Raw genomic sequence first — 327,800 nt, forward strand, 5'->3', positions numbered from 1 at the left:
CGCGAGGAGCCCACCGACTTCACCGCCCAGCATCTGCTCGCCCCGGCCGGCTGTGAGCTGCGGTTCTGGGAGTCGCTGCTGGTCGGCGCGGCCCTCGCGGTGGCGCTCAGCCATGAGTGGGCGGCCCCCGAGGACGTCCTGGGGCGGCTGGCCCCGGGGTGGGCTTTCGCGCGCGTTCTCGCCCCCCCGGGGGGGCGGGGGGGGGCCCCGGGGTGGTCGGTGCGCCCGCACACCCCCACCACCGGGGCGCCGCGGTCGTTCCGGGGGTGCAGCCGGGGAGCGGCCTGGGAGCGCTCTCAACTGCGAGCGGCGGGTGGTGCGCCCGCGCCCGCTCCCGGCCTGAGAGCGCTCTCCACGCGGCCGGCCAGGCCCCCGCCCTCACCCTCGACCCCGCCCCCGCCCCGATCCCCCGCCCGACAGGCCACCCGTACGAGACTCGGGGACACGTGATCAGCACCGTACGGCACCCGGAGACGGCGCGGGCTCCTCGCACGTCGAGGGGAGCGCGCGATCGACCGGGGCCGCCGCCGCATGAAGGAGTTCATCGTGTCCTCAGCTTCGAGCAGCCCCAGCGTCGCCGTTCTCGGCACCGGGATCATGGGGTCCGGGATGGCGCGCAGCCTGTTGCGGCCCGGGCTCTCCGTGCGGGTCTGGAACCGGACCCGAGCCAAGGCGCAGGTACTGGCCGGTGACGGGGCGCGGGTGTGCGCGGAGGCCGCCGAGGCGGTGCGCGGGGCGGATGTCGTGCTCACCGCGCTCAACGACGGCGCCGCCGTGGCCGCTGCGTTCCAGGCGGCCTCCGCGGGCCTCACCCCGGGTGCGCTCTGGCTCCAGACCTCCACCATCGGCGAGGAGGCGACACTCGAACTGGCGTCACGGGCGGCCGAGTTGGGAGTGACGTACTACGACGCGCCCGTTCTGGGCACGCGGGAGCCCGCCGAGCAGGGCAAGCTGACCGTGTTCGTCTCCGGGCCGCCCGAGGGGCGAGAGTCCCTGGCGCCGGTCCTCGACGCGATCGGGCAGCGGTCCGTCTGGGTCAGCCACGAGCCGGGCGCGGCCTCCCGGCTGAAGCTGGTCGCCAATACCTGGGTGATCAACCTGGTGGGCGCCGTGGCCGAGTGCATTGGCCTCGCGGAAGCGCTCCACGTGGATCCGCGCCTGTTCCTGGACGCGGTCGCGGGCGGACCCCTCGACACCGCCTATCTGCACGCCAAGGCCGCGGCCCTGCTCACCGGTGACCTCACGCCCAGCTTCGCGGTGTCCACCGCACTCAAGGACAGCCGGCTCATCCTGGATGCGGCCCAACAGGCAGGCGTACGCCTTGACTTGACGCAGGCGTCGGCAGACCGGTTCGCCCGCGCCGAGGCGGCAGGCCACGGCGACGAGGACATGATCGCGACGTACTACGCGGGCCGCACCGAGCAGTGAAAGCGCTCTCAGACCCGCTCCGGCACCCCGCTCCCGCCCCGCGGAGGCCTCCCGGCCGGCGCGGGGCGGGAGGCGGCGGCGGGGGCGGCGTGACGGAGCGGGCCGGGCGTCCCGCGGCGGGCGGTGCCGGACGCCCGTATCTCCGGCGAGAAGGGCGCGGTCGGTTCGATAGCATGGCCCATGCCCATCGGGCGGGGGTGTCGGCTGACGTGTCCCTCCGGGTGGGCCTCCCTACCTGGGTTCGCCGCGGCCGCGCCGCGGTGCCGCACGTACGAACATAAGGAGCATCCGAGGATGTCTCGACACCTGATCACCAGCGCGCTGCCGTACATCAACGGGATCAAGCACCTGGGCAACATGGTCGGGTCGATGCTTCCCGCGGACGTGTACTCCCGCTATCTGCGCCAGCGCGGCCACGACGTCCTCTACATCTGCGCCACCGACGAGCACGGCACGCCCGCCGAGCTCGCGGCGAAGGAGGCGGGCCTTTCCGTCGCCGAGTTCTGCGCGCAGGCGCACGACACCCAGAAGGCGATCTACGACGGCTTCCACCTGGCCTTCGACTACTTCGGCCGCAGCTCGTCGCAGCAGAACGTGGAGATCACGCAGCACTTCGCCCGGAAGCTGAAGGAGAACGGGTTCATCGAGGAGCGGGCGATCCGCCAGGTCTTCTCGGTCGCCGACGGCCGCTTCCTGCCGGACCGCTACATCGTCGGCACCTGCCCGCACTGCGGCTACGACAAGGCGCGCGGCGACCAGTGCGAGAACTGCACCCGCGTCCTGGACCCGACCGACCTGCTGGAAGCGCGTTCAGCGATCAGCGGCAGCAGCGACCTGGAGGTCCGGGAGACCCGGCACCTCTTCCTGCTCCAGTCCAAGCTCCAGGGCGAGGTCGAGGAGTGGATCGACCGGGTCGGCGGCGAGTGGCCGCAGCTCGCCTCCTCGATCGCCCGCAAGTGGCTGACCGAGGGCCTGCACGATCGCGCGATCACGCGTGACCTGGAGTGGGGCGTACCGGTCCCGGCGGACACCTGGCCGGAGCTCGCAGCCGAGGGCAAGGTCTTCTACGTCTGGTTCGACGCGCCGGTCGAGTACATCGGCGCGACGAAGGAGTGGGCCGACCTGGACCCGGCGAACCGCGACTGGAAGTCGTGGTGGTACGAGCCCGAGGGCGCGGCCGACGTCCGGTACACGCAGTTCATGGGCAAGGACAACGTCCCGTTCCACACGGTGATGTTCCCCGCGACCGAGCTGGGTGTGCGCGAGCCGTGGAAGAAGGTCGACTACGTCAAGGCCTTCAACTGGCTGAACTACTACGGCGGCAAGTTCTCCACCTCGCAGCGCCGTGGCGTCTTCACGCACGACGCGCTGGAGATCCTGCCCGCCGACTACTGGCGCTACTTCATGATGGCGAACGCCCCGGAGTCCGACGACACGTCGTTCACCTGGGAGCACTTCACCGCCACGGTCAACAAGGACCTCGCGGACACGCTGGGCAACTTCGTGAACCGCGTCCTGTCGTTCTCGCGCAAGCGCTTCGGCGACGACGTCCCGGCGGGCTCCGCGGCCGGACCCGCCGAGACCAAGCTGGGCGAGGAGATCGCCGGCCTGCTCGCCGAGTACGAGGGCCACATGGAAGCGCTCCAGTTCCGCAAGGCGGCGGCGTCCCTGCGGGCGCTGTGGTCGGCCGGCAACTCCTACCTGGAGGAGAAGGCCCCCTGGCTGGAGATCAAGACCGACCCGGAGGCCGCCGCGCTGACGCTGCGTACGGCGATGAACCTGATCCACCTCTACTCGGTGGTGTCCGAGCCGTTCATTCCGTCCTCGGCGCAGGCGATGCGCTCGGCGTTCGCGCTCACCGGCGACACGGCCACCTGGATCACTGCCGAGCAGGCCCGCGCGCTGGACGCGGTCCCCGCTGGAACCGCTTTCACGGTGCCCCCCGTCCTCTTCGCGAAGATCACGGACGAGGACCTGGAGACGTACCGGGAGCGCTTCGGCGGAGCCGACGAGGCGTGATGTGACGCACGGCGAGGGGCCCCCGCCCGGGTGTGGACGGGGGCCCCTCGGCGTGTGCGGACACGTCCGTGCGCCGGGCGCCGGCAGGGGTGTGGCTCAGACGGTGAGCAGCGCCGGGTCGCTCACGCCCGTCGCGCCCGTCTCGATGTGTCCGGCGAAGCGGCGCAGGAAGGTGGTGTCCGCGTCGGAGGTCACCGACACGTCGTACCAGCTCTTCCCGGCCCGGGTGTCGACGCTGAACTTGACCGTGGCTCCGGCGGCCACCGTGAAGGTCTGGGTCGCTCCCCCGTAGGCCGCCGCGCTCGCGACCTTCAGATGGACGGTGGCGCCGCCCGCGTTCGTCATCGTCAGGTCGAGGCGGCCGGTGCCCGCGTTGTGGCGGGCGGTGACCTCGGGCCCCGCCGTCTTGCCGGGGTTCTGGAACGTGCGCAGGAAGCCGTTGGGCCCGAACACGCTGAGCTTGGTGACGCCGCTGGAGTACGCGGTGTTCCAGGTGTCGGCGATCGTCTTGCCCGCCTCGGTGGTGTAGGTCCAGGGGCCGTCCGTACGGTTGGCGGACGTGACGAGGAACTGGGCTCCGGCCGAGGCCCCTCCGCCGAAGGTGAGCGTGAACTTGCCGGTGCTCACGTTGGCCGCGCCGTCCACGAACGGCGCGTAGCGCAGCGGCCGGGTCGGACGGGAGCCGCGCTCCTGCTTGGGCAGGGTGCCCGTCGCGGGCGGCACCGGGACGAAGTCGGCGTGGCGGTTGTGGTCCGGCGGGACGTACGCGGCCGTCGACGGCAGTGCGGGCGCCGTGGCGCTGCTGCGGCTGAAGTCGAACGCCGAGGTCAGGTCGCCGCAGATCGCGCGCCGCCAGGGCGAGATGTTGGGCTCGTGCACGCCGAAGCGGCGCTCCATGAACCGGATGATCGAGGTGTGGTCGAACGTTTCGGAGCAGGTGTAGCCGCCGGTGCTCCACGGCGAGACGACCAGCATCGGCACGCGCTGCCCGAGCCCGTAGGGACCGGCCGCGTAACTCGCGTTGCCCGGGAAGTAGTCGGGCGCGGTCGCCACGGTGGACAGACCCTGGTTGGCGTTGGCCGGCACATACGGCGGGACCACGTGGTCGAAGAAGCCGTCGTTCTCGTCGTACGTGATGAACAGCGCGGTCTTGGCCCACACCGCCGGGTTGGAGGTGAGCGCGTCCAGCACCTGTGAGATGTACCAAGCACCGTAGTTCGCGGGCCAGTTGGGGTGCTCGGTGAAGGCCTCGGGGGCGGCGATCCAGGAGACCTTGGGGAGCGTGCCCGCCTTGACGTCCGCCTTCAGGATGTCGAAGAAGCCGTCGCCGTTCTTGGCGTTGGTACCGGTGCGCGCCTTCTCGTACAGGGGGTCGCCGGGCTGGGCGTTGCGGTAACTGTTGAAGTACAGCAGGGAGTTGTCGCCGTAGTTGCCGCGGTAGGCGTCGTTGATCCAGCCCCAGCCGCCGGCCGCGTTCAGACCGTCGCCCGTGTCCTGGTAGATCTTCCAGGAGACGCCCGCCGCCTCCAGGCGCTCGGGGTAGGTGGTCCAGCCGTACCCCTTCTCGTCGTTGCCGAGGACCGGGCCGCCACCGGTGTTGTCGTTGCCCGTGTAACCCGTCCACATGTAGTAGCGGTTGGGGTCGGTGGAGCCGATGAACGAGCAGTGATAGGCGTCGCAGATGGTGAAGGAATCGGCGAGCGCGTAGTGGAACGGAATGTCCTCGCGGGTCAGATACGCCATCGTGGTGGACGTCTTCGCGGGGATCCACTGGTCGTACTTGCCGTTGTTGAAGGCCTTGTGACTGCCGGACCAGTCGTGGTTCAGGTCCTGGATGAACTGGAGGCCCAGCTTGTCCGCCTTGGGCCGGAAGGGCAGCACTTCCTTGCCGGCGCCGACCTGGTGGAACACCGACTTGCCGCTGGGCAGGGTGACCGGCCGCGGGTCTCCGAAGCCCCGCACTCCCTTGAGGGAACCGAAGTAGTGATCGAACGAACGATTCTCCTGCATCAGGACGACGATGTGCTCGACGTCCTGGAGGGTACCGGTGGTGCCCGCCGCCGGAATGGCGGCGGCCCGCGCGATGCTCTGTGAGAGCGCGGCGAAGGCGGCGGTGCCGCCCGCGAGTTGCATGAACCGGCGCCGGTTGAGTTCAGCCATGAGTGGGGGCCTCTGCAGGGGTGAGGGAACAGGGTGGCGAGAGGGGTGTATCAAGAACAGCAAGGCCCGCGAAAGACCCCATGTCGTCACTGTGACGCTCCGCGGTACGCGAAACGAACAGGAACCCCTGGTCGCGCTCTCAACCCACACTCAACCCCCACACGGGCGGCGCACCGTCACCCTCAACCCCAACCCGCAACCCCCAACCCGCAACTTGCAACCCGCTGCCGGCCTCGGCGTGCGGACGGGCGTGGCGCCCTGCCGCCGGATCGGCTCACGCCATCCAGAAGAAGACCGCGGTCATGCGCTTGTCGTCGAGGGTGCTGCCGCAGTATCCGGTGGCGCTGTGCATGGTGTTGGCGGTGTAGAGCAGCAGCCGGTTGTAGCGGTGCGCGACCCGCACGTCCTCGGCGAAGGAGTCCGGCGGCACGAAGCGCGTGCCGAGCGCCTCCACGAGGTTGTTGTGCGGCGCGGTGACCATGTTGCCGCCGAGCATCCCGCCGGGCAGGCTCTGCCGGTAGAAACTGGTGCCGCAGTCCTTGGGCGCCTTCGGGTTGAGGTAGAGCACGGCCGCGTACCGGCACAGGGCCCGCGAGTCGGTGTGCGGGCGGGGTTCGCTCTCACCGGCGCCCACGACCTGGACGCAGTTGTGGTTGAGGGTCGCGCCGCCCGGCGCGGTGGCCTGCCACAGCTCCTTGGCTCCGGTGTGCTGCTTCACCAGACGCTCGACGCGCCCGAGTTCGGCGGGGGTGAGGCCGGGCATCGTCCGCAGTCCGGGCCAGGATTCGGGCTTGTGCGGATATCCCTCGACCCAGTCGTCCTTGGCAATACAACGCGCCCTCACGTCGTCAATGTCGGGCAGCACATCGTCCACCACCCAATAGTCGCGGCCGAGTTTGGGCTTGCGGTAGGGAAGGACCGGCAGCGCCGGAGTACGTGGGGGCATGCGGCCGACCATACTGACAGGTCACCGGCCACTCTCCACCGAAGCGGTCAACCTTTCGCCAATACAAGGGAATTGGCGCGGGCCGCCATTTCTGGTGCGGGGCTCGCAAATGTCCGGAGCGCGATCGGGGAGAAAGAAAGGGGAGGGCAAGGGTGCTTAACGGGCCGGTAAGGAATCGCTCCGCTTTTGCCCAGGTGGCCGCTACATGCACCGGGCGACGCAGACTCGCCCCGCCGTGCCGGCGCCTTGCCGTGCGGCACCCTTTCTGGGCGCGGCCCGGCCGACCGGGCCGGCCCCGCCTCGCCCCGCCCCGTCGCGTCCCGCTCGCCTTGCCTCGCCTCGCCTCGCCTCGCAGAGAGCGCTCCCAATGCACCGAACACCCGGACGCCCGCCGCCTCAGCGGTCCCGCCACGACAGAGAGCGCTCCCGACATGCCGACCACCCGGGCACCCGTCGCCTTCGCGATCCGCCGAGAGCGCTCCCAACGCGCCGGGCGCCGGGACACCCGGCTCCCGCGCCAGCCGTTGAGAGCGCTCTCGACGCTACGGCGTCCCGACTGCCGCCCTCCCCGGAACCCACGGGGAGCGCTCTCAACCACCCCGCCGACCCCACCCCCTCCCCCGGCAGCCTCACGCGAACGCGCTCACCCCAGCGCACCCCATACCCCCGCGCCCCCGCTCCCCCCGGGGATTAGGCTCATGGGCGATATGGACGACGACCAGCCGGCGCCGCGCAGCCGCGCCACCCCACTCGCGCCCAAGGCGGACAAGGACACCGTGCGGCGGCACAACCTCAGTCTGGTTCTGCGGGCGGTGCACGACGAGAGCGCTCTCAGCCGTGCCGGGGCCGCCGCCCGCACCGGTCTGACCAGGGCCGCCGTGTCCTCGCTCGCCGACCAGCTCATTCGCGGGGGCTTCCTCACCGAATCGGGCAAGTCGTTCAGCGGGCAGGCCGGGCGGCCCGGCACCATGCTGACCCCGGCCCGCACCGGGCCCGCCGGAGCCGGGGTCGAGGTCAACGTCGACTACGTCTCCGTATGCGTCGTGGACCTGGCCGGCACCGATCGCGTACGCCTGACGGAGCACCTGGACAACCGGGGCGAGCCGCCGGCGGACGTCCTGGAGCGGGCTGCCCGGATCGCCGGGCGGGCCCTGGACTCGGCGGCCGAGCAGGGGCTGCATCCGGTGGGGACGGAGCTGGCGCTGCCCGGACTCGTCTCGCGGGGCTCGGTCCGGCAGGCGCCGAACCTGGGCTGGAGCCAGGTCGAGGCGGAGGCCATGTTCGGCGCGGCCCTGCACTCGCTGCGCCCCAACTCGCCCCAATTGCCGGTCAGTTCGGACAACGAGGCCAATCTGGCGGCCCTCGCGGAGTTGTGGTTCGGGGCGCCGGAGGGGCGCGTGGACCACTTCTTGTACCTGACCGGGGAGATCGGCGTAGGCGGGGCGCTGGTGGTCGGCGGGGAACTGCTGCGTGGCGCACACGGCTTCGCCGGAGAGATCGGGCACACCGTGGTGGACCCCGGCGGTCCCGCCTGCCGCTGCGGCTCGCAGGGTTGCCTGGAGCAGTACGCGGGCCAGTTGGCGCTGTTGCGGGGGGCCGGACTCGACGAGAACGCGGGGGTGCCCGGCGTCGCAGAACTCGCGCGCCGGGCGGACGCGGGCGATGAGAGCGCTCTCGGCACGCTCGCCGAGGCGGGCCGCACCCTGGGTGTCGCCCTGTCCGGCGCGGTCAACCTCTTCGACCCGGAGGCGGTCGTCCTGGGCGGGATCTACCGGGCCCTGATGCCCTGGCTCGCACCGGCCGCCGACCGCGAGCTGGCCCGCCGGGCGGTGTCGGGGCTGTGGGATGCCGGCAGCGGCCGGCTCCGCGCGTCCTCGCTCGCCGGGGACGCGGCGCGGGGAGCCGCGGCCCGGGTCGCAAGGAGAGTCCTCGCCGACCCGCTGGCGTACGGCGGGTAGCCGCCCGCGCGGGTGAGCGCGCCGGCGGGCGGCCGCATCCGTCGACCGCCACACCTGCGGACCGCCGCACTCGTGGATGGCCGCGTCGGCCGATGGCCACCCCCGGGCGATGAAGGCACCCCGACCTGGGCTCGCACCCCCCTCAGGGCCCCCGCCCCAAGGGCCCCGTGTCAGGGGCGCCCCGCCTCCGCCCCCGGGCAGCGGCCGCGCCCCGACCCAGCCCAGGCCCCCACCTCACCTGCCCCGCCGCAGGAGTGCCCCACGTGAGGGGCGGGCCCCACCTCAGGATGCACCCAGCCTCAAGGGGCACCACCTAAGGGCCCCCCACCCCAAGGGCGCCCCGCCGCAAGTGGCCCTCGCCTCAAGCGGGCCCCCGCCTCAGGAGTGCCCGCCCTCCCCCCGGTTCAGCTGCGCGTACTCCTCAGTCGTCGGCTTCGGGATCTGGCTCCCGGGGCCGTACATGGCTCGGGACAGGCGGGCTCGTAGGCGTTCGGAGGGGCGCACTCTGCGGCGTACGCCGTTGGCATCGACCGTGGGGCCCAACTCGTACGGGGTGGGCTGTTCGTGCGCGGTGAGGGTGTACAACTCGGCCTGCGTGAGCGGGTTGTGGAGTTCTACGTACTCGCCGTGCGGGAGTCGTTTCACGATGCCCGACTCGCGGCCATGCAGGGCCTTGTCGCGGTCGCGGCGCTGAAGTCCCATGCAGAACCGCCTGGTTACGACGAATGCCAGGACGGGCAGCACGAAGACGCCGACGCGCACGAACCAGGTGATCGCGTTGATCGACACCTGGAAGTGCGTGGCCCACAGGTCGTTGCCCCCTCCGATCAGCAGGACCCCGTACAGCGTCAGCCAGGCGACGCCGAGGCCGGTGCGGACGGGCGCGTTGCGCGGGCGGTCGGCGATGTGGTGTTCGCGCCGGTCGCCGCTGATCCACGCCTCCACGAACGGATACACCGCGATGGCCAGCATGATCAGGGGGAAGAGCATGAAGGGGATGAACACGCCGAGTTGGAGGGTGTGGCCCCATGCGTTGATCTCCCAGCCGGGCATGACGCGGATCAGGCCCTCGGAGAAGCCCAGGTAGAAGTCCGGCTGCGCGCCGGTGGACACCAGGTCGGGGCGGTAGGGGCCGATCGCCCACAGCGGGTTGATGGTGGCGACCGCGCCCATCACCGCCAGGACCCCGAACACCAGGAAGAAGAAGCCGCCCGCCTTGGCCACGTAGACGGGCAGGAACGGCGCTCCCACCACGTTCTTCTCGGTTCTGCCGGGCCCCGCGAACTGGGTGTGCTTGTGGTGGAAGACCAGGATCAGATGGGCGACGACGAGACCGAGGATGATGCCCGGCAGCAGCAGGACGTGGACCGGATAGAGCCGCGAAATGATGTCGTGGCCGGGGAACTCGCCGCCGAAGAGGAAGAACGAGAGGTACGTCCCGAGCACGGGGATCGACAGGATCGCGCCCTGGGCGAAGCGGATGCCGGTGCCGGAGAGCATGTCGTCGGGGAGCGAGTAGCCGGTGAGCCCGGTGACCAGCGCCAGCATCAGGATCGTCCAGCCGAACAGCCAGTTGACCTCGCGCGGTTTGCGGAAGGCGCCGGTGAAGAAGACGCGCATCATGTGGACCAGGAGTCCGGCTACGAACACCACCGCCGCCCAGTGGTGGATCTGCCGGATCAGCAGCCCGCCGCGCACGTCCAGGCTGATGTCGACCGCGGATTCGTAGGCCCGCGTCATCCGCACGCCGTTCAGCGGCACGTACGAGCCGTGGTAGACCACTTCGACGCCGCTCGGCTCGAAGAACAGGGTCAGATAGATGCCGGTCAGGATGAGGATGAGGAAGCTGTAGAGGCAGATCTCGCCGAACATGAACGACCAGTGGTCCGGGAAGATCTTGCGCAGGTTGGCCCTGGCCAGGGCGTGGAGGCCGAGGCGTCCGTCGGCCCAGTCCGCGAGCCGTTCCCCCTTGCCGGGCTCGGGCGCCCGCCCGCCGGAGCCACCTGCACGGGCGCTGGACCGGGTTCGCTCGATGCGTTCGCTCATGCGTCTCCCCCTCAGGCGGCTACCAGGGTAGGCGCGGGGGCCGCCGTAAACCAACAGGCGTCACTAGTACGGCACTTGAGGCTCCGTCAGGCGTGAGACGTCACAAGCAGCCTCGCTCGCGCCCGTCGCCCCCTACCCGCCGAGCCCTCCCACCCGTCCAGCCCGCCCCCCGGCAGCCGAGCCCCCTCCCTCTGCGCCATTCGGCCGGATCCGATCGAGGGTTCGCACCACCCGTCACAGCCCTCACTTGCACCCCGGCAACCCCATCGTCCGAGCGGGTCATGACGCCGTCACCACGCCTCCAACCAGCCAGGTTTACTTATTACTTGACTCAAGATGACTGGCTATGTTGAATTTGGTGAGTCGCAGAGTCAGCCGAGGAGGCAGGACACGATGGGGGACGACAGCACCGCCGGAATCATCCTGGCGGGCGGCCGGGGGGAACGGGCGAAGCCCATCACCCTGCAGTCCGCCGACTACATCCGCAGCAAGGCGCTCATTCCGTTCGCCGGCCGGCCGCTCATCGAGTGGATCGTCGAGGCCTGCCGGGAACAGGGCATCCGCCGCTTCTACGTGGTGGCCCAGGGCATGGAGAACCGGAGCCAGATCAAACTCGTACTGGGTCACGGCGAGCGGTACGGCGTCGAGATCAACTACTCGCGGTCCCGCTTCGACCAGTACAACGTCGGTTCGGGCGCGGCCACTTTGCACAATCTGGAACAGTGGGACCTCACCGGCCCCGCACTCGTCATGCCGGTCGACTCGCTGTTCGACTTCTCGCTCGACCGGCTGCTCGCCACCCACACCGCGACCGACGCCCTGGTCACCGTGGCCGCCGTCACCCGCACCCCGCAGGAGACCGCCAACAAGTACGGCGTCATGCGCACCACCGACCAGGGGCTGATCTCCGGGTTCGTCGAGAAGCCCCGGCTCCAGCTCATCGAGCACCTCTTCCCCGAGGCGCTCGCCACCCCGCACGCGCGCACCATCGCCACCAGCGCCGGCATGTATCTGATCGACTGCGGGCGACTGCGACTGGCGGCCCGCAACGCGGAGTTGATCCGGCTCGCCCAGCAACGCCTCGACTGGGGCGCCGACTTGCTGCCCTGGCTGGTCGGGCACGACCTGCCGGTGGCGGTCGAACCGATCGGACGGCTCGGTGACCTCGGCAGCATCGGCGACTACCTCACCACTCTCGGTGAGGTGCTCACCGGCGAGTATCCGCAGATGAACCGGGCGATGGAGCGCCCGCTCAGCAAGGAACCCCGGTACTGGATCCACGAGTCGAGCCTGCGCACCAAGGACAACGCGACGGGCACCACGCTCGCCCAGAAGATCGCCGAGGGCAGTGTCGTCATCGGCCCCGGCGTGCGCATCGGCCGGCATGCCGAGATCGGCGCGGGCGTCCACCTCCAGTACACCGACATAGGCGACGGCGTCGATGTGCACGAGGGGGTGCGGCTGCACCGGGCCGCGCTGGGCGACGCCGCCGTGGTCGGGGCGTACGCGCAGATCAGCGACTCCTACGTCGGACCGATGGCCCATGTGCACTCCGAGCGGGACAGTCCCGTGCGCCTGGACGACCACTCGGCCGTCGGGGACGGCGCCCATCTGTGGCCGGGCACCCGCCTGTCCGGGGTGAGCGTGTATCCGCGGCTTCGGGTGCCCGCCGTCTCGGGCCTTCCGGCCGGCACGCAGCTCACCAGCTCGGACGACATCCTGCAGTGGGTCTGACCCGCCGCACGGCCCCAACTCCCTGACCGATGGACCGATCTGATGCTCTTTCAGGAGACTTCCGTGAACAGTCCGATCGCAGTGATAGGCGGTACCGGCCGGGTCGGCCGGCTGGTGACCCGGCGGCTCCTCGACCGTGGTGAGGCGGTGCGGGTCGTCGGCCGCAGCGCCGAGCGCGGCCGGGAGCTGCCCGAGCAGGCCCAGTTCTTCCTCGGTGACGTACGCGAGCCGGAGACGCTGCGCATTCCCCTGCGCGGCTGCTCCGCGATCATCTACACCGTGGAGCCCGGTACCGACCCGGCGGGGCCCGACAGCCCCGAGTCCACCGTGCACACCGGGGTCCGCAACGCGCTCGCGGCGGCCTGGGGCGGGGCCGTACCGCCGCAGTTCGTGCTGGTGAGCCAGCGCTATGTGACCCGCAGGGACCACCCGATGAACGCGTACGGCCGGATGCTGGACTGGCGCCTGGCCGGTGAGGACGCGGTACGGATGTCGGGTCTGCCCTACACGGTGGTGCGGCCGAGCTGGCTCACCGATCTGGAGGAGGACTCCCGCATCACCCTCGAACAGGGCGACCGCAGGGACGGTTACGTCTCGCGCCGGGACGTCGCCGAGGCGTGCGTCCAGGCGCTGTACTGCCCCTCCGCGCGCGGGGTCACCTTCGAGATGCGCAGCGAGCCCGGCAGCGGGCCCGCCGACTGGGAGCCGCTGTTCGCGCGGCTGCGCACCGACGAGCCGGCCCGTGAGGCCGGCGCCCGCCAGTTACTGGCACCGGTCGCCGACCGGGCCATTGCTTGACCATCCGTTTGACGTCGAGTCATCAGACCAGGGAGGCACCCGTGACCGAGGCGCCGCAGATCACCGCAGGACGGCCGCAGCCGCTGGGGACCACTGTCGACGCCGACGGGGTGAACTTCTCCGTCTTCTCCGAGCACGCCACCCGGGTGGACCTGCTGCTGTTCGACCGCTGTGACGACCCCGAGCCGTCGCGGACCATTCAGCTGCACCCCGACCGCCACCGCAGCTTCCACTTCTGGCACTGCCATGTGCGGGGGCTCGGTGCCGGGCAGGTGTACGCGTACCGGATGGACGGGCCGCACGACACCAGCAGGTCGGGGGCGCGCTTCGACCACCGCAAGGTGCTGCTCGACCCCTATGCGCGGGCCAACATCAACAGCCGCTGGCAGCGCACCCAGGCCATCGGTCTCGACGACAACGTGGCGCATTCGATGCGCAGCCTGGTCGTCGACCTGGACGACTACGACTGGGAGGGCGATCAGCCGCTGCGCACCCCCATGTCGGAGACGGTCATCTACGAGATGCATGTGCGCGGCGCGACGGCGTCGCCGACCTCGCGGGTGGTGAACCCGGGCACGTTCTCCGCGCTCATCGAGAAGATCCCGCACCTCAAGGAGCTGGGGATCACGGCGGTGGAGCTGCTGCCCGTCTTCGACTTCGACGAGACGCAGGTGCTGCGCACCGGCCCGGACGGCAGCGAGCTGCGCAACTACTGGGGCTACGACCCGTACGGATTCTTCGCCCCGCACACCGGATACTGCTCCGAGCCCCATCTGGCGGGCCACATCGCGGAGTTCCGCGACATGGTCAAGGCGTTCCACAAGGCGGGCATCGAGGTGATCCTCGACGTCGTCTTCAACCACACCAGCGAGGGCAACGAGTACGGGCCCACCATCAGCTTCCGGGGCCAGGCCAACGAGGCGTACTACCACCTGTGGCCGCAGGACCGCAGTCACTACATGGACTTCACGGGCTGCGGCAACGCGGTGAACGCGAACCATCCGATGGTCACCAAGTTCATCCTGGAGTCCCTGGAGTACTGGGTGCGCGAGCACCATGTGGACGGCTTCCGCTTCGATCTCGCCTCCGAGCTGTCGCGTGGCGCGCTCGGGTACGAGATGGCGGTGCCGCCGGTGCTGTGGGCGATCGAGTTGTCCCAGGTGCTGGCCGAGACGAAGATCATCGCGGAGCCGTGGGACGGCGGTGGGCTCTACCAGGTGGGCCGCTTCCCGGGGAAGCGCTGGGCGCAGTGGAACGGGCCCTTCCGTGACGACATGCGGCGCTTCGTGCGCGGCGACGCCGGGCTGGTGGGAGACGTGGCGGCGCGGCTCAGCGGATCGGAGGACCTGTTCGGACCGCAGCACGAACTGCCCACCAACAGCATCAACTTCATCACCTGCCACGACGGGTTCACCCTCAACGACCTCGTCAGTTACGACGAGAAGCACAACTACGCCAACGGCGAGGCCGATGCCGACGGCGCCGGGGAGAACTTCAGCTGGAACTGCGGCATCGAGGGACCCACCGACGACCCCGAGGTGGAGCGGCTGCGGGTGCGCCAGATGAAGAACCTGCTCTCCGTGCTGATGCTCAGCCGGGGCGTGCCGATGCTCCTCGCGGGCGACGAGTTCCGCAACAGCCAGGGAGGCAACAACAACGCCTACTGCCAGGACAACCCGACCTCGTGGCTCGACTGGGACCAGGCCGAGAAGGAGCAGGAGACCTGGAACTTCACCCGGCGCCTGATCGAGGTGCGCAAGCGCTACCGCACGTTCCGTGAACCGCGTTTCTACAACGGGCACCTCAACTCCCGTCTGCTGCCCGATGTCACCTGGCACGGCACCAAACTGGAGCAGCCCGGCTGGGAGGACACCCACGCCCGGGTCCTGGCCTGCACGCTCGGCGGCTTCAACCAGGATCCCGATCTCCACTTGATGCTGAACATGTACCACCTGGGCCTGGACTTCGAGCTGCCCCGGATCCGGGGCCGGCGCTGGCACCGCGTGCTCGACACCGCGCGCCCCGGCCCGTACGACATCCTCCCCGCCGGACAAGAGGAGCTGATCGACGACCACACCTTCCACGCCCACGGCCGCAGCGTCGTGCTGCTGGCGGCCCTGCCTGACGAGAAGGGCACCTCTCGATGAGTGGATCTGCCGAACGCCGTACGTTCTCCGACACGCTGGCGGGCTATGTCACGTACTACAGCCCCACCCAGCACCGTTTCGGTCTGCGCACCTCCGACGACCGGGAATTCACCGTCCACCTGCCCCGCAATGTCTCCTCGCGCATCGTGCGCAACCTCGGCGACGACTACCGCGACACCACCCCCACCACCCAGGACATGCTGGCCGAGGGCCGCTATCTGTTCGCGTACGGGATCACCTACCAGTGGGAGGGCGGTGAGCGCTTCGAGGCGAAGGAGATCACCTTCCCCGAGGAGAGCCGCGGTTCCTACGTCTTCGAGCACCCGGCGTGGTGGGTCCAGCAGGCCGCCGCCGTCGCCGACTTCTATCTGCGCGGGCACTTCCCCGACGGCACGTACGACTGGCGCAACTTCCGCACCCATCTGACCCTGAGCGGCACCCATCTGCCCGACTTCGACGGCGCGGACGTGCGCCAGGAGACCGACACCATCTCGCGGCTCGTGTACGGCCTGGCGACCGCGTACCTGCTGACCGGCCAGGACCGCTTCCTGAAGGCGGCCGAGAGCGGTACCGAGTACCTGCGCGAGCACATGCGGGTCAACGACGCGCAGGACGGGATCATCTACTGGTACCACGGCATCGACGTGACGCGGACCGGCCGGCGCAAGGTGTTCGCCTCGGAGTTCGGCGACGACTTCGACGCGATCCCGATGTACGAGCAGATCTACGCGCTGGCGGGCCCCACCCAGACGTACCGCATCACCGGCGACCCGCGGATCCTCAACGACATCGACGGCACGGTGGCGCTGTTCGAGCGCTACTTCCGCGACCGCGACCTGGGCGGGTTCTTCTCGCACCTGGACCCGATCACCCTGGACCCGAACGCGGACTCGCTGGGCCGCAACCGGTCGCGCAAGAACTGGAACTCGGTGGGCGACCACGCCCCGGCGTACCTGATCAACGCCTATCTCGCCACCGGGCGCGAGGACTTCGCGGCGCTCCTGGAGGAGACCGCGGACACGATCGTGCGGCACTTCCCCGACGAGGGGACGAGCCCGTTCGTGCAGGAGCGCTTCCACGCCGACTGGAGTCCGGACCGCACCTGGGGCTGGCAGCAGGACCGGGCGGTCGTCGGGCACAACCTGAAGATCGCCTGGAACCTGACGCGCATCAACGCTCTGCACGCCAAGGGCGAGTACACCGCCACCGCCGACCGGATCGGCGAGATCATGCCGGCCGTGGGCAGCGACCAGCTGCGCGGCGGCTGGTACGACGTGGTGGAGCGGCGCCCCGACCCGGACAGCGGCATCCACCGCATGGTGTGGCACGACCGCAAGGCGTGGTGGCAGCAGGAGCAGGCGATCCTCGCCTATCTGATCCTGGCCGGCACCTCGGGCGACCCCGAGCACCTGCGGCACGCCCGTGAGGCCGCCTCGTTCTACAACGCCTTCTTCCTCGACTACCAGGACGGCGGCGTCTACTTCAACGTACTGGCCAACGGCATCCCCTATCTGCTCGGCACCGAGCGGCTCAAGGGCAGCCACGCGATGGCCGGCTACCACGCCCTGGAGCTGTGCTACCTCTCGGCCGTCTACACCGGTCTGCTGATCAGCAACGATCCGCTGACCCTGCACTTCCGGCCGCGCCCGTCGGACCTGCCGGAGCGGGTGCTGCGGGTGGCGCCCGATCTGCTGCCGTCGGGGTCGGTGGAGCTGACCCGGGTGTGGGTGGACGACGTGCCCTACCACCGCTTCGACAACAAGGAACTCACCGTCCAGCTGCCCGAGGGGGACCAGCCGGTGCGGGTGCGGGTCGAGCTGGAGCCGGCGCAGATGCGGCTGCGGATGCGCTCCGAGTTCGACGGCGACACCGCGCACATACGCTGCGACGGGATCATCGACGCGGCCGAGCTGGAGAAGTTCCGGCGCGGTCTGGGCGAGGTGATGGCCGCCCAGCCGCAGCGGGTGGAGTTCCACCTGTGCCAGGTCACCGAGATGTGCCGGCCCGCCATCAACGAGCTCCTGTTCCAGCGCACCAAGGCCGGGCTCGACGCCGACTTCGTCATCGTGGGCTGCACGCTTCCCGATGTCGCCGACGCACTGCTCGCCACCGATGCCTTCCTGCTCGAAGGCGGCGACGAGTGCGCCCATGAATGACCTCTTCCGTCCGCTGGGCTCCAGCGCCACCGATCGATTCGGACACTCCCGGGGGCACCGTGTCTTCCATCCTCCAGCTCTCCGCGGCCCGCAGGGCTCCTGCCACAGCGGACTTCGCCGACTACTGCCAGGACCTGTTCGTCGCGCTGACGCGGTCGGACCAAAGACGCTGGGGCGAGGTGTATCTGCGGGGGCTGCTCGACGTACCGGGCCGCAAGACGCCCACCCGGATCTCCGAGCACGTCCTGGGGCACCGGGCGGTGCAGCAGCTCCAGCAGTTCGTGCACCAGAGCCCGTGGGACTCCGGACCGGTCCGGCGCCGCATCGCCGAGCGGGCGGACGCGGTGTTCCGCACCGAGGCGTGGGCGGTCGACGAGGTGGTGTTCGCCAAGAACGGTGACCGCTCGGTGGGGGTCGCCCGCCAGTACGCGCCCTCCCAGGAGCGCACCGTCAACTGTCAGCTGGCGTACGCCACTTCACTGGTGGGCACGGGCGGCGGGCTGCCGGTGAACTGGCGGCTGCTGCTCCCCCAGCGCTGGGACCGGGACGAGCGGCTGCGCGGTCAGGCCCATCTGCCGGAGGAGGAGCACTGCCGGCCGCGCTGGAGCTATGTCCTGGAGGCCCTGGACGAGATGACCGAGGAGTGGTTCCTCGAACCGCAGCCGGTGCTCGCCGACTGGCGCTGCGAGAGCGATGTGGAGCCCTTGCTGCGGGGCCTGGAGGCGCGCGGGCACGGCTATCTGATCGAGGTGTCCCCGAGCACCGCCGTCACGCTGCCGCGTCCGCACGCCGCCTCGCCGGCCACGCGGGGCACGGTGACCGAGCTGGCCGAGCACGTGGCGCGCCGTGACGAGCGCACGCCGATCGCCTGGCACGACCGTACGACGGAGCGGATGCGGCGTTCGCAGTTCCTGTCGGCGCCGGCGCTGCTGTGTTCCGAGGGCCGCCCGCACGCGGCGCACCGGCAGCGGCCGAGGCACCTGGTCACGGACTGGCCGTACGGCCGGCCCGCGCCGCGCGCCTACTGGCTGACCAATCTGCCGGCCCGCCGGCTCGCCGAGGCGATCCCGCTGGCACAGCTGCGCAGTCTGTCGGCGGACGGACTGCGCAGGCTCCAGGAGGACTTCGGGCTCGGCGACTTCGAGGGCCGGTCCTTCCGGGGCTGGCACCACCACGTCACGCTGGCTTCGGCGGCGCTCGCCTTCGACGCGCTCAGCCGGCACGGCGAGGAGGAGTGGCTGACCGGGCAGGGCGCCTGACGCGCTGCCTCTGACCGGGAGGCTCAACCGGCCGCCCGCCCAGCCTCGTTGGGGCCGGGCGGGCGGCCGCAGGTGTGTGCCGGGCGGGCGGCCGGAGGTGTGTGCCGGGCCCGCCTCGGTCGCGTTGCCGGGCCCGGTCAGCTCGTCCAGCCGACCGTCCCGAAGTCGATGTCGCCGAGGCCGGGCACGCCGAAGTTGGCGAGCCCCTTGCGGACGGCCGTCATCTGGGGCCGCTGGTAGAGCTCGACGTCGTGGCCCAGGCGCCAGATCTCCGCGTCGGCCTGGTTGTAGAGCCGGGCGGCGGCGACCGGGTCGAGGGTCGCGGAGGCCCGCTGGAGGAGGTCGTCGAGGGCGGCGTCCGAGATGCGGCCGTAGTTCTGGAAGCTCTGCTTGCCGCGCGGCATCCGGTAGACGGCCTGCGCCTGACTCGGGTAGGTGAGGTCGGTGAAGCGGAAGATCGCCAGGTCGAAGTTGCCGACGTCGAGGTACTTGGGCCCGTAGTCGTCGGCCGGCACCTTCTGGATCTCCACCCCGATACCCACCTGCCCGAGCATCTGCTGGAGGAGCTGGGCGAGGTCGAGGCCGAGCCGGTTGGTGGACTCCGCGATCACGAACCGCAGCTTGAGGGGCCGCCCGTCCTTGACGCGCGGCCGGCCCGCACCGGGTGACGTCCAGCCCGCCCGGTCGAGGAGCCGTGCGGCCTCGGCCGGGTCGAAGGTGCCCCACGGGCCGGAGTTGTCGGCGTAGCCCGGCTGGTTGGTCATGTAGATGTGGTTGCCGAGCAGCGGCACGCCGACCGGCAGCCCCTCGGCGGCGACGTCCGCCAACGCCTTTCTGTTGACGGCCCGTTGGACGGCGTGGCGTACCGCGATGTCCGCGAGCGGGCCGCCCGCGCCGTTGAGGCTGACGTGCACCTCGTCCCAGGCCGAGCCGATCCGCACGGTGCTGTCCGGAGCGGACCTGAGCTGCTGGTAGGCCTCGGCGGTGGCCGCGTTGACCGCGTCGATCTCGCCGTTGAGGTAGGCCTGCAGGGCGGCGGCGGGGAGCAGGGCGCGGAAGACCACCTTGTCGAGCCGGGGTCTGGTGCCCCACCAGGCGGGATCCGGCACGGCCGTGACGGACTGCGTCGTACGGTCCATGGACGCGATGGTGAACGGCCCCGCGGTGACGGGGATCCTGGCCCGCCAGCCGTTGTTGAACTGTTCGGGCGTGCTGGTGGCGGACGCCGGGAAGAGGGGGTCGAACAGGCGCTGCCAGTCGGCGTACGGGGAGCGGAAGACGACCTGCACCTCGTTGGCCCGGGCGCCGCGGCGCACCTCGGACACCTGGTCGTAGCCGGAGGGGTCGGCCACCAGATAGCGGTCGTCGCCGCGGCCCAGCGCCTTCCACTGGGCCGCGAAGTCGTCGAAGCCGAGCGGCTTTCCGTCGGACCAGCGGGCGTGCGGGTTGAGGCGGTAGGTGACGGTCTGCGGTGCGGTCCCGGTGACGGCGGCGGACAGCAGATAGTCGGGATTGGCGTGCGGGACGCCCTTGGCGTCGCGGCGGAAGAGTTTCGGCTCGACCAGGCTGTCGATCTCCGCGGCCTCCCCGATCGACCCGGCGGCCTGATTGACGTTGTACTGGGTGACCCACTGGGAGGTGGCGAGGGTCAGGGTGCCGCCCTGGCGCAGGGAGGCCGGTGGCTCGCGGCCCATGTCCTCGGTTCCGGAGGCCGGGACGCCCATCGTCCGTGGGGAGTGCGTCCGCTGCGGCGACGACGTACATCCCGCGAGCATCAGCGTCACCGCCGCGCCCAGTGCCGCCCACACCCGCATCCGACGTAACCGGGCCACCTCAGCCTCCGTCCTGACGTAGCGTCATAAAGACGAACTGATCTGCGATTTATGGCACGGACCTTAACATCGAAGCCTGTCAGGCCGGCCATCCGTCCAGGGCCGCGCCCCCGCCCGAGGAGAGACATTGGCCGGCCGCTTGACCAGGCACTTGGCCCACGGCGTCCTGCTGCTGCTCTGCTCGGTGTTCCTCTCGTACGTCATCGCCTCCGCGGCGCTCAGCCCCCGGGCCTACTTCGAGGACCGTCAGCCGCGCCCGCCGGCCGCCACCGTCGAGCACGAGCTGAAGCTGCTCGGCACCGACGACCGCACACCGGTCGTCGAGCGGTTCGGGCACTGGTCGTGGCGGGCGCTGCACGGGGACCTCGGGCGGACCGTGGACGGGGCGTCGGTGAACGCGGAGTTCGGGCGCCGGGTCGGAGTCTCCGCGCGGCTGCTGCTCGTGGGCACCCTGGTCGGCACCGGGCTCGGCGTGCTCGCGGGGCTGTGGGCGGCGGTGCGCCGGCACCGGCTGCCCGACCGGGCGCTGACCGCCTTCTCCTTCCTCGTGCTGTCGGTGCCCACGTTCGTGCTCGCCCTGCTGTTCAAGGAGGGCGCGCTGTGGTTCAACCAGAGCGCGGGCCACACCGTGATCCGCTACACCGGGGAGCGCACCCCCGGGCTCACGGGTTCGCTCGGCACCCAACTCAACGACAGGCTCGTGCACTTGGCCCTTCCGGCGGCCACCGTGGCGCTCGGCGCCATCGCCTCCTACAGCCGCTACCAGCGCGGGGCCACGCTCGACGTGCTCGGCTCCGACCATCTGCGCACCGCGCAGGCCAAGGGGCTCACCCCCGGCCGGGCGCTGCTGCGGCACGGCCTGCGCACCTCGCTGGTCCCGCTGACCACGTTCTTCTCGTTCGGTTTCCTGACCCTGTTCACGGGGGCCGTGTTCACCGAGCAGATCTTCGGCTGGCCGGGCATGGGCAGCTGGTTCATGGACTCGGCCCAGAAGGGGGACGTCAACTCGGTGGTCGCGGTGAACCTGTTCGCGGCGGTGACCGTGCTGGGCGCGGGCTTCGTCGCGGACGTGCTGCACGCGCTGCTCGATCCACGGGTGCGCGCCCGGTGAGCGCGGGAACGGCGGCGCCCCGCGGGCGCGGCGCGACGACCGCCCGCGCGCTGCTGCGCTCGCCGCGGGCGCTCAGCGGCCTCGCGCTGATCGCGGGCCTGTTCCTGCTGGCGTACGCGGGTCCGTCCGTGACCTCCTGGAGCTACACCGACATCGACTACACCGCGCTGCGCAGCGCACCCGATTCCGTGCACTGGATGGGCACCACCCGGATCGGACAGGACGTGTTCGCGCAGACCGTGCGGGGGCTGCAGAAGTCGCTGCTGATCGGCGCGCTGGTGGCGCTGGTGAGCACGGCGCTGGGGGCCGCGTTCGGCACCTGCGCGGGGTACTTCGGCGGCTGGGTGGACCGGGTCCTGATGTTCGTGGTGGACCTGATGCTGGTGGTGCCGGGCTTCCTGCTCCTGGTGCTCCTCGCGCCCCGGCTGCGCTCCTTCGGCTGGCCCGCCTTCGCGGGGCTGCTCGCCGCCCTGGGCTGGATGATCACGGCCCGGGCGGTGCGGATCATGACCATCTCGCTGCGGGAGCGGCCTTTCGTGGCCGCCGCGCGGCACATGGGCGTCGGCCCGTTCCGGATCATCACGCGGCACGTCCTGCCGCATCTCGCGTCCTTCCTGATCACGGACGCGACGGTCGCCGTGGCCGCCGCCGTCATCAGCGAGACCGGTCTCTCCTACTTCGGCTTCGGGGTGCAGCCGCCGGACGTGTCACTCGGCACGCTCATCGCCTCGGGCACCGACGTGGCCCTGACCTGCCCGTGGATGTTCTGCTACCCGGCCGGTCTGCTGCTGCTCTTCGTGCTCGCGGTGCACCTGGTGGGCGATGCGCTGCGGGACGTCCTCGACCTCGGCTCCGACCGGGCGGGGGCGCGGCGGTGACGGCCCCCGTGGTGCTCGACGTCCGGGACCTGCGCGTGTCGTACGCGAGCGCGCGCGGTGTACCGGTGCCGGTGGTGCGCGGCGTCGGGTTCACGCTGCGGCGCGGTGAAGTCCTCGGTGTGGTCGGCGAGTCGGGGGCCGGCAAGACGGCGGTGGCGCTCGCCCTGCTCGGCCTCACGCCCCCGGGCGCCCGGATCAGCGGCTCGGTGCGGCTGCTTGGCACCGAGCTGGTGGGCCTGCCGGTGCGCGAGCTGGCACGGCTGCGCGGACGGCGGATCGCCATGGTGTTCCAGGACCCGCTCGCCGCGTTCAACCCCGCGCAGCGCGTGGGCGACCAGATCGGCGAGGCGCTGCGCATCCACCAACGCCCGCGCCCGGCAAGGGAGTCGGCGCGCTCGCGCGCCCTGGAGCTGCTGGAGGGCGTCGGCGTCCCCGATCCGGCGCGGGTCGCCCGCTGCTACCCGCACGAGCTGTCCGGCGGGCTGCGGCAGCGGGCCATGATCGCCATGGCGGTCGCCAACGACCCCGAGGTGATCGTGGCGGACGAGCCCACCAGCGCGCTGGACGCCACGGTCCAGGCGCAGGTCCTGGACGCCCTGCACCGGGCCCGGCGCACCACGGGCGCGGCGCTGCTCCTGGTCAGCCACGATCTGGGGGTGATCGCGGGGGCGGCCGACCGGGTGGCCGTCATGTACGCGGGGCGCGTCGTGGAGACGGCGCCGGTCCACGACCTGTTCGCCCGGCCGCGCATGCCGTACACGCGGGGACTGCTCGGTTCGGTGCCCCGGCTGGACGCGGCCGTGCCCCTGACGCCGGTGCCGGGCGCGCCGCCCGCGCCGGGCGAGGGCGGGCCGGGCTGCCGGTTCGCCCCGCGCTGTCCGCTCGCGGCCGACGTCTGCCGTGACGCGGAGCCCGAACTGGCAGGATCCGAGGGGCACTTGTCCGCCTGCGTGCGCCAGGAGGCGTCGGCGGAGCGCGGCGCGGCGGATCTCTTCGCCGCCTCGGCGCCGCTGGGCCGCACTCCCCCGGTGGGCGCTCCCCTGCTGCGGGTGCACGCGCTCACCAAGTCCCTTGCGCCGCCCGGCCGTTCGGCGCCGTGGCGGCGCGGCCGGGCGGAGCCGGCCCGGCTCGTGCTGGAGCGGGTCGACCTGGAGGTGCGCCGGGGCGAGACGGTCGCGCTGGTCGGTGAGTCCGGGTCCGGCAAGACCAGCACCCTGATGGAGGTCATCGCCCTGGCCGCGCCCGAGGCGGGGCGCATCGAGGTGGCCGGGTACGACACGGCCGCGCTCGACCGCGCCGCGGTGCGCAGGCTGCGCGGCACGGTACAGATCCTCGTCCAGGACCCGATGGCCAGTCTGGATCCGCGGATGCGGGTGGCCGACCTGATCGCCGAGCCGCTGCTGGCCCAGCGCGTTCCGCGCGCGGACGCCGCGGCGCGGGTGCCCGGTCTCCTGCGCCGGGTCGGTCTCGACGCGGCGGACGCCGAGCTGCGTCCGCACCGCTTCTCCGGGGGCCAGCGCCAGCGCATCGCCCTGGCCCGCGCGCTGGCCGTGGAGCCCGATCTGCTGCTCCTGGACGAGCCGGTGTCGGCGCTCGACGTGTCGGTGCAGGCCGGCGTCCTCGATCTGCTGCGGCGGCTGCGCGAACAACGGGGCCCCGCCTGCCTGTTCGTCACGCACGACCTGGCCGTGGTGCGCCAGATCGCCGACCGGGTGGTGGTGATGTACGGCGGGCGGACGGTGGAGAGCGGCCCGGTGGGCGACGTCTTCGCGGGCCCGCGCCACCCCTACACCCGCGCGCTGCTGTCGGCGGTGCCGGTGCCCGACCCGGTGGCCGAGCGGGCCCGCGTCACCGAGGTGCTGCCGGGTGAGCCACCGGAGGCGGCCGGGCGCTCGGCGGGCTGCCGCTTCCGGGGGCGCTGCCCGACGTACGCGGGGCTCGGCGCGGAGCGGGCGCGGTGCGCGCACGAGACGCCGGCGCCGGTGGCCGCGAATCCGCTGAAGGGGCACACCGCCTCCTGTCACTTCCCCCACGGAGCGCGGGGGGTGCCCGGCCGGCTCGGTCACGAGTCGGCCGAACACCCCCCGCGGGGTTGAGCGTTGGCGCCCGGGCGGCGGGCCGACCGCCACCGGGCCGGTCGCCCGCGCCCGGTGGAGCGGCGGTCAGGCCCGGTGGGCCGCGAGCGCGTCGCGGTAGACCGTGAGGGTCCGCGCGGCCACCGTCTCCCACGAGAAGTGCTCCACCGCTCGCGCCCGGCCCGCGGCGCCGAGCGCGGCGGCCCGGTCGCGGTCCTCGACCAGCGCGTTGACCGCGTCGGCGAGGCCCGCCGCGAACCCGGCGGGATCCGCCGGCTCCCCGGTGGCGTCGGGCACCGCCTCGAAGGCGACGAGCGCCCCGGTCACCCCGTCGTCGACGACCTCGGGGATGCCGCCGACCGCGGAGGCGACCACCGGGGTGCCGCAGGCCATCGCCTCCAGGTTCACGATGCCCATCGGTTCGTACACCGAGGGGCACACGAACACCGTTGCATGGGTGAGGAGTTGGCGCACGGAGTCCTGGTCCAGCATCTTGTCGATGCGGAACACGCCGGCGCGCGCCGCGCGCAGTTCCTCGACCAGACCGGCGACCTCGGCGGCGATCTCCGGGGTGTCGGGCTGCCCGCAGCACAGGACGAGCTGGGCGTCGGGGCGCAGCCCGAAGGCGGCCCGCAGCAGGTGCGGCAGCCCCTTCTGCCGGGTGACGCGGCCGACGAACAGCACGATGGGCAGATCCGGATCGATGCCGAAGCGCTCCAGGGCGTCTCGGCGCGGGTCGGGCCGGTAGGCACCGGGGTCGATGCCGTTGTGGATGACGTGCACCCGGCCGGGATCGACGTCGGGGTAGACCTTGAGGACGTCGTCGCGCATCGCGGCGGACACCGCGACGAGGGCCGCCGCGGAGGTCGCGGCGGTCCGCTCCATCCAGCTGGACAGGGCGTAGCCGCCGCCGAGCTGTTCCGCCTTCCACGGCCGCAGCGGTTCCAGGCTGTGCAGTGTCATGACGTGCGGCACGCCGTGCAGCGTCGCGGCGAGGTTTCCGGCCAGGTTGGCGTACCAGGTGTGGCTGTGCACGACGTCCGCCCCCGCACAGTCCGCCGCCATGGCGGCGTCCGCCCCCAGGAATCCGAGGGCCGCGTCGGCGGCGGCGAGACGCGCCGGCGGTTCGTACGCCTCGACGCCCGGCTCCGTTCGGGGCGGCCCCATGCAGCGCACCCGTACCTCGGCGAGCCGGCGCAGCCCCCGCGCCAGCTCCGTGACGTGTACTCCGGCTCCGCCATAGACCTCGGGCGGATATTCACGGGTGAGCAGGTCTACCCGCATGTCCCCTCCTTCCGTCGCCCGGGCCGGGCCCGGTGGTCAGCAACAACCCCCGGCCGTCGAGGGCAACGAGATCGCCGCGGGACGCCTGTCGGGGGATTCCGACGGGGGTCCCGATTCGAATATCAGGCACCCGCTCAGAATTATCCCCACCGAGAACATCGCGACGATGATCAGCCATAAGCGCTTCGGTTCCATTCGAATACCCCCCACGGGAAACGCATGAATTTGACTCTTGGAGTCAATCAGCAGTGACCATTCGAGTCAAGCCTTGATTGTGCAATGATCGATCTCCTCTCGGCGGAGGAATGAGTTCCGATTTTCCGTGCGGGCGGGGGGCACGGAAGTAGCCAATCGCCGCCTTCGGACCTGCGAAAGTAGGAGCCGGGACGCTTGCAGGCACCTGACATGCGGGTAGCATCACCTGTAATGATGTGAGTCAAGTCCGGTTTGCTCGCCTCGTAGGTTCGTCACCTTGCTCAAGGAGTCGCCGTGGATCACTCTGAGCCTTCAACTGCCGTCGGTCTCGGGCAGCGCATCCGGGAGCTCCGGGTCCGCCGCGGTCTCAAGCAGCAGGACCTCGCGTCCGAGGAGATCTCGACCAGCTACGTGTCGCTCATCGAGTCCGGGAAGCGGGCGCCGTCCGACACCGTCCTCGCCACTCTGGCGGACAAGCTCAACTGCACCGCGGAGTATCTGCGCACCGGCCGCGACCAGCACGAACTGGAGGAGGCCCGGCTGAAGCTCGCCTTCGGCGACATGGCCCTGCGCAACGGGGCGGACGGTGAGGCGCTCCAGACCTTCAGCGAACTGCTGGGCAGCGCGCTGCCGCTGGACGCGGCGATGCGGCGGCGGGCCCGGGTGGGCCAGGCCACCGCGCTGGAGAAGCTCGGGCGCCTGGAGGCCGCGATCCCCCTCCTGGAGGAGATCTTCGCCGACCGGGCCCTGGCCGCCGGCTCCGACGAGTGGTGCCGTACGGCGGTCGCGCTCTGCCGGTGCTACCGCAACGTGGGGGACATCACGGTCAGCATCGAGATCGGCGAACGGGCCCTGAGCAAGCTGGACTCGCTGGGCCTGGACGTGACGGTGGACCACGTCCAGCTCGGCTCCACGCTCATGGGCTCCTACCGCATGCGCGGCGACCACACCCGCGCCCATCTGCTGGCCCAGCGCCTGATCCCGATCGCCGAGCGGCAGGGCGCTCGGGCGGCCCGGGGCGCGGTGTACTGGAACGCGGGCCTGGTGGCCCAGTCGCGCGGACAGCTGGCCGAGGCGCTGGCGCTGACCGAGCGGGCGCTGGCGATGATGGCCGAGGACGACAACGTCCGTCATGTCGCGATGCTCAAGATGAACTACGGCTGGCTGCTGCTGCAGACCGAGTCCGGTGACCGCGACCGGGCCAAGGGGCTGCTCGAAGGCGCGCAGCAGTCGCTCGCCGAGTCCGGCAACGCCGAGGAGCTCGCGCGCTGCGAGTTCCACCTCGCCGAGGCCGACACCGCGCTCGGCAACTGGACCGAGGCGACCGCCCACGCGGAGCGCGCGCTCGGTCTGCTCGGCAGCGAGCCGCGGGTCCTTGCGGTCGCCGCCCGCACCGCGCTGGCCCAGCTGCACTTCCTGCGTCAGGAGGCCGACCTCGGCAAGCAGGTCCTGGAGGCGGCCACCCGTCAGCTGCGGCACTTCCCCGCCTCGCACGAGACCGCCGAGTACTGGCGCCGCATCGGGGACCTGTGGCGGGACGAGGGCCACACCAAGCAGGCCCTCGCCGCCTACGACGCGGCCCTCTCGGCGACCGGGCTCCAGCCCACGCCGAGCCCGCGCGGCGCCCTCAGCGAGCAGAGGCGCTAGGGCCCGGCCGGAGCAGACGCGCCGGGGCCCGGCCGGCGGAGCGGCCCGGGGCCGGGGTCGCAGCCGCCCGGCGCCACCAGGGCGAGGACCCGGTCGCGCAGCGCCTCCATCGCGGCCGGCGCCCGGGCCTCCACCTGGACGCGGACCAGCGGGGCGCCGCGCGCGGCGCGCACGTTGAACCAGGAGCCGTCGCCGAACTCCCCGCTCACGCCGTCGAGCCGGTCCAGCGCCGCCCCGGTGCCGGCGAAGTGGGCGGCCACCCGGCCGAGCGCCGCCCCGGGGTCGTCGACCCGCACGCCGATCTCGCCCGAGTGCGGATAGCGCTCCTGGCCCGACGCGAGGTGGGACAGCGGGCGGCCCGACCGGCCGAGCTCGGCCACCAGGTGCAGGGCGGCGAGCAGCGCCGAGTCGGCGCACCAGAAGTCGCGGAAATAGGAGCGGCCCGAGTGTCCGGCGCCGAAGGCGGCGCCGTGCTCGGCCATCAGGGCGCGGATCGCGGCGCGGCCCACGCGTGAGCGCAGCGGGATGCCGCCGGCCGCTTCGATCGCCTCGACGGCGCGGCGCGAGGTGATGACGTCGTGGATCACGGCGGCCCCCGGTCTGCCCGCCAGTTCACGGGTCGCGAGCAGCGCGGTGACGGTGGCGGGCGCCACCGTCGCGCCCCGCTCGTCCACCACGCGGCAGCGGTCCGCGGCCGCGTCGAAGGCGAGCCCGAGGTCGGCGTCCGCGCCGCGCACCCGCTCCCCCAGGTCCCAGGGGCCCTGCCCGCGGGCGCCGTTGGCGGGGCCGAAGCGCAGCGGGACCAGTTCCACCGCCGGATGGCACAGGACCCGGGGCGCGGTCAGCGCGGCGACGCCGTGGCCCGCGTCGACGACCACCTTCACCCGCCGGATGCCCCGCAGGTCCACGAGCGAGCGCAGATGCCGGGCGTAGTCGTCGAGGACGGGCGCCCGCACCACGGAACCCGGCTCGTCCGCCATCGGCGGGCGGGCGCCCGTCAGGCACGCCCGCACCACGTCGAGCCCCTCCTTCTCGGCGAGCGCCGTCGCGCCCGCCCGGCACATCCGGATGCGGTGCGGCGCCCCGGGCCCGGGGCCGGCCGTGACGAGCGCGGCCGGCACGTCGAGCCGGCCGGACAGATAGGTGAGGCAGTCGGCGGGGCCCGGTCCCGCGTCGAGGGCGTCCGCGCCCTGGTCGAGGACGCCCTGCGCGAAGGCGTCGGCGAGCGCGGGCGCCGAGCCCCGCCCGTCGTGCGCCACCGCGACCACCGGCGCCCCGGTGACGAGGGCGAGGGCGGCCCCGGCCCGGTAGGCGCGGCCCGGGTCGAGCTCGCCCGGCACCCGGCCGCTGACGCCGTGCGGTCCCACCTGCGGGCCGGGCGCGCCCCACGGCTCACGCATCGCCGCCCCCCGCGGCGACCGGGCGCAGCCAGCAGGTGGCGAGCGGTGGCAGGGTCAGGGCGGCGCTGCGGGCGCGGCCGTGCCAGGCGACGGGCTCGGGCACGATGACGCCCGGGTTGCCGACCCCGCTGCCGCCGTAGCGCTCGGCGTCGCTGTTGAGGACCTCGCGCCAGGCGGGCGCGTCGGGCAGTCCGACGCGGTAGCCGTGGTGGACGACCGGGGAGAAGTTGCAGACCACGACCAGGGGCCGGCCCTCCGCGTCGTGGCGTACGAAGGCCAGCACGTTCTGCTCGGCCTGGGATCCGTCGATCCAGGCGAAGCCCGCGGGGTCGCCGTCGAGTTCCCACAGGGCCGGGGTATCGGTATAGACCTGGTTCAGATCACTGACCAGAGCGCTGATGCCGCGGTGTCCGGCGTGGCCCGGCCACTCCTCGTCGAGGACCCACCACTGCGGTCCCCGGTCGTGGTCGAATTCCTCGCCCTGCCCGAACTCCTGCCCCATGAAGAGGAGTTGCTTTCCCGGGTGCGCCCACATGTAACCCAGGTAGGAGCGGAGATTCGCGCGCTGCTGCCACCAGTCGCCCGGCATCTTGGCGACCAGCGAACGCTTGCCGTGCACGACCTCGTCGTGGGAGAGCGGCAGCAGAAAGGCCTCGCTGTACGCGTACACCATCGAGAACGTCAACTCGTCGTGGTGATAGGCGCGGTGGACGGGGTCGCGCGACACATGGGCGAGCGAGTCGTGCATCCAGCCCATGTTCCACTTGAGGTCGAAACCGAGCCCGCCGAATCCGTCCATGCCCACGTCGTAGGTGGGACGCGTCACTCCCGGCCAGGACGTCGACTCCTCGGCGATGGTGAGGGCGCCCGGCGCACGTCGGCGCACGGTATCGGTCAACTCCTGCAAGAAGGCCACGGCCGCCAGGTTTTCGCGCCCGCCGTTCTCGTTGGGGCTCCAGCCGCCCTCCTCGCGCGAATAGTCGAGGTAGAGCATCGAGGCGACGGCGTCCACGCGCAGCGCGTCGATGTGGAATTCGGTGCACCAGTACACGGCGTTGGCGACGAGGAAATTGCGCACCTCGCGGCGGCCGTAGTCGAATTCGAGGGTGCCCCAGTCCGGATGGTGGGCGCGCCGGGTGTCGGCGGGCTCGTAGAGGGTCTCCCCGTCGAACCGGGACAGCGCGAACGCGTCCTTCGGAAAATGGGCCGGCACCCAGTCGGCGATGACGCCGATCCCGGCCCGGTGCAGGGCGTCCACGAGTGCGCGGAAGTCGTCGGGGGTGCCGAGGCGGGCGGTGGGGGCGTAGTAGCCGGACACCTGGTAGCCCCAGGAGCCGCCGAAGGGGTGTTCCATCACCGGCATGAGTTCCACATGGGTGAACCCGAGCCCGGCGACGTACTGCGGGAGCTGCTCGGCGAGTTCCCGGTAGCCGAGGCCCGGCCGCCAGGACGCGAGGTGCACCTCGTAGACGGACATCGGACGCTCACGGCAGTCCGCGCCGCCGCGCTCGGCCATCCACCGCTCGTCCTGCCACACGTGGGAGGAGGACGCGACGACGGAGGCGGTCGCGGGCGGGCACTCGGTGGCCCGGGCCAGCGGGTCGGCCTTCTGGAGCATGCGGCCGTCCCGGGTATGGATCTCGTACTTGTAGCGGGTGCCCGCTCCCGCGCCCGGCACGAACAGCTCCCACACCCCGCTGGAACCGAGCGAGCGCATGGGGTGGGCGACGCCGTTCCAGCCGTTGAAGTCGCCCACCACGCGCACGCCCTGGGCGTTCGGTGCCCAGACGGCGAAGGCGCAACCCGTGACGCCCTCCAGGGTGCGCACCCGGGATCCGAGCGCCCGCCACAGCTCCCAGTGCCGGCCCTCGGTGATGAGGTGGAGATCGAGGTCGCCGAGGGTGGGCAGGAAGCGGTAGCCGTCCTCCTGGCTCTCCTTGTGGTCGCCGTGGACGACCTGGAGACGGTAGACCGGGGCCGGGCCCCCCGGAAGGAGCCCGGTGAACAACCCGTCGCGCTGGTGGGCGAGTTCGACCCGGTCGCCGTCGCCGGTGACGACGGTGACGCGGTCGGCGTACGGGCGCAGGACCCGCACCGCGACACCGTCCGCCGCCGGATGCGCGCCCAGCACGGAGTGCGGGTCGTGGTGGGCTCCCGCGAGGAGCCGGTCGAGCTCGGCGTCGGCGAGGCGCGTCGTCAAGTGCCGTGTCTTGAGCACGGGTTGGGGTTCCTCTCCAGGTCAGCGGGGTCGGGCGAGCCGGTGGACGGCGGCCAGCGGGACGGGCAGCAGCGCGGGGCGGTGGCGTGCCTCGTAGACGGCCTCGTACACCGCCTTGTCGGCCTCGAAGGCCCGCAGCGGCAGGGGCCGGCCGTACGGGTCGGCGCCGCCCGCGTCGCGGTAGCCGTCGCAGAACGCGCGCCGGTTGCGGGCGGCCCACGCCCGGGCGCGCCGGGTGCGGCGCAGCCGCGGTGCGGGGCCCTCGCCGCCGACGGCGTCGTGCGCCTCGGCGAGGGCGGTGCGCGCCGCGTAGTCGAAGGAGCGCAGCATCGAGGCGACGTCGCGCAGCGCGGACTGCGGGCGGGCGCGCTCGGCGGCCGGTGTGGCGGGCTGCCCCTCGAAGTCGATGACGCGCCAGCCGTCCGCGGTGCGCAGCGTCTGCCCCAGGTGCAGATCGCCGTGGGTGCGCTGGACGAGCTGGGGACAGCCGCGGGCGGCCATCGCCGCGTAGTCCTCGTACAGGGCGCCGAGCGCGTCGCGGTGGCGGGCGAGGGCCGGCACCTCCTCGATCGCCTCCGCGAGGCGCCGGCGCATGCGGGCCGCGTCGGCGGCCACCTCGCGCGGGCCCACCAGGGCCTTGGGGAAGGCCTCGGCGAGGGCGGTGTGCACCTCGGCGACGGCATGGCCGAGGGCGCGGGCCTGCGCGGTGAAGCCGCCGGTGGCGGGCACCGGGTCGCAGCTGCCGCGTATGCAGTCGGCGGCGTGGCGCACCGCGCCCTGCCACCCGTCGCCCTCGGCGGGCAGGAAGTCCTCCACCAGGCCGAGCACCAGGCCCTGCCCGCCGGGCGCGCCGGTGCCGAGCGCGCCGTGCAGCCGGGGGGTGCGGGCGCAGCCCCGGTCGGTGAGGGCGCGCAGGGTGTCGATCTCGGCGTGCGGGCCCGGCTCCGGTCTGCGGTAGAGCTTGAGCAGCAGCCGGTCGCCGTACGCCACCGTGGTGTTGGACTGCTCGGCGCTCAGCGCGCGGGGCACGAGGCCGACGGGCAGGGGCAGTGCGGAGGTGCGCTCGACCCGCAGGCCGCCGTCCGCGCCGCCCGCCGCGAGGACGCGCAGCAGCACCCCGAGCAGCGCCGGGTCATCGACGGCGTCGTACAGCGTCCAGCCCTGCCAGGGCCCCGCCGCCACCCGGGCGATGGCGGCGGGGCTGGGCGCGGGCCGCGGGCGCAGGCCGAGCAGCAGCTGGTAGAGCCGCTCGGTGCCGTCGGTGTGGCGGGCCCGCAGCACGGTGTGCACCAGGGCCGGGGGCCCGTCGCGTACGACGCCGGCGCAGAGCGGGGTCAGCTCGTCGAGCGGGCTGCCGCCCGCGAACCAGCGTTGGGTGACCAGCCACGGGCGCAGCGCGGGCAGCAGCGCGGCCAGGACGTCCGGTTCGGCGGCGGTGACGCTCATGAGGCCTGCCCGTCGGCCGCGGTGGCCGGGGTCAGCAGGTGCGCGGTCGCCCGGGCGGGGTCCAGGCGCACATAGGTGTGCGGGTGCCAGGGGTGGAGTGCGCCGGTCAGCTCGTCGCGCAGCACGAGGGAGCCGTCGTCGGGCAGGCCGAGGGAGGCGAGGTCGAAGGAGACGGTGGCCTCGCTCGCCCGGTGCGGGTCGAGGTTGACCACGGCGAGCACCGTGTCGCAGGTCCCGTCCGGGCGCCTCAACTGCTTGGAGTAGGCGAGGACTTGGTCGTGGTCGGTGGGATGGAAGCGCAGGTTGCGCAGTTCCTGGAGGGCGGGGTGGGCGCGGCGCAGCGCGTTGAGGCGGGTGATCAGCGGGGCGATGGTGCGGCCCCCGGCCTCGGCGGCGGCCCAGTCGCGCGGGCGCAGTTCGTACTTCTCGGAGTGCGCGTAGTCCTCGGTGCCCGGCTCCAGCGCCTCGCCCTCGCACAGCTCGTAGCCGGCGTACATGCCCCAGGTCGGCGCGAGGGTCGCGGCGAGCACCGCGCGGGCCTCGAAGGCGGGTCTGCCGCCGTCCTGGAGGTAGGCGTGCAGGATGTCGGGGGTGTTCACGAACAGGTTGGGGCGCAGGAAACCGGCGCTGTCGTGGCTGAGCTCGCGACCGTACTCGGTGAGCTCCTCCTTGGTGTTCTTCCAGGTGAAGTACGTGTACGACTGCTGGAAGCCGGCCTGGGCCAGGGCGTGCACCATGGCGCGGCGGGTGAACGCCTCGGCGAGGAAGACCACGTCGGGGTCGGTGACCGAGACGAGCGCGATCACCCGCTCCCAGAAGGCGACCGGTTTGGTGTGCGGGTTGTCGACGCGGAAGATGCGCACGCCCTGGGCGATCCAGTGCCGCAGGATCCGTACCGTCTCGGCGACCAGGCCCTCGAAGTCGGTGTCGAAGTCCAGGGGGTGGATGTCCTCGTACTTCTTCGGGGGGTTCTCCGCGGACGCCACGGTGCCGTCCGCGCGGTGGGTGAACCACTCGGGGTGCTCGGTGAGCCAGGGGTGGTCGGGTGAGCACTGGAGCGCGAAGTCCAGGGCCACCTCCATGCCCAGTTCGCCGGCCCGCGCGACGAACCGGCGGAAGTCGTCGAGGGTGCCGAGGGCCGGGTGGACGGCGTCGTGGCCGCCGTCCACCGAGCCGATCGCCCAGGGCGAGCCGACGTCGCCGGGGCCGGCGTCGAGCGCGTTGTCCGGGCCCTTGCGGTGGCTGTGCCCGATGGGGTGGACCGGCGGCAGGTACACCACGTCGAAGCCCATCGCGGCGATGGCGGGCAGCCGTTCGGCGGCGGTGGCGAACGTACCGCCGCGCGGCGGGAGCCCGGGGGTGAGCACCGCCCCCTCGGAGCGCGGGAACAGCTCGTACCAGGAGCCGACGAGCGCCCGCCTGCGCTCCACGAGGAGGGTCAACGGCCGGGAGACGGTGACCAGTTCACGCAGCGGCCGGCTGTCGAGCGCGGCGATCACCTTCGGGTCGGTGATCGCGGCGAGCCGACGGGGGGTGGGGCTCGCCTGGTCGCGCAGCGCCTGCGCCGCAGCGGTCACCGCCTCCCGGCGGCCTGGGTCCGGGATCGCGAGGGCGGCGCGCTCGTGCAGCACGGCCCCCTCGCCGAACGTCAGCTCGACGTCGACCCCGGCGGGAATCTTCAGCTGTGCGTCGCGGCGCCAGGTCGCGACGGGGTCCGCCCAGGCCTCCACGGTGTAGGTCCAGCGGCCCGGGGTGTCCAGGACGACGGTCGCCTCCCAGCGGTCGGCGTCCGCGTCCACGAGGTCCATCGGCGTCCAGGGGCCGCGCAGGCCGGCCGGGTCGAGCAGCACCACGTTGGCGCCGACCAGGCCGCTGCCCTCGCGGAAGACGGTGGCGCCGATGGTCACGCTCTCCCCCGTCACCGCCTTGGCGGGCACCTCGCCGCCGCGCACCTGCGGGGTGACGTCGAGGACCGGGATCCGGGCGCCCGCGGGAACGGCCGGGGCGCCGGTCCGGGTCGGGGCGGTCATATACGTCGGGGCGGTCATCGGGCGCTCCTCACCGCGGTACGGACCCCGGCGCGGGAGGGGCGCTCCCGATCGGCGAGGAGGTCGATGATGGTGCGGGCGAACAGGTGGCAGTGGGCGCCGGTGCGGGCGGTGACCAGGTCGTCGTGGACCACCACGTCCTGGTCGACGTATTCGCCGCCCATGTTGCGCAGGTCGCCGAGCAGGTTGTTGTGGACGACGGCGCGGCGCCCGCGCACCAGGGACGGGACGGGGGCCGCGAGCCACATGCCGTGGCAGATGATGCCCTTGACGATGGCCGGGTCGTTGAAGGCCCGGCGCAGGAAGGTGGCGGCGGGCGGCAGCCGGCCGGGGTCCTCGGTGTAGCGCAGCCGGTCGGCGACCATGCCCGAGGGCACGATCACGGCGGAGAACTCCTTGAGCGCGAACTCGTCGATGTCCTCGAAGGAGCGGTCCACCTCGAACGGCATCCGGTGCTCGTGGCCGGTGAAGGTGATGCGCTCCTGCCCCCAGAGCCGGGTCAGGAAGTGGACCTCGGCGCCTTCCTCGGGGAAGCGGTGCTGGTAGTAGAGGATCTCCGGTTCGTAGAAGTCGCTCTCCATCAGGACGGCGATCTTGTGTCCGGTGAGCCGCACGGCTAGTCCTCCCTCCCCCGGCCGGTGACCAGGTCGATGAGAAACGGGCCCGGCGTCCCGAGCGCCTCGGAGACCGCCGCCCCGACCTGGCCGGGCTTGTCGATGCGTACCGACGGCACGCCCAGGGACGTGGCGAGCGCGGTGAAGTCGATGGCGGGGCGGCTCAGGTCGAAGATCTCGGGATGGTCGTGGGCGGGGACGCCCACCGAGCGCCAGTACTGCTCGATGTTGTCCTCGAGGAGCTTGTAGCTGCCGTTGTTGCAGACGACGAACTTCGCGCCGATGCCGTAGCGGGCCGCGGTCCACAGTGCCTGGATGGTGTACATCGAGCCGCCGTCGCCGGTGAAGGCCACCACCGTCTTGTCCGGGTGGGCCAGCTGGGCCCCGATGGCGCCCGGGATGCCGACGCCGAGGGAGCCGCCGCGGGTCTGGAACCAGTGGCCGGGCCGGGTGGGCGGCAGATGGCGGAAGAGCTCGGGCGACGCGGTGAGCGCCTCGTCGAAGAGGATCGCGTCCTCGGGCAGCCGGCGGGCGAGTTCCTGGGCGAAGGCGGTGGTGGGCAGCGCGAGCGGATCGAGCGCCGCCTCGTCCTGCTGCCGGTTCGCGGCCAGTTCGTAGGAGCGCTCCGACGCCCGGCGCCGCAGCCACTCCTGGGCGCGCCGCCGGCTCCCCTCGCTCATCCGGCCCTCCAGCGCCTCGGCGAGCGCGGCCAGGGTGCGCCGGGGGTCGGCGACCAGGCCCAGGTCGACGGGGAAGTTCTTGGCGATGGCGTCGGCGTCCAGGTCGATGTGCACGACCGGGGCGCCGGGCGCGAACACGCCGTCGAGCGCGGGGTAGACCTCGGGCAGTGCGTAGGTGCCGACGATGAGGACGGCGTCGGCGGCGGCGGTGACGCGGCGGCTGTTCTCGCCGAACATGTGCCCCAACTGCCCCGCGTACGCCGGGTGTTCGACGGACAGGTTCACCTCGGACCAGTCGGCGCCCCACACCTCGGCGCCCCAGGTCTGGGCGAGCCGGGCGAGTTCCTGCTGGGCGCCCGAGAAGTGCACCCCGTCCCCGGCGATGACGAGGGGGCGTTCGGCGCCGGCGAGCAGCCCGGCCGCCCGCTCGACCACCGCCGGGTCCGGCACCGTGGCCGTGTCGAGCAGGGTGACCGGCACGGCCTCCTCGGTGGTGTCGCGGTCCATCACGTCGGCGGGCAGCACGACGAGGACGGGACCGTAGGGGGGTGTGGCCGCCACCTTGAAGGCCCTGCGCAGGGTGCGCAGCGTGGACCCGGGGTCCACGACCCGGGTGGCCCACTTGGTGACCGGCTCGGCCATGGCCACCAGATCGGCGGCCATCTGCGCCTCCATGTTCTCGTAGTGCAGCCCGGCCTCGCCGGCGAGCACCACGAGCGGGGCATGGCCCCGTTTGGCCTGGTAGAGCATGCCGATGCCGTTGCCGAGGCCCACTCCGGTGTGGAGCTGGACGACGGTGGGGCGCCGGGTGGCCCGCGCGTAACCGTCCGCCATGCCGACGGCGACGGCCTCCTGCAGTGCGAGAACGTACTCGAGTGAGGGGAAGTGGCGCAGTTCGTCGAGGAATCCCTGCTCGACCGTGCCGGGGTTGCCGAACATGTACCGGACCCCGTCGGCCTGCAGCTGTTCGAGCATCGCGACCCGCGCGGGCCTGCTGACCATGGTGTGCTCACCTCTCGTGCGAAGCGGTAACGGCCTTGCCCGGACGGTCAGTTGGTCAGGAAGCCCCACTGCCGCAGACCCTGCTCCAGGACCTCGACGACCTTCTCGCCGGTGAGGTAGGAGTCGGGGGTCGAGCGCCCGGTGATGAACGGGTAGTCGACGATGACCGAGGTCTCCTTGCCGAAGTTGCCGTGGTAGGCGCCGCCCGGCGCGGTCGCGTCGCGCAGGATGTACTCCAGCGGGTACGGCGGCGGTCCGATCACGAAGTCGGTGCCCATGAAGCCGGTGCCGTCCTTGTAGTCGTACTCGATGCAGTGCCCGGTGACGTGCTTGCCCCGGATGATGCTGGCGCGGTCCTCCTGGTCACGGGCGAAGGCGAGGGCCGCGACGCCGTAGCACTCGGCCGCGATGGGCAGGTCGAGGGCGTGGAAGGCGAGGATCAGGTCGTGCACCCGCCAGTTGTTGGCGAGGTCCACGATGGGGCCGCTGCCGCCCACGATGAGCAGGGCGTCGTAGCGCCCCGCGATCTGCTCGCGGACCTGCTCCAGGCGGGTGTTGTACGCCTCCCAGTCGCGCAGGAAGTACGGCTTGCTGCGGTAGGGGCGGTCGGGCAGCCAGGACGACAGGTCCAGCGGGTCGTCCAGGCGGTCGGAGGTGTCGATGGCGCGGACCTTGGCGGCCATCTCGGGCGTGGTGACCGAGCGGCCGAGCGGCGGGTCGATGTAGTCCGGGTCCATGCTCGGCGGCAGGGCCGGGGCCCGCTTGCCGGTCGGGGTCGCGAAGCTGACGTGATAGCCGGCCTTGTCGAACGTCTCCAGGGGGCCGATCAACTCCTCGCCCCAGTAACCGTATTCGGACAGGACGACGAGGATGCGCTTGCTCACGGGAGTTCCTCTCCTAGGGGTTCCACGTGGTGCCGGGGTCCTGTCTAGATCCGCACGGGCGGCCGGGACCAGCCCGGGCCGCCGGGGCGCACGGACATCCACAAGTGGGCGGACGGACTACGGCATGTCGCGCTCCGCCGCAGGTCACCGGGGGTCCTGACGCCCAACACCCGGTTCGGGAGGCCGAGTTGCCGCAGCCCGTGGGGCGACTTCACGCAGTGCGGGCCCGCCCGGTGCCGGGCGGTGCGCGCCGCGCCCCGGCCGTGCCGCAATCGTGGGGCGGCGCCCCGCCCCGGGCGCAGCGCAACGTCGTGCCGCGGGCCGTGGTCCGCGCACCGGAAGGGAGTCAGCCATGACGGCCGAGAAGACCGCGCCCGGTACGGGCATCCCCGCGTTCGTCCAGCACTGGTTCGACATTCTCAGCAGCCACGAGCCCGTCGAGGAACTCCTCGCCCATGTCGTCGACGACGGCCTGGAGATGGTCTTCCCCGAGCGGACCCTGCGCAGCCACGCCGACTTCCGCGACTGGTACGAGGTGGTCGGCGAGGCCTTCGCCGACCAGAGCCACGTGGTGGAGCGCCTCGACGTGGACGAGGACGGCACCGGCGTCGGCATCTCGCTGACCGTGGTGTGGACGGCCAAGCAGACCTCCGACGGCACCGTCAGCTCCTTCCGCATCCAGCAGACCTGGCGTCTGGTGCGCGAGGCGGGCACCGGCCGCCCGCTCATCTCCCGCTACCGGGTCGGCGACCTCGCTCCGGCCTGATCCCACCCACGTCGACCCAGGAGGTTCCATGTCACCCGACAGGACGGGCACTTCCCCGGACCGCGCCGTCGACTACGTCGTGGTCGGTGCCGGATCGGCCGGCTGCGCCGTGGCGGGCCGGCTGAGCGAGGACGAGAGCGCGAGCGTGCTCGTCCTGGAGGCGGGCGGCTGGGACGAGCGCCCCGAGATCCACCGCACAGACGCCGCGGCGGTCCTCGCACTGCTCACCTCCGAGTGGAGCCCCGAGATCGACTGGGGTTACGCCACCGAGCCCGAGCCGGCCATGGCCGGCCGCCGCATCCCGGTCGCGCGGGGCAAGGTGGCCGGCGGCTGCAGTTCGGTGAACGCGCTGATGTGGGTCCGCGGCAGCCGCCACGACTACGACCGCTGGGCGGCGCTCGGCAACCCCGGCTGGTCCTACGCGGACGTACTGCCGTACTTCCGGCGCGCCGAGGACTACCCGGGGGGCGACCCGGCGCTGCGCGGCAGCGGCGGACCGGTGCGCGTGCGCGACCTCGACGAACCGAGCCCGCTGGCCGGCGCGTTCGTGGCCGGCGCCGCCGAACTCGGCTACAGCGCACCGGAGTCGGACTACAACGCCGCACGCCAGGACGGCTACGGCTTCCTCTACCAGACCACCCGGGACGCGGCGGGCGCGCGCTCCTCCACCGCGGACGCCTATCTGCGGCCGGCGCTCGCACGGCCGAACCTCACCGTACGGACGGGGGCCAGGGCGACCCGGCTCCTGCTCGACGGCACCCGTGTGACGGGCGTCGAGTACGAGCGGGACGGCCGGCTGCACCGGGTCCGCGCCGAGCGGGAGGTCGTCGTCTCGGCGGGCGCCTTCGAATCGCCCAAGCTGCTCATGCTCTCCGGCATCGGCCCGGCCGCACATCTGCGCTCGCACGGCATCGAGTGCGTACAGAACCTGCCGGGGGTCGGCGGCAACCTCCAGGACCACCTGTTCGTGCCGGTGTGCTACCAGTCGCTCCAGGAGCACCCCGAGGGCGCGCTGATCTCCGAGGCAGGCCTGTTCACCCACACCCGCGACGCGGGGCCGAACGAGCCGCCCGACCTCCAGTTCACCTTCGGACCGGTGAAGTTCCTGCCGCCCGACGCCCCCGCCGCCCACCAGCGCGGGCCCGGCTTCACCTTCGCGCCGATCTCGCTGCTCCCGCAGAGCCGCGGCCGGCTGCGGCTGCGCAGCGCCGACCCGACGGCCAACGCGGTCGTCCGGGCCAACTACCTGGCGTCCGCCGCCGACGTGGACGTCCTGGTGCACGGCATCCTGCTGGCCAGGGAGCTCGCGCACACCCGCGCCTTCGGCCCGTTCCGCGGCGAGGAGCTTGGCCCCGGCGAGCACGTCACCGACCCGCGCGAACTGCGCGGCTACGTCGCGGCGCACGCCACGACCCTGTGGCACCCGGTCGGCACCTGCCGCATGGGCACCGGCCCCGACGCGGTCACCGACGCCGAGCTGCGGGTGCACGGCGTCGAGGGGCTGCGCGTCGCCGACGCCTCCGTCATGCCGTCGATCGTCGCCGGCAACACCAACGCACCGAGCGTGATGATCGGCGAGAAGGCGGCCGCTCTCATCCAACAGTCCTTGCCCGTCAGCTCACTTCGGACCGAGGGGAACTCCCATGCCCACGTCTGACCACCTCCGCCTGTACGAGCGCTTCCTCACCGCGCTCAACACCGAGGACTACGCCGAGATCGCCCGTGTCATCGGAGACGACTTCGAGGACCACCACCCGGGCTTCGACATCTCGGGCCTCGATTCCTACCTGGACGCGCTGCGCGGCGCGCACCGCACGCTCGGCATCCGAGGCGAGCTCCTGGAGACCATCGAGTCCGGGGACCGGCTGGTCACCCGGGTGCGCCTGACCGGCAGCCACCAGGAGAGCGTGCTGGACATCCCGGCCACCGGCCGCAAGGTCGAGTGGAGCACCACCGAGATCTGGCGGATCGAGGACGGCCGGCTCGTGGAGCGCTGGGCCCAGGACGACCTCCTCGGTCTGCGCGGCCAACTCTCGCCCGACGACGAGAACGTGGCGGTCGTCCAGAAGGTCAGCGACGCCGTCAACGAGCGCCGCTACGACGACCTGGACGCGCTGTTCGGCCCCACCTTCAAGGACAACAACCCGGCCTGGGACGTGCGCAGCCTGGAGGAGCTGAAGGGCATCATCAAGGCCGCGCACGACGCGCTCGACTTCCGGGTCACCCTGGACGCCCTGTACGCGGCGGCGCCGGACAAGGTGATCATGCACATCACCTTCCACGGCAAGCACATCGCGCCCTTCTTCGGCATGGAGGCCACCGGCAAGGAGGTCTCCTGGACCAGCCTGGAGGTCTACCGCCTGGAGGACTTCAAGGTCGTGGAGCGCTGGGTGCAGGCCGACACCGCGGGCCTGATGCGCCAGCTCGACGTGCCCCTGCCGTAGCGACACGCCCCCACCGAGGAAGGAACCGCTCATGAGCACGAAGAACACCCGGGAGATCGTCGACACCTACTACCGGCTGGCCAACGCCGGTGCGTGGGACGACTGGTGCGACCTGTTCGCCGTCGACCAGACGATGGACGAGCAGCTCGCCGGGCACGTCGAGGGACGTGAGACGCTCCGGGACATGATGAAGGGCTTCCCCGAGATGTACGCCTCGTTCTCCAACACCCCGGTGCACATCGTGGTGGACGGCGAGCAGGCCGCGGTGGTCTCGCACATCTCGGCCGTCACGACCGGCGGGGACGCCGTGGAGGCGGAGGTCTGCAACTACTTCCAGGTCTCCGGCGGCCTGATCCGCTACATGTCCAACTTCCACGACAGCGTCCCCTTCGCTGCCGTGTCCGGGGCGTGAGGCCGGTGTCCGCACCCGTCGACGTGAACGTCCGCTGGTCCCACGTGGGCCTCAACTGCCGTGACCAGCAGGCCACCGAGGAGTTCTACACCCGCTGGTTCGGCTTCAGCCGGGCCCGGGTGGTGGAGGCCGACGGCAGCCGTGTGGTGTTCCTGCGCAGCGGCCCCGTCTATCTGGAGCTCTTCCCCACCGACGCCAAGCCCGCCTTCGACACCGTCAAGGACGGCCCCGACCACCCGGGCGCGGCCCGTCACCTCGCCTTCCAGGTCGACGACGTCGACGCGTTCCTCGCGGCGGCCGGCGGCGAGCTGGAGGTCACGCTCGGACCGCTGTCGTTCGACGCGTTCATCCCCGGCTGGCGGACCGTCTGGGTCGCCGACCCCGACGGCCTGGTCATCGAGGTGAGCCAGGGCTACACCGACCAGTCCGCGGAGGAACTGCGGACGTACGCGTGAACCGGCACGACCGCACGGGGCACGGCCGGTCCGGCGACCGGCCGTGCCCCCCTTGGCACCATCCGACATCCCACGGAGTGAAACCGCATGACCGCTGTCACCGAGCAGACCGTCCTCATCACCGGTGCGACCGACGGCCTCGGCCGGGCCCTCGCCCATGAACTGGCCGCTCAGGGCCACGCGTTGATCCTGCACGGCCGCAGCGCACGCAAGGGCGAGGAACTGCTCACCGAGCTGCGCGCCAAGACCGGGAACGAGGAACTCACCTACGAGCTGGCCGACTTCGCCTCGCTGCGCGAGATCGGCGAACTCGCCGACCGGGTGCTGGCCCGGCACGAGCGGCTCGACGTCCTGGTGAACAACGCCGGCATCGGTGTGGAGCTGGCCCGCCAGGAGAGCCGGGACGGCCACGAACTGACCTTCCAGGTCGACTACTTGGCGGCCTACATGCTCAGCTGCCGCCTCGCGCCGCTGCTCGTGCGCTCCGCCCCGGCCCGCGTCATCAACGTCAGCTCGGCCGGACAGGCCCCCATCGACTTCGACGACGTGATGCTGGAACGCCGCTGGGACGGAGTGCAGGCCTACTGCCAGGCCAAGCTCGCCCAGATCAGCCTGACCGTGGACCTCGCCGAGCAGCTGGCCGGCACGGGTGTCACGGTGAACGCGCTGCACCCGGCCTCGTACATGCCGACCAAGATGGTGGTGCATCTGTTCACCCCGCAGAGCACGGTCGACGAAGGCATGCGCAATGTGGCACGCCTGGTCACCGACCCGGCCCTCGCGGAGGTCAGCGGTGCCTACTTCGACCGTGACCGGCGTTCGCGGGCCGGGGCCCAGGCCTACGACCCGGCGGCCCGCGCCCGGCTGCGCGAGCTGAGCGAGGCCCTGACCGGGGTGGCGCTGCCCGCGCTCACCTGACCGCCCGCGCCCTACGCCCTGTGCCCCGCCCCGGTCCTCCGGGGCGGGGCACTCGGCGTGCGGCGGGTCTCAGGCCGCGGTCACGGACAGCGCGTGGTGGAAGACGTTGTGCGGGTCCCACGTCTTCTTCACCCGTTGCAGGCGCGGGTAGTTGCCCTTCCAGTACAGCGTCTGCCAGGGCACGCCCGAGGTGTTCCACGCCGGGTCGGCGAGGTCGACGTCGGGGTAGTTGATGTAGCTGCCGTCGGCGGGTCCGTCGGGCAGCGGCACCCCGCCGGTGTCGGCGTACAGGTCGCGGTAGAGGGTGCGCATCCAGGCGATGTGCCGGTCGTCCTGGGCGGGGTCGCTCCAGTACGTGGTGAAGTTGGCCTTCAGCATCGAGTCGCGCTGCGGCATCGCCGTGGCGCTCGGGGCGACCGTGTTGACCTGGCCGCCGTAGGTGTAGAGCAGGATGCCGGCGTGCCCGTCGTAGGCGGCATCGGAGAGGTTGCGCCACAGCACGTCGAGCTGGGCCTGCGACCAGCTCTCGCGCAGATAGGCGCCCTTGAACTTGCCGCGGCTGAACACCCCGGTGTCATAAGGGTCCTTGAGGGTGGCCTTGAGCCAGGGCCAGCTGGAGGTGGCGGTGGTGTGCGGGGCGCCCACACCGTCGGCGACGGCGGCCAGATAGCCGTTCATCAGGGCGGCGGCGTCGGGGCGCGAGCCGTCGATCTGCGCGCTGAGCACCAGGGCGCCCTGGATGCGGTTGTTGAGGATGAACACGCTGTTGAGGCTGTCGTAGGGGGTGCCGACGGTGTTGTTGGCGTGGTGCCAGTCGTTGTGGTTGCGCACCAGCCGGTGGAAGTCGGCCTCCGTCACATCGCTCCACTTCCAGCTCGCCGTCGCCTTCAGGAGGGTGGCGGGCGGCTTGGGGAGCAGCGCGGCGGGGCTGGTCCCGGCGGCGTCCGGGGAGCGGAACCAGTACCGGGTCACGATGCCGAAGTTGCCGCCGCCCGCCCCCGTGTGCGCCCACCACAGGTCGCGGTGGGGGTCGGCGGCGTCCCGGGTGGCGACCACACAGCGGGCGGTGCCCGAGGCGTCCACGTACACCACCTCCACCGCGTACAGGTGGTCCACCACCGCGCCGTGCTCGCGGCACATGCCCCGTATCCCCCGCCGCTGACGTGGCCGCCGACGCCGACGGTGGGGCAGGTGCCGCCCGGTATGGTGACGCCCCACTCCAGGTACAGGGTGCGGTAGACGTGCCCGAGCTGGGCGCCGGCCTCGACCGCGAACGCGCGGCGGGCGGCGTCGTAGGTGATGGCGTTCATCTCGGACATGTCGACGAGCAGGGCCACGGCCGGGTCGTCGACCAGCCCGTCGAGACAGTGCCCGCCGCTGCGCACGCCGATCCTGCGGCCGGTCGTCACCGCCTCCTGGACGGTCTGGATGACCTGGTCGGTGGTGTGCACCAGGCGCACGGAGTCGGGCCGGGCGGCGAATCTGCTGTTGTAGCCGCGGGCCGTGAGGTCGAGGTATCGGGGGTCGCCGGGGGTCACGGTCACGGCGGCGGGAACGGTGGTGGCGGTGTCGGCGGCGGCGCGGGCGGGCCCGGCCGCCGCGCCGAGGCCGAGCACGGCGGCGCCGCCGACGATGGAGGCGGTGCCGAGGAATCCGCGGCGGGTCACTCCGGCCATGGTCATCTCCTTCGGTGGTACGGGGTCGACGCAGGGTTGTCGGGGGTGAAACGGGAGCTGCCGCTCCCCGAAGCGGGGGCCTCGGGGAGCGGCAGCGGGGGAAGCGGGGAGGGCTCAGTAGACCTCGTGGCCGCTGACGGTGGTCTCCGGCACGTCCTCGCGGACGTCCCAGTGCTCGACGATGCGGCCGTCGTCGATGCGGAAGATGTCCACGACGACCATGCCGCGGTGGCCCGGCTGCGGCCGGAAGTGGGAGTGGGTGAAGACGATGCCGTTGTCACCGGCGATCCGCCGGATCTCGAAGCGGGCCTCGGGCAGCTGCGTGCGGAAGCCCTCGATGAAGTCGACCAGCGGCTTGCGCCCGTCGGGCAGGTTCGGGTTGTGCTGGATGAGGCGGTCGGCCAGGTACTCGTCGGCGCGGTCGGTCTGCCCCTCGTTCCAGACGTTCTCGATGTAGTCGCGCACGAGCTGCACGTGGTGGTTGGACACGGTGTCTCCTTGGTGGGTTCTGCGTGGGACGAGGTGTGGTTCGGGGGGTCCGTCAGGAACTCGGGACCGGTTCGGCGGGCCGCTCGGCCACCGTGACCTTGCGGGCCGACGAGGCGTGCGCGAGGGCGGCGACGGCGAGGATGACGAGGGCGACGGCCGGGATCGGGCCCGCGCCCATGCCGGGCAGCAGGGCGCTGCCGATGAAGCTGCCCAGGCTCATGCCGAGGTAGAGGGCGGCCGCGTTCATGGCCAGGATGAGTCCGGGCTGGGTCGGCAGCAGGTCCACCAGGCGGGCCTGTTGGGGTGCCTGGTACATCTGGCTGAAGAAGGCCCAGATCGCGAAGAGCACCAGACCGGGTGTGGAGTGCGGTGCGATCAGGAGCAGCACGAATCCGGCGGCGAGGCCGGCGACGGCGATGGTGATGGTGCGCGAGCCGCCGAGCTTCTCGGCGATCCGCGGCGACGAGGCGTTGCCGAGGACCCCGATCACGCCGAAGGCCAGCAGGGTGGCCGAGATCAGCCCGGAGGAGGCGTCGAAGCGTTCCTTGAGGTAGGCGCCCGCGATGCCGTAGACGGTGAACTGGGCCGCCATGAACAGCAGCGTCGTCGAGACGGTCGAGAGCGCGGCGGGGGTGCGCAGGGTCGCGCGGTAGGCCTTGACGGTGGGCGGCTCGCCGGCCGGGATCTCCGGTACGTACACCGCGACGAGCACGCAGCCGAGTGCCGACAGTGCGGCCACTCCGAGCATCGCCGGGCGCCAGCCGAGGCTGCCGCCGAGGAACGAGGCGAGCGGGACGCCGAGCACCGCGGCGGCCGTCATGCCGGCGAACACCGTGGCCAGCGCACGCTGACGGCGCTCGGGCGGCACGATGAGCGAGCCCGCGGCGGAGGCACCCGGCCCGAACACGGCCGCGCCCATCGCGCCGACGACCCGGGTCACGGCGAGGAAGCCGTAGTTGGGGGCGAGGGCGCCGAGGGCCGCGCCGACGGTCAGCAGCCCGATGCCGAGCAGCAGCACCCGCTTGCGGTTCCAGCGGCGCAGCAGGATCGGGGCGGCCGGGGCGAACAGAGCGAACGTGAGCGCGAAGACGGTGACCAGGAAGCCCACGCGAGCCGGCGCGACGTGCAGGTCGTCTCCGATGGGGCCGTTGAGGCCGACCACTGCAAGTGAGATCGTCCCCAGACTGAAATAGCCCAGCGACAACGCGAGCAGGGCCGGTGTCGAACTGCGGGACGGCATCACGCCACCTCCTTTTCCATGCCGGAAATCTTGAGTACGCAGGAACGTTAGGGGCCGGGGACCGCTGGTTTCGCGCTCGGCGGGCACCCCCGGGAGCACTTCGCCAGGTCCCTGGCCGTACTACGTCAACTGGGGCTCCGACGTGGCTCGTTGGGCCCTGTGAAAGATCATCGGCACGGCCCGTCCGGTACTGATCAGCCAGTGTTCGAGGCCGTTCACGGCGATCAGCAGGACGGCCGCGAGGCCGAGCGTGACGACGCCGGGGAGCCAGGGCGCGGCGGCGCCGAGCGCGAACAGCAGGAGCGCGGCGAGGAAGCGGGTCAGGGAGGCCGCGCCGAACATGCGCCGCCGGGTGTAGCAGAAGGTGAGGGTGAACAGCGCGGCGCCCACGGGGAGCAGGGCGGCGGCGATCCGGTGGGGCACCTGGGCGGGCTCCACGGCGATCCGGTCGGCCCCGACGGAGACGAGCAACAGGCCGAGCACGAGCACCAGATGGCCGTAGCTGAGCACGTCGCGCACCACGATCGCCGGGGTGGGGTGGGTGCGCAGGGCATGGGCGATGGCGGAGGCCACCAGATGGAAGTAGAGCCACCACAGCGCGCACCCGGTCAGGAACGCGAGGGAGACGGCGAGCAGTTCGAGCGCGCCGAGGCTGCGCCCCGCGACCCGGGCGCCGACGGACACCACGTTCTCGCCGAGCGCGATGATGATGAACAGCCCGAAGCGTTCGGGCAGATGGTTGACGCCGAACGCCAACTGCCGCAGGTGGCCGCTCAGTACGAGCGGGGCGAGGATCTCGGCGACCACCGCGACGGCCCAGCCCGCGGTGCGCAGCGGGGCCGGGAGCACGGCGGTCGCGAACAGGACGAGCGCGAAGGCGAGGCCCGCGCGGTAGGGGTGGATGGTGTAGTTGGCGCACTCGCGCCGGATCGCCTCCCCGATGAGCAGCCGCAGCGCGAGATAGCACCCGGCGTAGAGCAGCGCCTCGGAGCGGGTCTCCAGGGCGTGCGGGGCGGCGACGCTCATACCGTACGTGGCGAGCCCGGCGAGCAGCAGGAAGACCCGCTGCAAGGTGGTCTCGTGCACGGCGTTCATCGCCATGACGACATCGACCCAGGCCCACCACAGCGGCACCAGGACGAGCAGACAGCTGCCGAGCGTGGCCGCGTCGGGCCGCTGCGCCAGCACGTGTGCGATCTGGCTCACCCCGAAGGCGAGCACCAGGTCGTAGAAGAGTTCCGTCCAGGTCGCCCGGTCCCGGGCGTCGACGAACCCGGCTTCCGCGGACCGTACCTGACCAGCGAGGTAGACCACCGCTGCACCTGCTCCCCTCGATCGACGGGAATTCTGGTTGCAGCGCCCAATCTGTCCGTACGTCCCGGGTCGTCCCGTGCGGGAGGCCGCCGCGGCGGCGCATTGCCGCAAGTCGCGGCGGGCGCTATCGCAACTCGCCGCACCTCTTCGGGCGCCCGCGGGAGCCGGCGAGCGCCCGCGGGGTCGGCCCCCCGGGCGCTCGCCGGGGCCGGCTCACGGGGGCCGGTCACGCGTATGCACAGGAGCAGCTTGCATAAACATTCAGGAAGATGCATACTCTTCCCATGTCCAAGGTTCTCACCTCCCTGCCCGCCGGCGAGCGCGTCGGCATCGCCTTCTCCGGCGGCCTCGACACCTCCGTCGCGGTCGCGTGGATGCGCGACAAGGGTGCCGTCCCGTGCACCTACACCGCCGACATCGGCCAGTACGACGAGCCCGACATCGCGTCGGTGCCCGGCCGCGCCAAGGCCTACGGTGCCGAGATCGCGCGCCTGGTCGACTGCCGAGCCGCGCTGGTCGAGGAGGGCCTGGCCGCGCTCGCCTGCGGCGCGTTCCACATCCGCTCGGGCGGCCGCGCCTACTTCAACACCACCCCGCTGGGCCGCGCCGTCACCGGCACGCTCCTGGTGCGGGCGATGCTGGAGGACGACGTCCAGATCTGGGGCGACGGTTCGACGTTCAAGGGCAACGACATCGAGCGGTTCTACCGCTACGGCCTGCTCGCCAACCCGCACCTGCGGATCTACAAGCCGTGGCTGGACGCCGACTTCGTGACCGAGCTCGGCGGCCGCAAGGAAATGTCGGAGTGGCTGCTCGCCCACGACCTGCCCTACCGGGACAGCACGGAGAAGGCGTACTCCACGGACGCCAACATCTGGGGCGCCACCCACGAGGCCAAGACCCTCGAGCACCTGGACACGGGTGTCGAGACGGTCGAGCCGATCATGGGCGTGCGCTTCTGGGACCCGTCGGTGGAGATCCCCACCGAGGACGTGACGATCGGCTTCGCGCAGGGCCGCCCGGTCACCATCAACGGCAAGGACTTCGCCTCCCCGGTGGACCTCGTCATGGAGGCCAACGCCATCGGCGGCCGCCACGGCCTGGGCATGTCCGACCAGATCGAGAACCGGATCATCGAGGCCAAGAGCCGGGGCATCTACGAGGCCCCCGGCATGGCCCTGCTGCACGCGGCCTACGAGCGGCTCGTGAACGCGATCCACAACGAGGACACGCTCGCCCAGTACTACAACGAGGGCCGCCGGCTGGGCCGTCTGATGTACGAGGGCCGCTGGCTCGACCCGCAGGCGCTGATGGTCCGCGAGTCGCTCCAGCGCTGGGTGGGCTCGGCCGTCACCGGCGAGGTCACCCTGCGGCTGCGCCGCGGTGAGGACTACTCGATCCTCAACACCACGGGCCCCGCGTTCAGTTACCACCCCGACAAGCTGTCGATGGAGCGCACCGAGGACTCCGCGTTCGGCCCCGTGGACCGGATCGGCCAGCTGACCATGCGCAACCTCGACATCGCCGACTCGCGCGCCCGCCTGGAGCAGTACGCGGGGCTCGGCATCGTCGGCACCGCCCACCCGGAGCTCATCGGCGCGGCCCAGGCCGCGGCGACCGGCCTCATCGGCGCCATGCCGGAGGGCGGCGCGGAGGTCATCGCCTCCCGCGGCGAGGTCTCGGGCGACGACGAACTCCTGGACCGCGCGGCGATGGAGTTCGGCACGGACTAGCCGGCCGGACCGGCAGTCCCCGGCGTGCGAGGCGGGCCGTCCCCGGTCGGGGGCGGCCCGCCTCGGCCGTGTTCCGGAGCGGCCGGGCCTCGCTCACGCGCCCGCGCCGCGCCCCTCCCCTACCGGGACGAGGCCGAGGAGGAGGGCGAGGCGGGGGGTTCCACCACGGGGATGTCGAACACGTGGCCCGGCGTGACGATCTTGGTGACCGCCTGGCCGAACAGCGTGCTCGGCTCGTTCCCGTCGTGCTGGATGTCCGTGTTGAGCAGCACCACGAGGGTCGCCTGTGCCTCGGGCAGGTACACGGTCAGGGACTCGTAGCCGGGCAGTGAGCCGTTGTGGCCGATCCAGCCCTGGACGTTGAAGATGCCGAGGCCGTAGCCCGCGCCGGGGATCGCCGACGGAACCGTCTTCAGGCGTTGCGCCTGCGTGCCGGGCGAGAGCAGGGAGCCGGTGGCGACGGTGCGCGCCCAGCTCTTCAGGTCGCCGAGGTCGGAGATCATCGCGCCGGCCGCCCAGCCCCAGGACGGATTCCAGTCCGTGGTCACCTCGACCTTTCCGGACAGGGTCTGGTTGGTGTAGCCCTGGGCGTGCGGGCTGGGGAAGGCGGCGTCGGTCGGGAAGACGGTGTGGGTGAGCCCGGCCGGCTTCACGACCTTCTGGTTGATGTACGCGGCGAGCGGCATGCCGCTCGCCTTCTCGACGACCAGACCGAGCAGCACCAGATTGGTGTTGCAGTACAGGAAGTCCTTGCCCGGCTGGAACAGCACCGGGTGCTTGAAGGAGTAGGCGAGCAGCTGCTGCGGGGTGAACGGCCGCGTCGGGTCGGACAGCAGCGCCTTGTCGAACGCCTCGTCCGCCGAGTAGTTGAACAACCCACTGCGCATTTCAGCCAGTTGACGGAGCGTTATCTTGTCGCCGTTGGGCACGCCCGGGACGTACTTGCCGATCGGGTCGTCCAGGCCCAGCTTGCCCTGGTCGACCAGCTGGAGCACCGCGGTGACCGTGAAGGTCTTGGTCTCGCTGCCGATGCGCATGTACAGGTCCGGCGTCATCGGCGTCCCCTTCGCCTTGTCGGCGACGCCGAAGGTGCGGACGTAAGTCCCCTTGCCGGGGGCCGACAGGCTCACCATCACTCCGGGCACGTCCGCCTCGGCCATGACCTTCTTCACGGCGCTGTCCAGGCGCGCGGCCACGGCGGGAGTGAGCTGCGCGAAACCGCCGTCGCTCGACGCGGACCCGGACGGGGAGGTGGACGCGGAGGGCGAGGTGGACGCTGAGGGCGACGTGGACGCTGAGGGCGACGTGGTCGCGGACGGCGCCGTGGAGTCCGAGGGTGAGCTCGACGCCGGTGAGGACGGGGTCGCCGGGGGTGTCGTGGCGGCGTACGCGCTCCCGGCCGCCACCGGGAAGGCCAGCAGGGCGGCTGCCGCCACCCCGGCGCAGGCTCTGCGCCACTGGATCCGTGCATGCCTCATGGGCGGGGCCTCCTGCCGTTCGAGGACGTCCGGACAGAGGACTTCAGTCCGCTTCCACGCTAGGCCCGCCGGGTCGCGCCCGCATGGCGGTGCCGGAGTTGCGAGCGGTACGGGAGCGTGCTCGCCCACGGCCGGGCCGGGACTGCCCGGCCCGGCCGCCGGACGGCTGCCCGCACCGCCCGCGCCGCCCGCACAACGGCGCCGCCCCCGCCCCGTTAGGCTCGCGCCATGAACGCGACCTGGGATTCGACAGCCGACGGCGTCCTGCGGCTGCCTTCGGGACTGCTGGTCCGCGGTCGGGGGCTGCGCAAGCCGCTGCCGGCCGGGCCCGTGCCCGCGTTCGCCCTCCATCTGCGGGGCCGCAGGCCCGCTCCGGTCGCCTGGGAGAGCCGCTGGGTGCGCTGGCCGGACTTCTGGCTGCCCACCGACCGCGCCGCCTTCGCGGACGCGCTGCGCGAGCTGATGGCGCGGGCGGGGCGGGAGCGGGTGGAGGTGGCGTGCGGCGGCGGCCTCGGCCGCACCGGGACGGCCGTCCTGGACGGCCTCCCCCCTGCGGACGCGGTCGCCCATGTACGGGAGCACTATGCGCGGCGCGCGGTCGAGACGCCGTGGCAACGACGGTTCGTGGCCCGGTTCCGCTGACGCGGCTCGGCGGGATTCGGCTGGCCCGGCTGACCCGGCTGACCCGGCTGACCCGGCTGACTCGGGGGAATCAGCTGATCCGGGGCGACCGGGGCAGCGCAACCGACGCGGATCGACTGACGAATTTCGCCCGACGATGTTCGGCTGACCAACTCTGACAGCGCAACTCCCCCGCCCCGCAAGGCCCGTTCGGCGGTCTGGCCGCACGCTCACAGCGCGGCGAGGAGTGCGTCGAGCGGGGCCGGTACCTCCGCGAGGTCGAGGGCCTCCACCAGAAGGCGGCCGTACCGGATCTTGCGGCCCTTCTTCGTGCCGAGGAACCGGCGCAGTTGCAGCGGCCGGGGCCGGTCGAGCTGTGCGGGCTGGTGCAGGAACGTCTGCCAGGCGCGATCGTCACCCTCGGCGGCGACGATCGCCTCGACCCGGGCCGTACCGAGCGCGCGGATGAGCTCGTCCTCCAGGTCCGCCTCGCACACGAAGTATCCGGGCAGGGGCGCCCGGGCCCGCTGGAGGGCGCGGTCGTAGTAGCGCCGTTCGCGTACGTCGCACAGCCCGGTCAGGCGCAGGCCGAGGCCGGGCGGGCCGAGCAGGCCGGCGTAGCGGCCCACGCTCATCGCGCCGCCCATGGCGATGACGCACACCCCCTCGGCGCCGAGGTCCCGTCCGCGCCGTGCGGCCAGCGTCTCGACGGCCGCGAAGTCGCTCGCCCCTTCCAGCAACACCGCGGTGTGCAGGCCGAGTTCGGCCGCCGACTCGGTCGGTCCGCCGCCGGGCCCGCCCGCCGCCCAGTGCGCGACCGCGTCCCTGAATGCCCAGATGTCCGCCATGGAGCGAGTCTGCGCTTTCGGCGGTCTGTGCGACACCGAATAGTGCGGCGGGCCGGGTCCTGCCCGGCCCGGCGCCTTCAGAGCAGGCCGAGGTCGCGGAGTTCCTTGTGCAGATCGGCGCGGCTGCCGGCATCCGGCGCGCCCGGTGCGGAAGCCCGGCCGAGGGCGGCCGGGCCGTCGTCGACGGCCGCGGCACCGGGGTGCCGGTCGCGCAGGACGTACGCACCGGCCATGCCGCCCACCAGTCCCCCGAGGTGCGCGAGCCAGCTCACGCCGGGGGTGCCGGGCACGGCGACGGTCACCAGGTAGGCGAAGGACGCCGCCATCACGACACCGATCAGTGTGTCGACGAGGCGCCGGTCGAAGAGCCCGCGCAGCACCACGTATCCGAAGTAGCCGAAGATGACGCCGCTGGCGCCCACCCCGAGCGTGTCGGTGCCCTGGAACACCCAGACCGCGAGGCCGCTGGTGACCGCGACGAGCAGGGTGAGCCAGAGGAACCGGACCACGCCCCGGTAGGCGGCCAGGAATCCGAACACGAACAGCGGCCCGGAATTGGCCTCGATGTGGCTCCACCCGAAGTGGAGGAACGGGGCGACCAGGATGGCGGGCAGCCGGCTCATGTCGTGCGGAACGACCCCGAAGTCCAGGTCGAGCCGGTAGTCGGACAGCCAGTTGACGATCTGCAGGGCCCAGACGACCGCCATGAAGCCGACCATGACGAAGAGCGCCTTGCGCGCCTCCGCGATCATCTCCTCGGCGCTCTGCCGTCCCGCCCGCTCCCAGCCCCGCCACGCCTTGCCCACCGATGCCCCCGTGCCCTTCACGCCCCACCGCGGTGTGCCGCGGCGGCTACTCGTCCGGTTGCATAGTAGGCCGGCCCCTCACCCACCGAGCCGCGCCAGAGCGCCCTCGGTGACGGGGGTGAAGAAGTTCACCAGGTGGCCGTCGGGGTCGCGCACGAGGAGCGAGCGGTTGCCCCACGGCATCGTGGTGGGCTCCTGAACGCACTCCTCGACCAGCCCGGAGTCGATCAGGTTCCGGTGGACGCCGTCCACGTCCGCGACCCGGAATTCGAGGATGACGCTCCGGTTGTCGGCGGGGTGCGCGGCGCCGGGCGCGAACATCGGGACCGTGCGGGTGCTGCCGATCGCGAGGGTGGCCGACGCCGTCCTGAGTTCGGCGAAGTCCTCGGTGGACCAGTCGGCCGCTGTGCCGGTCGCGCGCTCGTAGAAGGTGACGAGGCGGGTGATGTCGCCCGTGATGACGCGGATCGAGACGAAGTCCATGGTGCTCTCCCTGAGTGCGGATGTGGGATCACGCTACGATTCATACCGGACAGAATCCGCCCGGTATGCGCGAGAGACTTTCGGCATGGCCCGACCCACCGCCCGTGTGCTCGCCCTTCTGGAGCTGCTCCAGTCCGGCGGCGTCCGCCCCGTGCCCGAACTCGCCGCGCGGCTCGGTGTGGACGAGCGCACGGTGCGCCGCTACGTCCAGCACCTGCTGGAACTCGACGTGCCCGTGGTCTCGGTGCGCGGGCGCCACGGCGGCTACCGGCTGGCCCCCGGCTACCGGATGCCACCGCTGATGCTGAACGACGACGAGGCGCTGGCCGTCCTGCTCGGTCTGATCGCCGGCCGGCGCGTCGGCCTGATGCCGGGCGCGGACGTGGCGAGCGAGACCGCGGCGGCCAAGATCCGCCGGGTGCTGCCCACGCGCCTGGGCCGCGCACTCGACGCCCTGCTCGACACCCTCGCGATCACGACGCCGCAGGCCGCGCGGGGCGGCGCCGCAGGCCGGCCCCGTGGCCCGGCGGCGCCCCGCAGCACCGTTCTGCTCCCCCTCGCCGACGCCGCCCGCCACCACCGGCCGGTGGCGATCCGGTACGTCGCGGCCGACGGCCACAGCAGTGAACGCACCCTGCATCCCTACGGGTTGGTGGCTCACGCGGGCAACTGGTACGTCACCGGAGCGGATCCCGCCATCGGCGCGGACCGCACGTTCCGGGTGGACCGCGTCCAGGACGCACGGACCCTGCCCGGCTCGTTCACCCCGCCCTCGGGCGTCGACCCGGTCGAGCGCGTTCTGTCCGCGCTCGCCGGGGCCCCGTACCGCCATGAGGTCACTCTCCGCGTCCAGGGACCGGTCGAGCGGATCCGCGCCGGCCTGCCCGCGAGCCTCGCCACCCTCACCGAGCTGACACCGGGCGGCGGCGTGTCCGAACCGCCCTGGTTCCGGGCCGAGTTGCGGGTGGAGCGGCTCGACTGGCTTCCGGCCGTGCTCGCCGGCCTCGACCTGCCGTTCGTCATCGAGCGCCCCGACGCCCTGCGCGGCCTGGTCGCGGCCCTGGCAGCCAGACTCGCCCACGCGGCCGAACCGCCCGGCGACGCCGGCCGTGACACGTCCCGAGCGACCCGCAATCCGGATGCGTGACGCGCCCCTGTGCTGCGACGCTCCCCCGATGAACCGTGAACAGATCTCCCAACTCGCCCACGCGGCACACCCGATCGCGGCTCCGCTCGGCGACGACTCCGTGCGGCGGCTCCTTGAGCATGCCGTCGTCCGGGACGATTCCCGCGTCCTCGACCTAGGCTGCGGCGGAGCCGAATGGCTGCTGCGCCTGCTGGCCGCCCACCCCTCGGCGCGGGCGGTGGGGGTGGACGTCTCGGGGGCGGCGCTGGAGCGCGCCCGCGCGGCGGCCCGTAGTCGCGACGTCCACGAGCGCCTCGCCCTGCACCGCGCGGAGGCGGCGCGGTTCACCGCGCCCGAGCCATTCGACCTGGTGCTCAGCGTCGGGGCCACGCATGCCTTCGGCGGGCTGCTCCCCACCCTCGCCGCGGCCCGCGCGCAGCTGGCGCCGGGCGGGCGCGTCCTGGTCGGGGAGGGCTTCTGGGAGCGCGATCCCAGCTCCGAAGCAGTGCGGATGCTGGGCGAGTTGAGCGATCTGGCGTCCACGCTCGACCAGGTCGTCGGGGACGGCTGGACACCGGTCCAGGCCCACATCAGCACGCGCGAGGAGCTCGACGCCTACGAGTGGGCCTGGTCGGGTTCGCTTGCGTCGTGGGCCCTGGACCATCGGGGCGGCCCGGACAGCGCGCAGGCCCTGGAGGTGGCGACGGCGCACCGCGACGAGTGGCTGAGCACGTACCGGGCCTGCTTCGGCTTCGTCTGCCTGATCCTGCGGCAGACGGACGAACAGCCCCGGGACGCCGAGGTCGCATGACCGGCAGGACGCCCAACGCCCGTCCACCACACAGGAGTTGACCGGTTCGGCGAGTTGAAGCAGCGGGCCGCCGAGCAGCACTCGCGGGCATGGGAGCCGTGCAGGAGCCGGCTCGCGGGACACCGGAACCCCCAGTCATTACCTCCGGTTTACCCGCGCTCCCTTCCCAAGCCATGTGACATATGCAATTTTACAGACGCGCAGGAGCGAGCCGCGTTCATGCCAAACGATCAGTTCGGCCCGTGGGTCATCGGGTCTGCTTCGCCGCGTCCCGCACCAGGGACGGCGCGCCCTGAGTCGGGGCGCGCACCTCCCCGCCGCGGGATGGCGGCGCAGCACCCGGGGCCCGCGGTACCCCCACCGCCGCGCCCCGGCGCGGCCTTCACACCGCTGGGAGGCGGCACGTGAACACCCGACCCGAGAGACAGAGACGAAGTCTCACCGGCCTCTTGATACTTGCCCTCGCATTCTGTCTGGGCCTCACCATGCTGACGCAGCAGGGCCGCGCGGCCGCCGCCAACGGACCGGCGGGAACGCCGGGACCGGCCGCCGGGGCGACCGGCGCCGGCGGCGCCGCGGCCAAGTCGGCGCCCCCGCTGGTGGGTTCGAAGGCCGAGGTGACCGATCGCTCCGACAGCCGCCGCAGCCCGATCGACGCCAAGCACCTGCCGCCGAAGCAGCCGGTGCCCGCGCCGGCCCCGCAGAAGGCGAACGGCATGGCGGCCAGGGGCGCCGCGGCGTCCTGCACCCCGGGCGACTTCGGGAGCCGGACGGGATCCGCGCTGGTCTCCTTCGTCCAGGCGTCCACCACGGACTGCGTCAACACGCTGTTCGGCCTGACCGGGACCGACGCGTACAACGCGTTCCGCGAGGCCCAGATGGTGACCGTCGCCAACGCCCTGCGGGACACGGCGCGCACCTACCCCGGCGACAACTCGACCAACGTGTGGCAGCTCGTGCTGTTCCTGCGCGCCGGTTACTACGTGCAGTCCAACAACTCCTCCGCCGTCGGCCCCTACGGGGCCACCCTGGCGACGGCGAGCGAGGGCGCCCTCGACGTCTTCACCGCCTCCCCGCACTTCATGGACGTGAGCGCGGCCAACGGCGACATCATGGGCGAGGTCCTGATCCTGACGGACAGCGCCAACGAGCAGGCCCGCTACCTGAACACGTACAAGAAGGTGCTCAACGCCTACAACAGCTCCTACGACGCGTACTGGAGCATGGACACGGCCGTCAACGACGTGTTCACACCGCTCTTCCGCGGCCACTGGAACCCGGCGTACATCTCGGCGGTGACCGCCGACCCGAGCATCATCGACACGCTGAGCACGTTCACCCTGAACCACCTCGCGAAGCTGAACGACGCGTGGTTCTACCTGGACGCCAACGCCGGCAGCGAGATGACCCGCTTCCTCGACACGCCCGCCCTGCAGGCCAAGGTGCGCCCGCTGGCCAAGAACCTCCTGGCCAACTCCGCCGTCACCGGCACGACCGCGCCGCTGTGGGTCGCGGTGGGCGCGATGACGGACGCGTACGACAAGGCGCAGTGCTCGTACTACGGCACCTGCGACTTCATCGGCCAACTCACCACCGCGGCACTGCCGATCACCTACCACTGCGACGCCGACCACACCTTCCGCGCCCAGTCGCTGACCGATGCCGCGCTCTCCGCGGCCTGCACCAGCGTCAAGGGCCAGGACGCGTACTTCCACAGCATCGTCAAGGACAGCGGTCCGGTGGCGAACGACCACAACACGAACATCGAGATCGTGACGTTCGCGAGCCCGAAGGACTACCAGACGTACTCCGGCTGGATCTTCGGCAACAGCACCAACAACGGCGGCGAGTACCTGGAGGGCGACCCCTCCGACCCGGCCAACCAGGCCCGCTTCCTGTCGTACGTGAAGAGCGTGGGCGACGGCTTCCCCGGTGACATCTGGAACCTCAACCACGAGTACACGCACTACCTCGACGGCCGCTACGACATGGCCGGCGACTTCAACGCCGGGCAGGACGTGCCGGACATCTGGTGGATCGAGGGCTTCGCCGAGTACGTCTCGTACAGCTACCGCGGCATGGCCGACACCGAGGCCATCGCGGACGCCGCCCAGCACACCTACGCCCTGAGCACCCTGTGGGAGAGCGCGTACAGCAACTCCGACCTGACCCGCACCTATCCGTGGGGCTACCTGGCCACCCGCTACATGGTGGAGAAGCACCCGGCGGACGTGCAGGACATGCTGGCCAAGTTCCGTTCCGGTGACTACAACGGCGCGTACGCCGTCTACCACACCGGCATCGGCACCCGGTACGACGCCGACTTCAACACCTGGCTGGACGCGTGCGCGGCCGGCGCCTGCGGCGGCACCAGCAGCGGTCCGACCGCCGCCTTCGACGCGGCCGTCTCCGGCCTGAAGGTCACCCTGACCGACAAGTCGACCGACACCGGCAGCACCATCACCACGCGCTCGTGGAACTTCGGCGACGGCACGACGTCCACGGCCACCAACCCGACGCAGACCTACCAGGCCGCCGGTACGTACACGGTCTCCCTGACCGTGACCGACGCGCAGGGCCGCAGCGCCACCGCCACGAAGTCGGTCGTCGTGACCGGCGGCCTGCCGGCTTGCACCGACCCCGACACCCGTGTCATGGGCCAGAACTGCTCCCGCTCGGGCTTCTCGGGCGCCAAGGGCGACCTGGACTACTTCTACCTGTACCTGCCGGCCGGCAAGGTGACACTCAAGATCACCACGACCGGCGGCACGGGCAACGCCAACCTGTTCTACAACCCCACCACCTGGGCGACCAACAAGGCGTACACCGCCCGCTCGGTGAACTCCGGCAACAAGGAGAGCATCACCATCACCAACAAGACCGCCGGCTACCGCTACATCAGCCTGTACGGCCAGACGGCGTTCACCGGCGTAACGATCACCACGTCGTACTGACCCCACCCACCCGACCTCACCTCTCCGATCCCACCCACCTGACCCCACTCCTCCGATCCCGGCCACCCGATCCCACACCTTAGATCCCGGCCGAGCGATCGAACTCGGTGCCGCCCCGGTTGCCCGGGGCGGCATCGCGCCGTTGGGGCGGGATCGCACTGCTGTGCTGCTGGGGCTGGATCGTGCTGCTCGGGCTGGATCGCGTCGTCGGGGGCTGTGGTGCTGCGGAGGTTGTTCCGCCGGGCGCCGCAAGCCCGGGCAAAGTTGTCAAGGTCCTCTACCCGACAACGCGAATATGGGCGAAGTGCCATAGACCTGGCCTGCGGGTCCCGCCTACCGTCCTCCTGGCTTCAGGGAACGGCCCTGCGCCTGTGGAGGGGAATCGGCAATGATGGACGCGCCGGCACGGCGCGACGTTTGGCCGCGCATCAAGAGCGCTGCGGACTGACCGCCCGGAGCGGCCCGGCCCTGAGCAGCAGGGGCCCACCCGAGCACCTGCTCGCCCGCCCCCGATCCAGCCCATCTCCGCACGCGACGAAGCGGACGACCCCGATTCGCCGAGCCCGCCCGCTACATCTTGGCCGCTGCGGCCGATCTGGCGGCCTGTTCGATCTTCGCGTAATAGGCGTCGCGGGCCTCGCGATCGCCCCGCGTCTCGTGTTCGGGCCGCATCCCGGTTCGGCCGTCGACACCTTCGCGCAGGATGTCGGCGTGCCCGGCATGCCGGTTGGTCTCGCCGAGGACGTGGACCATGACGGCGAACAGGTTCGTGCCGGAATGAGGCTCCGGCCACCACGGCACGTGGCCGGGGGCGTCGAGGGGAAGCTCGTCGATGGTCGCGTCCGAGTGTGCCCACGTACGCCGGTAGGACTCGATGATGTGGTCGCGGGTCTCGTCCTCGGTCGCCCACAGATCGCTGCCGTCATGGTCCTGCCACCGCAGCAGCGGTTCCGGGGAAGGCCGGTCGAAGACCTCGCCGAAGTACCGGGCCTCGACGCCGGCCACGTGTTTGACCAGACCGAGGAGGTTGGTCCCGGTCACCGTCAACGGTCGGCGGGCGTCGTACTCGGACAGGCCGTCGAGCTTCCAGAGCAGCGCCTCGCGGTCCCGCCGCAGTCTCCCGTGCAGGTGGTCCTTCGCGAATTCATCGATCATGTGGCGTGAGCCTAGAGCCGGCGCCCGGCCGTGGCCACACCCCAGAAAAGCAAAAAACCCCTGATGAACAGGGGTTTCAGCTGCTACAGAAAGTGTCCGAGGGGGGACTTGAACCCCCACGCCCGATAAAGGGCACTAGCACCTCAAGCTAGCGCGTCTGCCATTCCGCCACCCGGACAAGGTGTCGGCCCCGCGGGGTTTCCCTCGCGGCGACATAGAGAACTCTACCAGGGGTTCGAGGTGCTGTTCACCCGCATAGTGCGTGGTCAGGCCAGCGTCAGGCCTTGTTCGCGGCGATCCAGTCGTCGTTCGCCTGCCACGCGTACAGGGTGTTCCCCTCCATGTACGCGTAGTACAGGCCACAGCGGGCCGCGGCCCGCTGCTCCGCGTGCCGCGGGAACCAGGCGGACCCGATGGCAGGGGGCGGCGGGGCTGCTTCCGGCTTGTGCGGCGCACAGCCCTCGGGGAGGGACGACGAGGGCAGCGTCGCCTTCAGGAGGCGGTCGCCGCCCGTGGTCTTCATCGCGTACTCGATCCGCTTCGCCTCGTCCGGCAGCCAGCGCGGCACGGAGGCGCGGTCCCGCTTGGCCTCCTTGCCGGAGCTGTAGGACGCGGCCTCGTCGTGCCGGTTGTCGTACCAGTCCTTGGCGGCCGGCCCCGCCACGACCGCGGCGAAGGCGAGGCCGACCGCACACGCGACACCGGAGAGGACGGCGGCCCGGGTCCTCGACATCCGGCCCCGGGCCCGGGGCCGGGGCCGGGGCCGGGGCCGGGGCGGGGGCGGGGGCGGGGGCGGGGTGTGAGCGGAGTCGGCGGGCGTGGGCAGGTGTGCGGGTGTGGGCGGGGGCGTGGGCATGACTGCGGCTCCTGGTATCGGCGCAGGGGTCGATCGTGCGGGGTGCGACGTAGAACATCTGCGGGCATGGCAGGGCGGGGGGCGTGGGGCTTGGGACTGGGCTTGGGGCTTCGGAGAGCACGGAGCGCATCGGCGGGGCAGGACGTCGGGGGCGTACCGCAGCTGCAACCCCGCCGGGGCGAACCCCGAGCCGCACAGCCCCGGCGGACCGGGTTCGTTTCCCTGGCTTCCATTCTTCGGCCCCGGCCGCCCCGGCGCGTACTCCGTGAGGACCAATGTGTGTACGACTGTGGGACCACACGGCGACGCGGCCGCATCAGCACTGCGATGCAGGCCTAGCCTCGCCGGGTGACCAAGGGCAACGGATACCGGCGGCCGAGAGCGCTCTCACCACTGCGCGAGCACCTGCGCGACACGTTCTGGTTCGCGCCCACCGCGGCCATGGTGCTGGTCTTCCTGCTGTGGACCGGCGCCGGCGAGCTGGACGTGACCTTCGTGCGGCTCCTCCAGGAGCACGGGAACCTCGACGAGGTCGACGAGCTGATCCGGATCGTCAACGATGCCAAACCCGTGATCAACACCGTCAGCTCGGCGATGATGACCTTCATCGGCGTGGTGTTCAGCATCTCGCTGGTGGCCGTGCAGATGGCGGGCGCCCAGTTCACCCCGCGGGTCGTGCGGATCTTCGTGCGGTCCCGCATCACCAAGCTGACGTTCGCCGTCTTCCTGGCCACCTTCACGCTGTCGCTCCTCGTGCTCACCTCGTTCGAGAGCGAGGCCGATCCGAGTCTGGTGACCACGGTCCCGTTCGTCCAGACCGTCCTGACGCTGCTGATGGTCGCCCTGAGCCTGTTCCTCTTCATCGCGTACGTGAGCTCCACGCTGCGGCTCATCCGGATCGGCCATGTCGTCGACCGGATCGCCGGTGAGTCCCTGCGGGTGGTGGACAAGATGCCGCGGGGGGAATTCGACGGTGGCGCGATGGGTGCGGAGCGCGGCCGGATCGGCTACACCGGGCGGGCCGGGGTGCTGCGGGACGTCAACATCGCCCGGCTCGTGCGCGCCGCCCAGCGGCAGGGCGTCGTACTGCGACTGCTTCCCCGGCTCGGGGACTTCGTGGTCACCGGCACGCCGCTCCTGGCGGTCCACGGCGACGAGGGGCGAGGTGGGGAGGGCGACGTCCCCTCGCGCGGCGCGCTGCGCTACACGGTGACGGTCGGGGCCGAGCGCACCTTCCACCAGGACCTGACGTTCGGTCTGCGCCAGCTCTGCGACATCGCGCTGAGAGCGCTCTCGCACGCCATCAACGACCCCACGACCGCCGTGCAGTGCCTGGATCGCATCGTCCAGCTGCTCACGGAGCTGGCACATCGGCCGCTCGGCGCCGTCGCGCATCCGGACAGCAAGGGGAAGGTCAGGCTGGTGCAGAACGTGCCGGACTGGGCGGACGTCGTCGATCTCGCCTTCACCGAGATCCGGCTCTGCGCGGTCGGGAACCCGCAGGTCACCCGTCGGCTCATGGCGGGCCTGGACGATCTGCTGCGGCTCGTCCCGGCCGCGCGGCGCGAACCCCTGCTGCGACAGCGGGAGTTGCTCGCGCAGGCCGTCGCCCGAGCCCTTCCCGAACCCGCTGAACGCGCTTTCGCGCTGGAACCGGACCGGCAGGGGATCGGGTGAGGTGGCCGGGTCGGTGCGGAGCGCGGGGGCGCCGGACCAGCCGGGGTGCGGGGGTGTGGCCTGGCCGGGTCGACAACCCTGCGGGTCAATGCAGCTGTGACTCGGCTGGCAGGCCAGGAAGTTGCCCGCAGAACGCGCTCTCCGGCGGAGCCCCCGGTCACCGCCCCTCGGCGGTCAGGCCCTGTGAGAGCGCTCCAGGCAGCTCTTACGGGCGGGATCGGCGTGGGCGCGCATGAGTTCGGCGGCCCGCGGCTCTTCCCGCCCCGAGAGCGCGACGATCAGGTCCCGGTGCTCGATCCAGGGCTGCTTGCCGCGCTGACGGGACCGGCGCGAGTAGTACCAGCGCACCCACCGGTCGACCTGGCCGGCGGGCGCAACGAGCACCGCGTTCCCAGCCGGCTCCTTGATGCGGGCGTGGGAGGCGGCGTTCGTCGCCACCGCCAGGTCAGCGTCATTGCCCGCGACAGCCCGCGGGACACGCGCGCACACGCGCGCCCGCGCGGGTCTTGGCCGGGCGTCCGCGCGGGACTTGGCTGGGCATCCGCGCACACCGCAGCGCAGCATGGCGTGTACGGCGGGGATGGCGGGCAGGCCGTACGACGGGCAGAAGGGTATGGCCGGTACGGGCGGGTTCGGCGCGGACCCGCACAGCCCGAGGGGGCGGCCGGGAGGCGCGGCTGCTCACTCACCACCCCCTTGGTGCGCCTCGCGCCAAGCCGCCATGGACAGGTCCCACTCGTCCCCCGAGAGGGCCGTCAGGGATGCGGGGAAAAGCCCGTCCTCCTCACGGCTGATGTGTTGGTGGAGTTCCCGCACCATCAGGTCGAACTCGGCGCGGCCCGCCTCTGTCCCCGGGTCGAGGGCGCGCAGCCTGACGCTGTGGTCGCGGTGCTCGTGCGTCAGGACGCCGATGTAGTCCGCGTATTCGGGATCCTGGCGCATCACGGCGAAGAGACCGTTCTCCTCGCCCCTCCAATGGGTCTCCAGCTCCCCCGCCATGAAGGCGACGAGTTCCCGGGCTCGCGCGGTATCGCCCGCGGCGAGCGCGCGTTGAGCGTCCCCCGCCGCGTCGGTGACGCGCTCGTGCTCGGCGATGAACTCCTTGATGAGGGGGATTTCGCGACATCCGCAGTAGTGACACATGGGGCTCTTTGTACGTCGGAGAGCCCCGGGCGCAGCGCCGACACGGCCGTCCTCGGCCGCAGGTCGCACCGCGACGGCAGGCCGCCCCGAGCCCCGCGACGGACTGCCGTCGAGCACCCCGTGAGCGAGCCGCGCGAGAGCCCCCCGAGGGAACTGGACGACCCCCGGTGATCGTCAGACAGAACATGCCTTCTGTTCTGATCCTCGGTATCGACCCGCACACCGTTCCCGGCATGGACGGGGACGGTGTGCGCGCCGCCCTCGACGAGGAACTGGCCCGCTTCGCCGCGCACGGCATCGACGCGTCCATGGCCCTGATCACCCTGAACGAATCGGCCGAGTCCACGGTGGTGGACGCGCTGGCCGGCCGGCCCTGGGACGTCGTCGTCATCGGCGGCGGGATCCGCAAGCCGGAGCCGCTGTTGACCTTCTTCGAGCAGGTCGTGAATCTGGTACGCCGCCATGCGCCGGGCGCCGAGATCGCGTTCAACACCAACGGAACCACCAGCGTGGAGGCGGCCTTGCGCCGGCTCTGAGTCTCCATCGGCGGGGTATGCGTCGGCGGTGCCGGTGGGCGGCACGACGTCGATGCCGGTAGCCCTCGCATCGGTGTCACCAGTGGCTGGCTCGACGGCGTCGTCAGTGGCTCGTGCGCGACGGCGGTGCCGACGTCCGGGTCCCGGTGACAGGCCCGTATTGGCGGAGTGCTCTTGTTCCGTAGCTGCTGTATTCCGGCGCCAAGGAAGCAAGGAAGCCACGTGCCATCGCCTGTCGTCGGGGGAGCCAGCTGTGACTGGGCGTGGTAGTTGGCCGCGCAGGGCGGTGGCCGAGTAAGCCCCCCTTCGGGTCCGGTTGGAGTCCGTCGCTAGGCTCCGGGCCCATGACCAATGATGTGGGGTTCACCTGCGCGTGCTGCGGGGCGCACCACCCTGAGCTGCCGATGAACTACACGGCCGAGGCTCCCGCCGTGTGGCAGCCGGCCTTCGCCGACGCCGAGGACTGCTTGCTCTCTGCGGACCAGTGCGTGGTTCGCGGGCAGCACTACTTCGTGAAGGGCAGGATCGAGATACCGGTCATCGGCAGTGCCGAGGTGTTCTCCTGGGGCGTCTGGGTCTCGCTCAGCCGAGAGAGCTTCTCCCGAGCCTCGGATCTGTGGGACAGGCCCGGCCGCGAGGCTGAGAAGCCGTACTTCGGCTGGCTCACCACCGATCTTCCGGTATACCCGGCGACGACGCTCAACCTGAAGACGCGCGTCCATACCCGTCCGGTCGGCGAGCGCCCCTTCGTCGAACTGGAACCCACCGACCACCCCCTCGCCATCGAGCAGCGCACAGGAATCAGCCCGGAGCGCGCACGGGAGATTGCGTCGGCCGTGCTCCACGCCGGGGACGGCGAGCAGCGGTAATGGCTGACCAGCCCGTATCGTCCGTCCCGGTCGCGCCTGCCGACCTGAGCCGCAGGGCCCGGCGGTTCATCGAGACGGAGGGCATACGTGTTCACCGGCAGGACATCCGTCGTCACCGCGACGCATGGCTCAAGCACGGGATTCCCGCTGCGGAGATCGAGCGGGCCGCTGCCTTCCAGGACCGCTGGGGCGGCCTTGCCCTGCCGCCGGCCCCGTTCTACGAGGGCGGTCCGCGCATCCTGGACGCCGACCGCCCCGAGCAAGTGCCCGCGGAAGGCTGGTCGTTCCCGGCAGGGGACTGCCGGGTGTCCATGGCCTACAGCTTCATGATCGGCCCCGGCGGTACGTTCGGCATCGACGCCTACCAGTGGACGCCCCTGCATGCCAGCACTGACGGATGGGTGGAATCCCTGGCGCTCGCCGCTCATGCCCGCCGCTGGGCCACGACCGTCACAAGGGTTAAGCGCAAGGCCGTCGACACACTGGATCTCGGCGCATTCGAGCCGGTCCCCGAAGTCCAGGGTGTGACCGACTCGTGGTGGCGAGGCAAGGACTCTCTCATCGCCGTCTACCGAGGTGAGGCCATGGGCCTTGATGCCCCGCAATGCCTCGAAGCGCACATCTACGGGGGCCTCGACGAGTGGGGCCTCTACGGCGGCTGACGTACGGGCGTTGTGGCTGAGCGCACACTTCAGCACAGGTGCCAACTACCGTACTCACTCACATCGGGGCAACGGAGGACTGGCTCTGTTCCGAGGCGTCACGGCAAGATCGCCAGTGTGATACGCCATCCTCACGACGATGCTGAGTTGCTGGCACTGGTTCGTCGTTACGTCACGCCCGAGCGACGCTACCTGAAGCTGGGCGGCGGCTTGCTGAGCATGCAAAGTCCCGATCGCGACCGATTTATACGAGACCTTCGTGAGGACGCGGGACTCATCACCGCAGATGAGGTCGCCAAGCTTCTTGAGGGCGGCTGGCGGGAGCGAAGAACTGCGGCTTGGCTCGTAGCCGTCTCCCGCCGGGCCGAGTTCCGTGAGCACCTCGGGGCACTCCTGCTGGCCGGCGAGGTCTGCTGCGTTGGGCTGGCCTACTGCGTGGCCCTGGCCAGTTTCGGAACGGCGCGCGACGCTGATCTGCTCGCCGCCTACCTGGATCGCTACCTCTGCCGCCCCGACCTCGCCTACGACCAGACCGTCGTCATGGGCGCTCTCCAGTTCATCGACCTGAACATTGGAGGTGGCCAAGCCGCCCGCTTCCGAGAACCGGGAGGCCTGTGGCAGCAGTGGCTCCAGGATGCACCTCACATGAAGGGCGACTCGGACCCCACCCCCTTCTTCTTGAGCCTCATTCGTCGGCTCTGCGCATTCGTCGACGAATGTGCAGAGGTGCTATGACCGCCCCCATCTCGTGACGGTCTCTCTGATCCATGGCCGTCGGCCGGGGAGCAGTCAGATCTGCTCTGCGTGCGGGACGCGACGTGGTCGAGCCAGTCGCGTCTGGCGTATCCGGTCCACCGTGTGGCGTTGCTGATGCTCGTGCAGGTGAGGTCCGCGAGGACGGATGCCGGCAGGACGGATGCCGGCAGGTGGGAGGCCAGGGCAAGACGGGCGCTGTTGCGGCTGGCGAGGCCTTCGAAACCATGACGTCGTAGCAGTAGGCCGAGGTATTCGGAGGTTCCGAGCCGTCGACGCAGCGAGCGGCTTTCCTGGACGCCGAGTTCGAAGGTAGTCGAAGAAGGCCTCCAGTTCCGCGGGCTCCCACTGCCAGGGGTACTGGTTCGCGAACCGAGCGAGCCGCTTGACCAGGGAGACCCTGGGGGCGAATGGTCGACTCCCAGTCGAGGAACCGCGTGCGCCGCTGGCGAGCCCATCCACCATTGCGTCGAAGACGGCGGGCTCGGGGTCCCAGTACACGACCCCGTCGGCGAGGACCAAGTGCGCGGCCCCTGGCAAATCAACGACTCGACTCAAATTGCATTTAACGCAACAACGTTGGGTTGGTTACGCGGGCCTGGCCAGAGCGTCAGCGCCATCGACGAACTGAAACCAGCCTCTTCGCCACCTGCCATAACCAGCCTTGCCGGCGCGAATCGCATGTTGCATTGGATGCAATACGGCAGCCTGACTGCGTTGTCAGTGGCTCGTGCGACAGTGACGACATGCTTGCGATCGCGGTGGACACGGAGAACAGCCGACGGCACATCAGGGTCGACGCCGAGCAACTGGCGGGCCTGGTGCGACGGCTGGGGGGCGAGGACGACCGGTTCCTCGTCGTTCAGCGCGTCCCCGACCTGCCCGACGTATTCATTCAGGTGTGGCACGAGGCGGGTGGGAGCTATCTGCTGGAACACCGCGACGGGTCGGCGGCCCGGCACTTCCGCACCACGCTCAGTGAACCGGAGCCGGTGGCCGCGGCAATGACGGGATGGGCGCGGACGGAGGAGGGCTGGGACGCGGGGCTGGACTGGGAGCTCCTGGAGTTCGAACTCCCTGGCCCCATACCCGAGTTGGACCTTGGCGACGAGGACCGCACGCTCCTGGAGGCCCGCGTGCGCGAGACGATCGCCGGCGGTTACGCCACCCGCGGGGAACTGGCGGAGCTCGCCGCTGACTATCTCGTATCGGGCGACAAACACCCCGTATCGCGCGCGCAGGCGCAGCAGTTGGTGGACCGTCTGTGGCTGGAGCGGGTGGCGGAGCAGGCGTCCTGGCAGGGCGAGACGGATCCCGAGCGGCTCTCCCGGGCTTTCGCCGCGCTGGAGGCGGCGGGGCTCACGGCCCGGGAGAACTTCACCTGCTGCCGATCCTGCGGTCAGGCCGAGATAGGCGCGGCCGGCTCACCGGAGGCCCGCGGCTACGTCTACTTCTACACCCAGGCGACCGACGCCGCCGCGTCGGGCCATGGGCTCAGTCTGATGTACGGGGGATTCGACGGATCGGCCGAGACGACGGCAGCCGTGGGACGGGAGGTCGTGGCCGCGCTGGAGGGGTGCGGCCTGTCGGTGGCGTGGGACGGCGATCCCGCGCAGGCTCTCGACGTGACGCCCCTCAACTGGCGCAAGCGCTTGATCGGTTGACGTCACGCTCGGAACGGCTGGGCGGGCCGGCCTTCCGACGGCTGGGGGGTCACGACCTGCGGCCCGCGCGAATGATGGGCAGCGGCCCGGACAGGTCACGGCCTTCGCCTGGGGCAGGCACGACCGGCGGCCGAGGCGGGCCGGGGACAGGGGCCCAAGCGGGGGGGTACGACCTGCGCCCGGGCCGGGTCAGGGTCAGCAGCCCACACGGGTCACGACCGACGCCCGAGGCAGCTCAGGGTCAGCAGCCCACGCGGGTCATGCCTGCGCCCGCGTCAGGTCAGGGACAGCAGCACGTGCTGCGCGGGTCACGGGCAGCGTACGACCTGCCCGGCGTACGAGAGATTGCCGCCGAAGCCGAAGAGCAGGACGGGGTCACCGGTCCTGATCTCGCCGCGTTCGACCAGCTTCGACAGGGCCATGGGAATACTGGCGGCCGAGGTGTTGCCGGACACGACGACATCGCGGGCAATGACGGCATTGACGGCGCCGATCTTGCGCGCGACGGGTTCGATGATGCGCAGATTGGCCTGGTGGAGCACGACCGCCGCGAGGTCCTCGGGGGTGAGTCCGGCGCGCTCGCACACCTGGCGGGCGATGGGCGGCAGTTGCGTGGTGGCCCAGCGGTAGACGGACTGGCCCTCCTGCGCGAACACCGGCGGACTGCCTTCGATGCGTACCGCGTGCCCCATCTCGGGCACCGAACCCCACAGCACCGGGCCGATCAGCTCGTCCTCGCTCGCCTCGACGACTGCGGCGCCGGCGCCGTCGCCGACCAGGACGCAGGTGCTGCGGTCGGTCCAATCCGTCACCGCGGTCATCTTGTCCGCGCCGATGACGAGGGCTCGGGTGGCGGTGCCGGTCCGCACCAGGCTGTCCGCGGTGGCGAGGGCGTGTGTGAAGCCGGCGCACACCACGTTGAGGTCGAGCACGGCGGGCGAGCCCATGCCGAGCCGGGTGGCGACCCGGGCGGCCGTGTTCGGCGAGCGGTCGACGGCCGTCGACGTGGCGACCAGGACCAGGTCGATGTCGGCGGGGCTCAACCCGGCGCCGGCGAGCGCCTTGGCTCCCGCGTGCGCGGCGAGTTCGTCCACGGGCTCGTCGGGGCCGGCCACGTGCCGCGTACGAATGCCGACGCGGCTGCTGATCCATTCGTCGCTCGTGTCGACCAGTTCGGCGAGGTCGTCATTGGTGAGCACCTTGGCGGGCTGGTAGTGCCCGAGTGCGACAAGACGTGAGCCTCGCATGCCGGTCATTGGCGGGTCCCCTCGGTACGAGCATTGGCTGCTGACATCCGGAGCCATCCAGTCTTCGTGGCTACCGATGGGTACATGGGCGCGAGATCCCACAGGATTCACTGCCGCACCTTTGGAGCCTTGTGTCAGCGTTTCGCCCGGCCGAGTCCGCCAGACACCCCCTCCGCCCGAAAGGCATACAGTCGGCAATGCTCTGCCGATGGCCCAATGGCTGACGCGTCAGAGCTCGGTACGGGCGCAAGCAGGCGGCGCGGGGGCGCAGCGACCGCCGCGTGCGCGTACTGGGACGCCGACTGCAACCTCACCCTCCATGTGCAGGACAATGAGACCGTCGAGGTCACCTCACCACACAGCCACCCGGTGACCCACGGCAACCGTTGCACCACGAGACGCTGCGGCCGCCAGCACGCATAGACACGGGACTGACGGCGGACCGGCCCTGCCGGACCCGACGAACCCCCAGCACGACGAGCAGACGCAGCAGCAGACCGACAGGGCGGCCCGGCGGCAGGGCGACAAGGCCGCCGAAACCTGCCGCACCGATAGACCAATAGGCCAATAGGCCAACAAACCGAACCGACCAAGTCGGCCAGAGCGATCGAGGGACTAGCACATGGGACGGGTCACCGAACGCCGCCGCGTCATCCGCATCCGGGACGGAGCGGTATCGACCCGCCCGGACACGCTGGTGGCCGAGGAGCCGCTGGAGATCCGGCTCAACGGAAAGCCGCTCGCGATCACGATGCGCACGCCCGGCGACGACTTCGCACTGGCGGCCGGCTTCCTGGTCAGCGAGGGCGTCCTCGGCTCCGCGGCCGAGCTGCGGTCGATCGTGTACTGCGCGGGTGCGACGGCCGACGGCCAGAACACCTACAACGTGGTCGACGTACGGCTCGCACCCGATGTGGCAGTGCCCGACATCACCCTCGAACGCAACGTGTACACGACGTCCTCGTGCGGCCTGTGCGGCAAGGCGAGCCTGGACGCGGTCCGTACGCAGGCCCGGTTCCCCATCGCCGACACTCCCCCGGTCCGCATCGAGCCCGAGCTGCTCGCGAGCCTGCCCGACCGGTTGCGCGCGGCGCAACGGGTCTTCGACCGGACCGGAGGTCTGCACGCGGCTGCGCTGTTCTCGCCGGAGGGCGAACTGCTCGACGTGCGCGAGGACGTGGGCCGTCACAACGCCGTCGACAAGCTGGTTGGACGCGCTCTCCAGGACGACCGGCTCCCGCTGTCGCGCTGCATCCTGCTGGTGTCGGGGCGTGCCTCGTTCGAGCTGGCGCAGAAGGCGGTGATGGCAGGCATACCCGTCCTCGCGGCGGTCTCCGCTCCGTCCTCACTCGCCGTCGACCTGGCCGCCGAAGCCGGCCTGACTCTGGTGGGCTTCCTGCGCGGCAGCTCCATGAACGTCTACGCGGGGGACGAACGGATCGCCCTGGGCTCGGGCGTCTGACGCCGCCTTGACCGGGCGGGTCGGCCAGGCAGTCGACAGGCAGCGGGCAGGAAGCGCTCTCCGCACCGGCCGATCCTGTGTTGGCCGGGTCTTCTCCCGCCGGATCCCTACGCGCGGGCGCCGGGCCGGGCGGAGCGTCGCGTGAGAGCGCTCTCTGACGTTACTGCGCCGCTCCGGCGAATCGCAGGGGCGGTGAGAAAACCCCCTGACGTCCGCCCGACGGGCCGCCGGGCGGCCTGAGAGCGCTCTTTCCTGAGAGCGCTCTCTAGCGCCCGCGCCGACGGGCTTCGGCGGGCGCCGGGATCACCTGGAGCGCGAGGGTCGCGGGGGGCTCGGCGACTCCGGGGCCGCCCTGCAGCGCCCAGTCCAGGATGTCGTCGGTCGCATCGTCGTCGAGGACCCAGCCGAGCCAGGCAGCGCGGGCGCCGCTCTGGCGGGCCCGGCCGGAGGGTTGGACCACGATCACATTGGCCTGGCCGCACGGCCCGAGGCAGTCGGTGGTGCGCACCGCGAGCCGCCCGCCGGATTGCGCGGCCGCAGTGCGCAGCCGCTCCAACTGGCGGGCGTGGTCGGTGCCGGGGTTCTTCGCGGCGTCACCGCAGCAGCAGCCGCGGCAGACGACGAGCGTGCAGGGGCGTGAACCGGCCGCGGATATCGAGAACTTGGGCACGCGATCAGCCGAACCCGATGGCGGAAGCCGTGACGACCCGGCCGAGGCGGGGAAAGTTCAGGGCAACCGCGGCCCGGTGCTCATCCTCGGTCAGAGCCGCCATGGCGTCCTCGACGAAGAGCAGCTCGTACCCGTGGTCGGACGCGGCTCGGGCGGTCGACTCGACACCGAGGTTGGTGGCGATGCCGCCGAACACGAGGGTGGTGACACCGCGTTCGGCGAGCAGTTCGTGCAGACCGGTGCGGTGGAAGCCGCCGATGGTGCGCTTGACCACGACGAGATCGCCATCGTGCGCGAGCCCGGCGACGAGAGCGCTTCCCGGGGGCTGGGTGGCCACGCCGGGGCGCTCGACCCGCACGAGGACGACAGGCGCGCCGGCAGCACGGAAGGATCCCGCCAACTCCTTTGAGACATCCAGGACTTGCTCCCCGGTGCGCGGAGCGAGCGGAAGCGCCGTGATCCGGTCCATCAGATCGACGAGGACGAGCGCGGTGTGCGCGGGGTCGAGTACGGCGGGCTCGCCTTCGAGTGCGGTCATGGCGGCACCGTACCGGCCGTGATGATCCACACTGGACGCCGGGGACCCGTTCCAGCCACACACGCACCGGCTACGTCTTCGTTACGCCTGGTGCAGACGGGTCAGCAGCGCCACGAGGCGGCGCGATTCGGCTGGGGTGAGCGGTGCGAGCAGCCGGTCGTTCGCCTCTTCGGCCACGACGGTGCAGCGCCTCAGGAGCTCGTCTCCGGCCGCGGTGATGGTGACCGCGTTCTTCCGCCGGTCGCGGGGGTCGGGCTCACGAACGGTGAGACCGTCGGCCTGAAGGTCGTTGAGGATGCCGACCAGGTCCTTGGGATCGATCGCGACCTTGCGACCGAGGTCGGCCTGGGCGATCGGGCCGAGTTCGGACACCGCGGCGAGGACCGCATGGTGCAGCATCCTGACACCCTCCCCCGCAAGCGCCTCCGCGACGAGCCCGCGCCCGCGCGCGGCAACCCTTCCAATGAGCCAGCTGGGCAGCGACTGGATGTGCTGGAGGGCGGGGAGAGCGCTCTCAGGCTTCCCGGGCTGCGATGTCATGCGGCTCACCTTACCTCGAAAACATAGGGCTTCCCAACGAATCCACCATCGTCTATCGTTGGGCACCCCAACGAGTCTGAGCCCCGGAACACCCCGGTTCGGACCCCGTCTCCCAAGACGACCGCACCATCAACTTCGCGAACTTCCATCAGGAGGAGTGATCCATGCGCCGTATCCGGTACGAGGTCAGCGGCGGCCCCGAGGTGCTGTTCGTGGAGGAGGTCGCGGCCCCCGCGCCCGGGCCGGGCGAGCTACTGCTCGACGTAGCGGCGATCGGCGTGACTCTGCCCATGGTGCGCAAGGTCCGCGAGGGCAGCGAGCCAGTGGCCCTGGGAGGCGAGATCGCGGGCACTGTTGTCGCGCTCGGGGACGGGGTGGTGGACTTCGCGATCGGCGACCGGGTGACGGGCCTCTCCTTCGGCCACGGCTATGCCGAACAGGCAGTCCTGCACACGGCGATGGCCTCCCACATCCCCTCCCACGCCGGCTTCGTGGACGCCATCGCGCTGGTGCGCAGCGGACTGGTGGCGCGGGGCGCCTATGAGTCCGCGCGGCCGGAGCCCGGCGAGTCGGTCCTGGTCACTGCCGCAGCCAGCGCGATCGGCACGCTGGCCCTGCAGTTCGCGAAGGCGGGCGGTGCACGCCGCGTCGTCGCCGCCGTCGGTTCTGCCGAAAAGGCTGACTTCGTAAGGGAGTTGGGGGCGGATGAGGTGTTCCTGTACGACGACGCTTCTTGGGGCGAACCGGTCGACGTGGTCCTGGACGCGGTCGGCGGCGCGTTGCTCACCCCGGCCGTGAGAGCGCTCGCAGCCGGCGGGCGCCTGGTCGCGTTCAGCTCCGGCGGCGGCACCATCGAGGCATACGACCTGCTCGTGGGTGGCAAGTCCGCCATCGGCTTCCAGATGGCAGTGATAGCTCGCAACAAGCCGTCGTTGTATGCCTGTTGGCGAGAGGGGCTGTGGGAGATGCATGCGGCGGGGAAACTCCGGACCCGCATCGCGGCGCAATTTCCCCTGCAGGACGCGGCCCACGCCCACGCGCTGATCGAGTCCCGCCGCAACCTCGGCAAGGTGGTACTGGTTACTGAGCGGTCGTGAGCGGCACGGGGTAAGGCGGCGCGGCAGGCCAGGGACATGGCAGCCGGACAGATACGGCGGGCGGACAGGTACGGCAGACCGGCGAGAGGGCGGGACAGTGCGCTGCCGTCGCGGCGAGAGCGCTCTCACGCCAACCGCCGACGCCAGGCATCATTCAGCAAGGCCGCGTAGAGAGCGCTCCCAGCACCCCCTGGCCCACCCGTCACACCACCTCCCGAACAGGGCCGCGCTGTCGAGAGCGCTCTCACGCCGAGCAACGTCCCCCGGCACCGCCCGGCGGGCCCGTACCGAGAGCGCTCTCACCGCCGCTACCGACCCGCCCCCATCCCGCCGCCGGTTGCCCGCCTCACCACTGAGACGCCTCACCGCCCAGGCGCTTCACCACCCAGCCGCCTCACGCTCAAACACTTTCGCCGCCGCGGAGGAGCGTCAATTCCGTTGCCCGCAGCACCTGATTCATACGATCCTCGCCCCATGGAACTCCCACCGCGGGTCATAGCCGTAGACGAAACCCTCACCCTGCGCGCCTTCGAGGGTCAGACGGATCTGCCGGAGTTCCTCCAGGTCATCGAGGAGTCGCTGGCGCACCTGCGCCCGTGGATGCCCTGGGTCGCCGAGCACAGCCTGGACAACACCATGCATTTCCTCGCCCGCCGGGCGGAGCTGTGGGAAAGCGGCGAGGAGTACTCGTACGCGATCGTCCTGGACGGTGCCATCGCCGGTTCGTGCGGCCTGTTCCAGCGGGACGAGACGCGCGAGGACCTGCGGGAGATCGGTTACTGGCTCCACCCCTCGGCGACCGGCCGCGGCGTCGCCACCCGGACCGCTCGCGCGCTGAGCGAACAGGCCTTCCGGCTGCCAGGCGTCGACCTGGTCGAGATCGTTCACGACGCGGCCAACGTGCGAAGCGGCGCAGTTCCGGCCCGGGTCGGCTTCACCGCGTACGAACGCCGTCCCCATGCAGCGGTCGCCCCGGCCGAGACCGGCGAGGACCAGGTGTGGAGGCTGACCCGGCAGTCGTGTGCGGACGAACGTCAGTCCTCGACCCGCCCGCCGGCCTGACGCCCCCCACCTCCACACCCAGCCACCTCTCCGCCCCGCCACCTCTCCGCTCCGCCACCTCTCGTCCCCTCCGCCTCCACCCCCTGAAGGCCCGGCCGCCCCCGGGGGTCCCGCTCTACGCCGTAGGGCCCCACGCCCCAAGGGCCCCGCCCGACGCCGAGCGGCGCTCCTGCCGGCCGATGCCCAGCCGATGCCCACTCGAACCCCCGCCCCCACCGCTCCCCGGCTCAAGCGCGGACCGAGTCCTCAATCCCGTCTCGGGCCGTCTCGGGCGGCAGCGGGTCGCGTGCGCGGCGCTTGGCGATCACCGCGCAGACCATCAGCTGCATCTGATGGAACAGCATCAGCGGCAGCACCGCGAGCGAGGCCTGGGCGCCGAACAGCACGCTGGCCATGGGGAGTCCGGCGGCCAGGCTCTTCTTCGATCCGGCGAACTGGATCGCGATCCGGTCGGCGCGGTCGAAGCCGAGCCGCTTCGCCCCGTACCAGGTGAGTGCGAGCATCGCGGCCAGCAGGACGGCCTCGACGGCGAGCAGCGCGCCGAGCCTGAGAGCGCTCACCTGGTGCCAGATACCGCGCACCATTCCCTCGCTGAACGCGCTGTAGACGACCAGCAGGATCGAGCCCCGGTCGACATACCCGAGCACCTTCTTGTTCCGCACCAGGAACCCGCCGACCCAGCGCCGCAGGAACTGCCCGGCCAGGAAGGGAACGAGGAGCTGCAGCACGATCTTCAGGAGCGAATCCGCGGAGAACCCTCCCCCGCTGCCGCCGAGCAGTCCCGCCGCGAGCAGCGGGGTGAGCACGATCCCGGCGAGGCTGGAGAAGGATCCCGCGCAGATCGCGGCCGGCACATTGCCGCGTGCGATCGAGGTGAAGGCGATCGAAGACTGGATCGTCGACGGGACCAGACACAGGAAGAGGAGACCGTTGTAGAGGTCGGGCGTCAGGACGAACGGCACCAGCCCTCGGGCCGCCAGTCCGAGCAGGGGAAAGGCCACGAACGTACAGGCCAGCACGGTGACGTGGAGGCGCCAGTGCCGCACCCCGTCCATCGCTTCCCTGGTGGAGAGGCGGGCGCCGTACAGGAAGAAGAGGAGCGCGACGGCTCCGGTCGACGCGCCGCTCGCGACGGAGGCCGCCGCGCCGGACGCCGGCAGCAGGGCCGCGAGACCCACCGTGCCGAGCAGCGCCAGTACGTACGGGTCGACCGGCAGCCAGGACGGCAGCTTCGGGGTGCGGCGGCTCATGTGCTTCATCTACCTGCTTACCTGCTCGATCGTCTTCGTTCTTGCTTGCGAGCACACCCACGGAGGTCACCGAACCTGACGCGTCGGACGCGTCGGACGTCGAGGCCCGCGCGGCCCGCGCGGTCCGCCCGACGCGCCCGGGGCGCCAAGCCCACCGGCCCGGCCCAATCTCGCGGCGCGCCCCGCGTGCCCCGCACAACCGGCGGCACCTCAGTGAGCCGGCGCCGAGAGCGCTCTCAGCCCCATCCGACACCCATGCCCTTCGACTCCCACCGCGCCCACCAGTGACGCCATGCAGTCGCGCCCTACCGATGATGCTCCCGTCCCCCGCGATCGGGAATCCCGCACACCGCTCTCACTGTCATCACGTTCCACGATGGCCGGAGTTAACGTGGAGGCATGTACGACGCCACGCAGTTGCGCACCTTCCTCGCCGTCGCGCAGACGCTGAACTTCACCCAGGCAGCACGGCGCCTGGGCCTGCGGCAGTCGACGGTCAGCCAGCACGTGCGGCGGCTGGAGGGCTCCGCCGGACGGATGCTCTTCAGCCGGGACACCCACAGCGTGCGGCTGACGGAGGACGGCGAGGCGATGCTCGGCTTCGCGCGCACGATCCTGGCCGCGCACGAGCGGGCGGCCCACTACTTCACCGGCACCCGGCTGCGGGGCCGGCTGCGCTTCGGCGCGTCGGAGGACTTCGTCCTCACGCGGCTGCCGGAAATCCTCCAGGCCTTCCGGCGCGACCACCCCGAGGTCGACCTGGAGCTGACGGTCGAGCTGTCCGGCACCCTGCACCGGCGCCTGGAGGCGGGCCGCCTCGACCTGGTACTCGCCAAGCGGCGGCCCGGCGACAGCCACGGCGAGCTGGTGTGGACGGACGAGCTGTGCTGGATCGGGGCACCCGGGCTCCGGCTCGACGCCGGGCGGCCCGTTCCGCTGATCCTGTTCCCGCCGCCGGGCATCACCCGGGCCAGGGCGCTGGAGGTGCTCGAGGAGCACGGGCGGCCCTGGCGCATCGCGTGCACCAGCGGCAGCCTGAGCGGCCTGATCGCGGCGGCGCGGGCCGGGCTGGGGGTGATGGCCCATACGCGTGGCCTGATTCCGCCCGGTCTCGACCCGCTCCCCGCCCGCGCGGGTCTGCCGGACCTCGGCGGGGTCGACTTCGTCCTGCTGCACCATCGGCGCGGTTCGGCGGCGCAGGAGGCCGCGGGCGCTCTGGCCTCGGCGATCCTGGCCGGCGGCGATCGGCTCCACCCGGCTCAGCGCAGCGGTTGAGGCGTCGGCCGTCCCACCTGCCCCACCTGAGAGCGCTCTCGGCGACCATGCGCGGTCCGTACCAAACGCGGCGCGGCCGTGGGCCGGGGGTGATTGGAGCGTACAGATTCCGTGGAGATTGCTTTCCGCAAAGCCTGCCTTTGAGTCAGCTGAGTGCCCGAGCGGTCCCCATGTGGGCCCCTTTCGGCCGCTGACCTGTGAAGACGTCGAACGTCTCGACTTCCAGAAGTCCCCTGCCACCGGAACTGCGGGTGGGGTACGGTCACCGCGCTGTGCGGAGCGCCACCGGGAGTGGCCACCCCGGAGGGAGGCAGGTCATTGCGCGAGTTCACGGTCCCACCCATGGACACGGCACCTCAGGTCGGCGGACTGGCCGACGCCGTCTTCGACCATGCCCAGGACGACCCGCAGCGGGTGGCCCTCTGCCGCAAGGACGACGCGGGCCGTTGGCAGGACGTGAGCGCGGCCGAGTTCAGGGACCAGGTGTTCGCGCTGGCCAAAGGGCTGATCGCGGACGGAGTGCGCTTCGGGGACCGGGTCGCCATCATGGCGCGGACACGCTACGAGTGGACGCTCTTCGACTTCGCGCTGTGGACGATCGGCGCCCAGCCGGTTCCGATCTACCCGACGTCCTCCGCCGAGCAGGTCTTCTGGATGCTGCACGACTCCGAGGCCACCGCGTGTGTGGTCGAACACGAGGACCACTCGATGACGATCGGTTCGGTCGTCGACCGCCTGCCCCACCTCAAGCGCCTGTGGCAGCTGGACACCGGGGCGTTGGAAGCGCTCTTGAGACGGGGCGAGACCATCGACGACGAGGTGGTCCACCGCCACCGTCGGGCGGTGACACCGGAGTCGGTCGCCACCGTGATCTACACCTCGGGCACCACCGGCCGTCCCAAGGGGTGTGTGATCACACACGCCAACTTCATGTTCGAGACGGACATGCTGATCACCCGCTGGGAGCCGGTGTTCCACTCGCGTCCGGGCGACGAGGCGTCCACGCTGCTGTTCCTGCCGCTGGCCCATGTGTTCGGGCGGATGGTGGAGGTCGCGGCGATCCGGGGCCGGGTGAAGCTCGGTCACCAGCCCGCGCTCTCCGCCTCGGCGCTGCTTCCCGACCTCCAGTCGTTCCGGCCGACCTTCATCCTGGCCGTCCCGTACATCTTTGAGAAGGTGTTCAACGCGGCCCGGCGCCGTGCGGAGGCCGAGGGCAGGACGGGCCCGTTCGACAAGGCCGTGGACATCGCGGTCAAGTACGCGGAGGCCTCGGAGCAGAAGGCGTTCGGCCGTGGCTCCGGCCCCTCGGCGGGGCTGCGGATGCAGCACCAGTTCTTCGAGAAGACGGTGTACGGGAAGGTCCGCGACGCGATGGGCGGCCGGGTGCGGCACGCGATGTCCGGCGGCTCCAGCATGGGACGCCGGCTCGGCCTGTTCTTCGAGGGCGCCGGAGTCACGGTCTTCGAGGGGTACGGCCTGACCGAGTCGACGGCGGCCGCGACCGCCAATCCGCCCGAGCGCACCCGGTACGGCACGGTCGGCCAGCCCATCCCGGGGACCACCGTCCACATCGCCGACGACGGCGAGGTGTGGATCCACGGCGGGCAGGTGTTCTCCGGGTACCTCAACGAGCCGAAGGCCACCGAGGCGGTGCTCAGGGAGGGCTGGCTGTCCACAGGCGACATCGGCGCTCTGGACGAGGACGGCTACCTCACCATCACCGGGCGCAAGAAGGAGATCCTGGTGACGTCGGGCGGCAAGAGCGTGTCGCCGGTCGCGCTGGAGGAGCGGGTGCGGGCACACCCCCTGGTCGCCCAGTGCATCGTGGTCGGCAACGACCGCCCCTACATCGCGGCGCTGGTCACCCTCGACCAGGAGGGCGTGGACCACTGGCTCGCCATGCGCAACAAGCCCCCGCTCACCCCGTCCGAGCTGGTGCGCGACCCCGATCTGGAGACCGAGGTGCGCCGCGCGGTGGTCGCCGCCAACACCCTGGTGTCGCAGGCCGAGTCGATCCGTACGTTCCGCATTCTGGCCCACCAGTTCACCGAGGAACACGGCCTGCTCACACCGTCCTTGAAGCTGAAGCGCCGGGCGATCGAGGAGGCGTACGAGACCGAGGTGGAAGCGCTCTACCACTGAACGGGCGTCGCAGACAACGCGCGGCGTCCCCACCTCGCAGCCCACGGCGCCCGCCCCAACTGGCCCACCTAATAGGCCACTTGACCTACATTGCGTGGTGGCGGACTCGCTCGCGATCGGAGTCCGCCGAACCTGCCGCACACTTCTCGACCACTTGCCGATCGATCACCGCCTGCTCGCCGGTCGGCTTCAACGTGCCTGCTACGTACGGGATTTGACGGCTGCCAAACGGAATGGCGGGACTGTCGGAAGCGCTCGCGTCGGGCGTGCCGACCATGGCGTTCGGAGCGGCGGCGATCAGCGTGCCCGCAACGAGCCCGGCCGTCGCGGCAAGCCGGCGAGTGACCTGACGGCGGGGGCGCGCCAGGCCCGCGTGGTGCCCATGGGGACGGCGGAGGCGGACGCGGCGGCGGAGGACGGAAGGGGTGGCCGGGCGGCGGCCAGTGAATGCGGAGGGGGCGCGTCGACCCCGTCGGCGCTGCTGGACGATCGCGCCCGCTCCCCCTCAGCCCGCGTACTGGCTGATGATCTTGGTGAAGGCGTACGGGGACTGGTTCACCCCGCTGCACGAGCTGCCCGCGTCTCCGCCCGAGGCGCACTGGCGGTCCCGGTTGACCGCCCAGAACGTGAAGCGCGCTATGTGGTGCTGCTTGGCGTAACCGAGCATGGTCTGGAAGTCGCCGGTGGTGACCGTCTCGTCGGACTCGTCGGTCTTGCCGTTCATGGAGGAGACGCCTATGTGCCGGTAGGCGGCGTCGTCGCTGTAGCCGTAGGCGCTCTTGACGTCGGCCTTCAGGCCTTCGAGAGCGCTCACCGTGGCCGAGCCCATGCTGCCGCTGCGCCCTTCGAAGTCGAAGGGCATGATCGTCCAGCCGTCATTGGCCAGGCCGGCGGCGGCCCCCTTCTTGATGAGGTCCTTGCCATTGCTGTCGGGGCCGTTCGGAGTGGTCCCCATGGTTACGTAGGTGACGATCCCGGGGTTGTTCGTCTTGACGATTTTGAGAGCGCTCACAACCCGCTGCCGCACGGTGGCGTTCGAGAACTCGGTGTCCTCGATGTCGATGTCCAATGCCTTCAGGTGGTACGCGTTGATCACCTTCTGGTACGCGCCCGCCAGCGCTGAAGCGCTGGAACACTTCTCGCCCAGCTTGTTGCCGCTCCAGCCACCGACGGAGACGACCACATCGCCGCCCGCCGCCCGGATGGACTTGATCGCGCTCTCATCCGATCCGCCCGTCAGCGCACGCGAGCCGTCCCACTTCGGGTTGCAGCCACCGTCGGACAGGACGAACGCCAGGGTGAACCACTTCACGCCCGTCGCCGCCATGACGTCGGTCGGCTTCTGGGGGTTGCCCCAGCCGAGGTACTCGTACGGGGCGACCGCCATCGTGCCGGAAGCGACGGGGGCAGCAGTGGTTGCCGCGGGCCCGGTCGTCGCTCCCACGGAACGAGCGTCGGCGGCGCCGGCCTGAGGAGCCGCGGCGACCAAGGGCACGACCAAACAGCCGAGACCGAGGAGGGTGGGGGCGAGACGACGAGTGGGGGCGGACATGCGCATGGGGGGTCCTTCCACGGAGGGGGATGGGGATGCGGAGGCTTGGGGGAGGTGGGGGGAGGGTGCGGGCGCACGGTGGGCACGGCAGGGGTCGATTCGAGGCAAATGGAGCAGCTTCCGGGTTAGGAAACCTTCCTAACGACCATCACCCCTGCATCGCAACGCTTGAGACGGCTGGTGTCAATGGTTCGCGCGCAATCAACTTGAGTTCTGCGTAAGGGAGTTGGGAATGGCCATCGAGAGGCTGGACAGTGCCCGGACATGCCGAGCCAGGCCAAGACGACCTCACGAGGCGAGGGTCCAGGGCTGAACGGCGAGCGGCGAGCGGCGAGCGAGCGGGATCACGCCTGGGCGCGCCGGCGAAAGCGAGCCGACGTTCACATGGGTGACCTTTGTTCATTCACGTGCGTGCACCAGATTCGCTTCTTGACTGGGCACGGTCGATGGGTCGGACAGAGAAGGTCGGAGCTGTACCGGCCAACCACCTTGTCCGCCCGCGCAGGGGCTCACGATGTGGCCCCCTGTACCGCCTTCCGCGCCACCGTCAGGAACGGACAGCGGCACCGAGCGCCCCAACACCGAACCCCTGGTCGGCAGGTGCATCGGACAGCCCGGCCAGGAATTCGGACGGCCCGGCCGGGAATGCCCCACTCCGTTCGTTCGTTGAGCATGGGAGTACCAAACCGACGACGTAAGGATCGACCGCTCGTGAGCAAGGTCCCCTCCATCACCCTCAACAACGGCGTCGAAATGCCGCAGCTCGGCTTCGGTGTCTGGCAGGTGCCGGACGACGAGGCGGCGAAGGCGGTCGCGACGGCCATCGAGTCCGGGTACCGAAGCATCGACACCGCCGCGATCTACGAGAACGAGCGGGGCACCGGCAAGGCCGTCGCCGCCTCGGGGGTCGCCCGCGAAGAGCTGTTCATCACCACCAAGCTCTGGAACTCGGAGCAGGGTTACGACTCGACCCTGCGCGCGTTCGACGCCTCGCTCGACAAGCTGGGCCTGGACTACGTCGACCTGTACCTGATCCACTGGCCGGTGCCGGCCAAGGACGCGTACGTGGACACCTACCGCGCGTTCGAGAAGATCCAGGCCGACGGCCGTGCCAAGGCGATCGGCGTCTCCAACTTCCAGCCGCAGCACCTTGAGCGGCTGCTCGGCGAGACCTCGGTGGTCCCGGCCGTCAACCAGATCGAACTGCACCCGCAGCTCGCCCAGGCGGAGTCGCGCGCGCTGCACGCCAAGCACTCCATCGCGACCGAGGCGTGGTCCCCGCTCGGCCAGGGCCGCGGGCTGCTCGAGGTTCCGACGGTGGTCGCGATCGCGCAGAAGCACGGCCGCACCCCGGCCCAGGTGGTGCTGCGCTGGCACCTCCAGATCGGCAACGTCGTGATCCCCAAGTCCGTGACCCCGTCGCGCATCAAGGAGAACATCGACGTCTTCGGCTTCGAGCTCGACGCCGACGACCTGGCCGCGCTCGCCGCTCTCGACGAGGGCAAGCGCCTGGGGCCGAACCCCTCCGAGTTCAACCTCGGCGCCTGAGCAAGGGCTGCTGAGAGCGCTCTCGGCCTGGGCGCGGAGCGCCGTCCGATCTATGTCGGGCGGCGCTCCTTTTGTCGCTTGTCGACTTTGGTTGGTCAGGTACCCACCAAGAATGTTCATGTAAGTGCACCACGCAGGCAAAGCGTTCGGCATCAAGCACTAAACGCTCTTGTCCTGCGCATGACCCTCCCGATGGGATCACGAAGACCGCCCCGCGCGGCTTCACCCCCACTCAGGGAGCACTCATGCGCATAGCCCGCCCCCGGACTCGTACCGCAGCAGCGACAGTCGGGGCCACCACCCTTGCCGCCGCCGCGGTGATAGCCACCCCGCTGTCCGGGTCCGCCACCGCCGCACCCGCCGTTCCGACGGTCAAGCCCGTCCCGGCCGTCGCCGGGCACCAGCTGGCCCACTCGACGAGCGGCCCGCTCACCAGCGAGCAGTGCCAGGCCAAGTGGAAGATCGCCTGCTACGGGCCGCTGCAGTACCGCCAGGCGTACAACCTGAACCCGCTCTACAAAGCGGGCATCACCGGCAAGGGCCGGACGATCGTGATCGTGGACTCCTTCGGCTCGCCGACGATCCAGCACGACCTGGACGTGTACAGCAAGCAGTACGGCATTCCCAGCAGCAAGGTCGACGTGGTCAAGTGGGGCAACGTTCCCCAGTGGGACCCGAAGAACAAGGACATGACCGGCTGGGCCGGCGAGTCCACGCTCGACGTCGAGATGGCTCACGCCGTCGCCCCGGACGCGAAGATCGTCCTGGTCGAGACCGCGCTCGCGGAGACCGAGGGCGTCACCGGCCTGCCGGAGATGATGGACGCCGAGAAGCACCTCATCGACCGCGGCATCGGCGACGTCATCACGCAGAGCTTCGGAGCCACGGAGAACACGTTCCCCGGCTTCGACAAGGGTGACTTCTCCAGCATCAAGAACCTGCGGTACGCGTTCAAGGACGCGGCAGCCCACGGTGTGACCGTGCTGGCTTCCTCCGGTGACGGCGGCGCCACCGACAACACCGCGGACGGCAGCGGCTACTACAAGGAGCGGGTGAACTCCTGGCCCTCCTCCGACCCGCTGGTCACCTCCATCGGCGGCACCCAGCTGCACCTTGACGACCAGGGCAACCGGCTCAGCCCTGAGAGCGTTTACAACGACAACGGCTCGGGCGGCGGCGGTCAGTCGCACGTCTTCGAGCGGCCCTCCTTCCAGAACGGTGTGCGCGGCGCCGTCGGCAACCGGCGCGGCACCCCGGACATCTCGATGTCGGCCGCGGTCAACGGCGGTGCCTGGATCTACTCCAGCTTCGACCCGACCGCCGTCGGCTGGGACGTCTCCGGTGGCACCAGCGAGGCCAGCCCGCTGTTCTCGGGCATCGTCGCCCTCGCCGACCAGGCCGCGGGACACCGCCTCGGCAACATCAACGAAGCGCTCTACACGCTTTACAAGGACAAGGGCTACAAGCCGGGCTCCGGCCTCGTCGACGTCAAGGACGGCACCAACAACAGCTACGCCGGCGTCACCGGCTACACCGCGGTGAAGGGCTACGACATGGCGACCGGCGTCGGCACGATCGACGCGGCCCACTTCGTGACCGCTCTGGCCCGCGAGAGCCGCCACCAGCACTGACGGTTGCCCGCAGTGACGTGGGCCCGTGCCCGCCGTGACATGAGCCCGTGCGGGCTCGGTGCGGGTCCACATGAAGGCCCGCGCGAGGAGGCCGCCGCCCGATCCTCCCGGGGCGGCGGCCTCCGCCATGCCACCGTGTCCACGGCCGTCGGGCGTCACGTCTGTGTTCCACGTCGCGGGGCCGCGCGGCTGAGAGCGCTCTCACTCGTCACCCCCGCGCCGCCCCTCACTTCACCACGAGGGGCGAGAGCGCTCTCAACCGCTGCCCCCTCACCCCCTCCGAGCCCCGAACCCCCGGCGCCCACAGCGGAGCAGGGCGTCAGCCCGCGCCGTGGACGGGAGCGATCTCTTCGATGCGGTGGGCCAGTTGGAAGTCAAGTTCGGTGAGCGCGCCGCCCGCGTCATGGGTGTTCACGGAGAGGGCGACCGTGTTGTAGCCGAGCGTCAGGTCGGAGTGGTGATTGAGCTCCTCCTGGATCTGGGCGACGTGCACGACCATGGCGGTCGCGGCGAAGTGGCTGCCCAGACGGTAACTGCGGGAGATCCGGTCGTGCTCGTCCGACAGCGACCAGCCGGGCAGTTCGCGCAGCCGGTCCTCGACGTCCTTCTGAGACAGCGGCTCAACAGGCATGTCCGAATACTCCTTACGGGGTGGTGACATGACGGGGTGGAGCGGTGACGGCGGGGCTCCACATCCGTAGCGTCTCCCCTATGCGTGTACTTGTCACGGGAGGCGCGGGCTTCATCGGCTCGCACATTGTCACAGCCCTTGCCGCCCACGGCCATGAGCCGCTCGTGCTGGACCGGGCCGTCCGTCCGGCGGACGACGTCCGCGACCCGGACGCCGTCGCCCGCGCCCTGCGCGGAGTGGACGCGGTGTGCCACCAGGCGGCGATGGTCGGGCTCGGAACCGGTTTCAGCGATGCCGCGGACTATGTGAGCTGCAACGACCTCGGAACCGCGGTTCTCCTGACCGCGATGGCCGACGCCGGAGTGCGGGAGCTTGTGCTGGCCGGGTCCATGGTCGTCTACGGCGAGGGCCGCTACGAGTGTGCCGAGCACGGAGTCGTACGCCCCGGTCCACGGCCGGTCGTATGGCTCGACGCGGGACGATACGAGCCCCAATGCCCGCACTGTGAGGCCGAGTTGAGTCCCGGCCTGGTCGGTGAGGACGCCCCGGTCGACCCCCGCAACGTGTACGCCACCACCAAGCTGGCGCAGGAGCACCTGGCCGCCGCATGGGCGCGGGCGACCGGCGGGCGGGCGGTGTCCCTGCGCTACCACAATGTGTACGGGCCCGGCATGCCGCGCGACACGCCCTATGCCGGGGTGGCCTCGTTCTTCCGGTCGTCGCTGGCGCGAGGCGAAGCACCCCGCGTCTTCGAGGATGGTCGGCAGCGCCGCGACTTCGTGCACGTACGCGATGTGGCGGCGGCGAACGTGGCGGCTCTGGAAGCGCTCTCAGGCGGCCCGGCCGGCGCGCTCACCGCGTACAACACCGGGAGCGGAACCCCGCACACCGTCGGCGAGATGGCGCGCGCCCTCGCTCGCGCGCACGGTGGTCCCGAGCCGGTGGTCACAGGTGAGTACCGGCTCGGCGACGTCCGGCACATCACCGCGGATTCGGCGCGCCTGCGGAACGAGCTGGGATGGAAGCCGGCCGTGGATTTCGCGGAGGGGATGGCGGAGTTCGCCGCCGCAGAGGCCTAGGCCGCCGAGGGGTCGGCCGGAGTCTTACCGGTTTCACGGGCGTGACCGGGCGGCCCGGCCTGACCGACTCACCGACTCACCGACTCACCGACTCACCGGCCTCAAGAGACGGGTCGTCGGGAGCTGCTGCTCCCGCAAGGCGGCCGCCGCCTCCGCCGGGCAGCGCCTGGCCCATAGCGGCCGGGGCGGCCCTGGACGGGGGCCGCCTGAAGGGGTCAGTTCGCGGCGGGGGCCACTGGGAGGATCAGTTCGAAGCGGCAGCCGCCCGCGACGTTGCGTACTTCGGCGCGGCCGGAGTGGGCCTCGACTATGCCGCGGACGATCGCGAGGCCGAGGCCCGCACCGCCGGGCGGGGTGCGCGCCTCGGTGCCGCGCCAGCCGGTGTCGAAGACCCGGGGCAGGTCGTCGTCGGGGATGCCGCCGCAGCCGTCGGTCACCGAGAGCGTGACCGCGCCGTCGCCGTCCTCGGCGGCGACCGCGACGGTGCCGTCCGCCGGGGTGTGCCGGATGGCGTTGACCAGGAGGTTGGCGAGGACCCGGGTCATCTCCTTGCCGTCCACCTCGACCGGCACCGCGTCCACCCGCGCACCGACGAGACGTACGCCGTGTTCGCGCGCCAGCGGGTCCGCGCCGGCCAGGGCGTCGCCGATCAGGTCGTGCACGGACATGCGGGCGGGGTTCAGTGAGAGCGCTCCCGCGTGGATACGGGAGAGCTCGAAGAGGTCCCCCACCATGGAGTTCAGGCGCTCCACCTCCGTACGGATCTGGCGGAAGTAGCGCTCCGGGTCCTTGGCCATGCCGTCTTCCAGGGCTTCGGCCATCGCGCGGAGTCCGGCGAGCGGGGTGCGCAGGTCGTGCGAGATCCAGGCGACGAGTTCACGGCGCGAGGTTTCCAGGGCCCGCTCCCGCTCGCGCGACTCGGTCAGCTTGGCGCTCGTGGCCGCCAACTCGCGGCTCAGTGCGGCCAGTTCCGCGGTGGCCGGCCCCGTCGGCGCGGCGAAGCTGCCGCCCTCGCCGAACGATCGCGTGGCGAGGGCGAGACGGCGGCTGCTGGCGACGACACTGCGGCCCAGCAGCAGCGCGGTCACCAGTGAGGCCACCGCCGCCATGGCGACGACCACGGTCACCACCGTCAGGTCGTGCGAATTCAGGAGCATCGCCCACGCGACAGCCAGCGTGCCGGCCAGCATGGCGAGGACCGCCACGGCCGCGACGACGGCCACGGACACGGTGAGAGAGCGGTTTCGCAGGAGGCGCAGGGCGAGGGCACCGGCCAGTCCGGCGAACGCCGCGCCCAGGAACGCGTACACCGCGATGAGCAGGATGTCACCCACGAGCCGCTCCGAATTCTGCGCGTGCGGGACGGGTGGCTGCGGGACTGGGCTCGTCAGCCGTGCGGAGGTGATCCGTGCGGAGGTGATCCGTGCGGGGAGCGGTACCAGCCGTCGCGGGGCGATCCACAGAGAGGTGCTCCGTGGAGAGGTGCTCCGTAGCGGGGCCATCCGTATAGGGGTGCTGCGTGGCAGGGCCCGGAACCTCCGGCGCCACATGCGTCTCCGGCTGCGACTCGGCGGCGGCCGCCTCGACCTGCGCCTCAGCGTCCGCCCCGGCCTCCGCGCCGGCCGACGCGTCCACCTCCGCCACCGCCGACGTCTCCGCCCCCGCCCCCGCCCCCGCCTCGAAGCGGTAGCCGACTCCCCACACCGTGCGGATCAGAGCAGGTTTGGCCGGGTCGGACTCGATCTTGCCGCGCAGGCGGCGGACGTGGACGGTGACCGTGGACAGGTCGCCGAACTCCCACCCCCACACCTCGTGCATCAGCTGCTCTCGCGTGACGGCCTCGCCCGGGCGGGACAGGAGGTAGGCCAGGAGGTCGAACTCCCTTAGTGTCAGGGCGAGTTGGACACCGTTCTTGGACGCCGTGCGGGCGGCCGGGTCGAGGGTGAGCCCCGAGCGCGAAACGGGCGGCCCCGGTCGAGCGGCGGTGGCGCGCGCGCGGCGCAGGACCGATTCGACCCGGAGGACGAGTTCGCGCGGGCTGAACGGTTTGGTCACATAGTCGTCGGCGCCTATCTCCAGGCCGAGGATGCGGTCGTCCTCGTCGCCGCGCGCGGTCAGCATGATCACTGGCACCGGGCCCGAGGCGCGGAGCCGGCGGCAGACCTCCAGGCCGTCCATGCCGGGCAGCATCAGATCGAGAACGACCAGGTCAGGACGGCGGCGGGCGGCGGCGCGCAAGGCGGCGAGACCGTCGGCGGCGAGGTCGACGACGTGGCCCGCGCGTTCCAGGTAGCCGGTGACGACCTCGGCGACGGTCGGGTCGTCGTCCACGACCAGGATGCGGCTCTCGGTGCTGTGCATGAGACCCAGCCTCGCACCGTCCGGGGGCGTCCGTCTGCGCCGGACGGCACACGAGCGGGGGACGTCCGCGTTTCGTAAGAACCCGAAATCCGTTTTGTCCGGTTTGGATTCGTACGGTGAGGGCGTGACTGAAACCCCCTCCGCAACTCCCGCGTCGCCGCCTCCCGCGTCGGCCCCGACCGCGCCGCGCGGTGTGACCGTGGACGTCGTGCTGCCCTGCCTCGACGAGGCCGAGGCGCTGCCCTGGGTGCTGGCCCGGATTCCGGACGGCTGGCGGGCCGTCGTGGTCGACAACGGCTCGTCGGACGGTTCACCCGATGTGGCGCGCGCGCTCGGCGCGACCGTCGTGCACGAGCCCCGCCGGGGCTTCGGCTCGGCCTGTCACGCCGGGCTGCTCGCCGCCGACGCCGAGTACGTCTGCTTCTGCGACTGCGACGCCTCGCTCGACCCGGGCGAGCTCGTCCGCTTCGTGCGCGAGGTGGCGTCCGGTGACGCCGACCTGGTGCTCGGCCGACGGCGACCGCAGGGCTCCGGCGCCTGGCCGCCGCACGCCCGTGCCGGGAACCTGGCGCTGGCCCGCATGCTGCGGCGGCGCACCGGGCTGCGTCTGCACGACCTCGGTCCGCTGCGGGCGATGCGCCGCGAGGCCCTGCTTGAACTCGCTCTCACGGACCGGCGCAGCGGCTATCCGCTCCAGATGGTGGTGCGCGCGGCGGACGCGGGATGGCGGGTGGTCGAGCACGACGTGCCGTATCTGCCGCGCGCCGGCAGGTCGAAGGTGACCGGGACCTGGCGGGGCACCTGGAACGCCGTACGCGACATGCGCAAGGTTCTGGCCGAGGCTCCGGCGGCGCGTCCTGTCCCGGCGGTCGCCCGATGATCGGGCAGGCGCGGGGGCAGGCCTCGGGCACGACGCTGATCGTCCTCGCGAAGGCGCCCGTACCCGGCCGGGTCAAGACGCGGCTCACCCCGCCCTACAGCCCCGAGGCGGCGGCCCGCATCGCGGAGGCGTCGCTCGCCGACACCCTCGACACGGCGCTCGCCACCCCGGTACGCCGCAGGGTTCTGGTGCTCGACGGTGAGCCGGGGCCCTGGCTCCCGCCCGGCATCGACGTGCTGGCGCAGTGTGCGGGAGGGCTCGACGAGCGGATCGCGGCGGCCTTCGCGGCATGCCCGGGGCCCGCACTGCTCATCGGCATGGACACTCCGCAGGTCACTCCGGCGCTGCTCGCCCCCGCGCTGGCGGACCCGCGGCCCGGCGAGGCGTGGTTCGGGCCGGCCGAGGACGGCGGGTTCTGGGCACTCGGCCTCACCGACCCCGACCCCGCGCTGCTGCTCGGAGTGCCGATGTCGCTGCCCGAGACCGGCCGGGTCCAGCGGCAGCGGCTCCTGGACGCCGGCCTCGCCGTGCGCGAGCTGGTCCGGCTGCGGGACGTGGACACGGCGCACGACGCCCGCCGGGTCGCGGCCCAGGCGCCGCACGGCCGCTTTGCCCGGGCGCTGGACACCGACCGGGACGCGAGAGCGCTCTCAGGAGCCGAGTGCGCAGTGCCCGAGCACCGCGAGACCGCGTACGCGCCGGCCGGGCGCCCAAGGATCGGGAACCCCGCACCCCCGCCCGTCACTCCGGCCTCACCGGCGACCGACGCCGAGCCGACGACGGCGGTGCGGGCCGATGCCTCCGTAGCCCACGCGACCGGGCCGGACACATGGTGAGAGCGCTCTCAGCCACGACGACCGCGGCGCCCGCCGCCTGGCACGCCGACCCCTACACCGACGCCCTGCGCTCCGGTCGCGGCCCGCTGTTCCTGCGCAGGTCCGACGGCTGGCTGCTGCCGCTGGAGGTGGAACGCTGGTGTGCCGAGCCGGACTTGGCGGACCGCACGGTGCTGCGCCGCTGCCGGGGCGCCGTTCTGGACATCGGCTGCGGGCCCGGGCGCCTGGTGGCCGCGCTCGCCGCCGACGGGGTCGCGGCGCTCGGGGTGGATGTGAGCCCCGAAGCCGTGCGCCACACCCGTGCCTGGGGTGGCAGCGCACTGTGCCGCTCGGTCTTCGACCGGCTGCCCGGCGAAGGACGCTGGGACACCGCGCTCCTCGTGGACGGCAATGTGGGCATCGGCGGCGACCCGGCCAAGCTGCTCGCCCGCGTGGCACAACTCGTCGTCCCCCAGGGCCTGTTGCTGGTGGAGGCCGCTCCGTACGAGATCGACGAGCGGATCCGGGTGCGGGTCGCGGACGCGCGAGGCGCGGCGGGGAGCGACTTCGCCTGGGCCAGGCTCGGCACCAACGCACTCCTGGCGTGCGCCCGTCCGCTCGGCTGGCAGCCCGCGGGACGCTGGACCGCGGCGGGCCGGCCGTTCCTCGCCCTGCGGCGCGATTAGGGACATCGGACACCGTGCGGGGCCCATTCGGCTCCGGACCGCACGAGAAGGCGGGTGGAGGAAACCTCCGCCCCGCCTTTCGTGTGCCCGAGTGCCTCCTGTCGGACTGCTTGCTGTCGGAGTGCTTCCTGTCGGAGTGCCTGCTGTCCGAATGCCTCCTGCCCGAACGCCTCCTGTCCGAGTCATCTTGTCCGAGTGCCTCGCGTCGGAGCATTCGCGTACGCGGTCCGCGCGCGCCGCCCCGCCGTCACCCCGCCGTCACCGCGGCGTCAACGTAGCTCCAGCGCACGGGACTTGCGGTCAGCTGACGTTCAGTGCCGTGTCGTCGATGACGAACGACGTGGCCAGGCTGGAGTCTTCGACCCCGTTGAACTTGAGGGTCACGGTCTGTCCCGCGTACGAGGAGAGGTCGAAGGACTTCTGCGCGAAGCCGGTGTTCTTGTTCAGGTTCGAGTAGCTCGCCAGGGTGCTCGAACCGGCCGTCACCGTCAGCTTGTCGTAGGCGGTGGAGCCGGTCGTCTCCTTGGTGTCGATGTGCAGGTAGTAGCTGAGGGTCGCGTGGCAGCCGGCCGGGATGGTCACCGTCTGGGACAGCGAGTCGGTGTGCGTGGTGCCGTAGCCGTCGAGCCAGGCCTTCCAGGAGCCGGAGTGCGCGGCCTCACCGCTGGAGTTGTCGATGACGCCGGTGGTCGCGGACCACGGGGCCGCGCTGCCGCTCTCGAAGCCCGCGTTGCCGAGGAGTTGGGCCGGGGTGCAGCCGCCGCCCGAGGTGGTGACGGTCCAGGTGAAGGACGTCGAGCCGGTCGCGTTGGTGGTGTCCTTGGCGGTCACCGTGACGTTGGAGCTGCCGGCCGCGGTCGGTGTGCCGGAGATGAGTCCGGTCGTGGCGTTGATGGAGAGGCCGGCCGGGAGGCCGGTGGCGCTGTAGGTCAGCGACTGGCCGCTGTCGGAGTCGGTGGCGTGGATCTGGACCGAGACGGCGGTGTTGACCTGCGTCGACTGGTTGCCCGGGTTGGTCACCGAGACGGTGTTCCCGGTGCTGGTGCCGCCGGTGAAGGCCGCGGTGCCGTTCGGGGTGCCGAGCCCGGTCGGGCCGTCGTAGCCGGCCGCCGCCTTGCACAGGTACGCCGGGCTGCAGCTGCCGTTGGCGCCGGAGGTGACATCGTTCAGGGACGAGGTGTGGGCGTACGGGTAGGACGCCGGGTTGGTGCCGGCGGCGGGGGTGCCGGCGAGCGCGTACACGCTGGCGATGATGGGTGACGAGGCGCTGGTGCCGCCGTACACGTTCCATCCGCTGGCCTGGTAACTGTCGTACACGGCAAGGCCGGTGGCCGGGTCGGCGACCGCGGAGACGTCCGCGACGGTGCGCTTGGCGCAGCCGGTGTCGTGCTGCCAGGACGGCTTCGGGTCGTAGGCCGAGCAGCCGGAGCCCGCGCCCTCACCGCCGGAGCTGGAGCCCCAGACCGACTCGGACCAGCCGCGGGAGTTGCCGGCGCGGTTGAGCGAGGTGCCGCCGACGGAGGTCACGTACTGGGAGGCGGCGGGGTACTCGACGCCGTAGCCGCTGTCGCCGGAGGAAACGGTGATGGCGACGCCCGGGTGGTTGAAGTAGGAGGCGTCGGAGCTCGGGTCGGTCGAGTCCTCGCTACCGCCGTAGCTGTTGGAGACGTATTTGGCGCCCATCGTGACCGCGCGGTTCACGGACGCGCCGAGGTCCTCCATGGACGCGGAGTTCGCCTCGACGAGCAGGATGTGACACTGCGGGCAGACGGCGCTGACCATGTCGACGTCGAGCGATATCTCACCGGCCCAACCCGAGTCGGCCGTCGGGTAGTTGGTGCCGCCGTTCTGGTCGACCTTCTTGAAGCAGCCGTTCGCGGTGGTGCAGGCGGGCAGGCCGTACTGCGAGCGGTAGGTGGCGAGGTCCGACTCGGCGCTCGGGTCGTCCTGGGCGTCGACGATGGCGACGGTGGTACCGGCGCCCGCGTTCGACGGCAGGGCGTACGCACTCTGCAGGTCGGTCGGGCCGTAGCCGGACGGGGCGGCGTTCGGGGAGATTCCGAGGTGGTGCTGGACGTCGGTACGGGCCAGGGCCAGGCAGGACATCATGCCGGCCTCGGCGGGCTGGGCGCACAGCCGTTGGACGTTGGCGGGCTGGGCGGCGGCGCTCGGGGTGGCGGCCGCCACGGACGGGGCGACGGCGATGAGTCCACCGGTCACCAGGGCTGCCGCGGACAGTGCGGCGGTGGCGGCCCGGCGGGTGAGGCCGGGGAGGCCGAAGGGTCTCTTCGAGTACAAGTGACTGCCCTCCATGGGGGGTTGATGTGCCGGAGCAGGCCGAGCCACGGCGTGGCGGTGTGCCGTGCCGTGTCGCGCCCTGACGTTCCGTGGCGCGGTGTGCCCGAAGAACGCTCGCGTTCCTGTCCGGCCAGGTGGGTATGGCCGGTGTGCGGGACGGATCCGGCGTGTGCAGCGGTGTGGGTGTGTCCGCCGGCCGACCGTGGGAGCGCGGTCTGGGGTCGGCGGCTCGTGCGCGGTCACCGATCGCCACTGACCGTGCCGTGGTCGACCGGAGGTGAGCGTGCGGTGCGCTCGATGGTGGGTGTGCGGCACTTACGGGGTGCTTGCGTGCTTGCGTGCTTGCGGTGTGTCGGGCACGTCCGGCCCGGTGGACACGGCGGGGTCGACCACGCGGACGCGGCGTGGCCTGGACGCATCGCCCCGGCACGTCGGCCGGAACGGTGCATGACAGTGACGCTTCGCGAAGCTGCCACCCGGTCAAGTGGTGGCAGGGATGAAGGTAGCGACGGGCGCCATGGGCGACAACAGCGTTAGGCAAGCCCCAGGCAAAGCCTTGCCCTCGAAAGGGGTTGGATCACCCGGAGCCCCAACAGGCGGCGCTGCAACGGGCCTTGAGGCACGCGGGTGTACTTGGACCCGTACGCACGGGTGTACCTGTATACGGTGGCGGGCAGCCAGTCGGGAACGACGTTCACGGAGCCGGACGGGGATGCGCATGGAGCCGGATGAGGGGTCCGTCAACGACCTTGTGGAGCTGGGGCTTTCCCGCTACGAGGCCCGGGTCTACCTGGCCCTCGTCAGGCGCGACTCGTATACGGCCGCCCAGGTGGCGCGGGAGGCCGAGGTCCCGCGGCAGCGCATCTACGACGTGCTCGACGGACTCGTACGGTCCCAGTTGGCGGTGGCGCACCGGGGCCGGGTCGCCACCTTCACGGCGGTGGCGCCGGAGCTCGCGCTCACGCGCCTGATGAACCGTCAGCGCGAGTCTCTGGAGCGCCTGGAGAAGGTGTCCACCGGTCTGACGGCGATGCTCCTTCCGCTCTGGTCGGACGGGCGCGCCCACACCGACCCCCTCGACTACATCGAGGTGCTGCGCGACCCGCGGCAGATCGCCGAGCGCTTCGCCGACATCCAGGACCAGGCCGAGTCGGAGCTGCTGACCTTCTGCATGCCCCCCTTCGTCGCCCCGGCCGCCAACACGAGCGGGATCAAGGCGACTCGGCGGCTGCGTCGCGACAAGGGCACCGTACGGGCCGTGTACACGCGGGACGCGCTGGCCGACGACGAGGTCCTGGAGAACGTCCGGCGCTTCGCCGAGGCGGGTGAGGAGGCGCGGTTCGCCCAGCGCCTTCCGCTCAAACTCGTCATCGCGGACGCCTCGTTGGTGCTGTGCGACATGCCCGACCCGGTCGCGGGGACGGGCTCCACGACCGCCCTGTACATCGAGCACCCAGCACTCGCCGCCTGTCTGCGGCTCGCGTTCCAGAGCGTGTGGGAGGGGGCGTCGCCCATGGGTGCGGTGGGCGGCCGGGAGCGCTGAGAGCGCTCTCGGCCGCTTGTCCGTGGATGTCCCCCCGGACGGTACGTCGCGGGCGCCCTGTGCGCGCCGACGGGCCTGGCCTGCGGGCGCCCTCAACCCCTCAGCTCGTCAGGGCGGTTACGCCGCCCCCGCCCCCAGCGCGCCGCGCCGATCACCACCGCGAGGGCGGCCACCACCGCGAGGGAGATCAGCAGTCCGCGGACGTAGTCCAGCGGTAGGACCGAGGGGTTGGCCGTCGGGAGCGGGCGGAGCAGTACGGGGAGCGCGATCAGCACGAGGCAGCCGGCGGTCAGGAGCGTGCCGCGCACCAGCCCCCGGCTCCGGGCACTCAGGCCGCCCAGCAGCAACCCTACGGCCAGGACCAGCGGAGCGATCACTCCGTCGTGCAGGACGACGGCGCCCGCCAGCCAGATCAGCACGTCCCAGTGCGTCGTCTGGTCCCAGATCAGCAGCCCGCCGAACGCCATCAGCGCGAGCCCCGCCGCGCCCAGCACCGTACGCATCACAGCACCTCCAGCCGGGTGACCCATTTGGTCTGCAGGACGCCGGGGCGGTTCGGCGCGATGATGCGGGCCGGATAGCCGTGGTCCGCCGTCAGGGTCTGCCCGTTGAGCTTCAGAGCGAGCAGGGTGAGGGGGTCGTGGGCGTATGCGCGGCCCATCTCCATGACGCGGTAGGCGCCGTACCGCTCCAGGGACACCACCCGGACCCGCGCGTCCAGGGGTGCGCCGGCCCGGCGCAGCAGGTCGGTCATGCGGACGCCCGTCCAGTGGGCGGACTTGCTCCAGCCCTCGACGCAGGCGATGGGCAGCACGGACTCGTGCTGGGTGAGGGCGGCCAGCTCGGCGAGCGTGAGGGTGTACGGGCGCGGGCCCTGCACCTCCAACCGGTAGGCCAGGGCGTCGACTTGTACGACGCCGGCCGCTCTCGCGGTCCGGTTGACCGGGAGTCCCTCGGGGCCGTGGTCGGGGTGGCGCGGGGCGAGTACGTCGAAGGCCTTGAGCGGGGTGAAGGACTGGCCGACGGTCGTCAGGGTGACCGCGCCGACGGCGGCCGCCACTCCGGTCAGGAGCGAGCGCCGGTCGGGCCCGTCCGCGACGGGCAGCGCCGCCGACGCGGGCGACGCACGGCTCCAATGCGCCCTGATCTGCGGGTACTTGACGGCCACGTGCAGCAGCAGCGCCCCGGCGAGGAGCCACGCCACCGCGAAGTGCACCGGCACGAAGGAGAACGGCCAGGGGTACCACTGCACGGTGTTGAGGAGTCCGGTGGCGAGTTCGAAGACCGCCCCCGCCACGAGGACGGCGACCGAGACGCGCTCCAGCGCGTGCCGTACGGAGCGCACCGGCGGCCAGGCGAACAGGCGGGGGTACACCGCCCACAGCTTGGCGAGCAGCAGCGGGATCGCGGCGATACCGCTCGCCACGTGCAGACCCTGGGTGAGCCGGTACCCCCACGCGGGTCTGCTGGGCAGCTCGTCGGTCAGCCAGGCCGGCGGGTGCTGGAGGTAGTGGCTGATCAGTCCGGTGCCGAAGCAGACCGCGATGGCGGCGCCCAGCCAGCGGCCGATCGAGGTCGCGGTGCGGGCGTCGTGCAGTCTGCCCCGGAAGGCGGGTGGCCGCACCGCGGGGAGTCGTCGCTTCATGACTCCCATCCCACCCCGGGCGGGGCGCGATGCGGGCGTCCCGACACCTTACGGTTCACGAACGCCCCCGTTCGGCCCGCTCCGCCCGGGGCCTGGCGGTTCACGAACGCCCCGTTCGGCCGCACCGCCAGGGGCCCGGCGGGTTCGCGAACGCCCCGCTCGATCCGCCCCGCCGGGCGCACGCGATGGCTCGATCGACACCGTGACAGCGGCACGCACCTCTGGTTACGATCTTCGGGCAGCATCGCGTGTCGGTCACCGGCCGGGTGAGACATGGAGGTGCTGAGATGCCTGTTGGAGGCATTCCGCTGTGTCAGTCCAGTTGAATCACACGATCATTTTCTCGCACGACAAGAGAGTTTCCGCCGAATTCCTGGCGGAGATCCTGGGCCTTGAGGTCGGAAAGCAATGGGGACCCTTCATCCCCGTCTCGACCAGCAACGGAGTCACTCTCGACTTCGCGACGGTGCCCGAGGGGACCGAGATCACGCCGCAGCATTACGCGTTTCTGGTTTCGGAAGAGGAATTCGACGCGGCTTTCGGCCGGGTCAAGGCGATGAACCTCCCCTTCTACGCCGATCCGCATCAGCAGCACCCGAATGAGATCAACCACAACGACGGCGGACGCGGGGTGTATTTCCCGGATCCGGCCGGACACGGGATGGAACTCCTGACCGTTCCGTACGGCGGCTGGAAGTAGCCCGCCGGGCCGCCCCCGTACGCCCGGCGGAACCTTACGGTTCGCGGACGGCGGGGGCGGCCTGCCGTGCATCGCGGCCCGGAGCTGCGAGGCTCGCGGGGTGACCCATGCACCTGCCGTACGCACCGTCGCCCTGCTCGCCGCGCTCACCGCCGTGCTCGCCCTGACCGTCCTCCACGACGGTTACTTCAGCGACCCGGGCGGGCTCTCCTGGTGGTACGCCGCTTCCTGGCTGCTGTTCGCCGCCGCCGCGTGGTCGGTGCGCAAGGTGCCGGTCCGCCGCCAGGCGGCCCTGATCGTGGCCGGTGGCATCGCGGTCGCCGCGACCGGACTGCTCGCGCCCCCGCGCACCAGCACCGACTCCTACCGCTACGCCTGGGACGGCCGCGTGCAGGCCGCCGGCATCTCCCCGTACGACCACGCTCCGGCCGACCGCGAGCTGACCGGCCTGCGCGACCCCTGGCTTTTCCCGACCGACCCCGCGCAGTGCGCGCTGCCCGGCCTCGCCCCGGTGGACGGGGGCTGCACTCGCCTCAACAGGCCCTCGGTGCACACCATTTACCCGCCCGTGGCCGAGGTCTCGTACCTCCTGGTGGACGAGATCGCTCCCGCCTCCGCCCGCATCAAGCCCTTGCAGATCGGCGGCGCGCTGTGCGCGGTGGGCACCACCCTGGTCCTGCTGCGCGTCCTGCGGCGCCGGCGACCGGACGGCCGACCGGGCCGGGTCTCCGGCGCCGCTTACTGGGCCTGGTGCCCTGCTGTCCCCGTCGAGGCCGTCAACAACGCCCATGTCGACGTGCTGGCAGCCCTGTTGACGGTGGCGGGTCTTGGCGTGCTGGCGGTTCGGGACGGAGTCGAGGTTGGGGCCGGGGACGGGAGCGGCGGCGGTTCGGGGGGCGTCCGGCGGGCGGAGTGGCGGCGCATCGGGCTGGGTGGGGTGCTGCCGGAATGGGGGCGCGTCGTGCTCGGCGGGGTGCTGATCGGGGCGGGGGTCGCGGTCAAGATGCTGCCGGCCGTGGTGCTGCCCGCGGTGCTGCGGCGGCGTCCGGTGACCGTGCTGCTCTCGACGGCGGGGGTGGTCGCGCTCTCCTACCTCCCGTACGTCCTCATCTCGCACTCCTCCGTGTTCGGCTACCTCGGCGGGTACACCGAGGAGGAGGGGTACGACGATCCGGCCGACGGGGGTCAGTTCGCGCTGCTGCGCCTGGTGGTGCCCGCCTCGTGGTCGCTGCCCCTGACGTGTGCCGCGCTGCTCGCCGTGACGGGATACGTGATGTGGCGGGGCAAGCCCGAACGCCCGTGGTCCGGAGCGCTGTTGCTCCTCGGCTGGGCCTTCCTGCTGCTCACTCCCGGGTACTCGTGGTACGCCCTGCTCCTGGTCGCCCTGGTGGCGCTGGACGGGCGCTGGGAGTGGCTCGCCGTCGCGGCGGCCGGTGCGGCCACCTATGTGACACACCGGGCGGCGCCGGACTTCCCCGTAGCGCTGACGGCGTACGAGGTCGCGGCCGGAGCGGTCCTGGCGGGCTGGCTGCTGCGCCGACGGGGCCGCGGAGGCGGGCGTATGGAGCGGGGCACCAGCCGCGGGGAAGCGCTCTCAACGGAGCGGGTTAATGTCTGACGTATGACAACTGCCGCACTGGAAACGGGAGTCGGGCCGCTGCTGCGCGGCTGGCGTGAGCAGCGCAGGATCAGCCAGCTGGAACTGGCTCTGCGCGCCGACTCGTCGGCCCGGCACATCAGTTTCATCGAGACCGGCAGGTCCCGGCCGAGCGAGGAGATGGTGCTGCGCCTCGCCGAGCACCTGGACGTGCCGGTCCGCGAGCGCAACGCGCTGCTGCTGGCCGCCGGTTACGCCCCGCACTATGCGCAGACCTCGCTCGACGACCCGTCCATGAACGCGCTCCGCGAGGGGATGGAACGCCTGCTCAGGGCCTACGACCCGTACCCCGCGCTGATGCTGGACGCCACGTACACCGTGCTCGCCGCCAATCGTGGCATCGGGATGCTGCTCGACGGCGTGGCCGCGCATCTGCTGGCGCCGCCGGTGAACGCGATGCGCCTCACCCTTCACCCCGAGGGCCTCGCCCCGCGCATCCGCAACCTGGCGCAGTGGCGCGGGCACCTCCTGGAGCAGATGGAACGGCAGATCGCCCTGCTCCGCAGCGAGCCGCTGCGCGAGCTGTACGAGGAGGTCGCCGCCCACCCGGTGCCGTCAGCCACGGAGGCCGTGGACGCCGGTGAGCAGGACCACGCGCCGTCATTCCCCTTCGCGCTGCCGTTGCGCATCGAGCACGCGGGCACCGTCCTGTCCTTCATTTCGACCATCACGACGTTCAACACGCCGATGGACGTCACCGTCTCCGAGCTGGCCATCGAGACCTTCCTGCCGGCGGATTCGGCGACGGCGACGTACCTTCAGTCGTTCATGCCGTAGCCGGTACGCGGTCGAGGAACCCGGCGACGGACCGGATCCGGCCGTCCTCTGAGAGCGCGATCACGTCGAATCCCACGACGGGCGCGGAGCCGTCGGCCACCGACACCAGCTCCCACCCGAAGCGGACGATGTCGTGGTGCCCGTCGATCGCGCCGAGCGGCCGGAAGGCGAACCCCGGGAACTGCGCGTGCGCACCGGCTATGACGGCGGCGACCCCTTCGTGTCCCGCCACGTCCGCGAGCGGGTCGGTGTAGGTGCCGTCCTCGGTCCAGGCGGCGGCCACGGCCTTGGCGATGTCGTCGGCGGACTCGGCGTTCCAGGCCTCGAAGTAGCGGGCGACGGCGGTTTCGTAGCGGTTCTCGGACATGGGAATCAGCCTCCATGAAGTACGTTCGTCCTGCTTTGACTGGTGTTCTGCTCGGGACCGGTGTCCTGCTCGGGGCCGGTGCCGTGCTCGGGACCGGTGCCCTGGTTGGAGCGGTGCTCTGGTTGGAGCGGTGCTCTGGTTGGAGCGGAATTCTGGTTGGAGCGGTGTCCTGCTCGGGCCGGTCGGGGATCCGGGACCCGGCCGGAGTGCGCCGCCCGGGTCCCGATGTCCTCGACTCTGCCGGGCGGCGGCTCCGAGGTCGATTACTCCTGAGGTAAGGGCCCGGTGCCCGGTGCCGACCCGCACGACCGGCCCGTTGGGCTCCCAGCGGGTGCGGATCGGGTTCGACGTGCGGATCGGGTTCGACGGACGACGTGACGAGGTGACGAGGTGACGAGGTGACGGCGTGACGACGGAGGTGCTGCGATGAACGACGGCACACACGGCGGAAGTTGGGACCATGCACACTCACAGGACGGCGCCGGCCCCGCGGGCCGCCCCAACCACGTGGGCCCTGCGGACGGGCTGATCTGGTACGCCTCGTACGGCTCCAACATGCACCTCGACCGGCTCGCCCACTACATCGCGGGCGGACGCCCGGCCGGGGCGGCCCGGGTGTACCCGGGGTGCCGAGACCGGCGGTTGCCAGTGCGCTCCGTGCCGGTTGAGCTCCCGGGAGCGCTCTATTTCGCGACCCGGTCCCCGGTGTGGCGCGGCGGCCGCGCCTTCTACGACCCGGAGGCGGACGGGCGGGTACTCGCCCGGGCCCACCTCGTGACGGTGGGCCAGTTCGCCGACATCGCGGCGCAGGAGATGTACCGGGATCCCGGATCGGACCTCGACCTCTCCGAGGTACTGGGCACCGGGCGGTCCGTCCTGGGTGAGGGGCGGTACGAGACGCTGGTGCGCACCGGTCTGCTCGATGGCCGGCCGGTGCTCACGTTCACTGCTCCCTGGCGCATGGCCGACGTCGACTGGACGGCGCCCTCGGCCGCCTACCTCCGGCACCTGGCCGCGGGCCTCCTGGAGGCGGGGGCCTGGGACGTCCACGCGGTGACGGCGTATCTGGCTGCCTGCCCGGGCACGGCCGGCCTGTGGACCGAGCGGGCCGTCGCCCACCTGCTGGCGGGCTGAGGGCCCGTCGGCCCGTCGGGATGGAGCGCTCTCAAGTGGCCACGCAGGGCGGGCCGCCGGGGTCCGCGGCGCGGTGCTGCCGTTGCGCCGGACGGCCCTCGGCCCGCGCGCCCGGAACGTCCCGGGTGTCAGGATCTCCGCAGTCGGCAGGTTCCGCACTACCGGAGACTCATGTCCGTTGGAGACTCATGTCCGTCTGGTCACGCTCTCGCATCCGTTGCTGTCTCGCGACGCTCGCCGCCACCCTCTCCCTCGGCTTCGCCGCGCCGGGGGCGTTGCCGGGGCCGGGTGCCGGTGAGCCGTATCCGGGCCCGTACTGGGTGAACCCGGAATCTCCGGCGGCCCGGCAGGTGACGGAGTGGCGGCAGGCGGGCCGGGACGCCGACGCGGCGCTGATCGAACGGATCTCGCTGCGGCCCCAGGCGGCCTGGCCGCATCCCGAGGGCGTCGAGCAGGAGGTGCGCGGCCTCACGAGCAGCGCCGCCGGCGCCGGCCGCATCCCGGTGCTCGTCGCGTACAACATTCCCCACCGCGACTGCGGCGGCGACTCGCGGGGCGGCGCCGAGGACGCGGGCGCCTACCGCACGTGGGTCGACGCCTTCGCGCGCGGGATCGGCGGGCGCCCCGCCGTCGTGATCGTCGAACCCGACGCCGTGGCGCACCTGGTGAGCGGCTGTCCCGCGGCGCCGGGGTCCGAGCGCCTCTCGCTTCTCGCTTACGCGGTGCGGCAGTTGAAGCAGGGGCCCGCGACGAAGGTGTATCTGGACGCCGGGCACTCCGGCTGGATCACCGACCAGTCCACACTCCTGGAGCCGCTGCGGGATGCCGGTGTCGGGCAGGCGGACGGCTTCTCGCTCAACGTCTCCTCGTTCCAGACCAACGCCTCCAGCGTGGAGTACGGACACCGGCTCTCGGCCTCGCTCGGCGGCAAGCACTTCGTCGTCGACACCAGCCGCAACGGCAACGGCCCCTACACCGGCCCCGGCGACGACACCTGGTGCAACCCGCCTGGTCGCGCTCTCGGGATCCCGCCCACGGCGGAGACCGGCGACGCGCTGGTGGATGCCTACCTGTGGATCAAGCGCCCCGGCGAGTCGGACGGCACCTGCCGGGGCGGGCCCGGCGCGGGCCGCTGGTGGCCGGAGTACGCACTGGGGCTGGCCCGCGCCGCGCGGGCATAAGGGGCGGGGGGTGAGGGACGCTGGGGAAGGAACAGGGGCGATGCGGGGCGGGGGCCTTGGTGGCGTCCAGGGCGGTGGTGAGGGGCGAGGGAGCGAGGGGGGTCTGAGAGCGCTCTCAGGCCCCCCTTCGATGCTCTCGGGCGCTCCCCGAACACCCCTCACCGTCCTCGATCCGGCCGGGCCCGCAGGACTGCCGCTGCCCCGCCGCGTGCCTAGCGGTTCGGCCGGGCGGCTCCCGGGCGATCCGCGCGGGCGCGGCCGGGCCTGAAGTCGTGGCCGGTGGTGCTCAGGTCGTCAGGGTGGGGGCGGCGGCGCTGGGCTTCGGCGGGCGCGGGCTCCCCGTCCGGCTCGGGTGCTCCTTCGGGGGCGGTGGTTCCGAGGGGACGGATGCGCGCGGCCTCGGCGCGGATCATGGCGTTGAGCGCCGTGAAGGGGTCGATGGGCATGACTGAACCACCTTGCTGTGTGCGTGAGTTGGCTGTTCGACTGTCCGACCTGGTTCCGTACGGAACGGTCAGCAGCGCAGCACCACACAGCGGGCGCCGGTCTCCCCCGCGGGCCGGCGGGCTTCGTCATGGAGGGTGCGGGTGGTCGGGACGGACTCGTGCCGCGCGGTGTCGGCGACCACGGGGCGGTCCGGTCGCGTGATGCGGCGGGGCTGTACGGGGAGTACGGCGTCGGCGGCGTCGGGAGTGCTCTCGTTCGACGGTTCCGGGACGATCGACACCTCGGCCGCACCCACCGTCCGCCCCTCGCAGGCCTGCGCGCCGGGCACCGCCCCGAACAGCGCGCCGAGCACCACCAGCACCACGAGGGTGCGGCGCAGGCAGGCGAGGAAAGCGGACGGCACGAGGTCAGCTCTGCCCGCCCGTGCCGGTGACGTGCACCGATCCGCACAGATCCGCTCTACCGGGTGACTCCCCTTGACGTATTGCCCCCCGGGCACATGACGCATCGACCCCCATGGTGCGCCGCCGCCGACCCGGCAGCGCCGGGAACCTGGGCCCCCACCGGGGACGTACCTACACGCCCGCGCCGCCCCCGACCGGGTCCGGTGGGACCGTCGGGGGCGGTGGCGAGATCAAGGAGCCGCTGGCGTCAGCTCGGCGGCGGCGGGTCCTGCGGCCGGTTGCTGCCCAGCTGGTCGTTGATCTTCTGCTGGGCCGTGTCGACCTGGCTCTGGTACTTGTTGCCCGTCCTGGAGTCGAAGGCGTCGCCCGCCTTCTCGACGCCCTGGCGCGCCTGGTCCGGGTGACCCTTGATCATTTCCTTGAGCTTGTCGAGCATCGACATATTTGCCTCCTTGCGGATGCTGGCCATCCCAGCATCCGCGCATTCGTCGGGGTTCGCACCCGCAGGGGCGTCCGCCGTGGGGGCGGGCGGAGGCATGGCGGCACGGGGCCCCATGGGCGGCTGCCGTCCGGGCCCGCCCGCGTGCGCCCCACACCCGGGCCCGGCACCCAGTCGTGCCGAGCCGCTCGACCGCCCCGCAGGAGAGCGCGAACCATGGCGGCCGCCCAGGCGGCAGGAGAGCGCGACCAATGGCGGGCGCCCAGGCGCTAGCCGCCCTTGCCGACGGTGAGGTCGGCGCCCGAGACGGACGCCACGATGCCGTTCTCCTCGACGCGCACGTCCCGCAGGTGCAGCTCTTGGGCGGCCTTGGGGAGCGTGAACGAGAAGGACAGGCGGTCGGAGAGCTCCGGGGGCCGCATCGCGAGCAGGCCGGCGACGAGCTTGGGGTCGATGCCGACCTTGGACAACAGCCAGGGGTGGTCCACGACGACGTCGACCAGATTGACGTGGGTGAGTTGCTCCGCGAAACGGGGTGTGCCCACGATTTCGTGAAGCTTGTCCTCGTTCCGCAGGGCCAGTTGGACGTCCTTGTCGGGCACGCCCAGCCGCTTCACCACGGCCGGCACCGAAAGGAGCGCTTTCACCCGGGCGGTGTCGCGGCTGATCAGGGCCGCGGTCTCGGGGTGCAGGGTGAGGCCCCTGTTGCGACCGGGGCGGTAGACCGCGATGCCGGGCATGTCGAGACTCATGCCGTCGATGTCCGTGGACAGGCCGCGGTCGCCGACCAGCCGAAGTTGGGCTTCCGCGCTGACGCGCAGTTCCTGCCCGGCGATGGTCAGCTTGCCGTCCGCGCCGACCGAGTTGGCGCTGCGACGGCTGAACTTGACCTGGGATGCCGCGAGTTCGCGGTTCATGTCGTCGAATGAGAGCGCGACCTGGCCGTTGAGCCGGTCGATCACCGCACCGCGGATGTCGCTGGGAAGGTCTCCCGTCAGCTCAATGTCGTGCGCGCTCGCCTGCACCTTCGCGAGCGAGACGCGATCGGCGGGCACGTGGGGCACGGTGACGTCAACGCGCTCCAGGCGCTTGTCCAGGACCTGCGTAAGGAACGGGAAGCCGTGGATGTCGACCTCCGGCGCGGCCTCCAGGTGAAGCTCGGACTTGAGCGTCTGCTCGGCCTTCTTCTCCGCGTACATCGCGGCGCAGCGGTCACCCAGAACGAGGAACCCCGCACCCACTGAGAGCGCGATCAGCAGCTTGGCCGTGCGCGGGACGGCGGCCACCAGGCTGCTGCGGCGGCGCCGGCCGCGCCGGGTACGCCGGTTGCCGTCTGCGCGGCGCCGGGGCGGCGGCGGCAGGGGCGAGAAGAAGTCGTCGCCGGGGTGCGCGTTCGTGGCGTGCGAGGGGTGGGGGTGCCGCGGATCGCCTCTGAGAGCGCTTCCAGGCGCAGCCCCGTCCGGAGCGCCGCCGGACCGCACGCCGCCGAGAGCGCTCTCAGACGCAGCCCCGTCCCGGGCGCTGCCGGACCGCGCGCCGCTGAGAGCGCTCCCAAGCGCAGCTCCGCCCGGAGCGCCGCCGAACCGTGCACCGCCGAGAGCGCTCTCGGGCGCCACCTCGGGCATCCCGTCGGGCGCGAGTCCGCGGTAGGGCGACTCCTCGTCGACCTGGCGGAGCCGCTGCTCGTCGTACTGGTCGGACCACTGCTGGTCGGCCCGGTCGGACTGCTGGTCGGCCCCTTCGGGCCACTGCGAATCAGGCTGCTCGGGCCACTGCTCTTCGGCTCGGCGGGGGTACGGCTCGTCGGCCGCCAGGGGGTACGGCTCGGGGTCGGCCAGTGCGGCCAGTTCGTCATAGGGGTTGCGATAGTGGGGACGTATGCGTGTGGGGGTTCGCATCAGCTCATCCCACCACACATGATCCACTTGTCCGCAACCGCCGTAGCCGGTACGTCCGTTATGCCCCGGGACCCGGGGGCCGTGGCGCTCCCCTGGGGGCGGCGGGGTGGCGAACAACACGTCGGCGCCGGTCTGCCCGTCGCGCGTCGGCCGCTCCGGCCGTCGCACGTCCACCGGTCGCCCCGTCGGCGAGTCAATTCATCGGCCGGCCGGCATCGCGATCGGCCGACGCGGCGGTCGGCCGATGATCAGTCGGTGGGCCGGTCGGCGGGTCAGTCGGCCGACCGGGCCTCGCCGCGATGCCTGCGCGCCGCCATCCACGCGTACACGAGCACACCCGCGAAGAGGAACAGGACCCCCTGGTAGACGGCCTCGTAACCGGAGCCCGCCACCAGCCACATCGAGAAGCCGAAGGCGAGCACGGCGAGGACCGCGTCGCGCACCAGGCGCGAGGGCTGAACGCGCTCTCCCTGGCCGCTGGCGAGGAAGTAGATCTGGGCGGCGCTCGACAGGAGGTAGGGGACGGTGGCCGTGAAGGTGGTCACCAGGACGAGGATCTCGAAGACGCCCTTGGATCCCGCGGTGTAGTTGTAGACCGTCAGGAGCGAGGCGAGGACCGCGGTGACCAGGACGCCGACGGTCGGGACACCGCGCCGCTTCACACCGAACACCTGGGGAAACAGGCCGTCCTTGGCGGCGGCGTAGGGAGTCTGGGCGCTGAGCAGGGTCCAGCCGTTGAGGGCCCCGACCATGGAGACGAGGGCGGCGAGCGCGACCGCCGTGCCGCCCCAGGAGCCGCCGAACATGGCGTTCACGGCGTCCGTGAACGGCGCGGTGGAGTCGACGAGCCTGTCGTGCGGGACCGTACCGAAGACGGAGAGCGTTCCCAGGAGGTAGATCACGGCGGCGCCCAGCGTGCCCAGAATGGTGGCGCGGCCGACGTTGCGGCGCGGGTCACGGACCTCGCCGGCGCTGACGGCGGCCGACTCCACGCCGAGGTAACTGAAGAGCAGGATGGCGGCGGACGCGGAGATCGCGCCGAGTCCGGACTGGCCGCCCGTCCGGAAGGGGCCGAGGTTGGCCGGGTCGAAGAAGAACAGGCCGCCCACGGCGACCAGGAGCAGCGGAGCGAACTTCATTACGGTGGCGACGAGTTGGACCGCGCCGACGTACCGGGTGCCCGCGAGGTTGGCGAGTGCCGGGAGCCACTGGAGCAGCAGGGCCGCGGTGATCGTCGCGGCCTTGGACCCGTGGACGGGTATGAGGACGTCGAGGTAGCCGACGGCGGCGACGGCGAGCGCGGCGTTGGAGACCCAGGTGGTGATCCAGTACGACCAGGCGGCGAGGAACCCGGCGAAGTCGCCGAAGGCCGCGCGGGCGTAGACGTAGGGACCGCCGGTCTGCGGGTGGCGTTCGGCGAGCCGGCCGAAGACGAGCGCGAGCGCGATGGCGCCCGCGGTCAGCACCGCGAACGCGACGAGGCTGATGGTGCCGAAGGGGGCGACGGAGGCCGGCAGCAGGAAGATCCCTCCGCCGATGATGTTGCCCATGACCAGGGCGGTCGCGACCGGCAGGCCGAATTGCCGGGCGTGCTTGCTCTGGGCTTCTTGCGTGGTCATGGCGGGGTGGCAGGCCTCTCGTGCGGGACAAACCTGACCATGGTCGGGCACGGGGGGCGGGCCGCCAAATCAGCAGGTTTTGTCCTGTGTGGCCCCGCCGGCAACCGGAAATGATCCTTCCGCTTGTGCGGTCGGCGGTGGATTCTCCATGGCGCCCGGCACCGGCACCTCTCGCTCGGCCGGGACGCCGGCCTGGACGTCAACCGGGAGGTCGGCGGGCATGTCCGCGGAGGCGTTGAGCCGGACGTCGGAGGGGATCGGGACCTGCGGCCCCTGGTCCTCGCGCAGCCAGCGGCGCAGCACGTGGTGGACCTGTTCCGCGCCGACGAGTTCTCCGCCGTCCGGCACGGGTTCGCTGAGGTCGAGGGGCGACAGCAGGAAGGGGTGGGACTGCTCGCCGCCGAGGCCGCCGTGCGAGCCGATCTGCTCCTCGAAGGCGTGCACTTCGCCCGTGCTCGGGTCGTACATCGAGTTGACCATGATGTCGGCGGTGTGCGGGAAGGTGTCGGTGCGGCGCACCGCGTCGGCGGCGCCGCGCCCGAACCCCTTCAACGGACCTTCGCCGTCGGTGAGTTGAGCCAGCGGCACCTCGCTTCCGGCCGGTCCGAGCACCACCGCCCCGTGTTCCTGGCTGCGGACGAGGAGGAACCCGATGCCCGGGTGGCCGGCGAGGGTGGGCAGCAGCGCGGGGTGGCGGCGGTCGATCTGCTCGCGGGTCATGCGGCCCTCGGCGTCGGGGAAGGAGATCAGGCCGAGGTTGCCGGAGGCGAGCACGACGGGGTCGGACTCGGGGCCGGGACGGTGCTCCTCGCCCTCCTCGACCGGCCGGTGGAGCGCCACCCGTACCGCGTACCGGGCCTCCGCGCCGCTGCGGGTGCGGCGGGCCCTGCGGGGCACGGGCAGCCCGCAGCCGGCCCGTACGAGGTCCTTGAGAGTCAGCCCGAAAGCGCTCTCAAAGGTCTCTCCCGGGCTCTGGCCGTGGTCGGAGAGAAGCACGATGCGGTAGGGGCGCGGGGCCTGTGCAGCGGCGCCGGCGATCAGTGCGAGCGAGCGGTCCAGGCGTCCGAGCACGTGGTCGGTGTCCGAGCCGCGCGGTCCTGAGTGGTGGGCGACCTCGTCGTAGGCGACGAGGTCGGCGTAGACGGCGGTGCGCCCGGCGAGCAGGTCGCCCATGACGGCGGCGACGACCACGTCCCGCTCGACGACCGTGGCGAAGGCGCGGATGAGCGGGTAGAGGCCGCCGCGGCCGACGCGCGGAGTCGCCTTGCGCAGCCGGGCCCGGGTCGACTGGGCGATCTCGCGGCCGACCTCGGCGACGAACGAGCCGGCGGTGCGCACCGCGTTGGCCGGGTCGGAGAAGTAGGCGAAGTATCCGGCGCGAGAGCGGTTGCGGCGGCCCCGGCGGGCGGCCGCCGTCAGGACGAGCGCCACCTGGTCGGCGCCGCCGGAGAAGAGGTTGCCGCGGCTCGCGCCGTCGAGAGTGAGCAGTCCGCCGTCGCCGGTGCGCTCGACGGCCCGGCGCTGCAGTTCGACGGCGGAGGCGGGCCGGTTGGAGACCATCACCTCGCCGCTCTCCTTCTCGTACCAGCGGAAGGCCGGCACGTCGAAGGTGGAGCCGTGCAGGATGCCGAGCTGGCTCGCGCCGGTCTGGCTCGACCAGTCGGTGCGCCACGGGGTGAGGCGGTGGGTGGCGCGGAGCCACCCCGCGACGGTCGGCATGAGGCCGCTGTCGACAGCACGGCGCAGGACGTGTTCACCGACGCCGTCGAGCTGGAGGAACACGATGCCGGGCGGCTGCGGCACCGGCCCGCCGTCGCGCCGGCGTCTGCGGCGGTCGGCGAGCCGGGACAGCCGGCGGCGGTAGGCGTCGTCGTCACGGACGGCGAGGGCGGTCGAGGTCGCCGAGGCCACCGCCGACATGGCGGCGGCGACGATCACCGCGGTCTCGGGTTCGGCCGCGCCGTGACCGCTCGGGATGAGACGGAGCGCGACCAGGAGCAGCGAGCCGTTGAGGAAGAACACCAGGAGGCCGAGCACGAGAGCGGGTACGAGCAGGAACGCCCGCACCACGAGCGGCCACACCAAAGCACTGAGCAGTCCGAACGCGCCCGCGCCCCAGGCGGCGGTCAGCGCGACCCGGGTGATGCCGGCGCCGCTGTCGGAGGTGAGCTTGAAATCGGGCAGGACCCCGGCGAGCAGCATCATGGTGAGCGTCGAGACGACCCACACCACGATCACCCGGAGCAGGGCGCTGCCCGCTTTTCTCCATCGCCCCACGCCACACGCCTTCCGCCTCGCCTGTTCGCGCCCCACCTTGCCACGGCCGCCGCGCCCGTCGTACGCGGGGACTTAGGCTCGTCGTCACAGCGGGCGCCGAGCGGGCGCCGCACGAACGAGAGGGTGTCGTGTCGGTGGAGGTCACCTGGTGGGGTCATGCCACCTGCACGATCGAGGATTCCGGGGTGCGGCTGCTCACCGATCCGCTCTTCGCGCGCCGCCTCGCGCATCTGCGCCGGCGCCGGGGAGCGCTTCCAGCACCCGGGGCGGCCGTCGCGGACGCGGTACTCGTCTCGCATCTGCACGCCGACCATCTGCACCTGCCCTCGCTCGCCAGGACCGGCCCGGACACGCGGCTGATCGTTCCGGCCGGCGCGGCACGCTCCGTGCCGGGGCTCAGGCGCCTGCGGGCGCGGATCACCGAGGTGCGGGCCGGGGACACCGTCCGGGTCGGGGAGGTGCGGGTACGGGTCGTGCCCGCGCGCCACGACGGGCGAAGGCTGCCGCTGGGCCCGCACCGCTCCCCCGCGCTCGGTTACGTCGTCGAGGGTGCGGCCAGGACGTACTTCGCCGGCGACACCGGGCTGTTCGACGACATGGCGGACGCGGTCGGGCCGGTGGACGTGGCGCTGTTGCCGGTCGGCGGCTGGGGTCCGCACCTGGGCCCGGGGCACCTCGACGCGGGGCGCGCCGCCGAAGCGCTGGCCGCGCTGGGAGCGCTCTCAGCGGTGCCGGTGCACTACGGGACGTACTGGCCGATCGGCATGGACGGGGTGCGGCCGCACGAGTTCCACGCGCCGGGCGAGGAGTTCGTACGGCACGCGGCCCGGCTGGCCCCGAAGGCGGCGGTTCACCGGCTCGCGCACGGTGAGAGCGTGCGCATCGAGGCCACCCGGTGAGCGCGGACCGACTGCTCGCGCTCACCGCCACGGTGACGCCCGAGACGACCCAGCAGGCGGCCGGCTATCCGACGCTGTTCGTCCTGGTCGCGCTCGGGTCCCTGGTGCCGGTGGTGCCGACCGGCGCGCTGGTTTCGACCGCGGCGGTGGTGGCCTTCCACCAGACCGCCTGGTTCTCGCTGCTGCTCGTGTTCGTGGTGGGCGCCCTGGGCGCGTTCCTCGGCGACGTCGCGCTGTACTGGCTCGGACAGCGCGGGGTGCACTCGAAGAACGGATCACGCCTGCTCGCCAGGCTGCGGGGCCGGGCCGCGCCGGAACACCTGGAGCAGGCCCAGCGCAAGCTCGCCGATCACGGCGTGGTCGTCCTGGTCCTGTCCCGCCTGGTGCCGGCCGGGCGGATCCCGGTGATGCTGGCGTGCCTGCTCGGCGAGATGCCGCTGCGCGCGTTCGTCCGCGGGGACGTTCCGGCGTGCCTCGCCTGGGCGGGCGCGTACGGCTTGATCGGCATTCTCGGCGGCTCCCTCTTCGACGAGCCGTGGAAGGGCGTGGTGGTGGCGGTGGGCCTGACCCTCCTGATCAGTGGCGCTCCGGCGGGGTGGCGACGTCTGCGGCGGGGGCGGGGGCGGGTCACGCCTGAGCAGGGGTGACGGTCCGGACTGCCGGGCGGGGGCGGGTCACGCCAGAGCAGGGGTGACGGTCCGGACTGCCGGGCGGGGGCGGGCTACGCCGGAGCAGGAGGGATAACTGCGGAGCCACCGACTGCCTCCGCAACCTCCTCCTTGACGGGGCCCGCATCCGCCTCCCCGGGCTCCGCCGTCAGTACCCGGGAGCCCCCGACCGGCAGGTCCCACAGGTCTTCGCGCGGATGGCCGGCTCGTGTCCAGGCGGCCCGGACCCGGGTCAGCGGCTCCAGGACCGGTTCGGCGGACAGGACGAAGGACGCCCAGTGCATCGGTGCCATCCGCAGCGCGCCCAGGTCCGCGAAGGCCTGCACCGCTTCCTCCGGGTCGGTGTGCACGTCCTGGAGCCACCAGCGCGGGGCGTACGCGCCGATGGGGAGCAGCGCGAGGTCGAGGCCGGGGAAGCGGCGGCCGATCTCCTTGAACCAGTGCCCGTACCCGGTGTCCCCCGCGAAGTAGACCTTGCGCCGGTGCCGGTCGCTCAGGACCCAGCCGCCCCACAGGGATCGGCATGTGTCGGTGAGTCCGCGCTTGGACCAGTGGTGGGCCGGGACGAAGTCGAAGCGGACGCCCTGGTGTTCGGCGGCCTCCCACCAGTCGAGTTCCGTGACCTGGTGAAAGCGCCGGCGTCTGAACCAGCTGCCGAGACCGGCCGGGACGAAGAGCGGGGTGTCGCGCGGGAGCCGTTTGAGCGTGGGGGCGTCGAGGTGGTCGTAGTGGTTGTGGCTGATGACGACGGCGTCGACCGGTGGCAGGTCCTCCCAGCGCACCCCGACGGGTGTGATCCGGGGCGGGATCCCGAGGATGCGCCGTGACCACACGGGGTCGGTCAGGACGGTGAGTCCGCCGATGCGCACGACCCAACTGGCGTGCCCGGCCCAGGTCACGGCCACCGTGTCGGGGCCGGCCTCGGGCAGCGGGCCCGGCGCGAACGGCAGGTCCGGGATCGCGCGCAGCCCCTCGGCACGGGGCCGGATGGCGCCCTCGCGGGCCAGGCGCGCCATCGCCCGTACGCCGGGGAGCGGGGCGGTGAGCCGACCGGCGAAGGAGCGGGGCCAGCGGCGCAGCTCTCCGAGGGGGCGCGGTGTCGGGGGCGGGGGCGTTGCCCCGTCCGGGGCGGGGGTCGCGACATCCTGCTCGACATCGCCCCGATGATCCGTCTGTTGCGCCTCATCCGGCGGGTCGGTCTGATCGGCACGATCCGTGTGCTGCGCCTGATCCGGCGGGTCGGGCTGTTCGGCACGATCCGTCTGGGCGGTGTTGTCCGTCTGATCCGTCATCGAGGCAGCTCCGTTCGGTGGCGTCGCACGGGGCGGTGGAAGGGGCGGCGGTGGGTCGGGGGTGCCAGGGGCGGCGGTGTCCTGCGGGGGGGTGAGGGGGCTAGGGGGCGAGGGGCGGGTCGGGGTGGTGAGCGCGGCTCGGGTCACGTCACGTCAGGTCAGGTCAAGCGAGGTCGGCGAGTACGGAGGAGAAATGACTCAACGCCGCGCTCACATGCGGTAGTTGGAGGGGATCGGCCGCTTCGAGAGCGTCCAGGCGCTGGGCCTCGGTCGCACCGAGCAGGGGGCCGGTGGCGAGACGTACGCGCAGGGCGCCGAGTTCGTCGCCGAAGCGGTGGCCGCCGGGGGCGGGGGCGGCGAGACGGGCCGTCAGGTACTCCTCCAGTTCCATGGAGTCGGTGACCCCGAGCTCGGCGAGGCGGGCGCGGAAGGGGCCGAGGTCGGCGTACAGGTGGCGGCCGGCCTGTGGGGGCCTGGCCAGGGCGCCGGCGTCGAGCACGGCCTGATGGGCGGCGGCTGCGAGGCGGGCGTGCAGGGTCGCGGCCCTGCGGGCCCGTTCGACGACGGGGGCCGGTTCGGCGAGGGCGAGGGTGGCCGCGGCGGCGACGGGGGCGGCGACGACCGCACCGATGGCCGTGAGGACGTCGAGGGTACGGGCCCTGTGTCGGGCGTCCGCCGTGGTGCCGGGGAAGCGGGCGACGGCGGCCGGCCAGCCCGGCGGCGTGAGGGCGCCTCCCAGGTCGGCGAGGACGGTCACGTCGTCGGGGCACATCTCGGCGGGGCTGATGGGGAGCGACTCGTGCGGGTGGTGCACGGTGTCGCGCCAGGTCTCGTCGCTGATGATGTGCAGGCCCTCGGCGACGGCCGCCTCGCAGGCTTCCCGTACGGTCTCGGGCGGCGCCACCGTCGCGGTCGGGTCGTCGGCCACGCAGAGCAGCAGCAGCCGGGGCCTGCCGCCCTCGGCCCGGACCCGGCGGACGGTTTCGAGCAGGGCATAGGGGTCGGGCACGCCGCCGCACTCGGCCGGGGTCGGCACGTGGTAGGCGGCCCTGCCGAGCAGTCGGGCCTGCGGGGTCCACCAGGCAGGGCAGGGCCTCGGCATCAGGACGTCACCGTCGTACGCGCCGAACAGGGCGATGAGCAGGGCCTGGGCGCCCGGGGCGGCGACCACCCGCTCCGGCGTCGTCGCCAGCCCGCGTCGCAGCCAGTAGCCGCAGGCCGCCTCGCGCAGCGCGGAGCCGCCGCCGGGCGGTTCGGGTTCGGCGTGCCGGGCGGCGGAGGCGAGCGCCGCGGCGAGTGCCGGGAGTACGGGGAGGCCGGGTCCGGGCGCGGGCGGGCCATAGCGGACCGGGCCGCGCCCCTCGGCTGCCGTCCCCTGCATCGCACACCCTCCTCGGGCCCCGCTCGGCCCATGGAACCCGTCCGGCCCTCGGGCCCCGTCCGGCCCGTGAGTCCCGCTCGGTCCGTGAAGTTTCCGGGTGCGGTTCGCCGTTCACAGCCATGCCGATGTCGGCCCGGCCGCGCCCGTCACGGCCGCGCCATCCACCACCTCGCACCGCACCCTTCACAGCCTTTATACGGAGGTTTGTCCGGAGCCGCGCCTTGTACGGGTGCTGAGGGTGGGTCATCGGGTGCGTCGGGCGTGCCACGGGGAGCGGTGCCGGGCGCGGCGCTTCGCCCGGGTACGCCGCGCGGTGCCGGATGCGCCGCTTCGCTCGGGTGCGGCAAGTGGTGCCGGTCTCGGTGCTGGGTGCACCGCTTCGCTCGGGTGCGGCGCGGGGACGGCGCCACGCGGTGCCGGGCATCACAGGTCGGCCCCGTGGAGTGCGCAGGGGGAAGCCGGGAAGGAGGGCAGGTGGGGACGGGCGGCGCCGGTTGGGTCCGGGGGCGCCCGGGTACCCGCGTGCCATGAAGTCCTCCTCTTGGTACAAGCGTCTCGGCGCCCGCGACCGGGCGCTTTTCACGTTCGCGGCGCGGCGCGACTGGCCGGCCGCCGAAGCCGTGCTGCCGCGGCTGAGCCGGTCCGCCAATCACGGTGTCCTGTGGTTCGCGACGGCCGCCGCCATGAACGCGACCCGCTCGCCCCGGGTGCGCCGCGCGGCCCTGCGCGGTGTCGCCTCGCTCGCGCTCGCCTCGCTGACCGTGAACACCGTGGGCAAGCGCTCGGTGCGCCGGGCCCGTCCGATGCTCGATGTGGTGCCGCTGGTACGCCAGTTGAAGCGCAGCCCCATCACCACGTCCTTCCCGTCCGGGCACGCCGCGTCGGCCGCGGCGTTCGTGACCGGGGTCGCCCTGGAGTCTCCGGGCTGGGGCGCGGCCCTCGCGCCGGTGGGGTTCTCGGTGGCCGCCTCCCGGGTGTACACGGGCGTGCACTACCCGGGCGACGTGGCGGCGGGGGCGCTGCTCGGCGTGGGCGCCGCCCTCGCGATACGCGGGCTGGTGCCGACGCGGGCCCAACTGCCGCCGCCCGGACGCCCGCACGCCGAGGCGCCCGCGCTGCCCGCCGGCCGGGACCTGGTGGTCGTCGCCAACCGCGCCTCGGGAACGGCCCTCGCCACGGCCGCCCTCATTCGCGAGGCGCTGCCGCTCGCCGAGGTCGTCGAGTGCGAACCCGACGACCTGCCGACGGCCATGGAGAAGGCCGCCGGACGCGGCCGGGTGCTCGGGGTGTGCGGTGGCGACGGAACCGTCAACCTGGCCGCGACGGTCGCGGCCAGGACCGGTGTACCGCTCGCGGTGTTCCCGGGCGGCACCCTCAACCACTTCGCCCTCGACCTCGGCATCGAAGAGGTCCAGGACACCTGCCGTGCGGTGGTGGCGGGGGACGCGGTGCGGGTCGACCTCGGCCGGTTCCGGCCCGGTCCCGGCGGCTCGGACGCCGGGTACTTCCTCAACACGTTCAGCCTCGGCGTCTATCCCGAGCTGGTGCGAGTGCGCGAACGCTGGTCACCGCGGATCGGCGGCTGGGCCGCGGGAATCCTCGGATCCTTCGAGGTGCTGCGCGGCGAGCGCCCGCTGCCCGCCGACCCCGGCGGCAGCCGCCCCGCGCTGTGGCTCCTGTTCGCGGGCAACTGCGTGTACCAGCGACTGGGCCCGGCCCCCGCGCGCCGCTTCGATCTGGCGGACGGCCTGCTGGACGTGCGCGCCGTACGGGGCGGCCGGCTGCCGGGCCTCCGGCTGCTCGCCGCCGCTCTGGCGGGCCCCCTGCACCGCTCCCCCGTCCACGCCACGCGCAGGATGGCGTCGTTGAGGATCGGGGGCCTCGCCAAGGGCACCTCCCTCGCCTACGACGGTGAAGTGGCCGCCGCTCCAAGGGAGTTGCTGCTCGACAAGGTGCCGGAGGCGCTGACCGTCTACCGGCCGCAGTCCCGCTTCTGACGACCCCGCCCCGGCGGACCCGGTCGTTCACGCCCCGGGGGCACTTTGTCCCTGTTCGCACCCCGGAGGCCCTCTTGAGGTGGCTCATGACGCCGGTCCGCAGGGGCTCTTGACGCCGGTTCGAGGTGGCTCATGACGCCGGCCGGGGTGCTCGGCGGGGGGCGTCGCGTACGTCGGCGCGCCTGCCGAGCACCCCGGCCGGGCCGGGAGTCGGGGTCGGGGTCGGGGAGCGGGAGTCGGGAGGGGTTGCGTCGACTCAGGCAGGGTCCCTGGGGAGCAGGGGGCCCAGTGGGCCGAGGTCGATGTTGAGGTCTTCCGGGCGCAGACCGAACTTCGACCTCAGCTCGCCCATCCGGTCCTCCAGAAGCATCAGGGTGAGCCCGATCCGCTCCTCCTGGTCCTCGGTGAGGTCGCCGGTTTCGACGCGGCGCAACGCCTGGCGCTCCATGAGCTGCCGCAGCAGTTCGACGACGGTCAGGACGAGCCGGGCCAGGTCGCGCTCGACCGTGTCCGGGTCGAGGTCGACCCGGCGCCGGGGCGCTTCCCCGCGTGCCGGACCTCGCTCGTCGTTGAGCCGGTCGTCCTCGGTCCGGTCGTGGTCGAGCCGGTCGCCGTGGGGCCGGCCATCGCCGAGCGGGTCATCGTTGAGCAGGCCGTCGTTCAGGACGCTGTCGCTCAGCACCCCGCCGTTGCGCAGACTGTCGTTCAGCAGGTCGTCGATCATGCCCTCTCCCCCGCGCCGAGACTGTCACGGCCGTCGAAGCCACCGAGGCCGGCGAAGCCGTCACCACCGTCGATGCCATCGCGCCCGTGCTCGTGCTCGCGCTCGTGCCGATGTCCGTGCTCGTGCTCGAACTCGTCGAAGTCCTGGAAGGGGGACGGCACTTCGGAGCTGACCGAGCTGATGAGCGCGTTGAGGTCGATGCGTACGAGGTCCACGTCCGCGATGCGCAGCGTCAGGTCGCCGGTGATGACCACGCCGCCGGCGAGCAGCCGGTCAAGCAGGTCGACCAGGGCGATCTCGCGCTGGGCGAGCGCTTCGCCGCTCTCGTTCACGCTCGCTCCCGGCCCTGAGGGCCGGCCCCCGGCCGCGCCCCGGGGCCGGCACCGGCACCGGCACCGGCCGCACGGTCCGCGCCGTCCGCCGTGCCCTCCGGCGCACCGCCGGACCGGTCCTCGGATTCGTCGTCGGGTCCGCCGGCGAAGGAGTACGGCGCCCAGGGGCCGGTCAGCTCCACGCGCACGCCGTCACCCTGCTGAGAGCGCTCTCGGACGGCGGCCACGAACGCGTCGCTCTGCGCACGCGGAACGAGATAGGCGGCGTTGAGAACGTTCTCACCGGACGTGCCGGACAGCCGGGCGCTCTGCGGCTGGTGCAGCCGTCCCGCCTCGGCCCGCTCGCACAGCTCGGCGTGCAGGGCGCGCGACAGGGTGCCCGCCCGGCGCCAGGAGTCGTCACGGGACTGCCGCTGGCCGAGCTTCCGGCGCAGGTAGTCCCGTCCGCTGGCGGAAGCCGACCCGGCGCTGGGTGCGGCCGGTTCGGGGCTCGGCGGCGCCGTCGGCTCGGCGTACACCTTGACGCCCCATTCGATGCGCCCGTCCAGACGCTCGATGGCGGCGGCGAAGCGGGCGCGTCCCGAGTCGAGGATCCTGCGCACCCCGGCCTCGTCGCGGCACACCGTGGCGAGACGCAGCGGCACCGGGCAGGTCACCTCGGCCAGCGCGGCGATCACCGACTCATGGACACGGGCGGTCGCGGCGAGCCAATCCAGGTCTTCCAGGTGGGCGCGGAGCGGGATGGCGTTGAAGTCCTTCGCGGGCACGCGGCTCACCGCGGCGCACAGGCCCTCGTGCTCGATCAGCGCGGGCGGTTCTCCGTCGAGCCCGCGCACCGATGCGGGGAGGCCGGCGGTGAGTGGCCGGGTCACCGCGTACACGTACAGGAGGTCGTGGTCGTGCGTCACCGGTCCTCCCCGTCCTTGCTCTCCTCGGCGGTCACGGCCTCGCGCCGGGCCGCCGGGGTGGCCTCCTCGGCGGCGCGTGAGGCCTCAAGGGCGGCCACGCGCGCCTTCAACTCGTCGTTCTCGCGCGCCAGTTCACGTCGGCGGGCACCGGTGGACAGGGAGGGGTCGTCCTCCCACCAGTCGATGCCCATCTCCTTCGCCTTGTCGATCGACGCGACGACGAGCCGCAGTTTGATCGTGAGGAGTTCGATGTCGAGCAGGTTGATGCGGATGTCCCCGGCGATGACGATCCCCTTGTCGAGGACGCGTTCGAGAATGTCGGCGAGGTTCGCCCCGCCTCCGTCGGGCTGGTAGGCGTCGGGAAATCGTGCCGGGGTGGCCATTAGTTCCTCCGGGGATCGGCGGCGGCGCGGGTGGGGTGTTCAAGCCGGTCGAGGAGCTCGTCCTCACGGCGGTCGAACTCGGCCTCGTCGATCTCACCATTCGTCAGTTTCTCTTCGAGCACGGCGAGTTCACGGCGGATGGTCGCCGGGTCGTAGTACTGCCGCTCCGCCTCCGCGGCGACCTGCCCGAGCACCCAGAAGGTGCCTCGGACAGGCGCCGCGGGAAGCAGCAGCAGCTCACTGAGGAGGCCCATGGGGTCATCCCGTGAAGCTGTAGGGAGGCAGCGGGCCGTGGACCTGGACGACGAGGTGCGGGGCACGCTCGCGCAGGGCGTCCACTGCGGCGATGAACCGGTCGGTGTGCTCACGCGGCACGAGGTACGAGACGTTCGCGAGCCATCCGGTGGACTGCGGCCCGGGGCTGCGCTCCTGGGCCTCGCCGTCGAGAGCGCTCTCGACCAGGGCGGCGTCCGTCGCCTCGCGCTGCTGCACGGCGGCGGCGATGCGCTCACCGAGGCGCAGCTTGTCCTCATAGCTGCCGCCGCCGGCCTTCCGGTTGGCTTCGCTCATCGCACGCAACTCGGCGTTGTCCGCCAGGACTTGATGAAGAACGGCCTCTTCGTCGTGCGTCGCCTTCACGTTGTACTCGACCTTGCCGTCGAGTGCCTCCAGGCGCTCCAGATAGCGCTCCTCGTGCTCGGCGAGCACGGCGCGCACGGCCTCGTCGTCGGTCGAGACCCCGCCGAACCGCATCGGCAGGACGGCTCCGCCCGCGCCCGCCTCGGCGAGCACGTTCTGGTGGGCGAGCAGGTCGCGGCGCTTGGGCCTGAGCTCTTCGGGGGCGTCACTGACCAGCGCCACGAGTTCGCCGTGCTCGACGGTGCGAACCGGGCAGGGCGGGTCGCCGATGCCGCCCATGCTCTCGGGCAGCCGGCCATGGCCGCGCCGGGCGATGCCGTATACGTACGTGGTCATTCCTGCTCCTCCTTACGGCGCGAGGTGGTGCGCCGGGACCTCGGCCTCGGCTCGGGCTCACCGTCGTCGCGCGCCTCCTTGAAGGCGTCCGAGATGGTCTGCGCGGCGCCTGAGAGCGCTCCCTTGGTCTTGCCGCGGGCGCCGGACTCGGTCATGTCGCCGACCAGGTCGGGCAGTCCGGGATTGCGGTGCGGACCCGCTTCCAGGTCGAGGCGGTTGCACGCCTCGGCGAAGCGCAGATAGGTGTCGACGCTGGCGACGACGACCCGTATGTCGATCTTGAGGATCTCGATGCCGACGAGGGAGACACGTACGAACGCGTCGATTACCAGGCCTCGGTCGAGAACGAGTTCCAGGACGTCGTAGAGGCCACTGGTGCCGCCACTGCCGCCGCCTTGTTGTGCCGGGACAACCGTCATGGCGTCCGGCCCTCCTTGTCTGTCGTCCTTCTTGCTTCGGACCGTCTTTCCGGTGGTGCTGGTGATGCTCGTAGTTCTGGTGGTGCGGGTAGTTCTGGTGGTGCCGGACCCCGCCGGCTTGTTGCTCCGCAGACGGGGCGTGTGAGGAGTGAGTCGGGGTGAGCCGTGTCAGGTGCGGGTCGCGCCAGGCGTAGAGCGCATCAGGTGCGACGTCCATCAGGTGCGATGCGCGTCTGGTGCGATGCGCGCCTGGTGATGGATGCGTCAGGCGCTGTGTGCTCCTCGCGGCACCGGGGCGTTCGGCACTCGACTGCTTCGGGGCTCAGTTGCCCTTGTCCGCGCGGCCGCGTTCGTAGCGCCGCAGCCTGCGGTAGCCGGTGAGTTCACCCCGCGGGTCGAGTTCGACCTCGTAGGAGGCGAGCAGACTCATGGTGTCCGGAACCCGGGACAGTTCGAGGACCTCGATCCTCAACTGCCAACCGTCCTCGGTGCGTTCGAAGGACGAGACGGATTCGGCCCTCATGCCGATCAGCTCGGAGAGCTGGGCTCGGGCGCCCCGCAGTACCTCCATCGCGCTCGGAAGGCCGTCGTCGTCACTGGCTTTCGAAGCGCTGGCTTTCGTGGCGCCTGCCTTGGAGGCACTGGTCTTCGTAGCCGTCCTGGCCGTCTTTCTGGGCGGTGTCTTCGGTGAGTTCTCGTCTGTGTCCGCCATGTCACCTCCCGGGGTTGCTCCTTCGGGTAGCCGCGACTCGCCAGCTCAAACCCCCTGAACCTCAACCCCCTGGGGGGAGCATCACCCGACGTAGTGCCGACGTAGTGCGGTCCGGGCATGCGTCCGCGCCCGGCGGCGGGCGGGCGGCTCGGTCGCATCGGCTGCGGGCCGCACGCCGCCGGGCGCGGACGTTGGGGAGTGAGATGGTTCACGCGTCCCGGTTGTTACGTGGGTCGCGTGCCCGTGTGTGACGCGTGCTCGTGTGGGTCGCGTGGTCACGCGTGTGGCGTGGTCACGCGTGTGGCGTGGTCACGCGTGTGGCGTGGTCACGTGTGTCGCGTGGTGGGGGCGCGGCGCGGTGGTTCGGGGGCGTTCGGGGGGATCGTGGGCGGGATCACCGGGGCGCCGGGCGGCACGCCGGGCTCCAGGGGTGCGGGCGGCCGGTCGGGAGGCGCGCCGCGGCTGTCGCGGGCGCTGCGGCTCAGCAGCACGGCGGCGGCGAGCAGCAGAACGGCCACGATCAGCGCCGCGGCCCAGTAGGGCAGCGCCATACCGAGGGCGAGGAGCAGGAACGCGGTGAGCGCGGCGCCTCCGTACAGTCCGGCCGCACCGGCTCCCGCGTACATGCGCGCGGCTCGGCGCTGTTTCTTGGTCTGTTCGCGCAGCTCGTCCCTGATGGCGTCCCGGACGACCTGGGAGAGCTGCTCCGGCAGGTTCGGCAGGTTCGTTTCCATGGCGGCCGAGTACCCGTCAGGGCCGCACACAGTCCCCCGGGGACTCTGAGGCACCTTGGCCGATTGTCCGCATAGCAAGACAGGCATCTCACGATACGGCCGACCGGCTTAAAGTGGGCTCATCAGCAGGGCAGTTCACCAGCGGCCTCGCCCGGCTCTTGGTGTGCCGCTCGCCGTCGAGTTCTCGGAGAGGAAGTCCGCTCATGTCACAGGAGACGCCCCCGGCCACGCCGGGCGAGACCGCCGTCTACACCCACGGCCACCACGAGTCGGTCCTGCGCTCGCACACCTGGCGCACCGCCGCCAACTCCGCGGCCTACCTGGTCGGCGAGCTGAAGCCGCACATGCGGATCCTGGACATCGGCTGCGGCCCGGGCACCATTTCCGCCGATCTGGCCGCCCTGGTGCCGGACGGGCACGTGACGGCGGTGGACCACGCGCCCGGCATCGTCGACCAGGCCCGGGCCCATGCCGCTGGGCGCGGGCTGGACAACATGTCGTTCGCGGTGGCCGATGTGCACGCGCTGGACTTCCCCGACGACACGTTCTGCGTCGTCCACGCCCATCAGGTGCTCCAACACGTCGGTGATCCGGTGCGCGCGCTGCGCGAGATGCGCCGGGTCACCAAGCCGGGCGGCATCGTCGCCGTGCGCGACAGCGACTACGGCGCGTTCACCTGGTTCCCCGCTTCACCGGTCCTGGACGAGTGGCTGGACCTGTACCACCGCGTGGCACAGGCCAACGGGGGTGAGCCGGACGCGGGCCGACGCCTCAAGTCCTGGGCGCAGCAAGCCGGTTACTCCGACATCACGGCCTCCGCCAGCACGTGGTGCTTCGCCTCCGACGAGGAACGGGCGTGGTGGGGCGGCCTGTGGGCGGACCGTACCGTGGGCTCCTCCTACGCGGAGCTGGCGGTGGCCGGCGGGCACGCGACCCGGGCCGAGCTGGCTGCCGTCGCTGAAGCGTGGCGGGAGTGGAGTCGTCGGGACGACGGGTGGTTCTTGGTGCCGCACGGCGAGATCCTGTGCCGGGTGTGAGGGCTGCGCCGCGTAGGGGGTTGCCTCGCGTTGGGGTTGCCTCGCGTAGGGGCTGCGCCGCGTAGGGGCTGCGCCGCGTGAGAGTTGCGCTACTTGAGGGTTGCGCGTCGTGGGGGTCCACCGCGCAATCGGCGAGCGGGCCGGAGCCGGCGGGAGGGCCGAGCCGGGCCGGCCCGCGCGGCTTCGGGAGCGCTCTCACCTCGGGGCCGCCAGGGATGCCGCTCTGGGCCTGGCCGCGCCGAGAGCGCTCTCACGGCTGGCCCCGCCCGGAGCCCCGCCGGTCCGCGAAATGCCGAGAGCGCTCTCACCCAGCCTGCCCCCAGGACCACCCCCAGCCGGCTCCGCGTCGAGAGCGCTCTCACTCTCCCCCCTCCCCGGCTCGGCGCGCCCCGCCCAAGGCGCCCGGTTCCACTGCCGTCGACGATCTCCCCCAACTAGGCTTCGCGGCATGGAGATTCTAGGGACCACGCTGCGCATCTGCGTCGACGACCTGGACAGCGCGATCGTCTTCTACGAGCGCGTCACCGGCAGCCAGGCGCTCCGTTTCGAACGGGGCGGCGTGTCCGTCGCCGCGGTCGGCGCCTTCTTGCTCATGAGCGGGCCCGAGGCGGAGCTCGACGTACTGCGCAAGGTCGCGGCGACCGTGGCCGTCCGGGACGTCGACGACGCCCACACCACGCTCACCGCGGCCGGGGCACGCGTCATCGCCGGGCCGGTTCCGACGCCGGTGGGCCGCAATCTGATCGCGGTCCACCCCGACGGCTCGGTCTTCGAGTACGTCGACCGCAAGCCGGCGTACTGAGCGGCGTACTCAGCGGCGGACCGAGCGGCGGACTTCCGATCGGTCTGCCCGCGTAGTGGCCGGGCCCGGCCGAGCCGCAGTCGAATCCCCATATCGGCACCGGCAGCGGGCCAGACACCCCCGCCGGAGTCCGGAGCCGCCAGGCCGAGGCCCCGCCACGCCGAGGCCCCGCCAGGGCCGAACTCCGGACTCCGGGCCCCGAGGCCCCGCCGGGGCAGGGCTCCGAACTCCGGCCTCCCGCGGGGCGGGGTTACTCCTCGGGGCGCATCCGGTACTGGTAGCGGTCCGGGAGCGGGTCGTCGGTGAGGCGGGCCCACACCTCGTTGAGGGTTTCGGCGCCTTCGCGCAGGTCGGCCACCTCGAAGCCGGCGTCGAAGAGGGCGCGCGCACCGGCCACGTCGCCCTCCGCGAGCAGGAGCTGGGCCTCGATGAGGCGGAAGCGGCCGCGGTCGCGCACGGCGGGGCGCAGCCGGTTCCAGACCGCGCGGGCGTCGGCCGGGCGGCCGGCCGCGAGCAGGGCTTCGATGGCCTCGCGGCCGAGCGCGGCGTCGGCCGCCGTCCATGCCGCGCCGTCCCTGCGCTCCTGGCAGAAGTCGTCGTACGCCTCGGCATAGCGGTCGGCGGCGCGGCTCGGGTGCCCGGACAGCTGGTCGGCGACCGCGAGGCAGCGCAGCAGCGGCCAGCGGGACGGGGCGAGCGGCAGGCCGCGCTCCCAGCTGCGTACGGCCTGGGCGCGGTCGCCGGCGTGCCACTGGGCGACGCCCAGGTGGTACTCGGTGAGCGGACGGGCCGGCGCCGTCTCCAGCATGTCCCGCCAGTGCGCGGCGACCAGGGTCGGACCCGGCGGCGCCACCTTGCGCGGCTCGGGGAGGACGCCGGTGTGCAGCAACTCGGCCCAGGGCCGCTGTTCCTGAGTGAGCGTCAGTTCGGGGAAGGGGGTGCCGGGCAGTTTCATGCCCGTACGCAGGACCTCGAGGGCGCCCCAGCCGGAGCCGGTGGCGAGGTGCTCGCCCGGCTCGGTGTCGGCGAACGGGCGCCAGGCGCGGTACGCCTGCTCCACGGTGGCGCGCGGCAGGGCCTGCTCCAGTCTGTTCTCGGCCTCGGCGCGGGCGGCCGGCCAGTCGGCGCCGTGCACCACGGCCGGTTCGGCACTGAGCGGGCCGTAGGCCTCCAGCCAGGAGAACTCGGCGCCCGCTTCGAGCGGCACGTGTTCCAGCTGGGTGCGGGCCAGGCCGGCCTGTATCTCGGCGTATCCGGTGGTGCCGGGCTCGGTCAGCCACTCCTGCCAGCGCCGGCCGCCGCGGCCCGATCCCCACAGGAACAGCTTGCGGCCGCGCAGGGCGTCGGTGGAGGTCTGGACGAGGCCGTGCCCGCCGCCGTCGAGCGAGGCGACCCAGCGGCGGGCCCCGTCGGGGACCTCGTAGAAGTAGTCGGCCGGGTAGGTGCTGCGCTGCGGGTAGGTGCGGTCGACGCCGTCCCAGACGGGGACGGGCACGCGGCGCAGGGTGCGCTCGTATCCGAAGTGCCAGGCCTCGTCGGCGGGGGCGAGGACGCGGGTGTCCGCGTCCTCCTCGACCGCGATGTTGGACCACCAGTAGACGGGCGCCGTCCGCTCGTGCGGATTGCGCACGCGTACGCCCACGTACAGGAAGTCGGAGTCGTCGGGGAGCCAGAGGTCGACCTGGAAGGGCAGGTCGCGCAGCCGCTCCCACTCCCACAGGCGGACCATCTCGCCGCCGTCGGGCGCGGCCACCAGGGCGGCGTGGATGGGGGCGCAGGACAGGGTGGTGTGGCCGGTGGCGCCGATGTTCCATTCGATGCCGCCGGAGAACCAGGCGCCGTTGAGCGCGAAGTCGGCGGGCTGGAACACCGGGTTGGTGTAAAGGAGTTCACGGCCGGTGGGCTTGTGGAACAGCGAGTGGACCCGGCCGCCGAGGCCCGGCAGGACGGTGGCGCGCAGCCGGTCGTTCTCGATCACGATGGTGTCGAGCTCGACCTCGGCGCGTTCGCGTCCGTAGCCGTCCATGACCTGGACGGGCAGCAGCGTCTCCAGCGGCTCGTAGCCGATCTGGCGGGCCATGTCGCGCGGGAGGCCTTCCTTGGACCGCTCGTCGAGCCGGTGCAGTTCGTCGCGCGGGCGCAGCGCGGGCAGCGGGTTCGCCTCGCCCAACGGAGCGCCGGGCAGGGTCAGTACGGCACGTCGCACGGTCGTGGCCAAGGCAACCTCACTCCCTCGTACGGGGCTTCGGCGGCTCTTTCGGCCGATCCCCCGATGACCATGGAACACCGCGCCACCGACAACGGCCAGGGGCTGCCCGGGTCAGGATTGCGCAAAGGCGCCCGCAAAGGGACCGGCGGCGGAGGGAGCGGGCCGTCGTGCCGCACCGCGCCCCGGTATATCGATCGACACGTTCCGCCGCGTGGGGGACGATCTGTGCGCAACGGACGAGCGGTACGGGAAGGACAGCGGGACATGAGCGAGCAGCACACCTACCGGGTGATCGTGCGCGGTGTGTGGGACGGTCTGAGCGAGGATTCGCGCGCGCGACTGCTCGCCGAGGTCGAGGACCACGGCCTGACCGCGATGGCCTTCACGCCGGAGGGCTCGCTCACCTACGACCGCGCGCTGAAGCACTTCTCGTGGCGCTTCACGGTGGTCTCGGACGCCGCCGACGGCGAGGAGATGGCCGCCGCCATCGCCGAGGACCGGGCCGAGACGGCGCTCGCCGCGCTCGGCCACGGTTTCCGCGATCTGCGCTGCACGGTGACGGACCTCGACACCATGAAGATCAACCACAAGGGCGGGCGGCGCTAGCGGGCTCCGGCCGCGCGGTCCGTCATCTCCTTCGTCAGGGCCCAGCGCTCGTGGTCGCGCCACGCGCCGTCGATGAAGAGGAAGTCCGGCGAGTACCCCTCCAGGCGGAAGCCCGCGCGGCGCACCAGCTTGAGCGAGGCCTCGTTCGCGGGCTGGATGTTGGCCTCCAGACGGTGCAGCCCGAGCGTGGTGAAGGCGTGGCGCGTCACGAGCGCGAGGCCTTCCGTCATCAGGCCCCGCCCGGCGGCCGGGGCGAAGGCGCCGTAGCCGAGGGCGCCGCTCAGGAAGGCGCCCTCCACCACGTTGTTGATGTTGATGAACCCGGCGATGGCGCCCCCGTCCCGCTCGCACACCAGGAAGCCGTGCCGGGCGGGGTCGGTGAGCAGCCGGCCGGCATAGGCCGCGTATGCCTCGGGGCCGGTGGGCGGGGCGAGCCAGGGGCCGTGCAGGGCGCGGCTCGACGCGGCGAGGGTGGTGAACTCCTCGGCGTCCCCGGGCGTGAAGTGGCGTATGCCCACCCGGGGGCCCTCGGCCAGGAAGGGGTGCTGGGTTCGCATCGGGGCAGCCTAGTCAGGCGCCGTCCGGTGCTCGCCGCGTGGGTGCGGGCCTCATCTGCCGCGTCGTCTCATCAGGTAGCCGCCGCAGCACAGCCCGATGAGGAACACCGCGAGCAGCGCGAGGTAGAGCGGCATGGAGACCTCGGGGATCAGCAGCCGGATCTTGACGCGGCGGGTGTTCTCGAAGATGAAGACGAGGGCCAGGACCAGCAGCGCCATCGCGGCGATCCTGCCGGGGGTGAAGAAGCCGCCCGTCCTGCTCGTCGTCGCGCTCGTGTCGTTCCTGGGGCCCATGTCCCGCCCTTTCCTCGCCGGCACCACCGCTGCTGCCTCCTCAGCCTGACCGACGGGCGGCGCCGGGGTGCGCTGCGGCGGGCCGTACGGGTGAGGTGACGGCGGCGGGCGGGCCCGCCTTGTCAGACAAGTAGACGCCGGGCATGCTGGCCTTCCGTACGTCGAGGGGCGGGTTCATGGCAGTGGGCGGACAGCAGCGCAGGCCGGTCGTGGCGCTGTACGAGCGGATCGCCGACGCGATCCACGACGGCACCTATCCCCCGGGCTCCACGCTGCCTTCCGAGCCCCGGCTCGCGGGCGAGCTCGGGGTGAGCCGCCCCGCCCTGCGCGAGGCGCTGCTGCTGCTCCAGGAGGACGGGCTGCTCTCGGTGCGGCGCGGGGTGGGCCGCACCGTGAACGCCCACCCGCCCCGGCGCGGCTTCGAGCAGCTCCAGGCGCTCGACGGGCTGCTCGGCCCGGTGCGGGTGCGGGCGCTGCTGCGCAGCCGCGAGGAGCCCACCGACTTCACCGCCCAGCATCTGCTCGCCCCGGCCGGCTGTGAGCTGCGGTTCTGGGAGTCGCTGCTGGTCGGCGCGGACCTCGCGGTGGCGCTCAGCCATGAGTGGGCGGCCCCCGAGGACGTCCTGGGGCGGCTGCACCCGGCGTTCGCCGAGGCCCTGGCCGCCGAGCCCGCCGCCGCCATGCTCACCGTCCTGATGGAGTCCTCGCGCGGGGTGCAGCTGAGCGCGCACAGCGGGGTGAGCGCGACGCTGCTGGGGCGGCGCAGGGGTGAGCAGCTGGAACGCCCGGCGGACACCCCGGCCGTCCTGATCACCCAGGTCGTCCGGGTGGAGGGCACCCCGGTGATGGCCGCCAAGCACATGCTGCCGACGGGCGCCCCGGCGCTGCCGGTGATCCAGAACGGCTAGCGGTCCGGCGGCCCGATGGCGGGCGCTCCGGCACGCTGTACACTCCCGCCTCATGCACTTGTCTGACAACCCTGCCGCCGCCGCTCCGGGCACCCCCGCCGAGTGGATCCGCCGCGCCCCCAAGGCCGTCCTGCACGACCACCTCGACGGCGGCCTGCGCCCCGCCACCATCGTCGAGCTGGCCCGCGCCTGCGGTTATGCCGCGCTGCCGACCGAGGACCCGGCCGAGCTCGCCCTCTGGTTCCGCGACGCCGCCGACTCCGGCTCCCTGGAGCGCTACCTGGAGACGTTCGCCCACACCTGCGCGGTGATGCAGACCCGTGAGGCGCTGCACCGCATCGCGGCCGAGTGCGCCGAGGACCTCGCCGCCGACGGGGTCGTCTACGCGGAGGTGCGCTACGCGCCCGAGCAGCACCTGGAGGGCGGCCTGACCCTGGACGAGGTCGTGGACGCCGTCAACGAGGGTCTGCGCGAGGGCGAGCGCCGCACCGGCGGCCGGATCACCGTGCGGGCCCTGCTCACCGGCATGCGCCACACCCGTCGCTCGCTGGAGATAGCCGAGCTCACGGTCGCCCACCGCGACCGCGGGGTGGCGGGCTTCGACATCGCGGGCGGCGAGATCGGCAACCCGCCGGCCGAGCACCTGCCCGCCTTCCAGCACCTCAAGCGCGCCAACTGCCACATCACCATCCACGCCGGCGAGGCCGTGGGCGCCGAGTCGGTGCACGAGGCGGTCCAGGTGTGCGGCGCCGAGCGCATCGGGCACGGGGTGCGGATCACCGACGACATCGCCGCCGACGGCACCCTCGGTCACCTCGCCGCGTACGTCCGGGACAACCGGATCGCGCTGGAGGTCTGCCCGACGTCGAACCTCCAGACGGGCGCGGCCCTCTCCTACGAGAAGCACCCGATCGACGAGCTGCGCCGGCTCGGCTTCACGGTGACCCTGAACACCGACAACCGCCTGGTGTCCGGCACCACCATGAGCGAGGAGTTCCAGCACATGGTGGACGCCTTCGGCTACGGACCCGAGGTCTTCGAGGAGTTCACGGTCGCCGCGGTCGAGGCGGCGTTCCTGCCGCTGCCGCAGCGCCGTCGCATCATCGACGAGGTGGTGCGCCCGGGCTACGCGGCGCTCAGTTCAACCTCCCGCTGACGACGGGCAGTTGGAGCGTCCCCGTGTCCGCGGGGGCGCTCACGACGGTGACCGGCTTGATGCCCTTGTTGCCGAGGTAGGCGTCGTCGCTCGCGGCGACGGCGAACTCGATGCGGTGCCCGGCCTCGTAGCGGTGCGCGATGCCGGGCAGGGTGACGGTGAACGGCCTGGTGACGTCGGGCACCCGTACCGGGGCGACCAGACGGCGCACCAGCGTTTTGGTTCCGTCGGGCGCCACGTCGTAGAGCTTGGCGAACAGGACGAGCTTGTCGGCCGCGTCGCCGGAGCGCTGGGTCCTCCTGGCCTCGGGCGAGGACACCTTCAGGGTGGCCTTCGCCGAGCCGACCACGTCGACGGGAGCGTTCAGCGGATCGGTGTCCCAGCCGAGGTAGGTGCCGGGGGTGTCGTACGGCGCCGGGTCGGGCAGGCCGATCGAGCCGGCCAGCGAGCTCTCCGAATGGCTCGTCGGGACGGCCCAGTTGGTGTACGTGCGGCTGCCGCTGGCCACCTTGGCGCGGTTGTCGACGAGCTTGCCGTCGCCCGAGAGGTACACCTTCTGTGAGAGCGGCGGCACCTTGGCGGCCTCGCCGTAGCCGCTCTGCCAGTCCCGGTAGTAGGCGAAGGCGGGCCCGGTGTCGGTGTGCTTCTTCTTCCCGAGGTAGCGGTCGAACCAGGCCAGGATGCGCCGGCCGGTGTAGCTGGTCTCCAAGTTGCCCTGGGCCAGGTTGAGTTCACCGGCCACCTGGCCGCCGCTGTGTCCCGACGACTGCCAGATCATCTTGGTGGCGGTGCCGTTGTCCCGCAGCCTGTTGTACGTCGCGCTCGCCTCGTTGAGGTTGAACAGGCTGTCGGTCTGGCCCTGGATGAGCAGGGTGGGTGCCTCGACGCGGTCGAGGTAGGACACCGGCGAGACGCTGCGGGCGTAGCGCAGCATCGCGGCGGTGGCGGCGGCCGGATAGCTGCCGGAGTTGAGCAGACCGATGGTGCGGCAGGCGTCGGATACGAAGTGCACACAGCCGAGGGTGCCCCAGCGGGACGGGTCGAGGTTGGGCAGGGTGATCGGCTGGCTCTCGCCGATCAGGTAGAACCCGTTGGTCCACTGCCACTTGAAGGCGCCGGGCACCTTGCGGTCGCCGGCGTTGTTGGGGTCGAGCGCGTACGACAGATCGTTCCAGGTGATCATCGGGACGAGGGCGTCGACCCGGTGGTCGACGGCGGCGGTCGCCAGCTGGACGGCGCCGCCGTAGGAGCCGCCGATCATGCCGACGCGGGGGTCGCCGGGCCGGTCGCGGGTCACGAAGTCGATGCGCGTGCCGTCGTCGGCGGCGCGGGTCCCGGCGAGGAAGTCGATGAGCCGGGAGGCGGCGCGCCCGTCGATGCCCGGGTCGTCGAGCGAGATGAGGCAGCCGGACTTGCCGAAGCCGAGCCCCGAGTAGGCGAGCGCCACGTAGCCGCGGGCCGCGAACGCCCTGGCGGTGCCGTCGGTGTTGCCGTCCGCCTTGTTCCCGCCGAAGCCGTTGGTGGTGAGCACGGCGGGCGCGGGGTGGGCCCGGTCGGCCCCGGCCGGGCGGTAGAGGTCGGCGTCGACGGCGCAGGTGCGGCCGCCGGCGGTGACCGTGAACTTCAGTGCGGTGACCGTGACTTGGGGTGTGCTCGCCCCCTGCGCGGCGGCGGGTGCGGTGGTGAGCAGGGGCAGGGCGAGCGCCGCGCCGAGGACGGCCGCGAGCGGCTTGCGGGGTCTGGGCACGGTACGGCGACGGGTCACGGCGTCCTCCACGGCGAGCGGGCCTACCGATCGGTAGGCCCGGGCGCCCTCATGCTGTGACAGGCGCGACCGCGGCGTCAACGCTTGCGGCACAAGCGGTTTGACGTCGCGTCACCCACCGGGGCCGCTCACGCCGGGCGGGCTCACGCCAGGGCGGGCACGTCCAGCGTCACGGTGCCCGCCTCCGCGTCCAGGACCGCGGGCACCCCGAGCGGCATGGTCAGGGCCGTGTCGCAGTGACCGAAGCCCAGGTTCTCCACGACGGGCACGCCGAGCGGGGCGAGGCGGTCCCGCAGCACCGGGCGCACCCGCCGGTCGTAGGGGCCGCAGTCCTTCCAGGAGCCGAGGGCGACGCCTGCCACACCGTCGAGCCAGCCCGCGCGCAGGAGTTGGGTCACGGCGCGGTCCAGGCGGTAGTCCTCCTCGCCGATGTCCTCGATGAGCAGCAGACCGCCGGCGGCACGGGGCCGGGCGTGCGGGGTGGCGAGGCCGGCGGCGAGCAGGGACAGACAGCCCCCGAGGGTGACGCCGCGGGCCCGGCCGCCCACCAGGGGGCCCGCGCCGGGCCGCCCGAGGGTCATCGCGGCCTCGGGCTCGAACAGGGTGGTGCGCAGGGACTCCTGGGCGGCGGCGTCGTCGAGGAAGGTGAGCGCGGACGTCATCGGGCCGTGCAGGGTGACCAGGCCCAGGCGCACGGCGAACGCCTCGTGCAGGGCGGTGATGTCGCTGAAGCCGATGAGCACCTTGGGCCGCGCGGCGCGCAGCGCGTTCCAGTCGAGGAGGTCGACCATGCGCTGGGCGCCGTAGCCGCCGCGGGCGCACATGACCGCGTCGACCGTCGGGTCGCACCACGCCTCCTGGAAGTCACGGGCGCGCTTGTCGTCCTCGCCGGCCAGATAGCCGAACCGCGGGTGGCGGTCGGTGACTTGTCCGGTGGCGACGGGGTCGAGGCCCCAGCCGCGCAGCACGTCGAGCCCCCGGCGCAGCCGTTCCTCGACGACCGGGCCACTGGGGGCGACGACCGCGATCCTGGCGTCGGGGCCCAGCCGGGGCGGGCGCGTCAGTGCCGCGGCGGTCACCTGGTCAGCTCCAGGCGCGGGACGTCCTCGCGTTCGATCGCGAACACCTGGGCGTACAGGGAGAGTTCGGCCTCCAGGGCGCGGATCAGGGTGTCGGCCCTGCGGAAGCCGTGGCCCTCGCCGGCGAAGGCGAGGTAGGCGTGCGGGACGCCGCGTCCGGTCATCTTCTCCAGGAACCGTTCGCACTGCACGGGCGGGCAGATCGCGTCGTCCAGGCCCTGGAGCAGCAGGAAGGGCGCGGTGACGCGGTCGGTGTGCTGGGCGGGCGAGCGGTCGCGGTAGCGGTCGGGCACCTCGGCGTACGGGCCGACGAGGGTGTCGAGGTAGCGGGATTCGAAGTCGTGGGTGACATCGGGCCAGCCGGTGAGGTCGAGGACGGGGTAGCTGATGGTGCCGCAGGCGTAGACGTCGGTGGTGGCGAGCGAGGCGGCGGTGGTCCAGCCGCCCGCGCTGCCGCCGCGGATGGCGAGGCGGCGGGGGTCGGCGAGGCCCTCGTCCGCGAGCGCGCGGGCCACCGCGGCGCAGTCCTCGACGTCGACCACGCCCCACTGGCCGCGCAGCCGGTTGCGGTAGGCGCGCCCATAGCCCGTGGAGCCGCCGTAGTCGACCTTGACGACACCGATGCCGCGGGAGGTGAAGTAGGCGGTTTCCAGGTCGAGTACGAGGGGGTTGGCGCCGGTGGGGCCGCCGTGCACCCAGACGACGTAGGGCGGCAGTTCACCGGCCGGCGCGGTGCGGTCGGGGCTGTGCGGCGGGTGGACCTGGGCGTGCACCTCGCGGCCGCCCGGCCCGGTGAAGGTGCGCAGGTGCGGTTCGGGGTAGTACGCCGGGTCCACCGCGTCCCGGTGGCCGCATCCGACCACGCGGGCGCGCCCGGTGGCGGTGTCCAGCTCGACGAGTTCGTGACCGCTGCGCGGGCTCGCGGCGACGCCGACGACGCGGCTGCCGTGGGCGGCCAGGGTCGCGGCCCACTGCGTCCACGGCCCGGCGGCGTCGACGAGTTCGCCGCTCTCGGGGTCGAGTATTCCGAGCGTGCCGGCGCCGGCGCCGTGCACGACGGCGACGAGGCCGCTCTGCAGGGGCTGGAACCAGCGCCGTCCGACCTGCCACAGGGGCCCGGCGAACTCCTCCGCGCGCGGGCAGAGCGCGACGGCCGTGCCGTCGGCGGGCTCCGCGCGGTACAGGTTCCACCAGCCGTCGCGGTCGGAGGCGAACAGGAGCCGGCCGTCGGCGCTCCAGTCGGCCTGCGCGATGGACTCCTCGGGGCCCCCGGCCACCGCGCGGGCGCCACGCAGGTCTCCGTCCTCGCCGATCTCGGCGAGGAGCAGCTCGGTGCCGTCCCACGGCATGCGGGGGTGGTCCCAGCCGATCCAGGCGGCCCTGGTGCCGTCGGGGGACAGCCGCGGTCCGGTGACGAAGCGGTGCCGCCCGTCGCTCAACTCCCGTACGGCGCCGCGGTCTTCGGCGGCGGAGCCGTCCAGGGGAACGGCTGCCACGACGCGGCGCACGTCGGTGGGTGCCTCGCCCGTGAACTCCTCCAGGACGCACCACACCTCGCCCCGGCCGAGGTCGATGCGCGGGTCGACCCAGCGCAGGCCGCCGCCGGTCGCGGAGAGCGGGGTCAGCGGGCGGGGCGCGGCGCCGCTGTCCGGCTCGTAGGCGTACAGCCGCTGGTCGGCGAAGTGGACGAAGACGATCAGCGGGGCCGCGTCGTCGCGCTCGGCGCCGTCCCAGGGACGTCCGCCGTACTCCATGACGCGGGTGCGCACGTTCCACGGCTCGGGCAGCACCTCGCGCGCCGAGCCGTCGGCGTGCCGGCGCATCAGGGCGAACCGGCCGCCCTCGGACGGGCGCGACTCCGTCCACCACAACGCGTCGCCGACGAAGCCGACGTGGTCGGCACGGCCGTCGTGGGCCGCGGCGAGCGCCGCGTCGATGGGCGACGGCCAGCTTCCGTAGGGTGCGGTGGGCACCATGGTGACAACTCCCCCTCAGGGACTGTGCGGAATGGGTGCGGCGGTCCGGGCCGCATGCCGCCCGGCGGCCGTGCGGAACGGCGACGGGCGGTGCGCGGCCGGCGGGCGGTCAGGCGGTGCGCAGGTAATGATCGAGCACCCGGACCCCGAAGTGGAGCGCGTCCACCGGTACCCGTTCGTCCACGCCGTGGAACAGGGCCTGGTAGTCGAGGCCGGGTGGCATTCTCAGCGGGGCGAAGCCGTAGCCGGTGATGCCGAGCCGGGAGAACTGTTTGGCGTCGGTGCCGCCCGACATGCAGAACGGCACGACATGGCCCTCGGGCGCGAACCGTTCGACGGCCGCCTTCATCCTGCGGTAGGTCGGCGAGTCGACCGGCGCCTGGAGGGCGACCTCCCCGTGGTGGAAGTCCCAGTCGACGTCGGGGCCGGTCAACTCGTCCATGGTGGTGCGGAATTCGGCCTCGCCGCCGGGTACGGTGCGCCCGTCGACGTACGCGGTCGCGTGCCCGGGGATGACGTTGACCTTGTAACCCGCTTCGAGCATCGTCGGGTTGGCGCTGTTGCGCAGCACCGGCTCGACCAGGGCGGCGGCGGGCCCGAGCTTGCCGAGCAGTTCGTCGGCGTCGAAGCCGTCGGCGGACGGGTCGGCCTCGATGCCGTGCAGCGCGGCGAGTTCGACGAGGCTCGCGCGGACCGTCGGGGTGAGCCTGACGGGCCAGGTGTGCGCGTCGATGCGGGTGATGGCGGCCGCGAGCCGGCTGACCGCGTTGGCGCGGTTGACCTTGGAGCCGTGGCCGGCCCGCCCCCGCGCGGTCAGCCGCAGCCAGGCCGTACCGCGCTCCCCCGCCCCGATCGGGTAGATCTCCATGCCCTGTCCGGCGTGGAAGGTGACCCCGCCGGACTCGCTGATGCCCTCGGTACAGCCCTCGAACAGCTCGGCGTGGTGGTCGGCGAGGAAGCCCGCGCCGTCGATGGCGCTGGCCTCCTCGTCGGCGGTGTAGGCCAGGACGATGTCGCGCCGGGGCCGCACCCCGTGCCGGGCCCAGGCCCGGACGACCGCCAGGACCATGGCGTCCATGTTCTTCATGTCGACGGCGCCCCGGCCCCACACCACACCGTCGCGGACCTCGCCGGAGAAGGGGTGCACGCTCCAGTCGGCGGCCTCGGCGGGCACCACGTCGAGGTGACCGTGCACCAGGAGGGCGTCGGCGCCGGGGTCGGTGCCCTCGATCCGGGCCACCACGTTGGTGCGGCCCGCGGTGCGCTCCAGCATGCGGGGTTCCAGACCGGCCGCGGCCAGGCGCTCGGCGACGTACTCGGCGGCCGGGCGCTCGCGGCAGTCGCCGCCGCCGCGGTTGCTGGTGTCGATCCGGATCAGCTCGGAGGTGAAGGTCACCACCTCGTCGAGCGCGGTCGGGTCTGCCGTTCCCGCGTCCCTGTCCGTGCCGTTCTCCGACTCCGTCTCAGCCATACTGCTCCTCCACCGCGGACGAGACGATCGTCGTAACCGCCTTGAAGGTGCGAATTCCCTCATACATCGTCAAACTGGTGTAGGAGACCCGCCGTTCACCCGTACGCGCCACGCCCGGCACCACGGTGGCCGCGTCCGCCAGGTGCTCCGCGTCGAACTCGATCTCCACGGTGAACGGTCCGCCCTCCACGGGGGCGGTCCTGCGGGCGAGCCGTGCGGCCTCCTCGGCGGCGGCCCTGATGTCGGCGGCGGTACGGGCCGGGGTGCGGCACACCGCCGCGTACCGCGAGACGTGGTCCTTGACGGCGACCTTGCGGGCGCCGGGCGCGTAGCCCTCGGCGTCCTGGCAGGTGAGGTCGTCGCCGGTGACCAGGACGACGGGCACCCCGTACTCGGCGACCACGTGCGCGTTGAGGAGCCCCTCACTGGCGCGCCGCCCGTTGAGCCACACCCCGGTGATGGAGTTGGCGAGGTAGGTGTGGGCGAGGACGCCCGCGGTGCCGGCGCCCGTGTGGTAGCCGACGAAGGCGATGCCGTCCACGTCGCCGTGCTGGACGCCCTCGACCATCGACAGCGACTTGTGCTTGCCGGTCAGCATCTGGGCGCGCTCGTCGAGCCGCTCGAGCAGCAGATTGCGCATCGACCAGTGCGCCTCGTTGATGAGCACGTCGTCGGCGCCGCCGTCGAAGAATCCGAGCACCGCGGCGTTCACGTCCGAGGTGAACATGCCCCGGCAGCGCTCCCACTGCGGGGTCCCCGGCAGCACGTCGGCCGGCCAGGTGACGCCGGTGGCGCCCTCCATGTCGGCGCTGATGAGGATCTTCATGGCGCCCCACGGTACCCGCCGGACCAGGGCCGGGCCAGGGACCGCACGGCCATCACCGGTCCACACCTGTGGCGGCTCCCGGCGCCCCCGCACGCCCGGGCCGGCCGTGCGCGGCGGGCGGGGCGGTCTGCGGGTGGCCGTCGGTCGCGGCCTCCCCCGCGGATGCCGCGTGCCCGGCGGACGTGGCCCGGGGTGCGTACGCCGGCCGGGCGGACCACCCTGGGGGCATGGTCAGGTCGAGGAGACGGGGCTCGCTCCCCGCGTCGCTGGGCCGCCCGGTGCGGGCCAGGGCCCGCCGCGCCGGGTGGGCGGCCCGCTGGGTGCGCCGGGTCTGGTCGGCGGGACGGACGACGGGCCGCTGGGAGGAGCGGCTGCGCGGGGCCGGGCGCCGGAAGCGGTAGGGCCCGGGCACGCCGGCCCCGTCGGGACAGCTCCGCCAGTGGTGGCCGAGGTTCGGCCCGGTCAGGTCAGCGTCCGTCAGCCCGGTACCGCTGAGCGGGTTCTGCGGCTCGTGGCCGGGATGTCCTGGAGTTGTTCGAGGCGGCGCTGCACCGCCTCCAGGGCTCCGCGTTGCAGGCCCGGCACCTGGCGGCGCAGGGCGACCAGGGACGGGGCGAGCGAGCGGGCCCGTTCCGGGTCCCTGACCTGCTCCCACTGGTGGTGGGCGCGGTCGACGGCCCCTTGCACGTCCGTGTCGTCGGTGGTCTGGCGCCGCGCGAGGCGGGCCTGCGCCGCCGCCATCCACAACTCGCACGAGCGGACGGGCTCGGCCGCGAGCCGGGCGAGGTCGGCACGGACCTCCAGCCAGTGCACCGCCTCCAGCGAACCGGCCCCGTACGTACGCATCGCCTCGCTCTCCCACACCGCCGCCATCGAGGCGGCCTCGCCGTGCCGCCCCGCGTTGGCGGCGGCCAGGATGGCCGGATGCGGGTCGTTGCCCGCGGTCCCGGCCGACGGGGCGGACGGCGGCGCGGCCGGGACCGGGGCCGCCGCCGGGACCGGGGCGCCGCCCTGCACCCCGTCGCCGAGCGCGAGGTGCAGGGCGTCGCCGGGTGTCCGGTCCACGGCGTACGCGTGGAGCTCCGCGAGCGAGGGCCGGGCGCCGGCGCGCCACACCTCGGCGTACACCTTCAGATAGTCGGGGGCGAGCGTCCGCCCGCGCGGCGAGGACGGCACGATCCGGCCGTACAGGCGGACCCCGGGGCCGAGCGTGAGGCCCTCCCCCGTCACCCGCTGCCACGCCCCGGGGTCGGCGGCCAGGTCGGCCAGCACCGTGGTCGTGCCGGGGGCACGCATCCGCAGCTCGTGCGCCAGCCAGGCCCACGGCAGCGCGGTGTAGCGCAGGCTCGCCGGGGTGGTGCGGGCGAGCGCGAGGTGGATCTGCCGCTGCTTGCCGTCCACGTGCAACTGGCCCGCCACGTACAGGAACAGCGGTCCGGGCGCGGCGGCCACGGCCCGTACGCGGGTCAGCACGGTCTGCGGGTCCAGCGGGTCCGCGAGTTCCACGACCGTGGCCTCGGCGGCCCCCGCCAGCACGGCCGGGGGGACCGCGGCCAGACCCGGCAGTACCGAGGCCGCGTCGATGAGTCGGCTCTTGTTGGCCGGGGCGGCTGCCAGCAGCAGCGCCGTCCCCGGTTCCTGCCCCTTGATCAGCACCCCCGCACCGTATCCGGTCGCTGCCGGAAGGCACCCCACCGGCGCAGCAACTCCCGTACTGGCGGCGGCCCTTACCCGACAAGGCGGACATGCCGGATTCCGCGGGCAGGTGCGGAGAAAAACGGAGGGGTCGCCGGAAGCAGGCCCACCGAGCAGGCCGGCCCGAGCCCGCCCACCCTGCACCGGCCACACCGGCCCCGGCCGCCGCCGCCCCGCGAACTCCACTACGGTGAAGGTCGTTTCAGCGGCGCCGAGCCGCGCGACCCGAGGACTCGTCATGCCGATCAGCACCGTCCGTACCGTCTCCTACAGCCGGGACGGGGCGGCGCCCGGGCTCCTCGACGTGTACCGCCCCGAGGACGCGCCGGGCACCACCCCGGCCGTACTCCTGTGGCACGGCATGGCCCCGGACTCCCGTTTCGAGCTCGGCGCCCTCGCCGAGGAGACGGCCTCGCACGGGCTGACCGTGTTCGTGCCGGACTGGCGCTCGGACGCCCCCGACGGCGGGCACGCCCATCTGATCGCCTCGCTGCGGTACGTACAGGAGCACGCGCCCGGCCTCGGCGCCGACCCCGGGCGGCTCGTGGTGGCGGGCTGGTCGGCCGGGGCGGGCGCGGCGCTCGCCACGGGTCTGCGCCCCGATCTCACGGACTGCCCGCCACCGAAGGCGGTCGTCGGCATCGCGGGCCGCTACGACCGCCCGGCCCGCTGCACCGGAGCGGTACTGCTGGACGACCCGGCCGGGGGAACGGCGGCTCCGGCGCCCCGGGGCGCATCGGGCACCCCGGAATCCCGCGCCGCCGCCGCGCCGGGTGTGCCCGTCGTCCTGATCCACGGCACCGCGGACGCCGTGGTCCCGAGCCACCACTCGCGGGATCTCCTCGCCGCCCTCGGTGAGCGCCGCCGGTCGCCGGCCCTGTACGAGATGGACGCCGACCACGCGGGCGTCGTCCTGACCACTTACGACCCCGAGCGCGGTCATTGCGTACCGGCCACCGGTACGGGTGCGGACGCGGGCGCCGTGCGGGCGGGCCGGGAGACGGCCCGGCTGATCGCGGCGGCGGCGTTCGCCTGACCTGGAGGCCGGGCCGCCACGCCCCGGGCTCCGGCGGCCCGGGGCGTTCTCGCGTGGCTGGGCCCGGCCGGTGCGGCCATCCTGTAAGGGTGATGACCGTCCTGCTCGTTGCCACTGACGAGGAAGCCGCGGTGCTGCGCGAGCGCATCCACCGCAATCCGCACTTCCGCGTCATCTCGCACACGCCCAGTCCCCGCCTCGCCCTGGCCCAGGCGCACATGCTGCTGCCGGACGTCACCGTCCTCGATCCGAGCATGCACGGCGACAGCGATCCGGCGGCCCTGTTCACGGGCCTGCGCGCGCTGACCCCGCCGAGCGGTGTGATCCTGCGGACCACCCCGGCCACGAACGGGCTCCCGGAGCTGGACGCTGTACTGGAGGAGGGCGCGGTCCATGTGGCGGCGCGCGACGACCACGACGCGCTGATGGCCGCCCTGATCACCATCGGCCGCCGCCGTGCGAGCTGCGACCCGGACGGGTGAGCGTGCCGGCCCCGCCCCGGTCCATGCCTCGATGTCGACTCTGGGGTGTTACGCCCCGGCATGCGGGTAGGCGTGGGGAGCGGGATACTGATGAGGCCTCTGTGCCGGTATGCCGAAATGCCTGGAAGTGAGGGTTTTCGTGACGCCGCCACCCATCAACGCGGACACCACCGACGCGGCCGACGCCACGGCCGTCCCCGACGGCGAGCCCGTCGCCGGTACGAGCGCGGCCGTGTGCGGGGCGCCGTGCTGGGTCAGCCTGATGGCCCGCGACCTGGACGCCGCGCTCGACTTCTACGGCGCGGTGATGGGCTGGACGTTCCGGTCGGGTTCGCTGGGCGAGGAGTTCCGGGTGGCGCTCGCGGACGGCGTCCCCGTCGCCGGGATCGGCGCGCTCGCCCCCTCGCTCCAGGTCGCCGTCGCCTGGACCCCGTACTTCGCGGTCGAGGACGCCGATGCCACCACGGCCCGCATCCGCGAGCGCGGGGCCACGGTCGCGGTCGGGCCGGTCGCCCTGCACACCGGGCGGGGCGCGCTGGCCGCCGACCGGGACGGGGCGGTCTTCGGCATCTGGCAGGGCCCGCTCGTCTCCAACTGGGAGGCCTGGCGGGACTGCACCCCGGCCTGGACCAGGCTGCAGACCCGGGACGCCTTCGACGCGGCCATCTTCTACGGCGAGGTCCTGGAGTGGGCGAGCCGGCGCCCGGGCTGCTGCGAGGTCCGCTACGAGAACGACGAGGTGCTTCTGAGCCACCGCGGCCATGTGCTGGCGCGGCTCACGTCCGGCGCCGTCGAAGCGGCCCCGGATCCGAGTCTGCGTCCGCACTGGCACACCCACTTCAGCGTCGACGATCCCCGCGGCCACGCCGAGAAGGCCCGGGACCGGGGCGCCACCGTCCTGGCCGCGGGTACGGCGGCCACCGGGCCCTGGGTGCGGCTGAGCGACCCGGACGGCGCGACCTTCACCCTCAGTTCCCGCGGCTAGCCCGCCGCGGCCCTGGCGCGCCCGCCCTCGATGACGCCGGCTCCGGGGCGCGGCCCCGCCACGCTCAGGACGGCTTCGTTCCCCCGCCGTGCGGCGCGCGGCCCACGACCAGCCACCTGGACGGCAGCTCGATGCGCCGGCCGTCGGCGGTGTACTCCGTGGTGATGAGCGGGAGTTCGCCCTGCGCGGTCACGCTCAGGCCCGCGTTGGTCAGCAGCTGGACGAGCGCCGCGTCCGATACCTCGCCCGGTGCGATGCCGTGGGCGAAGACCGGGCGGAGCTTGGGCGGCGGGCCCTGGGGGCTCTGGGCCAGCTTCAGGAGGACGGGTTTGGCGGCTTCGGCGAGTTCCACCACGAAGGCCCGGCCGTGCTCGCCGAGCAGGGTGGCGACGGCGTCGGCGACCAGTTGGCGGTCGGCGGGCTCGCACTGGTGCAGGACGCCCCGGACATAGACGTTGGCGTCGCCGAGCCGGCCGTGCAGCTCGTGGACGGCCTTCGGGTCGGTGGCGTCCAGCTGCTCGAACTCGGCCTCCGCACCGGTGTCCTGGTCGCGGGCGTGCTCGACGGCGGCGGACGAGAGGTCGACACCGAGGACGTTCTCGTACCGGGCCGCGAGGTAGCGGGTCTGCGTGCCGTTGCCGCAGCCCATGTCGACCATCGGGAGGTCGGGGCGGTCGATGCGGGGGGCGAAGTGGGCCAGGTGGCGGGCGGCGGTCAGAGCGGGTTCGGCGTCCCAGAACACCGCTCCCTGTTCGTCCGGCGCCTCCCGCCAGAACCCCTCCCAGGCGTCCAGGTACTTGCTCGTCACACTCATGACCGACTCCCCAGGCAGCGCATGCACAGTGTCAAGATCGGTCTACCGCGCGCGGCGCGCGCCGGGCAAGCGTCCGGCGCATACCTTCACCTGCCGTTCGAGCAACGGGAGTTGGGCCGTGCGCGTCGGCTCCGGGGGCGATTGCGGAGGCGGTCGCGGGGGCCGTCGCGGTCAGCGCGCGCGGCGGCCCGCGGCCGGCAGGGCCACGTCGAACCAGACCGTCTTGCCGTTGCCGGTGCGGCTGGTGCCCCACTCGCGGGCGAGGGCGTCGAGCACCCGCAGGCCCCGGCCGCTCTCGTCGGCGGGCCCGGCGCTGAGCAGCGTCGGCAGCCGGTGGTCGTCGTCCACCACTTCGCACAGGAGCGCCTCGGCGCGCACCAGACGGAGCTCGATCCGGCCGCCGTGCGGGTGCCGGATCGCGTTGGTGACCACCTCGCTGACCAGGAGCTCCACGGTGTCCGACACATCCGGAAGGCCCCACAGCGCGAGCCGTTCACGGACCAGCCGGCGCGCCCGGCCGGCGTTCCGCGGGTCCGCGTCGAGACGCCACTCGGCGACGTCCTCGGCGGCGATGCCGTTGAGCCGCGCCATGAGCAGGGCCACGTCGTCCTTGCGGCCGCCGCGGGTGTTGAGGGCGCGGATGATGGTGTCGCAGGCGTCGTCCATGGAGGCCGCCGGGTGGGCCGCGGACTCGCAGAGCGTGGCGAGCCCCACACCTATGTCCTGGCCGCGCACCTCGACGAGCCCGTCGGTGCACATGATGAGCCGGTCGCCGGGCTCGACGCGGACGCGGGCGGTCTCGAACGGCACTCCGCCGACGCCGATCGGCGCCCCGGTGGGCAGGTCGAGGAGTTCGCTGCGGCCGTCGGCGGACCGTACGACCACGGGCGGCACATGGCCCGCGTTGGCCATGAGGAGTTCGCCCCTGATCGGGTCGTAGACCGCGTACAGACAGGTGGCGAGGTAGTGCTCGCCCAGGCGCTGGGCCAAGTCGTCGAGGCTGCGCAGGAGTTGGTCGGGCGGCAGGTCCAGCGCGGCCATGGTCTGCACCGCCGTGCGCAACTGGCCCATCATGGCCGCCGAGTTGAGGCCGTGGCCCATGACGTCGCCGACCACGAGGGCGGTGCGCGAGCCGGGCAGCTTGATGGAGTCGAACCAGTCGCCGCCGACCCGGCCGAGCAGGGTGCCGGGCAGATAGCGGGTGGCCGTGTCACAGCCCGCCGTGCGCGGGGCGACCTGCGGCAGCATCGAGTCCTGGAGGGTGTCGGCGACGCTCTCCTGGTAGGTGTACATGCGGGCGTTGTCGAGCACCAGCCCGGCCCGAGCGGCCAGTTCGGCGCCGGTCACCCGGTCCATGTCGTTGAACTCGGCCCGCTCCGCGTGCCGGAGCAGGATCATGAAGCCGAGGACGACGTTGCGTGCCTTGAGCGGGACCACCAGCATCGAGCGGCCGGTGATGAGCGGCCGGATGTCCCGCTTCTCGAACTGCGAGGCGATGGCGGTGCCCAGCTGCTCGCTGATCCTCGGTACGAGGACGGGTTCGCCGGACGTCATGCACTGGAAGAAGGGGGTGTGGGCGGGGAAGGGCATGGACTCGCCGACCGGCACCACGTCGTCCCAGCGGCCCGGCTGGTCGACGTGCTCCAGGGCGACCCGGTGCCACAGCGTCCGCTCGTCGGGCGGCCCGTCGGGGAAGCCCTCACCGGCGATGACCTGCTCGCGCAGATAGGTGCCGGCGACATCGGTGAAGCGCGGCACGACGGCGGCGCTCACCTCCTGGATGGTGCGGGCCAGGTCGAGCGAGGAGCCGATGCGTCCGCTGACCTCGTTGAGGAATTCGAGCCGCTCGCGCACGGCCGCGTATTCGAGGTCGGCGGCGAACTCGGGTGCGGGCGGCTGGGCCGGGGAGACCGGCTCCAGGGGGTGGCGGCGGCGCCCGGCCCGGTGCTCCGCGCGCCGGGGCACGCCCCAGTCGGGGGTCACCGGAACGCGGTCGTGCTGGCTGAACTCCAGGACCGGATAGCCCAGTTCGAGTACCTGGGCCACGATCCGCGCGCTCTCGCCGACGCTCATGCTGGGCAGGATCTCGGGCAGGCGCCGGGCGAGTTCGTCGGCTCCGGGGAAGTCGGTGTGCAGGGCGAAGCCGGGCGCTATCCGCTCGACCGAGCCGTCGTCGTCCGCCGCCTGGTGCAGCAGCGCCGCGTCCGCCGCGAGCACGAGGAGGCGCTCGGGCCCGGGCCCCACCAGCGGGTAGGCCCACCACAGCACGTCGCTGCGCTCGCGCCCCGGCTCACTCAGGGTGGCCCGGCCCGCGCTGGGGTAGGCGGTGCGCCCGGTGAGCGGCGCGTCGAGGCCGGGGCCGAGCTCGTCGAAGGCGTCGTAGTCCTCGTAGCTCTGCTCCAACGCCCCCGAGACGGGCAGGAGATCGGAGGCCGAGCGCCCGACGGCCTCCTCCTTGGCCGGCCCGAACAGCTTGCGGGCACCCGATGACCAGTGCGACACCAGACCGTCGCCGTCCACGACGACCACGGCGAGCGGGATCCGTCCGGCCACGGCGAGCTGCGGCGACGTCGGCGGAGTACCACTGTCCATGGGTGGGTGGCTCCTTCCCAGCCGCGCGATCCAGCGGCCTCTTCTCCACCGTACGGCCATCGCGGCACCGCGCGGGAGCCAACCGATGAATAGGCGCACGCCCGCGCGCGGGGGCGGACGGAACTGACGAAAGGTCAACTCCGGGCGGGGCGGCCGGGACCAGGACGGGCAGGGGCCCGCGCCGGGCCGCCCCGGAAGCGGTCAGTCCTCGTGCCCCAGCTGGAGGTCCCGCTCGGTCCGGCCGCCGCCCGCCACCTGCAGCACCGTCGCCACCGGCGGGTAGCCCGCCGCGATCACCGTGTACTCGCCGGACGACAGGTCCACGAAGCGGAACGTGCCGTCGGGGCCCGTGGTGAGGGTGTCCACGACGTTGCCCGCGGCGTCCAGGAGGGTGACGCGGGCGTCCTCCACGGGCCGGCCGCCGCCCGCGCGGACCGTGCCGCGCAGGACCGCTCCCCCGGCCAGCTCGATGTCCTGGCGGGTCTCGCGGGAGGCCTGCACCGAGACGGGCAGGGCCGCCGGGCGGAAGGCGGGGGCGCTGGCGGCCAGGGTGTACTCACCGGCCACCAACTCGCCGATGACGTAGGTCCCTTCGCGTCCGCTGCGGGTACTGGCGACGACCTCGCCGCGTACGTCGGTGAGGGTGACGGCGGCGTCCCGTACGGGGCTGCCGTCGGCGGTGACCACGATGCCGGCCAGCCGGCCGGCGCCGCCGAGCACCACGTCGAGGTCGACGGGGCGTTCGCCGACGGTCACCGCGACCGCCTGCGGCTGGTGGCCGCCGGCCGCGGCGATCAGGACGTACGATCCGGCGCCGGGCACGCTCAGCGCGTAGCGCCCGTCCGAGCCGCTGGCCCCGCGCCCGACCTGCCGGCCCCGCACGTCGACGAGGGTGAGGGCGGCGCGCGGCACGGTGGAGCCGTCGTGGTGCTGGACGGTACCGGTCACCGGAACGCCGCTGACGTAGCCGGAGGTGGGGGCGGTGCGGGCGTGGGGCAGCGGCGCGGTGTCGGCAACGGTGTCGGTCGCGGGGGCGGGCTCGGCGGTGGGGGCGTTGTGGGACACCAGCGGTTGCTCCTTGAGGAAGAAGGCGAGGACGAAGCCGAGCACGAGCACCGGCACGAGGTAGAGGAAGATCCTGGGCATGGCGTCGGCGTAGGCCCGGATGTAGCCGTCACGCAGGGCGGCCGGCAGGGCGTGCACCAGCTGCGGGGTGATCGACTCGGGGTCGGGCAGGCGGGCGCCGGCCGGGAGTTGCTCGGTGAGCGCGTGGGCGAGGCGGTTGGTGAACAGGGTGCCGAAGACGGCGGCGCCGACGCTGCCGCCGATCTGCCGGAAGTAGTTGTTGGCGCTGGTGGCGGTGCCGAGGTCGGCCGGGTCGACGGCGTTCTGCACGGCGAGCACCAGGACGGGCATGGCCAGGCCGATGCCCGCGCCGAGCACGGCCATCCAGAGGCTGTAGTGCAGGCGCGGGGTGTCGGTGTCGAGCCGGGAGAGCAGCCACATGCCGACGGCCGAGACCGCCCCGCCCGCGATCGGGTAGATCCTGTAGCGCCCGGTGCGGCTGATGAGCTGGCCGGAGATGATCGAGGCGCCGACGATGCCGCCCATCATGGGCAGCACCAGGAGCCCGGACTCGGTGGCGCTGGCCCCGTCGACCATCTGCAGGAAGGTGGGCAGATAGCTCGCGGCGCCGAACAGCGCGACCCCGACGACCGCGCCGATGAGCCCGGACACGGTGAAGATCGAGTCGCGGAACAGCCGCAGCGGGATGACCGGTTCGGCCGCGTGGTTCTCGACGACCAGGAACAGCAGGGTCGTTCCGACCGCGCCCGCGGCCAGGCCCAGGATGGTGCGCGAGCCCCAGGCGTACTCGGTGCCGCCCCAACTGGTCAGCAGGACCAGGCAGGTCGAGGCGGTGGCGAGCAGCAGCATGCCGAGTACGTCCAGGCGCGGGCGCACCCGGGGCCTGGGCAGCTTCAGGACGGCGGTGATGACGGCGAGAGTGACGAGGCCGAAGGGCACGTTGATGTAGAAGCACCAGCGCCAGGAGGCGTGGTCGGTGAAGAAGCCGCCGAGCAGGGGTCCGGCCACCGAGGCTAGTCCGAAGACGGCGCCGATCAGGCCCATGTACCGGCCGCGCTGCCGGGGCGGCACGATGTCCGCGATGATCGCCTGCACGCCGATCATGAGGCCGCCGCCGCCGATGCCCTGGACGGCGCGGAAGGCGATCAGCTCGTCCATGTTGCGCGACCAGCCCGCGAGGGCCGAGCCGATGACGAACACGACGATGGCGAACTGGAAGACGGGCTTGCGGCCGAACTGGTCGCCGAGCTTGCCGTAGATCGGCAGGCCGATGGTGGACGCGAGAAGGTAGGCGGTGACGGCCCAGGAGACCTTGTCGAGGCCGTGCAGATCGCCGACGATCTTGGGCAGGGCGGTCGCGACGATCATCTGGTCGAGGGCCGCGAGGAGCAGGGTCAGCATCAGGCCGAGGAAGACCGTGCGCACCCGGCGCGGCTCCAACGGGGGCTCGGGCGGCGGGAGTTGGCCCGTCGGCGAGACCGCCGGGGCCGGAGCGGGCCCGCCGGCCCGCTCGTCCTTCACCAGAGTGATCCCGCCCACGTAACTCTCCCCTCGTCGCGCTTGCGCCGAGGCATTTCTCGCATTGGCCGACATCCGGGGCAAGCGAGACGAGGGGGGCGACGGGCGTGCGCCGGGGGCGTAAGCGCTGGCGGGAGCACCTACGGCGCACTACGGAGCGGAACGGAAATCCACCCGAACCGGTGACCGTACGGACGGTTCGCGGGGGCCGCTTCCGCGCCGGGCGGCGCCGCTGCCGTGCCGCGCGGGGCCGTGTCCGCTCCCCCGCGGCGCCCGGCCGCTCCCGTGCCGCCCGGTGCTACTTCTCGACCTCGGCGGCCAGCTTGGCGAGCACGGCGTCGTAGATGCGGCCGAGCCCCTTGGGCGCGAAGGTCCTCTCGAAGAAGCCGCCGATGCCGCCGGCCCCGTTCCAGACGCTGGTGACGACGACCTTGGAGCGCCCCTCGCCGGCCGGGGTGACCGTCCAGGTGGTGACCATGGAGGAGTTGCGGTCCTTCTCGACGAGTTGGCCGTCGGTGGGCTCGGTGACCTCCAGGAGGCAGTCGCGCACCCGCTTGCTGGTGGCCTGGAGCTTCCAGTGGACGAGGGTGCCCTCGCCGTCGCCGCCCTCGCGGACCTCGTACTCGCTGAAGTGCTCCGGCAGGAGCTTGGGGCGGCCTTCCTTGTAGTCGGCCAGCGTGTCGAACACGGTCTCCGGATCCGCCGCGACGATCCGCTCCGTCGCGGCCTCGACCTGCGCCATGGCACTTCCTCCAGCACTTGTGTTTCCGGGGTATCGGGGGCGGGCCAAGCCAACCACCTCGCGCTCCGCCGTCACAATCCGGGTTGCGATCAAGAAGGGAACATGTGTTCTATTCAGGGGTGGGCGTGACCGAACGGCACCCACGGGAACGAAGGAGGCGTTCATGCGCTGGGAGAATCTCGCCGACGACGACGCCCCGGCCGGGGCGGCCCGCACGGCCGCGCTGTTCGCCGCGGACGCGGTGACCACCCGCACCTTCGACACCCCGGAGTTCCGCGGGATCACCTTCCACGAGATCCGGGCGCGCTCGATCGTCAACCGGGTGCCGGGCGCCTCGCGGATGCCGTTCGAATGGACCGTCAACCCCTACCGCGGCTGCTCGCACGCCTGTGTCTACTGCTTCGCGCGCAAGACGCACAGCTATCTCGACCTCGACACCGGGCTCGGCTTCGACTCGCAGATCGTGGTGAAGGTGAACGCGCCGGAGCTGCTGCGCAGCCATCTGGCCTCCCGCCGCTGGCAGGGCGCGCACATCGCGATGGGCACCAACGTCGACTGCTACCAGCGCGCGGAGGGCCGGTACCAGCTGATGCCCGGCATCATCGCGGCGCTGCGCGACCACGCGAACCCGTTCTCCATCCTGACCAAGGGCACGCTCATCCTGCGCGACCTCGACCTGCTCAAGGAGGCCGCCGCGGTGACCGAGGTCGGCATCTCGGTCTCGGTCGGCTTCGTGGACCGCGAGCTGTGGCGCACGGTCGAGCCGGGCACCCCGGCCCCCGAGCGCCGGCTCGACGTCGTACGCACCCTCACCGGGCACGGCATCGGCTGCGGCGTGCTGATGGCGCCGGTGATCCCCTTCCTCGGCGACCACCCCGACCAGCTGCGCGCCACCGTCCGCGCGATCGCCGCCTCCGGCGCCACCTCGGTGACCCCCCTGGTGCTCCATCTGCGGCCGGGCGCGCGGGAATGGTTCATGGCCTGGCTCGGGCAGCACCACCCCCATCTGGTGCGGCGGTACGAGCGCCTCTACGCGGAGGGCGCGTACGCGCCGAAGTGGTACCAGCGCCGGATCACCGGACAGGTGCACGAGCTGGCGACCGAATTCGGCATCGGTCCGGCGCACCGCGGCGCGGCCCGGCGCATCCCGGCGGCGCCCACGCCCCCCGAGCCGGAGGCGACCCAGCTCACCCTGCTCTGAGCCCCGCTCCGCGACGGGCCACCCGGGGCCGAGGACGACGGCCGGGCGCGGCCCCCGATCACCTCATGACCCCGCCTGGCCCCGCGCCCGGCCGGACTGGATGCGGCGCAGGGCCCAGGCCGCCGAGCGGGCCAGGCGCGGCTGGGCCAGGGCTTCGGTGAGCACGTCCGCGGCCCGCTGGTCCCCGAGCTCGCCCAGGCCCTCGATGCAGGCGACGGCGACCCGCCAGTACGGGGTGTGCGGTGAGAGCAGCGGGCGCAGGGTCTTGATCAGGGCGGGTACGGATTCGGGGGCGCGCAGCGCGGTGAGCAGGCGCACCGGATGCAGCGCGTAGGCGGTGCGCAGCTCGTTGGTCGCGAGCGCCGCCGCGGCCCGGGCCGTGCGCGGGTCCCCGAGCCGGGCCAGGGCGTACGCGGCGCTCACACAGCGCTCGGGGTCGCGGTGGTTGAGCAGCAGGACCAGCGACTCGAAGGCCCGTCGGTCCCCCGCCACGCCGAGCCGGAAGGCGGCGATCTCCCGCGCCCACAGCGGGCGTTCGGGTTCGGTGAGCACCGCCGCCAGTTCACCGTGGTCGGCGGTGGCGGCCAGCCGCTCGTACGCCGGTGACGCGCCGCTCTCGCCCCGCACCCGGTCCAGGAGGGACCGGAACTCCTCATCCATGTCCAAAAGCCTAGTGGCGCAAGGCCGTTGGCACCCCAAGGATGATCGGATCCCGGTGTCCGCCGGGAAGATGCCACGGGCAAGGAGTCATCCATGGAGCCCAAGCGAGCCCCGGCGCGGGAGGACCGACCCGTCCACCCCCGGTCGTCCGGCCACCGGGACGGGCGCGGGCGCGGCCTGGTGGACTGGCTGACGGAGATCTGCGACGACGGCCCGGCGCCCGGATCCGGCCCCGGCCCTGGTCCCGGCGCCGCCATCGGCCCGCCCCTCGGGAACGCGGCGCGGGCGGGTGCCGGCGCGCCCTTCACCCCGGACGCCCTCGCCGGGCGGGCCGCCCAATGCGAGGACCCCTCGCTCGCGCTCGACCTCCTCCTCGCCGCCGCGCTGCGCGGCCGGCGGACCGGGGCCGGGGCCGCGACACGTGAGCGCGTCGCGGCCCTGGCCGCCCCGACGGAACAGGCGGCGCGGGACGGGGATCCGCGCCGGCTCGCCGCCCTCGCGCTGGCCCAGCCGGTGCGTCAAGGGACCTTGGTTCTCGGCCAGTTGGGCCGGGCCGGCGTCCAGTCCGTGAGCGACCCCGAGGGGCTGCTGCTGCTCGGGATGGCGGCCCAGGCGGTGGGAGACCCGGCGCTCGCGGTGGACCATCTCGACCGGGCGCAGTCGCTGGCGCACGACCAGGGCCGCCTCGGCCCGCTCCGGTGGGCCCTCGCGGCGCAGTCGCAGGCCCTGCTCGACCTGGGCGACTGGCACCGTGCGGCGCTGGCCGTCGAGGACGGCCGCAGGATCTCCGCCACCTGGGGGCGGCCCGCGCAGACCGCGGAGGCACTGGCGACCGAGGCACAGGCGGCGGCCCTGCGCGGTGACGGCACGGCCGCGCTGCGCCTGGCCGAGCGCGCCGAGGACGCCTGCCCGGACCGGCCCGCCGAGACCTCCGGAACCACCGCGACCGCCGCGCGGCTGCGTCTGGCGCGCGGCATCGCGGCCTGCGCGGCCGGCCGGTCCGGTGAGGCGTACGCACTGCTGCGCGGGCTGTTCCCGGCGGACGACGGCGCCGGTCCCGCCGCCTGCGGAGCGGACGACGCGGCGGCCCCGGACGGAGGTTGGCCCTGCCGGGAGGGCTTCGCCGCGATCGCTTTCCTCGCCGACGCGGCGCTGCCCGCGCGGCGGCGGGCCGAGGCCGCGGCGGTGGCCGGCTCTCTCGCGCGCCGCACCGCGGGGTCCCCGGCGCCCCTGCTGCGGATCCACCTGCGGTACGCGGCGGCGGTGCTGGCCGACGACGTGGAGGCGGAGACCCTGTTCCGGCGGGCCCTCGCCGACAACCTGGCGCGCTGGCCGTGGCCGCGGGCCCGCGCGGAGTTCGCGTACGGCCGCTGGCTGCGCGCGCAGCGCAGGACCGCCGAGGCGCGCCCGCTGCTGCGCTCGGCGCGGCTCGCCTTCGAACGGATCGGGGCACAGCCCTGGGCGGAGCGGGCCGCGGACGAGCTGAGGGCCGCCGGGGAGACGCCCCACGTCCCGGGCTGACCGCACCCCTGGCCCGGGCCGGGCCGGCAGCAGCGGCGAGGCGCCCCGGGGGCCCGGGCGCGGAGCGCTCCGCGGCGGACGCGTGCCGGATCGGCCGGACGCGCCGGATCACGCGGGCGCGAGCCAGATCACACGGAGTCGGTGGGAGCCAGGTCTGGCGCGCTCGTTACTCGCCGGTTAACCTCAGGTGAGCGGGTAACCCCCGCGACTCCGGTGGCCTGGTGACGCAGCCACCGCGAGTGATCGTCGGTTCGGCAGTTCTGTACGACGTGCCCCGGGACAGGGCCGTCGGCCCCTTGCACCACGACACCAACTCCCGCACGCCGTGCGCCTGTCGGCGTATCCGAGCGCATCCTCGATGCCCGATGCCGGTCGCGTGCGCCCTCTCTCAGTCGTCACTCATCCCTGGAGTCCCGTGATGGACGTCCCCCTGAACACTGTCGCCGTGGTCGGTCTCGGCACGATGGGCACCGGTATCGCCGAGATCCTGGCCCGCGCCGGCCGCGAGGTCATCGGCATCGACATCAGCGAGCGCGCCGGCCGCCAGGCCGTGGCCGCCCTGGAGGCCTCCACGGCCCGTGCGGTGGCCCGTGAGCGGATCACCCCGCAGGAGCGCGGCGACATCCTCGCCCGGTTCCGTACCTTCACCGACCTCCAGGCCGCGGCCGAGGCCGAGCTCGTCATCGAGGTCGTGCCCGAGTCGTACGAGCTCAAGCAGCAGGTCTTCCACGCCCTGGACGCCATCGTCGCGCCCACCGCGATCCTGGCGACCGGCACCAACGCCCTGTCGGTGACCCGGCTCGCGGCCGACTCCGCACACCCCGAGCGCGTCCTCGGGATGCACTTCTTCAACCCGGCGCCGGCCATGAAGCTCGTCGAGATCGTCTCGTCGGTGCTGACCGCTCCCCCGGCCGTGGACGCGGTCACCGCGCTCGCCCTCGACCTCGGCAAGGAGCCGGTGGCGGTCGGCGACCGCCCCGGTTTCGTCGCCGACGGGCTGCTGTTCGGCTACCTCAACCAGGCCGCCGCGATGTACGAGTCCAAGTACGCCTCGCGCGAGGACATCGACGCCGCGATGAAGCTGGGCTGCGGCCTGCCCATGGGCCCGCTGGAACTGCTCGACCTGATCGGCATCGACACCGCGCGGACGGTTCTGGAGGCCATGTACGCCTCTTCGCAGGACCGTCTGCACGCGCCCGCCCCGATCCTCGGCCAGCTCACCGAGGCGGGCCTCACCGGACGCAAGCGGGGCCGCGGCTTCTACACCTACGAGGGCGAGGGCAGCTCGGTCGTGGTGGCCGACGCCCTGACCCCGGACGCGATCGCGGGCGCGGGCGGCGGCCGGGAGATCCGCTCGGTCGGCGTGGCCGGTTCGGGCACCATGGCCTCCGGCATCGCGGAGGTCTTCGCCAAGGCCGGGTACCAGGTGGTGCTCGCCGCGCGCAGCCTGGAGAAGGCGGAGACCGCCAAGTCCCGTATCGCCAAGTCGCTTGCGCGCTCGGTCGACAAGGGCCGGATCACCGCCGAGGCGCGCGAGGAGACGCTGAACCGCATCACGGCGGCGGGCGCCCTCGAAGCCTTCGCCGAGGTGGACCTGGCCGTGGAGGCGGTCGCCGAGGACCTGGCGGTCAAGCAGCAGCTCTTCTCGTCCTTCGACAAGGTCTGCAAGCAGGGCGCGATCCTGGCCACCACCACCTCCTCGCTGCCGGTCGTCGCCTGCGCCCGGGCCACCTCGCGCCCGCAGGACGTCATCGGGATGCACTTCTTCAACCCGGCTCCGGCGATGAAGCTCGTCGAGGTGGTCCGCACCGTCCTCACCTCCGACGAGGTGCACGCCACCGTCCGCGAGGTCACCGCGAAGATCCGCAAGCACCCGGTGGACTGCGGCGACCGCGCCGGGTTCATCGTCAACGCGCTGCTCTTCCCGTACCTCAACAACGCGATCAAGATGGTGCAGGAGCACTACGCGACGCTCGACGACATCGACGCCGCGATGAAGCTGGGCGGCGGCTACCCGATGGGCCCCTTCGAACTGCTCGACGTGGTGGGCCTCGACGTCTCGCTGGCCATCGAGAAGGTGCTGCACGCCGAGTTCCGCGACCCGGGCCTGGCCCCGGCGCCGCTGCTCGAACACCTCGTCGCGGCGGGCTGCCTGGGCCGCAAGACGGGCCGCGGATTCCGCGAGTATGCCCGGCGCTGAGCCGGACGCGGGGTGGGGCGGGCTGCTCGAACCCGAGGGCAGCCCGCCGCCGTGGGCGCGGCTTCCTGCAAATATGCAGTACGTTCGCTCCATGCCCCAGCCAGCCAGGTCCTCCCGTACGAACGCCGTGCCCGATGCCCCGGAGAGCGCCGCCGGCAGCAGGGCGGCCGCGCAGCGGCTCAAGATGCGCCGCGAACTCGCGGCGGCGGCCATGGACCTGTTCTCCGCGAAGGGGTACGAGGCCACCACGGTCGACGAGATCGCGGCCCGGGCGGGCGTCGCCCGGCGCACCTTCTTCCGCCACTTCCGCTCCAAGGAAGAGGCGATCTTCCCCGACCACGACGACACCCTGGTGCGCGCCGAGGCGGTCCTGAACGCGGCGCCTCCCCACGAGCATCCCCTCGACACGGTGTGCCGGGGCATCAAGGAGGTCATGAAGATGTACGCGGGCTCCCCCGCGGTCTCCGTGGCCCGCTACAAGCTGACCCGCGAGGTGCCGACGCTGCGCGAGGCGGAGATCGCCTCGGTCGCCCGTTACGAGCGCCTGTTCACCCGCTATCTGCTCGGCCACTTCGACGAGCACGACCACCAGCCGGGGAACGACGACCCGCTGCTCGCGGAGGTGGCCGCCTCCGCGGTGGTCACCGCCCACAACCACGTCCTGCGCCGCTGGCTGCGGGCCGGGGGCCAGGGCGATGTGGAGACCCAGCTCGACCGCGCCTTCGCGATCGTGCGGGAGACCTTCGGCTCCGGCATAGGAGCGGGCCGCACGGCCGAACCCCGCCGGCCCGCGGCCTCGGTCTCGGCCGGTGACGAGGTGCTGGTGGCGGTCGCCCGCACGGACGCCCCGCTGGAGGAGATCATGCAGTCGATCAAGCAGGCCCTCAAGACCAGATAGCACCCGTCCAGCGGGCCCGCCGGCCGCACCCCTCGTCGGGGGGTGCGGCCGTTCGCGTTTCCGGCACCCCGCTGACCTGCAACGATCGATCATCGCTCATCTGCGCGGCCCATTTTTCACCTGAGACAAAGTCTTGGCACGCAGTGTCTTGCGGCCTGGCACGGGGTGCCATACGTTGATGTTGTCCGGGCGGTCGGCGCACGGAGCAACCCCGTACGCCGGCTGTCCCGCACCCGCCGTCCCAGGCGGGTGGCCCGGACGCCTGCGTCACAGGCAACCTCCCGCGCCCACCGGCGCTGCCGTACTCGCACCACACCGCCGAACCGACGGCACACCTCCACAAGCACCACCCCCGAAGACCCTCAACGCCCGCCACGGGCGCTTCGACGGAGGCAACACCGTGAAGGAAATCCTGGACGCGATCCAGTCGCCGGAGTCCACCTCCGCCGACTTCGCCGCTCTGCCGCTCCCCGACTCGTACCGCGCGATCACCGTGCACAAGGACGAGGTGGAGATGTTCGCCGGGCTCAGCACCCGCGACAAGGACCCCCGCAAGTCGATCCACCTGGACGAGGTGGCGATCCCCGAACTCGGCCCGGGCGAGGCCCTGGTGGCCGTCATGGCCTCCTCGGTCAACTACAACTCGGTCTGGACCTCGATCTTCGAGCCGGTCTCCACCTTCAGCTTCCTGGAGCGCTACGGCCGGCTCAGCGAGCTCACCAAGCGCCACGACCTGCCGTACCACATCATCGGTTCGGACCTCGCGGGCGTCGTGCTGCGCACCGGCCCCGGCGTCAACGCCTGGCAGCCGGGCGACGAGGTCGTCGCGCACTGCCTGTCGGTCGAGCTGGAGAGCTCCGACGGCCACAACGACACGATGCTCGACCCCGAGCAGCGCATCTGGGGCTTCGAGACCAACTTCGGCGGCCTCGCCGAGATCGCGCTCGTCAAGTCCAACCAACTCATGCCCAAGCCGCGGCACTTGAGCTGGGAGGAGGCCGCCGCCCCGGGCCTGGTCAACTCGACCGCCTACCGGCAGCTGGTCTCCCGCAACGGCGCCGGCATGAAGCAGGGCGACAACGTCCTGATCTGGGGCGCGAGCGGCGGACTCGGCTCCTACGCCACGCAGTTCGCGCTCGCCGGCGGCGCCAACCCGATCTGCGTCGTCTCCAGCCCCGAGAAGGCGGACATCTGCCGGGCCATGGGCGCCGAGGCGGTCATCGACCGCAACGCCGAGGGCTACAAGTTCTGGAAGGACGAGCAGACCCAGGATCCCAAGGAGTGGAAGCGCTTCGGCAAGCGCATCCGCGAGTTCACCGGCGGCGAGGACATCGACATCGTCTTCGAGCACCCGGGCCGCGAGACCTTCGGCGCGAGCGTCTACGTCACGCGCAAGGGCGGCACCATCACCACCTGCGCCTCGACCTCGGGCTACATGCACGAGTACGACAACCGCTACCTGTGGATGTCCCTGAAGCGCATCATCGGCTCGCACTTCGCCAACTACCGCGAGGCGTGGGAGGCCAACCGCCTGGTGGCCAAGGGCAAGATCCACCCGACCCTGTCCAAGGTGTACTCCCTGGAGGACACCGGCCAGGCCGCCTACGACGTGCACCGCAACCTGCACCAGGGCAAGGTCGGCGTGCTCGCCCTCTCCCCCCGCGAGGGCCTCGGCGTCAGCGACCCCGAGCTGCGCGAGAAGCACCTCGACGCCATCAACCGCTTCCGCAACATCTGAGGCCGGGAGCATTCATGACGGAGCGTCAGAAGGATCGGCCGTGGCTCATGCGGACGTACGCGGGTCACTCGACCGCGGAGGCGTCCAACGAGCTCTACCGCAACAACCTGGCCAAGGGCCAGACGGGTCTGTCGGTCGCGTTCGACCTTCCGACGCAGACCGGATACGACCCCGACCACATCCTCGCCCGCGGCGAGGTGGGCCGGGTCGGGGTCCCGGTGTCCCATCTCGGTGACATGAGGCGGCTGTTCCAGGACATCCCCCTGGAACAGATGAACACCTCGATGACGATCAACGCCACCGCGATGTGGCTGCTCGCCATGTACCAGGTGGTCGCCGAGGAGCAGGGTGCGGACATCACCAAGCTCCAGGGCACCACCCAGAACGACATCGTCAAGGAGTACCTCTCGCGCGGGACGCACGTCTTCCCGCCGGGGCCGTCACTGCGGCTGACGACGGACATGATCTGTTACACCGTGAACAACATCCCCAAGTGGAACCCGATCAACATCTGCAGCTACCACCTCCAGGAGGCGGGGGCCACCCCGGTCCAGGAGATCGCGTACGCGATGTCGACCGCGATCGCCGTGCTCGACTCGGTGTTCGCGTCGGGCCAGATCCCCGAGGACCGCAAGGGCGATGTGGTCGCCCGCATCTCGTTCTTCGTGAACGCGGGCGTCCGCTTCATCGAGGAGATGTGCAAGATGCGCGCCTTCGGCCGTATCTGGGACACGATCACCCGGGAGCGGTACGGAATCGAGGACGCCAAGCAGCGGCGCTTCCGCTACGGCGTGCAGGTCAACTCGCTCGGTCTGACCGAGGCACAGCCGGAGAACAACGTCCAGCGGATCGTCCTGGAGATGCTGGCCGTCACGCTGTCCAAGGACGCGCGGGCCCGAGCGGTCCAACTCCCGGCCTGGAACGAGGCGTTGGGCCTGCCCCGGCCCTGGGACCAGCAGTGGTCGCTGCGCATCCAGCAGGTGCTCGCGCACGAGAGCGACCTGCTGGAGTACGAGGACATCTTCGCCGGGTCGCACGTCATCGAGGCCAAGGTGGACGCGCTCGTCGAGGAGTGCCTCGCCGAGATCGACCGGATCCAGGAGATGGGCGGCGCGCTCGCGGCCGTCGAGTCGGGCTACCTCAAGTCGCAACTCGTCTCCTCGCACGCCGAGCGCCGGGCCCGGATCGAGGCCGGCGAGGAGAAGATCGTCGGCGTCAACTGCTACGAGTCGACCGAGCCGAGCCCGCTCACCGCGGACCTGGACGGCGCGATCATGACGGTGGACCCGGCCGTCGAGGCCCGGGTCGTGGCCGCACTGAAGCACTGGCGCGACAGCCGCTACCAGCCGCCCTTCAACCATCCGCGGCCGTGCAAGGCCCTGGAGAAGCTGAAGGAGGCCGCCAAGGGGACGGGCAACCTGATGGAGGCGACCCTGGAGTGCGTGCGCTCGGGTGTCACCACCGGGGAGTGGTCCGAGGCGCTGCGCGAGGTGTTCGGCGAGTTCCGCGCGCCCACCGGCGTCTCCTCGGCGCCGGTCGCCGTCACCGCGGAGAAGGGCACCCCCCTGGCCCTGGTCCGCGAGAAGGTGGCGCGCACGGCCGAGGACCTGGGTTCGGGGCGGCTGCGCCTGCTGGTCGGCAAGCCGGGGCTCGACGGGCACTCCAACGGGGCCGAGCAGATCGCGGTGCGTGCGCGGGACGCCGGCTTCGAGGTGGTCTACCAGGGCATCCGGCTGACCCCCGAGCAGATCGTCAGCGCCGCCCTCGCCGAGGACGTGCACTGCGTGGGTCTGTCCATCCTGTCCGGCTCGCACGCCGAACTCGTCCCGGACGTCCTGGTGCGTCTGCGCGAGGCCGGCGCGGCGGACATCCCGGTGATCGCCGGCGGGATCATTCCGCCCGCGGACGCCGAGGAACTGCGCAGGGCGGGCGTGGCCGCCGTCTTCACCCCCAAGGACTTCGGAATCACGGAGATCATCGGCCGTATCGTCGACGAGATCCGGAAAGCGAACAAGCTCGACCCGTTGGAGGTCCCCGCATGAGCACCCCCGTCTCCCCCGTCAACCGGCTCCGCCCGCGCCGCTCCTGCCTCGCGGTTCCCGGGTCGAACCCCCGCTTCCTGGAGAAGGCCCAGGGTCTGCCGGCCGACCAGGTCTTCCTCGACCTGGAGGACGCCTGCGCCCCGCTGGCCAAGCCCGAGGCGCGGCACACCATCGTCAAGTTCCTCAACGAGGGCGACTGGACGGGCAAGACGCGTGTGGTGCGCGTGAACGACTGGACGACCGAGTGGACGTACCGGGACGTCGTGACCGTCGTCGAGGGCGCCGGGCAGAACCTCGACTGCATCATGCTGCCGAAGGTGCAGACGGCCGACCAGGTGGTGGCGCTGGACCTGCTGCTCACGCAGATCGAGAAGACGATGGGCTTCGAGGTCGGCAAGATCGGCATCGAGGCGCAGATCGAGAACGCGCGCGGCCTCAACAACGTGAACGCGATCGCCGAGGCCTCGCCCCGCACCGAGACGATCATCTTCGGCCCGGCCGACTTCATGGCGTCGATCAACATGAAGTCGCTGGTGGTGGGTGAGCAGCCGCCGGGTTACGGCGCCGACGCCTACCACTACATCCTGATGAAGATCCTCATGGCGGCGCGCGCCAACGACCTCCAGGCGATCGACGGCCCCTACCTGCAGATCCGCAATGTGGACGGTTACCGCGAGGTGGCCCAGCGGGCCGCGGCGCTCGGCTTCGACGGCAAGTGGGTGCTGCACCCGGGTCAGGTCGAGGCGTCGAACGAGATCTTCTCGCCGTCGCAGGAGGACTTCGACCACGCCGAGATGATCCTGGACGCCTATGAGTGGTGCACCTCCGAGGCGGGCGGCAAGAAGGGTTCGGCGATGCTCGGCGACGAGATGATCGACGAGGCCAGCCGCAAGATGGCCCTGGTCATCTCGGGCAAGGGCCGGGCCGCCGGCATGAAGCGCACCACGACGTTCGAAGCCCCGGAGGCGTGAGCACCATGCAGTTCGGCCGTACCTATGAAGAGTTCGAAGTCGGCGCCGTCTACAAGCACTGGCCCGGAAAGACGGTCACGGAGTACGACGACCACCTCTTCTGTCTGCTCACCATGAACCACCATCCGCTCCACATGGACACCAACTATGCGGAGAAGACGACCGACTTCGGCAAGAACGTGGTCGTCGGCAACTACATCTACTCGCTCCTGCTCGGCATGAGCGTGCCGGACGTCTCGGGCAAGGCGATCGCCAACCTGGAGGTCGAGTCGCTCAAGCACGTGGCGCCGACCTTCCACGGCGACACGATCTACGGCGAGACGACCGTGCTGGACAAGACGCCGTCGAAGTCGAAGAGCGACCGCGGCATCGTGTACGTCGAGACCAAGGGCTACAAGCAGGACGGCACCCTGGTCTGCGTCTTCCGCCGCAAGGTGATGGTGCCGACCGAGACGTACATCAAGGAGCGCGGCGGCGAGCAGCCCGGCCGCCCGGAACTTCGGGAGAACTGAGATGGCCCGTCTCGCGCAGACCGCCGGTCTGAGTGATGTCCAGCGCGAAATCCTGTCCACCGTGCGGGACTTCGTCGACAAGGAGATCATTCCGGTCGCGACGGAGTTGGAGCACAAGGACGAGTATCCGACGCGGATCGTCGAGGGGCTCAAGGAGTTGGGCCTGTTCGGCCTGATGATCCCGGAGGAGTACGGCGGCCTCGGGGAGTCGCTGCTCACCTACGCGCTGTGCGTGGAGGAGATCGCACGTGGCTGGATGTCGGTGTCCGGCATCATCAACACGCACTTCATCGTGGCGTACATGCTCAAGCAGCACGGCACCCAGGAGCAGAAGGACACGTTCCTGCCGCGGATGGCGCTCGGCGAGGTGCGGGGCGCGTTCTCGATGTCCGAGCCGGCGCTCGGCTCGGATGTGTCGGCGATCACGTCCAAGGGTGTCAAGGACGGCGACGAGTACGTCCTGAACGGCCAGAAGATGTGGCTGACCAATGGCGGAACGTCGTCACTGGTCGCCGTTCTGTGCCGGAGTGACGAAGGACACCCGGAGGGCACCGCCCCCCACAAGTCGATGACGACCTTCCTCGTGGAGAAGGAGCCCGGGTTCGGCGAGGTCCGCCCCGGGCTGACCATTCCCGGCAAGATCGACAAAATGGGATACAAGGGCGTCGATACGACCGAACTGGTCATGGACGATCTGCGAGTTCCGGCCAATCGCGTCCTCGGTGGAGTCACCGGCCGAGGGTTTTACCAAATGATGGACGGGGTCGAGGTCGGCCGCGTCAACGTCGCGGCCCGTGGCTGCGGAGTCGCTCAGCGTGCATTTGAGCTGGGTGTCTCCTATGCCCAGCAACGGCACACTTTCGGCAAGCCGATCGCCCAGCACCAGGCGATTCAGTTCAAGCTCGCCGAGATGGCTACCAAGGTCGAAGCCGCCCATGCGATGATGGTCAACGCAGCACGCAAAAAGGACTCCGGGGAACGAAACGACCTCGAAGCAGGGATGGCGAAGTACCTCGCCTCCGAGTACTGCAAGGAGGTGGTGGAAGACGCGTTCCGCATTCACGGCGGTTACGGCTTCTCCAAGGAGTACGAGATCGAGCGCCTGTACCGCGAGGCGCCGATGCTGCTCATCGGTGAAGGTACCGCCGAGATCCAGAAAATGATCATTGGGCGCCGACTTCTTGAGGAGTACCGGTTCCAGGGTTGATTGTCGCTTTTGAGTCGGTCTGGCCGCGAAGAACATCACATCCTGTCATCGCCTTCCGGCCGCCGACTCGGCTTCTGGCTTGCCCAGTTGCGGCTCGCAACCGATACCATCGCCGGTAAACCTGCCGCCGTCCCCCGTTGCCAGCGCGGCATCATCCGCTACGAAGGTCATCCATGCCCCACAGCCAAACCTCTGCATCACGCGACGGCTTCCTCCAGGGACGCCTTGCTCGCGGAGCATCGCCGTGGCTTCTGCCGACCGTCGCCACCGCAGCCCTCAGCCTGGCCCGCTCGCGCCGCTCCAAGGGCGCCGCGATCGTAGCCGTGCCCACCACCGCACTGGCGGCGGGCATGCTGTGGTTCTTCCGCGACCCCGAGCGTGAGATCACGCAGGGGCGGGTCATCTCCCCCGCCGACGGCGTGGTGCAGAGCATCATGCCGTGGAAGGACGGACGGACCCGCGTCGCGATCTTCATGAGCCCGCTGAACGTCCACGTCAACCGCGCGCCCCTCGCGGGCACGGTGACGTCCGTGGAGCACATCCCCGGTGGTTTCGTTCCGGCGTTCAACAAGGAGAGCGAGAACAACGAGCGCGTTGTCTGGCACTTCGACACCGAGCTCGGCGACATCGAGATGGTGCAGATCGCGGGCGCGGTCGCGCGCCGCATCGTGCCGTACGTCCCCCAGGGCACCAAGGTGGAGCAGGGCGAGCGCATCGGCCTCATCCGCTTCGGCTCGCGGGTCGACATCTACCTCCCCGAGGGTGTCGAGGTCGCGGTCGAGGTCGGTCAGGCGACCACGGCGGGGGTGACTCGAATTGACCGTGATTGATCCCGAGACGCAGGCCGGCTGGGTCCCCGAGGCGGAGTCCGAGGACGACGTCGAGGAGATGCCGCTGTCACTGAGGCTGTCGATAGCGGACACCCTCACGCTCGGCAACGCCACGTGCGGCTTCATGGCGGTGTACTTCACCACCACCGGCATCCTCATCCCGCACCTCTCCGGCAGCCAGGAGACCGGCATGGCGCGGCACTCCGCCGCGACCGCCGTGATCCTGATGCTGCTCGCGGCGATCTTCGACCTCTGTGACGGTCTGGTCGCCCGCAAGCTGCGCAGCTCCCCGATGGGGGCCGAGCTGGACAACCTCTCGGACCTCATCAGCTTCGGGCTCGCCCCGGCGTACTTCGTGCTCGTGTACGGGATGGTCGCCGACGACGCCCACCAGCGGGTTGCCGCGGTCGCCGCGATCACGGTGCTGCTGGCGGTGGTGCTCAGACTCGCGCGGTTCAGCTGCGTGACGATGAAGGACGGCATGTTCCAGGGCATGCCGAGCCCGTTCGGCGCGCTCACGGTCGTCTCGATCGTCCTGCTGGAGCTTCCCTTCGTGCCGACGCTGCTCGCCGTCATAGGAGTCGCCTGGCTGATGGTGAGCCGGGTCGAGTACCCGAAGCCGCGGGGTGTCCTCGCGGTGGCGATGCTCAGCTGGATCATCGGGGCGATGGGGTTGCTCGCGGCCTGGGCGTTCGACGCCCCGGGCGGTCAGATGCTGCTCCAGACCGGTTGCGCGCTGCAGATCGTCCTGGCGGCGACGATTCCGCTCTTCGCGACGGCCCGCCGGGTCAATACGTTCCGGGGGAACCGGCGTGAGGCGCGGGCCGCGCAGCTGCCGTAGGTCTTCGCGGTACGGCCAAGGGGCCCGGGGTTCTTGAACCCCGGGCCCCTTTCGTGTGCCTTTCCGCTTATGCGGGGGGGGGCTTCCCCGGGGGGGTTGCGGAATGGGTGCGGGGGGCGCCGGGGTGGTGGGGTGCGGGGTGCGCCGGGTGGGGCGGGTGCGGGCCGTGCTCGCTTTTTGCGCAGTTCCCCGCGCCCCTGAAGGGCCCGTCCATCGAGTGCGGGCCGCGCACGGTTGCTCGCGCAGTTCCCCGCGCCCCTCAACCCGCCCATGCCTGCGGGCCGTGGTCGCTTCCCGGCCGCAGCTGGCAACGCCGCACACACCAGCCCCGCCAGGGGCGCGGGGAACTGCGCGAGAGGCGACCACCGCCCGCGGACAAAAGCGGGTTCCAGGGGCGCGGGGAACTGCGCGACAAGCGACCACCACCCGCAGACGAAAACGGGTCCCAGGGGCGCGGGGAACTGCGCGACAAGCGACCACCACCCGCGGACAAAAGCGGGTCCCAGGGGCGCGGGGAACTGCGCGGAGGGTCGGCCGCGGTGGGGGGCGGGCCTGCGTCAGTGGGGGTTTTCTGTGGGGCGCAGGGCATGCGGGATCGTGGCCCAGGCCAGCACCGCAGCCCCCAGCGGCAGCACGGCGGCCAGCAGGAACGTGGGGGTCATCCCCGCGGTGAAGGCCGCCGAGGCCTGCTCCAGGAGCCCCGCCCCGGCCGGCCCGCCGATGGAGGCGGCCACATGCGCAGCCTCGCCCACCGAGTCCCGTACCGAGGCGGTCGACGCCTCGTCCAGGGCGAGGTGCGGCAGGTGCCCGCGGTAGAGCGCCGCCGCGACGCTGCCGAGGATGGCGACGCCCATCGCCGCGCCCAGCTCGTAGCAGGTCTCCTCCACGGCCGCCGCACCACTGACGTGTTCCTTGGGCGCGGAGGCCATGAGCGTCACCGAGGCCGCCGTGGTCGCCACGCCGACGCCGCAGCCGAGCACGCCGAGCGCCACGGCGACACCGGGGTAGGCGAGCGGCCCCGACTGCTGGAACAGCCAGGGCAGTGCGAGTCCCGCGCTCATCAGGAGCAGGCCGCCGCTGATCACGTGCCGGATCGGCAGCCGGTGCATCAGGGCCGGGGCCACCAGCGAGGTGACGACGAGGCCGAGCGGCGCCGGAAGCAGCCGGACGCCGGCCTCCAGGGGGCTGTAGCCCTGGCCGTACTGGAACCACTGGGTGACCAGGAACAGCGCCGAGCCGAGCGCGATCATCCCGAGGAAGATCGAGGCCGCGGCGATGCTGAACGACCGGTTGGTGAAGAGCCGCACGTGGAAGAGCGGCTGGGCCAGGCGCAGCTGGCGGCGGACGAAGACGGTCAGCGCGACGGCGGCCACGGCCAGCAGCACCCAGGCCACCGGGTCGCCGGGCCCGCCCTTGCCGAGCTGCTTGATGCCGCCGGCCAGGGCGAGCATGCCGACGACGGACTGGCCGACGCCCCACCAGTCCCAGCGGCCCTCGCGGGGCTGGTGCGACTCGGGCAGGATCCACGCGCCGAACGCGATGATCACCAGGGCGACCGGCACGTTGATCAGGAACGCGGACTGCCAGCCGTTCTGCTCGACGAGCAGACCCCCGACCACCGGGCCCAGCGCCATGCCGCCGCCGAAGACGGCCGCCCACACCGCGTAGGCGAGGGCGCGCTCGCGGGCGTCGGTGAAGACGTCGCGCAGGATCGACAGGGTGGACGGCATGATCGCCGCGCCGCCCACGCCGAGCAGCGCACGGGCGGCGATGACCTGCCAGGCCTCGGTCGCGAAGACGGCCATGAGGGAGGCGAGTGCGAAGATCGCGAACCCGGCGAGCAGCAGCCGCTTGCGCCCCCACCGGTCGCCCAGCGCACCGGCGGTGACCAGCAGCCCGGACAGGGCCAGGGCGTACACGTCGATGATCCACAGCTGCTGTACGGAGCTGGGCTGCAGGTCGCTGACCAGGGAGGGGAAGGCGACGTTGAGGATCGTCGTGTCCATGGCGATGAGCAGCAGGCTGCCGGACAGGATCGCGAGGACGACCCAGCGCCGGGGATCGAGGGGCGGCGTCATGAAACACTCCAGTATCGAATGAGACACTAGTGTCTCATGAGGGGAGAGCATGTGCACGCCGGGCGATCCGGCCGGTGCGGGACCGCGCGCCCGCACCCCTCCAGGGAACGACGAAACGGCCCCCCTCGCGCGATGCGAGGAGGGCCGTCGACGTGTCCGCGAAGGTCAGCGCAGGAAGTCGCCCGCGATGTTCTGGGCGACCTGTTCGAGCAGCGGGCCCGCGTTGGCCATGCAGCGGGCCGGGTCGGGTTCGAGCTCGGTGAGCGCGTAGGCGCGGCGGATGCCGGCCTCGCCGAGCTGGCCCGGCTGGAGCAGGAGGCGGCCGCAGACCGCGACGACCTCGATGCCGGCGGCGCGCGCCGCCGCCGCGACGCCCGCCGGGGCCTTGCCGTGCAGGGTCTGCTCGTCGAGCGAGCCCTCACCGGTGATGACCAGGGTGGCCCGGGCCAGGGCGGGCGCGAAGCCGAGCACGTCGAGCATGACCTCGATGCCGGGCCGGAACGCCGCGTCCAGGGCGACCAGCGCCCCGTAGCCGATGCCGCCGGCCGCGCCGGCGCCCGGGGCGAGCGCGGCCTCGGCCGCCTTCGCGCCGAGCACGCCTTCGAGCACCTTGGCGTAGTGGGCCAGGGCCGCGTCCAGGGTCGCCACGTCCTCGGGCGAGGCGCCCTTCTGCGGACCGTAGATCGCGGGGGCGCCCTTGGGCCCGGTCAGCGGGTTGTCGACATCGCTGGCCAGGACGAGCTCGACGTCCTTGAAGCGGGGGTCGAGGCCCGACAGGTCGGCCGTCGCCAGGTCCGCGAGGGCGCCGCCGCCCGGGCCCACGGGCTCGCCCGCGGCGTCCAGGAAGCGGGCACCGAGCGCGGCCAGCATGCCGGCGCCGCCGTCGGTCGTCGCGCTGCCGCCGACGCCGAACACGATGGTGCGCGCGCCCGCCTCCAGTGCGGCGAGCAGCAGCTCGCCGGAGCCGTAGGTGGTCGCGGTCAGCGCGGCGAACACGCCCTCGGGCAGGTGCTGGAGCCCGGAGGCCTCCGCCATCTCGACCACGGCCACGCCGTCGCGCACCGCGTACGCGGCGGTCACGGGGGTGCCGAGCGGGCCGGTGACCCGCGCCTCGCGGCGCTCGAATCCCGCTGCCACCGCGGCCGCGACCGTGCCGTCGCCGCCGTCGGCGACCGGCAGGGTCTCCACCCGCAGATCCGGGACGACCCGCCGCAGCCCGGCCGTCACCCGCTCCGCGACCTCCACGGCCGTGAGCGAGCCCTTGAACTTGTCCGCCGCCACGAGTACGCGGGCGGTCTCCAAAACTGCGCCGTCCGTCACCTTGCTATCCCTTGCTTTCGAACAGGCAGTCGCGCCGCTTCAGACCCTATCCGCCCGGCGCGCGCCTGCCCATAGCCGCAGGGGTCCATGGACGGCGCGCCACCCCGGAAAATCCATACATCCCCCACCATAGTGGGGCGCCATGAGCATGGATTCGATCGATCATTCCGCCTCGGGCGCCCCGCCGGGCGACGCCGCCCCGGGCGCCGACCCCTCCCCCGACCACACTCTGATCGTCATCGGTGTGCTCGCGGTGGTGGCCGTCGTCGCCTGGGCGGCCCTCGGCAAGGGCTCCTTCGACAGCGCCTCGTCGACCGCGCTCGCCTGGGTCCTGAACAACTTCGCCTGGCTCTTCGTGGTCGCCGCCGACACCTTCCTGGTGCTGTGCGTGGTGCTGGCGATCAGCCGGTACGGGAGGATCCGGCTCGGCGCCGACGACTCCGAGCCGGAGTTCACCAATCTGGCGTGGATCGCGATGATGTTCAGCGCGGGCATGGGCATCGGCCTGATGTTCTACGGCGTCGGCGAACCGCTCACCCACTTCCTCAGCCCGCCGCCCGCGACCGGCGCCCAGCCCGGCACCGGCGACGCGGCGCGCACCGCCCTCGAGTACTCCTTCTTCCACTGGACGCTCACCCCCTGGGCGATCTACGGCATCGCCGGTCTCGCGCTCGCCTACGCGGGGTTCCGCAAGGGGCGCGGCAACCGGATGTCCTCGGCGTTCGTGCCGCTGATCGGGGCGCGGCGGGCCGACGGGTGGCCCGGGCGGTGCATCGATCTGCTGGCGGTCTTCGCGACCGTCTTCGGCACCGCGACCAGCCTCGGTCTCGGCGCGCTCCAGGTGGCCGAGGGGCTCGACCTCACCGCGGGCGTCAACAATTCGCAGACCACCCAGTTGGTCATCATCGCCTCGCTGTCGGCGGCCTTCGTGCTGTCCGCCTTCTCCGGGCTGCACAAGGGGGTGAAGTGGCTGTCCACCATCAACATCGTGCTGGCCGCGGTGCTGATGCTCTTCGTGTTCCTGCTCGGCCCGACCGTCTACGTCCTCGACACGATCCCGGCGTCGATCGGCGGCTATCTGCACGACCTGATCCCGATGGCGAGCCGTACCGGTGCCTTCACCGACCGCGCGTGGCTGGGCGCCTGGACCATTTTCTACTGGGCGTGGTGGCTGTCCTGGGCGCCGTTCGTCGGCACCTTCATCGCCCGGATCTCGCACGGCCGCACCATCCGCGAGTTCCTCGTCGGGGTACTGCTGGTGCCGAGCGGGGCCACCGTCATCTGGTTCTGCGTGATGGGCGGCACCGCGATCCGGGTCGCCTCCACCGGCGCGGCCGATCTCGCCGGGGCGGTCAAGGACGGTGCCGAGGCCTCGCTGTTCGCGATGCTGGACGCGCTGCCGATCGGCACGGTCACCTCGTACATCGCGATGGCGCTGGTGATGACGTACTTCATCACCAGCGCGGACTCGGCCTCGCTCGTGATGGGCTCGCTCACCAGCCGCGGCTCGCTGCACCCGCCGACGTGGCTGGTCGTGATGTGGGGCGTCCTGATGGCGGCGGTGGCCGCCGTGCTGCTCGTCGCGGGCGGCCTCAAGTCCCTCCAGACGGCGACGATCCTGGTCGCGCTGCCCTTCGTGGTGGTGATGCTGGGCCTGTGCTGGTCCCTGGTGAGGGAACTGCGCGAGGACCCGGGCGCGGGGCCCTCCCGGCACGGCGCGTTGCACGGTCTGCGCGACGCGGTACGGGCGATGGTCGGCGACGCGATCACCGAACAGGGCGCCGCCCGCCACCACCGGCTGCGCCGGGCCGCCAAGTCCCGTACGAGTGACGACAGTTCGGGTCCGGACCTGTCCTGATGACACGCCGCCCTCCGCCGCACAGGCTTCTGCCGGATCTACCAACGGGGGCTTGGGGAGCCCGAGTTCGCGCCTTCGGGGCTGCCGGGCCGGGCCCCGCGGCGGCCCACCCGGCTCGCGGTACCGGCGGCCGGCCGGTGCGGCGCCCCGGACGCGGGAGGCGGTGCCGGCGCAGGCTCCGCACGGGCGTCAACTCCGCGCCCCGCCTCCCCGCGCCGGCTCCGCGCGGCGGAACGGGCGTACGGCGCCCGCCGCCCGCCCTGGCGTCCGGCCGGGGCCCCTACGCTGCATGGCATGACGACCGAGAACCTCACCCCTTCCGACGACTACGCCGCCTACATCGCCGGCCTCCCCCGTGTGCTGGCCGGGGCCGCCACGGTCTTCCGGGACACCGGGGGCCGGGTGCTGATCGTCGAGCCCAACTACCGCGAGGGCTGGGCGCTGCCCGGCGGGACCATCGAGTCCGACACCGGGGAGACCCCGCGGCAGGGGGCCCGCCGCGAGACGCTCGAAGAGATCGGCCTCGACCTGGAGCCGGGCCGGCTCCTCGCGGTGGACTGGACCCATGGTCCGGCCCGCCCGCCGATCGTCGGCTACGTCTTCGACGGCGGAGTGCTCGACGACGACCAGCTGGGGGCGATCCGTCTCCAGGAGGAGGAGCTCGTCTCCTGGCGCCTGGTCCCCCGCGAGCAGTTGCCGGCCCACATCCAGGGCCCCCTGCTCGGCCGGCTGCTCACGGCACTCGACGTCCTGGCACAGGGGCACGGCACGGCGGAGTTGGAGAACGGGCGGCGGGTGGACGTGGTCGAGCCGTAGGACGCGAGCCACGCAGGTACCGGTCGTACGGGGGGGGCGGGGTGCCGGGCGCCGGGCGCGGGTGGGATCGCCGCCCGGGTCCGTACGGCGCCCGCGATGGGCGCCGGGAGCGGGCGGGGGTGCCGCCCGCGCACGTACGGCACCCGCACGGGGCGCCGGGAGCGGACGGGGGCCGCCGTGCCCGGTCCGCAGGGCACCCGGGCCGCCCGGTCGAAAACGGGTCGCCGGTCCGGGGGCCGCCGCCTACGCTCGCCCGCATGAGCAAGCCACTCGTCGCGATCCTCGCCGGTGCCGGAATGTCCACCGACTCGGGCATCCCCGACGACCGCGGACCGAACGGTCTGTGGCGGCGCGACCCGGAGGCCGAGAAGCTGGTCACGTACTCCTCGTACATGGCCGACCCGGAGATCCGGCGCCGGTCCTGGCTGATGCGCCGCGACAGCCCCGCCGTCAAGGCCGAGCCGAACGCCGCGCACCGGGCGGTCGTGGCGCTCGAACGGTCGGGAGTGCCGGTCCGGGTGATCACCCAGAACATCGACGGGCTCCAGCAGCGCGCGGGTCTCCCCGAGCGCAAGGTCCTCGAACTCCACGGCACCGCACGGGCGGTGACGTGCACCCGCTGCCACGCGCGTTCCTCGATGGCCGAGGCACTCGAGCGCGTCACGGCGGGCGAGGCGGACCCGCCGTGCGCGCTCTGCGGGGGCATCCTCAAGTCGGCGACGATCATGTTCGGCGAGCGGCTCGACCCGGAGGTCCTCGCCCAGGCGATGGGGATCGCCAAGGCGTGCCAGGTCTTCATCGCGGTCGGCAGCACCCTCCAGGTACAGCCCGCCGCCTCGCTGGCCGGCATCGCGGCGCAGGGCGGTGCCCGGCTGGTCATCGTGAACGCCGACCCGTCCCCGTACGACGCGCTGGCCGCCGACATCGTCCGGGAGCCCATCGGCACCGCCCTGCCCCAACTGCTGTCCGCGCTGGGGTAGTTCACGCACCGTGCGGCGGTGGCGCGCGTTTCGGCAGCGGGCGGGGGGCCGCCCGCGGGACGGGGGCCGCGCCTTCCGCGCGTCCGCAACTCCTGCACACAGTCCCCCAGGCTCCGGGCCGGAGCGGGGCGCAAAGTTGGATACCCTCTCGGTTGACTTCGGGGCGTCGGCGTGATGAACCGCCGTAACAGGGGACGGATTTCTATGAGTGCACCTTCCACCGATCTTTTCCAGCCGCTGGGCCCGGACGATCCGGCGGTCGTGGGCGGCTACCGGCTGAGCGCCGTGCTCGGCTCGGGCGGCATGGGCAAGGTGTACCTCAGCCACACCCCGGGCGGGCGGCCCATCGCGCTGAAGGTGATCCGGCCGGAGTTCAGTGAGGACCCCGAGTTCCGGCGGCGCTTCCAGCAGGAGGTGCGCGCGGCGCAGCGGGTGCAGGGGCTCTACACCGCGCCCGTCATCGACTTCGACACCGAGGGCGCCCAGCCCTGGCTCGCCACGGCGTACGTGCCGGGCCCCTCCCTCGCGCACGCGGTCGGCGCGCACGGCCGGCTGCCGCTGCGCAGTGTGCTGCTGCTGACGGTCGGCGTCGCCGAGGCGCTGCATGTGATCCACGGCGCGGGGATCGTGCACCGGGACCTGAAGCCGGCGAACGTCCTGCTGGCGTCCGACGGTCCCCGCGTCATCGACTTCGGCATCGCCCGCGCCGCCGACGCGACCTCGCTGACCGGGCACGGCGTGAGCGTGGGCACCCCCGCGTTCATGGCGCCCGAGCAGGCCTCCGCCGGCACGGTCACTCCTGGCACCGACATCTTCGCGCTCGGCCAGATCGCGGCGTTCGCGGCGATCGGCGCGCCCGCGTACGGCGAGGGGTCCTCGCACGCCGTTCTGTACCGCATCGTGCACGAGGACCCCGATCTCAGCGCGCTGCCCGACGAGTTGCGCGCCCTGGTCACCCGGTGCCTCAGCCGCGACCCGGCGGACCGGCCCAGCCTGACCGAGGTCATCCAGATGTGCCACGACCTCTCCCCGGAGCCGTTGCGCCAGGGCGAGGACTGGCTGCCCACGGCGGTGGCCGGCTCCATCACCGAGCGGCTGCGGCTGCCCGCGCCGGCCACGACCCCGCCGCCGCAGCCCGCCGCGCCGCCGACCCCCACCGAGGTGTCCGCGCAGCCTCCGACCGCCGCGGCCCACCCCGCGCCGCTGTATCCGCCGACCAGCCCCGGGGTGGCCGCGGCCGCGACGCAGAGCGCGCCCGCGACACCGCCCCACGCCACGCCGGCCCCGATGCCGCCGGGCCCCCTCCCTGCGTCGCATCAGACTCCCCCGCCCGGCTATCAGACCCCCGCGCCTGGCTACCAGACGCATCCCGGGTATCCGGTGCAGGGCGGCTACCCCGCACCGGGCGGATACCCGGGGCAGGGCGGATACCAGACGCCCCCGCCGGGATACGGTCCGGGGCACCCGGCCGCCCCGGCCGCGGCCTCCTCGCAGCGCAAGCGGACCGTGCTGGTCGTCGTCGGGACGATCGTGGTGGCGGTGGTCGGCCTCGGGGTGATCGGGGCCCTGCTGCCGGACGGTTCCTCCAACAAGTCCCGCAGCAGCGGGAGTTCGGCGGGTTCGGGCTCGAAGAACGCGTCGAACGGGGGCGGTTCGGGCAGCGCCGCCAAGAAGCGCCCCGACCCCACTCCGGTCTCGTACAAGGGCATCGAGCTGACCGCCGACTACCAGCTGATGCTCGCCGACAACCCGCCGCGCCCGGTCTCCGGGGGCAACGCCGGCGTGATGTACAACCACGGGGACTTCTACTTCTACCGTGACGGCATGTTCGGGGACACCAAGGTCGGTACCGACAACGGCAAGCTGGTCGTCCTGAACAACGCGCAGAAGGGTTCGCTCGCGACCTGCCGCGCCGAGACCCGGTACACCGACAACGTCGGCCTGGACCAGCTGACGGACGGCTCGGAGATCTGTGTGCTGAGCGACGCGGGCCACATCGCGGTGGCGACGTACCGCGGCAAGTCCGGCAGCAAGGACCCGAGCACCTACATCACGCTCGACCTCACGGTCTGGCGCAACGCCGAGGCACCCAAGAAGAGCGACTAGGAGAGGCTGGACGGGGAGGGGCTGCGACCGGGACAGGCTGCGAGCGGAGGGGCCCGGCGTGCCCGGGCCCCTCGACGGCGGCCGGTTCGTCCCGGCCCCCGCGCCCCGCGCTCCTCAGAACAGCGCGTCCTCCAGCTCTCCCCGCTCGAACGCAAGGAGCCGCTGCTTGCGTTCGAGGCCGCCGCCGTAGCCGGTCAGGCTGCCGTTGGCGCCGATGACGCGGTGGCAGGGCACGATGATGCCGACCGGGTTCTTGCCGTTGGCCAGACCCACCGCGCGCGAGGCGTTGGGGTTGCCGAGGGCTTCGGCGAGTTCGCCGTAGGAGCGGGTCTCGCCGTACGGGATCTGCTGGAGCTGCTCCCAGACGCGCTGCTGGAACGCGGTGCCCTGCATGTTCAAGTCCAGCTTGAAGTCGGTGAGTTCGCCCGCGAAGTACGCCTCAAGCTGACGGACGACCTCGGGGAAGGGCCCGTCGTCGTCGCGCTCGCCGAAGGTCTCCTCGGCCGGCCGGTGGCGCTGGTTCTCCATGTAGAGACGGCTGAGAACGCCGTCGGCCGCGACCAGGGTGAGCGGGCCGTAGGGACTGTCGATGACGGTGTGGGTGATGTGCACGGCTGCCTTCCTCTTCCCGTGATTCCCTTATGCGGGAAGGTAGTTGATGGCGTGGTCCTCGGTGGCCCAGAGGTACTGGACCGCGTAGGCGCGCCAGGGCCGCCAGGCCGCGGCCCGCGCGGTGAGCGCGGCCGGCGTCGAGGGCAGCCCGAGGTTCTGGGCGGCGCGGCGCATCCCGAGGTCGGTCGGCAGGAAGGCGTCCGGGTCGCCGAGCGCGCGCATCGCGATCGCCTCGACGGTCCAGGGCCCGAAGCCGGGCAGGTCCATCAGCTGGGCCCGGGCCTGGTCCCAGTCGCTGTCGATGCCGAGGCGCAGGCTGCCGTCGGCGAGCGCGCCCACGAGCGTGGTGAGGGTGAGGCGGCGGCTGCGCGGCAGCGCCAGTGTCTCCGGGTCGAGCTCCGCGAGCTGGGCGGGCGTCGGGAAGAGGTGGGTGAGGCCGCCCGTCGGGTCGTGCACGGCCTGGCCGTGTGCGACGACGAGCCGGGCCGCGTGCGTGCGCGCGGCGGCCGTGGAGACCTGCTGCCCGAGCACGGCCCGCACCGCGAACTCCGCCGCGTCCACCGTGCGCGGCACCCGGCGCCCCGGCGCCTTGTCGACCAGCGGCGCGAGCAGGGGATCGGCGCGCAGGCGGTCGTCTATGGCGACGGGGTCCGCGTCCAGGTCGAGCATCCAGCGGCAGCGGCTGATGGCGATGGTGAGGTCGCGCAGGTCGGTGAGGTGCAGGACGCAGCCGATGTGCTCGGGCTGCGGGGTCAGCTCGGCGATGCCGTGGCCGTACGGCAGGGACAGGGTGCGCCGGAACGCGCCGTCGCGCCACTCCTCGACCCCGGGGACGCCGGTCGCGGCCAGGTGGCCGAACAGGTTGTCCGGGGTCAGCGGGGCGCGGAAGGGCAGCCGCAGGGTGATCGCGCCGGGCGTCTGGCGGGCGATGCCCCGGGTGGCGCGGGCCCGCAGCTCGGTCGGGGCCAGGGCGAAGACTTCGCGGACGGTGTCGTTGAAGGTGCGGATCGAGGAGAACCCGGCGGCGAAGGCGACCTCGGCCATGGGCAGCGGAGTGGTCTCGATGAGCAGCCGCGCGGTCTGGGCGCGCTGGGCCCGGGCCAGGGCGAGCGGGCCGGCGCCGAGCTCGGCGAGCAGCTGGCGCTCGATCTGGCGGGAGCTGTAGCCGAGGCGGGCGGCGAGGCCCGGGACGCCTTCGCGATCGACCACCCCGTCCCTGATGAGGCGCATGGCGCGGGCGACGGTGTCGGCGCGGGCGTTCCACTCCGGCGAGCCGGGGGTGGTGTCGGGGCGGCAGCGCTTGCAGGCCCGGAAGCCGGCCTGCTGGCAGGCCGCCGCGCTCGGGTAGAAGGTCATGTTCTCGACCTTCGGCGGCACGACGGGGCAGCTGGGGCGGCAGTAGATGCGGGTGGTCAGGACGGCGGTGAAGAACCAGCCGTCGAAGCGGGCGTCCTTGGACTGGACGGCGCGTACGCAGCGCTCGGTGTCGGTGTGCATTTGGGCGGGGGCTACGGGGGCCATGTGTCCAGCATCGGGTACGGGGCGCCGTCTCGCTGGCAGGAATCCGACATCGCCCTGCCCCAGCCAGCCCGACACGCGCCGACCCCGGTGGGCCCTGCCCGCCCGGCCGGGGGGTCGGGGGCCTGGGGTGCCTGCCCGCCCGGCCGGGGGTTCGGGGGCTTGGGCTCCGCCCCAGACCCCGGGGGACTCGCCCACCCGCCCGCCCGTGCAGCGGGTCGGATGGCTCGGCTCCCTGGGGCTCCGCCCCAGACCCCGAGGGGCTTGCCCACCCACCCGCCCGTGCAGGGGGCTGGATGGTGCCGGGCCCTGGGGCTGCGCCCCAGACCCCCTGAGGGGCTCCGCCCCTCGAACCCCGGGAGGCTTGCCCACCCGCCCGCCCGTGCAGCGGGTTGAAGGGCTCGGGCCTCCGGGGCTGCGCCCCGGACCCCCTTGAGGGGCTCCGCCCCTCGAACCCCGGCGGGGGCTGCGCCCCCTGCACCCCCCATCGCGCCTGAACGGCGCTCGTCCTCAAACGCCGGACGGGTTGAAGATGCGCATGCTGGCCGGCATCGGTGCGGTTAGGGGCGCGGGGAACTGCGTGAGACGAGCTGGGATCCACGTGCGGGCCAGCACCGGCCCTGCCAAGGGGCGCGGGGAACTGCGCAAGGCAGGCAGGGATGCAGGTGCTGCCCAGCACCGATCCCGCCAAGGGCGCGAGGAACTGCGCAAGCCGGCCTAGGACAGGCGTGCGGGCCCGCACCGGTCCCGCCAGGGGCGCGAGGAACTGCGCGAGAAGCGACCACGGTCCGCAGATGACTGAGGGTTCGGGGCGCGGGGAACTGCGCAAACCCCGGCCACCCCCAGCATCCCCACGACGCGGCCCGCAGGCAGCCGGAGTCAGAGCGCGGCATCCCGTGAGGCGGCCGCAGGCGGCCGGGGTTAGGGGTGCGGGCATCCCGTGAGGCGGGGCGGGGGCGGACCGGGTCAGGGGCGCGGGGAACTGCGCAGGGATCGCCACGCCGCCTTTGCCGCGTTGTGGCCCGACATCCCGTGCACCCCAGGCCCCGGCCACGCCGCCGACGAGCACAGGAACACCGACGGGTGCCTGGTCGCGTAGGGGAACAGGGAGATCTTCGGGCGCAGCAGCAACTGGAGACCCCGGGCCGCGCCGCAGGCGATGTCCCCGCCGACGTAATTGGCGTTGCGCGCCGCCAGTTGGGGCGGCCCGGCCGTCGCACGGGCGAGGATCCGGTCGCGGAAGCCGGGCGCGAACCGCTCGATCTGCCGCTCGACGGCGTCCGTGAGGTCGCCCTCCCACCCGTTGGGCACATGCCCGTACGCCCAGAACACATGCTTGCCCCGGGGGGCGCGGGAGGCGTCGACGAGGCTGGGCTGGGCCGTGATGAGGAAGGGGGTCTCGGGGGCGGTGCCGCCCGAGGCCTGGTTCAGGGCCGTGGCGATGTCGCGGCTCGACGGGCCGACCTGGACCGTGCCGGCCCGCCGGGCCTCCCGCGCCGTCCAGGGAACCGGCCCGTCGAGCGCGTAGTCGAGCTTGAAGACGGCCGGGCCGTACTGGAACCCGTCGTAGGCCCGGCCCAGCCCGGCGATCCGGGCGAGCGCGGTCGGCGAGGTGTCGAAGAGGTAGGTGCGGGCCGGCGGCAGGTCGTCCAGGCGCTTGACCTCGTACCCGGTGTGGACGACTCCGCCGAGGTCGCGCAGATACCCGGCGAGCGCGTCGGAGATCGACTGGGAGCCGCCGCGCGGCAGCGGCCAGCCGTTCTCGTGCGCGGCCAGCGCGAAGAGCAGACCGACACCACTGGTGGCCACGCCGCTCAGCGGGGCGATGACATGGGCGACGAGTCCGGCCATCAGGGCGCGCGCCCGGTCGTCGCGGAAGCGGCGCATCAGCCAGCTGTACGGCGGCAGCCCCACGGTGCCGAATCGGGCGAGGCCCACGGGGTCGCGCGGCAGTGCGGTGAGCGGCAGCGACATGAAGTCCCGCGCCAGGACGTCCCACTTGCCGAGGTAGGGCGCGACCAGACGGCGGTACGTACCGGCGTCGCGCGCTCCGAAGGAGGCCGCGGTCTGGCCGACCGAGCGGGCCAGTACGGCGGCGGTGCCGTCGTCGAAGGGATGCGCCATCGGCAGGTCGGCGTGGAGCCACTCCAGGCCGTAGCGCTCCAGCGGCATGTTCCTGAAGGCCGGGGAGCCGATGCCCAGGGGGTGCACGGCGGAGCACGGATCGTGGCGGAAGCCGGGCAGGGTCAGCTCCTCGGTGCGCGCACCGCCGCCCACGGTCTCCTTCGCCTCGAAGACCTCGACGCGCAAGCCCCTCCTGGCCAGTTCGACCGCAGCGGTCAGCCCGTTGGGTCCCGCCCCCACGACGACGGCATCGAGCATCGACGGCACCTAGGACTCCTTCACGCCATGGCCAGGGCCCCCAGGATATTCCGGTGCGCCCGCCGTCCGGCCAGGGGTAGCGTCCCGCCGGTGGACGCACACCTGGACACGCACCTGGACGGGCACACGAAGACGCACTTGGGCTCCCCCTTCGGCGCCCGTGTCGCCGCCGTGGCCGGCCGGCTCACCGAGGTGCCCGGGGTGGTGGCGGTCGCGCTCGGCGGCAGCCGGGCGCGGGGCACGCACCGGCCCGGCTCCGACTGGGACCTCGGGCTCTACTACCGGGGCGAGCCGGACGTCACGGCCCTGGCCCGCCTCGCCGAGGAGCTCACCGGCGCCCCGGTGGAGATCGCGGCGCCCGGCGGCTGGGGACCCTGGGTCAACGGCGGGGCCTGGCTGACGCTCGACGGCGTCGCCCTCGACTGGATCCTGCGCGACCTGGACCGCGTCGAACGCGTCTGGGCGGACTGCTGTGAAGGTCGCTACGAGGTGGGGACGCAGCCGGGCCATCCGCTCGGTTTCTGGTCGCCCGCCTACCCCGGGGAGGTGGCTCTCGGGCGCGTACTGGCCGACCCCCAGGGCGAGTTGACGGTGCTTCAGGAGGCGGTCCGGCATTATCCGGAGCCGCTGCGGGCGGCCCTGGTCGCGGCGTCGTGGGAGGCGGAGTTCTCGGTGGCGGCGGCACGCAAGTCGGCCGGCCGCGGCGACGCGCTGCATGTGGCGCTGTGTCTGTCGCGGGCGTTCGGCGTCCTGGTCCAGTCGCTGCACGCCCACCACCGGCGCTATGTGCTCAACGAGAAGGGCGCGCTGGCCTCGGCGGCGGCCCTGCCCGCCGCGCCGCCGGACTTCGCGGCCCGGGTGTCGGCGGCACTCACCGCCCTCGACGCCGGGGCCGTCGAGGCCGCGGACGCCCTGGTGCGCGAGGTACGGACGGCGCTGTCACCCTGAGGGCCCGCACCGGCAGCACCTGACACCTGGCACCCGGGCGCCCCGGGCCGAAGCCCAACGCCTCGGCCCGGGCGCCCCGGCCGGGCTACTCCCCTGCCAGCAACCCCCGTATCCGCTCCGCCGTGGCCGCGTCCCGCGCCGCGGTGAAGGGGAGGGCGTTGCCCCCGGCGATGCGGAACGGCTCGCCCGCGATGGTGATCTGGGCGCCGCCCGCCTCCGCGACCAGGAGCAGGCCCGCCGCGTGGTCCCAGGCGTACTCCCAGGAGAAGGCCACCGCGTCCAGCTCGCCGCGCGCGACGGCCAGGTATTCGAGGCCGGCCGAGCCGCACGGCCGGGCCTGGACGCCCTCGGTGACCAGGCCGAGCAGGGCCCGCTTCTGCTCCGGTGTCGTGTAGTCGGGGTGGGACATCGCAACGTCCAGGACGGCTCCCGGCGCGGGCGAACCGGCGTGCAGGGGCTCGCCGTTGAGGGTGGCTCCGCGGCCCCGTACGGCCACGGCCATCTCGTCGAGCGCCGGGGCGTACGTCCAGGAGGCGAGGAGTTCGCCCCGGTGGGCGAGGGCGACCAGGGTGCAGAATCCGGCTTCCCCGCGGACGAACTGACGGGTGCCGTCGACCGGGTCGACGATCCACACCGGAGCGTCGCCGCGCAGCGCCTCGTACACCGCCGGGTCGGCGTGCACGGCCTCCTCGCCGACGACGACCGAGCCGGGAAGTATCGCGGTGAGCGAGGCGGTGAGGTGCTCCTCGGCCAGGCGGTCGGCGACCGTCACCAGGTCGTGCGGGCCGTTCTTCTCGACGATCTCGTGCGCGGCGAGCCGGCGGAACCGGGGCACGATCTCGGCGGCGGCCGCCTTGCGGACCGCCTCCTCCACTGTCGCCGGGTCAACTGCGGGAAACGCTTCGTCGATCATGTGTCCAGCAAAACACGCGCCACTGACAACGGGCGAACCGCTCCCCACGCCGTCCTCCCGGGTACGGGCCGGCCGGGCCGCGCTCGACGCGCGGCTGCCCGAAGCGGCACGGGAGTGGCTCGCCGCGGACCGGCCGTGCACCCCGCCGGGAGTGGCTCGCCGCGGACCGGCCGTGCACCCGGGTCGACCACCCGCCGGGCGGAACCCGGTCGCGGACGCGGCCCTGCGAGCGGGGCGTACCCGGGAATGCCTCCCGGCCTTTTACGGTTGGACCGCGCGGAACACAGGGAGGCACAACGGTGCACGGCGAATACAAGGTCCCCGGCGGCAAGCTCGTGGTCGTCGATCTGGAGAGCCGCGACGGCGTCCTGCGGGACGTGCGGGTCGCGGGCGACTTCTTCCTCGAACCGGACGAGGCGATCCTGGCGATCGACGCGGCGCTTGAAGGGGCGCCGGCCGACGCCCCCGCGGCCCAGCTCGCCGCCCGCATCGACGCGGCCCTGCCCCCGGGCACCACCCTGTACGGGCTGACGTCGGACGGCGTCGCGGTCGCGGTGCGCCGGGCGCTGGCGCACGCCACCGACTGGACCGACTACGACTGGCAGCTCATCCACGAGCCCCCACAGTCGCCCGAGCTGCACATGGCGCTCGACGAGGTGATCACCGCCGAGGTCGCGGCGGGCCGGCGTCCGCCGACGCTGCGGGTGTGGGAGTGGGGTGCGCCCGCCGTGGTCATCGGCAGCTTCCAGTCGCTGCGCAACGAGGTGGACCCCGAGGGCGCCGAGCGGCACGGCATCACGGTGGTGCGGCGGATCAGCGGCGGCGGCGCGATGTTCATCGAGCCGGGCAACACGATCACCTACTCGCTGTCCGTGCCGGACGCACTCGTGCAGGGCCTGTCCTTCGCGGACAGTTACGCCTATCTCGACGACTGGGTCCTCGGCGCGCTCGGCGATCTGGGCGTCAAGGCGTGGTACCAGCCGCTGAACGACATCGCGACCGAGGCCGGGAAGATCGCGGGCGCCGCGCAGAAGCGGATGGTGGCGGACGGCGGGGCGGTGCTGCACCACGTGACGATGGCGTACGACATCGACGCGGACAAGATGACGGACGTGCTGCGCATCGGCAAGGAGAAGCTGTCCGACAAGGGCACGAAGAGCGCGAAGAAGCGCGTCGACCCGCTGCGGCGCCAGACCGGCCTGCCGCGCGAGGCCGTGATCGAGCGGATGATCGCCTCCTTCCGCTCTCGTTACGGGCTCACCGAGGGCAGGGTGACGGACGAGGAGATGGCCCGGGCCCGCGCGCTCGTGGCGGCCAAGTTCGCCACCGAGGAGTGGACGGCGCGGGTGCCGTAGCGCGTGCCGACGGGCCTTCAACTCCCCTGCGGTCCGCGGTGGTTGTCGCGAGCCGTGCGGGTGCGCGCGGATGCGGCCGGAGGGGTGGGGGTCGCGGGTCAGCGCAGGGCCGGGATGACCTGCTGTCCGTAGGTGTCGATGACGCTCTCCCGGGCGTCGTGCATGGCGTACACGGCGAACTGGTCGACGCCCAGTTCGCGCAGGGCCTTGAGCTTGTCGATGTGGGCCTGCGGCGGGCCCAGGAGGCAGAAGCGGTCGACGATCTCGTCGGGGACGAAGGCGGTGTCCGGGTTGTCGGCGCGGCCGTGGTGGCTGTAGTCGTAGCCCTGGCGCTGCTCGATGTACTCGGTGAGGGCCTCGGGCACCAGGCCGGAGTGCTCGCCGTAGCGGGCCACCAGGTCGGCGACGTGGTTGCCGACCATGCCGCCGAACCAGCGGCACTGCTGGCGGGCGTGCGCGAGGTCGTCGCCGACGTAGGCCGGTGCGGCCACGCAGATGGTGATCGAGGAGGGGTCGCGGCCGGCGTCGGCGGCGGCCTTGCGGACCGCCTTCACCATCCACTCGGTGAGGAACGGGTCGGCGAGCTGGAGGATGAAGCCGTCCGCCTTCTCGCCCGCGAGCGCGAGGGCCTTGGGGCCGTACGCCGCCATCCACACCGGCAGCTTCCCGTCCTTCACCCAGGGCAGGCGCAGGCGCTGCCCGTCGACGTCGGCCTCCCGGCCCTCGGCGAGGTCGCGGATGACGCCCATCGCCTCGCCCAGCCGGGCCAGCGTGTTGGGCTTGCGTCCGGCCACCCGCATCGCGGAGTCGCCGCGCCCGATGCCGCAGACGGTGCGGTTGCCGTACATGTCGTTGAGGGTGGCGAAGGTGGAGGCGGTGACCTCCCAGGTGCGGGTGCCGGGGTTGGTGACCATCGGGCCCACGTGCAGGTGGCGCGTGTTGGCCAGGATCTGGCTGTAGATGACGAAGGGCTCCTGCCAGAGCACCGCCGAGTCGAAGGTCCAGCCGTAGCGGAAGCCGTTGCGTTCGGCGCGCTTCATGAGGCTGATGACCTGGGCGGCCGGCGGGTCGGTCTGCAGGACGAGTCCGAAGTCCATGGTGCGGTGCTCCTAGCCGAGGTACTGACAGGTGGCGCGCGGGACGTAGCAGCCGTGTCCGGCCCGGCCCGTGAACTTCCGTTGTTCGATGACGAGTTCGCCGCGCGACAGGACCGTCTCGACCTGTCCGGTCAGGCGCTTGCCCTCGTAGGCGGAGTAGTCGACGTTCATGTGGTGCGTGGCGGCGGAGACGACCTGTTCGGCGTGCGGGTCGTACAGGACGATGTCGGCGTCGGCGCCGGGCGCGATGGTGCCCTTCTTGGGGTAGAGGCCGAACATCCGGGCCGGTGTGGCGCAGGCGATCTCGATCCAGCGGCGGCGTGAGATGTGTCCGTCGACGACCGCCTGGTGCAGCAGGTCCATGCGGTTCTCCACGCCGGGCAGACCGTTGGGGATCTTGGAGAAGTCGCCGCGGCCCAGTTCCTTCTGGCCCGTGAAGCAGAACGGGCAGTGGTCGGTGGAGACCACCTGGAGGTCGTTGGTGCGCAGCCCGCGCCAGAGCGCGGCCTGATGTTCCTTGGGGCGCAAGGGAGTTGAGCAGACGTATTTGGCGCCCTCGAAGTCGGGCTCGGCGAGGTTGTCGGTGGACAGGAACAGATACTGCGGGCAGGTCTCGCCGAAGACCGGGAGTCCCTTGTCGCGGGCGGCGGCCAGTTCCGCGAGGGCTTCCTCGGCCGAGACGTGCACGACGTAGAGAGGGGCGCCGGCGACCCTGGCCAGCTGGATCGCCCGGTGGGTGGCCTCGGCCTCGAGGAGCGCCCTGCGCACCTCGCCGTGGTGGCGGGGGTCGCGCTCGCCGCGTGCGAGCGCCTGCTCGACCAGGACGTCGATGGCGATGCCGTTCTCGGCGTGCATCATGACCAGCCCGCCGTTGGCCTCCGCGCGCTGCATGGCGCGCAGGATCTGCCCGTCGTCGCTGTAGAAGACGCCGGGGTAGGCCATGAACAGCTTGAAGGAGGTGATGCCCTCCGCCACCAGGAGGTCCATCTCCTTCAGGACGCCCTCGCCGACGTCGGACAGGATCATGTGGAAGCCGTAGTCGATGGCGCACCGGCCGTCGGCCTTGGCGTACCAGGCGTCCAGACCGGCCCGCAGGGCCTGGCCCTTGGACTGGATGGCGAAGTCGACGATGGTGGTGGTGCCGCCCCAGGCGGCGGCGCGGGTGCCGGTCTCGAAGGTGTCGGAGGCGAAGGTGCCGCCGAAGGGCATCTCCATGTGGGTGTGCGCGTCGACGCCGCCCGGGATGACGTAGCGGTCGGTGGCGTCCAGGACGCGGTCGGCGGTCCAGCCCTGGGCCACGGTGGAGCCGTGGGCCGCGAGCGCCGCGATCCTGCCGTCCTCGATCAGTACGTCGGCGTGCGTCTCGTCGGAGGCGGTGACGACCAGGCCGCCGCGGATGAGGGTGCGGGTACTCATGGGTGGAGCTCCCTTTCGTACACGTACGGGTACACGTGGCCGGCGCCGATGCCCGTGCCGGTCCGCGTGCTCGTGCCGGTGCTCGTTCTCGAATCCGGGCCGGTGCGCGTGCCCGGGCCGCGTCGACTACAGGGTGTGCAGGGCGCGTTCGAGGATCGCGGCGCCTTCCTCGGCCTCGGCGACGGTGAGGGTGAGCGGCGGGGCGATGCGCAGCACGCTGGTGTCGTGGCCGCCGCCCTTGCCGATGAGGAGGCCGCCCTCGCGGGCCGCTTCGAGGACCGCGGCGGCGGCTTCGGGGTCGGCCCGGCCGCTCTGCTGGTCGACCAGCTCGATGGCGGCCATGAGGCCGCGCCCGCGCACCTCGCGGACCATCGGGAGCTGGGCGCAGATCGCGCGCAGCCGTTCCATGAGCAGCCCGCCGACCCGGCGCGCGTTGCCCTGGAGGTCGTGTTCGAGCAGGTAGGAGAGGTTGGCGAGGCCGGCGGCCATGGTGACGGGTGAGCCGCCGAAGGTCGAGATCGAGTTGCTGTCGAGGCTGTTCATGACCTCGGCGCGGGCGACGACACCGCCGATGGACATGCCGTTGCCGATGCCCTTGGCGAAGGTGAGGATGTCGGGCGGCCCGTTCTGCCCGTGGGCCTGCCAGCCCCAGAAATGATCGCCGGTACGGCCCCAGCCGGTCTGCACCTCGTCGGTGATCCACAGGATGCCGTGCCGGTCGAGGACCTCGCGGAACGCGGCGTACAGACCGTCGGGGGGCGAGGTGAAGCCGCCCACGCCCTGGACGGGCTCGGCGATCAGGGCGGCCACGTTGCGGGTGTGGCCGAGCAGGTCCTCCAGGTCGGCCACGCAGGCCTGGACGAACTGGGCGTCGGTGAGGTGGGCGTAGGGGCCGCGGGTGCGGACGCCGCCGTGCACGTACAGCGTCTGGAGCGGCGAGAGGCTGGTCGGCGACCAGGCGTGGTTGCCGGTGATGCCGACCGCGCTGAACGAGCGGCCGTGGTAGCTGTTGCGCATCGCGAGGATCTGGTTGGAGCCCCGGTGGGCGGTCGCGAGCAGCAGCGCTGTGTCGTTGGCCTCGGTGCCGGAGGTGGTGAAGAAGACCCGGGCGTCGGGGATGCCCGACAACTGGGCGATGCGCTCGGCCAGTTCGACCATCGGGCGGTTGAGGTAGAGCGTCGAGGAGTGGATGATCCGGCCGGCCTGTTCGGCGACGGCCTTGGTGACCTCGGGCAGCGCGTGGGCGGTCATCGTGGTGAGGATGCCGCCGAAGAAGTCGAGGTACTGGTTGCCCTCGGCGTCCCAGACGTGGCGGCCCTCACCGTGGGTGATCTCGATGGGCCGCCGGTAGTAGAGGGCGAGCCAGTCGGGCAGGACGGCGCGGTGACGTTCGTACAGGGGGCGGTTCACGGCTTCACCAGGCCTTCGTAGGCGTCGGGGCGGCGGTCGCGGTAGAACGCCCACTGTTGGCGGACCTGCTCGATGAGGCCGAAGTCCAGGTCGCGGACGAGGAGTTGCTCGTCCTTGTCGTCGGCGACCTCGCCGACGAACTGCCCGCGCGGGTCGACGAAGTAGCTCGTGCCGTAGAAGTCGTTGTCGCCGTACTCCTCGCGGCCCACGCGGTTGATGGCGGCGATGAAGTACTCGTTGGCGACCGCGGACGCCGGCTGCTCCAGCTGCCAGAGGTGGGCGGAGAGGCCGCGCGAGGTGGCCGACGGGTTGTAGACCAACTGGGCGCCGTTGAGGCCGAGTTGACGCCAGCCCTCGGGGAAGTGGCGGTCGTAGCAGATGTACACCCCGACCTTGCCGACGGCCGTGTCGAAGACCGGCCAGCCGAGGTTTCCGGGCTTGAAGTAGTACTTCTCCCAGAAGCCCTTGACCTGCGGGATGTGGTGCTTGCGGTACTTGCCGAGGTAGCTGCCGTCGGCGTCGATGACGGCCGCGGTGTTGTAGTAGAAGCCCTCGTCCTCGATCTCGAAGACGGGGACGACGACGACCATCCCGGTCTCGCGCGCGAGTTCCCTCATCCGGGTGACGGTCGGGCCGTCGGGGACGGGTTCGGCCCAGCGGTAGTGCTCGGCCTCCTGCACCTGGCAGAAGTAGGGGGCGTTGAACACCTCCTGGAAGCCGATGATCTTCGCACCCTGCCGGGCCGCCTCGCGGGCGTGTTCCTCATGCTTGGCGATCATGGATTCGGTGTCGCCGGTCCAGGTCGCCTGGACCAGTGCGGCGCGCACGACATTGGCCATGAGCTGCTCCTTCGACGGGTCGTCAGCCAGCCAAATCCACACGCGTAGATCCGTGTGTGGATGAGACCGTAAGGCGCGTCACGCACCGTGGCAAGACCATCGCCGCTTCGGCGAGGCTAATTGCGGCGCCACAGGTCAACCCCGCGTGAAGGGCTCCCCAAGGCCTGACGCGGCGTCACCTGGCGTGCCGTACGGACCGGGCAGACGGCCCCAGTTGCCGCGCCGGGCGTGGCGCAGCAGCACCGGGTCCTCGCCCACGACCACGCGGTGGCCGACCTCGGCGAGCAGCGGCAGGTCCGCCGCCTCGTCCGCGTACGCGTAGCAGCGGGCCGCCGTGATGCCGCGCTCGCGCAGCAGCGTACGGGCCGCGTACCCCTTGCCCTGGCCGGCCATCGGCGCCCGCGGGGTGGAGCAGAGCACGGCGTCGGGCGCGAGCTGGCGGGTGACGGGCGCGAGCTCGGCGGCGCTCGCCCGGGCCACGAGGACCACCAGGTGCCCGAGCGCCAGATGACCGTGCAGGGCGGCCAGGACCGGCGGATGCCACAGCCGGCCGAGCGGCACGGTGACGGCGGCCAGGTCCGGCGTGGCGAGCAGGGTGCCCTCCACGTCGAAGAAGGCGGCGGCGGGCGGCCGGGGCGCGCCGGCCTGCGCCGGAGAGACGGGCGGCCGGGGCGCGCGGGCCTGCGCCGGGGCGGCGGCCGACCGGGGTCCGCGGATCTGCGCCGGAGAGGCGGTCGGCGGGGGTCTGCGGGCCTCGGAGGGCGGGTGGCTGGTCGTGTCCATTGCCCGGACCCTGCCCACGGCCCCCCGCCGCTCAATCCCCGATCTTCAACGTTCTGTTGAATGCGCCGCGGATTCGTCCGGATCCCGCCGCCATCACACCGCGGTGCCGGGATTCTGGGCGTGGGTGAGGGTCTCCCAGGCGACGAAGAGGTCGTCGGTGCCGCCCGGCCGCTGCCGTTCGGCGAGCCTGCTCGTCTCCGGCAGCGCCATGTGCAGCCGGTTCTGGAGGTGGTTGAGCAGCACCTCGACGTCCGGGCCCATGGTTCGCTCGACCTTGCCGCCGCACAGCCAGCCCGGCGCCGGCTCCCCCAGCTGGTAGCGGGCGTGGAACTCGGCCGCCGCCTTCAGGCGCTCGGCGGTCGGCCCGTACAGGTCGATCCCCTGCTGCCAGGCGGTCTCCGCGATGTGGGCGGAGGCGGCCAGCGAGTACCCGATGTGCATGAAGTTGCGGCACGTCTCCTGGCCGAGCCCGTCCTGGTAGGTGCGCTGGCCGAACCAGTACGTCGCCAGCCGGTCGGCGGTGTTCATCGAGCCGCCGGGCGGAGGCTTGGGGAGCCGGCCGTCGGAGGCCAGGTAGAAGTAGGCGGGGACGCGGGCGCGGTAGCGGTCGAGGGCGTCCTTGAAGATCTGGTGGTCCTCGACGAAGACGGCGATGCCGATGGCCGCGTCCGTCATCGCCAGCTCCCAATTCCCGTTGTAGTCGGGGACCTTGGCGGTGACGGCGGGCAGATACGCCTTGCGCAGCATCCACTTGAAGCGCTGCACCGCCGGGCCCCGCCACTGCGGATAGCCCGCGTGCACGATGTCGGCGGCGCGCGCCCAGGACGACCCGGCCCAGGCCGTCTGGAGGTCGGCGTTGCCCTCGGTGTGCTGCTTGATGGTCCCCGCCCAGCCGTCCATGATCTCGACGGCCTTCTTCGCGTGGGCCTCGTTGCCATTGACCGACCACAGCAGGGCCTGGGTGTACGCGGCGATGGCGTCCTCGCGCTCGGCGAGGCAGGCGGGCGGGCCCGCGTTCGGCGGGCAGGGGACGGTCTCGGCGGGGTGCGGCACATAGCTCAGCGAGCCGTAACGGCTGGTCCGCATCTTCTCGTAGGCCGAGCTCCACGGCTCCTGCCCGGCCCGCACCTTCGCCCGCACCGTGGCGAGCTGGCCGGCGCCGACGACCACCCCGGGGTGGTGGAAGACCAGCGTCGCGGGGTCGGCGCGACCCACGGCGGAGGCGGCCGAGACGTGCGGGTCGGGAGCGCAGGCGGCGAGCAGCGCGAGGGCGCCGGCGGCCAGGGCGGCGACGGCTCTCGGCGAGCGGCGCCGGCGGGTGCGGGAGATGAACACGCTCCCACGGTCGCCCTGGGCACGCGTCCACGCAGGATCTATTGCGCCGAACAGGCAGACGGGGCACCGCCGGGCCCGCCCTCATGCGCGCGGACCTCGGCCGAAGGGCGCCGTTCCGTCCCCGCGCGTGGCGCCTGCGTACGAACGGCACCACCGGCTCCCCGACGGCTCAGCCGAACGTGCCGGGCACCTCGCGCGGGTCCACGTACCCCAGCTCGACCGGCGGGGCGCCGGACGCGTGCCGGTCCAGCAGCGCCGGGAGGCGGGGCGGCCAGATCTGCTCGTCCGCGTCCCGAAGCTCGCCCGCGCTCCACCAGCGCGAGCCGAGGATGCCGTCGGCACGGTGGGCCTCGGCGACGCCTGCGCCGAGGGCCCGGCGGGCCAGGGGAACGACGGACAGGTAGACGTGTTCGTGCTGGCGGACGGGGATCCCCGCGCGGGTGAAGTCGTGGGTCCAGGTGCACAGCAGCGGGCCCGGTTCGAGATCGGTCCAGCCGGTCTCCTCGCGCAGCTCGCGGCGGGCGCCCTCGCGCGGGGTCTCGCCGGGGTCGAGGCCACCGCCGGGCAGGGCCCAGTGCGGGCCGGCCTCTTCGTTGTCGTAGCGCAGCAGGAACACCGCGCCGAGCGGGTCGCGCACCGCTACGCGTGCCGCCCTGCGCGGGATGCGCGGGATGCGCGGCGGCACGGAGGTCACGCGGCCACTGCGGGCGGGGGTGCGCAGGCGGAGGCGATGTCGTCCATCGACAGGCCGAGGACCGAGGCCAGCGCCGCCACCGTGAAGAACGCGGGGGTCGGGGCCCGGCCCGTCTCGATCTTGCGGAGGGTCTCGGCGGACAGGCCCGCCGCGGCCGCGATCTCCGTCATGCTGCGGTCGCCCCGCGCCGAGCGGAGCAACCGGCCGAGCCGCTCGCCGCGTTCACGCTCTGCGGGAGTGAGAGGAGTGCGGACCATGCGGCGATTCTAGACCCGCCGCCCGGGACGCCACCCCGGCCGGCCCCGGTCCGCCCCGGCCCGCCTCGTTTCGCCGCGGCCGGCCGCGACAGCGGGCCCGCACCGAGGCCGGTGCCGTGGCCGGTGCCGCGACCGGCGGGTCCGCGCCACGGCCGGTGCAGTCACCCCATTTAAATACCGGTATAGTAATGGGAATGGTGGAGATCAAGAGCGATGCACAGATGGACGCGATGCGTGAGGCGGGGCGGGTGGTCGCCCAGGCGCTGGCGGCGGCGAGGGACGCGGCGGGGGTGGGAGTGAGCCTCGGCGAGCTGGACGAGGCGGCGCGCGAGGTCCTGTACAAGGCGGGTGCCACCTCGCCGTTCCTGGACTATCACCCCGAGTTCGCCCCCGTCCCCTTCCCGGCCACCGCCTGCGTCTCGGTCAACGACGCGATCGTGCACGGCATCCCGGACGGCTACCGGCTGCGGGACGGGGACCTGGTCAGCGTGGACTTCGGCGCGGTCCTCGACGGCTGGGCCGGGGACTCGGCGATCAGCTTCACGGTCGGCCGGGCCCGGCCGGCGGACGTACGGCTGGTGGAGACGGCCTTCAAGGCGCTGGACGCGGGCATCGCGGCGGCGGTCGTCGGCAACCGGATCGGCGACATCGCGCACGCGATCGGCACGGAGTGCCGCTCGGCGGGCTACGGCATTCCGGACGGTTTCGGCGGCCACGGCATCGGCCGGCACATGCACGAGGACCCGGGAGTGCCGAACGAGGGCCGGGCCGGGCGGGGCATGCGGCTGCGGCACGGGATGGTGCTCGCGATCGAGCCCATGGTGATCGGCGACGGCACCGACGGCTACTACCCGGCGGCCGACGGTTGGACGCTGCGCACGGTGAGCGGGGCGCGGGCGGCGCACGCCGAGCACACGGTGGCCATCACCCACGATGGGCCGCGCGTCCTGACCGCCCTCTAGGACCGGTGCCCGTCGGGCCGCCCGTCCTCACCGCCCTCCAGGACGGTCGCGGACGGCAGCCCACGGCCGGTGGCACCCGGCACCCACCGGCAGGGCCCCCGGCCGGGCAGGCACGCTCGCGCCAGGCCCGGCAGGCACGCTCCCGCCGGGCCGGGTGCTCCCCCTAGTTGGCGGCCAGGAACCGCTGCGCCAGTTCACGGCCCAGGGCGACCGTCGCGTCATGGCTCTCGATGGGCTCGCTGCGGGAGTCCCTGAACAGGATGTACGTGACGCCGGACGGGGCCCCGCCGGTCCGGGGCGTCGGGTCGATCCCGAGCGCCTTGGCCGTGGCGTAGGAGGCCTCGCCGATGGTGGCGGTGGGCCCGGTGTCGCCGACGACGGCGTACTCGACGCTGTTGTTGTAGACGACGGCCGCCACCGTGCCGCCCGTGATGCCCGCCGCGGCGTGGTCCCACCGGGCACTCGCACCCGGCACCACCACGTACGGCAGCCGCTCCGCGTCGAGCGGCGTGTCGTTCGACTGGTGGAAGCGGGTCTCGGGCTGGAACCACGGGTCGGTCTTCTTGTTGCAGGCCTTGCCGACCCGGCCGTCGCAGTCGATGTCCAGATCGGCCGTCCAGAACACGGCGCCGTTCAGACCGCAGACGGGCACGGTGGCCTCCGCCCCGGGGTCCGTGCGGTATTTGCCGTGGGAGATCTGGGCGCAGCTCTGCGTCTTGGCGAGGAGCTGGGCGGCCCCCACCGGCCCGTTGTCGGCGCCGGCGGCCGGAGCGACGGCCGCTGCCGGGTCGCGCGCGGTCGACGGGACGGCGTCGGCGCCCCGCGCGGTGGCGGGGAGAGCGGCCGCGGCGAGCAGGGCGGCGCCCGATGCGAGGGCGAGGGTGAACGGTCTGGAGCGCACGGGGGTGGACAACCCTTCTGTCGGGACCGCTTCCTTACCCGTTGTGCGGATCATCCGATCGTCGCCCGTCACCGCTTCGGCCCCGTCCGCGACAAGAGGCCCGTGGTTCCCGGCCGTTCAGGGCGGGGGCCACGGGCCTCGTCGGCAACTTCGGCCGGTTCTACTGCTTTCCACTCGGATGGACCACAAGCGCCGAGCCGCCTCCGCGCCGCACCGGCTCGGCGGCGGCGAGCCAGCGCCCGTCGGGCAGGCGCTGCACTCCGGTCGCCGCCCCGATCTCGGGGTTCAGCGTGAAGGAGTGCCCCAGTGCTTCGAGGTCCGCCCTCAACGGGCTGTTGTAGAGGGCGGGTTCGAGCTCCGTGTTGGCGGCGTTGCGCTGGCTGGCGCGCGGCGCCGCGATGGCGTCGACGAGCGGCATGCCGCGGTCCAGGTGGTTGATCAGCGTCTGGAGGACGGTGGTGATGATGGAGGCGCCGCCGGGCGAACCGAGCGCGAGCACCGGTTGGTCGTGGCGGTCGAGCACGATCAGCGGCGAGATGGACGAGCGCGGGCGCTTGCCCGGGCCCGGCAGATTGGGGTCGTGGACGGCGGGATTCGCCGGGGCGAAGGAGAAGTCGGTGAGTTCGTTGTTGAGCAGGAAGCCGCGGCCCGGCACGGTGATCCCGCTGCCGCCGGTCTGCTCGATCGTCAGGGTGTACGAGACGACGTTGCCCCACTTGTCGGCCACCGTCAGATGCGTGGTGTTCTCGCCCTCGTACGTGGTGGGTGCCGCGGCGCCGGACGTCCCGCACGCCTCGGGGTGGCTCGGGTCACCGGGCGCGAGCGGGCTGGTGAGGACCGCGTCGTCCCTGATCAGGCAGGCCCGGGCGTCGGCGAAGCGCTGCGAGAGCAGCCCACGGGTGGGCACCTTCTCGAAGGCCGGGTCGCCGACCCAGCGCCCCCGGTCGGCGAACGCGATCCGGCTCGCCTCGATGTAGTGGTGCAGGTACTGGACCTCGGAGGCCTTGGACAGATCGGTGCGCTCCAGGATGTTGAGCGCCTCGCCGACGGTGGTGCCGCCGGAGCTGGACGGCGGCATGCCGTAGACGTCGAGCCCCCGGTAGCCGACCTTGGCGGGGGCCCGGAACATCACCCGGTAGGCGCGCAGGTCCTGCTCGGTGAGGTCGCCCTTGCGCACCACCCGGGTGGACTTCGGGTCGACGGGCGGTGTGCGGACGGTCCGTACGACGTCCGCGCCGAGGTCGCCCCGGTACAGGGCGTCGACGCCCTTGCGCCCCAACTCCTCGTAGGTGCGCGCCAGATCGGGGTTCTTGAAGGTGGAGCCGACCGCCGGGGGCTGCCCGCCGGGCAGGAACAGCGCGGCGGAGGCGGGGAAGTCGGCGAGGCGGGTCTGGTTGTCGGCGGTCTGCTTGCGGAAGGTGGCGTCCACGGTGAAGCCGTCGCGGGCCAGGCGCTCCGCGGGCTTGAGGAGGGAGCCGAGGGACTTGGTGCCCCAGGCGTCGAGCGCCCGGTCCCAGGTGGCCGTGGTGCCGGGGGTGCCGACGCTGAGTCCGCTGGTCACCGCGTCCGCGAAGGACAGCGGCTTGCCGTTCTCCAGGAAGAGCGAGGAGGTGGCCGACGCGGGGGCGGTCTCGCGGCCGTCGAGGGTGTGCACGGAGCGGGAGGCCGCGTCGTAGTAGACGAAGTAGCCTCCTCCGCCGATGCCCGCGGAGTACGGCTCGGTGACGCCGAGGGCCGCCGCGGTGGCGACGGCCGCGTCCACCGCGTTGCCGCCGTGCTTCAGGACGTCGAGGCCCGCGGCGGACGCGTCGGCGTCGGCGCTGGCGACGGCTCCCCCGTAGCCGATCACCTCCGGCACCTTGGCGGGGGTGCGGCCCGGCGGCGCGGCCGTGGTGGGCGGGGCCGCCGCGACCGAGGCGGCCACCGCGGCCGCCGCGGCGAGGAGGGACAGGGTGCGGGCAGCGGGACGACGCATGCTTACCTCCCGAAGGCGAACGTCCGCGCAGCGTAACGCCGTGCCGGGGGCCACGTCATGGGCATGTCGAACACGGGCACGAACTCCCCACGGGGTCCGCCCGGGCGGACCCGGTCGCCACCGGGGTGCCCGGGCACCGCCCCGGCGGCCCAACGTCACATCGCGCCCGCCGTGCTCAACTCACCTTCAGGTAGAGAGACTTGATGCCGTTGATGAAGTTGGAGACGAGACGACGGGGCGGGGCGGCGAGTTCCGTACGGGGCCAGGCGCGCAGGGCCTCCTCGTGCAGCACTCTCAGCTGCAGCCGGGCGAAGTGGGCGCCCAGGCAGACGTGCGGGCCGTCGCCGAAGGAGACGTGCGGGTTGGGGCTGCGGGCCAGGTCGAGGCGGTGCGGATCGGTGAAGACGCGCTCGTCGTGATTGGCCGACGCGTGGAAGACCACGACCTTGTCCCCCGCCGCGATCGGCTGCCCGCCGAGTTCGGTGGCGTGCCCGGCGGTGCGCCGGAAGCTCAGCACCGGGGGGTGCCACCGCAGGAGTTCGTCGACGGCCGTGTCCACCGGCACCTGACGTTCACTCAGCAGAGCACGCTGCGCCGGGTGTTCGGCCAGGGCGAGCAGACCTCCGGGGGCGGCCGCGCGGACCGTGTCGTTGCCCGCCACCGTCAGCAGGAAGAAGAACATCTCCAGTTCGGCGTCGGCGAGTTGCGCGTGGGCGAGCGAGGTCATGATGTCGTCGGCCGGACGTGCGCGCTTGTGGGCGGCGAGCTCCTGGGCGTACGCGAACATCTCGGCCAGCATCGCGGGCGAGCGCGGGTTGACGGGCCGCCCGCCGGGGCCGCGGACGGGGGGCTCGTCCGGGTCCTGGTAGGCGATGACCCGCTCGGTCCACTCCAGGAGCAGCCCCCGGTCGCCGGGCGGCACCCCGAGCAGATCGGTGAGGTTGAGCAGGGCGTAGTCGTCGGTGACGTCGGCGACCGCGTCGAGCACCCCGTCCTCGGCTCCGTCGCGGGCCGCGGTGAGCAGGGTGCGGGCGCGCTCGCGCACCGTGGCCTCGAAGCGCTCGACGCGGCCCGGGGTGAAGGCCCGGCTCACCAGGCGGCGCAGGGCGAGGTGCTCCGGCGGGTCCTGGTTGAGCATCATGCGGCGGATGAAGGGCAGGTCCGCCGGGTCGGGGTCGCGGATCTGGGTGGCGCCGAGCGCGGAGGAGAAGGTGCCCGTGTCCTTGAGGACGGCCGTGACGTCGGCGTGCCGGGTGACCGCCCAGAAGCCGGGGCCGGCCGGCCAGCCGAGCACCTCGGGCTCGGCCTGCCGGGCGACCGGGTGGCGGTCGCGGAGCTCGCGGTAGGCGGCGTGCGGCGGGCCGGTCGCGTACCGGCGCGGGTCGAAGACGTCCGGGAGGTCAGTCACGGCGGTGCGGGCCCGGGGCGCCGGTGCGTGCGGCGGCCGGGGGCTCAGACATGGTCGGCCCGCAGGAAGTCCTCGACGGTGCGGATCAGGTCGAGCGGCGCCTCGTCCATGGCGTGGTGGCCGGCCAGGGGCAGTTCGACGAGCTGGCCCGCCGGATACCAGCGCAGCCAAGTGCCGCGCAGGAACTCGGCGTTGATGGCCGGGTCGAGCGCTCCGGTCACCGCGAGCGCGGGCACCGGGGAGCCCTCGGTCTCCTCGTGGAAGTCCTCGCCCGACCAGGAGTCGAGCCAGGCGCGGAACGCCTTGGGGTCGCTGCGCTCCACCGAGCGCCAGGTCATCCGGTCGAGCCAGGCGTCGGGTCGGTTGCCGCCGGTGGTGAGGTCGATGATCGCGCGGCGCTTGGCCGGGTACTCGGCCGCCCCGGTGAACAGGGCACGGGTCGCCTCGTCCATCGGCATGCCACTGGCCGGTACGGGCGATATGCCGACCATGCGCCGCACCCGGTCGGGGGTGGCGGCGAGGACGCGCTGGACGACGGCGCCGCCCATCGAGTGGCCGATCAGGGAGAAGCGGTGCCAGCCGAGCCGGTCGGCGAGCGCCAGCACGTCCTGGGCGCCCTCGCTCGTGGTGAACGCGCCGGAGGCGTTCCTGGCCTCGCCGTAGCCGCGCAGGTCCACGAAGGCGTAGGTGAACGCGGCGGCGTCGAGGTCGGGCAGGACGGCCGCGTAGTCGCCGCGGTCGGCGAGCCAGCCGTGCACGGCGACGACCCGGTGCGGGCCGTCGCCGTGGAGGGTGTGGGGCAGTGTGAATCCGGCCATGAACACTCCGATTCCGGGCAGCGGTCGTCGGCGTACGCGCCCGCGGGTGGTGCTGTCGGCGCGCGGGACGTACGCGTACACGGTGGCGGTCGCTCTGCCGCGAGGCAAGAAGCCGGTCAGAACTGCCAGGGACTGTCGGCCGGTTGTGCCGTGCGGTCCTCGACGGCGACCTCCGCCGGCGCGAACCGGCGCACCAGCGAGGCGACGGCGCAGGCGTCGAAGACGAAGAGCTGCTCCTCGAAGCAGAGCCCGTGGGCCCCCGGGGCGCGGCCGAGCACGGGCGCGAGGCGCCGGTACATCGAGCGGGGGCGGCTGATGTAGGGCAGGGCGGGTGAGCGCAGGTCGAGGACGAGGAAGCGGCGCACCTTGGGGCCCGAGCGCACGGCGACGGCGGTCACGGCGCTGACGTCGTCCCAGTCGACGCGCCCGGCGAGCCAGGTCGGCAGCCGGACGGTGAAGGTGTCGGCGTCCACGTCCAGGCGCAGCGGGCGCACCAGGTACCCCACGAAGGTGGCCGCGGCGGCGAACAGGACGAGGCCGGCGGCGCTCATCACGGGGCCGGCGACGTCCCCGTTGGGGCCGTCGAAGACCGCTACGGCGGCGAGGCCCCAGATCACGACCGCGACGGCGGCGGCGAGCGGGACCCAGGTCAGGGAGCGCCGCAGCCGCAGGACGACCGGGGCGGCGGGCTGTAGGGCGCTGGCTGAATTCTCCACACGCAGAGCTTGCGGCCTCGGCGGCGCGGGCGCCAGGGTGTTACCCGTGGGTTTACTGAATTGAAGTCAACAGCGACGCCCGGCCGGCCGCCGACCCCGCTCGGCGCGACGCCCGGCCGCCGACCCCCGCCCGGCGCGACGCCCGGCCCCGCTCCGCCGGCCCCGTCTCCCTCCCCCCGCTCAGCCCGGCCCGTCCCCGGTGCCCGGGCAGTCGACGGGCCCGAGCGAGGTCGCGCCGCCGACGATCATCACCCGCGTCCGGGGGCTGCGGGTCACCTCCTGGCGGGCCGTGCAGGCGATCTGCTGCTGGGCGAGCGGGGAGAGGCCCGCGATGTCCCCGTCGAGCGTGACGGTGACCAGGGCGTCGGTCGCGCTCGTCCTCAACGGCCTGATTCCGGCGGGCAGTTCGGTGCGGATGCCGGCGGCCCGCTCGTTCTTGTCGGGGCCCGCGAACAGCAGCGGCAGGGGCGGTCGGCGCGGCCCTTCGCGCACCACGGGCATCAGGCCTTCGGGCCCCGTGAAGTAGAGCACCGTGGAGCCGTCGACGGGCGGCATGGCCTGCGCGCTCGCGGGGCCGCCCACCGCGATGACGTCGGTGGACTGGATGCCGCAGCCCGTCGCGAACAGGCCGGCGGGCACCAGCGCCAGCGCGGCCACCGACCGCAGTGCGGGGATCCTGAGCCCGGTCATCGCGCCGCCTGCGCGGGCGCCCCGAGGACCCCGGTGGGCAGCTCGACCGTGAAGACGGCGCCGCCCCGCGGCCCGTTCGCCGCGCGCACGGTGCCGCCGTGCAGCCGCACGTTCTCCTGGGTGATCGCGAGGCCGAGCCCGCTGCCCGCCGAGCGGGTGCGGGCCGCGTCCGCCTTGAAGAACCGGTCGAAGATGTGCGGCAGGACGGCCGCGTCGATGCCGGGCCCCCGGTCGGCGACCTCCACCACCAGGGGCCGGTCGCCGGACGCGGGGCGCAGCCGTACGGTCACCGGCTCCGCGCCGTGCCGCAGGGCGTTGCCGACGAGGTTGGCCACCACGATGTCGAAGCGCCGGGGATCGATCATCGCCCGTACGCCGTCCGGGAGTTCGGTGATCACGCGGTCCTGCCAGTGGCGCCGCTGGAGGGTCTTGCGGATGGTCTCGGCGACGTCCACCTCGTCGGGGTGGAGCTCGGCGGCCCTGGCGTCGAAGCGGGAGATCTCCATCAGGTCTTCGACGAGCGTGGCCAGCTTGCCGGTCTCGGCCGAGATCAGGCGCACCGCGCGCGCCGTGTCCGGGTCGAGCCCGTCGGCGTCCTCGTCCAGGACCTCGGTCACCGCGAGCATCCCGGCCAGCGGGGTGCGCAGTTCGTGGCTGACGTCGGAGGCGAAACGCCGGGCGCGGGCCTCGGCCTTCTGCAACTCCTCGACGGAGCGCTCCAGTTCCTCGGCCGACTCGTTGAACGTCCAGGCCAGATCGGCCAGTTCGTCCGAGCCCTTGACCTCGATCCGGGTGTCGAGGCGCCCCTTGCCCATGCTGCTGGCGGCCCGCCGCAGGTCGCGCACCGGCCGCAGCACGCTGCGTGCGGCGAGCAGGGCCGGCACCACGGCCACCGCCAGCGCGGGCAGCGCGCCGTTCTTGGCGGCCGAGACCATGGCCCGGATGGTGATGCTCTCGGTCTTGAGGTCCATCACGGCGTAGAGATAGACCCCGCTGCGCTGCTGGTCGACGCCCTGGTTGAACATCACCGGCATGCCGATGGTCAGATACGGAGTGCCGTCCTGGATCACCCGCTGGAACGAGCCGTGCGCGTTCGCGTGGGTCTGCCGGCGCAGCTCGTCCGTGATCACCGTCGAGGTGGGCCGGTTGGTGGAGGAGGCGCGCAGCGTGCCGTACTCGGCGAACACGTACCAGGGGTGCGGCTTGCCCGACCTGGCCAGGGTGCGGCAGCTGTTCTGCAGCGCCGGCACGGAGGTGGGCAGCGAGAAGTACTCGTTGGCGATCTGCTCGCGGAACTGGTCGACGGCCTGGTCCTGGGCCTGCTTGAGGATGGCCGAGCGGGCCGACTGGTAGGTGAGGGCCGCGGTGGTGAGCGCGCTGATCGCGGCCACCAGGAGGAACGCGGCGATCAGCCGGGAGCGCAGGCCGAGCCGCCGGGTGCGGCGGGAGGGGAGTCTCACAGCGGCCCGAAGCGGTAGCCGAAGCCGCGCACGGTCTGGATGTAGCGGGGGGTGCCGTCGGTGCCCGCGGTGTCGCCGAGCTTCTGGCGCAGCCGCCGCACGCAGGCGTCGACCAGGCGGGCGTCGCCGTGGTAGCTGTGCTCCCACACCGATTCGAGGAGCTGCTGGCGGCTGAAGACCTGCTCGGGCGAGGCCGCGAGGTGCAGCAGGAGCTTCAGTTCGGACGGGGCGAGGGCGAGGCGCTCGCCGTTCTTGGCGGCGGTCAGTCCCGCCCGGTCCAGGGCGAGCTCGCCGTGCAGCTCGGGCCCGGTGCGGGTGACGGGGTCGGCGAGGCGGCGCAGCACCGCCCGGATGCGGGCCTCGATGACCTCGGTGCGGGCGGGCTTGACGATGTAGTCGTCGGCCCCGGCCTCCAGGCCGATCACCACGTCGAAGTCGTCGCCGCGCGCGGTGAGCATGATGATCGGCAGCTGGCTGGTGTCGCGGATGCGGCGGCAGACCTGGACGCCGTTCATGCCGGGCAGCATCAGGTCGAGGAGCACCAGATCGGGGTGGAAGGTGGCGAGCGAGGCGAGTCCCGCCTCGCCGGTCCCGGCGGCCAGCACCTCGTGGCCGCGCCTGCGCAGGCCGAGCTCGACCCCTTCGCGAACGGAGGGGTCGTCTTCTATGAGGAGCACGCGAGGCATAGGCGTCAGTATCCCAACCGTCTCTTTTGTCCCGTCACCGGGCTCGGTGTCTGCCGCCGCCGCGCACCTTGTCGAGCACGGCGTCGATTCCCGTGAGCCCGAGCGGCCGGGCCAGTACGGCCAGGACGAGGGCGAGCGCCAGGGTGCCGGCCCCGGCCGCCGCGACGGCGCCGAGCCCGTCGGCGGCGCGCGCCACCGCGTACGCCGCGGCGGCGGCCGGCACACAGCCCAGGAGCAGCCGCAGCTGTGCGCGCAGCGCCGCGGACCGCAGGAGCGGGCCGCCGCCGAGCCTGCGGTTGAGGGTGTACGCGGTGACCGCGAGCCCGGCGAACAGTGCCACCGCGTAGGCGCCGGCGATGCCGGTCACCGCCCAGCGCGGGGGCAGCGCGAGGTAGGCCACCACGGTGAGGCCCGCGTTGACCCCGGCGATGACGAGGTTGAGCAGGAACGGGGTGCGGGTGTCTCCGAGGGCGTAGAAGCCCCGGGACAGCACGTACTGCCCCGAGAGCGCGATCAGGCCGGGCGCGAAGGCCATGAGCATGCCCGCCATCACCGTGATGTCGGCGGCGCCGGTCCTGCCGTACTCGAAGACGGCGCCGAGGATCCAGGGCGCGAGCGCGAACAGCGCGCAGGCGGCGGGCACGATCGCCGCGCCGCAGGTCCGCAGCCCGTACGAGACGTCGGCGCGCACCCCGGCGAGGTCGCCGTCCGCCGAGGCCCGGCTCATCCGCGGCATGAGCGCGGTGACCAGGGAGACGGTGACGATGCCGTGCGGCACCATCCAGAGCACGTACGCGTTGGTGTAGGCGGTGTAGCCGGCACCCCCGGCGACGCCCTCGGCGTCGGCACGGGCGCCCGCGGAGGTGGCGAGGCGGGTCACCACCCAGTAGGCGAGCTGGTTGGAGACGACGAGCAGCACCGCCCAGCCGGCCGACTTCAGGGGCCGGCCGAGCCCGCTGCCGCGCCAGTCGAACCGGGGCCGCCAGCGGAACCCGGCCGAGCGCAGCGAGGGGACGAGCGCCAGGGCCTGCACGGCGATGCCGGCGGTGGTGCCCCAGCCCAGCAGGCGCGCCTCGCCCGCGCTCAGGGTGGCGCCGCCGCCCGCGGCCAGGGCGAGGTAGAGCCCGAACACCGCGATGACGACGAGGTTGTTGAGGACCGGGGTCCACATCATGGCGCCGAACCGGCCGCGCGCGTTGAGCACCTGCCCGAACAGGGTGAACAGGCCGTAGAAGAGGATCTGCGGGAGGCAGTAGCGGGCGAGCGCGATGGTGAGGCCGGCCTGGGCGCCGGTGTAGTCGGTGTAGGCGCCGACGATCAGCGGGGCCGCGAACACCGCGAGCGCGGTCACGACGGCCAGCGCGGTGGCGCACGCCGTCATGAGCCGGTCGGTGTAGGCGGCGCCGCCGTCGGCGTGCTCCTTGGCGGCGCGCACCAGCTCGGGTACGAAGACCGCGTTGAGGGTGCCGCCGATGAGGAGCATGTAGAGGATGTTGGGGACGTTGTTGGCGACCGCGTAGCCGTCGCCGAGCAGCCCGACGCCGAGCGCGGCGGCCACGACCGCGGAGCGCACGAAGCCGGTGGCGCGCGAGACGACGGAGCCCGCCGCCATCAGCGCGCTGCTGCGCAGCAGCGCGGAACCCTTGCCGGTGCCGGGGGTGACGGTCGTGGTCACCGGCGGGCCAGATAGGCCTGGAAGGCCCGGTACAGCGCGTTGTTGGCGGTTCCGCCCATGGATGTCTCCCACTCCCCCAGCGTCTCGACGACCTGCCCCCCGGTGCCGAGTTTCCAGCGCAGGAGGCCGAAGGGCCGGTCCCGCGGATCAAGAGTGGAGGGTACCCCGCGCATGTCGTACACCTGGGCCCCCTGCGCCTGGGCGTCCTGGATCATCTGCCACTGCAGGGCGTTGCTGGGGCGGACCTCGCGGCGGTGGTCGGCGGAGGCGCCGGTCTGGTACCAGACCTGCCGGCCGACCGTGATCATGGTGTGGGCGGCCAGCACCTCGCCCTGGTGCACGGCGAGGCAGAGCCGCATCCGGCCGGGCTGTTCGGCGTTGAGCGCCTCGTACTGCCGCTGGTAGTACGCGAGTGAGCGGCCGAGCCGGAAGCCGTCGCGCTCCTCGGTGATCCGCAGCAGCCGGTAGAACTCGGGCAGGTCGGCCGCCTGGCCGGTGACGATCCGCACGCCCGCCTTGTGCGCGGTGCGCACATTGCGCCGCCACTCCTGATTGAGCCCGGCCCACAGCTCCTCGGTGCCGCGTCCGGCCAGCGGCAGCCGGAAGACATGGCGGGGCTGGGCGTCGGCGTCGCCGTCGTCGTCACCGCCGCAGCGGCTCCAGCCGCGGGTGCGCAGCCGTTCGGCGACGGCGGAGCCGAGCGGGTCGACCTCGGTGGCCAGGACGTCGCCGATCCGGCGGCCCGGTCCGGTGGCGGCCTTGAGCCGGGAGGCGTCCCAGCGCCGGTAGGCGGGGGTCGGTCCGATCCGCACGGCAAAGGCGCCGGCCTTGCGCAGATGGCGCATCAACGGGCCGAGCCAGCGGTCCATTTCGGGGTCGCCCCAATCGGCGACCGGCCCTTCCGGCAGATAGGCGAAGTATTTCCGGGTGCCCGGGAATTGCCGGTAGAGGATCTGTGCGGCACCGGTCAATTGGCCCCCGTCAAGGGACCATCCGACCCGTTCCGACATCCATTGGTCCTTCACGCCGGCCCATGAGGGGCACTGCAGAAAACTGACGTCGGTACGGCCCGCCACGAAGGACCGGTACTCGTCGGCGCCGAGGGCGCGCACCCCGGCGTCCTGATCCCGGTCGCCGGTCACCAGCAGTGCGGACACGTCCGTGGCCTCCCAAGTGCGCCCCGTCGTCGGTCCTGCGGGGGTTCACAGGATGTTCACAGCGGTCCATGACGGATCGGCACGGCGCATGTGACGGGACGGTGACCGTTTCTCTGCGGTCCTTGTCACACACCGCATTCCGAGTTTCCCGGCGCGCCCCGCAACCTAAAGTCCGATCGGTGACTCTCACCTACGGAAAAGCATGTACAACGGAGGTTTTCCAGTTGAGCCGCACAAGCCGCCGCATCCTCTCCCGCCGTCCTGTCCGTAGCGCCGCCTTCGCCACGACGGCCGTCCTGGCCGCCGCGCTGACCGCCTGCGGCGGCGGGGACGCGTCCTCAGGGGACGCCAAGTCCGACCTCAAGGCCCAGAAGAAGACCGAGATATCGGTGAACCTGACGGGCCGTCAGGCGAAGGCGGGCGAACCGGTGAAGGTGACGCTCGCCGACGGCAGGCTCCAGGCGGTGACGGTCACCGACGCCAAGGGCGGCAAGCTGACCGGCACGGTGTCCGCCGACGGCAGGACGTGGACCTCCGACCGCCCGGCCGCGCCCGGCACCTCGTACACGGTCGAGGCCAAGGACGGCGACGGGGGCGGGGCGAGGGCCGAGTTCGCGACGGCGGCGCCCGACAAGGTCAACAAGGTGACGCTGGCCCCCGGCAAGGACACCACGGTCGGCGTCGCCCAGCCGCTGTCGATCGTGTTCGACCACCCGGTGAAGAACAAGGCCGACGTCGAGAAGCACCTCAAGGTGACGACGTCCAACAGCACCGAGGGGACCTGGGGCTGGATGGAGGACTACTCGGGCCGCTCCCGGGTGGACTGGCGCCCCAAGGACTACTGGAAGCCGGGCACCCGGGTGACCCTGGAGGCCGACCTCGCGGGCGTCGACTCGGGCCCCTCGGGCGGCTGGTTCGTGAAGGACTACAGGACCGGCTTCACCGTCGGCAGGAACCAGGTGGTCAAGGCCGACCTGGACAGCCACCGCATCAAGCTGTTCAGCGACGGGCAGCTGGTGAAGGACGTCCCGATGTCGGGCGGCACGCCGGGCGGAGACAAGGCGTCCTGGCGCGGCAGGACCGTCCTGATGGCGAAGGAGGGGACGATCAACATGAACTCGGAGACGGTCGGCCTCGGCGACTCCTACAACAAGATGGTCGACTACTCGATGCGTCTGACCTGGTCGGGCATGTACGCGCACGCGGCCCCGTGGAACGCCCCGTACTTCGGCTCCGCCAACAAGAGTTCGGGCTGCCTCGGCATGAGCGACGCCGACGCCAAGTTCGTCTACGGCTGGGCGCAGGTGGGCGACCCGTTCGAGATAACCGGTGACGACGCCAAGGGCACCCAGGCCGTCAACAACGGCTACGGCGAGTGGAACCTGACGTACGACGCCTGGAAGGCGAAGAGCGCGCTGGCCCGGGCAGCGGGCAACTGACGCCGGTGGCCCGGGGAACGGGCGCCGCCGGACCAAGGAGAGCGGCGCCCCCGTCGCACACCTCCACGACGTGGGCCCGCTCGGCCTCGGCGACCCGCTCGGCGCGCAGCTGACCTTCTCCTCGCCCGCGCAGGACACGCCGTGTCCTGCGGTCCCACTCCGCGAGAAGTGATCACCGGCTGCTGCCGGTTGGGTTCCTGCCCCCTCGGCCACTGCTCTCCCGAGGACTCAGGGCCCCGGGGGAACACCCCGCGGCAGCAGGGTCCCTGGTTCGGCCGGTGCGACGTCCACGGCCTCCGTCTTGGGATTGCGCTTCTGTCTCCTGGCCATCCAGGTGGCGAACCAGGAGAGCAGCATGCACATCCCGATGTAGATCGGCGAGATCACCATCACCACGGGGATGAACGGCAAATCGTAGTCGAGATTCGACGCGATGAGCTTCCCCGCGTGCAGGAACTCCTCATAGGTGATCAGGAAGCCGAGCGAGGTGTCCTTCAGGGCGACCACCAGCTGGCTGATGATGGTCGGCAGCATGGCCCGGACCCCCTGCGGGACCAGCACGTACGTCATGACCTGCGTCTTGCGCATGCCGAGTGAGAATGCCGCCTCCTTCTGGCCGCGTTCCACGGAGTTGACGCCGGTCCTGAAGATCTCGGCGAGCACCGATCCGTTGTAGAGGGTGAGCCCGGCCACCAGGGCCGGCAGCGGCTGCACCTTCAGGGCCACGAAGATGAAGAAGATCATCACGAGGACGGGCATGGCGCGGAAGAACTCGACGAGCAGGGTCGCGATCCAGCGCAGCGGCCGGTGCTCGGAAAGCCGCCCGGTGGCCAGCACCGCGCCGAGCGCGATCGAGAACACCGAGGCGAACGCGAAGGCCCGCAGGGTGTTGCCGAGCCCGCGCAGCAGGAGTTCCTGGATGCCCTTGTACTCGAAGGGGCTCCACTTCGCCGACGTGAACTGGTCGGTGGCGAACAGGAGATGGATGATCCAGCCGACCAGGGCGAGGATCAGGACCGTCGAGATGATCCCGTACACCAGGTGCCGCTGCTGGGTCCTGGGCCCGGGGATGTCGTAGAGGGCGGTGGATTCCTTGGCCAGTGGCGCGGTCATCGGGCGACTCCCCAGCGCTTTTCGAGGATGTTGAAGACGGCGCTGATGAAGAGGGTGATGATCAGGTAGCCGATCGCGATCCAGACGAAGGTCCAGATGATGTTGTAGCCGAGTTCGCTCAGCGTCTTGTACGTGCCGAGGAGTTCGGTGACGCTGAAGGCCCCGGCGATCGCGGAGTTCTTGGCGAGCGCGATCAGCGTGGAGCCGACCGGCGGGATCACGGACCGGAACGCCTGCGGGAGCACCACCGTGGACAGGGTCTGCCCGAAGGTCATCCCGAGGCTCCTGGCCGCCTCGCCCTGCCCCTTGGGCACGGTGTTGATGCCGGAGCGCAGCGCCTCGCAGATGAACGCGGAGGTGTAGCAGCCGAGCGCGATCACCGCGAAGAGCTGGAAGGGCAGCACGAGGCCGAAGCGCGGCAGGCCGAGCAGGACGGCGAAGAACAGCAGCGTCAGCGGGGTGTTGCGCAGCACCGTCACCCACACGGTGCCCAGCACCCGGAACGAGCCGACCGGCGAGACGCGGCAGGACGCCATGACGAAGCCGAGCACCAGGGCGAGCGCGGAGGCGTAGACGGTCAGTTCGACGGTGCCGAGGAAGCCCTTGCCGTACAGCGAGAAGTTCTTGGTGAGTACGTCCACGGGGGCCTCAGCTCGCCGGGTAGCGGTCGATGGGCGGGGCGGGCGCGGCCGGACGGCCGGACAGGCCGAGCGTGGCGGCGTACGCCTTCTTCCAGTCGCCGTTCTTCTCGCGGGCCTCGATGGCGTCGTCGAGCGCGAAGCGCAGCGCGGTGTCGCCCTTGGGGACGCCGATGCCGTACGGCTCCTTGGAGAACGGCTTGCCGACGACCTTGAGTTCGTCGGGCACCTTGGCCGCGTAGCCGCTCAGGATGGTGTCGTCGGTGGTGACGGCGGCGACCTGGAAGGTGAGCAGGTTGTCCACACACACCGAGTAGGTGTCGTAGGCGACCATGTCGACCTTCGGGTAGTCCTTCTCCATCCGCTGGAACGGCGTCGACCCGGCGGCCGAGCAGACCCGCTTGCCGGCGAAGTCCTGGGGGGCGGTGAGGCCGTCCTCGTCCGTGCGCACGAGCAGGGCCTGGCCGGCCATGTAGTACGGGCCCGCGAAGCCGACGAGCTTCTTGCGGTTGTCGTTGATGGTGTAGGTGCCGACGTAGTAGTCGACCTGGCCGTTCTGCAGCGCGGTCTCGCGGTTGGCCGAGGCGATCGTCCTGAACTGGATCGTCCGGGGGTCGAAGCCGAGGGAGGCCGACATCATCTTGGCGATCTCGATGTCGAAGCCGCTGTAGACGCCGGTGGCCGGGTCCTTCTCGCCCAGGTAGGGCTGGTCCTCCTTGGCGCCGACCACCAGGTGGCCGCGGTTCTTGGCCCGCCGCCACACCGGGGAGTCGGGCAGGCTGAAGTCCTTGGCCACGGCGTAGTGCGGCAGCTGGTCGGCCTTGGGGCCCTTCACCGGCGGGCTGCCCGACTTGCCGCAGCCGGCCAGGACCAGGACGAGCAGCAGGACGGCGAGCGCGCGTCGCTTGGGCATCATCGTTGCGTACACCCCCGCTCAGTGCTTGAGGATCTTGGAGAGGAAGTCCTTGGCCCGGTCGCTGCGCGGGTTGGTGAAGAACTCCTCGGGGGTGCGGTCCTCGATGATGCGGCCGTCGGCCATGAACACGACGCGGTTGGCGGCCGAGCGCGCGAAGCCCATCTCGTGGGTGACCACGACCATCGTCATGCCGTCCCGCGCCAGCTGCTGCATGACTTCGAGCACCTCGTTGATCATCTCCGGGTCGAGCGCGGAGGTGGGCTCGTCGAAGAGCATGACCTTGGGGTCCATGGCCAGGGCGCGGGCGATGGCCACGCGCTGCTGCTGGCCGCCGGAGAGCTGGGCGGGGAGCTTGTCCGCCTGGGAGGCGAGGCCGACCCGGTCCAGGAGTTCGCGCGAGCGCCGGTCCGCCTCCTCCTTCTTGCGGCCCCGGGCCTTGGTCTGGGCGAGCGAGACGTTGGCGAGGACGGACTTGTGCGCGAAGAGGTTGAAGGACTGGAAGACCATGCCCACTTCCGCGCGGAGCTGGGCCAGGCCCTTGCCCTCCTCCGGGAGGGGTCTGCCGTCGATGGCGATGGCGCCGGACTCGATGGTCTCCAGGCGGTTCATCGTCCGGCAGAGCGTGGACTTGCCGGAGCCGGACGGACCGATGACCACCACCACCTCTCCGCGCCCGACGGTGAGGTTGATGTCCTGGAGGACGTGCAGCTTCCCGTAGTACTTGTTGACGTCACGCAGCTCGATCAACGGATCGACGGCCATACGCTGTCCTGCCCACTCATCGCGGTGTCGAGGTCAGCGCAAACTATCCAGCCCGGTAAGGGACTTCATCCCGACACGCACGAATAGGGCATAAACCGTATTTTGGCCCGAGCGGGGTGCGGGACGCCCCTGGGCGCCGCCGCTCAGGCCTCCGAGGCCTCGGCGTACACCTGGAACAGCTCGGGAGCGCCGGTCGTGGCCCAGCTCAGGCCCGCGTCCACCACGTCGATCTCACGGCCCGAGGCCAGCCGCACCACGGGCCGGCCACTGGGCCACACGTCCCAGCTCGCGCCCGGGACGGCCCGGACGATGACGGTGCCCAGATAGAGCCCGGCGTCGTTGCCTAGCCAGGGCAGCTCCTCCGGGTCGTCTCGCCAGCGCGGGGGCAGCTGGTCGAGCGCCTCCAACGAGCCCGGGGAGTCGTCGAGTTCGAGCTTGCTCTGCCAGGCCCTGGTGCGCAGCAGCTCGCATTCGGAGAGGACCTCCGCGACACCCTCCGGGTCTTCCCTGACGGCCTCGGCGACCGCGAGCCCGCGCGCCGTGGAGTGCCGCTTTCGCCAGTTCTGGAGGAAGTTCATACGATCCAGACTCCCACTGGGCGGCGTCGATGCACTACAGGGCACGCGGGGGCGGTGTGGCGCCGGCCCATGGGGCGCGGGGCCGGTGAGGTGCGGGCCTGTGTGGCGCCGGCCTGTGTGGCGCCGACCCATGGGGCGGGCCGACCGCATGTGGCCCGCCGGCCGGGATCACACCTCCAGGTCGACGACGACCGGCGCGTGGTCGGACGCGCCCTTGCCCTTGCGCTCCTCGCGGTCGACATAGCTGTCCTTGACCGCCTTGGCGAAGGGCTCGTTGCCGTAGACCAGGTCGATGCGCATGCCGCGGTTCTTGGGGAAGGCAAGCTGGCGGTAGTCCCAGTACGTGTACGGACGGTCGTACTTCAGCGGCCGGGGCACCACGTCGCCGAGGCCGGCCTCGCGCAGGGCGGCCAGCGCGGCGCGCTCGGCGGGGGTGACGTGGGTGAGGCCGGCGAAGACCGCCGGGTCGTAGACGTCCTCGTCCGTCGGGGCCACGTTGAAGTCGCCCAGCACCGCGAAGGGGCGCGCTCCCGCGGCGTCCTCGGCGACGGCCGCCTTCAGGGCTTCCAGCCAGGTCAGCTTGTAGGTGTAGTGGTCGTGGTCGACCTCGCGGCCGTTGGGCACGTAGACCGACCACAGGCGCACCCCGCCGCACGTGGCGGAGATCGCCCGCGGCTCCTGCGTGCCGTCGTAGTCGGGGCCGCCGGGCAGGCCGAGCACCACGTCGTCCAGGCCCACGCGGGAGATCAGGGCCACCCCGTTCCACCGGCCGGTGGCGTTGACCGCGGACTCGTAGCCCAGCTCGCGCAGCTCGGCGGCGGGGAAGCCCTCGGCGGTGGTCTTGGTCTCCTGGACGCACAGCACGTCCGTGCCGGTGCTCTCCAGCCAGGCCAGCAGACGGGGCAGCCGGGCGGTGATCGAGTTGACGTTCCAGGTGGCGATGCGCATGGATCCCAACCTACCGCCCGGGTCCGACAGTCACAGTCGCGTCGTCCCGCCGGGCGCCAGACGGCCGTGATCGGTCCCGCCGAGGTGGCCGATCTGCGTGTCGTAGATCGGCCGGGCGAGGTCGGTGAGCAGGGCGTCGTGGATGTCGATGGCGCGCCGCGGCTTGACCTCGCGTACGTAGTCGATGACCTCGGAGATCTTGTTCCAGGGTGCCATCACCGGGAGCATCAGGGTGTCCACGGCCTGGCCCGGGACGGTGAGCGCGTCCCCGGGGTGGAAGACCGAACCGTCCACCAGGAAGCCGATGTTGGTGATGCGCGGGATGTCGGGGTGGATCACCGCGTGCAGCCGGCCGTGCACCTGGACGTCGAAGCCGGCCGCGCTGAAGGTGTCGCCCTCGCCGACGGTGTGGACGCGGCCGGGGAAGGCCGCCGAGAGCTGCTCCGCGACGCTGCGCAGGGTCCAGATCTCGGCGGCCGGGTTGGCTTCGAGGCCGGTCCGCAGCCGGTCCTCGTCGAAGTGGTCGGGGTGCTCGTGGGTGACGAGGATCGCGTCGGCACCGAGCGCGGCGTCGCGCTCGCTGAACGTGCCCGGGTCGATGACGAGCGTCCGGCCGTCCTTCTCCAGCTGGACGCAGGCATGGGTCTTCTTGGTCAGCTTCAGGTTCATGGCTCCATCCTGCTCCCCGCACCGCGCGGCCGGGGGGAGCCGAGCCGTCAGCGCGGGGTCGTCTCCTCGCGCACGACCGCCGCCACGACCCGGAACGCGGCGCTCGCGGCCGGGACGCCGCAGTACACGCCGGTCTGGATCAGCACTTCCCTGATCTCCTCGGGCGTCAGTCCGGCGCGCAGCGCGGCGCGGGTGTGGGCGGCGAGGTCGTCCAGGTGGCCGCCCGTGGCGAGCGAGGCCAGCGCCACCACGGCCCGGGTCCGCCGGTCGAGGCCGTCCCTCGACCACACCTCGCCCCAGACGTGGCGGGTGGTGAGCTCGTCGAAGTCACCGCTGAAGGCGTCGGCGCCGGCCCGCTCGGCGTCCACGTGCGCGTCGCCCAGCACCTCGCGGCGGATCCGCATGCCGCTCTCGTACGCGTCCGCCGCCGCGTCGGGGAGCACGGCGGGCTCGCCGGAGGCGGGGGCCTCTTCCGGGGCCGGCGCCGGGGCCTGCGGGGCGAGCGGGACCAGCGGGGCCAAGGGGGTCTGCGGGGCGAGCGGGGGCTGGGCGGTCGGGGGCGCGGGCGGCGCCGCGTGGGCCGGGGCGGGCGCGGGGATCGCGGTGAGCGTCTCCTGCCAGGACGTGGAGAAGTGGCGTACGAGGAGATCGGTGACGGCGCCCGGCTGCTCGACCGGCGCCAGGTGCGAGGCGCCGGGCACCACCGCGAGGCCGGCCCCCGGTATGCCCGCGACCAGGGTGCGTGCCTCGCCGGGCCCGGTCACCCGGTCCTCGGCGCCGACCAGGGCGAGCGTGGGAACGGTGATGCGGCCCAGCTCGGCGCGGATGTCGAAGGCGGCGAGCGCCTCGCAGGCCGCTACGTAGCAGGCGGGGTCGGTGGTGCGCACCATCTGCACGGCCCACTCGACGATCGCGGGCTGCGCGGCGGCGTAGGCGGGGGTGAACCAGCGCTCGGGCGCGGAGCGCGCCATCGGGTCCATGCCGTTGGTGCGCACGACCACCCCGCGCTGGCGGTACTCGTCGGCGGTGCCGAACCGGGCGGAGGCCGCGACCAGGGCCAGCGAGGCGAGCCGGTGCGGGTGGCGCAGGGCCAGGTCGGCCCCGATGGCCCCGCCGATGGAGCAGCCCACGTATCCGAACCGGCTCACGCCGAGCCCGTCGAGGGTGGCGATCAGGCGGTCGCCGAGCTCGGCGACCAGATGGGCGGGCTCGGCGGGCGCTCCCCCGTGCCCCGGCAGATCGAACCGCACGACCCGCCAGGCCCCCGCCAGCTCGGGTATCTGGCGATCCCACATGTGCCATGTGGTACCCAGTGAGGGACCCAAGACCAGGACAGGAGCGTCTTTTGGCCCGTCAGAGCGGTATTGCAGGGTGTTCGTCAGTGTCTCGCTCACCCGGCTGACCCTCTCATCTCTCACAAAATTACACATCGGCGGGGTGAACCTCCTCGGCTCACCCACTCCGGTGTTCGCTCGGACGATACGCCGGGCCTCCTCCTCCGGAGGGTGCGCGAGAGCTGGCGTCTCTGGCCAGCCCGCAAGGAGGGTTCGGTGCAGATTGGCTGTGGCACCCCTCGGCGGGCGGGGGGCCATCAGCGTGCAGGCCCGTCAGGCGCCACGCCCGCCAACGCGTGAACAGCGCGTGCGTAGGAAGACCGACCTCTCCTTGATCAGGACCCTGCGTACCGAGACGAATGTCGCCCAGTCGCGGCTGCCCGCAGGTCGGCATGAATCCGTCTCATCTCCGTCGGCCGGACGACGGGGCGGGTCGTCTTGTCGGCAGATCGCGCGGCGCCCGCTGCTGCTCCACGCCGCCGTGGAAGCTATCCCATGTGGAAGCGGCATCGCGGAGGTCCTCTACATTCGGCTTGACGTACCACTTCTTGGTCGTCTTGACGTTCTTATGGCCAGCCCATCGCGCGAGGATATGGTCCGGCACGCCGTTGTTGGCTAGGAAGGTGAAGCAGGACGCGCGGGCGTCGTAGAGCCGGACGCGACGAAGTCCAAGAAGGTGCATGAGCCGGTACGCCCGCCGCCGGAGCTGCTTCATCGTGAAGGCTTGTCCCGACTCATGCACCACCACATAGGGAGACACTTCATACGCCTCCCCCAAAGCAAGCCTCTCCTCGGCCTGGAGAGCCTTGAAGGCTTTTAGAGCGGCAAGCGCTGGAGTCGGCAATGGCAGGTCCCGCTCACCAGCGAGCGACTTCGTGTCCTTCTCCACCACATACCGATTACCCATCATGGTGCGCGTGTTGGCGATGACAATAGTGGCGTTCTCCAAGTCAACGTCCTCCCATCTAAGGCCGCAAACTTCAGCCGGGCGAAGACCCATGAGCGACAGAAGGAGCGGAGCGTAAAGACGCTCTACCTGAATGCCCTGGATGAACCTTTGAACCTCCTTAACATTCCAGGGCGGGACTTCTTCCTTAGTCTTTCGCTCCTCTTTCCGCACCCTGCGAGGGATGTTTACATGTTCAGCCACGTTCATTTGCACCAAGCGTCGCGTAACAGCCCTTGCCAGCGCCTCCTTGAATCGGGATAGGCTCATATCCACACTCGTGACGCTGAGTGGTGTACCAGCCCTCTTGCCACGTACGCGGCCATGAGCCAGCGCCCAGTCCCTCCACTCCTCCACGTGCTCTTCAGTGAGATCTTGAAGCCGTATCTCACCGAGCCTTCCGCGGACCCTTTCTAGGCTGATTCTGTAATTGTAGATGGTGGTCTCTTCGAGATCCTCCGCTTTCATTGCCAGCCACCGATCGAGCCACTCATTCACGGTGATCTTGTTGGGCGGCACGAGCGAACCTTCGTTCCGCCGATTCGCTATGTTGGCGTACGCGGCTTTCGCCTCCTTCAGGGAATCGAAAGTGCGCATCAACTGCTTACGTTTACCAGTCTCCGGATCTGCCCCTACATCGACAACAAATCGATACCTGACCTTCCCCTTCGAGTTTGGTGGCAGTTTTTTGATCGGATCAGACAGGGTACTCACGCCTCTCAATTTAGACAGAATTTGCTCGTTACCCACCCACTAGCCCGCGGGCGAATCTCTATGCCAGCCCGCCATAGCTCCACCGCCCAGCGCAGCTGAAGACGAGCAACACCAATGGTCCGCACGATCCCCGGTTTCGCTAACCGGGGATCGTCTGCTATGTATCGCCCAGCGCGCCAGAGGGTGTGCCCTCTGCTCCAGCACAGGTCATGACGCCAATCGCTAGGACCGCAGCGCAGGAGTTGCGCCGTCAGTGACCAGCATCAGCAGACCGTCATCGGTAAGACGGTCGAGGCTCCGAGCGACAACACGCTCCGGGGCGCCGACGGCTCGGGCTAGTGGCGAGTTGCGGCTCCAGGATGCGCCGCGACGTGTGCGAGGACCGTGCTGTCACGGCGGTAGCCACGTTGGCCACGTTGCAGCAGACCCTCGCCGAACAGGCCGACGGCGCAGACGCAAAGGCACAGCGCCGTGGAGAGAGATCCGTAGTCCTCAGTCCTATGGGCCGTCCACGCGTTCAGGGCGCCTAGCGCCAAGAGGATGGGGGCGGTGAAGCGGACAGACCGGATAGCGGGCTTAGACAGGTGGACCTCCGTGGAGTCGGACGCTCGGTCACGAGACCGAACGAGTCGGCTGCGGGCTGTCGTGCGGCGGGTCGGCGCGCCCCCACCAGGAGTCCGCATCCCTTTCCTGACCTGGTGTTTTCCGGGACGATTTACGTTGACATGGTCTCGAAAGAGCTTCCAGTCCCTTGGCGCTCTTTCTCGTCTGCCGTGGGCTGAACAATGCATCACCCCGAGGGCACCAGGGGTCCCTCCGCCACAGCCCGTTGGGCGGCACGCACACGCCGAGGCCACGTAGCCGTTACCCGACCTTCTCGATGAGGTGACCTTCACCGGGAAGGTGAAGCGGCGCTCCCCACCCGGGACCGTGGGCCGCTGCATGAATGATCAGGTCGGTAGGTGAGTCCAACCCATCCCCGCTGGTGTCCACCACCCGTCGGCAGCTGGATAGGGTCGCGGTATCCGAGCTGGAGAGGTAGACGTATGGCCCACGAGATCGTGATCGCGCAGACGACCAGTGACAACGAGGATCAGGCGAAGGCTCTCGCCCGAGGCGCGGTTGAGAGCAAGCTGGCGGCGGGCGTCCACATAGATGCGCCCATCACCGCCTTCTACTGGTGGAAGGGGAAGGTCGAAGCGGCACAAGAGTGACGGATCTCGTACATGACGTCGGTAGACCACCTCCCAGCACTGGAGGCGTGGCTGCACGAGAAGCATCCGTATGAAGTCCCCCAGTGGATCACACTGCCCGTGACCGGAGGGTCGACGGCGTACCTGTCCTGGGTGGTCGACGAGACTCACCCCCAGTAGGGCCGGCCACCCAGCAGCTCGCCCTCACCGCGCCAGCACGCCGGGACGACTCACGACGCGAACGCCAGCAAGTGGCCAGCCAGATCGCGCTCTGTGTCGGGGAGCCACGCGGCGATGCTCTGCGCCCGCTGACGTCCCATGGTGTTCGGCTTCAACTCTGCTGCCGATGCAGGTTGGGCCGGGGTATCGCACGCGTGAGTGACATTCCCACCCAACCAGAACGCGCGGGCGTCCAGGCGACGGCCACCAAGTGGGCTGCACTGCGCTTGGAGGAAGGCGAATGCCTCCCACCAGCACCACCAAGCGCCCACCCCCGGCTTTGGCCAACGAATTACGGACGCTTTGACGCATCGTGCCAGTAGTCGACGAGCATCTCGGCGGGCCAGGGCGGCTGTTGGACCGGGCCCCGTGGCCCCATCTGCTCAAAGTGCGGGCCCAAGTCGATGATGGGCGTCCCATCGACAGCGTCGAGGTCGGTGACCAGGAGATCTCGGCCGTCCACCTTGAGCAGCCGCGGGTGGCTGACTGCCAGCTGGTTCGGCCGCCGGTGATTGCGGTGGACGAAGGTTCCAGTTGCCGGCCAGCGCTGGTTCCCCCGGGGGCTACGCGCGTGAAGTTGTACGTCTTCTGGCTGCGCCAGGTGGAAGTGCCAGATCACCTCAAGGTGAGAGAACTCCTCGATTCCCTGCAGCGTTTCGAGGGGGTACTCGTCGTCAAGCCGGATGATCGATTCGACCCCGCCCTGATAGTCGTCCTGAACGCGCGTGTGGCCCCCGACGACCGTCGCGACCGAGCTAACCTCGTATGTGGTCACTGTTGTTCGCTCTCCCTTCGCGTCCCAGCTGGTACGGCGAGCCGAGGCCGACCTGACCGCCGTGTCAACAATCAGCCTATGGCGCGGAGGATTTCGCGTGCACGGCGGTCCAAGTCCGCAACGGGCCGGCCGCCTCGCTGCCGGACGGGCGACAGGTCGCTCTGCATCCGGACAATGACGTCCCGGGCTCGCCCGGAATGGATGCCGGACATGGCGTCGAGGGCTTGGTTCCAGGTGGAGCACGCCTCGTCGAGGTGCCCCTGTTTGACTTGGACCGCGCCCAGGTACCCCAGCGTCACACTGTGCGTGCGGGCGTAGAGCTGACGCCAGCGGGTGGCGACGCTGCGCTGGAAGTGGGCTTCAGCGTCCCGCGGTTGGCCAAGATCGCGCAGCGCGCAGGCTGTCTCGTGAGCAAGGGACGCCTCCTGGAAGAACCCGACACGGTTCGGTGCCTCGGCACTGTCCGCATGCGACAGGTCCCGCTCCGCACGATTGATAGCGCCGAGGGTGCCGCGGCGGTCACCGGCTGCGGCCAAGGCGCGGGCGTGGACGATGCTGATCAGCGCTCGTTCCCTGGGGCCGGCCTGTCCGTAGCGGTCGCTCGACATGGAGGCGCTTGCCAGGTCGAGCGCACGCTGGGGGTGGCCCAGGTCCACGGCTTGGTGGGCCAGGGCGCGCAGGATGTGACCGCTGAGCGGTCCGTCGCCCGCTTCGGCAGCGACGCGGGCCGCGAGGGTGAGGTATCGCTGAGCGGTGCGGTGCTCGGAGGCATCGAAGGCCATCCATCCGGCGAGGTAGGTCATTTCCGCGACGGCCGAGTATGTCTCGCGGCGCATGTCTTCGGTTGCGAAGCGACTGCGCAGGAGAGGTACGCCCTCCTCCCGCAAGTACCTGACCAGAGTGCGGCGCCCTCTGCCACCGCCGTGCTGCTGATCGCGAGCCGAGAAGTAGTTCGTCAGGTCTCGCAGTTCGTCAACGTCTTCAGCGGTGACCTGGTGGGAAGAAGTGGGGCGGCGGCCCTTGGCCACGGCCGGTGCGGCCTCCCACCAGGCTGCTGCGGGGAGGGCAAGGCCGGCTACAGAATAGGCGGTCGCCGCCAGCATCTTGCGTCGTTGCATGTCCAGGTCGTCGCTTCCCAGGTCGGCCAACAAGCTCAAGGGGTCGACGCTCCAGTCGGGTCCGCCGTCCGGCTGGCCCGTTGGCCCGGTGAGCCCGATGTCCGCCAGGGTCAACCGGCGGCCGAGCCGGCGCGACAGCGTCTCGCAGAGGATATGGGGCGCCTGCCCGCTTGGTCGCGTGCCCAGCACCCACATCGAGATATGCGAGCGCGAGACTCCTGTCAGATCCCGTGCCCCGCACTCGGTGGCCACACGGACGAAGGCGGTAGCCGCCTGCGTCTGCGTCCAGCCGCTCTCTGCGAGAACCGCGGCCAGCGCGGCGTTGCGTGTGCGGGCCATAGCGCGCCCCTCGGTTCCGAATCGATCTTTGGCGGCCTCGACAACTTTGGCGGCCTTGCCAGCCGCTCGGGGATGCCGCGTGCCGCGATTCCACGGTTTGCTCAACGTAGCGGCCAGATCACTGACTTCGCACCGCGTCTACCGGTCTGCGTCGCCAACTCTCGCCCAAACTGGCAGATTTCAGAGGGGAGTCACGTGATGGGCAGGTCCCGCAGGCGGGCGTGGCGCCCATGTCATCGCCCCGGAGGCTCCTCATGACTCCCGTCGCAGCACCACTATCCGCCGTGCCGTCACAAGACGGGCGCGCCTTCGAAGTGGCCTTCCCGCCGGACAAGGTGCGGGTCGCTCACATGCGTCGGATCACCCGGGCGTTTCTGCGACACGAGCACATTGATGAAGCCGTCGTGGAGGACGCGGTATTGGCCGTTTCCGAGCTGGTCTCCAACGGCGTGCAACACGGCCGTGGGGAACTGGGGTTGCGGGTGTGGTGCTTGGAACGAGGCGTGCGGGTCGAGGTGAGAGATAACAATCCGGCCCCGGCCAAACTGCGCGTCGCCGCCCCCGACGCTGAGTCCGGGCGTGGACTGTGTCTCGTCAACGCGCTGGCGCACGACTGGGGCGTCAGTGACAGCGGCGCAACTACGTGGTGCGAGCTGGGGTGGGCGACATGCTGACAGCACACACCACTCCGCCGACCACTCAACACGAGCCGCTCCCGGTTCGCACCAAGGTCACGTCCGTCCCCACACGCCCGTGGACGTCCTCACACGACGATGAGACGGTACGGCGGTTCATGCGCTCTCTGCATGAGTGGGCCAGCGTGGACTGGGACCAGGTGTACGAAGACCTCGACGCCGTCCTGCACGGCGAGCAGGAAATGAGTCACCACGCCGCAGGTTCGTCTAGCCCGGAACCGTTACGGCGATGCTCCGATGCCGAAAAGGTGATCGAGCGTCTGTGTATGGCCCTCAAGCTCCTCACAGCCCGCGCCCAGCATGACCGGGCCGACGAGAAGCACCCGGCCATCGCACACCTGATCAACCTGGCTCGTGCCCTGCGCGCTCAGGAAGTGGCCGACGATCCGGACCAGGTGCTTGGGCTCGCGCGAAAGCTGGCGGCAGTCACCTTGGATCTCGTCGAGCGCCTGGAGGAGACCGGCACCGTGAGGGGGCTGACCGAATGCTGACGACTGACCCGGCGCCCGTCGGCCGCCTCACGGTGTCCCTCCGCCCGGCCACCGAGGCGTACGACTACGACTACGTCGCACAACGCCTCGCCGATCCCGCCCTGCTCGCCGGCGCCGTCGCGGTGTGTGTCTTCCGGGCCCCTTTCCTGGCAGTGCCCGTGGGCGGTACCCGCCGCGGCGGGTACCTGCCGGTCGCCGGGTTGTTGGGGGCGGTAGAGGCCCGCTCCCTCCTGGCAGACCGCCATGGCTTCCCTAACGCCCGCGTGTGCTGGTCGCCCTACAGCGACGCCTGCCACACCGTTGAATGGGGCGAGCCGGCTCCACCCTGGTGGGAGGACGACGCGGTGGTCGGCCGCTTCTACGGCTACAGCGAAGCCGCCATCGCCGCGTACTGCCATCGCCGCGCGCGGGCGGGGCACGATCCGCCCGCTCCCTAGAGTTGGCCATCTCCCCATTGCTGCCCTGGGCGCAATGGCGAGGTGGCCGCCCCAAACGGTGCTCCTTCGTACCTCATCAGGCCGCGAGCGTGCGAGGCCCGCGCGCGTTCGTGTGCGCCGTCGAGGTGAGCGAACGGCGAAGGAGCAGGCACGGCGCACGGCTGTCGACACCCCCCGGCCAGTCGTGCGGTGTGCCCCGGCCGCCCTCTTCAGGAAGAGCGGCGGCCGGCCCCAGTCTCCTGATCTCCACACCCGTGTCTCCCTGTACCTGGAGGACGTCGTGACGTTCGCCCTTCCGCCCGCACCGCTTGGCCCGGCCCCCGAGCCGGAAAGCCAGGCCGAGGAATCCGCCCCTAAGCAGCCGGACACTCCTGCGGCTGCCCCTTCGAGCAGTTGAGGACCCCGACCACCATGTACGAGACCTTCCTCGACGAGGACTGGGGCACCAGCACCGGCACACGGTTACGCCGCCCCTATACCGAGGAGCACCTGTACCGCACCGCACGCATGAGGCATCTGTCGGCGCTGCGCCGGGAGATCAAAGCGGTGGTGATCGCGGCGCGGGATGATCGGCCTGTCATCACAGACCTCTACGCACTGGGCGTCGAGCCGGTCAATTCGCACCTGCGCGCCCAGGTCTATGCCGAGAGCCAGGGCTTCGCTGTCGGGCGCCGATTCAGCGACCGGGATGGTGCTGCTGATCCCACGCAGCGCCCCGGATGGCTTGAGATGAGTGCGCACGTCGCCGGCGGTTTCGCGCACGGCATCGTCGTGGTGGGCGCCTCGGACATCAGCACCGACCACGACGAAGTCGAGATCACGCTCCGGTGGGCACAGGCGCACTGCGCGTTCGTCGATTTCGTCGTCGCCCCCTTTCTCGTCCCCGCCCGGACGCCCCAGGCGTCGGGCCTGTGAGTGAGACGCAAGTGACGGCTGCTGCCCGAAAGGCAGGCACCTCCTGGCTCGGCGACACCGCGCATGTTCTGCTGCGTCAGATCGCGCGCGGTGACCGCCCGCCTGGCCATCAACTTCCCCGGCCCGCAGATCTCGCCCAGGAGCTGGGCGTCTCAGAGATCGTGCTGCGCAACGCACTGGACGCCCTCACCGCGCTGCGTGTCCTCAAGCGCAGCAAGGCACTGCGCCTCACAGTGGCCCCGGATAAGGACTGGAGCATCACGCTTCCGGTCCCCCGCGGCAAGGCCATGCCGATAGCGCGGCGCCTGCGAGAGGCAGTACGCGCCGGCGTCTACGACGCGAGCGGCGAAGTGCCCACGGCCCGCGTCCTGGCCAGCCGCTATGCAGCCACAGCCGCGGAAGCGCAGGCGGCGCTGCGTGAGTTGGCAGCAGAAGGACTGATCACGCTGCCTCCCAACCGCAGCCCCCAGGTCCGCAGAGAAGAAGACCGCACACCGCCCTCTACCGGAGAACCCTCGTGAGCCCATTCAACGTCTCCGCAGCCTCCGACGCCTGCATCGGCCTGCGGCACGCCCTGGACGCGGCAAACATCAACTGCTTGGATCCCGCGCTCGATGACGACCACCTGATCCACATCGAGGACCTGTCCGAGTCGGCAGGCCGTGAACTCCACAGCCTGCTTGCGGCGGGTGTGGCTGGCCATGCCGCCGCGCCCGAACCGTCCAAGGTGCTGGCTCCTGCGGAGATGTCCGTGGCCGAGACCGTCGCCGTGCGCAACGACTTTCACGAGCTGCTGGCCGGCATGGCCATCGGTGACCTGAGCGTCCGTATTCACCGCGACAGGCCCGTTATCCACCTGCGCAACCTCGACACGTCAGGTGCGCAGACACTCACCGCTCTGCTGTGGACCGGCCTCGTCGACTTCCTCACCGCCGCCCGCGACCTGGACGAGGCCCTGCAACAGCACGACCTGACCGAAGACGGCGCGCTCAGGCCGCGCGTCAGGAACCTCCGCATCACCCTCGGCAAGGTCACCGTCCCCACTGCGGCCCGCTTCGCCAGCCTCCTCGACGGAGAACCGGTCGCTGGCGACCTTGAGTGCCCCGAATACGCCGAGGCCGCAGATATTGCGGACCGCCTGGCCAGGGCCGTGCAGGCGGCGGCCGGCTTCATGGATGTCGAGATGCGCTACTACTGCCACGAGTGCGGCCACGACTCCACCATCAAGCTCGGGGAGATCCGCCTCGATGTGGCCCAGCGCCTGGCAGCCGCTCTCCAGACCGCCACGGAGCAGCACGTGGACCTGTCGGTCTAAAACCGCTCACCCTTGCCCCCTCTCCGGTGAGCACTGTTCCTCTCGCGTCCTCAACTCCTGTTCAACGAAAGCGATTTCAGATGAAGACCGCACACGCCACTCTCATCCTCGCGACTGTCGGAGCCGTCGGCGTCGGGCTGTCGCACAGGCACCACCGCCAGCAGCTCGACTTCCAGGCGGTCGCCATGCACCAGGCGTGGCTCCAGGAGGCCGTGAACAGCCCCAAGCTCCAGGAGCTGTGGGCAACGGCGCAGGGCGAGCTGTCGGCCGAGGAGCACGTTGACCTGTGGCAGGCCAACAGGGTCATCGCCTTTCTGTGTGCGAAGTTCCGTGTCGGCCTGCTGACCAAGGACTCGCTGCGTGTTCAGGCGCGGCACGTGATGAAGGTTCCGGTCGGACGGCGTTACTGGGAGGTCTTCGGTGCTTTCCGTGAGGAGGAGGCGACCGACTCTGTGACGCGCCGCTTCAACGCGATCATGAACGACGAGTTCACCGCCGTGTCCGGCAGCGGCGCTCTCACAGCCTGACCCAGGCCGCCGTACGCACGGGGCGGCTGGCCTCGGACTCGCAGCCGTCCGAGGTCGGTCGCGCAGGACTCGGCGTGCGACCTCCGGCCGAGCGCTTGGCCGCCCGACTAGGGCCCTCACCTTCCCCGGCTTCGGCCCCCATCATGTGTTCTCTGCAACGGAGTTGACTCATGCGCTATCCGCTCGCGCCCCGGCTGGGCACGCCTCAGTCTCGTCGTCCTGACGGGCGGGGCCCGGGGTCTGCTGGGCCTGGGTATGAGCGGGATCAGGCAGCGGCAGCCGCGGAGACGGTGGCGCTCGTGCTGGACGAGGACTCGCCGCTTCCTGAGAAGCCGGCCGACGTGGAGGACCTCGTGCGACGGCTGCGCGGCCACATCATCCGACTGAGCGTCGCCGTGCCGCCGCACGGGCCGGCGGTGCGCCGCGCCCAGCGGCTCGCCTCGGCGCCTGCACCCGACGGCTACGTACCAAGCCGAGTTCATCTGGTTCATCTGGCCGAGGCAACCCAGGAACTCTTGGCCATCGTGCGGCCCCACAACCAGGTCGACAGCGTGCCCCCGTCACCATGCAGGTCGAGACGATGGCGGAAGCCGCAGATCAACACGCTGCGCGGCGCCGTCTTCGCCGTCGCCTTCGCCCTGCTGATCCTCGCCGCATCGCTCCCCCGGACATGACCCCCACCGGGGCAGCTCTGGTCGCTTCGATCCTCGGGCCCATGGCCTGGCTCATCCTTCGCGGTGATCGGCCCAAGGGACCTGCCCCTCCCCTTCACACCGACTCAACGGAATCCGACCCGCCCCCGGAGGCGCCCCTCATGACCGCATCACCCGCTCCCCTCGCCCCGCCGGCATCGACTGAGGGCGTGCTCCGCTCTGCCGCCGGCACCCCCCTTTCACAGGGAACGCCGTGCAGGAGTGGAGCTTCCCTTGCCCTGCGGGCCGCCGCCCGTCAGTCGGGCTGTAGGCCGGCCATCGTGGAGCGTGTCATCAGCACCTCGGACGGCGTCCCCGGGGCGTCCGCATTTCAGTCCGCGCTGTGACCGGCAGCGAACCAGGAGCGGCCCTGGGCCCAGTGGGTTACCCATCCGGTGAAGCCAGGGGTGCCCGGCATCGGGGAGGTGCCCGGCGAGGTACCGAAGGGCATTGCGCCGTACTCGTCGATCAGCCAGACGTGACCGCGTTGCGGGCCGGTGACGATCAGGTGCCAGTACATGCCGCAGCCGTCGGTGCCCAGCACCAGGGAGCCGTGGTCGGACGCGGCGTCCGTCCGGGCCTCAAGCTCGGGTTCCAGCAGTGCGTCCTCGTCTTCCTCGTCGTTCTCCCATATCCACGTCGCGGTGAGGGGAAACGGCTCGGCGAGCAGGCGCTCGGGGCGGTCGGAGCCCCAGTCCGAGGGTGTTTGCGCGAAGGGCAGCAGTCCGTAGTAGGGGGCCCGGCGCGCAGGCCGTCGCAGACCTCCGCCACGAACGTGCGGTACGGCTCCGGCAGCACGATGCCGTGCTCCGCCTCGAAGGACCGCACGGCCTCCCAGCCGGCCGGCGGCGCCGCCTCGGGACGGAGCGCGAAGATCTCGCGGAGGCTGGCCAACTCGGCCGGGTCGCAGGTTTCCGTGTTCATGCCAATCATCATGCAAGAACCAGAAGAGACGGCCTATGCGGCCATCTCTCCGCGCAGCCGTTCCAGGGCAAGTTCCGCGGCTCCATGCACCCCGGGCAGTCTGCTCCCGGCCGTGCGCATGATCCTTTGGAGCTGGTGTGGCAACCGCTGCGCCGTTGCTTCGCCAACGGCCGAGTTCAGGGCGGTGGTGGCGCCCTGCACATCGTGGGCTGCAAGCATGATGCCTGCCACGGTGATCAACTCGATCACCCTCCATTGGGGGGCTACCGCGAGGGTGGGCGCCGGGCCGTTCTCGGTGAGCCGTATGGCGACTTCCAGCCGGCCGGTGTCCGCCAGGCCGCGCAGGCGGATCTCGTGCAGGGCAAAGGGATTGAACAAGCTGGTGTGCGGGACGCTGTCCAGCAGCTGCTCGGCCTGCTGGATCGTCCGGTCGAACAGCGACGCGTTGCCCAGGGCGCCGGCCGCGCGTGCCAGCAGCGGCAGGGCTGCGGCCCGTGCGGCATCGTCGGGGGCGAGCGCGACCGCGCGGACGAGGCGGTCGACGGCCGCTCCGCGGATGCCCGCCTTGCGGCACTCGTTGCCGTGCATCCGCAGTGCGTACCCGGTGAACTGCGGATCGTCGGCGTAGGCGGCGAGCGCCAGGCCCTTGAGTGTCCAGATGGCTGCGGTGCCCAGTCGTTCCTCCGGCAGAACGTTGCCCAGGGCGACGCCCAGGCCGATCCGGGCGCGGCCGAGCAAATGCAGGACTTCGCGTTCATCGCGTCCCTCCTCCAGGCGTGCTTCGAGCCGGGCCACCAGGGGCCACAGCTCGGAGACCGCTTCGGAGGCGTGGCCGGATTGCCGGGCGATCTCCGCGAGGCGCACTGTGGAGGCCCCGAACTGGATCATCGCCCGGTGGTCGGCGTCGGCCGGGTCGGTGATCCCCAAGACGTGCGGGGGCAGATGCAGCTGGGCACAGATATGGCGAAGGGATCCGATGTCGTCGATGCGTCGTTTTCCCAGTTCGAGGGCCGACACGTACGTCTTGTCGTAGCCCAGCAGCGCTCCGAGGTCAGTCTGGTTGAGACCGTGAACACCGCGGTAGAAGCGCAGGATTACGCCCAGCTCGCGGCTGTTGAGGATGGTCTGAGCCTGCTGGGTCGCCCAGTGCCATTCGGCATGTTGCGCGAGCGGGCGCACCAGGGCAGTAGGGGAATTCTCGCTGCGGGTGACAAGGCCGTGTTCAGCCATGCCTTGCTACATCCGTTCGCATTCGACCACGCCGGGTGCGTGCAGCTGGAGCCACGCGGCGATCGACCGCTTGTAACCGTCCGGCATGTTCAAAGCCGGCACCTGGGCCGCCGTGAACAGTGCGAGTTCCTTGTGCTCGTGGCTGATCACCGGCTCCATGCCCGGTGTCAGGTTGCGGCAACCGTACGTGACGATCAGGACCCTCCGCCCGGGGATGGGCTCGTAGATCCACGTTCCACCTTCCAGGATCCGGTCGGCGGTGACGGTCCAGCCCGTCTCCTCGGCGATCTCACGCTCGACGGCGGCCTCCGGCCTGGCATCGGGAGCTTGTGTGCCGTCCGGGCTGCCGATCTCCAGGCGCCCGCCCGGCAGCTCCCACTCACCTCGTTCATTGCGCAGCAGCAGGACGCGATCGGTGGCGTCAAGCACCACGCCCTTGACCGAGACGGGCCACAAGGGCGGCGTGTACGGCATGAGGTTCCTCGTCCAACGGGGTGTGCAAGGGGCGATCGGAACGTAACACGGTAGTCAGGAGCGCCGGAGGTTCCATATGCAGAATGTTGGCCCGTGGCGGTGCGGCCCGTCCTCGCAGCGGGAGGCAAACCCATGTGACGATCCTGAGGACCCACCGGGCAGTGTCGGAAGGCACCCTAGAATCCCGTCGTCGCCCCGCCGGCTTCGTCCAAGAAGGCGCGTACCGAGCTGACGAACGCGCTGCGGCCCTCCTCATAGCCGGTACGCGGTCGGAACCAACGGTCTTCTGCCGACAGGAGGCGCCAGGACACAGGGTTACGAGCAACGCCCAGGAGCCGGCGCAGGTCATCCTCCGTTTGTACGCCGCCCTCGGCTGGGGCGCCAGCGACCGCGAGGACGCCGCTCTCCCTGACCAGGTACTCCAGGAAGCCGAGGTCGTCAGGGCGGTCATCCTCGTCCCGGTCGCCCCAGCCTTCGAGCATCTCGTACGCCAACCAGGCGCATCTGTGTGCGTCGCTGCCCTCACATCGTTCCTCACACCGCTCCGCGTTTCCCGGACACCACCGTCGCTCCAGGGCCTCCAGTGCGGACCGGACGACGGCTCGGCTGGCCGCGTACCGTTCCATGAGCCAACACCGACCCCGCAGTGCCTCCGCATGGCGGACGACCGCGTCGGGGCCAAGGATCCGCAGTCCCGCGCACGCCTCGGTCAGCGCTTCGCTCCTGGCGCGCAGTTCGTCACTCCGCGACAGCGGGTCGAGCTCCTTCAGCCGCCACACCGCGTCGGCGAAAGCATCCGAGGTGCGCAGGAACGCCCTCCACGCCGCGCACCGCTCCGCCTCCAGCCGCAGCCGCCGTTCCACGGCGGCCTGCGTGCTCATCGACTCCAGGGCGAGGCGCCGCCCGAACGTGGTCTGCCAGCGCGCCACCATCACAGCGGCAAGAGCAGCCACCCCCGAGAAGACCGCCCCCAGTGTCGTGAACGCAGTCTGCACATCCTGTCCGTCCATTCGAACATCGTGCACACCCAGTGGCACACGAGCACCGCCAAGACCGGAACAGCGCACACCTTGTCGCGTGGCAGGCAGGAGCATGTCGTTGCATGTTCAGAGGCGATCGCGGAAGGCCGGAATCGAGGCCCCGTTGAACGAAGCGTTGCACACCCACATGCTCCGTTCCGCCAACTCGTCGGCACACCCGCCCGCCAAGCCGACTGCTCATCCCGCCAACCACGGCGCTCATCCGCCACCTCAAGCGCTCCCCGACCGCAACTTTGCGGCAGCGCCGTCGTGCTTACAGCGCTCCCGCTTAGAACATGCGTACTATTTAGGCATGCCGACGACCGCCACCCTGGCGCCTTTCTTCTGCGCCTCGACCTCCGCTGGGGTTGATCTGGCACCTGAAGAAGTGCCAGGTGAGCGCTGTGTATGAGATGCCCACGTCCCAGCGGCTTCAGATGCACCGCGCCGTGAGGGACTGGCTGGAGTGGCAGCTGAGGCAGGAAGAGCAAACGATTCATGCCCTGGAGCGCCGGGAGGCGGAGGAGCAGCGTCGCAGGGAGGTCGCGCGACGCGAGCGGCGCTGGGTGCTGCAGGCAGCCAGAGCAGCGGAGGGACATCCGATCCTCCACCGGGGCGGTTGCGCGCTCGGCGCCAGGGGCGGGACCGGCGAACTGCTGGAACGCGATGATGTTGTAGTCATGGCGGAACGGCACCCGGATCTGGAGATGTGCGCTGTCTGTGCCCCCTGGGGGAGCCTCGGCCTCAGCAGACCTGGCCCGCGTGCAAGCGCGGCCGAAAGCGATCTCTAACCCCGCCGGCACTTCGGGGGGCGTGGCCGGATCGGGCACTTGCGATCGAGGCGCCGCGGTCCGGCCGGAGGCCACTGCTCGCGCTTCTACTGTGCGGGGCGTCCAAGCTGGTGGACGGTCCAGCCCGCTTCGCGCCAGCTCTGGGCGTCCAGGGTAGTGCGGCAGTCAACGAGCAGGGCGGTGCGGGGACGGCTGGCCAAGGCGTGAGGGTCGGCCGTCTGGTACTCGGGCCATTCGGTGGCCAGGACGACGAGGTCGGCGCCGTCCAGAGATTCCGCCAGGTCTTCGCTGTAGTCGAGTTCCGGGTTGCGGATCATTGCGGTAGGCACGGCCTGCGGGTCGTGCACGGTGACCGTGGCGCCAGCTTGTTGGAGTGCTTGGGCGAGGGCGAGCGCCGGGGATTCGCGGACGTCGTTGGTGCCGGGCTTGAACGCGGCTCCCCACACGGTGATCCGGGCGTTCTTGACGGGGCGGTCACTCAGGGCGCGGGTGATGAGGCTCAGCGCGACGTTGGTGCGCTGTTCGTTGATCACCTCTGCGGCGCGCAGGAGGGTGGCTGCCTGATCGGCGCCGAGTTGCCGGGCGCTCGCGGTGAAGGCGCGGACGTCCTTGGGGAGGCAGCCGCCGCCGTAGCCGATGCCGGGCCGCATGCCGTCGGCGCCGATGCGGGGGTCGATGCCGAGGATGTCCACGATCTGGGAGACGTCGCCGCCTGCGGCCTCGCACATATCGGCGACGGCGTTGATGTACGAGATCTTCAGGCCGAGGAAGGTGTTTGCGGCGCCCTTGGCCAGTTCTGCGGTCTGCGGGTCCGTGACGAAGATGGGCACGCCCGCGTCGATGATCCCTGCGTACACCGCGCGGATGGCCTTCTCGCCTTCTGCGGTGGTGACGCCGGCGATGAGGCGGTCCGGGCGCAGGGTGTCCTCGACGGCGTGGCCTTCGCGCAGGAACTCGGGGTTCCATACGACTTCCACGCGCTCGCTGGCGGGGGCGAGGCGGTGGGCTAGCGCGGTGACCTGTGCGGTGGTGCCGACGGTCACCGTGCTCTTGCCGACGACCGTGCACGGCCGGTCGAGGTGGGGGGCGAGCTGGCGGATCGCGCCGAAGACCTGCGCGGTGTCGTAGGAGCGGCCGTCGGCGTCGATGGGGGTGCCGACGCCGATGAAGTGGAGCTCGGCGAAGGCTGCGGCTTCGCGGACGTCGGTGGTGAACCGCAGTTGACCGCCGGCGGTGTGGCGGGCGAGGAGTTCGGGCAGCCCGGCCTCGTAGATGGGGCACTGGCCCGCGTTAAGCCTGTCGACCTTGGCCTGGTCGACGTCGACACCGAGCACTTCGTGACCGAGTTCGGCCATCGCCGCCGCGTGCGGGATGCCGAGGTGTCCACAGCCGATTACTGAAACGCGCATTCCTTGACTCTCACTCTGGAGGGAAGGCCCGTGTGCGGGGCCGGGGAACAGGCAGACTCAGAGGCTAACGCCCTTCCCCGGCCCCGGAGTTCAGGCTTGGGCTCCGCCAAGATCCAAGAGACGCTCCAGGTCGCTGATCGCATCGGCGGCCGTTCGCCGTACGACCACGTCACCGGTCTGCGGCGCCTCCAGCGGGTAGGCGAACCACGAACCGTCCGGACGGGGGAACCCCTCCGGGTCGACGATGAACACCTTGAGCCCGGCCGCGCGCGCCCGCTTGGCCACCCACCGGCGGTCGGCGTGCAGCCCGATCACGACCAGCGCCTTCGCGTCCGGGTGAAAGGTGACCGGCGGGATCCGCTGGTCGTAGCGGCGCATGAACTCCTCCTCGAATCCGGCGCGGGCACCGAGCGCGTCGAAGTTGTTCGTGATGAACGGGCCGACCATGTGCTCGGCCTCCTCCAGGCGCTTCAGCGCCCGCAGGGCCGGGGTGACCTCGGCGTTGAAGCACGCCCGGTACATGTCCGACAGCTCACCGACCTTGTTCTCGGTGTCGAGGAACATCTCTGCGAGCAGCGGGTCCCGTCCCGGGGCCAGGACGAAGGTGAAGCCCTTGCGCAGCTGCTCGTCCTCGATCTCGTTGACGTGGTAGATCTCGTGGAGCCGGTGCAGGGGCGGGATCCCGGCCTCGTAGGAGACGCCGCAGCCGGCCTCGACCTGGAACGGCAGGAAGTCGGTGAGCTGCGCCAGGTCGTCGGCGTAGATGGGCTGCCCGGGGGTGTCCTTGACCCGGACGCCGTGGGTCAGGACCTCCCAGGGCCTACGCCGGATCGCGCGCGGCGGGAAGGTGTTGACCGAGGTGAACATGGTGTCGATGACCTCGTAGTCGTCCGGAAGGCGCCGGCCCGCTCGCAGGTCCTCCGGGTGCTCCTCGACGCGCACCATGTGGACGCGCAGGTCACCGAACTCGAACCGGCCGGGCCCCGTCTCCTTCCAGCCTCCCTCGGCGAGCATGGCGTGGTTCTCCTCCCACGCCGTCTCGATCTCGGTCTGCGGCGCGGCCACCGAATGGTAGAGGTACAGCTGCTGCATGGCCAGCGACGGCGCTGCGGCGGTGTCTACGAGTCCGAACTGGTGCCAGTAGTGCACGATGCGACGCCGGGCGTCGCCCTCGCCGGTCCAGCCGGAGTTAGCGGCGGTCTCCTCCTGCTGGGTGCGCCGCCAGATGCCCTCCTCCACGAAGCGGGGCCGGTCCGCGGTCACCCCGTAGAAGTCGTGCCACTTGCGGAGCTGGTCCTCGTCGAGCTGGTCGATGACCGTGACGGGAAACTGCATGTCGTCTCCTCGAACTCTGATTCACGACAGGCCGGCCCCCGTGCGGGGGCCGGGCCGGGGGTTAGCTGAGGGCGGCCACCGCATCGGTGAGCGCCATGGTCAGGGCGTCAATGTCCTCGGCGCTGGAGGTCAGCGGGGGTGCGACAACCAGGCCCTCACTTCGGGGCTCGCCGGCGCCGGTGAAGGGGTAGAAGAAGACGCCGCGCCGCTCGCACTCCTGCATCAGGGGCCAGAGCAGGCCGGGCGTCACCTCGACGCCGTAGAGGTGGCCGATGCCGCGTACGTCCCGTACCGGTTCCCAGCCGGTCAGCGACCGCAGAGCCCGGCCGAGCCGTTCCCCACGGGCGGTGAAAGCACCGAAGTCCAGGGACTCCAGCTCGTTCAGAACCCCCAGGCAGACCGCCGCCTGGAGGGGATGGGCGGCCATCGTGCCCATCGCGGGCAGCGGGTCCGCGTCCCTGTGCCGCAGGAGCGGCGCGATCTCCGGCGACACGAGTACGGCGCCGACGCCGACGTAGCCGCCGCCCAGGCCCTTGGACAGGATCACCAGATCGGGCTCGCACCCGTCCCAGTGCTGGCTCGCCAGCGGCGTGCCGGTGCGCCACAGCCCGGTCAATACCTCGTCGTGGATGACCAGGACACCGCGCTCGCGGCAGATCTCCGAGACCCGCCGCAGGTAGCCGCCCGGAGGTACGAAGGCGCCGCCCGTGCTGCCGTTGACCGGCTCGATCAGCACCGCGGCTACGTTCTGCGCGCCCCGGCTGTCGATCGCCCGCGCCACCTCGTCGGCGCACGACGCATCGCAGCCGTGCCCTTCGTGGGCGTGGCCGTGCGTTGGAGGGTAGGGCGCGGGGAAGGCCGGGCCGAGTCCGTACCGGTCCTCCGGGCGGGGGTTGCGGATCTGGTTGCCGGCGATCCCGAGGGTGAAGACGCTGTTGCCGTGGTAGCTCAGGTTCGACGTCAGGATGTCCCCGCGCGTCTTGCCGTCGCGGACCCGGGTGATGTTCCGCGCGAGCCCCACGGCGACTTCCACCCCGAGCGTCCCGCACGTGGTCAGCGCGACGTAGTCCTCGGGCCGGCCGACCGCGCGGCACAGACGCTCCATCAGTTCGAGCTGGACGCGAGGCTGGACGACGGCGGCCCCGCCGAAGGAATAGCGCGTCATCTGCTGCTCGATGCGGGCGAGGACCATGGGGCTACCCTGACCTACGTTCGCGCATAAGAGGCCGCTCGATCCGTCGAGGATGCGCTGGCCGTCGGCACGGTGCAGCCATGCGCCGTCGGATCCCACGACCTCGAAGTCCGGTAAGGGTCTGGATGACGTGAGCAGTCGCCGACGGTGGGACAGGTACTGATCCATGAAGGGCCTCCTCGCGGATGCGCTCGTCGAGTAAGGGAGAGGGCTGGTTCATCCGAAGGATCTGGGGACGCGTGCCTCCTCGGTGTTCTGATGAGACCGCGCCGGCCTATGGCGTTGACAGAGCGTTGCCTCTGACCGCAAAGGGCCTTGCATGAGGTGCAAAAAGAGGTGCACCCTGCCCCAGGGCCCATATCGGGCACTCGAGCGAACAAAGGACCAGGAGCCGGACATGACGACCGATGCCGGAGACGTCGTACGCCGGGTCCGCAAGCAACTCGGCCTGACCCTTGCCCAGTTGGGTGCACGAGCTGGTTACTCGGCCGCCCAGGTGTCGCGCTACGAGCGCGGGATCTCTCCGCTGACGGACGTCGATGTGCTCTGGCGGTTCGCGACAGCGCTCAGCATCGCCCCAGCCGACCTGGGACTGTCCCCCAGAGCCGCCACGACTCGATCCGGCCAAACGAGCGCGCCCAGTCGCTGGCCGCGCCTGCCCGCAGTCCAGGCGAGTCGAGAGCGCGAGGAGGACGGGGACGGGTTCGCGCGGCGGAACGTGCTCGCGGCGGGCCTGGCCATGACGGCCGCCGCCGCGACCGGGATCGCCCTGCCGGCCGCCGCTGAGGAGCAGGTCCCGGTCGAAAAGGTCCTCGTGGGCCGGCTCCGGGACGCCATGCTCGGCATCTCCCCGACCGAACCGGTTCAGGCACCAGCCGCGACGGAGCTCGACAGGGCGCTGGCCGCCTTCCACCTCTGTGACTACACCAGCCTCGCGCACCGCCTTCCGGCCGCGATCCGCGCCGGCCACACCCAGGGGGCGGGAGCGGAGCGGGAACTGGCCGGGGCCTACATCCTGGCCACGCGCATGCTCGTCAAGCTCGACGAGCAGCAGCTCGGATGGATGGCCGCCGACCGGGCCCGGCAGTACGCCGAGGCTCACGGCGACGTCATGCAGTCCACCGAGGCCGCCCGGCAGCTCGCGGTCCTGGCCCGACGGGCCGGCTGGGCCCGCGAGGCAATGACCCTGGCTCTCACCGCGGCGGACGATCCCCGCCTGCGGGCCGCGGGGTCCGACGGCACAGCGCAACGCGGGCTGCTCGTGCAGTCCGCCGCCTACACCGCGGCCCGTGGCGGCGACGCCCAAGGCATGCGCGACCTCACCAAAGAGGCCGCCGCTATCGCCACCACCCTGCGTAGCACTACCCGTCTGCGCAACCACGGCGGCGGATTCAGCCCGGCCACCGTCCAGCTGCACCTCGTCTCGGCCGAGAATTCCACCGGTGACCCCAGCCGCGCCCTCGCCGCCGCGCAGGCCCTGGCCCCGCAGGAACTCCCTACCGCCGAGCGCCGCGCCCGCTACTACACGGACGTCGCCACCGCGTACGCCGCCTGGGGGCGCCGCGACGAATGCGTACGCGCCCTGCTCGCCGCCGAACGCGTCGCCCCAGAAGAAACGCACGCCCGCCCCGCCGTGAAGTCAATGATCCAGGGACTTCTCGTATCCGGCCGTACGACCGGGGAGCTCAGGGGGCTAGCCGCCCGCTCGGGCCTTAAGGACTAGGTCCTCCGGCCCGCCTGACTCAGCGAAACGAAGTGGCTCAAAGATCATTTACAGGATGGTGCACGTCCGGTCGGTTTTGCCGCTCGGGTGCGGCGGCGCAGGACTCGACGGTGGCTATCGTGGCGGGGCCGGGGCCAGCCACTACGGGGCAGATGGTTACGCTGAATCCCCTGGCTGGAGGAGGTCGCGGTCTTCATGCGTGATGGACACGAGCCCGGACGGTCTGAGCGCGAGGACCCGCTCGGAGCTGGATGGGAGAGCCATCGGCCGGCGGTCTTCGGCGTGGCCTACCGGTTGCTGGGGAGCGTGGCCGATGCCGAGGACGTGACCCAGGATGTGTGGTTGCGCGCCGCCGGAGCGGATCTGCGGGACGTTGATGATCTGCGGGCGTGGCTGGTGACGGTGGCCGCTCGACGGTCGTACGACATCCTCAAGAGCGCTCGTGTCCGTCGGGAGAGTTATGTAGGGCCGTGGCTGCCGGAGCCGCTGCTGACGGGGCCGGACGCGTCGCAGCCGGTGCTTGTCGACGAGTCCGTCAGCTCGGCGATGCTGCTGATCATGGAGGAGCTGAGCCCGCCGGAGCGGGTGGCTTTCGTCCTGCACGATGTCTTCGGTGTCGAGTTCGGCGAGATCGCCGACGTCCTGGATGTCTCCGCGCCGGGCGCCCGTCAGCTCGCCTCGCGGGCGCGGCGGCGGGTGGCCAAGGCGAAGGAGTCCACGCCGCAGGCGCCGAAGGCGGAGCGTGAACGCGTGCTGGCGGTTTTTCGCGCCGCGTACGAGGCCGGGGACCTGGCCGGCCTGGTGCGGCTCCTGCATCCGGACGCGGTCTTCGTCTCCGACGGTGGCGGCAAGGTGTCTGCGGCCCGCAAGCTCATTCACGGTGGTGTCCGCGTCGCCGAGACCCTCGTGCGTGTGGGACAGCAGTGGCATGTGGACCGGATCGTCTTCGCCGAGGTCGGCGGTGAGCTTGCCATGGTCTTCTACCGCGACGGCCGGATCCACTCCGTGGACACGGTCCAGATCACGAGCGGTCTGATCACCGCGTACCGCAGGGTCGTCAATCCCGACAAACTCATGCGCGTCTGAGCTGTCACACCCGCCGGGGCTACCTCGTCTCCCTAGTGAGAACGAAAAAACGGGCGACGAAGGACGCGGAGGTGAGATCGATCGTGCCGACCAGCACCATCCGCCTCTGCGGCTCTCTGACAACGAGCCGTCGCGAGCCCGCCTGTGAGCGGGCTGCGCGCTTGCGTCGCTCCCCCCGACCAAGGATCTGTCCCATCATGATCAGAATGCGGATCGCCGGCGGTCTCCTAGCGGTTGCCACGCTGGCTGCGGTCACGGCCTGCGGCAACTCCACCCCAGCCGCCCACACCCACACCTCGACCGCGACGTCGACTTCGGCCGTCACGTCGCAGCACCCCACCGATTCCCTCAAGCCCCTGCTCCAGCAGAACCTTCCGAACGTGAAGGGCAAGACCTTCACCACGGCGATCGTCGACTTCCCGCCCAACGCCCGCGCAGTCCCGCACCGGCACGGCCAGGCATTCGCCTACGCATACGTCCTCGAAGGCAGCGTACGCAGCACGCTCGAAGGCCAGCCCACCACCACCTACCACCAGGGCCAGAACTGGGTCGAGCCGCCCGGCGCCCACCACGTCCAGGCCGAGAACACCAGCACGACCAAGCCGGCCAAGCTCCTCGTCGTCTTCATCGCCAACCCCGGCGAAGCACTCAAGACCGACGACCCGAAGTAGCCGAGCACCCACACAGCGGCCGGCAACTCTCTGCCCAACCTGTTTCCGTCCCTCTCCTTACCCGAACACACGTCGCCTCCTCGTCGTGCCCGAAAGGCGCGACGCAGGCCACACGAACCAGAGAAGGAACAATGAACAACACCCAGCGCGTCAACGTCGCCAAGCAGCACCCCGTCTCCTACAAGGCCCTCACCGCCCTGTCCGAGGAGGTGCAACAGACTGCTGCCGCTGTGGGCCTAGACCCGCTCCTGGTTGAGCTGCTGAAGATCCGCGCCTCCCAGATCAACGGCTGCGCGTTCTGTCTGCGCATGCACGTCCGCGACGCCCTCAAGATGGGTGAGAGCGCCGACCGGATCGCCGTCCTGCCCGGATGGGAGGAGACCGACTACTTCTCCGACACCGACCGCGCCGCCCTGCGCCTGACCGAGGCCGTCACACGGGTATCGGAGGGACACGTCAGCGACGAGGACTACAACGCCGCCGCGGCCGTGCTCACCGAAGACCAGGTCTCGGCAGTCATCTGGCTGGCCATCTTGATGAACGCCTTCAACCGCGTCGCTATCGCCAGCCGCTTCACCGTCGCCGGCTGACCTCGGCGCGGACCCCGGCAGCGAGAACGCGTTACACGGTCTTGGCCCGGCGGTACACGTCGGTGTGCTCGAAATCGGGCAGCGTGGCCGGACGGCCGCTCTGAAATCCGGTGCTGACGAAGTCGCTGCCGGTGGTGGCGTTCAGCGCCCAGTTCACCAGCACGCGGGTACGGGCCGTGACGGTCGGCAGGGCCATCAGATGGTAGCCGCGGGCCACCGCCTGCCCTGGCAGGCCGCTCAGCTCCACGCCCAACGGCCGGGAGACCGCGTAACCGCCGCCCAGATCCACCACCAGCCCCAAATCGCGGTGGAAGTACGGCCGCATTTCGGTGCCCCGCAGCCGCGCGGCCACGTTGCGGGCCACCGCCTTCCCCTGGCGCTGGGAGTGCTGCGCGGTGGGCGGGGTGATGCTGCCGTCCCCCTTGGCCAGGTCCGGGACGGCGGCGGCGTCCCCCACCGCGAACACGCCATCCGCGCCGGGCACCGTCATCTCCGCAGTGGTCATCAGCCGTCCGCGCACCAGGTCGGCGTCGACGGTGTGCACCAGCGGACTGGCCACCACGCCCGCCGTCCACACCAAGGTTCGGGTGCGCAGCGTCCGGCCGTCGGTCAGCTCCACCGTGCGAGGGGTCACCCGGGCCACGCTGGTGTTCAGGCTGAACTCGACGCCCCGACCGCGCAGCACCCCCATGGCGGCCGATCCCAACCGCTCACCTATCTCCGGCAGCAGCCGCGGCGCGATGTCCACCAAATGCCAGCGGAGCAGGGACGGGTCCACGTGCGGAAATCGCCGCACCGCCGCCCGGGAGAGCAGCTCCAGGCTGGCGACCGTTTCAGTACCCGCGTAACCACCACCCACCACCACGAAGCACAATCGATCGGCCCGTTCCTCCCGGTCCGTGGTAGCGGCAGCCGCATCCAGCTGACCGATCACGTGGTCCCGCAGGTACGCGGCCTGGGCCAGGGTCTTCATCCCGAGCGCGTGCTCGGTGACGCCCGGAATGTCGAACAACCGGGTGGTGCTGCCCGCGGCCAGCACCAAATAGTCGTAGCCAAGTTCCCACTCGGCCCCCTCGACGGTGCGCACGGCCACCTGCCGACGCCGGGTGTCCACCCCCAGGGCGAACCCCGGCACGTAGCGAGTACGGCGCAGCCGCCGCCGCAGCGAGACCGCCACCGACTGCGGAGTGACAACACCCGCCGCCACGTGCGGCAGCAGAGGCAGGTAGAGCTGGTAGTCGTGCGGGGAAACCAGCGCCAACTCCGCCTCCCCGGGCTTGAGCAGCCGCTCCAGCCGATGCAGGCACTCCACGCCGGCGAAACCGGCACCGATGACAAGAATCCGCGGGCGGGGCATGCGACACACTCCGGGCCGGTGAGGGAAGCGGTTACCGCTCATACTCGCAGCGCCCCCACCGCCCCGCACGTCAACCGCCACCCAGGCCCGTTCTCTCGGATCTTTCGGGTCCTGCCGGGTAGACAACGATAACGGGATTCGCAACCCGACTACAGGCAGGCCCAGAAACGAACTGGCTTATGCCCTTCGCCTCACCCACACCCCTTTGCTAATGAGGTGGGGCTCCACACTCTTGCGCCTGGCAGCGAATGACATCCAGGCTCGTAGCCCCACTGCATTCAGTCGGGGTTCATAGACTCAATATCCTTTGCAGTGAGGTCGCTCCGGATTCGCAAGTACCGTACGGGGTGTCTGTGCCGGCCAGCATCGATTGCGGTGTCCGCGCGGAACTCCACCACCACCTCCGGCTCGACCGGTCGGAAGACCAACGCCTCGTTGGAGCCCCAGCCGGCGGAGAACCGGGCACTCTCCCAGGGGTGTCCGCAGTCGGCCGCGCTCAAGACCGCCGCGAGCTGCCGAGCGGCAGTTCGCGCCAGCGGCGTCGAGCGGGCGATGAGACGCAGACGTCCGTCCGTGTCGTAACGGCCGAGCAGCAAGGTGCCCGGCGAGGTGAGAGGGCCAGTCACCCCAGCAATGATGCCTTCGGCGCTCTCGAACGAGCGCAGCTTTCCCCAGCCACGGACGCCTGGGCTGTATAGGGATGTCTTCGGCTTGAGACAGAGGCCCTCAATGCCCACGCGCCCCCATTCCGGGGTGAGCCACTGGGAGGCGGTGGCCGGATCGTCGGTGGCTGGGCACAGGCTCCACGGCGGGCCGAGCACATCGTGGTCGAACAGTTCCTCCAGGAGGGCTCGGCGCTCGACGTAGGGCTGGTTGAGCAGCACGGCCCCAGCAGCCTCCAAAAGGTCGAAGACCATCACCGCGGCTGGGAACTGCGCTGCCATGGCTTCCGCACCCCGTCCGGTGTGCCTTGCCCGCCGTTGCAGCAGTAGAAAGTCCAGCCGGCCTTGGTGAGGCACGACGAGTTCGCCGTCCAGGACCAGTTCGCCCGCACCCATCGCTGCGCGGGCGATGTCGGGGAACGCCTCGGTCGCATCGGCACCACGGCGGGTCTGCAACAGCACCCCATCAACGCCGGTGAACGTGATCAAGCGATAGCCGTCGCTCTTCGCCTCAAGCGAGTACCGGGCCAGGTCGGCGGCTGCCGGCAACTTGGTCAGGTTGCGAGCCAGCATGGGCTCGATCGGCGGTCTCAACTGCACACCCCTACATGTACGCCGCGGTTCAGCACACCGCGCGCCCAAGACGGCTGTCCGATCAGAGGCCCGTCAGGGGATTTAAGAGGTTCCGGCGTGGCGTGACAAGAACGCGCGCTCGGCGTCGGAGAGGCGGCGAGGGCGGCTGGTGACCAGGTCGTACGCGGCGATGGTGGTCGTGCCTTCCGCATACAGCTGGTCCGTATCCCGGATCTCGTACGCCAGCTCGAATGAGACTGCCCGGCTGTGCGTCACCCAGACGTGCACGTCGACCGGGTCCTGGCGGTAGTGCAGTGGGCTTCGAAATTCGAGGCTCGCACGGCTCACGACGAACGCGTGCCGACGGCGGTCCTCATCGTTCGCCGGAAGGATCTCCTGGAACATCCGCGTGCGCGCCTCCTCCATGAAGCGAAGAAACAGCGCATTGTTGACGTGCCCGTACGCGTCGGCGTCAGCCCAGCGCAACGGGCAGGGGTAGGTGTACCTGTCCACGTTGGGATTCTTTCGGTGAGAAGGGCAGATATGCGGCAAGCAGGGCCGTGACCACGCTCCCCGCACCGTTGCGCGGGTCGAGACCTAGCCAGCTTCGTGGAGCCGGTTCGACGGGTCGTCGTCGCGCAGCGGCAACTCCGCCAGAACGTCGCGGAGCACGCGCTGCTCGATGTCACGTTCGCGGAGGAGTGCTTCGATGCGTGCTGCGGCTGCACGGGGCGCGGCAGGCAGGCTCATACGTACGAGCTGCTTCATCTCTTTGAGCCTCACGCCGGACAGCACATCGCGCGGGACGCGCGCGATCAGCGTCCTGGGAGCCACTTCCGTGACGCCCCACTGGCCGGCGCTTTCCTCCACGGCCCAGAACACACTCCGCTTGGAGGGCGAGAGCGTCAGCTGGGCGTCGGGGCCCATGAGGTGGCTGAGGGCCGGCAGGGGAATGCGGTCCTCGCCCGCCAGGGCCGCGGCCTGAGCAGCATTGCTGACCATGCGGCGGGCCGTGCGCAGGTCTTCGGCACGCAGGCGGTCTGCCTCGGCAATGCGGCCCTGGGCCCGGTCCCGCTCGCGTGTGCCGTTGTGAGTCTCGTCTGCCCAGGCGCCGCGGACGCCACCCAGGGCATCCCGTTGGGCGTCCGGCGCCACCTCGGCGCCCGCCTCGACCCACGTCATGACGACGAAACGGCAGTCGGGCATGATCGCCGGGTATGCGACGTGGCTGACGATCTCGATCGTGCGGTAGTCAAGCGTCGGCACGGTGGCGAGAAATACGTGGCCGTCGCGGTGCTCCACAAAATCTTCGTCCGCGTCCCAGATGCGGCGGATCTCGGGGTTCTTCTTGACGTCGGCGATAAGTTCCCGAAGATCGGGATCATCACCGTGGGTGCTGTCCGCAAAGCGAAGCATCCGCACGAAGACCGTGGCGTGCTTGTGCCAGTCGTGATAGGTCGCGCGCCCCTCGGCCGTGGTCAGAGCCCAGCGAATCAGGTTGGCCTTCGGCTCCATGACCCACGGCCAGGTCTCGGCCATCGCCTGGTTGTACGCGAGGATGTTCCAGTTCCTGTCGCTGAGGTACGTAGGACTGGGCATCTGCTGGTCGATGAGCAGGCGCAGCGCCGGCCCCACCTCGGGCTGCCCTTCTGCGGAGCGCAGATACGTGCCGACGTTGTGGAGCAACAGCGCACGGCGGTCCTCGGAGTCGAGTTCCAACAGCTCGACCAGTGCGTCGCACTGTTCCTCTGTGAAGCGCGGCGTGGCGCCCGATTCGATGCCGCGCAGCTTGCGCTCGCTGATCCCCAGGGTGCGCGCGGCACGGGCCTGCGTGACGCCGGCAGCCTTCCTCCAGCGCTTGAGCATCGCGCCGAAGCCTATGAACTGGCCGGCGGGCGCGAGGCGTGCGGACGTGGATGTGGACTCGGTACCGACCCCGTCGAGGTGCTGCTCCGCGTCTGTGTCGAACGTGCCCTCTTCCGTGGCACCGTTGGTGTCGGGCTGGTCCGGTTCCTTCGCGAGCATTGAGATCCTTCCTCGTCCGTACGGGCCGGAGACGCCAGGTTCCGGGCATGAAAAAGGGGAGCCAGCGCACATAGCTGACCCCCACCCCGCCGTCTCCCATATACGACCATACGCGCACATTCGGACGGTCTCGACCACGTGTGACGCCCCCCACGCCTCGTTCGGCATGAATTGTTTACCGCTGAACCAACCGACCGTGATCGGGAGGCGATAAACACCGAACGGGACATCTCGGCGCGCGTTCCATGATCAGTCGACGAAACCGGCAAAAGATTGCCGGTTTTCGTCCGATCCCTCCGCGGCCGGTCTAGACCAGCTCGGACAATTCACAGAGCCGCGCCTAGCTGTGGCTCATTCCGCTTACGGGGCACGCGACTTACGGCTCCGTAAGCGAATCGATGAGCACGCCTCTACAGGTTGATCTATGCGCGCAAATCGGGCAAAAGATCATCGTTGACGCCCCTCATGCGGCTTGGCTTAAATCCTCCTGACCAGCCGGTTCAACACGTTGTGGCAGAAGGCCCGAGGGGGTGCAGCAGTGCAGATCATCTCCGGCACGCTCGGGGGGCTCCGAGGGCTGTCGGCATCACGACCAGCGGCCTCCGCCCGCAGACGTAGGTGCCGGCGGCCTCCCTCTGCGACTTGTACCGCAGCCTTTAGTTAAGTCTGGATCTTGTGGCAGGGCCCGCATATGTTCGTCGTCCCCCGCCGGGCTTCCCGCCCGGCGTCTGACGCCAGGAGGAGCGACATGCGGTTCCCACGAGCCAGCTGGACAAGGTAGCCCGAAAACAACGGCGGCGCCCGAGAGGTGCAACTCCCGGACGCCGACCGTCAAATGGCACTCCTGCCCGTGCAAGGGCCGGAGATTTACCCACCTTCACCGCACCGGGCCAAGCAATCCCTAACACGCCCTGGAGCGGGTCTCACTTCAGAGGAGAGTGTTGCATGCGCGCTGCCCTGCGCAAAAGGTCGGTTCGTCCGGCCAGCGCGGCAGGCTGCCCCCTGTCCCCCGCCTGCGCCAGCGGACGGGGGCGTCGGCACCCGCTCCGGCAGAGTGGCGGAGGTGTGGCCTGATGGCACGCATCCGCACGATCAAGCCAGAGGCGTTCGAGTCAGAGGATCTGGCTTCCGTCAGCCTCACCGCAGAGCGGACCTTCTTCGGGCTCCTGACCCAAGCCGACGACTCCGGCAGGCACCGCGACCACCCCGCCATCATCGCCGGGCGACTGTGGGCCCTGCGCCCGGAGCACACCGCCACCCACGTCGCCCGTGATCTGGACGAACTCGCCTCCACCGGGCTGCTGTGCCGCTACACGGGATGCGACGGGCGGACCTGGCTGCACATCGTGACCTGGGACCAGCACCAGAAGATCAACAAGGCGACCGTGTCCCGTCTGCCGCGATGCCCCACTCACCAGGCGCGGCAGTATTGCGGCAAGTGCCAGGGCGCGGCCTGCCCCAGCAGCACGCGGGCGGGGGCGTCGACGACGGTGGCGCTGACTCCTCCCGGAGGGCTCCCGGAGGACTCCGGGAAGACTCCCATAGGGCTCCGCAGCCCCTTCGACCGCACCACCGACAACTCGGAGGGTGCTGTGGGACCCGACTCGGCAATGGTCACCACCTCCGAGGACACCGACTCAATGTCTGTGGGCAAACCAGCAGGTCAGACGGCACTACCGGAGGACTCCCGGAAAGCTACGGGAGGACTACGGGAGGAGTCACGCCCTGGATCTAGGATCTTGGATCCTGGATCTTTCCTTACGGGGCGCGAGGCGCCCGCGCCCGACGCCGCCTCGGTCAAGGTCTCGGCCAAGCAGCTGGTGGCCGAGTACGTCCGGGGCTGCAACCGGCGCCCTCCGGAGGACTTCCTCGGCCATCTGGGCCGGAAGGTCAACACCCTGCTCGACGAGCGGTTCGAGGCCGACGACATCCGTGCCGCGCTCGACAGGCTGCGGGCCAAGGGGCTCAACCCCAGCGTGCTGCCGAGCCTGGTGAACGAGGTCGTCAACGCCGCGCCGCAGTCGGCTGCCGCGCTGTCGTCCGCCTCCGGCGCGGGGCCCTGGGCCAGCACCGGCAGCCCCTACACGCCGTACCTCAACCCCACCACCGAGCCGACCACGTTTGGAGGCCGCCTGTGACCCGCGCCCGCTACGCCGACCCGCAGCCCGCGATCTCCGAGCGGCTGCGTGAGCGCCTGGAGGCCCAGCTCGCCGAGCGCGGCCTGGACCCGGGCCTGGACCGTCCCCTGCCGGACACTCCGGAGCCCATCCCGGCCCTGGAAGCCGCCCAGGCCCGCATCCCGGTCGACTACCGCGCGGCCCTGCCCGAGCACCCGGACGTCGCCGCGTGGGTGAACACCATCGCCGGCAACGCCAGGGTGCCGAACGCCGAGGGAATCAATCCGCACTACGGCACCGCCGGGCGCAGGGAGATCACCCACGGGCCCAGCCTGCTGCTGTGGGGCGCCACCGGCGCCGGAAAGACGCACCAGGCGTTCGGTGCGATCCGTGCGCTGACCGCCGCCGGGTGCGGTGTCCTCTGGCACGCCACCACGGCGGCCGACCTGTACGCCGATCTACGTCCGCGCGCTGGAGTGGACTCCGAGTACATGCTGCGGCGGATCATGCGGATCCCGGTGCTGCTGCTCGACGACCTCGGTGCGGCCAAGCCGAGCGAGTGGACCGAGGAGATCACCTTCCGGCTGGTCAACTGGCGCTGCCAGAACCGGCTGCCGACGATCTTCACCAGCAACATGCCGCCCGTGCGCACCGAGCGGATGCCCGCGGGCCAGGCAGTGCTGCGCGACAAGGTCGGCGACCGCGTGCTCTCCCGTCTGTCCGGCATGTGCACCGCCGTCGAGTTCACCGGGCCCGACCGCCGCTTCCAGCGCCCCTGACCTGCCCCCGCGCCACCGATCACATGTGCGGTCCCGGCTGCCGCACCCTGTCCCGCCTCGCCGCACGCTGCCGCACCACGGTGCTGCCTGCCGCTCTCCTGCGAGGCGACCTCGGAGACTCCCTTGCGCTACAAGACCACCAACGACTCCCCCGCACCGGACCTGCGGGGAACCGGCGACCACAGCTGGCACGTGCAGGGCGCCTGCCACGGCATGGACCCGGTCCGCGCCGACAAGCTGTTCTTCCACACGGTCCGGGACCGCCGGTCCATCGCCGAGGCGAAGCGGATGTGCGCCACCTGCCCGGTGAGGAAGGACTGCTTCACCTACGCGATCGATCACCAGGTCATCTTCGGCATCTGGGGCGGCCTGACCGACAAGGAACGCCAGAAGTGGCTCAAGAAGCGCAGTGAGCGCCTGGACTACGACCGCGTTCGCGCCACCCTCCAAGGCCGCGACGTGCCGCTGAGCACCGCGGAGCGCAGCACCGTCATCCATCATCTTCGCCTGCGTGGCTGGAGCCCGGAGCGCGTGGCCCACCGGATGAATGCCGACCTCGACTGGACCCGCGACCTGATGCGCGAGGCCGCCCGTGCTGTCGAGACCCGCGACCTGTACTGGGGCCTGGTGGAGGAACACGACGGCGAGCTTCGCGAGCCGCACCCCGACGACCCGGATGAGCAGCACATGGCGACGCACGGTCGCGAGGTGCAGTCCCACGCCCTGATCGCCTCGCTCGGAAAGGCCGCATGACCCACCGCACCGCAGCGCACCCCGCCGTCGCGCCCGTCGGCTTCTGGGACCGCCTGGCCATCGTGGTCCTGGGCCTGGCCGGATGCGCCCTCAGTTACGACGCCTTGCAGCAGATGGCCGTGGCCATCCACATCCGCGGATTTCTCACCTACCTCTTTCCGCTCGTGCTCGACGGCTTCATCGCCTACGGAGTGCGGGCCCTGCTGGTCCTCTCCGAGGCTCCTCTGCGTGCCCGGCTCTACGTCTGGGTCCTCTTCGGTACCGCCACCGCAGCAAGCATCTGGGCCAACGCCCTGCACGCGGTCCGCCTCAACCAACAGACCATCCGCACCGGTTTGCAGCTGGGCGACACGGTCGTCGCCGTGCTCTCCACCCTCGCCCCACTCGCCCTGGCCGGCGCGGTTCACCTGTACATCCTCATCACGCGCTACCACCCGGCCGACCAGGATCCTGCCGAGGCCCCCGCGGACCACCTGGCGGTCCGGATGGAGGCGACGGGGTCCGCCGGGCACCTGCGCGCGGACCACGCCGGGGTGGACCACCGTGACGGACGAGCCACCCACACTGGTCCGCCGGAAGGGCCTGGTCCGGTGGGGGCGGACCATGGCGCCCTCGCGGTCCAGATGCCGGACCGCGAGCACACACGGGCCGCGGACCATGCCAGGCGGACCACGGACCTACCGGCCGACTCTACCCCCGCAGACCAGCGGACCAACCCCGCACCGGATTACGCGGACCAGGTCACGGAACCCGGTGAGCCCACTGCGGACCAGCGGACCACCGCTGGCCCGAAAGCAGCGCGCAGCGAGAGCCGGACCAGCAACGCCGCAGGTCAGGCGGGCCCTGGACCACATGGCCCGACGGACCACGATCGGGTGGACCACGCACACGGTCCGGCCGAAGACCTCGGACCGGCAGGCACGGAACAAGGAGCTCCGGCAGACCACATGCCGGACCGCGAGCACCCGGAGACCGCGGACCACGACACGCGGACCACGGACCAACCCGCCGACTCCACCCCCGCGGACCACGGAGCGGACCAGGACGTTGCCCCGTCCGCGGACCAGGAAGAGGACGGTTCCGGGGGCGGACCGCACGGTGCCCGGACCACGGACCATGAAGCCTCGGCGTCGGACCCGCGGACCAAGCCTGCGGACCAGGAAGAGGTCCCGTGGGAAGTCAAGGTCGAGGTCGCGCGCAAAGCCGCCCTCGAAGAAGGCCGGATGACCCGACGGGCCATCCGCCCTCACCTGCGCAACGCCAACATCAGCGTCAGCAACGAGCACTTCCGTGTCCTCCAGGACCAGCTGTACGCGGACCCCGCACTCGCCCACCTGCCTCGAGACACCAGGAGATCGCGATGAGGACCTGCGCCCGCTTCGCGCGCATCAAGAGCGGCTACGAGCAGGACATCACCTACCTGCGCAACCACTCGCAGCGCAGCGCGGACACGAAGGCGGCGAAAACGAGCGCGACCAACGCCCTGGCCGTGAAGTCCCGCATGGCCAAAGCCCTCGGCCGGCACTTCGCAGCCTGCCCGATCTGCGGATGACTAAACGATAACCGCAGGTCAAACGGCCTGTGCCATCCCCGCTAAGCGGTGGTCCGGCCCGATGCCGGACCACCGCCCCGACCCTGGAGGCCCCGCCATCCGCTCCCGCCACTCCCGTACAACGATTCCGACCGCAGCCGAAGCCGGCGCCTGGGCCGAGGTGCTGGTCCGCCGCCGCCTCCTGCACGCCGCCGTCCTGGGCCCGAACGGGCAGTGGCTCGTGCAGCACGCGCCCGAGGGCAGCGTCCGTGTACTGGACGGCGCCATCGCCATGGTCGAACTCGCCGCGCAGATCCAGCACCGCACCCGCACCACGAGGAACCGCATCCGATGACGAACCCGAACGAACCCCAGCCCCACGCCTTCGTTGAGCCGGGCATCAACTCGCTCTCGCGGGGAGCAAGTTGGGGCGAAAGCGTAGCTTCCGCCGACCCTGCCCCCTCGTGGGCAGGATCGGACCTGCACCAGGGGGCGCAGGTCCAGCAGACTTCGACCGAGGGCGGACCGAAGTCTGGGGGGAGAGACGAAGCAAACCGCCGTCGCCGTCGCTCGTCCGCTGCTCCGCGCGCCCGTCAGCGACCACGCCAGCCGCGCGAGAAGAAGCGCCTGCACCAGCCCAATGCACGCTTCAACGATGAAGAGTTCGCCCTGATCAAGTCCGCCGCCGCCCAGTCGAACCTGTCCGTCGCCGGCTTCCTCGCCCGCTCCGCCCTACGCGCTGCCCGCGACCGTGACCGCACCGCAGCCGAAATAGCAGATGACCGCCAAGTGATCACCACACTCTTTGACTCCCGCCGACGCCTCGGCTGGGCGGGCAGCAATCTCAACCAGGCCGTGAAGGCACTCAACTCTGGCGCCGAAGCACCACAGCTCGAAGCCGCCATCGCCGCCGTCCACGCCGCGGCCGACCGCGTCCACGAGGCGACCACCCAGCTCATCGCCCACCAGCAGAACCCGGCATGATCCCCAGCATCAACGAATCCGGCGACCGCACCATCGGCCTGCTCTACTACCTGTACGGTCCCGGGCGGGCCGAGGAGCACGACGACCCGCACCTCGTCACCTCCTTCGACGGCATGGCACCCGATCCCGGCCGCACGGCCGACTTCGCCACCGCTATCAAGAACCTGGCACATCTGCTCGACCAACCCGTCCAGGCGCTACCCGAACACGCCCGGCCCGCCAAGCACGTCTGGCACACCTCCGTGCGCACCGCCCCTGGCGACCGCACCCTGTCCGAAGACGAATGGGCTGACGTCGCCCACCGCGTCGTCGCCGCCACCGGCATCGATCCGGGCGGCGGAGAGCCGGGTTGCCGCTGGGTAGTCGTGCGCCATGCGGACGACCACATCCACATCGTCGCCACCCTGGTGTGCGAGGACGGCAGCCGCCCCGACGACTTCCGTTCCGGCAAGCGCGCTCAGGCCGAATGCCGTCTCATCGAGAAGGAGTTGGGCCTGACCCTGGTTGATGCGGGCGACGGCACCGCCGCCAAACGGCCCACCAGTGCGGAGCGCCACAAAGCAGAGCGTCAAGGCCGGGAACAGACCGCCCGCGAGGAACTGCGTGAGACCGTCCGCCGGGCGATGGCCGGTGCCGCGGGCGAGGAGGAGTTCTTCGACCGGCTGGCCGCCGCCGGCCTGCTCATCCGCAAGCGCCAGGCACCCTCCGGTGACCTGCTCGGCTACAAGGTCGCGCTGACCGACGACCGCAACGAGGACAACGAGCCGGTCTACTTCGCGGGCTCCACGCTCGCCCCCGACCTCTCCCTGCCCCGCATCCGCGAACGCTGGTCCGCCCCCCAACTGGACCCCGCCGCCGCTGCTCCGGACGACCGCGCGAGCACGCCGAGCGGCCCGGCACAGGCGCGGCGCCACGCGGCAGCCGCCGCCTGGCAGGCAATCTTGCTCATCGGCCAGGGCAGCGACCAGCAGGCAGCAGCCCTCATCGCGGCGTCCGGTGAAGTCCTCGACGCCCTCGCCAAGACCTCCGCCGCCCACACCCGCAAGCAACTCCAAGAGGCAGCACGGGCTTTCGAGCGGGCCTCGCGTTCCCACGTACGCGCCGAACGCGGGCACGACCGCGCGCTGCGCTATGCCGCCCGCGACCTCGTCTACAGCGGCCCTGCCCTGGGGCGCGGAGAGGACGGCGCCACCACCGCCATGGTGATCGACATGGTCGCCTTCCTCGTCATCGCCGCAGCCCACTGGCACGGCCGGAAAAACCACACCCAGCAGGCCGCTGCCGCCCGCCAGGCCGCCGAACACCTACGCACGGCCTACCAGTCCGCAGCCCAGCACCCCATCGCCGTGCTCCGCCACCGTGGCCGCCGTCTGTCCCAACCTCTCCAGCGCCGACAAGCCTCCCACCTGCGTCAGGCCGCACCAGAGCTGGCCGAGCAGATCCTCGCCGAACCCGGCTGGCACGCGCTCGCCGCCACCCTCACCAACATCGAAGCCGCCGGCCACGAGCCTGCCGCTCTGCTCGCCGAGGCCGTCGCCCACCGCGAACTCGACACGGCCGGATCCCTCAGCGACGTCCTGGTCTGGCGCCTGCGCCGCATGGCCGACCTGCCCGCCGACGCCTCCACCATGCCCGAGACCGACACCGCCACGCCCCAGAGCACTGGGCGCCCGAAACGGCCTTCCCTCGGCCGCAACACCCGGCCCCCGAGGGCGAGATGATTCCCGAATGTGCAAGTTGCAGCAGGTCAGAGACCTGGGGCACTCTCCGTGTGGCCGATGAACAGCGAAGAGGGGGACATATGTTTCGACGCCGCGCGGACCGAGAGTTCCGTGACGCCCAGCAGGCCGGTCAAGCGATGCTGCAGATGCACGCGACCTGGCCGGCACCCGACTTCGCCAGGCCGGCACCCGACCCGGCGCCGCCCGCCCACGCCGGGGGCATCAAAGAAGTACCCGACTTCCCGCCGGCGGACCTACGCGCGCCATCGCGCCACGAGGTCGAGGGACTGATGATGCGCTGGGAGCAGCCGCTCGTCATCGACGGCGAGGTCCGCGCGTGCCCGCAGTGCGGCGCGTACCGGGACTGGATCATCTTCAGCATGCGCGACGACACGATCTGGCTGCGCTGCCGCGCCGGCCACAACACCGCCGAGCCGCGCCTGGACCCGGCCTGGTACAACCGCAACTCCGGTCCTGTGGACCACTTCCACCCCACGCTGGATGACGGCCTGCGCCACCTGGGTCACTGACTACCCACACCCCAGCGCCGAATCGCATGCCTGCGCTGAACCGTCCGCTCCACCTCTCGAAAGGGCCCCGTTTGCGTCGCCACTCCACGACCGCGCTCATCCTGACCGCACTCGCCTCACTCGCCCTTACCGGCTGCGCTGCTCCAACGACAGCTTCGGGTCCTCGGAGGCTTCACCGGCAGCGGCTTCCTCACCCTCCGGTTCGAGCCGTACGGCTGGGCCCACACCGCTGTCTTCGGCCGCGCTCAACGCACTGCTCCTGAGCGAGCAGGACCTGGGTGAGGGCTACGTACGCAAAGCGGCGCACACCCAGCCCGACGTGACGGTGATCGGATGCCCTTCGCTGGAAAGGCTTGGTGGCAACACGACAACCGGCGGAAGCCTCGACTTCCCGCGCAGGGCGAAGACCGCGTTAACGTACGGCGCCGACGGCGCCTCAGAGGTGAGCGAGAAGCTCTACAGCGACACCCCAGGCAAGCTGTCCGCCAGCATCGGCCGCATCTTCGAGGCGATGGCCTCCTGCCCGACGTACCAGGTCGTCTCGGGCACCGCAGCCATCGACATATCCACTCAAGCCACCACCGCCCGAAAATCGGCGAGGAGCAGTGGAGCCAGCTACTCACCTACTCCGTCGGCGGGCAGCGCAGCGTCATCAAACAGACAGCGATCCGCTCGGGCACCGTGGTGGTCATCGTTGCCGGATCCCCAGCTCTCGTCGACGCCCACCTAGGCAAGGCACTCTCCAAGATCCAGGCCCGCTAGGAACCGGCCGGCCGACCATGTGGCACTGGCCTGCGCCGTCCGCTGGGAACATAGGGTGTCGGCATGGCAATAGTGACGCGGGTTGATGACCTGGTGGAAGAAGCCGAAAGGCTTATCCGTGACCAGGTGTGGATCCTGTCGCCCCGCCATCGCGCGGTCATCGCGAAGGCCGCCCTCGATCTGCACACCGCCGTCGGCGCTTCCCAGATCCAGGAGGCCCTCCCTCTGCGTGAGCGCCTGGAAAACCTGCGGGAAGCCCTCGCTGCCGTGGCCATCGCCCTGGCCCACGTTCACGGGCACACAGCCTGGTTCCTCGGCGCAGCCGCCACCACTCTCACTCCGGTCCTTCACTGGCGCGCCCTGCCTGCCGAAGACAGTCACGCCTTCGGCGCCGTCGCACCGGCCCCTCACCAGTATGCGGAAGCCGAGGAAGCAGTCCGCCGGCTCCAGAGGGCCCTCGCCCGCCTCGTGTCCGCCTGAGCCACAGGCTCCCCCTGGCGACCCGACTCCAAGGATGGTGTCCCGGCCGCTGCCCCGCAGCGGCCGGGACATCGTCGTGTCTTCCTCGGCAGCTAGTAACGCACGCACCCCACGAAGTTGTTCATGGTCTGCTCGGCGTCACTCACGTCGTACATCACCACCGCGCGGGTGGGGATCTCCGGCTCCGGCGGGCGCAGAGGGTTCGCCTCCAGCAAGCGGAGCACACGGACCGGAAGTGGCCGGAGCACTGACTCGCGAACCTCATCGGTCGGCTCGTCGCCGAGCCAGGAGCCGACGCTGGCCTCCGGGGTCCCTCCGCAGGCGTGGCTCGGTGAGGCGAACTTCCCCCGGTCAACTTTCTGCAGTGTCGCCCAGCCCGAACGCTCCATGGCCTCGGCCCGCTCCTGTATGGCCTTCAGCATGAGCGTGCCACGCGAGTGTGGAGCATCACTCTTGTCCTTGAGGTCGCACAGCACCTGGTTCCATGGCGCGGAGATCCTCCTGAGTTGCACATGGGAAATCCGCCGACTGTCGCCGAGCGCCTTCCGGAAGAGTTGCTCCTGGACGTGGTGGGCTGACAGCAGCGAGCAGCCGTGGTGCGAATGGTCAGGAGCCGTATGCCCACACAGCGAGGCCGCCACGTCCTTTCGGACCGACCACGACTCGTGGTTGTAGAGGAGGTATACGGGGATGCATCCCGTGGCCTGGGCGTCGTGAATGAGCAGATCGCACTGGTATGCCTGACGCTCATCCAGCCAGTAGCCGAACCCGTATTGTCCCTGCACGGACTCCCTTTTGGCCTGGATCCGGAACCCCACGCCCTTAGACCGGTTGTGGATCCACAGTTCCCAGTCCGCGCCGTTGAAGCTCTCCTGTGCCTTGGTGAACTGAATGACCTTGACGCGACTGCACATGGCCTGGCGCAGATGGCGGATATGGACATCCGTAAAGGTCTCTTCACCGGGCGGCGGAGTATGCGGTCCGTAACCGTCGCGCAGCCAGTGGTAGGTGTCGGAAGCCATCCATTTCAGAAGGGCACACAACGACGGGCTCGAGCCGGGCCAGACGGTCTGCTCACGAGGGCGAGGGCGAGGACGGGACAGCGGGATCATGGGCTCATCAGATCACCGTGCTCCGGGTGTTCCAAGGGCCAAGTTCACCGCACATACGGCGAAGGCCCGGCAGGCCAAGGGCCTACCGGGCTGCGGACGGTCAACGCAGGCTCTGACGCCTACCGTTCACGTCTCTGCTGGGCCGAGTCAAGGCGCTCCACTGTGACGAGGCGCTCGCGGCGCAGGCGGACCTCGCTGAGGCGGTCCTCGCCCGGGAGGTACACGAGCAGTTCGATAGACCCTGCGGTGCCGTGGCTGAGGACTTCGACGACATGGTGACGCTGAGCGCATCCGGACAGGGTGTAGGCGTCGCCGGGCTCCAGCGTAGAAGCAACGTCAGAGAACGTGTCCCGTGCCCGGTCCTGCCAGCCTGCCGTCACCTCCCGCGAAGAGGGCAGGGTCTGGATCTGCCGCAGCACCTCCGTCTCCTCCCAGCGGCGTCGGCAGGGCGCGCACGCCTGCGCACCGGGGTGGGGGTGCTCAAGGGGCTGTCCGCAGTACCCGGTGCCGGTGGTCGCGTCGCGGTGATGGCCTGTGACGAGGTTGCCGTGGCCATTCGGGGCCCACAGCACAGCGTCGTCGATATGGCACGGCTCGCTGGGCAGCGTCAGCTCGCCGGCGGTGTGGTGGAAGCGGTCAAGAGCGGCGTCGAGTGTGTTGCAGTTGGCACACACGCGCCGCGGGGTGGATGGCCTGTCGTCGAGCGGTTTGCCGCAGAAGCCGAGCAGGTGCCCGGGGATCGGCCGGTGCGAAGATGCACTCTTGCCCGCGCCCGCAGCCGGACGGAACTCTGGCTCGCCCCCTGGGTGGGGCGCCGTGGTGAGGACGAGCCAGGCGCGCGTGCAGCTCTGGCACAACGTATGGGCCGTGTGCTCACCGATGGGCCGGAGGCCAGGCGCATGGGTGCCGCATGCCGTCACAGGCAGGGCATCGGCGAGCAGGACGCCGTAGTGGGCTGTACCGTTCGTCCGCCCGATGGCGAACCGGATCAGTGGCCGGGGCAAGGGACCTCCGTGAGGTAGACGGCGGGGAAGAAGCAGACGGTCAGACGCGTACGGCGCAGAGGCCGTCGTGGTCGGTGGCCATGGCGCATCCGTCTTCGCAGGGATGACCCGATCGGGCCTGGTTGGTGGCGGCCTCTTCGTGGCAACTGACGCACCAGGCCGGTGCATGGGCGAGGTCGCGGTTGCGGGCGAGAAAGCCGATGGAACGGCAGCGCTCGCAGCGCTGGGCGCCATGGGCAGGGCGCGGGCTCGTCGGGAGCACCTCTTTCAAGGACTGAGGCGGGGTGTAGCGGGAAGGCACTGGTGCCCGGCCGGTGTTGGCGGCCGGGCCCACGGTCAGTCGCGACGGACGATCGTGAGGCGCTCTTCTGCGCTGCGTGGCAAACAGTGGCGTGCAACCGGGGCCGGAGACGCGAGCGAGGCAGCGAAGATGGCGACCAGCTCGTTGGGGACGCTCGGGCTGAAGTTCGCACACCAGAGGTAGGGAGCGCCGAACGTGGGCTCAGCCCACGCCTGCCAGCCCATCCGGCCTTCCCCCAAGTCGGCGTCCGCGATCAGGTCCGGCAGCAATTCGAGCGAAACGTGCGAGGCGAAGCCTGGCTCCGTGGCGGCGGTGCCGGGGCGGTCCACATCACGGATCCAGCCCTGCCTGCTCAACGCCGCGACGACCACCTCGTACTCCGCAAAGCTGGCATCGGGCAGCGCACTGGCGTCGAGGGCAGTAAGGAAGTCGTGCAGAGCCTCGGGCGGCACACCGGTGGTGAAGTAGGCGTTCCACTGCACCAGCACGCTGCCCGCCGTCGGGCGGGCGGAGATTTGCAGGGCGACCGGGAGGCCACCGAGCGTGAACGGGGCGCTGGCCAGGATCCATTCCGCTGCCCGCAGCCCGTCCGGGCTCACGTACAGCAGGGTGTCGCGGGAGGTCGGCCACATGCGCCAGCCCAGCCCAGTCAGGGTGTCGCCGATCCGCTCGGCAAGGACGTCGTCGTCGCCGGCCAAGTGGCGCGGGGTGACCCAGCGCACCGGGTGGGGCGAGGCGGGGTAGGAGGAGTCAGAGGGATGGTGCGGGTGCAGGGGCGCCTCCGTGGTCTCGTCGGTGGTTCATTGCCCGCCGCTGGGGCGGGCACCGCGCCGTCGGCGCGGCGGGGCCTCAGTCGACTCGTGCCAGCCCAATGCGACCGCGACGTGAGGCAGAAGGGGGCCGAATTGTTCGGCTTCTTCCACGTCCGGTTCGGTGAGGAACAGCACGGGATGGCCTTCCTCGACGCGGGCGGCGAGGGGGCCCGCTCGGTGGGCCATCGGGAAATCTGGGTTGAGAGCAAGCTGTACGACGGCGCTGCGGTCACAGGCGGACAACTGGTCGAGCAGGTCGCCAACGGTGGGCTCGGGCAATGTGCCGAACGCCGGAGCGCCCTTGGCCTCAGCGATGAAGACAACGGGTCGGTCGGCGTCATCGCTGGTGGGGACCACACTTCCCAAAGGGCGGGCGGTACGCGCGAAGGGGTTGATCCACAGGCGGACCACCACGTCGCGGTCACTGGTTGACAGGCTCTCCAGCAGGTCGCCGACGGTCAGCTCGGGGGCCAAGACGTATCTCCTCGCAGTAATGGGCGCCCCACCAGGGGCCGAGGGCAGGGTACGTGCCGTGGCCGAGCGGCGGCTCCCAGCCGCGCGGTGACACAGGTTCACAGCGGCTGGGAGGTGGCCAATACGTGCTGGACCGAGGCCGCGACGATCTCCGCCGGCGTCTCGGTGCCGAAGCGGACCCGGTAGCCGGGGACCGTGGCGGTCCCCGTCACGGCAGGGTCCAGCCGTCGCCATCAGTGCCAGGACGTCCGAGCGGAAACCACCCGAGATAGAAGCGACCATCCTTGCTGCTGACATGGACATCGGCCCGGTCGTCCACGACGAGGTGGAACAAGTCCGCCGTGAACAGGTTGGTGACCGCCGTCGGCTGGCCGGGACCCAGCTGCCACGAACGGAGCCGCAGGGCCTCGGGGGCGGTGGAGAACCCCGGTCTAGATGCATCCACGATCATGGCCATTACCTCTCTGACCTGGCGTTTCGGGGGAAGGTCGTCTACCTTGACATGCCCCTGGCAGCTTCCACCAGTCCTTGCGCGTTCTTTCCTGTCTGCCCCCGGCGAACTGCTGTCCTTTGACAGTGAAGTCAGTCGCTTCGTCATCCAACTGAGGCGTTTGACAGCGAACCCAGTCGTTTCGGCTCCCTTGCCGGTGAACTGCCGTACGGGCGAGTGCCGCTCTTTTGGCCCGTCATCCCCGAGGCGGAGCATGCGGATTCGTGCTCGCCCGCCCGGCGGAGGGGCTGTTCGGTCCGTGGAGCGATCCTGTCTGGCCTGTCCGCCTGCGAGTCTCGAAGCGCACGGGCCTCTCCGGCCCCTGGACGTGAGGAGCGCAGATGTTCCGGGCCAGGCCGACCACGACAACAGAGCAATCGACACACGCGTCACGCTACGAAGGCTGCCTGCGGCGGGCGTGGCGCACGGCGCACGAACCCGCCGCAGGGGTGCCGCGCTGGGCCCGCCGGGTCGCCTACGCGGTGCCGCTGGTGGTGCTCCCGTCCGGGATCTGGCGCCTGGGCCTGTTGTTCGCCCCGGACAAGCGTGGCGGGTCGATCCCGGGGTGGGCGATGAACTTCTACGTCGTCCTCCTTACCCTCGTTTCCGAGGCCCTCGCCTTCACGGCCATTGGGCTGGTCGCCCGCTGGGGCGAGGTGTTCCCGCGCTGGATGCCGCGACTGCGCGGGCGGCGGGTGCCGACGGCCGCAGCCGTCGTCCCGGCTGCCATCGCCACGACGCTCCTGACCCTGGTCTTCACCGTCATCGCGATCGTCACCAGGGTCACCCAGTCCAAGGCCAACGGCGACCCACTGCCAGCCGACTACCCGAGCAAGGCCGGGGGCTGGGAGACGGTCTACTTTTACGCCTCCTACGCCCCTCTGGTCCTGTGGGGCCCGATGCTCGGCATCCTGACCTACGGGTACTGGCGCCGGCGCAGGTCGGCGACGAACGGGCCGCTGCTGCCGTCGGCAGCTGGCAGCACGCGGTAGGCACCATCCTAGGGCCCCGGTGTTGACGGACAGGGTCGCCAACAAGTGACCCCTTGCCAACCAAGGCAGTCGTGGCAGGCCAGCCCCCGGCAAACGACTGACTTCGCTGTCCAAGGACAACTGCTACCCGTGGCCTTGAAGCTGGCGACCCCACGCCCGACCCGGGAGGGGCTAGGCCGTGTGTCGAAAATGGATCTTGAGCAGTGAATGATCCCTCGCCGTCCGCTACAAAGCGATCATCCTCGTCGCGGCTATCAACGAGTGGCTGTGACGGGACGGACGGACGCGGCCTCATGCCCGTGTGCTTGACGAGCTGCGCGATATGAAGGTGCGCGGGACCTGACGGTTGTCGTACCGTGGTGAAGTTCCTGCTGCTTGTTGACTGCGGCGGCAGGGCCCGGACCCTTCGTTTCACGATCTTGAGGTGAGCTTGTACCCCCAGGCCAAGTAGCCGTCCGTCGTTTCCCCGCGTTCTGATGTGAACGCGTGCGGGGGCGGACGTCGCGCTGGTCTGAGTTGCGTCACCCCTCCCGCATTCCCCCTTGCTTCCCGGGTGCAGCTCTGCCGTCTGCCCCGGGCCTGGTGCTGTGCTGACCCGTTGCGGCCGACGGCCGGGCTCCCCGATTCTTCTGGATCAGGAGCTTTTCCGTGGTTTCCCCCGCGCTCGGCAACGAGCCGCAGCATTCCTCCGAGCCCTCCGCTCAGCCAGGTGCGTCCAAGGTGGCCCTGGCCGCGAAGATCTCCCTGGTGGTGGTCCTGGTCGCCGAGCTCATGAATATCCTCGACAGCTCGGTCGTCCTCACCGCCCTGCCCACTCTCCAGGATTCCCTTGGCGCTGGACCGGCCGCGCTCCAGTGGGTGACGGCCGGCTACTCGCTGACGATCGCCCTGGGGCTGATCACCGGCGGCAGGCTCGGTGACCTCTACGGCCGCCGCAGGAACTTCCTCATCGGCACCGCCGTCTTCACCCTGGCCTCGCTGCTGTGCGGGCTCGCAGCCGGCCCGGGCACGCTGATCGCCGCCCGCATCCTGCAGGGCGGCGGGGCCGCCGTGATGCTGCCGCAGGTCCTGGCAACCCTCCACGTCACGTTCGACGGCCAGCAGCGCAGCAGAGCATTCGGCCTCTACGGTGCCGTCCTGTCGTTCGGTTCCGTCCTGGGGCCGGTGTTGGGCGGTGTGCTCACCCAGTCCGACCTGTTCGGCCTGGGATGGCGGCCGGTCTTCCTGATCAACGTGCCCCTCGGCCTGGCCGTGTTCCTCCTCGGCCGCAAGTTCGTCCAGGAGTCGACCGCACAGCGGGCGCAGCGTCTGGATCTCACCGGTGTGCTGCTGTCCGCGCTGTCCATCGTCCTGATCGTCTTCCCGCTCACCGAGGGCCACGCGCACGGCTGGCCCTTGTGGTGCTGGGCCATGCTCGCCGCGGGCGTTCTCGTGCTCGGCGTCTTCGTCCGCCACCAGCAACGCAGGAAGGACGATGGCCCGCTGGTGGTGCTGTCGCTCTTCCGGGGCCGGGCGTTCTCCGGCGGCCTGTCGACGCAACTGCTGCTCGGCCTGTCGACCGGCATGTTCTTCATGACCTGGACGCTGTACCTCCAGCGCGGCCTGGGCATGAGCGTGCTCCAGGCAGCCGTGGCTTTCGTCATGATCGCCCTGGGTGAGCTGGCCGGAGCGACGGTCGCGGTTAAGGCCGCCGGAGGCTTCGGACGCCGCCTGCCCCAGGCCGGGATTCTGCTCGTGCTCGCCACGATGACCGCTTACGGCTTCCAGATCGTCACCCGTCAAGGCGACCTGACGCTCCTGGCGATGACCGTTCCGCTTCTGCTGATCGGGCTCGGCTTCGGCGTGGTCGGCGGGCCGCTCGCCGACATGGCACTCGCCAAGGTCCCGCACGAGAACGCCGGTTCGGCCTCGGGGTTGTTCAACACTGCGATGCATCTGGGCATCGCTCTGGGCGCGGCGCTGACCGCCCTGGTGTTCTTCTTCGCCACCGGCGGCTCGACCGACGGCGCGCTCAACCGGGACGCGTTCACCGGCGTCCTGTGGTGGGTCGGCGCTGCCTTCGCCGCCATGTGGGCGCTGATGTTCCTGCTGCCCACACGAACGAGCAACCAGACCGGCTGAGCTCTAGCCCGCTGCGGCAGCACGCCGAAGAACATGCCACCGCAGCGGGCACCCCAGAGCACTTCCGACAGACGGCCTAGTTCAGCGGCAACGGCCCGAGGTGCGTATGGCCGATAACGTCGTCCCAGCACACGCATCACACGTCACCCCGCCAGCCAAGGCAAGCGCCGGGACCTCGACCGCCACCCTGTCCGGCGAGTAGCGAGCGCAGTTTCTCAATTCGTCCCGCGGGGGGGCAGTCAGCGGCTTGCGCATCAGATTTCCAGGTCACGCAGCGGCTGAGGATGACTGCGGCCAGAAGTTCAGGAGTTCGTCGACAGATCACACAGCGGTTCTACGGATTCCTGCCTTGCCTCGACAGGCACCCCGCTCGTGTTCCGATCGCGCGGCCTCAAGAAGGTCACGCCAGGACGAGATGAGAGGACGCCGCCGCAGCAGGGCGCGCCGTTCACGCTCGGTCATCCCACCCCAGATGCCGTGCTCAATCCTGTGATCCAGGGCATGCGCCAGACACTCGACACGCACCGGGCATCCCGCACAGAGGGCCTTGGCCCTGTTCTGAGCCGCACCCTGGACGAACAGCTCGTCCGGATTCACCATGCGGCACGCCGCCCGTTCGCCCCAGGTCTCCGATTGGTCTGCGGCCACCGCTCTCACGGTCCTCTCCCTGGTTGGCCCGCCCTTTTCCCCCGGACGGACGCAGTGCGGGAACCGTACGGCAGCAGCACAAAACGGGACAACAGGCGGTGTCGTGATGCAACGCCATCGGGTGAACCAGCCTTGACAAAAGCGGCCACCGCAGATTAAGGAGTGTCCGGCGGACTGGGGCCGGGCTGTCGGCAGGCGCGCCAAGGCTGTTGCCTAGGGCGGCTCCTGTGTCCGCGAACTCCCATCGGCTGGCAACTGCTCCGGCCGCTTTGGACCATTCGGCGCGGACGACGGGACGGCTCAACCGCCGCTCGAGCCAAGCGGCGTAGCGCAGAGCGAATTCGTCGATCTTGCCGAAGGTCCGGTAGAAGCCGTGCTTGTCTGACTCATCAAGGACTGTCGAGAAAGTTCTATGCGCCCGTTGCGCGCCAAACGATTGCGAGCTCCACGAGCCTGCGGCGGAGCTGGCTTCGCTGCTCTTCCAGGATCAGCGAGGTGGGCGACAGGACGAAGACACCGCCCCGGCAGGGGCGGAACCCGATCCGCTCCCACCCTCGGGTGATCTTGTCCGTGATGCGGTCCCACTCAGCTTCGTCACGAAGGCCGTTCGCGCTCAAGTCGGACACACCGGGCGCGCAGGCTACAGCCCGGCACCCTGGCATCAACCGGAAGATGGCTTCCGAGGCAAGGATCGTGCCCAAGCCGTGCCCCCGCCACTCCTCGCGCAGAGTGACCCGGTCCATGACGAGCAGGGCTGATCCGCTGTATTCCAGCAGTTCGCTGACCTCGTCAGTGAAGTAGCCGGTGGCGGGATCGAGGAGGACCTGCGCAATCTCGTTCAGGTCCTCCGATTCATCTGCCAGCACGGCGTACGCGTTGCGACCGCGGTCCAAGTGCACGCGGAAAAAGGTCATAGAACCGACGGCGCTGTCGCTCAAGGTGTACGCCTGACAATGGTCCGCTTCGCACTCTCGAAGAGTGGCGCGTCGAGGTCCTCCACCGGCACCGCACGCACGACAACGGCCGTTGTCCGACCGCGCCGGGTGAGTGTCCGCGTGCGGGGTGTCGCTGAGCATGTCGGCGTAGACGAAACGCAGGTGCAGCTCGGTGGGGTCGCCAGGGAGCGGTTCGGTCACCGCCGCAGCCTAATCACCCCGCAGGGGCTGAGGGTGCGGAGGTCTCGGCCTGTCGGTGCCCGCGCCGGGCACGACGAAGCCCCCGGATTCGCGAGGCGAAATCCGGGGGCTGGGTTCGAGGGGGGCTAGCTCTCGGTGGAGCCGTCGTTGCCGGGGTCGTCCGTACGACGTCGGCGGGTGGCCAGGACTACACCTGCGCCACCCGCGAGGAGAACCGCGGCCCCGCCGAGCAGCCACGGGGTGGCGTCAGCACCGGTGTGGGCGAGGGAGCCCTGCGGGGCCGGGGTCTCGGGGGCCGCAGGGGTCTCGTCCGGAGTCGGCGTGTGGGATGCCGGCGCGGACGGTGAGGGCGTGGTGTGCGGCGTCGGCTTGTCCGTCGGGGTAACCGGCGGCTTCGTGGGCGGCACCGTCGGCGGGACGGTGGGAGGCGGGGTGGGCTTCTCCTTCTTGGTGTCAGTGAGAGTGATGGCAATGGGTGAGCCGGGCTTGGCCGTGAACTTTTGCGGCGCGGAGTCGAGCTGGTAGCCCTCGGGGGCCCTGGTCTCGGTGGCGGTGTAGGCGGTGCCGTTGCGGGAGGCGACCGGGAGCTGGGCCTTCGCGGTGCCGTCCTTGCCGGTAGTCAAAGTCACCGGGTCGCCGCCATTGCCCGCCGGAATGATGTTGATCACGGCGCCGGGCAGCGGCTTGCCGCTGTCCTTGTCGGTCTTGGTGACGGTGAAGTCGGCGGGCTTGAAGGGATCGATGACGGTCAGGGGTGTGCCGTTGCCGGGGGTGACGATGACGTCCTGGTCGGCGACGGTGTTGTGCATTGGGCTGCCGCTGCTGGTCTCCTTGAGGCGGTAGACGCCTGCGGCGAGGTCCTTGAAGACCAGCTGGCCGGCCGCGTCGGTCTTACCGTCGGCCACCTCCTTGCCGGAGGAGTTGAGGAGAGCGAAGACGGCGCCGGCCATCAGGTCACCACCGGGATCCTTCTTGAGGATCTTGATGCCGCCGTACTCGACCATGCTCCTCGGGGCACCCGTGGCCGGGGCGGACGGGGTGGGCTCGGGGGCATAGGCCGAAGCGGCAGGGACCCAGGCCAGCGTGCCGGTCACGGTAGTGGCGACGGTGAAGGCGACAGCGGAGAGAGAACGCGCGGAGCAAGTAGGCAAGGAGGAACTCCAGGTTGATGCGGGTCTGTCGGGGGTGAGGAGAGGTTCAGCGGGCACGGGCGGCGCCGCGTGTGGGTGGCGGAGCGGGGGTGGAGTGGGCGGTACGGCCCTCGGTGCGGTGGGGCACGGGCGCTTGCCACGCGCCGGGGAACCAGACGGCGGTGTACTGCTCGATGGCGTCGCGGAGCCCGCCGGTGACGGCGCCCTCCCAGGGCGGGCGGCCGACGGGTCCGTACGGGCCGAACGTGCCGTACTGCTTGCTTCGTTTGGGGGTGTTCTGGGCTTCGTCTCGGCGGTGGAAGGTGCCGTGGTCCACGAAGTTGAGCGCCACGGCGTCGATCTCGCCTCGGTCCGCATGGACGATCGCCAGGCGCAGCCCGCCATACGTGTCCGCGTGGATGGTCTGCGTGAAGCTGATCCTCAGCCGCAGCGGTGCCCCCGAAGTGGGGGTGGCGTAGTAGGTGTTGCCGATGACGGTGCTGTGCGCGAAGGGGAGGTGCAGTTCTGCGAAGAATTTGGGGGCATGCATCAACACGAGGTGGCTCCGATAGGGATGGCGCCCGGCGTCATCGGCGCAGGCCGGGCAGGGCCAGCGGCGGGCTGGGCAGGGCCGGTCGGATGGCCGCGCTCCAGCGCGGGACGCTTCGCATGCCGAGCGGGCGGGTGTGGTCGTGAGGGTGTGAGCAGGTGTGCGGCCCTCGGCGGCTCAGCGGCGTGCGGCGGTGCGGCGCGCTGTCGACTGCGCGGCGCTGGGCGCCGTGGCGAGTCTGGCTCGGGAGCGCCGCGGTGGCGTGCGGGTGATGCCGTGGTCGGTAAGCCAGTGGTGCGTGGCCAGGGCGCTGGGCAGGAGGACGTCGCGCAACCTGAAGAAGCCGTAACCCAGTTGGCTGTGCTGGATGAGCCAGTGCACCTCGGTGGTGGCGGCTCCCGAGGGCTCGAACAGGAAGTAGGTGTCGCTCGGGTCGGGACCTGTGAGCGTGTCCTTGGTCAGGTCGTACTGCGGGTGGTGTCGGCCGCGTTCACGGTCGATGGCCTCGGTGAAGCCGTCGGCCGGCCGCCTGCCGTAGCTATCGCTCAGGATCCGGTGGTTGCCCATCTCACGTTGCTCGAACCAGTGCTGTGCCGCAGCGAGGGTGGGCAGTTCGGCGCGCTCGATACGGAAGGTCCCGGCGATGGTGTTGCGCAGCACGTGGACGGCCACGATCGGGCTGCCGCCCGCCAGGCCCCAGCGTCCGGCTTTGTCCAGCAGCAGGGCGTACGTGTGGTGGGCGTCCTGGGTGCTGAGGGTCTCCCGGACTTGGTAGCGGTCGCCGAGGGCGATCAGTACGTCGTACTGCTGCCGGGACGCGGCGTCGGCCGGTACGAAGGGGTGCAGGCCCAAGAAGGGGTAGTCACGGCCGCCGCTCATGAGTGTCCCGTGCGGGCGGACTGCGCGCCGGGAATGTGCGGCTCGGTGGTGAGGTCGAGATGTTCCTCCACGGTCCGGGCGCGTTCTTGGGCCTCTGCCGCGGTGGCTGCCGTGGTGATGAGGAATCCGACGCGGGCGCTGAACATGTCGCCGTCGGGCGGCAGGGTGACCGTGTCTCCGAGCGTGCGCTGGAAGGTGATCTGGTCCAGCCAGGGCACGTCTGTGGCGAAGTCGTCGTCGAGGTGGCAGCGGGTGAGGGTGCCGGACGTGTTCGGGTAGAGCAGCCGTATTGCGGCGGCGCTGTGCCGGGTGCGGGCGAGGTCGGGGGTCTGGCCGCAGGCGGTGTCGGCGGCGGCGCGGGCCAGGTCCACACCGGTGGCCAGCTGCACGAGGTGGCCGATCATGTCGCCGCCGATGCGGGCGTTGACCTCGATCAGGCGGGGGCGGCCGTTCACGAGGCGCATCTCGACGTGGCTTACGCCGTCGGTGATGCCGAGCGCCTTGATGGCCGCGGCGGCGACGGGCGCGACCTGGTCGAGCAGCGGATCGGCGGCGTCAACGCTGTGGGCGATCTCCTCGAAGAACGGTGGGGCTCCGAGGGTCTTGCGGGTGACAGCGACGACGGTGGTGTGGCCACGGTGGGTGACGCATTCGACGGAGACTTCGGGGCCGTCGAGGTACTCCTCCACCAGGACCTTGGTGCTTTGGATGCCGTCACGTGCGCCGGCGGCGGCGAACGCGAAGCCGTTGGGGAGTTCTTCGACGCGGTCGACGCGGATGACGCCGATGCTGGCCGCACGGGCAGCGGGCTTAAGCACGACGGGGTAGCCGATCGCCTCGGCGGCGAGCGCCGCCTCCAGCAGAGAATGTGCGGTCATCGCAGCTGCGGAGGGCACGCCGTGGCGGGCGAAGAGGGAGCGGGCCACTGCCTTGTTGCGGGCGCCCTCCATCACCTCGGGTCCGCTTGACGGCAGGCCCAGACGCCGGGCAAGACGCGCGGTTTGGGCCAAGTACCACTCGGTCCACGTCACCACCCCCGCCAGGTCGTGGCGCTCGGCGAGGGCCTGGCCTGCGTCAACCAATGCCTGGGCGTTGTCGGGATCGGCGATCTCGAAGTCGATGATGAACTCTCGCTCCCACGTGGGTTCGGCGGGAGTGATCAGGACGATGTCGTACCGCTGGGCGACGGCTTCGAGGCAGTACCCGCGGTAGTCCTGAGCCTCCGGGCCCGTGGCGGCAACGACGAGGATCGTGGGCAAGAACGCTCCAAATAGGTTCATGTAGAGGGCAGTTCGGTTACGGCGTGGCGGTTCAGGGGGTGCGCCGGCGGCGCAGTTCGAAGGCGTGGGCCCACTCGGGGTGGTCCGCGACCAGCTGCCGCGCATACAGCGCGGTGTAGTTGTTGTTGAGCCCGCGCAGCCCTTGCGGGAGACGCCAGCGCAGGGCCTCGAACAACTCCTTCAGCCCGATGCGAGTGGCACCGGCAACCATCCGCTCGGCCGTCAGCTTTTCCAGGGCCCGGTAGACGTAGGGATGAGCGGCGTCGAAAGCGAGGAACTGATCGGTGATCGTGGGCCTGGATCCCGCGCGAAAGGAGGGGCGGGCGACGGGTATGAGGGCCTGGGCGGCGGGCATGGGCATCGGGTTGGTCTCCGGGAGAGCGGACAGCAGAGGTGGGGTGAGGTCAGGCGAGATGGGCGCGCAGAACAGGGAGGGTGCGCAGCCGGGAGAAGGCCGTGAGCAGGCCCAGGGCCTGTAGCACCGCGCAGGCGGTGATCACGTGGCCGAGCAGGGCGGGCGGCACCGATGCGACCAGGACACCGGCCAGCGGAAACGGCAGCAGGAGCAGCAGGATCGTCATCGAGAGGGTGGCGCCGAACACCGACGCGGGGATGAGGTGGGAGCGCAGGGTGCGCAGCACCACTGTCATGCCGCCCTCGCCGGCCATGAGCACCGCGATGAGCACGAGATAGGCGGTGTAGGTCTGAGCGAGGGAGACCGCCAGGCACGCACTGGCCGCGACGGTGGCGGAGAGCGCCCCGACCGGCCACATGCCGAAACGGTCGATCGCTCGGCGGCACACCGCGACGGTGATCAGGGAAGCGACGGCGGCCACCGACCAGATGAGGCCCACGTCAGCGCTGGAGTGCCCGAACTCCTTCACCACGATCACCGGGGCTGCGGCCTGAAGCAGACCGACCGCGAGATTAGAGAGGGTCAGTCCGCACACCAGCCAGCCCAGCGCGGGCAGCGCGCGCAAGGTCGTCCATCCGGTGCGAAGCCCCGCCATGACCGGCTGCGACTTCTCGGCCCGGGTGGTGTACTGCCGGGGGGCGAAGGCGCACGCCAGGAGCGAGAAGACAGCGATCGTGACGAGCATTCCGGCGGCCCCCGCCCGCTCCAGCAGCAGGCTGGCGACAGCCGGTCCGGCCAAGGTGCCGACCTGATCAATGCCCAGGAGCACCGACTGCACCCGGTGGGCGCGCTCGCCGGCCTGACGGCTGGCGATGCCTCCCGCCGTCTCGGCGGCGATGTAGGAGAACTCCGTGAGCACGCCACTCGTGGCGGCGAGCAGCATGACAGCGGCCGTAGTGGCCAGCCCGGCAGCCATCTGTGGCAGGGCGAAGGCGGCGGCCACCACTACCAAGGCCCGTAGGAAGGAAGCCGTGCGCAGTACGCGGGTGGTGCCGTGGCGGTCGACCATCGCTCCGGCGACGGCGAACGCGCCCAGGCGCGGCACCCACTCAAGCGCGAACGCCAGTCCTGTCAGGGAAGCGGAGTTGGTGGTGGCGAGCACCAGCAGTGGGATCCCGTACGTCGTCATCGCGAAGGCGCCGGCATCCATGCTGCGGGGCAGGTAGATGCCCCGCAGCATGGTGGGGGCCGGTCGGCGTGCATGCCGGGGCCCGGCACTGGGTCTCACGCAGCGATCTCCCACTCATCCGCCGCGAGGGAGGAGTGGAGGGCCGTGTGGTGCAGGGCGTACGCATGAGCCTTGAGCCAGGCGCCCAAGGCGCTCTGCGGACCATCGAGGGCGACGATGGCGTCACGGCCAAGGACCGCTCCCCCAGAGGTGAGCATGCCGCTCGCGTCACCGGACCGGGCAGGTGCATGTGCGAGTGCCTCAGTGTGGCTCAGCAGGTCGAGGGTGTGCTGAACCCGGGTGACGAAGTCCGTGGCAAGCGTGGGGAATTGATGGGCACGCGCCCAGCGGGCGGCCGTGTCGTACACCTCGGCCAGGTCCTCGCCGCGGTCGGTGAGCTGGTAGCGGACTCGTTCGTCCTCGTCGCCGTAGACGAGGCCGAACTCGCGAGCCCGGTCGATGGCGTGGCGCAGTTGGTGGGCACTGAGGTCGTCAAAGGCGCTCTGCAGGCTGCCGCGGCGACGGCTGATGGGGCCGTTGTCGTCGATCTCGGTGACCAGGCGGACCAGTGCGGGCAGCGACAATGCCCGGATCGCGCGGCGTGCCTGCGGCTGGTCGGCGAGCATGATGTGGGTCATCGGCGCGGTCCCTGCGTCTGCGGGAGGGCGATGGGGCGCGCCGGTATCTGGTGCGAGAACAGGTCGCCGCCCTTCCAGGCCGTGGCCGATGAGGCCGCAGGCTGAATGGCGAGCGCGGCGGGGTGGGTGGCTGGGGTCACGGCAGTGGCAGGTGCCGATACGCGGGGCTGGGTCGTCAGCCAGGGACCGGACGCCGCTTGAGTCACCACCGGGACGGGGGCCGCGCCCCACAGGGGGTGGGTGTCGGCGTCGTCGAGCGGGCGTCCCGCGGCCCAGGCACTCAGAGCCCGGTAGACCGGGGCGAGCGCGTGGCCGGTGGCGGTCAGCTCGTAGGCCCGACCGTTCTTGCGGACCAGACCGTCCCCGACCAGGCGGTCCACCTGGGGATAGACGTTGCTGAGCCGGTATCCCGGCATCGCCGCGGCGGACAGGGCCTTGGCGCTGGAGGCTCCGCGGTCCTTGAGCACCCACAGGATCGGCGTGGCGTGCCGGGGGCCGATCAGCGCGAGGGCATCCTCGATGTTCTGCGCCGGCGCGACCGTGGCGAGCGGCTCCAGCTTTCCGGTGTCCTTGTTCTTCACCACCGGCTTTTCCAGGTACGTCTCGCCCCAGGCCGCGATCACGGTCAGGACAGGCATCAGGTCGGTGCTGCGTGCGGTCAGGCCGTAGGTGACGTGGCCCTGGGAGACTTCGGTGCGCTCGACCAGTCCGGCGTCGGCGAGACGACGCAGCTTGGGGTGGAGGGTGCCGTCATTCAGCCAGGGCAGGCGAGGCTTGATCTCCGCGTAGCGCAGGGGCTGAGCGGACAGAGTCATCAGGATCCACACGCTCCACAGCGGGGCGATCATCTCCAGCGACTCGGTGACGCGGGCGACGTCAACCTGAGTGGAGCGGGGCAGACCGGTGGTGGCCAAGGGGGTAACTCCTAGGGCGGGACGGGCGGATCAGCGGGTGCGGGTGGCAGCGGTCGCTGGAGCGGACGCGGGTGCCGCGGACGGCGGGGAGGGTGTGGTGGGGACGCGGTGCAGGCCGGCGAGGACGGCGCTGGCTGTCTTGGCGTGGGCGTCCCGGGAGGCAACGGATTCTGCGATCCGGCGCGCGCAGTCGAGCAGGTGGCCCGCTTCGAACTTGCCTATCTCGCGCTCTGGTTGGGCGAATTCACGCAAGCGCTGGAGCTGAAAGGCGATGTTCCGCTCGGCGAGCTGCACATCGCTGTAGCTGTTCGTCAGGGCGGCGAGCATGCTGCCGCGTGGATGGGTGTCGGCCTGAGTTTCGAGGGCGGCCATCGGCTGGCCGTACAGGTCCTCGATGCGGTCGGCGATGGTCTGGGAGAGGTTGTGGGGCAATCGGCAGGGGCTTTCAGGGGCGGCGGGCCCGCACCGCCCCGGCACGCACAGGTGCCGGGGCGGGCGGAAGCGTGGTGATGAGCCTGGGCTGGGCGAGCTGCACCGGTCGTACGGGGCGGGCTCCAGGTGGCGGCATGGTGTTCAGCAGACCGGTCAGGGCGGTGGCGTATCCGTCGCGGGCGGACAGGGCCGCCTCGAGCCACTGCGCGTCGAAGCGAAGGTCTTCGGCGGACAGTTCGCCCATGTCGCGGTCGGCGGCCGTGGCGTCGTGGATGCGGTCGCGGACCCGGGCGACCTGCTCCTCGGCCACCGCCAGCCAGGAGCGCAGCTCCACGGCGCGCGTGAGGGCGGCAGATGCCTTGGGCCCGGCGGCCTGTGTGTACAACTCGCTCAACGAGGCACCGAAGGCGCGGACCAGGACCTCGTCCTGGCTGGTGACTTTGTGTACGACGCTCACCGCAGCGCTCCTCGCACCGGGACAGCCGGCGCAGGCATGATCGGCGCCGGGGCCGTCGTCAGGGCCGGGCTACGCCGGGGGGCAGTTTCGGCCCCCCGCCACGCTCCGGGCCCTCGGCGGCCCGGGGAGTTCGGGTCGGTGTAGTGGCGCACCACCATGGCTCGCCCGTCACGTACCGCCACGGCGGCGTTGACTTGGTGGGCCAGCGCCATGACCGGGTCGTCCAGCACGTCACCCGGGGCGGTGTCGAGGGCTGCGACGAGGGCGTCCTCGGCTTTGCTCAGTGCTTCCTGGGCCTCGGCGAGCATGCCGTACCACTTCACGACGACCGTGGCGTCGTCGTTGGCGCGGGGGGCGGCGGCCACTGCCCGTCGCAGGTCGGCCAGCGGCATCTGGAAGCGGGCCTCGATCTGCTGGGTGATGACGCTCATCACATCGTCGGCGTCGTCGGGCACGGCACTGCTCCTTTCCTCGGAAATATGTGGGGCGCATCAACGGCGCAGCATTCGCTGTTCGGCGACAAGGGCGGAAGAGTGGTGCTGGCAGGTTGGTGAACTCGCTTGTCCCGACGACTAGTCGAGACACATGTAGGCGTCGCGGTAGACGTACGAGCCGGAGACCCAGCCCTTTACGCCCGTGCTGTTGTCGGTGATGTAGTGCCAGTTGCCGCTGGTCTTGTGGGCCGTGAACGTGTGGCTGCGGTAGAGCACGCCGACGGCTGTGGACGTCGCGCTGGCCTGGGAGCGGATCGTGACCGCCTGCGTGGGCACGGCCCACGGTCCGGGCCGGTCGCACGCGCAGCTGGTCGGTGCGGATGCCGGCGCCTGGGCGGGTGCGGCGCTCGCGGACGTGGTACCGGCGAGCGGCAGGGCGAGTGCGCCGAGAACGGCAGCAGAAACGGCTATGCGGGATGAGCGCATGCGGAATTGACCTCCAGGAAAGAGTGAAGGGGCGCGGATACACGCCCGCGGCTGGCGCCGTGCGGGCAGTGGTTCAAGAGTCCGGAGAATCCCCGGTTTTGCTAACCGGGGATGTGCTGCTATGTTTCGCGCTTCGCCGCCCGCCGGCGCCTCTCGGAGTCCTCCCGAAATGGAGCTCCTTCCGAGGTAAGTCGGCTTTGACGTCAGCGAGTTGGGCCTGTGCGCGGCGTGGGAGCCGCAGGAAGACCGGGCATCGCGGACGGTGCGCTGGGCCGGGCCGCTGTCTGGGCGGTCGGCAGGGGGACGCCGTCGCTGGACCAGTGGGCCTGCCACCAGGCGGTGGCCTCCTCGTAGGTCGAGAAGCTGCCTTCGCGCAGGGTGCGCGTCCAGTTCTCCGTGTCGACGTCTTCCAGCAGGACCCGAAAGCGCTGCGGCGCGTTCTCGTCGATGGCGGCCAGGAGCACCGTGATCTGCGTACGGTCTGGATCGTCCGAGGTGTAGCTGGTGACCAGGGCGAAATGGTCGCCGTCCGAGGTGAGGCGAGCCTCCAGCGCCTTGGTGGCCTCGTCAGCGGGGTCCGCACCGATTCCCGGGCGCAGGGCGATGGCCTCCTTCGGGCAGCCGCGGGCGATCAGCCAGCTCTGGGCCATGGCCACCAAGGGCAGCTGCTCGTGCTGGAAGCGGAAGGTGGCGGCCTCAACGTCGCGCTGAAGGTGAAGGGCCACCAGCTGCGGTTCGCCGGGGATACCCCAGGTCACCGCCCCGTTGTGCAAGACGTAGTAGCTGTGACGTTGGTCGTCGGTGTGGTGCTCGGCGAGCACGACGAGGTCCATTTCTTCGATCTCGATGTGCTGCCAGAATCGCTCCGCGACCCGGTCGTTGACGGCTTCGTAGCCGTCGAGGCGAAAGTCAGGAGATGAGGGCATAGGGCTTTCGGGGGGAGGGGCCGGCGGGGTGTGCGTGTTCAGCGGCGGGCGGGAGCAGCCGCGGGCCAGGTGCCGGGCCTGGGCACCGGAGCGGTACCCGGTGCCGACGTCGAGCGTGGGGCGGTCAGGGCCGCGCGGCCGGTGTCGGTCAGCGTGACGGGCTGGCCTGCCGTGACGTGGTGGGAGGTGTCGCGGTCCACCAGGCCGTGTTCTTCGAGGCGCTGCATCTGGCTGTAGGGAATGCGGGTGCCGGATGCGGTGACGACGTACATCTGCTGTGTCAGGAGGTTCCGGGGGAGTTTGGCGCCCTGCGTGATGGCCAGCAGTGCGGCCACGTCAGGTGCGGGCAGGTCGGGCACCTTGCGGGGAGCCTTGTCGCGGGCGGCGGCTTCGACGGGCTCAAGCGCGGCAACAGCATGCGCCTGCCGCTCGTCCCGGGTGCGGGCCGCCTCTTCCAGCAGGTCAATCGTTCGGTCGATGCGCTCGAACCATTTGCTGTCCACCGGGTATTCACCGGAGGAGAGGCTGTTGAGCTGGGATCGGTAGACGGTCACGCTCAGCTCGGCCTGGACGAGGGCGCGGTGGCGTCGACGAGGCGCGTGTGCGGTTCGTCGAGGAGGTCGCGGTCGCGGTGCTGCCATAGGCGGTCGATGCTGTGGCCGACAGCCGCCTCGATCCGGAGGTCCAGCTGGGTCAGAGCCTTTGGCACGGATGTGTTGCGGGGCACGTGCAGACCTCCTACAGCTCGTCGCCGGCGGGAGCCCGCAGGAGGAAAACGTCGGTGAACTGCTCACGCGTGCCCGCCCGGTAGCCGGTCGGCTCAACGCCGGCCACGGCGAGTATCTGCACGTCCAGTTGCCTGCCGCGGCGTGGGCTGTCCGTGATGGTCCGGTGGTGCGGGTTGTCCTGGGGGATGCCGAATCCGGTGGGCGCGGCCGTGAGGGCGTTGGGGACGGAGGGGAAGGGGGTCGTCAAAGAATGCGGTCCTTCGGGGTCGAGAGCAGGGCGGGGCGGGGCAGACCAGGCACTGCGGAGGGCGGCGGACCCGGCTTGGGCAGTGCGCGGCGGGCCTCCAGTTGCGGAGAGCTCGTTCGGGCGGCGTGAGCGAGCGCACTGGTGGGGCGCCGGGTGATGCCCAGGCGTTTGCGGGCGACGGTGTACACCTCGTGGCGGTCACGCGGGCGTACGGCCACCACATGGATCTCGGTGCGGTGCGCCGAGGTGGGCGGGGCCGGGCGCTGGGCGTAGACGATGCGCCAGGCTTTGCGGCTGTCGACGTACAGCTTGCGGTAGTCGGCGAGTTCGCCGAGCAGTTTGGGGCCGAACCGCTGGGCGTTGACCACGTCCTGGATCTGGGCAAGGGCCAGGTCGCGGATGTCGCCTGGGGCGGCCAGGAGGTCGGTCAGGGCGCGCGGGTCGAAGGAGAGGCCGAAGGCGGGCTGGTGCTCGGGCCCGCTCATCCGGCGGCCTGGTCCGGCTCGCCGGGCTCTGGCCGGTCGCCGGCGGCGGCACGGACGGTGCGGTGAGAGGAGGCGGGGCCGGGCAGCAGGCGGTGTGCGTCGCGGTCGGGGTCGGTCTGGCAGGCCGAGAGTGGTCCGCCCGCCGCCCGTACGTGGGCCAGGCAGTGGGTGAGGAAGTCGCGGTGCCACACGAAGAGTCCGGACGGCCCGGCCTCGGGGTCTTTGTGCTGCAGGTAGGCCATCCACAGAGCGTGGAGCCAGGCGACGACGTCGTCGTGCTCCTGCCACTGCTTGCACCACGGGGCGGCGGTGGTGACCTCTGCGCCGTAGGTGTCGATGAGGAAGCCGTCGACCCAGTCCGTCAGTGCGTCCAGTTCGTCCTCGTACTCCTCGCCCTCCAGTTCCAGGATCGGGCGCGGCTCGGGCGGCGCCTGGAGCGGTGCCCCGGGCACCCTGGGCAGGCTGGGCAGGCCGAACGCCGCGAAGGGCGAGGGGTCCGGAGGGGCGGAGAGACTGTCGAGCTGGCGGGCCTGCTCGGCCTGCTGCTCCATGAGCTTGCGGACGGTGGCCTCGACGCTCTCCAGATTCGAGTCCGGCAGCCGGACGGGTTCCATTTCCCCGTCGTCGGGGATGTCTATGGATTCGGGCACGAAAGGGGTCTCCTTGAAGCCGCAGCCGTTGGTGTGTGAATGACGGCCCCACGATCCGGAGAATCCCCGGTTTCACGCACCGGGGATCCGGTGCTACAACGCATCGCGCGGCACGGGGCCAGAGAGGTTCAGCACTCCGCTATCGCCCGTGCCGGGTGCCGGGTGCCGGGCAAGCCCTAGGCGGACAGGTCGAAGTCGTTCTGGGACAGGTTCTGTTGCACGGTCTGGGTCAGCCGGTCGGCGGCGATCTCGGCGTATTCACGGGTCTTCTCCACCCCGATGAACGAGCGGCCTTCCAGCAGGGCCGCGACCCCGGTGGATCCCGATCCGGCGGTGAAGTCGAGGACGGTGCCGGCCTCGGGACAGATCTTGACCAGCTCCCGCATCACCTCCACCGGCTTCTGGGTGATGTGCTGGCGGTTCTTGCCGCTGGGCTGGGAGGCGGAGTACAGGCCGGGCAGGTAGACCGGGTTGCGGGAGCCGTCGATGGCCCCCTTGGAGCCCCAGATGATGAATTCGCAGTTCTGGGTGAACCGGCCCTTCTGCGGCCGGGCCTGCGGCTTGTGCCACGCCAGGACGCCGCGCCACAGCCAGCCGGCCGCCTGCAACGCGTCCGTCGTCGTCGGCATCTGGCGCCAGTCGGTGAACAGCGCCGCGGTGCCGCCCGGCTTCGTCAGCCGGTGCGCCTCGGTCATGATCTGGGTGAGCCAGAAGCCGTAGGAGCGCTGGTCCATGTTCTCGCCAGTGAAGTCCGGCAGTGTGTGCTGCGCGTCAGCCGAGGTGTACTTCTGCTTCGCGCTGCGGCTGGTGCGCTCCTTGGCCGTCCGCCCGCCGGAGTTGTACGGCGGGTCGGTGATGACGGAGTCCACGCACTGGTCCGGCAGTGTCGCAAGGACGCTCAGCGCGTCGCCCTGGTGCAGGGAAAAAGACAAAGAGATACCCCAAATCGGCTCGGGTGATAGTGGGCTGAATTGCTCCGGCTCGTACACGAAACCCGGCGGAAGGACGTGGGCACGACGATGCCCGCGGTCCGCGATGCGGAGTGTGCGAGGGAGGAGCCCAAACCGTAGGGCACGATTCCCGGTGGAGCGGTGCCGTTGGGCGAAATGCCCGCGGAATTGTTTCCTGACGGAGCGTTATGCCGCTCACCGGGGATCTGTGGCTACGGTTTTGGAGCCCGGCAGCCATTGCCGACGGTTCTTTCCCCTGCCCCCCGAACCGAGGTCCACCATGCCCAGCTCCGCCTGAGCCTGACCGCCGCACTCATCGCGAGGTGCAACTCGCCGCGTGCGCCGGACCTTGGATCTACCCGCCTCCGGCCGCAGCGGCCCTCCCCAAGCACGCCCGCGCGGACGGGACTTCACTCTTCAAGGACGCCTCGTGACACCTCTCTCCCCTCCCCGGCCTGAAACTCCGCCGCCGGGAGGCGTGCTGGATTGAAGGCGATAGCCGCCGGCATCGGCGTCGTCTTCCTCTCCCCCATGCTGCTCGCCGGCACGGCCATGATGGTGGCCGCCGCCTCCAGCGAAGCCGCCGAAACCACCAGCTCATTCAGCAGATGCCTAGGTGACGTCGACACGGACGCCGTCACCCAGCAGGTGACGAAGATCCTCGACGGTGCGTCCGGCAAGGACGTGAAGGTCGAGGGCCTGTCCCTGCCAGCCGAGCAGGTCCCCAACGCGCGGACCATCGTCGCCACCGGCCGCTCGCTCGATGTGCCCCAGCGCGGGCAGATCGTCGCGCTCGCCACCGCGATGCAGGAATCACGCCTGCGCAACCTCGACTCCGGCGACCGCGACAGCCTCGGGCTGTTCCAGCAGCGTCCCAGCATGGGGTGGGGCACCGCCCAGCAGATCCGCGACCCGGTCTATGCCAGCGAGCGGTTCTACAAGGCGCTGCTGGAGGTCAAGGGGTGGCAGCAGATGACCGTCACCCAGGCCGCCCAGGCCGTGCAGAAGTCGGGCTTCCCGGACGCGTACGCCCAGTGGGAACCGCTGGCCACCGCTTTGCAGAAGGCCATCGCCGCCACGTTCCCCGGCGGGGAGAAGGACCAGCCCGCCAAGGACGGCGATACGGCGAAGGAGACCAAGGCCCCAGCGTCCGGCTGCGGACCGGCTCAGGACGGATCCTCCTACGGACGCATCCCCGAGGGCAGCGTGCCCAAGGGCTACACGATCCCGAAGGACGCCGACCCCAAGGCGCGTACGGCCATCGACTGGGCGATGCACCAGCTCGGCACGATGTACCAGTGGGGCGGCAGCTGCACGGCCGCGCGCGGTCCTGACCCGATGGGCCGCTGCGACTGCAGCTCCCTGATGCAGCAGGCGTACGCCAAGGCCGGCATCACGTTGACCCGCACCACGTACACACAGGTCAACGAGGGCAAAGCCGTATCCCCGCAGGACCTGCAGCCCGGCGATCTGATCTTCGCCCGCGGCAGTGCCGCCGTACCCGAACACGTCGGGATGTTCATAGGGGCCGGCCTCGTCATCGAGGCACCCCGAACCGGCAAACCGGTACGCATTACGCCTTTGAGGGACTGGGCGATTCTCGCCGCCCGCCGCGTCATCTGACCCGCCCACCGCCCGGGTCCCCGCACCGCGCGGCCGGGTCGGCTTCTCCTCGGCGCCGTTCGCGCCACTCCCCCTTCTCCTCTTCCCCCCTTCCGCCGGGCCGGATGCGGCCTGCGCACGCAAGGAGTCCCGCCACACCCATGCCCCTGCCTCTGTCAGACCATCTCATCCAGCTCGCCTACGACCCCGGCATCTCCCCCCAGGGCGGGGGCCTTCCCGGCCTCTCCGTCCTGAAGAACGTGGTCAACAGCATCAACATGTTCGGGATCATCGCCGTCGTCGGGGCCCTGGCCGTCTCACTCGGTGTCTGGGCCTGGGGCCACCACACCGGCGGCCACCAAGCCGAAGCCAATGGCAAGAAGGGCGCACTCGTCTCCGCCGGCGCAGCCCTCGGCCTCGGCGCCGCCAACGGCATCGTCGCGTTCTTCAGCGCCCTGGGATCGCAGGTCCACTGATGAAACGTTTCCCCTCTCTCTCCCTGTCCTCCTACGGCGTCGGCTGGTCGGCCAACCGCCGCATCGCGATCATCGCGATCACCCTCACCGTCCTGCTGACGCTCGCCGCAGCCGTCGCGCTCTTCACCGGCCACGACAACAGTGGCCCAGAAGCCGGAGCCGGTACGCCGTCCTCGGCGAGCAGCGCCTCGCCCTCCGAGCAGGCACCGAAGCCGGGCACGGGAACGGGGTCGGTGCCCAAGCCGCCGCAGGTCGCCGAGCCGGTGGCCTACGCCAAGGCCGCGGCCCAGATGCTCTGGTCCTACGACACCCGCGACACCAGCCGCGACCAGCAGCTCGCCGGCATGAACGCGTGGATGACCAATGAAGTCACGTACGCCGCCTGGACGTCGGTCACCACTCAGGTCCCGGATCCGACACTGTGGTCGCGCATGGCCGACAACGCCCAGCACGCCAGCGCCACGGTCACCGAAGGCCATTACCCGTCAGCCTTCAAGGCGGCCCTGACCGAGGACCCGTCCGCGATCACCAAGGCGTACATCTACGTCGTCACCGTCAACGGCAAGCAGCAGATCGCCTGGACCAAGGGCGGCCAAGGGGCCGAGGACCGCGCCGTGACCCTGGCCGTCCAGTGCCGCCCCGGCCACGACTGCACCCTGGCCGCCATCGCCCCGAGCGTCACGCAGTGACCCACGCCTGACACACGAAAGGAGGACAACTCCCTGTGGGTTTCTGTGATCTCCCCCTCGCCGACAAGGTGTGCGGCATCGCCGGCGCCACCAAGGGCGCCGTCGACTTCGCCAGCGACCCGGGCAAGGTCATCGGCGACTGGATGGCCAAGTCCGCCGGCGAACTCGCCTCCGCCGCAGCCGATCTCGCCGCTAAGGCCGTCAACGCCACCACCCGCGTTGACCTGAACGCGGGCTGGTTCAGGTCCAACTACGAGCTGCTGCTGCCGATCGGCCTGATCATCCTCGTCGCCACCTTCTGCGCCCAGCTGGTGCGCGCCGCGATGAAACGCGACGGCCAGGCCCTGATGCAGGCATTCACCGGCACCGCATCCGGCGTGATCTTCGCGTTCAGTGCCATCGCCCTGACCACGGTCGCCATCGAAGTGGTCGACGCCCTCTCCGACGGCCTGTTCAAAGCCTCCCACCTGTCGATCGAATCGGCGGTGAGGCGCATCGTGAAGGTAAGCGTGATTCCCGCGCTGGCCGGGATGGGCTGGCTCGTCGCCGTCTTCGCCGCTGTCGGCGCCGCCGTCGGAGCGTTCCTCTACTGGTGCGTGATGATGGTCCGCAAGGTCGGCATCCTCGTCATGGTCACCCTGGCCGTGTTCGCCGGTGCCGGCGGCGGCTGGGAGGCCGCCCGCCGCTGGCGGCGCGGCTGGATCGAAGCCACCGCGACCCTGGTCGTCTCGAAACTCCTGATGACCGTGATCTTCGTGCTCGGCATCTCCGCCATGGGCAAGACCCAGGCCGCAGACGGCCTGGATGCCCTCGCCGACGTCATGTCCGGCATCGTCATCATGGTGCTGGTCCTGTTGTGCCCGTACGCCACGTTCAAGTTCGTGCACTGGGCCGCAGAGGGCTCGGACGGCGAAACGATCCACCGCGCGGGTGGTGCCGGCGCCCAGCTCGCGCGGCAGCACACCGAACGCGCGGGCCGCAAGGCCGCCGCGATGGCAGCCACCGCCGGAACCGGCAGCGCGGCAGCCGGAGCGGGCGCCGCCCCGCAGGGACCCGACGCGGTGCCCGGCGGCGGCTTCCCCGGCAACATCGCCTCCAACCCCACTGGCGGCAGCGGCCAAGAGAGCGGCGGCTCGGGCGGCCAAGGCATGAAGGACGGTCTGGAGAAGACCGTCCAGCCTCCGCCCACGCGCGCCACCGATGACACCAGCGGCCAGTTCGGCGGCGGACCCGGCCAGGGCGGACCCGGCTCAGGATCCCCGTCCGGCGGCTTCATGTCGAACCCGGCAGGCTCCACCATGCCCCCGCCGCAGGGTGCGCCCCCGGCTCCCAACTCCGCATCCTCCCCGGGCGCAGGAGCCGGAGCGCCACCGCCTCGGCCCGCTGGCATCTGACCCGACCCGCTCACGCCGGAGCGGCACGCACCCCTCTCGTGTGTGCCGCTCCGGCCCCGCCCGCGCACCACCGGAACGGCCCTTGTCTGAACTCTCGATTACTCCCCTCACGGTCAAATTTCCCCACCGGTCGAAGCGCGGCATCCTGCTCGGCCTCACCCCTCCCCAACTCATCCTGGTGTCAGCGGGGTTGGCTCTGCTGCTGGTCACCGTCGTCAGCACCGGGCTGCTCAGCGCGATCGTGCTCGCCCCGCTGTGGGCCGCAGTCACCGCCCTGGTCGCCATCCGCCGAGACGGAAAGTCACTGATCGACTGGGCGCCGATCGTCGTCCGCTTCACCCGACGCCGCCGCAGCGGGCAGACCCTGTGGCTCACCCGCCCAGTCACCCGCCCTCGCCACGACGGCACCCTCCACCTGCCGGGCACCGCCGCCTCCCTACGCGTCGTCACGCCCTCGGACTCGGCCAACGGCGCCGCCGCCGTCCACGACCCGCACCACCAGACCTTGACCGCCGTCGCCCGCGTCTCCAGCCGTGCCTTCGCCCTGCTCGACCCCGCCACCCAGAACCACAACGTCACAGGGTGGGGACGAGCGCTCGCGGGCATCGCGCGGACCGGCCACGTCGCCTCCGTACAGGTGCTGGAGCGCACCGTGCCCGACAGCGGCGACACCCTCGCCCGCCACTGGACACAGCACGGCTACCCCAACACCCCGGTCGCCGGGCAGGTGTACTCCGAGCTGGTCTCCTCCGCAGGCCCGGCCGCAGCACCGCACGAGGCGTATCTGGCCATCTCCCTCGACCTCAAGGCCGCCAAGCGGTTGATCAGTCAGGCGGGCGGCGGGCTCCCTGGTGCATTCACGGTGATGGAGCAGACCACCAGCGCCATCGCCCAGGCCGCCCGCAGCGCGGGACTGATGGTGACCGGCTGGCTGAGCGCGCGGGAGATCGCGGCCGTGATCCGCACGGCGTATGACCCGGGGGCGCTCTCCAACTTGCAGCAGTGGTCCCCGAGCGGGCGCGCCGAAGCCGACCCCGCAGCTGCCGGACCGGTCGTCCAGGTCGAGGAGTACGACCGCCTCGCCACCGACTCCGCCCGGCACGCCACGTACTGGGTCGAGGACTGGCCGCGCACGGAGACCGGCGCCGGATTCCTGCACGGGCTGATGTTCACCGCCGGCGTCCGGCGCAGCCTGTCACTCATTTACGTGCCCCAGGGACTGGAATCGGCGATGCGCGACGTCCAGCGCAAGAAAGCGGCGATCATCTCGGATGCCGCCGAGCGCACCCGCCGCGGGCAGGTCGACAGCGAAGCCGATAGCGTCGAGTACGCCGACGTCAAAGCCCGCGAACGCCAGCTCATCGCCGGCCACGCCGACGTCGCCCTGACCGGCCTGCTCACCGTCTCCGCCGGAACCGACGCGGCACTGGATGCCGCGTGCGCGCAGATCGAGACCGCCGCCGTCACCGCCCAAGTCGACCTGCGCCGTCTCTACTACCAGCAGCCCGACGCCTTCACGCTCGCCGCCCTCCCCCTTGCCAGGACCGCCCTGTGACGGCCCGGCCCGCTCCGGAAACGCTCACCTCGGCGGGGTACGACGATCTGGTCACGCTGCTCGCGTCCGTCAAGGAGATGCAACGACGCCACCAGCAGCGCCTCGACGTCCACCGCGACGCCGACGGTGCAGTGCTCGAAGACGAGTACGCCGCCTACGAGGACGTGCGCTACGAGACTGCGGTCGAAGCCGCCGATGCCCTGAACTCTCTGGTGACGCAGCTGGAGCTCGTGCTAACCCCGCGGCACTCCCGCACCTTCACCATCGCACTGCGCAGCCCCGGCCACCAGGAGGGCGCGCGGTCCACGCTGTTCGTCGTCAACGGCACCGACCTCGATGACGCTCATCGCGCTCTGCTTCAACTGCCCGGTCACCGTCGTTGGCTGGAGGAATACGACATCGTCGGCGCCACCGACGGCTCCGGCACCTACCTGCCCGCCGAGAGCCACCCCGGCATGCGCGCCCCCGGCTCGTACATCGACCTGCGTGCCCAGCAAGCCCCGGTCAGCTCCGCACGCACCCCAAACCACACTTCGCTACCGCCCGGCCCACCGGCCCTGGGCCCCGGGCGCACCCGGTGACCTCTTCTCAGCCCTGCCCGCCGGCAGGAAGGATCTTCTCGTTGACCTCGACTCCGTACGCCGCTGACGCGCACCCCTACCTGCGCGCCGCCTCCGCAAGACTGCGCCACCACACCCGAGCCACCTCCGCCGTCGCCGCCGACCGCGTCCACCTCGATGTGCTGCACGCCCACCTGACCGCCCTGCACCACCTCATCGACCAGATTGGCGAGGCGAGCCGCCCCGCGCATCCCACTGCGGGCCGCCACCTGGGCACCGCGCACCTTCGGCTCTGGCAGGCCACCGCCGCCGTCCACGACGCCTTCCACCTCCTGCCCACCGCACCCGACAGCACGGGCGGCACCCCTTGTGAGCCCGAGCGGCTGCCGGAAGGGCCACCGGTGCTGACCATCTGCCAGCGCCACCTCACTTCCAGCCACGCGATCCGCCGCAAGACCACCCCCACCGACCTCAACGCCCCGCTCCACGGCCACACCCGCACCACCGGCTGCGCCATATGAGCAAGCCCCGCCGAATCGAGCACCCCCTGTGACCCACCGGCCCGCCCGCCGCGCCCGACGCGCCTCTGCCAGCCCCCTGTTCACCCCGAACGGCACCGACCGCGCCAGCCGCAAGGCCGCCCGTAAACAGCTCGCCGAGGCCACCGCCAAGGCCCACGCCGAAGCCGCCCTGCACCCCGCCGGCCCCGAACAGGGCGAGCAGGAGATGCCGCCCGCCCTATTCCCGCCGGGCGGCCGGCCCGGCCCCGCCTCCGCACGCGGCAGCAAGCTCAAGCTGCCCGCGCACCGCATGACCACCGCCACCGTCGCGGGCGCCTACCCCTTCCTCGCCGAAGGCGGGCTCGGCGCCGAGGGCATCTACATCGGCCGCGACATGCACGCCGAAGCGTCCTTCTGTTTCGACCCGTTCGCGCTGTACGGGAAGATCGAAGGCTTCACCAATCCCAACGTCCTGCTCGCCGGGGTCATCGGCCAGGGCAAGAGCGCCCTGGCGAAGTCCTTCGCGCTGCGGTCCGTGGCCTTCGGCTACCGGGTATACGTCCCGTGCGACCCCAAGGGCGAATGGACTCCGGTGGCCGCAGCCCTCGGCGGCACCTCCATCGCGCTCGGTCCCGGTCTGCCCGGCAAGCTCAACCCCCTCGACGCAGCCCCGCGCCCGCCGTCGGTCTCCGCAACGGACTGGGCGAACGAGATCCGCAAACGGCGGCTGCTGCTCCTCGGCTCCCTGGCGCGCACCGTCCTGGGTCGGGACCTGCTGCCCATGGAACACACCGGACTCGACGTCGCTCTGGACGCCGTCGTCACCCGCGCCGCCACCACTGGCCGTACCCCGCTGCTCGGCGACATCGCCACCATGCTCAACAACCCCGACGACCTCGACACCGCCGGCGGCCTGATGTCCGGCCGCCTCGGCGACGCCTCCCGCGACCTGGCCCACGCCATGCGAAGGCTCGTCCACGGCGACCTGGCCGGCATGTTCGATGCGCCCTCGACCGTGATGTTCGACCCCAACAGCCCGATGCTCACCATCGACCTGTCCCGCCTGGGCGGCTCCGGCGACGACACTGCCCTCGTCCTAGCCATGACCTGCGCCTCCGCCTGGATGGAGTCCGCACTCTCCGACCCCAACGGCGGGAGGCGTTGGATCGTCTACGACGAAGCCTGGCGCCTGATGCGCCACCCCGGCCTGCTCCAGCGCATGCAGTCCCAGTGGAAACTGTCCCGCGGCCTGGGCATCGCCAACCTGATGGTCATCCACCGGTTGTCCGACCTGCTCACCGCCGGAGACGCAGGATCCCGCGGGCGTGCTCTGGCCGAGGGCCTGCTCGCTGACTGTTCCACCCGCATCATCTACCGCCAGGAAACCGACCAACTGCACGCCGCAGCAGCCCTGCTGGGCCTCACCTCGGTGGAGAGCGACGCCATCTCCCACCTCAACCGCGGACGCGGTCTTTGGAAGGTCGCAGGAAGATCCTTCATCGTCCAACACCAGCTACATCCACACGAATTGGCGCTATTCGATACGGATGCGCGAATGCATTGAAAGGTCCGGCGGTCAATGACTTTAGATGTTCAGCGCGAGCTAATACCCCGCAATACCACCCTCCACCTCATCGACGCGCTCGATAGCCTGAAAGCCAAACTACTGGTCGCTGCCGCACAGTTCGAGCTGCTGGATGAGACCGGCCGGGTGCCGGCCGCGCCGTCCTATGCGGAACTGCTCCAGCACGCCGTCGGCGCCCAGGCACTCTCCCGCGACGTCGTTCAACTGACCGTCGGCTTCGCCCGGAGCACCCACAGCGCGAACCGTGCCGGCAACGTGGTTCTCGCCCATCTCGCTACGGCGGCCACCATGTCGAGCCAGGCCGCGCCGCACCTCGCCGAAACCGCAAAGGGAGCCCTTTCCCTTCCCCGGCCCTCCGGCCCCGCCGACCGCCAGTTCCGGGAGAACCGCATGGTCATTGACCACGCTACGGCCCGAGCCTATTTGCGCCGCGCGTCGGACTCGCTTCGCGGCGCGGCCAAGGAACTCAAAGACCACCTCGAATTCCAGCGGTTCTTCTCGGCGGCGGCGCCGCCGCCGTCCCAGCCAAGCACACGCCACCGGTAGGGATCACCACCCCGGCCGCAGGCAGAGCACAGGCCCTCACCAACCGACATCCCGCCCGGCAGCGCGGGCTGTGGCCCTGCTCATCCCGACGCTTCCTCAACCCTTTGGATCCACCACCCTGATGGCATCCCCCTCCAGCTCCAGTACTCAACCCCCTTCAGCCATCGGCTCCCGGATGGTGAACGCGGCGCTCGGCGCCTCGCCTCGACATCTCGAACGGCTCCACACTCCAGACAGCCCTGCTGACGTCGTCGCCCAGCTCGTGTTTATAGCCGCGCGCCACCTTGACGACCTGGACGCGCAGTTCGCCGACGCTGCCCGGGTCGCGGCCTCCAACCTGACGCGCGCCGCCAACGGGAAGACGACGATCAATTCGCTCGGCGTCCTGCAAAACAGCGCCACGCAGATCGACATCCTGGCCGCGCGCCGCGCCGACGCCGTCGGAAACCTCAAGACCCTCATCCACGCCTATCGGCAGGTTGTGGCGGCCGACGACGCCACGCCGGCCCCGGCACGCCGTCCCACCGTTGCGCCGATTCTTCCGGATGCGGTCGTCGCGACGCCGACGCGCAGGCGGTAGCCCTGCCCGTCACCCACCACCGTTAGGGCGGTCGTCAGTGCCTTTGTGTTAGGAGATCCAACCTGTCCACACCTTCTGCCATACCCGCAATCCCCACCGCCGGCGTCGCTACCCCCACGGATCCAGGCGGCCGTTATGTCTACGGCCGTCAGGTCCTCGCGCTCACCGACCGGCTCAACGCAGCAACGTCCTTCGAGGAGGCTGCTGCCCTGACCGAGCAGGTCCTAGAACCGACCGACGGCCTGCTGGAGCGGCTCTCCGAGTTCTTCGAAGCGGCAGCCGAGAAGGCCAAGGAGTCCGACCAGGACGACGGGTTCGACCTCCATTACGACCTGGAGGACGCCGCGTCTACCTTGCGCGGGCTCGGTGAAGACCTGCACGTCGCTGTCGACCGCATGCGCTCCCTGACTCCCCGCCCCTCTGCCCGACAGGCCGCCGGGGCGCGCGTCGCGGGCTCCAGCATCGGGCTGCCGAGGGCGGTGCCACCCAAGCCCGGTCGCATCCGGTGACAGCGCCAGAGCCGCCCGGCCCGCTCTCCGGTCTGGATCAGGCGGCGCACCTGCACACGCTGGCCGAGCGCATCCGCCATGCCGCCGATGACCTGCCGACCCCGCAGCCCACTCTCTCGCTCGCGGGCATCGGTGAGGAAGTCGAGGACCAAACCCGTCTCGTCGCGGGCCTCTTCGTCTCGCTCGCCCATGAAGCCGCCGTCCACAACCGGGCGGCGAAACAGCATCCCGACGGGGCTGATTCCCTTGCCCACCGCAAGGTCGCCCTGATGACGCGGGCCGCCGATCCTCTGGGCCGAGCGCTTGCCAAGCTGGGCGAAGCCGTCGTCGAGATCGGCCGCCTCCATGACAGCAGCCAAGGGCCACGCACGCGCGAACGGGTACAGGCCATCGATGACCGGCTGTTCAGTGCCCGCCGCCACCTGATGGACGCGGCCAGCAACCTGCACCGGGACGCCGACCTGCTCGTCGCGGCTGCGTCCGGCACACGGCATGCACCACCGCCCCCTCACACGAACCGGCTGCCTGCCACGCTGCCGGTGCTCGCTCCGGCGTCACCGACCGTCGCCAGAAGCCTGCGCTGACCTGCACAGATGCTCCACAGCGCCCCAGCTGGAGGGCAGCGTCGCACCCGTGTGACCTCGCGGGCAAAGGCGGCAACATAGCGGACAATCCCCGGTTAGCGAAACCGGGGATTCTCCGGACTCTAGAGGCGGATCACCAACCATCCCCTTCTTGAGGAGCACCCCATCCGCCGCCTTCCCTTGGCCATCGCCACTGCATGTGTGGCCCTGGTCGCGAGCGCCTGCACCAGCGGCAGCCCCACAGCCAAGGACCCCGCCCCGTCCGCCAGTGCCCGCAGGCAGCAGGAGCCGCCACCGCCAGCCCTGACCAAGCAGCAGGCCCTCGCCGAGATCGACCGGTACTCGGCGGTCAACAACAGGGCCAACGCCGGCAATGACCGCAGTCTGCTCGACACGGTCGAGGACGGCCCGATGTATGCCATGTCGGTCTCCGAATTCAAGGAGTCCGAGGGCCTGACCGCCTCCGAGCGCTCGGCGTACGAGCCGTGGGCGTACGACACGCAGAGCGCCCAGCTCTACATCCCGCGGATCGCGGACGGTCATCCGCGCTGGTTCGCCGCCGCGCTCTCCGGCACCAAGGGCAAGGCCCCGAGCCGACTCGCCGTCTTCGCCGAGCAGCCCCAGCACAAGCGGTGGGAGCTGGTCTCCGCCGCTGATCTGTACGGCACGGACCTGCCCAAGGTTGCCTTGGACGCCGACGGGTACGCCACCGCAGTGGCGGCCAACGGCAACAAGGACCTGGCCGCGGGGGCCAACCTGCTCCGCAATGGCGTCCTGGACAACTTCGCCACCGGGGGCCAGAACTCCGGGAAGAAGATCTTCACCGAGAGCAAGGCGAGCAGCCAGCAGATCAAGGTCCATGACGAGACGGTCACCCAGTACGGCAACAAGGGCACCAGCACGTTCGCCAGCGCCGCCAACCGCTACGGTGACGCCTACGCGCTCAAGACCGCCGACGGCGGTGCGCTGGTCTTGTTCTCCCACACCCACACCCAGACCGACGCGGTCACCCACCACGGGCTGCAACTCAATCCCGGCAAGGACGACCGGGCCTGGCTGCACGACATCCCGCGCACGAGCATCCGGTACGAGTTCGTCTGCAACGACGCCGCCACCGTCCCCGCGAAGGCCGGCCCCTCCACACTCGTGGGCTACACCTGCGCCCGCACGGACGCCTCGGGCCCGCCGGTGAATTCCGCTTCCCTGCCCCGCATTTAGCGGTCCCCTTCCTCTGCGCCTCACTTGAGGGCGTCCTGGCAGCCCAGAGCCCCCGGGCCTCCCTCGGCGCCATGAGGCATAGAGCGGGGCGCTGTTTGTCGTACAGCGGTGATCCTGTCGCCAGTTGGCGGGTGGCCACCGCGAACGCGGCGAGGGACACACCGGCGCCGGTCGCCCTAAAAGGAGCTGATCGAAATCCTGGCGGTCCGGGCGCTGCCACCGAGACCGGTCGGCCTCAATCTTCCTTAACGACGGCGGGGCGCCCCATCCACCAGTTCCCGGTGGCATCGGGGTTCGAGCTGGACCAGAACTCGATGACCGCGTCGGTGAATTCCACGGGTGACAGTGTGCCGTCGCCGTCGGTGTCGAGGTGGCTGAACGCCTCGGCCGCCATCGCCTCGGTCAGGCCCGGAAAGTGCCCGCGCTGGAACGCAAGGAACTCACCGGGGCTGATCCGGCCGTCCTGATCGAGGTCGGCGATCTCCAAGTAGGTTTCGGCGAGCCTTCCAAGGGTCGCCTTGGCGGCTTCCGGGTCCCCGGCCAGCGCACGCGTCGACGTGACGAACTGCGCCTTGGAAATCCCCTCGGTACCCGCCGGGACGAACGGCAGATGCACTTCTCGCCAGATGGTTGCGTAGGCATCGACGATGCGCTCCGCCTGCGGGGAGTCCTCGGCGTGACCGAGGGAGGACGCCACCCGGCGCCCCATCTCCAGATGGTCGTTCTCGGTGAGCACGCCATTGCCGTTGACGTCGAGCTGATCAAATCCCTGCTCGATCTTCGCCGTCAGAAAGTCCTGCGCGGCCATCGTTGACTCCTCCCACGTGGACGAACACCAAGTGCAGACGCGGCGAACCATGTCCGCACCTGGGCAACGATCGGACGATCGTAAGGAAACGTTGGACCGGTACCACCGCCGAGCCGTCCCCCACGGACACAGCCAGGACGGCAGTACGACGAGACGCGCGCTCCGGATAACCCGCCCGTCCGTGTCACCGACACCACCAGCAGCCTGGACTGGGGCTACGAACTCCACCCCCACCTGCGCATCGAAGTTATCCCTCTACGTCAAAACCCAGCGGGCGCGTCGTGCCCTGGGCACCGCCCCGCACGCCCGGTTCAGCAACAACCGCGCTCTATGGGCGTCCAACCGGGCGGTGCCCACCACCCGTCTGCCGCGCACCGGTCCGGCCCGGCCTCACCGGCATCAGCCTCCGCGGCTGCCAGGGCCGGCACTCACCGCTGACCCCGCCCCCCCTTCGTCTCTGGAGAACATCCTGTCCTCGCACTCCCGCCCCGACATCACGGTCGTCATCGCCACCCGTCTGCGGACCGAACGCCTGGGCTACCTGACCGAACTGCACGCCAGCCTGATGCGGCAGACCGTTCCGTGGGAGGCCGTCCTCGTCCTCGACGGAGCCGATCGCGCGCTCCTGCCCGAACCGCTGGCCGCCGATGCCCGCATCCGCGTGGTCGAACTGCCCCGCCCGGTCGGCGCTGCCGCCGCCCGCAATCTGGGCCTGCGCACCGTCCGCACCCCCCTGGTGTGTTACATGGACGACGACGATCTCGTGCCGGATGACAGCCTCGCCGTGCGGCACCAGAGGATCACCGAGACCGGTCTGGGTTGGGTCGCGGGCTGGAGCGCCGACCTGCATCCCGACGGCTCCACCACGGTCTGGCACTGCCCGACGCCACCCGGCGTGCACCAGGCCGGTGACGTGACCGGGTACTGGACCAGTCCCGAAGCCCAGATCCCGCTCGGCCAGACCATGCTCCTGGCCCGCACCGAATTGGTCGTTGCTGTCGGCGGGCACGGAGGGCTGCCCCAGGGCGAGGACTTCGTCATGGTCAACGGTGTCACCAACCTCGCAGCAGGCGAGCTGCTGCCGCACGTCGTCTACTACTACCGACAGCACCCCGCCCAGATGACCGCTGGCGGCACGGCGTTCCTCGATCTGGAGGGGCCTTCCCGTGAGTTCGCCTTCCGGCACGGCCAGGCACTGCGCACCGCCCTGAGAAGTTCCCTCCGTGTAGGTTCCACAGTTTCGCAAGCACTTGCGCGTGATCATGAGCACCGATCGAGCATTTCCGCGTGATCATGAGCAGGGGTAACATTCTGTACCGGCCAGTTATCGGTGGTCAGTCCGCCGCACGAGCGCCCCAGCGCCTGGCGAGCCGCCCGCGCGGGCCAGATCCTCCAGCTCGTCCCCCGCCTCCGCGTCCCTTCACGGGCGCCGGCGGCGTGCTGTTGGGCCCGGCTGATCGTGAAGTCGACCGACATGGTCCACTCCGCCGTCCCGACGGAGCCGTCCCAGATCTTGGCCTGTTCTAGCAGACGGGCCCAGGTTCCGTCCGCCTCCCAGCGGGCGAACCGCTCGTAGGCCGCCTATTACGGCCCATAGCGTTCCGGCAGTTCGCGCCACGGAGCACCCGTCCGCTATGCCATAACACCCCGTTGATTACCTGCCAATGATCACGCCGCAGCCGCCTACGACCATCAACACCTGGCAGCAGGGTCGCTATGCGTTCCCGGGCCACGTCCGTCAGGTCACCACGACTCACCACAAGATCATTATCAGAGGTCTACGTCCGTGCTGAAGAAGACCGACTTGAACAGGTCGGCCGCGTCAACGAGAGGCGCGGTGGACACCCGGAGCTCGCCACGGGTCACCGCGTCGTTGCCGTCCTCGGTAAGTTCCCACGAGACCTCCACAGAACTGGCATGAGGGTCCCTCGCGATGATGACGTAGTCGTCTTGGTCGCTCGTCCAAAATACGTTCGGACGGAACGACTCCGGCGTGAGCACAACTTCGGCGTCCTCGCCGTGGGTGCTCCAGGTCACGGGATAGCCCCGTGGGAGGGGGCGGATAGTCGAATGGTCGAAGTTCGACAGGAACGGCTCGTGCGGCCCCAGTACTGGTTCGACGGCCTTCTCGAAGTCTGCGTCGTCCGGGTCGAGGTAATCCAGCACCCCGCAGTTATGGAACGTCAGAATCAGGTGCGGCTTGGCCACGAAACGATCGCGACTGACCACCTGAACTCCGACACCCGGCATCCCTACGCCTAGGAGGTGCTCCCGACCCTTGGCGATGTGCTCGGCTCTCTTGCTCTGCCATGCGGCGAGCACCTGCTCTCGGTCCTCCTTCGACAGCGGCTTCGGGCGACCGAAGACGCTCGACGGCAATATGAACGGCGTCGAAGCGAAAGTGTCTTCAGCCGGTGTCGACTGCTTGGTGAACTGCTCTTCTTCGTGGCGGCGCAGGCTCTCCAGGGTCTCGTTCACGCGGTCGACCCTGCAGATCGGGCCGAGCAGTTGCACCTCAAGGTCGATCGGTGGCCTCCCGCCCCGACGGACGCGCTCGACGAGGGCGAGGACCTCTCCGGAGCGTGCGGGCCGCGTGTTGCTGGTACCTCGAACGTAAATCGCGCCGTCCTCGAGGCTGTCGCGGCGGTCGTCACTCTGATAGCTCTTGTGACACGGGAAGATCGTCTGGCCATCCTCCGGCGGCTGGGCGATTACGAACAGGACCTCGTGGTTGGAGTCGATGCCGATCCGGCCGAATTCGAAGGCCGGGAACTGGGGCCCGAGGTAGGGGCGGAGCCGGTCCTCGAGCTCGTGCGCCTCGGTTCCGCGCAGTACTCCAGGGACGCTGTTCTTCTGCGCGCCGATGACCAGGACCGCGTAGCCGTGGAAGTGTCGGGCTGCCTCCCCCGGACGCCGGTTCGCTGCGCCCAGAAGGAACTTTGCGATCTTGGCCGCAGTCGCCTTGCTGTTCATGTCGAGTGGGCTCTTGACCTCGAGGTAGGTCGCCTCGGCCTCGTCACCGACAGCAACTACGTGCCCAAGAACACCCCGTAGGGCGCGCTCACCGAGCGGGATGACGCTGGTGTCGAGAGCGGAGGTCCCGGCGTCCGAGTCATCTGAAGGCAAGAGATCCGGCATGGAACGATTCTCCCATTCATGACTGCCGGGCGGAATCGAACATCCGCTCCCGAGAAGCCTGGGCCGCAATCACGGCGCAACATAGCCGACGATCATCGGTTACCCCAACCGGCGATCAGCACGGCACTTGACGCCTGACCGAACTGCTGGACCGAGCAGCATCGTTCGCCGACGCGCTGGAGACGAAGCAGGGGCAGCGCTCAGCCGCCCGCCTGTCCGTCCTCGCGCGGCAGCTGGGCGCGCTGCGAGAAGAGATCGAGTCCGTGGCCGAGGGACTGGGGGCAGGCGTTCTGCCACCCCACCGCACACCACGCCCTCTGTTCCATCTCTCGCCCCTGCCCCGGGCTCCTGCGCCACCCGGGCTCACGGGTCCTGCCGCACCCCCGCCCCCTGGCGCTGCCCGCCGTCGTTAGCGCCCCCGCACCACCGGGGTGCCTCACCCCAGAAAGCACGCGTTGACCTCCACCAACGGCTCAGGCCCGCTGCTCGCGCAACGCCACGTGGCCCGGCTGCTTCTCGGCACATTGACCGGCCGCCTGCCGGGCGGCATGGCGCCCGTCGCGATCCTCCTGCTCGTCACCGACCAGGGCGGCTCGCTGAAAACGGGCGGGCTGCTGTGCGCGCTGTACGGACTGGCGTCCGCCGTTGGGCAGCCGATCCTGGGCCGCATGGTCGACCGGCGTGGACAGAGTCTGGTCACCGGCACCGCGGTCCTGCTCACCACGGTCTGCCTGTTGGGCCTGTCGGTGGTGGAGGTGGCGGCCCGGCCGGGCCCCGCGGCCGGTCTCGTCGCGCTCGCCGGGATGAGCACTCCGCCGCTGGAGGCGGGGCTGCGGGCCCTGTGGCCCGTGGTCCTGCCCGACGAGGCACGCCGTCGGGCCGCGCTCGCCCTCGATACCGGCGCCCAGGGGCTGATCTACGTCACCGGGCCCCCGCTGGTCGCCGTGCTGTCCACGACGACCGGGCCCCGCACCGCGATGGTGGTGAGCGCCGCGCTGGGGCTGGTCGGTGCGGCAGTGGTGCTGAGCGCCGCGCCTTCCCGCCACTGGCGCCCCGCCCCCAAGGCCCACCGCACCGGGGCAGTCGGGCCCCTGGCCCATGCAGGGCTGCGGTGGCTGTTCGTCGCGGTGAGCGGCGTGGGCTTCGCCCTGGGCGCGATGAACGTGTGGGCCGTCTCGCTCGCCGACGCCCTCGGCATGGATCTGCTGTCCGGACTGATCCCCGCCGCGCTGTCCACCGGCAGCCTCGCCGGAGGCTTCCTGTACGGGCGCCGGGTCTGGCCGGGCACGCTCACCGGACAACTCCTCGTGTCAGCTTTCCTGTTCGCCGTCGGCTGGGTGCCTTTGGTAGCGGCCACCGGCCCCGTCTCGGCCGTGACGCTGGCGGCAGTCCCGGGCCTGTTGCTGACTGCCGTGATCACCTCGGCGTTCCTGACCGTGGACGCCCTGGCCCCGGCCGGCACCACGACCGAGGCGTACGCCTGGCTGATCGCCGCCGTCGGCACCGGCCAGGCCGCCGGGACCGCCGTGGCCGGCGCGCTCGCCGAGCGGCCCCACGTCGGTGCGGGCCTCCCCGCGGCCGGCGCTGGCCTCACTCTGATCGTCCTGCTCGCCGCCCACCGCCACCTCACTGTTCCCGGCGCGGGCACACGCCGCCGCGGCCGGCACCGCCGCACCCCGGCACACGCGGCCCGCTGAACTCCGCCTACTTACACGGAGATTCGTCTCCGGCCGTCGTTGGTGCACCCGGCTGTCGGAACGTGCGAAAGGCGAGTCAGGTAGCTGCGGGCCGGTGAAGCCCCGCCCTGGAGCATGTCGGCAGCCATTGCCATCGTTCGCGGTCCAGCCACTCACCGTCGATGTGCTGGAACCTCCAGGCTCCCCTCGTCTGCTCTTAACACCCCGCCATCTTCCTGCCACCACCGATAGGAGATCCGCCTTGCCCGAAGCACCAGCAGAGTCCTTCATGACGATCCGGCACGCCATCACCGGCGAGATCACCACCACCGGCTACAACGCCGCCGCCCGGCGGATCCTGCTCCAGGACGGCTTCGAAGAGGCGCCAGCCTGCACCTGCCGGGCGACGGAACCCGGTACGGAGCAGACTCATGGGCCTGCTCGACAGCCAGCGAGCTGCTCGTCGCCGGCCACCCCGTGCCCCTGGACCGAGCCCTCGGTCGGCCGGTGAGCGCTGACGGTACGCGCCGGGCCCGGTCGTCGCTGTCGGCACAGTCCGTGATCCGCTCCGAGAGAGGCCAGTCTCTCCGGCGCATCGCCAACCCCACTCGCACCCGTTTTGTTGAAGGATCTTCGTTTTGACCACACCCGGAACGCCTACCGGTCCAGCGCGCACCAAGGGCGGCGAACTGCGGGCCAAGGTGGCCCGACTGCTGGCCGACCGGCCGGCGGACACGCTCACCATCGGGCACATGGCCAGGCAGCTGGGCCACTCCCATGGCGCCGTCCGTAACGCCGCCCTCACCCTGGTGCGACGTGGCGAGGCCGACCAAGGTGGAGCGGGACAGCCGGAGTTCCGCGCGAACGCGAAGACCGCCGCAGCCGCGCAGACCGCTGTGATCAGCCCACCGGGCACCCACTCTCCCCGCGTCCAGGCGGCCACGGCCCGCACGACCATTCCCGCAGCAGCCGCTCCCAGGCAGACCGGCCCGATCCGCCGCGCGGCGGGCCAGATCTACCACCCGCGGGAGCTGGCCGATCTGCCCGACGTCGAGGCGTTGAACCGCTTGCGCGACGCCGACGTGCCGGTGCTGCTCTACGGGCCTCCGGGCACCGGCAAGACGAGTCTGGTCGAGGCGGCGTTCCCGGACCTGCTCACCGTCGCCGGTGACGGCGACACCACGGTCGGCGACTTGATCGGCGAGTACACACAGAACGATGCGGGAGCCTACGTCTTCCAGTACGGTCCGCTGGTCACCGCGATGACCGAGGGCCGCGCCTTGCTGATCGACGATGCCACCTTGATCTCACCGAAGGTCCTCGCGGCGCTGTATCCCGCGATGGACGGGCGCAGGCAGATCCAGGTCAAGGCCCACAAGGGCGAGACCATCAAGGCCGAGCCTGGCTTCTACGTGGTGGCGGGCCACAATCCCGGCGTCCACGGGGCGGTTTTGACGGAGGCGCTCGCGAGCCGGTTCAGCGTGCAGATCCAGATCGGCACGGACTATGACCTCGCGCTGGCGCTGAGGATCGATGCGCGGGTGGTCCGAGTCGCCCGGCACCTCTCGCGCCAGGTCGAACTCGGCGAGCTGGGCTGGGCCCCCCAGCTGCGGGAACTGCTCAGCTACCAGAAGACCGAGGCCGTCCTCGGCACCAAAGCAGCCCTCGCGAACCTGGTCGGCATCGCCCCTGCGGAGGATCGCGACGCCGTCGCTGCCGCCGTCATCAAGGCAGCCGGCGTCAAGGAGATCCGCCCCCTCACCCTCGGCAAGCAGCTCGCCGCCTCGGCCGTCCGGCAGCCCGCGGGCAGCACCGTCTCCGCGCACCGGGGACGGTCACGATGAGCGCCCACCGCCACGTCCAGTCCACGCCAGACGACGCTGCCGAGCTCGCGCGATGGGACGACGACGGCGCGCCCCCCGCGCAACCCCGCTTCTCCCCGGCCGCGTGGCTGCGCGTGGGAGCCGAACTCGGCGATCGGCTGGTCGCCCTCTCCGGCCGCCAGGACCTCCTCGTCACCTGCCGCCCCGGCACCCGCAGCGGCGCACCAGCCGCGTTCTTCCCCGCTCTGGGAGAGGTCGAGTTCGACGCCGGCCTGTTCGCCCCGCTTAAGCCCCACGAGATCCATCCGCGGATCGTGGGCGACGAAGAGCGGTATCCCGCCGCCTGGGGAGTGTTCGTCCACGAAGCCGCGCACGCGGCCCACTCCGTCTGGACGGAGCCTGCCGGAGCGGACCCCCGTGTCGTCGAGGCCGCGCTCCTGCTGGAGGAGAGCCGGGTCGAAGGCGCACACCTCATCGCGCGGCCCACGGACCGCACGTACCTGCGCACCAGTGCCCGAACCCTGGTCATGCCCGACATCGCCCACCCCACCCTCCAGGGCATCGAGCACGCCGCCGGAGTGGCGGCCCTGATCCTCGGCCGCCGTGACGTCGGCATCCTGGACGCCGGCGAGACCCGGGCCGTCGCCGACCTATGCGAAAAGGTGCTGGGCCCAGACCTGCTGGCCACACTCACCCGCATCTGGACCGCAGCTCACCAGTGCGCCGACCACGACGCCTCGACCATGCTCGCGCACGGTCAAGAATGGTGCGACGCCCTGGCCACCGCGGCCCCCGCCACGCCCGTGCCGGAGAACCTCGCCGATCTGCTGTCCGGCGCAGTGGGGGCGGTCATGGACAGCGCGGCAGCCGCCGACGCCGCCGACCTCGCGGCACAGGCCGCAGCGACCAGCGCCATGGCCGCGCAGTCCAAGGCGAAGGCCAACGACCGCGCCCAACGGGCCGACCAGCGACGCAAAGCCGCCGCCACCGCCAAGAGCGTCTTCAACACCCGCGGCACCACCGTCAACCCCGACGGCACACCGGCGCCCTACGGCAACCCGGTCACCGGCACCCGCAGGCCCACCGCCGTCGAGCAGAGTGCCGCAGCTCGCCTGAGCCGCGCCCTGCGTGCCGCCGCCTATCGCGAGCGGGCCGAGGAGCGGACCACCAGCCCCACTCCGCCCGGCCGCCTCAACATGCGCGCGGCTCTCGCCCGCGACGCTCAGCGCGCGGCCGGGTCGGTCCCCACCGCGGAGCCGTTCACCCACACCCGCCGCCGCAGCTCGCCCACCCCACCGCTGCGGGTGGGTATCGCCGTCGACGTCTCCGGCTCCATGAGTGCCGCCTGCAAACCTGTCGCGTCCGCCGCCTGGATCGTGGCACGCGCAGCAGCCCTGACCGACCCCGACTCTCTCACCGCCACCATCGCCTACGACACGCACCTGACCGCCTTGACCCGACCCAGCCACCGGGCACCGGAGCGCGTGACGACGTTCGACGCGGACGGCAGCAGTCACAACCTCGCCAATGCCCTGGACGCACTCGACCACGGCCTCGAACTCAGTCGCCCTGGCGCTGGCCGCCTCCTTGTGATCGTCACCGACGCCGTCTACACCCCCGACGAAACCGCTCAAGCCGTCACCCGCGTCAAGCAGCTCACGACCGCCGGCTGCGCCGTGCTCCAGCTCACCGTCACCGCGGGGTCCCGCCACTTGCCGGGGACCACCTTGTTGCACCTACCCCGGCCCTCCAGCGCTCCCGCCGCCATCGCCACGGCGGCCACAGACGCCATCCGCAGGACACGCTGAGACACCACAGAAGACAGAAAGCAGGAACAACCACTTGGCAATCCGAACGTCCTATGAAGTTGTCCACACCTGTGGACACGCCATAACCCACAACCTGTCCGACCGACCCGCCGACAAGCGGGCCGCCTTCGCACGCTGGCTCTCCTCCAAGGACTGCACCGACTGCTGGAAGGCCGCCCGCGACAACGACAGCGCCAGCAAGGAGGAATGGATTGCCGCCCGTCGCGCCGCCGAACAGCAGGCGGCTGCCGACTGGGCCGCCCAGTTCGACATGCCCGCGCTCGAAGGCCCCGACCGCGCTCTGGAGTGGGGCGAACGCACACGCCACCAACTGGTCACCGCCGCCTACACCGCGCTGGTCACCGAAGGCACCTGGGACGAGGCGGACTGGTCCGCGCTCGAAGAGACGATCCGCACGATCACTCGCGCCGGGTGGTGGATCGACCAGCGCGATGCCGAGGGAAACGACCTCCCCGAGCTTCTCGACGCCGCCACAGAAGCCGACCGGGGCAACGAAAATCCGTTCCGCTAAGGGTCCGGCGGCGACACCGGGGCATGCCTTGTACCCCACGTTCCCCGGTTAGCAAAACCGGGGATCCTCCGGACCATTGTCCTTCCCACCGCCACCCTGTGCCGTTCGTGGAAGGAAGCCCCCGCTGTGCCCGAAGCTGTTCGTCCACCATATGTCCCTGCCGACATTCTCACGCCTAAGAGGGACATGTCTCATGGCCACTTCCGGCCTGGCGACCAGGTTGTCGTCCTCAAGGGCGTCGCAAGCGGCGAGCTGTGGGGCGATGCCATGACGGTGGTGGCGCCGTCATGGCATACGCCCACCGACGAGGACGGGTGGCGGCTGCGCGACCCCAACGGCGGGCAGCAGACCTTCGTCACCGGTCACCCCCGGTATCTGGTCCATCTCTCGCGGCGCTGCCCCGATTGCCTGATCTACCTGCGTGCTCTAGAGGACTACCTGATCCCGAAGTTCGCCCACGCGGCCTCTTTGATCGACTGCGGCTGGTACTCGGTCACCGCGCTCAATCAGCTCGTACACGTCCTGGATGCAGAGGGTGTCCGGTGATCCCGCACATCGTTGGAGAACAGCTCTTCCCTGCCATCGCGCTGTCGTCGGCGATGGGCATCCCGGTCGCCGAGCAGGACGTGCTGGGCGATGCCGTGGTGGCCCACGCGCCCCTGGACCCCACCGTCGCCGAAGGCGGCCCCCAGGAGTGGATGTTCGCCGACTGGGAGGACTACTTACAGGCACCGCGGGATCTCCATCCGCACGCAGACGGGCCGACCGGGATGGGGCCGGAGATCTTCCACATGGCGGTCCGGCTGCACCCCGCCGACCGGGCACTGCGCCGGCCGGAGTGGCAACGAATCGCCCAACGGCTGACTCACGTCGCCGGTCTCGCACCCACCAGAGATGAGCACGCATGCCGGTGGGTCGCGCTTCAGGCCCGTCCCGGCCGACTCGACGTGATTGCCAATCGCATCCGAGGCGACGGCACCTGGGCCCAGCAGCCCCGCCTACTCGCGCGGACGCTGAGTGAAGAGTGCCGGCGCATCGAAACCGACCTGGGCCTGGTGCCAGCGCAGAGCCACGGCGGACGCCCGTCGACCGCCCGTCTGCCAGCGCAACGCCCGGCGCTGCCGCGCCCAACGCCGGATCAGTCGCCGCCTGCGGTGGCGGCCCAGGTCGCCACGCTGATGCACCAGCTCGCCGACGAGACCAACGGACCCATCGCCTCGGTACGCGGTCTGATCGAACAGGCCGCCCACCGCCTCGATGACCTGCCCCACGCCTACGGGCCCCACGTGGCCCACCAGCTGGAGTGGATCGCCGGCCGCCTGTACGGCATCCAGCAGGACCTCGACACCACCACCGCTGACCTGCCCGGAGCAAGCCAGCGCGCCACAGCGCGCTCCGTCACACCGCCCGCACCTCGCTCCACTCCCCCACGTCATTCCCGCTGAACACCCGGAGAAAGCAACGCCCTTGGCCCTTACCGACCGCTACCTGACCCTGCAACGCGACGTGCACTCCGGCGAAGTCCTCGCCCGTGGGGGCGACCCGGAAGCGCACAGCATCCTTCAGCGCACCGGCTTCGTCCCCGTCGTCCGCGTCCACGAGAGCTACCACCGACTACCCACCGGCCTCGACGAAGCCGAGGAGGTACGCCTGGCGACGCGGGCCGTGGCACGTCTGCGCGCCGTCTAGTACCACGTCGCCTGCGACACAGCGTTCGAGACCGACCTGCGCGAGGCTCACTACCTCCCCCTCGGCGCCTCCGTCGCCCACCAGGCCGAACTCATCCGCCAGGCGACCACCACCGAGGAAGCCGCGGACGCGCTGACCGAACTCACCGCCTCCCACGACGGCGTCCTTGCCGCCCTCGACGAGATCCTCACGGCCACGGCCGAGTTCCACCTGAGTCTCGGCGGACCAGCCGATAGCGCCACCGCCGCCCGGCTGCGCCACCTCACCGAAGGCCACCTGGACGCCATCCGCGCCGACCTGGCCGCCGTACGCGCCGACCTCGCCGACCGGCACGAACCCCACCCGCAGCGCAGCGTGTGCAGCGCCGAAGTCGGCCCCGCCGAGCACGAAGTGTCCGTCGTGTACAGCTGCCCGCCCCCACCGCGGACCACTACGCCCAGCCCGCCGCCCGCACTCACGGCTCTGACCTGACGGCGGCGCTGATCCCCCTCCCCGAGGAACCCATGCCCGACCACAACCCCACCCCTGATCTTGCGTCCTTCGCCATCGCCCTCGCCGATGAACTCCCCGGCAACTGGATCAGCGAGCACCAGACGCACGCGCAGTACCCCGACCAGTTCGCCCGCGCGGAACACATGTGGGACATGAACCTTCTCGCCCACGCGATTGCCGAGCACGTCTTGGATCAGGATGCGGTCCTCACCCGCGAGGACGGCACCCGCCTGTACGTCATCGCGCGCCCCCGCAGCGGCGAGGAGTTCCTCGTCGGCGCCGTTGCTCCTGCTGGCATCCCCGCGGAAGCCTTCCGCACCGTACGCGAGCCCGACGGCATCGTTGTCCCCGACGACCCGGTCAAGGCGGCGGCCGACATCACCACCGACCTGCTGCCCCGCTACGACAAGGCCCTCGCCGAGGTCCACGACCACGCTGGCCGTCTCACTGCGCCTGCGCCGCCGGAGCTTGTGGTGATCACGCTGGCGGGCCGCGACTTCCACGTCGCCAAGCCCGAACGGGCGGACGCCGCACAGATCCTCACCGACAACGGCTGTGTCTACGACCAGGACTTGGACGCGTTCGTGCTGGCCGGTGAGGACACCGCCGTACAGGCCCAGGCGATCCAGCGCGCGGCAGCACAGCTGGACCGGCTCGGTATCGGCGTCAGCGTGCGGCTCCCGCAGACCAAGCCGCCCCTGGAGACCGCAGCGGTCACGGCCCCGTCCAAGTCGCCTGTCCGGCGGCGATAGCCCCATCAGAACGGAGAAGGCCCCTATGGGTAACCGTGCCGACGAGTACGGCAGCGACGTCGAGATCTACCGCAAGCCCCTGGCCGACACGATCTACGCCGAGACGCGCACCGCGGCGCCCGAGCATCTGCTGGCCCTGCTCGACACGCTCGGTCTGGAACGCAAGACCTCGGTGACGGCCGGACCCGTCTACGTCTGGCACGAAGTCCCGAGCCACCTCAACGAGGACGAGCAGAAGAAGGCCGCTACCCGGGCCATCCCCGCACTCCTCCTGGCCGGATACGTGGTCAACATCCCCGACGACCTCTTCGACCCCATCGCCTACCAGGAAGCGGTCGCGGTCATCCGCAACCCCGACCGCCCCGCCGTCGTGCTCCCGGCCGCCGCTCAGCCCGCGCCCAAGAGCCCCGGCCGCGCGCACCCCGCCCAGCGCCCGGCAACACCGCCCTCAGCAGACAGCCGCTCCTCCCGCCGCTCCCCGTAACCGTCCACCGGCCGGCCCCTTGCCGGGGGCCGGCCCGTCATTCGAGAGAGACCCCCATCCCCACGCCCGACCGCACTCCGCCGCCCATTGCCGCCAGCAGAAACCCACGCCTGGCCGCAGCCCTGTTCCGCCGCTACCTGCGCGCCGTCGCTGTCGGCAGCCCAGAGCGGCCCCTCCCTCTGGCCGGCGCCCGGCCAGAGGCCGCCCTCAGTGAAGCCCGCCGCCTCGGCCGACGCAGCTGACCCCCCTTCCCTTCGCCCTCAGGAGGCCCATGACCGACCTGTCGTCCTATCCCATACGCCTCGCCGAGGACATCGCCGGCCTCATCAAGACCCTGGACGACTATCCCGACCAGGCCACACCTCACCAAGCGGCCCGAATCCTCGGCAAAGTCCTCGACCCCGAGGACGGCGTCCTGACCCGGGTCACCGACCTGGTGGAGACCGGCACCCGGTTCGCTCAGAGCCAGGCCCACCGCGGGATGCTCCCACCCGAGGTATGGCTCGCCATGGGGCGGGCCTCCAACGAACTCCACAGCGTCGCCATGGACCTTGACGACCATGCCGACCCGATCAAGCAGCTCGGGACGACGCCCACCACGGCAAGCACCCTGCCTCCCAGCCCCGTCGCCTCCGCCATGGTCGTCAGGAGGAGCCGGTGAAGCAGCAGCAGTGGACCGGCTGGGGCCCCGGCACCCAACAGGCCGAACAGCACTACCTGGTCGAGCCCCGTTACCTCGCCGGGGGCGGCGACATCCGCTACGTCAGCGAGTTCCTGCGTGCCTCCGGCTGGAATGACAAGTCCAAAACCGGCGGGCCGCTGGTCTTCGACAGCCCGGACAAGTCCGTCCGCCTCGGATACGACCCGTTCACCCAGCCCGGCGGGTGGACGATCTCCGGGAGGGCCACCCCCAGCCAGGAAGCGTGGCATGCGACCTTCACCCGTCAGATGCCCGTGGAGATCGTCGCCGGGTTCACCGACGCCCTCACCCGCCCCCGCACCGCGCACGCACCCAACGTGTGGGCGCCCCTGCAAGAGCAGCACTGGACGACCGAACAGGGCCAGCACGTCACCGCCATGAGCCCCGACGGCGGCGCCTGGATGCAGTTCCACCAGTCCAAGCCCGGCGAAGCGCACTGGTGGGCCGGCGCCCGCAACGAACACGGTCGCGTCTGGGACGCCCACTTCACCGCCACCACGCCGATGCACCTCGTCCAGGCGTTCAGTACCGCCCTGTCCGACCCGCAGCAGGTCATGCGTCCGCGCGGCCATGTGCCGCCCTCCACCCGCATCCGCACCACCTCGGTGTCCGTACGGCCCGAGGAGCTGTCCGCGTGGCAGCAGGCCCGCATCCGGGCCGCACGCGCCGCTACCTGGGCCCGCAACTCGTGGGCCACCACCCGGCCACGACGCCAGACACCCACCGCCGGCCCGTACGCCCAGGCCGGCACCCGAGGCCGCCGCTGACCGGCCGGCCACCCCGCCTCCCCTACAGAAAGCCTCCCTCTTGCCCCACGCTCTCCCCGCAGCACCCACCCCCGACCAGGTCCGTCAGGCCACGGGCACGCTCGCCGACCTCGCGGCCTATCTGCGCACTCATCCCCCGCTGGGCGACGTACTGCCGCTGCTCGTGCCGCTGCTCGACGAGGACGACGGCGTCCCGATCCTGCTCGGCGAGGCGCTGCGCTGCACCGGGCACCTCATCGGCCGCCAGGCCGAGTTCCCCATACCCGACACGACCCGCCAGATCATGGAATCTTTCCGCGAAGCCTCCCAGGAGTTCACGGACTGGCACATCCTGCACTGGGACGTACAGCGCCTGAACGCCCAGCACACCGGCCACACCGCTCCGGCGAGCGGCCGATGAGCCCCGCCAGTCGCGCGCCGAGCGCCACCGAGATCTCCGAGGCACTCCACGTCCTGGACGAGGTCGACGACTATCTCCGTCAGCCCTCGTCACTCGGCGAAGCCCGCAGGGTCCTGGCCCAGGTCTTCGACGAGGAGGGCGGGGTACCCATGGCCCTGGGCAACATCCTGCGCTCCACCGCCGGCCTCATCGAGGGATACGCACTCGGGCCATGGCCCGTCGAGATCCGTCACATCATCGCCCGAATGCGAGCCGCCGCCCCCGAAGTGACCGACTGCCATGCGCTGCACCAAGATGTCCGCCGCCTGGGCAGTCATGAGTTCGACCTCCCCGCCGAGGCGCCAGCCGCACTGTGAGCACCCCCTACGTCGCCAGTCGCGCCAACTCCCCGCACGGCACCATCTGGTTCGAGACCCAGCCTCGCCATCTCGCCGGGGGCGGAGACCCCCGGCACATCACCCAGGCGCTGCGGGCCGCAGGCTGGGCCAACCGCTCCGACCCTGACTTCCCCCACGTTCTGCTGGTCAGCCCCGACTACCGGCACACCCTGGTGCTGGAGCCCGAACCCGAGCCGTACGAGGCATGGTGGCGTATCCGCGGGCAGGAACAGGACGGTCGGCGCTGGTACACCGAGTTCGGCGCGCACACCCCCGTGGAGATCCTCGCCCACCTCACCGACGCGCTGCTCGAACCCATCCCCGAACATGCTCCGCCCGTCTGGTCGCCCCTGACGGCGGCGGGCTGGTCCTACGAGCGCGACGAACGCGGCAACGAGATCGCCCGCCACCCCGACAACATCCTCAGCCTGGAACGGTGGGCCGTCGAGCCGGGCGAGACCTTTCACTGGCGGGCCCAGGCCGCCCTGCCCAACGGCGGCGGTGGCTTCCGGCGCATCTGGCACGCCTACCTCGACGAACAGATGCCGCCCCACCTGATCGCCGCATTCACCACCGCACTGGCCGACGGCGAGCCCGTCCAACGCAGCATGTACGACGTTCCGCACACCCACCTGGTCACCCAGGAGCAGCACGGCGGGCAGGGCGAGCAGCTCGCCGCCGCGCACGAGGCGCGGCTCAAGGCCGTCCGTGCGACTGCGCGCAAGGCCCGCCGCATAGCCGCCGCGCTCACCACTTCTCCCCCGACGCCCCTCGTCACCTCGGCCACTCCCTCCCCCGGCCGGACCCACTGATGAGCCGGGCGGCGCCCCCGCCCGGCTCGCCCCCTCTTCCCGCTTCCGTCTCTGAGAGCGTTCTTGTCCCCAACTGCCCCTGCCCCCGATGAAATCCAGCGCGAGCGCTTGAATCAGCTCGCTGTCTTCCTGCGCGAAAGCGAGCAGATCCTCGCCGACTTCGATGCCTGGCGAGAGGAGCACAGTGATCTTGACGGCTGGCCCCTCGACGACGACGAGCACAGCCGTCGTGCCGTCAAACGCGACGCAGACACCTGGCGGTCCTTCAACCGCGTCCGTGCCTTCGCCAAGGAACTGGTCGCCACCGCTGAAGCCCAGGTGCAGCAGCTCAACGCCGCCCACCTCCAATCCCGCTGGCCCTGGCAGCTAAGCGTTCTCGATGGGGCCCTGACGCAGCTCGGCGCGCTTGAGCAGGATTGGCTCGAAACCCGGGACGCGCTGCCCCCTACCGCCCGGCCGGGCACCTTCGCGTACGACGACGCGGTCGCCGAACGCAATGATGAAGCCTGGTCCTACCTGGACGACTGGTCCACCCACGGCAAGGCGCTCCTGGAGATCCACGCCGCCGCCCAGGACCTCCCGCCTCGCTCACCGGCTCTGGCCCCAGCCACAACGCACACACGCCCGATGGCTCCCGCCGCAGCACCGTCCTCCGTGGCCCGGAGGTGACCGGCGTGCCGCACGAAATCGACGTGGTCCTGGTCGCGCCCCGCTACCTCGCCGGCCCCGGCGACCCGGCCTGGGTCACCGTCCCGCTCCACCGTGCCAGTGGGTGGAGCACCGCCGGAGACCCGCTGGTGCCCCAAGTCATTTTGACCAGCCCCGACCAGCTCGCCCAGTTGCGCATCACCCCCGACCCGGACCCGGCCGAGCCGTGGTGGACCCTGCGCCATGCGCACGACGGCGGGCAGCGGGCCTGGTCGATGGCCTTCGACGCCCGCACTCCGGTCGAGATCATCGCCGCGGTCACCGACGCCCTCACCGCCCCCGGCCCGCGGCCGATGGTGGCGGGCGACCCGTACGAGCCGCTGCGCGCGGCGGGCTGGCACGCTCCCCGCCACCACGACGGTCACACCTCCCCCCAGGGCATGACCGCGCCCGACGGCCTGGCCCGCGTCGACCGCACCGTCCACGAGGATGGCCGCACCGCCAGCTGGATCGTCGAGACCTCCGTCCACGGCCTCCCCTCCATCTGGCGCGGATACGTGGACGGCGACACCCCGCCCCACTTGGTCGCGGCGCTCTTCGGCGCGCTGGCCGACACGACACCCCTGGTCCGCGAACCGCACCGCGTACCTCACCTGGCCGCCTCCCACGGTCGCACCAGCCCCAGCCGGATCAGTGCCGAAACCTTCGCCTTCGCGCTGGAACGCCGCACCACCGCCCTCGCCAAGCGGCGCACCCCTCCGCCGCCACCCGCGGGGCCCTCCTCGCCGAGGATGCCCAAGCCCCGTCGGCCCCGCTGACCCGCAAGCACCCCACTCCCCACTGGAACCGCCCTCTTGCCCCAGCCCTCTACCAAGTCCACCGATGCGACCGACATCGCGTTCAAAATCCTTTTCGGAGCGCTTGCTGTCGGTGTTCCCCTGTCCAACCTCGCCTGGGTCGGCGGGCAGATCACCGCCTGGGCCACCGGGTCCGGGCCCGGCGCTCCCTATCAGCCCGTGCAGGCCCTCCTGCACCCCGCCCAGCTCTGGCCCGACCTGGGAGAAACGTCCCTGCTATTCGGCACGCGCGTCCTGCCCGGCGCCGTCCTGATCGCCCTCGGTATCACCACCGCCGTGCTCTACAAGCGGTACAAGGCCGGCAGCGGCGGGCGCAGGAAGCGCATCGACGGCATGGCCAAGCACACGGACATCGAGCCGCTGATGGCCAAGGCCATCGCCTCCAAAGCCCGCTCACTGCGCCCGAGCCTGAAGAACGCCAAGCACATCGACGCCCGTGACACCGGCATCCTCCTCGGCAATCTCCAGGGCACCAAGTACGAGGTACGCATGGGGTACGAGGACGTCGCCGTCGCCATCATGGCGCCGCGCTCCGGCAAGACCACCTCCCTGGCAATCCCCTCCATCCTCAGCGCGCCCGGCCCAGTCCTCCTCACCTCGAACAAGGCGGCGGGCGACGCCTTCACCGCCACGCTCGACGCGCGGGCGGCGGTCGGCCGGACCTGGTCGATGGACCCGCAGCAGATCGCCCACGCCCAGCGCGTGATGTGGTGGAATCCCCTGGCCACCGCCAAGACCCTCGACGGGGCAGGCAGGCTCGCCGGCCACTTCCTCGCCGCGAGCGTGGACGCCTCCCAGCAGGGCGATTTCTGGTCCAAGGCCGGATCCAACATCCTCTCCCAGCTGTTCCTCTCCGCAGCCCTGGACGAGCGCCCCATCACCGACGTGACGCAGTGGCTGGCCTTCCCCGCCGACCGCACCCCTCTCGACATCCTGCGCGACCACGGCTTCACCGCGGTCGCCGCCCAGCTCAAGGGCACCGTGGAGGGCCCGCCCGAAACGCGCGACGGCATCTACGAGACCGCGAGGCAGTACGCCTCCGCACTGCTGAACTCGGAGATCGCCGCGTGGGTGACCCCGCAGAAGGACGCCGAGGAGTTCCGGCCGGAGGCGTTCGTCACCTCGACCGACACCCTGTACCTGCTCTCCAAAGACGGCGGCGGCGGAGCCAGCGCCCTGATCGCCGCGTGCGCGGACTCCGTGATGCGGGCGGCGACCACCCAGGCCGAACGCGCCGGCGGACGCCTCGACCCGCCGATGCTCGCGATCCTGGACGAGGCCGCGAACGTGTGCAAGATCAGTGACCTGCCGGACCTGTACTCCCACCTCGGCAGTCGCGGGATCATCCCCATCACGATCCTGCAGTCCTACCGCCAGGGGCAGAAGGTCTGGGGGGACGCGGGCATGGACGCCATGTGGTCCGCCTCCACCATCAAGGTCATCGGGTCCGGCATCGACGATCCCGACTTCGCCGACAAGCTCTCCCGTCTGATCGGCGACCACGACGTCGAGACCACCTCCACCTCGCACTCCGACTCCGGCAAGAGCACCTCCGTCTCCATGCGCCAGGAGCGGATCCTGGCCGCCGACGCCATCCGCGCCCTACCCAAGGGCACCGCGCTCTGCTTCGCCACCGGCCTGCGCGCCGCCATGCTCGACCTGCGCCCCTGGTATCTCGAACCCGGCGCCGACGAGCTGTCCGCCGCCTCCGCCCGCGCTTCGAAGGGCATCACCGGGCGAGCCGTCGCCAAGGCCGCCCTGCAGCAGTCCGACTTCGACACCGCCGCATAGCACCCGGTCACACGACCGAACTACGGATCACGATCCGCCGCCGAACGATCTGGTCGCTCTGCGGCTGTGGTGCCTCACCCACACGGCGAGCAGCAGCAGGAGGCTCTCCCGAACAGCTTTGTTGCCCGGTCTCCTCGCGCAGCCCGTCTCCTGAAGCTCCCTTGCCTGGGGACTCTGTGCCGACACCGCGCACAACTGCCCCCACACCGCGCGACTTCCACACGGCTGCCCGCGCTCCCCCGTACATCCACCGAACCCCCGCATGCCCGCTCGAAGAGAGGCATCCCATCCCTGACCTTGCCGACTTTTCCCGCAACCTGGCCGCCAGGCTGCCCGGCCACTGGGCCGCAGACGTCCAGCAACACAACGCCATCGCCGCCCGGTTCGAACGCACTGCCCGTGTCTGGACGCCAAGCAGCGACCGACCGTCCCTCGCCGCCTTCCACCGGCTGGAGGACGCCGTGCTCACCGGTCCGGACGGGCTCCGCCTCTACCTCCTGGGCCACCGCACCAGCCGCATTCTGGTCTGCCCCCTGATCCCGGACGACCTCCACGAGGACCTCACCGACCGGATGAGCGCCCCACCGTCCGTGGCCGTGCCCGCCGAAGCGGCGCGGGCTGCCTGGCGCATCACCGACCGCCTCATCCCCCACTACCTCGCAGTCACCGCCCAGGCCCGCCGGCCCAGCCCCGCCCGCACCGCACCTACGGCGCCGCGCCCGCTGCCCCGCATGACCGCTGCGTCACCTCGCGACGCGGGCCGAACACTGCGCTGACTCGCCCTCACACGCCCCCGCCGCAAGGATTCACCCATTTCCGCAACCCCCGCATTCACCGCAATTTCACTCGGTGCTGGAGTGCAGTCCAGCGCCATGCTCGCCCTGTCCGCCAAGGGCGCCCTCCCCAAAGTCGATTACGCGATATTCGCCGATACAGGATGGGAGCCGCAGGCTGTTTACCGGCAGCTGGACCGGCTGGAACGAGACATAGCCGCACCCGCCGGAATCCCCATCCTGCGCGTCTCCTCCGGCAACATTCGACAGGACGCACTCGACCCGCACCACCGCTTCGCGTCCATGCCTTTGTACATCCTGAACCAGGACGGCAAGCCCGGCATGACCAGGCGCCAATGTACTGGCGAGTACAAAATAAAGCCATTGAAGAAGCAGGTGCGCGAACTCCTCGGATACCCCTATCCCGCGCGCATCCCGAGAGACGTCTTCGTGGAGCAATGGGTCGGCATCTCGACCGATGAATTCCATCGGGCCAAGGACTCGGACGTCAAATACATGCGCAACCGGCACCCTCTCATCGATATGGGCTGGTCGAGGGCCGACTGCATCAAATACCTGACGTCACTCGGCCTGGCAGATACACCCAAATCGAGCTGCCTGGGATGCCCTTTCCACGGAAACGCGCAGTGGCGATCCATCCGGGACTCCTCGCCGCAGGAGTGGGAGGACGTGGTGGCCTTCGACGCTGCCATCCGGAAGGGCAACGCACGCGCCAACGCAGGCGGCAACCGGCTGCTGGGCGAGGCATTCCTGCACCGCTCACGCGTGCCGCTCGACCAAGCGCCGATCGACCACGTCACCGCCGCGGAATGGGCTGCCATGCAGCAGGAACTCGGCGCCGGCGAAGCCGACGCCCAGAAGCTGGAGGACGGTGTGGTCGACGGCTGTTCCCCGTGGGCCTGCCGCGGTGAAGTCGAGCCGGTTCAGGACAACTTCGGACTGGCCTCTTGATACTTGATCTGTTCGCCGGACCGGGCGGATGGAGCCAGGCCCTGACCGTGCTCGGTGCACGGGACGTGGGCCTGGAATGGGACGCGTGGGCGTGCAAAACCCGGGCGGCGGCAGGGCAGTTGACCATTCAAACCGATGTCGCGGCCTATCCGTTGTGGCCGTTCCTGGGCCGGATCACCGGGCTGATCGCTTCACCGCCCTGTCAGGCATGGTCGATGGCCGGCAAACGCCTCGGGCTCCTCGACCAGCCCCTGGTCCACCAGGCCGTCGCCGACCTCGCCCAGGGCTTCGACACCCGTGCCAAGCTCCTGGCCGCCTGCCAGGATCCGCGGAGTCTGCTCGCCGCCGAACCCATGCGCTACCTGCACGCCTTCCACCAGCACGGCCAGCCGGAATGGGTCGCGATGGAGGAGGTCCCCGACGTCCTTCCGCTGTGGCGCCAGTACGCCGCGATCCTGCGGACCTGGGGGTACTCGGTCTGGACCGGCATTTTGAACGCCGCCGACTATGGGGTCCCGCAGACCAGGCGGCGTGCGATCCTGCTCGCCTCCCGCACGCGCACCGCCGAACCGCCGCAGCCCACCCACGCCAAACTCGCCGAGCCCGACTCGCTATTCGGGCCGGGCCGCGCCCGATGGGTGTCCATGGCTGAAGCCCTCGGCTGGGGCGCCACCGACCGCCCCGTCCCCACGGTGTGTGCCGGAGGCGGACCCGGCGGCGGACCCGAGCCGTTCCCCTCCGGCTCCCGCAAGACACTCAGCGACGCCCGCGACCGAGGCACCTGGAAACCGCACCCGCCCACCAACTCCGCGAAACCCACCGCCCGTTGTCTTGCGGAGAAAACTGTCCCCGATCGTCACCCCGCAGTGGGCACGGCGTCGGCGGGATGGCGCTGGAGCCTGCGCAACAACAGCCAGGCCAATGCCACCACCCGCACCCTCGACCAGCCGGCCGGGACGCTGTTCTTCGGCCACCGCGCCAACGAGTGCGTGTGGCAGGCCGAACCGGTCACGCCCGCCGCGCCGGACACAGCCCCCACCCCGGATCCGATCCGGATAACCGCCGCCGAGGCCGGCATCCTTCAGACCTTCCCCGCCGACTACCCCTGGCAGGGCAACAAAGGCCAGATCTTCAGCCAGGTCGGCAACGCCGTCCCGCCCCGCCTCGCCGCCCACCTGCTGGCACCCCACCTCGGCGTTCCCCTCCGCCCCGACGACTTCACCCTGGCCGCATGATGCCTCCACCCTCCACCTCCGACGACAACGACGACCTCGACGGCCTTCCGCCGCCCCCACTTGTGCACTACGCCGAACAGTCCCTGCTCGGCGCCCTCCTGCTGGACCCCCACCGCCTCGACGAGATCGGCCCGCAGGAGCAAGACCACTTCTCCCACCCCGCCCACGGCGCACTGTTCCGCGCCATGCGTACGGCACCGGCACCCGATGCCGAGCAGCACCGTACGAGCCCGACCTGGCTGAACACCGTCCTGGACGCCGCCCGCCCCCATGCCCCCGGGCTGACCGCCTCCTACCTGCACACCCTCATTCAGGTCTGCCCCCGGCCCCAACACGCGGCCACGTACGCGCGGATGGTCCGCGCCGACCATGCCCGCCGCAGCCTGCGCCTCCACGCGGGGTGCCTGGCCCAAACCGCCACCGACAGCACCCTGCCCCACCGGGCGAAGGCCACCGTCCAGCAGGCCGACACCCTCGCCGACCTCCTGGACGGCCTCTCCGGCCACTTCGCCGCGCACGCCGGGTCCCTGCCACGCACATCCCTCCCGCCAGCGCCTGCCCGCGACACCAGCGAAGACGCGCTCGACGAGGAACGTCTGCTGCTCGCAACCGCCACCGCCAGCCCCGCCACGGTCGGCCAGATGCGCTGGCTCGTCCCGGAGGACTTCACACTCCCGGTGCATGCGACTCTGTGGCAGTGCCTAACCGCGCTCACGCACCGCGGCGACCCAGTCGACCCGATCACCGTGCTCTGGGAAGCCCAGCATCGCGGTGTCCTCACCTACCGCATGACCTCCGCCGACCTGCTGGCTCTGCTCTCCACTCCGGCCGCCTCCCCCGAGCACTGGGCCGAGCACGTCCTTGAGCGCGCCCTGCTCGCCCGCGCACACACCGCCGCCGAGCGCATCACCGCCTTCACTGACGACCCGGCCAACAGCCCCCACCAGCTGATCACCGGAAGCCGACGGGCATTGGCCGAACTAACCGCTGTGCGCTCCCGCTGGCACCAGGCCACCCGCCCAGTCGCACCCCACATGACCCGGCCGGCCCGAACCTCGGCTGCCCCGCGGGCTGGGCCGCTACCACCACGCACCGTCCGGCCCCCCGTACGCGCCACCCGCTAGAACCCCCGGCCCGAGCGGACGTCACGACATGGCCCAGCTTCGATCTCTCCCAGCCTTCCGGGGACTTCCGCGACGTTCCGGATCGCGTCGATGACCTCCCGACAGTGCCACTTTCCCGGGCGATGGACGCGGACGCCTTGGCCACTACGGACAGTAAGCCTTCGCCCAGCAATCACAAGGACCGCCGGTCACGGGAGACGGTCGGCGGCCGCTGCCACCCGCACAACGGGGTACACCACCACCGCCTCGCCGACACAACCGTGATCGACGGGACGCATCCTGCATGGCGCCGGGCGGGCGGAGAAGCTCAAGCACTCCAAGGGGGCGCCTGCCGCAGCACTGCCCCTGCATCACCTCCACCACAATGACATTAGCGCCGCGACTACGACCGTTGCGGCCGCGAAGCCGACCATCAGGCTCCGCAGCACCTGCCGCTCACCCACTTCCGGATCCATAGGCCCGCCCAGCCCGCACTGGCAGCCTTGCGGCGACTCGTGCTCCGAACTCTCCAGCCAGTACGCGCCCAACAGCTCGGCATGAACCAGCCCTCCCCGCTCAACGTCGTGATCCATGCCCGGACCAACGCCTCCCGCCGGAACAGGCAACGGCTTCGGCAGCAAGGCGAGAACACGCCCCTTCATACTGCGGCTCAAGGAGCTTGAAGCCCGAAGAAGTGCTCACAGACCTGACCTGAGCCCTCCTCTTCAGGACGTTCCGATGTCCGTACCCAGAGCCGGCCGCCTTTTTATTGCTTAGACGCAATCACGCGCCACGCCCCGCCTCATCGCGCTCCCCGGCAGGACACCTCTCGCGATGCCCTGCGGAACCCTCGCGTTTCAGTGATCGCGGGGTGGCCAACTCCGCAAGTACGTAGTTCCGTTCATGGGGGGGGGCCGCCCTTACGGCGGCACCCGAGCGGCCCCTTGTGGGAGCCAGGTATCTTTGGTCGAAGGCGTCGCCAGACGGTGTCGTGATGTAACTGAATGTGGCGAGATGTGGGGGCGGCGCTGTGGGGCATCCTGTGGATGTGCAGATCGATCTGGACCGTGACGTGTTCCTGAGGACGCTGGTGCGGGAGCTGGCGACGTCGCTGGAGTCGGTGATCGGCCTCGAGGAGGCTTCCGGCTACATCAGCCTGGTCGGGCGGGCCGTGGGCACGCAGATCGACGAGATGTATCTCAAGGCGCTGGGCAGCTCCGGGCTGTCCCGCAAGCAGGTCGCGGAAGCCCTGGTGGACCTCAAGCGGCGGATCAAGGGCGACTTCTACATCATCGAGCAGGACGACACGAAGATCGTGCTGGGCAACCGGGCCTGCCCGTTCGCGGAGAAGGTCCTGGGCCGTGAGTCGATGTGCATGATGACCTCGAACGTCTTCGGCACGATCGCCGCCCGCAACCTCGGCTATGCCAACGTCGAACTGCAGGAGACCATCGCCCGCGGCGACGCCGGCTGTCGCGTGGTGGTGCACCTGGTGCCGCCGGCCGACCCGGCGAGCGGACGTGAATACTTCGCCGACGTGGAACTGCCGGCGCCCGGCCCGGTCACCGACTCGGCAACTACGTGAACCTAGGCCCGTTCGAGGCCATCACCAAACCCCTGCCCCACCCCGTCATCCTGTGCGCGGGCGACGGCACGATCCTTGCGGCAAACCCGGCCGCCACCGCCTCGATTCCCCACATGTGCGCGGGCGCAAGTCTGTATGCCCTGGCGCAGGACGAAGCTGCGGTCGTGCACGGTCACCTGGGCAACTGGCTGCGCAGCGGCAGCCCACTGCCGGGCGGGCTCGTGCTCAAAGACAATGACGGCAGCACCGTGCGCTTCCGCTGCCAGGGCGTACGCGCCACCTGGTGGCAGGGGCCCGGCGTAGCGGCGCAGCTCACCCTGCACCGTTTGGACCACGCCGACCAGTTCGTCGCCCTCAGCCAGCAGCTCTCCGCGCTGAACCGGGAAGTCGCCATCCGGCGTGCCGCGGAAATCCAGCGCGAGGAGCTGCTGTTGGCTGAGCAGGCCGCCCGCGGACGCCTGCAACGCCTGTACCAGCTGACGGAGGCGCTGGCATCGTCCGCGACCCTGACCCAGGTCGCAGAAGCCGTGGCGGCCACCGCAGCGCAGGCGTTGGACGCCGACGATGTAGCCCTGGAACTGCACCTGCGACGTCTGCTGCCCGCACTGGACCCGGGCGAGGACCCGCCCCTTGCCGCAGCCGCCGGCTGGGAGGATCTCGACCTGTCCGCCCAGCACACGGGCCCGGACGCCGACGGATCGCTACGGGTCGCGCTGGAGTCCGACAGCGTCGTCCTGGGCGCCCTGCGGTTCCGTCCCGGGGCAGCCGGGATTCCCGAGCCGGAACACCTGAACGCCGTCGCCCAGCAGATCGCCCAGGCGGTACGCCGCGCCGGGCTGTACGAACACGAACACCGCGTCGCCGAACGTCTCCAGCTCAGCCTCCTGCCTCAGCTACCGGACGTCGACGGCCTCGAGGTGGCCACCTGCTACGCGCCGGCCAGCGACATGGTCAGAGTCGGAGGCGACTGGTACGACCTGTACGACCTCGACAAGGACCACATCGGCCTGTCGATCGGCGACGTCGCCGGCCACGGCCTGCCCCAGGCAGCCCTCATGGCACAGATCATCGCCGCCCTGCGCAGCATCGTCTTGCGCTGCGGCACCCGCCCCCAAGCGGTACTGCGCGAGCTGAGTGACTACCTGCACCTCTACCACCGCGGTCGCATGGCCACCACCGCCTACCTCCTCTACCACCGGTCCACCCGCACCCTGACCTACGTCAAGGCCGGCCACCCCCCACCCCTCGTGATAAGCCCCGACGGCTCCAGCCGCTACCTCGACGGCCCCGTCTCCCCGCCTGCCGGCCCCATCCCCGACGCCCGCTTCAGCGAGTGCACAACCACTTTGGCTGACGGCGAGGCCCTCCTGCTCTACACCGACGGGCTGATCGAACAACGCAACGAGCCCATAGACACCGGCCTGCAACGACTCACCGAAACGGCCCACCGGGGCGCCGGCCTGAACGTGCACGACCTGTGCCACCTGTTCCTCAACCACCATCCCGGCGCCACCTACTCCGACGACCGCGCCCTGCTACTGGCCCGCCCCCGATCCCCCACCACGCCCATACCCCAGAGGCCGGCCTAAGGCATTGGACAGGCAAGACGCATGTGCGAGCCGCCCGCCTGACAAATCATTGCTGCGCGGGTTGAGCCAACGAGCTGATAGGCCCAGCGACGTGACCGGCGGTCCGGCGCACACCAGGGCACGGCACCGAACGACGGGCAGGGCGCATCGGCCTGGCGCAGCATATGGAGGAGACAGCTGCCGTCGCATGCGGGCGGTTGCCCCGCCTCCCCAGCTGGGAAGCCGTACACGTCATGGGCGAACTCCGACCGTGGGGGCTGCGCTTCTTCAGCGCCTGCATCTTGTCAACCCAGTGAGCCGTAAGGTGCGGCCCATGGAATCGTTGATCGCTGCCGTCCGTGAGCAGGACGAAGCTGCCCGCTTTCTCGCTTGGCCGGGTGACTTCGACCTGGAGCGAGGCGACCACGTCGAAGACGTCCACCTCGCCTCGGGAGCCGCGCTTGAAGGTTTCGCTGGCGACGGCGCCGGGGGCACGTATCGTCTGGACGAAGACCGCCGACGAGATCCTCGACAAAGTAGCCGCCTACTGTCACCGAATCTCTGACTCAGGTCACTCGGGTCGAGCCCACCGTGCGGCCTGTATGGCCCGCAACGCCCCGATAGCACGAAGCGCCTGGTGCGGCCGCTTCACCCCAAGGGGCCGCCCCCACACCCCACATCGCGCACTAGGGATGGGGGCGGTTTGGAATCAGCGACGCCGCCACTCGGTATCCGGATGACGGCGCCTCGGCCCGAGGGTGACTCGCTAGGTCAGCCCCGCATCTGGAAGCTCGTGAACGTGTCCGGGAATGCCTGCCCGGGGCTGACGATATAGAACGCCCCCTCGCACTGCGGCTTGGTGGTCGAGACGAACACCGCGACGTACGCGCTGGTGTCGTTGCGCAGGTTTCGGGAGCCCTGGTTGACCCGCAGACAGGCGCCCGAAGGGAGGTCGGTCATCGCCATGGGCCGACGCCCGTACCCGTCCTCCCAGGCGACGGTACCGGTCGAGGCTTGGGCCGGAGCCGCGGCGACGCCCACCGCCAGGCAGGCCGCGCCGACCGTAGCGGCCAGCGCGGTCCTGATCCTCGAAACACGGGTCACGGTGCACTCCTTGTGTCGGCCGTACAGGAAGGGCCCATACGGTCATAAGACAGCCCGCCAGGCGGCTGGCCGGTGATCATCAGAGCAGCCCGCGCCCGCTCGCCCCGGGGCAACACCCGATGACTCACTCTTACGAGTCCCGCGTTGTCCAGCGTGGACGAGCAGCGGCTCACACGCCATGGCCGGCCTCGATGGCGAGCAGGTGGACGGTGCCTCCGCCAGTGCATGGAGTCCGCGAAAGACCGGGATGCGCGCGCAATGCGTCAGGGACGGCTTGCCGGATGTCAGGAACGAGCATGGCCGAAGTCCCCATCACGGATACCCGGCGATCGGACCGGCCGCGGTTGACACCAGCAATGACCAGGGCCCGCCCGACCCGACCGGTCGTGCGGGCCCTGGTATTACGCGAGGAGGAGGTTCACGCGGCGCGTGGCCTCAGCGCCCGGATCCAGGCCACCTGAGGGGGCTCAGTCGTCCCAAGTGAGGTCCTTCTGGTCAGTGATCAGCTTGCCGGCGATCTTCAGGTTGCCGGAGGAGTCGATGATGGCGAGGATCTTCTTCGTACTGCCGTGTTGGGTGGTGATGTAGACCTTGTCCGCCTCCTGAGAGGTGGACTCATTGGAGTTCAGCGCGATCTCCACGCTGTTCGGGGAGATGATCGCGACGTCCTTCTCCGGGGAGTCCGGGTAGATCCGATTGTTCACCAGCTTGACCCGGCCGTGGCTCTCCGCTTCCTCCCAGCGCGATGCAACTCCGAGGTCCAGCTCAGCCATGAGTCCCCCTTGTGTTCCGGCGGGCCGTGCCCGCGATCGGTGGCGGGCACGGACGTCCCGGCCCGATCAAGGAGCGTAGGAGGAGGACGCGGACGGACTCGGGCATTCCGGAGATCGTGGCCGCTTTCCGCCCTCATGGCCTGATTCCCTTCAGGCGTAGGAGACCGGTTCAGCCGTCCCTCAATAGGCACCCCACCGATCGATGAAGTCCCACGCCCAACGCTGGGGCGACCCCAGGGCGATGACGAGGAAGAATGACAACTGTCGCGCTTCGGCTCACCTGGTGCTAGTCGGCGTCGGCTCACACGGGCTGGCTGTAGTGAGCCTTTTCCAACCTCACGCTGCTGCGTGGTGAAGGACGAGGACGGCCTTCACGAAGTCGGTGATTCGGTTGGTGCTGCAGCGGAGCTTCCGCAGGAGGCGCCAGCTCTTAAGGGTGCCATGGCCTGCTGCTCGCCGAGGCAGCGGATCTTGGCGTGGGTGGTGTTGTGGCGACGCTTCCATCGCTTGAGGTGGCGGCCCCGAAACGGCACCCGGACGGATCCGCCGGCGCCTTGATATGCCTTATCCGCGTAAGTGTCACCGCACCGCAGGTGGGCCAGGGCGAGCAGGGCCTGACGTCCGGCAGGAAGGCGCCGCCACCGCGTTCCGATCTCCTGCCGCCGGGCTGTCAGTTGACTGGTCAGGAACCGCACAGTGCGGCTGGAGAGATCAATCGAGGACCGGTAGACAAGCACGCGAAGCTCCTGGCGGACACGGGTGATCTCGGTCGAGAACCCGTCTACCAGGAGCTCCGTTATTCCGCACGGCAGTCCAACTTGCGGTCAGCACCGCAAGCTTGAAAACAGCTCAGTGGTGAGTGCCGTACGTCAGGGGTTCCAGAAGGCCCGGACCTGCGGCCCCGCTTGTGCTGCCTGCCGCAGGCCGGTTTCTGTTGCCTGGATGACCGACTCGGGACTCACCGTCTTCGGCGGCGCCATACCGTCGCCGAAGGCGGGCTCGATGGCCATGACCTGACGGCCCCCGCGCAGGTGGTCCAGTTCGCTGTTGACGATGTCGGCCACGGCACGGAAGCGGGGGCCATTTCCGTTCTCCTGGTCACTGAGGGCAAAGCACGATATCGCCAGGACGAGATCGGTGGCTGGTACTGCTGCGGCGTTGAGGTGGCTGAGGACGCCACCGTCCATGAAGCGGCGCCCGGCGATGGTGACCGGCGGGAAGAGGGCCGGAATGGAGCAGCTGGAGGCGACCGCGCGCTGGAGTGGGACGCCGGAGTCGGTACCCCAGATGGCCAGTTCACCGCTGTCGGTGTCGATCGCGGTGCACTGGAACCCGGCGGGCCAGTCGGTATCGGCGAAGATGCCGAACAGATCGAGATAGGCGTCCTCGTCCAGAGTTCCGGCCGACTGTGCGCTGCGGCCGATCACGGCGAGCGCCCTGCGCGGGTCGGAGTCGCGCCCGGCTTGCTCCATCGCGCTCAGCAGGACCCCGGCGCTCGCGGCCAGAGCGTCGGGACCGATGTGGTGCCCGACCGCCGACAGGTGGGTGGAGACGTCGGCGAGGTCGCGGCCGGTGGCGAGCTGGGCTCCGACAACGGAGCCCGCGGAGGTTCCGAGGATGACGTCGGCCTGGTCCAGGCCGACGCCGGCCTCACGAAGGCCGGCCAGTAGGCCGGTCTGCCAGCCGACACCGGCCGGTCCTCCGCCTCCGAGGACCAGGGCCCGCGTAGGGGCATTGCTCTGAGCGGGCATAGAAGCCTTCCTCCGTAAGGTAGTTGGTTCAACTGCGGAGATGCGTGGGATGGTGCGGCGCGTAGCCAACCCCGCACCGGAAGACGTTGGCGACTGCGCTGTCGCAGGACACCGGAGCCCCCGGGGCGGCTGGCCGCATCGGCACAGCCAGTCCACTCGTTGCACTCATTGCACTCCGTTCTCTACGGTAGTCTCATAGTGCAACGAGTGCAACGAGTGCAACGAGGTGCTTGTGGTGCTGCACGGGAAGCGAGGGCGGGGCAGTGGCTGAGCGGCAAGATCAGAGGCCGGTCCAACGCGAGCGGCGCAAACGGGCGACGAAGGCACGCCTGAGAGATGCCGCCGCCGCACTGGCCCAGTCGCAGCAACCCGCCCAGATCACTGTCGATGCGATCTGTGCCGAGGCGGGTGTTTCCCGGCGCACCTTCTTCAACCACTTCGACACGAAGGACGAGGTGTTCCTGGCCTGGGACGACGCGGACGACGCGCGCTTCGTCGAATTGATCGCAGCCAGACCGTCATCCGAGAGCGCCGTGCGCGCCGCGCTCCGGGCCCTGGCACCCGTGGTCTTCGACGTGGCCGAGAGCGGCTTCGCCGACATCGTTCACGACATCACCGGCCGCAACCCGGTCCTGCACCCACAGGCGACCCAGATCTACACCAGGTTCGTCCACGCCGTCGCCCTGGGCATCGCGCAGCGCCAACGTCTGCCCGAGGACTCCTACACCGTGCAACTGGGCGCGGTCACGGTGACCGCCGCACTCAGGCTGATGACACACGCCTCCGCCAGCGCGGACGACACGGAACGCGAGCGGTACCTGGAGGAAGCCTGCCGCACCCTGGACCTGGGCTTCCTCACCACAGAACTGGACAGGCGTTAAGCACCGACCGACCTGCCATCGCTCACCCAGCAGCGAGATGACGCAGGTGATCGCACGCAAGCGCATGCCCGTGGATGGGACGCCGGGGCACCGACCCTCGCGGGGCGTCTCCGTCCCGGCAACGGAAGGGACACTGCCGCGGACATGCGCCCCGCCCCAAAAGAAATTCCTTCGAGCCGACGGCTCCGGTGGGGAGCCACTGAGCCTCTTCCAAACTCATGCCGACGCGTGGTGAAGGGCGAGGACGGCCTTCACCACGCATCAGCGTGAGGTTGGAAAAGGCTCAGTGGCGGCGGTTGTCGTTCAGGTGGTCCAGGACCGCCTGCGACACGTTGCCGCCGCGCACATGGAAGCCGAGCGAGGAGACGTAGGTGCGGCTGCCGGATTTCACGGTCGCGCCGAACACCCCGCAGATCGCCGAGGCCCCGCCGGCGTCCTCGGTCAGGTCGGGCGCGGCCGTGGTGGTCTCGGCGATACCGAAGTTCGCCACGACCGAGGTCATCGTCAGGCGCAGGCCGGCGAGGCTGCCACGGGCGGCGGTGCCGGACCAGGCGTCGACGGAGCAGCTTGTCGGCGCCGCCGAAGATGTACTGCGTCTGGCGCAGCACGCCGGAGCCGACGGTGTCGCCGAAGCGGACGGTCTGGCCGGGGAAGACGACCTGGATGCTGCAGATGCCCACCTCGTCGTACCAGACGTCGATCCGGGAGACGTTGGACGAGTCGGCCTTCGGCGGATAGTCGAACGGGGCCGGGGTCTCCCGTGCTGTAGCGAGGTAGCGCAGCAGCGTCCCGTCGTTCCTGAGTGTCTAGTAGTCCCCGCCGATGGCCGAGGCGACGGCTGCGGTTCCAGTCGTGACCGCCTCGAGATTGGGGTGGGCGGACTGGGCCCAGCTCGGCCCGCCGGGCTCCAGCACGAAGGTCGCCGTGGTGTCGTTTGCTCCTGAAACCGCCCAGTGCGCGCCGTCGGCGGTGGCGACGAGGCAGCTGGGGCTCCCGCTGGCCGGGTCTGTTCGCGTACACGGTCAAACCAGCGGGAAGGCCCGACGGGCACGAAGGTGTCCGCGGGCAGACCCGCCCCATGCGCGCCCCGCGGTACGCGGTGATGCGCAAGGTGCCGTGGCATGGCAGCAGGGCCTGAGCCGGTGCACCCGCCGACGTGGATCGAGCCGCCAGCGGGCGGAGCCGGAATCCGGCTCGTGGCGGAGCCGGTCACGAAGGCGATCCGAGCCGCAGTCGGAGGGGCGAGCGCGGCTACTGGGCGCGTGCGGGTGCGGTTTGGTCTGCCTTGAGGCGCCCTGAGCGGGCGAAGGGGAGGGCTGGGCTGTTACTCCTGGGTCTGTCCGTCTGGGACTCGTTGAGCACAGTGATGGCAAGGTGGCGTAGGGCATCAGCGTGCTCGGTGAGAACACGGTAGGTGTGGGGGTCCTCCGGGTCCGTGAGCAGCAGGCGGGCGGCGGTGTTGATGGCCCGCAGTCGTGGCTCTTGGGCGTCCCGGTGGCAGGCAGGCAGGCATCGCCAGGCGGTGTTGGCGATAGTCACGAGCCGCCAGGTAGGGGATGAGGACGGTTCCGCCTCGTAGAAGCGCAGGGCGTAGCGACTGACCAGCCAGTACGACAGAGCCAGGGATGCGGCGGCGAGGGTGTCGAACACCAGCCACAGACACGGGAGTCGACTGTGTCCGGTCAGTGTGCCAGCCAGCCAGGCGAGGCCGGCGCCCCCCGCGCCGAAAAGAGTCAGGGCGGCCAGAGTGAAGAGCACCACTGCAGGCAGGAGGCCAATACAATTATCGCTCTCCAGGCGGGTCAGCCCTTTCCAGTGCGGTGCGAGATACCTGGCGTACCGGACCGTTCTGGGGGCGGGTTCGATGACTGCGATACGTCTCGCCCAGCTTACGGCCATATCTAGTCCCTTCATGGATCAAAAGTCTCTGAGTCGGACGTTTGAAGGAACGATTGGGGTGGACAGGGGTCCCTGCCGCGTGAATGCAATAACGTTTTTGCGTGGGATGTTACGTCGGATAGCCGGGGCGCAATAGGGGCGCATTAAAGGGGCGCCTATTATGAAGCGCGCGCAAGGGAAGGGGATATTCCCGTAGGGCACAGATTGGAATAACGTTTCTTTAGGGTCGCCCGGTCGACCTCTTGCTGGGCGGCGAAAGCGGCCGGGCGTTATTGGTGTTATGTGACCGGAATTTCTTCCATGCCGCGCAGTGTGCCTGGGCCGGCAGGGGCGCGCGGCGGCCGATTCAGGGGAGTGTCTGTCGTCTGGTCAGCCGCCGCGTGCGGGACTACTGCGGCCCGTGGGAAGTCATTTGCCAGTGGTTCAGGATCCCGTCCCAGTTGTAGGCGACGGTGGGGGGATCGGCTGGAACGTAGGGTTCGAAGTACTCCTGCGTCCAGGCGCCGGGGTGTCCTGCGAGCGGTTGGGGCGGCGTGGCGCCGACCCCGGAAGGCGCGTACCGGCGGGGTTCGGATGAGTCGTCGTACTCGGTTTCATCTTCGGGCTCAGGCTGGTGCCGGGAGCGGCGGTGACGCCCCGACTCTCTGGCCTGCTGCTCGCTCAAGCGTCCTTCGGCGGAAAGTTGCTGTACGCGCGACACCAGCTGCACCAATTCCAGTCCGAACTGGCTCGCCAGAACGGTCAGGTCGAGGCCCTGCTGCCAGCTGTTGACCAGGAGGGCGTCCAGTGCGGCTGTCCACTGCGGGCTTCCCGCTGCGGGATAGGCGGACGCTGCCTGCCTGGCAGGCGCGGGGTGGTCATACGGCTCGTGAGCAACCGGTGGCTGCGGATGGGAGGGTTGACTCGCGGGTGGGGAGGACTGAACTGGCTGCCCCTGACCGGGCTGTACGCGGCCGTATGTCTGGCCTTGCGGACTCGGCCCCGCAGGAGCGGCTGTCGGCTGCGCGGCGTGGGGCTGCCCTGCCGTGGGCGGTTCGAACGTGTCCTGGGTCTCGGGAGCTGGTTCGTCCTGCTGGCGTGGTGGAGGTACGAGCAGTGAATCGGCGACACTGCGCGCATTGTCCTTGCCCACCGAGCGCCGTGCCTGCCGCACCTCTCGTTCGCTCAGGCCGAGCAGTCCCGCCACCACCCCGTCACTGCCCACGGTGACGGCGAACGCGGCCAGCGTCTGGCTCCGGTTGGACTGTGCCTCATCCAGCGACACCTGCGTTTCGCGTACATGGTCATCGCTCATGCAGAACGCCTTGGCAAGAACTGCATGGCGTTCCCACAACTGCCTAGGTTCCATGCACACCTAACGCCCGAAAACCTCGTCGGATCTGCCTCAGGCTGATCGCCACCCGATTGAGTGCTCACTCGGGTAGCGAAGTCCGTTGTGTATTCCGCCGAGAGCCCCCGAACAGTCCAATCCTTTCGCGGCCGGGCCTCGTTTAACCGAAGTGCATGAAATCAAAACACCGCTGCTGCGGCGTCTCGGCCCCTGGATGATGTACTCCGCCAGCCAGAGTGACGGGGACGGCCTTCAGCCCTCCGTATACCTGGAACAATCCGGGCGAGTCATCAAACTGGAATACGCTGGCGAGTCTCTTATCACTCTGCTTGCCGCACTGGACTACATCAAAAGCAGCGCCCACTCTCGCCCCGCGCTCCAGCCAGATGACCAAGCTCGTCGAACCGCTGCCGGGGTACCGGCACAGAAGGGACGTACCTCGTCGCCTGGATGAGGGTCCACAGCCAAGGCCCGGTGACGCGTTGGTGCGTGATAGCGGGTGACATGTCCGCCCTGGTCGGGTGCTTAGACGTCGCTTCTTATGGCTGTCGGAGCGGCATGAGAGTCTCCGGCCATGAGGTACGACCTTGCTGTCTGGGAAGGCGAGAGGCCGGCGGATGACAAGACGCCGGCCAGGTCCTCAGCGACCTCTACGACCGATACATCGACAGCGAAACGGAGGAGCCTCCGTCCGAAGGCAATTGCGGCATACGTCGCCGTGCTGCCTAAGCGGTGGTGCAACCTGACCGAGGACGACGAGGGCACCTCACCCTGGTCGACCGGCCCGCTGCTCAACGAAGCCAGCGGGCCACTGATCTACTTCCCCATGCGATTCAGCATGGCCGAGGAGGCGTCGGCCTATGCGGCAGCCTACGGAGTCCATGGGGCTGGTCTGCTTCGACGTGCAGCAGGACCGGCTCAGGCCATGAGCAAGGGGCTCAGGCGGCGGTAACCGATCAGGGTCGCTGCTATGCCCACGAAGGCGAGGAAGTGTTCGGCCTTGCGTTCGTAGCAGCGGTGCAGCCGTCGGCAGCCGGCCAGCCAGGACACGGTCCTCTCAACCACCCAGCGGTGCCGGCTCAGCCGCTGCGAAGACTCGATGCACTTGCGGGCGATGCGGTGACGGATGCCGCGCTTGCGCAACCATCGACGCAGGTGGTCGTAGTCGTAGCCCTTGTCGTGGTACGGGCGGCTTCGCGGCGGCAGTGACAGGGGCGGCGGCTGCGGCGGTGGCAAGGCCGGCGGCGGCCAGGCCCAGGGCGGCGATACGGATGGTGCGAGCAGACATGGGATCCCCCAGTTCACGGCACGCTCAACACACGGTGCTGGAGTGCCGGTTGGTCCGGAAGTCCGGCACTGGTTCGGCCAGACACCCACACCATGACCCCGAACCACCCCACTCCAAGCAGAGAAGTTCAACGCGGAACTTCACACACCCTCAGCATTCACAGCGCACACACCCCGGCGCGCAATGAACTTTTCACGCCCCCAAAGAGTCGGACGCGGCCGACCCCAGCCGGGTGCCTCTCAGGCGCCCCTCCTCTTCGAGCCGTCCGCCCCTCCGTCGCCGGACAGCGGACTGGCTACATCGCGCCGGCCTGGCTGACCTGCGGCGGGGCGAGGACCCATGCCCATGCCAGGCGCCGACGGAACTGCTGAGCCGTGCCCCCTCGAAGTGCTGAACCGATTCTGTCGGTGCCCCCAAGGGCGGCAGGGCGATACCTAGCAGACGATCCCCGGTTAGCAAAACCGGGGATCGTCCGGACCCTTAGTGATCCACCGCCATTTCCTGCCCGCCACGTCGAAAGGCAGCATCACGACGACCACAGCCCCCCACTCCACCCGCCGCCAGGGCCAGCACGCCAGTAAGGCACCTCTACGCCGCGGCGTAGCTGAGGCGGAGCAGGTCTCCAGCGCGCTCCAGGTCCCGCTCCGTGCGCAACTGCAGCTCCAGGTCGCCCGTGCCGTGGTGACCCAGCCCTGTCACGTCCCGGGTGAAACCGGGGACGAGGTCGACCTCCTTGGGGTCCGCCTTGAGATAGACGAGGAGCTTGGTCTGCTGCGGAGGGCACACGCTGGCGAAGTTCCGCAGCCGCCGGTAGGCGCGGTACTGCTTGCGCTGCACCCGGGTGACACCATGCCCGAGCCCGACCAGAGCCGCGTCGACGGCTTCGGCCAGCTCCGCCATCGGACCGGCCTGCTTACGGGCCGGCGTCGTCCCATGCCCTCGCCGCCGCACCCGTCTGGCCTGAGGCGAGTGCCCCGCGGAGGAAGCCACGGTTTCAAGTCCAAAGTGGTGGGATCCGAAGTACCGGTAGCGGACCAGGTCGATCGAGCGCCGGTGCTCGCGTACGGCGTGCGCGTCGTAGCGGGTGAAGTCGCCGGCCACACAGATCAGCCGTGCTGCGCTCCACAGGATCTGAGACGCGGCCGTAGCCCCGAGCCGATCGCGGACCAGAACCCGGAAGGCGTCCTTGTGACTCGCCAGCCAGGCCATGTAGAAGAGGCCCTGGCTGATGACTCCCGCATCCATGCCGCGCTTGTACTCGACGATTACGGGCGCACCGTTCTCGTCGAGCCCCAACGAGTCGATCCGCCCGCCGCCGAAGCAGTCGATGACGTACTCGCTCGCGAGGAACGAGACGCCCAACATCGTCTCCATATGCGCCTCAACGAGGTCCTGCACATCCGCCTCGACGGCGGCCAGGTGCGGCACCATCTCGGCCACACCGCCTGCCGTGCTGAACAGCTTCAACCCGCCCACTCCCCCTCGCGATCACGATGCCAGAGGGCAACGCCAGACCGCGTAGGGATATTTCCCCCACCATCGCCACTTCACAAAGGGATCAACTACTACGTCATGGACCACCGCGACAGCCTGCCGCACGGCGCCCTCATCAACCCCGCCCACATCCGCGCCACCTGGGGTGGCACGGGCAGCGTCGAAGACGCCTCCGCAGCCTTCGGATTCTCGCGAGCCAAGGGCTACGACCTTGTCCGGCGCGGCGAGTTCCCCTGCCGAGTACTACGCATCGGCCGCAGCACCCGTGTTGTCACTGCCTCCCTCCTCCGAGTCCTCGACAGCGGTGAGCCTGAGTACAGCGCAACGCGTGCCGTCGGCTTCGAGCCAGCGTGATCCACCACGTGCAGAAGCCCCTGCCGGGATATCCCGGAAGAGTCTCCTGCGCCTCACTCACCGGCCAGGCACTCAACCGCCTGGCAAGCAGCCCTGAGTTACGGCGGTGTGTGACGAGTTCGTCGAGCTAGGCGGCGGCGTAGGCGGCCTGGCCGGGGGAGCCCGATGAGGGGCACGAATGAGGAGAACCCGACCCACCAGTCCAGGACGTAGGAAGTGCTGGCCTGGTGCACCAGCCAGGCGCCAGTGGCCTTGGGCCGGCGCGACGGTGACGTTCGCGCCTGCATCCGGTGGCGGTATGCCAGGGGGCCGGTGCCCGGGAGCAGGCGAACCCGTGGCTGTTTGCCACCGTGTCGCCTGCCCGCCGCACACTCCAGGAACCGTCGGGCCAACCGGGCGAGCACGGTGGCGGCCGGAGCGGAGACAAAAACCCTGCTGTGCCGCCATGACGGGGTGTTAGGCGGCTTTTGCGAGTGGCCACCCCGGCGATGCCGCGACGGTGACACGCTGCGCCAACGTGTTCCGTTGCGCGCGCCCGGAACGCCAGCCCGCGCCACCTCCGCGCCAGAACACCACTGAGTGGATCGAATACAGGGCCGTCGCCCGCGGCCCGACCGGCCGCCGCGGTGGTCCATGCCACCCGATCTCGCCGGCGTGCTGTGGGTCGACAACGAAACATTCCCCGCCTTCACCACCCAGTGGCGCCCCAACCCCCAGGCCCTGCTCTTCGCGCCCGCTGCCTTCGCCACCACGCCCTGAGTCCCTCACCGGCTCAAAACCCGTAACTGCCACTGCCTCAAAACCCTGGACACAGTGACCGGAGGCACACAGCCGTCGGACCTCTGAGGCGGAGCACCCCCGCGCCAGCGGGGATGATTGGCGGGCCGACGCGATCGACGCTGGCCCCCTGAATCACTCTGCTCACACCATCACGTCGTGATCTTTATGTGACATTTACATGACACTCTTTGCGTGTGGTGCACAACTGACAGTCAGCTGTGCAGAATTCCGGGGGGACTTGTGGTGCTGGCTGCCGCGTCTGCGCGTGTGCGCGTTCTGATCATGGTGCTGGTCTTGTCTGTGGTAGCAGGTGGCGGTTGGCTGGTCCACGTATCAGGCGCTTCCGAGGCGGGCGGCTCCGATTACCGCGGGCCGCTGCCGGCGGCGCAACAGCAGCCTATGTCGCTCAAGGAGCGACAGGCACTGACCAAAGATCGCGCGAAGCCGACTGAGTCACATGCGCTGCCAGTTACCAGGAGCGCGCCTTCCACTGCTGCGCAACTCGAGCTCTTGAAGCAGAACCAGGAGCAAGGGCAAAGCGTCGACCCTTCAGCTAGAAGGGCAGTTACGCCAGCCGGCACAAGAGCAGGCGTCAAGATGGCCTCGTATGGGGCCAGTTCGACAGCCGCAGCGTCGTACTCGGCAGGCGCGCTGTGGCAGGTGACTGCCGACCCATTCGGGAACACGGCCGCCCAGCAGGGCGGTTGGCTGATGGCGCTGGGCAATCACATTGGTGCTGCGGTGCCGGGTGAGCCGTTGCAGGTGTCCGGGGCGATCTGGCAGGTGGGTGGTGCGGACAGCGAGGTGCACCCGGTCAAGGTGCGCTGGGAGCTGGTGGACTACTGCACGGGCGGGCCCCGGCAGTCCTTTGACTTCGGTCAGACCGTTCAGGCTCCGACGATCAACACCGACAAGGTGTTCCCCGTCGTCAATGCGGTCATCACCTTGCCGGCCACGCCGTGCACCCATAGCGATCCCGCGTATGTGCTCAACCTCTGTACAACTGTGGCGGATGACCCCACAGACGTTGAGTCCTGTGGTTCCTACAACATGTTCTACATGGTGCCTGCCCTGCCGCAGGGCGCTGCGTGCGGTTCCATCTGCGGGGACGCAAGTGGTGCAGCGGGAACGACGGTTCAGCGCGCGGATCCCGTGAACACGGCGACGGGCGCCTTCGGCGAGTCCTTCACTGACGCTCAGGTTCCCGCTCCGGGGGTGCCGCTCAGCGTGGTGCGCACGTACTCCTCGGACAACACGAGTACGGGCTCTCTGGGCAAGGGATGGCAGCTGCCCTGGGAGAGCCGCCTCGAGCTCGATGCCAGTGGCAATGCGGTGCTGGTGGGTGAGGGCGGTGCACGCCACACCTACACGAAGTCGGGCGGCTCGTTCACAGCGCCGGGCGAGACGCGTTCCGTGCTGGCTGTCGACGGCAGCGGCTACAAGCTCACCACCGCCGATCACCGGGTGTACGGCTTCGACGGCACAGGCCGGCTGGCGTCCGTGAAGGACCGGACCGGGCGCGGTCTGACACTGAGCTACACCGGATCGCAGCTTTCGAAGCTCACCGACGCGGCGGGCCGTGACGCCCGGCTGTCCTACGTCGGCGGGCGCCTGGACACACTGGCCCTGGCGGACGGCCGCACCGTCCACTACGGGTACTCCAACGATCGGCTGACCAGTGTGAAGGCGCTGGACGGTGCGATGGAGACGTACGGCTATGACGACGCTGGCCGGCTCAGCCAGGTCACCGATGCCCGGAACAAGACCGTCACCACGAATGTGTACGACGCGCAGGGCCGGGTGAAGACCCAGACCGACGCCCTGGGCGAGACCACGTCCTTCTCGTACACGAAGAACGGCCAGTTCGACCAGGTCGACACGACAGCCCCTGACAAGGGCGTGTGGACGGACATCTACTACCAGAACGTCCTGTTCACGCAGATCGACCCGTTCGGGAACAAGAGCTACTACCGCTACGACCAGCACTTCAACCGCACCAGCGCGATCGACGCGGAGATCCGCGAGACCCAGTGGGCATTCGATGCCACGGGCCGGATGCGCAGCCGCTCGAATACGGCCTCGGACGAGAGCTGGACCTACGACAGCAACGGCAACGTCGCCACGTACACGGACGGCGAGTACCACACGACCACGTTCGGGTACACGAATGATCTGCTGACCTCGGTCAAGGACCCGCTGGGAAAGACCGCCACGTACCACTTCGACCCGGCATCGGGCCTGATGGACAGCGCCACCACGGCGCGGGGCAAGCAGACGAAGTACGCGTACGACACCGCCGGGAATCTGACGGCCGTCACCTCCCCGGCGGGCGGCAGGACCACCTTCACGTACGACGCTTCGGGCCGCATGAAGACGGCGACTGACCCGCGAGGCAACGCACCCGGCGCCGACCCGGCCAAATTCACCACGGCCTACACCTATGACGCGGCCGACCGCGTCAAGACCGTCACAGACGCCCGCGGCAACCCCACGACCTACGACTACCTCGCCGGTTACCTGGTCAAGGTCACTGACGCCAAAGCGCGCGAGACCCGCTACGACTACGACGACGCCGGCCGCCTGACGACAATCACCGATCCGGCAAACAAGACCACCGTCACCGGCTACGACCCCGCCGGTCGGGTTGCTTCGGTCACCGACCGGACGGGCGCGAAGACGACGTACGCCTACGACAAGGGCGGACGCCAGACCCAGGTGATCACGGCCCGCGGCAACGCCGCGGGTGCCACCAAGGCCGACTACACGTGGACGATCGGCTACGACAAGGTCGGCAACCGTAAGACCGTCACCGACCCCAGGAACAAGACGACGGCCTTCACCTGGGACGCGGACAACCGTCCCCTGGCCACGACGGACCCGCTGGGCCACAACCGCAAGGTCGAGTACAACGACAACGGCAGCGTCGTCCAGACGTATGACGGTCTGGGCCGCGGCACCAAGCTGGCCTACGACGCGGACAACCGGCTGCTCACCTCCAAGACCTGGGCCAACAACACCACGACCTACGGATACGACGACGACGGCAACCTGACGTCAGAGCTGTCGCCCGAAGGCGAACTCACCACCTACGCGTATGACGAGGACGGTCGGCGCGCCAGCACGACCGACCCCCGGGGAAACACCACCGGGGCCGATCCGGCCAAGTTCACCTGGAAGTTCGGGTACGACCTGGCAGGTCATCCCACGTCCGTCACTGACCCGCTCGGCAACTCGCGCGCCACGGACTATGACGCGGTCGGCAACGCCCTCGCGAGCATCGACGCGCGGGGCAAGCAGACCCGGTACGAGTACGACGAGCTGAACCGACCCGTCAAGGTCACCAACCCCGACGACGGCGTCACCACGACCGGCTACAACCTGGCCGGCCAGGTGGAGACCAGTACCGACGCCAATCACCACACCACCACCTACGGCTATGACGCCGAAGGTCGTCTCACCTCGGTCAAGAACCCACTCGACAAGACCGTCTCCTACAGCTACGACGCCGACGGCAACCGCTCCAGCACCATCAACGCACGCCGGCAGACGATCAGCACCATTTATGACGGCCGCAGCCTGCCGACCAAGGTGACCTACTCCGACGGCACCCCCACCGTCACGTACGGATACGACGACGCCGGCCGCATCACCGGCGTCACCGACGCCACGGGCAACCGCATCGTCACCTACAACGACGACGACCGCATATCCACCATCACCTCCCCGGGCGCCGCTAATCCGTTCCAGTACAACTGGAACACCGACGGCACCCTCAACTACCGCAGCTACCCTGACGGCCGCCGCACCACTTACGGCTACGACAAGGACGGCCGGGTCAAGTCCCAGACCACGGACAGCAAGACAACCGGCTATGGATACGACCCTGCCGGCAGCCTGACCTCGGTCACCCTGCCCACCACCACCGCCCGCACGGAAAGCCGCACCTACGATGCGGCGGGCAATCTCGCCACCCTCACCACACCGGCCGGCGGCACCCACACCTTCGGATACGACGCCAACAGCCGTCTCTCCGCCGACATCCCGGCCACCGGACCTGCCACCCGCTACGGCTACGACGACGCAGGCCGTATCGCCAAGACCTGTACCGACACCTCCGGCGTCTCCTGCCTGACCGCCACCACCGGCACCGCGTTCAGCTACGACCCGGTCGGCAACCGCACGGCCCAGACCGATGCAGACGCGCCCGCCGACTGGTCCGGCGTGACGCAGACCGCCAGCGGCGATCTCAACAGCGACGGCATCAGTGACATCATCGGCACCGACGCCAAGGGCAACGTCCGCACCCTCCTTGGCAGCGCCGACGGCACCTTCACGACGGGTGCCACCATCCCCGGGGCGGGAGCCGGATTCCAGCAGGTCTTCGTCGGCGAGTACACCTCCGACGGCAAACTCGACCTGCTGGCACTCGACACCTCCGGTCGCCTGCTGCGCTACAGCGGCGACGGCAAGGGTGGCTTCGCCCCCGCGACCAGCCTCGGTGCCGGCTGGGGCTCCTTCGCCCTGAGCCCGGGAGACTTCAACAACGACGGCAAACCCGACCTCATGGCCGTCGACACCGTCGGCAACCACCTGTACTTCTATCCCGGCAACGGGGCCGGAGGCTTCGGCGACCGCAAGGACCTCGGCAACGGCTGGGGCAAGTTCCGCCTCACCCTGATCGACGTCAACGCCGACAACAAACCTGACGTCCTCGCCATCGACCCGACCACCGGCCACTTCTACCTCTACCCCGGCACCGGCTCGGGCGGCTTCGGCGAACGCACGGACCTCGGCGGCGGCTGGGGCAGCATGAGCCTGGTCTCCGGCGAGTTCACCAACGACGGCCAGCCCGACCTCCTCGCCCTCAACACCAGCACACACCGCCTGTACGTATACCCGGGAGCCGGCAACGGCGGCTTCAAGAACCCCGTTCAACAAGCCGACGACTGGACCGGCTACGGCCCCCCGGCCCCGGGCAAGTTCGACGGCGACAGCAACCTCGACATCGCCGCAGCCGACACCACCGGCAAGCTCCGCACCTGGAAGGGCGACGGACAGGGCCACCTCACCGGCGCCACCATCGTCAAGGGCCGCTCCACCACCTTCACCTACGACAACGCCGACCAGCTGACCGCGACGGCCGGCGGCGCCACCACCGCCTACAGCTACGACGACGACGGCAACCAGACCAGGGACGGCGCAGAAAGCTACGCCTACGACCCGGCCGGCCGCATCAAAACCGCCACACTCGGCTCCGACACCTACGGCTTCACCTACGACGCCGACGGCAACCGCACCACCACCAGCAAGAACAACACGCCGGTCTCGACCTCCCGCTGGGACATCAACAACCCGCTGCCCCAGATAGCCACGGACAGCAGCGCCAGCGGCGCCCTCCTCGGCGACTACCACTACGACCCCGACGGCACGGCCCGCTCCATGGACCGCACCAACGGAAAGTTCTACTTCACCCAGAACCAGCAGAACTCCGTCAACGCCGTCTACGACGCCGCGGGCACCGACAACTACCGCTACACCTACACCCCCTGGGGCACCACCACCGGCACCCCCACCATCACCGGCGGCCAGACCAGCCCCTTCGGCTACACCGGCCAGTACAAAGACCAGACCCTCCCCGACCGCCTCCAACTGCGCGCCCGCTCCTACGACCCCGCTCAGGGCCGCTTCACCACCACCGACCCCGTCCCCGCCGCAGTCGGCAGCCCCAACTCCTCCGCCTACAACTACGCCAACAACGACCCCCTCAACCTGTCCGACCCCAGCGGCGCCTGTCCCATGTGCATCGGCGCAGGCATCGGAGCAGTCCTCGGCGGCGGCATCTACGCCCTCACCCACCAGGACGACTTCAGCTGGCACGACTTCGCCATCGCCACCGGCAAGGGCGCCGTCATCGGCGCCGGCGCCGCCTTCCTCGCACCCGCAGGCGGCGCCCTCGCCGGCAGCCTCGGCCTCGAAGGCGGCCTCGCCCTCGGCACCACAGCAGTCACCGACGCGGCCATCGGCGCCGCCTACACCTGGGCCATCAACACCGCCCAATGCCAACCCACCACCCCCACCGACCTCCTCCTCGGTGCAGGAGGCGGCGCGCTGTCACCCTTCGTCAAGCCTCTGTGGAGTGCGATCAAGGGAATACGCTTCAGCGGGAGCGAGACAGCCGGCCTGGGCCGCATGCCGTGGGAAGCGCCCCGGCTTCGCGGCGCCGGCGGCTCGAGGGCTATCGCGCTTCAAACCATTCCGGCTCCGGCCGGATGGACCCACGCAGGACAGATGGAGACTGCCGAGGGGATGCTGGATGCTTTCGTCAGGGACAATTATGGACGCAAGATAGCAACCCGCACTTACGTTGGCGGGTACCACATCGAAACAGGAGAAATTGCACTAGCATCCTCCGGCGGGACCAAGCCGGGAGTGAGCTACTGCGCCGAAGGCAACGTGTGCCTCGCCCTCGGGGGCGACGCCACCAAGGTCAGATTCACCAACGCCCTCACCGCCGAGAAGAAGGATGGCAACATCATCGTCTCGCCGAAACCAGTCTGCCTGAAATGCCAGGTCGACTACCCCAGTCCATTCCAGTTTCCAGTGAATGTCGAATGGGAAGCCAAGGGCGAGTGGGATAAGGGGAATTACTAGTGAGCACCTTCGACATGAAGACGACCCGCACGGAAGTCATTCGGCACGACTGGGCTGACATGAGGTGTGGTTGCATGCGATCGGCCGAACATATTCCGCAGGACTTCTTCACCATGCTTGCCGGCCCGCCGAGAGCTCGAGCTGGAGACTGGGCGGACGGCCATGCGTACGTTCACTCGAATCTTATGCAGCCCGCTGTCGCCACCGCCTCGATGATCATGGCCGCGCTGGCAGATGGAGTGCCTGCGCGACACCATCGAGAGCTGATGATCGCTCTCAACGCGCTGGTCGTGGGCGAACAAGATGATGTCGCCGACGAATGCCTACGCATCGTCCAGAGCGGTTCATGGCTCCTCTATGAGCAGATTTCCGCGGAAAGGAACATCGACGCCGCCGCATACGCCTACGAAATCCTCGAATTGATGGACGAAGAACGCGAAAGGCTCGCGTTCTTCAGAGGGGCATACAGGACCTTTCTCCCGGCCTACCTGCAGTAATCTCGCCAGCACAAAGATGATGAGGCCATGCTCCGTGCAACGGAGAACACCGGACGCAGGGTTCATGTCCGCTCCACTTCCACGAAGACTCAACTTTTACACAGTAGCTCCGTGGTCAAGCCCCGTGCGTCCTTGACCACGGAGCTTCGTGAGCGACGCGCAGGGGGCGTCAGTATCCTTCGAGGGAGTCTTCCTCTACGGCTAGGCGACTTGCGAAAGCCCTGCCGTGTTCAGATCAGCAACCTTCCGCCTCACCGCGGGGTGGCTATCGGTGGTGTTCGACGGCACTGCCAGCATCCAGGCAGTGCCGTCGAGGCCAGTACGCCATTCACGTCGCCCCTCTTCCACCGCCGCTCCCAGTTCCAGTAGGCGACGCTGCCGGACGACGCCCGATTCGAGTCGGTGACGATCCACGGCGACACCCTGCTCGAGCAGGCTGTTTTCGAACGGTCGGCCCGCCTCGGACCGTTGGTGTGCGCGGGGCGGGTGTAATTGTCCCGACCCCGGCGGCCCCTACGCGATCAGCGAGGCAGGTTCCGAGCTCAGGCCCGGCGCATACAAGCTCCGGGTCGCATGCGGTCCCACGTACAAGGACGGGGCGACACCGCGGTTGCGAAGGTTCCTGGTGGACCACTGCCACCGAGGCGAGGCGAAGGATGACTTCGTCGTCTTCGCCAACACGCCACTGAGGCTCCACTGCGAGGAACGGACAATCCAGGCGCTGGAGTCGAAGGAGGCCGACCGGAGCCAGATCTCCTCGCTCTGCACCGACCGGCCCTACGGTCATCCCACGTAGGCGAGGTCGACGGACAGCGCGACCACTACCGGTCCCCTGGGCCATCGTCCGACAAGTGTCTGGAACCGGCTTCTGACATAACTTGGCGAAACCCGAGAGATACCGGCGACGGCAATTCGCCAACTTCGCCCGCATCGTCGCCAGTGACCGGGCCACTCCCAGCACGTGAGGCGCCCTGTCTCACAGGCATCCACCACGACGACTCGTCTGCCGGACCTGATCCGAGTCGAAAAGCTGCAGTACAACGGCCTGCTTCGTCCATGCGGCCACTCGCTAACGCGCCGTAATAGCTCACCTGGCGGGATCGCGCTGCGCTGACGCGCCAACTACCCATGATCCGCCCGGGGTTGTCAGTGCGCGTTGGTACACACAGATTCAGGGCCGCGGGGTGCGGCCTGTGATCACGGAGAGGGAAACCCACCATGGCGAAGCCACCCGCCGGCTATCACCACGTTCGCGCTCACATCCGTCGCAATCCGGGACCGCGCAGCGCGCGCCGGATGTCCGGCTGGCTGACGGTCGGGCTCATCGCCCTCGCCGTCTTGTGGGTCAAGTTCTTCGGGCTCGGGGACACGTCCGCCAGCACCCCGACCGAGCAGCACCCCGCACCGTCCGTCTCTCAGTCCGCGCCTTCCCGCGGATGAGCCGTCGACGCCGACTGCGAATTCGTCGCCCGCGCGGGCTCGCCGAACTTGGTGCCGCCGGCCTCACCTTCGCCGCGGCCACGGCGCTTCTCCTGCCGGGGCTGCGCGCGCTCCCCGGCGCCCTCGCCACGTACTGGCAGTGGCCCGCACTCGTCCTCCTTGTGGTCGCTGGCGCCGCGTGCCTGCGCGCTGGCTTCACGCAAAGCAGGCGACGCCGCGACCGTGCGCGCCGAGCGGGTCTGTCCTTCGCGGCGGGCGAGCTCGACGCCATGGATGACCGCGCCTTCGAGGAAGCGCTGCGCGACCTGATGATCCGTGACGGCTGGCACGCACAGCGGGTTGGAGGAGGTGGCGACCAGGCCGCCGACGTGATAGCCGAGCATCCGTTTCTGGGGCGTGCGGTGCTCCAGGCCAAGCACACCCGCACCGGCGCCAAGGTCGGCGCTCCCGTCCTGTACGCGGTCAACGGCACCGCCGGTCCCGTGCACGGCGCGCAGCATGCGGTGGTCGTGACTAACGGGGGCTTCACGCGCGACGCGTGGGCCTGGGGTGCGCGCCACCGTATCCATTTGGTCGACCGCGAACGGCTGCACCAGTGGGCGGACGGTGCCGCCCTGCATGAACTGCTCGCCCTGCCCACCCGTCCGCGCCGCGTGCTTCGTCGCGCCGCCTGATCCCACAGCCTCGTTCCAGCTCTTCAACGCGACCCGGAGGGTGGTCATGTTCGACGAGGACGGCCGTCTCGATCCGTTCCTGAAAACACTGCTCTATGGCGTCTTCGCCCTCGGCATCGGCAAGATGCTGTGGACGTGGCTGACCGGCACCGCCGTGGCGTGGATAGTCGACAGCCCCTGGGCGTGGCTCACCGACCACCCCTGGTGGGCCGCCCTCATCTGCGCCGGCGCGCTCGTGATGCTCGTAGCCGTAACCAGAGCCGTGCTCGTCGTACTCGGCTTCGCCGGCGGCTACGCCGCGCCCCTGCCTCCCGCCCCACTGGCGCCGGGGCCGGACTTGGCCGAGGAAGGTGTGACCTTCCGTATGCGGGAGCTGGCGGCCATGAGCCCAACAGAGTTCGAGGAAGCGTGCGCCCAGCTCCTGGTCCGTGACGGGTTCACCGGCGTGCAGCGCGTCGGCGGAGCAGGAGACCTGGGAGTTGATGTCCGTGCGGTCGACGGTGATGGCGACCTCGTCATCCTCCAGTGCAAACGCTACCGGGCACGCGTCACCTCCGGACACGTGCAGCAGTTCAACGGCACCGCAAGGCCCCATCACGGCGCCGACGTGGCCATCATGATCGGCCTGGCCGGATTCACCGAGCCCGCTGCCACATTCGCGCGCCAGCACCACATCACCGTTCTCGGTCGCGACGAGATCAAGAAGTGGGCGCACGGCACCCATCTGTACCGGGCCGTCAACGTCCTCACCTGACGTCAAGGTGACCCCGGTTGAAGCGCCCGTCGGGGAGCCATACATGCCGAGCTGCCTCGTGTGCTGGACAAGCAGGCCGGACAGAGGCAGAAGATGTCTCCGTCCACGGGCGCGCGTCGGAGTTCCTCGCGCCGGGTGTTGTGCGCCGGGGCCGCTGATGGTGTGTGAAGTTCCGCGTTTGGTTACGCCCTGAACGTCTGCGCTTCAACGAAGACCGTTCGGGGTCATGGTGTGGGTGTCCGGCCGAACGAGCGCCGAACTTCGCACCAACCCGGCATCCCAACGCAGTTGTTGGGGCCGTGAACTGGGGGTTTCATGTCTTCTCGCAGCATCACCCGCATCGCCGCTCTTGGCTTGGCCGCCGCCGGTCTCGCCACTGCGGCGGCCGCCGTGCCTGCCTCCGCCGCGGCCAAGCCCATCCCGCGCTCGCCGATCGTGTTCGGTGCGATCCAGTACGACAGCCCCGGCAAGGACGACCGCTCCCAGCGCAGCCTCAACAACGAGTGGGTCACCGTCACCAACACCAGCCGAGGCACGGTCAACCTCAAGGGCTGGACGCTGGCCGACCGCTCCCACCACACCTACACCTTCCACAACCTGCGACTCGCCGCCCACCAGTCTGTGCGCGTCCACACCGGTATCGGCCGCGACACCGGACGCGACGTCTACCAGGACCGCCGCGACTACGTCTGGAACAACTCCGGCGACACCGCCACCCTCCGCGACAACCGAGGCCACATCATCACCGCGAAGTCCTGGGGACGCCACTGAGCATGACAAGGGATCCCCTCACCAAGGGACTGTGATCGCGAAGGCCGGCGCCCGAAAGGGCGGCCGGTCTTCGCCGCGCCGGGCCCCGAGCGGCTCACGCTGCCGCAGGGACAGCAGTGACATTGCCCGTCCTCCTTCACCGTCGGCATCAGCGCAAGAGCGGTTGCCACAAGAGGGGTTGGAGGCAGCATCCCGCGGTATCTATCCCCTGTCACCGTCACCCCCGGGGGGCCGTCATGAGTGTCCGAACCATCGCCTCCACTGCTGCATCCCTGCTGCTCGCTGCGACGGCGGTGGGCTGCTCAAGCACCGGCTCCCATGATGCAGGCGCCAAGAACCCGGCACCGGCAAAGACGTCGCTCCGGGCCGCGGGGGCCAGCGGTGCCCCCGCGTCGTTGCCGTACGGACCCGGCCCCCAGACGAAATACACCGTGCAGCCCCAGCCGCCGGCGGGCTCGTGCCACTTCGGATACACCGCGGCCAAAGAGCCGCTCGAGGACAGGGCCTGCACACCTGGGGCCCTGAACCCGAAGGTCACCGCAGCGACGCTGAAGACGACGATCTGCAAGCCCGGGTATACCTCAACGATCCGTCCGCCCGCGGCCGTCACCGGGGCAGAAAAAGCGGCGAACGCCAAGTCCTACAGGTATACCGGCGCCCTGCACGACGCCGAGTACGACCACCTGGTCAGCCTTGAGCTGGGCGGCGACCCCAACGACCGCCGCAACCTATGGCTTGAGCCACCGTCACCAGGCCACAAGACAGGAGCAGGACCCAACAACCCAAAGGACAGCGTCGAGTCCAAGCTCCACACCGCCGTCTGCACCGGGAAGACCCAGCTCGCAGCAGCACAGAACGCCATCGCGACGGACTGGACGACAGCGCTGACGTCGCTCGGTCTCCGATAAGAGAAACCGGGCGTGGCGCCCGGCCGAACCACCCTGACTGCACTGCTGTCTGACTGCGTCGGCGACGGACCCGAGCACCCCCATGCGACCGGCCGGCTCCCTTCGCCGTAAGGCCATGCCAAGCACCATGATCTGCCGGCCCTGGGACGCGGCACATACTGCTACGACGTCCGCGGCCACAGTTGAAGCAAGTACTGCTCCGTCCCCTCGTACAGCGACAAGTCATCCTGCGGCCCGGAGGATTCAGCGAGGTGCTTCGCCTGGCTGCGTCCACGAAACGACAGGCGAGCGTGACGGTCGCCCTCCGCAATCGTGATGCCCCAAGCCCCCCTGGTACGTTCCGAGATCACCAGCTCTCCAGTGGGGAACTCCATGTGCAGATCGCAGTGGCCTTCCCACCCGGCGGGAGGCGGGGGCTCCTCTGCCCAGGTCTCGATGCGAAGCTTCACCTTGAACTGCGACTGCGCCGCAACCACGATCACCTCGTAGCCGTTACCGGCCGCTACATTCTCTCTGGCGAGGGGGATCAAGCCGTTGTCGCGAACGTCGAAGTCCGCGTCGTAGAGGTCGAAGCCCCCGTAGTCGGGCATCACAAGGGTTTCGTATGCGATCAGCTGCTCAGGCATCTCGCTCCCGCGTGTCGGAGGCGACCGGGTATGTGTACGGGTCACAGGCGCTCGGCCTGTGACCCGTCGACATTCTGCCGTGTCGGTGCGGGTAGAACCATGACCGGTCGACGAGCGGGTCTTCCCACCGGTGCGGACGACGCCATCCACACCTACCGAGCTGATCACCCGCTGCTCGCTGACCTCGCCGTGGGGGGGGGGGGGGGGGGGGGGGGGGGGGGGGGGGGGGGGGGGGGGGGGGGGGGGGGGGGGGGGGGGGGGGGGGGTGGGGGGGGGGGGGGGGGGGGGGGGGGGGGGGGGGGGGGGGGGGTGGGGTGAGGTGCGCTTTTTGTGTA

General features: G+C 71.0%; 298 protein-coding genes, 1 tRNA gene and 11 pseudogenes. 153 read left to right on the forward strand and 157 right to left on the reverse strand.

The window, feature by feature from the left end; translation table 11 throughout:
• The first annotated feature begins 546 nt into the window (after positions 1-546).
• On the forward strand, positions 547-1,428 hold the full coding sequence (locus tag ACGF3I_RS07790; RefSeq protein ID WP_393129735.1) for an NAD(P)-dependent oxidoreductase: 882 nt from the start codon (positions 547-549) through the stop codon (positions 1,426-1,428).
• A gap of 294 nt (positions 1,429-1,722) precedes the next feature.
• The gene (gene metG, locus ACGF3I_RS07795; protein ID WP_393129736.1) at positions 1,723-3,447 is read left to right on the forward strand and encodes a methionine--tRNA ligase; all 1,725 of its coding nucleotides are present in this window, start codon (positions 1,723-1,725) and stop codon (positions 3,445-3,447) included.
• Positions 3,448-3,543: 96 nt separating this feature from the next.
• Here metG and ACGF3I_RS07800 read toward each other — a convergent pair whose 3' ends face one another.
• Both ACGF3I_RS07800 and ACGF3I_RS07805 read right to left on the reverse strand, forming a co-directional pair.
• Complete coding sequence (locus ACGF3I_RS07800) at positions 3,544-5,607, reverse strand: phosphocholine-specific phospholipase C (protein ID WP_393129737.1); 2,064 nt, start codon at positions 5,605-5,607, stop codon at positions 3,544-3,546.
• Between the two features lie 274 nt (positions 5,608-5,881).
• On the reverse strand, positions 5,882-6,553 hold the full coding sequence (locus ACGF3I_RS07805) for a DUF6445 family protein (protein ID WP_393129738.1): 672 nt from the start codon (positions 6,551-6,553) through the stop codon (positions 5,882-5,884).
• 698 nt (positions 6,554-7,251) lie between these two features.
• On the opposite strand from ACGF3I_RS07805, the gene ACGF3I_RS07810 reads away from it, so the two are divergent.
• The gene (locus tag ACGF3I_RS07810; protein WP_393129739.1) at positions 7,252-8,511 is read left to right on the forward strand and encodes an ROK family protein; all 1,260 of its coding nucleotides are present in this window, start codon (positions 7,252-7,254) and stop codon (positions 8,509-8,511) included.
• A 378-nt stretch (positions 8,512-8,889) separates the two neighbouring features.
• Here ACGF3I_RS07810 and ACGF3I_RS07815 read toward each other — a convergent pair whose 3' ends face one another.
• Positions 8,890-10,557 (reverse strand): cytochrome bc complex cytochrome b subunit, encoded by a 1,668-nt coding sequence (locus tag ACGF3I_RS07815; RefSeq protein WP_393129740.1) that lies wholly within the window; start codon positions 10,555-10,557, stop codon positions 8,890-8,892.
• A 393-nt stretch (positions 10,558-10,950) separates the two neighbouring features.
• Here ACGF3I_RS07815 and ACGF3I_RS07820 point away from each other — a divergent pair, with 393 nt between their 5' ends.
• The 5 genes from ACGF3I_RS07820 to ACGF3I_RS07840 all read left to right on the forward strand — a co-directional run bounded on the left by ACGF3I_RS07820 (position 10,951) and on the right by ACGF3I_RS07840 (position 18,651).
• The gene (locus tag ACGF3I_RS07820; protein WP_393129741.1) at positions 10,951-12,291 is read left to right on the forward strand and encodes a sugar phosphate nucleotidyltransferase; all 1,341 of its coding nucleotides are present in this window, start codon (positions 10,951-10,953) and stop codon (positions 12,289-12,291) included.
• Between the two features lie 63 nt (positions 12,292-12,354).
• Positions 12,355-13,089 carry an SDR family oxidoreductase gene (locus ACGF3I_RS07825; protein WP_393129742.1) on the forward strand — a complete coding sequence of 245 codons (735 nt, stop codon included), beginning with the start codon at positions 12,355-12,357 and terminating at the stop codon, positions 13,087-13,089.
• 41 nt (positions 13,090-13,130) lie between these two features.
• Positions 13,131-15,236 carry a glycogen debranching protein GlgX gene (gene glgX, locus ACGF3I_RS07830; RefSeq protein ID WP_393129743.1) on the forward strand — a complete coding sequence of 702 codons (2,106 nt, stop codon included), beginning with the start codon at positions 13,131-13,133 and terminating at the stop codon, positions 15,234-15,236.
• Positions 15,233-17,392: an AGE family epimerase/isomerase gene (locus ACGF3I_RS07835; protein ID WP_393129744.1), complete on the forward strand. Its 2,160-nt coding sequence runs from the start codon at positions 15,233-15,235 to the stop codon at positions 17,390-17,392. The genes glgX and ACGF3I_RS07835 overlap by 4 nt, the downstream gene beginning before the upstream one ends.
• A gap of 59 nt (positions 17,393-17,451) precedes the next feature.
• On the forward strand, positions 17,452-18,651 hold the full coding sequence (locus ACGF3I_RS07840) for an IS701 family transposase (RefSeq protein ID WP_393129745.1): 1,200 nt from the start codon (positions 17,452-17,454) through the stop codon (positions 18,649-18,651).
• 137 nt (positions 18,652-18,788) lie between these two features.
• Here ACGF3I_RS07840 and ACGF3I_RS07845 read toward each other — a convergent pair whose 3' ends face one another.
• Positions 18,789-20,483 (reverse strand): ABC transporter family substrate-binding protein, encoded by a 1,695-nt coding sequence (locus tag ACGF3I_RS07845; protein WP_393129746.1) that lies wholly within the window; start codon positions 20,481-20,483, stop codon positions 18,789-18,791.
• Positions 20,484-20,622: 139 nt separating this feature from the next.
• Between ACGF3I_RS07845 and ACGF3I_RS07850 the strand changes: the two genes are divergently transcribed.
• The 3 genes from ACGF3I_RS07850 to ACGF3I_RS07860 are packed head-to-tail and all read left to right on the forward strand — an operon-like array spanning position 20,623 to position 24,568.
• Entirely contained in the window at positions 20,623-21,594 is a 972-nt protein-coding gene (locus tag ACGF3I_RS07850; RefSeq protein WP_393129747.1) for an ABC transporter permease, read from the forward strand.
• On the forward strand, positions 21,591-22,472 hold the full coding sequence (locus ACGF3I_RS07855; RefSeq protein ID WP_393129748.1) for an ABC transporter permease: 882 nt from the start codon (positions 21,591-21,593) through the stop codon (positions 22,470-22,472). The genes ACGF3I_RS07850 and ACGF3I_RS07855 overlap by 4 nt, the downstream gene beginning before the upstream one ends.
• On the forward strand, positions 22,469-24,568 hold the full coding sequence (locus ACGF3I_RS07860) for a dipeptide ABC transporter ATP-binding protein (RefSeq protein ID WP_393129749.1): 2,100 nt from the start codon (positions 22,469-22,471) through the stop codon (positions 24,566-24,568). The genes ACGF3I_RS07855 and ACGF3I_RS07860 overlap by 4 nt, the downstream gene beginning before the upstream one ends.
• Before the next feature lie 66 nt (positions 24,569-24,634).
• Here ACGF3I_RS07860 and glgA read toward each other — a convergent pair whose 3' ends face one another.
• Entirely contained in the window at positions 24,635-25,831 is a 1,197-nt protein-coding gene (glgA, locus tag ACGF3I_RS07865; protein ID WP_393129750.1) for a glycogen synthase, read from the reverse strand.
• Between the two features lie 489 nt (positions 25,832-26,320).
• Here glgA and ACGF3I_RS07870 point away from each other — a divergent pair, with 489 nt between their 5' ends.
• On the forward strand, positions 26,321-27,673 hold the full coding sequence (locus ACGF3I_RS07870) for a helix-turn-helix domain-containing protein (RefSeq protein ID WP_393129751.1): 1,353 nt from the start codon (positions 26,321-26,323) through the stop codon (positions 27,671-27,673).
• Here ACGF3I_RS07870 and manB read toward each other — a convergent pair.
• From manB to ACGF3I_RS07905, 7 genes are read right to left on the reverse strand one after another with little or no spacing between them, the layout of a single operon-like run.
• The gene (manB, locus tag ACGF3I_RS07875; RefSeq protein WP_393129752.1) at positions 27,670-29,073 is read right to left on the reverse strand and encodes a phosphomannomutase/phosphoglucomutase; all 1,404 of its coding nucleotides are present in this window, start codon (positions 29,071-29,073) and stop codon (positions 27,670-27,672) included. The genes ACGF3I_RS07870 and manB overlap by 4 nt on opposite strands.
• On the reverse strand, positions 29,066-31,291 hold the full coding sequence (gene glgB, locus ACGF3I_RS07880; RefSeq protein ID WP_393129753.1) for a 1,4-alpha-glucan branching protein GlgB: 2,226 nt from the start codon (positions 31,289-31,291) through the stop codon (positions 29,066-29,068). Before glgB ends, manB begins: the two co-directional genes overlap by 8 nt.
• A gap of 21 nt (positions 31,292-31,312) precedes the next feature.
• Positions 31,313-32,737: a hypothetical protein gene (locus tag ACGF3I_RS07885; protein ID WP_393129754.1), complete on the reverse strand. Its 1,425-nt coding sequence runs from the start codon at positions 32,735-32,737 to the stop codon at positions 31,313-31,315.
• Positions 32,734-34,767 carry a maltotransferase domain-containing protein gene (locus ACGF3I_RS07890; RefSeq protein WP_393130193.1) on the reverse strand — a complete coding sequence of 678 codons (2,034 nt, stop codon included), beginning with the start codon at positions 34,765-34,767 and terminating at the stop codon, positions 32,734-32,736. Before ACGF3I_RS07890 ends, ACGF3I_RS07885 begins: the two co-directional genes overlap by 4 nt.
• 14 nt (positions 34,768-34,781) lie before the next feature.
• Positions 34,782-35,399 carry a DJ-1/PfpI family protein gene (locus ACGF3I_RS07895; RefSeq protein ID WP_393129755.1) on the reverse strand — a complete coding sequence of 206 codons (618 nt, stop codon included), beginning with the start codon at positions 35,397-35,399 and terminating at the stop codon, positions 34,782-34,784.
• Positions 35,400-35,401: 2 nt separating this feature from the next.
• Positions 35,402-37,081 carry a thiamine pyrophosphate-binding protein gene (locus tag ACGF3I_RS07900; protein ID WP_393129756.1) on the reverse strand — a complete coding sequence of 560 codons (1,680 nt, stop codon included), beginning with the start codon at positions 37,079-37,081 and terminating at the stop codon, positions 35,402-35,404.
• A 47-nt stretch (positions 37,082-37,128) separates the two neighbouring features.
• Complete coding sequence (locus ACGF3I_RS07905; RefSeq protein WP_393129757.1) at positions 37,129-37,965, reverse strand: type 1 glutamine amidotransferase domain-containing protein; 837 nt, start codon at positions 37,963-37,965, stop codon at positions 37,129-37,131.
• A 352-nt stretch (positions 37,966-38,317) separates the two neighbouring features.
• Between ACGF3I_RS07905 and ACGF3I_RS07910 the strand changes: the two genes are divergently transcribed.
• From ACGF3I_RS07910 to ACGF3I_RS07935, 6 genes are all read left to right on the forward strand, one after another.
• A complete protein-coding gene (locus ACGF3I_RS07910; RefSeq protein ID WP_393129759.1) occupies positions 38,318-38,731 on the forward strand; it encodes a nuclear transport factor 2 family protein in 414 nt (137 codons plus the stop codon).
• 28 nt (positions 38,732-38,759) lie between these two features.
• Complete coding sequence (locus ACGF3I_RS07915) at positions 38,760-40,388, forward strand: GMC family oxidoreductase (RefSeq protein ID WP_393129760.1); 1,629 nt, start codon at positions 38,760-38,762, stop codon at positions 40,386-40,388.
• Positions 40,375-41,175: an ester cyclase gene (locus ACGF3I_RS07920; RefSeq protein ID WP_393129761.1), complete on the forward strand. Its 801-nt coding sequence runs from the start codon at positions 40,375-40,377 to the stop codon at positions 41,173-41,175. The genes ACGF3I_RS07915 and ACGF3I_RS07920 overlap by 14 nt, the downstream gene beginning before the upstream one ends.
• 31 nt (positions 41,176-41,206) lie before the next feature.
• On the forward strand, positions 41,207-41,587 hold the full coding sequence (locus ACGF3I_RS07925) for a nuclear transport factor 2 family protein (protein ID WP_393129762.1): 381 nt from the start codon (positions 41,207-41,209) through the stop codon (positions 41,585-41,587).
• Positions 41,588-41,592: 5 nt separating this feature from the next.
• On the forward strand, positions 41,593-42,042 hold the full coding sequence (locus ACGF3I_RS07930; protein ID WP_393129763.1) for a VOC family protein: 450 nt from the start codon (positions 41,593-41,595) through the stop codon (positions 42,040-42,042).
• A gap of 87 nt (positions 42,043-42,129) precedes the next feature.
• Positions 42,130-42,960, forward strand: coding sequence for an SDR family NAD(P)-dependent oxidoreductase (locus tag ACGF3I_RS07935; RefSeq protein ID WP_393129764.1), 831 nt, complete (start codon positions 42,130-42,132; stop codon positions 42,958-42,960).
• A gap of 69 nt (positions 42,961-43,029) precedes the next feature.
• Here ACGF3I_RS07935 and ACGF3I_RS07940 read toward each other — a convergent pair.
• The 4 genes and pseudogenes from ACGF3I_RS07940 to ACGF3I_RS07955 form a co-directional block, all read right to left on the reverse strand.
• A pseudogene (locus ACGF3I_RS07940) lies at positions 43,030-44,636 on the reverse strand (FAD-binding oxidoreductase).
• A gap of 114 nt (positions 44,637-44,750) precedes the next feature.
• On the reverse strand, positions 44,751-45,125 hold the full coding sequence (locus tag ACGF3I_RS07945; protein ID WP_393129765.1) for a nuclear transport factor 2 family protein: 375 nt from the start codon (positions 45,123-45,125) through the stop codon (positions 44,751-44,753).
• Positions 45,126-45,177: 52 nt separating this feature from the next.
• Positions 45,178-46,365 carry an MFS transporter gene (locus ACGF3I_RS07950; RefSeq protein WP_393129766.1) on the reverse strand — a complete coding sequence of 396 codons (1,188 nt, stop codon included), beginning with the start codon at positions 46,363-46,365 and terminating at the stop codon, positions 45,178-45,180.
• Positions 46,366-46,485: 120 nt separating this feature from the next.
• Positions 46,486-47,679 carry a low temperature requirement protein A gene (locus ACGF3I_RS07955; protein WP_393129767.1) on the reverse strand — a complete coding sequence of 398 codons (1,194 nt, stop codon included), beginning with the start codon at positions 47,677-47,679 and terminating at the stop codon, positions 46,486-46,488.
• A 284-nt stretch (positions 47,680-47,963) separates the two neighbouring features.
• Between ACGF3I_RS07955 and argG the strand changes: the two genes are divergently transcribed.
• Positions 47,964-49,412, forward strand: coding sequence for an argininosuccinate synthase (gene argG / locus ACGF3I_RS07960; protein ID WP_393129768.1), 1,449 nt, complete (start codon positions 47,964-47,966; stop codon positions 49,410-49,412).
• A gap of 119 nt (positions 49,413-49,531) precedes the next feature.
• Here the strand turns inward: argG and ACGF3I_RS07965 are convergent, their stop codons facing one another.
• Complete coding sequence (locus ACGF3I_RS07965; RefSeq protein WP_393129769.1) at positions 49,532-50,890, reverse strand: serine hydrolase domain-containing protein; 1,359 nt, start codon at positions 50,888-50,890, stop codon at positions 49,532-49,534.
• A gap of 228 nt (positions 50,891-51,118) precedes the next feature.
• On the opposite strand from ACGF3I_RS07965, the gene ACGF3I_RS07970 reads away from it, so the two are divergent.
• Positions 51,119-51,532, forward strand: a complete 414-nt coding sequence (locus tag ACGF3I_RS07970; protein WP_393129770.1) for a protein phosphatase — start codon at positions 51,119-51,121, stop codon at positions 51,530-51,532.
• Positions 51,533-51,741: 209 nt separating this feature from the next.
• Here the strand turns inward: ACGF3I_RS07970 and ACGF3I_RS07975 are convergent, their stop codons facing one another.
• From ACGF3I_RS07975 to ACGF3I_RS07985, 3 genes are all read right to left on the reverse strand, one after another.
• Entirely contained in the window at positions 51,742-52,359 is a 618-nt protein-coding gene (locus ACGF3I_RS07975; RefSeq protein WP_393129771.1) for a TOPRIM nucleotidyl transferase/hydrolase domain-containing protein, read from the reverse strand.
• A 77-nt stretch (positions 52,360-52,436) separates the two neighbouring features.
• A complete protein-coding gene (locus ACGF3I_RS07980; protein WP_393129772.1) occupies positions 52,437-53,186 on the reverse strand; it encodes a rhomboid family intramembrane serine protease in 750 nt (249 codons plus the stop codon).
• A gap of 57 nt (positions 53,187-53,243) precedes the next feature.
• Complete coding sequence (locus ACGF3I_RS07985) at positions 53,244-53,648, reverse strand: VOC family protein (protein ID WP_393129773.1); 405 nt, start codon at positions 53,646-53,648, stop codon at positions 53,244-53,246.
• 85 nt (positions 53,649-53,733) lie between these two features.
• Here ACGF3I_RS07985 and ACGF3I_RS07990 point away from each other — a divergent pair, with 85 nt between their 5' ends.
• The 3 genes from ACGF3I_RS07990 (at position 53,734) to ACGF3I_RS08000 (ending at position 58,539) form a co-directional block, all read left to right on the forward strand.
• Positions 53,734-54,795, forward strand: coding sequence for a helix-turn-helix transcriptional regulator (locus tag ACGF3I_RS07990; protein ID WP_393129774.1), 1,062 nt, complete (start codon positions 53,734-53,736; stop codon positions 54,793-54,795).
• A gap of 28 nt (positions 54,796-54,823) precedes the next feature.
• Positions 54,824-55,585, forward strand: coding sequence for an SAM-dependent methyltransferase (locus tag ACGF3I_RS07995; protein WP_393129775.1), 762 nt, complete (start codon positions 54,824-54,826; stop codon positions 55,583-55,585).
• 485 nt (positions 55,586-56,070) lie between these two features.
• Complete coding sequence (locus ACGF3I_RS08000; RefSeq protein ID WP_393129776.1) at positions 56,071-58,539, forward strand: collagenase; 2,469 nt, start codon at positions 56,071-56,073, stop codon at positions 58,537-58,539.
• Positions 58,540-59,109: 570 nt separating this feature from the next.
• On the opposite strand, the gene ACGF3I_RS08005 is transcribed toward ACGF3I_RS08000, so the two are convergent.
• The 3 genes from ACGF3I_RS08005 to ACGF3I_RS08015 form a co-directional block, all read right to left on the reverse strand.
• On the reverse strand, positions 59,110-59,694 hold the full coding sequence (locus tag ACGF3I_RS08005) for a DinB family protein (protein ID WP_393129777.1): 585 nt from the start codon (positions 59,692-59,694) through the stop codon (positions 59,110-59,112).
• Between the two features lie 93 nt (positions 59,695-59,787).
• Positions 59,788-59,872 (reverse strand) — tRNA-Leu (locus ACGF3I_RS08010).
• Between the two features lie 99 nt (positions 59,873-59,971).
• On the reverse strand, positions 59,972-60,427 hold the full coding sequence (locus ACGF3I_RS08015) for a hypothetical protein (protein WP_393129778.1): 456 nt from the start codon (positions 60,425-60,427) through the stop codon (positions 59,972-59,974).
• Between the two features lie 471 nt (positions 60,428-60,898).
• On the opposite strand from ACGF3I_RS08015, the gene ACGF3I_RS08020 reads away from it, so the two are divergent.
• The gene (locus tag ACGF3I_RS08020) at positions 60,899-62,227 is read left to right on the forward strand and encodes a DUF2254 domain-containing protein (RefSeq protein WP_393129779.1); all 1,329 of its coding nucleotides are present in this window, start codon (positions 60,899-60,901) and stop codon (positions 62,225-62,227) included.
• Between the two features lie 174 nt (positions 62,228-62,401).
• Here ACGF3I_RS08020 and ACGF3I_RS08025 read toward each other — a convergent pair whose 3' ends face one another.
• Complete coding sequence (locus tag ACGF3I_RS08025) at positions 62,402-62,791, reverse strand: FCD domain-containing protein (RefSeq protein ID WP_393129780.1); 390 nt, start codon at positions 62,789-62,791, stop codon at positions 62,402-62,404.
• A 117-nt stretch (positions 62,792-62,908) separates the two neighbouring features.
• Positions 62,909-63,370, reverse strand: a complete 462-nt coding sequence (locus tag ACGF3I_RS08030) for a hemerythrin domain-containing protein (RefSeq protein WP_393129781.1) — start codon at positions 63,368-63,370, stop codon at positions 62,909-62,911.
• Positions 63,371-63,555: 185 nt separating this feature from the next.
• On the opposite strand from ACGF3I_RS08030, the gene ACGF3I_RS08035 reads away from it, so the two are divergent.
• The 5 genes from ACGF3I_RS08035 (at position 63,556) to ACGF3I_RS08055 (ending at position 67,854) form a co-directional block, all read left to right on the forward strand.
• Positions 63,556-63,906 (forward strand): hypothetical protein, encoded by a 351-nt coding sequence (locus ACGF3I_RS08035; protein WP_393129782.1) that lies wholly within the window; start codon positions 63,556-63,558, stop codon positions 63,904-63,906.
• A gap of 404 nt (positions 63,907-64,310) precedes the next feature.
• Positions 64,311-64,775, forward strand: coding sequence for a DUF2199 domain-containing protein (locus ACGF3I_RS08040; protein WP_393130194.1), 465 nt, complete (start codon positions 64,311-64,313; stop codon positions 64,773-64,775).
• Complete coding sequence (locus tag ACGF3I_RS08045) at positions 64,775-65,437, forward strand: hypothetical protein (protein ID WP_393129783.1); 663 nt, start codon at positions 64,775-64,777, stop codon at positions 65,435-65,437. Before ACGF3I_RS08040 ends, ACGF3I_RS08045 begins: the two co-directional genes overlap by 1 nt.
• Positions 65,438-65,554: 117 nt before the next feature.
• Entirely contained in the window at positions 65,555-66,172 is a 618-nt protein-coding gene (locus tag ACGF3I_RS08050; RefSeq protein WP_393129784.1) for a DUF6000 family protein, read from the forward strand.
• A 764-nt stretch (positions 66,173-66,936) separates the two neighbouring features.
• Complete coding sequence (locus tag ACGF3I_RS08055) at positions 66,937-67,854, forward strand: DUF6891 domain-containing protein (protein WP_393129785.1); 918 nt, start codon at positions 66,937-66,939, stop codon at positions 67,852-67,854.
• A 308-nt stretch (positions 67,855-68,162) separates the two neighbouring features.
• Here the strand turns inward: ACGF3I_RS08055 and ACGF3I_RS08060 are convergent, their stop codons facing one another.
• On the reverse strand, positions 68,163-69,101 hold the full coding sequence (locus tag ACGF3I_RS08060) for a beta-ketoacyl-ACP synthase III (RefSeq protein WP_393130195.1): 939 nt from the start codon (positions 69,099-69,101) through the stop codon (positions 68,163-68,165).
• Positions 69,102-69,374: 273 nt separating this feature from the next.
• Here ACGF3I_RS08060 and ACGF3I_RS08065 point away from each other — a divergent pair.
• Both ACGF3I_RS08065 and fdhD read left to right on the forward strand, forming a co-directional pair.
• Positions 69,375-69,524, forward strand: a pseudogene (locus ACGF3I_RS08065) (Fe-S-binding domain-containing protein); the annotation flags it as partial.
• Positions 69,525-69,723: 199 nt separating this feature from the next.
• Positions 69,724-70,563: a formate dehydrogenase accessory sulfurtransferase FdhD gene (gene fdhD, locus ACGF3I_RS08070; RefSeq protein ID WP_393129786.1), complete on the forward strand. Its 840-nt coding sequence runs from the start codon at positions 69,724-69,726 to the stop codon at positions 70,561-70,563.
• 265 nt (positions 70,564-70,828) lie between these two features.
• Here the strand turns inward: fdhD and ACGF3I_RS08075 are convergent, their stop codons facing one another.
• From ACGF3I_RS08075 to ACGF3I_RS08085, 3 genes are all read right to left on the reverse strand, one after another.
• Positions 70,829-71,233: a (2Fe-2S) ferredoxin domain-containing protein gene (locus tag ACGF3I_RS08075; RefSeq protein WP_393129787.1), complete on the reverse strand. Its 405-nt coding sequence runs from the start codon at positions 71,231-71,233 to the stop codon at positions 70,829-70,831.
• Positions 71,234-71,237: 4 nt separating this feature from the next.
• On the reverse strand, positions 71,238-71,771 hold the full coding sequence (locus ACGF3I_RS08080; protein ID WP_393129788.1) for an isochorismatase family protein: 534 nt from the start codon (positions 71,769-71,771) through the stop codon (positions 71,238-71,240).
• An 81-nt stretch (positions 71,772-71,852) separates the two neighbouring features.
• Positions 71,853-72,311 (reverse strand): MarR family winged helix-turn-helix transcriptional regulator, encoded by a 459-nt coding sequence (locus ACGF3I_RS08085; RefSeq protein WP_393129789.1) that lies wholly within the window; start codon positions 72,309-72,311, stop codon positions 71,853-71,855.
• Between the two features lie 164 nt (positions 72,312-72,475).
• Between ACGF3I_RS08085 and ACGF3I_RS08090 the strand changes: the two genes are divergently transcribed.
• Both ACGF3I_RS08090 and ACGF3I_RS08095 read left to right on the forward strand, forming a co-directional pair.
• Positions 72,476-73,408 (forward strand): zinc-binding alcohol dehydrogenase family protein, encoded by a 933-nt coding sequence (locus ACGF3I_RS08090; RefSeq protein WP_393129790.1) that lies wholly within the window; start codon positions 72,476-72,478, stop codon positions 73,406-73,408.
• A 474-nt stretch (positions 73,409-73,882) separates the two neighbouring features.
• Positions 73,883-74,470, forward strand: a complete 588-nt coding sequence (locus tag ACGF3I_RS08095; RefSeq protein WP_393129791.1) for a GNAT family N-acetyltransferase — start codon at positions 73,883-73,885, stop codon at positions 74,468-74,470.
• A 227-nt stretch (positions 74,471-74,697) separates the two neighbouring features.
• Here the strand turns inward: ACGF3I_RS08095 and ACGF3I_RS08100 are convergent, their stop codons facing one another.
• Entirely contained in the window at positions 74,698-75,720 is a 1,023-nt protein-coding gene (locus tag ACGF3I_RS08100; protein ID WP_393129792.1) for a bile acid:sodium symporter family protein, read from the reverse strand.
• 399 nt (positions 75,721-76,119) lie between these two features.
• On the opposite strand from ACGF3I_RS08100, the gene ACGF3I_RS08105 reads away from it, so the two are divergent.
• Entirely contained in the window at positions 76,120-76,995 is an 876-nt protein-coding gene (locus ACGF3I_RS08105) for a LysR substrate-binding domain-containing protein (protein WP_393129793.1), read from the forward strand.
• Positions 76,996-77,337: 342 nt separating this feature from the next.
• On the forward strand, positions 77,338-79,137 hold the full coding sequence (locus ACGF3I_RS08110; RefSeq protein WP_393129794.1) for an AMP-dependent synthetase/ligase: 1,800 nt from the start codon (positions 77,338-77,340) through the stop codon (positions 79,135-79,137).
• Between the two features lie 505 nt (positions 79,138-79,642).
• On the opposite strand, the gene ACGF3I_RS08115 is transcribed toward ACGF3I_RS08110, so the two are convergent.
• Positions 79,643-80,581, reverse strand: coding sequence for a chitinase (locus tag ACGF3I_RS08115; RefSeq protein WP_393129796.1), 939 nt, complete (start codon positions 80,579-80,581; stop codon positions 79,643-79,645).
• An 819-nt stretch (positions 80,582-81,400) separates the two neighbouring features.
• Between ACGF3I_RS08115 and ACGF3I_RS08120 the strand changes: the two genes are divergently transcribed.
• Together ACGF3I_RS08120 and ACGF3I_RS08125 are read left to right on the forward strand one after the other, a co-directional pair.
• Positions 81,401-82,237, forward strand: coding sequence for an aldo/keto reductase (locus ACGF3I_RS08120; protein WP_393129797.1), 837 nt, complete (start codon positions 81,401-81,403; stop codon positions 82,235-82,237).
• 245 nt (positions 82,238-82,482) lie between these two features.
• A complete protein-coding gene (locus ACGF3I_RS08125) occupies positions 82,483-83,868 on the forward strand; it encodes a S8 family serine peptidase (protein WP_393129799.1) in 1,386 nt (461 codons plus the stop codon).
• A gap of 319 nt (positions 83,869-84,187) precedes the next feature.
• On the opposite strand, the gene ACGF3I_RS08130 is transcribed toward ACGF3I_RS08125, so the two are convergent.
• Complete coding sequence (locus ACGF3I_RS08130) at positions 84,188-84,499, reverse strand: 4a-hydroxytetrahydrobiopterin dehydratase (protein WP_393129800.1); 312 nt, start codon at positions 84,497-84,499, stop codon at positions 84,188-84,190.
• A gap of 80 nt (positions 84,500-84,579) precedes the next feature.
• On the opposite strand from ACGF3I_RS08130, the gene ACGF3I_RS08135 reads away from it, so the two are divergent.
• A complete protein-coding gene (locus ACGF3I_RS08135; protein ID WP_393129801.1) occupies positions 84,580-85,578 on the forward strand; it encodes an NAD-dependent epimerase/dehydratase family protein in 999 nt (332 codons plus the stop codon).
• Between the two features lie 215 nt (positions 85,579-85,793).
• On the opposite strand, the gene ACGF3I_RS08140 is transcribed toward ACGF3I_RS08135, so the two are convergent.
• Positions 85,794-86,912 carry a sensor histidine kinase gene (locus ACGF3I_RS08140; protein ID WP_393129802.1) on the reverse strand — a complete coding sequence of 373 codons (1,119 nt, stop codon included), beginning with the start codon at positions 86,910-86,912 and terminating at the stop codon, positions 85,794-85,796.
• Positions 86,913-87,165: 253 nt separating this feature from the next.
• Positions 87,166-87,939 (reverse strand): annotated as a pseudogene (locus ACGF3I_RS08145) (response regulator transcription factor); the annotation flags it as partial.
• A gap of 199 nt (positions 87,940-88,138) precedes the next feature.
• On the opposite strand from ACGF3I_RS08145, the gene ACGF3I_RS08150 reads away from it, so the two are divergent.
• The 3 genes and pseudogenes from ACGF3I_RS08150 (at position 88,139) to ACGF3I_RS08160 (ending at position 90,320) form a co-directional block, all read left to right on the forward strand.
• Positions 88,139-88,819 (forward strand): glycosyltransferase family 2 protein, encoded by a 681-nt coding sequence (locus ACGF3I_RS08150; protein ID WP_393130196.1) that lies wholly within the window; start codon positions 88,139-88,141, stop codon positions 88,817-88,819.
• A pseudogene (locus tag ACGF3I_RS08155) lies at positions 88,816-89,442 on the forward strand (DUF2064 domain-containing protein); the annotation flags it as partial. The gene ACGF3I_RS08150 and the pseudogene ACGF3I_RS08155, both read left to right, overlap by 4 nt.
• Positions 89,443-89,648: 206 nt before the next feature.
• On the forward strand, positions 89,649-90,320 hold the full coding sequence (locus ACGF3I_RS08160) for a class I SAM-dependent methyltransferase (protein WP_393129803.1): 672 nt from the start codon (positions 89,649-89,651) through the stop codon (positions 90,318-90,320).
• Between the two features lie 300 nt (positions 90,321-90,620).
• Here the strand turns inward: ACGF3I_RS08160 and ACGF3I_RS08165 are convergent, their stop codons facing one another.
• Positions 90,621-92,618, reverse strand: a complete 1,998-nt coding sequence (locus tag ACGF3I_RS08165) for a putative Ig domain-containing protein (protein ID WP_393129804.1) — start codon at positions 92,616-92,618, stop codon at positions 90,621-90,623.
• Positions 92,619-93,336: 718 nt separating this feature from the next.
• Between ACGF3I_RS08165 and ACGF3I_RS08170 the strand changes: the two genes are divergently transcribed.
• Positions 93,337-94,161 (forward strand): TrmB family transcriptional regulator, encoded by an 825-nt coding sequence (locus ACGF3I_RS08170; protein WP_393129805.1) that lies wholly within the window; start codon positions 93,337-93,339, stop codon positions 94,159-94,161.
• Positions 94,162-94,253: 92 nt separating this feature from the next.
• Here ACGF3I_RS08170 and ACGF3I_RS08175 read toward each other — a convergent pair whose 3' ends face one another.
• Positions 94,254-94,664: a hypothetical protein gene (locus ACGF3I_RS08175; RefSeq protein WP_393129806.1), complete on the reverse strand. Its 411-nt coding sequence runs from the start codon at positions 94,662-94,664 to the stop codon at positions 94,254-94,256.
• Positions 94,664-95,815, reverse strand: coding sequence for a molybdopterin-dependent oxidoreductase (locus tag ACGF3I_RS08180; RefSeq protein ID WP_393129807.1), 1,152 nt, complete (start codon positions 95,813-95,815; stop codon positions 94,664-94,666). The genes ACGF3I_RS08175 and ACGF3I_RS08180 overlap by 1 nt, the downstream gene beginning before the upstream one ends.
• A gap of 301 nt (positions 95,816-96,116) precedes the next feature.
• Between ACGF3I_RS08180 and ACGF3I_RS08185 the strand changes: the two genes are divergently transcribed.
• The 3 genes from ACGF3I_RS08185 (at position 96,117) to ACGF3I_RS08195 (ending at position 98,940) form a co-directional block, all read left to right on the forward strand.
• A complete protein-coding gene (locus tag ACGF3I_RS08185; RefSeq protein ID WP_393129808.1) occupies positions 96,117-96,506 on the forward strand; it encodes a VOC family protein in 390 nt (129 codons plus the stop codon).
• Positions 96,507-96,606: 100 nt separating this feature from the next.
• Complete coding sequence (locus tag ACGF3I_RS08190) at positions 96,607-98,124, forward strand: glycosyltransferase family 87 protein (protein WP_393129809.1); 1,518 nt, start codon at positions 96,607-96,609, stop codon at positions 98,122-98,124.
• Positions 98,125-98,127: 3 nt separating this feature from the next.
• Complete coding sequence (locus ACGF3I_RS08195; protein ID WP_393129810.1) at positions 98,128-98,940, forward strand: helix-turn-helix domain-containing protein; 813 nt, start codon at positions 98,128-98,130, stop codon at positions 98,938-98,940.
• Here the strand turns inward: ACGF3I_RS08195 and ACGF3I_RS08200 are convergent.
• Complete coding sequence (locus tag ACGF3I_RS08200; RefSeq protein WP_393129811.1) at positions 98,930-99,307, reverse strand: nuclear transport factor 2 family protein; 378 nt, start codon at positions 99,305-99,307, stop codon at positions 98,930-98,932. The two genes, ACGF3I_RS08195 and ACGF3I_RS08200, sit on opposite strands and share 11 nt — an antisense overlap.
• Positions 99,308-99,862: 555 nt before the next feature.
• Here ACGF3I_RS08200 and ACGF3I_RS08205 point away from each other — a divergent pair.
• Complete coding sequence (locus ACGF3I_RS08205) at positions 99,863-100,441, forward strand: histone deacetylase (RefSeq protein ID WP_393130197.1); 579 nt, start codon at positions 99,863-99,865, stop codon at positions 100,439-100,441.
• Positions 100,442-100,629: 188 nt separating this feature from the next.
• Positions 100,630-101,622: a glycoside hydrolase family 6 protein gene (locus tag ACGF3I_RS08210; RefSeq protein ID WP_393129812.1), complete on the forward strand. Its 993-nt coding sequence runs from the start codon at positions 100,630-100,632 to the stop codon at positions 101,620-101,622.
• Between the two features lie 212 nt (positions 101,623-101,834).
• Here ACGF3I_RS08210 and ACGF3I_RS08215 read toward each other — a convergent pair whose 3' ends face one another.
• From ACGF3I_RS08215 to ACGF3I_RS08240, 6 genes are all read right to left on the reverse strand, one after another.
• On the reverse strand, positions 101,835-102,068 hold the full coding sequence (locus ACGF3I_RS08215) for a hypothetical protein (protein ID WP_393129813.1): 234 nt from the start codon (positions 102,066-102,068) through the stop codon (positions 101,835-101,837).
• Positions 102,069-102,136: 68 nt separating this feature from the next.
• Positions 102,137-102,472 (reverse strand): hypothetical protein, encoded by a 336-nt coding sequence (locus ACGF3I_RS08220; RefSeq protein ID WP_393129814.1) that lies wholly within the window; start codon positions 102,470-102,472, stop codon positions 102,137-102,139.
• 248 nt (positions 102,473-102,720) lie between these two features.
• Positions 102,721-102,915: an antitoxin gene (locus ACGF3I_RS08225; protein WP_393129815.1), complete on the reverse strand. Its 195-nt coding sequence runs from the start codon at positions 102,913-102,915 to the stop codon at positions 102,721-102,723.
• Between the two features lie 266 nt (positions 102,916-103,181).
• The gene (locus ACGF3I_RS08230; protein ID WP_393129816.1) at positions 103,182-104,810 is read right to left on the reverse strand and encodes a DUF2993 domain-containing protein; all 1,629 of its coding nucleotides are present in this window, start codon (positions 104,808-104,810) and stop codon (positions 103,182-103,184) included.
• A 272-nt stretch (positions 104,811-105,082) separates the two neighbouring features.
• Positions 105,083-106,429, reverse strand: coding sequence for an amino acid permease (locus ACGF3I_RS08235; protein ID WP_393129817.1), 1,347 nt, complete (start codon positions 106,427-106,429; stop codon positions 105,083-105,085).
• A 69-nt stretch (positions 106,430-106,498) separates the two neighbouring features.
• Positions 106,499-108,634 (reverse strand): hypothetical protein, encoded by a 2,136-nt coding sequence (locus tag ACGF3I_RS08240; protein WP_393130198.1) that lies wholly within the window; start codon positions 108,632-108,634, stop codon positions 106,499-106,501.
• 200 nt (positions 108,635-108,834) lie between these two features.
• Here ACGF3I_RS08240 and ACGF3I_RS08245 point away from each other — a divergent pair, with 200 nt between their 5' ends.
• Both ACGF3I_RS08245 and ACGF3I_RS08250 read left to right on the forward strand, forming a co-directional pair.
• Complete coding sequence (locus ACGF3I_RS08245; RefSeq protein WP_393129818.1) at positions 108,835-109,605, forward strand: MBL fold metallo-hydrolase; 771 nt, start codon at positions 108,835-108,837, stop codon at positions 109,603-109,605.
• Entirely contained in the window at positions 109,602-110,252 is a 651-nt protein-coding gene (locus ACGF3I_RS08250) for a DedA family protein (protein ID WP_393129819.1), read from the forward strand. Before ACGF3I_RS08245 ends, ACGF3I_RS08250 begins: the two co-directional genes overlap by 4 nt.
• A 74-nt stretch (positions 110,253-110,326) precedes the next feature.
• On the opposite strand, the gene ACGF3I_RS08255 is transcribed toward ACGF3I_RS08250, so the two are convergent.
• A complete protein-coding gene (locus tag ACGF3I_RS08255) occupies positions 110,327-111,565 on the reverse strand; it encodes an MBL fold metallo-hydrolase (protein WP_393129820.1) in 1,239 nt (412 codons plus the stop codon).
• Between the two features lie 163 nt (positions 111,566-111,728).
• Positions 111,729-112,946 carry an aminotransferase class I/II-fold pyridoxal phosphate-dependent enzyme gene (locus ACGF3I_RS08260; protein ID WP_393129821.1) on the reverse strand — a complete coding sequence of 406 codons (1,218 nt, stop codon included), beginning with the start codon at positions 112,944-112,946 and terminating at the stop codon, positions 111,729-111,731.
• Positions 112,947-113,473: 527 nt separating this feature from the next.
• Here ACGF3I_RS08260 and ACGF3I_RS08265 point away from each other — a divergent pair.
• On the forward strand, positions 113,474-114,943 hold the full coding sequence (locus ACGF3I_RS08265; protein ID WP_393129822.1) for a bifunctional phosphatase PAP2/diacylglycerol kinase family protein: 1,470 nt from the start codon (positions 113,474-113,476) through the stop codon (positions 114,941-114,943).
• Between the two features lie 256 nt (positions 114,944-115,199).
• Here ACGF3I_RS08265 and ACGF3I_RS08270 read toward each other — a convergent pair whose 3' ends face one another.
• From ACGF3I_RS08270 to ACGF3I_RS08310, 9 genes and pseudogenes are all read right to left on the reverse strand, one after another.
• Entirely contained in the window at positions 115,200-115,667 is a 468-nt protein-coding gene (locus tag ACGF3I_RS08270; RefSeq protein ID WP_393129823.1) for a gas vesicle protein K, read from the reverse strand.
• Between the two features lie 140 nt (positions 115,668-115,807).
• A pseudogene (locus ACGF3I_RS08275) lies at positions 115,808-115,999 on the reverse strand (gas vesicle protein); the annotation flags it as partial.
• A complete protein-coding gene (locus ACGF3I_RS08280) occupies positions 115,996-116,907 on the reverse strand; it encodes a GvpL/GvpF family gas vesicle protein (protein ID WP_393129824.1) in 912 nt (303 codons plus the stop codon). The gene ACGF3I_RS08280 and the pseudogene ACGF3I_RS08275, both read right to left, overlap by 4 nt.
• Positions 116,904-117,290, reverse strand: coding sequence for a gas vesicle protein (locus ACGF3I_RS08285; protein WP_393129825.1), 387 nt, complete (start codon positions 117,288-117,290; stop codon positions 116,904-116,906). Before ACGF3I_RS08285 ends, ACGF3I_RS08280 begins: the two co-directional genes overlap by 4 nt.
• Positions 117,290-117,544, reverse strand: coding sequence for a gas vesicle protein GvpG (locus ACGF3I_RS08290; RefSeq protein WP_393129826.1), 255 nt, complete (start codon positions 117,542-117,544; stop codon positions 117,290-117,292). Before ACGF3I_RS08290 ends, ACGF3I_RS08285 begins: the two co-directional genes overlap by 1 nt.
• 4 nt (positions 117,545-117,548) lie before the next feature.
• The gene (locus ACGF3I_RS08295; protein ID WP_393129827.1) at positions 117,549-118,265 is read right to left on the reverse strand and encodes a GvpL/GvpF family gas vesicle protein; all 717 of its coding nucleotides are present in this window, start codon (positions 118,263-118,265) and stop codon (positions 117,549-117,551) included.
• Entirely contained in the window at positions 118,262-118,684 is a 423-nt protein-coding gene (locus ACGF3I_RS08300; RefSeq protein ID WP_393129828.1) for a gas vesicle structural protein GvpA, read from the reverse strand. The genes ACGF3I_RS08295 and ACGF3I_RS08300 overlap by 4 nt, the downstream gene beginning before the upstream one ends.
• A gap of 322 nt (positions 118,685-119,006) precedes the next feature.
• Positions 119,007-119,396 (reverse strand): gas vesicle protein, encoded by a 390-nt coding sequence (locus ACGF3I_RS08305; RefSeq protein ID WP_393129829.1) that lies wholly within the window; start codon positions 119,394-119,396, stop codon positions 119,007-119,009.
• Between the two features lie 326 nt (positions 119,397-119,722).
• A complete protein-coding gene (locus ACGF3I_RS08310; RefSeq protein ID WP_393129830.1) occupies positions 119,723-120,130 on the reverse strand; it encodes a phage holin family protein in 408 nt (135 codons plus the stop codon).
• Positions 120,131-120,333: 203 nt separating this feature from the next.
• Here ACGF3I_RS08310 and ACGF3I_RS08315 point away from each other — a divergent pair, with 203 nt between their 5' ends.
• Complete coding sequence (locus tag ACGF3I_RS08315; RefSeq protein ID WP_393129831.1) at positions 120,334-121,167, forward strand: methyltransferase domain-containing protein; 834 nt, start codon at positions 120,334-120,336, stop codon at positions 121,165-121,167.
• A 448-nt stretch (positions 121,168-121,615) separates the two neighbouring features.
• Positions 121,616-121,969 (forward strand): VOC family protein, encoded by a 354-nt coding sequence (locus tag ACGF3I_RS08320; RefSeq protein ID WP_393129832.1) that lies wholly within the window; start codon positions 121,616-121,618, stop codon positions 121,967-121,969.
• Positions 121,970-122,219: 250 nt separating this feature from the next.
• On the opposite strand, the gene ACGF3I_RS08325 is transcribed toward ACGF3I_RS08320, so the two are convergent.
• Positions 122,220-124,187, reverse strand: coding sequence for a DUF5107 domain-containing protein (locus tag ACGF3I_RS08325; RefSeq protein ID WP_393129833.1), 1,968 nt, complete (start codon positions 124,185-124,187; stop codon positions 122,220-122,222).
• Between the two features lie 255 nt (positions 124,188-124,442).
• Here ACGF3I_RS08325 and ACGF3I_RS08330 point away from each other — a divergent pair, with 255 nt between their 5' ends.
• Positions 124,443-124,784, forward strand: coding sequence for a DUF6204 family protein (locus ACGF3I_RS08330; protein WP_393129834.1), 342 nt, complete (start codon positions 124,443-124,445; stop codon positions 124,782-124,784).
• Here the strand turns inward: ACGF3I_RS08330 and ACGF3I_RS08335 are convergent.
• Both ACGF3I_RS08335 and ACGF3I_RS08340 read right to left on the reverse strand, forming a co-directional pair.
• A complete protein-coding gene (locus tag ACGF3I_RS08335; RefSeq protein WP_393129835.1) occupies positions 124,781-125,341 on the reverse strand; it encodes a GNAT family N-acetyltransferase in 561 nt (186 codons plus the stop codon). The two genes, ACGF3I_RS08330 and ACGF3I_RS08335, sit on opposite strands and share 4 nt — an antisense overlap.
• Positions 125,342-125,392: 51 nt before the next feature.
• Positions 125,393-125,635 carry a LapA family protein gene (locus ACGF3I_RS08340; RefSeq protein WP_393129836.1) on the reverse strand — a complete coding sequence of 81 codons (243 nt, stop codon included), beginning with the start codon at positions 125,633-125,635 and terminating at the stop codon, positions 125,393-125,395.
• A 176-nt stretch (positions 125,636-125,811) separates the two neighbouring features.
• On the opposite strand from ACGF3I_RS08340, the gene ACGF3I_RS08345 reads away from it, so the two are divergent.
• Entirely contained in the window at positions 125,812-126,543 is a 732-nt protein-coding gene (locus ACGF3I_RS08345) for a GntR family transcriptional regulator (RefSeq protein ID WP_393129837.1), read from the forward strand.
• A 52-nt stretch (positions 126,544-126,595) separates the two neighbouring features.
• A complete protein-coding gene (locus ACGF3I_RS08350; RefSeq protein ID WP_393129838.1) occupies positions 126,596-127,699 on the forward strand; it encodes an adenosine deaminase in 1,104 nt (367 codons plus the stop codon).
• On the opposite strand, the gene ACGF3I_RS08355 is transcribed toward ACGF3I_RS08350, so the two are convergent.
• The 7 genes from ACGF3I_RS08355 to ACGF3I_RS08385 form a co-directional block, all read right to left on the reverse strand.
• Positions 127,680-129,464 (reverse strand): CocE/NonD family hydrolase, encoded by a 1,785-nt coding sequence (locus ACGF3I_RS08355; RefSeq protein WP_393129839.1) that lies wholly within the window; start codon positions 129,462-129,464, stop codon positions 127,680-127,682. The genes ACGF3I_RS08350 and ACGF3I_RS08355 overlap by 20 nt on opposite strands.
• A 143-nt stretch (positions 129,465-129,607) precedes the next feature.
• On the reverse strand, positions 129,608-130,543 hold the full coding sequence (locus tag ACGF3I_RS08360; protein WP_393129840.1) for an LD-carboxypeptidase: 936 nt from the start codon (positions 130,541-130,543) through the stop codon (positions 129,608-129,610).
• Positions 130,540-132,519, reverse strand: a complete 1,980-nt coding sequence (locus tag ACGF3I_RS08365) for a prolyl oligopeptidase family serine peptidase (RefSeq protein ID WP_393129841.1) — start codon at positions 132,517-132,519, stop codon at positions 130,540-130,542. The genes ACGF3I_RS08360 and ACGF3I_RS08365 overlap by 4 nt, the downstream gene beginning before the upstream one ends.
• A 109-nt stretch (positions 132,520-132,628) precedes the next feature.
• Positions 132,629-133,990, reverse strand: coding sequence for a M20/M25/M40 family metallo-hydrolase (locus tag ACGF3I_RS08370; protein ID WP_393129842.1), 1,362 nt, complete (start codon positions 133,988-133,990; stop codon positions 132,629-132,631).
• The gene (locus ACGF3I_RS08375; RefSeq protein WP_393129843.1) at positions 133,983-134,816 is read right to left on the reverse strand and encodes a M55 family metallopeptidase; all 834 of its coding nucleotides are present in this window, start codon (positions 134,814-134,816) and stop codon (positions 133,983-133,985) included. The genes ACGF3I_RS08370 and ACGF3I_RS08375 overlap by 8 nt, the downstream gene beginning before the upstream one ends.
• A 52-nt stretch (positions 134,817-134,868) precedes the next feature.
• A complete protein-coding gene (locus ACGF3I_RS08380) occupies positions 134,869-135,228 on the reverse strand; it encodes a hypothetical protein (protein ID WP_393129844.1) in 360 nt (119 codons plus the stop codon).
• Between the two features lie 65 nt (positions 135,229-135,293).
• On the reverse strand, positions 135,294-136,472 hold the full coding sequence (locus ACGF3I_RS08385; RefSeq protein WP_393129845.1) for a hypothetical protein: 1,179 nt from the start codon (positions 136,470-136,472) through the stop codon (positions 135,294-135,296).
• 277 nt (positions 136,473-136,749) lie between these two features.
• Between ACGF3I_RS08385 and ACGF3I_RS08390 the strand changes: the two genes are divergently transcribed.
• From ACGF3I_RS08390 to ACGF3I_RS08400, 3 genes are all read left to right on the forward strand, one after another.
• Positions 136,750-137,547 carry an alpha/beta hydrolase family protein gene (locus tag ACGF3I_RS08390; protein ID WP_393129846.1) on the forward strand — a complete coding sequence of 266 codons (798 nt, stop codon included), beginning with the start codon at positions 136,750-136,752 and terminating at the stop codon, positions 137,545-137,547.
• Between the two features lie 92 nt (positions 137,548-137,639).
• Complete coding sequence (locus tag ACGF3I_RS08395; protein WP_393129847.1) at positions 137,640-138,029, forward strand: hypothetical protein; 390 nt, start codon at positions 137,640-137,642, stop codon at positions 138,027-138,029.
• 154 nt (positions 138,030-138,183) lie between these two features.
• Positions 138,184-139,014: a VOC family protein gene (locus ACGF3I_RS08400; protein ID WP_393130199.1), complete on the forward strand. Its 831-nt coding sequence runs from the start codon at positions 138,184-138,186 to the stop codon at positions 139,012-139,014.
• Between the two features lie 64 nt (positions 139,015-139,078).
• On the opposite strand, the gene ACGF3I_RS08405 is transcribed toward ACGF3I_RS08400, so the two are convergent.
• The 4 genes from ACGF3I_RS08405 to ACGF3I_RS08420 all read right to left on the reverse strand — a co-directional run bounded on the left by ACGF3I_RS08405 (position 139,079) and on the right by ACGF3I_RS08420 (position 145,766).
• On the reverse strand, positions 139,079-139,828 hold the full coding sequence (locus tag ACGF3I_RS08405; protein ID WP_393129848.1) for a class I SAM-dependent methyltransferase: 750 nt from the start codon (positions 139,826-139,828) through the stop codon (positions 139,079-139,081).
• Between the two features lie 171 nt (positions 139,829-139,999).
• Complete coding sequence (locus tag ACGF3I_RS08410; protein WP_393129849.1) at positions 140,000-142,420, reverse strand: SpoIIE family protein phosphatase; 2,421 nt, start codon at positions 142,418-142,420, stop codon at positions 140,000-140,002.
• 201 nt (positions 142,421-142,621) lie between these two features.
• Entirely contained in the window at positions 142,622-145,099 is a 2,478-nt protein-coding gene (locus tag ACGF3I_RS08415) for an MFS transporter (protein ID WP_393129850.1), read from the reverse strand.
• 223 nt (positions 145,100-145,322) lie between these two features.
• Complete coding sequence (locus tag ACGF3I_RS08420; RefSeq protein ID WP_393129851.1) at positions 145,323-145,766, reverse strand: SRPBCC family protein; 444 nt, start codon at positions 145,764-145,766, stop codon at positions 145,323-145,325.
• A 163-nt stretch (positions 145,767-145,929) separates the two neighbouring features.
• Here ACGF3I_RS08420 and ACGF3I_RS08425 point away from each other — a divergent pair, with 163 nt between their 5' ends.
• On the forward strand, positions 145,930-146,967 hold the full coding sequence (locus tag ACGF3I_RS08425) for an Rv2578c family radical SAM protein (protein ID WP_393129852.1): 1,038 nt from the start codon (positions 145,930-145,932) through the stop codon (positions 146,965-146,967).
• Between the two features lie 63 nt (positions 146,968-147,030).
• Here the strand turns inward: ACGF3I_RS08425 and ACGF3I_RS08430 are convergent, their stop codons facing one another.
• Positions 147,031-147,627 (reverse strand): adenylosuccinate lyase, encoded by a 597-nt coding sequence (locus tag ACGF3I_RS08430; RefSeq protein WP_393129853.1) that lies wholly within the window; start codon positions 147,625-147,627, stop codon positions 147,031-147,033.
• Between the two features lie 93 nt (positions 147,628-147,720).
• Here ACGF3I_RS08430 and ACGF3I_RS08435 point away from each other — a divergent pair, with 93 nt between their 5' ends.
• The 10 genes from ACGF3I_RS08435 (at position 147,721) to pssA (ending at position 160,387) form a co-directional block, all read left to right on the forward strand.
• The gene (locus tag ACGF3I_RS08435) at positions 147,721-149,148 is read left to right on the forward strand and encodes a hypothetical protein (RefSeq protein ID WP_393129854.1); all 1,428 of its coding nucleotides are present in this window, start codon (positions 147,721-147,723) and stop codon (positions 149,146-149,148) included.
• A gap of 418 nt (positions 149,149-149,566) precedes the next feature.
• On the forward strand, positions 149,567-151,348 hold the full coding sequence (locus ACGF3I_RS08440; protein WP_393129855.1) for a 3-hydroxyacyl-CoA dehydrogenase family protein: 1,782 nt from the start codon (positions 149,567-149,569) through the stop codon (positions 151,346-151,348).
• 91 nt (positions 151,349-151,439) lie between these two features.
• Positions 151,440-152,246: a TetR family transcriptional regulator gene (locus tag ACGF3I_RS08445; protein WP_393129856.1), complete on the forward strand. Its 807-nt coding sequence runs from the start codon at positions 151,440-151,442 to the stop codon at positions 152,244-152,246.
• A gap of 400 nt (positions 152,247-152,646) precedes the next feature.
• Entirely contained in the window at positions 152,647-153,984 is a 1,338-nt protein-coding gene (gene ccrA, locus ACGF3I_RS08450; RefSeq protein WP_393129857.1) for a crotonyl-CoA carboxylase/reductase, read from the forward strand.
• Between the two features lie 14 nt (positions 153,985-153,998).
• Positions 153,999-156,026, forward strand: coding sequence for a protein meaA (locus ACGF3I_RS08455; protein WP_393129858.1), 2,028 nt, complete (start codon positions 153,999-154,001; stop codon positions 156,024-156,026).
• Positions 156,023-156,997, forward strand: coding sequence for an HpcH/HpaI aldolase/citrate lyase family protein (locus ACGF3I_RS08460; protein ID WP_393129859.1), 975 nt, complete (start codon positions 156,023-156,025; stop codon positions 156,995-156,997). The genes ACGF3I_RS08455 and ACGF3I_RS08460 overlap by 4 nt, the downstream gene beginning before the upstream one ends.
• A 5-nt stretch (positions 156,998-157,002) precedes the next feature.
• Positions 157,003-157,509 (forward strand): MaoC family dehydratase, encoded by a 507-nt coding sequence (locus ACGF3I_RS08465; protein ID WP_393130200.1) that lies wholly within the window; start codon positions 157,003-157,005, stop codon positions 157,507-157,509.
• A 1-nt stretch (position 157,510) separates the two neighbouring features.
• Positions 157,511-158,716: an acyl-CoA dehydrogenase family protein gene (locus ACGF3I_RS08470; protein ID WP_393129860.1), complete on the forward strand. Its 1,206-nt coding sequence runs from the start codon at positions 157,511-157,513 to the stop codon at positions 158,714-158,716.
• 173 nt (positions 158,717-158,889) lie between these two features.
• Positions 158,890-159,546: a phosphatidylserine decarboxylase gene (locus tag ACGF3I_RS08475; RefSeq protein ID WP_393129861.1), complete on the forward strand. Its 657-nt coding sequence runs from the start codon at positions 158,890-158,892 to the stop codon at positions 159,544-159,546.
• Complete coding sequence (pssA, locus tag ACGF3I_RS08480) at positions 159,533-160,387, forward strand: CDP-diacylglycerol--serine O-phosphatidyltransferase (RefSeq protein WP_350233492.1); 855 nt, start codon at positions 159,533-159,535, stop codon at positions 160,385-160,387. The genes ACGF3I_RS08475 and pssA overlap by 14 nt, the downstream gene beginning before the upstream one ends.
• 557 nt (positions 160,388-160,944) lie before the next feature.
• On the opposite strand, the gene ACGF3I_RS08485 is transcribed toward pssA, so the two are convergent.
• Positions 160,945-162,465, reverse strand: a complete 1,521-nt coding sequence (locus tag ACGF3I_RS08485) for an MFS transporter (protein ID WP_393129862.1) — start codon at positions 162,463-162,465, stop codon at positions 160,945-160,947.
• 165 nt (positions 162,466-162,630) lie between these two features.
• Complete coding sequence (locus ACGF3I_RS08490) at positions 162,631-163,785, reverse strand: glycerate kinase (RefSeq protein WP_393129863.1); 1,155 nt, start codon at positions 163,783-163,785, stop codon at positions 162,631-162,633.
• A gap of 142 nt (positions 163,786-163,927) precedes the next feature.
• On the opposite strand from ACGF3I_RS08490, the gene ACGF3I_RS08495 reads away from it, so the two are divergent.
• From ACGF3I_RS08495 to ACGF3I_RS08510, 4 genes are all read left to right on the forward strand, one after another.
• A complete protein-coding gene (locus ACGF3I_RS08495; protein WP_393129864.1) occupies positions 163,928-165,643 on the forward strand; it encodes a BCCT family transporter in 1,716 nt (571 codons plus the stop codon).
• A gap of 294 nt (positions 165,644-165,937) precedes the next feature.
• Complete coding sequence (locus ACGF3I_RS08500) at positions 165,938-166,459, forward strand: NUDIX domain-containing protein (RefSeq protein ID WP_393129865.1); 522 nt, start codon at positions 165,938-165,940, stop codon at positions 166,457-166,459.
• A 257-nt stretch (positions 166,460-166,716) separates the two neighbouring features.
• Complete coding sequence (locus ACGF3I_RS08505; RefSeq protein ID WP_393129866.1) at positions 166,717-167,439, forward strand: NAD-dependent deacetylase; 723 nt, start codon at positions 166,717-166,719, stop codon at positions 167,437-167,439.
• Positions 167,440-167,643: 204 nt separating this feature from the next.
• Positions 167,644-169,545, forward strand: coding sequence for a serine/threonine-protein kinase (locus tag ACGF3I_RS08510; RefSeq protein ID WP_393129867.1), 1,902 nt, complete (start codon positions 167,644-167,646; stop codon positions 169,543-169,545).
• A gap of 114 nt (positions 169,546-169,659) precedes the next feature.
• On the opposite strand, the gene ACGF3I_RS08515 is transcribed toward ACGF3I_RS08510, so the two are convergent.
• The 3 genes from ACGF3I_RS08515 to ACGF3I_RS08525 all read right to left on the reverse strand — a co-directional run bounded on the left by ACGF3I_RS08515 (position 169,660) and on the right by ACGF3I_RS08525 (position 174,057).
• Complete coding sequence (locus ACGF3I_RS08515) at positions 169,660-170,157, reverse strand: methylated-DNA--[protein]-cysteine S-methyltransferase (protein WP_393129868.1); 498 nt, start codon at positions 170,155-170,157, stop codon at positions 169,660-169,662.
• Between the two features lie 27 nt (positions 170,158-170,184).
• A complete protein-coding gene (locus ACGF3I_RS08520) occupies positions 170,185-171,654 on the reverse strand; it encodes a DNA-3-methyladenine glycosylase 2 family protein (RefSeq protein ID WP_393130201.1) in 1,470 nt (489 codons plus the stop codon).
• 987 nt (positions 171,655-172,641) lie between these two features.
• Positions 172,642-174,057: a phytoene desaturase family protein gene (locus ACGF3I_RS08525; RefSeq protein ID WP_393130202.1), complete on the reverse strand. Its 1,416-nt coding sequence runs from the start codon at positions 174,055-174,057 to the stop codon at positions 172,642-172,644.
• 171 nt (positions 174,058-174,228) lie between these two features.
• Between ACGF3I_RS08525 and ACGF3I_RS08530 the strand changes: the two genes are divergently transcribed.
• Entirely contained in the window at positions 174,229-175,005 is a 777-nt protein-coding gene (locus ACGF3I_RS08530; RefSeq protein WP_393130203.1) for a DUF4037 domain-containing protein, read from the forward strand.
• A gap of 85 nt (positions 175,006-175,090) precedes the next feature.
• Here the strand turns inward: ACGF3I_RS08530 and ACGF3I_RS08535 are convergent, their stop codons facing one another.
• Entirely contained in the window at positions 175,091-175,918 is an 828-nt protein-coding gene (locus ACGF3I_RS08535; RefSeq protein ID WP_393129869.1) for an inositol monophosphatase family protein, read from the reverse strand.
• Between the two features lie 299 nt (positions 175,919-176,217).
• On the opposite strand from ACGF3I_RS08535, the gene ACGF3I_RS08540 reads away from it, so the two are divergent.
• Entirely contained in the window at positions 176,218-177,273 is a 1,056-nt protein-coding gene (locus ACGF3I_RS08540; RefSeq protein ID WP_393129870.1) for a biotin/lipoate A/B protein ligase family protein, read from the forward strand.
• Between the two features lie 98 nt (positions 177,274-177,371).
• Here the strand turns inward: ACGF3I_RS08540 and ACGF3I_RS08545 are convergent, their stop codons facing one another.
• From ACGF3I_RS08545 to ACGF3I_RS08580, 8 genes are all read right to left on the reverse strand, one after another.
• A complete protein-coding gene (locus ACGF3I_RS08545; RefSeq protein ID WP_393129871.1) occupies positions 177,372-178,370 on the reverse strand; it encodes a TIGR03842 family LLM class F420-dependent oxidoreductase in 999 nt (332 codons plus the stop codon).
• A 12-nt stretch (positions 178,371-178,382) separates the two neighbouring features.
• A complete protein-coding gene (gene hydA / locus ACGF3I_RS08550) occupies positions 178,383-179,786 on the reverse strand; it encodes a dihydropyrimidinase (RefSeq protein ID WP_393129872.1) in 1,404 nt (467 codons plus the stop codon).
• A 126-nt stretch (positions 179,787-179,912) separates the two neighbouring features.
• Positions 179,913-181,196 carry an aspartate aminotransferase family protein gene (locus tag ACGF3I_RS08555; RefSeq protein WP_393129873.1) on the reverse strand — a complete coding sequence of 428 codons (1,284 nt, stop codon included), beginning with the start codon at positions 181,194-181,196 and terminating at the stop codon, positions 179,913-179,915.
• Complete coding sequence (locus ACGF3I_RS08560; RefSeq protein WP_393129874.1) at positions 181,193-182,035, reverse strand: nitrilase-related carbon-nitrogen hydrolase; 843 nt, start codon at positions 182,033-182,035, stop codon at positions 181,193-181,195. The genes ACGF3I_RS08555 and ACGF3I_RS08560 overlap by 4 nt, the downstream gene beginning before the upstream one ends.
• 135 nt (positions 182,036-182,170) lie before the next feature.
• Positions 182,171-182,818, reverse strand: coding sequence for an HAD family hydrolase (locus ACGF3I_RS08565; protein WP_393129875.1), 648 nt, complete (start codon positions 182,816-182,818; stop codon positions 182,171-182,173).
• A gap of 93 nt (positions 182,819-182,911) precedes the next feature.
• Positions 182,912-184,153 (reverse strand): alginate lyase family protein, encoded by a 1,242-nt coding sequence (locus ACGF3I_RS08570; protein WP_393129876.1) that lies wholly within the window; start codon positions 184,151-184,153, stop codon positions 182,912-182,914.
• A gap of 169 nt (positions 184,154-184,322) precedes the next feature.
• On the reverse strand, positions 184,323-184,847 hold the full coding sequence (locus tag ACGF3I_RS08575) for an NUDIX hydrolase (RefSeq protein ID WP_393129877.1): 525 nt from the start codon (positions 184,845-184,847) through the stop codon (positions 184,323-184,325).
• Positions 184,844-185,104, reverse strand: a complete 261-nt coding sequence (locus tag ACGF3I_RS08580) for a helix-turn-helix domain-containing protein (protein WP_393129878.1) — start codon at positions 185,102-185,104, stop codon at positions 184,844-184,846. The genes ACGF3I_RS08575 and ACGF3I_RS08580 overlap by 4 nt, the downstream gene beginning before the upstream one ends.
• A 194-nt stretch (positions 185,105-185,298) precedes the next feature.
• On the opposite strand from ACGF3I_RS08580, the gene map reads away from it, so the two are divergent.
• Positions 185,299-186,066, forward strand: a complete 768-nt coding sequence (gene map / locus ACGF3I_RS08585) for a type I methionyl aminopeptidase (RefSeq protein ID WP_393129879.1) — start codon at positions 185,299-185,301, stop codon at positions 186,064-186,066.
• Positions 186,067-186,229: 163 nt separating this feature from the next.
• On the opposite strand, the gene ACGF3I_RS08590 is transcribed toward map, so the two are convergent.
• The 10 genes from ACGF3I_RS08590 to ACGF3I_RS08635 all read right to left on the reverse strand — a co-directional run bounded on the left by ACGF3I_RS08590 (position 186,230) and on the right by ACGF3I_RS08635 (position 197,552).
• Positions 186,230-186,967, reverse strand: a complete 738-nt coding sequence (locus tag ACGF3I_RS08590) for a glycoside hydrolase family 75 protein (RefSeq protein WP_393129880.1) — start codon at positions 186,965-186,967, stop codon at positions 186,230-186,232.
• Positions 186,968-187,127: 160 nt separating this feature from the next.
• Positions 187,128-188,942: a gamma-glutamyltransferase gene (ggt, locus tag ACGF3I_RS08595; RefSeq protein WP_393129881.1), complete on the reverse strand. Its 1,815-nt coding sequence runs from the start codon at positions 188,940-188,942 to the stop codon at positions 187,128-187,130.
• 175 nt (positions 188,943-189,117) lie between these two features.
• Positions 189,118-190,350, reverse strand: a complete 1,233-nt coding sequence (locus tag ACGF3I_RS08600) for a cytochrome P450 (protein WP_393129882.1) — start codon at positions 190,348-190,350, stop codon at positions 189,118-189,120.
• Positions 190,351-190,394: 44 nt separating this feature from the next.
• Positions 190,395-191,168, reverse strand: coding sequence for an alpha/beta fold hydrolase (locus tag ACGF3I_RS08605; protein WP_393129883.1), 774 nt, complete (start codon positions 191,166-191,168; stop codon positions 190,395-190,397).
• 116 nt (positions 191,169-191,284) lie between these two features.
• Entirely contained in the window at positions 191,285-191,884 is a 600-nt protein-coding gene (locus ACGF3I_RS08610; RefSeq protein ID WP_393129884.1) for a hypothetical protein, read from the reverse strand.
• 180 nt (positions 191,885-192,064) lie between these two features.
• The gene (locus ACGF3I_RS08615; RefSeq protein ID WP_393129885.1) at positions 192,065-192,574 is read right to left on the reverse strand and encodes a hypothetical protein; all 510 of its coding nucleotides are present in this window, start codon (positions 192,572-192,574) and stop codon (positions 192,065-192,067) included.
• Positions 192,571-194,034: an ATP-binding protein gene (locus ACGF3I_RS08620; protein WP_393129886.1), complete on the reverse strand. Its 1,464-nt coding sequence runs from the start codon at positions 194,032-194,034 to the stop codon at positions 192,571-192,573. Before ACGF3I_RS08620 ends, ACGF3I_RS08615 begins: the two co-directional genes overlap by 4 nt.
• The gene (locus tag ACGF3I_RS08625) at positions 194,031-194,720 is read right to left on the reverse strand and encodes a response regulator (RefSeq protein ID WP_393129887.1); all 690 of its coding nucleotides are present in this window, start codon (positions 194,718-194,720) and stop codon (positions 194,031-194,033) included. The genes ACGF3I_RS08620 and ACGF3I_RS08625 overlap by 4 nt, the downstream gene beginning before the upstream one ends.
• 34 nt (positions 194,721-194,754) lie before the next feature.
• Positions 194,755-196,395, reverse strand: coding sequence for a murein biosynthesis integral membrane protein MurJ (murJ, locus tag ACGF3I_RS08630; RefSeq protein WP_393129888.1), 1,641 nt, complete (start codon positions 196,393-196,395; stop codon positions 194,755-194,757).
• The gene (locus tag ACGF3I_RS08635) at positions 196,392-197,552 is read right to left on the reverse strand and encodes a lipid II:glycine glycyltransferase FemX (protein ID WP_393129889.1); all 1,161 of its coding nucleotides are present in this window, start codon (positions 197,550-197,552) and stop codon (positions 196,392-196,394) included. The genes murJ and ACGF3I_RS08635 overlap by 4 nt, the downstream gene beginning before the upstream one ends.
• 245 nt (positions 197,553-197,797) lie before the next feature.
• Between ACGF3I_RS08635 and ACGF3I_RS08640 the strand changes: the two genes are divergently transcribed.
• Positions 197,798-198,991 (forward strand): Ig-like domain-containing protein, encoded by a 1,194-nt coding sequence (locus tag ACGF3I_RS08640; RefSeq protein ID WP_393130204.1) that lies wholly within the window; start codon positions 197,798-197,800, stop codon positions 198,989-198,991.
• Between the two features lie 228 nt (positions 198,992-199,219).
• Here ACGF3I_RS08640 and ACGF3I_RS08645 read toward each other — a convergent pair whose 3' ends face one another.
• The 9 genes from ACGF3I_RS08645 to ACGF3I_RS08685 all read right to left on the reverse strand — a co-directional run bounded on the left by ACGF3I_RS08645 (position 199,220) and on the right by ACGF3I_RS08685 (position 207,609).
• Entirely contained in the window at positions 199,220-200,104 is an 885-nt protein-coding gene (locus ACGF3I_RS08645; protein ID WP_393129890.1) for an amino acid ABC transporter permease, read from the reverse strand.
• Complete coding sequence (locus tag ACGF3I_RS08650; RefSeq protein WP_393129891.1) at positions 200,101-200,745, reverse strand: amino acid ABC transporter permease; 645 nt, start codon at positions 200,743-200,745, stop codon at positions 200,101-200,103. Before ACGF3I_RS08650 ends, ACGF3I_RS08645 begins: the two co-directional genes overlap by 4 nt.
• A gap of 7 nt (positions 200,746-200,752) precedes the next feature.
• On the reverse strand, positions 200,753-201,655 hold the full coding sequence (locus tag ACGF3I_RS08655) for a glutamate ABC transporter substrate-binding protein (RefSeq protein WP_393129892.1): 903 nt from the start codon (positions 201,653-201,655) through the stop codon (positions 200,753-200,755).
• A gap of 21 nt (positions 201,656-201,676) precedes the next feature.
• The gene (locus tag ACGF3I_RS08660; RefSeq protein ID WP_393129893.1) at positions 201,677-202,420 is read right to left on the reverse strand and encodes an amino acid ABC transporter ATP-binding protein; all 744 of its coding nucleotides are present in this window, start codon (positions 202,418-202,420) and stop codon (positions 201,677-201,679) included.
• A gap of 143 nt (positions 202,421-202,563) precedes the next feature.
• Complete coding sequence (locus ACGF3I_RS08665) at positions 202,564-202,998, reverse strand: DUF6278 family protein (RefSeq protein WP_393129894.1); 435 nt, start codon at positions 202,996-202,998, stop codon at positions 202,564-202,566.
• Between the two features lie 168 nt (positions 202,999-203,166).
• Positions 203,167-203,946: an exodeoxyribonuclease III gene (locus ACGF3I_RS08670; protein ID WP_393129895.1), complete on the reverse strand. Its 780-nt coding sequence runs from the start codon at positions 203,944-203,946 to the stop codon at positions 203,167-203,169.
• Positions 203,947-203,976: 30 nt separating this feature from the next.
• Positions 203,977-204,615: an MBL fold metallo-hydrolase gene (locus ACGF3I_RS08675; RefSeq protein WP_393129896.1), complete on the reverse strand. Its 639-nt coding sequence runs from the start codon at positions 204,613-204,615 to the stop codon at positions 203,977-203,979.
• A gap of 47 nt (positions 204,616-204,662) precedes the next feature.
• Positions 204,663-206,045: an alpha/beta fold hydrolase gene (locus ACGF3I_RS08680; RefSeq protein ID WP_393129897.1), complete on the reverse strand. Its 1,383-nt coding sequence runs from the start codon at positions 206,043-206,045 to the stop codon at positions 204,663-204,665.
• Positions 206,046-206,352: 307 nt separating this feature from the next.
• Complete coding sequence (locus tag ACGF3I_RS08685; RefSeq protein ID WP_393129898.1) at positions 206,353-207,609, reverse strand: tyrosine-type recombinase/integrase; 1,257 nt, start codon at positions 207,607-207,609, stop codon at positions 206,353-206,355.
• A 1,046-nt stretch (positions 207,610-208,655) separates the two neighbouring features.
• Between ACGF3I_RS08685 and cutA the strand changes: the two are divergent.
• Positions 208,656-208,982: pseudogene (cutA, locus tag ACGF3I_RS08690) on the forward strand (divalent-cation tolerance protein CutA).
• A gap of 331 nt (positions 208,983-209,313) precedes the next feature.
• On the opposite strand, the gene ACGF3I_RS08695 reads toward cutA, so the two are convergent.
• Positions 209,314-209,796 carry an SAM-dependent methyltransferase gene (locus tag ACGF3I_RS08695; RefSeq protein WP_393129899.1) on the reverse strand — a complete coding sequence of 161 codons (483 nt, stop codon included), beginning with the start codon at positions 209,794-209,796 and terminating at the stop codon, positions 209,314-209,316.
• 71 nt (positions 209,797-209,867) lie between these two features.
• Positions 209,868-211,253: a Tat pathway signal protein gene (locus ACGF3I_RS08700; protein ID WP_393129900.1), complete on the reverse strand. Its 1,386-nt coding sequence runs from the start codon at positions 211,251-211,253 to the stop codon at positions 209,868-209,870.
• Between the two features lie 284 nt (positions 211,254-211,537).
• Between ACGF3I_RS08700 and ACGF3I_RS08705 the strand changes: the two genes are divergently transcribed.
• From ACGF3I_RS08705 to ACGF3I_RS08740, 8 genes are all read left to right on the forward strand, one after another.
• The gene (locus ACGF3I_RS08705) at positions 211,538-211,927 is read left to right on the forward strand and encodes an ATP-binding protein (RefSeq protein ID WP_393129901.1); all 390 of its coding nucleotides are present in this window, start codon (positions 211,538-211,540) and stop codon (positions 211,925-211,927) included.
• A 146-nt stretch (positions 211,928-212,073) separates the two neighbouring features.
• Entirely contained in the window at positions 212,074-212,439 is a 366-nt protein-coding gene (locus ACGF3I_RS08710) for a hypothetical protein (RefSeq protein WP_393129902.1), read from the forward strand.
• On the forward strand, positions 212,433-212,876 hold the full coding sequence (locus ACGF3I_RS08715; protein WP_393129903.1) for a DUF6302 family protein: 444 nt from the start codon (positions 212,433-212,435) through the stop codon (positions 212,874-212,876). Before ACGF3I_RS08710 ends, ACGF3I_RS08715 begins: the two co-directional genes overlap by 7 nt.
• 411 nt (positions 212,877-213,287) lie before the next feature.
• Positions 213,288-213,791 carry a hypothetical protein gene (locus tag ACGF3I_RS08720; protein ID WP_393129904.1) on the forward strand — a complete coding sequence of 168 codons (504 nt, stop codon included), beginning with the start codon at positions 213,288-213,290 and terminating at the stop codon, positions 213,789-213,791.
• The gene (locus ACGF3I_RS08725) at positions 213,788-214,312 is read left to right on the forward strand and encodes a GntR family transcriptional regulator (RefSeq protein WP_393129905.1); all 525 of its coding nucleotides are present in this window, start codon (positions 213,788-213,790) and stop codon (positions 214,310-214,312) included. Before ACGF3I_RS08720 ends, ACGF3I_RS08725 begins: the two co-directional genes overlap by 4 nt.
• Entirely contained in the window at positions 214,309-215,106 is a 798-nt protein-coding gene (locus tag ACGF3I_RS08730) for a hypothetical protein (RefSeq protein WP_393129906.1), read from the forward strand. Before ACGF3I_RS08725 ends, ACGF3I_RS08730 begins: the two co-directional genes overlap by 4 nt.
• Before the next feature lie 80 nt (positions 215,107-215,186).
• Positions 215,187-215,633 (forward strand): DUF6082 family protein, encoded by a 447-nt coding sequence (locus tag ACGF3I_RS08735; protein WP_393129907.1) that lies wholly within the window; start codon positions 215,187-215,189, stop codon positions 215,631-215,633.
• A gap of 290 nt (positions 215,634-215,923) precedes the next feature.
• Positions 215,924-216,307: a DUF6415 family natural product biosynthesis protein gene (locus ACGF3I_RS08740; RefSeq protein ID WP_393129908.1), complete on the forward strand. Its 384-nt coding sequence runs from the start codon at positions 215,924-215,926 to the stop codon at positions 216,305-216,307.
• 349 nt (positions 216,308-216,656) lie between these two features.
• Here ACGF3I_RS08740 and ACGF3I_RS08745 read toward each other — a convergent pair.
• From ACGF3I_RS08745 to ACGF3I_RS08760, 4 genes and pseudogenes are all read right to left on the reverse strand, one after another.
• Positions 216,657-217,261 (reverse strand): annotated as a pseudogene (locus ACGF3I_RS08745) (SMI1/KNR4 family protein).
• Positions 217,262-217,282: 21 nt separating this feature from the next.
• Positions 217,283-218,479 carry a helix-turn-helix domain-containing protein gene (locus ACGF3I_RS08750; protein WP_393129909.1) on the reverse strand — a complete coding sequence of 399 codons (1,197 nt, stop codon included), beginning with the start codon at positions 218,477-218,479 and terminating at the stop codon, positions 217,283-217,285.
• A gap of 6 nt (positions 218,480-218,485) precedes the next feature.
• Positions 218,486-218,953 carry an NUDIX domain-containing protein gene (locus ACGF3I_RS08755; protein ID WP_393129910.1) on the reverse strand — a complete coding sequence of 156 codons (468 nt, stop codon included), beginning with the start codon at positions 218,951-218,953 and terminating at the stop codon, positions 218,486-218,488.
• Positions 218,954-219,129: 176 nt separating this feature from the next.
• Positions 219,130-219,963: a hypothetical protein gene (locus tag ACGF3I_RS08760; protein ID WP_393129911.1), complete on the reverse strand. Its 834-nt coding sequence runs from the start codon at positions 219,961-219,963 to the stop codon at positions 219,130-219,132.
• Positions 219,964-220,409: 446 nt separating this feature from the next.
• On the opposite strand from ACGF3I_RS08760, the gene ACGF3I_RS08765 reads away from it, so the two are divergent.
• On the forward strand, positions 220,410-220,763 hold the full coding sequence (locus ACGF3I_RS08765) for a DUF6233 domain-containing protein (protein WP_393130205.1): 354 nt from the start codon (positions 220,410-220,412) through the stop codon (positions 220,761-220,763).
• An 86-nt stretch (positions 220,764-220,849) separates the two neighbouring features.
• Here the strand turns inward: ACGF3I_RS08765 and ACGF3I_RS08770 are convergent, their stop codons facing one another.
• From ACGF3I_RS08770 to ACGF3I_RS08780, 3 genes are all read right to left on the reverse strand, one after another.
• Entirely contained in the window at positions 220,850-222,172 is a 1,323-nt protein-coding gene (locus ACGF3I_RS08770; RefSeq protein ID WP_393129912.1) for a UDP-glucose dehydrogenase family protein, read from the reverse strand.
• Between the two features lie 90 nt (positions 222,173-222,262).
• A complete protein-coding gene (locus tag ACGF3I_RS08775) occupies positions 222,263-223,507 on the reverse strand; it encodes a hypothetical protein (RefSeq protein WP_393129913.1) in 1,245 nt (414 codons plus the stop codon).
• Positions 223,508-223,568: 61 nt separating this feature from the next.
• Positions 223,569-224,867 (reverse strand): aminotransferase class III-fold pyridoxal phosphate-dependent enzyme, encoded by a 1,299-nt coding sequence (locus ACGF3I_RS08780; RefSeq protein ID WP_393129914.1) that lies wholly within the window; start codon positions 224,865-224,867, stop codon positions 223,569-223,571.
• 229 nt (positions 224,868-225,096) lie between these two features.
• Between ACGF3I_RS08780 and ACGF3I_RS08785 the strand changes: the two genes are divergently transcribed.
• The 4 genes from ACGF3I_RS08785 (at position 225,097) to ACGF3I_RS08800 (ending at position 228,769) form a co-directional block, all read left to right on the forward strand.
• Positions 225,097-226,422, forward strand: coding sequence for a helix-turn-helix domain-containing protein (locus tag ACGF3I_RS08785; protein WP_393129915.1), 1,326 nt, complete (start codon positions 225,097-225,099; stop codon positions 226,420-226,422).
• Positions 226,423-226,617: 195 nt separating this feature from the next.
• Entirely contained in the window at positions 226,618-227,508 is an 891-nt protein-coding gene (gene sigJ / locus ACGF3I_RS08790) for an RNA polymerase sigma factor SigJ (protein WP_393129916.1), read from the forward strand.
• A 197-nt stretch (positions 227,509-227,705) separates the two neighbouring features.
• Positions 227,706-228,179, forward strand: coding sequence for a cupin domain-containing protein (locus ACGF3I_RS08795; RefSeq protein WP_393129917.1), 474 nt, complete (start codon positions 227,706-227,708; stop codon positions 228,177-228,179).
• A 131-nt stretch (positions 228,180-228,310) separates the two neighbouring features.
• Complete coding sequence (locus ACGF3I_RS08800) at positions 228,311-228,769, forward strand: carboxymuconolactone decarboxylase family protein (protein ID WP_393129918.1); 459 nt, start codon at positions 228,311-228,313, stop codon at positions 228,767-228,769.
• Between the two features lie 31 nt (positions 228,770-228,800).
• Here the strand turns inward: ACGF3I_RS08800 and ACGF3I_RS08805 are convergent, their stop codons facing one another.
• The 4 genes from ACGF3I_RS08805 to ACGF3I_RS08820 all read right to left on the reverse strand — a co-directional run bounded on the left by ACGF3I_RS08805 (position 228,801) and on the right by ACGF3I_RS08820 (position 233,386).
• Positions 228,801-230,126, reverse strand: a complete 1,326-nt coding sequence (locus ACGF3I_RS08805) for an NAD(P)/FAD-dependent oxidoreductase (protein WP_393129919.1) — start codon at positions 230,124-230,126, stop codon at positions 228,801-228,803.
• A 278-nt stretch (positions 230,127-230,404) separates the two neighbouring features.
• Positions 230,405-231,361 carry an ATP-dependent DNA ligase gene (locus ACGF3I_RS08810; RefSeq protein ID WP_393129920.1) on the reverse strand — a complete coding sequence of 319 codons (957 nt, stop codon included), beginning with the start codon at positions 231,359-231,361 and terminating at the stop codon, positions 230,405-230,407.
• A 102-nt stretch (positions 231,362-231,463) separates the two neighbouring features.
• Positions 231,464-231,874: an acyl-CoA thioesterase gene (locus tag ACGF3I_RS08815; protein WP_393129921.1), complete on the reverse strand. Its 411-nt coding sequence runs from the start codon at positions 231,872-231,874 to the stop codon at positions 231,464-231,466.
• Positions 231,875-231,958: 84 nt separating this feature from the next.
• Positions 231,959-233,386 carry a helix-turn-helix transcriptional regulator gene (locus ACGF3I_RS08820; protein WP_393129922.1) on the reverse strand — a complete coding sequence of 476 codons (1,428 nt, stop codon included), beginning with the start codon at positions 233,384-233,386 and terminating at the stop codon, positions 231,959-231,961.
• A 1,073-nt stretch (positions 233,387-234,459) separates the two neighbouring features.
• On the opposite strand from ACGF3I_RS08820, the gene ACGF3I_RS08825 reads away from it, so the two are divergent.
• The 9 genes from ACGF3I_RS08825 to ACGF3I_RS08865 all read left to right on the forward strand — a co-directional run bounded on the left by ACGF3I_RS08825 (position 234,460) and on the right by ACGF3I_RS08865 (position 241,801).
• On the forward strand, positions 234,460-235,524 hold the full coding sequence (locus ACGF3I_RS08825) for a hypothetical protein (RefSeq protein WP_393129923.1): 1,065 nt from the start codon (positions 234,460-234,462) through the stop codon (positions 235,522-235,524).
• A complete protein-coding gene (locus tag ACGF3I_RS08830) occupies positions 235,521-236,282 on the forward strand; it encodes an ATP-binding protein (RefSeq protein ID WP_393129924.1) in 762 nt (253 codons plus the stop codon). Before ACGF3I_RS08825 ends, ACGF3I_RS08830 begins: the two co-directional genes overlap by 4 nt.
• Before the next feature lie 123 nt (positions 236,283-236,405).
• The gene (locus ACGF3I_RS08835; protein ID WP_393129925.1) at positions 236,406-237,035 is read left to right on the forward strand and encodes a WhiB family transcriptional regulator; all 630 of its coding nucleotides are present in this window, start codon (positions 236,406-236,408) and stop codon (positions 237,033-237,035) included.
• Positions 237,032-238,399 (forward strand): DUF2637 domain-containing protein, encoded by a 1,368-nt coding sequence (locus ACGF3I_RS08840; RefSeq protein ID WP_393129926.1) that lies wholly within the window; start codon positions 237,032-237,034, stop codon positions 238,397-238,399. Before ACGF3I_RS08835 ends, ACGF3I_RS08840 begins: the two co-directional genes overlap by 4 nt.
• Positions 238,396-238,587: a hypothetical protein gene (locus ACGF3I_RS08845; RefSeq protein ID WP_393129927.1), complete on the forward strand. Its 192-nt coding sequence runs from the start codon at positions 238,396-238,398 to the stop codon at positions 238,585-238,587. The genes ACGF3I_RS08840 and ACGF3I_RS08845 overlap by 4 nt, the downstream gene beginning before the upstream one ends.
• A gap of 61 nt (positions 238,588-238,648) precedes the next feature.
• Positions 238,649-238,921, forward strand: coding sequence for a hypothetical protein (locus ACGF3I_RS08850; RefSeq protein ID WP_393129928.1), 273 nt, complete (start codon positions 238,649-238,651; stop codon positions 238,919-238,921).
• Positions 238,918-239,550 carry a plasmid mobilization protein gene (locus tag ACGF3I_RS08855; protein WP_393129929.1) on the forward strand — a complete coding sequence of 211 codons (633 nt, stop codon included), beginning with the start codon at positions 238,918-238,920 and terminating at the stop codon, positions 239,548-239,550. Before ACGF3I_RS08850 ends, ACGF3I_RS08855 begins: the two co-directional genes overlap by 4 nt.
• Entirely contained in the window at positions 239,547-241,271 is a 1,725-nt protein-coding gene (locus ACGF3I_RS08860) for a relaxase/mobilization nuclease domain-containing protein (protein ID WP_393129930.1), read from the forward strand. The genes ACGF3I_RS08855 and ACGF3I_RS08860 overlap by 4 nt, the downstream gene beginning before the upstream one ends.
• Before the next feature lie 80 nt (positions 241,272-241,351).
• A complete protein-coding gene (locus tag ACGF3I_RS08865; protein WP_393129931.1) occupies positions 241,352-241,801 on the forward strand; it encodes a hypothetical protein in 450 nt (149 codons plus the stop codon).
• 126 nt (positions 241,802-241,927) lie between these two features.
• Here ACGF3I_RS08865 and ACGF3I_RS08870 read toward each other — a convergent pair whose 3' ends face one another.
• Positions 241,928-242,050, reverse strand: coding sequence for a hypothetical protein (locus ACGF3I_RS08870; protein ID WP_393129932.1), 123 nt, complete (start codon positions 242,048-242,050; stop codon positions 241,928-241,930).
• A 70-nt stretch (positions 242,051-242,120) separates the two neighbouring features.
• Here ACGF3I_RS08870 and ACGF3I_RS08875 point away from each other — a divergent pair, with 70 nt between their 5' ends.
• Positions 242,121-242,531 carry a hypothetical protein gene (locus ACGF3I_RS08875; protein WP_393129933.1) on the forward strand — a complete coding sequence of 137 codons (411 nt, stop codon included), beginning with the start codon at positions 242,121-242,123 and terminating at the stop codon, positions 242,529-242,531.
• A 95-nt stretch (positions 242,532-242,626) separates the two neighbouring features.
• Positions 242,627-243,043, forward strand: a complete 417-nt coding sequence (locus ACGF3I_RS08880; protein ID WP_393129934.1) for a hypothetical protein — start codon at positions 242,627-242,629, stop codon at positions 243,041-243,043.
• Between the two features lie 92 nt (positions 243,044-243,135).
• Here the strand turns inward: ACGF3I_RS08880 and ACGF3I_RS08885 are convergent, their stop codons facing one another.
• The 5 genes and pseudogenes from ACGF3I_RS08885 to ACGF3I_RS08905 all read right to left on the reverse strand — a co-directional run bounded on the left by ACGF3I_RS08885 (position 243,136) and on the right by ACGF3I_RS08905 (position 247,197).
• Complete coding sequence (locus ACGF3I_RS08885) at positions 243,136-244,065, reverse strand: DUF6615 family protein (protein WP_393129935.1); 930 nt, start codon at positions 244,063-244,065, stop codon at positions 243,136-243,138.
• A 209-nt stretch (positions 244,066-244,274) separates the two neighbouring features.
• Positions 244,275-245,159, reverse strand: coding sequence for a hypothetical protein (locus ACGF3I_RS08890; protein ID WP_393129936.1), 885 nt, complete (start codon positions 245,157-245,159; stop codon positions 244,275-244,277).
• A 336-nt stretch (positions 245,160-245,495) separates the two neighbouring features.
• Positions 245,496-246,158: a DUF317 domain-containing protein gene (locus ACGF3I_RS08895; RefSeq protein ID WP_393129937.1), complete on the reverse strand. Its 663-nt coding sequence runs from the start codon at positions 246,156-246,158 to the stop codon at positions 245,496-245,498.
• Between the two features lie 102 nt (positions 246,159-246,260).
• Positions 246,261-246,746, reverse strand: coding sequence for a hypothetical protein (locus tag ACGF3I_RS08900; protein ID WP_393129938.1), 486 nt, complete (start codon positions 246,744-246,746; stop codon positions 246,261-246,263).
• Positions 246,747-246,844: 98 nt separating this feature from the next.
• Positions 246,845-247,197: pseudogene (locus ACGF3I_RS08905) on the reverse strand (DUF317 domain-containing protein).
• A 488-nt stretch (positions 247,198-247,685) separates the two neighbouring features.
• Between ACGF3I_RS08905 and ACGF3I_RS08910 the strand changes: the two are divergent.
• Positions 247,686-248,228 carry a hypothetical protein gene (locus tag ACGF3I_RS08910; protein WP_393129939.1) on the forward strand — a complete coding sequence of 181 codons (543 nt, stop codon included), beginning with the start codon at positions 247,686-247,688 and terminating at the stop codon, positions 248,226-248,228.
• A gap of 648 nt (positions 248,229-248,876) precedes the next feature.
• Positions 248,877-250,349, forward strand: a complete 1,473-nt coding sequence (locus ACGF3I_RS08915) for an MFS transporter (RefSeq protein ID WP_393129940.1) — start codon at positions 248,877-248,879, stop codon at positions 250,347-250,349.
• Between the two features lie 321 nt (positions 250,350-250,670).
• On the opposite strand, the gene ACGF3I_RS08920 is transcribed toward ACGF3I_RS08915, so the two are convergent.
• The 21 genes from ACGF3I_RS08920 to ACGF3I_RS09020 all read right to left on the reverse strand — a co-directional run bounded on the left by ACGF3I_RS08920 (position 250,671) and on the right by ACGF3I_RS09020 (position 264,884).
• Positions 250,671-250,997 carry a WhiB family transcriptional regulator gene (locus tag ACGF3I_RS08920; protein WP_393129941.1) on the reverse strand — a complete coding sequence of 109 codons (327 nt, stop codon included), beginning with the start codon at positions 250,995-250,997 and terminating at the stop codon, positions 250,671-250,673.
• Between the two features lie 410 nt (positions 250,998-251,407).
• Positions 251,408-252,133 carry a hypothetical protein gene (locus ACGF3I_RS08925; protein ID WP_393129942.1) on the reverse strand — a complete coding sequence of 242 codons (726 nt, stop codon included), beginning with the start codon at positions 252,131-252,133 and terminating at the stop codon, positions 251,408-251,410.
• A 125-nt stretch (positions 252,134-252,258) separates the two neighbouring features.
• On the reverse strand, positions 252,259-253,227 hold the full coding sequence (locus ACGF3I_RS08930) for a SpaA isopeptide-forming pilin-related protein (RefSeq protein ID WP_393129943.1): 969 nt from the start codon (positions 253,225-253,227) through the stop codon (positions 252,259-252,261).
• 103 nt (positions 253,228-253,330) lie between these two features.
• A complete protein-coding gene (locus ACGF3I_RS08935; protein WP_393129944.1) occupies positions 253,331-253,819 on the reverse strand; it encodes a hypothetical protein in 489 nt (162 codons plus the stop codon).
• Between the two features lie 171 nt (positions 253,820-253,990).
• Positions 253,991-254,692, reverse strand: a complete 702-nt coding sequence (locus tag ACGF3I_RS08940) for a hypothetical protein (RefSeq protein WP_393129945.1) — start codon at positions 254,690-254,692, stop codon at positions 253,991-253,993.
• Positions 254,689-255,951, reverse strand: a complete 1,263-nt coding sequence (locus ACGF3I_RS08945) for an acetyl-CoA carboxylase biotin carboxylase subunit family protein (RefSeq protein ID WP_393129946.1) — start codon at positions 255,949-255,951, stop codon at positions 254,689-254,691. The genes ACGF3I_RS08940 and ACGF3I_RS08945 overlap by 4 nt, the downstream gene beginning before the upstream one ends.
• Before the next feature lie 52 nt (positions 255,952-256,003).
• Positions 256,004-256,333, reverse strand: a complete 330-nt coding sequence (locus ACGF3I_RS08950) for a hypothetical protein (RefSeq protein WP_393129947.1) — start codon at positions 256,331-256,333, stop codon at positions 256,004-256,006.
• Positions 256,334-256,376: 43 nt separating this feature from the next.
• Positions 256,377-257,615 (reverse strand): MFS transporter, encoded by a 1,239-nt coding sequence (locus ACGF3I_RS08955; RefSeq protein WP_393129948.1) that lies wholly within the window; start codon positions 257,613-257,615, stop codon positions 256,377-256,379.
• Positions 257,612-258,193, reverse strand: coding sequence for a hypothetical protein (locus ACGF3I_RS08960; protein ID WP_393129949.1), 582 nt, complete (start codon positions 258,191-258,193; stop codon positions 257,612-257,614). Before ACGF3I_RS08960 ends, ACGF3I_RS08955 begins: the two co-directional genes overlap by 4 nt.
• Positions 258,190-259,107: a winged helix-turn-helix transcriptional regulator gene (locus tag ACGF3I_RS08965; RefSeq protein ID WP_393129950.1), complete on the reverse strand. Its 918-nt coding sequence runs from the start codon at positions 259,105-259,107 to the stop codon at positions 258,190-258,192. Before ACGF3I_RS08965 ends, ACGF3I_RS08960 begins: the two co-directional genes overlap by 4 nt.
• A 30-nt stretch (positions 259,108-259,137) precedes the next feature.
• The gene (locus ACGF3I_RS08970; RefSeq protein WP_393129951.1) at positions 259,138-259,539 is read right to left on the reverse strand and encodes a hypothetical protein; all 402 of its coding nucleotides are present in this window, start codon (positions 259,537-259,539) and stop codon (positions 259,138-259,140) included.
• 13 nt (positions 259,540-259,552) lie between these two features.
• On the reverse strand, positions 259,553-259,996 hold the full coding sequence (locus tag ACGF3I_RS08975) for a hypothetical protein (RefSeq protein ID WP_393129952.1): 444 nt from the start codon (positions 259,994-259,996) through the stop codon (positions 259,553-259,555).
• Positions 259,993-260,451 carry a hypothetical protein gene (locus tag ACGF3I_RS08980; RefSeq protein ID WP_393129953.1) on the reverse strand — a complete coding sequence of 153 codons (459 nt, stop codon included), beginning with the start codon at positions 260,449-260,451 and terminating at the stop codon, positions 259,993-259,995. The genes ACGF3I_RS08975 and ACGF3I_RS08980 overlap by 4 nt, the downstream gene beginning before the upstream one ends.
• Positions 260,452-260,568: 117 nt before the next feature.
• The gene (locus ACGF3I_RS08985; protein ID WP_393129954.1) at positions 260,569-260,916 is read right to left on the reverse strand and encodes an SH3 domain-containing protein; all 348 of its coding nucleotides are present in this window, start codon (positions 260,914-260,916) and stop codon (positions 260,569-260,571) included.
• Between the two features lie 203 nt (positions 260,917-261,119).
• A complete protein-coding gene (locus tag ACGF3I_RS08990) occupies positions 261,120-261,842 on the reverse strand; it encodes a hypothetical protein (protein ID WP_393129955.1) in 723 nt (240 codons plus the stop codon).
• 38 nt (positions 261,843-261,880) lie between these two features.
• Positions 261,881-262,396 carry a hypothetical protein gene (locus ACGF3I_RS08995; protein ID WP_393129956.1) on the reverse strand — a complete coding sequence of 172 codons (516 nt, stop codon included), beginning with the start codon at positions 262,394-262,396 and terminating at the stop codon, positions 261,881-261,883.
• A gap of 2 nt (positions 262,397-262,398) precedes the next feature.
• The gene (locus tag ACGF3I_RS09000; protein ID WP_393129957.1) at positions 262,399-262,569 is read right to left on the reverse strand and encodes a hypothetical protein; all 171 of its coding nucleotides are present in this window, start codon (positions 262,567-262,569) and stop codon (positions 262,399-262,401) included.
• Positions 262,570-262,580: 11 nt separating this feature from the next.
• The gene (locus ACGF3I_RS09005; protein ID WP_393129958.1) at positions 262,581-262,817 is read right to left on the reverse strand and encodes a hypothetical protein; all 237 of its coding nucleotides are present in this window, start codon (positions 262,815-262,817) and stop codon (positions 262,581-262,583) included.
• Positions 262,814-263,302: a hypothetical protein gene (locus ACGF3I_RS09010; protein ID WP_393129959.1), complete on the reverse strand. Its 489-nt coding sequence runs from the start codon at positions 263,300-263,302 to the stop codon at positions 262,814-262,816. Before ACGF3I_RS09010 ends, ACGF3I_RS09005 begins: the two co-directional genes overlap by 4 nt.
• Complete coding sequence (locus ACGF3I_RS09015) at positions 263,299-263,916, reverse strand: DUF4913 domain-containing protein (RefSeq protein WP_393130206.1); 618 nt, start codon at positions 263,914-263,916, stop codon at positions 263,299-263,301. Before ACGF3I_RS09015 ends, ACGF3I_RS09010 begins: the two co-directional genes overlap by 4 nt.
• 212 nt (positions 263,917-264,128) lie before the next feature.
• Entirely contained in the window at positions 264,129-264,884 is a 756-nt protein-coding gene (locus ACGF3I_RS09020) for a DNA-methyltransferase (protein WP_393129960.1), read from the reverse strand.
• Positions 264,885-265,388: 504 nt separating this feature from the next.
• On the opposite strand from ACGF3I_RS09020, the gene ACGF3I_RS09025 reads away from it, so the two are divergent.
• The 12 genes from ACGF3I_RS09025 (at position 265,389) to ACGF3I_RS09080 (ending at position 276,700) form a co-directional block, all read left to right on the forward strand.
• A complete protein-coding gene (locus tag ACGF3I_RS09025) occupies positions 265,389-266,525 on the forward strand; it encodes a C40 family peptidase (protein ID WP_393129961.1) in 1,137 nt (378 codons plus the stop codon).
• Positions 266,526-266,665: 140 nt separating this feature from the next.
• Positions 266,666-266,980: a DUF6112 family protein gene (locus ACGF3I_RS09030; protein WP_393129962.1), complete on the forward strand. Its 315-nt coding sequence runs from the start codon at positions 266,666-266,668 to the stop codon at positions 266,978-266,980.
• Entirely contained in the window at positions 266,977-267,669 is a 693-nt protein-coding gene (locus ACGF3I_RS09035) for a hypothetical protein (protein WP_393130207.1), read from the forward strand. Before ACGF3I_RS09030 ends, ACGF3I_RS09035 begins: the two co-directional genes overlap by 4 nt.
• A 35-nt stretch (positions 267,670-267,704) precedes the next feature.
• A complete protein-coding gene (locus ACGF3I_RS09040; RefSeq protein ID WP_393129963.1) occupies positions 267,705-269,063 on the forward strand; it encodes an ATP-binding protein in 1,359 nt (452 codons plus the stop codon).
• 82 nt (positions 269,064-269,145) lie between these two features.
• Complete coding sequence (locus tag ACGF3I_RS09045) at positions 269,146-270,618, forward strand: SCO6880 family protein (protein ID WP_393129964.1); 1,473 nt, start codon at positions 269,146-269,148, stop codon at positions 270,616-270,618.
• Entirely contained in the window at positions 270,615-271,199 is a 585-nt protein-coding gene (locus tag ACGF3I_RS09050) for a hypothetical protein (RefSeq protein WP_393129965.1), read from the forward strand. Before ACGF3I_RS09045 ends, ACGF3I_RS09050 begins: the two co-directional genes overlap by 4 nt.
• A gap of 41 nt (positions 271,200-271,240) precedes the next feature.
• Positions 271,241-271,699, forward strand: coding sequence for a DUF6238 family protein (locus tag ACGF3I_RS09055; RefSeq protein ID WP_393129966.1), 459 nt, complete (start codon positions 271,241-271,243; stop codon positions 271,697-271,699).
• Between the two features lie 28 nt (positions 271,700-271,727).
• Positions 271,728-273,242, forward strand: coding sequence for an ATP-binding protein (locus ACGF3I_RS09060; protein ID WP_393129967.1), 1,515 nt, complete (start codon positions 271,728-271,730; stop codon positions 273,240-273,242).
• A 15-nt stretch (positions 273,243-273,257) separates the two neighbouring features.
• Positions 273,258-273,809 carry a hypothetical protein gene (locus ACGF3I_RS09065; RefSeq protein WP_393129968.1) on the forward strand — a complete coding sequence of 184 codons (552 nt, stop codon included), beginning with the start codon at positions 273,258-273,260 and terminating at the stop codon, positions 273,807-273,809.
• A 175-nt stretch (positions 273,810-273,984) separates the two neighbouring features.
• Positions 273,985-274,389 carry a hypothetical protein gene (locus ACGF3I_RS09070; RefSeq protein ID WP_393129969.1) on the forward strand — a complete coding sequence of 135 codons (405 nt, stop codon included), beginning with the start codon at positions 273,985-273,987 and terminating at the stop codon, positions 274,387-274,389.
• Between the two features lie 505 nt (positions 274,390-274,894).
• On the forward strand, positions 274,895-275,482 hold the full coding sequence (locus ACGF3I_RS09075) for a hypothetical protein (RefSeq protein ID WP_393129970.1): 588 nt from the start codon (positions 274,895-274,897) through the stop codon (positions 275,480-275,482).
• A gap of 180 nt (positions 275,483-275,662) precedes the next feature.
• Positions 275,663-276,700, forward strand: coding sequence for a hypothetical protein (locus tag ACGF3I_RS09080; RefSeq protein ID WP_393129971.1), 1,038 nt, complete (start codon positions 275,663-275,665; stop codon positions 276,698-276,700).
• A gap of 235 nt (positions 276,701-276,935) precedes the next feature.
• Here ACGF3I_RS09080 and ACGF3I_RS09085 read toward each other — a convergent pair whose 3' ends face one another.
• A complete protein-coding gene (locus tag ACGF3I_RS09085) occupies positions 276,936-277,508 on the reverse strand; it encodes an EF-hand domain-containing protein (protein WP_393129972.1) in 573 nt (190 codons plus the stop codon).
• Positions 277,509-277,857: 349 nt separating this feature from the next.
• Between ACGF3I_RS09085 and ACGF3I_RS09090 the strand changes: the two genes are divergently transcribed.
• Positions 277,858-278,799: a glycosyltransferase family 2 protein gene (locus tag ACGF3I_RS09090; protein ID WP_393129973.1), complete on the forward strand. Its 942-nt coding sequence runs from the start codon at positions 277,858-277,860 to the stop codon at positions 278,797-278,799.
• Between the two features lie 38 nt (positions 278,800-278,837).
• Here ACGF3I_RS09090 and ACGF3I_RS09095 read toward each other — a convergent pair.
• From ACGF3I_RS09095 to ACGF3I_RS09105, 3 genes and pseudogenes are all read right to left on the reverse strand, one after another.
• Positions 278,838-279,268 (reverse strand): annotated as a pseudogene (locus ACGF3I_RS09095) (transposase); the annotation flags it as partial.
• A 10-nt stretch (positions 279,269-279,278) separates the two neighbouring features.
• Complete coding sequence (locus ACGF3I_RS09100; RefSeq protein ID WP_393129974.1) at positions 279,279-280,646, reverse strand: hypothetical protein; 1,368 nt, start codon at positions 280,644-280,646, stop codon at positions 279,279-279,281.
• Between the two features lie 200 nt (positions 280,647-280,846).
• Complete coding sequence (locus tag ACGF3I_RS09105) at positions 280,847-280,972, reverse strand: hypothetical protein (RefSeq protein ID WP_393129975.1); 126 nt, start codon at positions 280,970-280,972, stop codon at positions 280,847-280,849.
• Between the two features lie 129 nt (positions 280,973-281,101).
• Here ACGF3I_RS09105 and ACGF3I_RS09110 point away from each other — a divergent pair, with 129 nt between their 5' ends.
• The 7 genes from ACGF3I_RS09110 to ACGF3I_RS09140 all read left to right on the forward strand — a co-directional run bounded on the left by ACGF3I_RS09110 (position 281,102) and on the right by ACGF3I_RS09140 (position 287,930).
• The gene (locus tag ACGF3I_RS09110) at positions 281,102-282,343 is read left to right on the forward strand and encodes an MFS transporter (protein WP_393129976.1); all 1,242 of its coding nucleotides are present in this window, start codon (positions 281,102-281,104) and stop codon (positions 282,341-282,343) included.
• Between the two features lie 268 nt (positions 282,344-282,611).
• Positions 282,612-282,833, forward strand: a complete 222-nt coding sequence (locus ACGF3I_RS09115) for a hypothetical protein (protein WP_393130208.1) — start codon at positions 282,612-282,614, stop codon at positions 282,831-282,833.
• A gap of 190 nt (positions 282,834-283,023) precedes the next feature.
• Positions 283,024-284,166: an AAA family ATPase gene (locus ACGF3I_RS09120; RefSeq protein ID WP_393130209.1), complete on the forward strand. Its 1,143-nt coding sequence runs from the start codon at positions 283,024-283,026 to the stop codon at positions 284,164-284,166.
• Complete coding sequence (locus ACGF3I_RS09125) at positions 284,163-285,953, forward strand: hypothetical protein (protein ID WP_393129977.1); 1,791 nt, start codon at positions 284,163-284,165, stop codon at positions 285,951-285,953. Before ACGF3I_RS09120 ends, ACGF3I_RS09125 begins: the two co-directional genes overlap by 4 nt.
• Before the next feature lie 34 nt (positions 285,954-285,987).
• On the forward strand, positions 285,988-286,485 hold the full coding sequence (locus ACGF3I_RS09130) for a hypothetical protein (RefSeq protein ID WP_364130648.1): 498 nt from the start codon (positions 285,988-285,990) through the stop codon (positions 286,483-286,485).
• A gap of 186 nt (positions 286,486-286,671) precedes the next feature.
• Positions 286,672-287,031, forward strand: coding sequence for a hypothetical protein (locus ACGF3I_RS09135; RefSeq protein ID WP_359831273.1), 360 nt, complete (start codon positions 286,672-286,674; stop codon positions 287,029-287,031).
• Complete coding sequence (locus ACGF3I_RS09140) at positions 287,028-287,930, forward strand: hypothetical protein (protein ID WP_393129978.1); 903 nt, start codon at positions 287,028-287,030, stop codon at positions 287,928-287,930. The genes ACGF3I_RS09135 and ACGF3I_RS09140 overlap by 4 nt, the downstream gene beginning before the upstream one ends.
• 169 nt (positions 287,931-288,099) lie before the next feature.
• On the opposite strand, the gene ACGF3I_RS09145 is transcribed toward ACGF3I_RS09140, so the two are convergent.
• On the reverse strand, positions 288,100-288,561 hold the full coding sequence (locus tag ACGF3I_RS09145) for a hypothetical protein (RefSeq protein WP_393129979.1): 462 nt from the start codon (positions 288,559-288,561) through the stop codon (positions 288,100-288,102).
• A gap of 116 nt (positions 288,562-288,677) precedes the next feature.
• On the opposite strand from ACGF3I_RS09145, the gene ACGF3I_RS09150 reads away from it, so the two are divergent.
• From ACGF3I_RS09150 to ACGF3I_RS09230, 17 genes are all read left to right on the forward strand, one after another.
• A complete protein-coding gene (locus ACGF3I_RS09150; protein WP_393129980.1) occupies positions 288,678-289,418 on the forward strand; it encodes a hypothetical protein in 741 nt (246 codons plus the stop codon).
• Positions 289,419-289,443: 25 nt separating this feature from the next.
• On the forward strand, positions 289,444-289,902 hold the full coding sequence (locus tag ACGF3I_RS09155) for a hypothetical protein (protein WP_393129981.1): 459 nt from the start codon (positions 289,444-289,446) through the stop codon (positions 289,900-289,902).
• A 271-nt stretch (positions 289,903-290,173) separates the two neighbouring features.
• Positions 290,174-290,563 carry a hypothetical protein gene (locus ACGF3I_RS09160; protein WP_393129982.1) on the forward strand — a complete coding sequence of 130 codons (390 nt, stop codon included), beginning with the start codon at positions 290,174-290,176 and terminating at the stop codon, positions 290,561-290,563.
• A complete protein-coding gene (locus ACGF3I_RS09165; protein WP_393129983.1) occupies positions 290,560-291,369 on the forward strand; it encodes a DUF317 domain-containing protein in 810 nt (269 codons plus the stop codon). Before ACGF3I_RS09160 ends, ACGF3I_RS09165 begins: the two co-directional genes overlap by 4 nt.
• A 40-nt stretch (positions 291,370-291,409) precedes the next feature.
• A complete protein-coding gene (locus ACGF3I_RS09170; protein WP_393129984.1) occupies positions 291,410-291,769 on the forward strand; it encodes a hypothetical protein in 360 nt (119 codons plus the stop codon).
• A complete protein-coding gene (locus ACGF3I_RS09175) occupies positions 291,766-292,125 on the forward strand; it encodes a hypothetical protein (RefSeq protein WP_393129985.1) in 360 nt (119 codons plus the stop codon). Before ACGF3I_RS09170 ends, ACGF3I_RS09175 begins: the two co-directional genes overlap by 4 nt.
• Positions 292,122-292,958 (forward strand): DUF317 domain-containing protein, encoded by an 837-nt coding sequence (locus ACGF3I_RS09180; RefSeq protein WP_393129986.1) that lies wholly within the window; start codon positions 292,122-292,124, stop codon positions 292,956-292,958. The genes ACGF3I_RS09175 and ACGF3I_RS09180 overlap by 4 nt, the downstream gene beginning before the upstream one ends.
• Before the next feature lie 108 nt (positions 292,959-293,066).
• Positions 293,067-293,627 carry a hypothetical protein gene (locus ACGF3I_RS09185; protein WP_393129987.1) on the forward strand — a complete coding sequence of 187 codons (561 nt, stop codon included), beginning with the start codon at positions 293,067-293,069 and terminating at the stop codon, positions 293,625-293,627.
• Between the two features lie 5 nt (positions 293,628-293,632).
• Positions 293,633-294,424, forward strand: a complete 792-nt coding sequence (locus ACGF3I_RS09190; RefSeq protein ID WP_393129988.1) for a DUF317 domain-containing protein — start codon at positions 293,633-293,635, stop codon at positions 294,422-294,424.
• Positions 294,425-294,460: 36 nt separating this feature from the next.
• Complete coding sequence (locus ACGF3I_RS09195) at positions 294,461-296,254, forward strand: TraM recognition domain-containing protein (protein WP_393129989.1); 1,794 nt, start codon at positions 294,461-294,463, stop codon at positions 296,252-296,254.
• Positions 296,255-296,715: 461 nt separating this feature from the next.
• The gene (locus ACGF3I_RS09200) at positions 296,716-297,030 is read left to right on the forward strand and encodes a hypothetical protein (protein WP_393129990.1); all 315 of its coding nucleotides are present in this window, start codon (positions 296,716-296,718) and stop codon (positions 297,028-297,030) included.
• A 96-nt stretch (positions 297,031-297,126) separates the two neighbouring features.
• Positions 297,127-297,999: a hypothetical protein gene (locus ACGF3I_RS09205; protein ID WP_393129991.1), complete on the forward strand. Its 873-nt coding sequence runs from the start codon at positions 297,127-297,129 to the stop codon at positions 297,997-297,999.
• A complete protein-coding gene (locus ACGF3I_RS09210; protein WP_393129992.1) occupies positions 297,996-299,234 on the forward strand; it encodes a DNA cytosine methyltransferase in 1,239 nt (412 codons plus the stop codon). Before ACGF3I_RS09205 ends, ACGF3I_RS09210 begins: the two co-directional genes overlap by 4 nt.
• Complete coding sequence (locus tag ACGF3I_RS09215; protein WP_393129993.1) at positions 299,231-300,358, forward strand: DnaB-like helicase N-terminal domain-containing protein; 1,128 nt, start codon at positions 299,231-299,233, stop codon at positions 300,356-300,358. Before ACGF3I_RS09210 ends, ACGF3I_RS09215 begins: the two co-directional genes overlap by 4 nt.
• Positions 300,359-301,385: 1,027 nt before the next feature.
• Positions 301,386-301,922 carry a methanogen output domain 1-containing protein gene (locus tag ACGF3I_RS09220; RefSeq protein WP_393129994.1) on the forward strand — a complete coding sequence of 179 codons (537 nt, stop codon included), beginning with the start codon at positions 301,386-301,388 and terminating at the stop codon, positions 301,920-301,922.
• A 164-nt stretch (positions 301,923-302,086) separates the two neighbouring features.
• The gene (locus tag ACGF3I_RS09225; RefSeq protein ID WP_393129995.1) at positions 302,087-303,511 is read left to right on the forward strand and encodes a PP2C family protein-serine/threonine phosphatase; all 1,425 of its coding nucleotides are present in this window, start codon (positions 302,087-302,089) and stop codon (positions 303,509-303,511) included.
• Between the two features lie 313 nt (positions 303,512-303,824).
• A complete protein-coding gene (locus tag ACGF3I_RS09230) occupies positions 303,825-304,055 on the forward strand; it encodes a hypothetical protein (RefSeq protein WP_393129996.1) in 231 nt (76 codons plus the stop codon).
• A 206-nt stretch (positions 304,056-304,261) separates the two neighbouring features.
• On the opposite strand, the gene ACGF3I_RS09235 is transcribed toward ACGF3I_RS09230, so the two are convergent.
• From ACGF3I_RS09235 to ACGF3I_RS09250, 4 genes and pseudogenes are all read right to left on the reverse strand, one after another.
• The gene (locus tag ACGF3I_RS09235) at positions 304,262-304,594 is read right to left on the reverse strand and encodes a hypothetical protein (RefSeq protein WP_393129997.1); all 333 of its coding nucleotides are present in this window, start codon (positions 304,592-304,594) and stop codon (positions 304,262-304,264) included.
• 467 nt (positions 304,595-305,061) lie between these two features.
• Positions 305,062-305,367, reverse strand: coding sequence for a DUF6342 family protein (locus ACGF3I_RS09240; RefSeq protein ID WP_393129998.1), 306 nt, complete (start codon positions 305,365-305,367; stop codon positions 305,062-305,064).
• 336 nt (positions 305,368-305,703) lie between these two features.
• Positions 305,704-306,104, reverse strand: a pseudogene (locus ACGF3I_RS09245) (transposase family protein).
• Between the two features lie 132 nt (positions 306,105-306,236).
• On the reverse strand, positions 306,237-307,118 hold the full coding sequence (locus tag ACGF3I_RS09250) for a patatin-like phospholipase family protein (RefSeq protein WP_393129999.1): 882 nt from the start codon (positions 307,116-307,118) through the stop codon (positions 306,237-306,239).
• Positions 307,119-307,381: 263 nt separating this feature from the next.
• Here ACGF3I_RS09250 and ACGF3I_RS09255 point away from each other — a divergent pair, with 263 nt between their 5' ends.
• Entirely contained in the window at positions 307,382-307,999 is a 618-nt protein-coding gene (locus tag ACGF3I_RS09255) for a TetR/AcrR family transcriptional regulator (RefSeq protein WP_393130000.1), read from the forward strand.
• Positions 308,000-308,282: 283 nt separating this feature from the next.
• Here ACGF3I_RS09255 and ACGF3I_RS09260 read toward each other — a convergent pair whose 3' ends face one another.
• The gene (locus ACGF3I_RS09260; RefSeq protein ID WP_393130001.1) at positions 308,283-308,489 is read right to left on the reverse strand and encodes a hypothetical protein; all 207 of its coding nucleotides are present in this window, start codon (positions 308,487-308,489) and stop codon (positions 308,283-308,285) included.
• Positions 308,490-308,566: 77 nt separating this feature from the next.
• On the opposite strand from ACGF3I_RS09260, the gene ACGF3I_RS09265 reads away from it, so the two are divergent.
• The gene (locus ACGF3I_RS09265; protein WP_393130002.1) at positions 308,567-308,737 is read left to right on the forward strand and encodes a hypothetical protein; all 171 of its coding nucleotides are present in this window, start codon (positions 308,567-308,569) and stop codon (positions 308,735-308,737) included.
• Between the two features lie 1,549 nt (positions 308,738-310,286).
• Here the strand turns inward: ACGF3I_RS09265 and ACGF3I_RS09270 are convergent.
• From ACGF3I_RS09270 to ACGF3I_RS09280, 3 genes and pseudogenes are all read right to left on the reverse strand, one after another.
• On the reverse strand, positions 310,287-311,192 hold the full coding sequence (locus ACGF3I_RS09270; protein ID WP_393130003.1) for a hypothetical protein: 906 nt from the start codon (positions 311,190-311,192) through the stop codon (positions 310,287-310,289).
• Positions 311,193-312,146: 954 nt separating this feature from the next.
• Positions 312,147-312,431, reverse strand: a pseudogene (locus tag ACGF3I_RS09275) (transposase); the annotation flags it as partial.
• Between the two features lie 673 nt (positions 312,432-313,104).
• On the reverse strand, positions 313,105-313,992 hold the full coding sequence (locus ACGF3I_RS09280) for a DUF5655 domain-containing protein (RefSeq protein ID WP_393130004.1): 888 nt from the start codon (positions 313,990-313,992) through the stop codon (positions 313,105-313,107).
• 96 nt (positions 313,993-314,088) lie between these two features.
• Here ACGF3I_RS09280 and ACGF3I_RS09285 point away from each other — a divergent pair, with 96 nt between their 5' ends.
• The 10 genes from ACGF3I_RS09285 (at position 314,089) to ACGF3I_RS09330 (ending at position 326,839) form a co-directional block, all read left to right on the forward strand.
• Positions 314,089-314,364: a helix-turn-helix transcriptional regulator gene (locus tag ACGF3I_RS09285; RefSeq protein WP_393130005.1), complete on the forward strand. Its 276-nt coding sequence runs from the start codon at positions 314,089-314,091 to the stop codon at positions 314,362-314,364.
• A gap of 633 nt (positions 314,365-314,997) precedes the next feature.
• On the forward strand, positions 314,998-315,123 hold the full coding sequence (locus ACGF3I_RS09290; RefSeq protein WP_393130006.1) for a hypothetical protein: 126 nt from the start codon (positions 314,998-315,000) through the stop codon (positions 315,121-315,123).
• Positions 315,124-315,804: 681 nt separating this feature from the next.
• Positions 315,805-321,795, forward strand: coding sequence for an FG-GAP-like repeat-containing protein (locus tag ACGF3I_RS09295; RefSeq protein ID WP_393130007.1), 5,991 nt, complete (start codon positions 315,805-315,807; stop codon positions 321,793-321,795).
• Entirely contained in the window at positions 321,795-322,292 is a 498-nt protein-coding gene (locus tag ACGF3I_RS09300) for a hypothetical protein (RefSeq protein ID WP_393130008.1), read from the forward strand. The genes ACGF3I_RS09295 and ACGF3I_RS09300 overlap by 1 nt, the downstream gene beginning before the upstream one ends.
• Positions 322,293-322,917: 625 nt before the next feature.
• Entirely contained in the window at positions 322,918-323,088 is a 171-nt protein-coding gene (locus tag ACGF3I_RS09305; RefSeq protein WP_393130009.1) for a hypothetical protein, read from the forward strand.
• A 422-nt stretch (positions 323,089-323,510) separates the two neighbouring features.
• The gene (locus ACGF3I_RS09310; protein ID WP_393130010.1) at positions 323,511-323,732 is read left to right on the forward strand and encodes a hypothetical protein; all 222 of its coding nucleotides are present in this window, start codon (positions 323,511-323,513) and stop codon (positions 323,730-323,732) included.
• A 308-nt stretch (positions 323,733-324,040) separates the two neighbouring features.
• Positions 324,041-324,406, forward strand: coding sequence for a restriction endonuclease (locus ACGF3I_RS09315; protein ID WP_393130210.1), 366 nt, complete (start codon positions 324,041-324,043; stop codon positions 324,404-324,406).
• Between the two features lie 46 nt (positions 324,407-324,452).
• Entirely contained in the window at positions 324,453-325,160 is a 708-nt protein-coding gene (locus ACGF3I_RS09320) for a restriction endonuclease (RefSeq protein ID WP_393130011.1), read from the forward strand.
• 315 nt (positions 325,161-325,475) lie between these two features.
• Positions 325,476-325,931: a lamin tail domain-containing protein gene (locus tag ACGF3I_RS09325; protein ID WP_393130012.1), complete on the forward strand. Its 456-nt coding sequence runs from the start codon at positions 325,476-325,478 to the stop codon at positions 325,929-325,931.
• 236 nt (positions 325,932-326,167) lie between these two features.
• Positions 326,168-326,839 (forward strand): hypothetical protein, encoded by a 672-nt coding sequence (locus tag ACGF3I_RS09330; RefSeq protein ID WP_393130013.1) that lies wholly within the window; start codon positions 326,168-326,170, stop codon positions 326,837-326,839.
• Positions 326,840-327,000: 161 nt separating this feature from the next.
• Here the strand turns inward: ACGF3I_RS09330 and ACGF3I_RS09335 are convergent, their stop codons facing one another.
• Complete coding sequence (locus ACGF3I_RS09335; RefSeq protein ID WP_393130014.1) at positions 327,001-327,465, reverse strand: hypothetical protein; 465 nt, start codon at positions 327,463-327,465, stop codon at positions 327,001-327,003.
• Positions 327,466-327,800: the final 335 nt, after the last annotated feature.

The organism is Streptomyces sp. NPDC048111, assembly GCF_043202815.1.
Lineage (GTDB): Bacteria > Actinomycetota > Actinomycetes > Streptomycetales > Streptomycetaceae > Streptomyces.

Bases quoted from the DNA above. Each gene is read 5' to 3' on its own strand.
- metG (WP_393129736.1), top strand. From the start codon at position 1,723: ATGTCTCGACACCTGATCACCAGCGCGCTGCCGTACATCAACGGGATC.
- ACGF3I_RS07800 (WP_393129737.1), bottom strand. From the start codon at position 5,607: ATGGCTGAACTCAACCGGCGCCGGTTCATGCAACTCGCGGGCGGCACC.
- ACGF3I_RS07805 (WP_393129738.1), bottom strand. From the start codon at position 6,553: ATGCCCCCACGTACTCCGGCGCTGCCGGTCCTTCCCTACCGCAAGCCC.
- ACGF3I_RS07810 (WP_393129739.1), top strand. From the start codon at position 7,252: ATGGGCGATATGGACGACGACCAGCCGGCGCCGCGCAGCCGCGCCACC.
- ACGF3I_RS07815 (WP_393129740.1), bottom strand. From the start codon at position 10,557: ATGAGCGAACGCATCGAGCGAACCCGGTCCAGCGCCCGTGCAGGTGGC.
- ACGF3I_RS07820 (WP_393129741.1), top strand. From the start codon at position 10,951: ATGGGGGACGACAGCACCGCCGGAATCATCCTGGCGGGCGGCCGGGGG.
- ACGF3I_RS07835 (WP_393129744.1), top strand. From the start codon at position 15,233: ATGAGTGGATCTGCCGAACGCCGTACGTTCTCCGACACGCTGGCGGGC.
- glgA (WP_393129750.1), bottom strand. From the start codon at position 25,831: ATGCGGGTAGACCTGCTCACCCGTGAATATCCGCCCGAGGTCTATGGC.
- manB (WP_393129752.1), bottom strand. From the start codon at position 29,073: ATGCGTGAGCCGTGGGGCGCGCCCGGCCCGCAGGTGGGACCGCACGGC.
- ACGF3I_RS07885 (WP_393129754.1), bottom strand. From the start codon at position 32,737: ATGAGCGTCACCGCCGCCGAACCGGACGTCCTGGCCGCGCTGCTGCCC.
- ACGF3I_RS07890 (WP_393130193.1), bottom strand. From the start codon at position 34,767: ATGACCGCCCCGACCCGGACCGGCGCCCCGGCCGTTCCCGCGGGCGCC.
- ACGF3I_RS07900 (WP_393129756.1), bottom strand. From the start codon at position 37,081: ATGGTCAGCAGGCCCGCGCGGGTCGCGATGCTCGAACAGCTGCAGGCC.
- ACGF3I_RS07910 (WP_393129759.1), top strand. From the start codon at position 38,318: ATGACGGCCGAGAAGACCGCGCCCGGTACGGGCATCCCCGCGTTCGTC.
- ACGF3I_RS07915 (WP_393129760.1), top strand. From the start codon at position 38,760: ATGTCACCCGACAGGACGGGCACTTCCCCGGACCGCGCCGTCGACTAC.
- ACGF3I_RS07920 (WP_393129761.1), top strand. From the start codon at position 40,375: ATGCCCACGTCTGACCACCTCCGCCTGTACGAGCGCTTCCTCACCGCG.
- ACGF3I_RS07925 (WP_393129762.1), top strand. From the start codon at position 41,207: ATGAGCACGAAGAACACCCGGGAGATCGTCGACACCTACTACCGGCTG.
- ACGF3I_RS07935 (WP_393129764.1), top strand. From the start codon at position 42,130: ATGACCGCTGTCACCGAGCAGACCGTCCTCATCACCGGTGCGACCGAC.
- ACGF3I_RS07950 (WP_393129766.1), bottom strand. From the start codon at position 46,365: ATGCCGTCCCGCAGTTCGACACCGGCCCTGCTCGCGTTGTCGCTGGGC.
- argG (WP_393129768.1), top strand. From the start codon at position 47,964: ATGTCCAAGGTTCTCACCTCCCTGCCCGCCGGCGAGCGCGTCGGCATC.
- ACGF3I_RS07965 (WP_393129769.1), bottom strand. From the start codon at position 50,890: ATGAGGCATGCACGGATCCAGTGGCGCAGAGCCTGCGCCGGGGTGGCG.
- ACGF3I_RS07970 (WP_393129770.1), top strand. From the start codon at position 51,119: ATGAACGCGACCTGGGATTCGACAGCCGACGGCGTCCTGCGGCTGCCT.
- ACGF3I_RS07975 (WP_393129771.1), bottom strand. From the start codon at position 52,359: ATGGCGGACATCTGGGCATTCAGGGACGCGGTCGCGCACTGGGCGGCG.
- ACGF3I_RS07985 (WP_393129773.1), bottom strand. From the start codon at position 53,648: ATGGACTTCGTCTCGATCCGCGTCATCACGGGCGACATCACCCGCCTC.
- ACGF3I_RS07990 (WP_393129774.1), top strand. From the start codon at position 53,734: ATGGCCCGACCCACCGCCCGTGTGCTCGCCCTTCTGGAGCTGCTCCAG.
- ACGF3I_RS07995 (WP_393129775.1), top strand. From the start codon at position 54,824: ATGAACCGTGAACAGATCTCCCAACTCGCCCACGCGGCACACCCGATC.
- ACGF3I_RS08000 (WP_393129776.1), top strand. From the start codon at position 56,071: ATGCTGACGCAGCAGGGCCGCGCGGCCGCCGCCAACGGACCGGCGGGA.
- ACGF3I_RS08005 (WP_393129777.1), bottom strand. From the start codon at position 59,694: ATGATCGATGAATTCGCGAAGGACCACCTGCACGGGAGACTGCGGCGG.
- ACGF3I_RS08015 (WP_393129778.1), bottom strand. From the start codon at position 60,427: ATGTCGAGGACCCGGGCCGCCGTCCTCTCCGGTGTCGCGTGTGCGGTC.
- ACGF3I_RS08025 (WP_393129780.1), bottom strand. From the start codon at position 62,791: ATGCTGCGCTGCGGTGTGCGCGGATGCCCAGCCAAGTCCCGCGCGGAC.
- ACGF3I_RS08030 (WP_393129781.1), bottom strand. From the start codon at position 63,370: ATGTGTCACTACTGCGGATGTCGCGAAATCCCCCTCATCAAGGAGTTC.
- ACGF3I_RS08035 (WP_393129782.1), top strand. From the start codon at position 63,556: ATGCCTTCTGTTCTGATCCTCGGTATCGACCCGCACACCGTTCCCGGC.
- ACGF3I_RS08040 (WP_393130194.1), top strand. From the start codon at position 64,311: ATGAACTACACGGCCGAGGCTCCCGCCGTGTGGCAGCCGGCCTTCGCC.
- ACGF3I_RS08045 (WP_393129783.1), top strand. From the start codon at position 64,775: ATGGCTGACCAGCCCGTATCGTCCGTCCCGGTCGCGCCTGCCGACCTG.
- ACGF3I_RS08055 (WP_393129785.1), top strand. From the start codon at position 66,937: ATGCTTGCGATCGCGGTGGACACGGAGAACAGCCGACGGCACATCAGG.
- ACGF3I_RS08060 (WP_393130195.1), bottom strand. From the start codon at position 69,101: ATGCGAGGCTCACGTCTTGTCGCACTCGGGCACTACCAGCCCGCCAAG.
- fdhD (WP_393129786.1), top strand. From the start codon at position 69,724: ATGGGACGGGTCACCGAACGCCGCCGCGTCATCCGCATCCGGGACGGA.
- ACGF3I_RS08080 (WP_393129788.1), bottom strand. From the start codon at position 71,771: ATGACCGCACTCGAAGGCGAGCCCGCCGTACTCGACCCCGCGCACACC.
- ACGF3I_RS08085 (WP_393129789.1), bottom strand. From the start codon at position 72,311: ATGACATCGCAGCCCGGGAAGCCTGAGAGCGCTCTCCCCGCCCTCCAG.
- ACGF3I_RS08090 (WP_393129790.1), top strand. From the start codon at position 72,476: ATGCGCCGTATCCGGTACGAGGTCAGCGGCGGCCCCGAGGTGCTGTTC.
- ACGF3I_RS08095 (WP_393129791.1), top strand. From the start codon at position 73,883: ATGGAACTCCCACCGCGGGTCATAGCCGTAGACGAAACCCTCACCCTG.
- ACGF3I_RS08100 (WP_393129792.1), bottom strand. From the start codon at position 75,720: ATGAGCCGCCGCACCCCGAAGCTGCCGTCCTGGCTGCCGGTCGACCCG.
- ACGF3I_RS08105 (WP_393129793.1), top strand. From the start codon at position 76,120: ATGTACGACGCCACGCAGTTGCGCACCTTCCTCGCCGTCGCGCAGACG.
- ACGF3I_RS08110 (WP_393129794.1), top strand. From the start codon at position 77,338: ATGGACACGGCACCTCAGGTCGGCGGACTGGCCGACGCCGTCTTCGAC.
- ACGF3I_RS08125 (WP_393129799.1), top strand. From the start codon at position 82,483: ATGCGCATAGCCCGCCCCCGGACTCGTACCGCAGCAGCGACAGTCGGG.
- ACGF3I_RS08130 (WP_393129800.1), bottom strand. From the start codon at position 84,499: ATGCCTGTTGAGCCGCTGTCTCAGAAGGACGTCGAGGACCGGCTGCGC.
- ACGF3I_RS08135 (WP_393129801.1), top strand. From the start codon at position 84,580: ATGCGTGTACTTGTCACGGGAGGCGCGGGCTTCATCGGCTCGCACATT.
- ACGF3I_RS08160 (WP_393129803.1), top strand. From the start codon at position 89,649: ATGGTGAGAGCGCTCTCAGCCACGACGACCGCGGCGCCCGCCGCCTGG.
- ACGF3I_RS08170 (WP_393129805.1), top strand. From the start codon at position 93,337: ATGGAGCCGGATGAGGGGTCCGTCAACGACCTTGTGGAGCTGGGGCTT.
- ACGF3I_RS08175 (WP_393129806.1), bottom strand. From the start codon at position 94,664: ATGCGTACGGTGCTGGGCGCGGCGGGGCTCGCGCTGATGGCGTTCGGC.
- ACGF3I_RS08180 (WP_393129807.1), bottom strand. From the start codon at position 95,815: ATGGGAGTCATGAAGCGACGACTCCCCGCGGTGCGGCCACCCGCCTTC.
- ACGF3I_RS08195 (WP_393129810.1), top strand. From the start codon at position 98,128: ATGACAACTGCCGCACTGGAAACGGGAGTCGGGCCGCTGCTGCGCGGC.
- ACGF3I_RS08200 (WP_393129811.1), bottom strand. From the start codon at position 99,307: ATGTCCGAGAACCGCTACGAAACCGCCGTCGCCCGCTACTTCGAGGCC.
- ACGF3I_RS08205 (WP_393130197.1), top strand. From the start codon at position 99,863: ATGCACCTCGACCGGCTCGCCCACTACATCGCGGGCGGACGCCCGGCC.
- ACGF3I_RS08210 (WP_393129812.1), top strand. From the start codon at position 100,630: ATGTCCGTCTGGTCACGCTCTCGCATCCGTTGCTGTCTCGCGACGCTC.
- ACGF3I_RS08215 (WP_393129813.1), bottom strand. From the start codon at position 102,068: ATGCCCATCGACCCCTTCACGGCGCTCAACGCCATGATCCGCGCCGAG.
- ACGF3I_RS08225 (WP_393129815.1), bottom strand. From the start codon at position 102,915: ATGTCGATGCTCGACAAGCTCAAGGAAATGATCAAGGGTCACCCGGAC.
- ACGF3I_RS08230 (WP_393129816.1), bottom strand. From the start codon at position 104,810: ATGCGAACCCCCACACGCATACGTCCCCACTATCGCAACCCCTATGAC.
- ACGF3I_RS08235 (WP_393129817.1), bottom strand. From the start codon at position 106,429: ATGACCACGCAAGAAGCCCAGAGCAAGCACGCCCGGCAATTCGGCCTG.
- ACGF3I_RS08240 (WP_393130198.1), bottom strand. From the start codon at position 108,634: ATGATGCTGCTCGCCGGGGTCCTGCCCGATTTCAAGCTCACCTCCGAC.
- ACGF3I_RS08255 (WP_393129820.1), bottom strand. From the start codon at position 111,565: ATGACGGATCAGACGGACAACACCGCCCAGACGGATCGTGCCGAACAG.
- ACGF3I_RS08260 (WP_393129821.1), bottom strand. From the start codon at position 112,946: ATGCAGGGGACGGCAGCCGAGGGGCGCGGCCCGGTCCGCTATGGCCCG.
- ACGF3I_RS08265 (WP_393129822.1), top strand. From the start codon at position 113,474: ATGAAGTCCTCCTCTTGGTACAAGCGTCTCGGCGCCCGCGACCGGGCG.
- ACGF3I_RS08270 (WP_393129823.1), bottom strand. From the start codon at position 115,667: ATGATCGACGACCTGCTGAACGACAGTCTGCGCAACGGCGGGGTGCTG.
- ACGF3I_RS08285 (WP_393129825.1), bottom strand. From the start codon at position 117,290: ATGGCCACCCCGGCACGATTTCCCGACGCCTACCAGCCCGACGGAGGC.
- ACGF3I_RS08290 (WP_393129826.1), bottom strand. From the start codon at position 117,544: ATGGGCCTCCTCAGTGAGCTGCTGCTGCTTCCCGCGGCGCCTGTCCGA.
- ACGF3I_RS08295 (WP_393129827.1), bottom strand. From the start codon at position 118,265: ATGACCACGTACGTATACGGCATCGCCCGGCGCGGCCATGGCCGGCTG.
- ACGF3I_RS08300 (WP_393129828.1), bottom strand. From the start codon at position 118,684: ATGACGGTTGTCCCGGCACAACAAGGCGGCGGCAGTGGCGGCACCAGT.
- ACGF3I_RS08305 (WP_393129829.1), bottom strand. From the start codon at position 119,396: ATGGCGGACACAGACGAGAACTCACCGAAGACACCGCCCAGAAAGACG.
- ACGF3I_RS08310 (WP_393129830.1), bottom strand. From the start codon at position 120,130: ATGGAAACGAACCTGCCGAACCTGCCGGAGCAGCTCTCCCAGGTCGTC.
- ACGF3I_RS08315 (WP_393129831.1), top strand. From the start codon at position 120,334: ATGTCACAGGAGACGCCCCCGGCCACGCCGGGCGAGACCGCCGTCTAC.
- ACGF3I_RS08320 (WP_393129832.1), top strand. From the start codon at position 121,616: ATGGAGATTCTAGGGACCACGCTGCGCATCTGCGTCGACGACCTGGAC.
- ACGF3I_RS08330 (WP_393129834.1), top strand. From the start codon at position 124,443: ATGAGCGAGCAGCACACCTACCGGGTGATCGTGCGCGGTGTGTGGGAC.
- ACGF3I_RS08335 (WP_393129835.1), bottom strand. From the start codon at position 125,341: ATGCGAACCCAGCACCCCTTCCTGGCCGAGGGCCCCCGGGTGGGCATA.
- ACGF3I_RS08340 (WP_393129836.1), bottom strand. From the start codon at position 125,635: ATGGGCCCCAGGAACGACACGAGCGCGACGACGAGCAGGACGGGCGGC.
- ACGF3I_RS08345 (WP_393129837.1), top strand. From the start codon at position 125,812: ATGGCAGTGGGCGGACAGCAGCGCAGGCCGGTCGTGGCGCTGTACGAG.
- ACGF3I_RS08350 (WP_393129838.1), top strand. From the start codon at position 126,596: ATGCACTTGTCTGACAACCCTGCCGCCGCCGCTCCGGGCACCCCCGCC.
- ACGF3I_RS08365 (WP_393129841.1), bottom strand. From the start codon at position 132,519: ATGGTGCCCACCGCACCCTACGGAAGCTGGCCGTCGCCCATCGACGCG.
- ACGF3I_RS08370 (WP_393129842.1), bottom strand. From the start codon at position 133,990: ATGGCTGAGACGGAGTCGGAGAACGGCACGGACAGGGACGCGGGAACG.
- ACGF3I_RS08375 (WP_393129843.1), bottom strand. From the start codon at position 134,816: ATGAAGATCCTCATCAGCGCCGACATGGAGGGCGCCACCGGCGTCACC.
- ACGF3I_RS08390 (WP_393129846.1), top strand. From the start codon at position 136,750: ATGCCGATCAGCACCGTCCGTACCGTCTCCTACAGCCGGGACGGGGCG.
- ACGF3I_RS08395 (WP_393129847.1), top strand. From the start codon at position 137,640: ATGACCGTCCTGCTCGTTGCCACTGACGAGGAAGCCGCGGTGCTGCGC.
- ACGF3I_RS08405 (WP_393129848.1), bottom strand. From the start codon at position 139,828: ATGAGTGTGACGAGCAAGTACCTGGACGCCTGGGAGGGGTTCTGGCGG.
- ACGF3I_RS08410 (WP_393129849.1), bottom strand. From the start codon at position 142,420: ATGGACAGTGGTACTCCGCCGACGTCGCCGCAGCTCGCCGTGGCCGGA.
- ACGF3I_RS08415 (WP_393129850.1), bottom strand. From the start codon at position 145,099: ATGTCGGCCAATGCGAGAAATGCCTCGGCGCAAGCGCGACGAGGGGAG.
- ACGF3I_RS08420 (WP_393129851.1), bottom strand. From the start codon at position 145,766: ATGGCGCAGGTCGAGGCCGCGACGGAGCGGATCGTCGCGGCGGATCCG.
- ACGF3I_RS08425 (WP_393129852.1), top strand. From the start codon at position 145,930: ATGCGCTGGGAGAATCTCGCCGACGACGACGCCCCGGCCGGGGCGGCC.
- ACGF3I_RS08430 (WP_393129853.1), bottom strand. From the start codon at position 147,627: ATGGATGAGGAGTTCCGGTCCCTCCTGGACCGGGTGCGGGGCGAGAGC.
- ACGF3I_RS08435 (WP_393129854.1), top strand. From the start codon at position 147,721: ATGGAGCCCAAGCGAGCCCCGGCGCGGGAGGACCGACCCGTCCACCCC.
- ACGF3I_RS08440 (WP_393129855.1), top strand. From the start codon at position 149,567: ATGGACGTCCCCCTGAACACTGTCGCCGTGGTCGGTCTCGGCACGATG.
- ACGF3I_RS08445 (WP_393129856.1), top strand. From the start codon at position 151,440: ATGCCCCAGCCAGCCAGGTCCTCCCGTACGAACGCCGTGCCCGATGCC.
- ACGF3I_RS08455 (WP_393129858.1), top strand. From the start codon at position 153,999: ATGACGGAGCGTCAGAAGGATCGGCCGTGGCTCATGCGGACGTACGCG.
- ACGF3I_RS08460 (WP_393129859.1), top strand. From the start codon at position 156,023: ATGAGCACCCCCGTCTCCCCCGTCAACCGGCTCCGCCCGCGCCGCTCC.
- ACGF3I_RS08465 (WP_393130200.1), top strand. From the start codon at position 157,003: ATGCAGTTCGGCCGTACCTATGAAGAGTTCGAAGTCGGCGCCGTCTAC.
- ACGF3I_RS08470 (WP_393129860.1), top strand. From the start codon at position 157,511: ATGGCCCGTCTCGCGCAGACCGCCGGTCTGAGTGATGTCCAGCGCGAA.
- ACGF3I_RS08475 (WP_393129861.1), top strand. From the start codon at position 158,890: ATGCCCCACAGCCAAACCTCTGCATCACGCGACGGCTTCCTCCAGGGA.
- ACGF3I_RS08485 (WP_393129862.1), bottom strand. From the start codon at position 162,465: ATGACGCCGCCCCTCGATCCCCGGCGCTGGGTCGTCCTCGCGATCCTG.
- ACGF3I_RS08495 (WP_393129864.1), top strand. From the start codon at position 163,928: ATGAGCATGGATTCGATCGATCATTCCGCCTCGGGCGCCCCGCCGGGC.
- ACGF3I_RS08500 (WP_393129865.1), top strand. From the start codon at position 165,938: ATGACGACCGAGAACCTCACCCCTTCCGACGACTACGCCGCCTACATC.
- ACGF3I_RS08505 (WP_393129866.1), top strand. From the start codon at position 166,717: ATGAGCAAGCCACTCGTCGCGATCCTCGCCGGTGCCGGAATGTCCACC.
- ACGF3I_RS08510 (WP_393129867.1), top strand. From the start codon at position 167,644: ATGAGTGCACCTTCCACCGATCTTTTCCAGCCGCTGGGCCCGGACGAT.
- ACGF3I_RS08520 (WP_393130201.1), bottom strand. From the start codon at position 171,654: ATGCACACCGACACCGAGCGCTGCGTACGCGCCGTCCAGTCCAAGGAC.
- ACGF3I_RS08525 (WP_393130202.1), bottom strand. From the start codon at position 174,057: ATGCTCGATGCCGTCGTCGTGGGGGCGGGACCCAACGGGCTGACCGCT.
- ACGF3I_RS08535 (WP_393129869.1), bottom strand. From the start codon at position 175,918: ATGATCGACGAAGCGTTTCCCGCAGTTGACCCGGCGACAGTGGAGGAG.
- ACGF3I_RS08545 (WP_393129871.1), bottom strand. From the start codon at position 178,370: ATGGACTTCGGACTCGTCCTGCAGACCGACCCGCCGGCCGCCCAGGTC.
- hydA (WP_393129872.1), bottom strand. From the start codon at position 179,786: ATGAGTACCCGCACCCTCATCCGCGGCGGCCTGGTCGTCACCGCCTCC.
- ACGF3I_RS08560 (WP_393129874.1), bottom strand. From the start codon at position 182,035: ATGGCCAATGTCGTGCGCGCCGCACTGGTCCAGGCGACCTGGACCGGC.
- ACGF3I_RS08565 (WP_393129875.1), bottom strand. From the start codon at position 182,818: ATGGACACGACCAGCCACCCGCCCTCCGAGGCCCGCAGACCCCCGCCG.
- ACGF3I_RS08580 (WP_393129878.1), bottom strand. From the start codon at position 185,104: ATGGTCCGCACTCCTCTCACTCCCGCAGAGCGTGAACGCGGCGAGCGG.
- map (WP_393129879.1), top strand. From the start codon at position 185,299: ATGGTGGAGATCAAGAGCGATGCACAGATGGACGCGATGCGTGAGGCG.
- ggt (WP_393129881.1), bottom strand. From the start codon at position 188,942: ATGCGTCGTCCCGCTGCCCGCACCCTGTCCCTCCTCGCCGCGGCGGCC.
- ACGF3I_RS08605 (WP_393129883.1), bottom strand. From the start codon at position 191,168: ATGGCCGGATTCACACTGCCCCACACCCTCCACGGCGACGGCCCGCAC.
- ACGF3I_RS08615 (WP_393129885.1), bottom strand. From the start codon at position 192,574: ATGACCGGGCTCAGGATCCCCGCACTGCGGTCGGTGGCCGCGCTGGCG.
- ACGF3I_RS08625 (WP_393129887.1), bottom strand. From the start codon at position 194,720: ATGCCTCGCGTGCTCCTCATAGAAGACGACCCCTCCGTTCGCGAAGGG.
- ACGF3I_RS08645 (WP_393129890.1), bottom strand. From the start codon at position 200,104: ATGACCGCGCCACTGGCCAAGGAATCCACCGCCCTCTACGACATCCCC.
- ACGF3I_RS08655 (WP_393129892.1), bottom strand. From the start codon at position 201,655: ATGCCCAAGCGACGCGCGCTCGCCGTCCTGCTGCTCGTCCTGGTCCTG.
- ACGF3I_RS08660 (WP_393129893.1), bottom strand. From the start codon at position 202,420: ATGGCCGTCGATCCGTTGATCGAGCTGCGTGACGTCAACAAGTACTAC.
- ACGF3I_RS08665 (WP_393129894.1), bottom strand. From the start codon at position 202,998: ATGAACTTCCTCCAGAACTGGCGAAAGCGGCACTCCACGGCGCGCGGG.
- ACGF3I_RS08670 (WP_393129895.1), bottom strand. From the start codon at position 203,946: ATGCGCATCGCCACCTGGAACGTCAACTCGATCACCGCCCGGCTGCCC.
- ACGF3I_RS08675 (WP_393129896.1), bottom strand. From the start codon at position 204,615: ATGAACCTGAAGCTGACCAAGAAGACCCATGCCTGCGTCCAGCTGGAG.
- ACGF3I_RS08680 (WP_393129897.1), bottom strand. From the start codon at position 206,045: ATGTGTAATTTTGTGAGAGATGAGAGGGTCAGCCGGGTGAGCGAGACA.
- ACGF3I_RS08700 (WP_393129900.1), bottom strand. From the start codon at position 211,253: ATGGCCCGCACACGCAACGCCGCGCTGGCCGCGGTTCTCGCAGAGAGC.
- ACGF3I_RS08715 (WP_393129903.1), top strand. From the start codon at position 212,433: ATGCTGACGACTGACCCGGCGCCCGTCGGCCGCCTCACGGTGTCCCTC.
- ACGF3I_RS08720 (WP_393129904.1), top strand. From the start codon at position 213,288: ATGTACGAGACCTTCCTCGACGAGGACTGGGGCACCAGCACCGGCACA.
- ACGF3I_RS08735 (WP_393129907.1), top strand. From the start codon at position 215,187: ATGAAGACCGCACACGCCACTCTCATCCTCGCGACTGTCGGAGCCGTC.
- ACGF3I_RS08750 (WP_393129909.1), bottom strand. From the start codon at position 218,479: ATGGCTGAACACGGCCTTGTCACCCGCAGCGAGAATTCCCCTACTGCC.
- ACGF3I_RS08755 (WP_393129910.1), bottom strand. From the start codon at position 218,953: ATGCCGTACACGCCGCCCTTGTGGCCCGTCTCGGTCAAGGGCGTGGTG.
- ACGF3I_RS08760 (WP_393129911.1), bottom strand. From the start codon at position 219,963: ATGGACGGACAGGATGTGCAGACTGCGTTCACGACACTGGGGGCGGTC.
- ACGF3I_RS08765 (WP_393130205.1), top strand. From the start codon at position 220,410: ATGCACCGCGCCGTGAGGGACTGGCTGGAGTGGCAGCTGAGGCAGGAA.
- ACGF3I_RS08770 (WP_393129912.1), bottom strand. From the start codon at position 222,172: ATGCGCGTTTCAGTAATCGGCTGTGGACACCTCGGCATCCCGCACGCG.
- ACGF3I_RS08775 (WP_393129913.1), bottom strand. From the start codon at position 223,507: ATGCAGTTTCCCGTCACGGTCATCGACCAGCTCGACGAGGACCAGCTC.
- ACGF3I_RS08780 (WP_393129914.1), bottom strand. From the start codon at position 224,867: ATGGATCAGTACCTGTCCCACCGTCGGCGACTGCTCACGTCATCCAGA.
- ACGF3I_RS08785 (WP_393129915.1), top strand. From the start codon at position 225,097: ATGACGACCGATGCCGGAGACGTCGTACGCCGGGTCCGCAAGCAACTC.
- sigJ (WP_393129916.1), top strand. From the start codon at position 226,618: ATGCGTGATGGACACGAGCCCGGACGGTCTGAGCGCGAGGACCCGCTC.
- ACGF3I_RS08795 (WP_393129917.1), top strand. From the start codon at position 227,706: ATGATCAGAATGCGGATCGCCGGCGGTCTCCTAGCGGTTGCCACGCTG.
- ACGF3I_RS08800 (WP_393129918.1), top strand. From the start codon at position 228,311: ATGAACAACACCCAGCGCGTCAACGTCGCCAAGCAGCACCCCGTCTCC.
- ACGF3I_RS08805 (WP_393129919.1), bottom strand. From the start codon at position 230,126: ATGCCCCGCCCGCGGATTCTTGTCATCGGTGCCGGTTTCGCCGGCGTG.
- ACGF3I_RS08810 (WP_393129920.1), bottom strand. From the start codon at position 231,361: ATGCTGGCTCGCAACCTGACCAAGTTGCCGGCAGCCGCCGACCTGGCC.
- ACGF3I_RS08820 (WP_393129922.1), bottom strand. From the start codon at position 233,386: ATGCTCGCGAAGGAACCGGACCAGCCCGACACCAACGGTGCCACGGAA.
- ACGF3I_RS08825 (WP_393129923.1), top strand. From the start codon at position 234,460: ATGGCACGCATCCGCACGATCAAGCCAGAGGCGTTCGAGTCAGAGGAT.
- ACGF3I_RS08840 (WP_393129926.1), top strand. From the start codon at position 237,032: ATGACCCACCGCACCGCAGCGCACCCCGCCGTCGCGCCCGTCGGCTTC.
- ACGF3I_RS08845 (WP_393129927.1), top strand. From the start codon at position 238,396: ATGAGGACCTGCGCCCGCTTCGCGCGCATCAAGAGCGGCTACGAGCAG.
- ACGF3I_RS08850 (WP_393129928.1), top strand. From the start codon at position 238,649: ATGCCGGACCACCGCCCCGACCCTGGAGGCCCCGCCATCCGCTCCCGC.
- ACGF3I_RS08855 (WP_393129929.1), top strand. From the start codon at position 238,918: ATGACGAACCCGAACGAACCCCAGCCCCACGCCTTCGTTGAGCCGGGC.
- ACGF3I_RS08860 (WP_393129930.1), top strand. From the start codon at position 239,547: ATGATCCCCAGCATCAACGAATCCGGCGACCGCACCATCGGCCTGCTC.
- ACGF3I_RS08865 (WP_393129931.1), top strand. From the start codon at position 241,352: ATGTTTCGACGCCGCGCGGACCGAGAGTTCCGTGACGCCCAGCAGGCC.
- ACGF3I_RS08880 (WP_393129934.1), top strand. From the start codon at position 242,627: ATGGCAATAGTGACGCGGGTTGATGACCTGGTGGAAGAAGCCGAAAGG.
- ACGF3I_RS08885 (WP_393129935.1), bottom strand. From the start codon at position 244,065: ATGGCTTCCGACACCTACCACTGGCTGCGCGACGGTTACGGACCGCAT.
- ACGF3I_RS08940 (WP_393129945.1), bottom strand. From the start codon at position 254,692: ATGAGCGGCGGCCGTGACTACCCCTTCTTGGGCCTGCACCCCTTCGTA.
- ACGF3I_RS08950 (WP_393129947.1), bottom strand. From the start codon at position 256,333: ATGCCCATGCCCGCCGCCCAGGCCCTCATACCCGTCGCCCGCCCCTCC.
- ACGF3I_RS08960 (WP_393129949.1), bottom strand. From the start codon at position 258,193: ATGACCCACATCATGCTCGCCGACCAGCCGCAGGCACGCCGCGCGATC.
- ACGF3I_RS08985 (WP_393129954.1), bottom strand. From the start codon at position 260,916: ATGCGCTCATCCCGCATAGCCGTTTCTGCTGCCGTTCTCGGCGCACTC.
- ACGF3I_RS08990 (WP_393129955.1), bottom strand. From the start codon at position 261,842: ATGCCCTCATCTCCTGACTTTCGCCTCGACGGCTACGAAGCCGTCAAC.
- ACGF3I_RS09010 (WP_393129959.1), bottom strand. From the start codon at position 263,302: ATGAGCGGGCCCGAGCACCAGCCCGCCTTCGGCCTCTCCTTCGACCCG.
- ACGF3I_RS09015 (WP_393130206.1), bottom strand. From the start codon at position 263,916: ATGGAACCCGTCCGGCTGCCGGACTCGAATCTGGAGAGCGTCGAGGCC.
- ACGF3I_RS09030 (WP_393129962.1), top strand. From the start codon at position 266,666: ATGCCCCTGCCTCTGTCAGACCATCTCATCCAGCTCGCCTACGACCCC.
- ACGF3I_RS09065 (WP_393129968.1), top strand. From the start codon at position 273,258: ATGACTTTAGATGTTCAGCGCGAGCTAATACCCCGCAATACCACCCTC.
- ACGF3I_RS09070 (WP_393129969.1), top strand. From the start codon at position 273,985: ATGGTGAACGCGGCGCTCGGCGCCTCGCCTCGACATCTCGAACGGCTC.
- ACGF3I_RS09085 (WP_393129972.1), bottom strand. From the start codon at position 277,508: ATGGCCGCGCAGGACTTTCTGACGGCGAAGATCGAGCAGGGATTTGAT.
- ACGF3I_RS09100 (WP_393129974.1), bottom strand. From the start codon at position 280,646: ATGCCGGATCTCTTGCCTTCAGATGACTCGGACGCCGGGACCTCCGCT.
- ACGF3I_RS09105 (WP_393129975.1), bottom strand. From the start codon at position 280,972: ATGGAACAGAGGGCGTGGTGTGCGGTGGGGTGGCAGAACGCCTGCCCC.
- ACGF3I_RS09115 (WP_393130208.1), top strand. From the start codon at position 282,612: ATGACGATCCGGCACGCCATCACCGGCGAGATCACCACCACCGGCTAC.
- ACGF3I_RS09125 (WP_393129977.1), top strand. From the start codon at position 284,163: ATGAGCGCCCACCGCCACGTCCAGTCCACGCCAGACGACGCTGCCGAG.
- ACGF3I_RS09135 (WP_359831273.1), top strand. From the start codon at position 286,672: ATGTCTCATGGCCACTTCCGGCCTGGCGACCAGGTTGTCGTCCTCAAG.
- ACGF3I_RS09150 (WP_393129980.1), top strand. From the start codon at position 288,678: ATGCCCGACCACAACCCCACCCCTGATCTTGCGTCCTTCGCCATCGCC.
- ACGF3I_RS09155 (WP_393129981.1), top strand. From the start codon at position 289,444: ATGGGTAACCGTGCCGACGAGTACGGCAGCGACGTCGAGATCTACCGC.
- ACGF3I_RS09160 (WP_393129982.1), top strand. From the start codon at position 290,174: ATGACCGACCTGTCGTCCTATCCCATACGCCTCGCCGAGGACATCGCC.
- ACGF3I_RS09175 (WP_393129985.1), top strand. From the start codon at position 291,766: ATGAGCCCCGCCAGTCGCGCGCCGAGCGCCACCGAGATCTCCGAGGCA.
- ACGF3I_RS09205 (WP_393129991.1), top strand. From the start codon at position 297,127: ATGCTCGCCCTGTCCGCCAAGGGCGCCCTCCCCAAAGTCGATTACGCG.
- ACGF3I_RS09215 (WP_393129993.1), top strand. From the start codon at position 299,231: ATGATGCCTCCACCCTCCACCTCCGACGACAACGACGACCTCGACGGC.
- ACGF3I_RS09230 (WP_393129996.1), top strand. From the start codon at position 303,825: ATGGAATCGTTGATCGCTGCCGTCCGTGAGCAGGACGAAGCTGCCCGC.
- ACGF3I_RS09240 (WP_393129998.1), bottom strand. From the start codon at position 305,367: ATGGCTGAGCTGGACCTCGGAGTTGCATCGCGCTGGGAGGAAGCGGAG.
- ACGF3I_RS09250 (WP_393129999.1), bottom strand. From the start codon at position 307,118: ATGCCCGCTCAGAGCAATGCCCCTACGCGGGCCCTGGTCCTCGGAGGC.
- ACGF3I_RS09270 (WP_393130003.1), bottom strand. From the start codon at position 311,192: ATGAGCGATGACCATGTACGCGAAACGCAGGTGTCGCTGGATGAGGCA.
- ACGF3I_RS09285 (WP_393130005.1), top strand. From the start codon at position 314,089: ATGGACCACCGCGACAGCCTGCCGCACGGCGCCCTCATCAACCCCGCC.
- ACGF3I_RS09290 (WP_393130006.1), top strand. From the start codon at position 314,998: ATGCCACCCGATCTCGCCGGCGTGCTGTGGGTCGACAACGAAACATTC.
- ACGF3I_RS09310 (WP_393130010.1), top strand. From the start codon at position 323,511: ATGGCGAAGCCACCCGCCGGCTATCACCACGTTCGCGCTCACATCCGT.
- ACGF3I_RS09315 (WP_393130210.1), top strand. From the start codon at position 324,041: ATGATCCGTGACGGCTGGCACGCACAGCGGGTTGGAGGAGGTGGCGAC.
- ACGF3I_RS09320 (WP_393130011.1), top strand. From the start codon at position 324,453: ATGTTCGACGAGGACGGCCGTCTCGATCCGTTCCTGAAAACACTGCTC.
- ACGF3I_RS09325 (WP_393130012.1), top strand. From the start codon at position 325,476: ATGTCTTCTCGCAGCATCACCCGCATCGCCGCTCTTGGCTTGGCCGCC.
- ACGF3I_RS09330 (WP_393130013.1), top strand. From the start codon at position 326,168: ATGAGTGTCCGAACCATCGCCTCCACTGCTGCATCCCTGCTGCTCGCT.
- ACGF3I_RS09335 (WP_393130014.1), bottom strand. From the start codon at position 327,465: ATGCCTGAGCAGCTGATCGCATACGAAACCCTTGTGATGCCCGACTAC.